The following is a 427951-nucleotide window of genomic DNA, read 5'->3' on the forward strand; positions in this document are numbered from 1 at the left end:
GCCGGATCGTGGTGAGCGGCCGGGCGGTCGACGACGTCGGGATGCAGCGGGTGGAGCTGCAGATCGCGAACAGCGCCGGGCAGGGGATGAACGCGTCCGGCACGTTCAGCAAGCCGGGCACGGCGGGCAACTACCCGTGGATCGCGGCGTTCCTCACCAGCCCGGGCTCGCCGGGGTCGAACTTCGCGTACACGTCGCCGGTCGTCCCGGCCGGCACGTACACGGTGACGATCCGCGGCATGGACAACCACGGGCAGTACCAGCAGCCGTCCCGTACCGTCTCGGTGACCGTGACGGACTGAGCCGGTCGGTCGCGGGCCGGTCCGCGTCGGGGTCTCCCGACGTCGGGGCCGGCCCGCGGCCGTGTCAGGGACGGATGAGGCACATCCCGGCGACGGTCGGACGGTCCATGGTGGCCAACGCCTGCGGCGCCGCCGCGAGGTCGATGGTGCGGGTGACCAGTTCGCCGGGGCGCAGCACCCCGGCGGTGACCAGGCGCAGCATCTCCGGGTAGGCGTGCGCCGGCATGCCGTGGCTGCCACGCAGCTCCAGTTCGTACGCGATCACCAGGTCCATCGGCAGCGCGGGCCGGCCCTGCGCCGCGGGCAGCAGCCCGACCTGCACGTGCCGACCCCGCCGGCGCAGGCTCTCGACGGAGGCGACGCAGGTGGCGTGGCTGCCCAGCGCGTCGAGCGAGAGGTGCGCGCCGCCGCCGGTCGCCTCGCGGACGGCGGCGGCCACCTCGCCGGGGCCGCCCAGCGCGCCGCCGTCGAGGCAGACCGCGGCCCCGCAGCGCCGGGCCAGCTCCAGCGCGGCGGGCGTCACGTCCACCGCCACCACCCGGGCGCCGCTCGCCGCCGCGATCATCACCGCGGACAGGCCGACCCCACCGCACCCGTGTACGGCCACCCACTCCCCGGCGGCCACCCGGCCCTGCCCGACCACGGCCCGGAACGCGGTGGCGAACCGGCAGCCCAGCGCCGCGGCGGTGAGGTCGTCCAGGTCGTCCGGCAGCCGGACCAGGTTGACGTCGGCGTCGCGCACGGCCACGTGTTCGGCGAACGACCCCCAGCCGGTGAAGCCGGGCTGGGTCTGCCGCTCGCAGACCTGCTGGTCGCCGGCGAGGCAGGAGGGGCAGCGCCCGCAGGCGCAGACGAACGGCGCGGTGACCCGGTCGCCGGGCCGCCAGCCGCGCACCTCCGTGCCGACGGCCACGACCACGCCGGCGAACTCGTGCCCGGGCACGTGCGGCAGGCGGATGTCCGGGTCGTGGCCCTGCCAGCCGTGCCAGTCGCTGCGGCAGAGCCCGGTCGCGCCGACCCGCACGACCACCCCGTCGGGCGCCGGCGCCGGATCCGGCACCTCCCGGACCTCCGGCGCCACCCCGAACTCCTCGACCACCACCGCACGCACCTCCCGATCCTCCCACCCCCGCCCCTCACCGCCGGAAGGGAGGCGCAGGGGGCAAGGAGCGGGGTGCAGATTGCGCGGGAGCGGCAGAAATATATCGATGTTGACGGATGTTGACGCGTGTTCGTCCGATAGCGCACGGTAAGGAAGGTGACCGGTACGTGAGGAGGCGGCCATGCGACTGGATCCGTTCACGGGGGCCTATCTCACCGACCCGTCCGGCGTGTGGGCGCGACTGCTGGCCGACGGCGGCGGGGTGCACCACGACGACGAGCTGGGGCTGTGGCTGATCACCCGGCACGCCGACGTGCGGCGGGCGCTGGCCGACGCGCGTACGTTCGGCAACGCCCTCACGCTCGCCCCGGTCTACGACATGTGCCCCGAGGCGTTGGCGCTGGTCGCCGAGATCGACGCCCCGCCCACCACGGCCGCGGCGGACCCGCCGGTGCACCCGCGCACCCGTCGGGCGCTGCGCGTCACGTTCGCCAACACGACCGAGCGGGTCGAGCAGCGGTACGGGCGGATCGTCCGGCGCCGGGTGGACGAGCTGGTGGCGCGGCTGGCCGCGCGGGCCGGCGAGCGGGTGGACCTGGTCACCGGGTTCACCGCCGAGCTGCCGCTGCTGGTGCTGCTCGACATCCTCGGCGTGCCCGCCCGGGACGTGCCCCGGATCCGGGCCTGGGCGGACGGGCAGATCGCGTTGATCTGGGGGCGGCCGGACCCGGCCGAGCAGGTCCGTCTGGCGGGCGGGCTGCTGGAGTTCTGGCGCTACTGCCAGGACCTGGTCCGGCGCCGGCTCGACGACCACGCCACGAACGGTCGAGGCGGTGACGACTACGTGGACGAGCTGTTGGCGTACCGCGGTGGCGACGACGCGGTCCTCACCGTCGCCGAGGTGTCGAGCATCGTGTTCAACCTGCTGGTGGCCGGTCACGAGACCACCGCCGGGCTGCTCGCCCACGCCCTCGACCACGCGCTGTCCGACCCGGACCGGTGGCGGGCGCTCGCCGAGCGGCCCGACGAGGTCGCGGCCTTCCTCGCCGAGACGCTGCGCTTCGCGCCCGCCATCGACGGCTGGCTGCGGATCACGAACCGGCCGGTCACGCTCGGTGGCGTCGCGATACCGGCCGGCGCGCGGTGTCTGCTGCTGATCGGCGCCGCCAACCGGGACCCGTCGGTGTTCCGGCATCCGGACCGGTTCGACCCGGGTCGGCCGGACGCGCACGACCACCTCTCATTCGGGCACGGGCCGCACTTCTGCATCGGTGCGGCGCTGGCCCGGCTGGAGGCGGGTGTCGCCCTCACCCGCCTCGCCTCGGCGCTGCCCGGTCTGCGTCCGGCGCCTCGCGGTGACCGCGTCTTCCGGCCCAACCTGGCCTTCCGTGCGCACCGCGGCCTGCCCGTGGTGGTGGATCCGGCGGTGCGCTCCGAGTCGCGTCCGGCGGCGTGACCGCGCGCCGATGGGGACGTCGACCGGCCACCGTCGACGGACACGCAGCGCAGTCGTGTCTTCACACCCGCACGTCGGTGGGTTAAGAATGACCCCCTGCGAACGCCCAGTCATCACCCGCCCTCGATCTGCTGCCGGCGCCGATCCGGCGTCGCGAAGGTGAGCACATGGATCGCACGCCCGCGTCGAACGCCGATCCCGCCGCCGCCAGCCGGCAGTTCCGGGCCGAGCTGCGCCGCTGGCGGACGCGACGCGGCCTGACCCAGCGGACGCTGGCGGAGCGGGTGCGGTTCAGCCGGGAGACGGTCGCGGCGGTCGAGTCGGGCCGGCGCTTCGGCAGCCAGGAGTTCGCCGTCCGGTGCGACGAGGTGCTCGCCACCGGCGGTCGGCTGGCGGACCTGTGGCCGCGCGTCGCGGCGGAGCAGTTGGCCGCGGACGGGCGGCGGGGGCCGCGGTCCGCTGAGGTGGCGGGCTGGGAGCCGGCCGGTCCGCCGCCGGCTGCGCGGCGCGACCCCCGCGATCCGCAGGCCGTGGTGGCGGCCATCGACGAGCTGCGGGAGCTGATCGGCCAGGTGCTCGCACAACCCGGGCCGGAGGGCCAACCGCCGTCGGCGGCCGGCCGGCACTGACCTCCGCCGCCGGATCCCCGGGTACGCCCCGGCGTCGCCAACTCCGGGTACAGATGCTGGTACGGCCTGTTTGTACCACGAGCGGGTCTGGCCTCCGCGCACGCCGTCCGGCGCAATGGGACGTGCAATCCGCAAATGCAGATAGAACTTTGCCGATCAGTGCGGGGAGTCAGCAGTGGCGTCGAGCACGAGGTCCCACGCGGCCCGACCCTACCCGACCCGCCGCCGCCGGTGGCGGATCGGCGGCCGGATGCGCCTCATCGTGGCCGCGCCGCTCGTCGCCGTGATGGGCTTCGCCGGCCTGGCCCTCACCGAGAGCGCCCGGCAGACCTCCCGCGCCAGCGACCTCGGCCTGTTGGCCCAGCTCGGCGCCGAGGCCGGCGACCTGGCCCACCGGTTGCAGTACGAACGGATCGTCGCGGCCGACCTGCTGACCCGGGGCGCCCCGGAGCAGCAGGACGCCTTCGCCGACGCCACCACGGCCACCGACGCCGCGGTCGCCGGCTACCGTCGCCGGCGCGCCGAGGTGCCGTCCGGCGCCGCCGCCGAGCGGGCCGTGCTGCCGCGGATAGACGCGGCGCTCGACAGCCTCGCCCCGCTGCGCGCCCAGGTGCGCACCGCCGAGCGCGCCTCGGTGTCGGCCATGACGTTCAGCTACCGCATCGTCATCGCCGACCTGCTCGGCCTGCGCGAGAGCGTCACCCTCGGCGTGGTCAACCCGCGGATCGCGGACGGCATCCGGGCCTCGGCCGCGCTGTCCAAGGTGGCCGAGGCGGTCGGCCAGCAGCAGGTGGCGGTGCTGCGGGCGGTCACCGCCGGCCAGGTGACCCCCGCGTTGCAGCAGGACATCACCGCCGCCCGGACCGGTGTCACCGAGGCGAGCCTCGCGTTCCTGGCGTTGGCCCGGCCGGCCTGGCAGGGCTGGTGGGAGCAGGCCGGCAGCGGTGAGAGCGCGCTGCGGCTGCAACGGCTGCTCGACCAGGTGGCCCGCACGGCGGCGGGCGACCGCCTGGAGCTGGAGCTGGGGACCTGGCTGACCGCCACCCAGCAGTGGGCGGTACGCCTGGCCGAGCTGCGCCTGCGGGTCGACGGGACGGTGCTCGACGACATCCGCGCGGCCCACACGGACCAGCGGCGGCGTACCGTCGTCGAGGCCGCGGCCACGGTGCTGGCCCTGCTGCTGACCGCGCTGGTGACCTGGGCGGTGGCCCGCCAGATCACCCGGCGGCTGCGGCGGCTGCGGGACGCGGCGAACGCGGTCGCGTTCGAGCGACTGCCCCAGGTGGTGGCCCGGCTCCAGGAACCGGACAGCGCCTCGGTCGACCCGGACGAGCTGGCCCGCCGGCAGGCCGTCGACACGCTGGAGGTCTCCGGCGACGACGAGATCGGCGAGGTCGGGCAGGCGTTCAGCGCGGTGCACCGGGCGGCCGTGCGGACGGCGGCGGAGCAGGCGGTGATGCGGGCCAACACCGCGGAGATCTTCATCCATCTCAGCCGGCGGGAGCAGCGTCTGGTCGACGCGGTGCTGGCCCAGGTGGACCGGGTCGAGCGGGACGAGACCGACCCCGACCGGTTGCACCAGCTCTACGCGCTGGACAACCTCGCCACCCGGATGGGTCGGATCAACGCCAGCCTGCTCGTGCTGGGCGGGGTGGGCGTCGGCCGGGTACGCCACCACGACGTGCCGTTGCCCCAGGTGCTCCAGGCCGCGCAGAGCCAGATCGAGCACTACGCCCGGATCCGCCTCGGCCTGGTCGACGGCGACGTCGCGGTCGCCGCCGAGTCCGTCGACGAGGTGGTGCACCTGCTCGCCGAGCTGATGGAGAACGCCACCGGCTACTCCCCGCCGGCCACCGAGGCCTGGGTGACCGGCCGCAGCCTCGGCGACCGGGTGATCGTCCAGATCAGCGACGAGGGCGTCGGGCTGCCCCCGCACCGCCGGCAGCAGCTCAACGACCTGCTCGCCCGGCCGCCCGCCATCGACGTCGCCACCGTCCGGGCGATGGGGCTGGTCGTGGTGGGGCAGCTCGCCACCCGGCTGGGCGCGGCCGTCCAGCTCCGGTCCGGGCCACGCCGCGGCACCATCGCCGAGGTGGCCCTCCCGGCCGCGTTGATCCGGCCGCTGCCGCCCGAGGAGTTCCTGCTCAGCCCGGAGCGGCCGTCCCGGCGGGCGGCACGCACCACGGTCGCGTACCCGCCCGGGCGGGCCACCGTCGCGCCCGCCGCCCCGCCGGCCCCGCAGCCGTGGGCCGGCGGACCGGCCGCCGAGCGGGCGCTCCCGGTCGCCCCGGTGTTCCGGGCCGCGCCCGGCGGCGGCGACCCGCCGACCGAGGAGCCGGTGATCTTCGCGCAGGTCAACCACTGGTTCCAGGGCGACCGGCCGGGCGTCGACGGCACGCCGTGGTCCGGTCCCGCGGACGACGCCTGGCAGTCGGCGGCGCGGGTCGACGAGCCACGGGTCGCCGGCACCACCACCTCCGGGCTGCCCCGGCGGCAGCCGCAGGAGCACCTGGTGCCCGGCGGTGTCCCGGCGCCCCGCCCGGCCACCGACCACCGGGACCCGGCCCGGGTGGCCACCGCCATGGCCGCGTACGCCCGCGGCGTCGCCGGCCGCCGGGCCAACCTGATCACCCACTGACCCGACGAGGGAGTGCCCGTGACCGACCACCAGGATCTCGGCTGGCTGCTGGACGCGTTCGCCGAGCGCGCCACCGAGGTCAGCCATGCGATCGCCATCTCCAGCGACGGTCTGATGGTGGCCGCCACCCGCGGCCTCCCGCCGGACCGGGCCGACCAGCTGGCGGCGACCGGCAGCGGGCTGGTCAGCCTGCTGCGCGGGGCGGCGGCGTTCTTCGACGCCGGCGCGGTGATCTCCAACGTCACCCAGTTGGAGGGCGGCTTCATGTTCTCCATGGCCTTCAACGACGGCGCCTCGCTGCTCGTCCTCGCCGACCCGAGGTGCGACGTCGGCAAGGTCTCCTACGAGATGACCGAGCTGGCGAACCGCATCGGCGACGCGCTCACCCCCGCGGCCCGGGCGGCCCTGAGCCGCGGCCGCTGACCGCCGGCACCCCGCCGGACCCTTCCCCCTCGCACAGGAGAGACACCATGTCCCTGACCCTGCCCCGGCGCAGCCGTGCCCGCACCGCGGCGCTGCTCGCCCTCGTCCTGCTCGCGGCGCCCGCCTGCGCCGACGACCGGTCCGCCGGCGGCGCGGACGGCACCGTCAAGATCGGCCTGCTCGCGTCCCTGTCCGGCACGTACCAGGCGGTCGGCAAGGACATCCGCGACGGCTTCCAGCTCTACCTGTCCACCCACGACGGCAAGCTCGGCGGCAAGAAGGTGGAACTGGTCGTGGCGGACGAGGGCAACGGCGCGGCGACCGCCGTGCCGGCCGCCACCAAACTGCTCAAGCAGGACCGGGTGGTGGCGCTGACCGGCATCGTCGGCGGCGGCTCGGTGGCCGCGGTCCATCCGCTGCTCACCGAGACGAAGGTGCCGTTCGTCGGTTCCAACGGCCGGCCGGAGATCAAGGACGTGTCCCGGGTCTGGCACACCTCCTACCTCTCCGACGAGCCGGGCGAGGCGATCGCCCAGCACGTGCGCGACGACGTCAAGGGCAGCGTCTACGCCATCGGCCCGGACTACCAGGGCGGCTGGGACGAGCTGCGCGGCTTCACCGAGGCGTTCGCCAGGGCCGGCGGGCGGCTCGCCAACCCGGACGGGAAGACCACGTTCACGCCGTTCCCGGCGACCACCAACTTCACCCCGTACTTCGCCCGGATCAAGGCGTCCGGCGCGGACGCGGTCTACACGTTCTACGCCGGCAGTGCCGCTGTCGACTTCGTCAAGCAGTACGCCCAGTCGGAGATCCGGGACGTGCCGCTCTACGCCGCCGGGTTCCTGACCGAGGGTGGCGTACTCGACGCGCAGGGCGACGCGGCCCGGGACATCTACTCGGTGCTGAACTACTCGCCCGACCTCGACAACGCCGAGAACCGGGCGTTCGTGGCCGCCTGGAAGGCCGCGCACGACGGGTCCCCGACGACGTACGCGATGGCCTCCTACGACGCGGCGGCGGTGCTGGACCGCGCGGTCGCGGCGGCCGGCGACGACGCCACCCCGGAGCGGATCAACGCCGCGATCGGTCAGCTCGGACAGATCGCCAGCCCGCGTGGCACCTGGCAGTTCTCGTCGACCACGCACGCGCCGGTGCAGAAGTGGTATCTGCGCCAGGTCCGCCAGGACGGGCGGGCGCTGTCCAACACCGTGGTGGGCGACCTCGCCACCGTGGGCGGATGACCGGCGTGCCGGTCGACCCGTACGTCGTGCCGGCGCTGGACGGCGTCGCCTACGGGCTGCTGGTGTTCGTCGCCGCGGCCGGGCTGGTGCTCTGCTTCGGCGTGGCCGGCATCCTCAACCTGGCGCACGGCACCCTGTTCGCCGTCGGCGGCTACACCGCCGCCGCGCTGCTCGACGGCGGCTGGCCCAGCCTGGCGCTGGCGCTGCTCGTCGGCGTGGTTGCCGCGACCGCCGCCGGCGCCCTGGTCGCGGTGCTGCTCACCCGGGCGGCGGCGGCCGACCACCTGACCCAGGCGCTGCTGACGTTCGGCGTCGCGCTGGTCGGGGGGAGCCTGCTCGTCGGCGCGTTCGGGCCGGACGACCCACCGGTGCGGGTGCCCGCCGCGCTGGACGGGTCGGTGACGGTCGCGGGGCACCGCTACGCCGCGTACCGCCTGGTCTTCATCGTGGTGGCCGCGCTGCTCGCGGTCCTGCTGCACCTGGTGGTGCGCCGGACCCGGGCCGGCATGCTGGTGCGGGCGGCGGTCGACGACGCGGAGATGGTCGCCGTGCTCGGGGTGAGCCCGGCCGTGGTGCGGGTCGGCGTGCTCGCCGCCGCCGGGGCGCTGGCCGGGGCCGCGGGCGTGCTCGGCGCCCCGATCATCGGCCCGGGACCGGACACCGCCGACGGGGTGCTGCTGCTGTCGCTGGTCGTGGTGGTCCTCGGCGGCCTCGGGTCGATGACCGGCACGCTGCTCGCCGCGCTGGCGGTCGGCCAGATCCAGACGCTCGGTGTCGCGCTCGCCCCGTCGGCGGCCCCGTTCCTGCTGTTCGCCGCCATGGCGGTGGTGCTCGCGGCGCGGGCGCGCGGGCTGGCCACGGTCCGGCGGGCGACATGAGGGACCGGGCCGTACGGGCGCTGCGCGGGCTCGTCGGGGCGGCCGTCCTGGCCGGGCTGGTGGTCGCGCCGTGGGCGGTCGACGACTACACCGTCGCGCTGCTCGCCCGCACGCTGGCGCTCGGCCTGGTCGCGGTCGGCGTGGCGCTGCTGACCGGGGTCGCCGGGCTGCCCACGCTCGGGCAGACCGCGCCGTACGCGGCCGGCGCGTACACCGGCGTCGTGGTCGGCGGTCAGCTCTCCGACGTGGGGCCGGTGCAGCTCGTCGTGGCGGCGGCGGCCGGCGCCGCGCTGGCGGTGGCGACGCTGCCACTGGTGGTCCCCGCCCGGGGCGTGGTGCTCCTGATGATCACATTGGCGGTCGGCGAGCTGGCGGTGGTGCTCGCCGGTCGGTGGACCGCGGTGACCGGCGGCACCGATGGGCTCGCCGGCATCGCCCCGACCCGCCCGCTGTGGGGGCTGCCGCCGCTGGCCACCGACCGGGCCCGCTACCTCTACACGTTGGTGGTGGTGGCGGTGCTCGCCGGGCTGGTGCTGCTGGTGCTGCGGACCCGGGTGGGGCTGCTGCTGCGGGCCGGCCGGGACGACGAGGCGCGGCTGCGGGCCGGCGGGCACCGGGTGTCGGCGCACGTCGCGGGCGTGCACGTGGCCGCCGGGGCGATCGCCGGCGCGGCCGGCTCGCTGCTGGTCACCGCCCAGCAGTACGTCTCGCCGGCCGACTTCGGCTTCGACACCTCCGCGTTGCTGCTGCTCGGCGTGGTGGTCGGCGGCACCGCCTCGGTCGGCGGCGCGCTGGTCGGCGCGGTCCTCGTCGTCGCCGCCCGGGACTGGCTGTTCGGCGCGCTGCCGGGGCAGGCGCCGCTGGTGCTCGGGCTGGCGTTCGTCGCCGCCGCGTACCTGCTGCCCACGGCCCGCCGGCCGCGCCGGCGCCCGGCGGCGCCCGCACCGGGGGAGCGGCCCGCCGCCGGGACGCCCCGGTCGACCGTCCCCACGGGGGTGGGCGCGTGACCCCGCTGCTCACCGCCGAGGCGGTCACCGTGCGCTACGGGTCGCTGGCCGCGCTGGACGGGGTCGACCTGCGCGTCGCGCTCGGCCAACGGCACGCGCTGATCGGGCCGAACGGCGCGGGCAAGACCACGCTGCTCGACGTGCTCGCCGGCGCCACCCGGCCGGCGGCCGGCCGGGTGCGCCTGGCCGGGCGGGACGTCACCCGACTCGGGCCGGCGGCCCGGGCCCGGCGCGGCGTGGGCCGCATCCACCAGCGTCCCGCCGTCTGGGGTTCGCTGACCGCGCGGGAGAACGTGCTGGTCGCCGCGTTGCCCCGGGCCGTCCGCACGGGACGGTGGCATCCGGCGGCGCGGCGACGGGCGGCCGGGCGTACCGCGGACGCCCTGCTGGCGCGGGTGGGCCTCGGTGATCTCGCCGCCGTTCCGGCGGGGCAGCTCGCCCACGGGCAGCGCCGGCAGGTGGAGATCGCGGTGGCGCTGGCCGGCCGGCCCCGGCTGCTGCTGCTCGACGAGCCGGCCGCCGGGCTGTCCGCGGCGGAGGTCGGCTGGCTGGTGGAGTTCCTGCGCGGGCTGCCCCGCGCGGTCGCGGTGCTGCTCGTCGAGCACCGGTTGGACCTGGTCTACGCGCTCTGCGACACGGTGACCGTGCTGCGCGACGGGCGGACGCTCGCCGCCGGTTCGCCCGCCGAGATCCGCGCGTCCGGTCCGGTCCGGGAAGCGTACGCGGAGGGGGTGACGTGATGCTGCGCATCGACCGGCTCTGCGCCGGCTACGCGGGCGGCACCGTGCTGCACGAGGTGAGCCTCGACGTGCGACCCGGCGCGGTGCAGGCGGTGGTGGGCCGCAACGGCGCCGGCAAGAGCACGCTCGTGCACTGCGTGGCCGGCCTGGTCCGGCCGCAGGCCGGGCGGATCGAGATCGGCGGGGTGCCGGTGGCCGGCCGGCAGCCGCACCGGATCGCCCGCGCCGGCGTGGGGCTGGTGCCGCAGGGCCGGCGGGTGTTCTCCCGGCTGACCGTGGCCGAGCACCTGGTCCTGGCGGCGGCGCCGTGGCGGGCGGCCACCCCCGGCGGCGAGGGTTGGACCGTCGCCCGGGTGCTGGACCTGCTGCCCCGGCTCGGCGCCCGGCTGCGTCACCGCGGCGACCAGCTCTCCGGTGGCGAGCAGCAGATGCTGGCGATCGCCCGGGCGCTGCTCGGCCAACCCCGCGTGCTGCTGCTCGACGAGCCGTGCGAAGGGCTCGCGCCGGACCTGGCGGCGCGGGTGCGGGAGCTGGTCGGGTCGCTGGCCCGGTCCGGGTTGACCGTGCTCCTGGTCGAGCAGCAGGTGCGGCACGCGGTCGCGGTCGCGGACCGGATCGCCGTGCTGGAGTACGGCCGGGTGGTCTACGACCGACCGGCCGACGAGGCCCGGGCCGACCCGGGCACGGTGGCCGCGCTGCTCAGCGTCGCCACGGTCGCGGAGCCGCCGGCTCCCCGGCCCCGGTCCGGCTCCCTGGCGGCGCCGGGACCGCGAACCGACAACCCGGGACAGGAATGAGGAGCGATGCCGACCGACGCCCCCGAGACCGACTACGCCTTCGACACCGGCGCCGCCGACGCGGTGCCCCAACTGCGCGCCCTGGAGTCCTTCCTGGACCCGATCACCACCGACCGGATCGCGCCGCCGCTGCTCACGCCGGGCGCCCGGTGCTGGGAGGTCGGCGCCGGGGGCGGCTCGGTCGCCCGGGCCATGGCCGCCACCGTCGGCCCGTCCGGCCGGGTGGTGGCGACCGACCTCGACCTGGCGCACCTGCGCCCGGGCGGGAACCTGGAGGTACGCCGGCACGACGTGCGCCACGAGCCACCGCCGGGCGACCCGTTCGACCTGGTCCACGCCCGACTGGTGCTGCTGCACCTGCCGGAGCGGCGCCGGGTGCTGCGTACGCTGGCCGGCGCGTTGGCCCCGGGCGGATGGCTGGTGGTCGAGGAGTTCGACTGCACCGCGCCGCTGCGGGTGCTGAGCGCGCCGAGCGACGACGCGGCGAAGCTGTTCGCCCAGGTGACCGACGCGATGCTCGGCATCCTCCAGGGTCACGGCGCGGACCTGGCCTGGGCGCAGGACGTGCACGCCCAGCTGACCGCCGCCGGGCTCGTCGACGTGGACACGGTCGTCCACGCGCGCAGCTGGCCCGGCGGCTCGCTCGGCGCGTCGCTGTACGGCACGAACTCCCGGCAGCTCGAACCGGAGCTGCTCGACGCCGGGCTGTCGCCGGGTCAGCTGGACGCGTTCCGCCGGCTGCTGCGCGACCCGGCCTTCGCGGTGATGTCCTACCAGCTCGTGTCGACGCGGGGGAGGCGCGCCTGAAGGTCCCCGGTCACCGTCGCCGGCCTCGCGCGTCCCGCGACCCGACCCGGTGCCGCCCCGCGACCCCGGCCGTCCGGGCTGAGCCGGACCGGGCGGGTGGTGCGGGTCGGCCGCCGGTGGTGCTTAAGTGGGGCCATGCCCAACCCCGCGATCCTCACCGTCGACGACGACCCGGCCGTCTCCCGGGCGGTCGCCCGCGACATCCGGCGCCGCTACGGCGACCGCTACCGGGTGGTCCGCGCCGACTCCGCCGAGGCGGCCCTGGACGCGCTGCGCGAGTTGAGGCTGCGCGGCGAGCAGGTGGCGGTGCTGATCGCCGACTACCGGATGCCGCAGATGAACGGCATCGAGTTCCTCGAGGCCGCGATGGACCTCTTCCCCACCGCGCGTCGGGTGCTGCTCACCGCGTACGCCGACACCGACGCCGCGATCAACGCGATCAACGTGGTCGACCTCGACCACTACCTGCTCAAGCCGTGGCACCCGCCGGAGGAGAAGCTCTATCCGGTGCTGGACCAGCTGCTGGAGGCGTGGACGGCCGACGGCGCCACCACCACCCCCGAGCTGCGCGTGGTCGGGCACCGCTGGTCGGCGCCGTCGTTCACGGCCCGGGACTTCCTGGCCCGCAACCTGGTGCCGTTCCGCTGGGTGCCCGCCGACGAGCCGGAGGGCGCCGGGCTGCTCACCGCCGCGGGCGTCACCGCGAACGACGTACCCCTGGTGGTGACCGCGGACGGCAAGTCGCTGGTGCAGCCGTCGACGGCCGACCTGGCCGCGCAGGTCGGGCTGGCCACCACTCCGGCGGCCGAGTTCTACGACCTGGTGGTGGTCGGCGCCGGCCCGGCCGGGCTCGGCGCCGCCGTCTACGGCGCCTCCGAAGGGCTGCGAACGGTGCTGATCGAGCGGCGGGCCACCGGCGGGCAGGCCGGGCAGAGCAGCCGGATCGAGAACTACCTCGGCTTCCCGGACGGGGTCTCCGGCGCCCAGCTCACCGACCGGGCCCGCCGGCAGGCGCTGCGGTTCGGCGCGGAGCTGCTCAGCGCGCGCGAGGTGGTGTCGCTGGAGGACGCGGGCGGGGCGCGGGTGCTGCGGTTCAGCGACGGCAGCAGCGTCGCCGCGCACACGGTGGTGCTCGCCACCGGTGTCTCCTACCGGATGCTGCCGGCGCCCGGGCTGGCCGAGCTGACCGGCCGGGGCTGCTTCTACGGCTCGGTGGCCAGCGAGGCGCCGAGCTGCTCGGGGTCGGACGTCTACATCGTCGGTGGGGCGAACTCGGCCGGCCAGGCCGCCGTGCACTTCTCCCGCTACGCCCGCCGGGTGCATCTGCTGATCCGCGGCGAGGACCTGACCCGGTCGATGTCCAGCTACCTGATCGAGCAGATCGCCCGGATCGACACCATCGAGGTGCACCCGTGCACCGAGGTGGTCGGCGGCGCCGGCGGCGAGCACCTGGAACGGGTGACGCTGCGGGACGTGCGCACCGGCGCGACCCGCGAGGTGGAGACCTCCTGGCTGTTCGTGTTCATCGGCGCCGAGCCGCGCACCGACTGGCTCGGCGGCGCGGTCGCCCGCGACGGCCGGGGCTTCGTGCTCACCGGCCCGGACCTGACCCGGGGCGGGCGTCGGCCGCCGGGCTGGGCGTTGCCGCGCGACCCCTACCACCTGGAGTCCAGCATGCCGGGCGTGTTCGCCGCCGGGGACGTGCGGGCCGACTCGGTCAAGCGGGTGGCCTCGGCCGTGGGCGAGGGCGCGATGGCGGTCTCGCTGGTGCACCGCTATTTGGAGGCCCAGTGAGCGCGAGGAGTGAGCCGGGTTTGCGAGCCCCGCAGTCGCGAACGAAGGAGGCCCAGTGACCACGGACAGGCTCACCGTCGACGAGCTGCGGCGGCTCTTCCTGTTCGAGTCGCTCACCCCGGAGCAGCTGTCCCACCTGGCCGAGCACGGCCGGGTGGAGCGGCGCCGCGCCGGCGAGCCGGTCTACGTCGAGGGCGAGCCGGCGAGCTGCTTCTACGTGCTGCTCGACGGCACGGTCGCCATGCACCGCCGGGTCCAGGGCGACGAGGTGGAGCTGAGCCGGACCAGCCAGCCCGGCGTCTACGGCGGCGCGATGCAGGCGTACGTCGGGGACCCGGCCGAGCAGCGCTACCTGAACAGCCTCCGCGCGGTCACCGACTGCGCGGTGTTCGCCCTGCCGGCGGCGGTCATCGCGGACGCCATGCGCGGCTGGTTCCCGATGGCCACCCACCTGCTGGAGGGGCTGTTCGTCGGGATGCGCAACACGCAGACCATCGTCGGCGAACGGGAACGGCTGCTGGCCCTGGGCGCGCTGTCGGCCGGGCTCACCCACGAGCTGAACAACCCGGCGGCGGCCGCCGTGCGGGCCACCTCGGCGCTGCGCGGGCGGGTCGCGAAGATGCGGCACAAGCTCGCCATGATCGCCGACGGGCGGTTGGACGGGCGGCGGCTGCACGACCTGGTCGCCCTCCAGGAGGAGGCGGTGAAGCGGGCCGCCGCCGCGCCGGGCCTGTCGCCGCTGGCGGCCAGCGACGCCGAGGACGAGCTGGCCGACTGGCTCGACGACCACGGCGTACGGGGGGCCTGGGAGCTGGCCCCGACGCTGGTCGCGGGCGGCATCGACAGCGGGTGGCTCGCCCAGGTCGACGCGGCGGTCGGCGGCGACGACCTGGAGTCGGCGGTCCACTGGATCACCTACACCATCGACACCGAGCTGCTGATGGGCGAGATCGACGACGCGGTGACCCGGGTCTCCGGGCTGGTCGGGGCCGCCAAGCAGTACTCCCAACTCGACCGTGCGCCCTACCAGACGGTGGACGTGCACGACCTGCTCGACGCCACGCTGGTCATGCTCCAGGCGAAGGTGCCGGCGGGCGTGCGGGTGGTCAAGGAGTACGACCGGAGCCTGCCCGCCGTGCCGGCGTACGCCGCCGAACTCAACCAGGTGTGGACCAACCTCATCGACAACGCGCTCGCCGCGATGGCGGGCGAGGGCACGCTGACGGTCCGGACCGGGCGCACCGAGGACCGGCTGACCGTCGAGGTCCGGGACACCGGTCCGGGCATCCCGCCGGAGGTGCGGCCGCGCATCTTCGAGCCGTTCTTCACCACCAAGGCGGTCGGCGAGGGCACCGGTCTCGGCCTGGACATCTCGTACCGGATCGTGGTCAACAAGCACCACGGCGACATCCGGGTGCGGTCGGAGCCGGGGGACACCCGGTTCGAGGTGCTGCTGCCGCTGACGCCGGCCTGACCGGCCGGACAGTCAGAACAGCGTCGCCGGGCCGACCGGGGCCGGCTCGGGCAGCGGCGCCACCCCGGGCACCCGGGCGCGCACCTGGTCGTGGAAGCGGCGGGCCAGTTCGGGCGCGTCCGCGTTGTCCGGCGTGTGCACGAACACGGTCGGCGAGCGGCCCTCGCGCAGCCAGGCGGCGACCACGTCGAGCCACGGCTGCCAGCCCTCGACCGTGGTGGCCGGGTCGTCGCGGCCGAGGTAGCGCACCACCGGCCGGTCGGTCAATGCGCGGGTCCGCAGCGGCAGCCGGGGCTTGCGGGTCCACGCCTCCCGCTCCGCGTCGCTGGTCGGCGGCGTCCGGAAGAAGGCGGTGGTGTCGAACGGGACCCACTCCGCGCCGTGCCGGCCGAGCGTGTCCTCCAGCGCCCGCACCGCGCCGGGGTCGGTGAAGAAGGCGGGGTGGCGGACCTCGACGGCGTACCGGTGGGTGGTGGGCAGGGTGCGCAGGAACCGGTCCAGGACGGGCACGTCGTCGGGGGCGAACGCGCCGGGCAGCTGCACCCAGAGCATGTGGGCCCGGGGGCCGAGCGGCTCGACCGCGTCCAGGAACGCCCGCAGGTCGCCCTCGCCGCCGGTGAGCCGGTGCCCGTGCGTGACCGCCTTCGGCAGCTTGGGCAGGAACCGGAAGTCGGGGTCGGTCTGCTCCGCCCAGGACGCGACGGTCTCCCGGCTCGGGGTCGCGTAGAACGTCGTGTTGCCCTCGACCGCGTCGCACCAGCCGGCGTACGCGCGCAGCCGCTCGTGGGCCGGCAACGGGTGCGGCAGGAACCGCCCCGACCAGGACCGGTGCGTCCACATCGCACAGCCCACGTGCAGGCGCATCCGGTGTCCTCCCTCGCCGCGTCGCAGCCGCGCCCACCGTATCCAAGCGCCCGGCGGGCGGATTGGGCCGGGCCCGCCCGGGGCAGGAGGAGGTCCGGAGGTGGTGACGGTGACCGACGGACCGGGTCTGCGGCTGTGCCAGGTGGTGCTCGACTGCACCGACGCACGGGCCCTGGCCGAGTTCTACCGCGCGCTGCTGGGCCTGGTCTACCGGCCCGGGGACGAACCCCCGGCGGCCGGGGAGCCCGACGGGCGGGGCCGTGACTGGCTGGTGCTGCGGACCTCGGAGGGCGCCCCGCAGCTGGCGTTCCAGCAGGTCGAGCGGTTGCCGGCGGCGACCTGGCCGGAGGGGGAGGTGCCGCAGCAGCTGCACCTCGACCTGACCGTGCCGTCGGTGGCGGAACTGGACCGGCAGCACGAGCGGGTGCTCGCGCTCGGCGGCCGGCTGCTGCTGGACCGCGTCGACGACCCGGACGAGCCGTTGCGGGTCTACGCCGACCCGGCCGGTCACCCGTTCTGCGTCTTCGTCGCCTGACCCGGAGCCCTCCACCCGGCCGGGTCCGCAGCCGGGGCGTGGTCAGCCGCGTCCGCCGCCGTCGGCGAGCAGCCGGCCGCCGGCGCGTCCGCGCTGCTGTTTGACCCGGTAGAGCCGCTGGTCGGCGGCGTGCAGGAGCCGGTCCAGGGTGTCGCCGTCAAAGGGCGCGGTGGCGGTGCCGACGCTGACCGAGGTGAGCGGGCGCAGCGTCGTCTCGATCCGCGCCGCCGTCGAGCGGGCCGCCTCCGTGTCGGCGTCGGCGAGCACCACCACGAACTCGTCGCCCCCGATGCGGGCGATGGCGTCCCCGCCGCGCAGCACCTCGCGCGTCGCGGCCACCACCCGACGCAGCAGGTCGTCCCCGGCGGCGTGCCCGAGACGGTCGTTGACCAGCTTGAAGTCGTCCAGGTCGAGGCAGAGCAGCGACGGGCCGGGCCGACAGCCCGCGCGGAACAGGAAGCGGGCCAGTTCGGCCAGGCCGCGCCGGTTCAGCGCGCCGGTGAGCGGGTCCAGCGACGCCAGCGCCCGCAGCTGGGACCGCTGCCGGGCCAGCGCCCGGGTCTGGGTGGAGCAGACCGAGACGAGCACCAGCATGCCGGCGAGGTAGACGAAGACGTGCCCGCGCGGCGCGGGTGGCCCGGCGACGGCGACCAGGAGGTAGGTGCCGAGGATGAGCACCTCGAAGCCGAGCATCAGGCGCAGCTGCGGGGTGTAGCTGGCGACGAAGACGGCGGTGGTGACGAAGCCCAGCGCCGCGGGGGAGGAGACCCCGCCGTCGCCGAGCGCGCCCACCGCGGCCACCACCAGCGTGATCAGCAGCAGCGTGGAGGAGACCCGGTAGCTCCAGGTCTTCGACGTCACCCGGGTCGCGACCCACGAGCCCGCGACGCCGGCGACCAGACCGCAGCCGTACGCCCCGAGCATCAGCGGCCGGTGCGGCTCGGCGAGCGTCGTCAGGCAGTAGACGACGGCGACGGCGTGCGACACGGCGTGCAGCGCCGCGCTGAGCAGCGTGCGTCGGCGTCGCTCGGTCATCGGACGGCCCGCCGGGGCGGGTGTCGGCCGGGCGCCCCGGTGCGGGCACGGGCTCGGGCGACCGGCCCGCCCCCGCTGACGGCCGGTGTGGACGACACGCGCGCGGGGCAGCTCGCCACGTCGAAATTCAATGACCGGGCCGCCCGGTCGTCAAGAGGCGAACCGTTCATCAGGCGTTCATCGGTGCGAAATGAGACGGTGCCGTGACCTGCGGGTCACCATGCGTGAGCCGCTCAGAGCACGGAGAGCGCCGCGGCGATGTTCCGGTCGGCCAGCTCGCGCATCCACCGCCGGTCCGGGAAGTCGGTCCCGGCGATCCGCAGTGGACCCTCGATCAACGACAGCACCTGCGCGTACCGGTAGAACTCCAGCCGGTCGGCGTCGAGCGCGACCGGCCGCAGCGCCGGGTACGCGCCGCCGAAACGCAGCCGGAGCCAGGCGTGCTCCCACTCGACGTCGAACCAGGTCAGACCCTCGAAGTCGATCATCACCGGTTCGCCGGCCGGCGTGACGAGGACGTGGTCCGGGCCCAGCTCGCCGTGCACCAGCGCGTACGCCCGTCGCGGCGCCACCCGCTCCCGCAGCTCGCGCAGGTGGGCGGCGATCCGGTCCCGCGCCGCCGCCGGCCGGGGGTCCCGGGCGGCGGCCCCGTCGAGGTGCGCCAACGCCCGGTCCAGGACGACGTCCTCGGCCGCCCGCGCGACGGAGGCCCCCGGCGCGTCGGTGAGCCGGCCGTACCGGGGGCCGGCCGTGGTGTGCATCCGCCGCAGCGCGTGCCCGAGCCGGGCCAGTGGCGCGGCGGCCCGGACCGGGTCGCGGGCCAGCAACGCCTCCAGCGTCACCCCGCCGGCGTCCTCGACCAGCGCGACATCGGCGTCGAGGTGACGCCCGGCGCGGTCCACCGCGATCAGGCGCGGTACGCGCACCCCGGCGGCGGTGAGCGCGGCGTGGTTGGTGGCGAACAGGTCCGCCCCCGACGCCTCGGTGAACGGGTCGTCCGGGACCGTCGCCGACTCCGGCCAGTAGTTCTCCGCCGCCGACCAGACGTAGAGGACCACCGACCCGCCGTCGTCGAGCCCGATCCGGTACACGCCCTTGCGGGTCCCGCCGGTGAGCCGGTCCAGCGCGGTGACCCGCCGATCCAGGCCCAGCCGGTCGCGGACCAGGTCGCGGACGTCGTCGCGCCGCAGGAACGCCCGGGTCACGGTCGTTCCACCCGGACCGGGTCGCCCCGGACCAGCTCGTCGTGGATCCGCCAACGCGCCGTCGTGCCGGCGCGCCGGGCCGCGTCGTCGCCCTCGGCGAGCCGCCGCCGCAGCAGGTCGACGGCGATCCGCCGGTTGAGGTGCAGGTGCCGTTCGGTGTCCACCACCACGGTCAGGCCGGACGGGCGGTGGGTCGCGCGGACGGCGGTGCTGGCCTTGTTCCGGTGCTGGCCGCCCGGTCCGCCGGTGCGGCACGGCACGATCGCGACGTCCGCCTCGCGGAACGGGGTCGCCGCCACGTCGGCCCGGTGCGGCCGGGCGGTGACGTACCAGTTCTTCCGCCCGTGCCCCGGACGGTAGGGGCTGGCCGCCTGCCAGCAGAGCGTGCCGGTCCAGCCGACGGCGAACTCCTCCGCGCCCGCACCGCTGATCCGGACCAGCACGGACCGGTGGGTGCCCGGGCGCTCACCGGGCACCGTCTCGACCCGGACCACGCGCAGGCCGCGCCGGGCGGCGTCGGCCTCCAGGCGGGACAGCAGCCGGGCCAGCGCCCACGCGCACTCCTGCGGTCCGCGCCCGGCGGACAGGAACAGCTCCGTCACCGCCGGCTCCGGCGGCGACCCGCGCCGACGTCCGGGGTCTTGTAGGTGACCAGCGGCACCGTGGTGGTGACCGGCGTGGCCAGGTCGTGCGCCACCAGGTCCCCGATCACCTGCTCGATGCGCTTGTAGGCGGTGGGCGCCTCCTCGAACAGCAGCTGACGGTCGCCGCACACCACCAGCGACCCGACCGGCGTACGGCGCAGCTCCTCGACGGTGTGCTTGGCCCGGCCGCGGCGCAGCGCGTCGGCCCGGGACATCTTCCGGCCGGCGCCGTGCGCGACCGAGTGGTTGGCGTCCGCGCCGGCGTGCGCGGCCACCAGGTAGGACGGTGTGCCCCGGGTGCCGGCGACCAGCACGTCCCGGCCGTCGCCCGGGGCCACGCCCTTGCGGTGCAGGTAGCGCCCGTCGCGGATCTCGACCAGGTTGTGGCACTGGTCGACGACCGGCTCGGTCGGCTCGGCGCCCAGCGCGTACGCGACCCGGGCCGCGAGCAGCCGCCGGTTGAGCGAGCCCCACCGGACCGCCGCGTCGTGCCGGGCCAGGTAGGCGTCCGGGTCGGGCGCGGGGCCCGCCCCGTGCCGCTCGGTGTGCTCGCGCAGGATCCGCTCGCCCAGCCCGCGCGACCCGGAGTGCACCACCAGCACCAGGTCGCCGGTGGCCAGGCCGATGCGGTCGGCGTGCTCCGGCGCGAGGATCGGGCCGACGCGCGCCAACTCGACGAAGTGGTTGCCGCGCCCGACCGTGCCGAGGCCGTCCAGGTGTCCGGCGGGCACGTCCCCGGCCAGCACCGACCAGGCCGGGTCGTCGGCGTCCCGCTCCGGGTCGAGGGCGCGGTCCAGGTCCGGGAACCGGGCGGGCAGCCGTTCGGGTACGGCCCGCCGCAGCGCGATCGGGAACACCGCGATGCCGCACCCGATGTCGGAGCCGACCAGGAACGGGTAGAGCACCGTCGACGCCATCGCGGCGCCGATCGGCGCGCCCTTGCCGGGGTGCAGGTCCGGCATGGCGGCCACGTGCGCCATGCCGTCCAGCGCGGCGACCTGGTGGCACTGGTCCAGCGCGGCGGACTCGATCCAACTGCCGGGGGAGGAGAAGACGGAGACGGTGGCGGGCACTGCGGCCCGCCCGGAGGGGTGCACGGACACAGACGCTCGTTTCTGGGAAGGGCGGAGAGCGGCGAACGGCAGGCGGCTCGGCCTGCGGGCGGGGTGCGGTCCGTCAGAACGTCATGCCGACACCCTCCCGGATCCGGTACCGGACCGGCAACCGACTTTCGCACCGTCGACATCGGGCCACCGGATCCATAGACTCCGGTCTTTCTGGTACCACGAGTCCAGGGAGGACCCACGTGTCGAGCGAAACCCGACCGCACGTCGCCGTACCGCTGCTGGCCCGCCTCGCCGGGGTGGCGGTGACCGCCGCCGCGCTGGTCGCCGCCGGAGGTGTCGCCGCCACCGCGGCGCCGGCCGACCCCGCCCCGACGAAGGGGCCGTGCGCGTACACGCCGACGCCGGACGAGCCGGCCGCCCGGCCGGTGCCGCTGCCGCCCGACCCGCGGCGCACGCCGGACCGGGGGACGGTACGGGTGACCCTGCGCACCAACCAGGGCCCGATCGGGCTGACCCTCGACCGCGAGCAGGCCCCCTGCACGGTGCAGAGCTTCCTGCACCTGACCCGGCACAGGTTCTACGACCGGACGCCCTGCCACCGGCTCACCGCGTACCCGACGTTGAAGGTGTTGCAGTGCGGCGACCCGTCGGGGACCGGCGAGGGCGGCCCGGGCTACCGGTACCGCGACGAGCTGCCCACGGACCTGCCGCCGGCGCCGACCGATCCGACCGGGGTCCGCCGGCTCTACGCCCGCGGCACGCTGGCCATGGCGAACGCCGGCCCGGACACCAACGGCAGCCAGTTCTTCCTGGTCCAGTCCGACTCGGCGCTGCGCCCGAACTACACCGTCTTCGGCCAGATCGACGCGGCCGGGCTGGCCACGCTGGACCGGATCGCGGCCGGTGGCATCGCGGCCACCCCGGAGGACCCGGCGCCGGTCGACGGCGCGCCGGCCCTGCCGGTGGAGATCTGCCGGGCCAAGCGGGGCCGCTGACCGCCGGTGGCCCGGCGGAACGGCCGACGCCGGTCCGCCGGGCCGCCCGGTAGCCTGCGGCGATGACGCACGAGCGGGAGATCACCGAGCCGGTCGACCTGTGCCGGCCGGACGGCCGGCTGAACCCGGCGGCGGTCGGCTGGAGCCGGCGCCCCCTGCACCGGTCCCACCTGCGCGGCTGGGGTCGGGCCAAGCGGTGGGAGCACTGGGGCGTGGTCACCCCGACACACGTCCTCGGCCTGGTCGCGTCCTCGCTGGACTACGCCGGCGTGCAGAGCCTCTACCTGCTCGACCGGCGCACCCGCCGGGAGACCGTCGCCGAGGCGGTCGTGCCGTTCGCCCGGGGCACGGAGTTCCCGCCGGTCAGCGGCGCCGGCCTGGTCCGGGCCCGCGGTGGCGGGCTGACCATCGACATCGACCAGGGGGCCGACGGCAGCACCGTGCGGGCCACGGCGCCCGGTGTCGAGGTCGACCTGGTGGTGCCGTTGCCGCCGGGGCACGAGTCGCTCGGCGTGGTGGTGCCGTGGAGCACCCGCCGGTTCCAGTACACGGTCAAGGACGTCGGCCGTCCGGTGCGGGGCTCGATCCGCATCGACGGCACGGACCACCCGGTCGGCGCCGACTCGTTCGCGGTGCTCGACCACGGGCGCGGCAAGTGGCCGTACGCGGTGCGCTGGAACTGGGCGGCCGGCTGCGGCCCGGGTCGGGCGATCCAGGTGGGCGGGAAGTGGACCGACGGCACCGGTTCGACCGAGAACGCGGTCTTCGTCGACGGCCGGTTGCACAAGATCGGCGCCGATCTCACCTGGCGCTACGACCGGTCCGACTGGCTGCGGCCGTGGCGGATCACCGGCGACCGGGTGGACGTCACGTTCCACCCGTTCCACGAGCGGGTGGCGCGCACCAACCTGCTCGTGCTGGCCGGGGAGACGCACCAGTGCTTCGGGCACTTCACCGGCTGGGCGGCCACCGACGACGGCGAGCACGTCGACCTCGACGGCCTCACCGGCTGGGCCGAGGAGGCGCGCAACCGCTGGTGACACGCGTCCCCGCCGCACCGGCACGGTGCGGCGGGGACGTGTCGGGCGGTCAGGCCGGCAGCCGCCAGACCTGGTTGGCGCCGCCGAAGCAGTCCCAGATCTGCAGCCGGGTGCCGTCGGCGGAGCTGTTGCCGGTGGCGTCCAGGCACCGGTTGGACACCGGGTTGCGCAGCGTGCCGTTGCTCTGCGCCTGCCAGACCTGGGCGGCGGTGCCGTTGCAGTCCCAGAGCTGGATCTTCGTGCCGTTCGCGGTGCCGGCGCTGGTGACGTCGAGGCACTTGCCCAGCGCCCGCAGCGTGCCGTCGCCGGCCACGGTCCAGTTCTGCGCGGCGGTGCCGTTGCAGCCGTAGAGCTGGATCGCGGTGCCGTTGGCGGTGCCCGCGGCGGCGACGTCGACGCACTTGCCGGCGATGCCGGTGATCGGCCCGGTGCGCCCGGACGGGGGTGGTGTGCCGCCGCCGGTGACCGTGTCGTAGATCGCGCCGACCAGCGAGGTCGAGCCGGTGGTGTCCTGCGACAGCTCCCAGTTCATCATGCCGCCGGCGTTCGCCATGGCCCACTGCGTCTTGCGCCTGACGGTCGGGACGCCGTTGTAGCACTGCTGCGCGCCACCGGCCGTGGTGCAGTCCCGGTTGGCGTTGGCCGGGTCCATGCCGACCAGCGCGGCGTAGGTGTAGTAGCCGGGCCGGCTGTAGAACGGCACGCCGAGCACCGCCTTGGCCGCCGGCAGGCCGCGTGCCTTCCACCCGTTGACGGCGGCGATCGACCAGTCGTAGTTGGCGTGCGGGCTGCCGCCGTCGTACGCCATGATGTTGAGCCAGTCGACCGAGCCGAAGACGGCGGTCGGGACGCCGGTGACGTAGTAGCCCTCGGCGACCACCGCGGCGGTGAGCAGCTTGCCCCGGCTGTGCAGGGCGCTGCCGAGCTGTTGCATCAGCAGCGTGTAGTTGTTGGCCGACGTCCCCGGATCGGGATACTCCCAGTCGATGTCGACGCCGTCGAGGTTGTACTGGTTGACGAAGGCGACCACGTTGTTCACGAACGCGCCGCGAGCGCCGGAGGTGGCGGCGAGCGCCTCGAACGCGGAGTCGTCGCCGTCGTTCCAGCCGCCGATCGCGATGGAGACCTTCACGTTGTTGGCGTGCCCGAGCGAGACCAGCGAGGAGAGCTTGCTCGGGTTCTCCACCGCGCGCAGGCTGCCGTCGCCGTTGGGCAGCACGAAGGCGTAGTTGACGTGGGTGAGCTTGCCGTACTGGACGGTGTTGACGCTGCCGCTCCAGGACGGCAGGTAGCCGACGCTCTTGAAGTTTCCGGGCAGCACGACCGCCTCGGCGGCGGACGGGGCGAGGGTGAGGGTGGCGGCGGTGGTGGCCAGCGCGAGCGCACCGGCGGCGAGGCGGCGCCGGAGGTGGGGTCTGGGCATCGAGGGGGCCTTCCCGGGGGACGGGGGTGGACAGGGGGTCTTCCTCGAGGTGGACCAAATATTAAAGAGTATTAACTAAGCCGTCAACGATGTGCGTCGATGAACTACCCGGCGTACGCGGACAGGTGCGCGAGCTGCCCCGCCGGCCAGCCGGTGTTGGCGGTGAACCGCACCCGCAGGTGGCGGACGGAGGTGGCGGAGAGGGTCACCGTCGCCTCGTTGCCGGTCGCCGGGTCGAAGCGGACGCCGGTCGGCCCGGTGAGCGTGGCGAAGTCGGCGCCGTCGACGCTGCCCTGCACGGACAGCGTCTGGGTCCGGGCCTCCCACCCGGGCGGCAGCGCGAGCACCAGGCGGGTGACCGGGTGGCTGGCGCCCAGGTCGACCTGCCACCACTGGGGAAACGCGCCGTTCGCCGACTCCCAGTAGCTGCCCCGGTCGCCGTCGACGACGTTGCCGGCGCCGTACGGGCCGTTCTGCTGGCTGCTCGCGGTCGCCGGCCGGCCGGCCGCCAGGTCGTCGGCGGGTGGCTGCCCACCCCCGACCACCGGCGGGGTGGGGCGCGTCGCGGTGAGCGCCAACTGTCCCTTGAGCATCCGTCCGCCGTCGGCGGTGATCCGCAGGTAGTAGTCGGCCGAGCAGGCGGTGCCGTCCTCGTCGAGGGCCCGGATCCCCACGCCCGCCGGGGTGGTCGCGCCGGTCTCGCTCGTCTTGGCGATCTGGTTGCCTTCGTTGAACTCGTCGAACATCGACACGTAGAGGCCGTGGGCGCCGAGCCGCACCATGTTGTACAGGTGCCGCCAGTAGAAGTCGCCGTGCCGTCGGTGCCCGGCGGACAGGTCGCCGGGCATCACGCAGGGCTGGTAGTCGATGCCGTGGGCGGCGCAGTCGGCCAGGTCGGGGACGTTGACGTTGTCGTGGAACCAGTCCAGCCCGTCGAGCGAGCCGGTGCGCCCGACCATCCACGGCGACAGCATGTCGAACGCCCGGTAGACGTCGCCGAAGCCGGGCCGGGAGTCGTTGATCCCCTGCCGCCAGTAGGTGGGCACCCCGCCGATCACGTAGCAGCCCTGCGCCCTGAGCCACCGCACCACGTCCAGGCAGGCGGCGGGGGCGAAGGGGCGGCCGTCGTCGGCGAAGCCGAATCCCCACACGCAGACGACCGGCCGGCCGTTCTGCCGGGCGTACGCCGGTGACGCGGTGTGCGCCGACATCCGGGTGGCCCAGTCCTCCTTGAGCTGCGACTGCATGGCCGTCCAGCCGGTGACGTCGTACATGACGTAGAACGTGCGGCCGAAGCGTTCGGCCGCCGACCGGACCTTCGCCGCCATGGCGTCGCGGGTCGGCCCCTCGTCGCCGAACGGGTTGAACCGTTGCAGCGCGGCGGTGTCGCAGCCGTGCTCGCGCATCCAGCGGAAGTGGGTGTCCACGGTCTGCTGGTCGTAGGAGGAGAAGAGCGTGGCCGGTCGGCCGTCACCGCGGTTCGGGTACGCGGTGGCGTAGCCGCGGTCGTACTCGCGCATGTCCGGCCAGGAGACGATGGTCGTGTTGGCCGGTGAGGGGGACTGGAACCGGTCCCGGCTCCAGTGCCACCAGCCGCCGATCGGGGCGCCGTCACCGGGGCAGCTGAACCAGCCCTGGTAGCCGACGGTGACCTTCCCGACCACGTCGCCCGGCGGGCTGGCGGCGGCGGCCGGAGCGGGGGGAAGCGCGAGGTCGGGGAGCACGGCGATCGCGGATCCGGCGAGCGCGGACCGGATCAGGGTGCGGCGGGAGGGCGCCATGGGACCGTTCCTTCGGAAGAGGGGAAGAAATCGACGGTCATCATGGCAGTGGGCGACGTCATGCTGCAATACTGAGACAGGTCAATGAAAGAAACGGCGAGGGACGGCCCGCCCGTGGCGGACCGCCCCTCGCCGGTGCGTCGGTCAGGCGACCGAGGCCGGGAACCGCTCCCAGACCCGGTGCGCCGCCATCAGCCGCTGCACCGACTCCAACGCCTCGGCGCCGGAGCCCTCGGCGACCACGCCCGGCGAACCGGCCACCCCGGTCTGCCGCAGCACCTCCGCGCCGGCGCCCCACGCGCCGATCGCCTTGGCGTGCCGCCACGCCTCCTCGACCAGCAGCAGCACCCGCGGGTCGACGGTGGACGAACCCGTCGCGCCGGCCTTGGCGTCGCGGGCCGGCAGCGCGTCCGGCGCCGGCGCCGGGGCGCCGGCCAGCAGGACCGCGTCGAACTCGACCGAGCGGGCGGTGGCGAACGTGCGCTGCACCGGCAGCCCGCCGACCGTGCCGCCGTGCGCGGCGACCAGCAGCGGCACCATGCCGGCGGCGAACACCGCCCGCCGGACCTCGGCGACGTCGTCCAGGTCGCCGTCCGCGTCGACCACGATGCCGACCATCCGGCCGTCGGCCGGCCACTCCCGGCCGACCTGGGACAGCGCCGGGCTGGGCTGCGCCTCCGCCAGCGGCACGGTGGGCTGCGGCGCGGGCAGGCCCAGACCGGTGGCGACCTGCTCGCACAGCACCGGGTCGATGTTGGCCAGGCTCTGCAGCTGCCGCTCCTTGATCGCCTGGTGGTAGCACTTGCCCAGCTCGAACGTGTACGCCCGGACGATGTGCTCCTTCTCCACCGGCGACATGCTCGCCCAGAAGAGCCGGACCTGGCTGAAGTGGTCGTCGAAGGACGCCGGCGCGGCCCGGACCTTGGGCGCCTCGGCCACCGTCACCGGGACATCCACGAACGCGTGCTCGCGGTCGCCGGCCGGGAACGGGTTGCCGCCGTCGAGCGAGTTCGGCCGGTACGGCGCCACCCCGGCGTGCACCGCCTGCTGGTGGAAGCCGTCGCGGAGCATGTCGTTGACGTCGGCGTGCGGCCGGTTGATCGGGATCTGGGTGAAGTTCGGCCCGCCCAGCCGGGTCAGCTGCGTGTCCAGGTACGAGAAGAGCCGGCCCTGCAACAGCGGGTCGTTGGTGACGTCGATGCCGGGCGGCAGGTGGCCCACGTGGAACGCCACCTGCTCGGTCTCGGCGAAGAAGTTGCGCGGGGTCCGGTTGAGCGTGAGCCGGCCGATCGGCTGCACCGGCGCCAGCTCCTCCGGCACGATCTTCGTCGGGTCGAGCAGGTCGATCCCGGCGAACGTCTCCTCCGGGGTGTCCGGGAAGACCTGGATGCCCAGCTCCCACTCCGGGTACGCGCCGGCCTCGATGGCGTCGTAGAGGTCGCGGCGGTGGAAGTCCGGGTCGATCCCGTTGATCAGCTGCGCCTCCTCCCACTCCAGCGAGTGCACGCCGAGCTTCGGCTTCCAGTGGAACTTGACCAGCACCGTCGCGCCGGCTTCGTTCACCAGGCGGAAGGTGTGCACGCCGAAGCCCTCCATGGTCCGGTAGGACCGCGGGATGCCCCGGTCGGACATGTTCCAGATGGTGTGGTGCTGCGCCTCGGTGTGCAGCGAGACGAAGTCCCAGAACGTGTCGTGCGCGCTCTGCGCCTGCGGGATCTCCCGGTCCGGGTGCGGCTTGCCGGCGTGGATGATGTCCGGGAACTTGATCGCGTCCTGGATGAAGAAGACCGGCATGTTGTTGCCGACCAGGTCGAACGTGCCCTCGTCGGTGTAGAACTTGGTGGCGAAGCCCCGGGTGTCGCGCACCGTGTCGGCCGACCCGCGCGAGCCCAGCACGGTGGAGAAGCGGACGAAGACCGGCGTCTCCCGGCCCTTCTTCAGGAACCCGGCGCGGGTGACCTCCTCGGCGGTGCCGTAGGCGACGAACACGCCGTGCGCGCCGGCGCCCCGGGCGTGCACCACCCGCTCCGGGATCCGCTCGTGGTCGAAGTGCATGATCTTTTCGCGCAGGTGGTGGTCCTGCAACAGCACCGGACCGCGGGGCCCGGCCTTCAGCGAGTGGTCGGTGTCGCGCAGTCGCGCACCGTTGGCGGTGGTGAGATACGCCCCCTGCTGTCCCTTGGCGATCTTCGGGACGCCGGTCTCGGCGCCGGTCGGGGTGCGGGTGTCCGGTGCGCCCTGCTCGTCCGTGGGCGGCAGCGGGCCGTGCGGCGCGGTGGGCTCGTCGAGCGACGGCGGCGCGCTGCCCGGCGCGCCCGGCACGTCCGGGGCCAGCGCGTCGCCGACCTTCTCGACGGCGGCTTCGACGACACCCTTGACGACCTGGGCGGGCTTGCTGGATTCCATCAGGACCTGTCCTCCCTGCGGCGAAATGACCAGGTCCTCAGGCCCCTACCCCGGGTCGGGCCGGGCAAACAAGGACGAACCGGTGGACACCGCGACGGCGGTCACCACCAGTCCGCGCGCGACCAGCCAGCGGCCGTGGAGCAGGCGCAGCGGCGGGCCCCCGTCGGCCCGGGCGCCGTCGACCAGCACCCGGGCGACGAACCGGCCGGCCGGGTCGATGGTCAGCTCCGCGTCCTCGAAGCCGAGCCAGCGCCCGGTCAGCGGGTACCACGCCTTGTAGACCGACTCCTTGGCGCTGAACAGCAGCCGGTCCCAGTGCACCGTCGGGTGGGCGGCCCGCAGGCCGGTCAGGTGCTCCGGCTCGCCGGCGGCGGTGACCGCGCCCGCGACCCCGTCGGGCAGCGGCTCGTGCGGTTCGGCGTCGATGCCCAATCCGGCGAGCGAGGCGCCCGGGGCCACCGCGGCGGCTCGGTATCCGGCGCAGTGGGTGATGCTGCCCACCACCCCGGCCGGCCAGATCGGCTCTCGCCGGGGGCCGGGGCGGATCGGCGCCGGCGCGTACCCGAGCTCGGCCAGCGCCTCCCGCGCGCAGCGCCGGGCGGTGACGAACTCCCGGCGGCGGCCGTCCACCGCGCGGGCGACCAGGTCCTCCTCGCCGGGGTACGGCGGCTCGCCGGGCACGTCGGCGTACGCCTCGACCGCGACGGTGCCCGCCGGCAGCAGCGCCTCGATCACGTGTCGTCGCCGAGGACGCGTCGCATCGGCCGGGGCTCGCCGCCCCGCCGCCCCCACTCGCGCGGGTAGCCCAGCGACACCTCCTCGAAGCGCACCCCGTCGTACCGGGTGGTGCGGGGGATGTGCAGGTGCCCGTAGACCGCGACGGCCGCCCGGTGCCGCACGTGCCAGTCGGCGGTGCGGTCGGTGCCGCACCACTGGGCGAACTCCGGGTACCAGAGCACCTCGGTGGGCTGGCGGACCAGCGGCCAGTGGCTGACCAGCACCGTCGGCAGCGCCGGGTCGGTGGCGGCCAGCCGCCGCTCGGTCACCGCCAGCCGGGCCCGGCACCAGGACTCCCGGTCCGGGTACGGGTCGGGGTGCAGCAGCATCTCGTCGGTGCACACCACGCCGGCGGCGTAGGCGGCGGCCAGCGAGTCCTCCTTCGTGGTGGTGCCGGGGGCGCGGAAGGAGTAGTCGTAGAGCACGAACAGCGGCGCCACGGTGACCGGCCCGCCGACGCCCCGGAACACCGGGAAGTCGTCCTCCGGGGTGAGCACGCCGAGGTCGCGGCACATCCCGACGAGCGCCTCGTAGCGCGCCACCCCGCGCAGCGTCACCGGGTCGGTGGGGTGGGTCCACAGCTCGTGGTTGCCGGGCGCCCAGACGACCGTGGCGAACCGGTCGCGCAGCAGCCGCAGCGTCCGCTCGACGTCGGCGAACACCTCGCCGACGTCACCGGCGACGATCAGCCAGTCGTCCGCCGTCTCCGGCCGCAGGCCGTCCACCACGGCCCGGTTCTCCGCGTACGACACGTGGAGGTCACTGACCGCGTAGAGCGCACCCGTCACCCGGTCGATCTTGCCAGCGGCGCCGTCCGATGACCAGGCTCCGGGTGGCACGGTGTCGGGGGTCCGACGCACAATGGGCGGCATCGGTGTCGCGACCCCGGCGGCGTGCAGGGCCGAGCGGGATGAAACGTCGACTCTTCACGGAAGGGGCGACGGCATGCACCCGATGCTGCGTCGGCTCGACGACCTCGCCACCCACCTCGCCACCCGACCGGACGCCGTGGCGCTGCTCGGCCTCGGCTCGGCCGGGGTGGACCACGACCGGCTCGACGACCACTCCGACCTCGACTTCTTCCTGGTCGTCGCGGACGGCGCGGTGGCCCGCTACGCGGAGGACATCGACTGGCTCGGCGCGCCCTGTCCGGTGGCGTACAGCTTCGCCAACGAGCGCAACGGCCGCAAGGCGCGCTACGCCGACGGCATCTTCGTCGAGTACGCGATCTTCACCGTGGCCGAGCTGGCCCGGCTCCCGTTCACCGGGGCGCGGGTGGTCTGGCAGCGCCCCGACGCGCCGCCCGGCCTCGCCGACGCCGGCGCGCCGGCCGGCGCGCCCACCCCGTACGACACGGTCGAGTTCCACCTCAACGAGGCGCTCACCAACCTGTACGTCGGCCTGCACCGCGAACTGCGCGGCGAGCGGCTCACCGCGGCGCGGTTCATCCAGACGTACGCGGTGGACCGGGCGTTGGCCCTGCTGCGCCTCACCACGCCGGCCGCGCACCGGCGGGACCCGTTCGACCCGAGCCGCCGGGTCGAGCAGGCGTACCCGCCGGAGGTGCTGCCCCTGGCCGAACTGGTGCCCGGCTACCGGCACAACCGCGCCGCCGCCCGGGCGATGCTCCACTGGCTGGAGTCCCGCTTCCCGGTCGATCCGGCCATCGGCGAGCCGATCCGCGACCTGCTGGCCCGCTGACGTGCCGGCTCAGCCGACGAGGTCGGCCACCCGGTCGGTGGCGCGCAGCAGCTCCCGGGCGATGCCCGGCTCCGCCGCCGAGTGCCCGGCGTCCGGCACGATCCGCAGCTCCGCCTCCGGCCACCGCCGGGCCAGGTCGTACGCGGACACCGGCGGGCAGCACAGGTCGTACCGGCCGTTGACGATCACGGCGGGCAGGTGGCGGATCCGGTCCACCCCGTCGAGCAGTTGCCCCTCGGCGAGGAAGCCGCCGTTCAACGCGTAGTGGGACAGGATCCGGGCGATCGGCAGCGCCTGCTCGTCGGCGGTGAGGTGGGCGAGCAGCTCCGGGTCGGGCCGCAACGACGAGTTGACCGCCTCCCACCGCCCCCAGGCCCGCGCGTAGGCCCGGGCCTCGGCCTCGTCCGGGCCGTGCAGCCGCCGGTGGTAGGCGGCCAGCACGTCGTCGCGCTCGGTCGGCGGGATCGGGGCGACGAACCGGTCCCACTCCTCGGGTTGCAGGTGGCGCAGGCCGCCCTGGTAGAACCACTCCCGCTCGCTGCGGCGCAGCAGCAGCACGCCGCGCAGCACCAGACCGGTCACCCGCTCCGGGTGGGTCTGCGCGTAGGCCAGCCCGAGCGTGGCCCCCCACGATCCACCGAAGACCATCCAGGAGGCGATCCCGAGGTGCCGCCGGATCGTCTCCAGGTCGGACACCAGGTGCCAGGTGGTGTTGGCCGCCAGCCCGCCGAACGGTGTGCTGCGACCCGCGCCGCGCTGGTCGAACAGGACCGCCCGGTAGCGCGCCGGGTCGAAGAACCGCCGGGCCGCCGGCACCAGGCCGCCGCCCGGCCCGCCGTGCAGGAAGACCACCGGTACGCCGTCCGGCCGCCCCACCTCCTCCACGTGCAGGACGTGGCCGTCGCCGACCGGCACGCGGTGGACGGCGTACGGCTCGACGGGCGGGTGCAGGCCGACTCCGGTCATGCCCGCTGATTCTGCCCGCCCGGCCCGCGCCGCGCGGACCGGTCAGCAGGCGACGTTGCCGCCGAGGTTGTCGAGCAGGGCGTCGGCGACCCAACCGGAGACGCCGGTGGAGGTGTCCCGCAGGTAGGTCCAGGTGTAGGTGGTGTGGCCGTTCGCGCTGACCCGGTCGCCGCTGGCGAAGCAGTGGAAGTCGACGCTGTGGCTCAGCTGGCCGTAGCCGAGGGAGCCGCAGGTGGTGTGCGGGCCGGTGCGGATGTTGACGTTGGTGGCGTTGAAGAGCTGGCCGAACTTCGGGTCGACGTTGGAGTGCGAGTGACTGCAACTCGCGCTGGCCGGTGCGGCCGAGCCGACCACCGCGACAGCCGCCGCGGCGACGGTCAGGACGACGGCCGCGCCGATCGAGGATGCTTTTCGCATGTCCACCAACCCCCGTGAAGGATCGAGTCCTGCCCTACACATCGATGCAGATATTTGCATATGGCAAAGGATGGTGGCAAGGTCCGGCGTCCCGCTCAGGCCGGGGCACGCACCCCGGTTTCCGGACCGGTGGTCTCCGCCTCCGGCACCGGGCGCGGCGCCGGCGTCCGCACCGCGAAGGCGTCGAAGCTCGGCCCGTCCAGCCGCTCGATGAAGGGCTCGGCGGTCGGCCGATCGGTGTCGCCCGGGTCCGTCTCGGCCCGGTCGGCATCGACCCGCGCCGGCTCGGCCGCCACCATCGGTGCGGCGGCCGGACGCGCGCCCACCTGCGGGTACTCGGCCGTCTCCCCGCCGCCCGCGGCGGCCGCCATCACCGCCGCCGCGGCCAGGTCGGCGACCCGCTTGGCCTCCCGCTGCACCCGGGCCCGGGTCTCCTTGGCGTGCTGCTCGGCCAGCTCCGCCGCGCGTCGCGCCTCGTCCAGCCGCTTGGTCTCGGCGGCCAGGTCCCGGCGGACGCCGACCAGCCGCTCCTCCAGCTCCGCGCCGGACCGCTCGATCGCGGCGATCTCGCCGCGGGTCTCCTCCAACTGGGTGCCGACGGTCTCCAGCTCGGACGTGAGCCGGGCCAGGGCCTCCTGCCGCTGCTGGACCTCCCGCTGGACGGTGGCGAGCTGCTCCTGGTGCGCCGCGGTCTCCTCGTCGGCCCGCTCCCGCACCTCGGTGGCGTACTGCTGGGCCTCGGCGACCAGGGCGGCGATGTCCCGCTCGGCGGCGCTCGCCCGGTCGGCCAGCTCCTGCTCCGCCGCGGCCCGCCGCTCGTCCAGCTCCCGCGCCATGGTGGCCTGCCACTGGGCCAGCTCCTGCTGCGCCTTGCTGCGGGTGGCCTGCACCTCCTGCTGGATCTGGGTACGCGCGGCCTTCACCAGCGCCTCGGACGCGGACCGGGCCTGCTCGACCTGCTGGGCGCTCTGCTCGGTGATCCGCTTCGCCTCCTGCTGGGCCCGGTCGTGCGCGGCCTGGCCCTCGGTGCGCAGCTTCTCCGCCAGCTCGCGCACGGCGGTCAGCTCCGCCTGCGCGGCGGCCCGCCGCTCCTCGTCCACCCGCTCCTGCTCGGCCCGGCGGGCGGACAGCTCCTCGTCCAGCTCGCGCCGCTCCCGGGCGGCCTGCTCCTGGGCCGCGGTCAGCACCTTCTCCGCCTGCGCCTGGTGGTCCTCCGCGCGTCGGGTGGCCATCTCGGTGATCTGGCCGGCCTGCTTCTCGGCCAGGTCGAGGATCTGGTCGACCATCGGCCCCAGGTCGCGGAACGAGGCCCGGTCCACCGCCGTCGGGCGGTCCCGCAGCTCGACCGCCTCGGCCTGCGCCCGCTGCACCTGCGCGGTCAGCTCCCGCACCTGCGCGAACGCCCGGTCCCGGGCGGCGGTCAGCGCGTTCACCTCGCCGTCCATCTGCTCGACGTACCGGTCCACCTGACGCTTGTCGTAGCCGCGCAGCGCCGGGTCGAACCGGGGGCGTGCGGACACGTCGTCGTGGGGTGCGAACGGTTCCTCACCGTTGGACATGCGCCATCCTCCGTCGGTTCGCCAGCGCCAGGCCGCAGGGCACGATGAGGCGCTACGGTACCGTGTCCGCGCGCGCGTCTCGCCCCGCCCCGCCCCCTGATCCGCGAGTCAGACCGGGAAGTGGGGATTCCCGACCGTCAGTCGGATGGTGAAACCGTCGGCGTCCCGGTGGTGGGTCACGTGGTGACAGCTCTGGTGGCTGATCCACAGGCCCAGTCCGCCCTCGCTCCCGTCGCCCGCCGGCAGCAGCCCGGCGTACGGGTCCTTCGGGCCGGGACCGCGGTCGTGCACGGCCACCACCATCCGGTCGGGGGCGCGCCACAGGCGCAGGCACACCGGCGCCGTGCCGTGCCGCAGCGCGTTGCTGACCACCTCGCTCACGGCGATCACCAGGTCGTCGAGGTCGTCGGGCGCGAGCCGGCCGGCGTCGGCGGCCCGGACCGCGTCCCGGGCCTGGGCGGGTGTCGGGTCGACCAGCTCGACCAGCGGGGTCGCGTGCTGCACCGGGTCGAGCGGCGCGGGGCGGCACTCGGCCAGATAGGTCGCCGGCTCGGTGTAGAGGCCCGTCGGCTCGTGTCCACCCCCCGGCGTGGCGCGCCGGGGATGGGTGCGGGCCACGTCGGCCAGCACGTGCGGCGGCGCCAGCCGGCGGTCGTAGGCGCAGAGACCCCAGAGCGGGAAGTCGTCGTAGACGTGGTTGATCGCCGACTCGTAGCGGGCCCACGCGTCCCAGGTCGCGCCGAGCAGCAGCGGCGGCAGCTCGCCGACCATCCGGATCTGCGACGTGCCGGTGGCCGCGAACGAGGTGAACAGCTCACGGTAGGCGCGGATCGCGGCGGTGGGTCGGGCGTAGACGTCGCCGCCCGGCAGGAAGGTGACCTCGGCGTCGGCGGGCAACGCGCGGCGCACCAGCTCGGCGTTGCGCACGTCCAGGCTCACCGCGGCGATCTCGCCGGCCTCGACCCCGCCGAGCAGGAACGGCAGCACCACGCCCAGCAACTCGTCCTCGGAGTCGTAGAGGAGCGCCTCGTGGACGTAGCCGGTGTGGCCGGCGCCGGCGCCGGTCCTCATCGGATCACCTCCACCTGGACGCCGGTCAGACCCAGCAGCTCCACCAGCCGGGCCGGGGCCCGGTAGCGGGTGCGCAGCACCGCCACCGCGTCCCGACGGTGGGCATGGTCGCGCAGGTGCAGCAGGCTGCGGTGGTCGACGAAGCGCAGGTGCGACGCGTCGAACACCAGCCGGCCCGCCACCGGGCGCGGGTCGGCCCGCTCCAGCGCGGTGGCGAAGAGCCGGTGGTTGGACGGGTCCAGCTCGCCGCCGAGCGCCACCGTCGCGTCGTCGCCGCCGGCGTGCAACCGGAACAGCACCTCGGCGTTGGTCCGCGCGTGCAGGCAGGCCAGCTCGGCGATCGCCGCGTCGCCCAGCACCCGCCGGTCGTACGCGCAGACCGCCGACATCGGCCGGTGCCGCATCCAGTGGTCGATGCGGTGCTCGTAACGGGCGAAGGCGTCCCGCTGCGCGGCGGTGCGCACCAGGCCGGTCGCCTCCGCGACCACCCGCAGGCCTGTGTAGCCCGCGGTCAGCGCCTCGGTGGTGGCCCGCACGTAGGCCCGGACCTGCTCCCCGGGATCGACCACCTCGTCGTGCCGGTAGGCCTGGCCCACCGACAGCAGCCGCACGTCGCCGCGACGCCGCGCGGCGGTGAACCCGGGCACCGTCGTCAGCCGCCGGGCCGTCACCTCGGGCTCCTCCGGGCCGACCAGCCAGACCTGTTCGCCCGCGGCGAGTCCCGCGGTGACCTGGACGATCTCCAGCGCGTGCAGCACGGCGGGGTCGGCGTAGGCGAAACAGTCGTGACCGTAGCCGGGTCCTGTCGCGTCCCCGCCGGTCACCGGCTCCACCTCATCGGCCCAGTGTATTCCCGGTGGTGGGCGGCCGGCCGGCGCGGTCAGGGCAGCGGGTGGGAGATGTCCCGGGCGTGGTCGGTCACCGCCGCGCCGACCACGGTGGCGGTCAGCGGAAGCACCTCCAGGCAACGGCGCACCGCGGCGCCCATCAGCGGGTTCGGCACCCGCATGGAGAGCGTGCAGTGCGGCACCCAGCGACCCGGCCGGTAGTGCTCCACCACGCCGACCCCGGCCCGGACCAGCCGCTCGTGCACGTCCGCGTGGTGGGCCAGCAGCTCCGGCGTGGGCGCCGGCCCGAGCCACAGCACGCGTCCGACGAACTGGCCGGCGTGCTGGAACTCCAACCGCAGCGGCGCGGCGACCACCGTCCCGGCGAGCGCCTCGGCCACCTGCCGCGGGTCCAGGCGGGGCGCGACCGCCAGCGAGACGTGCGGGCGGTGCCGCTGGGCCAGCAGCGAGCGCATGCTCGGCACCCCCTCGGACTCCAGCAGGTCCCACAGCACCCGGACCCGCCGGGTGGCGTCGGTGTCGAGATACAGCTCCAGCGCCGCGACCACCCGATCACCCTAGAGCGGAGGTTTGCCCCGCCCGCTGGGCGGTACTGCCCGGGGGACGGTACGAGACGGTGGGGAGTGAGGCGCACGTGGACGTGAACGATCTGCTGACCGAGGGGTACGGGCGGCTGCCCGACCTGGTCGCCGGCGCGCTCGACGGGCTCGGCCCGGAGCAGTTGCGGCAGGCCCCGGCGGACGGGGCGAACCCGGTCGGCTGGCTGGTCTGGCACCTGACCCGGATCCAGGACCATCACGTCGCCGACGTGATGGGCGAGGAGCAGCTCTGGGTCGGCGGCGACTGGGCACGGCGGTGCGGCCTGCGTCCCGAACCGGACGACACCGGCTACGGCCACGGCCCCGAGCAGATCGCCGCGGTCCGCCCGGACGACGGCGGCGTGCTGCTCGACTACCACCGGGCGGTGGTGGACCGCAGCCTGGCCTACCTGCGCGGGTTGGGGCCGGCCGACCTGGACCGGGTCGTGGACGACAACTGGGACCCCCCGGTCACCCTCGGCGTACGGCTGGTCAGCGTGCTCGACGACGACCTCCAGCACGTCGGTCAGGCCGCTTACGTGCGCGGGCTCATCCGGCGCTGACCGCGTCCCGGGCACGGCGCAGCGCGGCGTGCCCGAGCAGATGACAGGCCTGCGCCTCGGGTGAGGTGCCGGGGCCGGCGAAGTCCGGCGCGCCGCTGACCCCGGTCACCCGCCCGGACCCGTCGACGCGGCGGGCGGCGGCGGCCAGCAGGTCCGCCCCCACGTCGAGCCACGAGCGGGACAGCCAGCCGTCGGCCACCCCGGTCAGCGCCGCGTACCCGAGCAGTTGGGCCGTGTTCGCCTCGCGGAACGTGCCCGGGTCGTCGAGCACGTCGGGGAAGAACCCGTCGTCGGTCCGGTACGCCAGACAGGCCGTGAGCACCTCCTCGGCGTGCCCGGCCAGCTCGGCGCGGAGCCCGGCCGGCCAGGCCGCCGCCGGGCGCAGCGCCCGGGCGATTCCGGCGACCACCCAGCCGTTGCCGGTGCCCCAGGGCTCCGGCCGGTCCAGCTCGCCCCGGTCCTCGTCCCAGCGGGCCGCGTACAGGCCGGTGCGGGGGTCGTGCAACCGCCGACGGTGCCCGGTCACCTGCGCGGCGGCCAGCTCCGTGCGACCGGTCAACGCCAACAGCGGCACCGTCATGTAGACCGTGTCGGCCCACACCTGACGGCCGTCGAGCAGGTGGAACAGCGTGCCGTCGGCGGCCCGGGGCGCCCGGCGCGCCAGCCAGTCGAGCTGCGCGTCCAACGCGGCGGCGTACCTCGGGTCCCCGGTCACGACGGCGGCGTGCCGGACCACCTCGCCGCACGCGGCGCCGTTCACCGCGCCCACCGAGCCGGCCCACTCGCCGAGCCGCCCGTCCGGCCGCCGCCGGGTCACCGCCGCGTCGGCGACCAGCACCGCCGCCTCCGTCAGCCCGAGGTCGAGCAGCGCCTGGCCGGTGATCCCCTGCTCCCAGGACTCCCGCTGCATGGCCAGCAGCGCGAACAGCACCCGGTCGGCGGTGGGGTCCCCGGTCGTCCACATGCCCGTTTCGTACCCCGCGCGACCGCCCGGCTCACCCGCACCGGGTGAGTTCGCCTCACCCGCCTCCCGGGGACGCTGCGGGAACGGCACGACGAGGAAGGGGACCGGATGAGCGCCTCCGCCGCGGAGCACCTGGCCCGAGGAGCGGCCGGCCGGCATCCGGAGCTGCCCGAGACCACCTCCGGCACGATCCGGCTGGACCTGCGGGAGGGTGGCCACACCGAGCACTGGTATCTGACCGTCGACCGGCAGGACGTCCGGGTGGCCCGGCTGGCCGAGGAGGCGGAGCTGGTGGTCCGCGCCGACCGGGAGGTCTTCGACCGGATCGCGGCCGGACGCCTGCACCTGGCCGCCGCGCTGCTGCGCAACGACCTCACCGTGCAGGGCAACCTGAAGCTGCTGATGACGCTGCGGCGGCTCTTCCCCGGCCCGCCGGACGCCCGGCACCCCCGCGACGTCGCCGGCTTCCCCTACCGGGTGGGCGCCCGATGAAACAGGAACTGGTCGCCGTCCTCAACGGCAACGCGTTCGCGATGGGCGACGCGCAGGGCGACATGGAGGCCGACCCGTGCGCCCCGATCGGGCTCTTCTCCTTCGACACCCGGTTCCTCTCGCACTGGGTGCTGACCGTCGACGGCGAGCGGCTGCAGGCGCTGTCCCGCGACGACCTGACCTACTTCGAGACCCGCTTCGTGCTGGTGCCCGGCACCGCGAGCCACTACGTCGACGCGGACGTCTCGGTCATCCGGCACCGCTCCATCGACGAGGCGTTCGACGAGCGGATCACGGTGCTGAACCACTCCGCCCGGCCGGCCGAGTTCACCGTGCGGATGGAGATCGGCAGCGACTTCGCCGACACCGCCGAGATCCTGCGACCCGCGCGGCGTGAAGCGGTCGTCGTCGCCGACACCGACGGGCGGCAGCTGCGGATCCGCTACGAGCGGGGCCGGTTCACCCGGGAGACGTACGTCTCCAGCACCGCCCCGGTGGAGGTCGACGGGCGCGGGATGACGTTCCGGATCCGGGTCGAGCCCGACGGCCAGTGGCACACCGACCTGCACGTCGGCATGGTCATCCACGGCTCCGGGGGACGCGACCTGCGCGCCGACATCGAGTCCCACCGCCAGCACGTCCGCGAGGGCATGCGGGACGACCTGCGGCACTGGTTCGACCAGGCGCCGCACCTCGTCGCCGACCGGGCGGCCCTGGGCGCCGCCTACCGGCAGGCGTTGGCCGACCTGGCCGCGCTGCGCTACACGCCGCTGGCGTACACCGACCGGGTACCGGTCGGCGGGTTGCCCTGGGCGATGACGCTCTACGGCCGCGACGCCCTGGTCACCTGCCTGGAGACGCTGGCGTTCACCCCCGAGCTGACGCCGGCCACGCTGCGCATGCTCGCGCTGTTGCAGGGCGGCCAGCTCGACGACTACCACGACGAGGAACCCGGCAAGATCCTCAGCGAGCTGCGGTACGGCGAGGCGGCCGCGTTCGACGAGCAGCCCACCGCCCTCTACTACGGCGCGGCCGACACCACCCCGCTGTTCGTCGTGCTGCTCGACGAGTACGAGCGGTGGACCGGCGACGCCGACCTGGTCCGGCAGCTGCGGCACCCGGCCCGGATGGCGCTGGACTGGCTGACCGACTACGGCGACCCGTACGGCGACGGCTACCTGCGCTACCAGCCGCGCAACACGGTCAACGGGGTGGCGAACCAGACCTGGCGGAACTCGCCGGACGCGATCGTCGACCGCACCGGCGTCGAGCCCCCGTTCCCCCGGGCCACGTGCGAACTCCAGGGCTACGCGTACGACGCGCGGGTCCGGGGCGCCCGGCTGGCCCGGGAGTTCTGGGACGACCCGGAGTACGCCGAGCGGCTGGAGGCCGACGCGGCGCGCCTGCGCGAGCGGTTCAACCGGGACTTCTGGCTGCCGCACCGGGGCTACTACGCGCTGGCCCTCACCCCGGACGGCGAGCCGGTCGACGCGCTCACCTCCGGTCTCGGACACCTGCTGTGGAGCGGCATCGTCGAGCCGGACCGGGCCGACGCGCTGGCCGCGCACCTGTGCGGGCCGGACCTCTTCTCCGGTTGGGGCGTGCGCACCTACGCCGACGGCCAGCGGCCGTACAACCCGGTCGGCGCGCACCTCGGCGCGGTCTGGCCGTCGGACAACGCGCTCGTCGCGGCCGGCCTGCGCCGGTACGGCTTCGACGCGGAGGCGGCCCAGATCGCCGCCGGAGTGTTCGCCGCGGCCGAGACACTCGGCGGATCGGTCCCGGAGGTGATCGCCGGCTACCCGCGCGCGCTCACCAAGTACCCGGTCCAGCTGCCGGCGGCGGGTCGCCCCCAGTCGTGGGCCTCCGGCGGCCTGCTGATGCTGCTGTCGACGATGCTCGGGCTGCGTCCGTGCGGGGAGAACCTCCTGGTCGACCCCGCGATCCCGACCGGCTACGGCCGGATCGAGCTGCTCGACGTGCCGGGCCGCTGGGGCCGGACCGACTCGTACGGCCGGGAGCGGGGCGGCGGACGGCGGGCCCGGGTCGGTGACCAGGCGGACGTGCGGCCCGCCGCCTGACCCGTCGGAGTTCAGCCGGACGCGGTGGGCTGCCGTACCGCCGGGTCTTCCCGCGCCGGCGGCGCCGGGGCGGCGCCCCGGCGTCGGGCGAGCAGCCGGTCGACGCCCACGAAGAGCAGACCCAGCAGCCAGAACACGACGGCGAAGCCGACCGCGCTGACCCCGACGCCGTCGTAGCCGAGCTGCCCCGCGTCGAGGAACGGGTACGGGTAGCGGTCCACGACCAGCCCGCGCACCAGCGCGAAACCGAGGTACGCCAGCGGGAAGACCAGCCACCAGGCGGCGTATCGGGGACGCAGTCGCCCACGCCTGTCGAACAGCGCCCAGTCGGCGACCGCGAGCAGCGGCACCACGGTGTGCAGGAACTGGTTACCCCACCACTCGCCCGGCTCCCGGTGCGGCTGGACCATGGCGAACGGGCTGGCCGGGTTCGCCAGCACCAGGTGGTAGACCGTGCCCGTGATGGTGATGTAGAGCGTCACCGCACCCTTGAGCACGCTCGGCGGCTCCGGCCGGTCGCGCAGCGCGCACCAGGCGGTGTAGCCGGCGAAGACGCCGACCGCCACGTTGCTCTGGATGGTGAAGTAGGGCAGCAGGCCGGTGATCGTGGCCGGGCCGAGCGCGGTCAGCACGATGCCGGCCACCACGCCGAGCACCACGGCCAGGCGCAGGAGGATCGCCAGTCGGCGACGCCGGGGGGTCACCGGGGCACGTTAGCAGCCGGTCGTCAGCCCGGGCGTCGGCCGGTCGGCGGGCCGGCCGGGCCGAGCGGATGGTCGGAGCCGCCGGCGGTGGTCGGCTGCGGCGGCGGGCCCGAGCCGTCCGGTCCCGGGGGCCCGGAGCCCGCGGGACCCGGTGGTTTGGAGCCGTCGGGTCCGGGTTCCGCGGAGCCGACGGGCGGGCGGGACTCGTCGGGACCGGCCGCCCCGGTGAGCAGGTCGGCGCAGTATCCGGGCACCCGGCGGGGGCCGCCGGCGGCGGCGACCAGGCCGGCGAACGCCGGGGTGTCCAGGGCGCGCCCGCGCTCCGGCTCCGCCAGCCGGTGGTAGGCGGCGCAGAGCCGGGCCGACGCGAGCGGGTCGGCCGCCGGGGGCGCCGGCTCGCCGGTCCGACCGCCCGGGCTCGTCGTCGGGAGCGGTCCGGCGACGGGCCGGCTGCCGCCGGAGGCGCCGTCCGCCGGCGTCCGGTCGCCGCCAGGCCCGGGCAGGCTCCCGGTGGCGGCGGCCAGTGCCACGCCGCCGCCGAGCGACGCGAGCACGGTGGCGACCGCGAGCTTGCCGCCGAGCAACCCGGCGAACCGTCGTGCCGGCCGGCGCCCGATGTCGTCCCGGGGGACCGCCCGCCGCCGGTCTCCCGGCCAGGACCCGCCGGTCGGCCGCCCCGCGCGCGGCACGCCGGTCGGCGGCCGGTCGGCTGGGCGGGCCGCCACGACCGCGCCGGCGCGCGCCTCCCGGAACGCGGCGACCGCGGCGGCCTCACCGCTGACCTCGCCGGCGCCGGGCGGGACCCGGACGGCGTCGAGCAGACGGGTCAGCGCCCGCGGGCCGTCGGCGGAACCGACGAGCAGCCGCTCGACGGTTTCCTGGTCCAGGCGGGGTGCGTCCATCTCGTGACCCTCAGCGCCGCCACCTGGCCTGGTGTCACACGATCGCCCGTGCCACGACGGTGAGGTGGGTCACGTGGCCGGTCAACCCATCGTCTTCGCCCCGTCGATGGACTCGCGGATGATGTCGGCGTGGCCGGCGTGCTGGGCGATCTCGGCGACCAGGTGCAGCAGCACCCGGCGCACCGTCCACGCGGCGCCGCGCTCGAACCACGGCTGGTCGGGCAGGGCGTGCGCCGCGTCCAGGTCGAGCGTGGCGACCAGGGCGTCGGTCCCGGCGGCCACCCGGTCGAACTCGGCGAGCAGCCCGGCCAGCGTGTCGGTCGGATCCATCCGGAACTGGCCGGCCCAGTCGACCGGCTCGCTGCTCATCGCCTCGGCCCCGCCCACCGCGAAGCGGGCCCACATCCGCTCCGTGATCGCCACGTGCTTGACGATCCCGCCGAGGCACAGCGCGCTGACCGTGCTCCGGCACGCCGCCTGCTCGTCGTCGAGCCCGGCCACCGTCTGCCGCAGGAAGCCGCGGTGCCGGCGCAGGGCGGCGAGCAGATCCGCCCGCTCCCCGGTGAGAACCTCGTCGCTGACGTCCATGCCGCCCGTCCTTCCGATCGACGACCCGACGTCACCGTACGACCTCTTACCGACAGTTCCGAGGCTCCACACCGGAGCCTCCGGTTGCCGATCCGTCCGGGTGGCGGTGAACTGAATGACATGGGTGTCATCAAGGTGGGCACGTCCTCGTGGGCCGACCAGATGCTGGTCCGCTCCGGCTGGTACCCGCGCGGGGTCAACACGCCGGCCGGCCGGCTGGGCTGGTACGCCGAGCACTTCGGTCTGGTCGAGGTGGACACCTCGTACTACGCGGTGCCGGCCCCGGAGACGACCGCGGCGTGGGCCGCCGCCACCCCACCCGGGTTCACCTTCGACGTCAAGGCGTTCCGGCTCTTCACCGGCCACCACACCCCGGTCGACGCGCTGCCCCGGGACCTGCGGCCGGCCGGCGGGCCGAGTCGGGTCCGCTGGCGTGACCTGCCCGCCGGGGCGTACGACGAGCTGTGGGACCGGTTCCACGCGGCGCTGGCGCCGCTCGCGGCGGCCGACCGGCTCGGCGCGGTGCTGTTGCAGTTCCCGCCCTGGCTGGCCCGGGGCGACGCGGCCCGGCGGCGGATCCTGGCCGCGGCGCGGCGGTGCCGGCCCTGGCCGGTCACCGTCGAGCTGCGACACTCGTCGTGGTTCACCGAGGACGCCGTGGTGGACACCGTGACGTTCCTGCGCGAGAACGGGCTCGGGTACGCCTGTGTGGACATGCCGCAGGGGCACGCCTCCTCGGTGCCACCGATCCTCGTCGCCACCACCGACCTGGCCGTGATCCGCTTCCACGGGCACAGCACGGCCTGGGAGAGCGGCGACAAGCAGGACCGGTTCCGTTACGCCTACGGCGAGCGGGAGCTGCGGCACTGGTCGGTGCTGCTGCGCGAGTTGGCCGACCAGAGCGCCGAGCTGCACGTGCTGATGAACAACTGCTGCGGCGACCAGGCCCAGCGGGACGCCGCCCGCCTCGCCGCCCTGCTCGACGTCGCCCCGGCCACCGCCCGGGCCTGAAGGTTTCCCCACCCCGACGCCGGGTACCGCCGCTGTCGCCGACGAACAAACGCGAGGGGGAGACGTGGACGAACGACGCGACGAGGCCGGCCGGGACCCCGGGGCGACCCGGGAGGCCGAGGAGGCGCACGGCGGCAGCATGGCACCGGACCTGGTGGACGACACCGGGCACCAGGTGGCCGACCCGCCGGTGCCGGACAACGAGCCGTCGGCGCCGGGCCGGCCGGGTGAGGACGGCACCGGCTCCTGACGGTCACGCTCAGGGGCGCGTCTCCGGGCGCATCCCGGTCGCCTCCTCCAGCGCGTTGTCGCCGAGGTCGCCGTCCGCCCGATCGTCCGGGAACGTCCGTCGCGACGGGGCGGGGTCGGGCGGTGCGCCCGGCCCCGCCTCGGTCGTCCGGGTCGGTTCGACCGGTCCGAACCCGTGCCGGCCCGCCTTCGGGCCGCCCGGTCCGGCCCCGGCCGCGCGACGCTCACCGCGCCGGCCCTCGGGTACGGCGGTCTCCTCACTGCCCTCGTCCATCGGGTCGCGGTCACCCGCGCCCCACGGCGGGTCGGCGTCGAAGCCGTCGGTGGTGCCCCACGGCGCGGCCGACTCCGGCCCGCGCCCCTCGCCCGGGGCGTCCCTGCTCGTCATGGTCTCACCTCACCCTGCCTGGATCGCCCGGCGCCGGTCGTCCGGCACACGTCGGGTCGGGGCCCGCACCGCGCGGCCGGCGGCCACCCGACGTGGGTCGCCGGCCGCGCGGTGGTCAGCGGGCCGCGCCGACCAGGGAACGCCCGGCCGCGCCCATGGCGGCCATCTTGCCGAGGTTCTTCGGCATCCCGCCGGCCCGGTTGAGCATGCCGCGGAACACCTGCCCCGGCTTCTGCTGCTCGCCCATGTACGCGGTCACCACGACCAGCGCGCCGGTCAGCGCCGGGATCGCCCACTGGAGCATCTTCATCTGCCGCTGGCTCGCGGCGACGTTGGCCGGCGTGTGGTGGTGCGGCTCGGTGGTCCCCATGACGGGCGGCCCGCCCGCCTTCTCCAGCTTCATGCCGACCAGCCGGCTGTAGCCGGTCACCGCCAGCGCGGCGACGGTCAGCCCCGTCTTCACCGCGCTGGCCTTCCCCACCCCCGCCTGTCGGGCCATCCGCGGGCTCTCGGTGACCAGCTCGCCGACCGCGCCGGCCAGGTGCGCGCCGATCGCCGCCGCGTTCACCGGCGTCCACCGCGCCCACCCGGCCGAGGCCACCGGCAACCGCTGGGTCGAGTCGTCGATTCGTGCCGCCGCGCCGTTGACGCCGAGCGCTCCCATCAGGGAGCCGCCGAACCAGGCCGCCAGGCCCAGGTCGTGCATCGAGCGCAGCGTGGTGTGCCGTTCGGACATCAGATCCCCCTCCGCCGTGTTCGGGCGGTGCGGCATACCCGTCCTCGGCGTGCTCACGCCCGCGAATCGCGGGCCGGCAGCGTGTCGACGAAGGCGGCGACCCGGCCGGCCAGCGGCGTGGCGGCCCGGACCCAGGTGAAGTGGTCCAGCGCCGCGCCGGCCTCGGCGACCGTGTAGCGGTGCCGGGTCACCGGCGCGGCGGCCAGCTTGCCGCAGAGGTGGTCCAGCGTCTCGTGCGGCGTGTACTGGTCGCCGTCGACGCTGATCGCGAGCACCGGGGTGCGGATCCGCCGCACGGCGGCCTCCGTGTCCACGCCGTCCAGCGCCGGGAACCGGCCGGTGCGGGCGGTGTGCGCCCAGTCCCGGATCACGCCGCGTGCCTGCCGGCCGCCGAACCCCCAGCCGGGCCAGACGCCGAGCAGCCGGGCCGCCGCCGCGATGCCCTGGGTGTACGGCAGCACGCCCCAGCCGCGCAGCCCCGGATACCGGCGCCACCACGGGATGCCCACCGCCACCAGGGCCAGCCCGTCGACCCGGTCGGCGTCGTGCAGCGCCTGGTGCAGTACGGCGACCTGCCCGCCCAGCGAGTGCCCGAGCAGCAGCCGGGTGCGGCCGTCCAGCCGGGGCTTGAGCGCGTCGAGCACCGCGCCGACGTCGGTGGCCAGCTCGGCGTAGCCGTACCGGCAGGTGCGGGCGGGGGAGGGGGTGCTCTCCCCGGTGCCGCGCAGGTCGGCCACGACCACGGCGAGCCCGGCGTCGCGCAGCGCGGTGGCGAACGGCCGGTAGTAGCGGGCCCGCACGCCCATGGCCGGCCAGATCAGCACCATCGGCGCGCCGGGCGGCCCGGCCGGCTCCGGGTAGATCTGCACGCCGAGGCGCGCCCCGTCGACGTCCACGTACTCCTGCGCGTACTCCCCGCTCACCGGCCCAGCGTACGGGCCGAAGCTACCGGCGGGTAGCAAGGGGTGGCGGGCCGGACGCCTGGACCGGCACCGCGCGGCGGGCCGCGGCCGCCTCCACCCGGCCCACGGCGGCCAGCACGTCCGGCACGCCCAACGCGGCCAGCGCCGGGTGCACCGCCGGACCGTCGGCGGGCGGGTGCGGGCCGGCCCAGAGCGCCTCGTGCCACGGCCGGTCCGGCGGCGGTCCCCAGTGCGCCGGCGCCACCGGGCCGAACAGCAGCACCGACGCGGTGGCGTAGGCGGTGGCCAGGTGCCCGACGCCGGTGTCGCCGCAGACCACCAGCCGGGCGTGCGCCACCAGCGCGGCCAGCTCGCCCACGTCGGTCGCGCCGGCCAGCACGGCGTCCGCCGGCAGCCCCGCCGCGCGGGCCACCGCCGCGGCCAGGTCCCGCTCGCCGGGGCTGCCGGTGACCACCACCCGGTGCCCGCGCCCGGCCAGCTCCCGGGCCACCGCGGCGAAGCGGGGCACCGGCCAGCGCCGCCGCGTCGCCTTCGCCCCCGGGTGCACGACGGTGACGCCGACCGGCAGCGGGCCCGGGTCGGGGCGGCGCAGCGCCAGGTCCGACCGGTCGGCGGGCGTGCCGTACCAGGCCAGCATCCGGCACCAGCGGTCCACCTCGTGCTCGTCGGCCCGCCACGGCGGCCCGTCGACCGCCCCGGCCTCGGGGTTGGCGAAGGCCAGCAGCCGCCCGGGCCGGAGCGCGGCCAGCATCCGGTGCGACTGCGGGCCGCGTCCGTGCAGGTTCACCGCCAGCTCCGGGGACGGGCCGGACCACCCGAGGTGGCCCAGCCCGTCCGCGTGGACCTGCCGGTCCACGCCGCCGACCAGGTCGACCAGCGGCGCCAGCCAGCGCGGCGCGACCAGCGCCAGCTCCTCCCCGGGGTACGCGGCACGCAGCGCGCGCAGCGCCGGCACCCCGGTGGCGAGGTCACCGACGCCGAGCGCCCGCAGCACGAGGATCACGGGTACGAGGACTCCTGCTCGGCGCAGACCACCAGCTCCCGCACCGCGCAGCCGGGCGGCTGGGACAGCGCGAACATGACCGCCTCGGCGGTGTCCGCCGGGTCGTTGAGGATCGCGTCCGGGCCCGGCTTGTACTTGTCGTCCCGGTCGTCGAAGAACGCGGTCCGCATGCCGCCCGGGATCAGCAGCGTCACCCCGACCCGGCCGGCCAGCTCGGCGGCGAGCGACCGGGTGAAGCCCACCACCCCGAACTTCGCCGCGCAGTACGCGGTCGCGTCGCCGACCGCCTTCACACCGAGCGTCGAGGCCACCGTCACCACCGTGCCGTGCGTCCGCTCCAGCTCGGGCAGGGCCGCCCGGACCACCGCGGCGGTGCCGAGCAGGTTGATCGCCACGATCCGGTCCCAGGTGGCGCCGTTGACGTCGGCCAGCCGGCCGGGCACGTCCATGCCGGCGGCGGTGACCACGCCGGTGAGCCCGCCGGCCCGCGCGGCGATCTGCCGGGTGGCCGCCTCGGCGGCGCGGGTGTCCGCCAGGTCGCACTCCATCCAGGGCACGCCGGCGGCCGGCGCCCGACGGTCCAGCACGTACGGCCGACCGCCGGCCTTGGCCACGGCGGCGACCACCGCCGCGCCGAGCCCGCTCGACCCGCCCGTGACGAGGACGGTCCGGTCCTTCCACTGCCTGGTCATACGACTCCCCTGACGAGGTGCAGGCCGCGCTGGCGCGCGGCGGAGATGGTGCCGGTGGTGGACCGGCCGGCCAGATAGGGAACGGTGACCACCCGTCCGCCCCAGCGGCGGACCAGCTCCGCCTCGGGCAGCTCCCCGGCGTCGTAGTCGCCGCCCTTGACCCAGACGTCCGGGCGCAGCCGGGCCAGCACCTGGTGCGGGGTGGACTCGTCGAAGACCACCACCGCGTCGACGCAGTCCAGCGCGGCCAGCAGCCGGGCCCGGTCCTCGGCCGGGTTGACCGGACGGTCCGGGCCCTTGAGTCCGCGGACGCTGCGGTCGGAGTTGAGGCAGACGATCAGGCAGTCGCCGAGGCGGCGGGCCGCCCGCAGGGTGGCCAGGTGTCCGGCGTGCAGGATGTCGAAGCAGCCGCCGGTGGCGACCACGGTGCCGCCGCCGGCGCGTACCGTGCCGGCCAGGTCCTCGGCGGTGCGCGCGGCGTCGGGCAGGGCGGTCGGCGCCGGTTCCCGGCCGAGTCCGGCCGCACCGCCGGCGGCCACGTACGCCGACGCCGCCTCGACCGCCGCGCGGACCGCCTCGGTGACCGACGCGCCGTCGCCGAGCGCCAGCGCGGCGGTGGCCGCGAACCGGTCCCCGGCGCCGCAGGTGTCCTCGACGTGGTCCGGCACGGACGTCGGTGGCACCACCACCGGGCTCCCGCCCCCGTGGCAGAGCACCGCCCCGTCCGGCCCCGTCGTCACCGCGACCGCGCCGACCCGCCATCGGCGGCGCAGCTCCTGCCCGGCGCGGGTGGCCGTGGAGAGCGGCGAGCCGCCGCCCGCGTCGCCGGTGAGCCGGCGCAGCTCGTCGAGGTTCGGCGTGGTCAGCCGGGTGCCCGGCACCGCCGCGGCGCCTCGCGGGTGCGGGTCCCAGACCACCGGGGCGGTCGCCCGGGCCAGGGCGGCGCGCAGCGTCGGCTGCCGCAGCAGCCCTCGGCCGTAGTCGCTGACCAGGATCGTGCCCGCCCGGCCGAGCAGTTCGCGTACCGCCTCCGACGGCTCGCCGGGCGCCCGCGGATCGCCGCCCCGGTCGAGCCGCAGCAGCGTCTGCCCGCCGCAGCGGAGTCGGATCTTCTCGGCGGTGGCGCCGGGCAGGTGCACCGGGTAGACGTCGACGCCGGCACCGGCCAGCAGCTCGGCCAGGCGGGCGCCGCCGGCGTCGTCCGCGAGCGCGGTGACCAGCGCGACCTCGCCGGCCTGGGCGGCGGCGAGCAGGGCGGCCAGTCCGGCGCCGCCGGGCCGGTCGGTGGCGGTGCGTTCGTCGAGCACCGGCACGGGGGCGTCCGGGCAGACCCGGCTGACCGTGCCGACGACGTCGCGGTCCAGCAGCGCGTCGCCGACCACCACCAGCGGGCCGCTCACGTCTCCACCCAACCGGTGCCGGTGGTGCCGCCGTTGCGGTGGTGCCCGTTCGCGCCGTGCCCGTTCGACCCGTGCCCGCCGCCGAGCGGCGCGACACCGTCGACCGAGGCCAGCACCAGGCCGTCCCGGCCGGCCCGGTCCCGCCCGCCCTCCGGTGACCGGCCGGCGCGGGCCGGCTCCCGCCAGGGCGCGCGGGGGAGCTGCCGGACCAGCGGCAACGCCTGGTCGACGTACTCGCAGAGCAGGTGCGTGGAGACCAGGTGCAGCTCCTGCACGACCTGGCTGTCGTCCGACGGCACGGCCAGCGCGTCGTGGCAGAGGTCGGCGAGGGGGTTGGGGGCGGGGCCGGTGAAGGCCCAGCAGCGCAGTCCGCTGTCGTGGGCGGCGTGGGCGGCGGTGAGGAGGTTGGGGCTGGTGCCGCTGGTGGACAGGAGGAGAAGGAGGTCGTCGGGTCGGCCGTGGGCGCGGACCTGGCGGGCGAAGATTTCGTCGTATCCGTAGTCGTTGCCGATGGCGGTGAGGGCGCTGGTTTCGGCGTGCAGGGCGATGGCGGACAGGGGTTGGCGGTCGTGGCGGAGTTTGCCGACGAGTTCGGCGGTGAGGTGTTGGGCTTCGGCGGCGCTGCCGCCGTTGCCGGCCACCAGCAACCGCCCGCCCCGGGCCAGCGTCCAGGCCAGCTCGCTGCCCCAGGACGCCAGCCGCTGCGCCTCCCGCCGGTACGGCAGCAGCGCCGCGGCCAGCCCGGACAGGTGCGCGTCGAGCGTGTCGAGCGGGGTCATCAGGCCACCGCCGACGCGGGACGGGTCGCCGCGGCCACCGAGGCGTAGACCGCGCCGAGCTGCTCGGCGCACCGCTTCCACGAGTACCGGCTGCGGATGCGGTCCAGCGCGGCGGTGGCGTACGCGAACCGCCGCACGTTGTCGGCGAGCAGCCGGCGCAGTGCGGCGCCCAGCGCGCGCGGGTCGCGCGGCGGCACCAGGTCACCGGTCAGCCCGTCCACCACGCTGTCGGCGATGCCGCCGACGTCGGTGCCGATCACCGGCACGCCGCAGGCCATCGCCTCCAGCGGGGTGAGCCCGAACGGCTCGTACCAGGGGGCGGCGACCAGCACGTCCGCCGAGCGGTACCAGGCGCCCATCTCCTCGCGCGGCACGCCGCCGAGCAGCCGGACCCGGTCGGCCACGCCGCACGACTCGGCCAGCGCGGACAGCCGGCGGGCGAACGTGTCCGCCGGGAGCAGGTCGGCCGGCGGCCCGCCGACCACCACGCACTCGGCGTCCGGGACGGCGGGCAACGCCCGGACCACGTCGAGGAAGCCCTTGCGCTCGACCATCCGGCCGACGGTGAGGATGCGGCGGCGGGCCGGGTCGCGCGGCGCGACCGGGCCGTCGGGCCGGAACACCGCCTCGTTGACGCCGGAGGGGACCAGCGCCATCCGTGACCTCGGCACCCCCATCCGGACCAGTTCGCGGACCTCGTCCTCGCACTGCACGACCACCCGGTCGACGGCCCGGCCGAGCGCCCGCTCGTAGCCGACCCGTCCCGGTGGACTGGTGTCCCGGGTGCCCTGGTGGCGGCGCTTGACACTGCCGAGCGCGTGGTACGTCAGCACGGTCGGCACCCCGGTACGGCGACCGGCGTGCACGGTGGCGAGCCCGCTCATCCAGAAGTGCGCGTGGGCCACGTCCGGGGTCCAGCCGCCGTGGCGCCAGGTGTCCGCCAGCCAACTGCCGAACTCGCCCATGTACGGCAGCAGGTCGTCCTTCGGCACGCGTCGGGCCGGGCCGGCCGGCACGTGCCACACCTGGTAGCCGTCCGGCGCGGGGACCGCCTCGGGCAGCGCGGGGGAGTCGCGGCGGGTGTAGACGCGGACGTCGTGGCCCGCGTCGACCAGCGCGGACGCGAGTTCCGCCACGTGGGTGTTCTGCCCACCGGCGTCCTCCTCGCCGAGGACGGCGAGCGGGCTGGCGTGCTCGGAAATCATCGCGATGCGCATGTCTCCTCCTCCATGATCCGGTCCCAGTCGGCGAGGAACCGGTCCAGGCCGAACCGTTGCTTGGCCACGTCGCGGGCGCGCGCACCGAGCCGGTGCGCGGCGTCCCGGTCCTCGGTCAGCCAGCGCGCCGCGTCGACGAGCGTCTCCACCCGGGTGGAGAGCACCCCGGCGTCCGGCGGCACGGCGTCCACCGCCTCGGTGGTGGCCAGGGCCACCACCGGCATGCCCATGGTCATCGCCTCGATCAGGCTGAGCCCGAGTGAGGTCCAGCGGCACAGGTGCAGGTAGGCGCGGCGTCGGGCCAGTTCGGCGTGCATGGCGTGCTGCGGCAGGTCCTCGTGGCAGGTCATCGGCAGGCCGGGAGCGCCGGCCGAGGCGAGCGCCTCGGGCAGCCCGGCCACACCCATGCCGAACACGTCCAACGGCGCGACCGCCGCGAAGCGTGGCATCAGGTCGGTGCCGGTGACCCGTCGGCGGCGTACCGGCTCGTTGGTCACCACGGCGAGGCGGTCGAGTTCGCCGGTCCATTCGACGGTGGGGGTGACGACGCCGTGTTCGATGACGGCGGTGCGGGTGGCGCCGTTGTCGTAGAAGAGTTCGTTGAAGTGGGTGACGTGGGTGAGTAGGAGGTCGTCGCGGTCGGCCATGGGGTGGCGGGTGTTGGGCACGTCGCCCTTGGGGGTGTTGTGTTCGACGTAGATCGCGGGCAGGTCGCGTCCGGGGCGGCGGCGCAGCCATTCGGTGGCCAGGTCGAGTTCTTTGGGGCGTTGCAGGATGACCAGGTCGACGTGGGTGTGGGCGAGGTCCTCGGGGGTGATTTCGACGGCGTTGTCGGGCCAGGGGTAGGTGCGGGCGCGGCCGAGTCCGTAGGGGCCGCGGTCGGGGGTGACGGGCACCAGGTAGCGGTGCTTGCCGTGGACGAACGAGGTGGTCCACGAGCCGTGCACGTGCCACAGCAGAACGTTCATCTCTCTCCTCGTCGGCGACGGGGCGGTTGCGGTCGTGGTCGTGGAGCGTGGTGGTGCGGGCGGGGTCAGCCGGGGGCCAGCGTGCGGACGGCGGCGACCACCCGGGCCGGGTCGAGCCCGCCCAGGCAGGGGTGCCCCGGGACCGGGCAGGCGGTGGCCCGGGTGTCGCGGCAGGGCGCGGCGGCGTCGCCGAGGCGGACCGTGGGCACCCGGTAGGGCCCCCACTGCCCGAACGGGACGGTCGGTGCGAAGAGGCTGACCACCGGGGTGCCGACGGCGGCGGCGAGGTGGGCCGGTCCGGTGTTGCCGACGACCACGCAGCGGGCGTCCGCCAGCAGCCGGGCGAGCCCGGCCAGGCCGGTCGTCCCGCCGAGGTCGACGCCACCGGCGGCGGCGACCCGGGCGGTCAGCTCCCGCTCGTCGGGACCGCCGGTGACCAGCACCCGGTGCCCGGCGGCGGCCAGCGCGGCCACGATCTCCGCGCAGTGCTGGGGCGGGCAGGCCCGGGCGGGCACCGACGCGCCCGGATGTACCACGACGTAGTCGCCGGCCGGCCGCTCCGGGACCGGCGCGTCCAGGTCGGTGCGCAGCCGGAGTCCGGGTTGGTCGTCGGGGGGCAGGGGGTAGCCTGCGGCGGCGGCGAGGGAGAGGGCGCGTTCGGGTTCGGGTACGCCGGCGGGGACGCGGTGGCGGACGTCGAGCAGGGCGCCGGGGTAGTCGTCGCTGATGGCGCTGATGTGGGGGATGCCGGCGAGGCGCAGCAGCAGGGCCAGGGGCAGGGGTGACTGGTGGAAGCTGGTGAAGATGACGGCGTCGTCGGCGTCGACGGCGGCGAGCCGGGCGGTGAGGCGCCGCATGTCCTCCGGGTCCACCGGCTCGGGGGATCCGTCGATCCAGGGCAGTGACCATTCGACGATCTCGTCGACGCCGGGCAGCAGGTCGGCGGCGGCGCGGCCACGGGGGCCGCAGAGCAGGACCACCCGGTCCGCGCCGGCCGCGACCGCGCGGATCCCGGGGCCGGTGACCAGCACGTCCCCGGCGGAGTCGCTGCGGACCACGAGCACCGTGCCGGCCCGCGTGGTCCGGGGCGTCGCCGCCCGCACCGCCCGGACCCGGCGCAGGATCTCGTCCACCGCGCCGGTCAGGCTCGGGGCGACGGCCGGCGCGGCGGCCACCTCCTCCGGCCGGGTGACCGCTGTCGGCACCAGGACGCCGGCGGCGCCGGCGGCCAGCGCCGCCGTCATGTCCCGTCCGATGTCGCCGACGACCACGCAGCGGGTCGCGACGGTGCCGAGCGCGTCGGCGGCCTGGTGCACCAGGCCGGGCGCGGGCTTGCGGCAGGCGCAGCCGTCGCCGTCGTCGTGCGGGCAGATCGCCCAGTGGTCGAACGGACCGAGCAGCTCCTCGACCCGGGCGTGCACCCGACGCATGTCCTCGGCGGTGAAGTACCCCCGCGCCAACCCCGACTGGTTGGTCACCACGGCCAACCGCAACCCGGCCGCCCGCAACCGGTCCAACGCCTCCCGCGCCCCCGGCACCGGCCGCACCTTCTCCGGATCCCCGTTGTACGGCACGTCCTCCACCAGCGTGCCGTCCCGATCCAGCAGCACCGCGTCGTACAGCGAGGGCCCGGTGGATGACATGGGCGAACAGTTGCCCTGGGACAAGGAGGTAAACATCAGCGCCCGGCCCCGACCGGCAGGGCGCGGGCGCGCCACCAGCCGCGTACCCAGTGGACGACCGCCAGCGGCGGGATCAGCGCGCTGGTCGCGACCATCGTGGCGACCTCGTGCGGGGTGCGCGGACCGGGCGCGATCCGGGCCCGGGCGAACTCGGCGGTGCCGGCCGCCCAGCCCAGCGCGGCGAGCCCGCCGAGCCCGCCGGCCGCCCGCCGCGACCGGGACGACGGTCGGGTGACGGCACGAGCCGCGACGGCGGCCAGCGCCACTGCCCCGGCGGCGGTGACCGCCACGTGCCGGGGCCGCCGACCCGGCGGCAGGTCCAACTCGGCACGCCAGCGGCGGCCGTGGAGCCGGCGCAGCAGCGCGTCGTCGGCGTTGCCCCGCTGGGTGCTCAGGCTCACCCAGCGGCTTTCCGGGCGGACCGGGTGGGTCACCCGCCGTCGGCCCCGGACCAGCTCCCAGCCGACGCGTCGGACCCGGTGGGCCAGCTCGGCGTCCTCCCGGTAGGCGCGCGGGAACCGCTCGTCGAACCCGCCGACGGCGGCGAGCGCGACCCGGCGGTACGCCATGTCGGCGGTGATCCACCGACCCTCGGCCAGGCCGGCGGTGCCGCGTTCCCAGTCGGTCGGTCGCCGGTGGGCCGGCAGCGGCACCTGCACCACGCCCTGCACACCGCCGACCCGGCCGGGCACCGCCAGGTCGGCGCGCAGCCGACGGATCCAGTCCGGCGCGGGCACCACGTCGTCGTCGAGGAAGACCACCCACTCGCCGCGGGCGGCCCGCCAGCCCAGGTTGCGGGCCGCCGCCGGGCCCGCGCCGCGTCCGGTGAGCACCTTCGCGTACGCGGTCAGCGCCCCCGGCACCGCCAGCTCGCCGGTGTCGTCGCGCCGGTCGTCGACCAGCAGCAGCTCGACCCCGGCCGGTGCGTCGTCGCCGCCGAGCTGGGCGGCGAGCGCGTCCAGCAGGGTGGCCAGGCTGGGCCGGCCCAGCGTCGGCACCACCAGGCTGATCACCGGGCACCGCCGAGCGCCGGGCGGTGCACCGCGAACGGACCCAGGGCGAGCAGGTCCACCGGCGCGGAGCCGAACAGCTCCATGGCCTCGCGCGGGGTGTCCACCATGGGCCGTCCGGCGGTGTTGAGGGACGTGTTCACCACCACCGGCAGGCCGGTGCGCCGCTCGAACTCGGCGAGCAGCTCGGCCACCAGCGGCTCGGTCTCCGGGTGCACGGTCTGCACCCGGGCGGTGCCGTCGACGTGGGTCACCGCCGGGATCCGGTCCCGCCACGCCGGCTTCACCCGGTGCACGAAGAGCATGTAGGGGCTCGGGTAGGTCCCCTCGAAGAGGTCCGCGAAGCGTTCCGCGCGCACCATCGGCGCGATCGGGCGGAACTGCTCGCGGCCCTTGACGTCGTTCATCCGGCGGGTGGTGTCCCGGTCGCCGGGGTGGGCGAGCAGCGACCGGTGCCCCAGCGCGCGTGGGCCGTACTCGCTGCGCCCCTGGTACCAGGCGACGACGCCGTTGTCGGCGAGCACCCGGGCCGCCTCGGCGGCGATCGACGCCGGCCGGGTGTAGGGCAGCGCGGCCCGACGCAGCTCCGCCTCCAGTTCCTCGTCCGACCAGCCCCGGCCGAGGTCGGCCCCGGTCATCGGAACGGACCGGTCACCCAGCTCGCCGGCGACGTGCAGGGCGGCGCCGAGCGCGGTGCCCGCGTCGCCGGCCGCCGGCTGCACCCAGACGTCGCGGTACGGGCCCTCGGCCGCGATCCGGGCGTTGGCGACGCAGTTCAACGCCACCCCGCCGGCCATGGCCAGCGTGCCGGCACCGCCGGAGGCGTCGTGGAGCCATCGGGCCAGGTCGAGGACGATCTCCTCCAGCCGCCGCTGGACGCTCGCGGCCAGGTCGGCATGCTCTTCGCCCGGCTCCGTGCCGGGGGCGACCGCCTTGGCCAGGCTCGCCCAGTCGACCGGCTCGACCCGGAAGCCGCCGTCGTCGGTGGCCCGGACCAGCTCGCGCAGCGCGTCCAGGTGCTTCGGCGTGCCGTAGGAGGCCAGCGCCATCACCTTGTACTCGTCGCTGGAGTGCAGGAAGCCGAGGTGCCGGGTGAGGTCCTCGTAGAGCAGGCCGAGCGAGTGGGGCAGCTGCTGGGAGCGCAGCGGCGTCAGCCGGCCGTCCCGGTAGACGCCGGCCAGGTGGCTGGTGACCTCGCCCCGCCCGTCGAGCACGAGCACCGCGGTGTCGTCCCCGGCCGGCGGCGCGGCCAGCCCGGCGGAGGCGGCGTGCGCCACGTGGTGCGGCACGAAGCGCACCTTGTCCGGGTCGAGGCCGGGCAGCGCGGCGGCGAGGAACTGCGGTGCGCGACGCGCGTAGTCGACCCGCAGCCAGTCCCAGGGGTCGGCGAGGCCCAGGTCGGCGGCGTCGCGGCAGAGCCCGGGGTCGAACGAGTACGCGACCGCGTCCAGGCTGTCCACGTCGACGTTCGCGCTGGCCAGGCACCAGGCGGCGGCCAGCTCGGGCAGCTCCCAGGCGGAGAAGGGCACGGGTCGCTTGCCGTGCTTGCGACGGCTGAACCGCTCCTCCTCGGCGGCGGCCACCACCCGGCCGTCGACGACCAGTGCGGCGGCCGGGTCGTGGAAGATCGCATTGATGCCCAGGACACGCATGGCAGGACCCCTACCCCGGCGATCCGCCCCTAACCTGAAGGTCATCGACTTCTCTGCAACGTGGTATCTCCGCTGTGGAGGTTCCGGTAAGCCCTGGTCGCGGCCGGGACGGCCATCGTCGCTGGAAAAGGGGGCTGTGGAGTCCTGTTTTCGGGGCGTCGGTGGGACGGGCGCCGGCCGGCGCCCGTCCCACCGGGTCGGTCAGGCCGGCAGCATCCCCGGGCCGAACACCTCGTAGGCGATCCGGTCGGCCGGCACCCCGCGCCGCAGCAGATCGCCACGGACCGCGTTCATGAACGGGATCGGCCCGCACAGGTGCGCCGAGACCCCGATTGCGACCGGGATCCGCTCCGGCTCGACCAGACCGGGGGACACCTCCGCCTTCAGCCCGGGCAGGTCCGCGCCGACGGCGTCCTCGTACCAGAGCTGGACGGTGAGATTCGGCAGCCGCTCCTGGAACGCGGGCAGCTCGTGGCGCAGCGCGTGCGCGGCGGGGGCCCGGTCGGCGTGCGCCACCGTCACCTGGCGGCCGGGGTCGCGGTCGGCCAACCGGGCCAGCGCCGCCATCGCCGGGGTGAGCCCGATGCCGGCGCTGACCAGCAGCAGCGGTCCGCCGTCACCGGTGGCGTCGACCTCGCCGAAGGCCGGGCTCAACCGGAGCGTGTCGCCGACGACCACGCGCTCGTGCAGGTGTCCGGACACCAGACCGTCGGGCGCGCCGGCCGTGCCGCGTACCCGCTTCACGGTGATCCGCCACCGGTCGGCGCCGGGCCGGCCGGAGAGGCTGTACTGGCGGATCTGCCGACCCCGGCCGCCGTCCAGGTCGACCGCCACCGAGACGTAGCTGCCGGGGGTGAAGTCGGGCGCGACGCCGCCGTCGGCCGGCGCGAGGGTGAACGAGACGACGTCGGTGGTCTCCCGGGCCCGCCCGGTCACCCGCCAGTCCCGCCAGACCGGGCCGCCCTCGGGCACGCCGGCCCCGGCGTAGAGCCGCGCCTCGCGGGCGATCAGCTCGCACGCCAGCAGCCAGTAGACCTCGTCCCAGGCGGCGGCGACCGACGGGGTCACGGCGTCGCCGAGCACCTCGCCGACCGCGGCCAGCAGGTGCCGGCCGACGATCGGGTACTGGGTGGCGGTGATCCCGAGGGAGGCGTGCTTGTGCGCGATCCGGTCCAGCACCGGCCCCCAGGGCGCGCCGGCGTCGCCGGTCAGGTGCCCGGCGTACGCGGCCACGGCGGCGGCGAGGGCGGCCTTCTGCTGCCCGTTCGCCTGGTTGCCCCGGTTGAACAGGTCGAGCAGCTCCGGGTGGGCGTCGAACATCCGCTGGTAGAACCGGCCGGTGATCGCCTCGCCGTGTGCCCGCACGGCGGGCAGGGTCGCCGTCACCACGGCGGCGGAGGATTCCGAGAGCACGACTGAGTCTCCTTCTGGCGTCGAACGGGTCGATCACCACGAAACAGGAATCCAAGATTCCGCTTTAGGGTCGAAGGTCCCGGGGCCGAGGTGGCGCCGGTCACCCCGACAGCGCGGCGATCTGCCCGTGTCGCGGACGGCGTCGACTGGCTAGGGTCGGGGCGTGAGGCTCAACCGGTCGACCGACATGGCGCTGCGCATCGCCATGCTGACCGCCGCGTCCCCGGTCCGCGCCACGGTGGACGAACTCGCGACCCGACTCGCGCTGCCCCGCAGCCACGTCGCCAAGGTGGTGCAACGGTTGCAGCGGCTCGGCGTCCTGGTGACCATCCGGGGCCGCTCCGGCGGGGTGGCCTTCGCCGAGCACGCCGGCGAGCTGACCGTGGGCCAGGTGGTCCGGGCCTTCGAGGGCGACGACGAGGTGGTCAACTGCCACGAGCCGGCCTGCCCGCTGGTCGCCGGCTGCCGACTGCGCGGCGAACTGCGCCGCGCCCAGGCCGCGTTCCTCGCCGTCCTCGACGGGGTGCGCCTCGGCGACCTGGTGGACGGCGCGGCCGGCCCGCTCCTGCTCAGCCTCGGCGCTCCGCCGGCGGGTCGCTGATGGGCGTCTCCCACCCGATCTTCGCCCGGCTCTTCGCCCGGGCCAGCGTCGCCCTGGACGAGGCCGGCGTCGCCGCGCACCGGCGGCGGCTGGTCGCCGGGCTGCGCGGTCGGGTGGTCGAGGTCGGCGCCGGCAACGGACGCAACCTGCCGCACTACCCGCCGACCGTGACCGGGGTCCTCGCCGTCGAGCCGGAGCCGCGCCTGCGCGCGCTGGCCCGCGCCGCCGCGCCCGCCGCCCGGGTGCCGGTGACCGTGGCCGCCGGCCTGGCCGAGGCGCTTCCGGTCGCCGACGGCGCCGCCGACGCGGTGGTGTTCTCCCTGGTCCTCTGCTCGGTGCCGGACCAGGCGGTGGCGCTGGCCGAGGCGCGCCGGGTGCTCCGGCCCGGCGGTGAGCTGCGTTTCTACGAGCACGTGGTGGCGCAGACACCGGGCCTGCGCCGGGCCCAACGCGTGGCCGACGCGACGCTCTGGCCGCTGTTCTGCGCCGGCTGCCACACCGCCCGGGACACCGTGGCGGCGATCGGCGCCGCCGGCTTCACCGTCACCGGGCTGGACCGGTTCCGCTTCCCCGAGGCCGGGCTCCCGGCGCCGGCCTCGCCGCACGTGCTCGGCACGGCGATCCGGGCCTGACTCGCCGGCCTCGCCGCACGTGCTCGGCACGGCCGTCCGGGCCCGACCGCCCGGCGCCCCGGGAAACGGGACGCCGGGCGACCGGGGTCAGCCGACGCTGACCGTGCCGTCCGGGGCGCGGACGCAGGACACGCTGCGGGCGCCGGTCGCCGCCGCGCCGCTCAGGCACCGGCCGAGCACCTGGTGCCCGGCGGCGCTCGGGTGCCACGACTCCTGGCAGGTCTGGAAGTAGGTGCCGCAGGCGTTCGCGATCCGCTGGATGTCGAGCTTGTCCTTGCCGGAGAGGCTGGTGACGAAGACGCCGGTCGGACCGTCCATCAGGCGGATCGGGGTGGCCAGGGCGTTCGCCGGGCTCCCCGCCGACTCGCAGAGCCGAGCGCCGTCGAACGCGCGTTGCACGTTGAGGTAGACCAGGTCGTCGGTCGGGAACTCGGCGGCCAGCGTGCCACGCACCGAACTGACCAGCGTGCCGAGCCCCTGGGAGAACCGCTGGCCGGGCGCCAGGCTGGCCCGGTGGATCGGGCACCCGGCCGCGTACCGCTCGGCGCCCAGGGCGCGGAACTTGTCCCGGGTGTCGTCCCGGCTGTCCTCGCTCCAGTAGCTCTGGTCCAGCTCGGACGGCAGCGGGTTGGTGTAGTCCTGGAACACCACCCGGTGCTGGCCGTCGGCGTCGACCTGGTCGAGCGTGGTGAGCAGCTGCCGCAGCGCGGCGGTGGTCTCCGCGGTCGCGGCGGAGAACTGCGCGGCCGTGCCCAGGTCGGCGTCGCTGCACGGCTTCTGCTCCACCGGGCCGCCCAGATACGCCCAGAACTCCCACCAGCCGGTCCACGCGTCGGCGATGAACCGGTTGGCGCACTTCTCCGCCACGCTGCCGAAGGTGAACGAGCTGTTGTTCGAGCCGAGGCCGACCAGCACCAGGTCGATGTCGTGGGTCTGCGCCACCGCCCGCAGCTGGTCGAGCTGGGCGGCCACCTGCCGACCCTTCGCCCGGGTGGCCGAGGCGTTGGCGATGTCGTACGGCTGCCCGCCCGAGCAGGCCAGGTTGAACCGGGCGGCGATGCCCGGCAGCTCGGCCCGGAACAGTGAGGCGTTCGGCGAGCGGTGGCAGAAGTAGGCGTTGGCGTTCGCCGCCGACCAGCCGGGGAAGCCCTGGGCCACCCCGTTGACGTCGACCACCGGCGCGTACGCCCCGGCGCCCTCGCCGCTGATGAAGCTGTCACCCAACGCCACCGCGGCGGTGGGCAGCGCCGCGGCGGCGGGCGGGGCCGGCGCCACCGCGGCCGGCAGTGCCACCGCGGCGACGGCCATCGCCGCCGCGAGCACGGTACGACGGAACACGGACATGCCCGACCTCCCCCTCACACATCGAAATGTGAAAGATTCTTCAAGGAGGCGATCAGATCACGGGCGTGTGACGGGCGTCAATGGCCCGACACCGGCTCACGAACGGTGGAACTCCGCGCGCCACCGCAGCCCGCCGTCCGGCGCGGTGATCTCCTCGACCGGTCCCGGGGTGAGCCCCGCCGCGCCGAACGACTCGACCTCGGCGCGGGTCAGCGGCCACGGCGGACCGTCCACCGCCTCGCCGGGGCGTCGGCCCGCCGCGATCACCAGCAGCATCCCGCGCGGCGCCACCAGCCGCCCCACCGCGGCCGTGGCCCGCGCGCGCAGCCCGACCGGCAACGCCTGCACGTTCATGCTCTCCAGCACCAGGTCGAAGCCGCCCGCCCAGTCGGCCGGCGGGTCGAACAGGTCGGCCACCTCGTAGCGGACCGGCGATCCGGCGTGCCGCCGCCGCGCCGCCCGCACCGCGGTCGGGGAGACGTCGAAGGCCACCGTCGTGAACCCCAGGCCGGCCAGGTGCTCGGCATCCCGGCCGAAGCCGCACCCGACCACCACCGCACGGCGCCCGGACCCGTCCGGGCGCACCCGCCCGGTCCACTCCGCGAGCAGGGAATGCGGCGCCGCCAGGTCCCAGGGCACCTCGGCCGCACCCCGCTCGGCGTCGGCGTAGAGCCGCTCGAACCGGCCGATCGCGTCGTCCTCGGCCGACGGCCGGGAAGACGATCCCTGGCTCGCGTCGTTGACGTGCATGGACGCCTCCCCGCTCCGGGCGCCGCCGTATCCGGTGGCGGCACCGACCCGGCCCGCAGGGTAACCGGACAACGCACCGCACCCGGTGACACGGACCTGTCGGAGCGCCGGGCTAGGCTCGCTCCGGCGCGCCGCGCCCGGCGATCGCCGTGGGGGATCACACGGTGAACGGCACCACCACCGCCGAGACCTGGGAGTACGACCAGTTGACCGCACAGCCTGAGACGCTCTACGGCGCCGACGACCTCACCCACCTGGAGGGGCTCGACGCCGTCCGCAAACGCCCCGGCATGTACATCGGGTCGACCGACAGTCGTGGCGTGGGTCACCTCGTCAACGAGATCCTCGACAACTCGACCGACGAGGGTGTCGCGGGTCACGCCACGAAGGTCGACGTGATCCTGCACGCCGACGGGTCGGTCCAGGTCGACGACGACGGCCGGGGCATCCCCACCGACGTGCACGCCAAGTCCGGCATCTCCGGCGTCGAGCTGGTGCTGACCCGGCTGCACGCCGGCGGCAAGTTCGGCGGCTCGGGCTACAAGACCTCCGGCGGCCTGCACGGCGTCGGCGCCTCCGCCGTCAACGCGCTCTCCCGCCGGTTCGACGTCACCGTCCGCCGGGGCGGCAAGGTCCACGCCATGTCGTTCCGCCACGGCGTACCCGGGATCTTCGACGGCGACGGCCCGGACGCGCCGTTCACCCCCGGCCCCGGCCTGCAGATCGTCGGCGCGATGAAGCGCGGCCAGCGCACCGGCACCTCGATCCGCTGGTGGCACGACCCCCGCTACTTCGAGACCGGGGCCGCGCTCGACACCGAGGCGGTCCGGCTCAAGCTGCGCAACACCGCCTTCCTGGTCCCCGGCGTGGCCTACCGGCTGCGCGACGAGACCGGCGAGGAGGCGGTCGAGGAGCGCTTCCACTTCCCCGACGGCCTCACCGACATGGTGGAGTTCCTCTCCCCGGCCGGCGACCGTCCGGTCTCCGGCACGCTCCTGGTCACCGGCGAGGGCACCTACCGCGAGAACGCCGCCGACGCCAACGGCGTGATGCAGTCCAACGTGCAGCGCCGGGCCGAGGTCGAGATCGCGTTCCGCTGGGGCACCGGCTACGAGCGCACCGTGGAGTGCTTCACCAACACCATCCGCAACGCGCACGGCGGCACCCACCGCAAGGGCTTCGAGCGGGCCCTGGCCCGCACCCTGGCCGACGCCGCCCGCGCCGCCCGCGGCCTGCTCAAGCCCAAGGAGGACGCGCCCACCCTGGACGACGTCCTGGAGGGCATGACCGCTGTGGTGCACGTGCGCATCCCGGAGCCGCAGTTCACCTCGCAGACCAAGGACGAGCTCTCCACCGCCGGCATCACCAAGGTGCTCCAGGGCCTGGTCGAGGCGCACCTCAAGAGCTGGCTGGAGGACCGTCGCACCAAGGCCGAGGCCCGCACGGTGCTCCAGAAGATCGTCGACGCGGCCCGGGTCCGGCTCACCCAGAAGCAGCAGAAGGACGCCGCCCGCCGCAAGACCGCGCTGGAGGGCGCGGCGATGCCGGCGAAGCTGGTCGACTGCCGGGCCACCGGCGTCGAGCGCAGCGAGCTGTTCATCGTGGAGGGCGACAGCGCGTTGGGCACGAGCCGGATGGCCCGCTCCTCGGAATACCAGGCGCTGCTGCCCATCCGCGGCAAGATCCTCAACGTGCAGAAGGCCAACCTCCAGCAGGTGCTGGACAACGCCGAGTGCGCGGCGATCGTGCAGGTGCTCGGCGCCGGCTCCGGCCGCACGTTCGACCTGTCCACGATGCGCTACGGCCGGGTCCTGATCATGGCCGACGCGGACGTCGACGGCGCGCACATCCGGACGCTGCTGATCACGCTGTTCGCCCGCTACATGCGACCGTTGATCGAGGCCGGCCGGCTCTACGCGGCGATGCCGCCCCTGCACAAGATCACCACCAGGGGGCGCAACCCGCAGACCGTCTACACCTACACCCAGGCCGAGATGGAGGCGACGGTCCGCAAGCTGGAGAAGGCCGGCAAGCAGATCGTCACCCCGATCCCGCGTTTCAAGGGCCTCGGTGAGATGGACGCCGACGAGCTCTGGGACACCACCATGAACCCGGCCACCCGGGCGGTCCGGCGGATCACGCTCGACGACGTCGAGGCCGCCGAGCGGATCCTCGAACTGCTCATGGGGGAGAAGGTCGAGCCGCGTCGCAACTGGCTGATCGACTCCGCCGACCGCGTCGACCGCGACGCCATCGACGCCTGACCCTCGGGTTCGTTTCGGAAGGAAGCTGCACCATGGCACGCCGCAAGGACGACCGCGCCAAGGCGGACCTCTCCGCCTTCGACCAGGCCGGCGCCCGGGTCTTCGACAACCCGCTGGTCACCGAGGTCTCGGACTCCTACCTGGAGTACGCGTTCTCGGTCATCCACTCCCGGGCCCTGCCGGACGCCCGGGACGGGCTCAAGCCGGTGCACCGGCGCATCCTCTGGTCGATGTACGAGCAGGGCCACCGCCCGGACCGGGGCCACGTCAAGAGCGCCCGGATCGTCGGTGACGTCATGGGCAAATACCACCCGCACGGCGACACCGCGATCTACGACGCGATGGTGCGGCTGGCGCAGGACTTCTCGCTCAACGTCCCGCTCATCGACGGGCACGGCAACTTCGGGTCCCCGGACGACGGACCGGCGGCGGCGCGCTACACCGAGGCCCGGATGTCCCGGGAGGCGATGCTGCTCACCGGCGAGCTGGGTGAGGACACCGTCGACGTCGAGCCCAACTACGACGGCTCGCTGACCCAGCCCACCGTGCTGCCGGCGGCCTTCCCGAACCTGTTGGTCAACGGCGCGTCCGGGATCGCGGTCGGCATGGCGACCAACATGATCCCGCACAACCTCGGCGAGGTGGTGCAGGCCGCCCGCTGGCTGATCAACCACCCGGACGCCACGCTGGACAAGCTCATGGAGTTCGTGCCCGGGCCCGACCTGCCCACCGGCGGGCTGCTGCTGGGCCTGGACGAGGTGCGCCGGGCGTACGAGACCGGGCGCGGCGTGGTGCGGATGCGCGGCCGGGTGCAGATCGGCCCGCTGGAGGGCAGCCGCGGCCGGCAGGGCATCACCGTCACCGAGCTGCCCTACGGCGTGGGCGCCGAGAAGGTCATCGCGGCCATCACCAACGAGGTCAACAAGACCAAGCGGCTGACCGGCATCGCCGACGTCAAGGACCTGACCGACCGGGAGAACGGCACCCGCCTCGTCGTCGAGTGCAAGGTCGGCGTCAACCCGCAGGCGCTGCTGGCCGACCTCTACCGGCTCACCCCGCTGGAGCAGTCGTTCGGCGTGAACAACCTGGTGCTGGTGGACGGCCAGCCGCGCACGCTCGGGCTCAAGGAGCTGCTCGAGGTGTTCCTGTCGCACCGCTACGAGGTGGTGACCCGCCGCAGCTCCTACCGCAAGCGCAAGCGGGAGGAGCGGCTGCACCTGGTCGACGGCCTGCTGGTGGCGCTGCTCGACATCGACCGGGTGGTCAAGCTGATCCGGGCGAGCGAGGACGCCCAGGCGGCCAGGGACGGCCTGATGCAGAAGTTCAAGCTCTCCGAGATCCAGGCCGGCTACATCCTGGACACCCCGCTGCGTCGGCTGACCAGGTACGACCGGCTGGAGCTGGAGGCGGAGCAGGAGAAGCTGCGCGGCGAGATCGCCGAGCTGTCGAAGATCCTCGACGACCCGAAGGTGCTGCGGAAGCTGGTCTCGGACGAGCTGGCCGCGGTGGTCAGGCAGTTCGGCGCCGAGCGGCGCACCACGCTCGTGGACGGCGACCTCAAGGAGGTCCTCGCGGCATCGGTGCCGGCCGGCCCGCTGGAGGTCGCCGACGACCCGTGCCAGGTGATCCTCTCCGCTACCGGCCTGGTGGCCCGCACCGCGGCCGAGTCGGAGGAGGCCGCCGAGGCGCGCCGGCGCAGCGGCCGGGTCAAGCACGACGCGGTACGCGCCGTCGTCCACTCCACGGCCCGCGGCCGGGTGCTGGTGGTGACCAGCGCCGGCCGGGCGTTCAAGATCGACGTCCTGCCGTTGCCGGTGCTGCCGGAGCAGTCCGGCACCGTGTCGCTGCGTGGCGGCATGTCGGCGGCCGAGCTGGTGCCGTTGGAGCCGGGGGAGACGGTCGTCGGGCTGGCCCCGCTGGGTCCGTCCGCGCCGGGGTCACCCGGCCTGGCGCTCGGCACCCGGCAGGGCGTGGTGAAGGTCTGCGCACCGGACTGGCCGGTCCGCTCGGACGAGTTCGAGGTGATCTCGCTGCGCGACGGCGACGAGGTGGTCGGGGCGACCTGGCTGACCGACGCCGCCGAGACGCTGGCGTTCGTCTCCTCGGAGGCGTCGCTGCTGCGTTTCCCGGCGTCCCTGGTCCGACCGCAGGGTCCCAAGGGGGGCGGGATGGCCGGCATCAGCCTGCCGGCCGGCGCCCGGGTGGTCTTCTTCGGCGCCGTCCGCACCGACGACGCGACGCACGGCGAGCCGATGGTGGTCACCTCGACCGGCGCCACGGTGAAGGTGACGCCGTTCAAGGCCTACCCGGCGAAGGGCCGGGCGACCGGCGGCGTTCGGGCCCAGCGGTTCCTCAAGGGTGAGACCGACCTGTCGGTGGCCTGGATCGGCCCCCGCCCGGTGGGCGCCACGGCCAACGGCGACCCGGTGGAGCTGCCGCCGGCCGACCCGCGCCGCGACGGCTCCGGTTTCGCCGTGATGCTCGGCCCCACCGTCGTCGGCCACCACATCGACCGCGACTGACCCGCACCCGCCCGCCGGGCGGGGCTCGGCCTCGCCGAGCAGCGGTTCAGCGCCATCCTCGACCGGCCGAACCGACCCGCGACCGGTGCCCGCATCGGGCGCGCACGGCAGCCGTCGGGCGGAGTGCTCACCGTCGGTAGCCGCGCGGGCGAGCACACCACCAGAGAGCGATATACCGCTGGGTCATAAATATGACTCAGCGGTATATCGGCCGAAGATGGTCAACCGTCCCGCGGGAGAGGCCGTGGGTGTCCGGGTCCCGGAGCACCTGTTCCTCGCGCAGGCGGGCCGCCGCGGCCCCGGCCCTGCGGAGCCGGCGTGGCCCGGCCTGGTCCGGCGTGGCCCGGCCTGGCTCGGCGTGGCCCGGCCTGGTCCGCCTCGGCCCGGCCGACCCGGCCGGCTCCGGTCAGAGTTCGGGTTCGGGGCCTCGGCGGGACTCCGGGGTGGTGCCGCGCAGGCGGGCGATCAGGCGCATGCCGTGATAGATCACCAGTGCGGCGGCGGTGCCCAGGGCGATGCCGTTGAAGGACAGATCCCCGGCGGTGAGCGTGTAGTTGGCGGCGCCGACGATCACCGCGACCGCGGCGGTCAGCAGGTTGACCGGGTCGTGGAAGTCGACCCGCCCCTCGATCCAGATCCGGGCCCCCAGGATGGCGATCAGGCCGTACAACGCGGTGGTGGCCCCACCGAGCACGCCGGCCGGCACGGTGAGGATCAGCGCGCCGAACTTCGGGCAGAGCCCGAGCAGGATCGCGGTGCCGCCGGCCACCCAGTAGGCGGCCGTCGAGTAGACCCGGGTGGCCGCCATCACGCCGATGTTCTCCGCGTACGTGGTGGTGCCGGAGCCGCCGCCGGAGCCGGCGAGCACGGTGGCGACACCGTCGCCGAGGAAAGCCCGGCCCATGTCCCGGTCGAGGTTGCGGCCGGTCATCGCGGCGACCGCCTTGACGTGCCCCGCGTTCTCCGCGATCAGCACCAGGATCACCGGGATGACCAGGACCACGGCCCGGAGGCTGAAGCTCGGGGTGTGGAACTCCGGCAGGCCGACCCAGGCGGCCTGCCGCAACCCGCTGACCGCCTGCTGGTCGAGCTGACCGGTCAGCGCGGCGAGCACCCAGCCGACCCCCACGCCGAGCAGGATCGACAGCCGGGCCAGGAAGCCGCGGAAGACGACCGTGGTGACCAGGATCGCGGCCAGGGTGACCAGGGCGATCAGCGGTTGCGCCTTGACGCCGGTGCCGGCGCCGCCGCCGTCCCAGGCGACCGGCGCGAGGTTCAGGCCGATCAGCGCGACGATCGCGCCGGTGACCACCGGGGGCATCAGCGCATCGATCCAGCGGGCGCCGGCCAGGTGGACCACCACACCGACCAGGGCGAGCGCGACGCCGGCGACGACGATGCCGCCGAGCGCGGCGCCGATCCCGCCGCCGGTCTTGGCGGCCAGGACCGGGGCGATGAACGCGAACGACGACCCGAGGTACGACGGCAGCCGGTTGCCGGTGATCAGCAGGAACAGCAGCGTGCCGATGCCGGAGAAGAAGAGCGTGGTGGCCGGCGGGAAGCCGGTGATCAACGGGACGGTGAAGGTGGCGCCGAACATGGCGACGACGTGCTGCACGCCCACACCGACGGTGCGCGGCCAGGAGAGCCGTTCGTCGGGGCGGACCACGTCGCCGGGGCGGACCGAGCGGCCGTCGCCGTGCAGGGCCCACGGGGACCGGCGGGTGGTGGGGGACTGGGTCATCGGTCGCCCTTTCCGTCGTCGGGTGACGGGGGCGTGATCGACCCTGGGAGTTGTTTCTAGCACGGAGTCGGCCCACGGGAGGGCCCGGGCCGGTGGTCAGGCCACCCCGGCGGGTCGGAACTGGACGCTGACCCGGGGGCCGACCGGGCGGGCGGTCTTCGGCACGGCGTGCTCCCAGGTGCGCTGGCAGGAGCCGCCCATCACCACCAGGTCGCCGTGACCGAGGGGGAAGCGCAGGCTGGAGCCACCGCCGCCGCGCGGACGCAGCAGCAGCTGGCGGGGGGAGCCGAACGAGACGATCGCCACCATGGTGTCGGTGTGCGCGGAGCGGCCCTGGGTGTCGCCGTGCCAGGCGACGCTGTCCCGGCCGTCGCGGTAGAGGCACATGCCGGCGGTGACGAACGGCTCGCCCAGTTCGGGCGCGTAGTGCCGGGTGAGGGCGTCGCGCGCGGCGGTGAGCACCGGGTGCGGCAGCGGCCGGCCGGCGGCATACCAGCAGAGCAGGCGTGGCACGTCGACCTCGGTGTCGTACATGGTGCGGCGCTCGGCCCGCCACGGTACGTCGCGCCGCAGCGTGTCGAGCACCGCGTCGGAGCCGCGCACCCAGCCGGGCAGGTGGTCGACCCAGGCGCCCCGGCTCAGCTCGTGGCGGCGCGGCCCGGTCGGCCCGGCGAGCGGGCCCAGGGTCGGGCCCTGCTCGGCCAGGTCGAGCATCGAGGGCTGGTACGCGACGTCGGACACGTCGCCGATCGTACCCCGAAATCGAACAGGCGTACGACGGTCAGCGGCCCAGCATCCGGCGGACCGGGCCCGGCACGGCCTGCTTGATCCGCTCGCGCAGCCCCTGGCCGCGCAGCCCGGCGACCGTGTCGGCGAGCGCGCGGTTGTCGTCGCGCAGCCGCTCGATGCGGGTCAGCAGCTCCTCGCGCGGTGCGGCGCCGACCGGGCGGACCGCCGGCGGGAACACCGTCTCACGGACCCGCTGGTCGAACCGGGCGGCGCTGTCGCCGTCGGCGAACGACGTGCCCAGGTCGTGCTTGGCCAGGAACGCGGTGATCGTCGCGAAGCGGGCCTTGTGGCCGGAGTTGAGCGCGGTGTAGTCGGCCTCCGCGTAGAGGTCGGCGGCGTCGACGTCGGCGGGCACGTCCCGCATGATCCGGTGCGGGATGTCGAAGTAGCGGGCCAGTTCCAGCGTGCGCGAGTCGTGCGCGAAGAGGTAGCCGGGGGTGCCGGAGATCAGCGCGGTGATGGTGCCGTGGATCCGGGTGCCGAAGGCGAAGTCGTAGTCGGCCAGGTGCGCCATCCAGGTCCACGGGTCGACGAACATCCGCACCTTGTCCTCCACGAAGAGGGGGTGCGAGGTGTGCAGCGGCATCTCGCCGCTCTTGCCCCGGTGCTCGGGCGCGTCGCCGTAGAGCAGGGTGCCCAGGGTACGCAGGTCCTGCGGCACGTAGCAGAGGTTCGGGTAGCGCTCCCGGTGGTGGCGGACGACGGCGGCCATCGAGGCGACGTACGGGGAGATGGTCAGCGCGACCCGGTCGTCGGTGCTCAGCTCGTCCCGGGGCTTGTCCAGCCGGAAGGTGTCGCCGTGCAGGAACATCGACGGGCAGCCGATCTGCTCCACCGCGGAGAAGCCGAGCGTCCGCAGGTAGCTCTCGGTCACCTCGCCGCGTACGCCGATGCTGTACGACCGGTCGAGCACGGCCCGGCAGAACGCGCTGACCGGCTCGTCGATCTGGCGCAGGTACTCCCGGTCGCCGTCGACGTTGGTCTGCACGCCCACGCCGAGGACGACCACCGGGATCTTCAGGCGCTCGATCAGCCGGGTCATCGGCGTGAGGCGGTGCACGAAGCTGCGGCGGAAGGCGTTGGCCAGCGGGACCACGAACACGTCGTACCGTTCGTTGATCTCGTCGGCGAGGCGCGGGTCGGCCGGGCTGCGGGTCGCGGTGATCTCCGCCGTGGAGGTGGCCAGCAGCTTGTGCGCGGCGTGGCTGAAGACCAGGTTGCCCGTGTTGTCGCCGATCCAGTTGCCGGCGAACGTCTCCTCCGGCGTGAGGACGTCGAACGGGCCCTTGCGGGCGCGGAGCAGGATCCGCTGGTGCATCCGGTTGGTCACCTTCCGTACTGGCACGGCGTGTCCGGCGGGCCGGGTGGGCGCCCGCTCGGGCAGGAACGGAAATCCTATCCGCCGCCCGCCGGGGCCCGGCCGGGCCTCGGCACCCCGCTCCTCCCGGCGGGTAGGGTGCCCGGAATGACCAGTGCGCCGACCACCACCCGCGCTCCGCGCCTGCCGTCGCTGACCGGGTTGCGCTGGGTCGCCGCGCTGCTGGTCTTCGGCTTCCACGCGGGCACCATGCGGATCGTCGCCGAGCCGGATCTCAAGGCGGTGGTCGACAAGGCGTTCAGCCTGGGCCTGTCCGGGGTCGAGTTCTTCTTCATCCTCAGTGGATTCGTGCTGGTGTGGTCGTACCGCGACGGCGAGCCGGGGCGGACGTTCCTGTGGCGCCGGGTCGCCAAGATCTACCCGAACCACGTGGTCACCTTCCTGGCGGCGCTGGCCGTGGCGGCCTGGTTCGCCGACCCGGTGCCGCGGCTGGCCGCCCTCGGCAACCTCTTCCTGGTCCAGGCGTGGATCCCGTTCGGCGGCTACTTCTACAGCGTCAACAACGTGAGCTGGTCGCTCTCCTGCGAGTTGGCCTTCTACCTGTGCCTGCCGCTCGCGGTGCCGTGGCTGCGTCGGGCCCGTACCGGGGCGCTCCGGGTCGTGCTGGTCGCCGCGCCGCTGCTCATCCTCGCCCTGTGGCCCGGGCAGCAGCTGGTGCCCGAGGAGCAGCGGTGGTGGTTCACCCAGATCTTCCCGGTCACCCGGTCCTTCGAGTTCTGGATGGGCGCGGCCGCCGCCGAGCTGATGCGCCGCAACCGCTGGCGGGGCCCCGACCTGACCGTGGCCAGCCTGCTCTTCGTCGGCACCTGGGTGGTCGCCGCGTTCTGGGTCCGGGCCGAGTTCTGGGCGGCGCTGCTCGCGGTGGCGTACCTGCTGGTGATCACCGCGGCGGCGCAGGCCGACGTGCGGGGCCGGTGGACCCCCTGGCGATCCCGTCCGATGGTCTGGCTGGGCGAGGTCTCCTTCGCCTTCTACCTGGTCCACGTGCTGGTCATGGTGACCGTGCTGCGGCTCACCGGCGACTGGGGCACCGGACTGCCCGGGTGGCGGGGCCCGCTCGCGGTGCTCGGCTTCCTGCTGCTCAACCTGGCGCTCGCCGCCGCCCTGCACCGCTGGGTGGAGGTGCCGATGATGCGGCGTCTCGGCCCGCGCCGGCCCCGCCCCACGTCGGCCGCCGCCGCGCCGGCGCGGTCCGTGCCGGCGCCGAGGTCGCCCGCCGACGGCGGCACCCCCACCCCGATCGAGTACGCCGGGCGGCGCCGCCCCGACTGAGCGCGTCCACCCTGGTCGGTGGTGTCACGACACGCCGACCGAGAGTGCGCGGCGGTGGGATCGGCGGTAATTTGTACCCGTGCTTCCGATCGCGCTCACCTGTCCCGTGTGGTGGGTGGCGCGCTGGGCGGCACGCATGCTGGCCAGCCTGGCCGTGGTCGTCGCCTGCTCGCTCGGCGCCACGACGCTGCCCGCCGGTGTCGCCACGGCCGCCCCGGCGCCGGCCGGCCCGGCCGTCGGTCTGACGTCGCGTACCCCGACGGGCACGCCGGTCGCCTCGCGGCCGGAACGTGTCGACGTCGCCGAGCGGCCGGCCCCCTCCACCGGCGTCCCGGAGCCCGCGCCCCGGCACGCGGTCGCGCGGCCCGGCCACCGGGAGCCGGTTCCGTCCGGTCGGCACCCGGCGCCGGTCGGCCCCCGGGCCCCGCCCGCCCGCTGACCAGACGGGCCGTCCCCGGCCCGTCCCCGCACCCACCGAACCTCACCCCGCACCCGCCTCGGCGGCCCGGCGGCGCCCGTTCTGCGGCCGCGCCCCGCCCCGACCGGCGTGCGACCTTCCCGCCACGTCTTCTCCGTGAGGTGCCGACCATGTCGCAGACCGTTCTCCACCACTTCCTCACCGCCGTCCCCGAGGCCGCCGCGATCTGGTCGGCCCTGCTCGTGCTCGCCCTCGGCCTGCTCGCCGTGCTCGTCGCCCGTCCCGACCGCGACGGCGCGGCGGACCTCGAACCCGATCCGGTCGACGCGGAGGCGCTGCACCGGGCGGACCTCGCCCGCTACGCCGACGAGGTGGCGGTGGCCGCCACCGGAGCCGCCCAGACCGCCCGCCGACGACGCGAGCGGTGGCTGGCCGTCCAGGACGAGGCGGAGCGGGCCTGGGTGGCTTTCGACGAGGCGGAGGCGGCCGCCCGCCGCCTGGCCGGCGCCGCCGCGCTGCCCGCGCCGCGCACGCCACACACCCCGTCCGAGTACGCGGCGCGGGAGCGCTGGCTGCACCACGCCGCCATGGCGGCGCACTGGCGGGGTGACCTGACCGCCCGGCAGCTCGCGGACGTGCTGGCCCACCGCAACGGGTGGGACCCGCGTCGCCATCCGGCCGAGCAGGAGATCGTGCTGGCCCGGACGATCCGTGACGGCCGACGGGCGGCCTGGGAGGCGGCCGCCGAGCGGGAGCGACAGGCCTGGCGGGACGCGGAACTGGCCGCCGACGCGGCGCGGACGCTGGCCGCCGAGACCTACGCGGCGGCCGCTGCGGTGCGGCCGTCGCCCGCCCCCCGCGCTGCGTCGGCCACCCGCGTCCGGGTGCCCACCGTCGTGCGCGGCGCTCGCTGGCGGCCGGCCCGGGTCGGCTGAGTGGCGGTCTCCGCCGAATCGTTACCCGAATGCGGTGAGCCCGCTCACGTGCGGCCCGGAAACGGGCGCTCGGCGCACAACCGGTCAGCCGACCCGACAATTGCGGGGCGTCGGCCGGTCGAATGCCCGCTTTTCGCCTTCCGATGCCGGCTCGAACCCTTGTCCCCATTGAGTGAAGTCAGTAACCGGCTGTTCCGATATCCGTAGTCGCGGACGACGTTTACGCAGGTGGGAGCGCTTGGCTTGAGGCGTACCCACCGGTAGTGTCGGCGCGTCCGGTGCGGTTTCCGATCGCAGACGGCGACGCCGCACCGACCCGCCTAATCGTGCATACGAACCGGGGACCCACAGCAACACCGGGGTGAATCCGCGAGCCACGGCCCGCGGTAGGGCGTACTTCCCGCCCGAATCCGTCAGCTAACCCGGTCGGCGGCCACGGAAGGAGTTCCATTCCTCGTGCGAACCACCCCCCGATCGTCCCCCCACCTCCACGGCCCGGTGGTGCCGGCGCTCGCCTGACGGCGACGCCCACCCGATCCCCCGTGTGCGCCCGGCTGTCCGGGCGCTCCGTCCCGCGGCCGTCCCGCCCCGTCGAACGCGCGTGAGGTCCTCCGCGCGTGGGGCCGGCGTGTGCCGCTCACGCCCTGGAGGAACCCGTGAAGCACCACCTGAAGCGTCAGCTGCGGCGTCTCGCCACCGAGCGCCCGTACCAGATCATCGCCGGTTCGGCCGCCGCCCTCGTGTTGGCCGGCGGCACCGGTGTCGCCCTCGCCGCCACCGACGACACCCCGTCCCGGTCGGAGAACACCGTCGCGGTCGCCGAACTCGGCTCCCGCCTCGGCGAGGCCGCCAGCCGCGGCGAGGCCCGCATCGCCGTCCCGTCGCCGAGCGCGTCGCCCAGCGCCGCACCCACCGCCTCGCCCTCGGCGAAGCCGGCGGCCAAGGCCACCACTGACCCGGACACCAAGCCGAAGCCCAAGCCGAAGCCGCCGGCGAGCAAGGTGCTCGACTACGACTACCAGGCGCAGACCACCTACTACTACTGCGGCCCGGCCGCGGTGCGCAACGCGCTCAGCGCCACCGGCATCGAGCGGAGCCAGGACACGCTCGCCGTCGCCCTCGGCACCACCGAGATGGGCACCAACTCGGCCGAGGACACCACCCGTGTGCTCAACCAGCAGGTCAAGGGCAACCCGTACCGGACCCGCATGATCCCGGGCGCGGCCACCCCGGCCCAGATGGACCGGCTTCAGGCCGACGTGGTCACGGCGGTCAGCAACGGCCGCGCGGTCGTCGCCAACGTCGCCGGCGACGCCACCGACACCAACGGCGGCTGGCACTCGTTCCCGGGCGGCCACTACATCGCGGTGGTCGGCTACAAGAACGACGGCCGGACCGTCCGGATCGCCGACTCGGCCGACCCGTCGCTGCCCTCGTACTGGGTCACCACCATCGACCTGGCGAACTGGATGGCGACGCGCGGCTACTCCGCCTGACGCCTCTCGCTACACGCGAAGGCCGGCACCCCGGGTTCGGGGTGCCGGCCTTCGGTCTTACTTGGTCCAGTGCTCGGCCACGATGTCGGTGGCCTGCTTCTCCCACTGCGCGTACGCGTCCGGGTAGGCGGAGACCTGGACGGTCTGGGCGGCGTCGGTCAGGGGCATGGTGTCCCAGCCGTCGACCTGCTTCAGGCCCTTGAGGAAGGCCAGGGTCGAGTACTCGGGGTCGGTGATCTGCTCCGGCGTGCCCCAACCCGAGGACGGGCGCTGCTGGAACAGGCCCAGCGAGTCGTGGTCATTCTTGTCGCCGAGGTGCCCGAGGTTCTCCAGCTTCGACTCCTGCAGGGCGGTGGCGATCGAGATGACCGCGGCCCGCTCGGGCAGGCCGGCCTTCTTCGTCGCGGCGATGATCGCCTTGGCGTTGGCCAGCTGCTCGTCGTTCAGCGTGATGGTCGACTGCTCACCCTGCACGGACGCGACCGCGACGGGCTTGCCGGCGGCGGCATGGGCGGTGTCGGCGTGGGCGGCGACCGGACCGGCGAACACACCACCGGTGAAGGCCAGACCAGCAACACCCAGGATGCTCTTGCGCAGGATCGTGTTCATGACGGGGGCTCCATTCGGGGGTCAACACACCCGGGGGGGTGTGGGCACCGTCAGGCGCTCAAGAAGTCTTGGGGGGGACCCGGCACGCTCGTGGAGCCTGGGGGTCAGCTCACGGGGGCCGGGGATGTCCGGTTGGCTCGCGGGGCGGGGGCCTCGTCGCGGCGCCGGGATGATGTGTGACGACCGGCGGCCTGCCGCCATTCCCCGGGGGGCGGGGCGGCGGCTCAGGGGTTCGCTGCCTGCTCGGTCGTTCACCCGTCTACAACGCCGCCGACCCACCGCCGATTCCGCGTCCAGGGTGCCGCCCACCACCACCGAACCGGACACCCCACCGCATCCCAGGCGCCCGGGTGAAAGCCCACGGGTGCATCCGGACACCCGCAGACACCCGTGACGTTCCACCCAGCGGCCGCCAGCCCCGTCGGTGGAACGTCATGGCTGCATCCCGGCCGCGGAGACACCCATGACGTTCCACCCAGCGCCCGCCAGCCCCGTCGGTGGAACGCCGTGGGTGTATCCCGGCCATGGAGACACCCATGGCGTCCCACCCAGCGCCCGCCAGCCCCGTCGGTGGAACGTCATGGGTGCATCCCGGTCCGGTAGACACCCACCCCGTTCCACCCACCGTGAGCCGACGCCGCGAGTGGAACGCCATCGGTGTGTCACGCCGTACCAGAGTCCGTTCCGTCCGAGGCCGGGCAACGCCCACGAAGCACGGCCCGCGCCCGTGGCCGTCTCCCGGCGGTGAGAAAGGTGCCCAGGCGGTGTGCCGTCCCCCGCACGCCCGCCGACGACTACCCGTTGCGGCAAACAGACCGTGAAGGATACGGGCCCTCGGCGAGGGCGCGATCGTCGACGAATCTCCGGAAGGCGTCCCGTGGTGACGGACGCGCCGGCGGCGGGTGCCACGGTTGCGGAGGGCGTCGGCTCTCGCGCGTCGTGTCCGTCCGGTGGCAGACTGCGCCGTATGGGCGATACGACGGGGACCCGTCACCTGGTGCTCCTGCACGGCATGGGCGCCACCGGCGAGGTGTGGCTGCCCTGGGCGCCGCTGCTGGAGCGGCGCTGGCCCGGCCGCTGGCTCGCCCCCGACCTGGCCGGCCACGGCTGGTCGCCACCGCTGTCCGGCTACTCCTTCGCGGGCCTGGCGCAGCGCCTGGTGGAAGGGCTCGGGCCGGTCACCGAGCGATTCGGTCCGCGGGACCGGCTGGTGCTGCTCGGGCACTCGCTCGGGGGCGTGGTGGCGCTGGCGCTGGCCGCCCGGCAGCGGGGCCTGCCCGTCGACGCGGTGGTCGGCCTCGGCATCAAGGTGGTCTGGTCGCCGGCCGAGTTGGCCGCGCGGCCGGTGACCTGGTTCGCCAGCCGGGACGAGGCGGCCCGCCGCTACCTGCGCGTCTCCGGGCTCGCCGGACTGTTCGCCCCCGACCATCCGGTGGTCGACGCGGGGCTGCGCCGGGAGGACGGCCGCTGGCGGCTGGCGATGGACCCGGCCGCGTTCGCGGTGGGGGAGCCGCGGCTGCCCGCGTTGCTGGCCGCCACCGACGTGCCGGTGCTGCTGGCCCGCGGCGAGCTGGACCCGATGGTGAGCGACGCGCAGCTCAAGGAGTTCGGTGTGCCGGTGGCGACGCTGCCCGGGCTGGGCCACAACGCGCATGTGGAGGATCCGGCGGCGGTGCTCGCCCTGCTGGACGCCTACCTGTGAACCAGGGCGTCGTGGGTGTCGAACCGGCGACGTCCGCCTGGGCCGCCGCCGTCGTGGCTAGACTCGCCGGCCATGGGAGCGCTCATCTTCAGCCTCAACCTCACCCTGGACGGTTGCGTCGACCACCAGGAGGGGATCGCCGACGACGAGACGCACGCCTTCTTCACCCGTCTCATGGACGAGGCCGGGGCAATGCTGTGGGGGCGCGTCACCTACGAGATGATGGAGAGCTACTGGCCGGCCGTGGCCCGCGACGAGCAGGCGCCGCCCGCCGAGCGCGACTGGGCGGTCAAGCTGGAGGCCAAACCCAAGTACGTGGTGTCGTCGACGCGCCGGGGCTTCCCGTGGACCAACAGCCACCACGTCGCCGGTGATCTGCGCGACGGGGTGCAGAGGCTCAAGGACGCGACCCCGGCCGGGGTCCTCCTCGGAAGCGGCAGGCTCGCGACCGAACTCGACCGGCTGGACCTGATCGACGAGTATCAGATGCTCGTCCACCCCAGGATCGCCGGCCACGGTCCGACGCTGCACCAGGGCGGGCTGCCCGGCACGCGCCGGCTCGAGCTGGTCTCGGCGGAGCCGCTGCGCAACGGCGTGGTCGCCCTGCACTACCGCCGCGCGCGCTGAATCACGGGCGGCCGTCGCCGGCGATCACCTGAGCGGGAAGACCCCTCAGACGGCGGCGCGGGGGACCGGCACGGCCCACTCGGGCTCCAGCTCGCGGCGGGCGGCGGTGAGGAACGCCTCGGCGTACCGGTCGGCCGGGAAGTCGCCGAGGTAGCGGGTGCGGGCCGCCCACCGCTCCGCGGCCTTCGGGTCGGTGTCGAGCAGCGCGCCCAGCACGTCGTCCACGTTGGACATGTCGCGGCGCAGCACATAGCCGGAGGCGGCCAACGGGAACCGCTCGACGAAGTGCGCCCCGTCGGCGCCGGTGTCGGTGACCGCATACGGCTTGCCGGAGTAGAGCCAGTCGGAGATGACCCCGGAGACGTCCGAGACCAGCGCGTCGGCGCGGTTGACGCACTCGGTCAGCGTCAGCTCCCGGGCGGCCGCCGCGCCCCACAGGTGGGCCCGGCCGGTCCGCGACCGGTCGGCGGCGAGCAGCTCGGTGAGCCGGGCGAGCTGCCGCGCCGAGGCGGGGTTCTTGTCGGTGTACGGGTGGGCGCGCAGGATCACCGTGGCCCCCCGGTCGAGCAGCCGGCGGATCAGCGTCTCGGCCACCGGCAGTGAGCAGTAGTTCGCGTCGGCGTGGTGCCCGGTCCAGGTGGGGGTGTAGAGGACGGTCGGGTGCGCGGAGGCGAGGACCGGCTCCCGGCGTACCTCGATGGCCTCGACCTGGGGGCGGCCGACCACGACGAACTTGTCGGCGGGGATGTCCACCCCGGCCCGGGCGTACCGGTCGATCGCCGCGTGCCCGGCCACGAAGATCTTGTCGAAGATCGCCGACACCGGGTTGGCGCTCGGCGCCTTGTCGCTGTCGCCGTGGTGCAGCTGGACGTGGGTGAGCTGGGTGAACCGGATGCAGTGGGCGTTCTTCGCGCCGTGGTTGACGTAGAACGCGGCGCGCAGGCTGGGCACCAGGGCCTCGTCGAGCGCCGTCAGCGTGGGGCAGAGGACCACCGGCGCGCGGGTCGCGGCGGCCACTGCCGACAGGAACTCGGGCTCGCGCAGCACCACCACGAACGGCCGGCCGATCCGCTCCAGATAGGGCAGCCACATGGTGACCTGGTACTCGGAGCCGGGCGGGGCGGAGAAGTGCAGCAGGAACTCGGGCTGGTGCCGGCGCAGTGCCCGGCCCACCGATCCGCCCCCGGCCGGCGGCCGGAACCGGCGCCGGGCCAGGTCGAGCGCCACCGCGGCGCAACCGATCGCGACCAGCAGCGCCGCGGCCAGCGCGAGCCAGGCCGGCAGCGTCAGCGCGGCGGCGAGCGCCACCAGGGCCAGCAGCACGAGTACGGCGTCGCCGAGCCGCGCCGCGACCACCGGCGTCCACGTGCGGACCGGCAGGTTGGCCGCCCGGATCTCCAGCGCGCCGGCCTGGCGAAGCGGCCCGACCAGCAGCACCAGGCCGAGCAGCACCAGCGCGGTGGCGGCCAGCGCGGGGTCGAATCCGCCGTCGAGGCGCCGGGCGTAGCCGACCAGGATGCCGGCGGCGACGAGCACCGTCTCGGCGAGGCCGTCGGCCGACGGCCGGACCCGGCGCTCCCAGGCGGTGGCGGCGAGCGCCGCGCCGGCCAGGGCCAGGCCCCAGCCGGTGGCGCCGGTGAGCGCCACGACGAGGAAGGCCAGCACCGCCAGCCCGGTGGTCAGCACCCGGGCGAGCAACTTGCGAACCAGGTCACCACGCATCTGGCACGTCCTGTCGGGTTCAGGCGTCGGCGGACAGTTCGGACCGGGGCGGGCCAGGCTGGGCCGGTACGGCGGCGGCCACCTGCTCGCCGGGGGCCCGGCGCACGTCGACCACCTGGCCGGTCAGCTCGGAGATCAGCACGTCCAGGGAGGCCTGGGCGACCGCCTCGGAGGAGAGCAGCGTGTGCTCCGGCTCCTCGCCGAACGCCCGGGTCCGCATCGGGGTGGCGGTGCGCTCCGGGTTGACGCAGTTGACCCGTACGCCGAACTCCGCCCACTCGTCGGCGAGCGCCTGGGTCAGGTTGACCAGCGCGGCCTTGGTGGCCGAGTAGAGCGCGTAGCGCGCCCGGCCCCGGGTGTAGGAGCTGGACGTGTAGAGCAGCAGCTGGCCCTTCGTCTGCTGGAGGTAGGGCAGCGACTGACGGGCGATGGTGACCGGACCGACGAAGTTGACGTGCAGGAGGCGGTCCATCGTCTCGTCGTCCATCTCGGCGAGCGCGCCCTTCTCCAGGATGCCGGCGGTGACCACCACGTAGTCGATCCGGCCGGTCGCCTCGAACGCGGTCTTCAGCGCGGCGGCCACGTCCTCGGCGCGCTCGACGTGGGTGCCGGTGGTGGAGCGGCTGAACGGGAACACCTGGGCGCCGTAGCGGCGGGCCAGCTCGGCCAGGTCGTGGCCGATGCCGTAGCTGCCGCCGAAGACCACGATGGTCCGGCCGGTCAGCTCCTCGGCGTAGCCGCCGTGGGTCAGCCGGGGCGCCTGGGCGGCGGCGAGCTGGAAGAGCTTGTCGGCCAGGTGCACGTCGACCGGGTGGGTGACCTTGATGTTCTCGTCCGAGCCGTCGATCACCTTGATCGGCGTGCCCGGCAGGTAGCGCAGCACCACGCCGCAGTCGTCGGTGGCGGCGAAGTCGGGGTCGCCCTCGGCGCGGCGGTACGCCTCCCGGATGGTGCCGGAGCGGAACGCCTGCGGGGTCTGGCCGCGGCGCAGGCGGGAGCGGACCGGGATGTCGGTGATGCAGTCGTCCGCGTCGACCTGGATGATCGTGTCGGCGGAGGGGATGGCCACGTCGACCGCGGAGTAGGACCAGAGCGCGTTCACGCACTCCCGCACGATGCGGGCGCTCACCAGCGGGCGGACCGCGTCGTGGAAGAGGATGTTGACGTCGCCCTCGCCGACCGCGTCGAGCGCGATCCGGGTGGTGTCGTTGCGGGTCTCGCCGCCCTCGATCACCTTGGTGACCTTGCGCAAGCCGGCGTCGGCGACGATCCGCTCCGCGTCGCCCACGTGGCCGGTGGCCATCAGCACGATGATCTCGTCGATCTCCGGCGCGGCCTCGAAGACGGCGAGGGTGTGCTCGATGATCGGCTTACCGGCGATCTTCAGCAGCTGCTTGGGGATGCCCAGGCCGAGGCGGGTCCCGGTGCCCCCGGCGAGGATCACGGCCACCGTACGCGTGGGGCGCCAGGGTGCCGGGCTCGCCGGCGCGGCGTCCGGTGCGGTGGTGTGGTCCTGCGTCATTGCCGTACCTCACTCTGGGTGAAAAGCGGATGGATCCGAAAACCTTAACGCGTACGGCGGAGCGCACCGCTCGGGCGGGAACCCGGGGCGGTGCGCTCCGTCCGGCTACTTCTGGTTCTCGTACGCGTCGCAGACCTCCTTGGTGGGGCCGTCCATCTTGAGGACGCCGCTCTCCAGCCAGATGGTCCGCTCGCAGGTGTCCCGGATCGAGCCGATCGAGTGGCTGACCAGGAAGACCGTGCCGGCGCTGTCGCGCAGCTCGCGGACCCGCTGCTCGCTGCGGGCGCGGAACTTGCGGTCGCCGGTGGCCAGGGCCTCGTCGATGAGCAGCACGTCGTGCTTCTTCGCCGAGGAGATGGCGAAGCGCAGCCGGGCGCCCATGCCGGAGGAGTAGGTGCGCATCGGCAGCGAGGCGAAGTCGCCCCGCTCGTTGATCCCGGAGAACTCGATGATCTCCGGGGCGATCCGCTTGACCTCATCCGGCGTCATGCCCATGGCCAGGCAGCCGAGCACCACGTTGCGCTCGCCGGACAGGTCGTTGAGCAGCGCGGCGTTCACGCCGAGCAGGGACGGCTGGCCCTGGGTGTAGACCGCGCCGCGGGCCGGCGGGAGCAGGCCGGCGATGGCCCGCAGCAGGGTCGACTTGCCGGAGCCGTTGCTGCCGATCAGGCCGATCGCCTCACCCTCGTACGCGGTGAAGCTCACCCCCTTGACGGCGTGCACCTCGCGGATGTTCGGAGCCTTGGTGCGCGAGACGATCCGCTTGAGCGCGGAGACCGGGGTGGCGCCGCCGCTCGCGCCCTTGTGGATTCGGTAGATCACGTGCACGTCGTCCACCACGACGGTGGGGACGCGACCCGAGTCGGTCACCGGGCCGGCGTTCAGCGGCAGGGTCTGCTCAGCCACGGCCGTACTCCTTCTCTCCACGCCAGAAGTAGATGAACCCGCCGATGCCCATGACGACCGCCCAGAACAGAGCCAGGGCCCAGAGCTTCGGCGGCGAGCTCACCAGGTTGGCCTGGTGCGAGTCGAGCAGCGCGTACCGGGCCAGCTCGATGAAGACCAGCGGCGGGTTCCACTCCAGGAGGTTCGCGGCCCAGTGCGGCAGGTGCTGGCGGAACAGCGCCACCGGGTAGAGCACGCCGGAGGCGTACAGCCAGGTGCGCATCACGAACGGCATGATCTGCTTGAGGTCGGTGACCTTGGAGCCGATCCGGGCCATGATCATGGTGAGCCCGATGTTGAAGATCGTCTGGAGCAGCAGGGCCGGAGCGAGCAACAGCCAGCGGAAGGTGATCGGCTCGCCGGTGAACAGCACGATCGCGGCCAGCACCACCATCGACATGAGCAGCTGCTGCAGTTGCACCAGCGTGACGGTGATCGGCAGCGCGGCCCGGGGGAACTGGAGCGCCCGGATCAGGCCCAGGTTGCCGGTGATCGCGCTGGTGCCGTTCGACACCGCGGTCTGGGTGAACATGAAGATGAACACGCCCGTGCACAGGTACGCGATGAAGTTCGACACGTTCCGGTTCTGGGACAGGATCACGCCGAAGATCAGGAAGTAGACCGCCGCGTTGGTGAGCGGTGTCAGCACCTGCCAGAGCTGCCCGAGCTGGGTGTTGCTCAGCGAGGACGCGACCTTCGCCCGCGAGTACGCGGTCATGAAGTGCCGGTACGCCCACAACCGGCGGGCGTACTCGCCCAGTGGCGGTCGTTCCCCGGCGACCCGCAGCCCGTACCGCCGGGCCAGTTCGGCCCGGGTCAGTCCGGATTCGGGGTCGGCCACCGCGGTGTTGGCCATGGTCAGGCGCTCCGATCTTTCGTGCGTGATGGGGAGCAGTGCGGTGAAGACATCCAGCGTGGCCGGGCGGGGAGGAGCCGCCTCGCTGCTGCATGGAAGGTAGTCCACCGAACGTCGGGACGCAACCGTACCGTCGTTGCGCTACATTGTCCCACGTGACGACCGAGAAGAGGCGTGCCCCGGCCGGCGCGGCGGTGCTGCGCGGGGAGATCACCAGTGCCATCCGCGCCGCCGTGATGCAGGAGTTGGCCGAGGTCGGCTACGGCCGCCTCTCCATCGAGGCGGTGGCCCGCCGGGCCGGTGTGAGCAAGACCGCGATCTACCGCCGCTGGCGTTCCAAGCTCGACCTGGTGCTGGACATGGTCTCGGCGGTGGCGGGCCGGAACATCCCGCTGCTGGACACCGGCAGCCTCCTCGGCGACCTGGAGATCCTGCTGCACGTGATGGCGCGTGCGCTGCGTCACCGGCTGGCCGCGCAGATCATCCCGGACCTGCTGGCCGAGGCGTCCCGCAACCCGCAGATCGCCGAGAAGTTGCAGGCCGCGCTGGACGACTACCAGCAGGCCGTCGGGCGGATCCTGATCGGTCGGGCGGTCGAGCGCGGCGAGCTCTCCCCGGACACCGACCGGCGGGCCGCGGTCGACCTGATCGTCGGGCCGGTCTACTGGCGGATGGCGATCTCCCGGGCCACGCTGGAGCCCACGGAGGTGCCGCGCCTGGCCGCCGCGATAGTCGCCGCCCTGCGGGTAGCATGCGTGGAGCCTGTCCGCGACGGGGTGGAAGTGTGACCCCGGCGCCCGCCGACGGGAGCGCCCGTCGATCATGAACAGCGCACGACATCCGGCCGGACAATGGCCGCGATCAACCGGTTTTCATCCCAAACCGCTACCATCCCCCAACGTCCCCCACATGAGTCACGCGTCGACAGGAGGAAGCCCCATGGTCGGGCCGCATCCAGAGTTCATTCCCCCAGCACGACCGATCATCGGCGAGGCCGAGATCGAGGCGGCTGTCCGGGTGCTGCGGAGCGGCCGGGTCGTCCAGGGCCCGGAGGTCGCGGCGTTCGAGGAGGAGTTCGGTGACCTGGTCGCCGGCCGGCACTGCGTCGCCGTCAACTCCGGCACCTCGGCCCTGCAGCTGACCCTGATGGCGCTCGGCTTCGGCCCGGGCGACGAGGTCATCGTGCCTTCGTTCTCCTTCGCCGCCAGCGGCAACGCGGTCCGGTTGGTCGGCGCCGAGCCGGTCTTCGTGGACATCGAGCCGGGCAGCTTCTGCGTCGACCCGGAGGCGGTCGCCGCCGCGATCACCCCGAAGACCGTCGCGATCATGCCGGTGCACCTCTACGGACACCCGGCCGCGATGGACCGGATCATGGCGATCGCGCAGCAGCACGGCCTGGCCGTCGTCGAGGACGCCGCCCAGGCGCACGGCGCCGAGCTGAACGGCACCCCGGTCGGCGCCTTCGGCACCGCCGGCTGCTTCAGCTTCTACCCGACCAAGAACATGCACTCCCTCGAGGGCGGCATGATCACCACCGCCGACGCGGACCTCGCCCGCACCCTGCGGCTGCTGCGCAACCAGGGCATGGAGCAGCGGTACGCCAACGAGATCGTCGGCGCCAACATGCGGATGACCGACGTGGCCGCCGCCATCGGCCGGGTGCAGCTCGGCCAGCTCGACGGGTGGACCGAGCAGCGTCGCGCCAACGCCAAGTTCCTCGACTCCGCCATCACCGGCATGGTCACCCCGCCGGTCGCCGACGGCGCGAAGCACGTCTACCACCAGTACACGGTGCGGGTGCGGGGCGACCGGGACGCCGCCCAGGCCCGCCTCACCGAGCTGGGCATCGGCAACGCGGTCTACTACCCGACCCCGATCCACCGGCTCAAGCCGTACCTGGTGGACGGCAAGCCGGGCGCGTGGGACCTGCCGGAGACCGAGCGCGCCGCCGCCGAGGTGGTCTCGCTGCCGGTGCACCCGTCGCTGAGCCAGGCCGAGCTGGAGCGGATCGCCGAGGGCGCGAACCTCGCGGGCGGTGCCCGATGAGCGGGGGCCGCAAGCTGCGGGCCGGGCTGATCGGCCTCGGCGCCATGGGTCGCAACCACGGCCGGGTGCTGTCCAACCTGGACGGTGTCGAGCTGGTCGGCGTGGTCGATCCCGCCGGCGACGTCACCGGCACGCTGCGCGCGCCGGTCGTACCCGAGCTGAGCGACCTGCTGGCGCTGGGCGTCGACTACGCCGTGGTGGCCTGCCCGACCGCGCTGCACGAGTCGATCGGCCTGGAGTTGGCCGCCAACGGCGTCTGCGCGCTGATCGAGAAGCCCCTCGCCCAGTCGGTCGACGCGGCCACGAAGCTGGTGGAGGCGTTCGAGACCGCCGGGCTGGTCGCCGGCGTCGGTCACATCGAGCGCTACAACCCGGCGCTGCAGAGCCTGCGGACCCGGCTGGAGGCCGGCGAGCTGGGCGAGGTCTTCCAGGTGGTCACCCGCCGCCAGGGCCCGTTCCCGCACCGCATCGCCGACGTCGGCGTGGTGATGGACCTGGCCACCCACGACATCGACCTGACCGCCTGGGTGACCGGCCGGGAATACACCTCGGTCTCCGCCCGCACCGTCTCGCGCAGCGGCCGGCTGCACGAGGACATGGTCGCCGTGGTCGGCCAGCTCTCCGACGGCACGATGGTCAACCACCTGGTCAACTGGCTGAGCCCGCTCAAGGAGCGGTCCACAGTGGTCACCGGCGACAAGGGCTGCTTCATCGCCGACACGCTCACCGCGGACCTCACCTTCTACGCCAACGCCGCCATCGACACCGAATGGGAGGCGCTGCGCGCGTTCCGCGGCGTGGCCGAGGGCGACATGGTCCGCTACGCCATCCCGAAGCGTGAGCCGCTGCTGGTCGAGCACGAGCGCTTCCGGGACGCGGTGGAGGGCAAGCAGAGCGACATCGTCACCCTGCGACAGGGCCTGCGTACCGTGCAGGTCGCCGCCGGTCTGCTGGAGTCCGCCTCCGACGGCCGGACCGTCTTCGTCAGCCCGACCGACGCCGGGCGCGACGCACCCGTCGCCGCGTCGGCCTGATCCGCCCGCCCGGCCGGGCGTCCACGGACGCCCGGCCGGCGCCCCGGGTCAGCGCTGTTCGACCCCCAGCATGCGGTCGAAGTGCGGTGCGTTGACCGACCAGTCCCACGTCGCCAGCGCATGCGCCGCCGCCGCCGCGCCCTCGGTCCGCCAGACCCGCTCGTCGGCGGTGAGCGCGCGGACGCGTGCGGCGGCCGCCGCCGGGGAGTCGACCACCCAGTCGGCCGGGAAGACGGTACGGGCTCCGTGCACGCCGTCGGCGAAGAACGGCCAGTCCCGGACCACCGGCACCGCGCCGCTGGCCGCACCCTCCACCACCGCGCAGTGGAAGCTCTCCCGCACCGAGCTGCTGAGCACCACTCCGATGCCGGTGAGTACGCCGGGCACGTCGTCGGTGTGACCGACGCGGACCACCGCGCCGGTCGGCTCCAGCTCGGCGAGATCGGCCTCCAGCGCGGTCGCGTAGTCCCGGGCCGCCCGGCTGCGGCGGATGTCGAGGCCCCCGCCGACCAGGAGCAGGCGGTAGCGCTCGTCCTCGGCCCGCAGCAGTCGCAGCACCTCGATCGCCCACCGGGGATCCTTGGCCACGGCGCTGGTGCCGATCAGGCCGAGGGTGAACCGCGCCGCCGGGTCCTTCGCGCGGCGGAACGGCGCCAACTCCAGCGCGTTGCACAGCACGTGGGTGCGGGGCGCGTCCGGGCCGGTCAGCCCCGGCGTCACCCGCAGCGTGAAGTCGCGGAGATGGTCGGAGACGAAGACCACGTCGTCGACCCGGCTGAAGTCGATCAGGTGCGGCCACCGGCCGAACGCCTCGTAACTGTGCAGCCGTACGACGATCCGGGTGTCGCCGGGATCGACCAGGCTGGTCATCGCCGCGGTCGCCACCGCCCAGTCGACGAACACCGTGTCCGCCCAGTCCAGGTGCGGGCGGAGCCAGCGCTCGATCTGCTCGCCGTACTCGGTGCCGCCGAGCAGCGCCTCGGTCACCATGCCCCGGCTCTGCCGGGTCAGCGGCCCGGCCACCGGGTCGTCGTCCAGCCGCAGGTAGCGCACTTCGACCCCGGGATGGTCGGCGTACCGCTCGCGCACGGCGCCGAGAAAGTGCGCGCTGCCGTTGAGCATCAACAACAGGCGCAGCGGTCGGTCGGTGGGCGCGGGGGCCGCCGGTGTCGCGCGGCCGCGCGGAGTGAGCAGTGCACGGCCCACAGCGCTGCCGTGCAGTGGCGCGAGGAAGGCGGCCGGATCCTCGACCAGGGGAGAGGTGAGCTGGTCGAAGTGGATCACCCGGTGGAACTGGGTGTGCAGGACCCGGTAGAGCCGCCGAGCCGCCGCGGCGCCGTCGCCCCGGGCGTACGCGCGGTCGGCCTCGCCCAAATCGGCCGAGACGGCGGCCAGCAGGTGCGCCGGGGTGCGTCCCTCGGCCAGGTCGTCCGCGGCCTCCTGGGCGAGCAGGTCGGCGCGGGCCGCCGGGTCCACCGCGCCCGCCACCGTGACCAGCGCCGCCCGCGACTCGCCGGCCGGCCAGCCCGCCCCGATCATGCCTGCGCGCAGCCGGCGGGCCAGGGCGGCACGCGCCCCGGTCGGCAGTAGCGGCGCGGCCGCGAGACCGTGGATCAGGCGGGCCGCCGCGCGGTGCCGCACCACCCGGGGAGCCGTCACGCGACGCAGCACGCCGGCTGCGAGCTTGCTACCCATCAGGGCGGGATCCTTTCGACGGGCGGACGCGGGGATCGGTGGCCCGCCCCGCCGGCGGTGGGGGCGGCGGGTCGGCGGGGCGCGCAGGACAGCGTGCATGTTAACGTGGCGCGGTCCCTACGTGCGGCGAGGAAGGTTCGGGTGCCGGCAACTTCTGAACGGGACGTCGTCGTGATCACGCCCTGGTATCCGACCCGCGAACTGCCCTTCCGTGGCTCGTTCGTGCAGGCGATGGTCGGCGCGACCGCTCCGGTTTCCGACCGGATGACCGTCTACCACTGCGACGCCTGGGTTGCCGCGCTGGACGGCGACGGCGAGCGCCGGGTTCGGGACGCCCACCACGTGCTCCTCCGCCACGCGCAGCACCGCACCCCGACGGTCGGAGGCGCTGACCTGGTCTACGTGCCCGTGCCCGTGCCGCGTGGCCTCGGCCACGCCGAGATCGCCGAGCGGCACGACGACGCGCTCCGGGCCGCCCTCGGCGGTCGGCCGCTCACCGCGCCGGTGGTGCACGCCCACGTGGGACTGCCCAGCGGCTGGGCCGCGATCCGCAACGCCGGTCCGGAGACCCGCGTCTTCGTCACCGAGCACGCCAGCTTCCTGGACCGGGTGCTGGAGACCGCGCGCGGGCGGGAGATGTACGACGAGGTGCTCCACCGGTGCGCCGGCTTCCTCGCCGTCGGCGAGGGCGTCCGCCGCCCCCTGGTCGAGGCGTTCCCGCACCACGCGGACCGGATCGGCGCCGTCGCCAACCCGATCTCCTTCGACGAACCCCGGTCGACGCCGATCACCGCGCTGCGGCGTTGGCTCTTCGTCGGGGCGCTCTCCGAGCTCAAGGGCGTACCGCTGTTGCTGGAGGCGTTCGCGCGCTGCCGGCGGGACGACCCGTCGCTGACGCTGACCCTGGTGGGTGAGGGCGCGTTGCTGACCAGCCTGACCGCGCGGGCAGCCGAGCTCGGGGTGGCCGAGGCGGTCACGTTCACCGGCGCGGTGCCGCCGCAGGAGGCGCTGCGGCTGATGCGGGAGCACGACCTGCTGGTGCACCCGAGCCGTCGGGAGACGTTCGGTGTCGCGGTGGTCGAGGGCATCGCCGCCGGGCTGCCGGTCCTGGTCACCCGCTGCGGCGGCCCGGAGCGGACACTGTCCGGCATCGAGGCGGCGGCCGGCGAGATGATCGATGTCACGGACGACCCGGACACGATCGTGGCCGGTTACCGGCGGCTGCGCTCGCGGTTCCCGCACGACCTCGATCCCGCCCTCGTTCGCACGTCACTCGCCGCCCGGTACGGCTACGGCGCGGTCGCCGACATGCACCGCCGTCTGTGGTTTTCCGACGAGGCCGCGCCGGCGCGCTGACGCCGGGGCGCCGCAGCTGATGGAGTGAGATGCACGTCCTTTTCCTGTCCGTCGGGGGAGTCCGGCGGCGCGCCGTCGTGGAGGAGTCCCGCCAGGCCGTCGCCGACGGCGGCGCCGCCACGGTGGTGGTCGACCGGCTGGGCCCCTGGAGCCGGGAGACGTTCGCGCCCGGTGTCCGGGTCGTCGAGCTGGACGCCCTCCTGCGGCGCCTGCCGACGGTCCGGTTCGAGCAGGCGGCGCTCTACAAGGCGCCGCGCAAGCTGCTGCGCCTCGTCGGCCGGGGCCCGCTGCGCCGGATCTCGAAGCGGACCGAGCGGGCCTACCAGCGGCGCCTCGCCGACCCGGCGCACCGAGCGTTCCTACGGGTGCGCGGCGACCAGCGCCCCCGGCTGATCGACCAGCTCTTCGCCCGTACCCCGGTGGATGTGCTCGTCGTCACGGACCCGATCGCGATGCCGTACGCGGCCCGCATGGTGGGGAACCGGACCGGGCACGCGAGTCCGAGAGTCTGCTTCAGCTACGACTACTCTGGAGAGGCGACCGATCGCCAGCACCGTACCGACGACCCGGATTCCGCCCAGGGGGACACTCCATGAACCGGACGCGCACGCCGCGCCGACCGCGCATCCTCTACCTGTCCTTCTACTTCCCGCCGTCGCGGGCCAGCGGCGTCTACCGGGCTCGGGCGACCGCCAACTACCTCGCCGAGCACGGCTGGGAGGTGACGGCGTTCGCGTCGCCGCTGTCGTTCCTGCACCGGGTGATCGGCTCGGTGGACGAGCAGCTCGCCGAGACCGTCCACCCGTCGATCCGGGTGGAGCGGCCCGCCATCAGCCACTTCGCCTGGGAACGCGACCTGCGCGAGTACGGCCGGTTCCGGGGCATGTCGCCCATCATGGCGCGCAACCTCTACAACTTCGGGCTGAAGAAGATCTTCCCCGAGCACTACCTGTCCTGGGCGGTCGCGTCGGTGCGCAAGGCGTTGCGGATGCACGCCCGGCGCCGGTTCGACGTGGTGCTCGCCACCGGTAACCCGTTCGCGTCGTTCGCCGCCGCCTGGATGATCCACAAGGCGACCGGGGTGCCGTTCGCGGTCGACTACCGCGACGCCTGGACGCTCAACATGTTCACCGAGGAGGACGGGTACGAGCCCGGTCACCCGGCCTGGCGCTGGGAGAAGCGGATTCTCCGGGACGCGTCCGCGTCCGTCTTCGTCAACAAGCCGCTGCTGTCCTGGTACGCCGACCGTTACCCGAACGCCGCGGACCGGATGATGGTGGTGCCCAACGGTTGGGACCCGGATCTGCTGACCCAACTCGACCTGTCCACGCCGACCTCCGGCACCGACCGGGACCAGCCGCTGCGGTTCACGTTCCTCGGCACCATGAACAGCACCCAGCCGGTGGAGCAGCTCGCCGAGGCGTTCCAGATCGCCCGGCGCCATCCCGACCTGGCCGACGCCGAGCTCAACATCCACGGGCACCTCGGATACTTCGCGCAGGGCAAGGCCCCGCTCATGGAGCGGCTCGGGTTGACCGCGGACGAGGACGGTCGCTCCCTGCCGGACAACGGCATCCACTACCGCGGCCCGGTGTCCAAGACCGAGGTCGGCCGGGTCTACCAGGAGAGTGACGTCCTCGTGTTCCTCGCCGGCGGCGCGCGGTACGTCACCTCCGGCAAGATCTTCGAGTACATGGCCAGCGGCAGTCCGATCGTCTCGGTGCACGCGCCGGGCATCGCCGCGCAGGACGTGCTGGCCGGCTATCCGCTCTGGTTCAACCCGGAGAGCCTCGACGTCCACGACATCGCCGAATCGATGATCGCCGCGGGCAAGGCCGCCCGGGACATGTCGACCAAGCAGCGGGCCGAGGCCCGTGCCCACGCCGACACCTTCACCCGGCAGGCGGTCACCGCGCCGCTGGAGGCCCGGCTGCGGTCGATGGTCCGGCGGAAGATCGAGACGGGAGAGGTGGGATCGTGACGATCGCCGACGGAGACGGAGCCCGGACCGCGACGGTGACCGCGCCCCGGCAGCCGCGGGCACTGCTGCTGGCGTTCAACCACAGGCCGCACGACCGGGTGCTGGCGCTGGCCGAGCGGCTGCTCGACGAGGGCGCCCGGCTGGACGTGGTGGTGCTCAGCGAGGGCAACTGGGCCGAACTGGCCGGGCGGCCCGGTCTGCGTCTGTTCACCATCGGGGCCGCCGAGAAGCGGCACCCGCTGCTGCGCGCCGAGCGCTTGGTGGTGACCAGCGGGCCCCGGCGGGTGGCCGGCGGGCTCGGTCGGCTCGCCGGCAAGAGCGTGGCCGGCGGGCTGCGCCGGCGGCAGGAGCGCCTGAGCCGTGCGTTCCACAAGCGCGTGTTCATGAAGGCTTACACGAACGTGCGTCCGATGGTGCTGTCGAAGCTCGCCCTCAAGCGACTGTCCGAGCTGGACCTCGACCGCGACCCGGCCGACCTGATCGTGGCCTCCGACGCGCTGTCGATCACGCTGGGCTGGCAGTTGGCCCGCCGCTATCCGGGCGTGGTCGCCACCACGTCGCTCGATCCGCCGCCGCTGGCGCAGATCACCGCCGCGGCCTGACCGGCCGTCCGGGTGACGGCCGACCGGCGGTCACCCGGACGGGCCGGGTTTCAGCGCGCGTGTTCGGCGAGGACCCGTACGACGTTCTCAGCCGCCCGGCCGTCGCCGTAGGGGGTGCCCCGACCGGCGCTCGGCCGGGGACGGGTGGCCGTGTCGGCCCAGCCGTCCCGGCCCAGGGCGGCGGGCTCGGGCACCAGCCGGTTCCAGTCGTCGACCAACGTCTCCACCCACTCCGTCTCCGGGCGCAGCGTGGTGCAGGGCCGGTCCAGCAGGTACGCCTCCTTCTGCAGGCCGCCCGAGTCGGTGACCACACCGACCGAGCCGAGCACCGCGGCGACCATGCCGGCGTAGGGCAGTGGCCGACCGACGTGCAGCGCGCCCCCACCCAGCTTGATGCCGTGCTCCTCGGCGCGGGCCAGCAGGCGCGGGTGCGCCAGCAGCGCGACCGGCACCGGCAGCTCGGCGAGCGCGGACACCAGCGCCCCCAGCCGTCGCGGGTCATCGGTGTTCTCCGCCCGGTGCAGCGTGGCCAGCAGGTACGGGGCCTCCGGGTCGATGCCGGCGGGCAGCTCCGGGCGGGTCTGGCCACCGGCCAGCACGGCGTCGCGGACCCGCAGGCAGACGTCGACCATCACGTCGCCGACCAGGACGGCTCGCTTCGCCAGCCCTTCGGCCGACAGGTGGCGCACCGCCTCCTCGGTCGGCGCCAGCAGCAAGTCGGCGCAGTGATCGGTGAGCACCCGGTTGTGCTCCTCAGGCATCCGGCGGTTGAACGAGCGCAGCCCCGCCTCGAGGTGGGCCACCGGTAGGTGCATCTTCACCGCGGACAGCGCACCTGCCAGCGTCGAGTTGGTGTCGCCGTAGACCAGCACCCAGTCGGGCCGTTCGGCGGCCAGCACCGGGTCGAGGGCCGAGAGGGTCTTGCCGGTCTGCACGCCGTGGCTGCCGGAGCCGATACCCAGATGCACGTCGGGATCCGGGATGCCCAGACCGGAGAAGAAGACGTCGGAGAGGTCCGCGTCGTAGTGCTGCCCGGTGTGCACGATGACGTGCTCGTGGTCGGTGGCGGCGAACGCCGCGGCGATCGGCGCGAGTTTGACCAGCTGGGGCCGGGCGCCAACGATGCTGACGACCTTCATGTGAATGATCCCTCCGATTGACTGTCCGCTGACCGGGGCGGCGTCGTGCCCGCCCCGCGGGCCGGCGGCGCGCGACGGCCGGCGACCGTGCACCGCCACGCGGGCGATCTAGGCTAACATCGCTGCGTCCCGCTTCCGGATGCCGACAGGGCCAGCGCGAGCGCGAGGAATCCCCATGGTGGTCGACTCTTCCGTCGTCGAACGACGCCGTCCCGAGCCGGCGAATCGGCGTGGTGTCGGCCGGTTCCGGTCGTGGCTTCGTGGCGACCGCCCACTGCTGGCGGTCCTGCTGGTCGCCTTCGTCGCCGCGCGGCTGAGCATCGCGGCGCGGGTCGAGGCGTTCCGCACCTTCGACACGCGTTCCTACGCCGGGCTGCTCGACGGCCCGAACCCGACCGCGACGGTCTCCTTCACCGGGCACGCGCCGCGGCTGTGGGGCACACCGCTGCTCTACTCGCTCGCCGGCAGCGACCCGGCGCGGGCGTGGGCCCAGGCGCTGATCGGCACCGCCGCGTGGGTGCTGCTGGTGCTGGCGCTGTGGATCGCGTTGCGCACCACCACCGCCCGGGTCTGTGCCGCGACCGCGCTGTTCGTCCTGGCTCTGACCCGGGCGGTGTACGTCTGGGACCACACCCTGACGGCGGAGTCGCTCTCGATCAGCCTGGGTCTGCTCGCCTTCGGGTTGCTGGCGCTGTGGGCGCGCCGGCGGTCGTGGCCGCTGCTCGCCGCGACGGTGCTGGTGACGGTGTGGTGGATGTTCGTCCGGCAGGACATGCTGCTGTTCATCGCGCTGGTGCCGGCGGTGCTGGTGGTGTTGGCGTGGCGCGACCGCTCGCGCCGGTGGCCGGCGGTGGTGGCACTCGGCGCGCTCCTGGCCGGGCTGGCCTGGAACGCGGCGCTGCTCGGCCCCACCGACCAGACGTTCTCCCGATGGAGCGCCTCCGGGCGCTCCCAGACCGACGAGACGTTCCTCTACCGGCTGATGGTCGAGGTCCAGCGCGACCCGGCGATGCACCGGGCGTACCACGACGAGCTCGGCATGCCGCAATGTCAGGCGATCGAGGACCCGGCGCTGGTGCGGCGGTGGAACGTACGGAAGTTCTCCGAGGCCTACGCCCGGTGCGGGGAGCTGCAGACCTGGGCCGAGGAGCACGAACTGGGGGTCGGCTTCCGGTACGCGCTGGCCGAGCCGGAGCACTACCGCGAGATCATGGGGCACCGGATCCTGCCGATGGCGTTGGGCAGCACCGAGCTGCACACCTACGGTCGCCCGGTGACGATGCTGCCGGAGGCGGTCGGGTCGGTCTTCTACCCGCCACGTCACCTGGCCCTGCCCCTGATCGGCGGCGCCGCCGCGCTGGCGCTCCTGGCCTGCGTGGCCACCGGGGCCGTGCGACGGCGGCGGTGGCTGACCGCGATCGGCGTCGTCGGCGGGCTGGTGAGTGTCGCGAGCGTGCTGGCCAGCCTCATGCTGTCCGCCGGCGAGTACACCCGGTTCGGCATTCAGGAGGCCATCTACCTGCGGATCAGCCTCGTGGTGCTGGCGGTGGCGGCGCTCGACGCGGGGCTCACCCGGCGGAGGGAACGCGCCGGTGCGTCGGCGCGGGGGGAGTCGGGTGAGGCCGCGCCGCGGCCGTACACTCCTGCCTCATGACCGCACCGGACACCCGTCGTTCCGAGCCAGCTCCCACCGGGCCCGCCGCGCCCGGCGACCGCGAGCCGGACGACGCGGCGGCGGGTCCGGCCGGGCCGCTCCCGGCCGTGCCGGAGCGCGACGTCCGGCCCGCCGTCGAGCCGGACGACCGGCCGACGCGCCGCCGCCGGAGCCGATGGGACGCGCTGGTGGCGGCGGTCTACCTGCTCGGCGCGCTCATGGTGACCGCGCGCGGCTGGCGCGACGTGGACGGCCGACTCCTCGGCAGCCGCCCCGACGACCAGGGCTTCAACGAGTGGATGCTGGCCTACGCGGCGCACGCGGTCCGGCACCTGGAGAACCCCTTCTTCACGACGGCGCAGAACGCCCCCGACGGGGTGAACCTGATGACCAACGTCGGCATGCAGCTCCCCGGGATCCTGCTGTCGCCGGTCACCCTGCTGTTCGGCGCTCCCACCGCCTACGTGCTGCTCATCACCCTCAACCTGGCCGGCACCGGCTACGCCTGGTACCACGTGCTCTCCCGGCACGTGGTGGACTCCCGCGCGGCGGCCTTCGTCGGCGGCCTGTTCTGCGCCTTCGCGCCGGCGCTGGTGTCGCACAGCAACGGCCACCCGCACATCACCGCGCAGTGGCTGGTGCCGTTCATCGGTTGGCGGGTGCTGGTGCTGGCCCGGGACGGTCGGGTGCTGCGCGACGGGCTGGTGCTCGGCGCGCTGGTCGCCGCCCAGTTCTTCATCAGCGTGGAGATCCTCTTCCTGCTGGCGCTCGGCTGCCTGATGGTGGTGCTCGCCCATCTCGCCGTGGCGCCCCGGGTCGCCGTGCGGCGCGCTCCCCGACTCGCCGGCGGCCTGCTCGTTGCCGGCGCGCTCGTCGCGGTGGTGACCGCGTACCCGTTGTGGATGCAGTTCGCCGGGCCGCAGCACCGCCTCGGTCATCCCGGTGGGCCGGACGTGTACGCGCTGAAGCTCGGCTCCTACGTGCGCTACGCCACGGAGTCGATCGCCGGCAGCGCGACCAGCGCCGGGGGTTGGGGCCCGAACACCACCGAGCAGGCGAGTTTCTACGGCTGGCCGCTCGTGGTGCTGGCGGTGGCCGCCGCGTGGTGGCTACGGCGGGAGGTCGCGGTGCGCGTGCTGACCCTGGTCGGGGTGGTCTGCGCGCTGTTGTCCATCGGCACCACCTGGACCTGGGGCACCGAGCGCACCACCGTGCCGGCGCCGTTCGCGCTGGTGCAGCACCTGCCGATCTTCGACGCGGTGGTGGTGGCCCGGTTCGGCCTGATCACCACCGTGGCCGTCGGCGTGCTGCTGGCGCTTGCCGGCGACCGGGTGCTGCGGACCCGGGTGGAGAACCCGATGCTGGTCCGCGTCGCCGCTGTCGCTCTGCTGGCCGCCCTGGTGCCGGTCCTGCCCACCCCGCTGCCGGTGCAGAAGCGTCCGTCGGTACCGCACTTCGTGACCGCGGGCGAGTGGCGGGACCATGTGGCTCCCGGCCGCACCCTGGTGCCGGTGCCGGTGGCCAACATGACCTCGGTCTACTGGGGCTCGGCGGCGCTCGCCGAGTTCGCGGTGCCGCAGGGCTACTTCCTCGCGCCGGTGTCGCCGACAGATCCGACCGGGCGCTGGGGAGTCGAGCCGCAGCCGACCGCGAAGCTGCTCACCCTCGTGGCCGAGGGCCGTCGGGGCGTCGAGGTGACGCCGGCCGAGGTGGCGCAGGCGCGCGCCGACGCGCGGCACTGGCGGGCGGACGCGGTGGCGCTGCCCCGGCACCGGCGGCAGGAGCAGTTGCGCGCGGTGCTCGACGCCTGCTACGGCCCGGGCCGGCGGGTCGACGACGTGTGGCTCTGGGACGTCCGGCCGTTCAACCGGTGACGGCCGGGATCACGGCGACCGGTTCCAGATCATCAGCACGTAACCGCCGAAGTAGGCGGAGAGGATGGCCAGCGGCGCCAGCACGGTCACCGCGCGCGCCCAGCCGGCCCGGGCCAGCGCGACCGCGACCGGCAGCAGCAGCGGGAACGCGGGAAGCAGGAAACGCGCCTTGGCGTGGTAGTAGCCGGCGGCGCCGAGCGTGGTGAGCAGGATCAGTCCGCTGTAGAGCAGGAGCTGCCACGGCTGCCGGTCGAGCGCACCGAGCACGAACAGGGCCAGCGCGACCAGGACCACCAATGTCACCACGTACATCGCCAACGCCGAGGGGTGGGCCAGCACCCGCTGGCCGACCCGCACCGTGTCGACGCCGAGGTCGAAAGTGGTGCCCCACCCGGCGTCCTGGATGTGGAACCAGCCGTCCGGCCGGCCGGTGCGCCAGCCCACCCAGGCCAGGTAGCCGAGCCAGCCGGCCGGCGCGAGCAGCAGCGCCGCCCAGGGACGCCAGCCGTCGCGACGGCGGAGAACCGCGATCGATGCGGCGACGCAGACCACGGCGAGCAGCGCCGAGCCGGTCGGTCGGGTCAGGCCCGCGGCGAGGCTGAGCAGCCCGGCGACGAGCCAGTCACCGCGCAACAGCGCATAGAGGCACCAGGCGGCGAACGCCGTGAAGATCCCCTCGCTGTAGCTCATGTTCTGCACGATGCTGTGCGGCAGCGCCCCCCACAGCACGGCGAGGAGGATGCCGACCCGTCGGTCGTACAGGCGCTCGCCGATCGCGAACAGGCCCCACGCGGCGGCGAGCGCCGCGACACCGGCCAGGGCGAGCGCGGTGGCACGGGTACCCAGGGGGGTCAGCGGCTCCAGCGCCCCGACCAGGTGCGGATAGAGCGGGAAGAACGCCATGTCGCTCTGGGTGCGTTCGTACCCGTCGTAGCCGTGCTGGGCGATGCGCAGATACCACTCGCCGTCGGACTCGGTCAGCAGCGCGCCGGGTCGGGCGCCGACCGCGCGTGCCCAGAGCCAGAGCGTGACCAGGCCCAGCGACCGCACGGCCAGGTAGCCGACGAGAGCGGGTAAGGCCGACCGGAACGCGGCCACCAGACGGTTGCCGGAGGCGGTCCGGCCGGCCGGGTCGGTGCGGCCGCCGGTCGCCGTCTCCGGTGACGGCAGCTCGCGGCGGGTCGGCGCGGTCATGTCTGGTCCTGTCCGAGTGGTGTCGGCCGGCCCGTCGGCCCGCCGGTGACTGCTCCTCGGGCGACGGGAGCGCCGTCGCGGCCCGGGGTCGGGTGCAGGGTAGCAACGGCGACACCGCGGTCCGGCAGCCGCGGTGGCGGCGGTCTCCGGCGTGGCGCTTGTCGTACACTCGCTCCGGTCGGTCGCGGGGTGCGACGCTGGTTCACACGGAGACGGACGGGCATGGGTTCTGACGGCATCTCGTTCCGGACGGCGGTCGCCCGGTGAGGCAACCGGACGTGACGGTCGTCGTCGCCGTCTACAACACCATGCCGGACCTGACCACCTGTCTGACGTCGTTGGTGAACCAGACGATCGGGCACGATCGGCTGGAGATCGTCGCGGTCGACGACGGTTCCACCGACGGCAGCGGCGCGGAGCTGGACCGGTTCGCGGCGGCCTATCCCTCCCTGATCACGGTGGTGCACCAGGCCAACTCCGGTGGCCCGGCCGCGCCCAGCAACCGGGCGCTCGACGTGGCCACCGGCCGGTACGTCTTCTTCATCGGCGCGGACGACCACCTCGGCCGGGAGGCGTTGGAGCGGCTGGTGACGGCCGCCGACCGGTGGGGCTCGGACGTGGTGCTCGGCCGGATGGTGGGCGTGAACAAGCGGTACGTGCACCAGGAGATCTTCGACCGCACCCGCTCCGACGTCGACCTGTACGACTCGCCGCTGCCGTTCTCGCTGTCGAACACCAAGCTGTTCCGCCGGGAGCTGGTCGAGCGACACCGGCTGCGCTTCCCGGAGGACATGGCGGTCGGCAGCGACCAGCCGTTCACGGTGGAGGCGTGCGTGCGGGCCGCCCGCATCTCGGTGCTGGCCGACTACGACTACTACTACGCGGTCAAGCGGCTCAACTCCACCAACATCACCTACCGCAGCGACCACCTGGCCCGGCTGGAGTGCGTGGAGCGCATCGTCCGGTTCGTCGCCGAGCTGGTCGAGCCGGGCGAACGGCGCGACGCGGTGCTGCGGCGACACTTCGCCTGGGAGATCGCGAAGCTGTTCCGCCCCGACTTCCTGGCGCTGGACGCCGACACTCAGGAGCAGGTCCGCGTCCGAGTCGGCAAGCTGGTCCGGGAGTACCTCACCGACCGCATCCGCGACCAGCTCGACCCGGACGCCCGGGTGCTGGTGGGCGCGGCCGCCTATGGCCGTCCGGCCGACCTGCTCGCGATCATCCGGCAGACCGCGAGCGACGGCCTGCCGCCGACCGTCGTCCGCGACCAGCGGTGGTTCGCCGCCTACCCGGGTTTCGGCGAGCCGGACGCGGGCCTGAGCGAGGAGTGGTACGAGGTGAAGCCGACGGCGAGCCGTTGGCTCGCCGCGCTCAACGCGGTGTCGGTACGCTGGGTGACTGGAGCTGACGGCGACCGCCGTGTGCAGATCCTCGCCCGCAGCCCTCGGCCCGACCTCGCCGATCTCGTGGGCGACGACCTGTCGGTGCAGGTGGGCGCGGCGGAGGCGGTGGTGCGGCTGTTGCCCGCCGACCCGATGGGCACGACCGTGGAGGCCACCTTCCGGCTCCAGGACGTAGCGGCGGAACTCACCGCGAAGGGGACGGCCCGGGCGGTACGCATCCGGGTGGCCGGCAGCGTCGCCGTCCCGTTGCGGGGGCTCCGGCCGCCGGTGCGGCACCGGACGATGCACCGCGACGGGAGCCGACTGCACCTGGTCACGATCAACAACAACCACAAAGGTCAACTGGCGTTCACCGTCTGGCCGGTGACGCTTCGCCGGGTCGCGGCCCGCCTTCGGCGCCGTCTCCCCCGAGGAGGAGAGTAGTTTCATGAACATCTGCGTCGTCGCGCTCGGAAAGATCGGGCTGCCGCTCGCCGTGCAGTTCGCCTCGAAGGGGCACCGGGTGATCGGTGCCGACGTCTCCGAGCGGGTCGTCCAGCTGGTCAACGACGGTGCCGTGCCCTTCCCGGGCGAGGCCGACCTGGACGTCAAGCTGAAGGAGGCGGTGGCCGCCGGGCTGCTGTCGGCCACCACCGACACCGCCGCCGCGGTCGCCGAGTCGGAGGCGGTCGTGGTGGTCGTGCCGCTGTTCGTGGACGCCGAGGGTGTGCCGGACTTCGGCTGGATGGACGACGCCACCCGGGCCATCGCCCGTGGCCTGAAGCCGGGCACGCTGGTCAGCTACGAGACCACCCTGCCGGTCGGCACCACCCGCAGCCGGTGGGCGCCGATGCTCTCCGAGGGCTCCGGCCTCACCGCGGGCACCGACTTCCACCTGGTGTTCAGCCCGGAGCGGGTGCTCACCGGCCGGGTCTTCGCCGACCTGCGCCGCTACCCGAAGCTGGTCGGCGGCATCGACGAGGCGTCCGCCGCGCACGGCGTGCGGTTCTACGAGGCGGTGCTCGACTTCGACGAGCGCGCCGACCTGGACCGGCCCAACGGCGTGTGGGACCTGGGCTCGGCCGAGGCGTCCGAGCTGGCCAAGCTCGCCGAGACGACCTACCGGGACGTGAACATCGGCCTGGCGAACCAGTTCGCCCGCTTCGCCGACACGGTCGGCGTGGACGTCACCAAGGTCATCGAGGCCTGCAACACCCAGCCGTACAGCCACATCCACTCGCCGGGCATCGCGGTCGGTGGTCACTGCATCCCGATCTACCCGCGGATGTACCTGTGGAACGACCCGGCCGCCACCGTGGTCCGCTCGGCGCGCGAGGCCAACGCCGCCATGCCGGACTACGCGGTGGACCTGCTCGCCGCCGCGTACGGCGACCTGACCGGGGTGGGAGTGCTGGTGCTCGGCGCCGCCTACCGGGGTGGCGTCAAGGAGACCGCGTTCTCCGGCGTCTTCCCGACCGTGGAGGCGCTGCGCCGGCGGGGTGCGACCCCCTACGTCTCCGACCCGATGTACACCAACGAGGAACTGGCCGCGCACGGCCTGCCCGGCTACGACGGCGAGCCGGTCGGCGCCGCGGTGATCCAGGCCGACCACGCCGAGTACCGCAGCCTCGCCCCGGCCGACCTGCCGGGCGTGACGGTGCTGGTCGACGGCCGCCGGGTCACCGACCCGGCGCGCTGGACCGGCGTCCGCCGGGTGGTCATCGGCGGCTGATCCCGTCCGCGCAGCGGGCCCCGGCCGGTGACCGGCCGGGGCCCGCTGCGTGTCGTGGCCCGGCGCGCACCGATGGTGAAAGTCGTCGTCCGTCGTTCACCTGCCGGACACCCCGGCAATACTTGTGTCACTTGGCCCGTTTAAGGTCGCAGCCGTCCGGTATCGGGCCCCTTCGACACCGGCGGGCAGACAGGGAGCGTGTCGTTGTTCAGCAGAGTACGCAGCCAGCAGGGTCTCGTCGCGGTCGGCGCGACGCTCCTCGGCTACGCGGTCATGATCCTCTCCGGGGTCCTCGGCCTGGTGGTCCCGTACGCGGTGGCCGCCGTGGTCGCCCTGGCCGGTGAGGCGGCCCTGGCCACCCGGTACGCCGGGACCGCCGAGCTGCTCGACAAGGCCGGCCTCGGCGAGGTCTTCCGCCGCCTGGTCCGGGACCTGTCGGTCGTCCTGCTGGTGGTCGCCGCGGTCCGTCCCGGGGTGGGCGGCGACGTCGCGGTGCTGCTGCTGCCGGCCGCGCTCTGGACCGTGGCGGTGGCCACGTCGGCGGTGACCAAGGTGATCGACGGGCGGGTCGACCCGCCGGCCTACACCCGCAACATCGACCTCGGCGCGCTGAGCCGGGTGCCGGTGCCGCCGGCCTGGGCGCGCCGGCTGGCCGGGTTGCGGCTGCCGCTGCTCAACGTGCTGCTGGTGCCGGCCGCCGTGGTGGCCGTCGCCGTCGACCGGGTCGCCCCGGTCGTGGTCACCGCGGCCGTCACGCTCGTCGCCGGACTGGTCACCGCCGCGGTGCTGGCGTCGACCGCGCTGCGCGGCCGGGGCAAGGCCCCGGGGGAGCTGCCCGCCGTGCACGACTGGCTGGCCCGGGAGCAGCCCGAGGTGGCCCTCTACTTCGCCGGCCCGGCCAAGGACGTCTACCAGGCCAACATGTGGCTCGCGCCGGTGGAGGCGACCGGACGGCGCGCGGTGGTGCTGCTGCGGGCCGCGGACGCGTTCGACGAACTGGCCGACACCCGGCTGCCGGTGATCTGCGTGCCGGCCGGCGTCGACTTCATGAACCTCGACCTCGGCTCGCTGCGGGTCGCCCTCTACGCGGCCAACGTCGGGGCCAACATCCACCTGCTGCGCGAGCCGGGCGTGAAGCACGTCTTCGTCGGGCACGGCGACAGCGACAAACAGGCCAGCGTCAACCCGTACAGCAAGGTGTACGACGAGGTGTGGGTGGCCGGTCCGGCCGGCCGGGAACGGTACGCCCGGGCCGCGGTGGGCGTGCTGGACCGCGACATCGTGGAGGTCGGCCGCCCGCAGCTGGCCGGTGTGCACACGTTCGGCTCCGGCGTCGCCGACCACCTCTTCACCGTGCTCTACGCCCCCACCTGGGAGGGCTGGCTGGACGACGACCCCTACCACACCTCGCTGGTGCTGATGGGGGAGCGGATCGTGTCCGGGCTGCTGGCCGCCGGGAACCTGCGGGTGGTCTACAAGCCGCACCCGCTCACCGGCACCCGCTCGGCGAAGGCGCGGGCGGTCCACGAGCGGATCGTCGCCCGGATCCGGTCCGCCGGCGGTCAGACCGACCCCACCTCGCTCGACGGCACCGCGCACCTGGTGGTCACCGGTCGCACGCCGGCGCTGTTCGACTGCTTCAACGCCACCGACCTGCTGGTCAGCGACGTGTCGAGTGTGGTCTCCGACTTCGTGCAGAGTGAGCGGCCGTACGTGGTGGCCAACCCGGCCGGCCTGCCGGAGGACGAGTTCCGCCGGCAGTTCCCCACCGCCCGGGCGGCGTATCTGCTCTCGGTCGACTGCGGCGAGCTGCCGAAGATCCTCGCCGTGACCCGGACCGGGGACGACCCGATGGCCGAGGCCCGGCGGGAGTTGAAGGAGTATCTGCTCGGCCCGGCCGGGTCCAACCCGATGGACCGGTTCCGGGACGAGATCGGCCGGCTCTGCGGCTGACCGACGCGCCGACGCGCGGGGGCGACGACCGACCGGCCGTCGCCCCCGCTGCGCGTTCAGCCCTGGTGCGGCGGGTTGTCGACGTCGCGGGAGACGACCTCGCCCTTCTCGTCGACCCAGCCCTTCGGCCGGGCGGGGTTGCCCGCCACCAGCTGGTACGGCTTGACGTCCTTGGTCACCACCGAGCCGGCCGCGATCATCGCGTACTCACCGACCTCGATGCCGCAGACCAGCGTCGCGTTGGCGCCGATCGAGGCGCCCCGGCGGACCAGCGTCGGGGTGATCGTCCAGTCCGGATTCTGGGCGCGCGGCCGGAAGTCGTTGGTGAACACCGCGCACGGGCCGACGAAGACCTCGTCCTCGATGGTCACGCCCTGGTAGACCGAGACGTTGTTCTGGATCTTCACCAGGTCGCCGACGGTGACGCCCGCGTCGACGTAGACGTTGCGGCCGATCACGCAGCCGGCGCCGACCTGGGCGCTCGACCGGACGTGCGCCAGGTGCCAGACCTTGGTGCCGTCACCGACCCGGGCGCCGTCCTCCACGTCGGCCGTCGGGTGGACGAAGACGGAGGCGGACCGGTCGTTGCTGTCAGTCATCTCAACTCGCATCGTGGCAGGGCGCTGCGTCGCGCCGTCGGGCGGGTTCGACGCAGCATAACGAGCCCCTAGCCGAGCAGCTCGGCCACCACGTCGGCGGCCGGCCGGTCCGCCGGCAGCGGGTGCGCCGCGACCACCGCGTCCACCGGCAGCGCCGCGTACAGGTGCGGGAACGCCGCGCCGCCGCGCGACACCTCCCACCGCAGCGCGTCGCCGAGCCGACTCTCGTCCACCGCGAGCAGGGTCAGGCCGGTCACCCCGGCGAAATGCCGGCGCGCGGTCTCCACCACCTGGTCGGCCGCGGACAGGTGGAGGTAGCCGTCCTGCCGGTCCAGCGCGGTGCCGGTGAACCGCCCGGCCGCCCGCGCCTGCCGCCACTCGTCGTCGGCGAGAATCTTGTAGATCACGACCGCAGCCTAGAGCGGCCTCGCGCCCCGGCGGCGCGTCTGCCACCATTTCGCGGGACGACGCGTCGAACGAGAGGGGGCACGGGTGCGGATCCTCCTGGTCGAGGACGACCGTCGGGTCGCCGCGGCCCTGTCGTCCGCGCTGACCCGGCGCGGCTACCAGGTGGAACACGCCGCCACCGTCGCCGCCGCGCTCTCCGCCGCCCCCTGCGACCTGGTCCTGCTCGACCTCACGCTGCCCGACGGCGACGGCACCGACCTGTGCCGGGAGCTGCGCCGGCGCAGCAGCCAGCTCGGCATCATCGCGGTCACCGCCCGGGGCGAGGAACGCGACCGGGTGCTCGGCCTGCGGCTGGGCGCCGACGACTACGTGGTCAAGCCGTTCTCGATGGTGGAGTTGCAGGCCCGGATCGAGGCGGTGCTGCGCCGGGCCGCGCACACCGTCCCGGAGCGCAACCTGATCGAGGCGGGCGAGGTCCGCATCGACGTGGGCGGCCGGACGGTGACCGTGTCCGGCCGGGCGGTGGCGTTGACCCGCAAGGAGTTCGACATCCTGCTCTCCCTGGCCCGGCAGCCCGGGGCGGCCGTGCCACGCGACCGCATCCTGCTCGACGTCTGGGGCACCACCTGGGCCGACCGGCACACCGTCGAGGTGCACGTCGGGTCGCTGCGCGGCAAGCTCGGCGACCCGACCCTGGTGGAGACCGTGCGCGGGGTCGGCTACCGGCTCCGCGGCGCGTGAGGAGGCCCCGGTGCGCCGCCGGCTGGTGATCAGCTACCTGCTGCTGATGGTGCTGGTGCTGTTCGCGCTGGAGACCCCGCTGGCGGTCACCCTGGCCTCCCGGGAGACCGACCGGGTACGCGCCGACCGGCTCGCCGACGCCACCCGCTTCGCGTCGCTGGCCGGTCCGGCGCTGCGCGGCGGCGGTCCCGGCCCGCTCGGCGGGGAGCTGGCCGCCTACGACGACCTCTACGGCATCGGCGCGGCGGTGGTGGACCGCGACCGGCGTACCGTCGCCGCCTCGCCCCGGTGGGAGCTGGGTGTGGGCACCGGCCCGGCGCTCGACACGGCCCTGTCCGGGCAGCAGTTCAGCGGCCCGGAGTCGGTCTGGCCCTGGGTGGACGGCCCGCTGGTGACGGCGGTCCCGATCAACGACGGCGGCGAGGTGCTCGGCGCCGTGGTCACCACCACCCCGGCGGACCCGGTGCGCCACACCGTCACCGCGTGGTGGCTGCTGCTCGCCGGCATCGGCCTGCTCGCGGTGCTGGCCTGCGTCTCCACCGCGTTCGGGCTGGCCGGGTGGGTGCTGCGCCCGGTCACCGAGCTGGACTCGGTGACCCACGAGATCGCCGAGGGCCGCCGCACCGCACGGGTCCGGCCCCGGCTCGGCCCGCCGGAGCTGCGCCGGCTGGCGACCAGCTTCAACCACATGGCCGACGCGGTCTCCGACGTGATGGACCGCCAGCGGGCCTTCGTCGCGCACGCCAGCCACCAGCTGCGCAACCCGCTGACCGCGTTGCGGCTGCGGGTGGAGGAGCTGGGACCCAGCCTCACCGACCCGGACGGCCGGGCCGAGCACCAACTGGCGCTGGAGGAGACCGACCGGCTGGCCACCGTCCTCGACGCGCTGCTCACCCTGGCCCGGGCCGAACGGGAGGAGAACCAGCGGGTCACCGTGGACGCCTCGGCGGCGGCCGCGTCCCGGGTGGCGGCCTGGCTGCCCCTGGCCCGACACCGGTCGGTCACCCTCCGCCTCGACCCGGGCGAGGCGCCGGCGTACGCCCGGACCGTGCCGACCGCGATCGACCAGGCACTCGACGCCCTGATCGACAACGCGGTCAAGTTCAGCGGCGCCGGGGGAGAGGTGACGGTGACCGTCCGACCGGCCGACGGCGGGACGGCGCTGACCGTGCGCGACACCGGCCCGGGCATGACGGCCAGCCAGCTGGACCAGGCCACGGAGCGGTTCTGGCGGGCGCCGGACGCGCAGAACGTGGACGGCGCCGGGCTCGGGCTGACCATCGCCGCGGTGCTCGTCGACGCGTCCGACGGCCGGCTCACCATGCGCCAGGGCGAGCCGCGCGGGCTGGTCGCCGAGCTGTGGTTCCCGGCACCGCCCGACGACCCGGGCGGCGCGGTCGAACCGGCCGCCCCGCGGCGCGCCGAGGAACCGGTCGGCACCTGAGCCCGGTCAGGGCTTGGCCGCGCGGTACCACTGCGCCGCGCCCGGGTGCAGCGGCAACGGCGTGGTGACGATCGCCGACCGGGGGCTCATCCGCCCCGCGGCCGGGTGCGCGGCGGCCAACTCCTCCCGCCGCTCCATCAGCAGCCGGGTCACCTCACGCACCAGCGTGGTGGGCAGTTCGGCGCTGACGATCAGGTAGTTCGGGTTGGCCACCGTGCTGACCGGATCCGCCTGGTAGACCGAGCGGGGGATGTCCCGGGTCACGTAGACCTCCCCGTACGCGCGCCGCAACGGCTCGGTCCAGTCGCCCAGGTCGACCATCCGCAGGGAGGTCTGCCGGGCCAGCTCCGCGACGCCGCGCACGGGCAGGCCACCGGAGAAGAAGAACGCGTCGATCCGGCCCTCGCGCAGGGCGGTCACCGAGTCGTCCAGCCCCAGGTGCTCCTGCCGGACCCGCTCGCCGTCGAGCTGGGCCACGTCCAGCAGCCGGGTGGCGGTCACCTCGGTGCCCGAGCCGTCGGCGCCCACCGACACCCGCCGGCCGCGCAGGTCGGCGAGCGTGCGCACCGGACCACCGGCGGTGGTCACCAGGTGCAGGAGGTCGTCGTAGACCCGCGCCACGGCGAGCACGCGGGGGTGCTCCGGTTCGCGGGGCGGCAGCACGTCGGCCTGGGTGAAGCCCAGCTCCGCCTCGCCGGAGCCGACCAGCCGGACGTTCTGCGCGGAGGCCGCGGTGACCACGACGTCCGCCCGCACCTCGGGCAGCTCCCGGTTGAGCAAAGCGGCCAGCGACTGGCCGAACGCGTGGTAGACGGCGGTCGGGCTGCCGGTGGCGATCCGGATCCGCACCGGCTCGGTGGGCTCGTCCCGGCAGCCGGCGACGGCGGTGACGAGCAGCAGCAACAGGGCCAGCGGGGCCGCGGTCCGGCGCCGGCCGCGCACAGACCAGTGTCGGCTCACGGGCTGCACTCTGCGCCGTGCACCCGCCGCCGCGCAAGCCCGCCCGCGCGGGCGGGGTCCTCAGCCCAGTTCGGCGCTCTCGGTGATCCGGGCCCGGTGCTCGCCGTTGGGCACGCTCACCAGGAAGCACCCGGAACCGGGCCGCAGCGCCGCCGGCACCTCCAGCAGGGCCGCGCCGCGCACCAGCACCGCCGCCAGGTCGCGGTCGGCCAGCCGGATGCCGAGGCAGTGCCGGCGTACGTGCCGGCCGCCGGCGAGCAGCGCCGCCCGCCAGGCCGCCGCGGCCAGGCGCGGACGCCAGATCCGGCGCGCCGTCGAGGCGCCGGGGACCGGCCCGCCGAGCAGTTCGCGTCGGCCCTGCCGCCAGCCGGCCGCCAGCACGGCCGCGTACGCCGGCCGGTGCTCGAGGGGCACCGACAGCCGGTGCAGCTCGAACCGTCGGCGCAGGCCGCCCGTGGTCAGCTCGTGCTCCACCGGCACGTCGAGGCGGCCCAGCAGCTGGCGCATCCGCTGCGCGGCGTCCTCCCGGTTGAACTCCGCGACCCCGCCCCGGTACGGGTCGACGTCGAACCGGCGGACGTCCGCGGCCGGGGGCGGCGTGCACCGCACCATGCAGGCGACCTCGAACGCGTCGGCCAGGGTCAGCCAGTCCAGCGGTGGTGGCGGCGACGACGGGCGGGGCCGGTCGAGCAGCGTGGTGGGCTCGGAGAGCATCGGCACAGCTCCTTGGTCGGCGTCGGGGCCCCTCTACCGTGGCCTGCCCCGCCGGGCCGGGGAACCGCTGCGCCCGAGCCTTGAGCAAAATTTGCGCGAACGCCGGCCCTCAGAGATCGGCGACGACGAGGTCGAGCTGCCGGGGTCGGCCGGTGGCCCGGGGACCCTCCTCGACCGTGTACTTCAGCTCGCGCAGCGCGCCCACCAGCGCGTCGGCGGTACGCGGGCGGGCGCCGGCGAGCAGCAGGTCCCGGACCAGGCGGCCCTTGGTCGCCTTGTTGAAGTGGCTCACCACGGAGCGCGTCGGCGTCCCGTCCACCACCCGCTCGTGCAGCACCCGCACCGTCACCGTGCGCTCGGCGAGGGGCCCGCGCGGGGTCCAGGTGGCCGCGTACGCGCCGGAGCGCAGGTCGAGCACCGGACCGGTGCCCGCGGCCGCCGTCATGACCGGCCCCAACGCCGGGCGCCAGTACGCCGACAGCGCCCCGACGCCCGGCAGGCGCGCCCCGATCGGGCACCGGTACGGCGGGATCCGGTCGCTGAGGCGGACCGCGCCCCACAGGCCGGAGCTGATCAGCACCGACCGGCGGGCGACCCGCTCCGCCGCCGGGGGCAGCGTGGCCAGGTCGAGCGCCTCGTAGAGCACCCCGGTGTAGAGCCGGGCGGCCGGCGCGGTGGCCGCCACCCGCAGCCGGGCGTTGCGCCGCAGCTCGCCGCGCTGGCCCTCACTCAGGCCCAGCGCGTCCCGGGCCGCCGCCTCGTCCGGGCCGGCGCAGAGGTCGACCAGTGCGGTCAGTACCGCCTCCCGGGCCGGGTTCAGCTCCGACAGGGACAGCCGCGACAGGTCCAGCCGCCGGCCGGTGCCGGCCTCGGCCTTGCCCTCGGACGGGGGGAGCAGGATGAGCACCGGCACAGCGTACGGGCCGGACTCAGCGCCACGGTCGCACGGCGCGGTCCGGGTGGTAGACGCGACTGTCGCCGACCTCGGCCACCAGCGCCGCGTCGGCCCGGTCGCCGAGCAGCCGCCGCAGGCCGCGTTCCGCCGACGAGCCGACCGCCACCACGTACCCGGGCCGGTCCGCCCGCCCCACCCGCTGCCAGTACGCCGGGTAGCGGTTCTGCCCCGGCGTCAGGTTGCCGTCCAGCACCCCGCACGCCACCGCCTCGCCGGTGTTGAAGATCAGCCGGTTGCAGGTCCAGTAGTCGCCGTACACCTCGTGCAGGCCGGACCGCAGCACCGTGTCGGCCAGCCGGCGGGCGGACAGCTCCTCGGCCCGTACCCCGGGGGCGTGGGCCAGGAACGCCGCCGTGCCGGCGACCGCCGCGGCGGTCAGCCCGGCCAGCACCGCGGCGGCCGTGACACCACCCAGCCGGGCCACCCGGCCCGCGGCGGCGCGCAGCGCGTGCGCGGCGGCCAGCCAGAGCGGCCAGAGCACGGCCGGCAACGAGATCTGCAGCACCGAGAGGTAGCGGGCGTTGCCCAGCGGGTCGGTCGCGGCGAGCGGGCTGCGCACGTACACCAGCAGGGTCAACGCCGCGCCGACGACCAGCGCGAGGACCGCCGCGGCCCGGACCCGCGCGGCGTGGTCTCCGGCCCGGCGGTACGCGACCAGCCCGAGCCCGGCGGCGGCCACCAGCAGCACCGGGTAGAGCACGCCGAACCACTGTGCCCAGCGCGCGCAGCCGTCCATCGGGCACAGCCCGGAGGCCAGCGGCACCCCCTCCAGCAGCCCGCCGCGCACCCGGTCGACGATCGTCGGCGCCACGCCCTCCTTCGTGCTGACCTCTCGCAGCACCGACAGCGAGTCCTGCCCCGGCGGCGCCACCAGGTTGTCCTTCACCACCGGCGCGATGCCGACCAACAAACCCGCCACCAGCAGCACGCCCGGCCAGCCGACCAGCTCGCGGGGGACCGCCAGCACCAGCACCACGGCCGCCACCAGCAGGTAGGGCGCGATCAGCCAGTCCGACCACAGCGCCAGCCCGACCAGCAGCCCGAACCCGCCGGTGGCCAGCCAGCGGTGCCGGATCCGGTCCTCGCCGAGCGCGACCGCGATCAGCAGCAACGCCAGCACCGCCGGCTTGACCTCGGGCCGGCCGCCGACCACGGTGAGCTGGTCGCGGACCACCCGTTCCGACCCGAGCGCCAGCAGGCCAACCACGACCACGGCCAGCCAGGGGGAGAGGAGCCGGCGGGTCAGCCGGTACGCCAGCCACAGGAAGATCGCGTAGAGCGCGACCAGCGGCAGCCGCAGCAACGGCCAACTCGGTCCGGCCCAGCCCACCAACGGCGCCGCCAGATACGACTCCAGCACGCCCATGTAGCGCTGCCCGTAGAGGAAGACCGGCCGCTCGTGGCCGCCGGCGATGTGCAGGGCGGCCAGGCCGAACGTGGCCTCGTCGCTGTTCGAGGCGGGCACCGTGAGCACGGTCAGCACCAGCCGGTAACCCACCCCGACCGCGCCGAGCAGCAGCGCCACCAGCGCCGGCGCGTCCGGCCGGCCCATCGCGTCCCGCTTCACCTGCGACACGACGCAGTCTGGCACGCTGCCGGCCGGCGCCCGGGGCGGATCGGCGCAGATCACTCGCGTGGCCGGCCCCCGTCGGTTGTGGCAGTGTTGCTACGTGCCACCCACACCACCGGACCAGCTGGCCGTGCCGCAACTGCACCGCGCCGCCCGCATCGAGGACGCCGTGCACGGGCTCGTGGAACGCCGGCTGCGGCGCACCGGGTGGCAGCCCAACATCATCGCGTACGCGGGCTACGGCGCCCCCGGCTGGGCGCGGGTGCTCTGCCGCGTGCTGCTCGGCCGCCCGGACACCCGCCGGCGGGGCCGGCTGGACAAGGTGCGGGGCTGGCGCAGCTTCGCCACCCTGCCGGCCAAGCACGCCCGGGTGACCGTCGAGGTCAACGGCGTGCGCCACGAGGTGACCGCCGACCGCAGCGGCTTCGTCGACACCGTCGTCGAGGGCGACTTCACCCCCGGCTGGGGCTGCGTACGCCTCAGCGTCGCCGACGCCGAGCCGGTGGAGGCGCTGGTACGCATCCTCGACCCGAACGTCCGGTTCGGCATCCTCTCCGACATCGACGACACGGTCATGGTGACGGCGCTGCCCCGACCGCTGCTCGCCGCGTGGAACACGTTCGTCCTCGACGAGCACGCCCGCACCGCCGTCCCCGGCATGGCGGTGCTCTACGAGCGCCTGGCCACCGCCCACCCCGGCGCGCCGGTCTTCTACCTCTCCACCGGCGCCTGGAACGTCGCGCCGACGCTGACCCGGTTCCTCTCCCGCCACCTCTACCCGGCCGGCCCGCTGCTGCTCACCGACTGGGGGCCGACGGCCGACCGCTGGTTCCGCAGCGGGCGGGAGCACAAGCGGGCCACGCTGGCCCGGCTGGCCCGCGAGTTCCCCGACGTGCGCTGGCTGCTCATCGGCGACGACGGCCAGCACGACCCGGAGATCTACCGGGAGTTCGCCGCCGCCCACCCGGACAACGTGGCCGGCGTGGCGATCCGGCGGCTGTCGCCGACCCAGTCGGTGCTGGCCGGCAGCCTGCCCGCGCCCGCGGGTCGCTCCTCGTCCGGCCCGGTGGGCCAGAAGTGGCTGAGCGCCCCCGACGGCGCCGGCCTGTGGAAGCTCCTCCGCGAAGCCGACCTGGTCTGACCCGGCCCCTGCCCTTGGCTGGTCGGCGGTGGCCAGACGGTCCGGGGCGGGGTGGGGGTCGTCGGTGTTCCTCGGCGGGGTCCGGGATCCGCGGTGGCCCTACGGGCTCGGGTTCCGCGGTGGTCCGTAGTGGTCCTCGGTGGCTTTCGCTGGGACGGGAGAGGCTCGCCGTGGTGGTGCCCGGACCGTGCTCTCCGCGAGCCGGCCACTGCTCGTCCGACCCACTTCATCCACCTATCGAGACCACCAATCCAAAACCCGGGAAGCCCCGAGATCTTGGTATGAAACGGCCCCCAGAGAGGCCATTTCATACCAAGATCTCAACCCCCGCCGCGTCGATCATGAGGTTGACGGTCTTGTGGATCTTCTGGAGTGCCGCCAACCTCATGATCGACGCCAGGGGTCAGCGGGGCGGCGTGGCGGATGCGGGGGTGATGGCCTCGGATCCGGGGTCGCCGGGGGCGCAGCCGGGGACGCGTGGGTCGGCCACCTGGTACACCTGGCCCGCCTGTCCCTGACCTGCCTGTCCTTGTTTTTGGCCTGCCTGGTCCTGGCCTGCCTGGTCCTGGCCGCCCTGGTCCGCCGGGCTCTCGTCCGCCTGGTTCTGCTCGGCGCTCTGGTCCTGGCCCGGGGCGAGGCCGGCATCGGCGCCCGGCTGCCCGCCCGCCGCGTTCCCGTCCTGGTTTCCGGCTGCGCCTGCGGCGCCGCCCTGGTTCTGGTCCGCGCCCTGATCCGCGCCCTGGTTCTGGTCCGCGCCCTGATCGCGGGCGGCCTGACGGGCAGCGCGGATCTGCTGGAGCAGAGCGCGTAGCTGCTGGATCCGCGCCCGGATCTGCTGGATCCGCTGCGCCACCCGGTCACCGGCGTCGCCCGCCTGCTCACCGGCCGCGCCCTGCTGTCCGCCGTCACCGGCCGCGCCCTGCTGTCCGCCGTCACCGGCCGCGCCCTGCTGTCCGCCGTCACCGGCCGCGCCCTGCTGCTCACCCGCGCCGGCCTGCTCACCCCCGGCGCCCTGATCGTCCGCGCCGGCTTGGTCGTTCGCACCGGTCTGGGGGCCGCCCTGATCCGCGCCGCCCTGATCCGCGCCGCCCTGTTGCACGCCGCCCTGCTGACCGTCCTGTCCGGCGGCCTGCTGCTTCTGCTGGCGGGCGGCCCGGGCGGCCTGCACGATCCCGGCGACCTGGCCGATGAGGCCCCCGACGGCGTTGATGATGCCGGCGGCCCGTCCCGCACCACCCACCGCGCCAGCACCCGCACCGGCCGCACCCGCACCGGCCGCACCGCCTCCGGCCGCACCAGCGCCGGGACCGGCGGCGCCGGCGCCGGCCTGCGCCTGCTGGGCGCCCCGCGCGATGCCCCGGATGCCGCCGAAGATGCCACCGAGCCGCTGGACCCGGGCCTGGGTCAGCTGCGGGTCGACCAGCTGCCCGGAGCGCTCGCCGCGCATCTGCTCGGTGACCGCCCAGGCCCGGTCGAGTTCGATCGCCATGGCCTGCTCCCAGGGCACGCCCGGGCAGGCCGCGCCGGCCACCTCGACCGTTCCGGCGCAGCCGGCCGCGGCACGCCGTTGCCGGATCAGGTCGACCACCGCCAGCCGGTTGGCGATCCGGTCGGCCGAGTTGGCGTCCGGGTCGCGGCGCTGGTCCGCGATGAAGGTGAGGTTGTTGCGCAGCGCGCCGTCCAGGCCGGCGCAGTTCTCGGCCGCCTGGCCGGTGCCCGTGGCGACCGCGAACGCCGCCCCCGCCGTCAGCGCCAACGCCACCCCGCCGGCGATCTTCCGGTTGCGGGACGGGCCCGCCGTCGCCCTACGCCGCCTGGTTGTGCCCCTGCTCCACGCCATCGAAGCTCCTCCGCCTCGTCGTCACGGGTGTCCGGCATCCGTATGGGGATACGAGGAGTCGAGCCAGGCCGGTTCAGGCGGATGGGTCAGGGAGCGTTCGACCTCGACGCAGAGTGATGCGGGGAGCTGATTAGGCTGCTGAGAGTTGCGAGGCTCAGGGATAAGGGTGTCGGGGAGATAACCTCGCGTAGGCCTGATGACCCAGCGTCACATCCGGACCGAGGGTGTCCGTGACGTTGTCGCGCCAGGCATGCGCAGGACGGTAGAGCCAGCACCCCGTGCCACGACTCGTTCTCGACGTACATCTGTTGGGTTCTCGACGCCGGATGTCCACCGCCGCCTTGGAGACCCTCAAGGCCGCTGGAGTCAGATCCCGTGGATCAGTAGGAGGGTTGTTGCGCGCGGAGCACATGAACGACACGCGTATCGATGAGGTGCGTCTGGTGTACAGGACGCGGGGGTAGCCCCAAGGGCTACCCCCGCGTCCTCCCGTCAAGGGCGGTGCGTCAGAAGATCAGGTCAACGGCCGACCATTTTGCTCCGATGACCTTGTATCCGGATCTGAACCGTCCGATGCCGTTGCCCTCGTAGAGGTACAGGTCCTTGGTCGAGGCGTACCGGGCGATCACGTCCGCGTTGCCGTCCATGTTGATGTCACCCACCGAGAAGATCCGGTCGACGTAGGCCCAGTTGGAGCCGACGATGCTGTAGCCGGTGGCGATCCGCCCACTGCCGGTGCCGCGGTAGAGGTACAGGTCCTTGGTGGTGGCATGGCGCGCCATCACGTCGGTCTTGCCATCGCCGTCGAAGTCTCCCGGTGAGAAGATCGTGTCGAAGGCGGACCACTTCGATCCCACGATCGACACGGAGTCGGTGATGATGTGGCCCCGGCCGTCACCCTTGTACAGCCAGATGTCCTTCGTCGCGGTGTAGCGGGCCATCACGTCGGCCTTGCCGTCGCCGTCGAAGTCTCCCGGTGAGAAGACGGTGTCGAAGGCGGACCAGTTCGCCCCGATGATGGTCCATCCCTGGATGAATCCACCACGACCGTTGCCCCGGTAGAGGTAGAGATCCTTGGTGCTCTTGTGCCAGGCGATCACGTCGGAGTAGCCGTCGCCGTCGAAGTCACCGGGGGAGAAGGCCGCCTGGAAGTTGACCCAGTTGCCGCCGATGACCGTGGAGCCCGACTGGAAGCGACCGGCACCGTCACCCTTGTAGAGCAGGATGTCGTTGGTGGGCGTGTACCGAGCCATGACATCCGGGATTGAGTCACCGTCGAAGTCCCGGTTCGGTCCGGCCGGCTTCGCCTGCACGGGGCTGACGACCTGGTTCCACGCGAGCACCTCACTGAGTTGCCCGGAGAACCAACCGCCGGTGGCGGTCGCCGACGTCTTGTGCGCGCCCATCAGGAACGGTCCGGTCGCGTTCCAGGCACTGGTGTGGATGCCGACGCCCTTGTTGACGGCGCCCAGGTAGAGACCGAGACGCCCGTTCGCCCGCTCGTAGCTGACGGTGACGTGCGTCCACACCCCGAGTCGGGCGCTGTTCGCGCCCGCCGTGACCGTGTCCCAGACCGGGCTGGCCGCGTCGCTCTGAGGCATCGCCGCTCGCCAACTGTTGTCGGACGCATCGATCCAGAGCTTGAATCCGGCGGCGCTCGCTCCGCTCTGCGACACCACCGTGCCGCCCGCCGCGTTGGGCTTCACCCAGGCCGAGACTGTGAAGTCCGCATTCGTGGCGAAGGCCGAGCCAGTGGTGGCGAGCACGCTGCTGGTGCCGCCGAAGAGCACGCTGGGTTCGAAGAGGTCACCCGTCTGCCAACGCGCGGTACTTCCACTCGCGTCCAGGTTCCCGACCGCGTCCGCGGCTGCCGCCTCGTTCACGACCGGACCACTTTCCCCGTCGGCGAGCTGCCACGCGTGATTCGCGGTGATCAGGTTCTGCTTCGGCGCGGCCGAGATGACACCGCTTCCCGCGGTGGCGTTCAGGTTGGAGACCGTCCACGTGGTCACCTCGCTCTGCGCACCGACCGCCCACAGGTCGGGAATGCCGTCGGAGTTGATGTCGGACGCGCGGAGGACCAGCGGGACACCCGGGTTCCAGCTCGCACTGAGCTGGAAGGCGGTGTAGGTGAGCTGCTGCGTGTCCGGGTTCATGCTGAGGTTGGTCCACAGGTGAAGAGCGCCGGTGGACCGGTTGCGCAGGAACATCGCTGTGCCGTCCGGCATCTGGGCGGTCGCCAGCGTCCAGTTCTGCCAGTCGTCGCCACCGGAGGGGGTGAGAGCGGTCGTCCGGACGGTGCCGTAGTAACCGCCGATCATCGGAAAAGTAGCCGGATAGTAGGTCAGGTGGAACTTGTTGCCCGCGTCTCCGCTGATGCCGATCAGATCGGGAAAGGCGGAGTCGACGTGCCGGCTGTCGCCCGCGTTCGCCAGTTCCCGGGGTGAGTTCCCGAGTTCGTCGCGCAGCTGGTCGGAGACGACGCTGAACTGGTTGCCGCTTTCCTGAGGTCGGATGACCGAGCCGTCACCATTGGCGAGCAGCACGCCGGCACCGCCGGCGTTTGCGCCGGTGGGGTAGTAGACGAACAGGTCCTGCATGCCGGTGCCGCCGAAGCGACCGGTGATCACCTGGGCCCCGTCGAAGTCCTGGGGTGCGTTGTCCCCGGTGACACCGTTACCTCGGGCGCCGATGTTGGTGCCGATCCGGTCGATGCCGGTGCTGCCCTTGCCGTTGGCGAGCCAGAGGCCGGAGGGGATGTTGTTGGAGGCGCCGACGGTGAGCAGGTCCGCGACATCGTCCCCGGTGAGATCACCGTCGGTTGCGGTGGCGGCGGGGATCGCCATGAAGGTCTTGCTCGCGCTGTCGCCGAAGTTGCCGCCGGCCGAGCGTGCGGAAACGGTGACCGTGTTGGTGAAGCGGGTGGGCGAGATGGTGATGGTGGCGGCACCCGTGGCGTCGGCGTCGACCTCGACCGGCGCGGCGGCGTTGAGCTGGTAGACGTAGCTGCTCGGGACCGTGGTGCTGGTGCCCTTGGTGACGGTGAACGTCACCGGTTGCCCGATGGTCGCCCCGGCGGACGGCTCACCGACCACGGGCTGCCCCGGTCGGGTGGGGTCGAAGGTGAAGGTACAGGTGGTCGACCAGGCGCTGGGCGTGCGGAAGTCGGTGGTCTGGACCTTCCAGGACAGGCTCGTCATGGCGCCGTTGGCTGCCGTGCGGAGCTTGTCGACCGGTACGACCAGCACCGCGGTGCTGCCGGAACTGGACGTGAGGAGATTGGGGTCGGACGTGGCGATGGGCGTCTGGCTGGCGTCGCTGGTCTTCCAGAGTCTGAAGGTGGTGCCGAGAGTCCCGTTGTTGCGGTCGGAGACGGGGGCGTAGAGCGTGACGGTGCCGTCACCGACGGTGGAGCCGCCCGCACAGGCGGTCTTCGGGGAGGTGGTCAGTCCGGTGGGGGTGTTGGGTTTGTGGTTGTAGCGGATGGTGAGGGTGGGGCTGGTTTCGAGGAACTCTTTCCAGCTCTCGGGGTCGCTGGCCTCGTTGGCGGCGACCATCCAGAGGGTGCGGGTGGCTTTCTTGTTGGTGACGTCGGTGCGGATCTGACCGGTGATGTCGAAGGACACGGCGTCGGCGTCGCAGCCGGAGTAGCCGTGGGCGAAGCTCTCCGAGGCGATGACGCTGCCCTTGCTGACGCCTTCCCAGTAGTTCCAGGTGGCGTTCGAGGAGGACAGGACCGTCGAGGGGCCGTAGACGTTGACGGTCTTGTCGTCGCAGGACCAGGACCGGGTGTTGGTGATCTTGAAGATGGCGTCGTAGATCTCGGCGTCGGTGAGAGTGCCGTAGGGGACGGGGAAGTTGATCAGCGTGTTGGAGCGCTGGCTTCCGGCGTTGCCGACCTGCATCCGCCCGATGAGGTCCGGTGTGGACTTCCAGTAGTTCGTGGACTGGTGCTGGTAGGAGATGGACGCCCAGCCGGACATCTTCGACCCGGCCGGTGTCCAGGAGAAGGCCGGATCCACGAAGACCGGGAACACGGTCTTCGGATCGGTCAGCAATGTCCGGTCCGGGGTCAGTCGCAGCTTGCCCGCACCGATGCTCACTCCGACCCGGGCGGTCCGTGCCGTCCGTCCCGGGGCGACGGTGCTGGACAGGGCACCTCGCCCGGCGGTGACCGACGCCGACGCGGGGGAGGCGCTGGAGTCCCACATCGTCGGCGCGGGAGCGGTCAACACCGCTTGGCCGGCCCGGTCGCGTCCGGTGATGTTGCCCGCTGCGTCCGCAGCCAACGACACTCCCCGGCCCGACGTGGTCAGTTCCAGGGCGGCCAGACGCCTGTCCGATGCGGCCTGCCGGGTCTTCACCACGAACACGTGGGAGAACGCGCCCTCCGGGCTCACCCGCACCGTCAGGTCGATCCCCGGCAACACCTCGGGATAGGTGGCGGTCGAACCCGACAGCACCGGTGCCGGCAGTGCCATGGGCGCTGAGAACGTCACCGCCCGATCGCCGCTGACCAACTCCGCCAGGGGGCCGGTGCCACCGGGCGACAGGCGCACCTGGTTCGTCGTCACCCGCGCCGACACGCCACCGTCGGCAGAGCGCACCAACGTCGGGTCCAACGTCTGCCACCGGCCGTCGACCCGGGCCCGCGTCGGCACCACCGACTGCGTCAACTCCATCGAACCGTCCGGCAACACACTCAACCGCGAGGACGACGTACCCGCCGACGGCACCTCCACCGCCCGGCCAGACCGACGCGCCTGCGCCGCCGCCTGGGCAACCGAGAGGTCTCCCTCGGCGACCTTCGTGCCCCCCGGACCAGTGGCCACGGCCGGAGGTGCGAGGACGGCTGGCGCGGTGGTCGCGACCAGTCCCGCCAATGCTACGGAGGCGGCCAACCGCCTCCGTCGTGAACTCGTGGATCTCGACAGCACCTGCTGACTCCCCGTATTCGTGGACTCGGACGCGGCCGCGCCCGATACGAGGGCACAGTGAAGCAGCCCAGCCACCCGGGGGAAACGCCTCCCGTCGCAACTCATCGCCGGGTTTGTCGTCACTGCTGATCATTTGGTCGACGTCTGACGAACATCGTTATGATCTCGTGATCTTCGATGGATGGGGACGTGAAAGATTGTTCGCGCCACGGGGGTGCGCGACCTGTCACCCTGCGTGGATTCTGCTGTCCGCTAGAGGTGAGGATGCGAATGGTCGAGCGCGGGGGTCCACGAATGTGGACTCGTCCTAGACGCCTGGTTGCGGTGGTCGCTGCGGCGTCACTGGCAGGTGGCATGGTGGGAGTGCCGGCGTCGGCGAAGCCGAAGGCTGGCGAGCCGGCGAAGCCGCCGGCCGTGTCGCCGGGGCCTTCGGTCAAGGGCGTGAAGCCGTTGCCGACCCGGTTCGTCTCCCCGAAGGACACAGCCAGGACGACGTACAAGCCGACACGGACGACCTGGCCGAGGGCAGCCTCGGTGGATCTGGACCTGACCGCGTCGGCGAGCACCGCACGGACGGCCGGCGGCCGGATGCGGGCGGGGGGAACGCCTGTGTGGGTCCAGCCGGTCGCGGCGAGGAACGCCCGGTCGACGGGCCCGAGCCGGTTGGCGGTGACCGTTGCCGACCGACGTGCGACGGAGGCGGCCGGCGTCGACGGTGTCCTGGTGTCGGTGCGGCCGGACGCGGGGGCCGGCGCGGTGCGCGTCGGTGTGGACTACGCGGCGTTCGCCGAGGCGTACGGCGGCAACTTCGGCTCCCGGTTGCGGTTGGTCACGCTGCCGGCCTGTGCGTTGACCACGCCGTCGGTGCCGAACTGCCGAACGGCGACGCCGCTGGTGTCGACGAACGACCCGGCGGCGCGGACCGTGTCGGCCGAGGTGTCGATGGCGGCCGCGGCCGGAATGACGGTGTTGGCGGCCACCGCCGAGGGCGGTGGCGCGGGAGGCACCTACGAGGCGACCGACCTGAAGCCGTCCGGATCCTGGGCCGGCGGCGGCAACACCGGCTCGTTCACCTACTCCTACCCGCTGACGGTGCCGCCGGCGGCCTCCGGCCTCGCGCCCACCGTGGCGTTGTCCTACGACTCGGGCAGCGTGGACGGTCAGACCGCCTCGACGAACGCGCAGGCATCCTGGGTCGGTGACGGATGGTCGACGCCGCGCTCGTTCGTGGAGCAGAGCTTCGCCTCCTGCATGGACGACCCGGGCGGCAGCGCATCACCGGTGAAGACGTACGACCACTGCTACGACGGGCCGATCCTGACCCTCGCGCTCAACGGATCGTCGACGTCGCTGGTCTGGGATGCGACGAAGAAGGTGTGGAAGCCGGAGTCCGACAACGGGGAGAAGGTCACCCACGTCGAGAACGCGAACAACGGCACCGGCACCTACAACACCGACTACTGGCGGGTGACGCTGCGCGACGGCACCACCTACGAGTTCGGCCGGAACCGGTTGCCCGGATGGGCGTCGAACAAGGCCGAGACGAACTCGGTGGACACCGTGCCGGTGTACTCGTCGCACTCGGGGGACCCCTGCTACAACGCGGCCGGGTTCTCGTCGTCGGTCTGCACCATGGCCTACCGGTGGAACCTGGACTACGTGTACGACGCCCACGGCAACGCGATGTCGTACTACTACAAGCAGGACACCAACTTCTACGGCCGCAACAAGGGCGCGACCGACGTCTCGTACGTGCGGGACAGCTACCTGTCGCGGATCGACTACGGGTTCACCGATGGCAACGCCTACGGCACGCCACCCAACCAGGTGGTGTTCAACACTGGTGACCGCTGCCTCTCCGGCACCTGCCAGCCGCTCAACGCGGCGAACAAGGCCAACTGGCCGGACGTGCCGTTCGACCTCATCTGCGCGTCGGGGGCGAACTGCGACGACTTCAGCCCGTCGTTCTTCTCCACGGTCCGGCTGACGTCGATCGAGGCGCGGCAGTACAACACCGCGACCTCGGCGTACGAAAAGGTCGACTCGTACGCGTTGGCGCAGTCGCTGCCGGCCACCGGCGACGCCACGTCGCCGACGTTGTGGCTGTCCTCGATCACCCGCACGGGCCACGACACGTCCGCCGGTGGATCCTCGGCGCCGATCACCCTGCCGTCGGTGTCGTTCACCGACATCAAGCTCGCCAACCGGGTCGACGTCACCGGTGGACTGCCGAACTTCTACCGCCGGCGGGTCGCCACGATCACCACCGAGACCGGGTCGGTGATCTCACCCAGCTACGAGCTGCCGGTGCCGTGCACGGCACCGGTGACGACTGATCCCGCAACGAACACCAGGTCCTGTTACCCGGTGTACTGGACCCCGGACGGTTTCACGAACCCGACTAAGGACTGGTTCAACAAGTGGGCGGTCACCCGGGTCACCAGCAGCGACCCGACCGGTGGTGCGCCGCTGACGGCGACCAGCTACGAGTACCTCGGCGGCGCGGCCTGGCATCACGACGACAACGAGGTCGTAAAGGCCAAGTACCGCACCTACGGCCAGTTCCGCGGTTACGCGAAGGTCCGGACGTTCAACGGTGACGGGGTCAACGACCGCCGCACCCAGTCCGAGACCGCCTACTACCGCGGCATGAGCAGGAACAACAACTCCACGGTGGTCAACCTGACCGATTCCGCCGGCGGTACCCACGAGGACGTCGACGAACTCGCCGGCAAGGAACTCGAGACCACCGCCTACCTCGGCGAGAACGGGCGGGTGGACTCCTCGACCATCACCTCGTACTGGGTCTCCGGCGCGACCGCGACCCGTTCCCGCACCGGTCTGAGCGCGCTGGCCGCCAAGTGGGTGGAGCCGATCAAGACCTACACCCGCCAGGCGGTCACCAGCAGCGGCACGGTGACGTGGCGCTACACGGCGTCGGAGAACAGCTACGACGCCGACACCGCCAGCGCCACCTTCGGCGAGATGACGAACACCTACACCTACACGGTGCCGACCAACGCCGCCTACGACCAGTGCACCACCTACACCTACGCCCCGGTCAACGCCGGTAGGAACCTGGTCGGCCTGGTTGCCCAGACCGAAACGGTGTCGGTGGCGTGCGGCGGCTTCACCCAGGGCTCGCCGGCCTCGGAACCGGGCAGCGTCAACACGCTCTCCGCCCCGAGCACGGTCAGCCGACCGGCGCAGGTGGTCAAGGCCGAACGCACCTTCTACGACGACGACACCAACTTCAGCACCACCTTCCCGCAGACTGCCGCCCCGACCGAGGGCGACGTCACCATGACCCGGACCGCGACGGACTACACCTCCGGCGCCTACGTCTGGCAGACCGCGGGCCGGACGACCTACGACTCGTACGGCCGGGCGAAGGACTCGTTCGACGGCAAGGGCAACAAGTCGACCACCGCCTACAGCATGAACGCGGTCAATCTCGTCACCGGTGTGACGACCACCAATGCCCTGCAACAGAGCGCGTCCACCACGGTGAACCCCCGTCGGGGAAGCACCCTGACCGCGACCGACGCCAACCTGGTGGTCACCCGACAGCAGTACGACGCGTTGGGGCGCAGCACCGCGGTGTGGTTGAACAACCGGGCCACCAGCACGGCGGCCAACCAGAAGTTCACCTACACGGTCTCGAAGACGGGTGTCAGCGCCGTCACCACCGAGAAGCTCAACAACTCCAACGGGTACCAGAAGACGGTGCTGCTCTACGACGCTCTGCTGCGGGAGCGTCAGACCCAGGCGGTCACTCCGCAGGGCGGCCGCATGATCTCGGACACCTTCTACGACACCCGGGGCTGGACCAGGGCGACGTACAACGGTTGGTGGGACGACGCCACCCTGCCCACCGTCGGCATTCCGGTGTCGGCGGCGGACCTCGGCAAGCAGGTGCCGAACCAGGCGTTCAACACCTACGACGGTCTCGGCCGCGCGGTGATCGTCGAGGCCGCCAAGAACGGCCTGACCGTCTCCAAGACGACGACCGTCCACGGCGGCGACCGGACCACAGTCGTGCCGCCCACCGGCGGTGTCGTCAAGACGACCGTCACCGACCCGCTCGGCCGCAACACCGAGGTGCGCGAGTACTCGGCGAAGCCGACGGTGGCCACGCCGGCGGACACGTTCACCGGCACCTTCACCGTGACCGGCGGCACCACGACCGTCAGCAAGTACGGCTACGACGGTCACGGCAACCAGGCCACGTTGACCGACGCCAAGAACAACGTGTGGACCTCGACCTACGACCTGCTCGGTCAGGTGGTGGCCAAGGCCGACCCGGACGCCGGGAACAGCTCGATGGTCTACGACGCGAACGGCAACCTGACCCAGACCACCGACGGTCGGGGCAAGACGCTGTCCTACACCTACGACGCGCTGGACCGCAAGACCGGTGAGTTCGCCTCGTCGGTGACCAACCAGTCGGCAGCGAATCAGCGGGCGGCGTGGGTCTACGACAACAGCAACGCTGTCGCCGGCGTCACCAACGCCACCGGGAAGCTGACCACGACCGTCGCCTACCGCGACGGCCAGGCGTACACGAGCCAGCAGAAGGCCTTCGACGTCTTCGGCAACAGCCTCGGCGTCACGGTCACCATTCCGGACAGCGAAGGTGCGCTGGCCGGCTCGTACGTGTTCGGGCACACCTACACCTCGGTGCTGGGACTGCCCCTGATCGACAGCTACCCGGCCAAGGGCAGCCTGCCGTCGGAGATGGTGCTGCACGGCTACTCGGGCGTGCTCGACCTGCCGACCACACTGGCGGGAACGAACGCCTACGCCAGTGGGGTCACCTACGACGCGTGGGGGCGGGTCAACCAGCAGACGCTGGGCAGCACCACCAGTGCCGCCTACGTCACCAACACCTACGACACGCACAACGGTCGGCTGAAGAACCAGCTCGTCACCCGGAACAAGACCACGCCGAGCACCGTCGACGAGCAGGCCTACGAGTACGACCTGGCCGGCAACATCACCCGCAAGACCAGCAAGCGGTACGGGGCGAGCACCCCCGCCGAGACCCAGTGCTACGGCTACGACGGCCTCGCCCGACTCACCGAGGCGTGGACCGCCACCGACGACTGCGCCGCCACCCCGACCGACGCCAGCAAGGGCATGGTCGGGAACACCATCGGCGGCGGCAGCGCGTACTGGACGAGCTGGAGCATCGACGTCATCGGCAACCGGACCCAGCAGACCGAGCACGGTGTGGGGACGGCGGCCAACATCGTCACCGACTACACCTACGACGGCAACGGTCAGAACAAGCCCCACACCCTGACCTCGGCCACCACCAAGACGGGGACGACGACCACCAGCACCAGCTCGTACAGCTACGACGGCGCCGGCAACACCACCGGCCGCAACGCGGCCCAGGGGAACCAGACTCTCACCTGGGACGACGCGGGCAAGCTCAGCGGTGTCACGGGTGGCACGAGCGGCTCGAACGCCTTCATCTACGACGTTGACGGCAACCTGATGCTCCAGAAGGAGCCGGGCAAGAACACGCTCTACCTGCCCGGGCAGCAGCTCACCCTGAACACCGGCACCAACGCCGTCGACGGTGCTCGTTACTACGAGCTGCCGGGCGGCGGTAGCTGTGTCCGGACCGGCAGCAGCAGCGCGTACACGTTCGCGGTCTTCGACCACCAGGGCACGCCGTCACTCTACCTGGACAATACCGCCCAAAGCGCCAGCTGGCGTCAGTTCACTCCGTACGGTGGACCGCGCGGCGCAGCCGTCCCCGCCCCCGATAACAGAGGCTTCCTGAACAAACCAACAGGTCCCACTGGGCTGACCATGGTTGGGGCTCGCGCCTACGACTCAGCGGCAGGTCGGTTTGTGTCGGTCGACCCTCTCCAGTCCGGGCTGAGCCCGCAGCAGTGGAATGGTTATTCCTACGCAAATAACACCCCCGTGACAACTAGCGACCCTTCGGGCCTTATCCCCAGCGATTGCCTGGAGTTTGATTGCCGAGGTTATGATCCTCGGCCTTTGAAAAAGGGTGATGGCCGTGGGGCGGGCGGCTGCATGCACGGATGTGGTACCTGGAAGAACGTAGAGTGGGGAAACAAGAACGGTAAGAGTTCTACGCGCAACAGCGCCCGCAAGTACTCCAAAGCAAAGGATCTCCTGAAAGCATTCATGGGCGGAATGGGTGGCAGCTATACCTTTACCGATGGCGACTACTTCGCGGAGCAGGTGCGAAAGGACTCCTACTTCCAAAAACAGTTGTCCGAAATTTCTGCTCAGGTGTTCGCGAACAAGTTCAGAGAGGGCTTCCAGAACACCTTGCCCAAAGATCTGGGTGAGGGGTCATCTCTCTGGACTGCCTTCAAAGAGCTCATAATCAACATGCGTTATCTGACGCATGGGGATACCGCAGGGCTTGAGGTGGCAATGATGGGATCCTACAGCATGAGTTGGCAAGCCACGGACATAAAGCCCAACGGCGAGGCTCTTATCGCAATTAAGATCGTAAACCGAACGACAGTCGAGTCTGGTGGTCGTCCACCTGTTATCGGATATACTGATTTCTACAATAAGTATGCTAGGGGTGCTGTGGCGGAGGCGGCAGATAGAGCCTTCCCGATGCAGACCCAAGTTATCGAGCTTCATGAGCGGATTCAGCGTCCGAAGCCTCCGACTATCTGCATGAGCGCCATTTCGGGAGATGGTGGCTGCGGCCCGCGATGATTGAAAGGCTAGGTCCGATGAACCGCAAGGGATTGCGTATCGCAGTGGCAGCAGCTATTTGTTGTGGCTTGGTTGCAGTCCTTTCGTTTGCCGTGGCTCGTGCAGTCTTTCCGGTTGGCCCCGATTCATTGTGCGGTGCATTTCACTCCGACCGGGGTGGCTCCATCAAGTTCGAACAGGGTTACTCGTTCGTGGTTGAAGATGCAATATTCCTTAGTGGGGGAGACGGCTCTGTTGAGCGGGTTTCTGGCTCTGGTCAGCTTGATTTGGATCAGGATATCGATCATGATCAGGTGAGTTTGAGTATTCGTGAGGCCGAGGTGGTCCTAGATTTGAATCTGGGTCGAAGTTGGGAAGGTCGGCCGCTGCTGTGGCACTGGATTGATGACCCTGACATTGGGGAGCGCGAAACCTTCGTGCGGCGATCGGCCTGTTAGCTATCGCTGTTTGACCGGATAGTGCCAACCCGTGGAAGGGGGGAAGTAATGCAGCAAGACTTGTTGCGCTTGCATTAGGCGAATACCTTGATCGTGGGTTGTTGGGCGGGTGTGGCACGATGCTAAACATCCTTGAGGGACTCAGTGCTTCAAGGATTTGTTTTAATCGGACACGCCCGCCCTCGCTCTGCCTTTTCACGTCTAGCGCACCAGAGGCTTCTAGTGCAGTCCTGACGGGGCCCAGCCGATGGCGTCTACGGCAGGACTCCGAGGGGTCCTCCCCTCGCGAACTGTCCTCAGCGATCAGGAAGTAGCCAGAGCACGCCCAACGGCGGGACCCGCAGCGCGGCCGAGGCCGGCATACCGTGCCACGGCACGTTCTCCGCGTGCACCGCGCCCAGGTTGCCCACCCCGGACCCGCCGTAGTGGTGCGCGTCGGTGTTGAGCGCCTCGGTCCACGTCCCGCCGGCGGGCAGGCCGATCCGGTAGTCCTCCAGCGGCAGCGCGGAGAAGTTGGCCACGCAGACCAGGGTCTGGCCGTCCGGGGCGATCCGGATGAACGAGACCGCGTTGTTGGCCACGTCGTCCCCGGCGATCCAGCGGAAGCCGGCCGGGTCGGTGTCCTGCGCCCACAGCGCCGGCGTGGCCCGGTAGGCGCGGTTCAGGTCCGCGACCAGCCGCTGCACCCCGGCGCGCGCCGGGTCGTGCAGCAGGTACCAGTCGAGGCCGCGCTCCTCGCTCCACTCGCGGTCGTCGGCGAGCTCGCAGCCCATGAAGAGCAGCTGCTTGCCGGGGTGCGCCCACATGTACGCCAGCAGCGCCCGCACGTTCGCCAGCCGCTGCCAGGTGTCACCGGGCATCTTGCCGGTCAACGACCCCTTGCCGTGCACCACCTCGTCGTGGCTGATCGGCAGCACGTAGTTCTCGCTCCAGGCGTACGCCAGGGAGAACGTGAGCTGGTGGTGGTGGTGCTGCCGGTAGATCGGGTCCTTCGAGGTGTAGAGCAGGGTGTCGTGCATCCAGCCCATGTTCCACTTGAACCCGAACCCGAGCCCGCCGTCGGAGGTCGGCCTGGTGACGCCGGGCCAGGCGGTGGACTCCTCGGCGATCATCAGTACGCCGGGGTGGTGCCGGTAGACGGTGGCGTTGACCTCCTGAAGGAACGCGATGGCCTCCAGGTTCTCCCGGCCGCCGTGCACGTTCGGGGCCCACTGCCCCTCCTCGCGGGAGTAGTCGAGGTAGAGCATCGAGGCGACCGCGTCGACCCGGAGCCCGTCGACGTGGAACTCGTCGAGCCAGTAGAGCGCGTTGGCGACCAGGAAGTTGCGCACCTCGTTGCGACCGAAGTCGAAGACGTACGTGCCCCAGTCGGGGTGTTCGCCGCGACGCGGGTCGGGGTGCTCGTAGAGCGGGGTGCCGTCGAAGCGGGCCAGGGCCCACTCGTCCTTGGGGAAGTGCGCCGGCACCCAGTCGAGGATCACCCCGATGCCGGCGGCGTGCAGCCGGTCGACCAGGTGGCGGAAGTCGTCCGGGTCGCCGAACCGGGCGGTGGGCGCGTAGTAGCCGGTGACCTGGTAGCCCCACGAGCCGCCGAACGGGTGTTCCATCACCGGCAGGAACTCCACGTGGGTGAAGCCCGTCTCGAGCACGTACGCGGTGAGCTGCTCGGCCAGCTCCCGGTAGTTCAGGCCGGGGCGCCAGGAGCCCAGGTGCACCTCGTACACGCTCATCGGCTCCTGGTGCGGCTGCCGCCTCGCCCGCCGCTCCAGCCAGTCGGCGTCGTTCCACTCGTACCGTGACTCGTGCACCACCGACGCGGTGGCCGGCGGCACCTCGGTGCGGGCGGCCATCGGGTCGGCCTTGTCCCGCCAGCGGCCGTCGGCGCCGAGCACGCGGTACTTGTACCGGCTGCCGGCCGGCATGCCGGGCACGAAGATCTCCCACACGCCGCTGGAGCCGAGCGAGCGCATCGGCCAGCCGTCGTCCGGGCCCCAGCCGGTGACGTCGCCGACGAGCCGCACGCCGCGGGCGTTGGGCGCCCAGACGGTGAACGCCACGCCCTCGTCGAAGACCCGGGCGCCGAGCGCCGACCAGAGGCGCTCGTGCCGCCCCTCGCCGATCAGGTGCAGGTCCAGCTCGCCGAGCGTGGGCGGATACCGGTACGGGTCGTCGTGCGTGGTGCCGTCCACCTCGACCCGGTAGTCGAGCACCTCGCCGGGGAGCACCGCCTCGAAGACGCCGACGTCGTGCACCCGCTTCGTCGGGTGCCGCTCGCCGTCGACGAGCACCGTCACCTCGCCCGCGCCTCGGCGCAGCGTCCGGATCGTGGTGCTCCCGTCGGCCGGGTGCGCGCCGAGCACGGCGTGCGGGTCGTGTACCTCGCCGGTGATCAGCTGGTCCATCGGGCGTCGTCCTTGTCGGCCGGTGCGGTCGGTGCGGTGCCGCCGGAGAGATCGGCGGGTACGTCTTCGACGGTCAGGTCCGGCGCGGCCGGGTGCTCCGGCTCGGCGGCGGCCGGCGGCGCCGGGCGGCGCACGGTGAGCACGTGCGCCGGTTGCAGGTACGGGTCGAGGCGCACCGCGTTGCGCTGCCCCCAGTCGTACCCGGTGCCGGTCAGCTCGTCGTGCACGGTGAACCGCTCGTGCCAGTCGAAGCCGAGCGCCGGCATGTCGAGCGTGGTGTTGCCCCACTGCACGGTGCGGGAGTCGAACGAGCAGACCACGATCACCGTGTTGCCGGTCTCCGGGTCGTGCTTGGACCAGCAGAGCAGCGCCGGGTTGTCGATGTCGTGGAAGCGCAGGTTGCGCAGCTGGTGCAGGGCCGGGTTGTCCCGGCGGACCCGGTTGAGCGTGCCGATGAACGGCGCCAGCGACCGCCCCTGCGCCAGCGCGCCGTCCCAGTCCCGGGGCCGCAGCTCGTACTTCTCGTTGTCCAGGTACTCCTCGGCGCCGGGGCGGGCGACGTGCTCGAACAGCTCGAACCCGGCGTACATGCCCCAGGAGGGGGAGAGCAGCGCGGCCAGCACCGCCCGGATCTTGAACATCGGCGGGCCGCCGTGCTGCAACGACGAGTGCAGGATGTCCGGCGTGTTGGGCCAGAAGTTCGGGCGCATCCAGTCGGCGGAGGCGACCAGCTCCTCGCAGTACTCGCGCATCTCGGCCGCCGTCGTGCGCCAGGTGAAGTAGGTGTACGACTGGGTGAAGCCGATCTTGCCGAGCCCATGCATGATCGCCGGCCGGGTGAACGCCTCGGCGAGGAACAGCACGTCCGGGTCGACGCTCTTGACCTCGGCGATGAGCCAGTGCCAGAAGTCGAACGGCTTGGTGTGCGGGTTGTCGACCCGGAAGATCTTCACGCCCTCGCCGATCCAGTGCAGCACCACCCGCAGCACCTCGGCCCGGATGCCCTCGGGGTCGTTGTCGAAGTTCAGCGGATAGATGTCCTGGTATTTCTTCGGCGGGTTCTCCGCGTAGGCGATGCTGCCGTCGGCCCGGGTGGTGAACCACTCCGGGTGCTCGGTGACCCACGGGTGGTCCGGCGCGCACTGCAACGCCAGGTCCATCGCCACCTCCAGCCCCTGCTCGGCGGCGGCCGCGACGAAGTCGCGGAAGTCCTCCGGCGTACCCAGGTCGGGGTGGATGGCGTCGTGGCCGCCCTCGGCCGCGCCGATCGCCCACGGCGAGCCGACGTCGTCCGGCCCGGCGGTGAGCGCGTTGTTGCGGCCCTTGCGGTTGACCCGGCCGATCGGGTGGATCGGCGGCAGGTAGAGCACGTCGAAGCCCATCGCCGCGACGCCGGGCAGGCGGTCGACGGCGGTGGCGAACGTGCCGGAGCGGGCGGGCGCGTCGACGGTGGCCGGGGTCGCGCCCTCGGAGCGGGGGAAGAACTCGTACCAGGCGGAGAAGAGCGCCCGCGGCCGGTCCACCCAGAGCGTGCGCTCGTCGCCGGTGGTGACCAGCTCGCGGACCGGGTGCTCCCAGAGCAGGTCGGCCAGGTCGAGCGCCGGGCTCACCCGCCGCGGCAGCTCCAGGTCTTCGTCACGCAGCGTCGTCACGGCTTCGCGTACGCGGTCCCGGTCGGCCTTCGGCACCAGGTCGAGCGCGGCGGTGAGCACGCGTACGCCCTCGGCCAGGTCGTTGGCCAGCTCGGCCGCGCCCTGGCCGGCGGCCAGCTTCTTGGTGACCGCGTTCTGCCAGGTCAGGTAGGGATCCTGAAACGCCTCCACGGTGAACCGCCACTCGCCCACAGCGTCCGGGCGGATGGTGGCGTGCCACCGGTCCTGGCCCGGCTCGCCGGGCCGCATCCGGGTGAACGGGCGGGCCGCGCCGTCCGGGCCGCGCCACACCACGTTGCAGCCCAGCGCGTCGTGGCCCTCGCGGTAGGCCCGGGCCGACACCGGCACCAGCTCACCGACCACCGCCTTGGCCGGGTAGCGACCGCAGGAGACGACGGGGGAGACGTCTTCGATCGGGAACCGTCCAGTCACCCGCTCAACCTACTGCGCGAGATCCTCTCGCGCTCGGCTGCACCCGCGATGCACCTCATCGCGCGGCTGGTCCACGCGGCTGTTCCGCGCGGCGCGCGACGAAGACGAACTCCCGGCCGGGGCGGTCGGACGCGTCCCGTACGTCGAGCACCCGGTAGCCTGCGGCGGCCAGGCTCGCCTCGACCTCGTCGCGGTCGCGGAACCGCAGCGTGGATTCCGACGTGAGGGTCACGCCGTCGGTGAGAAACCGGTACGTGCACCGGAAGGACACCAGCGGCAGGTCGACCGCGGTGACCTCGAGACGCTGTTCCACCGGCCCGACGCCCGGCACGTCCCGGGTGACGGGCGCGGTGTCCGCCCACTCCTCCCAGGCGCGGCGCCCCGGGCGGCGGGTCTCGAACACGAGGTGACCGCCGGGGCGCAGCGCGGCGTGCACGCCCCGCAGGGTCCGCTCCCAGTCGTCGTCGGTGCGGAAGACCTGCGCCACGTTCCCGGTCATCGTGGCCAGGTCGGCGCGCAGCGGCGGCAGCGTGGTGGCGTCGCCGTGGATCCAGCGGACCCGGTCCGCGCCGTCCTTCGCCCGCGCGACGTCCAGCGACGCCTCGGCCGGGTCGACGCCCACGACGGTACGGCCGTGCCGGGCGAGCAGGAGGGCCAGGTTCCCGGTGCCGCACCCCAGGTCGAGCACCACGCGGGCGTCCAGCTCGTCGGCGATCGCGAGGTACGCGTCCAGGTCGTCCCGGTCGCCGTCGAACGCGTCGTAGACCGACGCGAGCCGAGGATGGGCGAAGATCGCATCCGGCATCCGGCGACTGTATCCGCCGCGGGCCGCGACCGGGCGACGTCTGCGGCGTGCCGCTGGCGGGCTGTTAAGAAGGGGCCCTTCCTCTACCGCAGGCGTTAAGAAGGGGCCCTTCCTTACGCCCCCACCGAGCGGTACACCTCCAGGGTCTGCCGGGCGACCGCGTCCCAGGAGAAGTGCTCGACCGCCCGCCGCCGCCCCGCCGCGCCGAACGCCGCGATCCGGTCCGGGTCGGCCAGCAGCTCGTTCATCCGCGCCGCCAGGTCGGCCACGAAGCGCTCCGGGTCCAGCGGGGTGCCGGAGCCGTCGCCGGCCTGCTCGATCGGCACCAGCAGCCCGGTCTCGCCGTCCGCGACCACCTCCGGGATGCCGCCGGTGGCGGTGGCCACCACTGCCGTCTCGCAGGCCATCGCCTCCAGGTTGACGATGCCCATCGGCTCGTAGACGGACGGGCAGACGAAGATCGTGGCGTGGGTGAGCACCTGGATCACCTCGTGCTTGGGCAGCATGGCCGCCACCCAGACCACCCCCGAGCGCGTCGCCCGCAGCTCGGCGGCCAGCTCCTCGACCTCGGCGCCGATCTCCGGCGTGTCCGGCGCGCCGGCCAGCAGCACCAGCTGCGTGTCGGCGGGCAGCTCCCGGGCCGCCCGCAGCAGGTACGGCAGGCCTTTCTGCCGGGTGATCCGCCCGACGTAGACCACGCTGGGCCGCCCCGGGTCGATGCCGAGCCGGTCGAGCACGTCCGTGCCGTGGTCCGGGGCGTACTGCGCGGTGTCGATGCCGTTGTAGACCACCCGCACCCGGTCCGGGTTCACCGCCGGGTAGGCGGTGAGCACGTCGCGCCGCATCCCCTCACTCACCGCGACGATCGCGTCGGCGGCCTCGAACGCGGTCCGCTCGCACCAGGACGACAGCGCGTACCCGCCGCCGAGCTGCTCGGCCTTCCACGGGCGCAGCGGCTCCAGGCTGTGCGCGGTCACCACGTGCGGCACCCCGTGCAGCAGCTTGGCGGTGTGTCCGGCCAGGTTGGCGTACCAGGTGTGGCTGTGCACCACGTCGGTGCCGGCGGCCCCGGCGGCCATCTCCAGGTCGACACCCATGACGCGCAGCGCCGCGTTCGCGCCGGCCAGCGCGGCCGGCTCGGCGTACGCGGTGACGCCCGCCTCGTCCCGCGGCGCGCCGAAGCAGTGCACCCGCACGTCGGCGAGTCGGCGCAGCTCGCGGGCCAGGTATTCCACGTGCACCCCGGCCCCGCCGTACACCTCCGGCGGGTACTCGCGGGTGAGCAGGTCGACGCGCATCGGTGCCATGCCCGCACCCTAGTGCAGAGCGCCGGATCGCACCCGGTGCGTAAGTGTGCCGTCCGAGTGGTGAAGTCGCGGCGGGGTGGATAGCGTCTGAGCATGGCTGCCAAGGTGCTCGCGATCGTCCTGGCCGGCGGGGAGGGCAAGCGCCTGATGCCCCTGACCACCGACCGGGCGAAGCCGGCCGTCCCCTTCGGCGGGATGTACCGCATGGTCGACTTCGTCCTCTCCAACCTGGCGAACGCCGGCTTTCTCAAGATCGTCGTGCTGACCCAGTACAAGTCCCACTCGCTGGACCGTCACATCACCAAGACCTGGCGGATGTCGACGCTGCTCGGCAACTACGTCACCCCGGTGCCCGCCCAGCAGCGGCGCGGCCCGTGGTGGTTCGCCGGCTCGGCCGACGCCATCTACCAGAGCTTCAACCTGATCAACGACGAGCAGCCCGACCACGTGATCGTCTTCGGCGCCGACCACATCTACCGGATGGACCCCCGGCAGATGGTGGAGGACCACATCGCCTCCGGCGCCGGGGTGACCGTGGCCGGCATCCGCCAGCCGCTGTCGATGGCCGACCAGTTCGGCGTGATCGAGGTCGGCGAGGACGGCCGGCGGATCCGGGCGTTCCGCGAGAAGCCCACCGACGCGGTCGGGCTGCCCGACGCGCCGGACCAGATCTACGCCTCGATGGGCAACTACGTCTTCTCCACCCGGGCGCTCTGCGAGGCCGTCGAACGCGACGCGGAGGACAAGACCAGCAAGCACGACATGGGCGGCAGCATCATCCCGATGTTGGTCGAGCGGGGCGAGGCCAACGTCTACGACTTCAAGGACAACGAGGTGCCGGGCAGCACCGACCGGGACCGCGGCTACTGGCGCGACGTGGGGACGCTCGACTCGTTCTACGACGCGCACATGGACCTGATCAACGTGCACCCGGTGTTCAACCTCTACAACTTCGAGTGGCCGATCTACACCGAGCAGCCGCCGTACCCGCCGGCCAAGTTCGTGCACGCCTGGGGCGAGCGGGTCGGCCGGGCGGTCAGCTCGATGGTCTCGCCCGGCTCGGTGATCTCCGGCTCGCTGGTGGAGAACTCGATCGTGTCGCCGAAGGTGAAGGTCCACTCCTGGGCGCACGTGGACGGCGCCGTCCTGATGGAGGGTGTCGAGATCGGCCGGCACGCGGTCGTCCGCCGCGCGATCCTGGACAAGAACGTCTACGTTCCGGAAGGCGCCGAGATCGGCGTCGACCTGGAGAAGGACCGCCAGCGCTACACCGTGTCCGACAACGGCATCGTCGTCATCGGCAAGGGTCAGCGCGTCGAGCCCTGACCCGTCCCACCGGTCCCCGAGGAGGATCCCGTCGTGCCCCACCCCCGTGCCGGCCAGCCCGCCGAGCCCGCCGACCTGGTCGACGTGCCCCGGCTGGTCACCGCCTACTACGCCGAGCACCCCGACCCGAGCGACCCGGCGCAGCAGGTCTCCTTCGGCACGTCCGGGCACCGCGGGTCCAGCCTGCGCAACGCGTTCAACTCCGACCACATCCTCGCCGTGACCCAGGCGCTCTGCGACTACCGCCGAGAGCAGGGCCTGACCGGCCCGCTGTTCCTCGCCCGCGACACCCACGCGCTCTCCGCGCCCGCCGAGGCCGACGCGCTGGAGGTGCTCGCCGCCAACGAGGTCACCGTGCTGCGCGACAGCCGGGACGGCTACACGCCCACCCCGGCCCTGTCGCACGCCATCCTCACCCACAACCGGGGCCGCACCTCGGCGCTCGCCGACGGCATCGTCATCACCCCGTCGCACAACCCGCCGTCCGACGGCGGCTTCAAGTACAACCCCACCAACGGCGGCCCCGCCGACACCGACGTCACGAAGTGGATCCAGGACCGCGCGAACGCCATCCTCGCCGCCGGGCTCAAGGAGGTGAAGCGCATCCCGTACGCGCGGGCCCGCGCCGCCGACACCACCGGGGAGTACGACTTCCTCGCCCGCTACGTCGACGACCTGCCCGCCGCGCTGGACATCGACGCGATCCGGGACGCGGGGGTGCGCATCGGCGCCGACCCGATGGGCGGGGCGAGCGTCGCGTACTGGGGGGAGATCGCCGAGCGGCACCGCCTCGACCTCACCGTGATCAACCCGACCGTGGACCCCACCTGGCGGTTCATGACGCTGGACGGCGACGGCAAGATCCGGATGGACTGCTCGTCGCCGAACGCGATGGCCTCGCTCATCGCCGCCCGCGACCGGTTCGCGGTCTCCACCGGCAACGACGCCGACGCCGACCGGCACGGCATCGTCACCCCGGACGGCGGGCTGATGAACCCCAACCACTACCTGGCGGTGGCGATCGGCCACCTGTTCCGTACCCGCGAGCAGTGGGGCCCGGCCGCGGCGGTGGGCAAGACGCTGGTCTCCTCCTCGATGATCGACCGGGTCGCGGCCGACCTGGGCCGGCCGCTGCTGGAGGTGCCGGTCGGCTTCAAGTGGTTCGTGCCCGGGCTGCTCGACGGCGCGGTCGGCTTCGGCGGCGAGGAGAGCGCCGGCGCGTCCTTCCTGCGCCGCGACGGCAGCACCTGGACCACCGACAAGGACGGCATCCTGCTCTGCCTGCTCGCCGCCGAGATCATCGCCACCACCGGGCGGACGCCGAGCGAGCACTGGGCCGACCTGGCCGACCGCTTCGGGGCCCCCGCGTACGCCCGGATCGACGCCCCGGCGGGCCGCGAGGAGAAGGCGGTCCTGGCCAAGCTCTCGCCGGAGCAGGTCACCGCCACCGAACTGGCCGGCGAGCCGATCACCGCCGTCCTCACCACCGCGCCCGGCAACGGCGCCGCGATCGGCGGCCTGAAGGTGACCACCGAGTCGGGCTGGTTCGCCGCCCGACCGTCGGGCACCGAGGACGTCTACAAGATCTACGCCGAGTCGTTCCAGGGCCCGGAGCACCTGGCCCGGATCCAGGAGGAGGCCAAGTCGCTGGTCGACGGCGTGCTCGGCGCCTGAGACGTCACCGGGGCGGGGGCAGCTCCCGGCGGTTGAGCTGCTCCCGTAACCCGTCCGGCAGCAGTTCGCGCAGCTGGTCGGGCAGCAGCGGCAGGTCGAGCAGGCTCAGTTTGAGCTGATTGCGCTCCTGGTAGCGGCGTGGGTCGAGGCGGACCACCCGACCGGCGTCCGGGACGTACCGGACGTGCACCGAACCCTCGGTCGCCGCCTCGCGGATCAGCAGCCCGTCCATCTCCACCGCCACCGGCGCCGAGTCCGGGCGCAGCTCCAGGTGCACGCTCTCGTGCGGCGACAGCAGCACCGAGCGGGAGATCCCCGCCATCGGGGCCGACGGCGTCACCACCAGCGCCTCCGTCGCCGGCGAGATCAACGGCCCGCCGGCGGCGTAGCTGTACGCGGTCGAGCCGGTCGGCGTGCTCACCACCAGCGCGTCGCACCGGTAGTAGCCGTACCGCTGGCCGTCCACCGCCAGGGTGGCCGTGACGAAACCGGCGCCGGGCTGCCGCACCAGCGCGATGTCGTTGAACGCCACCACGTCGTCGCCGCAGACGTCGCAGGCCAGACAGGCGTGCGACTCGACGGTGAAGTCACGGGCGACGAGCCGTTCCAGCGCCCGGGGCAGGTCCGGCGGCTCCACCTCGACCAGGAAGCCCACCCGTCCCAGGTGCACCCCGAGCACCGGCTTCGGGTCGCGGACGGCCATCCGCAGCGCGCCCAGCATGGTGCCGTCGCCGCCGATGCTGATCAGCGCGTCGCAGTGGTCGGCCAGGTCGCAGGCGGGCACCGCCTCCACCGAGGTCGGCACGCGGTCCCGGTCCTCGCAGCGGACGGCCAGGGTCTTGCCGTGCTGCGCCGCCCAGCGCGCGATCGTCCCCACCACCTCGGAGACGTCCCGGGTGGGGTGCAGCACCAGCCCGAACACATAGCCCGCCATCGGTACAGCTCACCACAGCGGCGGGCGGGCCGTCGGGCATACCGGAAGCTGAGGAGCCGCCCTGGCCGGGGCGGCTGCCGGAGTGCGGTCACGGTGCCGGCCGCGGAGGCACCCGACGGGACGACGCCGGTGGCCGTGCTGGCCGGGAGGACGGCCGGGCATCCGAAGCTTTGCGCAACTTAGTCGGCTTTCTTCCGTTAGCCATGGCACCGGCCGGGAAACGGCCGGCGTTACGTCGCAGCCCGATCCGTAAGAGGAGGCACCATGCACGTGGTGGTCATGGTGCGTGGCGTCGCTGCCCGCCCGCGGCCGTGCGCCATCACACCGCCGGAGCCGCCGGCGGCGCCGGGGATCGCTGCGCCGACCGGCGACCGCCTCGGGCCGCCTCAGCGGGCCGTGACCATTGGCGCCCCGGCATGAGCAGAGTCCTGATCTTCGGTGCCTCGGGCTTTCTTGGCCGCCATGTGAGCGGGACCCTGGCCCCGGAGGCGACGCTGATCCGCCCGCCCCGGTCGGACTGCGATCTTGTCAAGGTGACCCTGCCGGAGCTGGCCGACCTGATCCGGACGGCCAGGCCCACGGCCGTGGTCAACTGCACCGGACGGGTCGGTGGCACCGACCACGAGATGGTCCAGGCGCACACCCTGGTGACGGCCAAGCTGATCGAGGCGATCGGGCTGGCGGCGCCCCGAGCCCGGCTGGTGCGCATCGGCTCGGCCGCCGAGTACGGGCCGACGCCGGCCGGACATCCGGTTCGGGAGACCGACCCGGTCGATCCGGTGGACGGATACGGCCTGAGTCACCTGACCGCCACCGGACTGGTGGAGTTGGCGGTCAGGTCCGGCCGGTTGGACGGAGTGGTGCTGCGGGTCTTCAACGCCGTGGGGCCCGGTCTGTCCGGGGCGAGCCTGCTGGGTCGCGCCGCCCGGCTGATCGCGACCGCGCTGATGCGGGGCCTGGACACCGTCGTGGTCGATCCGCTCAGCGCGTATCGCGACCTGGTCGACGTGCGCGACGTGGCGCTCGCGGTCCGCGCCGCCGTGCGGCGCCCGTTGCTGACCGTGCCGGTGCTGAACATCGGGAGCGGGAACGCCGTGCAGGTCCGGGAGGCCGTGCGGGCGCTCGCTGCGGTGGCCGGGTTCTCCGGCACACTCACGGAGGCCGGCGCCGGTGGGCCGTCGGCCCGGACCGTGAGGATGCCGTGGAGTTGCGCGGACGTCTCGCTCGCCGGGTCGGAACTCGGCTGGGCTCCGTCGTACGACCTGAACGACACGGTGAAGGCCCTCTACCGAGACGTCGACGGCACGGCTGAGGTCTCGTTGCCGAAGAAGTGAACGTGTGTCGCGTGGTCGTCGGCTTCGGAGGCGTCAACGGTTCGCTCGCCGTGCTACCGGAAGGCCCAAGCCTGTCGCCCCAGTGCCAGACCCCGCCCGGAAACCGCAAGGAGACGAGGAGTCAGTCATGAAGGTCGTGGTGACCGGGGGAGCCGGCTTCATCGGTTCCAACCTGGTACGGCAGTTGGCCGAGACGCCGGGCGTGAGCGAGATCGCGGTGGTGGACGACCTGTCCACCGGGTCCATGGACAACGTGCCGGATCTGCCGTTGTCGTTGCACATCGGCTCGATCCTCGATCCGGACGTGTTGGACGAGGCTGTACCCGGATCGGCGGCCGTGGTCCATCTGGCGGCGCTCGGGTCGGTGCCGAGGTCGATCGACGACCCGCTGCGCAGCCACCATGCCAACGCCACCGGTACCCTCACCGTGCTGGAGGCGGTCCGGCGGCACCGGGTCCCGCAGATCGTCCTTGCCTCCTCCTCGTCGGTGTACGGCAGCAACCCGGTTCTGCCCCGTGTCGAATCGCTGCGTCCCGTCCCGATGAGCCCCTACGCGGTCTCCAAGCTCGCGACGGAGTCCTACGCCGTCGCGTACGGCGCGTGTTACGGGCTCTCGGTGTTGCCGTTGAGGTTCTTCAACGTCTACGGACCGCGCCAGGCATCCGACCACGCGTACGCCGCGGTCGTGCCACGCTTCGTCTCGGCGGCGCTGCACGGCCGGGAGTTGCAGGTCCACGGCGACGGACTCCAGACCCGTGACTTCACCTTCGTCAACAGTGTCACCTCGATCATCACCGGCGCCGTCCTCAACCGGGTCAGCGCTCCCGACGTGGTGAATCTGGCATTCGGCGAGCGCGTCTCCCTGCTTCAGCTCATCGCCGAGCTCGAGACGGTTCTCGGCCGCCGGCTGGAGGTCGAGTTCCAGCCGCCCCGGCCCGGTGACGTCCGCGACTCGCAGGCCGACTGTTCGCGACTCCGGGAGCTCTTCCCCACCGCGCGCAAGTACCCCCTGCGCGCCGGCCTCCAGGCGACCGTGGACTGGATGTCGGCCCGCCTGCTCGCCGCCCGCTGACCATGACAGTCACGCCCCGCTCGCCGGTAGGGTCCCACCGTCGGCCGTCCTCGACGAAGCGACAACAGGCGTCCGGGGCCGATCCTGGTTCGTCGCGCAGCCGTCGGCTCGTCGGAGGGCTCGTCACGACGGTGCTCGCCCGCGGGGCGGCCCTGGTGGCACCACTCCTGCTCATACCGGTGTCCCTGGCCACCCTCGGACCTGACCGGTACGGGTTGTGGATGTCGGTGCTCGCTCTCACCGGCATGGTCACCTTCGCTGATCTCGGGCTCGGTGCGGGCCTGATGACCAAACTGGCACCCTGCTACTCGAACGGCGACGCCGCGCAGGCCCGCAGCTATATCTCCACCGCCTACGCCCTGTTGAGCTCGGTGGCGGTCGGGCTGTGCGGCCTGCTCTGGCTAGGCTCCGGCCTCGTCCCCTGGACTGCGGTCTTCAACGTCACCGGGGCGGTTGGTTCCCGGGAGACCACGGCCGTGGTCATGATCTGTCTGACCGCGTTCCTGCTCAACATCCCGTTGGCCCTGATCGTCCGGGTCCAGTACGCCTACCAGCAGGTCGCCAGCTGCGCCATCTGGCAGGCGGCGGGAACGTTGGCGACGGTCCCGGTCGTGCTGCTCGCCGCCCGTGGCCCGTACGCTCCCCTCGCGGTGGTCACCGCGACGGCCCTGGGCCCGCTCCTGACCAACCTCGCGGTCAGTATCTGGATCTTCCGCCGGCGGATGCCCGAACTTCGCCCGCGACTTGCCGCGATCGATCGTCGACTGAGCACCGTCCTGATCCGGTTGAGCGGTGGGTTCTTCGTGGTGTTCGTGCTGTACGCGGTGTCGTACAACGCGGACAACCTGATCATCGCGCACGCCCTGGGGCCGCAGAGCGTCACCGCGTACGCGTTGCCGGCGAAGATGGTGTCCCTGGTGGGGATGCTGGTATCCATGATCAACGTGCCGCTCTGGCCGGCGAACGGCGACGCGCTCGCCCGGGGTGACCTGACCTGGGTCCACCAGACGGTCCGGCGGATGGTCACCTTGGCGCTGCTCGCCACCGCGGTGCCGACGGCGGTCCTCGCGCTGGTCGGGGACTGGATCTTCTCCGTCTGGCTGCCGATGCCGCTGGGGGGCGGCAGCCGATGGTTGCTGGCGGGGCTCGGACTCTACTTCGTCCTGGTCGGGATGTTCTCGGTGATGGCCATGGTGCAGAACGCCGCCGGTGTGGTGAGGCCTCAGTTGGTCGGGCAGATCCTGTTCCTCGGGACCTCCGTCCCGGCCAAGTGGTTCGCCGCGACCAGATACGGCCTGAACGCGGTGCCGTTCGTCGGCTGCGCCGCGTACGCCCTGACCGTGGGACCCGCCGTGTGGTACGGCTACCGACGGACGATCCGCCGCTACCGAGGTGCGGCGGCCGAAGCCGCAGACTCCGGCGGGGTCGCGGTGACAGCGACCTCGCCGGTTCCCCGGACGACGTCGTGACCGTCCAGTGAGCAACGTCCCGCGGCGCCACGTCCGCCTGTGCATGGAACCGGTCCACGGCACGCCGCCCACCTGACAGCTACGGCCGGGGACGGGGCGCCGGGCGCCGTCCATGCGCCGAATCTGGCGCTGCGAGACCGGCTCGGCAGGCCTCAGTGCGAAGGGGAGAGGGAAGCCGGGTCGTCATGGTGGTCGACGGCCGGCGACGTCGGGAGCGCCCGGTACAGCCGTAGGTGCTCCGCGGCGGCGGCCCGCAACGAGAAGACGCTCGCCCGGAACCTCTCCTCGGCCGCCGCGCGGTCGCCCGTTCCGCCCGCCCGGCTGACCAGGTCGGCGATCGCCGTGGCCCACTCCGACGGTGCGGCGTCGCGGGGCACGGTGACCACTCCGGGCAGCTCACCGGCAATGAAGCAGACGCCCGGCAGGTCGGAGCCGACGACGGGGGTGCCGACCGCCAGCGCCTCCAGCACCACGCTGGGTAGACCCTCCCGATCGGACGGGAGCAGCAGCAGATCCGCCTGGCGCATCAGCGCTCCCACGTCGTCCCGGGGGCCGAGCAGATGGAGGCGCTCCGCCACACCGAGGGCACGTGCCTCGTCGAGCACACGCCGATCGTCGTCGTCGTCCCGGGCCCCCACCAGCACCCCCCGGACGGCGACACCGCATGCCAGCGCCTCCGCCACGATCGGTGGGACGAGCCACCGGCGTTTCGCCGGCGAGGGACGGCCGACGTGCAGGCAGACCACGTCACCCGGGGCGGCGTCGATCGCCTGGCGGAGGTCGTAGCCGGACGCTCCGGTGAGCCGATCGAGATTCAAGCCGTTGGGAAGGACCCGGCACCGCCGATCGGCCGGGTAGTCGGCCCGGTAGCCGTGGCGGAGAGCATTCGGCGCCACACCGACGATGTCGGTGGCGCAGAAGTGGATGAGCTTGCGCATCAGCCACCGTTGGACCCGGCGTCGCAGGCTGCTCCCGTGCTCGTCGCCGTCGCTCTGGAAGTGCGCGATCCGCACCGGTACCCGGGCCACCGCGGCGAGCAGGAGCAGCGCCCCGGAGAACGTCGCGACGTTGGAGTGCACGACACGTGGCCGCAACCGAGTGAGGAATCGGACGAAGCGCACCGGAAACCGGATGTCGACGGGCATCGGGTGCACCTCGGCGCCCAGACCCTCGACCGTGGGCGCCAGGGTCCCTCGACGTCCGGTGAGCGTGACGAAATGGATGTCCGCGCCGGCCCGGGTCAACTCTGGCAGCAGTTCGATCGCCCGGAGTTCCGCCCCGCCGACGTCGAGGACGCCGAAGATCTGCACCACCCGGTACCGAGCAGGCGATGGCGTCGTGACGGTCTTTCCGGCCGCGCCGCCCCGCTGGTCGGTCCTGCGCTGCCCGGGCTCGCGCCCCACCCTTGCGTGGTTCATCTGCCACCAATCCTCAGACGTGGATGTTGCGCCGCTCGCGTAGGGCCGTCGGCATCCGCTCTGCCGGGCCGGCCGGCTGTGCCCAGGGCGGCCGGTGCGGATCGGCCCCGAGCAGGCCCGGGGCGTGACGCCTGCCGCCGAGTCGTCGACTGCTGAGGAGGACCAGCAGCACGACCAGCACGGTGAAGCCCATGTTGAAGTCGATCAAATTGCCGAGATCGGCGCTCAGGGCCAGGATCGTCATCGGCCACACCATCGCGGCCCAGAGCTGGGGGGCCAGGGCCTGACCTGTTCGCGCTCCCCGATAGAGGCGTCCGATGAGCCGTATGACCAGGCCGTACACGGCGAACGAGAGCACGCCGCCGAGCAGCCCTAGATTCATCATCCCCTCGCCGGTCATTCCGTAGATCTTGCTGGAGATCCGCTCTCCCCGTCCGTACAGCGGGTTGTAGAGCCACCGAGCGCCAACGTCACGCTTGGTCTCGAAGTCGAGCGGGGCGATGGAGTTCGGTAGCCAGAGCCGGAACGGCGCGGCGTAGGTCTTGCCGTACTCGGGCTCCATCTGACCGGACAGGAGACGATGCAGAATGAGCGCCTGGACATCTGTGCGGCCCAGGTCGCCGGCCAGCATCACGGACAGGTTCCGTCCGGTCTCCGACTCGGCCTGGGTGACCGAACCGGTCTGCCGGATCTCGTTGATGCTGTCGACGCCGCCCTCCTTGAAGAATGCGGCCATGTAGAGGAAGACGAGCACGAGTACCGCGGGCACCAGCAGCGCACGTCGGGTCAGGCGCCGCACGACGAGATGGATCATCACCAGGCCCAGCACGCAGGGCCACAACGTGTTGCTCCGGAGGCCACCGAGGCCGGCCACGAAGAACTGCACGACCACCAGAGCGGCCAGGAGCAGGGTCAACCGCACCGGGCTCCGGGCGAGCGTGTCGCGCCACCGCACCAGCAGCACGGTGAAGATCAGCACCGGAAACGCCTGACTGATCAGGACGACGGGGCCAAGTTCGCTCAGGTCCGGCGGATCCGCCCGGTTCGTCATGGCGGCCACGAACCCCGGGAGGCCACCGAACGAACGGACCTGGTAGCCGAAGAAGAGGGCCAGGCTGACGGCCGCCGCCGCGGCTCCGAGCCCGTAGAACGCCCGGAAATTGAGAGCCCGGGCCGGGCGGTCGCGCCGACGCGGCCACGGCGGTGCGGCTACCACCAGGCGATAGATGCAGAGCCCGACGACATTCAGCACCGACAGTGCGCCGATGGCGTCCGGCCAGTCGGGAGGGTTGTAGTAGCTCGGCGCCCAGATCCGCGTAGCGACCGTGAGCACCGGCGCCACGTAGAAGAAGTGGAAGCCGAACAAGCCCGCGCAGGCCCGCGGTTCGAGGACGTCGACATCGCGACGGAACCAGCGGACGGCCTCGGCCCCGATGATGGTGCCGCTCACCGTCACCGGCGCCATGAGCCAATGGCGCAGGGACGGCACGCAGACGACGAGCGCCACGGTGAGCGCTGACGTGAGCGCACCCGCCCAGAGGAGGTCCCAGGCCCGCTTCCGCCCGTCGCCCGCCCTGCCCGGCACTCCGGGACCCGTGGGGACGACGAGGCCGGCCGGTGTGCTCATCGGCGGGTCCCGGGCTGCCGGCGCTCGGTGTCACCCCGGTCGGGGCGCGCGACAGGATCCGTCGGAGTCGCTCTCGGCATCGTCGTACTCCTCGTTGCCAGGCCGCTGATCCCGGTCTGTCACGACCGGGTCTGCGGCGGTTTTGTGGAAGAACCGGGACAGCGGCGCCTCGTGCGGGCCGGTGAGTTGACGGAGGAGTAACGAGGGCAGGTGCGGAAAGTGGCGGTCGCCCGCCGCGCCCTCACCGGCCGGTGCGGCTCGCCGCGTCGACCGGTCGCTCCGACAGCGGCCCGGTCGCGTTCGGACGCTGCTCACCCATGGCGTCCTTCACCGACTGGTAGAAGGCGGTACGTCGAGGGATGAGCGTCTCCCGTGAGAACTGTCGCGCCCGGGTCAGGTTCCGCGCCGAGGCGGCGCTCATCCGAGCGGGTTCGTCGAGCATTCGCGCGATGGCGGTGGCCATGGCGGAAGGATCGTCCGGGGCCACCGTGTCGTCCGCGGTCAACAGCTCCGGAATCCCCCCGACCCGCGTACCGACGGCCGGCAGCCCGCGTGCCATGGCCTCGATCAGGGCGCGTGGCAGCCCTTCGGTCCGCGACGGCATCACGAACAGGTCCGCGCGGTCGAGTCGCTCCCGCAGCGGCTCGCCCGGGCCGACCCAACCCGCGAAGGTGACCCGGTCGGCGACGCCCCGCTCCCTCGCCAGGCGCTCCAGTCGACTCCGGTACCGGCCCTGTCCGACATGAACGAGCCGAACGTGCACTCCGTCGTCGCCGAGCAGTGCCACCGCCTCGATGAGGGTGTCGACCCCCTTGTACATCTGCTCGAGGGTGCCCACCGTGACCACGGTGGGTGCCACGCCGGCCGCCCTGACCACCTGACGAGGTCGCGTGACGAAGGCATCATCCGGCAGATCGACGCTGGACACCGCGGCGACCGGCACTCCCGGTGCGGTCGGATAGCGGGTCTGAAGGTGTTCCTCCGTCACGTACGACACCGCGGCCGCGGTCCGGCACTCCTGCCGCAGCCTCTCGGTGATCCGCCGGCGCAACAGTGGCCTGAGCGGATGCTGGACCACACCCTCGGCGAAGACGTCCCACGGATCGCCCACCACCTCCAACGCGAACGGCAGGCCGTGCCGGACCCGCGCCGAGCGCAGTGCCGAACCGAGGACGGACGGAACCCGGAGGATCACGGCGTCGTCCGGGCCGGCCGAGGCCTCGACCGCGCGTCGTACGTGCCGACTGCGGCGCAGGTACTGCCACGGACCGACGTAGTGGGGCACGGCGTGGACCTCCACGGCCTCGCCGTCCACGCGCAGCAGGCCGGCCGGCACCTCGTGCTGGTCCTGCACCCGGGCGACGACCCGGACCTGGTCGAACACGCTGAGGTAACGCTGCCAGAACCGGTGGTCGGGTGGCGTGGGCGTCCACACCCGGCCGTCCGGCGTACGGATGAATCTGCTCTCCGTGGTGACCACGACCCTCACTCGGTGGCCTCCAGGGTTGAGAGCCGCCGCGGATCGGTGGCTCGCCGTCGCCCGACGGTCTCCTCGACGAGATCGACCACCCGGTGTTCCGCCTGCTGGCGGTCGAAGTGTCGTTCGGTGTACCGGCGGGCATGGTCACCGTGGGCGTCCAGTCGCCCGGTGGCGTACTCGCGGTACGCCGCCTCCAACGCTTCCGCCAGTGCGGTCGCGTCGCCGCGTGGCACCACCCAGCCGGACTGCCCGTCCACGGTCTCCGGCAGCCCGCCGGCGTCGCTCACCACGCTCGGTACCGACATGGCATGGGCCTCCACGGGAGCCCCGTGTCCCTCGGACAGGGACGGGCTGACGCTGAGGTTCGCCGCGCGGTAGGCCGGCCGTACGTCCTCGACCGAATTCAGCCACGTCACGCTCGAGTCGGCGGTGACGTCGTAGCGACGGACCAGCTCGTTCCGGTATGCCACGCCACCCGGGCCGTTGCCGCCGCCCACCAGCAGCAGGTGCGCGTCCGGCCGCCGGGTCCGGAACACCCGCCACGCCTCGAACAGCACGTCGTGGCCCTTGATCCCGCGGCGGGCCCCGTCCAACCGGCGCGGCGGATAGACGAACGCGACCATGATGACCACGAACGCCTGCTGCGGCAGGCCGAGTTCGGCTCGGGCCTTGGCTCGCTCGCTCTCCCGGCGCTCCGGCGGTGTGTAGTGAGACATGTCGATCCCCACCGTCACCGTGGGGCGGCGCTCGACCGGCAGGCCGAGCTCCCCGTAGCGCCGAGAGGTGTAGGCGGTGCCGCAGACGACGAGATGGTCCAGCCGGCAGAGCACCCGCTCCACCGCGCGGATGACGGGCGACTCCAGGAAGAGCGGCCCCACCACGGTGTGCACCCGGCGGAACCGGAGCCCCAGGGAGGCGAGCCGGACGGCGAGCGCGGCGGCGTACAGGTGGTAGTTCACGACGTCGGGCCGGAGTCCACGAAGCAGCCGCCGAAGTCGCCACAGGCGGACCACGGTTGCCGGTGTGGGGCGGAACCGGAAGTCGAACGGGGAGGCCACGGTCCGTACGCCGAGTTCCTCCAGGCGTGCGGTGAGCCGGCCGGGCCCTGCCGGCAGGATGACCACCGGCTCGTGACCACGTGCCTGCAGGGTCCGCGCCTGGGTGGCGATCCAGGCGCCACCCTCGTTGGTCTTCGTGACGACGACGATCCGCAGACCGGTCATGGCTGATCTCCTGAGCCGATGGAAACGGGCCGGCCGGCCGCGGCGGGAATGGCCGCGAACGGCGGCGGGGGCAACGGGGCGGGTCGAAGGGCGGGCCGGGCGGCCGACTGTTCGCGGACGATCTCCGCCGTCCTCCGCATGTCCTCACCGTCGTAGCGGGCGTCGGTGTGCAGAAACAGCATCCGACGGGAGAAGTCGACCTGGTCGGCGGGCGCCTGCCCCTCGGTCAGCGACCAGAGCACGGCCGGGTAGACCTGTCGTCGGATGAGCCCGGCCCGCAGTTCTTCCCGGCGGCCGGGGGAGTCGAGCTCCAGTACGACGCCGAAGGGATGGGCGCGGGCAGTGAGGCCGGGTAGCCCGGTGAGCCGGTCGGCGAGGCGGTGGGCGTTCTCGATGCGGTGCCGGCGGTGCCGGGCGACGGGCAGCAGAGGCAGCACCTGCGCGCTGTACGAGGACATGGCACTTACCGCGGTTGAGGTCAGTGCCTCCTCGCCCTCGGCGTAGAGCGCCAGGAACTGCTGCTTGTCGACGTCCGTGCCCCCGAGGTAGGCGGACTTCAGGCACATCGCGGCCAGCACGTCGCCGGCCGCGGCCCGATGGACGTTGCCCAGTGTCGGCTCGGCCGGTAGCGGGCGGCCGGCCGGTGACCAGAGCGCCCCTCCGTCCGGCAGCGGCAGGGTCTTCCGCAGAGACGCGACGACGTAGTCCGCTCCGACGTCGGGCAGCCAGGGTGCCAGCGGGTCGTGGGTGGCGTCGACGACCACGGCCGGGTCGCCCTCCGGTACGACGGGTCGTTCGCCGAAGAACGACACGGCGAGGACGGCATCGGTGCGGCCGAGCCCGGACGGAGCGGCCCCACCGCCGGGGCCGCAGGGGTATCGGTGCACGGGCAGGACGGTCGCGACCGCCTCGGCCACCGGTGGGCAGAAGTACGTGGGCAGGTGGGCGGTGCGCCATCCAAGCACGTCCCGACCGAACGTCAGGAGTGCCAGCAGCGCCTGCCGACCCGAGCCGTACCGGTGCCACGGTTCCGCCGGTCCGCTCCGGTCGTCGTCAGCGGCGGGGAGGATCAGCGGGAACGAGGATCCCGTTTCCCAGCGAGCGGGGGCGGTCACCGGATCCGCTCCGGGAGACGGAGCAGGCCGACGTCGTCGACCTCCTCGAGCTTCTGGGTCGGGTTGTCTCCCCGGCGGAAGGGCTCCAGGAGAGTCCGCACGAGGATCGTCAGGTCCAGCCGCAGCGACCAGGTGTCGACGTACCGGACGTCCAGTTCGAGCCGTTGCCCGAGGGTCAACGAGCGGCGACCGCTGACCTGTGCCAGGCCGGTGATCCCGGGCCGGACCTCGTGCCGGCGGGCGTGCCGTGCGCTGTAGCGCGGCAGATACTCCGTCAGGAGCGGTCGCGGGCCGACCAGGCTCATCGTCCCGGACAACACGTGCAGCAGCTCGGGCAACTCGTCGAGGCTGGTCCGCCGGAGGAACCGGCCCAGCGCTGTGACCCGCAGTTCGTCGGTGGCCCAGACGTCCTGTCCGGGGCGGGGTGGCCGCATCGTCCGAAACTTCGTGAGCAGGAACAGACTGCCGTGCAGCCCCGGTCGCCACTGCCGGAACAGCACGGGCCGGCCCGCCGTCAGCAGGATCGCCGCAGCGACGGCGGCCATCACCGGGCTCAGCAGCACCACCAGCAGTCCGGCGACCACGACGTCGAAGGTCCTCTTGGCGCGATCGGTTGCCGCCATCTCAGCTCGCCCTCCAGCGGTAGCCGGGAAAGAAGCCGCTCTGCCGCAGCACGTCCGTCGGTCGGCCGTGGGCGGCGGCGTGCCGGGCCAGCAACTCGTCGTAGCGGGCCTGGAGCAGCACCACCGCGCCGGTCCAGAACGGGACCCGCTCGCCACCGAAGGAGGACTTGAACCGGAACAGCCCGTCGTCGGGTCTCACCCCACCGCCGAGGTGGACCGCCACGCACCCGTGTTCCGCGGCCCACTGGAGGATCGTCCAGAGAAGCAGGTTGTTCGCACCGTCCCGAGCGGCCGCGGGATCCGAGCCGGCGAGGTGGTAGTGCGCACGCTCCCGGTGCCGCATCACCAGCGCGGCGGCCACGACCCGGCCTGATCCGTCCCGTACCTCAGCCAGCAGCAGGGACTTGCCGAGACCGTCGGCGAGAAGCCGGTAGTAGGCCTCGGGGAACAGGTACTCCGGCGTGCTGCCGACCCGGATCATGGTCTGCTCGTACAGGCGGCGAAAGGCCGACCCGGGCGCCAGGTCCTCGCGTCCGGTGGCCCGAACGGTGGCCGTGAGGCCGACACGTTCCGCTTTTCGCACCGCTGTCCGGGAGCGGCCGGCCATGGCCTCCCAGATCGCCGTCGGCCCGCCGTCGACAGCGACCAGGACCGTGTCGGCGCGGCGAGTCAGCACCACGTCGTCGACGGCCCTGGCCGCTTCCACCGCCGCGAGATCCCACGGCGAGAAGCGCAGGAAAAGGCTGACGACGCCACTGGCCCGCCAGTGTGCCGCCGCCGCCGCCCAGAGCCGGGGAAGCTCTGCGGCCGGTACGTGCGGCGCCAGGTGCAGCCCGGAATAGCCGTACGGGCTCACCGCGTCGGACAGGGCAGGGTCGACCTGCCGGAGCACGTGCGGCACCACGAGGTCGCCGTCCGCGATGTGCAGGGACCGCCAGACGCCGCCCTCGGCCGCCGCCGCCGCCTGGCCGTATCCCGAGGTGAAGTAGACGTCCGGAAGCGTGCTGTCGGTGTCGGCTGTGCTGTCCAGCGCCCTCACCTGGATCGTCATCGCCGCTCCAGGAACCGCTCGATGGTCCGGAACACGTGTGCCTCCTGCGCGTCGTCCATGGCCGAGCCGCTCGGCAGCGCGAGGCCGTTCGCGAAGAGTCGATCCGCCACCCCGGTGAGGGCTGCGCGGGTTTCGGCGAAGACCGGTTGCCGGTGCATCGGCTTCCACAGCGGCCGGGTCTCGACGTCGGCGCGGGAAAGCTCCGCCGCGAGGTCGGCGGCCACCCAGCTCGACCGATCGGGATCCACCACGACACAGGTCAGCCAGCAGTTGCTCTCGAGGTCGCCCTCGCCGAGCAGACGCACGCCGGGTACGGCCGCGAAGAGCTTGGCGTAGCGTTCGCGCAACTGCCGGCGGCGTGACGTCATCTCGTCGAGCCGAGCCAGTTGGGCCCGTCCCAGGGCTGCCAGCAGGTTGCTCAGCCGGTAGTTGTAGCCGACCTCGTGGTGCTCGTAGTGCGCGACCGGCTGTCGGGCCTGGGTCGCCAGATGCCGGCACCGGTCCACCAGGTCGCCGTCGTCGGAGAGCAGCATCCCGCCACCGGAGGTGGTGATTATCTTGTTGCCGTTGAAGGAGAAGATGCCGGCGTGACCGAAGGAACCGGCGGGACGTCCCCGGTGTGCCGAGCCCAGTGACTCGGCGGCGTCCTCCACCAGCGGCACACCCGCGGCGTCGCAGACCTGGGTGAGGCGGGTGTAGTCGGCGCAGGCGCCGAAGAGGTCGACCGCCATGACCGCGCCGACGCTCCGGCCCTCGGCCTGCAGGGTGTCGAGCAGGTCGCCGAGCAGCTCCGGATCGAGGTTGCCGGTGCCGGGCTCGCTGTCGACGAAGACGGGCTCAGCTCCGGTGTAGACCACCGCGTTGGCGGTGGCCACGAAGGTCATGGTGGGCACGACGACCACGTGGCCGGTGCCGACGCCCAGCGCCAGCAGTGCGAGATGCAGCGCCGCCGTGCCGGAGCTGACCGCGACCGCGTGGGCGCTTCCGGCGCGCTCCGCCATCTCCCGCTCGAAGGCGGTCACCTCCGGTCCCACCGGCGCGACCCAGCCGGACCTCAGCGCATTGACGAGATAGGACTCCTCGAGCTCTCCAACGTCGGGTGGGGACAGATGGACCCGGCCGCTCATGCAGTCTCCCGTCGCGATGTGGGCATCTTCGAGGGGTTTATAACAAGAAAAAATGCTTTATATACGTCATACGGTGCCAATGACCCTGATTGTCTTCAGGAGTAACCGAAGGGTGAGCGACTCGTTCTCGACGGTCGGTCGGCCGCCGGCCCTGCAAACCGGGCCGCGGTATGGCTAACGCTTGCCGGCTCGGAAGGTTGTGATCCGTGCGGCCCCGAAGATCAGGCGGAGGTTGCGGGGGCGCCCCGCAATCGCGGCCCCGGCCCCGGCGTCCCGCCCACGGTCACCGGGGATCGTCGCCGGCCGCCAGCCGCCGGTCGAGCAGGGTGCGCAGCGGGATCGAGTCGCCGTCCCGGCCACCCTCGCCGACCACCAGCGGCGCCGGGGACCGGGACGGCTCCGCGCCGAACATCCGTGCCCGCAGCCCGGCGGGGACGGTCAGCAGGTAGAAGTATCCGTCGGTGCCGACCGCCCGGGTGCGGGCCCGGTCGAGGTACCAGCCGGTGAGCCGCGTCCGGTAGCGGCCGCGCCCGTCGTACCCGGTGGCGGTCAGCCGGACCGGACGCAGACCGCGTCGGGTCGCCTCGGCGACGAAGGCCGCGACCAGCTCGCCGGCCTCGGCCTGCTCCGCGGCGCGCCGGGCGTCGGCCGCCGCCGCGTGCGCCGACACCGCCCGCCGGCGCTGTTCCCGCCAGTCCAGGCCGTCGTGGTCACCCATGCCGCGACGGTACGCGCACCGCCCGGCCCGTCGCTGCGGTGCGGGGCGGCTTCCACGGTGTGGTCGTAGCCCGCCCGGGTCCGACCTCGATCGGACCCGGGCGGCGACGGTCAGGCCAGCCCGGCCCGGCGCAGCGCCTCGGCCATCGCGTCGTTCACCGGCGCCGGGCCGCTCCGGCCGGTTCGCTGCGGCGATCCGCCTCCCGTGCCCCGGCTCCCGCGTTGCCCTCCGGCCGCGCCGCGACCACTCTGGTCGCCACGTTGCCCACCGGCTCCGCCGCCGTGCTCGCGACGCCCGTCGGCTGCGCCGCGACCGACCTGCTCGGCACGCCGGCGGCCGGAACCGGGCCCGCCGCCCCGCTGGCCGTCCCGCGCCGTGCCGCGCTCCGGCCGGCCTCCGTCGCCGGATGTCCGACCGCCGGCGGCCTCGTCCTCCAGCCGCAGCGTCAGCGAGATCCGCTTGCGCGGCACGTCCACGTCGAGCACCCGGACCTTGACCACGTCGCCGGACTTCACCACGTCGCGCGGGTCCTTGACGAAGGTGTGCGACATGGCCGAGACGTGCACCAGGCCGTCCTGGTGCACGCCGACGTCGACGAACGCGCCGAACGCGGCCACGTTCGTCACCACGCCCTCCAGCACCATGCCCGGGGTCAGGTCGCCGATCTTCTCGACGCCCTCGACGAACGTGGCCGTGCGGAACTCCGGGCGCGGGTCGCGGCCGGGCTTCTCCAGCTCGGCCAGGATGTCGGTGACGGTGGGCAGACCGAACGTGTCGTCGACGAAGTCGGTCGCCCGCAGGCCGCGCAGGATGGCCGACCTGCCGATCAGCGCGCGCAGGTCCTGCCCGGTGGAGGCGAGGATCCGGCGGACCACCGGGTACGCCTCCGGGTGCACGCTGGACGAGTCGAGCGGGTCGTCCCCGCCGGGGATGCGCAGGAAGCCGGCGCACTGCTCGAACGCCTTCGGCCCGAGCCGGGCCACCTTCTTCAGCTCGGCCCGGGTGCGGAACGGCCCGTTGGCGTCGCGGTGCAGCACGATGTTCTCGGCCAGCCCGGCGCCGATGCCGGAGACCCGGGTGAGCAGTGGCGCGGAGGCGGTGTTGACGTCCACGCCGACCGCGTTGACGCAGTCCTCCACCACCGCGTCGAGGGAGCGGGACAGCTTCACCTCGGACAGGTCGTGCTGGTACTGCCCGACCCCGATCGAGCGCGGGTCGATCTTCACCAGCTCGGCGAGCGGGTCCTGGAGGCGGCGGGCGATGGAGACCGCGCCGCGCAGCGACACGTCGAGACCGGGCAGCTCCTGCGAGGCGTACGCGGAGGCCGAGTAGACCGACGCGCCGGCCTCCGAGACCACCACCTTGGTCAGCTTCAGCTCGGGGTGCTGCTTGATCAGGTCACCGGCCAGCTTGTCGGTCTCCCGGCTGGCCGTACCGTTGCCGATCGCCACCAGCTCGACGCCGTGCGCGGCGGCCAGCGTGGCGAGCGTGTGCAGGGAGGCGTCCCACTGCCGGCGCGGCTCGTGCGGGTAGATCGTGTCGGTGGCGACCACCTTGCCGGTGGCGTCGACCACGGCCACCTTCACGCCGGTGCGCAGGCCCGGATCGAGGCCCATGGTGGGGCGGGCGCCGGCGGGCGCGGCCAGCAGCAGGTCGCGCAGGTTGGTGGCGAAGACGCGGACCGCCTCCTCCTCGGCCGCCTGCCACAGCCGCATCCGCAGGTCCGCGCCGAGGTGGATGAGGATCCGGGTACGCCAGGCCCAGCGCACCGTGTCGGCCAGCCAGCGGTCGGCGGGCCGCCCCTGGTCGCTCACGCCGAACCGGCCGGCGACGGCGGCCTCGTAGCGGCTGGGCCCGGTGGCCGCGTCGGCGTCGCCCTCGGCCTCCGGGTCCATGGTCAGCTCCAGCACGCCCTCCTTCTCGCCCCGGAGCATGGCGAGGATCCGGTGCGAGGGCAGCTTCGGGTACGGCTCGGCGAAGTCGAAGTAGTCGGCGAACTTCGCGCCGGCCGTCTCCTGGCCCTCGCGTACCCGCGAGACCAGCCGGCCCCGCGACCACATCTGCTCGCGCAGCGTGCCGATCAGGTCGGCGTCCTCGGCGAAGCGCTCGATCAGGATGGCCCGGGCACCGTCCAGCGCGGCGGCGGCGTCCGCGACGCCCTTGTCCGGGTCGGCGAACCCGGCGGCGACCGTCCTCGGGTCCTGCGTCGGGTCGGCGAGGAGCGTGTCCGCGAGCGGCTCCAGCCCGGCCTCGCGGGCGATCTGCGCCCGGGTCCGCCGCTTCGGCTTGTAGGGCAGGTAGATGTCCTCCAGGCGGGACTTCGAGTCGGCGGCGAGGATCTGCGCCTCCAGCGCCTCGTCGAGCTTGCCCTGGCTCCGGATCGACTCCAGCACGGCGGCGCGCCGCTCGTCCAGCTCGCGCAGGTAGCGCAGCCGCTCCTCCAGCGTGCGCAGCTGCGCGTCGTCGAGCAGGCCGGTGGCCTCCTTGCGGTAGCGGGCGATGAACGGCACGGTGGCGCCGCCGTCGAGCAGCTCGACGGCCGCGCGCACCTGACGTTCGGCGACGCCGAGTTCCTCGGCGATCCGCTGGTGCACAGACTGGGTCACGATCTGATCCGCCTTCTCGGGTGGGTTCCGTCGTGCATTCTGCCCGCTCGGGTCGGAAGCCCCGCACCGCGGCGCTCCCGCTTCGGCGTCCGGTCGGACCGATATCCCGAAAACGGACTTCCGGCCTCAGAAACCCCTCTAGCCTCCAATCAGGTGATTTCCTACGTGTCTGGAGCCCGGGTGAGCGCGGAGAAGGTAGTCGTCATCGGCCAGGGGTACGTCGGTCTTCCGCTGGCCATGCGGGCCGTGGAGGCCGGCTTCGACGTGGTCGGGCTGGACGTCGATGCCGACCGGATCAAGCGGCTCGCCTCCGGCGAGTCGTTCGTGGAGGACATCCCGGCCGACCGGCTCGGTCGGGCGCTCGGGAGTGGTCGCTACCTGCCGAGCACCGAGTACGCCGACGCCCGCGACTTCGACGTCTGCGTGATCACGGTGCCCACCCCGCTGCGCGACGGCACGCCGGATCTCAGCTACGTGGAGCAGGCTGGGCGAGGCATCGGCCCGTATGTGCGGCCCGGCGCCACGGTGGTGCTGGAATCGACCACCTACCCGGGCACGACCGAGGAACTGCTGTGTCCGCTCCTGGAGTCGGCCAGTGGGCTGCACGCGCCGGGCGACTTCCACCTCGGGTACAGCCCCGAGCGCATCGACCCCGGCAATCCGACCTGGCGGCTGGAGAACACCCCCAAGGTGGTCTCCGGCGTGGACGCGCCCTCGCTGGAGCGGGTGGACGGGTTCTACCGCCGGCTCGTGGAGCGGACGGTGCCGGTCTCCTCCACTCGGGTCGCTGAGCTGACGAAGCTGATCGAGAACACCTTCCGTCAGGTGAACCTCGGCCTGATCAACGAACTCACGATGCTCTCGCACCACCTGGGCATCGACGTCTGGCAGGCGATTGACGCCGCCGAGACGAAGCCGTTCGGGTTCATGCCGTTCCGGCCGGGTCCCGGCGTCGGGGGGCACTGTCTGCCGATCGACCCCTGCTACCTGTCCTGGCAGGTGAAGCGGCGGCTGGGCCGCCAGTTCCGGTTCATCGAACTGGCGAACGACGTCAACCACGAGATGCCCGAGCACGTGGCGCAGCGGGTCATGGCCGGGTTGAACCGCACCGGCCGGGCCGTCAACGGCGCCCGCCTGCTCATGCTCGGCCTCGCGTACAAGAAGAACACCGGCGACATGCGGGACTCGCCGGCGGTGGACGTCGCCCGGCGGCTGTGCGACCTCGGCGCGGACGTCCGGGTCGCCGAGCCGCACGCCGAGCCGCACCAGATCCCGGGCGGTGTCCTGGTCGTGCCCCTGACCGAGCAGGAGGTGGACGCGGCCGACGCGGTGATCGTCACGACCGACCACGACGTCTTCGACTACGGGATGGTCTCCCGCCGCGCCCGCTACGTGTTCGACGCCCGCAACCGGTGCTCCGGTCCGACGGTGGAGCGCCTCTAGACACACGAACCCAGGTGCGAGAGGGCCCCGACATCCGCGGGACGGCAGGATCCGGGTACGTCCGGCGAGGCGCACGACACTAGAGTGCTGAGGTCCGTCGCGACCTGAGGGAGCATGGTTGTGCTGCACATCCGGGTGATCGCACCAGCGGACCACTCGTCCGACGTCGCCGACCTGCTGGCCGCGGACCCCGGCGTCACCCACCTCGTGGTGCTGCCCGGCGCCGCGCGCCAACCGGCCGGCGACTACATCACGTGCGACGTGGTCCGGGAGAGCGCCGACAGTGTCCTGCGTCGGCTCCAAGAGATGGGGGTCGAGGCGCACGGAGGGATCGCCGCGGACGACGTGGAGCTGACCCTCTCGGCCGCCGCGGAAAGGGCCGCAGAGGAGGTTCCCGGCCACGGTGAGGACGCCCTGGTTTGGGACGAGGTCGCCGCGAAGACGGGCGAGCAGACGGCGCTCAGCAGCACCTTCCTGGCGCTGATCACCGTGGCCACCATGATCGCCGGGATCGGGGTGCTGCTGGACCAGCCGATCCTGATCGTCGGCGCGATGGTGGTCGGTCCCGAGTTCGGGCCGCTCGCCGCGCTCTGCGTGGCGCTGCTGCGTCGGCGGCCGGAGATCATCGGCCATTCCGTCAAGGCGCTCGCGGTCGGCTTTCTGGTCGCGATGGCCATGACCGTGGTGAGTACGTGGGGCCTGACCGCGGCCGGTCTGGTCAGCCGGGACATGCTGCTGGCCGACCGGCCACTGACCGACTTCATCTGGCGTCCGGACGCACTGTCCTGGGTGGTGGGCATACTGGCCGGGATCGCCGGCATGCTCTCGCTGACCTCGAAGAAGTCCGGCTCCCTGGTCGGCGTGCTGATCTCGGTGACCACCGTTCCCGCAGCCGCCAACGTCGCCGTCGCGTCGGCGTACGGGGTATGGCACGAAGCGGCCGGCTCGGCCCTTCAGTTGGTGATCAACCTGGCCGCGATCGTACTGGCCGGACTGCTCACCCTGGTCGTGCAGATGTTTTGGTGGCGGCGGGTCAAGCGGCCGGCGGGCGGTGGCGTACCCCGGCAGCGGTTCGAGCGGCCGCCGCCGCGGGTTACCGCCAGTCGTCGCCCGTTTCGAGACGAAGGCTGAGCAGCGTCGCCAGTGGCAGCGACTCGCCCTCGCGTCCGCTGCGGGAGCGGCTCCCTGCGCACCTCGCTCCGACCGCCGGCGACTGCGCTAGCGTGGCGATCATGGAGGTACCTGCGGATCCGCGGGCCCGGCGGCTCTTCGGGGGCAGCGCCCGGGCGCTCGGCGACCTGGCCGCCGGCCCGTTCCGGGCCGACCGGGACCGGATCGTCGGCTCGCCGTTCTTCGCCCGGCTCAACGGCGTCACCCAGGTGATCAGCCCGGGTGGGTCCGGGCTGCTGGTGCACAACCGGCTCACCCACAGCCTGAAGGTGGCGCAGGTGGCCCGCGCGATCGCCGAGCGGCTGACCGCCGACCCGGCCCACCGGGACCTGCTGGAGAAGCTCGGCGGCTGCGACCCGGACGTGGTGGAGGCCGCCGCGCTCGCCCACGACCTCGGGCACCCGCCCTTCGGGCACCTGGGGGAGCGGGTCCTGGACGGGCTGGCCCGGCAGCGGCTCGGGCTCGCCGACGGCTTCGAGGGCAACGCCCAGTCGTACCGGATCGTCACCAGCACCGAGATCCGCGGCGCGGCGACCACCGGGCTCGACCTGACCGCCGCGGTCCGCGCGGCGATGCTGAAGTACCCGTGGACCCGGCTGGACCACCCCGACCCGCATCCGCGGCACCTCGACCCGGCGCCCCGGGGCGCGGCGCCGCCGCCGGACGACCCGGAGAGCGGGTCGGTCAAGTTCGGGGCGTACCGCACCGAGCTGGACGACCTGCGGCAGGCCCGGGAGCCGTTCGCCGGACGCATCCCGGACTGGCAGCAGACCCCGGAGGCGTCCGTCATGGACACCGCCGACGACATCGCGTACGCCATCCACGACGTGGAGGACTTCTATCGCGTGGGGGTGCTCCAGCAGGGGGCGGTGGCCGCCGAGCTGATGGCCTGGCAGCGCGAGTACGGGCACCTGCGTTCGATCACCGCCTCGGCGCTGGAGGCCGCCGGCCGGCGACCGGGGGCGGCGATCGAACGACTGCGCCGCCAACTGCACCGCAAGGACGCCTGGATCGCCGACGACGACGCGTTCGCCGCCGCGGTCGAGCACGTCCGGGAGGAACTGGTGGAGGGGCTGCTGGCGCTGCCCTTCGACGGCTCGATCGAGGCGGAGCAGTACGTCGCGCGGTTCTCCGCCCGTTGGTCCACCCGCTTCGTCGACGCCATCACGGTCACCCCGGAGCCGGACCTCCGCTCCGGCTACGTGCGGCTCGACCAGGCGCAGTGGCATGAGGTGCAGGTGCTCAAGTTCGTTCACCACCGGTTCGTGCTGGCCCGCCCCGACCTGGCCCTGCACCAGCGGGGCCAGGCACGGCTGCTGGGCACGCTGGTGGAGGCGCTCTGGGAGTGGCTGCTCGACCCGGAGGAGGAGTCCCGGTTGCCCCGCCGCCTGCACGACCTGGTCGAACTGGCCGAAGCGGAGCTGCACCCGCGCACCCCGGACCGGATCGGCCGGGCCCGGGGGCGGGCGATCGTCGACTTCGTCGCGCAGCTCACCGACGGTCAGGCGGTGGCGATGCTGGACGCCCTGTCCGGCCGCTCCGGCGCGCTGTGGACGGACGCGTTCGTGCTGTAGTCGGGCTGGGCCGGGATCCGAGGGCCGCATACCCGCTCGACGTACTCCGCCGCGTCGGGGTGAGCGTCGAAGTCGCCCCGCAGGACACCGATGCGCAGCAGATCGTGCCACTGACCACCGCGGAACACCGCCTGGCGGTCGCGCCCCTCCACCTGCCAGCCGCACTTGCGCACGTAGGCCCCGAGACTCGCGGCGTTGAAGGGCAGGATCGAGCTGTGCAGCCGACGCAGCCCCACCTCGTGGAAGCTCCACGCCATGGTGAGCATGATCGCGTCACTGCCGCTGCCTCGCGGCGCGAGCCCCGGCATCAACTTGACCGCGGTCAGTGCCGAGCGGTTGTGCCAGTCGATCTCCCACAGCCCGGTGAGGCCCCAGGGCTCGTCGGTCACGGGATCGGCGACCGTCATCCGTTGCGTACCCGGGCTGGCCTGCGACTGGCGCAGCCACTCCAGTTGTCCGTCCGGGGCGACGGGCCAGCTCCAGCCCACGACGTGCTGCCGGACGTGTCGGTGGTTGGCCAGATCGGTGAGGAAGTCCAGATCCTGGCTACGGGTCGGTCGGACGGTGACCAGGCGGCCGTTGAGCATGCTGCTCCTCGCGGGAGACGACGAGCCGGCGGGGCGGTGCCGGGCGTGACGGTGGATCCGTCGGTCGCGTTGTCGACCGGAGGGGGACAGCTCCGACTCCCGGTTTACCAGAATCGGCGCGGTCTCGCCGCCGAAACCCGGTGTGGTGGCCGTACTTTCGTCAGGCGATCGCCTGCCACCAGCCGTCCACCGTCGGAGGCTCGTCGACCACCAGCCGCTCGCCCGGGCGCGGCACGGCCAGCCGGACGTCCCGGGCCTTCGCCTCGGCCCAGAGCCGGTCCACCGGCTCCGACCAGTCGTGCAGGGCCAGGTTGAAGGTGCCCCAGTGCACCGGCACCAGCAGCTCACCGCGGACGTCGAGGTGGGCGGCGACCGCCTCCTCGGGGAACATGTGGATGTTCGGCCAGGCCCGGTCGTACGCGCCGATCTGCATGAGCGTGAGGTCGAACGGGCCGTGCTCGGCGCCGATCGCGGCGTAGCCGTCGAAGTAGCCGGAGTCACCGGTGTAGAAGACCTTCCGGTGCGCGCCGGCCACCACCCAGGAACTCCAGAGCGTGCCGTCGCGGCGCAGCCCGCGCCCGGAGAAGTGCTGCGCGGCGGTGGCGGTGACGGTGAGCCCGCCGACCCGGTGGCTCTCCGACCAGTCCAGCTCGACGATGCGTTCCTCCGGCACGCCCCACCGGTCCAGGTGGGCGCCGACGCCGAGCGGCACCAGGAAGGGCGCGGACTGGTGGGCGAGCAGCCCGCGCACGGTGTCCATGTCGAGGTGGTCGTAGTGGTCGTGCGAGATCAGCACGGCGTCCAGCGGGGGCAGTTCGTCCAGCCGGACCGGCGGTTCGTGGATACGTCGCGGGCCGACCAGCGCCGACGGCGAGCACCTGTCGCTCCAGACCGGGTCGAGCAGCACCCGGTGCCCCTCGATCTCCACCAGCGTCGACGCGTGCCCGTACCAGATCGCGTTCAGTTCGCGGGCCGGGTCACCCGGCGCCGGATCGGCCGGGCGCAGCAGCGGCACGGCGCTGCCGGGCCGCCGCTTCTGCTTGCCGAAGATCAGCTCCCGGACCAGGTTGCGGCCCGGGTCGGCGACCATGGTGGCGCTGGTGCCGGCCGGGTTGTGGAACGTGCCGTCGCGGAACCGCGGCGACCGGGCCGCCCGCTCCGCCCGCGCGCCGCTGAGCCGGCCACCGAGCTGGGCCGGGATGTCCCGCGCCGCCCAGGCCAGGCCGGCGACGGCCGCCAGCCCGGCGATCCGCCACGCCCGCCCGCCGCTCGCCCGCCCCGGTTCCCGCTCCGCTGGTGTGCGCATGGTCGTCCCCTCCGCCGTGTCCCGCAGTACACGGTATCCACCCCCGCGCCGGTCCGTGCGGACGACCGACCCGGCACGGCTCAGCGCAGCCGTCGCCGTACCGCCGAGCCGACAGCGGCGGTGGCGTCGCCGACGGACCGCACCACTCGCGACACGTCGGGCAGCCAGCCGCCCCGGACCGCCTCACCGGCCGGGTTCGGCGCGAACACCACCCCGTCCGTCGGCGGCACCGGGCGTCCGGTGAGCCCGCCGACCCGCATCAGCGGCCCGACCAGCACGTCGTACACGGCCGGCAGCGCGGTGAAGCCGAACCGCATGACCAGGTTGACCCGGCCCACCGAGATCTCCCGGCGGGGCTTGTCGGCGCAGTGCGCGATGGCTCGGGCCACCCGCTCCGGAGTGGTGATCGGCAGCGGGGGTCGGCCGATCCGGCCGAGGTAGTTCGCCGCCTGTTGGTAGACGGGCGTGTCGACGCTGCCCGGCGTGACCAGGCAGACGTGCACCCCGTCCAGGTCCCGCGACTCCTGCTGCAACGCCCGGGCCAGGCCGTGCAGCCCCCACTTGCTGGTCACGTACCCGCTCATGTAGGGCGCCGTGATGTGTCCCAGCACCGATCCGGTGAGGATCAGCGTGCCGCCCCCGGTCGCCCGGAAGTGCCGCAACGCCACCCGAGCGACGCCGGCGGCGGCCAGCAGGTCGGTCCGGACCACCTGGTCGAAGACCTCCGCCGGGATCTCCTCGAAACGCCCGTACGCCATCACGGCCGCGGTGTGCACCCAGACGTCGATCCGGCCGAACTCGGCGACCGCGGTGGCGGCCAGGGCGTCGAGCGCGTCCGGGGCGGTCACGTCGGTCGGCACGATCCGGACGTCCGCGGCGCCCGCGTCGGCGCACTCCCGGCGTACCTGTTCCAGGGTCTCGGGGGAGCGGGCCGCGAGGACCAGACGGTCCCCGCGGCCCGCGAGCTCCCGGGCCGCCGCCCGGCCGATCCCGCTGGTCGCGCCGGTGACGACCACGGTACGGGTCACGGCGCGAGCACGACCTTGACGCAGCCGTCCTCCTTCTTCTGGAACATCTCGTACGCCTGCGGCGCCTGGGCCAGCGGCAGCCGGTGCGTCCGCAGGTCCTCGACGCCCAGCGGGTCGTCGTCGCCCTCCAGCAGCGGGATGATCTCGTCGACCCAGCGCCGCACGTGGCACTGCCCCATGCGCAACTGGATGCCCCGGTCGAACATCTCCATCAGCGGCATCGGGTCCTGCTCGCCGCCGTACACCCCGGAGATCGAGACGGTGCCGCCGCGCCGGACCGCCTTGAGCGCGGCGTGCAGCACCACGAGCCGGTCCACGCCGGCCTTGTCGGTCATCGCCTGGGCCAGCTTGTCCGGCAGCAGCCCGGCGGCGGTCTGGGCGACCTTGCCCAGCGGCGCGCCGTGCGCCTCCATGCCGACCGCGTCGATCACCGCGTCGGGACCGCGCCCGTCGACCAGGTCGATGAGCGCGCCGGGCACGTCGTCGAGCTGGCTGACGTCGAGCACCTCGATGCCGTGGCGACGGGCCATCTCCAGCCGCTCCGGCACCAGGTCCAGGCCGACCACCCGGCCGGCGCCGAGGTGGCGGCCGATCCGGGCGCTGAACTGCCCGACCGGGCCGAGACCGAACACGGCCAGGGTGCCGCCGGGCGGGGTGTCCGCGTACTTCACCGCCTGCCAGGCGGTGGGCAGGATGTCGGACAGGTAGAGCCACCGCTCGTCGGCCCCGGTGTCCGGGATCTTGATCGGGCCGAACTGGGCCTGCGGCACGCGCAGGTACTCGGCCTGGCCACCCGGGACCGAGCCGTAGAGCGACGTGTAGCCGAACAGCGAGGCGCCCTTGCCCTGGCTGGTCACCTGGGTGGTCTCGCACTGCGCGTAGAGCTGCCGCTCGCACATCCAGCACGAGCCGCAGGAGATGTTGAACGGGACGACCACCCGGTCGCCCTTCTTGAGCCGGGTCACCCCCGGTCCGACCTCCTCGACGATGCCCATCGGCTCGTGTCCGAGCACGTCGCCGGGCTTCAGGTACGGCCCGAGCACCTCGTACAGGTGCAGGTCGGAGCCGCAGATGGCGGTCGAGGTGATCCGGACGATCGCGTCGGTCGGCTCCTCGATCCGGGGATCCGGAACGTCCTCCACGCGAACGTCCCGCTTGCCGTGCCAGGTCAGTGCCTTCATGCCTGAATGTCCCCTCTCCGGTGCCGTCCATGGGACTGCTACCCGAGAGGAGTGACTTGAACCGGGCGCCGTCGGAAGGGGCCGGGTGTGGCGTGCCACGCGGCGCCGGGGGCATGGGTCGGCGCTGCCTTTCGAGCTGATGTCAGAAACGACTCACCGCCGGCGCGCCGACCGACTCGCGCGTCGGGCGCGTCGAGGTGGCCGTGGTTTCCGGCCGGGGCGGCCAGGTGTCGAGCGCGTCGGAGCGGGCCGCCCCGCCGCGGCGAGTGCGGCCCGTGTCGCCCGCCCGGTCGGTGTCGCCCGCCCGTGTCGCCCGCCCCACCCCGTGTCGCCCGCCCGGGCCGTGTCGCCCCCTCCGATCGGTGTCGCGAACCGGCCCCGTCTCGCCCGCCCGTGTCGCGCACCGGCCCCGTCTCGCCCGTCCGTGTCGCGCACCCCACCCCACCCCACCCCGTCTCGCTCGCCCCGTCTCGCCCGCCGGGTCGAGGCTCGCCGGGTAGACCTGTCGGTGGGCGATATCAGAAACGACTCAGCTCGAAAGGCAGCCGAAGAGGGACCGCGGGGGACCCCGGAAAACGCCGACCGCCGCGCCCCTCGGTGCGGAGCGCGGCGGCCGGGTGGAAGGTCGGGTCAGGAGCCGGGGGTGCCGGCGCGCTTCGTGGTCGCCTTGAGGAAGTCCCGGTTGAGCCGGCCGATGGTGTTCAGCGGGATGCCCTTCGGGCAGGCCGCGGCGCACTCGCCGATGTTGGTGCAGCCGCCGAAGCCGGCCTCGTCGTGCGCGTCCACCATGCCGATCACCCGGGTGTAGCGCTCGGGCTGGCCCTGCGGCAGCAGCGAGAGCTGGGTGATCTTGGCGGCGGTGAAGAGCATGCCGGAGCCGTTCGGGCAGGCCGCCACGCAGGCGCCGCAGCCGATGCAGGCGGCCGACTCGAAGGCGGCGTCCGCGTTGGCCTTGGCCACCGGGGTGGAGTGCGCCTCCGGGGCGCTGCCGGTCGGCGCGGTCACGTAGCCGCCGGCAGCGATGATCTTGTCGAAGGCGTTGCGGTTCACCACCAGGTCCTTGACGACCGGGAAGGCCCGGGCCCGCCAGGGCTCGATGTCGATCGTGTCGCCGTCGGAGAACTGCCGCATGTGCAGCTGACAGGCGGTGGTGCCGCGCTGCGGGCCGTGCGCCTCACCGTTGATCATGAGGCTGCACGCGCCGCAGATGCCCTCGCGGCAGTCGTGGTCGAACGCGACCGGCTCCTCGCCGTCGAGGATCAGCCGCTCGTTGAGCACGTCGAGCATTTCCAGGAAGGACATGTCGGGGGACACGTCCTGCACCGGGTAGCTCACCATCCGACCCTTGTCCTCGGGGCCCGTCTGGCGCCAGATGCGCAGGGTCAGGTTCACTTGTAGCTCCGCTGCGTGGGGTGGACGTATTCGAAGGTCAGGTCTTCCTTGTGCAGCACGGGCTCACCGGTGCCGGTGTACTCCCAGGCCGCCACGTACGCGAACCGGTCGTCGTCGCGCTGCGCCTCGCCGTCCGGGGTCTGGTACTCGGCCCGGAAGTGCCCGCCGCACGACTCCTCGCGGTGCAGCGCGTCGATGCACATGAGCTCGGCCAACTCGAAGAAGTCGGCCACCCGGCCGGCCTTCTCCAGTGACTGGTTGAGCCCCTCGCCGTCGCCCGGCACGCGGACCCGCTGCCAGAACTGCTCGCGCAGCGCGCGGATCTCGTCGATCGCCTTGCGCAGCCCGGCCTCGGAGCGCTCCATGCCGCAGTGCTCCCACATGATCTGGCCCAGCTCCCGGTGGAACGAGTCCACCGTGCGGTCGCCGTTGACCGCGAGCAGCCGGCTCAGCCGCTCCTCGACCTCGGTGCGCGCCGCGACCGCCTCGGGGTGGCTGGCGTCGATCTTCTCGACCGGGTTCGCGGCCAGGTAGTTGGCCAGCGTGTTCGGCAGCACGAAGTAGCCGTCGGCCAGGCCCTGCATCAGCGCCGAGGCGCCGAGCCGGTTCGCGCCGTGGTCGGAGAAGTTGGCCTCGCCGATCACGAACAGGCCCGGGATGCTCGACTGGAGGTCGTAGTCGACCCAGAGGCCACCCATCGTGTAGTGCACGGCGGGGTAGATCCGCATCGGCACCTGGTACGGGTCCTCGCCGGTGATCCGCTCGTACATCTCGAACAGGTTGCCGTACTTGGCCTCGATGGCCTTGCGGCCGAGCCGGTCGATGGCGTCGGCGAAGTCCAGGTAGACGCCGAGCCCGCTCGGGCCGACGCCGCGTCCCTCGTCGCAGACGTTCTTCGCGGCGCGGGAGGCGATGTCGCGGGGGACCAGGTTGCCGAAGGAGGGGTAGATCCGCTCCAGGTAGTAGTCCCGCTCGTCCTCCGGGATGTCCCGCGGGCTGCGGTCGTCGCCCTTGGCCTTGGGCACCCACACCCGGCCGTCGTTGCGCAGCGACTCGCTCATCAGGGTCAGCTTCGACTGGTGGTCGCCGGAGACCGGGATGCAGGTCGGGTGGATCTGGGTGTAGCAGGGGTTGGCGAAGTACGCGCCCTTGCGGTGCGCCCGCCAGGAGGCGGTGACGTTGCAGCCCTTGGCGTTGGTGGAGAGGTAGAAGACGTTGCCGTAACCGCCGGAGGCGAGCACGACCGCGTCCGCCATCTCGGTGCTGATCTCGCCGGTGACCAGGTCGCGGACCACGATGCCGCGGGCCCGGCCCTCGACGACGACCAGCTCGAGCATCTCGTGGCGGGAGTTCATCTCCACGTTGCCCAGGCCGATCTGCCGCTCCAGCGCCTGGTACGCGCCGAGCAGCAGCTGCTGGCCCGTCTGGCCCCGGGCGTAGAAGGTGCGCTGCACCTGCGCGCCACCGAACGAGCGGGTGTCGAGCAGGCCGCCGTACTCGCGGGCGAACGGGACGCCCTGGGCGACGCACTGGTCGATGATGTTGACCGAGACCTCGGCCAGCCGGTGCACGTTCGACTCGCGGGAGCGGAAGTCGCCGCCCTTGACCGTGTCGTAGAAGAGCCGGTGCACCGAGTCGCCGTCGTTGCGGTAGTTCTTGGCGGCGTTGATGCCGCCCTGCGCGGCGATCGAGTGGGCGCGGCGCGGGCTGTCCTGGTAGCAGTAGGACCTGACGTGGTAGCCCTGCTCGGCCAGGGTTGCCGCGGCGGAGCCGCCGGCCAGGCCGGTGCCGACCACGATCACGGTCAGCTTCCGGCGGTTGGCCGGGTTGACCAGCTTCATCTCGAACCGGTGGCGGTCCCACCGGGTCTCGATCGGGCCGTCCGGGGCGCGGGTGTCGGCGATCGGGTCGCCCTCGGTGTACAGATCCATGTCAGTCCACCAATCCGGTGAGTACGGCGAACGGGACCACCAGGTAGCCGGCGCAGAGGAGCACCGCGAAGACGAGCGCGGCGGCGCGGGCCCGGCGCTCGCCCCTCGGCGTCTGCTGGCCGAGGCTGCGGAACGCGCTGAAGGCGCCGTGGCGCAGGTGGAAGCCGAGCGTCACGACGGCGAGCGTGTAGAAGAGCGTGACGTACCAGCGGCCGGGGGCGAAGTCGGCGACCACGTTGCCGTACGGGTTGGACGAGTCGCCCTGCGGGTTCAGGTGACCGGTGGTCAGGTCCAGGATGTGGTAGATCACGAAGAGCAGGATGATCACACCACCCCAGCGCATCGTCCGGGCCGCGTAGTTCACGTGGATCTTGCGGCGGTGCGCGTACGCCACCGGCCGGGCGGCGCGGGCCCGCATCGCGAGCACGGTGGCCGCCCCGATGTGCGCCAGCACCGCCACCGTGAGGACCGTGCGCTGGATCCACAGGAACCAGGTGGTGGGCAGCAGCGGCGTGCCGATGTCCCGGAGCCAGTGCGCGTAGTGGTCGAACGAGGTCTCGCCCGTGAAGATCTTCAGGTTGCCGAGCATGTGCAGGATCAGGAACAGCACCAGGATGATGCCCGTCACCGCCATGACGGCCTTGAGGCCCACGTTCGAGCGGATGGGCGACCGAGTTTTCGTGATTACCACGCGACCGACGCTAGGAGCACTTCGATCAGGCGTCCAATGCATCGAAATCGCAGTCTTGATAGCCGTAGGCTATGTAGATGCAGCTCCATCAGCTCCGGTACTTCGTAGCGGTCGCAGAAGTACGACATTTCACCCAAGCGGCCGATCTGGTCGGCATCACCCAGCCCTCGTTGAGTAAGCAAATTCACGCACTGGAGACCGACCTGGGGGCCCCGCTCTTCGAGCGGGTAAGGGGCAACATCACGCTCACCGCGGCCGGGGACGTACTGCTGCCGCTGGCCAAGCGGATCCTCGCCGACGTCGACACGGCGACCCGCGAGGTGCAGGAGCTGGTGGGCTTGCGCCGGGGGCGGGTCCGCCTGGGCGCCACGCCCAGCCTGGCCACCTCGCTGGCGCCCCCGGTGCTGCGCCGTTTCCGCGACGCCCACCCCACCGTCGACCTGCGGGTCGAGGAGGGCGGCTCCCAGGACCTGGTCCGCGACCTGCTCCGCGGCGACCTCGACCTGGCGTTGATCATCATGCCGGCCGCCGGCACCGACCCGGGGCTGCGCGCCGACCCGATCCTGCGGGAGAGCCTGGTGGTCGCCTCGGTGGACCCGCTGCCGGGCGCCTCGCCCGCCGGCGAGCTGCGCATCACCGACCTGCGCGACCAGCCCCTGGTGATGTTCCGCGAGGGCTACGACCTGCGCGACGCCACGCTCCAGGCGTGCCGGGCGGCCGGCTTCGAGCCCACCCTCTCGGTGGACGGCGGGGAGATGGACGCCGTGCTCAGCTTCGTCGAGGCCGGCCTCGGCGTCGCGCTGGTCCCCGGCATCGTGGTGGCCCGCCGGCCCGGCATCCGGGTGACCCGGCTCGTCCCACCCGGCGTCCGCCGGACCATCGCGGTGGCCCGCCGCCGCGACGTGGTGCCCACCCACGCCGGTCGCGAGCTGCGTCGCATCCTGCTGGAGTACGTCCACGACGCCACGGCCACCGACGAACTCCCGCCCGGCGTGGAGCCGCTGGCCTAGGTGGCGTCCGTCGTGGGCCAGGTGCGCAGCAGGGCGTCGACGGCGTCCAGCACCCGCTCCCAGCTCTCCGGCGGAGCGGGGGCGCTGTGGTCGAAGCCGCCCCCCATCTCCAGGCCGACGAAACCCTGAAAGACGCTGCCGAGCAGGCGGACGGCGTGCGTCTGGTCCGGCTCGGGCAGGTGGTAGCCGCGCAGGATCGCCCGCATCATCGCCGAGTGCCGGAAGCCGGCGCTGCCGGCGGCGGTCTGCGGATCGAGCCGGAGCTGGGCCGCGGTCCAGCGGCCCGGATGTCGGTGGGCGTAGTCGCGGTAGACGTTCGCGAAGGCGGTCAGCGCCTCCTTGCCGGCCCGTCCGGCGAGCGCGTCGGCGGCCTCGTCGGCGAGTTCACCCAGCGCGAGCAGCGCGATCCCGACCCGCAGGTCGTGGGAGTTGCGCACGTGCGAGTAGAGGCTGGCGACCGTGACGCCGAACCGTCTGGCCAGCGCCGAGACGGTCACCTGGTCGAAGCCGACCTCGTCGGCCAGCTCCGCCCCGGCCTGGATCAGTCGCCCTCGATTGAGTCCCGCACGGGCCATGAGTCTCCTCTCACCACGGCTCATTATGCCTTTGCCTAATACCTTTAGGAAAATTACCCTCGGTTGTATGACCCCGTTGACCGAACCCGAGATCCGTGCCGCCTTCGTGAACTGCACCAAGGGCGAGGCGAAGCGACTGCACGTCCCGCGCGACCTCGGCACCCGCCCCTGGGACGACCTCGACTTCCTCGGCTGGCGAGATCCGCAGGCCCTCGACCGCGCCTACCTCGTCGCCGTCCCGGACGGCCGCCCGGTCGCCCTCGCCCTGCGCCGCCCGAGCCCCGGGCCCGGGCGGCAACGCCGCACCATGTGCTCGGTGTGCCTGACCAACCCGGTCGGCGGCGTCAGCCTGATGGTCGCGCGCAAGGCGGGCAAGGCCGGGCAGCAGGGCAACTCCGTGGGCATCTACCTCTGCGACGACCTCGCCTGCTCGCTCTACCTGCGGGGCCGCAAGGACGCCGGGCCGGGAGCCCGACTGCCCGAGTCGCTCACGCTGGAGGAGAAGATCGCCCGCACCGTGGCGCACCTCACCGCCTTCGTCGCCCGGGTGACCTCCTGAGGTGACCCGTCCTCCCGGCCGGAGCGACGCTGACCCATTTCCGACCGAAGGGTCCTTGCCTGTCCGGGTCGTCCGGCCCAGCATGGGGAGGCAGGTGCCCAGCATGTGAAGGACACGGGAGGTTCGCATGCGCCACCATGATCCGTCGCCCTTGACGGTCCACGCCCCACCGATGACCCGCCGCGCCCTGGTTGCCGGCTCCCTTGCGGCGGCCACCGCGCCGCTGCTCGTCGGCGCTCCGGCCCGGGGCGCCGCGCCGACGCCGCTGTGGCTCGGCGCAGCGGATCCCGGCGTCATCGACCCCGCCTACGAGATCGGCCCGCCCGTCCACGGCGAACCGTTGCCCGAGCTGTCCGCCGTGCCGCCCCGCGACCTGGCCCGGCTGGCGCCTCGCGATCCGTCCACCCCGGGCGCCGGCCGGCTCGGCGGACCGACCCGCCGGTACGCCGGCACCGCGTCGGTGCCGTTCCAGTTCCGGTACGACGACTTCGAGATCCGGGAACTGCCGATCGGTATCGAGCCGTATCACATGACCTCGCCGGTCCCGCTCGTCGATCCCGGCGTGCACGACTCCACCGGGGTGCGCATGGTGCGCCTCGGCGGCCGGCTCTACGACCACCCGGTCGCGCAGGCGCAGTACGGGCTGCACCTGATGGAGGCCCACCGGATCACCGGGAACCAGGCGTACCTGGACCGGGCGCGACTGCAGGCGCAGCGACTGGTCGACCGCCGCCGGCTGCGCAGCGGGGCCTGGTTCTACCCGTACCCGTTCGACCACCGGCTGCACGGAGGCTCCGACCTCTACCCGGCCCCGTGGTACTCCATGATGGCGCAGGGGCAGGCGCTGAGCCTGTTCACCCGGCTCTACCAGCGCACCGGCGAGACGAGGTGGAAGGGCGCCGCGGACGCCACGTTCGCCTCGTACCTGCTGCCTCCGGTGGCTGGTCAGCCCTGGGGTGTGTACGTGGTGGACGGTCTGCTGTGGCTGGAGGAGTACCCCCACCCGAAGGCGGTCCGCGGCGACCGCACCTACAACGGGCACATGTTCTCCGCGTACGGCCTCTACGACTACTGGGTGCTGACCCGCAACGCCGACGCCAAGCTGATGCTGCAGGGCGCGATCACCACCTACCGCGACGTGTGGGAGAAGATCCGGGTTCGGCACTGGCGCAGCCGCTACTGCCTGACCCACGGCATCGACGCCGGGCAGTACCACTCCACCCACATGTTCCAGTTCCTCCAGCAGTACGCCATCACCGGCGACACGTTCCTGGCCCAGCTCGCCGACCTCTGGTACACCGACTACCCGCCCTACGGGGTGAAGGGCACCGTCCGCTTCTCCTCCGGCACGCACGCGGCGTACAAGTTCAACAGCGCGGGCACGGTGACCGCGCGGACGAAGATGACGCTGGCCCGGGCCAGCGCCGCGCCGTCCGGCGACCGGGTGAAGATCATGCGCCAGACCGGGATCTGGTACGCGATCACCGCCGGCACCCTGGCCGGCTACTACGTGCAGGAGTACTCGCCCTACCGGTACCAGGTCGGCATCTGTGCCGGCTTCGGCTACAAACTGCACCGGCCCGGCACGATAGCTGTCGACGCCCCGGCGGCGTACTCGATCGACGCCGCCGGGCTGATGAAGTCGGTGCCCACCACCTACCGGGTCGGTGACCAGGTGGCCATCGACGGCCGCTCCGTGCTCAACGGCCGCGAATACGTCCGCCTCGTCGAGGGGCCGTACGCCGGGCGTTGGCTCGGCTTCGGCACGGTGATCCGCCGCTGACCGGGCCGCCGCGCCGGCTCAGCGGCCTTCGGCGTCGTCCATGGCGCGGTAGATTCGCTGTTCCGAGACGGGATAGGGGGTGCCGAGGGCCTGGGCGAAGACGTTCACCCGCAGCTCCTCGATCATCCAGCGGATCTGCCGCGCGGCCGTCGAGCCGCGTCGGGCCGGGGGCAGCGCCGCGAGCATGTCCTGGTACTCCTTCTGCACCACGGCGATCCGGTCCTGCTGGGACTTGTCCCGCTGTGGGTTGCCCGGCAGCCGCTCCATCCGGCGCTCGATCGCGGTCAGGTAGCGCAGCAGGTCGGGCAGGCGCGCGTAGCCGGCCTCGGTGACGAAGCCGGCGTGCACCAGGCCGCCGAGCTGCTGGCGGATGTCGGCCAGCGCGGCCACCACGGCCAGGTTGCGCGTCGCCCCGAGCCGCTGCTCGACCGCGTACGCGGCGGCGAGCACCTGCCGGACCCGGTTCATCACCTCGACCACGGTGTCGACCAGGTCGGCGCGGACCCGCTCGCGCAGGGCGGCGAAGCCGTCGGCGTCCCAGGCGGGGCCGCCCGCGTCCGCCATGAGCTTGTCGATGGCGGCGCCGGTGGCGTCCTCGATCAGCGCCGGCACCCCGCCGTGCGGGTTGCGGGACAGTGCCAGTTTCGCCTCGTTGCTCAGCCGGCCCTGGAGGAACTTCGCCGGGGACGGCAGCGTCAGCCGCAGCAGTCGCCGGGTGCCCGCCCAGTGCGCGGCCTCCTGCTCGCCGGGCGAGTCGAAGACCCTCACCCCGACGGTCGCGCCTTCGTCCACCAGCGCCGGGTACGCGGTCACCGCGAAGCCGGCGCGGACCTGCTCGACGGTGCGCGGCAGCGCGCCGATCGACCACTCGGTCAGCCCGCTGCGGGCCACGTCCGGCGCGGCGGCGGCGACCACCTGGCGTACCTTGGGCCGCAGTTCGCGTTGCAGCGCCGGCAGGTCCTTGCCCTCGGCGACCGGTTTGTCGTCGTCGCCGAGCACCCGGAAGGTGACCCGCAGGTGTGGCGGCAGCCGGCTCAGGTCCCACGCGTCCGGCGGGACGGTCACCCCGGTCATCCGGCGCAGCTGCCGGGTCAGCGCGGCCAGCAGCGGCTCCTCGCCCGGGGTGATCGCGGCGAGCGCGGAGCGGGCGTAGTCGGGCACCGGCACGAAGTTGCGCCGCACCGGCTTGGGCAGCGACCGGATCAGCGCGATGACCAGTTCCTCGCGCAGCCCCGGCACCTGCCAGTCGAAGCTCTCCGCCGGCACCTGGTTGAGCAGCGGCAGGGGGATGTCCACGGTGACGCCGTCGGTGGGCGCGGTCGGGTCGAACGTGTACGTCAGTGGCAGCGTGACGCCGTCGGCCCGCCACTCGTCCGGGTAGTCCTCCTCGTCCACGCCGCCCCGACCGTCGTTGACGAGCAGTTCGCGGGTGAACGTGAGCAGGTCCGGCTGCTCCCGGCGGGTCTTCTTCCACCAGGTGTCGAAGTGCCGGCCGGAGAGCACGTCGGCGGGGATCCGCTGGTCGTAGAAGGCGAAGATGGTCTCGTCGTCGACCAGGATGTCGCGGCGCCGGGCCCGGTTCTCCAGCTCCTCGATCTCGGTGAGGAGCTTCTGGTTGTCCCGCCAGAACTGGTGGTGGGTCTGCCAGTCGCCCTCGACCAGGGCGTGCCGGATGAACAGCTCCCGGCTCAGCACCGGGTCGATCCGCCCGAAGTTCACCTTGCGGGAGGTGACGAGCGGGATGCCGTACAGCGTGACCTTCTCGTAGGCCATCACCGCGGCCTGCTTCTTCTCCCAGTGCGGCTCGCTGTAGCTCCGCTTGACCAGGTGCTGTGCGAGGGGCTCGACCCACTCCGGCTCGACCCGCCCGGCCACCCGCCCCCACAGCCGGGACGTCTCCACCAGCTCGGCGGCCATCACCCAGCGCGGCGGCTTCTTGAACAGCGCCGACCCGGGGAAGATGGCGAACTTCGCGCCCCGCGCGCCGAGGTACTCGTGCTTCTGGGCGTCCTTGAGGCCGAGGTGCGACAGCAGGCCGGGCAGCAGCGACTGGTGCACCTTCGGGGTGTCGATCTCCTCCGGCAGGTCGGCGCCGGCGCCGCGCCGGCCCTCACCCTTGTCCGAGGTACGCAGGACCTGACGCAGCTGGCTGACGATGTCCTGCCACTCGCGTACCCGAAGGTAGTTGAGGTATTCGGCCTTGCACATCCGGCGGAACGCGCTGGACGACAGCTCCCGCTGCTTCTCCCGCAGGTGGCGCCACAGGTTCAGGTACGCGACGAAGTCGGACTCCTTGTCGGCGAACCGGGCGTGCGCCTGGTCGGCCTGGGCCTGCTTGTCGGCCGGGCGCTCGCGTGGGTCCTGGATGGACAGCGCGGCGGCGATCACCACCACCTCGGTGGCGCAGCCGTTGCGCTCCCCTTCGAGCACCATCCGGGCCAGCCGGGGGTCGACCGGGAGCTGGGCCAGCCGCCGCCCCAGCGCGGTGAGCCGCTTCGCCGGGTCGGTCTCGGCCGGGTCGAGCGCGCCCAGCTCGTGCAGCAGGTTGACGCCGTCGGTGACGTTGCGCCGATCCGGCGGGTCGATGAACGGGAAGGCGGCGACGTCGCCGAGCCCGATCGACGTCATCTGGAGGATGACCGAGGCCAGGTTGGTGCGCAGGATCTCCGGGTCGGTGAACTCGGGGCGGGAGGCGAAGTCCTGCTCGTCGTAGAGGCGGATGCAGATGCCGTCCGAGGTACGCCCGCAGCGGCCCTTACGCTGGTTGGCACTGGCCTGCGAGACCGGTTCGATCGGCAGCCGCTGCACCTTGAGCCGGCTGGAGTAGCGGGAGATCCGGGCCGTGCCGGGGTCGACCACGTACTTGATGCCGGGCACGGTCAGCGAGGTCTCCGCGACGTTCGTGGCCAGCACCACCCGGCGGTTGGAGTGCGCGGCGAAGACCCGGTGCTGCTCGGCGGTGGACAGCCGGGCGTACAGCGGCAGGATCTCGGTGCCGAGCAGCGACCGCTTCTTCTGGACCAGCTTGCCCAGCGCGTCGGCGGTGTCGCGGATCTCCCGCTCACCGCTGAGGAACACCAGGATGTCGCCGGGCCCCTCGGCGGCGAGTTCCTCGACCGCGTCGCCGATGGCCTGGATCTGGTCCCGGACGTTCTCCTCGTCGGCCTCGTCCTCCTCGTCGGCCTCGGTGACCTCGACCAGCGGCCGGTAGCGGACCTCCACGGGGTAGGTGCGCCCGGACACCTCGACCACGGGCGCCGGATTGCCGTCGGCGTCGGCGAAGTGCTTCGCGAACCGGTCGGTCTCGATGGTGGCCGAGGTGATGACGACCTTGAGGTCGGGCCGGCGGGGCAGGAGCTGCCGCAGGTACCCGAGGATGAAGTCGATGTTGAGGCTGCGCTCGTGCGCCTCGTCGATGATCAGCGTGTCGTACTGCCGCAGCATCCGGTCGGTCTGCAACTCGGCCAGCAGGATGCCGTCGGTCATCAGCTTGACCAGGCTGTTGTCGCCCACCTGGTCGGTGAAGCGCACCTTGTAGCCGACCACGTCGCCCAGCTCGGTGCCGAGTTCGTCGGCGATCCGGTCGGCGACGGTGCGGGCCGCCAGCCGCCGGGGCTGGGTGTGCCCGATCAGCCCGGTGACCCCGCGCCCCAGCTCAAGACAGATCTTGGGCAGCTGGGTGGTCTTGCCGGAGCCGGTCTCGCCGGCCACGATCACCACCTGGTGGTCGCGGATCGCGGCGGCGATGTCGTCCCTGCGCTCGCTGACCGGCAGCTGCGGCGGATAGGTGATCGTCGGCACGGCCGCACGGCGCGCCTGGAGCCGCGCCTCGGCCCGGGTGACCTCGGTCGCGATCTCGGCCAGCGCCGCCTCCCGCCGCTGCGGGTCGCGCAGCCGCCGTACGCCGTCGAGCCGCCGCTGGAGCCGGCGCTGGTCGCGGAACATCAGGGGGGTGAGGCGACGGTGCAGGTCGCGAGCGGTCTCGGGGACGGCGGGTACGGCTGGATTCTGCATGACGTCGCCAAGGATAGGCAGCCGCGCGGCGTACCGCCCCCGGGTTACCGGCGGTGGGCGCGCCATCCCGGGTCGAGCGGTCGCCTCCGGATAGGGTTGCCGCCGACGCAGCCGACGAGGGGCGGGGATGATCATGCGGGACACCGACCGGGCGCTCGTGCAGGCCGCCACCGCCGTCGCGAAGCTCCGCTGCCGCAGCGACAACCACAGCGTCGCCGCCGCCGTGCGCAGCACCGACGGCCGCGTGTTCAGCGGCGTGAACGTCTACCACTTCACCGGCGGCCCGTGCGCCGAGGTGGTGGCGCTGGGCGCCGCCGCGACCCAGGGGGCCGGTGAGCTGGAGGCGATCGTCGCGGTGGGGGACCGGGGGCGCGGTGTCATCGCGCCGTGCGGGCGCTGCCGGCAGGTGCTGCTCGACTACTTCCCGTCGATCCGGGTGATCGTGGGGCCGCCGGACGGGCTGCGCGCCGTCCCGATCGCCGACCTGCTGCCCGAGACGTACGTCTGGGCCGACCAGCAGGTCGAGGTGCCGGCCGCCGTGCCGCGCACCGGGGTGTGGCCGATGCCGGTGGTGCCCGGCGTCCGCCAGTCCGCCGAGGACTGACCGGTCAGTCGCCGGCCGCGGCCTCCAGCATCGACCGGGGCACCGGCACCTGCTCGAAGCGGACCTGGCCCTCCGGCACCATCCAGCTCGTCACCCGCGCGACCAGACGCCCGGCGCTGACCGCCGGGTCGTTGGCGTAGAGGTGCCGGGCCGTGTCCGGGTCCACCGACAGCACCACGAAACCGCGGATCCGCTCGTCGTCGCCGTCCAGGAACGGCCCGGCCGCGAGCACCGCGCCCTGCTCCACCAGCCCGGCCTGGTGCGCCAGGTGCGCGTCCTGGATCCGGTCGAGGGCGTCCTGCGGCAGGTCGGGCGCGTCGTCCGGGCGGACCAGGAGCACCACGGTGTGCCTGTCGAATCGCATGCCCTCAGGGTAGGGGCTGCCGGGCGCGCAGCGCCCGGATCGACCAGTCCAGCACCGGGGCAAGGCTCTCGGCCGGCGGCCAGCCGTTGACCACGGAGAGCAGCTCCAGATAGCGCTCCCGGCGCGGGTCGTGCGCGGTCTCCAACCGCGTCAGCATCCGTCGGCGCAGGTCGGGGTCGTCCGGGCGGCCGCAGAGCCGCGCGTACCGGGCCGTCGCCCGGGAGAGGACCGGGTCGGCGTCGGGCGAGGCCGGGTCGACCCCGGCGGCCAGCGCCGGGGCCACCTCCTCCCGGACCACCGCGACCACGTCCCGGCGTACGCCCTCCGCGCCGGCCCGGTCGGCCGCGTGCTGCTCGGCCAGCCGCCGCAGCCCGGCCCGGAAGGAGGGGGTCAGCGTCAGCTCGGCCAACTCCACCCACGCCTCGATCTGGCCGTCGTCCGGGTCGTCGGGCAGCTCCGGGGTGAGCGACCGGCGGATCCCCGCGAACCCCGGATCGGTCAGGTCGCCGAACGTGGCGTCGAGCAGGTCGTCGACCAGCCGTCGCCGCTCGCGCGCGGCCAGGCCGGCCAGCCGGTGCAGCAGGTCGGCCCGGTCCGGGGTGGCCCCCCGCCGGGCGATCACGGTCAACACCGCGCGGCGTGACCGCAGCAGGCGGATCTGGGCGGTCAACGCGTCCGCGTGCGCCGAGGCGACCTCGGGCAGGGTGATCTCCCGGGCCACCACCCGGCGCACGGTGGGCAGGTCCACGCCCAGCTCCCGCAACGTCCGCACCAGGTCGAGCCGGGTCACCGCCTCCGGGCCGTAGCGGCGGTGGCCGGTCGGCCCGCGGTCGGTGGGCGGCACGACGCCCCGGTCGGACCAGAACCGGATGGTCTTCACCGGCACCCCGGTCCGCCGGGCCAGGTCGCCGATCGAGTAGCGCTCGCCATCGTCCATGCCGCCCAGCCTCGCGCCTCCCCTCGGTGGAGGCGCAAGCCCATCGACACGTCCCGGTTAGGTCTGCCTTACCAGGTCAGTTAAGGTAAGGCGTACCTAATCCGAGAGGCGAACACCCCGTGACCACCGTCGCCGTCCGGCCCGCGCGGGCCGACGCCCCCGCCCGCCGCGGCGCCCCCCGCCGCGTCGCGGTCACCCTGGCGGCGGCGCTCCTGCTCCTCGTCGCCCTGCTGGCCAGCCTGGCGCTCGGCAGCCGCCACCTCCCGGTGGACCAGGTGTGGCACGCGCTGGTGGCCCCGGACGACGGCGACGCGACCACGGTGGTCCGCGAGCTGCGGCTGCCGCGTACCGCGTTGGGCCTGGTCGTCGGCATGGCCCTGGCGCTGGCCGGCGTGCTGTTCCAGGCGGTCACCCGCAACCCGCTCGCCGAGCCGCGCATCCTCGGCGTCAGCGCCGGGGCCTCCTTCGGGGTGGTGCTGGCCATCGCCGTGTTCGGCGTGAGCACGCTCACCGGCTACGTCTGGTTCGGCATCGCCGGCGCGCTGCTCGCCGGGCTCCTCGTCTTCGCCGTCGCCAACCGCACCCGTGAGGGCGCCAGCCCGGTCACCCTCGCGCTGGTCGGCGCCGCGCTCGACGCCGGTCTCGGCGCGGTCGTGTACGCGCTGCTCAGCATCGACGCCCGCACGTTCGAGGAGTACCGCTTCTGGGTGGTCGGCGGGCTCACCGGGCGGGACGTGGGCGTGGCCGGGCAGGTGCTCCCGTTCGTGCTGGCCGGGGTGCTGCTCGCCGCGCTGGCCGCCCGTGGGCTGGACGCGCTCGCCCTCGGCGACGACGTCGCCCGCGGGCTGGGGCACCGGGTCGCCCTGGTCCGGCTGGCCGCCGGCGGGGGCGGTGTGCTGCTCACCGGCGCCGCGGTGGCCGCCGCCGGCCCGATCGCGTTCGTCGGGCTGGCCGTGCCGCACCTGGCCCGGGCGCTGGTCGGCGCCGACCACCGGTGGACGCTGCTGGTCGCCGCGCTGCTCGGTCCCGCCCTGGTGCTGGCCGCCGACGTGACCGGCCGCCTGGTCTCTCCGCCCGGCGAGATCCCCGCCGGCATCATCACCGCTCTCCTGGGCGCCCCCCTGCTGGCGATCCTGGTCCGCCGCGCCAAGGTCGTGACCGCATGACCGCCCCCCACCCCCGCCCCCCTCTCCGCGATCTTGCGGTTGCTGCCCCGGCAGATCGGACGAAAGCCGCGTATCGCGGGCCGCAAGTGCAAGATCGCGCGGCGCCGGCGGGGCGCGGGCTGCTGCGGGTGGGGGCGGTGGCGGTGCCGTTCCGGTGGCGGCCGGTGGTGGTGGCGGGGGTGCTTCTCGTGCTGCTCGGCGGCGCGGTGGTGCTGAGCCTGTCGCTGGGGACGCCGTACGTGGCGCCGGGCGACGTGGTCCGCTCGCTGTCCGGTGCGGGCACCCCGTACGACCTCGTGGTGCGCGACCTGCGACTGCCCCGCGCGGTGCTCGCCGCCCTGGCCGGCGCGGCGTTCGGCGTGGCCGGCACCCTGATCCAGAGCGTGGCCCGCAACCCGCTGGCCAGCCCCGACGTCATCGGCGTCACCCAGGGCGCCGGGCTGGCCGCCACCGTGGCGCTGACCGGCGGGGCGGCGGCGGTCCTGGTGGCCCCGGCGGCGCTGGTCGGCGGGCTGGCCGCGGCGGTCCTGGTGTTCGCGCTCGGCGCCCGGCACGGCCTGGCCGCGCAGCGGTTCGTGCTGGCCGGCGTGGCGGTGGCGTTCGCGTTCCGGGCGCTCACCGAGGTGGTGATGCTCACCGCCGACCCGATCGACGGCCTGCGCGCCCAGCTCTGGCTGATCGGCACGCTGGCCGGCAAGGGCTGGACCGAGGCCGGCTGGATCGCCGGCACTCTCCTGGTGCTGCTGCCGGTGCTGCTCTGGGCCGGCTGGGCGCTGCGCAGCTCGGCCCTGGACGACGACACCGCGCGGGGGATCGGGCTGCGCCCGGTGGCCCGCCGGATCGGGCTGGCCGGCACCGGCGTGCTGGCCGCCGCCGCCGTCACCGCGCAGGTCGGCGCCGTGGACTTCGTGGCGCTGGTCGCCCCGCAGGTGGCCCGCCGGCTGGTCCGCGCGGAACGGCCGCCGCTGCTGTGCGCCGCCCTGCTGGGCGCGTTGCTGCTGGTCCTCGCCGACCTGGCCGGGCGCCGGCTGTTCGCGCCCACCCAACTGCCGGCCGGCGTGCTGACCGCGGCCATCGGCGGCCCGTACCTGATCTTCGTGCTGCTGCGCACCCGAGGGAGGCGGTCGTGACCGCGCTGCTGTCCACCCGCGACCTGGTCGTCGGCTACGAGGGTCGGACCGTGCTGGACGGGCTGGAGCTCGACCTGCCGGCCGACGCGTTCACGGTGATCGTCGGGCCGAACGCCTGCGGCAAGTCGACCCTGCTGCGCACCATGGCCCGGCTGCTCACGCCGCGCCGCGGCGCGGTGCTGCTCGACGGAGCGGCGATCCGCGACCTGCCCACCCGGGACGTGGCCCGGCGGCTCGGCGTGCTGCCGCAGAGCCCGCTGGTGCCCGAAGGGATCACCGTGGCCGACCTGGTCGGGCGCGGCCGGCAGCCGTACCAGCGGTGGTGGCGGCAGTGGTCGACCGAGGACGGCCGCGCCGTCGACGAGGCGATGCGCCTGGCCGACGTGACCGGGCTCGCGGACCGCCCGGTGGACACGCTCTCCGGCGGCCAGCGCCAGCGGGTCTGGATCGCGATGACGCTGGCCCAGGACACCGACGCGCTGCTGCTGGACGAGCCGACCACCTTCCTCGACCTGGCCCACCAGGTGGAGGTGCTGGACCTGCTGCACCGGCTGCGGGCCGAGCGGGGCCGGACCGTGGTGGCCGTGCTGCACGACCTCAACCAGGCCGCCCGCTACGCCGACCACCTGGTCGCCATGCGCGACGGCGCGGTGGTGGCCGCCGGCCCGCCGCGCGAGATCCTCACCGCCGACCTGGTCCGCGACGTCTTCGGGCTCGACTGCGTGGTCGTGCCCTGCCCGGTCACCGGCGCCCCGCTGGTGGTGCCCGCCCTCACCCAGACCTCGGCCGCTCCGGCCGGCACGCCGGCCGCGACCGGCGCCCCCGTCGGCGACGCCTGAGCGCGCCGGCCCGCACCCGCACCACGGAAAGGAACCTGATGCGTCGTCTCGCCGCCGCACTCACCGCCGCCCTCGCCCTCGGCGTGGGCCTCACCGCCTGCGGGGAGAGCGACCCCGTCGCCGGCACCGGCTCCGGGGAGACCCGGGAGATCACCCACGCCATGGGCACCACCAAGGTGCCCGCCGAGCCCAAGCGCGTGGTGGTGCTCGACACCGACAAGATCGACACCGCGCTGTCCCTGGGCGTCACCCCGGTCGGCGCGGCCACCGCCGGTGAGGCGAAGAGCTGGCCCACCTACTTCGGCGCGGACAAGCTCGCCGGCATCAAGGAGGTCGGGGTGCTCACCGAGCCCGACCTGGAGGCGATCAACGCGCTCAAGCCGGACCTGATCCTCGGCAGCAAGTTCCGCCAGGAGAAGTTCTACGACGAGCTGTCCGCCATCGCGCCGACCGTGTTCACCGAGAAGGTGGGCATCACCTGGAAGGAGAACTTCCTCCTCGACGGCCAGGCGCTCGGCAGGGAGCAGCAGGCCAAGGACCTGCTGGCCACGTACGAGAAGCGGGCGAAGGACTTCGGCGCGACGCTCGGCGACGCCCCGTCGCGGAAGATCTCCATCGTGCGCTTCATCCCGGGCAACATCCGGGTGTACGGCCCGGACTCGTTCTCCGGCATCGTGGTCGGCGACACCGGCCTCGGCCGCCCGCAGCGTCAGCTGCTGGAGGGCAAGGAGGACCGGCGCTTCGACCTGGTCAGCGCCGAGCGGGTGAACGAGGTCGACGGCGACGTGGTGTTCGTGACCGCGTACGGCGAGAAGGCCGCCGCCGAGCAGGCCAAGGTCACCACCGGCAGCCTCTGGCAGGGCCTGTCCGCGGTCAAGGCGGGCAAGGCGCACGTGGTCTCCGACGAGGTGTGGATGACCGGCATCGGCGTCGGCGCCGCCAACAAGATCCTGGACGACCTGGAGAAGTACCTGGCCGCCTGAGGACCTCGCGCCACCACCGCGCCCGCCCGGGATCCGTCCCGGGCGGGCGCGGTCGCGTTCAGGCGACCAGCTGCCAGAGCAGGAACGCGTTGAGCGCCACCACGAGCGCGGTGATCAGCACTGCGACGGCCGTGGTGGCCGGGCGGTTGACCAGGCTGCCCATGAGGTCGCGGCGGCGGGTGAAGGCCACCACCGGAATCAGCGCGAACGGGATGCCGAAGCTCAGCACCACCTGGGACAGCACCAGCGCCCGGGTCGGGTCGACGCCGATCGCGAGCACGGCCAGCGCGGGCAGCAGCGTCACCGTCCGGCGCACCAGCAGCGGGATCCGGCGGCGCAGGAAACCCTGCATGATCACCTCCCCGGCGTACGTCCCGACGCTGGTCGAGGCGAGGCCGGACAGCAGCAGGGCCACGGCGAAGCCGACCGCGGCCGTGGCGCCGAGCGTGTCGGCCAGCCCGGCGTGCACGCCCTCCAGCGTGTCGGTGCCGGGAATGCCGCTGCCGTGGAAGCTCGTGGCCGCGACCAGCAGCATGGCCAGGTTGACCCCGCCGGCGATGCCGAGCGCGACCAGCACGTCGATCCGCAGGCCCCTCGCCACCGTCCGCCGTTCCGCCTCGCCGCTGGTGGGGATGCGGTTCGGGGTCAGCGCCGAGTGCACGTAGATCACGTGCGGCATCACGGTCGCGCCGAGGATGCCGGCGGCGAGCAGCATGCTGTCGGTGCCCGCCGTCCGGGGCAGCAGCCCGCCGGCGGTGGCGGACAGGTCCGGCCCGGCGGTGACCAGGTTGACCGCGAACGCCTGCACGATCACGCCGAGCAGCACCGCGATGGCGATCTCGAACGTGCGGAAGCCCCGGGACCGCAGCGCCAGTACGGCGAACGCGGCGGTGCCGACGATCACGCCGCCGGGCAGCAGCGGGATGCCGAAGAGCAGGTGCAGCGCCACCGCGCCGCCGATCACCTCGGCCAGGTCGGTGGCCATGGCGACCAGCTCGGCCTGGGCCCACATGGCCCGGTTGAGCGGCCGGGGCAGGTGGTCCCGGCACAGCTCGGGCAGGCTGCGCCCGGTGGCCAGGCCGAGCTTGGCGGTGAGCGTCTGCACCAGCATGGCGGCCAGGTTCGCCGCCACGACGACCCACACCAGCAGGTAGCCGTAGCGGGCGCCGGCGGTGGAGTTGGTGGCGAAGTTGCCCGGGTCGACGTAGGCGACCGCGGCCACGAACGCCGGCCCGAGCAGGATGAGACGGCCGCGCGTGGCCGATGGTCGCGACGGCAGATCCTGCGCGGGGCCCCGCGGCGCGTGGCGCACCGGCGGAGCCGGCAGCCGCCGCGGAAGACGATCGGGCAGTGTCATGAGCCGAGCTTCGCGACCCTGCCTCGCGAATGCCCCAGATATTCCCGAAAGGGGAGCAACGGGGCGGCCACTCGGAGGAGTGGCCGCCCCGTCGGGGACCGTCGGTCAGGCGGCGGTGGACCAGATCGCCCGGAACGCGGCGGCCTCGCCGGCCAGCCACTGCTCGATCTGCTCGGGCTTGACGTCGGTGGGCATCCGGTGCGCCTCGCCGCGACGCACGTCGACCAGCACCGGCTCGGCGTGCGGCAGCACCGCGTCCATGTGCCGGGCCATCAGGTGCAGCGTGGCCAGCGTCGCCTCCTCGCTCGGCGGCGCCTCGTCGAAGTGCAGCCGGACCGCCTCGGCCCGGCCGTCGGCGAAGCGTACGCCGAACTGGGGGTTGATCTTGACGGGTAGGTCGCCCAGCATGGCCAGGGCGTCGCGGGTCTGGGCCAGGTCGACGCCGGCCGGCTCGCCGAGCGAGTGCAGCCAGCGGGTCGCGCCGGGCGTGAGCGCCTCGTAGAGCGGGCGCCAGCGCGGCTTGACCAGGTCGGCCACCTGGGCGAGGTGGGTGCCGCCGGTGTGGAACGCGACGTCGGCCTTGAGTGCCTTGACGAACTGGCCGTGCGGATTGAACCCGTGCCGGCTCGCTCGCTGGCGACGCAGGCCGCCGACGAAGGTGGCCTTGGTGGGGCCGGTGCGGTCCACGTAGCGGGTGAACCCGAGGAGGGTGGCGTAGGGGGTGACAGGGGCGGCGGAGGTGGGCGCGGTCACGAGCATCCTCCCAGGTCAACAGCTCGATTAGTACATACATTCTAATCGACGGGGCTGACATCGCCCAGGGTACGAAAAGGGCCGCCCGGACATCCCGGGCGGCCCTTTTTCGCGGAGTCCTACAGTTGCCCGACGTCGGTGATCCGGACCACCGCCGCACCGGTCTCGTCCGAGGCGGCGAGGTCGATCTCGGCGCTGATGCCCCAGTCGTGGTCGCCGTCCGGGTCGTCCAGGATCTGCCGCACGGTCCACCGCTCGCGGCCCTGCTCGATCATGAGCAGCGCCGGCCCGCGGGCGTCCGGCCCCACCCCGATCCCGTCGTACGTCTCGAAGTACGGCTCCAGCGCGTCGGCCCAGGCGTCGGCGTTCCAGCCGTCGCCCGCGTCCAGCTCGCCGAGCAGGTCCCAGCGGCGCAGCGCGGCCAGCTCGACGCGACGGAACATCGCGTTGCGCACCAGCACCCGGAACGCCCGGGCGTTGCGGGTGACCGCCGGCGGCCGGTCGTCCAGCGAGGCGGCCACCTCGGCCACGTCGGACGGGTTGCGCAGCCGCTCCCACTCGTCGATCAGGCTGGAGTCGACCTGGCGCACCAGCTCACCCAGCCACTCGATGAGGTCGACCAGCTCCTCGGTCTTGGCGTCCTCCGGCACGGTCTGCCGCAGCGTCTTGTACGCGTCGGCGAGGTAGCGCAGGACGAGGCCCTCGGACCGGGACAGGCCGTAGAACTGGACGTACTCGGGGAACGTCATGGCCCGCTCGTACATGTCCCGGACCACGGACTTGGGGGAGAGCTGGTGGTCGGCGACCCAGGGGTGGCCCTGCCGGTACATCTCGTACGCGGCCTCCAGCAGCTCGGCCAGGGGCTTGGGCCAGGTCACCTCGTCGAGCAGTTCGAGGCGGGCCTCGTACTCGATGCCCTCGGCCTTCATCGCGGCGACCGCCTCGCCACGGGCCTTGAACTGCTGCGCGGAGAGGATCTGCCGCGGGTCGTCGAGGATCGCCTCGATCACGCTGAGCACGTCCAGCGCGTACGACGGGGACTCCCGGTCGAGCAGCTCGACGGTGGCCAGCGCGAGCGGCGACAGCGGCTGGTTGAGCGCGAAGTCGAGCTGGAGGTCGACGGTGAGCCGCACCCGCCGGCCGGTCTCGTCCGGCTCGGGCAGCTCCTCGACCACGCCGCCGGCCCGCAGCGCCCGGTAGATGGCGATGGCGCGGCGGATGTGCCGGCGCTGGGCGGCCGGGTCCTCGTGGTTGTCGGTGAGCAGGTGCCGCATCGAGGCGAACGCGTCGCCGGGGCGGCCGATCACGTTGAGCAGCATCGAGTGGCTGACCTGGAAGCTGGACGTCAGCGGCTCCGGCTCGGCCTCGACCAGGCGCTGGAACGTCGGCTCGCCCCAGCCGATCGAGCCCTCCGGCGGCTTCTTCTTCACCACCTTGCGGCGCTTCTTCGGGTCGTCGCCGGCCTTGGCGAGCGCCTTCTCGTTCTCGATCACGTGCTCGGGCGCCTGCACCACCACCCGGCCCAGCGTGTCGAACCCGGCCCGCCCGGCCCGACCGGCGATCTGGTGGAACTCGCGGGCCTTGAGCAGGCGCGTCCGCACCCCGTCGTACTTCGACAGGCCGGTGAAGAGCACCGTGCGGATCGGCACGTTGATGCCGACGCCGAGCGTGTCCGTGCCGCAGATGACCTTGAGCAGGCCGGCCTGGGCGAGCGTCTCCACCAGGCGGCGGTACTTCGGGAGCATGCCGGCATGGTGCACGCCGATGCCGTGGCGGACCAGCCGGGACAGCGTCTTGCCGAAGCCCGAGGTGAACCGGAAGTTGCCGATCGCCTGGGCGATCATGTCCTTCTCGGCGCGGGTGCAGACGTTCACGCTCATCAGCGCCTGGGCGCGTTCCAGCGCGGCGGCCTGGGTGAAGTGCACCACGTACACCGGGGCCTGCTTGGTCTCCAGCAGCTCCTCGAGGGTCTCGTGCAGCGGCGTGGTCGCGTACGAGAACAGGAGCGGGACCGGCCGTTCGGCCGAGCGGACGACGGCGGTCGGCCGGCCGGTGCGCCGGGTCAGGTCGTCGACGAAGCGGGTGGTGTCGCCGAGCGTGGCGGACATCAGCACGAACTGGGCCTGCGGCAGCTCGATCAGCGGCACCTGCCAGGCCCAGCCCCGGTCCGGCTCGGCGTAGAAGTGGAACTCGTCCATGATCACCTGGCCGACGTCGGCCCGGCGACCCTCGCGCAGCGCCAGGTTGGCCAGGATCTCCGCGGTGCAGCAGATGATCGGGGCGTCGGCGTTCACGCTGGCGTCGCCGGTGAGCATGCCGACGTTCTCCGCGCCGAACACCTCGCAGAGCGCGAAGAACTTCTCCGAGACCAGCGCCTTGATCGGCGCGGTGTAGAAGGTCGTCCGGTCGTCTGCGAGGGCCGCGAAGTGGGCCGCGATCGCCACCAGGCTCTTGCCCGAGCCGGTCGGCGTATTCATGATCACGTTCGCGCCGGAGACGATCTCGATGACCGCCTCCTCCTGGTGCGGATAGAGGTCGAGGCCGCGCTCGGACGCCCAGGAGGCGAACGCGTCGTAGAGGGTGTCGGGGTCGGCGGTCTTCGGCAGCGCGGCGGTGAGAGTCATGGCGGCTCCCATCGTGCCTGGATCACACCGCGCCGCGCCAACCGGGCTCAGTGCGACGGGTTCAGCGCCGCCGGTGGATCAGGTCGAAGACCTCCCGGCCGGCGGTCAGCGCGCGCCGCTCGAACTTCGTCACCGGCCGGTGCGGCGGACGCGGCGCGAAGCCGCCGTGCACGTCCACCAGCTCCGGGTCGGCGGTCAGCGTCGCGCGCATCGACTCGGCGTACTCGGCCCAGTCGGTGGCGCAGTGCAGCGTGCCGCCCGGCGCCAGCCGGGACCGCAGCAACGCCACGTGCGCCGGCGCGATGATCCGCCGCTTGTGGTGGCGGGTCTTCGGCCACGGGTCCGGGAAGTAGACGTGCACCGCGTCCAGACACCCCTGCGGCATGGCCCGGACCAGGTCCAACGCGTCGCCCTCGGCCACCCGCACGTTGTCCAGGCCGTGCCGCTCGACCAGCTCCAGCAGGTTGGCGATTCCCGGCGTGTGGACCTCGACCGCCAGATAGTGTCGGTCCCGGTCGGCCGCCGCCATCGCGGCGGTGGCGTCGCCCATGCCGGAGCCGATCTCCAGCACCAGCGGCGCCCGCCGCCCGAACAGCGTCGTCGGATCGCACGGCCCGTCGAGGGCGGCGATCTGGAGGCCGTACGCGGGCCAGAGCCGGGTCAGCGCGTCGCGCTGCCGGTCGCTCATCCGCCCGCGACGCGGGTGGAAGGTCCGGATGCGGGCGGTGGCGGTGTCGGTGGTGGTCACAGCGACCCGAGCCTACGCGACCGGCGGCCCGGATCGGATGTGATGTGCGGCCGGGGGTGAGAGGATTCATCCCGTACGCCGGGAGGGTTCATGGGGTCAGTCAGGGGACGTGCGGCGCTGCTGGTCGCGGTCGCCGCGTGCGCCGCCCCGCTGGTCGGCGCGGCGCCCGCCCAGGCCGCGCCGCGCGCCGCCGAGCCGGTGCCGGGACAGCCGCCCCCGGCCGACGTGATCTTCGTCGAGGTGACACCCGGCACCGTCCAGCCGGGCTACCTGGTCGGCATCCGGGCGAGCTGCCGCGACAACTCGGTGCCCGCGATCGTGGTCTCGGACGCCTTCGGCCGGATCCAGGTGCAGCCGCAACGCGGCCTGCTCACCGCCTCGCCGATGGTCAACGAGCGCACCCGGCCCGGCAACTACCGGGTCAAGCTGGAGTGCCCGGGCGGGGAGACGGCGTCCACCATGCTCCAGGTGGTCAAGCGGGCCGAGCCCACCCACCGGCCCACGCACCAGCCCAGCCACGTCCCCAGCCGCGGCCCGGCGACCGGTTTCGGCGGCACCGCCGGCCCCGGCCTCGGCGGCCTGCTGGTGCCGATCGGGCTGGCCGTGACCATGGTCGGCGCCGGGCTCGGCGTGGCCGCGTCCCGCCGGCAGTCCCGCGGCGCCGCCGGGCGCTGAGTCCGATGGACGAGCACACCGTCCCGCCGCCCGGCCGCTCCCGGCTGTCCGGCTGGGCGCTGTTCGCCCTGCCGCCGGCCGCCGCGCCGCCCGCCACCGGCCCCCGTTCCGGCCCCGGTCCGTCCGCGGCCGGTCCCGGCCAGCCCGCCGGTGGCCCGGGCGCCGCCGGTGCCGGTCCGGCGGCCCCTGCGCGGCCGTGGAGTCCCCCGCCGGCCGCTTCACCGCCGTGGAACCCGCCCGCCGACGGGTCGCAGCCGTGGAATCCGCCACCGGCGAAAGCCCGACCAGGGCCCGCGCCGCTCGCCGGGCCGCGTCCCTGGACCCCACCGCCGGCCGACCCGCCGCCCGGACACGGCCGGCCCTCCGGCCCGCCGGTCTCCGGTGCGCCGGTCTCCGGCCCGCCGGTCTCCGGCCCGCCGGTCTCCGGTGCGCCGGCCCCGCCGCAGGGGCGGGACCGGGGTCGCGGTCCCTGGTCGAAGCCGCTGGCCGTGGTGCTGGTGCTGGTCGGCGTGTTCGCCACCGGCGCCGGTCTCGGCCGGACCGCCGGGCCGTTCGACTGGACCGACGCGTCGGCCGGTTCGAGCCAACCGCCGCCGCCCGCGCCGGCGCCGGTCCGGAAACCGGCCAGCCTGCCGGTCCGCCTGGCCGTGCCGGCCATCAAGGTCACCGCGCCGGTCACCCCGGTCGGCCAGGCGCGGGACGGTTCGGTGGACGTGCCGCCGCTGACCGAGCACAACCAGACCGGCTGGTACGACCGGGGCGCGGTCCCGGGCGAGCCGGGCCGGGCGATCATCGTCGGTCACGTCGACACCAAGAGCGGTCCGGCCGTGTTCTACCGGCTGCACAGCCTGAAGCCGGGCGCCCGGATCCAGGTGACCCGGTCGGACCGCACGGTGGTGACCTTCAAGGTCGACAGCGTCGAGTACTTCGACAAGGCGAACCTGCCGGCCGCCCGCGTCTACGGCGACTCCGGCCCGTCGGAGCTGCGCCTGATCACCTGCGGCGGGGAGTGGGTCGGCGGCCGCACCGGCTACGAGGACAACGTGATCGTCTTCGCCTCCCGCGTCCCCTGACCGCCTCGCCACCCGCAGCGGGTTTCCCGGCGGGACGACGGTGTGACCGAGCGCGATATACCGCCGAGTCATAATTTATGACCAGGCGGTATATCGCTACGGAGTCGAACTGTCGGCGCAGCCTGATGTGGATTACCGGAGCCCGAGCCCGAGCCCGAGCCGGGTGGGTTGTCGCTGCGACTCGGAGACGTGGTGCGGCTGGGAGGTGCCGGAGCCGCCAGGCCGGGGGACCTGGGTGGGTCAGGGGGTCGGGGAAACCTGGTGGACCACCTCGAACTCCAGCAGGGTGGCGCCGGTGGCGACCGGCTTGCGGGGCTCGGCGCCCTCGGGGGCGGCGTGCGCGGCCCGCGCCGGTCCCTGGGCCCAGGCCTGGTAGTCCTCCTCCGTCTCCCACCTCGTGTAGACGAAGTAGCGGCTCTCCCCGGCCACCGGGCGCAGCAGCTCGAAGCCCAGGAAACCGGGGGAGTTCTCCACCGCGCCCGCCCGGGCCGCGAACCGCTTCTCCAGCTCCGCGCCGGCGCCCGGCGGGACGTCGATCGCGTTGATCTTCACGACTGCCATGCGTCCACCCTAGCGAGCGGCCCGCCGGTCAGAACGCCTCGACCGCGGGCACCAGGTCGGCGTCGACCACGATCGGGGCGTGGTCGGAGGGGCCCTTGCCCTTGCGGGCCTCCCGGTCCACGTACGCCGAGCGGACCGCGCGGGCGAACGGCGCGGTCGCGTACACCAGGTCGATCCGCATGCCCTTGTTCTGGTGGAACATCCCGGCCCGGTAGTCCCAGTAGGTGAACGGGTGCGGGCCCTTCATCGGGGTCGGCACCACGTCCTCCAGGCCCAGGTCGCGCAGCGCCGCCAGGGCGGCCCGCTCGGCCGGCGTGACGTGGGTGGAGGTGGCGAACAGGGCCGGGTCCCACACGTCGGCGTCGGTCGGGGCGACGTTGAAGTCGCCGCAGACGGCGAGCGGGAGGGCGGCGGCCACCTCCGCCTCCAGGGCGTCGCGCAGCGCGGCGAACCAGGCCAGCTTGTACGCGTAGTGCGGGTCGTCCGGCGCGCGGCCGTTGGGCACGTACACCGACCAGACCCGCAGGCCGTCGCAGGTGGCGGAGATGGCCCGGGCCTCCGGCTCGGGGAACCCGGGCTCGCCGGGGAACCCGACCGCCACGTCGGCCAGCCCGACCCGGGACAGCACGGCCACCCCGTTCCACCGGCCGTCGCTGTGGCTGGCCACCTCGTAGCCCAGCTCGCCCACCTCGGCGACGGGGAACGCCCCGTCCGGGCACTTCGTCTCCTGGAGGCAGACGACGTCGGGCTTCGTGGTGGCCAGCCAGTCGAGCAGCCGGGGCAGGCGGGCCTTCACCGAGTTGACGTTCCAGGTCGCCAGGCGCATGTCCCCAGCCTGCCGCATCCCCGCCCGTCCCGCCGGGTCAGCGCTCCGGGGTGTCGCCCGGGTGGGTCTGCTCGGCGAGGAAGCGTTCCAGCTCGGCGCCCAGCTCGTCGGCCGTGGGCAGCGGCCCGGTTTCCGCGGCGAGCAGGCTCTTCTCGCCGCGGCCCCGGGCGAACGTGTCGTACTGCTCCTCGAGGGCCTGGACCAGCGTGGCGGCCTCCTCGGTCTGGGCGACCTGGCGGTCGATCTCCACCCGGACCACCTCGGCGGCGGTCCGCAGGCCGTCGCGGGGCAGCAGCAGGCCGGTGCCCCGGGACACGGCGGCGAGCAGCGCCTCGGCGGCGGCCGGGTACTCGGTCTGGGCGACGTAGTGCGGCACGTGTGCGGCGAAGCCGAGGGCGTCGCGGCCCTGCTCACCGAGGCGGTATTCCAGCAGGTGCCCGACGCTGGCCGGCACCTGCACCTTCTGCAACCACGGCTCGTGTCCGGAGATCAGCTCCGGCCGGGTGGCGTGCGCGGTGACGCCGCTGGGCCGGGTGTGCGGTACCGCCATCGGGATCGAGTTGAGCCCGACCGTGAGCCGGACGTCGAGGCGGGCCGACAGGCCGGCGACGGCGGCCACGAAGCGCTCCCACTGCAGGTCCGGCTCGGGGCCGGTGAGCAGGAGGAACGGCGTCTCGTCGTCGTCGTGCAGCAGGTGCAGCTCCAGCGCCGGGGCGTCGTAGTCGGCCCAGTGGTCCTCGACGAAGGTCATCACGGGCCGGCGGGAGCGGTAGTCGAAGAGCTGGTCGACGTCGAAGCGGGCGATCACCCGGGTGTCCAGCGAGGTGAGCAGCTGCTCCCGGGCCAGCCGGGAGGCGCTGCCGGCGTCGACGAAGCCGGTGAGCGCCTGGATCAGCACCGGCTGGCCGAGGTCGGGCAGCTCGTCGGTGAGTTCGTAGAGCTCGTGTGGGTCGAGCACCGGTGGGGTCCTCCCTGTCGACGCGTACGGAAGCGCCGCGCGCACGGCGCCCCCGGTTCGGCCAACGTACCGGGGGGTGTGGTCCATTCCGTTACGGACCGGTCCGCTGCCCGGTTGGTGATCACAATTCGGCCACGCCCCGGATCGGCCGGGCCACCGCCGTATCGTCCGAACGGACGAGTTAGTGGATCATCGGCCGGGAGGTGGGCGGCTGCGAGGTTCCTGCCCGCGCCGCCCGGGCGCTCGGCGGACCGGAGGTTGGTCCGGTTCGCCGGTTCTGACCCTGCCCGGGGGGTGGTGTGGGGCAATGTCGGGCAGGTCCGGACCAAAGTGTGGCGAGGGCCACCCGTTGGGCCTGGGTGATCCCGGTTTGCCCTGCCTAGCCTCGTCGGATGCGTGACGACGGCACCCTCGACGACCCGAACGGCCCCGGCCGCCCGGCTGACCGTTCGGACGATACCCCCTCGACCGATCCGACAACCGCTTGTCCGCCGGAGGCCACCGGCAGCTGGCGTACCCGTTTCCGGGCCCTGCGCACCCCCATAGCCCCCCGGCCCGGCCGGACCAGGCTCGCGGTCGCCACCGGCGCGGCCTGCTGCCTCGGCCTGGTCGGCGTCAGCCAGGTGGGCTTCGGCGCCCCCGAGCGCGCCCCGTCCCCGGCCCTCACCGCCGAGGCCGCCGAGCGGGCGGCGGTGGACGCCGCCTCGCGCGGCATGGCCCGCCCGAGCACCGTGCCGACCACCCCGAGCGCCACCCCCTCCCCGACCGTCACGGCCAAGGCGAAGCCGAAGGCGAAGCCGAAGCCGAAGCCGCGGCGGATCGTCCCGGTCGCCGGCCTGACCCGCGCCCAGATGGACAACGCCACGCAGATCGTGCGGGCCGGCCGGGAGATGGGCGTGCCGCGCCGGGCGCTGGTCATCGCGGTGGCCACCGCCATGCAGGAGAGCACCCTGCTGAACTACGCCAGCGGTGTGCTGCCCGAGTCGCAGGAGTACCCGCACCAGGCCATCGGCTGGGACCACGACTCGGTCGGGCTGTTCCAGCAGCGGCCGAGCAGCGGCTGGGGCACCGTCGCCGAGCTGATGGACCCCGAGTACGCGACCAAGGCGTTCCTCTCCGCCCTGGAGGAGATCCCGGGCTGGCAGGACATGCCGCTCTCGGTCGCCGCCCAGGCGGTCCAGATCTCCGCGTTCCCCGACGCGTACGCGCAGCACGAGTGGCGGGCCGGCGAGGTGGTGGCGGAGATCCTGGGCTGACCGGTGTGGACGGTTGCCGGACGGCCGGTCCGGGTATCAGGGACTTGCCGGTTCCAGGTACACATGATGGGGACCGCGGACAGGAGGACGTCATGTCGCTGATGCAACGGATCACCGCCTTCCTGCGGTCGCCGCGCGGCCAGCAGTTGGTCGACCGCGGCCGGCGTGAGATGGCCAAGCCGGAGAACCAGGCCCGGCTGCGGCAGATCGCCACCCGGCTGTCGTCGAACCGCCGGCGCTGACCCGCCCGCCCCCGCCCGACGAGCCTCGGAGCCCCCCGTGACCGACCCCGCCCCCGTCGACGGGCAGCACGACCCCGCCCCGGTCCCACCGGTGGACGCGCCCGAGGCGCCCCCGGCCCCGCTCTGGGACCGGATGCGCGAGGACCCGCAGTACGCGCCGGAGCACCTGGCCCTGGAGGCGGTGCGCCGGCTCGGCCCGGAGGCCGCGCAGTGGGCCGCCCGGGAGCGGGCGCTGCGGCCGGACGTGCCGGCCGAGCACCTGGCCGACCAGGCGGTCCGCCGGTTCGTCAACCACGCCCGGCTCTCCGGCGCGGTCTCCGGCGCCGCCGGGCTGCCCGGCGCCGTCATCGACGTCGGCGTGCTGGCCTGGACCCAGGCCCGGCTGGTGCTGCACGTGGCCGCCGCCTACGGCGCCGACCCGACGCACACCGACCGGGCGACGGACCTGCTGGTGCTCCAGCGGGTGCACAAGGTCGCCGAGACCGCCCGGCTGGCGCTCGGCGTGGCCGCCGGCCGGGAGCGCGCCGGCGCGTTGTTCGGCTCGGCCGGCGACCGGGCGCTGGGCCGGGTGATGCTCCAGCTCGGGGTGCGGCTGGCCCGGATGGCCGGGGTGCGCGCCGCCAAGCGGATGTTCGCCAAGGTCGTCCCGGGCGCCGCCATCGTGCTCGGCACCTGGGCCAACTCCTCGGCCACCAGGGAACTCGCCGACCGGGCCCGGTCGCTCTACCGCGACGCCGGGCCCCGCCACCTGCCCGGCCCACGCCAACCCTGACCGACGGTCGGCCCGCCCGGCGGGCCGCTCAGTCGTTCCAGCGGGAGGCGTTCCAGGCCACCTCCGCCAGCCGGCCCTGCCCGGCGGCGTTGGGGTGGAACCAGTCCAGCGCGTTGACCTGGTTCAGGTCGAACCGGTGCCGGTGGACCGCGCCGCCGTCCCAGCGGCAGCGCGAACCGTAGGCCCGGCAGGCGGCGCGCAGCTGCGCGTCGTACGCCTCGAGGCGCTCCCGGACCCGGGCCCGGCGGGCGACCGCGGCGGGCGCGGTCGACGTGGCGTCGGCCAGCAGCGCCGGGCAGACGCCCCGGGACCAGGCCCGCACCGCGCGGGGCTCGGTGTGCCCGAGCTGCCAGAGCCGGTGCAGGTCCGGGATGCTGACCACCAGCACCCGCGCCTTCGGCCGGCCCTTGCGCAGCACGGCCAGCGCGGTGTCGACCTGGTTCCGGAAGGTGGCGGTCGGCGTCATCGCGTCGACGTCGTCCCGGCAGGCGTCGTTCGCCCCGATCAGCACGGTGACCAGGTCGGCCTTGTCGCGTACCGCGGCCCGGGCCTGGTCGGCCAGCCCGGCCGCGCGGGCGCCGGGCACCGCCCGGTTGTACGCCCGCAGCGCCGGCGCGTCCGCCCGCAGCCGCCGGTAGACGCTCTCCACCCGCAGGCTGTCCCCGGTCGACCAGGAGTTGCGTTCGCAGCTCACCAGCACCAGGCAGGAACCGAAGCCGGTGCTGATCGAGTCGCCGAGCGCGGTCAGCACCCGGGGGTCGCCGGGGCGGGGCGTGTCGGTCGGGCGGGGCGAGGCCGAGCCGGAGCCGTCGCAGGCCAGCGCGACCAGCGCCGCGAGGCAGGCCAGCGCGGCGATCCAACGTCGAGGCATTCAGGTCCCCCGTCCGGCGGCAGCAACGGGCCCGTCGACCCTATGCGCCTCGACCGTCCGTCCGGGAGCTCTGTCGCCTTTCTGCCATCGACGACCGTCGTTCACATCGGTGTGGTGCGACCCGATCGTGAAGTCACCGGCGCCACGGCGTGGGCAGGCCGTGCAGCCACCAGTGCAGCGCCCGGGTGATGCGCGGCAGCACCAGGTACGTCATCAACGGGGTCAGCACCAGCGTCATCAGCAGCGTCCGCCCGGCCAGCGGCACGTCGGCGAGGAACCGCGCGGTCAGCAGCGTGGCGGTGAGACTGAGCGGGAAGAACGCCAGCCAGATGGTGACCGCCTGCTTCCAGCGCGGCGGCGCGGCCGGCACGACCGGCTCGGCCTCGCCGAACGTCTCCACCACGTGGTCCACCGGCGGGTCGAACCAGCCCTCGATGCCGGTACGGCGTTCCACCCGGGTGTGCTCGACGATGCCCTGGGCCGAACTCAGCCACCAGTGCCGCTGCGGCGAGTCCTCCCAGCCGCGCAGCGTGTCGGCGTCGGCGAAGCGGTACATCACGTGCCACTCGGCGGAACCGGGCGCGCTGCGGACGAAGCCGGCGCCGAGGAAACCGGGGAAACTCTCCGCGAGCGCCGTGCCGGCCCGCATCCACGCCACCATCTCACCGGTCCGCGCCGGGTCGGCGCGCCGGGAGACCGCGACGGTCACGGGTACGGCCTGCGTCGTGGTCATGCCCATCCTCTCCACCGCCGCGGGATCTCCGTCGGTACCGGCAGACCGATGTAACGCACCCGCCCGGTGGCGCCATCCACCGCGTACCCGCCGCGTGTCCCGGATCACCGGCCCGGAAGCGCCACCACGCGCCCCACCGGTTAACCCCGGCCGTGCCGGGGTAGCCGGGAGGAATGACCCGATCACAGCCCCGCCGCGCCCGTGGCACGGTCGGCCACGCGAACAGCGCGCTCAACCTGCGCCTGGTGCTGGCCCTGTTCGGTCTGGTGGTGATGGCCGTCTTCGCGGTGCTCGCGTTCGCCGCCGACGTGGCCTGGCTGGGCGTCGTCTGCGCGCTCCTCGCCGTGGTGGCCGTGGTCGACCTGGTCGTGATCCAGCGCCGCCGCGCCGCCCGCCGCCGGGAGGAGCCGGGCGTGCGGCACTCACTGTTCGAGTGACAGGAGTACGAGATGCCCATCGCCACCACCAATCCCGCCACCGGACAGGTGCTCAAGACGTACGACGCGATGTCGGACGAACAGATCGACGGCGCCATCGAGCGCGCCCACCTCGCGTACCGGCAGTTGCGGGACACCACGATCGCGCAGCGCGCCCGGTGGCTGCTGGCCGCCGCCGACCTGCTCGACGCCGAGCGGGACGAGACCGCCCGGCTGATGACCACCGAGATGGGCAAGACGTACGCCGCCGCGAAGGCGGAGGTGACCAAGTGCGCCACCGCCTGCCGCTTCTACGCCGAGAACGCGCCGAAGATGCTCGCCGACGAGCCGGCCGACGCCGCCGCGGTCAAGGCGAAGCGGGCGTACGTCCGCTACCAGCCGATCGGCCCGGTGCTCGCGGTGATGCCGTGGAACTTCCCGCTCTGGCAGGTGATGCGCTTCGCCGCGCCGGCCCTGATGGCCGGCAACACCGGCCTGCTCAAGCACGCCTCCAACGTGCCGCAGACCGCGCTCCACCTGGAGGACGTGTTCCGGCGGGCCGGGTTCCCCGAGGGCGCGTTCACCACCCTGCTGGTCGGCTCCGACGCGGTGGACCGGATCCTCAGCGACCCGCGGGTGCGCGCCGCCACGCTGACCGGCAGCGAGCCGGCCGGCCGGTCCATCGCCCAGATCGCCGGCCGGGAGATCAAGAAGACCGTGCTGGAGCTGGGCGGCAGCGACCCGTTCGTGGTGATGCCCTCGGCCGACCTGGACAAGGCGGCCGAGGTCGCCACCACCGCCCGCTGCCAGAACAACGGCCAGTCCTGCATCGCCGCCAAGCGGTTCATCGTGCACACCGACGTCTTCGACGCGTTCGCCGAGAAGTTCGCCGCCCGGATGGCGGCGCTACGGGTCGGCGACCCGATGGACGACGACACCGACGTCGGCCCGCTGGCCAGCGAGCGCGGCCGGGACGAGGTGCACGCGCAGGTGACCGACGCCGTCGACCAGGGCGCCACCGTGCTGTGCGGCGGCGAGAAGCCCGCCGGGGACGGCTGGTTCTACCCGCCGACCGTGGTCACCGACCTGCGCCCGGAGATGCGGATGTGGGGCGAGGAGGTGTTCGGGCCGGTGGCCGGCCTCTACCGGGTCGGCTCGTACGACGAGGCGATCGAGGTGGCCAACGGCACCAGCTTCGGCCTCGGCTCCAACGCCTGGACCACCGACCCGGCCGAACAGGAACGTTTCGCCGAGGACCTGGACGCGGGCAACGTCTTCATCAACGGCATGACCACGTCCTATCCGGAGCTGCCGTTCGGCGGCGTGAAGAACTCCGGCTACGGCCGCGAGCTGTCCGCCCTGGGCATGCGGGAGTTCTGCAACACCAAGACGGTCTGGATCGGCGAGGGGGAGGCCGGTGCGGGCGCCGGCGCGCACGCCGAGTAGCCACGGTTGGCCGGACGCCGTCATGGGTAGGAGTGCTGCCCATGACGGCGTTCGGCTTTCACGCATCCCACGAGCAGATCCACCCGGCGAAGCTGCTGGAGGCGGTGATCCACGCCGAGCGCGCCGGCTTCGACGCCGCGATGTGCTCCGACCACTTCTCGCCCTGGAGCGAGCGGCAGGGCCAGTCCGGCTTCGCCTGGTCCTGGCTCGGCGCCGCGCTGCAGGCCACGAACCTGTCGTTCGGCGTGGTCAACGCGCCGGGCCAGCGCTACCACCCGGCCATCATCGCGCAGGCCATCGGCACGCTCGGCGCCATGTACCCGGGCCGCTTCTGGGCCGCGCTGGGCACCGGTGAGGCCAGCAACGAGCACATCACCGGCGACGTGTGGCCGCGCAAGGAGCTGCGCAGCGCGCGGCTGCGCGAGTGCGTCGACGTGATCCGGGCGTTGCTGGCCGGCGAGGAGGTCAGCCACGACGGGCTGGTCACGGTGGACCGGGCGAAGCTGTGGACCCGGCCCGAGGAGCCGCCCGCGCTGGTCGGCGCCGCCGTCAGCGTCGCCACCGCCCGCTGGTGCGCCGAGTGGGCCGACGGCCTGATCACCGTCAACGCGCCGGTGGACCACCTGCGCCAGATGATCGACGCCTACCGGGACGCCGGCGGGCGCGGACCGCTGCACCTGCAGGTGCACGTCAGCTGGGCGCCCGAGCAGGCCGAGGCCGAGGCGATCGCGTACGAGCAGTGGCGCAGCAACGTCTTCGCCCCGCCGGTCTGCTGGGACCTGGAGACCGCCGAGCACTTCGACACCGTCAGCGCCGACGTGCCGATGGCGAAGGTCACCGAGACCGTCAACGTCTCCGCCGACCTGGGCCGGCACGTCGGCTGGCTGGAGGAGTACGTGGCGCTGGGCTTCGACCAGATCGCGCTGCACCACGTCGGGCAGGAGCAGCGGGCGTTCGTCGACGCGTTCGGCGCGGAGGTGCTGCCGAAGGTGCGCGGGGGCGCGTGATCACGGTCCGGCCGCCGGACGCCTAGGCTCTGACCCCATGGAAGCTCTGTTCGAGGTCGTGGTCTTCCTGGCGATCGCGACCTTCGGCGCGGCGCTGGCCCGGCGACTCGGGCTGCTCGCACCGATCCTGCTGGTCGTGCTCGGCCTCGCGCTGTCCTTCCTGCCGTTCGTCCCGCACGTGCGGCTGGACCCCGACCTGGTGCTGGTCGGCATCCTGCCACCGCTGCTCTACGTGGCGGCGGTGAACACGTCGGTGCCGGCGTTCCGGCTCAACCTGCGGCCGATCCTGCTGCTCGCCGTCGGGCTGGTGATCTTCACCGCGTTCGTGGTGGGCACCGTGGTGCACCTGTTCCTGCCCGACCTGCCGTACGCGATCTGCCTGGCGCTCGGCGCGGTGGTGGCGCCGCCCGACGCGGTCGCCGCCACCGCGGTGGCCCGGCGGGTCGGCCTGCCCCGGCGGGTCGTCACCATCCTGGAGGGCGAGAGCCTGGTCAACGACGCCACCGCGCTGGTGCTGCTGCGGGTGGCGATCGTCGCCGCCACCGCGAGTGCCGGCGGGGTCAGCTTCGGCTACGTGGCCCGGGAGGTGGTGGTCGCCACCGGCGGCGGCGTCCTCGTCGGGCTGCTCGGCGTGGTCGTCTTCGGCTACCTGCACAAGCGCATCACCGACCCGGTCCTGGACAACGCGTTGTCGCTGATCATCCCGTTCGCGGTGGTGTTCGCCGCCGAGGAGATCCACGCCTCCGGCGTGGTCGCGGTGGTGGTCACCGGCCTGGGCATCGGGCACAAGCTGCCGCTGCTCATGTCGGCCGCCTCGCGGCTCCAGGTGACCGCGTTCTGGCGGCTGATCCAGTTCCTGCTGGAGGGGCTGGTGTTCCTGCTGGTCGGCCTGCAACTGCCCGAGGTGCTGCGCGACCTCGACGAGCCGGTCGGCTCGCTGGCGGCGATCACCGTCGCGGTGCTGGCGGCCGTGTTCCTGGCCCGGTTCGTCTGGGTCTTCCCGGCCACCTACCTGGCCCGGCTGGTGCCCCGGGTACGGCGGCGCGACCCGGCGCCCCCGGTGCAGTTCCCGATCGTCATCGGCTGGGCCGGCATGCGCGGCGTGGTGACGCTGGCCGCCGCGCTGGGCCTGCCGCTCACCCTCGCCGACGACCGGCCCTACCCGCGGGCGCTGTTGATCTGGCTGGCGTTCGCGGTGATCGTGGCCACCCTGGTCGGCCAGGGTGCCACGCTGCCGTGGCTGGCCCGGCGGCTGCGGCTGCCGCCGGACGATCCGGTGCAGGACGCGCTGTCCGCCGCCGGGGTGCAGCAGCAGGCCAGCCGGGCGGCCCGGGAACGGCTGGACGCGCTGGCCGGGGGCGCGCCGGAGGCCGTGGTGGAACGCCTGCGCGGGCTGACCACGTCCCGCGCCAACGTGGCCTGGGAACGGCTCGGCGGCACCGAGCGGGAGACCCCCTCCCAGGCGTACGCGCGGCTGCGACAGGAGATGATCGACGCCGAGCGGGAGGTGTTCCGCGCCGCCCGCGACTCCGGCCGGATCCCGGAGGAGGTGCTCACCCGCGCCTATCGTGATCTGGATCTGGAAGAGTCCCTGCTGCGACAGGAGGTCGACGAATGAGCTGCCAGCACCTGGCCGAGCCGGGCGGGGCCGAGCCGAGCACCACCAGCGAGTGCCCCGACTGCGTCGCCATCGGCAACGACGACTGGGTGCACCTGCGGGCCTGCCTGAGTTGCGGGCACGTGGGTTGCTGCGACTCGTCGCCCTACCAGCACGCCACGAAGCACTTCGAGAGCAGCGGGCACCCGGTGATGCGGTCGGTGCAGCCGGGCGAGTCGTGGCGCTGGTGCTTCGTCGACGAGGAGATCGGCTGACTCAGCCGACCCGGCGGGCCAGCACCTGCCCGGGCCACGGCGCCCGCCCCGGCCGCTGGACGGTGAACGGGTCGGTGGCGGTGAAGCCGCACCCCTCGTAGAAGCGCACCAGCGACCGGTCCGGGCTCCGGAAGCAGTCCACCCGCAGCAGGCCGACACCGCGGTCGCGGGCCAGCTCCGCCGCGTGCGCCAGCAGCCGCGCCCCGACCCCGTTACCGGCGTACGCCCGGTCGGTGACCAGCAGGTTCACGTACAGCTCCGGCTCGGTGGGCGGCGGCACGTACTCCGTCGCCGCGCCGACCACCAGCGCGCCCACGACCGTCCCGTCGATGTCGGCGAGGTGCAGGCCGCCCGCACCGGCCCACGCGGCGGCCTGGTCGATCCGGCGGGGGTCGGCCGAGGCCGGCGTGGTGCCCCACTGGTCGGTGCGGCCCCGCTCCACCAGCCACGCGGTGGCGCTGTCGAGCAGGCGCAGCACGGTGGGGGCGTCGTCCGGCCCGCCGGGACGGATGGTGATGTTCCGCTGGTCGGTCATCCCGCCATGCTGCTACACGGGTGCGACCGGCTGCCCGGCGGCGGCCGGCTCCCCGGTGGGCGCCGGCCGGCTCGCCACCGCGCGCCGGGCCAGCGCCGGGGCGGTCAGCCCGACGGCCGCGAACAGCGCGCCGAGCACCAGCCAGCCCACCGCCCCGCCGCCCAGCACGAGCAACGTGAGCAGGCCCCGGCCGAGCGCCTGGGCCAGCCCGGCGACCAGCCCGTCCGCGCCCTGGTAGGCGCCGATCGCGTGCGGCGGGGCCAGGTCGTAGGCGAGCCCGGCGCCGGCCGAGGCGTGCCACAGGTCGCCCACCGTCCACACGGCGGTGGCCACCAGCAGCACCCCGACCGCCGGCAGCACCGGCAGGCCGGCGGTCGCCGCGTAGAGCGGGGTGGCCGAGGCCAGCACCAGCCCGGCCCGGCGCAGCTTGCGCGCGGCCGGCGCGGCGGTCTCCGCGCCGCCGCTGAGCCGCACCGCCAGCAGCACGGTTAGCACCGTGTTGACGAGCAGCACCGCCGACACCACCGGGGGCGGCGCGCCGGCCTGGCCGACCGTCCACAGCGGCACGACCAGCGTGAGCACGGTCAGGTGTGTACCGAGCACCGCCGACGTGCCGCTCACCGCGAGGAAGCGCCCGTCCCGCAACGGCCCGCCGCGCCGGATCGACCCGGCCGCCCGCCGCGCGCCGCCGGCACGTGCCGCCTGCCGTGGCACCCGCAACAGCAGCGCCGCCGAGAGCAGATAGGTGGCGACGTTGCCGAGCACCAGGACCTGGTACGCCCGGTGGGTGTCCACGGCCAGCGCGATCCCGGCCAGCGCGGTGCCGGCGGTGGTGCCCAGGTTGGCCACCGCGCGCAGCGTGGCGAAGGCGTGCACCCGTCCGGTCGGGCCGCCGACGGCGGCGACGAGCGCCGCCCGCACCGCCAGGTTCCCGGCGGACAGCAGCGCCTCCGGCACCGCCACCACCAGGAACATCGCAAGCGAGTCGACCAGCAGGTACGCGGCCGCGGCGAACGCCTGGCAGACCTGGAGCGCGGCCCGCAGCGTACGCGGGTCCCAGCGGTCCGCCAGGCCGCCCAGCGGCACGCTGGCGGTCAGGCCGACCAGCCCGGCGACGGTCAGCCCCGCACCCACCGACGTCGGGGAGAGCCCCACGTCCCGGGTCAGGTAGAGCGCCCCGCCGGCCAGCCACAGCCCGGTGCCGACCGTGTTGGCCAGCGTGGCGAGCGCGAGAGTGCGCAACGGCCCGGGCGGGGGGAGTGGCGAGACGCGTCCCATCAGTGCCCGAGGGGCGCTGCCGCGCAGGATTCGGTGGCCGGATGGCGTCGACTGCGGGTCATGGGCCCGACGCTAGACACGAAGACGCGGCGTCGGAGTCCCGCCCGAGGCGAGGTCGGTCACACCGTGCGCGTGCTGGCCGGCCGCCGTCGGAACGCCCGGGCGGGGCGGGTGTGCTCCCAGCCGCGACGCACCTATGGCGTTCCGCCGATCATCGCTGCTCGCTGCTCGCTGCTCGCTGCTCGCTGCTCGCTGCCCGGCCGCTCGGGCAAGGTCCGTGGTGTGCCGGTGCGCACGTCGCGCGCGGGCCGTAGCGCGGCAGGACGGCATGCCCGGAGAAATCTGGTCGCCTCGGTCGGCCCGCTCTGCCAGGGTCGGCCCGTGGACGCGAGCAGGACCGCCCGGGCCGACGAGCTGGCCGAGGTGCAGCGGATCGAGGTGGCCTCGGGCGCACCGTTCCGCGAGATCGGCATGACCCGGGTGGCCGACATGCCGCCGCTGCCGCTGGACGCGCTCGCCACCGGGCAACGCGCCGGCCGGCTGCGGGTCGCGGTCGACGCGGCGGACCGCCCGATCGCGTTCGCGCTGGTCGACCTCGTCGACGGCGCGGCGCACGTGCAGCAGCTCAGCGTCGACCCGGCGTACGCCCGGCGCGGGATCGGCCGGGGCCTGCTCGACGACGTGGCGCGGTGGGCGGCGGCGGAGCGGCTGCCGGCACTGACGCTGACCACGTTCCGGTCGGTGCCGTGGAACGGGCCGTACTACGCGCGCTGCGGATTCCGCGAGCTGGACGCCTCCGCACTGACGCCGGGGCTGGTCGGGCTGCTGGTCGCCGAGGCGGCGCTCGGGCTCGATCCGGCCGACCGGGTCGCGATGCGCCGGACGGTCGGCTGACCCGGTGGCCGCGGGCCGCGGGCAGCGGGCGGCGGGCGGCGGGCAGCGATGATTGTCGTGCGATATACCGCCTGGTCATATTTATGACTCAGCGGTATTTCGCACTCCGCGGCATCGTCGTCCCTGCCGCGACGCGGTGTTCCACCCACCGCCCGGAGCGGGGTGGCGCTGGTGGCGCGGGATCGGGTCGGACGCCGAGTGTCGCCGGCCGGCCGGGCAGGCCGCGCTGCGCGCCGTCGCGCCAGAGCTGGCGGAGTTCGAGCGGAGTCGACGGGACGACCTGGCGGCGGTCGCCCGCCAGTGGGACGACATGGTCCGGCGGGCCGGCGCCCACCCCGAGTTCCCGGCCGGTTAACCGGTCGACCGGCGACCCCGGCCGTGCCACCATCGCCCGGTGTCCGTCCCCACCGATCCGGCCCTGCCGCGCTGGCAGTTCGACCTGACCTGGGCGCTTGTCGAATACCACCTCGACCGGCTCGACCCGGCGGACTTCCTCGACGGCCTCACCGAGGTCGACCTGGCCCGTCCGTCCGCGTACCCCTGGCCGGGCGACGCCGGGCTCACGGTGGCGCACCTGGTGGCCTGGGTCAACGTCGAGCTGATGAAGAACGCCGCCGAGATCGGCCAGCTCCGGCTGCTGCGCGCGGCCGGAGGTTGAACCCGGCCCGCACCTAGTGCGCGCCGCCGAGGTTGAGCACCACCACGCCGGCGATGACCAGACCGGCCCCCACCACCTTCGTCACGCTGAGCGGCTCGCCCAGGAACGCCGCCCCGACCGCCATGATCGCGGCGGTGCCCAGTCCGGACCAGATCGCGTACGCCACGCCGACCGGGACGTCCCGGACCACGAGGGCGAGCAGCCCGAACGCGGCCAGGTAGCAGGCCACCAGGCCGACCGTGGGCCAGAGTCGGGTGAACCCGTCGCTCGCCTTCAGCAGGCTGGTGCCGACCACCTCGGCCGTGATCGCCAGCGCCAGGAGCAGATACGCCATGCCGGGACCGTACCCGGCGGTTCGCCGACCGTGCGGTGGTGACGCCGGGCCGGCGCCACCACCGCACGAGCGTCGGTCAGGAGACGGTGCAGGCCTTCCCGTTCAGGGTGACCAGCGTGGGGTCGGGGTTGGGGGTCGCGGAACCCGTGCCGTTCAGGCCGAACGTGGTGGACGCCCCGGGCGCGAGCTTCCTGTTCCACGACAGGTTCTTCGCGGTGACCGTGGCGCCGGTCTGGGCGACCTCCGCCGACCAGGCGTGGTTGACCTTCTGGCCGCCGGTGAAGGCCCACCGCAGCGTCCACCCGTTCACCGCCGTCGTGCCGGTGTTGCGCACCGTCACCTGGGTGGTGAAGCCGGACGGCCAACTGCCGTGGGTGGTGTAGGTGACCGCGCAGGTGGGCGCCGGCACGGCCGAGGCGTCACCCTGGTCCGCCAGGAACGACGCGAGCCAGGCCAGCGCCGAGTTCCAGTTGATCGCCACCTCGTTGGTCGCGTACGAGTTGATGTCGTCGACGTAGCAGAACATGGGCGCGCACCCGGCGAGCAGGTTCGCCGCGTACGGGTCCTGGAGGGCGGCGTTCGGGCCGCCGGCGAGCGAGCCGGCCGGCGGGTTCGGCAGGTCCGGGTTCAGCTGGTGGGCGAAGATCCGGCTGTGCTGGTTGTGCGCGTTCTGCTCACCCCAACCGGTCACGTAGGACATGTTCAGCGCGTTGCGGCCGAACAGGTAGTCGGCGCTCTGCACCGCGCCGTCCCGGTACTTCGCGTCGCGGCTCAGGTCGAACGCGGTGGCCAGCACGATCGCGTTGTTCACCACGTTGCTGTTGCTGCCCCAGACGTACGCGTCGGCGGTGCCCGGCATCGGCAGCCCGTACGCCTGGTCGTCGAGCGCGGCCAGGTAGCGGTCCGCGGCGGCGGTCACCGAGGCGCGGATCCGGGTCTTCTCGGCGGCCGGCAGCGTGTTCGGCACGGTGGCCAGGTCGAGCCGGCCCAACGCGGCCACGCTCTGCCAGCCGAACGCGCCGTTCGGGGTGAAGACGTCGGCGGTGTGCAGCGGCGAGGCGGTGACGTCGGCCAGGAACGCCTTGTCGCCGGTGCTCAGCCACAGCTCGACCGCGGCCCAGTAGAACTCGTCGGTGACGTTCGTGTCGTCGTACGCGCCGCCGCCGGTGCCGTCGCTGGCCGACGCGTAGATCGCCGGGTGCGCCTTCGCCGCCGCGTACGCGGTCTTCGCGGCCGTGGCGCAGCGGGCCGCGTAGGCGGCGTCGTACGGGGCGAACAGCCGGGCGCACTGCGCGGCCACGGCGGCCAGGTTGAGCGTGGCGGCGGTGGACGGCGGGTGCAGCTCGCGCGGCTGCGGGTCGTCCTGCGGGGCCAGCGGCAGGCCGGTCCAGTTCTTGTCGTGGATCTTGTGGTGCACCATCCCGGCCAGCGGCTCACCCGTCGGCACCTGCATGCGCAGCAGGAAGTCCAGCTCCCAGCGGGCCTCGTCGAGCACGTCCGGCACGGCGTTGCCGCGCTCGGGCACCCGCAGCGTGGCGTCACCGAGGGCCGCGCCGCCGTCGGCGGTCTCCGCGGTCTTGGTCCGCTCGAACGCGTTGAGCAGCTGGTAGGTGGCGATGCCGCCGTTGACCACGTACTTGCCGTGGTCGCCGGCGTCGTACCAGCCGCCGCGCACGTCCAGCGTGTAGTCGCAGACGCCGGGCTGGCAGGGCACGTCGGTGTCGCCCTGGTTGGGCGCGACGTCGAGGTGGCCGGCGGGGCGGGCGTACTCGGCGCCGATCAGGTCGCCGTCGATCGCGATGCCGCTGCGCTGGGCGTAGAAGAACTGGAGCGAGTCGGCGCGCAGCCGGTCGTAGAGCGTGCCGGAGATGTCGAACGGGTGGCTGGTCTCGCCGTCGACGGTGAGCGTGTAGCCGGTGCCCGGCGTGCGGTACGCCGAGAAGTCGACGGTCTGCACGTTCTGCGCCGAGGCGGCGTCGGTGCCACGCGGCGTGGTCTCGCCGCTGGCGACCACCGCACCGGCGGCCGACTTCAGCTGCCAGGGCAGCGCCCCGGTGGCCTCGGTGACCACGGTGGCGTGCTTCGGCCCGCCGGGCAGGTAGCCGACCTGGTTCACCCGGACCCGCGGCCCGGTGTCCGGCTCGTACGGCGGGGCCGCCTCGCCGCCGCGCAGCGACACGTTGTCGAGGCAGAACGTCTGCGCCTGCGCGCTGCCGCCGATCTGGAAGATGAGCTGGGCGCCGGCGTTGTCGGCGGGGGAGGTGAAGGTGGTGGTGACGTGCCGCGCGGTGCCGGTGGCGGTGGCGTCGACGCTGGCGTACGTGGTGTAGGGGGCGCTGCCGAGCTGGAGCACCGCCTTGACGGCCGCGCCGGGGGTCGCGGAGACGTCGAAGGACAGCTCGTACTCGGCGCCGGAGATCAGCGGCACCGCATCCTGGCCGATGCCGGCGTCCCAGGGGTTGGCCGTGCCGGCGGCGACGGTGGTGCAGAGCCGGCCGTCGGTGACCGCCAGGTCACCGGTGCCGTAGGAGAACCAGGGGGACACGCCGGCGCTGAAGTCGCCGTTGCGCAGTTGTTCGGGGGCGTCCGGCGGCACCTCGGCGGAGGCCGGGCCGGCGGTGGCGGCGAGCGCCAGGGTGGTGGCCGCGGCGAGCGCGACCAGCCGACGACGGGATCGGGTCACGGAGGGTTCCTTCCGTGCTCGGGGGTGGTGGAGGAGAGCACGGGAGCTGGGAGCGCTCCCACTATCAGGGCGATGTTTCCATCGCGTTCCGCCTCTGTCAATCGATCCGACCCGATGGCCCGCGTGCGCCCGTGCGCAGGAGGGTCCACCGCGCCACGTACGATGGTGGTGATCTCCTAGAGACAACCGAGCCCTCGACCTGGCAGGCTGCGACCCATGACCCTGAAGCTTCGTTCCGTCGGAGCGAGCGACCGTGGGCTGATCCGCAGCGGCAACCAGGACGCGCAGCACGCGGGCGCCTGGCTGGTCGCGGTCGCCGACGGCATGGGCGGCATGGCGGCCGGCGACCTGGCCAGCCGCATCGCGATCGACGCGATCGCCCCGCTGGACGTGGAGACGCCGGAGGACGCGCTGGTCGCCGCGCTCCAGGGGGCCATCGAACGGGCCACCGAGGGGATCCGCCGGGCCGTCGAGGAGGACCCGGAGCGCCAGGGCATGGGCACCACGCTGACCGCGCTGCTGTTCGCCCGCACCGGCAGCTGCCTGGCGCTGGCGCACGTCGGCGACTCCCGGGCCTACCTGTTCCGCGAGGGCGTGCTCAAGCAGGTCACCCGCGACGACACGTTCGTGCAGATGCTCGTCGACCAGGGTGTGATCACCGCCGAGCAGGCGAGCAGCCACCCCCGGCGCGCCGTGGTGACCCAGGCGTTGCAGGGCGACCAGGTCTCCCCGACGTACGCGACCATGGTGCCCCGGGCCGGCGACCGGTGGCTGCTGTGCAGCGACGGCCTCTCCAACGTGGTCCGCGCCGACACGCTCACCGAGGTGCTCGGCGAGGGCCTGGACCGGGACGCCTGCGCGGCCCGGCTCATCGACCTCGCGCTGCGCGCCGGCGGCCCGGACAACATCACCGTGGTGATCGCCGACGTCGTCGAGGAGTGACCGCGCCTAGCGCCGGCGCGGGCTGGCCCGCCGGGTCGGCTCCGCCGTCGTCGGGTCCTCCGGCCACGGGTGACGCGGGTAGCGCCCGCGCAGTTCCGCCCGCACCTGCGGGTACCCGGTCCGCCAGAAGGAGGCCAGGTCCGCGGTGACTGCCACCGGCCGCCCGGCGGGGGAGAGCAGGTGCAGCAGCACCGGCATCCGGCCGTCGGCGATCCGGGGGGCGTCCCGCCAGCCGAACGTCTCCTGCAGCTTCACCGCCAGCACCGGGGCGGCCGGGTCGGTGTAGTCGACCCGGATCCGCGAGCCGCTGGGCACCGGCAGCCGTTCCGGCGCCAGCTCGTCCAGCCGGGCCGCCTGCCGCCAGTCGAGCAGCCGACGCAGCGCCCCCGCCACGTCGACCCGCACGAGGTCGCCCCGGCGGCGGACCCGGCCCAGTTCCGGCCCGAGCCAGAGCGGCGCGGCGTCGAGCAGCGCGACGTCGGAGACGTCCGGCCAGTCGTCGCCGAGCGCCGACCGGCAGAAGGCCAGCCGGCGGCGCAGCGCCGTCGCCTCCGGCGACCAGCCGAGCAGGCCGAGGCCCTCCTGGCGCAGGCCGTCGCGCACCGCCGCGGCGACCAGCTCCGGGTCCGGCGCGGTCAACGGCCGGTCGACCAGCTCGACGGCGCCGAGGCGGACCACCTCCCGGGCCACCACGTCCCCGGCGGACCAGACGACCTCCCGGTCGGTGCGCAGCAGCCCCGCGCCGGCCTCCCGCGCGGTCGCCTCGTCGATCGGCGCGGCCAGCCGCACCCGCGCGGCCGGCGCGCCGGGGGAGCGGTCGGCCACCGCGACGGCGAGCCACGACGATCCGGTCAGCCCCGACCCGGCCGCCAGCTCCGCGGCGGTCCCGCCGGCCATCAGGTACGCGGTCCCGCCGGCCCGCCGCGCCCGGGCCAGCCGTTCCGGGTACGCCAGACCGGCCAGCAGCCCCGCGGCCAGATCGTCGGGCAGTCGCTCCGGCCCTGGCGACCCGCCGCCGGGCGACGCGGCACGAAGCGGGCGCTCCGGTCGTCGCGACCCCGTGGTGCGGGGCGCGGGTTCCGGACCGCCCGCGGGCAGGGCGGCGCGCAGCCGGCGTACCTCGATCCGCCAGCGGGCGGTGGCGGCCGGGTCCGCGCCGGCGCGCAGTCGGCGCCACCGGGCCGGCAGGTCGTCCCCCGCGCCGCCCAGCGTCTCCTCGGCGAGCACCGCCACCACCTCGGCGGCCCGGTCCGCGCCGACCCGGGGCGCACCGTCCAGCAGCGCCCGCGCCAGCCGGGGATGGGTGCCGACCGCCGCGACCGCCCGGCCCCGCGCGGTGATCCGGCCGTCGGCGTCCACCGCGCCGAGCGTGGCCAGCGTCTCCCGGGCCACGGTGAGCGCGGCCGGCGGCGGGGGGTCGGGCAGCGCCAGACCGGCGCCGTCCGGCGCGCCCCAGGCCGCCAGCTCCAGCGCGAACCCGGTCAGGTCGGCGGTGGCGATCTCCGGCTCCGGCTGCGGGGCGAGCCGGGCGTGCGTCGCCTCCGACCAGCAGCGGTAGACCGCGCCCGGCGCCTCCCGCCCGGCCCGTCCGGCGCGCTGGGTGGCGGCCGCCCGGGACACCGGCACGGTGACCAGCGCGCCCAGCCCACGGGCCAGATCGGTGCGGGGCACCCGGCTCAGCCCGGCGTCCACCACCACCCGTACCCCGGGCACGGTCAGGCTGCTCTCCGCCACCGCGGTGGACAGCACCACCCGGCGGCGACCCGGGGCCGGGGCGAGCGCGGCGTCCTGGGCGGACCCGGGCAGCCGGCCGTGCAGCGGCAGGACGACGGTGTCGGGCAGGCCACCCAGCCGGCCCGCGACCGCCGCGATCTCGCCCGCGCCGGGCAGGAAGACCAGCACGTCGCCGTCCCGCTCGCGTAACGCCCGGCGGACCGTGGCGGCCACGTGGTCCAGCAGCATCGGGTCCACCCGGCCGGCGCCGGGCGGGGTCACCGGACGCGGCGGCGGCGCCCAGACCCGTTCCACCGGGTGCAGCGCGGCCTGCGCCCGCACCACGGGCGCGGGGGCGTCCCCGCCGAGCAGTGCCGCGAACCGGTCGGCCCGCGGCGTCGCCGACATCGCGAGGAGCCAGAGGTCGGGGCGGAGCGTGGCCCGGGCCTCCACGGTGAACGCCAGCGCCAGGTCGGCGTCGAGCTGCCGCTCGTGGCACTCGTCGAGCAGCACCGCGCCCACCCCCGGCAGCTCCGGGTCGTGGTGGAGCCGGCGCACCAGCAGGCCGGTGGTGACGACCTCGACCCGGGTACGCGGCCCGCCCCGGCGCTCGCCGCGCACGGCGTAGCCGATCCGGTCGCCGACCCGCTCGCCGAGCAGCGCGGCCATCCGGTGCGCGGCGGCGCGCGCGGCCACCCGCCGGGGTTGCGCGATCACCACCCGACCGGCGACCGCGTCCGCGACCGCGAGCGGCGCGGTGGTGGTCTTGCCGGTGCCCGGCGGCGCGACCAGGATGCCGGCGCCCCGCTCCCGCAGCGCTTCGACCAACGCCGGCAGCACCGGTCGGACCGGCAGGTCGAGCGGTACGTCGGCGAGCACGGCCCCACTCTCGCACCCCGCCGCCGGACGGTCCGCGCTGCCCCGCCCCCGACACCGTCGGCCGTGTCCGGTCCCCGGTCACCGACCGTCACTCCGTCGCCGGCGCGCCGACGTCGTGCGTCCGCAGCCGTCCGAGGGTGACGCGGTCACTCGCCGACCGCGATGCGCGCACAGCGGGGCGTCCCGGATCGGGCGGCCCGCCTCGGGATCGCGGTGAGGTACGGGCTCGACCGAGACAGGCACGCCCTCGACGGCCACCTGCCCCGGTGAGAAGCCCAGCCCGTCGGCGCCACCGGATCATCTGTCGACAGGTCGCGTCGATCATGGAGTTGTGGCTCCCGGTTCGCCCGGATCGACGGGCATTGTCAGGCGCCACAACTCCATGATCGACGGAGGGCACGGAGGCGGCTGGTGGCCGCGCGCGATGTGGCGGCTCGCGATATCACGAACCACTCAGCTCGACAGGCGGCGTGCGCCGGTGCCCGCGGCGCCGACGGCGCCGTGTCTGTCCGGAACTCCGGGCGACGGAGCGGCGCTCGCCATGCCTCGGGGCCGGCCCGGCTCGGACGCGGAACGGTCCGGACCGGCTCGGCCCGGACGCGGAACGGCCCGGCCGGCGCACCGCCGACCGGGCCGGGTGGCTCGCGACGCCGGGCCCGCCGACCCGGCCGCCGCCACCCCCCTAGTACGTTCCGTCGAGCTGCCCGCGCAGCTTGGTCAGCGCCCGGGCCAGCAGCCGGGACACGTGCATCTGCGAGACGCCGATCTGCTCGGCGATCTGCGACTGGGTCAGGTTGCCGTAGAAGCGCAGCGTGAGGATCTTCTGCTCGCGCTGGTCGAGGGTGGCCAACGCCGGGCCGAGAGCGACCCGCATCTCGGCCAGCTCGAACTCGCCGTCCTCGCCGCCGAGCAGGTCGCCCAGCTCGGTGGCGCGCTCGCCGTCCCCGGTCGGGGTGGACAGCGACACCGCGTTGTAGGCGCGGGCGCCCTCCAGGCCCTCCAGCACCTCTTCCTCGGTGAGCTTGAGGTGGGCGGCGATGTCGGCGACCGTCGGCGAGCGGCCGAGGGTCTGCAGCAGCGTGCTGTTGGCGTCGGAGATCGCCAGCCGCAGCTCCTGGAGCCGGCGCGGCACCCGGATGTCCCAGGTGCGGTCGCGGAAGTGCCGCTTCAGCTCGCCGATGATGGTCGGGATGGCGTAACCGGCGAAGTCGACGCCGCGGGACGGGTCGAACTTGTCGATCGCCTTGATCAGGCCGATCGCGGCGGTCTGCGCCAGGTCGTCGTTGGGCTCGCCCCGCCCGCTGTAGCGGTGGGCGAGGTGGTTGGCCAGCGGCAGCCAGGCCTCGATGGCGCGGTCGCGCAGGGCCGGTCGCGACGGGTGGTTCGCGGGCAGCGCGGCCATCGCGGCGAGCAGGTCGGCGGCGCTGTCGGTGAGCGCGCGGGGGTCGAGCTTCGCGGAGCCGGCCGGCGCGGATGTCGCCGGAGCACTGATCGTGTGGGCGGTCATGGTGGTCCTCCCTGCACCTCGTCCGCGGAAAAAAAGAAGAGACGCTTAGGTTTAGCTTCAGTTGGTCCGTTCGAAAGCCACCTTAGCCTGACCGGCGGACAGAAATCTAGCCGAAAGTATGATGTACTTAAGGCTTATCGGGGTATCAACGGCCTGGATCGGGGCATATCGCGCAGCGGTGGCCCATGTCCGGTCGGTCGGCCCGCTCGATCCGACCGGTCAACGCAGAACCCGACAGTCGGTCGAAGTGTCGCCTTTCCGTCGTTGTCCCACCAACGGGACCGCCCGTAGCGTCCGTAGGTACACGTCTACGGAGGCACCGTGCTCGATCCCGCCGCGCCGCAACTCGTCATCAACGCCCCGACGCTGCTGTTCAGCTGGATCCCGGCGGACCCCGGCGCGGCGGAGGCGCTGGTGCCGACCGGCCTCCGGGCGCACCCGCAGCGGCAGGTCTTCCTCTGTCAGTACGTGGTCGACGACGGGACCCAGACCTCCGGCTTCGGCGCCTACTCGCTCACCTTCCTCGGTGTCTCGCTGGCGGACATGGACGCGCCGGACGGCGAGACCCCGGGCGGCTGGTGGACGCACTACCTGGCCTCCAGCCCCCGGGTCCGGCAGTACGCCGCCGCCCGCGGTGCCCCGGCCACCGACGGCGAGACCCACCTGGAGGTACGCGGCGGACGGCTCACCGCGGAGACCCGGGCCGACGGCCGGCCGCTGATCCGGGTCACCGCCCGCGTCGGGCACACCGGCACCGAGGCGCACAACGGGCACCACCGCTACCTCACCCGTCGCGACGGCGAGCTGATCGTGACCGACTACCCCTACGTGGCCGAGCCGGTGTCACCGTTCGAGGTCGAGTCGGTGGAGTTCCTGGCGCCGGAGCACCCGGTCTACGCGCTCCGGCCGGCCAACCCGCTGCACGTCTGCTGGGGCTTCTACTCGCCCCGGGTGTCGTTCGCCTATCCCGCCCGCCCCAAGGTGCCGGACGAGGCGGGGGACCTTCACCAGGTGCCGGCGCGCCGGGCGCGCAGCGGCCTGCCGTCCGGGTCGTAGACCAGCCGGTACGCCGGCAGCGCCCAGAGCCGCGTACGCCAGGGCAGCCGCTCCGGTAGGTGCGGCCGCAACCGGCCGGGCGGTCGGGGGCCGACCCGCCCAGCGGCGTGCCAGCGGTCCAGCTCCTCGGCCGCGGCGGTGATCGCCGCCACCGCCTCCGCCGGGTCCAGCAGGTCGTCGTCCTGCGTGCCGTCGGGGTCGCGGTCCAGGTGCTCCCGCCAGAGCCGCAGCCGCAGGTCGCGGGCGAAGACCCGGGCGCCGTCGCCCAGCCCGGCCGGGTCGGCCGGCGACCGCTCGTCGTGGGTGTCGTCCAGCACCGCGCAGGACAGCTCGCTGTCGTGGGTCCAGGAGCGGCGGTTGAAGTTGTCGCTGCCCACGCTGGCCCAGACGTCGTCCACCACGCAGACCTTGGCGTGCACGTACACCGGGGTGCCCTCGTGGTTCTCGACGTCGAACACGTGCACCCGGTCCGGGGCGGCCCGGTGGCAGAGCGACAGCGCCTGCTCCCGGCCCACCATGTTCGGCGGCAGCGCGAGCCGGCCGTCGACGTCCGGGTGCCGGGGAACCACCGCCACCAGGTGCAGGTCCGGGTGCTCGCGCAGCGCCTGGGCGAACAGCTCGGCCACCTCGTTCGACCAGAGGTACTGGTCCTCCAGGTAGATCAGCCGGCGCGCCCGGCGTACCGCCTTGGTGTAGCCGCGGGCGACGGTGCGTTCGCCGTCCGGCGCGAAGGAGTAGCGCGGACGCACCGCCGGGTAGGTGCGCAGCACCTGCACGTGGTGCGGCCCGCAGGGCGGCGGGTCGGCGGGCTGGTCGGGCAGCGGGTCCGGGCGCAGGTCCGAACCGCGCAGCCGGTCCCGCAGGTAGGCCATCGGGTTCTCCGAGTCCAGCGGCATCGGGTCGGTCCAGCGCTCGCGGAACGTGGTGTCCAGCGCGCCGACCACCGGCCCGCGCAGCGCGAGCTGGACGTCGTGCCAGGGCGGCGTCGAGCCGTAGCGCGGGGACATGGCCACCGCCTGCGGATCGCCGGCGTGGGTCGCGTCGTCGCGCCGGCTGTGGCACAGGTCGATGCCGCCGGCGAACGCGACGTCGCGTTCCGGGTCGTCGGGATGGCGCAGCACGACGAGCTTCTGGTGGTGCGAGCCGCCGCGCCGGACCCGCTGGTCGAGCAGCACCTCGCCGCCGGCCGCGCAGACGGCCTCGCTGAGGTCGCGGTTCTCCTCCTCGCTGTAGGAGAGCGCGTCGAGGTGGGAGCGCCACAGCAGGCCCTTGACGACCACCCCGCGCTGGGCGGCCTGCGCGAACAGTTGCACCACCGTGGGGCCGTCCGGGCGCATCCGCTCGTCCGGGTCGCCCCGCCAGTCGGTGAAGAACAGGTGGTCACCGGCCGTCAGCGCCTCCACCTCCCGGACCAGCCGGTCGAAGTACGCGGCACCGTGAATCAACGGCTCGGCGAGGTTTCCGCTCGTCCAGACGGGTAATTCTGAGCCTGGGTTGGCGCGTTCCTGTGCGGTGAGGAACCAGTCCCGCAGGGTCACGTTCCAGCCTCCCGAGGTCGACGACGTCCTCACACGGTAGGACCCCCGGACGGGCCCCGCACCACGACGCAGCAGGTCGGCGGCGGTGGCACGCGCCTGGGGTACCCCGGACCCCTGGAACGCGAAACCGAGGAGGCACCGACATGCCCGCCGAGACGACGAACACCGTGACCGACGACCGCGACCAGGCGGTGGAGGGGGAGCGGGGTGCGCTGGTGGCGGTGCTGTTGATGGTGATCCTCGGCGTGGCCGGTATCTTCGCCGTCTCCTGAGACCGCGCCCGGGCGCCCCGGTGGACCGGGGCGCCCGTAGCAGGTCAGGGCCGGTCGCCCTGCCCGTCGCTGTGCGGCACCCGTCCGCTCGGGATCACCCCGAGCCGGCCGGCCTGGAAGTCCTCGACCGCCTGGATCAGCTCGGCCCGGGTGTTCATCACGAACGGGCCGTAGTGGGCCACCGGCTCGCGGATCGGCTGCCCGCCCATCAGGTAGAGCTCCAGCGCCGGGGTGTTGCCGTCCTGCGTCCGGTCGGCGGTGATCCGCAGCGCGTCGCCGGGCCCGTGCACGGCGAGCTGGCCGAGGTGGATCGGCCGCCGGTCGGTGCCGACCGTGCCGCGGCCGGCCAGCACGTAGACCAGCGCGTTGAAGTCCGGCCGCCAGGGCAGGCTCAGCTCCGCGCCGGGCTGCAACGTGACGTGCGCGATGGTGATCGGCGTGTGCGTCGAGCCCGGGCCGCGGTGCCCGGCGACCTCGCCGGCGATGACCCGGATCAGGCCGCCGCCGTCGGGCGTGGTCAGCAGCGCCGACTCCCGGCCGCGGATGTCCTGGTAGCGGGGCGCGCTCATCTTGGCCACCCGGGGCAGGTTGACCCAGAGTTGGAGGCCGTGGAACAGCCCTCCGCTCATCACCAGGTGCTCCGGCGGCGCCTCGATGTGCAACAGGCCGCTGCCGGCCGTCATCCATTGAGTGTCGCCGTCGGTGATGGTGCCGCCGCCACCGGTCGAGTCCTGGTGGTCCATGATCCCGTCGATCATGTAGGTCACCGTCTCGAAGCCCCGGTGCGGGTGCCACGAGGTGCCCTTCGGCTCGCCGGGCGCGTAGTCGACCTCGCCCATCTGGTCGAGGTGGATGAACGGGTCCAGGTCGGTCATCGCGACCCCGGCGAAGGCCCGGCGGACCGGGAAGCCCTCGCCCTCGTAGCCGCTGGGCGCGGTGGTGACCCGGCGGACCGGGCGGTAGGTGGTGGACTCGTCCAGCCTCGGCAGGCGGGGCAGGACGAGGACGTCGTCGACGGTGATCGCGGGCATCGCGGGCTCCCTAGTTGTCGGCCGGGGTGGACGACGCGGTGCGGTCGGCGCGCAGGCGCCGGCCGAGCCGCTCGAAGACCCGGGTGAGGCAGGCGACCTCGGCGTCGTCGAGGTCGTCGATCAGGTGGGTGCGCACGGAGCGCAGGTGGTGCGGCGCGGCCTCGCGCAGGGCCAGCAGCCCGGTCGCGGTGAGGACGGCCTCGCTGCCGCGCCGGTCGGCCGGGCAGGACTCCTTGGCCACCAGGCCGCGCTTCTGCATCGTGGTGATCTGGTAGGTCAGGCGGCTCGGTGAGAAGACCAGCCGGTCGGCCAGCTCACCCATGCGCAGGCGCTGCCCGGGCGCCTCGGAGAGCAGCACCAGCACGTGGTAGTCGGCGAAGCTGAGGTCGCTGTCCGTGCGCAGGTCGTCCTCCAGCTGGGTGAACAGCCGCTGGCTCGACTCGATGTACGCGCGCCAGCAGGCCGTCCGCTCCGCGTCCAGGCTCTCCGTCATGGCTCCGAGAGTAGCACTATTTAAAATTTAAACAAGTGCCTTGCTGCGCGGCGGAGCGGGTCTCAGAGAGCTGGCATGAGGTGTCGGTCGAAATTTGAACTGACCACCCGACTAGGGTCGGGGGTATGGACGATCTCGACGTGCTCGACTGGCGGGAGAAGGTGGCCCGGCTCTACCTCTCGGACCTCGACCTGGACGGCTTCCGGGCGGCCCGGGACGAGCTGTTCCGCACCCACCCGAGCAGCCCGGTGCCGCCGGACGACCGGCCGGGCTTCACCGGGCTGCGCTGGTTCCCGCCCGACCCGGACGCCGTGGTCGAGGCGCCGCTGCGGCCCGCCTCGGGCGAGCTGAGCATCGACACCGGCGGCCCCGACGGGGTGGTCTCCTACCGCCGGGTGGCGGTCGCCGAGACCCCCTGGGGGCCGCTGACGCTCTGGTGGATCGAGGCGTACGGGGGTGGGCTGTTCCTGCCGGTGCGCGACGCCACCTGCGGCGACGGGGCGTACGGCGGGGGTCGGTACCTCACCGACACGGTCAAGGGCACGTTCGGCCGCGGCCTGACGGTGCTGCCCGGCGGCCGGGTGCGGTTGGACGCGAACTACCTCTACAACCCGAGCTGCGCCTACGACGACCGGTGGGCCTGCCCGCTCGCCCCGCCGGAGAACCGCGTCGACGTGCCGCTGCGCGCCGGCGAGCGGGCCTACCACGACTGACGCGCCGAGGGAGGACCCGCAGCGGGCCCTCCCTCGCCGTGTCGCGCCGCTCAGCGGGCGGTGGCGCCGGTCGGCGTGAGGTGCATCCGGCCCAGCAGCTGCCGCGCCTGCTCCGCCACCTCCGCCTCCACGGTGACCGCGTACTGGCCGGCGCGCAGCGAGCTGGCCGAGGTGAAGTCGCGCTGCCCACCGGTCATGGCGTGCGCGACCGCGCCGAACACGGCACCCCAGATCGCGCCTATGACCAGCCCGACCAGGATCACCGCCAACCAGTTGCCCGCGGTGAAGATGCCGAACAGCAACCCGATGAACAGGCCGAACCAGGCGCCGGTGCCGGCGCCCAGCAGGGCCGCCCGCCCCGTGGTGAGCCGCCCCATCACGGTCTCCACCAGCGTCAGGTTCGTGCCGACGATCGAGGTCCGTTCCACCGGGAACCGGTTGTCGGCCAGATAGTCCACCACGCGCTGGGCGGACGGATAGTCCGGGTACGAGCCGATCGTGACGGTCGGCGCACCGGCCTGCGGCCCGTGCCCGTCCCCGCTCGGCGGCGTCGGGCGACCGCCCGGGCCGGACGGGAGGTTGTCGCCGCCCGGCATTCCGGGTCGCCAGGCCGCGGTCGGAGTCGAGGGTCTGGTCATGAGCATCCTCCTTCGTCGACCCGCCGCGTTCCCGTCGGCGGCGGGCGGTAACGCGGCGGACGGCACGGATACGGCCAGGCATGGCTCCGGCCCGGGCGGGTAGCCACGACCGTGCGGACCGGACGGATCAGCGAGCACGGCTTCCTCGCCGACGGGTGCAGCGCGGCGCTGGTGGACCGGGCCGGCGCGATCAACTGGTGGTGCCCGCACCGGTTCGACGCGCCGTCGGTCTTCGGCCGGCTGCTCGGCGGCGACGCGGGGTACTGGAGCGTCCGTCCCGAGGGCGAGTTCACCAGCACCCGCTCCTATCTGGACGACACGCTGGTCCTGCGTACCGTGTTCACCACCTCGACCGGCACGGTGGCCGTCACCGACACGCTGGCGCTGGAGCCCGGCGCGCGCGGCCACGAGATCGGGCTGCGACCGCCGCGTGTGCTCGCCCGCGTGGTCGAGGGGCTCAGCGGCGAGGTGCCGATGCGGACCGACTACGTGCCGCGTTTCGAGTACGGCCGGGTCCGCGCCTACCTCGTCGAACGCGACGGGGTGATCAGCGCGGCGGCCGGCGTGTGCCGCCTGGACCTGCGTGCCGACGTTCCGCTCAACCTCACCGACGCGGCCGCCGTCGGGCGGTTCACCGCCCGCGCCGGCAGCACCCACCGGTTCACCCTGGGGTACGCCCCGACGTACTCCGGCACCGACCCGGAGCTGCCCGACGCCGCGCGGGTGGTGGCCGACGCGGTCACCGGCTGGCGCTCCTGGGCGGACCTGCACGACTACCGGGGCGAGTACCGCGACCAGGTCCGGCGCAGCGCGATGGTGGTGCAGGGCATGACGTACGGGCCGAGCGGCGCGGTCGTCGCGGCGGCCACCGCCTCACTGCCGGAGCAGATCGGCGGGGACCGCAACTACGACTACCGCTTCGTCTGGCTCCGCGACTTCAGCCTCACCCTCCAGGCGCTCTGGCGGGCCGCCTGCCCTGACGAGGCGGACCGGCAGTTCACCTGGGTGGCCCGGGCGATCGGCCGGATCGGCGACGCCCCGGTGCCGATCATGTACGGCGTCGAGGGGGAGCGGGACCTCACCGAGCACGACCTCGACCATCTCGCCGGCTACGAGGGCAGCCGGCCGGTGCTGGTCGGCAACGACGCGTGGCGGCAGCGACAGAACGACGTGCTGGGCGAGGTGCTCGACGCCGCCTGGCTGATGCGGCACTACCTCGACCCGATGTCGCCCGAGGTCCGCCACCTGCTGCACACGCTGGCCGACCAGGCGGTACGCGACTGGCACCGGCCCGACGCCGGGATGTGGGAGGCGCGCGACGCGGAGCGGCACTACGTCTCGTCGAAGGTCCAGTGCTGGACCGCGCTGGACCGCGCCGTGCGGTTCGGACCACGCATCGGCGAGCCCGCCGACGTGGCGCGGTGGGCCGCCGCCCGGGACGAGGTGCGGGCGGTGGTGCTCGACCGGGGCTGGAACGAGCGGGTCGGCGCGTTCACCGGCGCGTTCGACTCCGACGACCTGGACGCCTCGGTGCTGATCATGCCGTTGGTCGGCTTCCTGCCCGCCGACGACCCGCGGATGCGCGCCACGATGGACGTTGTCGAGCGGCGGTTGTCCCGGGACGGGCTGCTGCGCCGCTGGGACGACGACCCGGCCGGGTTCGTGATCTGCTCGTTCTGGCTGGCCGCCTGCCGCGCCGAGGCGGGCGAGATCGACCGGGCCCGGCAGATGTTCGAGCAGCTCACCGCCCGCGCCAACGACCTCGGCCTCTACGCCGAGCAGATCGACCAGGCCACCGGCGAGCAGCTCGGCAACTTCCCGCAGGCGTTCTCGCACATCGGCCTGATCATCGCCGCGGGCCGGATCACCGACGCCGTGGCGCGACGCGCCGGCGAACGAGCGGCCGTGCCGACCGGCGCGGCCCACACGGAGGGAGCAACCGGATGACCGGACGGCTGGCGGGGAAGACCGCCCTGATCACCGGCTCGGACTCGGGCATCGGGCAGGCCACCGCGATCGAGTTCGGCCGGGAGGGCGCCGACGTGGTGGTGCACTACCTGCACGACCACGCCGGGGCCAACCACACCCGGGCCGAGATCGAGAAGGTCGGTCGCCGGGCCGTGGTGGTGCAGGGCGACATCAGCGTCGAGCACCAGGTCGAGGCCATGTTCGACGAGGCGCTGGCCGAGTTCGACCGGTTGGACGTGCTGATGAACGACGCCGGCGTGGACGCCTCCGGCATCCCGGTCGCCGATCTGGACACCGAGACGTGGGACCGGTGCATCCGGACCAACGTCTACGGGACGTTCTTCTGCTCCCGGCGCTTCGTGCGCCACCGCAAGGAACAGGGCGGCGGCGGTCGGATCATCAACATCACCTCGATCCACCAGGAGGTGGCCCGGGCCGGCGGCGCCGACTACGACACCAGCAAGGGCGCGATGCTGGAGTTCGCCAAGAGCCTGGCGCTGGAGGTCGCGCCGATGCGGATGAACGTCAACAACATCGGCCCGGGCATGGTGCTCACCCCGTTCAACCAGGAGGCGATCGACGACCCGAAGTACCTGGAGGAGCAGGTGCAGAGCATCCCCTGGAAGCGGGCCGCGCAGCCGTCCGAGATCGCCAAGCTGGCCGTCTTCCTCGCCAGCGACGACGCCGACTACGTCACCGGGTCGACCTACTTCATGGACGGTGGGCTGATGCAGAACCAGGGCCAGGGCGCCTGAGCGGCGCTCAGGCCGCCGCCGCGGCGCGCAACGCGGCGGCGGTGGCGTCGTCGCCGGGCAGGAACGTCTCGATGGACAGCTCCTCCACGGTGACGTCGAGCGGGGTGCCGAAGGTGGACACCGTGCTGAGCAGGGTCAACACGCCGTCGCCGTGCCGCAGTCGCAGCGGCACCACCACGTCACCCGGCCCCGGCTCGACCGGTTCGGGCCCGGCCCCGCCCGGGTAGCCGCGCAGCTCGTCGAGGAGCGCGGTGAGATCGGGGTCGGCGGTGAGCTGCGCCTGCCGGCGCAGCCGGGCCAGCAGGTGCGCCCGCCACTGCCCGAGGTTGAGCACCCGGGGCGCCAGCCCGTCCGGGTGCAGGGTCAGCCGCAGCGCGTTCACCGGCGGCCGCAGCAGGTGGGGCGCCGCGCCGGCGGTGAGCACCGGCACCGCCGCGTTGCCGTCGACCAGCCGCCACCGTCGGTCCACCGCCACCGCGGGCCAGGGTTCGTGCGCCCGCAGCACCAGTCGGACCGCCGCGCGGACCCGGCTCAGCTCGGGGGAGTCGAGGGCGCGTCGGGGGTAGACCGGCGCGTAGCCGGCGGCGAGCAGCAGCTGGTCGCGGTCGCGCAGCGGCACGTCCAGGTGCTCGGCCAGCCGGAGCACCATCTGCCGGCTGGGCGCGGAGCGCCCGGTCTCCAGGAAGCTCAGGTGCCGGGGGGAGATCTCCGCCTCGTGGGCGAGCGCGAGCTGACTGAGCCGCCGCCGGGTCCGCCACTCCCGCAGCAGCCCGCCGACCTCGCCCACCCCCTCATCCTAGGCCCACCGGCCCCGGGGGTTGATCAACGAGACCGCGTCGTCGCGCACTCCTTGATCGCGGTCCGGTGGCGAGGGGTGGGGGAGGATGGGGGGATGGACCTGGTGATCATGGCGGACACGCACGTGCCGAAGCGGGCGAAGGACCTGCCGGCCGCGCTGTGGGCGGCGGTCGACGCGGCCGACGTGGTGCTGCACGCCGGCGACTGGGTGGACGAGTCGCTGCTGGACGCCCTGGAGGCCCGGTCCCGCCGGCTGGTCGGCGTGTACGGCAACAACGACGGCCCGCCGCTGCGCGCCCGGCTGCCCGAGGTGGCCCGGGTCGAGCTGGACGGGCTGCGGGTCGCGGTGGTGCACGAGACCGGCCCGAAGACCCGCCGCGAGGAGCGCTGCGCCGCCGCGTACGGCGACCGCGACCTGCTGGTGTTCGGCCACTCGCACATCCCGTGGGACAGCGTCGCGCCGGGCGGGCCGCGTCTGCTCAACCCGGGCTCCCCGACCGACCGGCGGGCCCAGCCGTACGCGACCTATCTGACCGCGCGGGTGGCGGCGGGGCGGCTCGACCGGGTCGAGCTGCACCGCCTGCCCCCGCGCTGACCTCAGCGCCCCCGGCCGGTCTCCGCCTGGAGCTCGTCGATCCGGCGGGACGCCTCGGCCTTGGTCAGCCCGTCCGGCACCGGCTCGCCCGCCTCCTGGGCCAGGGTGTGCAGGTAGGACTCCTGGGCCGCGGTCGGCGGCTCGTCGCCGGTCACCCAGTCGTCCGGGTCCTTGACGGCGGCGTCCGGGTTGTTGTTGCGGTCGGTCATGCTGATCACCTCTCCTCGAACAGGTGTTCCACTACCCCCGTGCCGGCCGGTTCATGCCGTCCGCCGCCTACGATCACGACATGACGGCGGACCGGGCGGGTGTGGTGGTGGTCGGCGCGGGGATCGCCGGGGTGGCGTGCGCGACCGAGCTGGTCCGCGCCGGCGTGCCGGTGGAGGTCCGGGAGCGCGGTCGGGTGACCGGCGGGCGGATGGCCAGCAAGCGCTTCGACGGCCGCCCCGCCGACCTGGGCGCCGCCTACTTCACCGTCGACGATCCGGACTTCGCCGCCGTGGTCGCCGACTGGCAGGCCGCCGGGCTGGTGCGGGAGTGGACCGACACCCTGGTCGCGTACGGGCCGCGCGGGCGCGAGGAGGTGACCGGCCCGGTGCGCTGGGCCGCCCCGCGCGGGCTGCGCTCGCTCGTCGAACACCTGGCCGCCGACCTTCCGGTGACCCACGACCGGCTGGTCATGACCGTCGAGCCGGGACCCCGGGTGGACGGGCGGGCGGCCGAGGCGGTGGTGCTCGCCATGCCCGGGCCGCAGGCCGCCCTGCTGCTGGACCCGGCGTTCGCCGAGGCCACCCGGGCGGTGGCGGCGCAACGCTGGGCGTCCACGCTCTCCGCCGTGCTGCACTTCCCGTCCCGTCGCTGGCCCGACTTCCGGGGCGCGTTCGTCAACGACCACCCGGTGCTGAGCCTGGTCTGCGACGACGGCGACCGGCGCGGCGACGGGGCCCCGGTGCTGGTCGCGCACACCACCGCCGAGTTCGCCGCCGGGCACCTGCTCCAACCCACCGCCGCCCGGCCGGCCGTCGAACAGGCGGTGCGGGACCTGCTCGGCCTGCCCGAGCCGGCCATGTCGACCCACGTGCACCGGTGGACGTACGCCCGGCCGGTGCGGGTGGCCGAGGGCGGGACGTACCACCTGGACGCCGACGGGATCGGTCTGGCCGGCGACGCGTTCGGGCGGCCCCGGGTGCAGAGCGCCTGGCGGTCCGGCCGGGACCTGGGTCGCGCGCTCGCCGACCGGTTGCGCGCCGGCTGACCCCGGGCGGGTCAGCCCCGGGCGCCGTCGAGCACCGGCTGCGCGGCCCGGCCCTCCTCCGCGCCGTCGCGGGTACGCTCGCCGGCCCGGTCCAGCAGCTGCATCACCGGGGTCGCGGCGACGCCGTGCACCACCACCGAGACCACCACCACCAGGCCGACGGTGGCCCAGAGCAGTTCCGCCTGCGGGAAGTCGGTCTTGCTGGTGGCGTACGCCAGGTAGTAGAACGACCCGACACCGCGGATGCCGAACAGCGAGATCACCCAGTGCTCGGTGGCGCAGCCCGGCGCGCCCCGCAGCGACAGCCAGCCGGCCAGCGGCCGGATCACCAGCACCAGGGCCAGCCCGACCAGCGCCGCCGGCCAGGTGAGCGGGGCGAGCAGACCGGTGGCCACGGCGCCGCCGAAGAGCAGCAGCAACAACACGGTGAGCAGCCGCTCCACCTGCTCGGCGAAGTCGTGCAGCACCGAGTGGAACTCGTGGGTGCGCTCGGCGGCCCGGATCGCCCGCGCGGCCACGAACACGGCCAGGAAGCCGTAGCCGCCGACCACCTCGACCAGCCCGTACGCGAGGAACGTCGCGGCCAGGGCGAGGAAGCCCTCGGAGTGCCGGGCCAGCCGCAGCGTGCTCGGGGCGCGGAAGAACAGCTTGCCGAGCAACCAGCCGACCAGCAGCCCGCCGCCCACACCGACGGCGAGCTTGTAGACCACGTCGACGCTCAGCCAGTGGACCAGCCAGTCCGAGGGGGCGAGGCTGGTGGTGGCGATCGCGATGGCGGCGTAGACGAACGGGAAGGCCAGGCCGTCGTTGAGGCCCGCCTCGGAGGTGAGCGCGAAGCGCACCTCGTCCTCCGAGTCCTCCGCGTCGGTCGGCTCGCCCACCTGCACGTCCGAGGCGAGCACCGGGTCGGTCGGGGCGAGCGCCGCGCCGAGCAGCAGCGCCGCCGCGGGCACCAGGCCGGCCCACCACCAGCCGAGCAGCGCGACGGCGGCGATGCACAGCGGCATGGCGATGGCCAACAGCCGCCAGGTCGACGACCAGCGGGCCCAGCTCAACGGCCGGTCGATCTTCAGGCCGGCGCCCATCAGGGCGACGATGACTCCCACCTCGGTGAGGTGGGTGGTCAACTCCGGTGAGCGCAGCGGATCCGGCGTGGGCAGCCCGGTCGGCAGCAGGAAGACCAGCATGCCCAGCCCGAGGAACGCGATCGGCATGGACAGCGGTCGCTTCTCCAGCATCCGGGGCAGGATCCCCGCCAGCAGCGCACCGACGCCCAGCAGAGCGAACGCGACATCGACCGGTTCCACGGCACCACCTTTCGGCCGCCCGTGGGCCGGGCGGTGGTGCCAGCAGTGCCCCGTCGGGGGTCGGGCTAAGCCTGGCGGTGCGGCCGAGTTCGGCGGCGGTTCAGCCGAGGGTGCCGATCGCGCTCTCGGGCAGGGCGTCCAGCAGGTCCGCCGGGTCCTCGTACACCGCCACCGCCCCGGCGCCGGCCAGCTCGGCGCGGCCGGTGCCGCCGCAGGTCAGGCCGATGCAGGGGATGTCCAGTTTGCCGGCGGCGGCCACGTCCCAGACCGAGTCGCCGACGAAGACCACCCGGTCGGCGGTCAGCCCGGACTGGTCCAGCGCCGCCTCGAGGATGTCCGGCGCCGGCTTGCTCTCCTGCGCGTCGGCGGAGGACGTGACCGTGTCGATCACCTCGTCGGCGTCCAGCGCGGCGCGCAGCGCGGTCACCTCGTGCGCGGCGGCCGAGGTGGCCAGCACCACCCGCAACCCGCGCTCCGCGCAGGCGTGCAGCAGCTCCCGCGCCCGGGGCAACGGCGCCAGCCGCTCCCAGTACTCGGCGTAGAGCGCGTCGTGCGCGTCGCGCAGCCGGCCGTCGGCGTCACGGTCCCGTTCGGCGCCGAGCAGGTGGTCGAGGAGTTTGTCCGAGCCCATGCCGATGGACCGGTGGATCCGGGCCATCGGCACCCGGTGGTCGGCCTGACGCAGCGCCTCCCACCAGCTCACCGTGTGCAGGTAGGTGGAGTCGATCAGGGTGCCGTCCACGTCGAAGAGGACGCCGCGGCGCGTGTCGTCGGCCATGGGTGCCTCCTACCCCGCCGCGGCGGCGTCGACGCGTGACCCGCCCCCGGGGATGAGGATCTCGAACCAGACCGTCGAACCCCGCACCGTCGGGTCGGTGCCCCAGGCGTCGCTCAGCTCCTCGATCAGGCCGAGCCCACGGCCACGGCTGCTCAGCGTGTCGGTCTGGGCCCGGGTGACCTGCCCCCGGGTGCCGGAGTCGGCGACCGAGACCAGCAGGCGTTCCGCGCTGAGGTCGATCTCCACCCGGGCGGCGGTGCCGGCGTGCAGCAGCGCGTTGGTGGTCAGCTCGCTGGTGCAGAGCACCGCGGCGCCGACCACCGCCTCGGGGACCTGCCACTCGGTGAGCTGGGCGGTCAGCCAGTGCCGGACCCGGCTCGGCGCGGTCGGCTCGGCCGGCACCTCCATGCCGGCCGACCGGCTGGGCCGGACCGCGTGCTCCACCGCCAGCACGGCCACGTCGTCCTCGGTCGCGCCCGGCACGGCGGCGGTCGCGACCGCGCACAGCGCGCGGGGGTCGCCACTGCTCGCGGCGCTCACCGCCGCGCCCAGCCCGGCCAGCCCGCTCGCCAGGTCCTGCCAGCGTCGTTCCACCACCCCGTCGCTGTAGAGCAGCAGCGTGTCGCCGGGACGGAACGGCACGGTGACCGTCCGGGCCCGGCCGCCGAGGCCCAGCGGCGGGCCGGGTGGCACCTCGACGAACTCGGCGTCGGCGTCGGGACCGCCGCGCCGGATCAGCGGCGCGGGATGACCGGCGCTGCTCAGCGTGAGCACCTCGCGGTCCACGTCGACCACGCCGAACACCACGGTCACGAAGAGCTCGTGCGTGCCGCCCTCGGTGCCGAGACTCCCGACCAGCCGGTCCAGCCCGCCGAGCACCGCGTCCGGGCGGGAGTCGGACAGGGCGAGCGCGCGCAGCGCGGCGCGTACCTGACCCATCCGGGCGGCGGCCTGCACGTCGTGGCCGGCCACGTCGCCGAGGACCACGCCCAGCGCGCCGGAGGGCAGCAGGAACGCGTCGTAGAAGTCGCCACCGGCGGCGTTGCCGTCGACGCCCGGTTCGTAGCGGGCGGCGATGCGCAGCCGGGGCAGGTCGGGCAGCTGCTCCGGCAGCATGCTGCGCTGCAACAACTGGGCGGTGCCGTGCTGGGTCTCGAACCGGCGGGCCCGTTCGGCGGCCTGGCCGATCAGCTCGGCCGACGCGGCGAGCAGCGCCCGTTCCGCCGGGGACCAGGGCCGCGGCGCCTGGTAGCCCACGGTGAGCGCGCCCCGGATCACCGAGGAGCGCAGCGGCAGCGCGGCGAGCGCCCGGATCTTCTCGTCGTGCCGGTCCGCCGCGACGTCGCGCAGCGGCTGCCCGTCGGCGGCGAACGAGGGCACACCGCTGCGCGCCGTCACCACCGCCGGCAGCGCCGAGTCGGCGCCGATCCGACGCCACAGCGGGGGCAGTCGCTCGTCGGCCTCGTCGAGCAGCTCACCCCGGATGCGCCGGACCAACCGCCACGCGGCGCCCTCGTCCACCGCGAGGGAGACCCGGTCGGCGTCGAACGAGTGCAGGCAGTAGCGCAGCGTCACCCGGGCCACGTCGTCCAACGTGAGCGTGCCGGAGAGCGCCGCGGCGAAGTCGCTCAGGCTCTGCAGCTGCTGGGTGAGCTGGGTGGTCTGCGCCGACACGGTGAGCACGCCGACGATGCGGCCGGTGGAGTCGCGGACCGGGGAGTGGCCGCGGGTGAACACGGCCGGCTCGGCCGGGCCCCCGCCCTGCCGGTCGGCCGGCAGCACCGCCTCCCGCTCCAGGAAGGGCTCGCCCCGCCGGTAGACGCGCTCCAGCGCCTCGCCGGCGCCGGCCTCCCGCCACACCTCGGCGAACACCTCCGCCGCCGGCCGGCCGAGCGCGTCCGGGTGGCGGTCGCCGATCAGCTCCGCGTACCCCTCGTTGTAGTGCAGGACGAGGTCGTCGCCGAGAAGCAGCGCCATCGGCACCGGCGAGTCCAGCACCACGTCCATCACGGCGCGGACCGCGGGGTCCCAGTTCTCCGGCGCGCCCAGCGGCGTGTCGGCCCACGGGTGGGCGGTCGCGGCGGCCGGCCCGGTGGCGACCGGGCCGGCGGGCGCTCCCGGAGTGGGGACGGAGGGCGTGGGAACCCGACCGACGGTGCCTGGCATGACCGCAGCCTAACCGGAGCGTGGCGGTCCGGTTCCGATCGTGTGGCCCGAGCCGCCCCCGGTCCTCGGGCGGCCGGACGTTAGTGCAGGTCAGGTCCGGTTCGGCAGGGCATGTCGGGAAATTGGCCGGGTCCGGCTCGGCGTGCTGCCGAGGTCATCGGGTATGCGGGCGGCGCAGTTCACGCGACAGGAGGGACATCATGCCGAAAACCCTCGCGGTCGGTCAGGTCGACATCGGTGCGGCCTGGACCGACTTCTGGAGGTCGGTGCTGCTCTTCGTACCGAGGGCCATCGCGTTCATCGCGATCCTCGTGGTGGGTTGGCTCATCGCCCGAGCCGTCCTCAAAATCGTGGACGCGGCACTGGAACGGGTCGGGTTCGACCGCGCCGTGGAACGCGGCGGGATCAAACGCGCCCTCGAACGCACCAGGTACGACGCCAGCGACATCCTGGCCAGACTGGCCTACTACGCGGTCCTGCTGTTCACCCTGCAGTTCGCCTTCGGCGTGTGGGGGCCCAACGCGATCAGCGACCTGATCCGTGGGGTGGTGTCCTGGCTGCCGCGGGCCTTCGTGGCGATCGTCATCGTGGTGATCGCCGCCGCCATCGCCAACGCCGTCCGGGACCTGGTCTCCGGCGCGCTCGGCGGGCTCTCGTACGGCCGGGTGCTGGCCGACGTGACCGCGATCTTCATCCTGGCGCTCGGCATCATCGCCGCGCTCAACCAGGTGGGCATCGCGACCACGGTGACCACACCGGTGCTCGTGGCCTTCCTCGCCACCGTGGCGGGCATCCTGATCGTGGGTGTCGGCGGTGGTCTGATCAAGCCGATGCAGGACCGCTGGGACGGCTGGCTGCACCGGGCCGCCGAGGAGTCCCGGGCGTTCCGGGAGCAGCGGCAGGCGCAGCAGGCGGGTCGCGGCGACTACGAGCGGCAGATGGCCGACCGGGGCGGACAGCCGACCCCGACCGGGCCGGAGTCGATGTCGGGGGCGGGCACCTACCGCTCCGGGCAGTCGGGCGACCAGACGCAGCAGTTCCGCCGGCCCAACGGCTGACGGAGGCGGATGACCGGGGTGTTCGCGGGGCGATCGCGGACACCCCGTCGCCGTGCCTCAGGCCAGGTGTCGCGGGTCCAGCGCGCGGGCCAGCAGGCAGACCGCGAGCAGGCGGGTGAGCAACCAGCCCGGCGCCGACCAGTCGACCGGCCCCTCCGGGGGCGTCCAGCCGTGCTCCGTCGCCGCGTCGCGCAGCCCCTCGGCATAGCCGGCGAGCGCCGCCACGCTCAGCGGCCGGCGGTCGCCGTGCAGGCTGTCGCGTACGCCGGCGGCGTGCTGGTCGACCTCGGCGAGCAGCCCGGGGTTCGCGAAGGCCGCGGCGAGCCCGGCGGTGCCGACGGCGGTGGTCAGCGTGGTGAGGGTCGACCGTGCGGCCACCGCCGCGGAGGGGGTCGCGACCCGGTTGTTCGGCACGCGCATGGTGACCGAGGCTAGCCCCGGCGGGAGCGGGGTGACCTCGGCCGACCGGCCGATGCCCGGATCGGCCGGGTGACCGGCGGTGTCGTCCGGCGGGATTGAGCCGCCCGTCCCGGGGCAGAAGGAAACCGCGCGGACGGCGCAGCGAGCCCGTGGAGGAACAGGATGGGACAGCCGCACGACGGACCGGACCGGGCGCACCGCCGCCCGGACGGGGTGAGTGACGCCACGGTCGAGGCGCTGGGCAAGCTCAGCGAGGCCCTGGAGTGCGTCGAGCGGGCCCGCGGCCACCTCTACGAACTGCACCAGCTGATCGGCCACGCCGACCTGATGCTGGACGACGCGGTGGAGCTGTTCCGCTCCGCCGGGCACCCGGCCCTCGCCGAGCGGATCGACCGCGACCTGCTCGGTCGCAACGTCATCGCCGGGCGGTGGACCTTCCAGATCGTCGAGGACTTCGACGACGGCTACTACGCGCTGTTCCGGGAGATGGACCGGCAGGCCCGGGACGACCTGGTCGGCGGTCGGCGGCACCTCTACGAGGCGGAGATGAAGGAGCGCCGCCGTACCCGGGGCCGGCCGGGGCACGAGGCGCGCCCGGCGTAGCGAGGAGTCAGTCCGAGGAGCGCGCGTCGGCCGGACGGCGGCGCGCGCCGTCGTCGGCGATGATCACGGTCGCGACCATCAACGCGACCACCAGGCTGAAGAGCCAGGAGCTGTCGTCGGTGAACTTCGCGGCGACCGGCGCCTGGACGGCGGCGAGCAGGAAGCCCAACCAGGCGAGGCGGCGCTGACGGGTGGAGAGGAAAGCGGAGCCCTGATCCATCCCGAAAGTCTTACGCGCCACGGGGGGAGTGCCGTCAGCCGTTCGGCCGATTCTGGATGGGCTGTCCGTTTTCCCGACCGCCCGTACCTCACTTTTTGTCGTTTCGGTCGAGCGTAGGGTGACCGGCTCCGGGTAGCTTCCGGCCCCCGGAGCCGGCGCCTCACATGGTGTCCGGCCCGGTCCGGCCGGTGGTCGACGGCCGGTACGCCCGGTCCGCGTCGGTCATCTCCCGCCGCTCGGCCTCCGGGCCGGCGCCCCGGTCCACCGCCTCGGGACCGTGGCCGAACGCGGCCTCCTCGCCGGCGTCGTTGCCGGTGGCGTCGTCGGCCTGGCCGTCCAGCGTCGACCGGGCGATCGCCTGGTCAAGCTCGTGCAGGGGAGTGCGGTCCTCGTCGCGCCACACGTGGCGGTCGTTGTCGGTCATTTCCCTGCGGTACCCGGGCGGAATGATCGCAAACGGCCGCCGGACAGCGTGATGGCCGCCGGGCGAGCCGGCGGCCATCGAAGCTTCGGTACGGGGGGAAGCGGGGACTCAGGGAGTCGGCCGGTCGACCTCACCGCGCCAGGCGCCGGTCTCCTGACCGCGCCGCTCGATGAACGTCTTGAACCGCGCCAGGTCGCCCTTGGCCCGGCGGTCGACCACGCCCAGCTTGTCGCCGGCCTGCTCGACCACGCCGTGCGGCTCGAACTCCATCTGCAGCGTGACCCGGGTGTGCCCCTCGTCCAGGCGGTGGAAGGTCACCACGCCGGCCTGCTGGGTGCCCCCGGTGGAGCGCCAGGCGACCCGCTCGTCCGGCAGCTGCTCGGTGATCTCGGCGTCGAACTCGCGCTTGACCCCCGCGATCTCCACGGTCCAGTGCGTCATCGTGTCGGAGAGCTGCCGGACCTCCTGCACGCCCTCCATGAAGTGCGGGAACTCCTCGAACTGGGTCCACTGGTCGTACGCGGTCCGGATCGGGACGTCCACGTCCACGTGTTCCATAACGCCGCTCATGTCGGGGTTCCTCCTGTTCCGCCGGTGTCGTGGTGCGGACCGTGGGCCGGTCCGCTCACCAGCGCGTCGTCTCGTTCTTGTGCCCGAGTGCGGCCCACACCTCGGAAACCGTCTGGTAACGCGTGCCCTCCGGCAGGCTCTCCAGCGCCGCGACGACGTCCGCGGGCGCCTCGTTCTCCCGGGCGTTGGCCACCAGCGTGTCGCGGTCGCCGGGCAGCGCCGCCATGCCGATGAACCGGCCGAGGCGGCTGCGCGCCTCCACGTCCTGGGAACTCATCCCCTGCGGAGCGCCGGTGCGCAGCTCTCCGGCCGGGGCCGTGGTGGCCTCGGGCTGGTCCTCGCCGGCCGGCTCGGGGACGCGGAACTCGTCGACCCGCGAGCCCCCGGTGCCCGGCCCCTGGACGAGACCGCTGACCTCGCTGCTCATCTGATCGTCGACCCTGGGCGAGTGCTTGCTGCTGCCACGTTCCATGCCCACAGACATGCCCCGGGGGATCGCCGGTAAACCGGCGCGGGTCGGGGGACCCGGTCACCCGGGGCGGAACCGGGCGGCCGGTCTCAGTCGGCCGGCGCGCGCGGCGGCAGCACCGGATCGGCCGGCTCGTCCACCCCGGCCTGCATCGCCCGGCCCCGTTGCAGCTCCGCGTTGACCTGCACGCCGAGCATCAACGCGCAGTTCGACAGATAGAGCCAGACCAGGAACGCGATCACCGCGCCGAGGCTGCCGTAGGTGACGTCGTAGGAACCGAAGTTGGCCACGTAGAGGCCGAAGCCGAAGGAGGACGCCACCCACACCAGCAGCGCCAGCGCGCCGCCGGGGGTGAGCCAGCGGAAACGGGGCTGACGCACGTTCGGCGCGATCCAGAACAGCAGCGACAGCAACGTCATCGCGACCAGGGCCAGCAGCGGCCACTTCGTCACCGACCAGGTGGTCCGGGCCAGGGCGCCGGCGTGCAGCAGGTCACCCACCGCGTCGGTGACCGGGCCGCTGACGATCAGCCCGGTCGCCACGACCGCGAGCAGCAGCAGGGTGATCGCGGCCATGCCGATCTGCAGCGGGCGCAGGCGGTAGAACGGCCGTCCCTCCTCGACCCCGTAGATCGCGTTGGAGGCCCGGGTGAACGCGCCGATGAAGCCCGAGGCGGACCAGAGCGCGCCGAGCAGACCGAAGCTCAGCAGCACCTTCGCCGACCCCTGCTGCTCGACCACGTTGCGCACCACGCCGACGAACGCGTCGTTGCCGACCACCGAGCCGGCGCCGATCTCGCGCGCCAAGTCGATCACGGTGTCCACCGTGCGCGGACCGTCGGAGACCAGCCCGACCAACGCCACCACCACGACCGTGGACGGGAAGAGCGCCAGCACCCCGTAGTAGGTGAGCGCGGCCGCCCAGTCGGCGCAGTTGTCCTTGACGAAGCCCTGGCCGCTGCGCACCAGCACGCCCCGCCAGGTGCGCCAGTTCAGTTGACGGATGCGTCGCGGGAAGCGGGACCGGGGCCGGTCACCGACCGCGGGTGGTGTCGTCGCCGTCATGACCGCCTCCTCCACGCGCCGGCCGCGCCACCGGGCGTGGCCCGGCGGTACCCCACGGCGGAAATCGACAAACCGTGCGCCGGTTTGTCCCCGGAGCGAAAGGGAACGACAGGGGACACCCGATCGAGACGGAGGTGGACGAGATGCCCGGGCGTGAGGTGCTGCCCAGCACGCTGAAGCGGTCCCCGGCCAAGGCGCAGCGGACCTGGGAGAAGACGCACGACTCGGCGGTCGAGACGTACGGCGAGGGGGAGCGGGCGCACCGCGCCGCCTTCGCCGCGGTCAAGCACGAGTTCGAGAAGGTCGGCGACCACTGGGAGCCGAAGGGCCGCAAGGGGCCGAGCGACAAGCAGGCCGCCGGCGGTGGACCGGCCCGCCGCGCGCCCACGGCCGGCGGCGTGGACGCCAACGCCACCAAGGACCACCTCATGGAGGTGGCGAAGAAGCTGGACGTGCGCGGCCGGTCGCGGATGACCAAGCCGGAGCTGGTGAAGGCGATCGAGAAGGCCAACGACACCGCCACCCGCAAGGCGCGCGGCGGTCGCTGAACCGCCACCGTACGACGTCGAGCCCGGGACCGCGCAGGTCCCGGGCTCGACGCTGTCGGCTCACCAGTGGCCGCCGCCCGGCGCCTCCAGGTGCACCACCTTCACCGTGCTGAACTCGTCGAGCAGCTCCGGGCCGTACCCGAAGCCCTGGCCGCTGCCCCGGCGCGGCTGGGCCGCGCCGCCCGGCGCGCCGCCGAATACCGCGTTGACCTTGACGGTGCCGACCGGCAGTTCCCGCCAGGCCCGCTGGGCGTGGCTCATCGAGCCGGTCAGCACGGTGGCCGCCAGACCGTACGGGGAGTCGGCCGCGCAGCGCAGCCCCTCGGTGAACGAGTCGACCACCACCACCGGGGCGACCGGGCCGAACGTCTCCTCGCGGACCAGCGCCATCTCGTGACGGCAGCCCTCCACCACAGTGGCCGGGTAGAACGCGCCCGGCCCGTCCGGGATCGTGCCGCCGGTGCGGACCCGGGCGCCCTCGGCGACCGCGGCGGTGACCTGCCCGTGCACGTGGTCCCGGTGCCGCCGGTCCACGAGCGGGCCGAGCTGCGTGTCGGGGTCACGGCCAGGTCCGGTGGCGAGCGCCTCGGCGCGGGCCACCAGCGCGTCGACGAAGTCCTCGGCGACGTCGCGGTGCACGTAGATCCGCTCCACCGCGACGCAGATCTGGCCGGCGTTGGCGAAGCAGCCCAGCGCCGCCTGCTCGGCGGCCCAGACCGGGTCGACGTCCGCGTCCACCACCAGCGGGTCGCTGCCGCCGTTCTCCAGCAGCACCTTCGCGCCGGTGCGCGCGCCGGCCGCGGCGATCGCCCGGCCGGTCGCGGTGGACCCGACGTGGGCCACCACGTCCAGCTCCTGACCGGCCAGCGCGGCGCCCACCTCCGCGCCGCCGGTGAGCAGCGACAGCACCCCGGCCGGCAACGCCGAGTCCAACGCCCGGGCCAGCAGCCACCCGGTGGCCGGGGTGCGCTCGCTCGGCTTGTGCAGCACCACGTTCCCGGTCACCAGCGCCGCGCCGAGCAGTCCGCAGGAGACCGCCACCGGGTCGTTCCAGGGGGTGATCGCGGCGACCACGCCGCGCGGCTCGGGAGCCATGAAGTCCAGCGCCGGGTGGCTGCCGTGCAGGGTCCGTCCGCCCCGCACCGGCGCCAGCTCGGCGTACTGTCGCAGCGTGCCGACGCCCGCCGCCACGCCGCCCCGCGCGTCGTCCAAGGGCTTGCCCATCTCCGCGGTGGTCGCCTCGGCGAGTTCCGCCGCGGCGGCCTCGACCGCGTCCGCCGCCCGGTGCAGCGCGGCGGCCCGTTCCGCCGGCGCGGTGGCCGCCCACTCCGCGGCGGCGCCCCGGGCGGCCTCGACCGCCTTGGCCACCTCGTCCGCCGTGGCCACCGGCGCCCGGGTCACGGGCGATCCGTCGGCCGGGTCGTGGACGACCAGTTCGCCGCCCTCGCCACCGGCGCCCCACACCCCACCTATCAGCTGCGCAACCGTGTACATGCGGCCATGGATGCCCCGGTCCGGGCGAGGCAAACGCGTTTCGCCCGGTGACCGGCCGGGTAGGCGGATCGGATGATTTCGACCGCCGACGCCGTCGTCATCGGGGCCGGGCACAACGGTCTGGTGGCCGCGAATCTGTTGGCCGACGCGGGCTGGGACGTCCTCGTGCTGGAGGCCACCGAGGCGCCCGGCGGAGCGGTGCGCTCGGCGCAGGTGACCGCACCCGGCTACCTGAGCGACCTCTACAGCTCGTTCTATCCGCTCGGCTACGCCTCCCCGGTGCTGGGCGGGCTCGACCTGGAGCGCCACGGGCTGTCCTGGACCAACGCGCCGGACGTGCTGGCGCACCTGCTCCCGGACGGCCGGGCCGCGGTGGTCAACCGCGATCTCGACCGTACGGCCGCGTCGATGGAGACGTTCGCCCCGGGCGACGGGGAGCGCTGGCGGCACGCGTACGCGGACTGGTGCCAGGTGGCCGAGCCGATGCTGGACGCCATCACCAGCCCGTTCCCGCCGGTGCGCGGCGGGCTGGGCCTGCTGCGCCGGCTCCGGGTCGCCGGCGCGCTGCGGCTGGCCCGACGGCTCGTGCTCCCGGTGCGCAAGCTCGGCGCGGAGCTCTTCGACGGCGAGGGCGGGCCGGCGCTGCTGGCCGGTTGCGCCCTGCACACCGACCTGTCCCCGGAGGAGGCCGGCTCGGGGGTGTACGGCTGGTTGCTCGCCATGCTCGGCCAGCAGGTCGGCTGGCCGGTGCCGGTCGGCGGCGCGCAGCGGATCACCGACGCGTTGGTGGCCCGGCTCGTCGCCCGCGGCGGCCGGATCGAGTACGGCGCCCGGGTCGAGCGGGTGCTCACCGCGCGGGGGCGGGCGATGGGCGTGCGGACCGCCGGCGGGACCGACTGGCGCGCCCGACGTGCCGTGCTCGCCGACGTCCCCGCCCCGGCGCTCTACCTGGACCTGGTGGGCGCGGCGGCGCTGCCGCCCCGGCTGGTGGAGGACCTGGCGCACTTCCGGTGGGACGGCTCCACGCTCAAGGTCGACTGGGCGCTGTCGGCGCCGATGCCGTGGCAGAACCGCGAGCTGGCCGGCGCCGGCACCGTGCATCTCGGCGCGGACCTGGACGGGCTCACCACGTACGCCGCCGCGCTGGCCCGCGGTGAGGTGCCGGCGGACCCGTTCCTGCTGGTCGGCCAGATGACGGTGGCCGACCCGAGCCACTCACCGCCGGGCACCGAGTCGCTCTGGTCCTACACCCACCTGCCGTTCCGACGGAACTGGCGGGCCGAGGAGGTGGCGGCGCACGTGGAACGGATGGAGGAGGTGCTGGAGGCGGCCGCGCCGGGTTTCCGCGCGTCCGTCGTCGGGCGGCACGTGGCCGGTCCGGCCGACCTGGAGGAGGCCGAGCCGAGCCTGGTCGGCGGCGCGCTGGGCGGCGGCACCGCGGCGGCGTACCAGCAGCTCTTCCTGCGGCCGATCCCCGGCCTGGGCCGGGCGGACACCCCGGTGGACCGGCTCTACCTGGCCAGCGCCTCGGCGCACCCGGGCGGCGGCGTGCACGGCGCGCCGGGCGCGAACGCGGCCCGCGCGGCCCTGGCCCGCGACCGGGCCGTCACGGGCGGGGTGTACGCCCGGACGATCGCTGCGGCCCACCGCTCGGTCTACCGCTGACCCGCAGGCGCCGGTCCACCCGAGATAGGAAGATGCACGCCGCGTCACGGTGACGCAGCGTGCATCTGTCGGCGAGCGAGGGGCCGGTCAGGAGTCGAGGTTGCGGTGCCGGCTGCGCAGCTTGAACGGCATCAACGCGCTCTCGATCTTGGTGGCGGTGGTCATCTTCGAGTCGCCCTCGCGGCGCTCCTCGAAGCGGATCGGCACCTCCAGGATGGTGTGGCCGAGCTTCGTGGCGAGGTAGTGCATCTCCACCTGGAAGCTGTAGCCGTTGGACTGCACCCGGTCCAGCCCGATGGCGCGCAGCGCGTCCGCCCGCCAGATCTTGAAGCCGGCGGTCAGGTCCCGGATCCGCACCCGCAGCAGCGTGTGCACGTAGAGGTTCGCCCAGCCGCTGAGCGCGCGGCGGTAGAGCGGCCAGTTCTCGTCCAGCTCGCCGCCGGGCACGTAGCGGGAGCCGATGACCACGGCCGCCTGGGTGGAGAGCAGCGCGCCGAGCATGCCGGGCAGCGCCTCCGGCGGGTGCGACAGGTCGGCGTCCATCTGGGCGACGAACTCCGCGCCGTCGTCGATCGCGCGGCTGATCCCGTCCACGTACGCCCGGCCGAGGCCCTCCTTGCCCGGACGGTGCACCACCAGGACCCGGTCGGGGTGCTCGATGGCCAGCTTGTCGGCCACCTCACCGGTGCCGTCGGGGGAGTTGTCGTCCGCGACGAGCACCTTCAGCCCCGGCAGCGGCAGCGCGAGGAGGCGCTCGACCAGCACCGGGAGGTTGCCCGCCTCGTTGTAGGTCGGAACGACGACGGTCAGGCGCGCGTCCGCCCACGGGGAGGGCAACTGCACGGGTTCGATCATCACGGACTTCCTCGGTCGGCCGACAGGTTCACCAGAGAGGGTAGCCAGTCCACCTGACCGGCTCCGCGCAGACGCCCCGCGACCGCCCGATCACCGGTCCGGCCGCTGTCGCGTGGCGATGTCCGACAACCGGGCCAGCGTCTCCTTGTTCCGCTGGTGCAGCACCAGATCGTTCAGCTTGGTGCGGACCCAGCGGAGCGGACCGGCGGCGAAGTCCTCGCCGATCGTCACCCGGGTCCGCCCGTCGTCCACCGGCTCCAGGACGAACGCCACGATCGCCTCACCCGCCGGCCAGAGCCCGGCCCGCAGCACGAGCCGGTGCGGCGCGCGGCACTCCAGCACGGTGGACGCGTCCTGCAGCGAGAACGGCCAGGGGCCGGCCCGGTGGTGCAACCGGCTGCCGACCCGCGGCCAGTCGTCGTCCACGTCCCGCACGTGCACGGTGCCGACCACCCAGTCGCTGTACGTCCACCCGTCGGCGAGCACCTCGAAGACCTGCTCCGGGGGAGCGTCGATCACTTTCTCCACAACTGCCACCACTGTCCGGTACCCCCGCCGGAGCCGCCGCTAACGGCGGACGGGTTAGCTTCTCCGGGGCGGCGGGTATCGCCGCACCGGGCCGGGGCGTGGCAGGCGTGGAACGGCCCGTGCGGCGCCGGCGGGGTGGGCTCCGCCGAAGGTGACGTTTACTCCTCGGGGGCTCGGGAACCCGCCGCCCGTGCAACCGGACCGCGAGCGGGATCAGTGCAGGTCAGCCGGGGTTGGCCCGGGTTCTGGCCGGCCCCCGTCCGGCCTGTACGACGCGGTGCTGCTGGATCGGGACGGCACGCTGGTGGAGGACGTGCCGTACAACGGGGATCCGGAGAAGGTGCGGCCGGTGCCGGGGGCGCGGGAGGCGTTGGACCGGTTGCGGGCGGCCGGGTTGCGGTTGGCCGTGGTGACCAACCAGTCGGGGTTGGCGCGGGGGTACTTCACCGCCGAGGACATGCGTCGGGTCCACGCCCGGGTCGAGGAGCTGCTCGGTCCGTTCGACCACTGGGCGATCTGCCCGCACGCGGAGGCCGACCGCTGCGCCTGCCGTAAGCCCGCGCCCGGCCTGGTGCATGACGCCGCCCGGGCGCTCGGCACCGTGCCGACCCGGTGCGTGCTGATCGGGGACATCGGCGCCGACATGTCCGCCGCCGCCGCGGCCGGCGCCGCCGGCGTCCTGGTGCCCACGCCGGCCACCAGGGCGGCCGAGGTGGCCGCGGCGCCGACGGTCGCCGCCGACCTGCCGGACGCGGTGGACACCGTGCTGGCCCGGATGCGACTGGTGGCCGCCCCGGCGCCCGCGCGTCGGGCGGCCCGGGGGACCGTGCTGGTGGTCCGCAGCGACGCGGCCGGGGACGTGCTGGTCACCGGCCCCGGGATCCGCGCGGTCGCCGCCGGCGCGGACCGGGTGGTGCTCCTGTGCGGCCCCCGTGGCCGCGCCGCCGCCGACCTGCTGCCCGGCGTCGACGAGATCATCGAATGGCCGCTGCCCTGGATCGACGCCCCCGCCCCACCCGTCGACCCCGACGCCATCCAGGCCCTCACCGCCCGGCTCGCCGCCGTCGGCGCTGACGACGCCGTCATCTTCACCAGCTTCCACCAGTCACCCCTGCCCCTGGCCCTGCTGCTGCGCCTCGCCGGCATCCCCCACATCAGCGCCATCAGCGACGACTACCCCGGCGCCCTGCTCGACGTCCGCCACCGCGTCCCCGCCGGCGTACCCGAACCCGAACGCGCCCTCTCCCTCGCCGCCGCCGCCGGCTACCCGCTGCCCCCCGACGACCAACCCGGACTCCGGCTGCGCACCGACCGGCTGCCGCCGGCGCCGGCCGCCGCCGGGCCGCCCGGCTACGTGGTGCTGCACCCGGGGTCCTCGGTGGAGACCCGCGCCTGCCCGGTGGAGCTGGCCACCCGGGTGGTCCGGGTGCTCGGCGCGGCCGGGCACCGGGTGCTGGTCACCGGCGGTCCCGACGAGCGGGAGCTGACCGCCCGGGTCGCCGCGGCCGGCGGGGTCGACCTGGGTGGGCGTACCGGACTCGCCGAGCTGGCCGGCGTGGTCGCCCGGGCCGGCGCGCTGGTGGTCGGCAACACCGGCCCGGCGCACCTGGCCGCGGCGCTGGGCGTGCCGGTGGTCAGCCTCTTCGCGCCGACCGTCCCGTTCGGGCAGTGGGGGCCCTACCGGGTGCCCACGGTCCGCCTCGGCGACGCCGCCGCGCCCTGCCGCGACACCCGGGCCACCGCCTGCCCGGTCCCCGGCCATCCCTGCCTGTCGGCGGTCGAGCCGGGCCGGGTGTTGGAGGCGCTGCGACTGCTCGGCGTGCCCGCCGCCGTGCCGGCGCCCGTCCCCGGCGGGGTGGTCGGATGAACATCCTGCTGTGGCACGTGCACGGCTCGTGGACCACGTCGTTCGTCCACGGCAAGCACCGCTACCTGGTGCCGGTCACCCCCGACCGCGGCCCCTACGGACTCGGCCGCGCCCGCACCTACCCCTGGCCCGACAACGCCGTCGAAATCACCCCCGAGGACCTCGCCCACACCGACGTCGACCTGGTCATCCTGCAACGCCCCGAAGAACTCGACCTGGCCACCGAATGGCTGCGCCGCCGCCCCGGACGCGACCTGCCCGCGATCTACGTCGAACACAACACCCCCAAGGGCGACGTGCCCAACACCCGCCACCCCATGGCCGACCGCGACGACCTCCTGCTCACCCACGTCACCCACTTCAACGAACTCTTCTACGACAACGGCGCCACCCGCACCGCCGTCGTCGAACACGGCGTCGTCACCCCCACCGTCGAATGGACCGGCGAACTCGACCGCCTCGCCGTGGTCATCAACGAGCCGGTACGCCGCTGGCGGGTCACCGGCACCGACCTGCTCGCCCGGTTCGCCGCGCTGGCGCCGCTGGACGTCTACGGCATGAAGGTGGCCGGGCTCGCCGCCCACCTCGGGCTGCCCGAGGACCGCCTGACCAGCCACGACGACGTGCCCCAGCACGCCATGCACGCCGAACTGGCCCGACGCCGCGCCTACCTGCACCTGTGCCGGTGGACCTCACTCGGGCTCAGCCTGATCGAGGCGATGACCATGGGCATGCCGGTGGTGGCCCTGGCCACCACCGAGGCGGTGGAGGCGGTGCCACCCGCCGCCGGCGCGCTCTCCACCCGGGTCGACGTGCTGGTCGACGCCGCCCGGGGCCTGCTGGACGACCCGGCGGCCGCCCGCCGGGCGGGCGCCGCGGCCCGGGCCGCCGCCCGTGACCGCTACGGCCTGGAGCGATTCCTCGCCGACTGGGACCGGCTGCTGGAGGAGGAAGTATGCGCATCGCGATGATCTCGGAACACGCCAGCCCACTCGCCGTCCTCGGCGGGGAGGACGCCGGCGGCCAGAACACGCATGTCGCCGAGCTCTCCGCCGCGCTCGCGGCCGCCGGTCACGACGTCCGGGTCTACACCCGGCTCGACGCGGTGGACCTGCCGGTGACCGTCCGTGCCCCGGACGGGTACGAGGTGGTCCACGTGCCCGCCGGCCCGGCCGAGCCGGTGGCCAAGGACGACCTGCTGCCGTACATGCCGGCGTTCTCCGACTGGCTGGCCGAGCGGTGGCGCACCGGCGACTGGCAGCCCGAGGTCGTGCACGCGCACTTCTGGATGAGCGGACTGGCCGGGCTCGCCGCCGCCCGGCGCACCGGCGTGCCGGTGGTGCAGACCTACCACGCGCTGGGCACCGTCAAGCGCCGCCACCAGGGCGCCCAGGACACCAGCCCGCCGGGCCGGATCGACCACGAACGGGACCTGGGCCGCGCGGTGGACCGGGTGGTCGCCCAGTGCCAGGACGAGGTCGCCGAGCTGGTCCGGATGGGCGTGCCCCGCTCCCGGATGACCGTCGTGCCGTCGGGGGTGAACCTGTCCACCTTCGGTCCGCTCGGCCCGGTCGCCGAGCGGGACGGCGGCCGGGCCCGCATCCTCACCGTCGGCCGACTGGTCGAGCGCAAGGGCTTCCAGGACGTCATCCAGGCCGTCGCGTCGGTTCCCGACGCCGAGTGCGTGGTGGTCGGCGGACCTCCGGCCGGCCTGCTGGAGACCGACCCGTACGCGTTGCGCCTGCGGGCGCTGGCCGATTCGCTCGGCCTCGCCGACCGGGTCCGCCTCGTCGGCGCGGTGCCCCGCGAGGAGATGGGGCGCTGGTACCGCTCGGCGGACGTGCTGGTCGCCGCCCCCTGGTACGAGCCGTTCGGGCTCACCCCGCTGGAGGCGATGGCGTGCGGCGTGCCGGTGGTCGGTACCGCGGTCGGCGGGCTGATCGACACGGTGGTGCCGGGACGTACCGGCGACCTGGTGCCCGCCCGTGACCCGGCGGCGCTCGGCGCGGCGATCCGCGGCCTGCTCGGCGACCGGATCCGCCGCTTCGCCTACGCCACCGCGGCGCTGGAGCGCGCCCGGGCCCGCTACTCCTGGGCCACCGCCGCCGACCGGCTGGGCGAGCTGTACGGCGAGGTGGCCACCGTGCGCCGGCCGACCCGGGTGGTCGCCTGATGGCGGCCGCGCCGGCCGCCGGCGGGACGGTGCTGGAGGACCACCTGACCCGGCTGGCCGCCGCGCTGCTGCCGCTGCGGGACGCGGAGCACCTGCTGGCCCGCTGGGGTCAGGAGGTGGCGCACCGGCTCGCCGCCGGCGGCCGGTTGCTGGTGGCCGGCAACGGCGGCAGCGCCGCCGAAGCCCAACACCTCACCGCCGAACTCGTCGGCAAACTCCGCCACGACCGCCAACCCCTGTCCGCCATCGCCCTGCACGCCGAAACCAGCGCCCTCACCGCCATCGGCAACGACTACGGATACGACGAGATCTTCGCCCGCCAGGTCCGCGCCCACGGCCGACCCGACGACCTCCTTCTCCTCCTGTCCACCAGTGGCACCAGCCCCAACCTCCTCACCGCCGCCCACGCCGCCCACGACAGCGGACTGCGCTGCTGGGCCTTCACCGGCCCCGCCCCCAACCCCCTCGCCGACCTCTGCCACGAACGGCTCGCCATCGACTCGCCGGACGGGCAGGTGGTGCAGGAGCTGCACCTGGTGGCCGTGCATGTGCTCTGCGAGTACGTCGACCGGGCGCTGCCCGCGGCGCTCGCCGCCCGCGCCCCGGCCGGACCGGTGCGCGCCGGCGTCGAGGTGGTGCTCGACGACCCGGATCCGGAGGTGCAGGCCCGATGAGGAGGTCGAGCATGGCGGGACCCGTGGTGGTGCTCGGTGACACGCTGCTGGACCGGGACGTCGAGGGGCTGGTGAACCGGCTCTGCCCGGACTCCCCGGTGCCGGTACTGGACGAGACCACGTCCGTGGACCGTCCCGGCGGCGCCGGCCTGGCCGCGGTCTTCGCGGCCGCGCAGGGCGCCGAGGTCGCGCTGGTCACCGCCGTCGCCGACGACGCCGGCGGGGCGCGGCTGGGCACCCTGCTCGCCGCCGCCGGGGTGCGGCTGTACGCGCTCCCGCTGGCCGGCGCGACGCCGGAGAAGATCCGGCTGCGGGCCCGGGGGCGGGTGCTCCTGCGGCACGACCGGGGCGGGGCGACCGGCGTGCCGGGGGAGCCGAGCGAGGCCGTCCTGCGGCTGCTCGCCGCCGCGTCCGCGGTGCTGGTCAGCGACTACGGCCGGGGGGTCGCCGGGCTACCGGCGTTGCGTGCCGCGCTCGCCGCCACCCGGGCGCCGGTGGTCTGGGACCCGCACCCGCGCGGCCCGGCGGCGGTGCCGGGCGTGCACCTGGCCACCCCGAACGAGCCGGAGGCCCGCGACCTGGCCAAGGTTCCGCCGGGCGGCTCCCGCCTCTCCACCGCGTCCCGCAGCGCGCAGGCGTTGCGCCGGCGCTGGCAGGCGGGCGCGGTCGCGGTGACGTTGGGCGGGGACGGCGCGCTGCTCTGCCACGCCGGCTCCACCCCGCTGGTGGTGCCGGCGCCGGCCGCCGAGGGGGACACCTGCGGCGCCGGGGACCGGTTCGCGGCCACCGCCACGCTGGCGCTGGCCCGGGGCGCGCTGGTGTCCGAGGCGGTGCAGGAGGCGGTCGCCGAGGCGTCCGCGTACGTGGCCGACGGGGGAGTGGCGACGGCGCTGCCGGCGCCGGTCCGGACCGCCGCCCCGGCGGTGGTCACCGTGGGCGGGGAGCGGATCGGCGCCCGCGCGGCCGGCGAGGTGGTGTCCCGGGTACGCGCGGCCGGCGGCACCGTGGTGGCCACCGGCGGCTGCTTCGACCTGCTGCACGCCGGGCACGTGGCGACCCTCCAGGCGGCCCGGCAGCTCGGCGACTGCCTGGTGGTCTGCCTGAACTCCGACGCCAGCGTGGCCCGGCTCAAGGGGCCGGAGCGCCCGGTCGTGCCGCAGGGCGACCGGGGTCGGCTGCTGGCCGCGCTGGGCTGCGTGGACGCGGTGCTGATCTTCGACGAGTCGACGCCGCAGGCGGCGCTGTCCTGGCTGCGCCCGGACATCTGGGTCAAGGGCGGCGACTACGCCAGCGGCGGCGGCACCGAGACGCTGCCCGAGGCGGAGGTCCTCGCCCGCTGGGGCGGGCACACGGTGGTCGTGCCGTACCTGGACGGGCGCTCCACCACCGACATGATCGCGGCGGCCCGTGCGGGCCGCGGGCACGGCGGCTGGCCGGCCGCGACGGTGACCCCGGCGGAGGCCGTCGGCGAGACGACCGTCCGGTCCACGGCGAAGGGAGCACGATGAGCGAGCGAGGCATCCGGTCCGGCACCACCGGACGGCGGGCGGCGGCATGAGCGCCGGCCTGCCCGGAGCCGGTCCCACCGTCCTGGTCACCGGCGGGTCCAGCGGGCTCGGCGCGGCCGTCGTCGCCGCCGTGGCCCGCTCCGGCGGCCGACCGCTCGTACTGGACCGGCAGCGTCCCGCCGACGGGGTGCCGTGGGCCGAGTGCGACCTGGCCGACACCCGCGCCGCCGAGGCCGCCACGCGGGACCTCGCGGAACGCTCCGGGGGACTGGACGCCGTGGTCACCGCGGCCGGCATGGACGTGCCCGGGAAGCTGATCGACGTGCCGGCCGAGACCTGGGAGCGGATCGTCACGGTGGACCTGCTCGCCACGGCGGCGGTGATCCGGGCGGCGCTGCCCTACCTGGAGGCGTCCCGGGGGACCATCGTCACCGTCGCCTCCACGCTCGGCGTCAAGGCGGTCAGCGACGCCACCGCCTACTGCGCGGCGAAGTTCGGGGTGGTCGGCTTCACCCGCGCCCTCGCCGCCGAGCTGGCCGGCGCGGTCGGGGTGACCCTGCTGATCCCCGGCGGCATGCGCACCGCCTTCTTCGACGAGCGGGACACCCAGTACCGTCCCGGCCCGGACGCCGTGCTCAACGAACCCGCCGACACCGCCGCCGCGGTCATGTTCGCGCTCTCCCAACCGGCCGGCTGCGCGGTCCGGGAGATGGTGGTCTGCGCCGAGCAGGAGTCCTCGTACCCGTGATCCTGGTGCTGCGGGCGCTCGGCGTCGGCGACCTGGCCACCGCCGTCCCGGCGCTGCGCGGCCTGCGCGCCGGGCTGCCCGGACGGGAGCTGGTGCTCGCCGCGCCGGCCTGGCTGGCGCCGCTGGCCGCGCTGACCGGGGCGGTCGACCGGGTGCTGCCCACCGACGGGCCGGACCGGGTCGACTGGACCGGACCGCCGCCGGAGGTGGCGGTGAACCTGCACGGCCGAGGGCCCGAGTCGCACCGGGCGCTGGCCGCCATCCGGCCGGACCGGCTGCTCGCCTACCGCAACCCGGCCGGCGGCCACCCGACCGGTCCGGCCTGGGACGACGACGAGCACGAGGTACGCCGCTGGTGCCGGCTGCTGCACGCGTACGCGCTGCCGGCCGACCCGGGTGACCTGGCGCTGCGCCGCCCGGCCGGGCCGCGCGTACCGGCCGGGGTGACGGTGCTGCACCCGGGCAGCAAGGTCCCGGCGAAGCGGTGGCCGGCGGACCGCTTCGCCGGGCTGGCCCGGACGCTGACCGCGCGCGGGCACCGGGTGGTGCTCACCGGGTCGGCGGACGAGCGGGCGCTGGCCGCCCGGGTGGCCCGCGACGCGGGGCTGCCGCCGGAGGCGGTGCTGGCCGGCCGCACCGGCCTGGCCGAACTGGCCGCGCTGGTGGCCGACGCGCGGCTGGTGGTCAGCGGCGACACCGGCGTGGCCCACCTCGCCACCGGTTACGACACCGCGTCGGTGGTGCTGTTCGGTCCGGTGCCGGCGGCGCGCTGGGGTCCGCCGGCCGACCGGCCCCGGCACCGGGTGCTCGGCGGCACGCGGGCTGCCGGACCCGACCCGGATTCAGCGGGTTTCGCCGGGGTAGGAACCCACCCGACATTGGGTGCCATCGGGATCGACGAGGTGGTGGCGGCGGTGGCCGAGGTGGAACGGGTCTCCGGTGCGGTTGCGGCGTAGCGACCCGGGCCGGCCGGGCTACGGGCGCCGGCGGCGCGGCAAGGGTTGGCTCTTCCTGGACGCGAAGGGCGAGCCGGTGCGCGACGAGGCGGAGCTGGCGCGCCTGCGCGAACTGGTCGTCCCGCCCGCCTGGCGGGACGTGTGGATCTCGCCGTTCCCGAACGGGCACATCCAGGCCACCGGCATCGACGCGGCCGGCCGCAAGCAGTACCTCTACCACCCGCACTGGCGTCGCAAGCGGGACGAGGCGAAGTTCGACCACGTGCTGGAGGTGGCCCACCGGCTGCCCGCGCTGCGCGACCGGGTCGCGCACGACCTGGCGCTGCGCGGGCTGCGGCGGGAGCGGGTGCTGGCCACCGTGGCCCGGCTGCTCGACATGGGGGCGTTCCGGGTGGGCAGCGACCAGTACGCCACCGGCGACGACCCGACGTTCGGCGTGGCCACGCTGCGCCCCGAGCACGCCCGCTCGCGCGGCGGGTGCGTGGTCTTCGAGTTCCCGGCGAAGGGCGGCATCGAGCAGGTCCGCCGGATCGAGGACGCGGAGCTGTGCCAGGTGCTGCTCAACCTGCGCCGGCGGCGGCACGCCCAGGAGCGGCTCTTCGGCTACTGGGACGGGCGGTCCTGGCGGGACGTGCGCAGCGACGAGGTCAACGACTACCTGCGCGACGCCAGCGGCGGGGAGATGACCGCGAAGGACTTCCGCACCTGGCACGCCACCGTCCTGGCCGCCGCCGAACTGGCCACGGTGGGCCCGCAGCGGTCCGTCACCGGCCGCCGGCGGGCGGTCGCCGCGGTCATGCGGTCGGTCGCCGAGCTGCTCGGCAACACCCCGACGGTGGCCCGGACGTCCTACGTGGACCCACGCGTGGTCGACCTCTACCACGACGGGGTGCTGGCGCCGGTGCAGCCGGAGATGCCGCGGGAGGCGGTGGAGAAGTCCGTCCTGGCGTTGCTGGAGGAGGAGGCGGACTGAACGGTGGCGGGCGACCACCGGGGGCGGTCGCCCGCGGCGGGACCCACCGCGGGCGCCGCGCCACGGCCCCCCGTTACCAGTGGGCTGACGCCGGTTGCCGGCGTCGGCCCGTCCTCAGTCTGCCCGGGCCGGGTTGACTTCGGACGCCGTGGTGTTGACGATCCGTGCCCGTTCCAGGTGGCGGGCCCGGTACGCCTGCGGTGTCTCGGCCTGCGCGGCCCGGAAGGCGCGGCTGAAGTGGGCCTTGTCCCGGAACCCCCACCGACCGGCGATGACCTGGATCGGCCGGTCGCCCAGGCCCGGGTCGGCGAGGTCGCGGCGGCACCGGGCCAGCCGTTCGTCCCGGACGAACGCCGCGACCGTGGTCTCCTCGGCCTCGAAGAGCCGGTGCAGGGAGCGCACCGAGAGGTGGTGCGCCTCGGCGATGCGCCGGGGGTCCAGCGTGGCGTCGCCGAGGTGCTGCCGCACGTACGCGCGCACCTGGTTGAGCAGGGCGCGGCGTCGGATCTCGGTGGGCACGGCGTCCTCGGAGACGAGGTTCCGGCCCAGCAGCGTGGCGACCAGGTCGAGGGCGACGCCGCCCAGACGCTCGGCGTCGGCGGCGTGGTACTGCTCGGGGTGGCCGGTGATGCGGATGAGGTAGTCGGCCAGCAGCGCGCCGATCCCCTCGGCGCCGGACATCCGACCGGCGAACAGGGGCGCGAGCCGGCGGTGCGGCAGCGGCAGCGCGTCGTACGGGATGAGCGCGACGATCGACGCGGCCCGCTCGTCCTGGTCGGCGTGGTGGATCAGCTCCTGCGGTCGGGCGCAGTCGTAGAACGTGAAGTCGCCCCGTGGGCAGATGCCGCGCTGCCCGTCCTGGTTGGCGACGCCGGTGCCGCGCAGCGTCAACGCGAGCAGGTAGCAGTCCCCTTCGGAGCGCTGGATCAGCTTGCGGGTCCGCACGCCGTGCAGCGGGGGGTAACGGTGCCGGATGAGCTGCATCGGGCCCAGTTCGAGGAACTCCGCCCGCGCCGTGAAGTCGTCCGCGTGCGCGGTGCGGACCCGCATCAGCGTCGGCGTCCGGGCGAGCATCTCCAGCCACAACCCGAACCGGTCGGCGGCCGGCACCTGCTCGGTGTCGAAGACCTGCCGTGTCAACGCCGTGTCCATGAGCGACCCCCGGGGTTCGTCGTATCTCATGAAGCACGACGCCCCGCGGGCCGGGCAAGGCGGCAACCGCGGGGCGTGACCTCCGTCACTCAGTCGTTGAGCACGTGCGACAGCCGGTCCCGGAACCGGCGCTCGGAGTCGCTCACCACGTCGCCGCCGATCCCCAGGATCCCGCCGGTGGAGGCGGCGCCCACCACCTGCTCGGCGATCTCCACCAGCCAGTGCCGGTAGGCGCCGGCCTGCCCCTCGTCCACCCGGCCGGCGAGCAGGGCGGACGCCTGGCCGGCCCGGGCGAGCACGTCCTCGATCATGGTCTTCGGGTCGTCCGGCGTGATGACCGGCAGCTCCGCGCCGGTCTCCGGGTCGCCCACCCGCGAGACGACCTCGCCGGCCACGGCGGCCACCAGCGGGCTCGCCGACTCGCGCCCCGCGGCGATGGTCTCCAACCCGGCGGCGTTCTCCGCCATGGTGCGCCGGGTGCCGTCGGACTCCGCCGCGGCGGCCGCGGTGAGCACCGCCTGCGGCAGACCGACCAGCAGCCCCCACTCCTCGTCGGAGACACCGAACCGGGTGTACGCCGGCTGCTCGATCACGATCAGGCCCCTTTCGCCGTGGTCGTCGTTGTCGACGGGCACCACGCGGTGCCCGGGTCAGGCTAGTCCAGCTCCAGCAGGCCCTGTTCGGACACCACGCGCACGGACAGCGTCTTGTAGCCCACCTCGTCGAAGAGCACCGTCATCCGGTCCTCCTCGTAGTTGAGCACCAGTCCGGACCCCCACTCCGGGTGGCGCACCTGGCTGTGCACCGGGAACGGGCCGACCGCGCCGTCGTTGGCCACGCTGGTGCCGGCGTGGCAGTTGTCGCAGTGGGCGCAGACCTCGGTCATCTGCTCGCCGAAGTAGGCCAGCAGCACCTGCCCCCGGCAGCCGGTGGTCTCGGCGAAGGCGCGCATCATGTCCGTCCGCGACCGGGTCACGGTCTGCTGCCGCTCGGCCTCGGCCAGCGCGGCCCGACCGGACTCGGCGGCGTCCGGGGCGTACCGGGGGGCGCCGACGCGCTGCTTGGCGCGCGGTTCGGCGGCGCCGATCTGCTCCAGCAGGGACAGGTACTGGCCGAGCTTGCGCGGGCCGAGCCCGGTCAGCTCGCGCAGCTCCTTGCGGGTGCGGGGCTTGCTCCGCAGCACCGCGGCCAACTCGCACAGTTCCTTCTCGTCCGGCAGCCCGCCGCTGAAGTAGCGCTGCAGTCCGACGTCCTCGGACCGCCAGAGCAGCAGGACCCGCGACGGCGAGCCGTCCCGGCCGGCCCGGCCGATCTCCTGGAAGTAGCTGTCCGGCGAGTCGGGCAGCGCCATGTGCACCACCCAGGCGATGTTCGGCTTGTCGATGCCCATGCCGAACGCCGAGGTCGCCACCATGATCGGCACCCGGTCGGCGAGGAACGCCTCGTGCAGCTCGTGACGCGCGGCGGTGGGCATGCCGCCGTGGTAGAACTCGGCCGGGAAACCGGCGTCGGTCAGCCGCCCGGCCAGCTCCTCGGCCGCCCGCCGGGTCGGCACGTAGATGATCCCGGGCCGCTCGTCGTCGCGCAGCAGCGCGACCAGCCGCCGCCACCGGTAGTCGTCGGTGGGGCAGTAGGCCACCTCGAGGAACAGGTTGGGCCGGTCCAGCCCGGAGACCACCACCTCGGGCTCGCGCAGCCGCAGCCGGGCGATGATGTCGTCGCGGACCGGCGGGGAGGCGGTGGCGGTCAGCGCCACCACCGGCGGCCGGCCCAGGCCGTCGATCAGGTGGCCGAGCGCCAGGTAGTCCGGCCGGAAGTCGTGGCCCCAGGCCGAGATGCAGTGTGCCTCGTCGATCGCGACCAGGGCCGGCCCGAGCGAGCGGACCTCGGCGAGCCGGTCCGGGTTGCTCAGCGCCTCGGGCGTGATGAAGAGGAACTCGGCCCGCCCGGCCCGGATCTCCTCGATCGCCTGCGCCTGCTGGGTCGCGCTCTCGTCCGAGCTGATCCGCACCGCGCGCAGTTCCGGGCGTTGCCGCTCGTTGAGCGCGGCGATCTGGTCCTGCTGGAGCGCGAGCAGCGGCGAGATGACCACTGTCGGGCCGGGGATCAGGCTGGCCGGGATCTGGTAGATCGCCGACTTGCCGGCGCCGGTGGGCAGCACCACCAGGGCGTCACGGCGCTTCATCACGGCGCGCATGGCGGCCAGCTGGTTGGGCCGCAGCGCGGTCCAGCCGAACAGGTTCCTCGCCGCGCGGCGCAGGCTGGTGGAGTGCGTGGTCAGTTTCATCAAGCGCCTCAGCTACCCCCGACGTCCGGACCCGAAACCGGCGCCGGGATCAGCGCAGCCGGGGCAGGACCTCGCGCTGGTAGAGGTCGAACAACCCCTGCCAGTGCGGACCGGTGTTGGCCACGTAGACCTCGTCGTACCCGGCCTTGGCGTAGCGGTCGATCATCTCCAGGTGGGCGTCGGCGTCCCGCCCGCAGACGAACGCCTCACGCACCTGCTCCGGCCGGACCAGCTGCGCGGCCTGCTCGAAGTGGCGCGGCGAGGGGAGCACCTGGGACAGCTCGCCGGGCACGCCCGCGTTCGGCCAGCGCTCGTACGCGATCCGCGCGCCCTCGTCGACGGTGTCGGCGTACGCGGCCTTGAAGCCGGCCTGGCACGGCTTGTCGCCGCCGCCGGCCTCGCGGAACCGGCGGACCATGTCGGCGTCGGGCATGGTGCTGACGTAGCCGTCGCCGATCCGGGCGGCCAGCTCGATCGACTTCGGACCGAAGCCGGACACGTAGATCGACGGGGGCGTCTCGGGCCGGGTGTAGATCCGGGCGTGCTCGACCGTGTAGTGCCGGCCGTGGTGGTTGACGAAGTCGCCGCGCCACAGCTCGCGGATCACCTCGACCGCCTCCTCCAGCATCGCCAGCCGGACGTCGGCCTGCGGCCAGGCGTCGCCGAAGATGTGCTCGTTGAGCGCCTCCCCGGTGCCCACGCCGAGCACGAACCGCCCCTCGTGCAGCACCGCGCTGGTGGCCGCCGCCTGGGCGATCACCGCGGGGTGGATCCGCACGGTGGGGCAGGTGACCGCGGTGGTCACGGGCAGCCGGCAGACCTGGCTGAGCGCGCCGATGGTGGACCAGACGAACGGGCTCTGCCCCTGCGCGTCGACCCACGGGTGGTAGTGGTCGGAGATCCACAGTGCCTCGAAGCCGGCCTGCTCGGCGCCGCGCGCCTGGGCCAGCAGCTCCGCCGGTGTGTACTCCTCGCTGGACAGGAAATAGCCGATCTTCATGGTGCCCCCTCCGCCGGGTCCGGACACCGCAAGCCGTACCCCCGGGCGGGGCGTTAAACCCGGTGGGGTCAGCGGCGGAACATGGCCCGGATCGCGATCAGCAGGAACAGGGCGCCGACCACCAGGCCGAGCAGGCGTACGCCGGGGATGTCCGCGGCGCTGGTGGCGTCGGCGAGCGGCAGGGCGGGCATGGACGCACTCTCCCACGGGTGTCCGTCGATCGCCACCGCCTAACAGTAAGGATTGTTGACTATTTCGCTGCGCGGTGTGACCATGTCAGCACCCGCCGGCCCTGGCGGGTCCGTGGGGGAGACGGGGGTACGACAGCGCATGAGCGAGCGGACCGTGGGATCGACCGGAGACCTGGCGGCGCTCGCCGCCGCCGTCCTGCAACCCGGGTTCGTCGGCACCACGCCGCCGCCGTGGGTCTGCCGCTGGCTCGGCGAGGGGCTCGGTTCGGTGGTCCTGTTCGCCCGCAACGTCGTCGACCACGAGCAGGTCGCCACGCTGACGGCGAACCTGCGGGCGGAGCGGCCGGACGTGATCGTGGCGATCGACGAGGAGGCCGGCGACGTCACCCGGATCGAGTCGGCCCGGGGCAGCTCCCGGCCCGGCAACTTCGCCCTCGGAGCGGTCGACGACCCGGCGCTGACCGAGGAGGTCGCCCGCGACCTCGGCGCCGAGCTGGCCGCGGTCGGCGTCACGCTCGACTACGCCCCGGACGCCGACGTCAACTCCAACCCGGCCAACCCGGTCATCGGGGTGCGCTCGTTCGGCGCCGACCCGGACCTGGTCGCCCGCCACACCGCGGCCTGGGTCCGCGGCCTGCAGGCCGGCGGCGTCGCCGCCTGCGCCAAGCACTTTCCCGGGCACGGCGACACCCGGGTCGACTCGCACCACGACCTGCCCCGCATCGGCGGCGACCGGGCCCGGCTGGACGCGGTCGAGCTGGCCCCGTTCCGGGCCGCGGTGGCGGCCGGCGCGCAGGCGGTGATGACCGGCCACCTGCTGGTGCCCGCGCTGGACCCGGAGCTGCCGGCCACCCTGAGCGCGCGCATCCTGGGCGGCCTGCTCCGCGAGGAGATGGGCTTCGGCGGTGTGGTGGTGACCGACGCGGTGGAGATGCGGGCGGTCTCCGACCGGTACGGCTTCGCCGGCGCCGCGGTGCGCGCGTTGGCCGCCGGCGCGGACGCGATCTGCGTGGGCGGGGAGCGGGCCACCGAGTCCGACGCCCGTGAGCTGCGCGACGCGATCGTGGCCGCCGTGGTGAGCGGCGAGCTGCCGGAGGAGCGCCTGGCCGAGGCCGCGAAACGGGTCGGTCAGCTCGCCGCCTGGAGCGTCGCCGCCCGGGCCCACCGGGTCACCGGCCCGCCGTCACGCGGCGACTCGCCGATCGGGCTGGCCGCCGCCCGCCGGGCGGTGCGGGTCAGCGGAGACTCCCGGCTGCTGCCGCTGGCCGGGCCGGCGCACGTGGTGGAGTTCGCGCCGCCGCGCAACATCGCCATCGGCGAGGAGACGCCCTGGGGCATCGCCGCGCCCCTGACCCGTCTCGCGCCCGGCACCACCACCGCCCGGTACGCCGCCGACGCGATCCCCGCCGACCCGGCCGGCGGACCGGCCGGCCGGCCGCTGGTGCTGGTCGTGCGCGACCTGCACCGGCACGACTGGATGCGGGACGCGGTCACCCGGGCCCTGACCGCCCGGCCGGACGCGGTGGTGGTCGAACTGGGCGTGCCCGAGCTGGTCACCGGCGCGGTGCACCTCGCCACCCACGGCGCCACCGCGGCGGCGGCCCGGGCCGCCGCCGAGCTGCTGGCCGGCGCCCGCTGAACCCCCGGCCCGACCGGGCGGGGAGGTCCCCCGGTCGGGCCGGGTCTCAGGGCGCGTCGACGACCAGGTCGGCGTAGTCGCTGTGACGTTCGATGAACGCGGCCATGAACGGGCACCGGGGCACCACCCGGCCGCCCCGGGCCCGGACCTGGTCCAGCGTGTCCTTGATCAGCGCCGCGCCCACGCCCTGCCCCTGGTAGCGGTCGTCGACCTCGGTGTGCGTGAAGACCAGGACCTCTCCCCGGGGCAGGTAGGCCGTGAACCCGGCCAGCGCGTCGTCGACCAGGATCTCGAAGCGGTGCTTGGCGGCGTTCTCCTCGACCAGGTAGCTCACCGGACCATTGTCCCCTCGGTCTCGGCCAGCCGGTCCAGTTCGGCCAGCAGCCGGTCCACCTCGTCGACCGTGTTGTAGTGGTAGACGCTGGCCCGCACCGCGCCGCCGGTGTCGCGCAGGCCCATGGCCTGGAAGTACTCGTAGGCGTAGTAGTCGCCGGAGGACAGGCAGAGCCCGGCCCCGCCCAGCGCCGCCGCGGTCCGCGCCGGCGTCCACCCGGCCACCCGGAACGACACCGTGGGACAGCGCCGGGCCGGCGCGCCGTACACGGTCACGAAGGAACGCGCGGTCAGCCCGGCGAGCAGCCGGTCGAAGACCGCCTCCTCGTGCGCCTGGGCGGCGGCGAGGCCGGCGCGTACCCGCTCCCGCCGGTCACCGCCGGCGGCCGGGTCGAGCGACGCCAGGTGGTCCACCGCGGCGGTCACGCCGGCCAGCAGCGGGAAGCTGGGCGTGCCGTACTCGAACCGATCGGGGACCGCGTCGGCCGACGGGATCAGCTTCGCCGGGCGCAACGACTCCCAGCGGGCCGGGTCGGCGACCATCGCCGCCAGGTGCGGCCCGGACCACTTGTACGCGCTGGTGACCAGGAAGTCCGCGCCGAGCGAGGACAGGTCGGTGGGACCGTGGGGGACCGAGTGCACCCCGTCCACGCAGACCAGCGCGCCGGCCGCGTGCGCGGTCTTGGCGATCGTCGCCACGTCCGGCGCGGTGCCGGTCGCGTTGCTGCCGGCGGTCACCGCCACCAGCCGGGTGCGCTCGGTGACCAGGTCGGCGTACTGGCCGGCGGGCAGCTCGGCGGTGGTCCGGTCGAACTCGGCCCAGCGCACCGTCGCGCCGGCCGCCTCGGCGGCCTGCACCCACGGGCGGACGTTGGCGTCGTGGTCGAGCCGGGAGACCACCACCTCGTCGCCCGGCCGCCAGGCCGCGCCCAGCGTCCGGGCCAACGTGTAGGTCAGCGCGGTGGCGCTCGGGCCGAGCACCACCCCCGACGGGTCCACCCCGAGCAGGTCGGCGACGGCGGCCCGGGCCCCGGCGACCAGGTCCAGCGCGCGTCGGCCGGGGGCGAACGCGGCGCTCCGGTTGCCCGTCGCGGCGCGCATGGCGTCGGCCACCGCCTCGATCACCGGGGCGGCGGTCTGGGTGCCGCCGGCGCCGTCGAAGTGGACGAACCCCTCGCCCAGCGCGGGGTAGAGCCCCCGCACCCGGGCCACGTCGAATGCCATCCCGGCACCCTAGCGCGCACCCGGCCGGGTGGTGGTGGGAGCCACGTACCCTTGGGGAGGTGACGAACCGACGCGCCACTTCCGCCCTGACCCCCGCCCGACGCGCCGCCGGGATGCTCGCCGGTCTCGCCCTCGGCGCCGCGTTGCTCGCCGGTTGCAGCTCGAACGGCGCCGACACCGACTGCGGCCTGGACGCCTGCACCATCACCTTCGACCGGGGCGTGGACGCCAGCGCCACCATCCTCGGCGTCGAGGCCAAGCTCATCGGCACCCAGGACGACCAGGTCACCGTCGAGGTGGCCGGGGAGCAGCTCTCGCTCACCACCGGCCAGCAGGCCACCGAGGTCGGCGGCTTCCAGGTCAGCCTGGACAGCGTCACCGACCAGAACGTCGTGCTGCGGGTGGCGCGCAACGCCAACGGCTGATCGCTATCGGCCTGCGGCGGCGGGCGGTCACGTTTGGAAAACCGCCCGCCGGGAGATTGAGGGCCCATGTCTCTCACCCGGAACCCCGGAGCCACCGCCGCCCAGGCCAAGAACAGCAGGTGGCTCGAACTGTTGACCCGTGTCGGTTTCATCGGTTACGGGATCGTGCACCTCCTGTTCGCCTGGCTGGCGTTGCAGATCGCCTTCGGCAGCTCCAGCGAGGAAGGCAACCAGAACGGCGCCCTGCGCACCCTCGGCGAGCAGCCGCTGGGCAAGTTCGTCCTGATCGCGATCGCCGTCGGCCTCTTCGCCATGGCGCTCTGGCAGGCCTTCCAGGCGGTGATCGGTCACCAGTCCAAGACCGGCAAGGAGAAGGTCTTCGAGCGGATCGCCTCGGTGGTCCGGGTCGTGGTCTTCGTCTGGCTGGGCTACACCGCGATCAAGGTGGTCCAGGACGCCAGCGCCAACGCCTCCAACCGGCAGCAGCAGCTCACCGAGAAGCTGATGGCCTCCGACGGCGGCCGCTGGCTGGTCGGCCTGGCCGGTCTGGTGCTGGCCGCGGTCGGCATCGGCATGGTGGTCTACGGCCTGAAGAAGAAGTTCGAGCGCAACCTCAAGACCGGCGAGATGAGCCCGAAGACCCACCGGCTGACCCGTCGTCTCGGCATGGCCGGCTACGCCGCCCGGGGCTCGGTCTTCGCCATCACCGGCCTGCTCATCGTGGTCGCGGCCGTCAAGTACGACCCGGAGAAGGCGCGCGGCCTCGACGCCGCCCTGCGGACGCTGCGCGACCAGCCGTACGGGCCGTGGCTGCTGGCGCTGATGGCGCTCGGCATCGCCGCGTTCGGCGTCTACTGCTTCTTCCAGTCCCGTTATCGCAAGGTCTGAGCCTGGTCGATATCCGGACCGCCGGGCACCATTGGGCCTTTGCCCGATTCCCGCCCGGGTCGGAGGGAGACAATTTCCGTGCAGAGTTACGTCGTGACCGTCGCCGCCGCGCTCGCCGCGGCGGCGGTCGCGTTGGTGCTGGTCCAGGTGGTGCACCGGGTCACCCGGCGGCTCGGTCGCCGGTCGCTGCTGATGACCGAGCTGACCGAGCACTCGCACCGTTCGTTCCAGGTCGCCGCGACAGTGGTCGCCGTGCAGATCGCGGTCCGGTTCACCACGCTCTACGCGGTGGGCAGCCCGTGGCGGCGGTTCGTCCTGCACACGCTGGTGCTGACCATGATCGCCGCGCTCGCCTGGCTGGTGGCCTCGCTGCTCGTGGTGGCCGAGGACACCGCGCTGGCCCGCTTCCGGGTGGACGTGCCGAACAACCGGCACGCCCGACGGGTCCGCACCCAGGTGGTGCTGCTGCGCCGGCTGACCATCGCGGTGATCGTGATCCTCGCGGTCGGCGTGATGCTGATGACCTTCCCGGCCGTACGCGGTGTCGGCGCGGGCGTGCTGACCTCCGCCGGTGTGGTCGGTGTCGTCGCCGCGCTGGCCGCGCAGAGCCTGCTCGGCAACGTCTTCGCCGGCCTGCAACTCGCGTTCAGCGACGCGGTCCGCCTCGACGACGTGGTGGTGGTCGAGGGGGAGTGGGGCCGGATCGAGGAGCTGACGCTCAGCTACGTGGTGGTGCAGATCTGGGACGACCGCCGGCTGATCCTGCCCACCTCCTACTTCACCAGCAAGCCGTTCCAGAACTGGACCCGCACCGAGGCCGCGGTGCTCGGCACCGCCGAGTTCGACCTCGACTGGGCCGTTCCGGTGCAGGCCATGCGGGAGGAGCTGCGGCGGCTCTGCGAGGGCACCGAGCTGTGGGACGGCCGGGTCTGCGTGCTCCAGGTGACCGACGCCACCGGCGGGACGGTGAAGGTCCGGGCGGTGGTCAGCGCCGCCGACGCCGGCAGCCTCTGGGACCTGCGCTGCCTGGTCCGCGAGCAGCTGGTGACCTGGGTACGCGACCACCGCCCGACCGCCCTGCCCCGGCTGCGCACCGAGGTGGGCGACGCCACCGGCCCGCTTCCCTGGCAGTCGGTGCAGCCGCGCCGCCCGGTGCGCCGCACGACCGACACCGAGGCCCCCGACGACGCGCGCGTCTTCGGCGGCAGCGACGACGGCGAGGCCCGCAGCGAGGTGTTCGTGGGCCGGGAGGACCACGCCGAGGCGCGTCGCTGACCGCGTACCCGATCGGAGCCCCCGGCCGCCCTCGGCGTGGCCGGGGGCTCCGCGCGTCGGCGGTCGTGACCCCGGCCCGGCACGGCGCGTTGTGCCTGCCGGACGGGTTCACCGCCGGTGTCGGGTTTGACCGGCCCGTTCCGGGGGACCTGCTGCGCACGCCCCGGACTCCGGCCACGCCGGGCCCGGCGGCGGGCGGCCGGGCCGACCGGCCGCCCCGCGCAGGATTGACGGGCGGCGACTCCGGGCATACAGCGCGGTGATGATGAAAGGAGGACAGCATGGCTGACGTCGCGAGTCGCAGCACGTCCCGGACCGGGAACGAGCCGTCCACCGCGGAACTGGTGCAACGGGCCACCGAGCAGGTCACCCGCCTGGTGCGGGACGAACTGGCGCTGGCCCGCGCGGAGCTGACCCAGAAGGGCAAGCACGCCGGGATCGGGATCGGTCTGTTCGGCGGCGGCGGGGTGATGGCCCTCTACGGCGCCGGCGCGCTGGTCGCCACCGTGATCCTGCTGCTGGCGCTGGTCATGCCGGCGTGGCTGGCCGCCCTGATCGTGGCGGTGGCGCTGTTCCTGCTCGCCGGCATTCTGGCGCTCGTGGGCAAGAAGCAGGTCAGCCGTGCCGTCCCGCCGGTGCCGGAGGCGGCGGTCCGCAGCGTTCGGGCCGACGTCGACACGGTCACCGCCGCGGTGAAGGACGGGAGGCGGGCATGACCGGCAACGGGACCGGGGACGTGGCGGCGCTCCGTGAGGAGATCCGCCGGACCCGGGTGGAACTCGGTGAGACGATGGAGCTGCTCGCCGCCAGGGCCGATCCGAAGGCGCTGGTGCGGCACTCCGCCGAGCAGGCGAAGGCGCGGATGCGCGAGCAGGCGGCGCTGACCGCGGCCCGGGTGCGCGGGCGCGCGGCGGAGCGGGCCCGGCTGGTCCGGGCGCAGGCGTACGAGAAGGGTGGGGCGGTCGGGCGCAACCCGTTGCCGTGGGCGGCCATCGCGGCCGGCGCCGTGGTGACCGTGGTGGTGCTGGCGATCGTCCGAGGGAGGCGTAGGTGAGCGGCAAGATCGGCAAGGCGGCGTACAAGCCGGTGGGGGTCCTGCTCGGCCTGGCCGCCGGTGCGGTCGCCGGGATGGTGTTCCGCCAGGTGTGGAAGCTGGCGGCGGGTGACGACGACGCCCCGAGCGCCACCGACGAGGAGCGCGGCTGGGGCGAGGTCCTGGCCGCCGCGGCCCTGCAGGGCGCGATCTTCTCGGCGGTCCGGGCGGCGGTGGACCGCGGCGGCGCGGTCGGCGTCCGTCGGCTGACCGGCCACTGGCCGGACTGACCGCGAGCAGCTCAAGGCCCCTTTCCCGAGTGTGGGAAAGGGGCCTTTCGCGTGCGCCTACCGGGCCGCCCGGCGGTCTGCGCGCAACCTTCAGGTCACATGTCGGAGAATTTCGTCGGTTAGGCTGTGCAGAGTTTTTGCGTACGTGGTTTGCTTTCTCACGCTGTTGAGAGACGCGTGGGTTGAGAGAAGTCTCCTCCGTGGGGGCCGCCTCAGGCGCCGCTGCTCGAAAACGGCCAATCGGCCGCACGGCGTGCTCGGCCGCCAGTTTTAGAAGGAGATACACATGGCGCAGGGAACCGTGAAGTGGTTCAACGCTGACAAGGGCTTCGGCTTCATCACCGTCGACGGCGGGGGTGCTGACGTGTTCGTCCACTTCTCGGCCATCCAGACCAGCGGCTACCGCACGCTGGAGGAGAACCAGCGGGTGGAGTTCGAGATCGCCCAGGGTCAGAAGGGTCCGCAGGCCGAGCAGGTCCGCCCCATCTGAGCTGACACCGCACCGGCCACGCCGGTCGGCGCGCGAAGCCCCGCATCCCGCACGGGAGGCGGGGCTTCTCCCTGTCCCGACCGGGGACTCAGCGGCGCCGGGCCCGCATGCCGAACCAGAGCGCGACGAGTCCGACCAGGACGGTCGCCGGCCCGACCAGCGCCCAGACCCGCTGGTCGGACAGCGCGCTGCCCTCGACGTAGCCGAGGCCCAGCACGGTCCAGAGCGCGCCGAGCACCACGGCCAGCAGCCCCATGGTGAGCCGGAACCAACCCCTCATCGCGCTCCCTCCGACGTCCGCCCCGGTCCAGCATGCCCGGTGACGCCGACCGTCGACGGCGCCGCGCCGGCCGGGCCCGCCGTCGGGGTCACCACCGGTCGTGCACCTGCGGCCGGATCAGCTCGTCGTAGGTGGCCCGCACGGCCGCGAGCTCCACGTCGGTCAGTGCCGGCTGGCCGGCGGCCTCGGCGTTGCGCCGCGCCTGCTCGGCCGAGCGGGCGCCGGGGATCACCACGGTCACGCCGGGCTGGTCGAGGACCCAGCGCAGGGCGAACTGGGCCATCGTCCGGTCGTCGCCGACCAGCGGCGCGAGCCGGCGTACGGCGGCGAGGCCGCTGTCGTAGTCGACGCCGGAGAACGTCTCGCCGACGTCGAAGGCCTCGCCGTGCCGGTTGAAGGTGCGGTGGTCGTTCTCCGGGAACGTGGTCTGCTCGTCGTACCGGCCGGAGAGCAGGCCGCTGGCCAACGGCACCCGGGCGATGATGCCCACCCCGGCCGCCGCGGCGGCCGGCAGCACCCGCTCCAGCGGCTTGTGCCGGACCGCGTTGACGATGATCTGCACGCTGGCCACGCCGGGCCGGGCGATCGCGGTGAGCGCCTGTTCGGAGGTCTCCACGCTGACCCCGTAGCCGGCGACGCGCCCCTCGGCGACCAGCGTGTCCAGCGCGTCGAAGACGCGGTCGTCGGCGAAGACCGCGGTGGGCGGGCAGTGCAGCTGCACCAGGTCGAGCGTCTCGACGCCCAGGTTGGCTCGGGACCGGTCGGTCCAGGCCCGGAAGTTGTCCACTGTGTACGCCTCCGGCGTCTGCGGCACCCGCCGGCCCATCTTGGTGGCCACGGTCAGCCCGTGCCCGGGCCGGGAGCGCAGGAACCGGCCGATCAGCTGCTCGCTGCGGCCGTCGCCGTAGACGTCGGCGGTGTCCAGGAAGGTGACGCCGGCGTCGACCGCGGCGGCCAGCACGTCGAGCGCCGCGCCCTCGCTGACCTCGCCCCAGTCGGCGCCGAGCTGCCAGGCGCCGAGTCCGATGATGCCGACGTGCCGGCCGAGCCGGTCGAAGCTGCGCTGTTCCACCCGGTCGAGCCTAGTCAGCGGGTTGCCGTCGCGCCCGTCGGGCCGTACCGTCAAACAAGACGTACGTACGGTTTAGGAGGCTGCCATGTGGGATCCGCGCACCTACCTGCGCTACGGCGACGAACGCTCCCGGCCCTTCCACGACCTGCTGGCCCGGGTCGGCGCCGAGCGCCCCCGCGCGGTCGTCGACCTCGGCTGCGGCCCCGGCACGCTCACCGCCACGCTCGCCGACCGCTGGCCCGGCAGCCGGCTGGCCGGCCTGGACTCGTCGCCCGAGATGATCGACCGGGCCGGGTCCCTGGGCGCCCCGGTCGCCTTCGCGGTGGGCGACGTCCGCGACTGGCGGCCGGAGCCGGACGTGGACGTGCTGGTCGCCAACGCGGTGCTCCAGTGGGTGCCCGGCCACCGCGAGCTGCTCACCCGGTGGGCCGCCGACCTGCCGTCGGGCGCGTGGCTGGCGTTCCAGGTGCCGGGCAACTTCGCCGCGCCGTCGCACCGGGCGTTGCGCGAGGTCGCCGGGCGGGACCGCTGGCGCGACCGGCTCGCCGGGCTGCTGCGCGCGGCCCCGGTGGACGAGCCGGTCGGCTACGCCACGCTGCTGACCGGCGCGGGCTGCGCGGTGGACGCCTGGGAGACTACCTACGTGCACCTGCTGCCGGCCGACGGCGCGGACCACCCGGTGCTGGCCTGGATGGAGGGCACGGCACTGCGTCCGGTCCGCGCCGCCCTGGCCGCCGCCGACTGGGCCGACTTCCGCACCGAGCTGGGGGTACGCCTCGCCGAGGCGTACCCGGTACGGCAGGGTCAGGTGTACTTCCCGTTCCGCCGGATCTTCGTGGTGGCCCGCACCGGCGCCCGCGCAGAGGAGAACCCGTGACCGACCTGCCCACCTTCATCGCCGGACTGCCCAAGGTGGAGCTGCACGTGCACCACGTCGGCTCCGCCTCGCCCCGGATCGTGGCCGAGCTGGCCGCCCGTCACGAGGGGCGCAGCCCCGTCCCGGCCGACCCGGAGGCGCTCGCCGACTACTTCGCGTTCCGCGACTTCGCCCACTTCATCGAGGTCTACCTGAGCGTGGTGGACCTGATCCGCGACGCCGACGACGTCTGGCTGCTCACCCACGAGGTGGCCCGGGAGCTGGCCCGCCAGCAGGTCCGGTACGCGGAGCTGACCGTCACCCCCTACTCGCACGTGCACCGGGGCATCCCGGCGGAGGCGTTCTGCGAGGCGATCGAGGACGCCCGCAAGCGGGCCGAGGCCGACTTCGGCATCGCGCTGCGCTGGTGCTTCGACATCCCCGGCGAGGCCGGGCTCCCCGCCGCCGAGCAGACCCTGCGGATCGCCCTCGACCAGCGGCCGGACGGGCTGATCAGCTTCGGCCTCGGCGGCCCCGAGATCGGCGTGCCCCGGCCCCAGTTCAAGCCGTACTTCGACCAGGCCCGCGCGGCCGGGCTGCGCTCGGTGCCGCACGCCGGCGAGACCACCGGCCCGGAGACGATCTGGGACGCGCTGCGCGAGCTGGGCGCCGAGCGGATCGGCCACGGCATCTCCGCCGTGCTCGACCCGGCGCTGCTGGCCCACCTCGCCGAGCGACGGATCCCGCTGGAGGTCTGCCCCACCTCCAACGTGCGGACCCGGGCGGTGGCCGGCCTCGACGAGCACCCGCTGCCGCAACTGGTCGCCGCCGGCGTGCCGGTCAGCATCAACTCCGACGACCCGCCGATGTTCGGCACCACGCTCAACGACGAGTACGCGGTGGCCGCCCGGCTGCTGAAACTCGACCCGGACGGGGTCGCCGCGCTGGCCCGCGACGCGATCGCCGCCGCGTTCCTCGAACCGGCCGAGCAGGCCCGGATCAACGCCGAGATCGACGCGTACCGGGCGAGCGCGGCGCGCTGAGCGGTCGCGCGGGCGCCGGCCGCCGGGACAGGCGGGGCGGTCGGCGTCGGGCGGCCAGGAGCAGCCCGGGTCCGGCCGGCGTCCCGCGCCGGGAGAACCGGCGGGCCGCCGGTGCGAGCGCGAGCGCGGTCAGGACGGCCAACGCGGTGGCGGGTCCGGGTCCGGCCGTCGCGGACCGGCCGGGGCCGTGCGCGAGCACCGGGTCCTGCCAGGCGGCGAGCGTGAGCGCGATGCCGAGGCCGATCACGGCGGCCCAGCGGAGCAGACGGCTGACGGTCGGGGTCATGACGGTCACCTCAACGCCCGGCTCGACGGGAGAGCGGCGCGCGACGGGAGCGAGGTGTGGGGGGACCGGACTCCCGCCGCGCGCACGGATCCGCCGGCCGGAAGGTGTTACGGGGCGTCCCGGCCGACGGAACTGATGGGTTCTGTCCTGATCCTGGCAGTCCGCGGCGGGTTTGTGGCGGTCGTTAAAACACTCCTAAGGAGAACTTGCGCCGGCCCACAGCCACCGGTCAGCGCGGGCGCGGCCAGCGCCGCCCGGCGCGCGGTTCGCGGGCCTCCCGGGCCATCCGGCCGACCAGGCCGAACCGGTTGACCTGCCGGGGCGCCGCGTCCGGATCGGCCAGCAGCATCACCACGCTGGCCCCGCCGAGCCGGGCCCGGTCGATGCTCACCGAACCGTTGGCCTGCAACGCGACCCGCTTGGCGATGTCCAGCCCCAACCCGGTCGAACCCTGGTCGCTCTCGCCCCGGCGCAGCGCCCGGTCCGGGTTGGCGATGCCCGGTCCGGCGTCGTCGATCCGGATCGCCACCCAACCGTCCCGGCGGCTCACCGCCACCTCGAACGCGGTGCCCTGCGGGGTGTAGCGGAACACGTTGCCGATCACCGCGTCCAGCGCGGCGGCCAGCTCGGCCCGGGGCACCGGCGCGGGGATGCGCAGCTGCGCCCCGACCACCCGGTGCGGGCGGTTCTGGTCGCCGGCCAGCGCCGACCAGAAGACCATCCGGTCCCGGACCACCTCGCTGACGTCGCAGGACGCCGGCGCCGTCTCCTGGCTGACCGCCTTGCGGGTCGTCTTGATCAGCTGGTCGACCTCGCCCTCCAGCGTCACGATGGCCTGCCGGATCCGCCGGATGCCGCGCCGCCGGTCCAGTTCCGCCTCGCTGAACGTGCCGATGCTGGTGTCGTCGGACTCCAACGCCTCCGCGTCCAGCCGCAACGCGGTCAGCGGCGTCCGCAGCCGGTGCGACAGGTCGGCGACCAGTTCGTGCTCGTCGGCGCGCAGCGCCACCAGCCGCTCCGCCATCCGGTTGAACGCGTGCCCCGCCTCGGCCAGCTCCCGTGGGCCGGTGGGCTCGACGCGTACCCCCAGCTCGCCGTCGCCCACCGCGAGCGCCGCCTTGACCAGGTCGCCGGTGGCGTCCACGGCCCGGGCAGCGACCCGGTCGACCACGACCACCGCCGCGCCGACCAGGGCCAGCGCCACCGCGAGCAGCAGCAGCCACCGGCCGCCGGCGCCCGCGTCGAGCACCTCGTCGGGTATGAAGACCTCCACCACGGCCACCCGGTCACCGAGCACCACCGGGTCCAGCCGCAGCACCCCGCCGTCCACCTCGGACACCACCGAGCGCCGCTGCGCGGCGGCGTCGGTCAGCGCCGCCGGGTCGGCCCGACCGGCCGACTCGTCGGCCCCGATGCCGTGCACGACCGGCCGCAGCGCGGGATCGTCACCGCTGGCCGCCACCGCCCGTTTGACCACCTCGGGATCGGTGCTGACTGCCAGCGCGCCGGTGACCAGCGCGCTGCGGCGGGCCGCGTCGGCCAGCTTCTCCTCGCGCGACTGGTCGGAGAGGCTGATCCCGAGCGGGATGAGGAAGGCGAACGCGACCAGGCTGCACATACCGGCGGTGAGCCAGGCCAGCGCCGGCCTCAGTCCGGCGCCACCAGCCGGAAGCCGACCCCCCGCACGGTGCGCAGGTAACGCGGCTTCGCCGCGGACTCGCCCATTTTGCGGCGGAGCCAGTACAGGTGAACGTCGATGGTCTGGTCCTCGCCGACCGATGGCTGCCGCCATACCTCCTCCAAGAGTTCCCGCCGGGACACTACCCGGCCGGGACGCGCGGCGAGATACGCCAGCAGGTCGAATTCCTTGCGGGTCAGGGCCAGGGACTCCCCGTCCAGCACCGCGCTGCGCTCACCCACGTCCACCCGCAGGCCGCCGACGGTGTGCACGGCCGGTTGCACGGTACGGCTGGCCCGGCCGGCCCGGCGCAGCACGGTGGTGATCCGGGCGTCCAGGTGGGCGCCGGTGAACGGCTTGACCATGTAGTCGTCCGCGCCGGCCCGCAGCAGCCGGACCACCGACTGCTCGTCGTCGCGGGCGGTGGCGATGATGATCGGCACGTCGGTGATGCCGCGCAGCATGCGCAGCGCGTCCGATCCGTCCAGGTCCGGCAGGCCGAGGTCGAGCACCACCAGGTCGGGCGTCTCCGCCGCCACCCGGCGCAGGGCGTCCAGCGCCGTGCCGACGGCGTGCACCGCGTGCCCCCGGTCCGTCAGCGACCGCAGCATCGCGCCACGGACGACGTGGTCGTCTTCGACCAGCAGGACGGTTGCCACGTCAGCACCGTACTCGGCGTGGCAAGTCGATCGCGTTGCGGCGGTCCGGGGAACCGGGCAAGCTGGGACGACGATGACGTTCACCCTCTTCCCCGACACCCGCCTGGCGCTTGCCCGCGACGCGCTGGCCGGCCTGTCGGTGGGGGACGCGCTCGGCTCCCAGTTCTTCGTCCCCGGCCGGCGCCCGGCCGACCTCGCCGAGGGCCGGCTGCCCGCGCCGCCGTGGGAGTGGACCGACGACACCGAGATGGCCTGCTCGGTGGTGGCCGAGCTGGCCGCCGCCGGCCGGATCGACCGGGACCGGTTGGCGCTGGCGTTCGCGCAGCGGTGCGAGCCGTACCGGGGCTACGGGCCGGGCGCGGTGACGATCCTGCGGTTGATCCGCACCGGCACTCCGTGGCCGGTGGCCGCCGCGTCGGCGTTCGACGGTCAGGGCTCCTGCGGCAACGGCGCGGCCATGCGGGTCGCCCCGCTCGGCGCCTGGCACGCCGACTCCATCCGACGCGCCGCCGAGCAGGCCCGCGCCTGCGCCGAGGTGACCCACGCCCACCCCGAGGGCGTCGCCGGGGCGGTGGCGGTGGCGGTGGCCGCCTCGCTGGCCGCCCGGGCCCGGCTCGACGGCACCCGACCCGAGCCGGCCCGGCTGCTCACCGCCGTGGCCGGCGCGCTGGACCCGGCCGGCGAGGTGCACCGGGGCGTACGCCGGGCCGCCGCGCTGCTCGGTCGTCCGCCGGCCGAGGTGGTCGAGGCGGTGGGCAACGGATCGCGGGTCACCGCACAGGACACCGTCCCGTTCACGCTCTGGGTCGCGGCCACTCTGCTGCACGACTACCCGGCCGCGGTCCGCGCCTGCGTGGAGGCCGGTGGCGACGTCGACACCACGGCCGCGATCGTCGGCGGGATCGTCGCCGCCCACACCGGCGTCGGCACGCCCGGCGGCGTACCCGAGGGCTGGCTCACCGCCCGCGAGCCCCTGCCCCCCTGGCTCACCGCCTCCACCTGACCCCGCCCCCGGCGAGCTCAAGATCTTGGTACGGGACGGCCCCCTGGGGGCGCCTTCGTACCAAGATCTCCGGCGTTGCGGCATCGTGGACGGCTGGTTTCGGTTGGCGGGGGATCGTGTGGTGGGTCGGGAGGGCGGTCAAGGGCGTCGGCCCGGGGCGCCTGCGGTGACGGGCTCGCCGGAGGTCGGAGCGTCGGTCGCGGGGTCGGCGTCGCGGTCGGCGGCCGGGGCGGGGGAGTCGGCGGTGTCCGACGGCAGGGTCAGCGCGCCCCGCCGGCGGCGGCTGAGCAGCCAGCCGATCGCGGCCCCGCCGGCCAGCCCGGCGAGCAGACCGCCGCCGAGCAGCAGGTCCGCGCTCGGCCCGTCGTCGGTGGCCCCGGCCGCCGGGCCTCCGGCGGTCGCGCCGCCCGGTGCCGCGCCGTCCCGGCCGCCGCCGACGGCGCCGTGGCCCCCGTGCGCCGCGCCGCCCGCACCGGCGTCCCCGCCGTGCGTGACGGCGCCCGACAGCGGCGGCAGCAGCGGGACCGTCGGCGCCGGGTGCGCCCCGCCGGCCGGGTCCGCCCAGCGCACCACCGTGCCGTCGGCGTACGTCTGCACCACGGTGAAGACCAGCCGGTCGGTGGCGGGCATCGGGCCCATGCCGAGCGGCAGCCGGGCCGCCCCGGTGCCGCCGCCGGGGACCCGGAGCCAGGTCACCGCGTGGGTCACCTGGTTGAGTTCGGAGGCGTGGATGCCGGCGACCGGCTGGTCCAGGTTGCGGGTGGTGATCGTCGGCGCCCAGTCCGGCACGGACAGGGGATAGACCTCGCCGATCGGGGCGTCCGCGGGCATGGTCAGCTCGATCTTGGTGGTCCGGGTGCCGGGACGGTCCGCGGGCACCACCACGGACAGCTCGATCGCGTCGCCCTGGTGCACCTCGCCGGGGGAGGTCGTGACGGTCACCCCGGCGGCGGCGCTCGCGGCGCCCGGCCAACCCACCGTCCCGGCGAGCGCGGCGGCCAGCAGCGCCGACGCCCATCGGCCCTGACGGGTCATCCTCATGGTCGTCCCCATCCTTCTCGACTGGGGTCGGTACCGGCTCCGGCCCCACCCGGTAGTTCGGTCGGGAGGACGGAAAGGTTCAACGTCGCCCGTAACTCGTCGTCCGGGCGTGGCGTCGGCGTCGGCCGGGCTCCGGCCGACCGATAGCATCGCAGGGGCCGGTCACCGGCCCACCCGTACCTCGACGACAGGAGTCACCGTGTCCGCACCCCGTACCCCCGTCGTGGCCGACCCCGTCGTCGTCGCCGCCGGGACCACGGCGGCCGACGCGGTGGCCGCGGCCGGCCTGCCCACGACCGGGCCGAAGGCGGTCGTGGTGGTCCGCGACCCGCAGGGCCAGCTGCGCGACCTGGACTGGAAGCCGGCCGAGGAGACGGCGGTGGAGCCGGTCGGGCTGGACACCCCGGACGGGTTGGACGTGCTGCGCCACTCGACCGCGCACGTGCTGGCGCAGGCGGTGCAGGACGTCTTCCCGGAGGCGAAGCTCGGTATCGGCCCGCCGATCGAGAACGGCTTCTACTACGACTTCCAGGTCGGCAAGCCGTTCCAGCCGGAGGACCTGGCCAAGCTCGAGAAGCGCATGCAGGAGATCGTCAAGTCCGGTCAGCGGTTCCGCCGGCGCCGGTTCTCCAGCCTCGACGAGGCCCGCGCCGAGCTGGCCGCCGAGCCGTTCAAGTTGGAACTGATCGAGGTCAAGGGTGAGGGGCTCGACTCCTCCGAGGTGATGGAGGTGGGCGGCGGCGAGCTGACCATCTACGACAACCTCGCCGCCAACGAGGAGAAGGTCTGCTGGTCGGACCTGTGCCGTGGCCCGCACCTGCCGAACACCCGGCTGATCGGCGCGTTCAAGCTGATGCGCTCGGCCGCCGCGTACTGGCGGGGGTCGGAGAAGAACCCGCAGCTGCAGCGGGTGTACGGCACCGCGTGGCCGACCCGGGACGAGCTGAAGGCGTACCTGAAGCTGTTGGAGGAGGCCGCCCGGCGCGACCACCGCAAGCTCGGCGCGGACCTCGACCTGTTCAGCTTCCCCGACGAGATCGGCTCCGGCCTGGCCGTCTTCCACCCCAAGGGTGGGGTGCTCAAGCGGGTGATGGAGGACTACGTCCGCACCCGCCACATCGAGGAGGGCTTCCAGTACGTCGGGACGCCGCACATCTCCAAGGAAGGTCTCTTCCACACCTCGGGACACCTGCCCTACTACAAGGACACGATGTTCCCGCCGATGGAGATGGAGGGCAGCGACTACTACCTCAAGGCGATGAACTGCCCGATGCACAACCTGATCTACCGGTCGCGCGGGCGCTCCTACCGGCAGCTGCCGATCCGGTTGTTCGAGTTCGGGTCGGTCTACCGGTACGAGAAGTCGGGCGTGATCCACGGTCTGACCCGGGTGCGCGGCTTCACCCAGGACGACTCGCACTCCTACTGCACCCAGGAGCAGGCGCCGGCGGAGATCAAGCACCTGCTCGGGTTCGTGCTGAGCCTCCTGCGTGACTTCGGCATCGACGACTTCTACCTGGAGCTGTCCACCCGGGACGACAGCCGCCCGGACAAGTTCGTCGGCACCGACGCCGACTGGGCCACCGCCACCGCCGTGCTGGAGCAGTGCGCCCTGGAGACCGGGCTGGACCTGGTGCCGGACCCGGGCGGCGCGGCGTTCTACGGCCCGAAGATCTCGGTGCAGGCCAAGGACGCGATCGGCCGGACCTGGCAGATGTCGACCATCCAGTACGACTTCAACCAGCCCAAGGGCTTCGGGCTGGAGTACCAGGCCGCCGACGGCACCCGGCAGCAGCCGGTGATGATCCACTGCGCCAAGTTCGGCTCGATCGAGCGGTTCATCGGCGTGCTGACCGAGCACTACGCGGGCGCGTTCCCGGCCTGGCTCGCCCCGGTGCAGGTGGTCGGCATCCCGATCCGCGACGACCACGGCGACTACCTGGAGGACTTCGCCGCGACGCTGCGCCGGCAGGGGATCCGGGCCGAGGTCGACCTGGGCGACGACCGGATGCAGAAGAAGATCCGCAACGCCCAGCAGCAGAAGATCCCGTTCATGGTCATCGCCGGTGACGACGACGTGGCGGCCGGCACCGTGTCGTTCCGCTACCGGGACGGGTCGCAGCGCAACGGCGTACCGCTGGACGAGGCGGTGGCGCACATCCGCGAGGTCGTCGAGTCGCGCACCAACAGCGGGCCCACCGCCGCCGTCGCCGAGGAGGCGGTCGGATCGTAGGATCGCCGGTGTGACAGGGGCGGAGCGGGACACCGGGTACGGCGGCGACGGCGGGCTGGCGGACGGGCTGGACCGGCTCTGGACGCCGCACCGGATGACCTACATCTCCGGTGAGGACCGGCCCGAGGGCGGATACGAGAAGCCGACCGGCTGCCCGTTCTGCCTGGCGCCCGGCCTGCCGCCGGAGGAGAGCCTGGTGGTCGCCCGGGGCGAGCACGTCTTCGCGGTGCTCAACCTCTATCCGTACAACCCCGGGCACCTGCTGGTCTGCCCCTACCGGCACGTGGCCGACTACACCGACCTCGACGCGCCGGAGACGGCCGAGCTGGCCGCGTTCACCAAGGACGCCATGCGGGTGGTCCGGCACGTGTCCAGCGCGCACGGGTTCAACCTGGGCATGAACCAGGGCGGGGTGGCCGGCGCGGGCATCGCCGCGCACCTGCACCAGCACGTGGTGCCGCGCTGGGGCGGCGACGCCAACTTCATGCCGGTGATCGGCCGCACCAAGGTGCTGCCGCAGCTGCTCGCGGACACCCGGGACCTGCTCGCCAAGGCGTGGCCGGCCTGACCGGGCCCACCCCGACAGTACGATCTTGCGCATGGCCCTGCTGCACCGCGCGGAACTGCGCCCCTCGAAACTGGAGCTGCTCGTCGGCTGGCTGCCCGGCCGGTCCTGGTTCGCCGGCGCGGCCGGCGCCCCGGTGACCCGGGTCGCGGCGTACCGCTTCGACGACCCGGCCGGCGAGGTCGGCATGGAGACGCTGCTCGTGCGGGCCGGCGAGGGTCCGGTGCTGCAGGTGCCGCTGACCTACCGGGGCGCGCCGCTGGCCGGCGCGGAGCGGTTCCTGGTCGGCACCGTGGAGCACTCCGTGCTCGGGCGGCGCTGGGTGTACGACGCGTGCGGCGACCCGGTCTACCCGCCGGCGCTGGCCGCCGCGGTGCTCGCCGACGCCGGCCAGGCGCAGGAGTACTTCGAGGTCGACGGCGAACGGCAGGTACGCGAGCCGAGCATGACCGTGTCGGGCAGCCGCACCGACCGGACGTGGCCGGCCGGCCCGGCCGCCGAGGTGGTGGACGGCGACCCGACCCTGATCCGGGCCGGGGGCGCCGAGCTGGCCCTGGTCCGGCGTCCCGTTCCGGCCGACACCGACGCCGTCGGTGCGCCCGTCGCGGGCCGGCTCACCGGCGCCTGGCCGGGGCAGGACGCCCCGGTGCTGCTGGCCTACGCCGGCTGACGTCCCGGCCGGTTCGCCTGTTGCGGGTCACCGGTCGCCTTCCGACCCGCGTCCGTGGCCCGGCCCTCGGGGCCCTGCCCGGCCCGGCGTGGCCCTGCCCGGCCCGGCGTGGCCCTGCCCTGCCCGGCGTAGCCCTGCCCTGCCCTGCCCTGCCCGGCCCGGCCCGGCCCGGCCCGGCCCGGCCCGGCGTGGCCCGGCCCGGCCCGGCTCGGTCGGCTTGGCCCCGGCTCGGTCGGCCTCGCCCGGCGTGATCGGCCTGCCCGCGCCGGCAGGCCTGCCGGCCGTCACGTGCACCTACCGCCCCCGAGCGATATACCGGAGAGTCATAACTATGACTCTCCGGTATATCGCTCTCCCCGAAAGGCTTTCCCTCTCCCGTTACGCGGGGTGACAGCGGTCGGGCACCCGGGGTGACGAAGCCGCCCACGCGTGCGGGGAAGGTGACAGGATTCGGCGATGGGAGTCAGCACGCGGCCGCTGGGTCGCAGCGGCATCGAGGTGAGCGCACTCGGCATGGGGTGCTGGGCGATCGGCGGCCCGTGGGCCGAGGGCGCCCGGCCGCTGGGCTGGGGTGCGGTCGACGACGACGAGTCGGTGCGGGCCGTCCGCCGCGCCCTCGACCTCGGGGTGACGCTCTTCGACACCGCCGACACCTACGGCGCCGGGCACGGCGAGCGGGTGCTCGGGCGGGCCCTCGCCGGCCGGCGCGACCGGGCGGTGATCGCCACCAAGTGGGGCTACACGTTCGACGAGCGGACCCGGCAGGCCACCGGGGAGAACGCCTCGCCGCAGTACCTGCGCCGGGCCGTGGTCGACTCGCTGCGCCGGCTGGACACCGACCGGATCGACCTCTATCAGCTGCACCTCGGCGACCTGCCGCTGCCCCGCGCCGAGGCGCTGGTCGGCACGCTGGACGACCTGGTCGCCGACGGGCTGATCCGGGCGTACGGGTGGAGCACCGACCGGGCCGACCGGGCCGCCGCCTTCGCCCAGGTCGCCCGCGGCGCCGCCGCCGTGCAGCACGCGCTGTCGGTGCTCCGGGACGCCCCGGCCATGCTGGCCACCTGCGACAAGCACGACCTGGCCAGTCTGGCCCGGGGTCCGCTCGGCATGGGACTGCTCACCGGCAAGTACACGCCGGAGTCGACGCTGCCCCGCGACGACGTACGCGGCCTCGGACCGACCTGGCTGGAGTGGTTCCGCAGCGGCCGGCCGGCCCCCGAGTGGCTGCGCCGGGTGGCCCGGGTCCGGGACGCGCTCACCGCCGACGGCCGGACCCTGGCCCAGGGCGCGCTCGGCTGGATCTGGGCGCGCAGCGACCGGGCCGTACCGATCCCCGGCGCCCGCACGGTGGCCCAGGTCGAGGAGAACGCGGCCGCGCTGGCCCGGGGCCCGCTCGCGCCGGACCACTTCGCCGAGGTGGAGCGGCAACTGGCGGCGGTACGCTCGGCCGCCCTCCGCGACGCCGACCGCCCCCACTGGCCGATGCCGCCGGTCCCCTCCGCCCGCCCCTGACGGGACCGTCAGGACCGGGTGGAGGACTCCTTGCGGGCCTGGTCGGCCAGGTGGGCGGGCATGGGCTCGTGGCGGGCGAACTCGCGCCGGAACGTGCCGGTGCCGGAGGTCATCGACCGCAGCTCCACCGCGTACCGCAGCAGCTCGGTGGCGGGCACCTCGGCGCGGACCAGGGTGCGGCCCTCGGCGTCCGGGTCGGGCTCGGTGCCGAGCACCCGGCCGCGCCGCCCGGACAGGTCGCCCATCACCGCGCCGACCGAGGAGTCGGCCACCCGGACGGTGATCTCGTCGACCGGTTCCAGCAGCGTCGGCTGACCCTTCTCGGCGGCGTCGCGCAGGGCCAGCGCGCCGGCGGTCTGGAACGCGGCGTCGGAGGAGTCGACGCTGTGCGCCTTGCCGTCGACGAGCGTCACCCGCAGGTCGACCACCGGGTGACCGGCGACCAGGCCGCGCTCCATCTGGGCCCGGACGCCCTTCTCCACCGAGGGGATGTAGTTGTGCGGGACCGCGCCGCCGACCACCCGGTCGACGAACTCGAAGCCGGCGCCCCGGGGCAGCGGCTCCACCTCGATGTCGCAGACCGCGTACTGGCCGTGGCCGCCGGACTGCTTGACGTGCCGGCCGTGCCCGCGTGCGGCCGTGGTGAGGGTCTCCCGCAGCGCCACCCGGACCGGTTCGGTCTCCAGCTCGACCCCGCCGCCGCGCAACCGGTCGAGCACCACGTCCGCGTGCGCCTCGCCCATGCACCAGAGCACCAGCTGGTGGGTCTCCGGGTTGCGCTCCAGCCGCAGCGTCGGGTCACCGGCGACGAGCCGGGACAGGTTGCGCGCCAGCGCGTCCTCGTCGGCCCGGCTGCGCGCCACCACCGCCACCGGCAGCAGCGGCTCGGGCATCTCCCAGGGCGCGACCAGCAGCGGCTCGTCCTTGGCGGAGATGGTGTCGCCGGTCTCCGCGCTGCCCGACTTGGTGACCGCGCAGAGGTCACCGGCGACGCAGGCCGGCACCTCGCGCAGGGTCGCGCCGAGCGGGCTGTAGACGTGGCCGACCCGCTCGTCGGCGTCGTGGTCCGGGTGGCCCCGCTCGGCCATGCCGTGCCCGGACACGTGGATCACCTGGTCGGGGCGGAGCGTGCCGGAGAAGACCCGGACCAGCGAAACCCGCCCGACGTGGCGGTCGACAGTCGTCTTGACCACCTCGGCGACCAGCGGGCCGTCCGGGTCGCAGGTCAGCGGGGGGCGGGGCGAGCCGTCCACCCCGGTGACCGCCGGCAGGTCGTGCTCCAGCGGCGACGGGAACGCCGTCACCAGACCGTCGAGCAGCGCGTCCAGACCGACCCCGGTCTCCGCGCAGACCGGCACCACCGGGTAGAAGTGGCCGCGGGCGACGGCGGTCTCCAGGTCGGCGATGAGGACCTCCGGGTCGATCTGCTCGCCCCCGAGGTAGCGGTCCATCAGGGTCTCGTCCTCGCTCTCCGCGATGATCCCCTCGATCAGCTCGTCGCGTGCCTCCTGGATGGCCGGCAGGTGCTCCGGGTCCGGCTCGCGCACCGCCGCCGGCAGCCCGGCGGAGTAGTCGAACACGCGGCGGGTGATCAGGCCCATCAGACCGGCCACCGACTCGCCGTCGTCGCCGAGCATGGGCAGGTAGAGCGGCAGCACGTTGTCGCCGAAGACCCGCTGGCAGAGCGCGACCGCCTCGTCGAAGTCGGCGCGCGGGTGGTCGAGCCGGGAGACGGCCACCGCGCGCGGCATGTCCACCGCGGCGCACTCCTCCCAGAGCGCGGCGGTGGCGGCGTCCATCCCGTCCACCGCCGAGACCACGAACAGCGCCGCGTCGGCGGCGCGCAGCCCCGCGCGCAGCTCGCCGACGAAGTCGCCGTAGCCCGGCGTGTCCAGGAGGTTGACCTTGACGTCGCGGTGCATCAGCGGGGCGCAGGCCAGGCTCACCGAGCGCTGCTGGCGCACGGCGGCGGGGTCGTGGTCGCAGACCGTGGTGCCCTCGGTGACCGAGCCGGCCCGGCCGATCGTGCCGCTGGCTGCCAGCAGCGCCTCGACCAGGGTGGTCTTGCCCACGCCGGAGTGCCCGACGAGCACCACGTTGCGAACCCTGCCGGGTTCGGTCACCACCGGCGCGCCGCCGGTGACACCCTTCTCGTTCTTCTGCGCCATCGCGGCGCACCTCCCTCAACCGGTGGTGGTGGCGACCGCCGCGGGCGACGGGGGAGCGGACCCGGACGGGCGCCGCGGCGATATTTTCCGGTGATCTGCTGCTGGACGGGAACGCGGACCGGTGATCCGGTGAACTGGCTCACCTCCTGGCTCGATCTCACACCCGCGCCGGTGCCGGCACAAGGGTCGTCGGGCGGGTCGTCCGCCCGGCTGTGTCCCCGGCCGCTGCCGGCCGTTATCGTGGGACCGCCATGGCGAAGATCTTCCAAGTGACGGCCCGCGCGGGCATGACCCGCGTCGTGGAGCCGATCGCGCGCGGACTGCTCCGCGCGGGCGTGTCCCCCAACGCGGTCACCGTGACCGGCACCGTCGGCGTGCTCGTCGGCGCGCTCGGCTTCGGCGCGCGCGGCCACCTGGTCGCCGGCGCGCTGATCGTCACGGTCTTCGCCCTCACCGACCTGCTCGACGGCACGATGGCCCGGATGAGCGGCGGCTCGACCCGGTTCGGGGCGTTCCTCGACTCGAGCATGGACCGGGTCGCCGACAGCGCGGTCTTCGGCGCGGTCGCCTACTGGCTGGCCACCGAGCACGACCACTCCGGCGTGGCCGCGGCGCTGATCTGCCTGGCCGCCGGCGGCCTGGTCTCCTACGTGAAGGCCCGGGCCGAGGGGCTCGGCATGACCTGCAACGTCGGGATCGCCGAGCGCACTGAGCGGCTGCTCATCGTCGGCGTCGGCGGCCTGCTCACCGGCGTCGGCGTCCGCCCCGCGCTGGAGATCGCGCTCTGGCTGCTCGCCGCCGTCTCGATCTTCACGGTGGGGCAGCGGATGGCCCACGTGTACCGGCAGGCCCAGCGGGTCGGCGCGGAGTGAACCTCACCGAGGCGGGCTTCGTCGCGGGCTGGCGCCTGATCCGGGCGCTGCCCCGGCCCGTCGCGGCCGCGGCCTTCCGGGCGGGCGCCGACCGGGCCCACCGCAGGGACGGCGGGGGTACGCGTCGACTGCGCGCCAACCTGCGCCGGGTGGTGGGCCCGGAGCTGCCCGAGGCGGAGCTGGACGCGCTGGTGCGGGCGGGCCTGCGCTCGTACGCCCGCTACTGGATGGAGGCGTTCCGGCTGCCCGGCCTGGACCGGGCGGAGATCCTCGCGGGATTCCGCCTCGACGGCGCCGACAAGCTCGCCGCGGACGTGGCGGCCGGGCGCGGCGCGGTGGTGGCGCTGCCGCACGCCGGCAACTGGGATGCCGCCGGCGCCTGGGTGGCCGCCACCGGCTGGCCGATGACCACCGTGGCCGAGCGGCTTCCGGACGGCGTCTACGAGCGGTTCGTCGGGTTCCGGGAGGGGCTGGGGATGGAGATCCTGCCCAACCGCGGCGGCCCGCGTCCCGCGTTCGACGTGCTGGTGGACCGGCTGCGCGCCGGTTACGTGGTGCCCCTGCTCGCCGACCGGGACCTGTCGGCCCGGGGCGTGGAGGTGGACTTCTTCGGCGGCCGGACCCGGATGCCGGCCGGTCCGGCGCTGCTGGCCATCCGCACCGGCGCCCCGCTCTACGTGGCCTCGATGTGGTACGAACCGGACGCCGCCTGCGCCTCGATCGACGGCCCGCTGCCGCTGCCGGCCGAGGACAGCGCCCCGCTGGACGCCCGGGTCCGCGTGGTGACCCAGCGGATTGCCGACGGTCTGGCGGCGGGCATCGCCCGGCATCCGGAAGACTGGCACATGCTGCAGCGGATGTGGCTGGACCAGGGTCCGCAGGGCGCGCCCACGTCGGCGCAGCCGCCGACCACCACCGGGACGGTCTAGAGGGGGCGCAAGTGCGGATCGGCATCGTGTGCCCGTACTCCTTCGACGTCCCGGGCGGGGTGCAGAACCACGTCATGGACCTGGCCGAGGCGCTGCTCGGGCTCGGCCACGAGGTGAGTGTGCTGGCCCCGGCCGACGAGGACGCGCCGTTGCCGCCGTACGTGGTGTCGGCGGGCCGGGCCGTGCCGCTGCCGTACAACGGTTCGGTGGCCCGGATCGCGTTCGGCCCGGTCTCCACCGCGCGGGTGCGCCGTTGGATCACCCGTGGCGACTTCGACGTGCTGCACGTGCACGAGCCGCTCACCCCGAGCCTGTCGATGCTGGCGGTGCTCTGCGCCCGCGGCCCGGTGGTGGCCACCTTCCACACCGCGATGACCCGCTCCCGGGTGCTCTCCGCCGCGCAGGGGGTGCTGCGGATCGTGCTGGAGCGGATCACCGCCCGGATCGCGGTCAGCGCGCTCGCCCGCAAGGTGCAGGTCGAGCACATGGACGGCGGCGCGGTGGAGATCCCCAACGGCGTGGCGGTGGCGAAGTTCGCCGGGGTGGCGCCGTTGCCCGACTGGCCGGGGGAGTGCGGCCCGGGCGCTGGCGGCACGCTGGGGTTCCTGGGCCGGTTCACCGAGCCGCGCAAGGGCTTCCCGATCCTGCGCGACGCGTTCGTCGCGCTCGCGCCGCGCCGCCCCGGGCTGCGCCTGCTGGTGGCCGGCCCGGGCGATGCCGACGAGCTGTACGGGCGGTTCCCGGCGGACCTGCGCGAGCGGGTCACGTTCCTCGGGCTGGTCTCCGAGGCGGACAAGGCACGCATGCTGCGCAGCGTGCACCTCTACGTCGCACCGAACACCGGCGGGGAATCCTTCGGGATGATCCTCACCGAGGCGCTCGCGGCCGGCACCACCGTGGTCGCCAGCGACCTGGACGCGTTCCGCCGGGTGCTCGACGGCGGGCGGGCCGGCCGGCTCTTCCCGACCGGCGACGCGGTGGCGCTGGGCGCGGCGCTGACCGAGCTGCTCGACGACGACGGCCAGCGGGCCGGGCTGACCGCCGCCGGCGACCAGGTGGTGGCGAATTTCGACTGGCCCGTGGTTGCCCGCCGCGTTCTGGAGGTATACGCAGCCGCGATCGAGGCCACCGACGGCCGGGTCATGGACCAGGAGTGGGCGGGGCTGGGCTGACCGCGGTGGCCGGTGGGGCCGCTGTGACGAGCGCGTCGACCGGTGCCCGCGCCGGCCGGCCGGGATGAGGAGCAGCACTACGATGCCGGGCATGTGGTGGGTGGTGGGCGCGGCCCTGGTGCTCGGGCTGGTCTCGGCGTACCTGATCTGGACCTCCGGCCGGGTGCAGCGGCTGCAGGTCCGGGCGGACTCGGCGGCCCGCGCGCTCGACGCGCACCTGCTCCGCCGGGCGGCCGCCGCCGCGGTGCTGGCCGAGCAGCGGTACGGCGTGGAGCTGTACGCCGCCGCCCGGATCGCGCTGGACGCCGCCCCGGAGGAGCGCGAGGCCGCCGAGAACGACCTCACCCGGCAGTTGCGCGCGGTCCGGCTGGACCCGGACGACGCGGCCTGCGCGGCGGTGATCGCGGCGAGCCGGCGGCTGGCGCTGGCCCGGCAGGTGCACACCGACCTGGTCCGGGACGCCCGGTCGGCCCGGAGCCGTCCGGTGGTGCGGCTGTTCCGGATGGGACGGGGGCGGGAGTGGCCCCGCTACTTCGACATCGACGACCCGACGGTGGTCCCGCGCGCGGACGTCACCACCGGCTGACCGGGCCGGGGCTCGTGACGGCGGCCACAGGGCAGGCCACCGGGGGGCCGATTGGCTGTCGGAGCGGCGTCGCGCCGGTCGTAGCATTCCAGCGCAGCCCCCTCCCCAGCCCGTCGAGGAGCGATGACCCGTGTCTGAATCCACCGCACCGACCACCGACGCCACCGTCGGCACCGCCCGCGTCAAGCGCGGCATGGCCGAGATGCTCAAGGGCGGCGTGATCATGGACGTGGTCACCCCCGAGCAGGCGAAGATCGCCGAGGACGCCGGCGCCGTGGCCGTGATGGCCCTGGAGCGCGTGCCGGCCGACATCCGCGCCCAGGGCGGCGTGTCCCGGATGAGCGACCCGGACATGATCGACGGCATCATCTCGGCCGTCTCCATCCCGGTGATGGCCAAGGCCCGCATCGGCCACTTCGTCGAGGCGCGGATCCTCCAGGCGCTCGGCGTCGACTACGTCGACGAGTCCGAGGTGCTGACCCCGGCCGACTACGCCAACCACATCGACAAGTGGGCGTTCACCGTCCCGTTCGTGTGCGGCGCGACCAACCTGGGCGAGGCGCTGCGCCGGATCACCGAGGGCGCGGCCATGATCCGCTCGAAGGGCGAGGCGGGCACCGGGGACGTCTCCAACGCCACCACCCACATGCGGAAGATCCGGCAGGAGATCCGCCGGCTCCAGTCGCTGCCGGCCGACGAGCTGTACGTCGCGGCGAAGGAGCTGCAGGCCCCGTACGAGCTGGTCAAGGAGGTCGCCGAGCGGGGCAAGCTGCCGGTCGTGCTGTTCACCGCCGGCGGCATCGCCACCCCGGCGGACGCGGCCATGATGATGCAGCTCGGCGCCGAGGGCGTGTTCGTCGGTTCGGGCATCTTCAAGTCCGGCAACCCGGCCCAGCGGGCCGCCGCGATCGTCAAGGCGACCACGTTCCACGACGACCCGGACGTGCTGGCCAAGGTGTCGCGCGGTCTGGGCGAGGCGATGGTCGGCATCAACGTCGACGAGATCCCCCAGCCGCACCGCCTCGCCGAGCGCGGGTGGTGAACCGAAGGAAGGGCCCCTTCTTAACGCCTCCGGTAGAGGCGGGGCCCCTTCTTAACACCTCGAAGGGAGCGGTGTGACCGGACCGGTGATCGGCGTGCTCGCGCTTCAGGGCGACGTACGCGAGCACGTCGCGGCGCTGGCCGGCGCGGGCGCCGACGCCCGGGCGGTGCGCCGGCCGGGCGAGCTGGACGCGGTCGACGGCCTGGTGGTGCCCGGCGGCGAGTCGACCACGATCAGCAAGCTGGTGGACATCTTCGAAATGCGCGAGCCGATCGACAAGCGGATCGCCGCCGGCATGCCGGTCTACGGCTCCTGCGCCGGCATGATCATGCTGGCCACGGAGGTGCTGGACGGCCGCCCCGACCAGCGCGGCTTCGCCGGCATCGAGATGACCGTCCGGCGCAACGCGTTCGGCCGCCAGGTCGACTCGTTCGAGGCGCCGGTGACGCTCGCCGGGGTCGACGGCGAGCCGTTCCACGCGGTCTTCATCCGCGCGCCCTGGGTCGAGCGGGTCGGCCCGGGCGTGGAGGTGCTCGGCCGGGTCACCGACGGCCCGGCGGCCGACCGGATCGTCGCGGTCCGCCAGGGGAACCTGCTGGCCACGTCGTTCCACCCGGAGCTGACCGGCGACCTCCGCCTGCACCGTCACTTCGTCGACGTGGTCCGGGCCGCCGCCTGACGGCCGCCGACCACGCCGAGCGCGGCGCCGGCCGTCGTGGCGGTGCGCCCGTGGGTGCCGGCCGGCCGTGGCCTCGGTAGGATTGCCGGGTTCGGCTCCGGCGCGGGCTGCGGACGCGGGCGTGGATCACTAACGGAGGTACTCAGATGTCCGGCCACTCAAAGTGGGCGACCACCAAGCACAAGAAGGCCGTGATCGACGCCAAGCGCGGCAAGATGTTCGCCAAGCTGATCAAGAACGTCGAGGTGGCGGCCCGCACCGGCGGCGGCGACCCGGCCGGCAACCCGACCCTCTACGACGCCATCCAGAAGGCGAAGAAGAACTCGGTCCCGAACGACAACATCGACCGCGCGGTCAAGCGCGGCTCCGGGCTGGAGGCGGGCGGCGCCGACTGGCAGACGATCATGTACGAGGGCTACGGCCCGAGCGGCGTGGCGATGCTGATCGAGTGCCTCACCGACAACCGCAACCGCGCCGCCACCGAGGTGCGCACCGCGCTGACCCGCAACGGCGGCTCGCTCGCCGACGCCGGCTCGGTGTCGTACATGTTCTCCCGCAAGGGCGTGGTGATCGTGCCCAAGGCCGACACCAGCGAGGACGACGTGATGATGGCCGTCCTCGACGCCGGTGCCGAGGAGGTCAACGACCTCGGTGAGGCGTACGAGGTGGTCTCCGAGCCGGGCGACCTGATCGCGGTGCGCACCGCCCTGCAGGACGCCGGGATCGAGTACGAGTCGGCCGAGTCCTCCCTGATCCCCAGCGTGAACGTTCCGCTGGACGAGGAGGGCGCGCGCAAGATCTTCAAGCTGATCGACGTGCTGGAGGACTGCGACGACGTGCAGAACGTCTACGCCAACTTCGACGTCTCCGACGAGGTGATGGCCGCGGTCGGCTGACCCGGACCGCCACGACGGCCCGACACCCGGACCTCCCGGGTGTCGGGCCGTCGTCCATGGTGGACGTCGCGATGCTCGTCGCGGCCCGTCGTCAGTCGCTCGTCGCGCGCTCGGCGATGGCCGGCAGGGCGCGCGCGAACGAGGCGAGGCTCTTGTACGGCTCGCCGTCCAGCACCCGCGCGGCCAGCCCGAACGGGAAGCCGGTCACGCCCAGCGCGGAGACCGCCGGCGCCCCCGGCGACCTCTCGTGCGTGACCCACTCGCCGGCGTAGGCGCGGACGACCACCTCGCCGGTGTAGGCCCCGATCAACCGCCACCACAGGTCCAGGCGCTCCGCGGCGAGCGGACCCTCGGCGATCAGGTCGGCGCACACCCCGTCGAGCGTCGACAGACTCTCGGGCGACCAGTCCAGCCGGTGGCCGAACTGCCGGGACACCAGGTCGACGCACTCGTCGGCGAGGGCGCGCAGGTGGGTCGGGTCCGTACTCATGGTCGGCGATCTTCGCACAGGTCGGACCGGCTCCGCCGCCCCGCCGGCCGGTCCCGGGCCGGGCGGGGCGGCCGCGGTCAGCCGACCGTCTCGCGCTGCCGCCAGGCCGCACGCACCGACGTCCGCCCGTTGGTGCGCAGCAGCGAGCCCTGGTAGATCCGCGCCCCGGCGGCGAGGAAGCCGGCCGCCGCGACCAGCAGCAGCGCCAGCGCCACGAACGGCTCCCAGGTCGCCGCGTCGCCGGTGAACAGCCGCACCGGCATCGCGGTCGGCGCGGACAGCGGCAGGTACGACAGGATCCGCATCGCGGTGCCGTTGTCGTTGAGGAACACCACCGCGAAGAACGGCGCCATCACCGCCAGCTGCACCGGGGTGGACGCCCCGGCGATGTCCTCCTGCCGGTTCACCAGCGCGCCGGCCGCCGCCCACATCGCCGCCAGCAGCAGGAAGCCGAGCAGGAAGAAGGGCACGAACCAGCCGAGCGCGGGGGCGACCAGGTCGAGCAGGTCCCCGCCGCCGGTCAGCCGCAGCCCGGTCACGGCGGCGACCGCGATCAGCGCCACCTGTCCCAGCGCCAGCGCGCCGGCGGCGACGATCTTGCCGGCCAGCAGCGCCCGGACCGGCACGGCGGCGACCAGGATCTCCACGATCCGGGTCTGCTTCTCCTCGGTGACGCTCTGCGCGACCTGGATGCCGAAGGTCTGGGACATGATGAAGAAGACGAACGCGAAGGCGAACGGCACCAGGTAGGCGGTGACCGGGTCCACCGCGTCGGGGTCGAGCAGCCGCACCTGCGGTGCCGCGCTGAGCGCCTGGACCACGTCGTCCGGGGCCCGCTGGTCGCCGAGCACGGTCGGGCCGGCGACCAGCGCCGCGTCCGCGTCGCCGTCGCGTACCGCCCGCTCGGCGGCCGCGTCGTCGGCGACCACGAGGACGTCCAGGCCGGCCGCGCGCAGCGGGCCGGCGGCCGCGGCGGGCGCCGCCACCGTGGACGGTCCGCCCTGCAGCATCGCCGGCAGCACCGTGGAGGCGATCGCGATGAGCAGGAAGACCAGGGTGCCGTAGAGGAACGTCTTGTCGCGCAGCTTGACCCTGATCTCGCGGGCGGCGACCAGCCGGGTGGCCTGGTAGGTGTTCACTGGTTGACCTCTCGGAAGATCTCGGCGAGGGACGGGGTGACCGGGTGGAAGGCGCGCACCGGGCCGCGGGCCAGCGCCGCGCGCAGCACGGACTGGTCGTCGACGCTGGGTTCCAGGTCGAACACCGCGCGGGCGCCGTCGAGGTCGACCAGCTCCACGCCGTCCTGGTCCCGCAGCCAGCCGGCGTCGCCGTCGACCACCAGCTCGAACCGGGGCAGGGTGTACGCGGCGCGCAGCTCCTCCCGAGGGCCGGCGGCCCGGATGGTGCCGCCCGCGATGATCACCAGGTCGTCGCAGAGCCGTTCCACCACGTCGAGCTGGTGGCTGGAGAAGAGCACGGGCGCCCCGGCGGCGGCCCGTTCCCGCAGCACCGCGACCACCGTGTCGACGGCGAGGGGGTCGAGCCCGGAGAAGGGCTCGTCGAGGATCAGCACCTCCGGGTCGTGCACCAGCGCGGCGGCGATCTGCGCCCGCTGCTGGTTGCCCAGCGACAGCGTCTCCAGCAGGTCGTCGCCGCGCTCGCCGAGGCCGATCCGCTCCAGCAGCGCGTCGGTACGCCGGCGCGCCGCCGGCGCGTCCAACCCGTACAGGCGGCCGAGGTGGGCCACCTGCTCGCGGGTCGTCATCTTCGGGTAGAGGCCCCGTTCCTCCGGCATGTAGCCGAACCGCCGCCGGGCGTCCCGGGTGAGCCGGTCGCCCCGCCACGTCACCTGCCCGGCGTCGGGGGCGAGCACGCCGAGGATGATCCGCATCGTGGTGGTCTTGCCGGCGCCGTTGCCGCCGACGAACCCGGTCAGCCGGCCGGCGGTCACGTCGAAGGTGACGTCGGAGAGCACCTGACGTCCGTCGAAGCTGCGGTCGACGCCGTCCAGGTGGAGCACGCTGGTCATGCGCCCGACGCTACGGTCGGGCGGGCGCGACGGCGTCCCACCAGGGGTTGATCATCGGGGTCCGCCGCGCGGCGGATGCCGTCAGCCGCCGGGCCGCACGATGCCGTGCTCGTACGCGAAGATCACCGCCTGGACCCGGTCGCGCAGTCCCAGCTTGGCCAGCACCCGGCTCACGTGGGTCTTCACGGTCGCCTCGCCGACGTGCAGGACGGCGGCGACCTCCGCGTTGCTGGCGCCCCGCGCCACCAGCGCCAGCACCTCACGCTCCCGGGGGGTCAGTTCCGCCGTCGCGGCGTCGTGCCGAGGGTCGGGCGGCGCGGCACCGGGACGGGCGAAGGTGGAGATCACCCGGCGGGTGAGCGCGGGCGCGATCAGTCCCTCGCCGCGCGCCACCACCCGGACCGCCTCGACGAGGTCCTCGGGTGTGCCGTTCTTGAGCAGGAAGCCGCTCGCCCCGGCCCGCAGCGCCGCGAAGAGGTAGTCGTCGCGGTCGAAGGTGGTGAGGATCAGCACGGCCGGGCCGTCGCCGGTGGCGTCGTCGGTGATCCTGCGGGTCGCCGCCAGCCCGTCGAGCACCGGCATCTCCACGTCCATCAGCACCACGTCCGGTCGTAGCGCGGCGGCCATCGCCACCGCCCGCTCCCCGTCGGCAGCCTCCCCGACCACCTCGATGTCGTCCTCCACCTCGAGGATGATGCGGAAGCCGCTGCGGACCAGGTGCTGGTCGTCGACGAGCAGGACCCGGACCGGCCCGTCCGGCGCCGGCCCGGTCACGCCGCCCGCCCGGCCGTCTCGGCGGCCAGCGGCAGGCGGGCCCGCACCCGGAAGCCGCCACCGGACCTCGGCCCGGCCTCCAGCTCACCGCCGTGCGCGGTGGCCCGCTCACGCATGCCGATGAGGCCGAGTCCGCCCCCGCCAGCGGACCCTCCGCCGCGCCCGTCGTCGCTCACGTCGACCTCCAGCTCCCGGTCGAGGTAGCGGATCCGCACGTCCAGCGACGTGGCGGACGCGTGTTTGACCACGTTCGTCACCGCCTCCTGCACGATCCGGTACGCCGCCTGGGACACCGAGCGGGGCAGCGGCGTCGGGTCGCCGTACACCCCGAGGCGGGCCCGCAGCCCGGTCTCGCGGGCCCGGTCGACCAGCGCGGCGACCTGCTCGATGCCGGCGGTGTCGGTGGGCCCGGCGCCGGACGCGACGCTCGGGTCCCGCAGCACGCCGAGCATCCGACGCAGCTCGTCCACCGAGGTGCGGGCCGTCTCCTCGATGGCGGTCAGCGCGGTACGCGCCTTGTCCGGGTCGCGGTCGAACACCCGCCGGCACGCGGCGGCCTGCACGCCCATGACCGACACGTGGTGGGCGACCACGTCGTGCAGCTCCCGGGCGATGCGGACCCGTTCCCCCATCACCGCGCGTTCGCGCGCCTCCTCCTGCGAGCGGCGCAGCTGCTCGGCCTGCTCCCGCAGCTCGTGCCGGCGGCGCGCGGCCACCCAGGCGGTCTGGCCGGAGTAGTAGGCGAAGGCGAAGAACAGGGCGTTGTACAGGACGCCGTTGATGACGGCCGCGAGCACCGGCGGCACCGGGCCGGCGGCGCCGTCGAAGGTGCTCGCCGAGAGCTGGTCGGCGCGCAGCGCGAGCGACAGTCCCAGCCAGCCGAACATCGCGCCGATGATGGCGACCCGGACCCGCCCGGCCAGCCGCCGGTCGGTGCCCCAGGCGCCGAGGGTGTAGAGCGCGGCGAAGAGCGCCCCCGACGGGAGCTGGGACAGCGGGACCGCCCGGGCCTGCCCGGCGATGAAGGCGATCGAGATGAACACCGCGACCGCGGTGGGCCACCGTCGGCGCAGGGCCAGCGGCGCGGTCGCCGCCGCCGTCCAGAAGATCTGCTCGGCCAGGCTCGGCGGCGGCCCGAGCAGGAACGCCCCGGTGCTGCGGGCGAGGGTCAGCTCGAACAGGGCCAGCACGGTGACTCCGAGGCCGATCCAGAGGTCGGTGCGGAGCTGCTCGGCGGTGGGACCCGGCCGTCGCCAGCCGGTGGTGTTTGCGGTGCTCACCGTACGACCATGCCACCCGCCCCCGCCCGCCCCGACCGGAAGGGCACCCCCGCCACCCGACCCACCCTGATCGACGAGGGAAACCGGCCTGACCGGGGCGCGGGTGGGGGCGTAGCCTGCCTCGGTGCTCGTACCCGATCTGCCGCTGCGCACCGGGCGCCTGGTGCTGCGCGCCTTCACCACGGCCGACCTGGCCGTCGTCCGGGACTACCGGGGCCGCCCGGAGGTCACCCGCTTTCTCTACCAGGAGCCCTACGACGACGAGTCGGTGCGGCCGGCGATCGACCGGATGGTCCGCCGGACCGCGTTGCGGGCACCGGGCGACGTGCTCCAGTTGGCGGTGACGTTGCCCGACACCGGCGTGGTCGTCGGGGACGTGCTGCTGAACTGGACCAGCGGCGAGCACCGGCAGGGCGAGATCGGCTACGCGGCCCACCCGGACCACACCGGTCGGGGCTACGTCACCGAGGCGGCCCGGGAGCTGCTGCGACTCGGCTTCGACGGGCTGGGCCTGCACCGGATCGTCGGTCGGCTGGACGCCCGCAACACGGCCTCCGCCCGGGTGCTGGAGCGGTTGGGCATGCGGCGCGAGGCGCACCTGCGGGAGAACGAGTTCGTCAAGGGGGAGTGGACCGACGAGGCGGTCTACGCCCTGCTGGCGCGGGAGTGGCGCGCGGCGGCCTGAGGCCCGGCGTACCCGAGGGCCCGGCGCGCCCCGTGCGGGCGGCGCCGGGCCGGTCAAGACCCTCAGCGGCGGGCGCGGACCGCCTTGACCGCGCTGTCGATCACGTCCCAGACCGCGATGACCACGGTGACCACCACGGCGATCCGGGCGACGTCGTCCGCCCCGCCCTCGCGGAGCCAGGCGAACCGCTCGACCAGGTCCGGGTTGAGCATCCGGTCGGTCAGCAGCAGCCACACCACCGGCGCCGCGAACGCCAGGTTGAGCAGCGCGTTGACCCCGACCAGCGGCCAGGTCCACCGGCCCGACCGGTACTTCGCGATCTCCAGACCGACGGTGGCCAGCAGCACCACGATCAGCGCCGGGAGCCAGAAGCTCCAGAGCGCCGGGTCGAGCACCGGCAGCCGGGAGCCGTCGCCGCTGGCCCAGTGCTGGAAGTGCTGCCCGACGAGGACGCCGACCGTGCCGAGCAGGAACACCACGGACGCGACGCTGTCCGGCTGGCTGATCTGCCGGTCGTGGGTCTCCTCGGGGAGCTGGTCGACGGTCCACTCGGGCAGGCCCAGCGGGGTCCGGGTGCGCTCCAGGACGGCGAAGGACAGCGTGACCCAGAACGCGATCTGCACGGCCGTCTGCAACGCGCTGGCGATGCCGGCGCCGATCGCCGCGCCCGGTTCGCCGCCGACCGTCGCCTTGACCACGCCGGTGACCACGCCGACGATCGCCGGGATCCAGGTGAGCAGCATCCGCAGCACCCGCCACCAGAGCAGGTAGTAGCGCGGGCCGATGAGCTGGAGCGTGCGGTCGCTGTAGCGGGCCGCGAGCTGCTCGGGGTTGCCCATCTCGGTGAGCACCTCGCGCTCGGCGGAGGCGTGGTCCTGCCCGCCCGCGGTCCGGTCGTCGATCATGTCGGCGATGGAGGCGCGCAGCTCCTCGGCGAGCTCGGCGCGGCGGGGCGCCGGCACGGTGCGCAGGGTGGCCGCGAGATAGCGGTCGGTCAGGGAACTCATCGCCCTACTCCTTCGATCAGCTGGGTGACGGACGTCTGGACCGCGGTCAGGTCGTCGAGCAGGCGGCCCAGCACCGTCTCGCCGTCGTCACTGGTGCGGTAGAACTTGCGCGGCCGGCTCTCCTCGGTGTTCCACTCGCTGGTCAGCAGGCCCTGTTCCTCGAGCCGGCGCAGCAGCGGGTAGAGCGTGTTGGCGTCGACCGCGAAGCCGTGCGCGGCCAGCCGTTGCAGCAGGGCGTAGCCGTAGTCGGGGCGGCGCAGGGCGACCAGGCTGGCCACCACGATCGTGCCGCGTCGCAGCTCCTGGAGGTGGGTCCGGAGGACCTCGTCGGTGACCATGTGACACACGATAGTGTGTGCCACACACCATTGCAAGCAGATACACCGTCGTGTGGCATACACCGGTCCGTCGGGAGAGACGCCGGCCACCCCCGGCGCGGACGGTGGAGCCGGTCGGACCGCCTCGGTAGGGTGGGTCGGTCGACTCCGACGCAGCTTGATCCACAACCCGGGGGGCGCCACGCATGGGCGATTCGTTCGCGCATCTGCACGTACACACCGAGTACTCGATGCTCGACGGGGCGGCCCGGCTCAAGGACCTGTTCGCCGAGGCGGCGCGGCTCGGCATGCCGGCGGTGGCGATCACCGACCACGGCAACATGCACGGCGCGAACGACTTCTACAAGCAGGCCATGGCCGCCGGGGTCAAGCCCATCCTCGGCGTCGAGGCGTACGTGGCGCCGGAGTCGCGCTTCCACAAGGCACGGGTCAAGTGGGGGCGCCCCGAGCAGAAGAGCGACGACGTCTCCGGCAACGGCGCCATCACCCACATGACCATGTGGGCGGCGAACCGCACCGGGCTGCACAACATGTTCCGGCTCAACTCCCGCGCCTCCATGGAGGGCCACTACGTCAAGTGGCCCCGGATGGACATGGAGCTGATCGCCGAGCACGCCGAGGGCATCATGGCCACCACCGGCTGCCCGTCCGGCGCGGTGCAGACCCGGCTGCGGCTCGGCCAGTTCGACGAGGCGCTCAAGGTCGCCGCCGCCTACCAGGACATCTTCGGCAAGGACAACTACTTCCTGGAGATCATGGACCACGGCCTCGACATCGAGCGCCGGGTCCGCGACGGGCTCACCGAGATCGCCCGCAAGCTCGACATCCCGCCGGTGGTCACCAACGACTCGCACTACACCCACGAGGCCCAGGCCGAGGCGCACGACGTGCTGCTCTGCGTGCAGACCGGCAGCAACGTGGCCGACCCGAACCGGTTCCGGTTCGAGGGCGGCGGCTACTTCGTCAAGTCCGCCGACCAGATGCGCGCGGTCGACTCCTCCGAGCTGTGGCAGCAGGGCTGCCGCAACACGCTGCTGGTGGCCGAGAAGGTCGACCCGACCGGCATGTTCACCTTCCACAACCTGATGCCGCGGTTCCCGATCCCCGACGGCGAGACCGAGGAGTCCTGGTTCCGCAAGGAGACGTTCGCCGGGCTCAAGCGCCGCTTCCCGAACGGCATCCCGGAGGGCCACGTCGTCCAGGCCGAGTACGAGCTGGGCGTCATCATCCAGATGGGCTTCCCGTCCTACTTCCTCGTGGTCGCCGACTTCATCCAGTGGGCCAAGAACCAGGGCATCGCGGTCGGCCCGGGCCGTGGCTCGGCCGCCGGTTCGCTGGTCGCGTACGCGCTGGGCATCACCGACCTGGACCCGATCCCGCACGGCCTGATCTTCGAGCGGTTCCTCAACCCCGAGCGCGTCTCGATGCCGGACGTCGACATCGACTTCGACGAGCGCCGGCGTGGTGAGGTCATCAAGTACGTGACCGACAAGTGGGGCGAGGACAAGGTCGCGCAGATCGCCACGTTCGGCACGATCAAGGCGAAGGCCGCGATCAAGGACTCGGCCCGCGTGCTGGGTTTCCCGTACGCGGTCGGCGACCGGATCACCAAGGCCATGCCCCCGGCGGTGATGGGCAAGGACATCCCGCTGTCCGGCATCTTCGACCCGAAGCACCCGCGCTACGCCGAGGCGGGCGAGATCCGGGGCCTCTACGAGTCCGACCCGGACGTCAAGAAGGTGATCGAGACCGCGAAGGGCATCGAGGGCCTGATCCGGCAGACCGGCGTGCACGCGGCCGGCGTCATCATGTCCGCCGAGCCGATCATCGAGCACATCCCGCTGATGCGGCGTGACTCCGACGGCGTCATCATCACGCAGTTCGACTACCCGACCTGCGAGTCGCTCGGGTTGCTGAAGATGGACTTCCTCGGCCTGCGCAACCTGACGATCATCGACGACGCGGTGAAGAACATCCGGCTCAACCACAACCTGGAGCTGGACCTGCTGGGCCTGCCGCTGGACGACCGGCAGGCGTACGAACTGCTCGCCCGCGGTGACACGCTGGGCGTCTTCCAGCTCGACGGCGGGCCGATGCGCTCGCTGCTGCGGCTGATGAAGCCGGACAACTTCGAGGACATCTCGGCCGTGCTGGCGCTCTACCGCCCCGGCCCGATGGGCGTCGACTCGCACACCAACTACGCGCTGCGCAAGAACGGCCTCCAGGAGATCACCCCGATCCACCCGGAGCTGGAGGAGCCGCTGCGCGAGATCCTCGCCCCGACCTACGGCCTGATCGTCTACCAGGAGCAGGTGCAGCGCGCCGCGCAGATCCTCGCCGGCTACACGCTCGGCCAGGCCGACCTGCTGCGCCGGGCGATGGGCAAGAAGAAGAAGGAGATCCTCGACAAGGAGTTCATCCCGTTCCGGGACGGCTGCCGCGAGCGCGGCTACTCCGACGAGGCCATCCAGGCGGTGTGGGACGTGCTCGTCCCGTTCGCCGGCTACGCGTTCAACAAGGCCCACTCCGCCGCGTACGGCCTGGTCTCCTACTGGACCGCCTACCTGAAGGCGCACTACCCCGCCGAGTACATGGCCGCGTTGCTCACCTCCGTCGGTGACGACAAGGACAAGATGGCCATGTACCTGTCCGAGTGCCGCCGGATGCGCATCCAGGTCCTCCCGCCGGACGTGAACACCTCGGCCGGCCCGTTCACCCCGGTCGGCAAGGAGATCCGCTTCGGTCTCGGCGCGGTGCGCAACGTCGGCGCGAACGTGGTCGGCTCGATCATGCGGTGCCGCGACGAGAAGGGCGACTACACCGACTTCTACGACTTCCTGTCCAAGGTGGACGCGGTGGTCTGCAACAAGAAGACCATCGAATCGCTGATCAAGGCCGGCGCGTTCGACTCGCTCAACCACCCCCGCAAGGGCCTGCTGGCGGTGCACGCCGATGCCATCGACGCGTACGCCGACGTCAAGCGCAAGGAGGCGGTCGGCCAGTACGACCTGTTCGGCGCCGGCTTCGGCGACGCGGACACCGGCGGCAGCACCACCGTGATGCCGGTCATCGGCGAGGGGGAGTGGGACAAGCGGGACAAGCTCGCCTTCGAACGCGAGATGCTCGGCCTCTACGTCTCCGACCACCCGTTGTTCGGCCTGGAGCACGTGCTCGGCGCCGCCGCGGACACCACCATCGCCGCGCTCTCCGAGGAGGGCACCGTGCCCGACGGCGCGGTCGTCACCCTCGCCGGCATCCTCTCCGGCGTGCAGCGCCGGGTCACCAAGCAGGGCCGGGCCTGGGCCTCGGCCACCCTGGAGGACCTGGCCGGCGGCGTGGAGACGCTGTTCTTCCCCAACACCTACGAGGTGATCGGGCAATACATCGCCGAGGACGCCATCGTGGTGGTCAAGGGTCGCGTCGACCGGCGCGACGACACCCCCCGGATCATGGCGATGGACATGTCCATGCCGGACGTCACCAGCAACCCGGCGAACAAGCCGGTCACCCTGACCATCCCGGTGCACCGCTGCACCCCGCCGCTGGTCGAGCGGCTCAAGGAGACGCTGGTGCTGCATCCGGGCGACTGCGAAGTGCACGTCAAGCTGCTCAACGGCGGCAAGGTCACCACGCTGCGCCTCGGCCCGTTCCGGGTCGCGCCGACCACCGCCCTGATGGGCGACCTGAAGAGCGTGCTGGGCCCGGCCAACGTGAGCTGACCGGCGGCGGCGTCGGACGGCGTGCGGTCCGGTGAGACCTGCTTCACAGTGTCGACATGGACACCACCACCCCCACCCCCGAGGCTGTCCGACCCGCCCGCCGGGACCGGACCCGGTACCTCTACCTGGCGGTCATCGTCGCCGTCGTCGCCGGCATCGTGGTCGGCCTCGTCGCGCCCGACGTCGGCAAGGCGCTGAAACCGCTGGGTACCGGCTTCGTCAACCTGATCAAGATGATGATCAGCCCGGTCATCTTCTGCACGATCGTGCTCGGTGTCGGATCCGTCCGGCAGGCGGCCAAGGTCGGCAAGGTCGGCGGCCTCGCGCTCGGCTACTTCCTGGTCATGTCGACAGTGGCTCTGGCGATCGGTCTCGTGGTCGGCAACATCATCCACCCCGGCGCGGGCCTGGACCTGGGCCCCGAGGTGGCCGACGCCGGCCGGTCCGCCGCCGGTGACGAGAGCGCCGGCACGGTCGACTTCCTGCTCGGCATCATCCCGACCACACTGGTCTCCGCGCTGACCGAGGGCGAGGTGCTGCAGACCCTGCTGGTCGCGCTGCTGGTCGGCTTCGCCGTGCAGGGGCTGGGCAGTCGGGGCGAGCCGGTGCTGCGGGCGATCGGCGTGCTGCAGCGCCTGGTCTTCAAGGTGCTGGCCATGATCATGTGGCTCGCGCCGATCGGCGCGTTCGGCGCGATGGCAGCCGTGGTCGGCGCCACCGGCGTGGACGCGCTGAAGAGCCTGGCCCAGATCATGCTCGGCTTCTACGCCACCTGCCTGATCTTCGTGATCGTGGTGCTCGGCCTGCTGCTGCGCCTGATCGCCCGGATCTCGATCTTCTCGCTGCTGCGCTACCTGGGCCGGGAGTTCCTGCTGATCCTCTCCACCTCGTCGTCGGAATCGGCGCTGCCCCGGCTGATCGCCAAGATGGAACACGTCGGCGTCGGCCGTCCGGTCGTCGGCATCACGGTCCCCACCGGCTACTCGTTCAACCTCGACGGCACCGCGATCTACCTGACCATGGCCTCCCTCTTCGTGGCCGACGCGCTGGGCAAGCCGCTGGCCGTCGGCGAGCAGATCTCGCTGCTGGTGTTCATGGTGATCGCCTCCAAGGGTGCGGCCGGCGTGACCGGCGCCGGCCTGGCCACGCTCGCCGGCGGCCTCCAGTCGCACCGGCCGGACCTGGTCGACGGCGTCGGCCTGATCGTCGGCATCGACCGGTTCATGTCCGAGGCCCGGGCGCTGACCAACTTCGCCGGCAACGCCGTGGCCACCGTGCTGGTCGGCACCTGGACCGGTGAGTTCGACCGCGACCAGGCCCGTGCCGTCCTGGCCGGGGACCGCCCGTTCGACGAGGCCAGCATGGTCGACGAGGACGACGACGAGCGCCCCGCCGAGGACACCCCGCCCGGCGCCGAGCGCCCGCTCGCCGGCTCCACCGCCTGACCCCCCCGCCGGCCCGCCCCGGGCTCGCCTCGCCTCGGCCCGGCCGGGCCCGGCCTGGCCTGGCTCGGCCTGGCTTGGCTCGGCTCGGCCCGGCGCGACCCGCCCGGCTTGGCCCGGCCCGGCCCGATGCGATTCGGCTTGGCCCGCCTTCACCAGGGGCAGGATTGGCTACGTAGTCCGCCTGCGGACCAGCCGCGCGCCTGGAGCGGCGCTTTCGTCGAGACGGGCACGGGCCGGAGCGCCCTACCTGTTGAGTCGGTCCATGTCCCGAGGCGGACCCCCGGACGCGACCGACCAGACAGGCACATGAGTTCCAACCGATATACCGCTGAGTCATAAATATGACTGAGCGGTATATCGGTCTTCAACCGTCGCCCTCATGCGGTGGCAGCGACGCAGGCCCGACCGCGATCATGCACCTTCGGTCCAGGCAAAAGGGACGGAGCGCCCAGGGAGGTGGCCGGAACTGCAAGATCGCGGGGCGCGGGGCGCGGGTGCAGGGAGGGGCCGAGGGTGAGGGCGCGAGGGCGGGGCCGAGGGTGAGGGCGCAGGGCAGGGCTGGGGGTGGGGGGTGCAGAGCAGGGCTGAGGGTGGGGTGTAGGGCGGGGCCGCGGGGCGAGGCAGGGGCGAGGCCGGGGCGGGGGCCAGCGCGGGGCGTGTGCGGGGGCGGGGGCCAGCGCGGGGCGTGTGCGGGGGCGGGGGCCAGCGCGGGGCGTGTGCGGGGGGGGTGTGTGAGGGGCGTGTGCGGGGGGGGGGGGTGAGGGGTGGGGGAGCGGAGTGTAGGGCGAGCGGGTGAGAAGCGTGGGCCACGGGGGTGGGATTGGTGGTTTCGGACGGGAGTCGGGGGTGGCTAGCGTCGGTGGCATGGAGCTGGAGCAGGCGCGGAAGTTGTGGCAGGTGGAGTCGGGCTGGTTGAACACGGCGACCTACGGGTTGCCGCCCGATCCGGTGTGGACGGCCGTGCAGCAGGTGCTCGCCGAGTGGCGGACCGGCCGGGTGTCGTTCGAGGTGTGGGACGAGTCGGTCGGCCGGTCCCGGGCCGCGTTCGCCCGGCTGGTCGGCGTGGACCCGGCCGACGTGAGCGTCGGCGCCGCCGTGTCCCAACTGGCCGCGCCGATCGCGGCGGCGCTGCCGTCGGGGGCCACCGTGGTGGTGCCCGAGGTCGAGTTCACCTCGATCCTGTTCCCCTGGCTGGTGCAGGAGGACCGGGGGGTGCGGGTGCGGACCGTGCCGCTCGACGGCCTGGTCGACGCGATCGACGCCGACACCGACCTGGTCGCGTTCAGCCTGGTGCAGTCCGCCGACGGCACGGTCGCGCCGTACGACGAGATCGTCGCGGCGGCCCGGGCGCACGGAGCGCTGGTCGTGGTCGACGCCACCCAGGCCTGCGGATGGCTGCCGTTCGCGGCCGACCGGGCGGACGCGGTGCTGGTGGGGGCGTACAAGTGGTTGATGGCGCCGCGCGGCGCGGCCTTCGCCTACCTGGCCCCGGCGCTGCGCGAGCGGATGCGTGCGGACGCCGCCGGGTGGTACGCGGGCCGCGACCCGCACGCCTCGTACTACGGCACGCCGTTGCGGCTGGCCGACGACGCCCGCCGCTTCGACATCTCCCCGTCGTGGCTCTGCTACGCGGGGGCGGCGCCGGTGCTGGAACTGCTCGCCGACCTCGACCTGGCGGCGGTGCGGGACCACGACGTGGCGCTGGCCAACCGGTTCCTGGCCGGTTTGGGCCGCCCGCCCGGCGACAGCGCGATCGTCAGCGTGGACGTGCCGGACGCCCAGGAGCGGCTGGCCCGCGCCGGGGTGCGCGCGGCGGTGCGGGCCGGGCGGGTGCGCGCCTCGTTCCACCTCTACACGACCGAGGCGGACGTGGACCGGGCGGTCGAGGCGCTGACCGGCTGACCCGGCCCCCGGGTCAGGCCAGGTGGCCGCCGATCTTCGTGTAGCCGCGCAGCAGGTCGCGGGAGATGATCAGCCGCTGCATCTCGTCGGTGCCCTCGAAGATCCGGTACAGGCGCACCTGCCGGTACCAGCGTTCGATCGGCAACTCCCGGGTGTAGCCCATGCCGCCGTGGATCTGGAGCACCCGGTCCACCACCCGGTTGACCATGCCGGCGCCGTAGAGCTTGCCCATCGAGGAGGCGTGCCGGGGATCGAGGCCCTGGTCGACCGTCCAGGCCGAGCGCAGGATCAGCCAGCGCGCGGCCTCCAACTCGGTCTCCGAGTCGGCGATCATCCACTGGATGGCCTGGTTGGTGGCGATCGGCGCGCCGAATGTCTCCCGGGTGTTGGCGTGGTCGATCGCCATCTGGAGGGCGCGTTCGGCGATGCCGACCGCGTGCGAGGGGATGGTGTAGCGGCCCTTGCCGATCCACTCCATGCCGAGCGTGAAGCCCTGACCGATCTCGCCGAGGATGTTGCGGTGCGGCACGCGTACGCCGTCGAAGACGAGTGAGGCCGGGCCGCCCTCGCCCATGGTCTGGATGAACTCCGACCGCCAGCCCATCGCCCGGTCGACCAGGAACGCGGTCGCGCCGCCGCGGCGGGCCCCCTTCTCCGGGTCGGTCACCGCCACCACGATGGCGAAGTCGGCGTCGTTGCCGTTGGTGATGAACGTCTTCTCGCCGTCGAGGACCCAGTCGTCGCCGTCGCGTCGGGCGCGCAGCTTGATGTTGGCCGCGTCCGAGCCCGCGCCCGGCTCGGTGATGGCGAAGCAGGAGATCCGTTCGCCCTCGATGGTCGGGATCAGGAACTCGCGCTTCTGCTCGTCGGTGGCGTGGAACAGGATGTTGTCGGCCTCGCCGCCGAAGCGGAACGGCACGAAGCTGCGGCCCAGCTCGGTCCAGATCAGCGACTGCATCACCGCCGGCAGGTCCATCCCGCCGTACTCCTCCGGGGTGGCCAGGCCCCAGAAGCCGAACTTCTTCGCCTTAAGCTGCAACTCGCGCAGCTCTGAGCGGTCCAGGCCGGGCCGGTGGGCGCGCTCACGGCGCAGCACCTCCTGCTCCAGCGGCAGCACCTCGCGGGTGACGAAGGCGCGCACGGTGTCCCGGACGGCCCGTTCCTCGTCGGACAGTGCGAAGTCCACGATGCTCCCTCGGTCGGCGTGGCGACCGTCGCGGCGGCGGCGGTCGCCTTTAAACTAGCGGTGCAAGTTTTCATCCGTCCAGCCCTCTCCTGTCACCGCCGCGGTGAGACCCGCCCGGTTAAGGTGCATGATCAGGTGGTTTCGGACGGGAGGCGGCTTGCGGGACCTGGTCTGCGAACAGGTGAGGGGAGTGGCCGGCAACCCGGCGACCCCGTCGGAGTTGCTGCTCCGCATGCTGGACGACAGCGACGCGGCCGTAGCGGTGCTGATCTTCCGGAACACGCTGCCGGACGAGTTCTGCGCCGCCGTCGCCGCACACCCGGATCGGCGGGTCCGGGCGGCGCTGGCGGACAGTTCGTCAGCCACGCCGCAACAGCGCGCCCTGCTCGTCGACGATCCCGCGCCGATGGTCCGTATCCTGCTCGCCCACGGGCCGGAGCTGTTCCGGGCCACGCCCGCGCCGCTGCCCGAGGAAACCTACGCCCGGCTGGCGGCGGACCCGGACCACCGGGTCCGCGACGAGGTGGCCGGGTCCCGGCAGTGTCCGGTAAGCGTCCGGGCCCGGATGGTCGAGGACCCCGATCCCGAGGTCCGGGTCTCGGGGTACGCGGGCTGGGCGGATCCGCCGGACGGGATCACCGACCGGCTGCTCGCCGACCCCGACCCCCGGGTGCGCGACGCGGTGGCCCGGCGGGCGTGGCGCCGCCGTCCGGAACTGCTCGCCGGCGTGCTCGACGAGGCGTGGTCGGACCCCTGGTGGCTGCGTGACCTGGCCGTCGAGATCCCGTTGGCGCGGGCGATGGCGGAGCGACTCGCCCGGCACCAGGACCGGGACGTCCGCGCGGCCGTGGCCGAGAACCCGCACCTGCCCCGCGACCTGGTCCAGGAGTTGGCCACCGACCCCGACCCGACGGTGCGGCTACGGCTGTCCCTGCGCCCCGGGCTGACCGAGGCCGAACGCGCCGCCGTCGACTACGAGGTGCGGCCGGAGACCCGCCTCCGACCCGCCCGGTGGGTGCTCGACCGGCTCGGCGATCCCGACGCGCTGGACGGCGCCGTCCGCTCGGCCCACGTCGGGCTTCGGCGCAGCGCCGCGTACAGCCCGAGCCTGCGTCCGGATCAGGTGGCCCGGCTCGCCGGCGACGACGACTTCGCGGTCCGGCTGCTGCTCTGTGAGAACCACGACGAGGTCCCGGGGGAGGTGCTGCTCGCGACGCATCTGGAGGCTCGGGTGATCACGGCGAGCATGTTGATCGCGCGGCCCCGCTTCCCGCGGGTCGGGCTGGCCCGGCTGGCGGACTCCGCCGATCCCAGGGCGCGCATGCTGGTCCGCCACGACCCGGAGGCACCGGCCGAGCTCATCGACCGGCTCAGCCGTGATGGGGACGGCGGCGTCCGGTCCCGGATGGCGTCCGACCCCCGCCTTGGCGCCGGGCGGCTGGCCGAGCTGCTCGACGATCCGGCCGCCGCGGGATCGGCGGCGGGAAACCCCAACCTTCCGGTCGCCCTCATGGAACGGATCCTTGCCGGGGCGGGGATCCTCCGGGCGTCCGCCGGAACCGCCGGCGGGGAGGCCTGACATGCCCCGCCCCCGCCAGGCCCTGCTCAACCGGGACCGGATCGTCGAGACCGCGCTCGTGCTCATCGACGCCGACGGTCTCGGCGCGCTCTCCACCCGCCGGCTGGCCGCCGCGCTCGGCGTGCAGGGCCCCTCGCTCTACAACCACTTCGCCACGAAGGACGAAATCCTCGACGCCGTGGCGGACAGCGTCACCGGCGCGGTCGACGTGAGCGTCTTCGACCGGTACGACTGGGTCGAGGCGTTGCGCCGCTGGGCCCGGTCCTACCGTGCGGCGCTGGCCGCGCACCCGAACATCGTCCCCTACCTGGCGCAGGGGCCGGGCCGCCGGGCGGCCGCGCTGGCCATGGCCGACGCTGTCTACGGCGCGCTGGTCCGGGCGGGCTGGCCGCCGGCCCGGGCCACCCACATCGGCGCCGCGCTGCGCTACTTCGTGGCCGGGTCGGCGCTCGGCTCGTTCGCGCGGGGGTTCGTGGAGGACCCGGAGCTGTACGCGGCCCACCCGCACCTCACGCAGGCCCACCGGCTGCGCGGCCACCAGCGCAGCGTCGACGAGGGCGCCTTCACCCTCGGCCTGGACGCGTTGCTGCACGGCCTCGCGGACGAGTACGCCCGGACGGTGGCCCCGGTGGAACGCGGCAGCGGTCCGGGGTAGCGTCAAAACTCCCACTGCTAGTTTCCCGCCCCCGAAGGGACGCCATGGATCTCGCCGATGCGCCCCCCGCCCTGCTGGTCCGCCGCCACCTGCACCTCGCCGGGGACTGGGTCGACCCGGCGGACGGCGGGACGATCCCGGTCGAGAACCCGGCGACCGGGGAGATCATCGGGCAGGTTCCCGCCGGCACCCCCGCCGACGTGGACCGTGCGGTCGCCGCCGCCCGGGCCGCCTTCCCCGGCTGGGCCGCCACGGCACCCGCCGACCGGGCCGCCCACCTCGACCGGCTGCACGCCGCGCTCGCCGCCCGCGCCGACGAGGTCGCCCGCACCGTGGCCCTCGAACTGGGCACCCCGCTCAAGCTCGCCACCCGGGTGCAGGCCGGGCTGCCGCTGACGGTGCTGCGCGGCCTGGTCGACCTGGCCGCCCGCCCGGCCGCCGAGCAGGAGGTCGGCAATTCGCTGGTGGTGCGCGAGCCGGTCGGTGTGGTCGGCGCGATCACCCCGTGGAACTATCCGCTGCACCAGGTGGTCGCCAAGGTCGCCCCGGCGCTGGCCGCCGGCTGCACCGTCGTGCTGAAGCCGAGCGAGCTGACGCCGCTCACCGCGTACCTGCTCCTCGACGCGGTGACCGAAGCCGGCCTGCCGCCCGGGGTGGTCAACCTGGTGCCCGGCACCGGCCCGGTGGTCGGTGAGGCGCTCGCCGCGCACCCCGACGTGGACCTGGTCTCGTTCACCGGCTCCACCGCCACCGGCCGGCGGATCGCGCACCTCGCCGCCGACCGGATCGCCCGGGTCGCCCTGGAACTGGGCGGCAAGTCGGCGAACGTGATCCTGGCCGACGCCGACCTGCCCACCGCGGTCAAGGTCGGCGTGGGCAACGCGCTGCTCAACTCCGGGCAGACCTGCACCGCCTGGACCCGGATGCTGGTGCACCGCGACCGCTACGCCGAGGCGCTCGACCTGGTCGCGGCCGCCGTGGCCGGCTACCGGCTCGGCGACCCGTTCGACCCGGCCACCCGGCTCGGCCCGCTGGTCTCCGCCGCCCAGGCCCAACGGGTACGCGGGCACGTGGACCGGGCGCTCGCCGACGGAGCCCGGCTCGTCGCCGGCGGCCCGGACGCGCCGCTGCCGTCCCGGGGCCACTTCGTGGCGCCCACCGTCTTCGCCGACGTGCACCCGGACAGCGCGTTGGCGCAGGAGGAGGTCTTCGGCCCGGTGCTCGCGGTGATCCCGTTCGCCGACACCGACGAGGCGGTCGCGATCGCCAACAACTCCCGGTACGGCCTGGCCGGTGCGGTCTGGTCCGCCGACTCCGACGCGGCGCTGGCCGTGGCCCGGCGGATGCGGACCGGCCAGGTGGACGTCAACGGCGCCGCGTTCAACCCGCTCGCGCCGTTCGGCGGCTACAAGCAGTCCGGCCTCGGCCGCGAGCTGGGCGGCTACGGCGTCGAGGAGTTCACCGAGCTGAAGGCGATCCAGCGGTGAGGGCGCTGGTCGTGCGTGGCCGGGGCGGGACCCCGACGGTCGAGGAGGTGCGCCTGCCCGCGCCCGGCCCGGGGGAGCTGCGGGTCCGCATCCGCGCCGCCGGCCTCTGCCACTCCGACCTGGCCATGGTGAACGGCACGCTGGCGCCGGCGTACCCGCTGGTGCTGGGGCACGAGGCGACCGGTGTGGTGGCCGAGGCGGGTCCGGCGACCCGGCTGGCGGTCGGCACGCCGGTGGTGCTCAACTGGGCGCCCGCGTGCCGCGACTGCTGGCACTGCCGACACGGCGAGCCCTGGCTGTGTGCCGCGAACACCGCCCCCTCGGTCGCCCGGGGGGAGACGGCCGCCGGGGAGCCGGTGCAGGTCACGCTCGGGCTCGGCGCGCTCGCCGAGGAGGTGGTGGTGCCGGAACGGGCGGCCGTGCCGGTGCCGGCCGGCCTGCCGCCGGCGCAGGCGGCGCTGCTGGGCTGCGCGGTGCTCACCGGCGTCGGCGCGGTCCGCAACACCGCCCGCGTGGGCGCCGGCGAGTCGGTGGCGGTGATCGGGCTGGGCGGGGTCGGCCTGGCCGTGCTCACCGCGGCCCGTCGCGCCGGCGCGTCACCGATCCTCGCCGTCGACGTGGTGGAGGCCAAGCGGGAGCTGGCCCTGGCCGCCGGCGCCACCGACTTCCTGCGCTCCGACGACACGCTCGGCAAGGAGGTCCGCGCGCGCACCGGCGGGCGCGGGGTGGACCACGCCTTCGAGTGCGTCGGCCGGTCCGCCACCATCCGGGCCGCCTGGCGCGCCACCCGGCGCGGGGGAGCGGTGACCGTGGTCGGCATGGGCGCCAAGGACGACCTGCTCAGCCTGTCCGCCCTGGACATCTTCCACTCGGCGCGGACGCTGCGCTCCTCGGTCTACGGCTCGACCGATCCGGACCGCGAGGTGCCGGAGCTGGCCGCCGCGCTCGCCGCCGGCGACCTCGACCTGGCGCCCCTGGTCAGTGGCACGGTGTCGCTCGCGGAGGCGCCCGAGGCGCTGGACCGGCTGGCCCGTGGCGAGGGCGCCCGCTGGGTGGTCACCTTCCCGGACTGACCTCCCGGCCGGGGCGGCCTCCGCCTCCGCGAAGAGCGGTACACCCCCTCGGCGGTGGCTGCTCGCCGTCCTGGAGCGGGGCCCTTCCCCGCGCCCCGGTGACGGTGCCGCACCACATGTCGACGGCCACCGATCGGACCGGACCCGGTCGGGGGCGACCGACACCTATGGAGGACGGGCCCGTGCCGTCCCGGGGGAATGTGTGGTGGATCGACATGGCTCGACCACTTCGGCTCCCCGTAGGTTTCCTGCACGCGACGGCCCTGTGACCCCGGTCACCGACCTGGCCGTCGCGTGCGGACCTGCGGAGGGTGAGGCGATGGCCGGGCAAGCGATCCTGTCGGCCCGAGGGCTGACCCGGGACTTCCGGGGCTTCCGGGCCGTCGATCGCGTCGACCTCGACGTGGCGCCGGAGACCGTGCATGCCCTCGTCGGCCCGAACGGCGCCGGCAAGACCACACTGTTCAACCTGCTCACCGGCTTCCTGCCGCCCAGCGGCGGGCGGATCGAGCTGGACGGCCGGGACGTCACCGGCCTGCCCCCCGAGCGGGTGGCCCGCCTCGGCGTGGCCCGGTCGTTCCAGATCACCAGCCTCTTCCCGCAGCTCGGCGCGCGGGAGCACGTCGAGCTGGCCCTCCAGTCGCGCAGCGGGCTGGGCTGGCGGTTCTGGCGGTCGGCGAAGCTGATGCGCCGCTACCGGGACCGGGCCGACGAGCTGCTGGCCATGGTCGGCCTGGCCGACCTCGCCGAGGCGCCGGCGGAGGCCCTCGCGTACGGGCGCAAGCGGGCCCTGGAGCTGGCGATCGCGCTCGCCCTCGACCCGAAGGTGCTGCTGCTGGACGAGCCGACGGCCGGGATGGGCCTGGAGGACGTCGACCGCACCGTCGACCTGATCGCCACCGTCCGCACGGGACGGACCGTGGTCATGGTGGAGCACAACATGAGCGTGGTGGGCCGGCTCGCCGACACGGTCACCGTCCTGCAGGCCGGCAAGGTGCTGGTCGAGGGGCCGTACGAGCAGGTCCGCGCCGACGAGCGGGTCATCACCGCCTACCTGGGAGCCGCGGATGCTGCGCATTGAGAACCTCTCCGCCTGGTACGGCGAGGCCCAGGTGCTGCGGGAGGTGAGTCTGGAGGTGGCCGCCGGTGAGGTGGTCACCCTGGTCGGGCGCAACGGCGCCGGCAAGTCCACGCTGCTGCGGTCGGTGATGGGGCTGCACCCCGGCCAGCGCGGCGCGGTGCACCTCGACGGCCGGGACATCTCCCGGCTGCCGGCGTACCGGCGGGCGCGGGCCGGGCTCGGCTGGGTCCCCGACGACCGGGGCGCGTACGCCACGCTCACGGTCACCGAGAACCTGACCCTGCCGCCCCGGGTCGGTCCCGACCCGTGGCCGCTGGAGCGGGTGTACGAGGCGTTCCCCGCCCTGCACGCCCGGCGCGACTCGGCCGCGACCATGCTCTCCGGCGGCGAGCAGCAGATGCTCGCGCTGGCCCGGGTGCTGCGCATGGGCGCCCGGCTGCTGCTCTGCGACGAGCCCACCGAAGGGCTGTCGCCGCTGCTCGTGCAGCAGGTCGGTGACCTGCTGCGGGAGGCCAAGAAGCACGGCGTGACCGTGCTGCTGGTGGAACAGAACCTGCACTTCGCCACCGGCGTCGCCGACCGGCACTACCTGCTGGCCGAGGGACGGATCGCGGAGGCGATGGAGAACGCCGAGGTGCGCTCGCGGGAACGCGAGCTGCTGGCGTACCTCGGCATCTGAATCTGGACGGCTGACCCGCGCGGACCGCGCGGTACGAAGGGGATGAACATGCGTAGGAGCGTGGGTGTGGCCGCCGCCTCGGCGGCGGCGCTGCTGGTGGCCGGCTGCGGCGGCGGTGGCCCGCAGTCCGGCGGCGACTCGAAGCTGACCGGCGACAAGATCGTGCTGGGCGTGCTCAACGACCAGTCGGGCGCCTACTCGGAGCTGTCCGGGCGCAACTCGGTCAAGGCCGTGGAGATGGCGATCGCCGACTTCAAGGCCAAGCACGGCGACGACGCGGTGACCAAGGACATCACCGTGGAGACGGCGGACCACCAGAACAAGCCGGACGTGGCCAACAGCAAGGCCCAGGAGATGGTCGACCGCAAGGGCGTCGACGCCATCCTGGACGTGCCGACCTCCTCGGCCGCCCTGAAGGTCGCCGACGTGGCCAAGGAGAAGAAGAAGCTCTACTTCAACATCGGCGCCGCCACCACCGACCTGACCGGCAAGAGCTGCAACAAGTACACGTTCCACTACGCGTACGACACGTACATGCTGGCCCACGGCACCGGCACGGTGACCACCGAGCAGGTCGGCAAGAACTGGTACATCCTCTACCCGAACTACGCGTTCGGGCAGGACATGGAGAAGAGCTTCACCGCCGCCATCACGGCGGCCGGCGGGCAGGTCGTCGGCAAGGACGGCGCCCCGTTCCCGAACACCAGCGGCGACTACTCGTCGTTCCTGCTCAAGGCGCCGACGCTGAACCCGAAGCCGCAGGTGCTCGGCACCATGCAGGCCGGCGCGGAGCTGGTCAACGTGGTCAAGCAGTACAACGAGTTCAAGCTGCGGGACAAGGGCGTCGGGCTGGCCGTCGGCCTGATGTTCATCACCGACATCCACTCGCTCACCCCGGCCGCGCTGGCCGGCACCACCTACACCGACGCCTGGTACTGGAACTTCGACCAGCAGAACCGGGAGTGGGCGGACCGGTTCCAGAAGGAGACCGGCACCCGTCCGTCGTTCGCCCACGCGGCGAACTACTCCGCCGCCATGCAGTACCTGGAGGCGGTGCAGGCCGCCGGCACCGACGACGCGGACGCCGTGGTCAAGGAGCTGGAGGGCAAGGACGTCAACGACCTCTTCCTGCGCAACGGCAAGATCCGCGCGGAGGACCACCGGGTCGTGCACGACGCGTACCTGGCCCAGGTGAAGCCGCAGGCCGAGGTCACGGAGCCGTGGGACTACGTGAAGATCCTCAAGACCATCCCGGCGGCGGAAGCCTTCCGCACCCCGTCCCCGGACTGCAAGCTCTGACATGTCCGGGTTCCTGCAGAACACGTTCAACGGGCTGGTGGGCGGGGCGTTCTACGCCCTGCTCGCCCTCGGGCTCGCGGTCATCTTCGGCATGCTCCGGGTGGTGAACTTCGCCCACGGCGCGTTCTACATGCTCGGCGCGTTCGGGGCGTACGTGCTGCTCGCCGAGGCGGGAGTGCCGTTCTGGGCCGCGTTGGTGATCATGCCGCTGGCGCTGGGCCTGCTCGGCATGGTGCTGGAGCGGGCGGTGATCCACCGGCTGACCCGGCTCGACCCGCTCTACAACTTCCTGCTCACCTTCGGCCTGACGCTGATCCTGCAGGACCTGGTCAAGTCCCGGTACGGCGTGCAGTCCAGCCCGTACGTCACGCCCGCCGAGCTGAGCGGGACGGTCGACTTCGGTCTCTTCGACTTCCCGACGTACCGGGTCTTCATCCTCGGCTTCACCGTGCTGCTGTGCGTGGCGGTGTGGTGGGTGCTCGGGCGGACCCGGATCGGCATGGTGGTCCGGGCCGCCACCGAGCGGCCGGAGCTGACCCGGGCGTTCGGCATCGACGTGGGGAAGTGGGTCACCCCGGTGTTCGGCTTCGGCATCGCCCTGGCCGGGCTGGCCGGGGTGCTCGCCGCCCCGATGCGGGCGGTCAACCCGCTGATGGGCGCCGACCTGATCATCGTGGTCTTCGCGGTGGTGGTGATCGGCGGCCTCGGCTCGATCTTCGGCTCGGTCGCCGCCGGCTTCGGCATCGGCCTGATCCAGGCGTGGGGCGAGGCGTACCTGTCCGACTACCCGCTCGTGTCGCAGACCGTCGTGTTCGTGGTGATGGCCGCCGTGCTGCTCTGGCGTCCGGCCGGCCTGTTCGGCCGAGAGGAGGCACCCGCGTGAGCAGTGCTGTGGAAACCGCCCCGGTCAAGCGGAAGGCACCCCGGTCCGGTCTGCTCGCCGTGGCGCGGGCGCCCGGCTGGGTCCGGTACGTGCTGCTCGCCGCCGGCCTGCTCGTCGCGCTGTGGCTGCCCAACGGGCTCTACCCGGCGGTCGCGGTGGACATCCTGTGCTGGGCGCTCTTCGCCGTCTCGGTCGACCTGCTGCTCGGCTTCACCGGGCTGATGTCCTTCGGGCACGCCGCGTTCTGGGGCACCTCGGCGTACCTGACCGGGCTGGTGGCGATCCACGCCGGCCTGCCGTTCCCGGCCGCGGTGCTGGCCGGGGCGCTGGGCGCGGCGCTGCTCGCGCTGCCGATCGGCTACCTGGCGGTGAAGCGCACCGGGATCTACTTCGCCATGGTCACGCTGGCCTTCGCGCAGATGGTCTACTACGTGGCCAACGAGTGGCGCTCGGTCACCCAGGGCGAGAACGGCCTGCAGGGCGTGCCGCGCGCGTTCTTCGGCGCCGACCTCACCGACGACTACTACTTCTACTACGCGATCCTGCCGATCGTGCTGCTCGGCCTGCTCGCCGCCTGGCGGATCGTGCACTCGCCGTTCGGCCGGGTGCTGGTCGGCATCCGGGACAACCCGGCCCGGGCCCGCGCGCTGGGCTACCCGGTGCACCGCTACAAGCTGACCGCGTTCGTGCTCTCCGGCTTCCTGGCCGGGCTCGGCGGCGGGCTCTTCGCGGTCGGCCACCGGTTCGTCTCGCTGGACGTGCTGCACTGGACGACCTCCGGCAAGGCGGTCATCGTGGTGGTGCTCGGCGGCATCGGAACGCTGTGGGGCGGGGTGCTCGGCGCGGCCCTGGTGGTCCGCCTGGAGGACTGGCTGTCGTTCTCCGGGTTCGAGGCCATCGGGCTGGTCACCGGCGGCATCTTCGTGCTCGTCGTGCTGCTGTTCCGGCGGGGCATCTGGGGCACGGTCGCCCACCTGGCCCGGCGGCGGGCGGCGACCCGTCGGGGCCGGTCCGGCTAGACCGGCGTGCCCGACGGCGCGACGCGGGCGGCGGACATCGCCTCCGCGTCGCGCCGCCCGGCGCCGGGCCCTCCTAGTCGGGGGTCAGGCGGAAGACCGGCCAGCCGATCTCGGTACGCCAGTCGGCGGGGACGTCGGTGTCGCGCGGCCCGACCAGGTAGGTCTCGCGGATCGGCCCGTCGACGACCAGCGCGTGGGCGACCACCCAGGCGCCGAGCCGTCCGTAGGTGACGTCGATGTCGTCGTGCGGGCCGGAGTGCACGGCGACGGCGAACTCGGCCGCCGGCAGGTCGACGACCTCGATCCGCCCGGCCGGGCGGGGACGACGGACCGGCCGGTAGACGGTCACGGCGCCGGCGCCGTCGGTGAACAGCTCGTTGGCGTACTGGCCGCCCGGTGGTCCGGTGCGCTCGCCCACCGGGTACGCCGCGTCCAGCTCCGCCATCGCGCCGTCGTACCAGGTGCCGGCCCGCGCCAACTCGACGTCTGCGCGCACCGCGGCGACGGTGAGCCGGGGGACGGCGCGCAGTTCGACCGGCAGGTCGTGGTCGTCGGGGCGCAGCAGCCGACGCAGGGCGGTGACGGCCCCCCGGGTGCGGTCCAGCGTCTCCTCCAGGCGACGCAGGTGCCCGGCGATCAGGTCGGTGCGCCGGGCGGGGTCGTCGGTGGCGAGGATCGCCTTGACCTCGGCCAGTGGCACGTCCAGCTCGCGTAGTCGGTGGATCACCTGCGCGGGCGGTACCTGGTTCGTAGAGTAGTAGCGGTAGCCGGTGAAGGGGTCCACGGTCTCCGGCTCCAGCAGCCCGGCCTCGTGGTAGCGACGCAACGTCCGCACGCTCAGGTGGGTGACCGTCGCGAACTCCCCGATCGTCATGCCCTTGCGCATGCCCTCACTCTGCACCTTCCCCACGCGGGAGAGTCGACGACTTGACCCTCTCCCGCCGAGAGACCTCACGGTGGGCACATGGACGCAATCGACTGGAGCCGGGCGAGCCGGATCTCGCCGGACGAACTGCCCGAAACGATCACGCAGTACCTCGTCGCGCACCAGGCCCGGGACGCCGACGCGGCGGTGGCACGCTTCACCCCCGACGCGTCGGTGACCGACGAGGGCCGGACCCACCGGGGACCCGAGCAGATCCGGGACTGGCTGTCCCACTCGTCGAGCGAGTACACGTACACCTCGGAGCTGGTCGCGGCGGCCCGGGTCGACGACCGGAACTACGACGCGGTCCACCACCTGGAGGGCGACTTCCCCGGCGGCGTCGCCGACCTGCACTTCCGGTTCACGCTCCGGGACGGGCTGATCGCCCGCCTGGTGATCGAGCCGTGACGGCCGGGGCTCGGCCGGTCCGACCGGAGCGCACGCCGGTGTGAGCCGCCCCACCGGCGCGGCGTGGACACCGCGCCCCGGTGCGGACCGGTCGGCGCCGGGCGCATCCAGGCCGCCCCCTTCCGACGAACCCCTCGGTAGTGACCGTCTACCGAGGGGTGCGTCCGGTGGTGACCGATCCGATCCCGGCCGATGTCGTCGAGACCGCCCGCAAGCACCTCACGCTGGCGGCGGAGGACCTGGACGGCAACCGGGTCGCCGCGCTGGTCGTCGAGGCCGCGGGCCGGTGGGGGGTGGCGCCGGTGTGGGAGGGCGTCTGCGCGCCGATGCTGGCCGCGCTGCCCGGCCGCAGCGCCGCCGAGGTGGCCGTGGAACACGCCTTCTCGGAGGGCCTGCGGTCCGGACTGGACGTGCTGCTGCGCGGGCCGGGGACACCACCCCCGGCCGGCGGCATCCTGCTCGCCGGGGCGGAACAGGAGTTGCACTGCCTCGGTCTGCACGCGCTCGCCGCGGCGCTGCGCGAGGCCGGTCTGGGCAGCCTGCTGCTCGGTGCCGCGCTGCCCTGGCCGGCGCTGGCCAGCGCGGTGCGTCGGACCCGCCCGCACACCGTGGTGGTGTGGTCGCAGACACCGATGACCGGGCGGGCGTACCGCGCGGTCCGGTTCGCGCGGGAGTTCCCGTCGGTGCGGGTGCACGGGGCCGGGCCGGGCTGGATCACGCCGCCGGCCACGCCGGCCGGGCATCTGACCAGCCTGTCGGACGCGCTCGCCGCGTGTCGCGACGCCGCCCGGCAGCGGGACGAGGCGCGGTAGGCGGTATCCGTCCCGCGCGGCTCGCGCGCCGCGGGCGGCGGCCGGTCAGCCGGCCCGGAAGCCGCGCAGGAGGGCGGCGACGGCGGACTCCGGGTCGAAGTCGTCGTCGGGGGCGGCGAGTTGGTTGCCGAGGAGCCCGTCGACGAGCGCGAGCAGCGCCCGGAAGTGGGCGGGCGGGTCGGTCGAGCCGAGCGCGGCGAGCAGCGGCACCCCCCACCCGGCCAGCCGCGCCCGCCCGGCCTCGATGGCGGGGCGCAGCTCGGGCCGCACGGCCGCCTCCACGAACAGCGCGTACCGGGCCAGTGTGACCACCCGCTCCTCGTCGGTGAACCGCCGGACCAGCCGGCCGAGCACGCGGGTGAACCCGTCGACGTCGCCGGGCGGCAGATCCGCGGCGAGTCGCTGCCAGGTCTGCGTCTCCACCTCGACCAGTCGCTCGAAGACGCCGTCGACCAGCGCTTCCCGGGTGCGGAACCGGTTGGACGCGGAGCCCTCGGGCAGTCCCGCCTCCGCGTCCACCGCCCGGTGGGTGAGCTGCCGCGGCCCCCGGGTGCCGAGCACCCGGATGGCGGCGTCGAGCAGAAGCTGCCGGCGATCGGTCACCGGGTCAGACTACAGGCGTAGTGGAAATGACTACATCTGTAGTACGGTGGCCGGCATGGACGGTCGGGCGGTGGTGGTCGGTGGCGGCGTGGGTGGGCTCGCGGCGGGCGTCGGGCTGCGCGCCGCCGGCTGGGAGGTGACGGTTCTGGAGCGCTCCGCCGGGCTGCCGGAGATCGGCACCGGGCTCGGCATCTGGCCCGGGGCGATGCGCGCGCTGGACACGCTCGGCGTGGGCGACGAGGTGCGCCGCCGCGGCCGCCGGCAGGTCGGCGGGACGATCCGGCGGCCGGACGGCAGTCGCATCGCCACCATCGACGTCGACCGGCTGGAGCGCCGGCACGGCGAGCCGGTGCACCTGGTCACCCGGCCGGTGCTGCTCGCGGTGCTCGCCGCCGCGCTACCGGGGCCGGTGCTGCGCCTCGCCGCCCCGGTCACCGACCCGCGCGCCCTGCTCGACGCATACGACCTCGTGGTCGGGGCGGACGGGATCAACAGCGTGGTCCGCGTCGCCCTGCACGGCGACCGCTACCCGCTGCGCCACGCCGGCGCGGTGGCCTGGCGGGGCGTGGTCGACACGGAGGTGCCCGAGGGCGGCGAGACCTGGGGGAGGGGGCGCAAGTTCGGGCTCACGCCAGCGGGCCCGGGGCGCACCAACTGGTACGCCGCGGTGAGCCTGCCCGAGGGGCATCCCGCGCCGACGGACGACCGGGCCGAGCTGCGTCGGCTCTTCGGTGACTGGCACCGGCCGGTGCCGCGGGTGCTCGACGCCCTCACGCCCGACGGGATCCTCCGGCACGAGATCCGCGACCTGACCCCGTTGCCGTCCTACGTGGGCGACCGGACGGCGCTGCTGGGCGACGCCGCGCACGCCATGACGCCGGACCTCGGGCAGGGCGCCTGCCAGGCGCTGATCGACGCGGTGGCGCTGGCCGACTGCCTGCGCGCCGCCGGCGACCTGCCGGCCGGGCTGCGGGCGTACGACCGGCGCCGCCGGCGGCCCACCCAGCGGATCGCGGCCGGCGCGCGGTGGGCGAGCCGGCTCGCCCAGGCCCGACGCCTGCTGCCGGTGCGCGACGCGGTGCTCCGGCTGGCGCTGGCCGCCGGCCCGCCCGCCTGACCGTGACCTGGCGCACATTCGATACGAACCGGTTCCGTATCGAAACCCGCTCACCTACGCTCGGCTGCGTTACGAGTCTGCCCCGTATCGTATTCCGACGCGGGTGAGCCGGGGGGAGAACCCGAATGGAACCGCACGAGAACACCGGACACCCGAGGAGGTGGGCGATCCTCGGGGTGCTGGTGATCAGCCTCCTCGTGGTCGTCCTCGACAACACGATCCTCAACGTCGCGCTGCGCACCCTCGCCGACCCGGTGCACGGCCTCGGCGCCAGCCAGGGCGAGCTGGAATGGGCGATCAACTCCTACACGCTCGTCTTCGCCGGCCTGCTGTTCACCTTCGGCGTGCTCGGCGACCGGCTCGGCCGCCGCCGCTTCCTCATCTTCGGGCTGGCGCTGTTCGGGCTCGCCTCGCTGCTGTCGGCGTACGCGCAGGACCCGGCGCAGCTGATCGCCGCCCGGGCGCTGATGGGGGTCGGCGGCGCGGCGATCATGCCGGTGACGCTCTCGATCATCTCCAACGTGTTCGACCCCCGCGAGCGGGCCAAGGCGATCGGGGTCTGGGCCGGCGCGGTCGGCCTCGCCGTGGCGATCGGCCCGGTGCTCGGCGGCGCGCTCCTGGAGCGCTACTGGTGGGGCTCGGTCTTCCTGATCAACGTGCCGGTGGTGGTGCTCGGCGTGGTGCTGGTCGCGGTGCTGGTCCCCGAGTCCCGCGATCCCTCGCCCGGCCGGGTCGACCTGCTCGGCGTCCTGCTGTCCGTGGTCGGCCTGGTCGCCCTCACCTACGGCATCATCGACGGCGGCGAGCACGGCTTCGGCCGGCCGCAGGTCTGGGTCGCGATCGTCGGCGGCCTGGCGGTGCTCGGCTGGTTCGTGGCCCATGAGCTGCGCAGCGACCACCCGTCGCTGGACGTGCGGCTGTTCCGGGTGCCCCGGTTCGCCGCCCCGGTGGCCCTGGTCGGCCTGGTCTTCTTCGCCGCCATGGGCGTGATGTTCTTCGGCGCGTTCTACCTTCAGCTGGTGCGCGGCTACAGCCCGCTGGAGAGCGGCCTGCTGTTCCTGCCGTTCGCGGCCGCGCAGCTGATCTTCGCGCCGCGCAGCGCGGCCATGGTCCGCCGCTACGGCGGCCGGACGGTGGCCGCGGTCGGGCTGCTGCTCACCACGATCGCGCTCGCCGCGTTCGTCTTCATCGACGCGGACACGCCGATCTGGATCTTCTCGGCGCTGGGCTTCGTCCAGGGCGCCGGCATGGCCAACATCATGCCGCCGGCCACCGAGTCGATCATGTCGGCGCTGCCCCGGGAGAAGGCCGGGGTCGGCTCGGCGGTCAGCAACACCATCCGCCAGGTCGCCGGCGCGCTCGGCGTGGCGGTGCTCGGCTCGGTGCTCTCCGCGGTCTACCGGGACCAGGTCGCCCCGGCGGTCGCCGCCCTGCCCGCCCCGGTCCGCGACGCGGCCCGCGAGTCGGTCTCCGGGGCGTACGCGGTCGCCGACCGGCTCGGCCCGGCCGCGCCGCGACTGATCGACGCGGCCAACGACTCCTTCGTCTCGGCCATGCACTGGGCGGCCGGCGTCTCCGCGCTGGTGGCGGCGCTCGGCATGGTGATCGTGCTGCGGTGGATGCCGGGCCGGCCGGTCGTCGCCCCCGACGCCGCTCCGGCCACGGAGCGGGAGTTGGCCGGGACCGCGTAGGTTCGTGGACAATGTCTGACATGACTTCCACGGCGGATGCTCCGCGGTCGCCCGGGCGACCGCGGAGCACCCGCGCGGACGAGGCGATCGTGGAGGCCACCCTCGACCTGCTGGCCGAGGGCAGCACCGTCGAGGCGCTCTCCATCGAGGCGATCGCGGCCCGCGCCGGCGTCGGCAAGGCCACCATCTACCGTCGCTGGCCGGGCAAGGAGGCGCTGCTGCTCGACGCGCTGGGCCGGCTCAAGGGCGCCCCGCCCCGCACCGACGGCCGCTCGGTCCGCGACGACCTGGTCCTGCTGGTCGGCGCCGTGGGCCAGCACGTCGACCCCCGGGTCCGCAAGATCATGCCGTGTCTGGTGCCCGAGGTGAGCCGCAGTTCCGCGCACCGCCAGGCCTACGAGGCGATCATCGAGCCCCGGCGCCAGGCCATGCGCGAGGTGCTGCTGCGCGCCGTGGACAACGGGGAGCTGCGCGCCGACCTCGACGTCGAGCTCGCCATGGCGCTGCTCACCGCGCCGATGCTGACCCAGCGGATGCTGCACTGGCACCCCGACCGGGACGAGCGGATCCTGCCCGAGCGGATCGTCGACGCGGTCCTGGACGGCCTGCGCCCCCGCTGACCCGGCCGGCTCAGCCGGCCGGGGTGCGCAACCGGTGCAGCCGCAACGCGAGCTGCACCTCCAGCGCCCGCTCCGGGCGCTGCCAGTCGGCGCCCAGCAACTGCCCGACCCGCTCCAGCCGCTGGGTCACCGTGTTCACGTGCACGTGCAGCTGCTCGGCCGCCCGGGCCAGGCTGCCGCCCACCCCGAAGTACGCCTCCAGCGTCTTCACCAGCGCGGTGCCGCGCCGGGCGTCGTAGTCGACCACCGGCCCCACCGTCGCGGTGAGGAACCGGGTCACGTCCCGGTCGCCGGAGTCGCCGACCGCGCCCAGCAGCAGCCCGACGAAACCCAGCTCCGCGGTGCTCGCCCCCTGCCCGGCCCGGCCCAGCGCGCCGAGCGCCGTCAGGCAGCGCTCCGCCTCGGCGAACGTGACCGCCAGCGACGCCGGACCGGTCGACGGCCCGCTCGCCCCGGCGGTCACCGGGCGGCCGGTCACCCGGGACAGGTCCCGGGCCACCGCGCGGGCCGCCCCGCCGGCGTCCTGGCCGGGCAGCATCAGCACCACCCGGCCGTCGCGCGCCGCGGCCAGCCCACCCCGGGTCGACGCGTACGTGGTGGCCCACGACAGCACCCGCTGCCGGGCCGAGCCGGTCTCGGCGAACGCGTCGTCGCCGACCGCCACCAGCACGTGCGGCGCGTCGAGGTCGACCCCGATCCGGCGGGCCCGGCTGCGCAACGCGTCGGTGTCCCGCAACGGCCGGGCGATCAGGTCGTCGAGCAGCTCACCCCGGACCCGACCCTCCGCCTCGGCCACCGTGCGGCGGAACAGCAGCAGCAACGCGGTCACCAGCGCCGCCCGCTCCAGGATCCGCTGGTCGGCGTCGACCAGCTCGTCGTCCGGGCGCAGCACCAGCGCGCCCAGGTTCTCCGCGCCGGCCACCACCGCGGCGTACCAGAGCGGGCCGCGCCGCACGCTGCGCCCCTCGGTCCGCGACGCGGCCACCGCCTCCACGATGTCCGCCCGGTCCGGCTCGGAGATCTCGCCGACCCGGGCCAGCCGCCGGCCCTCCGCGTCCAGCGCCAGCAGCGCCCCGCCGAGCACCTCGGTGACCGCCGCGGCCACGTCCTCCATCCCGCCGCCCCGCACGACCAACGCGGTCATCCGGTCGTGCGCGGCCGCGGCGCGCTCCACCGACGTGCTGTGCGCCTGGATCGTGCCGTTCGCCGCCGACAGCTCCTCCAGCGCCGCGCGGGTCTCGGCCAGCAGCCGGGCGGTGTCGATCGCCACCGCCGCGTGCGCGGCCAGGGAGACCAGCAGCGACACCTCCTCCCGGGCGAACGGCCGGGCCGAGCGGTTGGCCGCGTAGAGCACGCCGATCACGCTCGAACCGAGCCGCAGCGGCACGCCGAGGATGGCCACGAGACCCTCCTCGCCCACCCCGCCGTCGATCTCCCCGGTGTGCCGGAACCGCTCGTCCTCCGGGTAGTTCGCGGTGGCGTACGGGGTGCCGGTCTGCGCCACCAGCCCGCCCAGACCGTCGCCCATCTCCAGCCGCAGCCGCTGGAAGCGGGCCGAGATCGACCCGTCGGTGACCCGCATGTAGGTGTCGCCGCGCTCGTCGTCGTTGAGCGTCATGTAGGCCACGTCGGTGCCGAGCAGGATCCGCGCCCGGTGCACGATCGCCCGCAGCACGTCGTCCAGGTCGCGCAGGCCGGCCAGGTCGTTGGCGGTGTCGTACAGGCCGGACAGCTCGGTCTCCCGCCGGCGGCGGCGCTCCAGCAGCGCCCGCACCCGCAGCGCCACCACCTTCGCCTGCTCCAGCTCGGCCAGGCGGTCGGCGGGCAGGCCGGCGGCGCGCGCGGCGACCAGCGGGCCCTCGAACTCGACCGCGGCGGCCTCGCGCGCCAGCAGCTCCAGGAACTCGACCGGCGACGACATGACCGACATTGTGCGCGGCGCCACTAGTTCGCCGTCCAGCCCCCGTCGAGGGCGATCGACGCGCCGGTGAGGAACGCGGCGGGGGGCGCGCACAGGTACGCCACCAGCTCGGCCACCTCCTCCGGCTCGATCAGCCGCTTGATCGCCGCCCGGGCCAGCATGATCTTCTCCACCACCTCGTCCTCGCCGATGCCGTGACTGGCCGCCTGGTCGGCGATCTGGCTCTCCACCAGCGCGGTCCGCACGTACGCCGGGTTGATGCAGTTGGCCGTCACCCCGTGCGCCGCGCCCTCCAGGGCCACCACCTTCGACAGGCCCTCCAGCGCGTGCTTCGCCGACACGTACGCCGCCTTGTACGGCGACGCGCGCAGCCCGTGCACCGAGGAGATGTTCACGATCCGGCCCCAGCCGTTGGCGTACATCCGGGGCAGCGCCCGGCGGATCAGCAGGAACGGCGCCTCCACCATCACCCGCTGGATGTACTCGAACCGCTCCACCGGGAACTCCTGCACCGGCGCCACGTGCTGCAGGCCGGCGTTGTTCACCACGATGTCGGCGTCGACGTCGAGCCGGTCCACCGCCTCCGGGTCGGCCAGGTCGACCCCCTCGGCCCGGCCGCCCGCCTCGGCCGCCACCGCCTTCGCCGCCTCCACGTTGCGGTCCAGCACCACCACCGAGGCGCCGGCCGCCGCCAGGCGCAGGGCGCAGGCCCGTCCGATGCCGCTGCCACCACCGGTCACCAGGGCGTTGCGACCGGAGAGGTCGACGTGTACGACGTGGGGGACCGCCACGGGTTCTGCCGTCATGGCGCAAGAAGTTACGAGGCGTGTGGCCTCGGGCACATGGGGCGGCGACACATACTCGACCGCTTCAGTGTGTGGTGTGTTGCGCTCCGATCGCACCCGGCGTGTCCGGGCGTCCGGTCGTCGGAGCACACCAGTAGGGTGTGTCGAACACACGTACTGCTGACGGCTCGGGGAGGAGGCGGCGTGCGCGTGCTCGGCGTCGACCCGGGGCTGACCCGGTGCGGGGTCGGCGTGGTCGAGGGCGTCCCCGGTCGCCCGTGCACGCTGGTCGCCTACTACGTGGTCTACACCGACCCCGAGGACGACCTGCCGCTGCGCCTGCTGCACCTGGACCGGTCGCTCACCGACCTGGTCGCCGAGCACCGGCCGGACGCGGTCGCGGTGGAGCGCGTGTTCAGCCAGCACAACGTGCGCACGGTGATGGGCACCGCCCAGGCCAGCGGCATCGCGGTGCTCGCCGGCGCCCGGGCCGGGCTGCCGGTGACCACCTACACGCCGAGCGAGGTGAAGGCGGCGGTGACCGGTTCCGGTCAGGCCGACAAGGCGCAGATGACGGCCATGGTCACGAGGCTGCTTCGGCTCGCCGAGCCGCCTCGCCCGGCCGACGCCGCCGACGCCCTGGCGCTGGCCATCTGTCACGTCTGGCGCGGTGGCACCCGGTCCAAGCTGGCCGCCGCCGCCCAGCGGGCCCGACGAGGAGGGGCACGATGATCGCCAGCGTTCGCGGCACGGTGACCGCCACCGGTCCGGACCACGCGGTGGTGGAGGTGGGCGGCATCGGCCTGGCCGTGCAGTGCGCCCCCGGTACGCTCGCCGACCTGCGGGTCGGCCAGCCGGCCCGGCTGGCCACCAGCCTGGTGGTCCGGGAGGACTCGCTCACCCTCTACGGCTTCGCCGACGACGACGCGAAGCAGTTGTTCGAGTTGCTGCAAACCGCCAGCGGCGTGGGCCCCCGGCTGGCCCAGGCGGTGCTCGCGGTGCACACGCCGGACGCGGTCCGCAAGGCCATCGCCAACGCCGACACCGCCGCGCTGACCCGGGTGCCCGGGATCGGCAAGAAGGGCGCCGAGCGGCTCGTGCTGGAGCTGCGCGACCGGGTCGGTCCGGTGCCGGTCGGCCCCGACGGCGCGGCCGGGGTGACCGTCGGCGCCTGGCCGGAGCAGGTGCGTCAGGCGCTGGTCGGGCTCGGCTGGACGGCCGCGCAGGCCGACCAGGCGGTGGCCGCGGTGGCGGAGACCGTCGACGGCGAGACGCCGCCGGTGCCGGTCCTGCTCAAGCAGGCCATCCGTCTGCTGGGCCGCACCCGATGACGGGCCCGCGCGGATGACCGGCGACAACCTGGTCTCGGCGTACGTCAGCGACGCGGAGCGGGACGCCGAGGCCAGCGTCCGGCCGAAGCGGCTCGCCGAGTTCATCGCCCAGGACCGGGTGCGCGACCAGCTCGACCTGCTGTTGCAGGGCGCGATGCGGCGCGGCTCCCCACCGGACCACATTCTCCTGTCGGGGCCGCCCGGCCTCGGGAAGACCTCGCTGGCCAACATCGTCGCGGCGGAGCTGGGTGCGGGCATCCGGGTGACCAGCGGGCCGGCCATCGAGCGCTCCGGTGACCTGGCCGCGATCCTGACCAGCCTGGCCGAGGGCGACGTGCTCTTCATCGACGAGATCCACCGGATCGCCAAGCCGGCCGAGGAGCTGCTCTACAGCGCCATGGAGGACTTCCGGGTCGACGTGGTGGTCGGCAAGGGCCCCGGCGCCACCGCCATCCCGCTCGACGTGGAGCCGTTCACGCTGGTCGGCGCCACCACCCGCTCGGGTCTGCTAACGGGCCCGATGCGGGACCGGTTCGGCTTCGTCGCGCACCTCGACTTCTATTCGTCGGCCGACCTGGAGACGCTGCTGCACCGTTCCGCCCGGATCCTCGGCGTGCCGATCACCACCGACGGCGCGGCCGAGATCGCCGGCCGGTCCCGAGGCACGCCCCGGATCGCCAACCGGCTGCTGCGCCGGGTGCGCGACTACGCCGAGGTGCGGGCCGACGGTGTGGTGACGGTGGAGACGGCGCGGTCCGCGCTGACCGTCTACGACGTGGACGCGCTCGGCCTGGACCGGCTGGACCGGGCGGTGCTCACCGCGCTGGTCGACTCGTTCCGGGGCGGCCCGGTCGGGCTCTCCACCCTGGCGGTGGCCGTGGGGGAGCAGCCGGACACGGTCGAGGAGGTCTGCGAGCCGTTCCTGGTCCGGGCCGGGCTGCTGGCCCGGACCCCGCGGGGCCGGGTCGCGACGGCGGCTGCCTGGCATCATCTGGGGCGTACGCCCCCGAATGGTACATTTGGTGCGGACGCCCCGGCCGGGCCCGATCTGTTCTCGGTCCAGACCGATCAGCCGTGATCCGAACGTGATCTGTGCCGCATTCGGTGTTCTCAGGAGCAGGGACTAGACTTCGCCGCGGTCTGTACAGGACGTGAGAATCCGCCTCCGCTGCGGTGCCCTCCGGGGCCGGCGGGGGCCAACCGGAAGGTCGACACCGTGCTTTACGCAGCAGCGAGTGGCGGGGGAGCCGGCGGTCTGACGCCGATCCTCATGATCGCTCTGCTCTTCGTCGTCATGTACTTCATGATGATCCGTCCGCAGCAGAAGCGCCGCCGTGAGGCCGAGCAGATGCAGTCCGCCCTCTCCCCGGGCGACGAGGTGGTCACCATCGGCGGCCTGCACGGCACGGTCACCGTGGTCGAGGACGACACGGTCCTGCTGGAGGTCGCTCCCGGCGTGCAGACCCGCTACGCCCGCCCGGCCGTGGCCCGGGTGATCAAGCGGGCCGAGGCGCCGGCGGCCGAGACGATCAGCGAGGAAGCCGAGCCGGTCAAGGAGTGACCGCCCGCCCCGGACGGGGCAGCGGGGACACCCGCACAAGTGGATAGTTGGGTCGGCGTCGGACGCCGGCACGCGGGCAGGCCCGCGCGGCGCCCCCGCGTCGCGTCCGGGTCGGCGTGCCGTCCGCCGGGGCCGACCAGCCGGAGCAGTCGGGCGGACACCCCCGGCCCGACAGATGTCGCCGCCGCGGAAGCGGCGCGACCGTACAGGGAGACAGGACAGCCGTGGCACCACCTCAGGGACAGATGCGCCCCGGACGGCAGCTCGCCGTGCTCGGGTTCATCTTCGTCGTCCTCTATCTTTTGGTGTTCTTCTCGGGCGGCGCCAGCGGTGGCTGGAAGGACCGGCTGGAGCCCCGGCTCGGCCTGGACCTCATCGGCGGCACCCGGCTGACGCTCGAGGCCACCAACACGGTCGACGGCAAGCCGCCGACCGCCGGCAACCTCGAGGAGGCCCGCCAGATCATCGAGAGCCGGGTCAACGCCTACGGCGTGGCCGAGGCCGAGGTGGTCACCGAGGGCAACCGCAACATCGTCATCTCCCTGCCCGGCCAGAACCGTGACCTGACCGACGTCGGCAGCGCGGCCGAGCTGCGCTTCCGCAAGGTGCTCAAGGCCACCGACGGCAGCGGTGCGGCCCTTGCCCCGCCGCCGAGCCCGAGCGCCAGCCCGGCCCCGTCCGGCAGCGCCAGCCCCAAGCCGTCGGGCAGCGCGTCGGCGAAGCCGTCCGGCAGCGCCTCGCCGAAGGCGGGCACGAGCGCCAAGGCGACCGCCTCGCCGAGCGCCGGCGGGCAGGGCGGCATGGCCCCGGCGCCGAGCGCCAGCGCCACGCCGACCCCCTCGGCATCGCCGAGCGCCGCCGCGCCGAGCCCGAGCGCCAGTGCCGCCCCGGTGCCGCAGAGCGTCGAGCAGCAGCGCAAGGCCGTCGAGCAGAAGGTTGGCGCGGCCGCCTGGGGCGCCGCCTCCGGCCTGAAGGCCCCGGCCGACCTCGCGACCGACCCGTCGCTGGCCGACAAGCTCAAGCCGTTCGGCACGCTCTCCCCGCAGGAGATCGCGGTGCTGCCGGTGGACATGCAGTTCAACGTCCCCTCGATCACCTGCGCCCAGCTGGACAAGCGGCCCGCCGCGTCGATCAAGGACGAGAACCAGCAGGCGGTGGCCTGTGAGGCCGGCGCGAAGTACCTGCTCGACAAGGCCAAGGTGCTGGGCACCGACGTCGACGACGCGAACGCTGTGCTCGACCAGACCAGCCAGTGGGTGGTCAGCCTCAACTTCACCGGCAAGGGCCAGGAGAAGTGGACCGCGCTGACCCGCGAGGCGTTCACCAACGAGGGCCAGGCCTGCGACCAGACCGCGCTCGGCCAGGACGGCAAGTGCCGGGTCGCCGTGGTGCTGGACAACGAGATCGTGTCGTCGCCCGAGATCCAGGGCGTGCTGACCGGTGACTCGCAGATCACCGGCAGCTTCGACAACAAGTCGGCGAACGCGCTGGCCAGCCAGCTCCGCTACGGCGCGCTGCCGGTGACGTTCGAGCAGCAGGAGCAGCAGAACGTGACCGCGACGCTGGGCGACAGCCACCTCCAGGCGGGTCTGCTGGCGGCCGGCATCGGCATGCTGCTGGTCATCATCTACTCATTCTTCTACTACCGCCTGCTGGGCTCGGTGATCTTCCTCAGCCTGGTGCTCTCCGCGCTGCTGGTCTTCGGCGCGCTGGTGGTGCTCGGCCGGTCGATCGGCTTCACGCTGACGCTCGCCGGCATCGCCGGCATGATCGTCTCGCTCGGTGTGGCGGCGGACTCGTTCGTCATCTACTTCGAACGGCTCAAGGACGAGATCCGGGAGGGTCGCAGCCCACGCAGCGCGGTGCCGCGGGCCTGGATCCGGGCCCGCCGGACGATCATCTCGGCGAACGCCATCACGCTGATGTCGGCAGTGGTGCTCTACATCGTGTCGGTCGGCGCGGTGAAGGGCTTCGCCTTCGCGCTCGGCCTCGCGACCGTGCTGGACCTGGTCGTCGTGTTCCTCTTCCGCCACCCGATCATGACGATGTTCGCCCGCACCCGGGCGTTCCTGTCCCCGCGGGTCAGCGGTCTGGGTCGGGCGCTGCCGGCCCGGTCGGCCGAGTCGGGCACCGCCCGCAACCCGCGTGTCAAGGAGGCCTGAGATGGCTAAGAGTGGTCTGGCCGCCCGGCTCTACCGTGGCGAGGCCGATCTCAACATCGTCGGCCGGCGCAAGCTGTGGTTCGGCGTGGCCGGCGTGCTGGTGCTCATCGCGATCCTGAGCTTCGCGATCAGCGGCTTCAAGCTCGGCATCGAGTTCGCCGGCGGCAACTCGTTCCAGGTGCCGGCCAGCGTCGGCACGCTGGACCAGGCCGAGCGGACCGTCGACGAGGTGCTGGCCGACGAGGCGCCCGGCGTCGAGGTGGTCAGCGCGCAGAAGGTCGGCGGCACCAGCGGCGAGTTCTACGAGATGCGTTCCGGGCAGCTCACCGCGGAGCAGGCCAACGCGGCCAAGACCGCGATGGCCGAGAGGTTCGGCATCCAGGCCGACCAGATCAGCGGCAACCAGGTCTCCGAGGCCTGGGGCAGCCAGGTCACCTCGCGCGCGCTGCTCGGTCTGCTCATCTTCATCGCGGTGGTGTCGGTCTACCTGGTGCTGCGCTTCGAGTGGCGGATGGCGGTCGCCGCGATCGCCTCGCTGCTGACCAACCTGGTCCTCACCGCCGGCATCTACTCGCTGGTCGGCTTCGAGGTCACCCCGTCGACGATCATCGGCTTCCTCACCATCCTGGGCTTCGCGCTCTACGACGTGGTGGTGGTCTTCGACAAGGTGCAGGAGAACACGCGGGGCATCACCGCGAACAACAACCTCACCTACGGCGAGGCGTCCAACCTGGCACTCAACCAGAGCCTCATGCGCTCGCTGAACACCTCGGTGGTCGCGCTGCTGCCGGTCGGCGGCCTGCTCTTCATCGGCGCCGGCCTGCTCGGCGCGGGCACGCTGAAGGACCTCGGTCTGGTGCTCTTCGTCGGTATGGCGGTGGCGTTCCTGACCTCGATCCTGCTGGCCACCCCGCTGCTGGTGCTGCTGAAGAACCAGGACCCGCGGATCAGCGCCCACAACAAGCGGGTGCTCGCCCGCCGGGGGGCGCTCGCCCGCGGCGAGATCACCCCGAAGGGTGCGCCGCGCGCCGCGCCGGTCGGCGACGAGCCGATCGACCCGGAGGCGGCAGCGCTGGCCGGCGCCGCGCCCAAGGTCGGCGCCCGGCCGGCCGGCAAGCGTCCCAGCGGCGCCCGGGGCGGTCGCCCCGCCGGCGGCGGGGGCAACCGGCCCGGCGGCGCGAAGCGCCGCTGACCCGGACGGAATCGACCGGACGGCGTCCGTCATGCTGGTGTCACGGCATGACGGACGCCGTTCGTCGTTTCGAGAGGACATGGGACGCACCGTGACGGAGACCCACACCGCCGGCGTACGGGGAGACAGCGGCCCGGAGGTCGCCCAGCTGGTCGCGAGCCGGCTGCTCGACGTGCCGGACTTCCCCAAGCCGGGGGTCATGTTCAAGGACCTGATGCCGCTCTTCGCCGACGGTGTCGCGTTCCGCGAGGTGATCGACGGGATCATCGCCTACCACGGGCCGGACTCGTTCGACACCGTCGCCGGGATCGAGGCGCGCGGGTTCGTGCTGGCGGCGGCCGTCGCGTACGCCACCGGGGTCGGTGTGGTGCCGGTGCGCAAGGCCGGCAAGCTGCCCCGCGCGACCCACTCCGCCTCCTACGCGCTGGAGTACGGCGAGGCGACGCTGGAGGTGCACCAGGACGCGTTCACCGCCGGGCACCGGGTGCTGGTGCTCGACGACGTGCTGGCCACCGGCGGGACCGCCGAGGCCACCCTCGACCTGGTGGAGCGGGCCGGCGGCACGGTCTCCGGTTTCACCGTCCTGCTGGAGCTGGGCTTCCTCAAGGGCCGCGAACGGCTCGCCCCGCGTCCGGTCCATGCCCTGCTGACCGTTTGACCCGCCGGCCGGTCGGCGCGACCGGCTCGGACCGTCCGGCGGAGCGGCGGCGTACCCTGCGTACGGGTAGCATTGCCCTTTGCCTGACCGGGCGGGCGACCGTCCGGGGCGGCGAGCCGCCGGGGCCCGGCCCCGGTGACCGGCGCGGAACAACACCGACCCCCGGGTCGGTTGAACCAGACGTCGGCCGCACGGCCGACGCATCCCCGGCGAGCGGTGAGGAGGCCGGTGTCCCACGATGTCGTCCCTCCGGTGGAGGGCACGGTGCACCCGACAGGCGACGCGGACGGCTCGGTGACCGAGCGCAGCGGCAATCCTCCGGCCCGGGCGACCGGCGCCACCGGGGGCGTGCCCGACGCGACGGCCGACGGCGGCGCGGTCGTGGTGCCGTTCCCGACCGACGACCCCTCGACCAGCGGCGGGTTCGCCCTCTCCAACGCGCCGACCGGCCGTCGGGTACGCGCCCGGCTGGCCCGGTTCAACGCGCCCTGGCAGACCTCGCAGGTCAGCGAGGTGCTGGAGCCGCTGATCTCCACCCACCGGGACGCCCACCCCAAGGCCGACGCCCGGCTGCTGCAGCGCGCCTTCGACACGGCCGCGCGCTGGCACTCGGGTCAGTACCGCAAGTCCGGCGACCCGTACATCACCCACCCGCTCGCCGTGGCGACCATCCTGGCCAACCTGGGCATGGACACCACGACGCTGGTCGCGGCGCTGCTGCACGACACGATCGAGGACACCGAATACACGCTCGACGCGATGCGGGCCGACTTCGGCGGTGAGGTCGCGCTGCTGGTCGACGGCGTCACCAAGCTTGACAAGGTCAAGCTGGGCGACGCGGCCAAGGCGGAGACGATCCGCAAGATGGTCGTGGCCATGGCGAAGGACCCGCGGGTCCTGGTGATCAAGCTGGCCGACCGGCTGCACAACATGCGGACGCTGACCTTCCTGCCCCGCCCCAAGCAGGAGCAGAAGGCCAAGGAGACGCTGGAGATCCTCGCCCCGCTGGCGCACCGCCTCGGTATGAACACGATCAAGTGGGAGCTGGAGGATCTGGCCTTCGGCACGCTGTTCCCGAAGCGGTTCGAGGAGATCAACCGGCTGATCGGGGAGCACCAGCCGCAGCGCGAGGCGCTGCTGCGCCAGGTGACCCAGAAGGTGTCGACCGACCTGAAGGCCGCCAAGATCAAGGCGGAGACCACCGGCCGGCCGAAGCACCTCTACTCGATCTACCAGAAGATGATCGTGCGGGGGCGCGACTTCAACGACATCTACGACCTGGTGGGTGTGCGGATCCTGGTCGACACGGTGCGCGACTGCTACGCGGCGCTGGGGGTCATCCACGCCAACTGGCAGCCGGTGCCGGGCCGGTTCAAGGACTACATCGCCATGCCCAAGTTCAACATGTACCAGTCGTTGCACACGACGGTCATCGGGCCCACCGGCAAGCCGGTGGAGATGCAGATCCGCACCTACGCGATGCACCGCACCGCCGAGTTCGGCATCGCCGCGCACTGGAAGTACAAGGAGCACAAGGGCACCCCGGTGGTGGGCCCGCCGGCGCACATCGACGAGATGACCTGGCTGCGGCAGCTGCTGGACTGGCAGCGCGAGGCCGCCGACCCGAGCGAGTTCCTGGACGCGCTGCGCTTCGACCTGTCCAGCCAGGAGGTGTACGTCTTCACCCCCAAGGGTGACGTCATCCCGCTGCCGACCGGGTCGACGCCCGTCGACTTCGCGTACGCGGTGCACACCGAGGTCGGGCACAAGTGCATCGGGGCGCGGGTCAACGGCAAGCTGGTGCCCCTCGAATCGACGCTGTCCAACGGCGACGTGATCGAGATCTTCACGTCGAAGTCCGACACTGCCGGCCCGACGCAGGACTGGCTGGGCTTCGTCAAGAGCCCGCGCGCCCGCACCAAGATCCGCCAGTACTTCAACAAGGAGCGGCGCGAGGAGGCGATCGAGGCCGGCAAGGACGCGATCGTCAAGGCGATGCGCAAGCAGGGCATGCCGTTGCAGCGGATGCTCACCTCGGACGCGTTGATGGCGATCGCCCGGGACCTACACCTGGCCGACGTGGCCTCGCTCTACGCGGCGGTCGGCGACAGCCAGGTCTCCGCGCAGTCGGTGGTGCAGAAGCTGATGGCCTCCTACGGCGGCGAGGAGGGCGCGGCGGAGGACATCGCCGAGACCGCCGTCGCCACCCGGCCGCCGCGCAGCCGGCAGAGCAGCGCCGACCCGGGCGTGGTGGTCCGCGGCGTCAGCGACGTCTGGATCAAGCTGGCCCGGTGCTGCACGCCGGTGCCGCCGGACTCCGTGTTCGGCTTCGTCACCCGCTCCGGCGGGGTCAGCGTGCACCGCGACGACTGCGCCAACGCCGAGGACCTGCGCGCCCAGCCCGAGCGGGTGGTCGAGGTGAGCTGGAAGCTCACCTCCGCCTCCACGTTCCTGGTCGCCATCCAGGTGGAGGCGCTGGACCGGCACAAGCTGCTGGCCGACGTCACCCGGGTGCTCTCCGAGGAGCGGGTGAACATCCTCTCCGCCACCGTCACCACCACCCGGGACCGGGTGGCGGTCAGCCGGTTCAGCTTCGAGATGGCCGACCCGAAGCACCTCGGGCACCTGCTCGCCGCGGTGCGCAAGGTCGACGGCGTCTTCGACGCGTACCGGGTCACCTCGGGGGCCTGAGCCGCCCACCCCGCACGCGGAAGCGCCCGCCGGCTGATCCCAGCCGGCGGGCGCTTCGTCGTCGCGCGGGTGCTCAGCCCTGGATCGGGCTCAGGCTCACCTTGGTCATCACGATCTCCTTCTTCGGGTGACCGCCACCGGCCTGCTGGGCGAACGCGCCGTCGTCGCCGGCCGCCGCGACCTGCTTCACCACGTCCATCCCGCCGGTGATCGTGCCCAGCACCGTGTAGTTCGGATCGAGCTGCGAGTCGCCATACACGATGAAGAACTGGCTGCCGGTGCTGCCCGGCTGGCCGGAGTTGGCCATCGCGATCACGCCCTCCGGGTACGGCGGGCGCTTGTCGGTGGGGAGGTTCTCCTCGGCCAGGTTGTAGCCCGGCCCGCCGGTGCCGTCGGTGTCCCGCCAACCCTTGCCGGTCGCGCTGGGGTCGCCGCACTGGAGCACCTGGATGCCCTGGGTCACCAGGCGGTGGCACTTGGTGTTGTCGAAGAAGCCCTTGCTGGCCAGGTGGGTGAAGCTGCCCGCGGTGCAGGGCACCTTGGTGCGGTCCAGCTTGGCGGTGATCGGGCCCAGGTTCGTGTCGATCGTCATCGTCTGGCTGCCCTTGGCCGCCTGCTCCGCCGGCGGCAGCCCGACGTCCTTGATCTGCGCCGGCCGGCCCTCCTTCGGCACCTCGGTGTAGGCGCACTGGACGAAGCCGGCGGCGGTGCCGCCCTGCTTGTCGTCGTCATCGTCGCCGAGCGAGGTGGCGAGCCAGACGGTGCCGGCCACGACGAGCACCAGTACGGCCGCGGCGCCGACGATCGCCTGCGTCTGCCGGCGCTTGCGGGCCTTGCCGGCCCGCTCGGCCATCTCCCGTTCGAGCCGGGCCCGCGCCGCCGCGCGCTGGCGGTCTCTCGTGGACGTCACGGTCTCTCCTCACCTGCTGGGTATCGGGGGACGGCGCCGCGCGCCGTCGAGTCCTGGGTGGGTCAGCGTCGACTCAACCGGCGCTGGGGCTGCTCGCCGGCGCGCTGGACGCGGCCGGCGCGGCGTTCGGCTCGCCGACGGTGAGGCTCTGGATCACCACGTCCGTCTTCGGCTTGACCTTGGCGCCGCTGCCATTGTCCACGGTCGGGAGCGCGCCGATCTTCTCCACCACGTCGAGGCCGCCGGTGACCCTGCCGACCACGCTGTAGTCCGGCTTGGCCGGGTTGAAGTCCTTGAAGAAGATCAGGAACTGGCTGCCGTTGGTGCCGGGCGGGTTGCCGATCATGGCGACCGTGCCCTTCGGGTACGCCGGCGGCTGCCCCGGCGCCGGCGAGGCCGACGGGCTGGGCTCCGGCGCGGAGGGGACGTTCTCGTTGTAGAACGAGTAGGTCGGCCCGCCGATCCCGGTGCCGCTCGGGTCGCCGCAGCGCAGCGCGCCCTCGGTGGTGATCTCGTGGCACTTGGTGTCGTCGTAGAACGACCGGCTGGCCAGGTGGGCGAGGCTCGCCGCGCCGCACGGGGCGTCGGCCAGGTCCAGGCCGACCGTGATCGGCCCACCCTGGTTCGTGGTGATCGTCATCGACCGCGTGCCCTCGGTGGGCAGGTCCTTGGTGGCGGGCGTGCCGACGTCCTTGAGGTTGGTGTTCGCCGCGCCGTCCTGCGGGGTCCAGAGGCAGACGTCCGCGGCGGTCGGCTTCTCCGGATCGGAGTCGAACGCGCCGAGCGCCCAGGCCGAGCCGGCCACGATCAGCGCGAGCACCACCGCGGCGCCGACGCCGGCCTGGATCTGCCGGCGGCGCTTCGCGGCCGCGGCCCGCCGGGCGAGCTGCCGGTCGAGCTTGGCCCGCGCCAGTTTGCGCTGCCGGTCCCTGCTGGAAGCCACCGGTGCTCCCCTTCCTCTGCCTGATCGCCGCCGGCGTCGCCGACGTCGCCCGCCGTCCCGGTCGGGGTGCGCCACGCCACACGCCCGCCAGAGTGTACGGGTACCGACTGTGTATGTGGTGTACGAGGTCCCGCCTGCGTTTATCGGAAGGTGTCACTGGGACTGTTGGGGCAGGCGGGTCCGGTGGCGGGCGAAACCCGCTCGCCGGTGCGACTAGGCTGCTGGGCGAGGACGACGACCGGACGGAAAGGGGACGGACGTGCTCGTGGCCGGCTTTCCCGCGGACGCCTTCGGCACCAACTGCTATGTGGTGGCGACCGCTCCGGGGGAGCAGTGCGTGGTGGTCGACCCCGGCATCGGGGTGCTCGACCGGCTCGACGAGGTGCTCGCCGAGCACCGCCTGCACCCGGCCGCCGTGCTGCTCACCCACGGGCACCTGGACCACACGTTCTCGGTCGCGCCGGTCTGCGGGGCGCGCGGCATCGCCGCCTACGTCCACCCGGAGGACCGGGAGCTGCTGGCCGACCCGTCCAAGGCGCTCTCGATGGACCTCACCGCGCTCTTCGGCGGTCGCCTGCCCTACGCCGAGCCCGACGACGTGGCCGAGCTGACCGACGGCGCGACCCTGTCGCTGGCCGGGTTGGAGATCACCGTCGACCACGCCCCCGGCCATACCGGCGGGTCGGTGCTGTTCCGGATGCCCGGCGCCGGCTCGTCCTGGGAGGCCGACGAGATCTGCCTCTCCGGTGACGTGCTCTTCGCCGGCTCGATCGGGCGCACCGACCTGCCGGGCGGCAGCATGCCCCGCATGCTGGCCAGCCTCCGGGAGAAGGTCCTCCCGCTGGCCGACGACACCGTCGTCCTGCCCGGCCACGGTCCCGCGACCACCATCGGCCGCGAGCGCGCGACCAACCCCTACCTCGTCGAGGTGGCGGGGTCCGCGCGCCCGGCCGCGCCCACCCGAGGCCTCTAGACCGCACCCGCGCCCCGCGCGGGTTTCCAAGGAGTACGTCATGAGCAAGCCCACGCCCATCTCCGGCTTCCCCGAGTGGACGCCGGCCCAGCGGATGATCGAGCAGTTCGTGCTCGACCGGATCCGCGCCACGTTCGAGCTGTACGGCTTCGCGCCGCTGGAGACCCGCTCGGTGGAGCCGCTCGACCAGCTGCTGCGCAAGGGGGAAACCTCCAAGGAGGTCTACCTGCTGCGCCGGTTGCAGGCCGACGCCGACGGGCCGGCCGGCGACGACGCGCTCGGCCTGCACTTCGACCTGACCGTGCCGTTCGCCCGCTATGTGCTGGAGAACGCCGGCAAGCTGCAGTTCCCGTTCCGCCGCTACCAGATCCAGAAGGTGTGGCGGGGGGAGCGGCCGCAGGAGGGCCGCTACCGCGAGTTCCTCCAGGCCGACATCGACATCGTCGACCGGGACTCGCTGCCGGCGCACTACGAGGCCGAGATGCCGCTGGTGATCGGTGACGCGCTGCGGTCGCTGCCCATCCCGCCGGTGCGGATCCAGGTCAACAACCGCAAGATCTGCGAGGGCTTCTACCGGGGCATCGGGCTGACCGACCCGGAGGCGGCGCTGCGCGCCGTGGACAAGCTCGACAAGCTCGGCCCGGCGAAGGTGGCCGATCTGTTGGCCGAGACCGCCGGGGCGAGCGAGGCCCAGGCCAAGGCGTGCCTCGCGCTGGCCGAGATCTCCGCGCCGGACGCCTCGTTCGCCGACGCGGTGCGCGCCCTCGGGGTGAGCGATCCCCTGCTGGAGGAGGGCATCGCGGAGTTGACCGCGGTGGTGGAGACCGCCGCCGCGCACGCGCCCGGCCTCTGCGTCGCCGACCTGCGCATCGCCCGGGGCCTGGACTACTACACCGGCACGGTCTACGAGACGCAGATGATCGGCTACGAGCGGTTCGGCTCGATCTGCTCCGGCGGCCGCTACGACAACCTGGCCAGTGCGGGCAGTGTGCGGTTCCCCGGGGTGGGCATCTCGATCGGGGTGACCCGGATGCTCGGCCTGCTCTTCGGCGCCGAGGCGCTGTCGGTGTCCCGGTCGGTGCCGACGTGCGTGCTGGTCGCGGTCACCGCCGAGGAGGAACGGGCGGCCAGCGACGCGGTCGCGGCGGCGCTGCGGTCCCGGGGTGTGCCCACGGAGGTGTCGCCGTCCGCGGCGAAGTTCGGCAAGCAGATCCGGTACGCCGAGCGGCGGGGCATCCCGTACGTCTGGTTCCCCGGCGCGGACGGCGACGAGGTCAAGGACATCCGTTCCGGTGAGCAGGTGGCCGCGGCGGCGGGCGAGTGGACGCCGCCCCGGGCGGACCTCAAACCGCTGGTGGGTCCGGCCGGCACTGGCGCCTGACGACGTTTGGACCTACGGTGGCGTAAGTTACGCCACCGTAGGGAGAACGTCGTGTCCGTGCTCAGCCAGACCGCCCTGCTCACCGAACTGGAGCCGGTGGTCGAGAAGAACCTCGACCGCCACCTGTCGCTGGCCAAGGAATGGTTCCCGCACGAGTACGTGCCGTGGAGCGACGGGCGCACCTTCGACGGCCCGCTCGGCGGGGAGCCCTGGTCGGAGGCCGACTCGACGATGTCCGAGGTGGCCCGCACCGCGCTGATCGTCAACCTGCTCACCGAGGACAACCTGCCCTCCTACCACCACGAGATCGCCACGCTCTTCGGGCGCGACGGCGCGTGGGGGACCTGGGTGCACCGGTGGACCGCCGAGGAGGGGCGGCACGGCACCGCGATCCGGGACTACCTCACGGTGACCCGGGCGGTGGACCCGGTGGCCCTGGAGCGGGCGCGGATGGTGCACATGTCCGCCGGCTACCGCAACACGCACGACGACGAGGTGCTGCACTCGCTGGCGTACGTGTCGTTCCAGGAACTCGCCACCCGCATCTCGCACCGCAACACCGGCCGGGCCACCGGCGACCCCGCCTGCGAGGCGCTGCTGGCCCGGGTGGCGGCGGACGAGAACCTGCACATGGTCTTCTACCGCAACCTGCTCGGCGCCGCGTTCGAGCTGGCGCCGAGCCAGGCCATGCGGGCCGTGGCCGACGTGCTGGCCGATTTCCAGATGCCGGGGGTCGGCATCGACGGCTTCGCCCGCAAGTCGGTGGCGATCGCGCTGGCCGGCATCTACGACCTGCGGCAGCACCGGGACGAGGTGGTGGTGCCGGTGCTGCGCCAGTGGAACCTGTTCGACGTCACCGGCCTGGACGCCGACGGCGAGACCGCCCGCGACCAGATCGCCGCCCACCTGGACACCCTGGAGACCCAGGCGTCCCGCTTCGAGGAGCGCCGCGCCGCCCGCGCCTCCCGCCTCACCACCCCCCGCTAACCCCCCCACCCCCTCACCCCCTCACCCCTCGGCGATCTTGCAGTTGCTGCCCGGGCAAAAGCCGTGGATCAGGCGTTCCGTGGGCCGAAAGTGCAAGATCGCCGGGGAGGCGAGGGCGGTGAGGGAGGCGAGGGAGGCGAGGGCGGCGGGGTCAGGCGGGCTGGTCGAGGGGGAAGAGGAGGCAGGTGGAGGTGGCGTGGGCGACGAGGCGGTTGGCGGGGTCCGTGAGGCGGGCCTCGGCCAGGGCGGTGCGGCGACCGCGTTGCAGCACGGTGCCCTCGCAGCGCAGCGTGCCGCTGTCCACGGTGACCGGGCGCAGGAACTTCACGTTGAGGTCGAGCGAGGTGTAGCCGACGCCGGCCGGCAGGGTGGTGTGCACCGCGCAGCCGGCGGCGGTGTCCAGCAGTGTGGAGAGGACGCCGCCGTGCACGGTGCCGAGCGGGTTGTAGTGGAACTCCTGCGGCAGCAGCTCGACCACGACGCGACCCTCGTCGGCCTCCATCCGGGCCATGTCGATGAGGTGCATGACCGGTGGCGCGGCCAGCTCGCCGGCGATCATCGCGCGCAGCAGCTCCAGGCCGCTGCGCCGGCCGACGTGGGCGGCCCCGGCGACCGGGTCGGACCAGGTGAACGTGCGGCTGCGCTCCTGCGTCTGTGTCATGGACCCAGCCTCGCAGCGCGTTGCTGAGTCTGTCAATCAGACCTAGCCTGGTCGACATGAGACCCGCGGCACTGGACTGGTCGGTGGAGAACTGCACCATCGCGCGCGCCATGGAGATCCTCGGCGAGCGGTGGACCGTGGTCGTGCTCCGCGAGGTGTTCAACGGCGTACGCCGCTTCGACGACATGCGGGTGCGCACCGGCATCCCGCGTCAGGTGCTCACCAACCGGCTGTCGATGCTGGTGGAACGGGGCGTGCTGCGCCGGGAGCCGTACCGGGAGCCGGGCAGCCGGCCGCGGCAGGAGTACCGGCTCACCGAGATGGGACTGGACCTGTGGCCGGTGCTGGTCGCGGTGCTCGGCTGGGGTGACCGCCACCTGGCCGACCCCGAGGGCGCGCCGCTGACCGTGGCGCACCGCGACTGCGGCGCCGAGGTCCGGGTCGCGTTGCGGTGCGCCGACGGGCACGACGTGGCCGATCCTCGGGACGTGCTGCCCCGCCCGGGTCCGGGGGCCCGCCGTCGCGCCTGACCGCCCTGAGCGGCTCTGACACTCCATGACGATGTTGTTGCCACGCCGTTACATCGGGGTCCGGTGCGAATCCGGGCAAAGTCATGTCTTGCTTACGATCTTAAATATGTGAATACTTTGGTCAGCCCGGACGGTTTCCCCAGGTCGCCCGGGTTGTCCTCGGGCGCTTCCCCATGACAGCGCCCGTTCACCCCCATCCGGAGGTTGTTACATGCGACCCACGAGGTCCACGCTCCGCCGCGCCGCCGCCGTCGCCCTGGCCGGCACCCTGGCCACCGGCTCCCTGCTCGGCGCCCCCGCCCAGGCCGCGCCCTCGCCCCTCTCGCCGGACGCCGCCGCGACCCTCGTCGAGAAGCTCGGCGACCGGGCCGCCGGCGCGTACGGCGACGCCAGCGGCAAGATGGTCGTCACGGTGACCGACGCCGCCGCCGCCCGCCAGGTGCACGCCGCCGGCGCCACGCCGAAGCTGGTCACCCGCGGCGCCAAGCAGCTCAGGGCCGCCACCAGCGAGCTGGAGCGCTCCGCCAAGATCCCGGGCACCGCCTGGTGGACCGACGCGGCGACCAACCAGGTCGTCGTCTCCGTCGACAGCACCGTCACCGGCGCCAAGCTGGAGCGGGTCAAGGCCGCCGCCGCCCGCACCGGTGGCGCGGTCCGGATCGAGGCCGAGGCCGGCACGCTCAGCACCCGGATCTCCGGCGGCCAGGCCATCTATGCCGGTGGTGGGGGCCGCTGCTCGCTCGGGTTCAACGTCCGCAGCGGCTCGACGTACTACTTCCTCACCGCGGGCCACTGCACCAACATCTCGTCGAGCTGGTACAGCAACTCCTCGCAGACCAGCCTGCTCGGCACCCGCGCCGGGACGAGCTTCCCGGGCAACGACTACGGCATCGTCCGGCACAGCAACTCGGGCAACGCCGCCGGCAACGTCTACCTCTACAACGGCAGCTACCGCGACATCACCGGCGCCGGCAACGCCTACGTGGGCCAGAGCGTGCAGCGCTCCGGCAGCACCACCGGCCTGCGCAGCGGCTCGGTCAACGCCACCAACGCGACGGTCAACTACGCCGAGGGTTCGGTCTACGGCCTGATCCGGACCAACGTCTGCGCCGAGCCCGGCGACAGCGGCGGCTCGCTCTTCTCGGGCAGCACCGCGCTCGGCCTCACCTCCGGCGGCAGCGGCAACTGCCGCACCGGTGGTACCACCTACTTCCAGCCGGTCACCGAGGCGCTCAGCGTCTACGGCGTGAGCGTCTTCTGATCGAGACCCCACGGACGGGCCGCCGGGTGACCGGCGGCCCGTTCCGCGTTCCCGACCGGGTCGGTGACGCGGGTCAGCCACCTGCTCCCGGCCGACCCGGACTGACCGGCGCGGGAGCGGATGTCGTGGCCGCCCGGCGGGCCGACAGGACCGCGGCCAGCGGCCAGAGCGCGACGGCCAGGGCCGCCACCCGCTCGGCCAGCCCGGTCCGCGAGCCGCCGGTCACCTCCATCACGAACCAGCCGAACAGCACCAGCAGGACCGCGGTCACGGTCAGCGCCACCGGCCGGCGGAACGCCCACGGGGGCGTGCCGGTGGGCGCGGCGGCCACCTCCCGGCGCACGGCGCGCGGCAGGCGCAGGGCCGAGCCGGCGGGCCAGAGCGACAACGCGAGCACCGCGACCGTGGCCACCACACCGTGCGCCGGCGAGCCGCCCACCTCGGGGCGGGGGAACGCGAGCAACCCGACGGTGGCCGTGCCGCCGAGCGCGAGCAGGAACCGACTGGCCAGCCCGGCGGCGTGCAGCACCGCGGCGGTGGCGACGTAGGCGACGCCGAGCAGCACCAGGACGCCCCCCATCAGCCAGGGGTCGGTCGCCCCCTCGCCGGCCAGCTCGCTGATCGTGTCCCGCACCGGGTCGTAATCCGGGGGCTGGCGGGCGCCGGCGACCGTCCATCCCGTCACCAGCATCGCGGGCGCGGCCGCCGCGACGCCCACGGCCCAGCTCGGTACGACGCGCACCCGGCCACGGTAACCGTCCGCCCGGGTCACGGCCCGGCTTTGCCACACCCCCGGGCCGGGCCGCTCCGACGGGTGCCCGGGAGCCGGCCGGTCCGCCCTGACAGAATGCGGGAAGCAGTCGTGGACCAGATGAGGAGACGCCAGCCGTGATCCGTACCCACAATGCCGGAAGCCTGCGCGCCGCGGACGCCGGCTCGACGGTGACGCTCGCCGGGTGGGTGGCCCGCCGGCGCGACCACGGCGGTGTCATCTTCGTCGACCTGCGCGACGCCTCCGGCGTCGTGCAGGTGGTCTTCCGCGAGGAGGACGCGCACGCGCTGCGCAACGAGTTCTGCGTCAAGGTCGTCGGCGAGGTGACCCGTCGCCCCGAGGGCAACGAGAACCCGGACCTGCCGACCGGCGAGGTCGAGGTGACCGCCGCCGCGCTGGAGGTGCTCTCCGAGGCCGCGCCGCTGCCGCTGCCGGTGGACGACCAGATCGAGGCCGGCGACGACATCCGGCTCAAGTACCGCTACCTGGACCTGCGCCGGGGCGGCCCGGCCAGGGCGATGCGGCTGCGCTCGAAGGCCAACCAGCTCGCCCGCACGGTGCTGCACGAGCGGGACTTCCTGGAGATCGAGACGCCGACGCTGACCCGCTCCACCCCGGAGGGCGCGCGCGACTTCCTGGTGCCGGTGCGGCTGCAGCCGGGCAGCTGGTACGCGCTGCCGCAGTCGCCGCAGCTGTTCAAGCAGCTGCTCATGGTCGGCGGCATGGAGCGCTACTACCAGATCGCCCGCTGCTACCGCGACGAGGACTTCCGGGCCGACCGGCAGCCGGAGTTCACCCAGCTCGACATCGAGATGTCGTTCGTCACCGAGGACGACGTGATCGACCTCGGCGAGGCCATCGTCTCCTCGCTCTGGAAGGACCTGGCCGGGCACGAGATCGTTCGGCCGATCCCGCGGATCACCTGGCACGACGCGATGGCCCGCTACGGTTCCGACAAGCCGGACCTGCGCTACGGCGTGGAGCTGACCGAGCTGACCGACTACCTGCGCGGCACCGGGTTCCGGGTGTTCGCCGGCGCGATCGACGCGGGCGGCTACGTCGGCGCGGTGGTCATGCCCGGCGGCGCGAGCCAGACCCGCAAGGAGCTGGACGGCTGGCAGGACTGGGCCAAGGCGCGCGGCGCGCGCGGCCTGGCCTACGTGGTGCTGGACGCGGAGACCGGCGAGGCGCGCGGCCCGGTGGCCAAGAACCTGTCCGAGGCGCACCTGGCCGGCCTGGCCGACGCGGTCGGCGCAAAGCCCGGTGACGCGGTCTTCTTCGCCGCGAGCACGAACACCCGGGAGGCGCAGGAGCTGCTCGGCGCGGCCCGGATCGAGATCGCCAAGCGGTCGAACCTGGTCGACGAGAGTGCGTGGGCGTTCTGCTGGGTGGTCGACGCGCCGATGTTCGAGCGCACGGACGAGGGCGGCTGGACCGCGGTGCACCACCCGTTCACCTCGCCGAACGCGGAGTGGGTGGACCGCTTCGAGGAGGCGCCGGACCGGGCGCTGGCGTACGCGTACGACATCGTCTGCAACGGCAACGAGATCGGTGGCGGCTCGATCCGTATCCACCGGGGTGACGTACAGCAGCGGGTGTTCGACCTGCTGGGCATCACGCCCGAGGAGGCGCAGGACAAGTTCGGCTTCCTGCTGGAGGCGTTCAAGTACGGCGCCCCGCCGCACGGCGGCATCGCGTTCGGTTGGGACCGGGTCTGCATGCTGCTGGCCGGCGCGGACTCGATCCGCGAGGTGATCGCGTTCCCGAAGACGCGTGGCGGCTTCGACCCGCTGACCGGCGCGCCGACCCCGATCACCGGGCAGCAGCGTGCCGAGGCCGGCATCGACGCCAAGCCGAAGGCGCCGGTCGGCCCGCACGCCGGCACCGCCGGCCCGGCCGCCCCGGTGGCCGATCCGACCTGATCCTGGCTTCGTCGAAAGGCCCGCGTCATGATGACGCGGGCCTTTTCGATCTTCAGGGGGACGGATGAACCTGCTCGTGGTGGGCGCCAGCGGCTTTCTCGGTGGCGAGGTGTGCCGGCAGGCGGTGGCCGCCGGGCATCGGGTGGTCGGCACCTACCACTCGACCGCCGTCGGGGTGCCGGGCGTCGCGCCGCGCCGGCTCGACGTGACCGACCGCGCCGCCGTGCGTGAGCTGCTGACCCAGGTACGCCCCGACGCGGTCGTCGCGACCCCCTACCGGTACGACGACTGGGCGGTCACGGCGGACGGGGCGGCCCACGTCGCGGTCGCCGCCGCCGAGGTGGGCGCGCGGTTGGTGCACCTGTCCAGCGACGCGCTGCACGCCGGTCGGCCGAAGCCCTACGCCGACGACGACGTGCCCACGCCGCTGCACGCGTACGGGGCGGCGAAGGCGGCGGCGGAGACGGCGGTGCGGGCGGTGGATCCGGGCGCCGCGCTGGTGCGGACGTCGCTGATCCTGGGGGAGGGGAGCAAGCAGATCCAGCTCTGCCGGGACGCGCTCGCCGGCCGGGCGACGCTCTTCACCGACGAGCTGCGCTGCCCGGTCCACGTCGCCGACCTGGCCGCTGCCGTGCTGGAGCTGGTGCCGGGCGACTACGCCGGGCTGCTGAACGTGGCCGGGCCGGACGCGGTGAGCCGTGCCGAGCTGGGAGTCCTGGTGGCGCGGCACGACGGCGTGGACGCGGGCGGACTGCGGACGACCACGATCGCGGGCGCCGGGCTGCACCGCCCGGCCGAGGTGGTGCTGGACTCCGCCCGCGCCGTCGGGCTGCTGCGGACCCGGCTGCGTGGGGTCGCCGAGCTGTACCGCTAGTTGCACACTTTCTTTGCAAGCATCTTGTGCACGGGATGTGTGCACAGATATTGTGCAACGCATGGAGGAGCAGAAGAAGGGGCGGACCGAGGACCGCGCCGTGCGCATCGACCACCGGCAGGTGCGCGCCTTGGCCCAACCGCTGCGCATGCGGCTGATCGGGGCGCTGCGGGTCAGTGGCCCCGCCACGGCCACCGCCCTCGCCGAGATGCTCGGCACCAACACCGGCGCGACCAGCTATCACCTGCGTCAGCTCGCCGAGGTGGGCCTCGTGGTCGAGGACCCGAACCTCGGCACCGGCCGGCAGCGCTACTGGCGGGCCGCGCACGACGCCACCAGCTGGGAGGCCTCCGACTTCGACGACGACCCGGACGCGCGGGCCGCCATCGAGTGGATCGAGGAGGACTACGTCCGCTTCTTCGCCCACCACGCGGAGCGCTGGTTCGCGGGGCGCCACGAGTGGTCGCCCGCCTGGCGCGACGCCTTCGGCATGGGTGACTTCTTCATGCGGATCCCGGCCGCCCGGCTGGAGGCCATCAAGGCCGAGGTCTTCGCGGTCTTCGAACGCCACCGGGACGAGACCGACCCGGACGACCCCGACGCCGAGATGGTCCAGCTCTACCTGGCCGCCTTCCCGCTGAGCACGGTGCTGCCGCCGGCCGGGGAGAAGCCGTGAGCGGGCTGTCCGTACGCCAGGTCCGGTCCCGCTACCTCATCCTCTTCGGCCTGCGCTGGCTGCCCGCCGGCCTGATGATCCCGGTGATGATCCTGCTCATGCAGGAGCGCGGGCTCTCGCTGTCCCAGATCGGCCTGGTCTTCACCGCGCAGGGCCTGGTGGTGCTGGCGCTGGAGCTGCCCACCGGCGGGTTCGCCGACGCGCTCGGCCGCAAGCCGGTGCTGCTGGCCGCCTGGGTGGTCTGCCTCGCCTCGCTGGCGCTGATGGCGGTGGCCGACTCGTTCTGGATGTTCTTCCTGGTCTGGGCGTTGCAGGGTGTCTACCGGGCGCTCGACAGCGGCCCGCTGGAGTCCTGGTACGTCGACGCCACGCTGGCCGCCGACCCGGCCGCCGAGTACGAACGCGGCCTCGGCTGGGCCGGCACCGTCGTCGGCGTCGCGATCGGCGCGGGCGCGCTGCTCAGCGGCGGTCTGGTGGCGCTCGGACCGGTCGGTCCGGTCAGCGCGCTGACCCTGCCGGTGCTGGTCGCGGTCGTGCTCCAGGCGGTCTCGATCGCGGCGCTGCTGGCGTTGCTCGTCGAACGGCGACCCGCCTCCGGCCCGGCCGCGCTGCGCGCCTCGGTGGTCGAGGCGCCCCGGATGGTCGGGCAGGCCGTCGGTCTGCTGCGCCGCAACCGGGTGCTGCTGGCCCTGGTCGCGGTCGAGCTGTTCTGGGGCTTCGGGATGGTCACGTTCGAGTCGTTGCTGCCGGTCCGGCTGTCCGAGGTGGTCGGTGACGCCGACCGCGCGGCCGCGCTGCTCGGCCCCGCCGGCTCCGCGGCCTGGCTGGCCAACGCGGCCGGGGCCGCGCTCACCCCGCTCCTGCTGCGCCGCCTCGGCGCCGCGCCGGCCGCCGCGCTGATGCGGATCCTGCAGGGCGCGACGGTGGTCGGCATGGGCCTGCTGGCCGGCCCGGTCGGTGTGCTCGTGGCCTACCTGGCCTGCTACGCCGTGCACGGCGCCTCGAACCCGCTGCACCAGGGCCTGCTGCACCGGCAGGTCGACGGCGCCTACCGGACCAGCGTGCTCTCGCTGAACTCGATGATGGCCGGAGCGGCAGGGGCGCTCGGTGCGGTGGTGCTGACCGCGCTCGCCGACGCGACGAGCGTCGGGGTCGCCATGCTCGTCGGCGCGGTGGTGCTCGCCGTGGCCGCGCCGCTCTACCTGCCGGCCTGGCGCGCCGGCCGGACCACCGCGGACGGTGCCACCACTGCCGCCACACCGGCCCGGCCCGGGGTGGACGCCCAGGCGGCGGAGCGGCCGGCGGCGGGTCCGGTGACCGGGGCGGTGGGTGGCGTGCCGACGCCGGACCCTGCGGCCGTGGCCGGCGCCGCCGAGCGGCCCGCCTGACGGGCGTCGGCCGTAGGGCCGCCGCCGGCTACGAACCTGATGACGCGAACGGCTCAGGCGAGCGGGAACGCGTGCCCCCGATCCATCCGGGTCATCAGGTTCGTAGCCACCGCACACCCGCGCCGGAGGCCGCCACCCGTCGCCGAACCGCCGTCCCGGTCAGCCGAGGTGGACCGAGGTGCGCGGCTCCGTGCCGCTGAAACCGAGTCGCCGGTAGAGCCGGATCGCGCCGACGTTGGCGGTGTAGACGCCGAGCGCCACGTGGTCGTACCGGGCGAACAGCGCCGCCGCCATCCCGGCGGTCAGCGCCGAGCCCAGCCCCCGGCCCCGGTGCCCGGGCGCGACGGTCAGGCCGGCCACGAAGCCGATGTCGCCGCGGCTGCGGTCCGCGCCGCAGGCCACCAGGCGGTCACCGTCCCGGATGCCGTACCAGTCGACGACGCGCGGGTCGCCGGGCCGGGAGGTGGAGCTGGGGAAGGCCTCCTCGACGAGCGCGGCGAGCGCGGGGTGGTCGGCCTCGGTGAGCCGGACCACCCGCTCCTGCGCCGGCTGCGGCGGCGGTGGCGCGGCGGTCCAGAGGAAGTCCCACTCGTCGAGGCGGGCCACCGGAAGGTAGGCGGCCACCTCGGCCGGCGCGGTCCGGGGCAGGTGCACCGACTGGCCGGCCCGCAGCGTCCCGTCGGCCCGCAGACCGGCGAAGAGCGCCAGCGCCGGTCCGGCGGCGCCGAGCGCGCCGCCCGCCGGCCCCTGTCCCGGTGGGAGCAGCCAGCCCACCGCGCCGTCGCGTCGCCAACCCCGCGCCTCCTGGTCACGCCAGAGCGCGTGCCGGGCGTACGGATGGTGGCCGGTGGCGGCGAGCAGGGCCTCGCGCCCGGTCAGCGCCGGGTCGGCAGTGATCATGTCGTCAGCCTAGACACCCGCCCGGGCGAGCCGTTCCACGGTGGAGATTGACGAACAGACCGATCGGGTACATCCCTCGCCGACCTACTGGGAACCCCCACCGGAGGAACGACATGCTCGCCATTCTCGCGGCCATCGTGTTCGGCTTCGCGCTGCTGCTGGACTTCCTGAACACCAACTTCGGCGCGCCGGACCTGTTCAACAACTGGACCCTCAGCCTGATCGGCTTCCTGCTGCTCTCGCTCTACCTGGCCGGCGTCGGCTCCGGCCCGCGCGGTGGCGGTGGCGGCCGCTGGTACCGCGGCCGTCGTCCGGGCCGCGGCTGACCGGAAACGACCACCCGGGTCGGGTCGGCGGCGCGATTCCGGCGCCGTCGGTCCGGCCCGGTACTGTTCTCGTGATGGAATCCGACGCCCTCTTCACCCTCGGCGAGCCCGCCGGAGCGCCCGGCGCACCCGCGGGCTCCGGTGGCGTCGACGGGTTCACCGCCGCCCGGGCCGACTCCCCGCTGCCGGTCCGGATGCGGCCGGCCGGCATCGACGAACTGGTCGGGCAGGAGCACCTGCTCGCCCCCGGCGCGCCGCTGCGCCAGCTGGTCGAGGGCGCGACACCGATGTCGGTGATCCTCTGGGGCCCGCCCGGCAGCGGAAAGACCACCATCGCCCACCTCGTGGCCCGGGCCACCGACCGGCGCTTCGTGGCGATGTCCGCGCTGACCGCCGGCGTGAAGGACGTCCGCGCCGTGATCGAGACCGCCCGGCGGCAGCGCCGCTCCGGTGGCCCGCCCACGGTGCTCTTCATCGACGAGGTGCACCGGTTCAGCAAGACCCAGCAGGACTCGCTGCTCGCCGCCGTCGAGGACCGCACGGTCACGCTGCTCGCGGCGACCACCGAGAACCCCTACTTCTCGGTCATCTCGCCCTTGCTCTCCCGCTGCGTGCTGCTCACCCTCCAGGCGCTCGACGACGACGCCGTGCGCGGGCTGCTGCGTCGCGCGGTGACCGACGAGCGCGGCCTCGGCGGCACGTTGACCCTGGCCGAGGAGGCGGAGGACCACCTCGTCCGGCTCGCCGGCGGCGACGTCCGCAAGGCGCTCACCGCGCTGGAGGCGGCGGCGGCCACCGCGACCGCGCTCGGCGCCGGCCGCATCGACCTGGCCGTGGCCGAGCAGGCGGTCGACGTGGCGGCCGTGCGCTACGACCGCGACGGCGACGCCCACTACGACGTGACCAGCGCGTTCATCAAGAGCATGCGCGGCTCGGACGTGGACGCGGCGCTGCACTGGCTGGCCCGGATGCTGGTCGCCGGCGAGGACGCCCGGTTCATCGCCCGGCGGATGGTGATCTTCGCCAGTGAGGACGTCGGGATGGCCGATCCCACCGCGCTGACCGTGGCCACCGCCGCCGCCCACGCCGTGGAATACGTCGGCCTGCCCGAGGCGCAGCTCAACCTCGCCCAGGCCGTCATCCACCTGGCCACCGCGCCGAAGTCGAACTCGGCCACCACCGCGATCGGCGCCGCCGTCGCCGACGTGCGCGCCGGGCGGGGCGGGTCGGTGCCGCGCGGGTTGCGCGACGCCCACTACTCCGGCGCCCGCGGCCTCGGGCACGGGGCCGGCTACCGCTACCCGCACGACGACCACCGGGGGGTGGTCACCCAGCAGTACGCTCCGGACGATCTCGTGGGGACGGACTACTACCGGCCCAGCGGGCACGGCGCGGAGCGGGCCGTCGCCACCCGGCTGCCGGTGCTGCGCCGGATCGTCCGGGGGTTGCCGGCACCCGCGGCCCGGGCGGGGGCGGGCGCCCCGACCGGGGGCCCGGCGGGGGGCACCGAGCAGGCCAGCGGGGCGAGCGAAGGTGGCGGCGACGTCATCGAGGGGGGTCAGTAGTGATGGCGCGTGGTCCGGAGCGGCCGGCGGACGGCCCCGACGAGCGGCGCGATCCGCGGGCCAAGGGCCGCCGGTGGGGGCGCGGCCGGGCCGAGGCGGAGCCGGATCCGGCCGTCGCCGGCGAGGAGTTCGGCTGGATCGACGACCTGCGCACGGCCAAGCAGCAACGGGGCGAGCTGGGCCCGGAGGGGGAGACGCCGGCGGGTCCGGGCCCTCGGTCCGGCGCCGGCCCCGTCCCGGGACCGGGTCGGCCACCGGGCCCCGGCACCCCGCCCGCATCCGCGCCCGAGCCGGGCCGACCGCCCCGACCGGGCGCCGGTCCCGGCGCGCCCGCGCCGGCTCCGCCCGGTCCCGGCGCGGCGATGCCGCCGGGACCGGGTTCGTCGCCGGTGACCGGTCCGCCGCCCCCGGCGGTCGCCCGGACCGCTCCGCCGCCCGTTCCCGGCCGGCCCCACCCGCCCGCCGCCGCTCGTCCGGACGCGCCGCCGTCGGGCCGTCCCGGCCCGAGCGTGCCGTCGGGTCGCCCGGACGCGACCGCGCCACCGGCCGGCCGCCCCGACCCGATGACGCCGCCGCCCGGCGGCCCCGGCGCGCCGATGCCTCCGACGTCCCGTCGTCCCGGTGCGCCGCCTCCCGGCGCCGGTCGTGCCGGGCCCCCGGTCCCCGGCCGGCCCGGTGGCGAGATGCCCACCGCCCCCGGCCGGCCCGGTGGCGAGATGCCCACCGCGCATGGTCGGCCCGGTGGCGAGATGGCCACCTCGCCCGGTCGTGCCGGCGCGGCCGTCCCGGGCGGTGGCGGTCGCCCTGGTCCGGAGACGCCCGGCGGCGGTCGCCCCGGGCCGCGTCCTCCGGTCGCGCGCCGTGACCCCGACACGGCCGGGCCGGCCGCCCCGCCGGTCCGCCCGGGCGGACCCGATCCGGCCGCCCCGCGTCGCCCCGTCGACGGTCCCTGGCCCGGTGTGCCCGAGGCGCCCCGGCCGGCCGGTTCCCGGTACAGCCGGAGCACGGACGAGCCCACCGGATCGCAACCGCCGGTGGTCGGCCGTCCCGCCGTCCCGCCGCCCGCCGGCCCGCCCGGCCCTCCGCCCGCCGGACGACGGGGACCCGAGCGCGCGCCGGCCGAGCCCGCGCCGGGCCGACCCCGGCCCGGGGACGGCGACGACCAGCCGGTCGCGGTGCCACCCACCCCGCGCGGCCGGCACGGCGCCGAGGCTCCCGGCGGAACCCACCCGATGCGCACCGACCCCGCGATGCCGCCCGTGCCCGGTGGACGCCGTGCCCTGCCCGACGACTCCGGCGTCCGTCCCGTGTCCGGCGCGGGTCGTCGGGCGCGGCCCGACGACGTTCCGGCCGCCACACGACCGGTGTCCGGCGCGGGCCGTCGCGCCGCGCCGGAGGGCGCCGGCCCGAACCCGGCCGGCCCTGACCCGGCCGCCCGTGCGGCCTCCGCCGGCGCGCGGCGGGCCCGCCCGGACGATCCGACCGCCGCCGGTGGCCACCGCGCGCCGGTCGATCCGGCCGCGCGGCCTGTCTCGGGTGCCGGTCGGCGGGCCGCCGAGCCGGACCGGCCACCCGCCGTCCCGCGCAGCGGAAACGCGCCGCAGATGCCCGGCGCGGGTCCCGCCGCCCCGGTGTCCGGCGGCCCGGCGCCCGCGCCCGGCTCCCGCCGCGCCCCGGCCGGCGGCCGGCGCGCCGCGCCCGACCCGGTCGACGCCGCCGACCGCTCCGGTTCCGTCCCCGCCGCACCGGGTCGGGCCGCCCGCGACGAGAACGGCGGGCCGCGACCGCAGCGGCCGGAGCGCCCCGCCGACTGGCTGCGGCAGGCCGGTCGCACGCCGCACACCGACCCCGCCATGCCGGCCGCCCGTCGTTCGGCCGGCGCGCCGCCGGACGGGCCGGGCGCCCGTGCCGGCGCTACCGACCGCGGTCCGGGCGCCCGTGCCGGGGCAGCCGTGCCGCCGGCCCGCACCGAGCAGCCCGGCCCGGCCGCGCCGCCCGTCCGACCCGAACAGGCCGGTCCCGTCCGGGGCGCCGCCCGCACCGGCGCGCCGCCGGCCGGTGGTGGACCGGCGCGTCCGGGCGTCGCCCCGGCCGCCGGTGACCGCGCGGGTCGTCCCGGAGGCCCGCCGGCGGGTGACCGCGCGGGTCGTCCCGGCGCCCCACCGGTGAGTGACCGCCCGGGTGGCCCGACCGGTCCCGGCGTGCCGCCGGGCGCCGGCGACCGCACCGCCGGCGGCCCGGGTCGTCCCGTGGGGCCGGGCGGACCCGCGTCGCCCGGTGACCCCGAACGGACCGGTGGCATGCCGGTCGGTGGCGGCCGTCCCGGAGGGCGTGGACCGGCCGACGACCGGACCCGCGCCGCCGGCCGCCCGTCCGGCGTGGACGGCGGGCGTCCCGGCCCGGACCGGGGCGCGTCCCCGGTCCGCCCCGGACCCGCTCCGTCCGGCCCCGACGGTCCTGGACCTGCCCGTCCCGACGGCGCCGGCGGTCCGCCCCGCCCGGGCACCCGGGGACCGTCCACCGGCCCGGTGGTCGCCCCCGGGCCGGTCGCCGGACCGGCGCCCGTTCGGGCGGCGGCCGGGGTGGCCCGTCCCGCCGGGCCGGAGGAGCGCACCACCGGCCGGGCCGTTCCGCCCGCCCCCGAATCGATGGGGCCGGCTCCGGGCGGCCCGGGACCGGGCGGGCCGGCGGTGGCCCGGGCCGCCGCGGTCGTACCCCCGGTGGAGCCGGCGGGGATCCGGCCCGGCGACGCGCCGGCGTCGCGCCCGGCCGGCCCCGACGACGACGCGGCGGCCGGCGGTCTGCGCGGCGCCCGGTCGGAGCTTCGCCGGCAGGTACGCGAGCGGCGTCGACTGCGGATGGGCATCCTCGCCCTGGTCAGCCTCGTGCTGCTGGGCGCGGTGCCGCTCTACTTCGGCATGCGCACGCTCAGCCGCGACCCGGTCTTCGACACCCTCGACGCGCTCGACGTGCCGTCCTGGGCGGCCACCAAGACGGTCGACAACGTCAGCGGCAGCCGGTGGTGCCTGCAGGACTGCCGGCTGCGGGAACGCGCGGTCGAGTCGGAGCAGGGCTGGAAGCAGACGGTGACGGTCTACGAGGCGGCCCTGGCCAAGGACGGCTGGCGACGCTGGAAGGTCGACCGCTGCCCGGAGGAGAAGGTCGAGGGCAGCTACACGTGCTGGCGTCGGGACGAGCTCACGCTCGACCTGTGGGTCCGCGACCCCGCCTGCACGCCGCCGCCGGTGGACGGGGAACCGGCGCCGTCCGCGCCGCCCGCGCCCGCAGCGGCGACGTGCACCGGCTCGTTGGTGTCGGTGAAGGTGCGCAACGCGATCGACGACGAGCGCACCGGCCCCACGCCGACCACCGATCCGTCACTCACCGGAGAGGATCCCTACCCGACCCTCACCGACGACCCGCTCGGCGAGCCGACCCCCTCACCGTCGTGAGCCGACTTCCATCACGGACGGTAGGGTCTGGGGCTGGCGCGCCCGCCCGCGCCCGGTGACCGGGTCGGCGTGGCGCGAAGTGGGTGGGGACGGTCGCGCGTCCCGGAGCCGTCCGGCCCCGGGACACTGCTTGAGGAGGACATGCGCGTGAGTGGTGGAGAGATCGCTGCGCTGATCGCGGCCGGTGCGTTCCTGATGCTGGTGCTCGTGCTGGCGGTGCCGATCCTGCGGCTGCGGCACACCGTCGACGCGACGACCCGCATGATCGGTGACCTGAACGACCGCACCGCGCCGCTGCTCGGGGACGTGAACACCACGGTGAAGAACGTCAACGTGGCGCTGGAGCAGGTGCAGACCTCGCTGGACGGGGTGAACCTCCAGCTCGCCAAGGTGGACACGATGACCACGCACGCGCAGAACGTCACCGCGAACGTGGCGAACCTGGCGACCGTGGTCTCCGCCGCCGCCGCGAACCCGCTGGTCAAGGTGGCCGCGTTCGGCTACGGCGTGCGCAAGGCCGCCTCCGCCCGCCGGCACGCCGAGACCGAGCGCGAGGTGCGCGACACCATCAAGCAGCAGCGCCGGGCCGCCAGGCGCGGCAACCGCTGACCCCGACCGGCGTACGCGGAAGGATGAGAGCATGAGGCGGTTGTTCTGGCTGGGCATCGGGCTGGCCGTGGGCGTCCTGGTGGTCCGCAAGGCCACCCGGACCGCGCAGGCGTACACCCCGGCGGGCATCGCCAGCGGACTGTCCGAGTCCGCCGGCGGGCTGGTCGAGTCGGTGCGCGCCTTCGTGGACGACGTCCGGGTCGGTATGGCCGAGCGTGAGCAGGAGATCCACGAGGCCTTCGCCCGCGGCGAGGCGTACGACGACGAGTTCGCCGAGCTGCGGGAGGACCCGCGGATCGGCGACCGAGAGATTTTCCCGGAGGAGCACCAGCGATGAAGACGGCGGAGATCAAGCGGCGGTTCCTCGCCCACTTCGAGGCGAACGGGCACGCCGTGGTGCCGTCCGCTCCGCTGCCCGCCATCAGCGACCCGAACCTGCTGTTCATCAACGCGGGCATGGTGCAGTTCGTGCCCTACTTCCTGGGACAGCAGAGCCCGCCGTACGCGCGGGCGACGAGCGTGCAGAAGTGCATCCGGACGCCGGACATCGACGAGGTCGGCAAGACCAGCCGGCACGGCACGTTCTTCCAGATGAACGGCAACTTCTCCTTCGGTGACTACTTCAAGGACGGGGCGATCCCGCTCGCCTGGGACCTGGCCACCACGTCGGTCGAGGCGGGCGGCTTCGGGCTGGACCCGGAGCGGATCTGGGCGACGGTCTACCTGGACGACGACGAGGCGTACGACATCTGGCGGGCCACCGGCGTGCCCACCGAGCGGATCGTGCGCCGGGGCAAGGCCGACAACTTCTGGTCGATGGGCATCCCCGGCCCGTGCGGCCCGTGCTCGGAGCTCTACTACGACCGCGGCCCGGAGTACGGCCGGGAGGGCGGTCCGGAGGTCGACGAGGACCGCTACCTGGAGTTCTGGAACCTCGTCTTCATGCAGTTCGAGCGCGGCCCGGGCGTCGGCAAGGAGGACTTCCCGATCCTCGGCGACCTGCCGGCGCGCAACATCGACACCGGCATGGGCCTGGAGCGGATGGCCTCGCTGCTGCAGGGCGTGGACAACCTCTACGAGATCGACGAGGTCAAGCCGATCCTGGACCGGGCGGCTGAGCTGACCGGCAAGCGCTACGGCGTGCACTCGGGTCACGCGGCCAACCAGTCGCACCCGGACGACGTGCGGCTGCGGGTGGTCGCCGACCACGTGCGCACCGCGCTGATGCTGATCGGCGACGGCGTGACCCCGTCGAACGAGGGCCGTGGCTACGTGCTGCGGCGGATCATGCGCCGGGCGATCCGGGCGGTGCGGCTGCTGGGTTACCAGGACCGGGCCCTGCCGGAGCTGCTGCCGGTGGCGCGGGACTGCATGGCCCCGTCGTACCCGGAGCTGGCCGAGGAGTTCGGCCGGATCTCCCAGTACGCGTACGCCGAGGAGGACGCGTTCCTCGCCACGCTGCGCGCCGGCACCACGATCCTGGACACCGCGATCGCGGAGACCAAGTCGGCGGGCAAGCCGGCGCTCTCCGGTGACAAGGCGTTCCAGCTGCACGACACGTACGGCTTCCCGATCGACCTGACCCTGGAGATCGCGGCCGAGCAGGGCCTGCAGGTCGACGCGGACGGCTTCCGTCGGCTGATGGCCGACCAGCGCAGCCGGGCCAAGGCCGACGCGCAGGCCCGCAAGACCGGGCACACCGACGTGTCGGCGTACCGGTCGGTGCTCGACGGCGGCGGCCCGGTGGAGTTCACCGGCTACACCGAGCTGAACCGCGAGTCCCGGGTGCGCGCGCTGCTGTCCGGCGGCGCCGCGGTGTCCGCCGCGGTCGAGGGCGACACGGTCGAGCTGGTGCTCGACACCACCCCGTTCTACGCCGAGGGCGGCGGGCAGCAGCCCGACCAGGGCCTGATCACGGTCGGCGGCGGCCAGGTCGAGGTCTTCGACGTGCAGCAGCCGGTGCCCGGCCTGATCGTGCACCGGGCCCGGGTGGTGCGCGGCGAGGTCCGCACCGGCGAGACCGGGTACGCCGAGATCGACGTGTCGCGACGACGGGCGATCTCCCGCTCGCACACCGCGACGCACCTGGTGCACCAGACGATGCGCAACTTCCTCGGCGAGTCGGCGACCCAGGCGGGTTCGCTGAACGCGCCGGGCCGGCTGCGGTTCGACTTCAACACCCCGACGGGTGTGGCGCCGAGCGTGCTGCACGATGTCGAGCAGCAGGTCAACGAGGTGCTGCTGGCCGACCTGGAGGTGCACGCGTTCGTCACCAGCCAGGAGGAGGCCCGCCGGATCGGCGCGATGGCCCTGTTCGGCGAGAAGTACGGCGAGCGGGTCCGGGTCGTCGAGGTCGGCGACTACGCCCGGGAGCTGTGCGGCGGCACGCACGTGGCCCGCTCGGCCCAGCTCGGCCTGGTCAAGATCCTCTCCGAGGCGTCGGTCGGTTCCGGCGTACGCCGGATCGAGGCGCTGGTCGGCATGGACGCGTTCGGCTTCCTGGCCCGCGAGCACCTGCTGGTGTCCCGGCTGGCCGAGCTGTTCCGGGTGCCGGGGGAGCAGGTCGCCGACCGGGTGGAGCAGACCGTCACCCAGCTGCGCGACGCGGAGAAGGAGCTGGAGAAGCTCCGCGCCCAGCTCGTGCTCGGCGGCGCCGGCGCGCTCGCGGCGCAGGCCAAGGACGTGCGCGGGGTCGCGTACGTGGGCACCGAGGCGCCCGAGGGCGCGGCGGCCAACGACGTGCGGACCCTGGCCCAGGAGATCCGGGGCCGGATCGACGCGGCCCGCCCGGCGGTGGTCGCGGTGGCGGCCCGGGCGAACGGCAAGGCGTCGCTGGTGGTGGCCGTCAACCAGGCCGCCCGGGGGCGGGGCCTGAGCGCCAAGGAACTGGTCAAGGCGGCGTTCTCCGGGCGCGGCGGCGGCAGCGACGACCTGGCCCAGGGCGGCGGACTGCCCGCCACGGAGGCGCCGAACCTGCTGGTCACGGTGGAGAAGGCGGTCGCGGACGCGGCATGAGCGAACGCACCGAGCGGAGCGAGGGCCGTGAGGGCATGCCCGGCTGGCACGGCATGAGCGAACGCACCGAGCGGAGCGAGGGCCGTGAGGGCATGCCCAGCTGGCACGGCATGAGCGAACGCACCGAGCGAAGCGAGGGCCGTGAGGGCATGCCAAGCTGGCACGGCATGAGCGCGCTGATCGACGCCAGGGCGGACCTCCCGGTCCGCCCTGGCCCGTACCGGCTTCGGAGGTGTGGCGGCCGATGACCGAGTTCGCCCGGGGCGTCCGGCTGGGTGTGGACGTCGGCCAGGTCCGGGTCGGCGTGGCCCGCAGCGACCCGCACGGCATCCTCGCCACCCCGCTGGTCACCCTGGCCCGCGACCTGAGCGCCGAGCCGGACGCGGTGCCCGCCGACATGGCCGAGCTGGTCCGGCTGGCCGCCGAGCACGAGGCGGTCGGGATCGTCGTCGGGCTGCCGGTCAACCTCGCCGGAAAGCACGGCCCGGCGGCGGCGAACGTCTCGGCCTACGCCACCCGTTTGGCCGATGTAATGGGGTCGATTCCGGTGACGCTGACGGACGAGAGGATGTCGACCGTCGTCGCGAGTCGTAGGCTGGCCGAACGGGGCGTCCGGGGAAAGCGCCAACGGGCGGTGGTCGACCAGGCCGCCGCGGTGGAGATTCTGCAGAGCTGGCTGGACGCACAGCGGAGGCGGACGCAATGATCGACGACCTTGACCTGGGATTCGACGAGACGGAGAGGGGGGAGAAGGGCCGGCACCGGCGCGGCGCGGTGCGCCGGCGGCAGGGCAAGTCCGGCGGCGGCCGGGGCAAGACCCTCCTCGCCCTCGCGCTCGCGCTGATCCTGCTCGGCGGCATCGGCGGCGGCGCGTTCTACGGTTTCGACCGGGTGCAGAACTACTTCGTCACCCCCGACTACGACGGCTCCGGCACCGGCGAGGCGATCGTCGAGATCAAGCAGGGCGCGCTGATCGCCGACATGGGCGACGCGCTGGTCGCCGCCGACGTGGTGAAGAGCACCAAGGCGTTCATCGAGGCCGCCGAGGAGAACTCGCGCAGCAAGAACATCCAGCCCGGCACGTACAAGCTGCGCAAGCAGATGAGCGGTGACGCGGCGGTCGCGGCCATGCTCGACCTGAAGAACAGGGTCGTCAACGGGCTCACCATCCCGGAGGGGCTGACCGCGAAGACGGTCTTCAAGCGGCTCTCCGAGAAGACGGACATCCCGGTCAAGGACTTTGAGACGGCGGCGAAGGATCCGATCGCGCTCGGCGTGCCGGACTGGTGGTTCGAACGCTCCGACGGCAAGAAGATCAAGCCCTCGATCGAGGGATTCCTCTTCCCGGACACCTACGAGATCCCGCCGAAGGCCACCGCCGAGACGGTGCTCAAGCTGATGGTGGACAACTTCCTCACCGTCACGGGCGAGATGCAGTACGCCGACAAGGTGAAGTCGGACCGCCGTATCGCGCCCTACGAGGCGTTGATCGTCGCGTCGCTGGCTCAGGCGGAGGCGGGCAACAAGGACGACCTGGGCAAGGTCGCCCGGGTCGCCTACAACCGGGTCTACGGCGACTTCCCGTGCAACTGCCTGGAGATGGACGTCACGGTCAACTACTACCTGGAGCTGACCGGGCAGCGGACCAAGACCTCCAAGCAGATGACCGAGTCCGAGCTGAACAACCCGAAGAACCCGTACAACCGCAAGCTGGCCGGTCTGGTCCCCACGCCGATCAACAACCCGGGCAAGCAGGCCCTGGAAGGCGCGCTGGACCCGCCGCCGGGCAAGTGGCTCTTCTTCGTGGCGATCGACAAGGAGGGACACTCCGCCTTCGCGGAGACACCCGAACAGCACGAGCAGAACAAGGCCAAGGCCCGGGAGGCCGGGATCATCTGATGGCGGCCCCCCACCGTGCGGCGGTGGTCGGCAAGCCGATCGCCCACTCGCTCTCCCCGGCGATCCACACCGCCGGGTACGCGGCGACCGGGTTGACCGGCTGGTCGTACACGAAGATCGAAGCCGGCGCGGACGAGCTGCCCGGCCTGGTCGCGGGCCTCGGCCCGGAGTGGGCCGGGCTGTCGGTGACCATGCCGGGCAAGGAGGCGGCGCTCGCGCTGGCCGACGAGGTCTCGCCGGTCGCCGCCGCCGTCGGCGCCGCCAACACGCTGGTACGCCGACCCGACGGCACCTGGTACGCGGACAACACCGACGTGACCGGCATGGTCGAGGTGCTCACCGGCGCCGGCTGCGTGGCCGGGGCGGTGGTCACCGTGCTCGGCGCCGGCGGCACCGCCCGGGCGGCGATCGCGGCGGCGGCCCGGATCGGCGCGGCCGAGGTGACGGTGGTGGCCCGCCGGCCCGAGGCGGTGGACGAGCTGCGCCCGGTGGCGGCGGCGGTCGGCGTGCCGCTGGCCGGCGCGGAGTGGGACGGCGCGCCCGCGCACGCCCGGGCCGACCTGGTGATCTCCACCGTGCCGAAGGGTGTCGCCGACCCGCTCGCGGACAACTTCGACTGGCGGCCGGAGTCGGTCTTCTTCGACGTGGTCTACGACCCGTGGCCGACGCCGCTCGCCGCCACCGCGCTGGCCTCCGGCTGCCGGGTGGTCTCCGGGCTGGACCTGCTGCTGGCCCAGGCGGTGGGGCAGTTCGAACACTTCACCGGCGTCGCCGCGCCGCGCGCCGCGATGCGCGCCGCGCTTGCGGTTTAAGGAAGGGCCCCTTCTTAACGCCTCCGGTAGAGGAAGGGCCCCCTGTTAACACCACCGCCGTCTGCTGGGAGATCAGCGCGCGGAGGTGGCCTGTCCGGTGGGCGGGACGCGGCGACCGCCGTACGGCGGCGACCACCGGGCGTGACACACTGACCGCTGTGTTGCGCTGGCTGACTGCAGGTGAATCGCACGGACCCGCCCTCGTCGCGATGCTGGAGGGCGTACCCGCCGGCATCGAGGTGACCACCGGGGAGATCTCCGGCGAACTGGCCCGGCGTCGGCTCGGCTACGGCCGGGGCGCCCGGATGTCGTTCGAGCAGGACGAGGTCGAGATCATTGGCGGGCTCCGGCACGGCGTGACGCTGGGCAGCCCGGTGGCGATCCGGGTGGGCAACTCCGAGTGGCCGAAGTGGCGCACCGTGATGGCCGCCGATCCGGTCGACCCGGACGAACTGGCGAGTCAGGCGCGCAACGCGCCGCTGACCCGTCCCCGTCCGGGCCACGCGGACCTCGCCGGCATGCAGAAGTACGGGCACACCGACGCCCGGCCGATCCTGGAGCGCGCCAGCGCCCGGGAGACCGCCGCCCGGGTCGCCGTCGGCACGGTCGCCAAGGCGCTGGTCCGGCAAGCGCTCGGCGTCGAGATCGTCTCGCACGTGGTGGAGTTGGGTCCGGTGGCGGTGAAGCCCGGCCTGCGGCCCACGCCGGAGGACGCGGCGCGGATCGACGCCGACCCGCTGCGCTGCCTCGACGCCGAGGCCAGCGCCCGGATGGTCGCCGAGGTCGACGCCGCGAAGAAGGCCGCCGACACGCTCGGCGGCGTGGTCGAGGTGCTCGCGTACGGGGTGCCGCCGGGCCTGGGCAGCCACGTGCAGTGGGACCGCAAGCTCGACGCCCGCCTGGCCACCGCGCTGATGTCGATCCAGGCGATCAAGGGCGTGGAGATCGGTGACGGGTGGCAGCAGGCCCGCTCCCGCGGCTCCGAGGCGCACGACGAGATCATGCCGACGGCGACCGGGGTGCGTCGGGTGACCGACCGGGCCGGCGGCCTGGAGGGCGGCATCACCACCGGCGAGCCGCTGCGGGTGAAGGCGGCGATGAAGCCGATCTCGTCGCTGAACCGGGCCCTGGCGACGATCGACGTGACCACCGGCGAGCCGGCCACCGCGATCAACCAGCGCTCCGACGTGTGCGCGGTGCCGGCGGCGGCGGTGGTCGCCGAGGCCATGGTCGCCCTGGTGCTGGCCGAGGCGGCGGTGGAGAAGTTCGGCGGCGACTCGATCGCCGAGATGCGCCGCAACCTGGCCAGCTACCTCGACAGCCTGGTGGTTCGGTGAGCGCGAGGAACGCAGCGCAGCGGAGTCCCGCAGTCGCGAACGGAAGGTGGCACCGGTGAGCAGCCGACCGGTCTGCGTGCTGGTCGGGGCGCCGGGCTCCGGCAAGACCACGGTGGGGACCGCGCTCGCCGCCGCCCTCGGCGTCGACTTCCGGGACACCGACACCGACATCGAGCGGCAGGCCGGCAAGCCGATCCCGGAGATCTTCGTCGACGAGGGTGAGGACCACTTCCGCGCGTTGGAGCGGGCCGCGGTGGCGGCGGCGCTGGCCTCGCACGCCGGCGTGCTCGCGCTCGGCGGCGGCGCGGTCCTGGCCGAGGAGAACCGGGCCGCGCTGATCGGCCACACCGTGGTGCACCTGTCGGTGGAGCTGCCCGACGCGATCCGGCGGGTCGGGTTGGGCGCGGGCCGGCCGCTGCTGGCGCTGAACCCGCGCGCCACCCTCAAGCACCTGCTGGACCAGCGCCGCCCGCTCTACGCCGAGGTGGCGACCGCGACGGTGGTCACCGACGGGCGTGCCCCGGAGGAGTTGGCCACCGAGATCGCCGCGCTGCTCAAGCCCTGACCACGGCCCGCCCTCGGCCCGGCCCTGCCCTGGCCGGCGCGCGGTCGGGCAAGTCCGGCCGCATCGTGACACCCATGGTGTTCCACTCGGTGCCGTTGGCGCCGGTGGGTGGAACGCTATGGGTGTCTGCGGAGGGTTGAGGCACCCATGATGTTCCACTCGGTGTCGTCGACGCTGGTGGGTGGAACGCTATGGGTGTGCGGGCGGGTCGGGTGCCGGTGGTGGGAGTCACCGGCCAACCACGCGGTCAGCGTGCGGCCCGACGCCGGCTCGCGGGGCGAACTGGCCCGGACTGCTGCGGCCGTCCGCGCGCCGCGTGGTGAGGTGCGGCAGAATAGCGAGCAGCCTGCACGGCGTGTGCGGCAGAAGCCGCGAGCAGTTCGCACGGCGTGTGCGGCAGAAGCCGCGAGCAGTTCGCACGGCGTGTGCGGCAGAAGCCGCGAGCAGTCCGCACGGCGTGTGCGGCAGAGCTGCGAGCATCCCGCGCCGCGCGGTCTGTGGTGCGTTCGCGCTGGTCACGCCCGGGCCGGCGCGGGCCCGGTGGATGAGCGGTCGGCCGGACGGCGGGCCGGGCGCTCCGGACGCCAGGTGGCGAGCAGGGCGAGCGCGAGGGCGATCTCGGCCAGGTCGCCGAGGTAGTACATCAGGGTGGCGCCGGCGCGCAGCTCGGCGGCGCCGGCCGGCACGTCGACGAGGATGCCGGCGTAGAGCAGTTGGGCGATCGTGGCGTGCGCGGCGACGCCGACGCCGAGCACCACGAGCCGGACCGGCACCCGGGGGCGGTGCGGGCCGGGGTCCGGCCCGGCGATCGACCAGGCGAAGAGGCAACCGCTGAGCAGGAAGTGGGCCTGCACCAGCGTGTGCAGGGCGGGGTTGTCCAGCGTGGCCCGGTAGAGCGGGGTCAGGTAGAGCAGCCACAGCCCGCCGGCGGTGAGCAGCAGACCGGTCGCCGGGTGGCCGAGCACCCGCGCCACCGGGTGCCGGAGCACGTGGACCAGCCGGCGACCGGCGCGCCGGTCCAGGGTCCGCAGCACCAGCGTGACCGGCGCGCCGAGGACCAGGGCCAGCGGCGCGAGCATGCCGATCAGCAGGTGCTGCCACATGTGCCCGACGAAGTCGTCGGCCGGCCGGAGCAGCCCGACGGCCACCAGTAGCGTCCCCAGCCCGAAGCTCGCGGTCCGCCCGTGTGCCCAGCCCGGCCCGTCGGGGTCGCGCAGCCGTAGCGCGGCGGCCAGGTAGGCCCAGAACAGGACCGCCGGGAGCAGCGCGGTCGCCGGGAACCCGTCGGCGGCGTGCCCGGCGTGGGCGAGGGTCACCGACGCTCCGGCGCGCAGGGGTCCACCCCGTCGGCCCGCCGCTGGATCGCCCAGCCCACCGCGATCAGGACCAGGCCGAGGGCGAGGAAGCCCAGGTCCCACCAGGTCTGGTGCGGGCCGGTGCGGACGTGGTGGATGCCGAGCAGGTGGTGGTCGACGATCCCCTCGACCAGGTTGAACAGTCCCCAGCCGACCAGGACCCAGCCCCAGAGCATCGGCGAGCGCCAGAGCCGGCCCCGGGAGTGGGTGACCCGGGCGTAGAGCAGGGCCAGCCCGGTCAGCACCGCCACCCAGGTGACCACGTGGAACAGGCCGTCCCACACCGTGTTCATCTGCAGCCCCGGCACGGTGTCGACCGGGTAGTCCCTGATCCCCACGTGGTCGGCGTTGGTGCTGCTGAGCATGTGGTGCCACTGGAAGACCTGGTGCAGGAGGATGCCGTCGACGAAGCCGCCCAGCCCGATGCCGAGGATCGTGGCGGGGAGCCGGATGCTCGTGCGCTGCGTGCTCTCGCTCATCCGGCCGCCCTACCCGGGGCGCGCGCGGACAAACGCCCCACGGAGTGGACAGTCGCCGCGCCGGGGCCGGGCGCTGGACTAGGCTGCCGGCGATGGACGAGGTGACCCGGATCCCGGTCGGCGGCGAACGGCCGTACGACGTGCTGGTGGGACGCGACCTGCTCGACCCGCCGCCCCGGCTGCTGCCCGGCGCGGAGCGGGTGGCCGTCCTGTACGCGCCGCCGCTGAAGGCGCTGGCCGAACGGCTCGCCGAGCGGGTCCGCGCCGACGGCGTGGCGCCGCTGCTGGTGGAGGTGCCCGACGCCGAGGCGGGCAAGCACGTCGACGTGGCCGCCGGCTGCTGGGACCGGCTCGGCGCGGCGGGCTTCACCCGTACCGACGCGGTGGTCGGGGTGGGCGGCGGCGCGGTCACCGACCTGGCCGGCTTCGTCGCGGCCAGCTGGCTGCGCGGCGTGCGCTGGGTGCCGGTGGCGACGTCGCTGCTCGGCATGGTCGACGCCGCGGTCGGCGGCAAGACCGGGATCAACACGGCGGCCGGCAAGAACCTGGTCGGCGCGTTCCACCCGCCGGTCGGCGTGCTCTGCGACCTGGCGACGCTGGACAGCCTGCCCCCGGCCGACCTGGCCGCCGGCCTGGCCGAGGTGGTCAAGTGCGGGTTCATCGCCGACCCGGTGATCCTCGACCTGGTGGAGCGGAACCCGGCCGCCGCGCTGGACCCGACCGGCCCGGTGCTGCGTGAGCTGGTCGAGCGCGCGGTGCGGGTCAAGGCCGACGTGGTCGGCGGTGACCTGCGCGAGTCCGGGGTACGCGAGGTGCTCAACTACGGGCACACCCTCGCCCACGCGATCGAGAAGGTCGAGGGCTACCGCTGGCGGCACGGGCACGCGGTCGCGGTCGGGCTGGTCTACGCGGCCACCCTCGCGCGACTCGCCGGCCGGCTCGACGAGGCGACCGCGCGCCGGCACCGTGACGTGCTGGCGGCGCTCGACCTGCCCACCGGCTACCGGGCCGACGCCTGGCCGGAGCTGCTCGCCGCGATGCGGGTGGACAAGAAGGCCCGGGGCAGCCGGCTGCGCTTCGTGGTGCTGGACGGGCTCGCCCGCCCGGCGATCCTGGAGGCGCCGTCGGACGAGCTGCTCGCCGAGGCGTACCGGGAGATCAGCTCGTGAGGGTCTACGTGCTCAACGGGCCGAACCTGGGCCGGCTCGGCACCCGCCAGGTCGACGTCTACGGCGTGACCAGCTACGCCGACCTGGTGGCCGACTGCGAGCGGACCGGGCGTGAGCTGGGCCTGGACGTGGTGGTGCGGCAGACCGACGCCGAGCACGAGCTGCTGGGCTGGCTGCACGAGGCGGCCGACGAGGAGGCGGCGGTGGTGCTCAACCCGGCCGCCTGGTCGCACTACTCGATCGCGGTCCGCGACGCCTGTGCCCTGCTGCGCGGCCCCCTGGTGGAGGTGCACATCTCCAACATCCACGCCCGCGAGGAGTTCCGGCACCACTCGGTGGTCTCCGCCGTGGCCACCGGGGTGATCTGCGGCCTGGGCGTGGACGGCTACCGGCTGGCCCTGCACCACCTGGCGCTCCGGCTCGGTGCCGGCGCCTGACGCTGCGTCACCTGGGGCCGGGGTCCGATTCGACACAGCTAGTAGACTTGGTGGGTCTGTCCGCCAATTGATGATCAAGGCAGGAAATGGCCACCACCAACGACCTGAAGAACGGCCTGGTACTCAACCTGGACGGCGAGCTGTGGGCCGTCGTCGAGTTCCAGCACGTCAAGCCCGGTAAGGGTGGTGCCTTCGTGCGCACCACGCTGAAGAACGTGCTGTCCGGCAAGGTGGTCGACAAGACCTTCAACGCGGGCACCAAGGTCGAGACGGCGACCGTGGACAAGCGCACCATGCAGTACCTGTACGCCGACGGCGAGGACTACGTCTTCATGGATCTGGAGACGTTCGACCAGATCACCGTCATGGGCGGCGTCGTCGGCGAGGCCGCCAACTACCTCCTCCCGGAGGCCGAGGCGACCGTCGCCACCCACGAGGGCGTCCCGCTCTACATCGAGCTGCCGACCTCGGTCGTGCTCGAGGTCACCTACACCGAGCCCGGCCTGCAGGGCGACCGGTCGACCGGCGGCAACAAGCCGGCCACCGTCGAGACGGGCGCCACGGTCCAGGTTCCGCTGTTCATCACCACCGGTGAGAAGATCAAGGTCGACACCCGCGACGGCCGTTACCTCGGCCGAGCCTGATGGCCGAGGGTCCGAAGCAGCAGATGCCGGCGCGCCGCAAGGCGCGCAAGCGGGCGCTGGACGTGCTCTTCGAGGCCGACCTGCGCGACCGGCCCCCGGTCGAGGTCCTGGCCGGCTACCTGGAGCGGATCGAGCAGCCCCGCCCCGACCACCTCGGCTACGCGGTCGGGCTGGTCGAGGGCGTCGCGGCGCACCTCGACCGGATCGACGAGACGATCGCCAGCTACGCCGAGGGGTGGACGATCGACCGGATGCCGGTGGTCGACCGCAACCTGGCCCGGATCGCCGTCTACGAGCTGCTCTACGTCGACGAGATCGACGACGCGGTGGCGATCAGCGAGGCCGTCGAGCTGGCCCGGCAGATGTCGACCGACGACTCGCCCCGGTTCCTCAACGGCATCCTCGGCCGGATCGCCGAGTACGCCACGCGCTGACGCGCCGCGACGACGAAGGGCCCGTGCCGGATGGCACGGGCCCTTTCGACGTACGGGTGGGTCAGGAGGCGAAGAACGCCCGCGGGTCGGCGACCAGCACACCGTGCTCGGTCAGCCGCTCGATCAGACCCGACGGCGAGGCGTCGTAGACGATGGCGAGGGCGCGCAGGTCGTCGGCGCGGATGGAGAGCACCCGGCCGTTGTAGTCACCGCGCTGCTGCTGGATGGCGCGGGCGTACCGGGCGACGTACGCGAGGTCCTCGGAGGCCTCGTCGTAGAGCCGCTCCAGGTCCAGCACGATCTTGCTGGTGGGCTCGTGACGCACCCCACTGCCGTCGGGCAGCAGCTCCGAGACGGGAACGCGGTAGAAGTCGGCCAGCTCCGCCAGGCGGGACACGGTGACGGCCCGGTCGCCGCGCTCGTACGAGCCGACCACCACGGCCTTCCACCGCCCGTTCGACTTCTCCTCCACACCCTGCAGGGACAGGCCCTGCTGCTGGCGGATGGAGCGCAGGCGGGCGCCCAGCGACTTGGCGTATTCAGAGGGCATTCGGACACTCCCAGTGCTGCTCGGGGTTCTCCCAGCTATCGCTACGGAGCGTGACGGTACGGGGATTGCGACACGTGGTCAAGTGTTGCTCTCCACCGGGTCCGGGGGGCCGGTCTGGCTTGTCCGCATTTCTCCGGGCTGACCAGCAGGTCAGGACCGGCGACGGGGGGTCCGGTGACCGCTGGTAACGTGGCGTGAAGCCCCGGTCCGGGCCCTCGCGGTTCCGCCGGAGTCGATCAGACGTCCTTTAACGACCCGTCCCGTGAGGCGGGGAAGGAGGTCCGCCGTGGCCTACCCACCGGCTGCCCAACCGTCGCCGCCGCGACAACCCTCGGTGAAGGTGATCCTCGCCGCCGCCGACGTCTCGCGGGTGGTCGACCGCATCGCCCACCAGATCCTGGAGAAGACCCAGGGCGCCGCCGACACCGTGCTGCTCGGCATCCCCACCCGGGGCGTGCCCCTGGCCAGGCGGCTCGCCGCCCGGATCAGCACCTTCGAGGACGTGACCGTCCCGGTCGGCGTGCTCGACATCACCCTCTACCGCGACGACCTGCGCCGGCACGCCACCCGCGCGGTCGGCCCGACCGACCTGCCGCCCGGCGGGATCGACGGCAAGCGGGTCGTCCTCGTCGACGACGTGCTCTTCTCCGGCCGCACCGTGCGGGCGGCGCTGGACGCGCTCAGCGACGTCGGCCGCCCGGCCTCCGTCCAGCTCGCCGTCCTGGTCGATCGCGGTCACCGCCAGCTGCCGATCCGCGCCGACTACGTGGGCAAGAACATCCCCACCGCGCTGGCCGAGAACGTCAAGGTCACCCTCGCCGAGACCGACGGCACCGACGAGGTCAAGTTGTACGGGGGGTCACCCGCATGATCCGTCACCTGCTCTCCGGCGCCGACCTGGACGCCGACACCGCCACCCTGGTCCTGGACACCGCGGCCGAGATGGCCACCGTGGCCGGCCGCGAGGTCAAGAAGCTGCCCGCGCTGCGCGGACGCACCGTGGTCAACCTCTTCTACGAGGACTCCACCCGGACCCGGATCTCGTTCGAGGCGGCCGCCAAGCGGCTCAGCGCCGACGTGATCAACTTCTCCGCCAAGGGGTCCAGCGTGGCCAAGGGGGAGAGCCTCAAGGACACCGCGCTGACCCTGCAGGCGATGGGCGCCGACGCGGTGGTCGTCCGGCACCCCGCCTCCGGCGCGCCGCACCGGCTGGCCGACTGGGTGGACGGGTCGGTGGTCAACGCCGGCGACGGCACCCACGAGCACCCCACCCAGGCGCTGCTCGACGCGTACACGATGCGGTCCCGGCTGGGCCGGCTCGCCGGCCTGCACGTGGCGATCGTCGGCGACGTGCTGCACTCCCGGGTGGCCCGCTCGAACGTGCTGCTGCTCAGCACGCTGGGCGCCAAGGTCACCCTGGTCGGTCCGCCGACGCTCATCCCGCGCGACATCTCCCCGGCGCTCGCCCCCGGCACCGACGTCTCCTACGACCTCGACACCGTTCTTCCCGGTGTGGACGTGGTGATGATGCTGCGGGTGCAGCGGGAGCGGATGAGCGACTCCTACTTCCCCTCGGCCCGGGAGTACGCCCGCCGCTACGGGCTCGACGGGCCGCGCATGCGCCGGCTGCCCGAGCACGCGATCGTCATGCACCCCGGCCCGATGAACCGGGGGATGGAGATCACGCCCGAGGTCGCCGACTCGTCCCGCTCCACCATCGTCGAACAGGTCGCCAACGGGGTCTCCGTGCGGATGGCCGTCCTCTACCTGCTGCTCGGAGGGAACAACCGGTGACCGCGTACCTCATCAGGAACGTCCGTGTGCTCGACGGCGAGCCGACCGACCTGCTCATCCGCGACGGTGTGGTGGCCGAGGCCGGCGCCGGCCTGACCGCCGGCGACGCCACGGTGCTCGACGCGACCGGCCTGGTCGCGCTGCCGGGCCTGGTCGATCTGCACACCCACCTGCGTGAACCCGGCCGGGAGGACGCCGAGACGGTCGAGTCCGGGTCCCGGGCGGCGGCGCTCGGCGGCTACACGGCGGTCTGCGCGATGGCGAACACGTCGCCGGTCGCCGACACCGCCGGCGTGGTCGAGCAGGTCTGGCGCCTCGGCCGGGAGGCCGGTCTGGTCGACGTGCAGCCGATCGGCGCGGTGACCGTCGGGCTGGCCGGGGAGCGCCTGGCCGAGCTGGGCGCGATGGCCGACTCCGCGGCCCGGGTGCGGATCTTCTCCGACGACGGGCACTGCGTGGCCGACCCGCGGCTGATGCGCCGGGCGCTGGAATACGTCAAGGCGTTCGACGGGGTGATCGCCCAGCACGCCGAGGAGCCCCGGCTCACCGAGGGCGCGCAGATGCACGAGGGCGAGGTGTCCACCCGGCTCGGGCTGACCGGCTGGCCGGCCGTCGCCGAGGAGGCGATCATCGCCCGGGACGTGCTGCTGGCCGAGCACGTCGGCAGCCGACTGCACGTCTGCCACGTGTCCACCGCCGGCAGCGTCGAGGTGCTGCGGCAGGCCAAGGCGCGCGGGGTGCGGGTGACCGCCGAGGTGACGCCGCATCACCTGCTGCTGACCGACGAGCGGGCCGAGACGTACGACCCGGTCTTCAAGGTCAACCCGCCGCTGCGCACCGCCGCCGACGTCGCCGCGCTGCGGGCCGCGCTGGCCGAGGGCGTGATCGACATCATCGCCACCGACCACGCGCCGCACGCCGTGGAGGACAAGGAGTGCGAGTGGGCGTACGCCCGGCCGGGCATGCTCGGCCTGGAGACGGCGCTCTCCATCGCGCTCGACGTGTTCGGTCCGCGGTGGGACCTGATCGCCGAGCGGATGTCCCGGGCGCCGGCCCGGATCGCCGGCCTGGCCGGGCAGGGCGTCGACCCCGCGCCCGGCGTGCCGGCCAACCTGACCCTGGTGGACCCGGCCGCCCGGCGCGTCATCGAGCCGGCGGAGCTGGCCAGTCGCAGTCGCAACACCCCGTACGCCCGCATGACGCTGCCGGGTCGCATCGTGGCGACCTTCCTGCGCGGCGAGCCGACGGTCCTGGACGGAAAGGCAGTCAAGTGAGCGCAGCGAAGCGGAGTCCCGCAGTCGGGAACGAAAGGCGGGGACAGTGAAGCGACGGCCCGCGATTCTCGTCCTGGAGGACGGGCGCACGTTCCACGGCGAGGCGTACGGCAGCGTCGGGGAGACCTTCGGCGAGGCGGTCTTCAACACCGGCATGACCGGCTACCAGGAGACGCTCACCGACCCCTCCTACCACCGGCAGGTGGTGGTGCAGACCGCGCCGCACATCGGCAACACCGGCGTCAACGGCGAGGACGACGAGTCCGGCCGGATCTGGGTGGCCGGGTACGTGGTGCGCGACCCGGCCCGGATCGGTTCGAACTGGCGCGCCACCGGCGGCCTGGAGGACCGGCTCGCCGCCGAGGGCGTGGTCGGCATCAGCGGGGTGGACACCCGGGCGCTCACCCGGCACCTGCGTGAGCGCGGCGCGATGCGGGTCGGTGTCTCCAGCGTCGAGGACGACCCGGCGGCGTTGCTGGAGCGGGTACGCCGCTCGCCGCAGATGGTCGGCGCCGACCTGTCCGCCGAGGTGAGCACCCCCAAGCCGTACGTCGTCGAGGCGCAGGGCGAGCACCGGTTCACGGTGGCCGCGCTGGACCTGGGCATCAAGCGCAACGTGCCGCGTCGGCTCGCCGCCCGCGGCGTCACCACGCACGTGCTGCCGGCCGGCTCGACGATCGACGACCTGCTCGCCACCGGCGCGGACGCGGTGTTCCTCTCGCCCGGCCCGGGTGACCCGGCGACCGCCGACGGCCCGGTGGCCCTGGCGCGGGAGGTGCTGACCCGGCGGATCCCGCTGTTCGGCATCTGCTTCGGCAGTCAGATCCTCGGCCGGGCGCTCGGCTTCGGCACCTACAAGCTCGGATACGGCCACCGCGGCATCAACCAGCCGGTGCTCGACCGGGTCACCGGCAAGGTCGAGGTGACCAGCCACAACCACGGCTTCGCGGTGCAGGTGCCGGGCGCCGGGGACGGCGCGGTGGTGCCGGATCAGGTGATCCAGACCGAGTTCGGCGGCGTCCAGGTGTCACACCTCTGCCTCAATGACAACGTGGTCGAGGGGCTGCGGGCCGTGGACGTGCCCGCCTTCACCGTCCAGTACCACCCGGAGGCGGCGGCCGGTCCGCACGACGCGGACTACCTGTTCGACCGCTTCGCCGAGCTCATCGAAGGCGGCAAGAATGCCTAAGCGGACCGACCTGAAGCACGTGCTGGTGATCGGCTCCGGGCCGATCGTGATCGGACAGGCCTGCGAGTTCGACTACTCCGGCACCCAGGCCTGCCGGGTGCTGCGCAGCGAGGGGATCCGGGTCAGCCTGGTCAACTCCAACCCGGCGACGATCATGACCGATCCGGAGTTCGCCGACGCCACCTACGTCGAGCCGATCACCCCGGAGTTCGTCGAGCTGGTCATCGCCAAGGAGCGCCCGGACGCGCTGCTGCCCACCCTGGGCGGGCAGACCGCGCTGAACACCGCGGTCGCGCTGCACGAGGCGGGCGTGCTGGAGAAGTACGGCGTCGAGCTGATCGGCGCCAACATCGAGGCGATCAACCGGGGCGAGGACCGGCAGCTGTTCAAGGACATCGTGGCCAAGGCCGGCGTACGCCTGGGCTTGGACGACCCGTCGACGCTGACCCCGCGCTCGCGGGTCTGCCACTCGATGGACGAGGTCCGGGACACGGTCGCCGAGCTGGGCCTGCCGGTGGTCATCCGCCCGTCGTTCACCATGGGCGGTCTCGGCTCGGGCATGGCGCACACCGACGAGGACCTGGAACGCATCGCCGGCGCGGGCCTGGCCGCCAGCCCGGTGCACGAGGTGCTCATCGAGGAGAGCGTGCTCGGCTGGAAGGAGTACGAACTCGAGCTGATGCGCGACCGCCACGACAACGTGGTGGTGGTCTGCTCGATCGAGAACGTCGACCCGATGGGCGTGCACACCGGCGACAGCGTCACGGTGGCTCCGTCGATGACGCTCACCGACCGGGAGTACCAGCGGCTGCGTGACCTCGGCATCGCCGTGCTGCGCGAGGTCGGGGTGGACACCGGTGGCTGCAACATCCAGTTCGCGGTCAACCCGGCCGACGGCCGGATCGTCGTGATCGAGATGAACCCGCGGGTGTCGCGCTCCTCGGCGCTGGCGTCGAAGGCCACCGGCTTCCCCATCGCCAAGATCGCCGCGAAGCTCGCCATCGGCTACACGCTGGACGAGATCCCCAACGACATCACGCTCAAGACGCCGGCTGCGTTCGAGCCGACGCTGGACTACGTGGTGGTGAAGATCCCCCGGTTCGCGTTCGAGAAGTTTCCCGGCGCCGACCCGGAGCTGACCACCACCATGAAGTCGGTGGGCGAGGCGATGAGCCTGGGCCGCAACTTCACCGAGGCGCTGAACAAGGCGATGCGCTCGATGGAAACCAGGTCGTCCGGTTTCTGGACCACCCCGGACCCGGCGGGAGCCACGAAGGAGAACACGCTCGCCGCGCTGCGGATGCCGCACGACGGCCGGCTCTACACCGTCGAGCGGGCGCTGCGCCTGGGCGCGTCGATCGCCGAGGTGGCGGAGGCGTCCGGCGGCATGGACCCCTGGTTCCTGGACCAGATCGCCGCCCTGGTCGAGCTGCGCGCCGAGATCGTCGACGCCCCGGTGCTCGACGCCGGCCTGCTGCGCCGGGCCAAGCGGGCCGGCCTGTCCGACCGGCAGCTGGCCGCGCTGCGCCCCGAGCTGGCCGCCGAGGACGGGGTACGCACGCTGCGCCACCGGCTCGGGGTCCGGCCGGTCTACAAGACGGTGGACACCTGCGCGGCCGAGTTCGAGGCGACCACGCCCTACCACTACTCGACCTACGACTCCGAGACGGAGGTGGCGCCCTCGGACCGGCCGAAGGTGCTCATCCTCGGCTCCGGGCCGAACCGGATCGGGCAGGGCATCGAGTTCGACTACTCGTGCGTGCACGCCGTACAGGCGCTGCGGGACGTGAACTACGAGACCGTGATGGTCAACTGCAACCCGGAGACCGTCTCCACCGACTACGACACCGCCGACCGGCTCTACTTCGAGCCGCTGACCTTCGAGGACGTGCTGGAGGTCTGGCACGCCGAGGACTCGTCGGGCAAGGCGGCCGGCGGGCCGGGCGTGGTCGGGGTGGTCGTCCAGCTCGGCGGCCAGACCCCGCTGGGCCTGGCGCAGCGGCTCAAGGATGCCGGGGTGCCGATCGTCGGCACCTCCCCGGAGTCGATCCACCTGGCCGAGGAGCGGGGCGCGTTCGGCGCGGTGCTGGCCCGGGCCGGGCTGCGGGCGCCCGCGCACGGCATGGCCACCTCGTACGACGAGGCGAAGGCGATCGCCGACGAGATCGGGTACCCGGTGCTGGTGCGGCCGTCGTACGTGCTCGGCGGTCGGGGCATGGAGATCGTCTACGACGACGCCACGCTGCGCGACTACATCGGCCGGGCCACCGACATCTCGCCCGACCACCCGGTGCTGGTGGACCGCTTCCTCGACGACGCCATCGAGATCGACGTGGACGCGCTGGTCGACGCGGACGGCGACGTCTACCTGGGCGGCGTGATGGAGCACATCGAGGAGGCCGGCATCCACTCCGGCGACTCCTCCTGCGCGTTGCCGCCGATCACGCTGGCCGGCTCGCACCTGACGCAGGTGCGCCGCTACACCGAGGAGATCGCCCGCGGCGTCGGGGTGCGCGGCCTGCTCAACGTCCAGTACGCGTTGCAGGGCGACACGCTCTACGTGCTGGAGGCCAACCCCCGCGCCTCGCGTACGGTGCCGTTCGTGTCGAAGGCCACGGCGGTGCCGCTGGCCAAGGCGGCGGCCCGGATCGCGTTGGGCGCGACGATCGCGCAGCTGCGCGCCGAAGGCCTGCTGCCGCCGACCGGTGACGGCGGCACCATGCCGGCCGACGCGCCGATCGCGGTCAAGGAGGCGGTGCTGCCGTTCAAGCGGTTCCGCACCCCGGCCGGCAAGGGCATCGACGTGCTGCTCGGCCCGGAGATGCGGTCCACCGGCGAGGTGATGGGCATCGACACCGGCTTCGGCCGGGCGTTCGCCAAGTCGCAGGCCGCCGCGTACGGGTCGCTGCCGACGGCCGGGAAGATCTTCGTCTCGGTGGCGAACCGCGACAAGCGCGGCATGATCTTCCCGATCAAGCGCCTGGCGGACCTCGGCTTCGAGATCGTCGCCACCACCGGCACGGCCGAGGTGTTGCGCCGGCACGGCATCGCCTGCGAGCAGATCCGCAAGCACTACGAGTCGGGCGAGGGGGCGGACGCGGTCTCGCTGATCCTCGGCGGCGACGTGGCGCTGGTGGTCAACACCCCGCAGGGCTCCGGCGCGAGCGCCCGCTCGGACGGCTACGAGATCCGCAGCGCCGCGGTCACCGCGGACATCCCGTGTGTCACCACCGTCCCCGGCGCCGCCGCCGCGGTCATGGGCATCGAGGCGAGGATCAACGGCGACCTCCAGGTCCGCCCCCTCCAGGACCTGCACGCCGCCCTCCGGGCCGGCGAGTGACCACCCCGACGTCCGCGTCGATCATGAGGTTGGCGGCGGCAGCGGAGATCCACATCGCCGCCAACCTCATGGTCAACGGGTCGGGGGCGGGGCGGTGATCTTCGAGAAGGTGGTGCGGCCGCGGCTGTTCGCGCTCGGGGGCGGGGACGCCGAGGCGGCGCACGAGTGGACCCTCGCCCGGCTGGCCGCGCTGTCGCGGCGGCCGGCGGTGCTGGCGGCGCTGCGTCGGACGTACTTCCGGGCCTCGCCGCGGGAGGTGTTCGGGGTGCGCTTCCCGAACCCCGTCGGGTTGGCCGCCGGCATGGACAAGAACGGTCTGGCGCTGCCCGCCTGGCCGGCGCTCGGCTTCGGTTTCGTCGAGGTCGGCACCGTGACCGCGCACGCCCAGCCGGGCAACCCCCGGCCCCGGCTGTTCCGGCTGCGCGACAGCGAGGCCGTGATCAACCGGATGGGCTTCAACAACGCCGGCGCGGACGCCCTGGCCGCCCGGCTGGCGGCGCTGCCGCGCCCGCTCGGCGTGCCGCTGGGCATCTCGCTGGGCAAGTCCAAGGTGACCCCGTTGGACGAGGCGGTCGAGGACTACCTGGCCTCCTACCGGGCGCTCAAGGGGCACGGCGACTACTTCGCGGTCAACGTCTCCTCGCCGAACACCCCGGGCCTGCGGTCGCTGCAGGACCGGTCCCATCTGGACGCGCTGCTCGCCGCGCTGGTGGGGGAGAAGCCGGTGCTGGTGAAGATCGCCCCGGACCTCAGCGAGCCGGCCGTCGCCGAACTGCTGGAGGTGTGCCTGGACCGGGGCGCGGCCGGCGTCATCGCCACCAACACCACGCTCGGCCGGGACGGGCTCGCCCCCGCCGACCGGGCGCGCGCCGCCGAGGCGGGCGGCCTCTCCGGCCGGCCGCTGACCGACCGCGCCCGGGAACTGGTCGGCTTCGTGCACCGGGAGACCGGGGGCCGTCTGCCGGTGATCGGCGTCGGCGGCATCCTCGACCCCGACGACGCGACCCGGATGTTCGACGCCGGCGCCGCCCTGGTCCAGCTCTACACCGGCTTCATCTACCGCGGCCCCGCCCTCACCCGAGCCATCACCACCCGCACCACCCGTTGACCCCGGTGCGCGCGATCTTGCAGTTTCGGCCCCGGCGCACCGCTCATACCGGGCGCGACACGGGCCGAAACCGCAAGATCGCCGGGGAGAGGCGAAGGAGGAGAGTCCGTGACGCCCGAGGAGATCCTCACCCTTGACCGGCGGCACGTCTGGCATCCCTACTCGGGGATGCCGGCGGGCAGCCCGCCGTACGTGGTGGAGAGCGCCGCCGGGGTGCGGTTGCGGCTGGGCGACGGGCGGGAGCTGGTCGACGGCATGTCGTCCTGGTGGGCGGCGATCCACGGCTACCGGCACCCGGTGCTGGACGCCGCGGTGACCGACCAGCTCGGACGGATGAGCCACGTGATGTTCGGCGGCCTCACCCACGAGCCCGCGGCACGCCTGGCGCGCACCCTGGTCGAGCTGGCCCCGGACGGGCTGGAACACGTCTTCCTGGCCGACTCCGGCTCGGTGAGCGTCGAGGTCGCGGTGAAGATGTGCCTGCAGTACCAGCGTGCCGTCGGGCGCCCGGGACGCCGCCGGCTGGGCACCTGGCGGGGCGGCTACCACGGCGACACGTTCCACCCGATGAGCGTCTGCGACCCGGAGGGCGGCATGCACCACCTGTGGGGCGACGTGCTGCCCCGTCAGGTGTTCGCGCCGGTGCCGCCGCCCGGCTTCGACGCCACGCCCGACCCGGCGTACGAGGCGGCGCTGGTGGAGGCGGTGGAGCGGCACGCCGACGAGCTGGCCGCGGTGATCGTCGAGCCGGTGGTCCAGGGCGCCGGCGGGATGCGGTTCCACCACCCGCACTACCTGCGGGTGCTGCGCGAGGTGACCCGGCGGCACGGCATCCTGCTGGTCTTCGACGAGATCGCCACCGGCTTCGGCCGGACCGGCCGGATGTTCGCCGCCGAGCACGCCGGCGTCACGCCGGACGTGCTCTGCGTCGGCAAGGCGCTCACCGGTGGCTATCTGACGCTGGCGGCGGCGCTCTGCACCCCCGAGGTGGCCGGGGCGATCTCCGCCGACGGCGTGCTGGCGCACGGTCCGACGTTTATGGGCAACCCGCTCGCCTGCGCGGTCGCCAACGCCTCCCTGGGCCTGCTGCGGGCCGGGGACTGGTCCGGGCGGGTGGCGGGGATCGCGGCGGGCCTGCAGGCCGGCCTGGAGCCGTTGCGCGGCACGCCGGGCGTGGCCGACGTTCGGGTGCTCGGCGCGATCGGCGTGGTCCAGCTGGACCACGAGGTGGACCTGCCGCGGGCGACCGCCGCCGCGGTCGGGGAGGGGGTGTGGCTGCGCCCGTTCCGGGACCTGGTCTACACCATGCCGCCGTACGTCTGCGACGAGGCGGACGTGGCCCGGATCGCGGCCGGCGTGGCCGCCGCGGTCAAGGCCGGCTGAGTCCCGGCCGGGCGGTCAAGGCCGGCTGGTCCGGCCGGGACGACCTGACGCGACGGGAGGTCCGTCGCCGGACACGGAGGCGGCCCCGGCCGCCGGAAGAGGGAGATGCGCGATGGAGACGTTCGGCGCCCGCCTGCACCGGGCCGTGGCGGAGCGGGGACCGCTCTGCGTGGGGATCGACCCGCACCCGGGTCTGCTTGCCGACTGGGGCCTGCCCGACGACGTCGAGGGGCTCGAACGGTTCAGCCGCACCGTGGTGGAGGCGATCGGCGACCGGGTGGCCGTGGTCAAGCCGCAGTCGGCGTTCTTCGAGCGCTTCGGCGCGCGGGGTGTCGGCGTGCTTGAGTCAACTATCCGACAGTTGCGAAATGCGGGCGCGCTCGTTCTGCTCGACGTCAAGCGCGGTGACATCGGCTCGACGGTCCGCGCGTACGCCTCGGCGTACCTCGATCCATCCAGCCCGCTGTATGTCGACGCGGTCACCGCGAGCCCCTACCTGGGGGTGGGTTCGCTCGCCCCGATGTTCGAGTTGGCCGCCGCGCACGGCGGCGGAGTGTTCGTCCTGGCGCTCACCTCGAACCCCGAGGGCGCTGCCGTGCAGCGTGCCGTGGCCGCCGACGGACGCACCGTGGCGCAGACTGTGATCGACGAGATTTCCCAGCTCAACCGGGGTGCGGAGCCGCTCGGCAGCATCGGCCTGGTGGTCGGCGCGACGATCGGTGAGACCGGTCACGACCTGGATGCGGTCAACGGTCCGCTGCTCGCGCCGGGCCTCGGGGCGCAGGGTGGGACGCCCGCCGGGCTGCGTGCGGTCTTCGGCGCCGCCCTGCCGTCGGTGCTGCCGTCGTACTCCCGTGAGGTGCTGGGCGCGGGGCCGGACCAGGCGGCCCTGCGGGCCGCCGTCGAGCGGGTGCTGACCGAGTGCCGGGCCGCCCTGACCACCGCCTGACTGACTGACGGCTCCGTCACTTTACGTTGATCATCGCGCGTCCACGTTGCCGAAAACTCCGTTGACCGCTAGTTTTCCCCGCGCTGGGAACCACGGACCCCTTTGGTTGCCAGCGACACCACGTTTCACAGCTGCGGTGGGGCGCTCCGCCCGCCGTACTAGGGACCTGAGGAGAACTGGTGCCGCTCCCGTCACTGACCCCCGAACAGCGCGCTGCCGCGCTGGAGAAGGCCGCGGAGATCCGCAAGGCCCGCGCTGAGCTGAAGGAGCAGCTCAAGCAGGGCAAGACCACCCTCGCCACCGTCCTCGAGCGGGCCGAGTCCGACGACGTCGTGGGCAAGCTGAAGGTTTCGGCAGTGCTCCAGGCGATGCCGGGCATCGGCAAGATCCGGGCCACCCAGATCATGGAGAAGCTCAAGATCGCCGACAGCCGTCGCCTGCGCGGCCTCGGCGAGCAGCAGCGTAAGGCGCTGCTCGGAGAGTTCGCCGCCAACTGAACGGCCCACCGTGTAGAAACAAGCGGTGAGCACGGATGACGAGGCGCGCTCGGCGGCTCGGCTCACTGTCCTTTCCGGCCCCTCCGGGGCCGGCCGGGGCAGTGTCGTCGAGTTGGTCCGGGCGCGCCTTGCGTCCGTGTGGGTGCCGGTGGTCGCCACCACGCGGCCGCCGCGACCGGGCGAGCGGGACGGGGTGGACCGCCTCTTCCTCGACCCCGCCGGCTTCGACCGGCTGATCGCGGCCGGCGAGCTGCTGGAGTGGTGCCGGATCGGGCCGTACCGCCGGGGTGTGCCCCGCGCGGACGTGTGGACCCGGCTCAGGCAGGGCCGTCCGGTGCTGCTGCCGTTGGACCTGGCCGGCGCGCTCGCCGTCCGGGCCGTGGCGCCGCGGGCCCGCCTGGTGCTGCTCGCGCCGCCGGCGTACCGGGCCGACCCGGCCGTCGCGGCCCTCTTCACACACGCCGTGGCGCACGACCGAACCGAGCGTGCCGCCACCGAGCTGGTAGGATTGCTCGGTTCGTCATTCCTGGCCCCGGCCCGACCGCCTCCCGGCGGTTGAGCGGCCCGCCAGCCGGTCACCGCCCCCGGGCGGCGCACGAGACGCAGAGGTTTGAATTCGTGGGATCCATCGCCACCAACCCCGAGGGCATCACCAACCCGCCGATCGACGAGCTGCTCGAGAAGACCACCTCGAAGTACGCGCTGGTCATCTTCGCCGCCAAGCGTGCCCGCCAGGTCAACGCCTACTACAGCCAGCTCGGTGAGGGCCTGCTGGAGTACGTCGGCCCGCTGGTGGAGACCACCCCGCAGGAGAAGCCGCTCTCCATCGCGATGCGTGAGATCAACGCGGGCCTGCTCACCGCCGAGCCGACCGACCAGCCGTAGTTCCGCCCGCGCCGATGCCCGCCGAGATCGTCCTCGGGGTCGGCGGTGGCATCGCCGCCTACAAGGCGTGTGAGCTGCTCCGGCTCTTCACCGAGTCGGGTCACCGGGTCCGGGTCGTGCCGACCGCGTCGGCGCTCCGCTTCGTCGGTGCGCCGACCTGGGCGGCCCTCTCCGGCCAACCGGTGGCCGACGACGTCTGGTCCGACGTGCACGAGGTGCCGCACGTGCGGCTCGGGCAGCACGCGGACCTGGTCGTGGTGGCGCCGACCACCGCCGACCTGCTCGCCAAGGCCGCGCACGGCCTCGCCGACGACCTGCTCACCAACACGCTGCTGACCGCGCGCTGCCCGGTGGTGCTGGCCCCGGCCATGCACACCGAGATGTGGGAGCACCCGGCGACCGTGGCCAACGTGGCCACGCTGCGCTCCCGGGGCGTACGGGTGATCGAGCCGGCGGTCGGCCGCCTGACCGGGCGGGACACCGGCAAGGGCCGGCTGCCCGACCCGGCGGAGATCTTCGCCGTCGCCCGGCGGGCGCTGGCCCGCGGCGTCGCCGCCCCGGCCGACCTGGCCGGCCGGCACGTGGTGGTCACCGCCGGCGGCACCCGCGAGCCGCTCGACCCGGTCCGCTTCCTCGGCAACCGGTCCTCCGGCAAGCAGGGGTACGCGTTCGCCCGCGCCGCCGTGGCCCGGGGCGCCCGGGTGACGCTGGTGTCGGCGAACGTGGCCCTCGCCGACCCGGCCGGCGCCGACCTGGTCCGGGTGGGCACCACCGAGGAGCTGCGCGAGGCCACGCTGGCGGCGGCCACCGACGCGGACGCCGTGGTGATGGCCGCCGCGCCCGCCGACTTCCGTCCGGCCAGCTACGCCACCGGGAAGATCAAGAAGTCGGCGGACGGCGTCGCGCCGACCGTCGAGCTGGTCACCAACCCGGACATCGCCGCCGAGTTGGGCCGGGATCGCCGGCCCGGGCAGGTGCTGGTGATCTTCGCCGCGGAGACCGACGACGCCGAGGCCAACGGCCGGGCCAAGCTCGCCCGCAAGCGCGCCGACCTGATCGTGGTCAACGAGGTGGGTGTCGACAAGGTCTTCGGCGCGGAGACCAACGCGGCGACCGTGATCGGGGCCGACGGCGCCGTGCACCGGCTGCCCGAGCAGCCCAAGGAGGACCTGGCCGACGCCGTCTGGGATCTCGTGGCGGCGCGCCTGGGCCCGCCGTCCTGACGGTTGGTCTGCTCGCCGTTCCCGGGGCCGGACCGGAACGGGGGCGACTAAACTGCCGCCGAGCGACCTTTAAAAGTCTTCACATGCTTAGGAGTGCCGTGACACGTCTCTTCACGTCCGAATCGGTCACGGAGGGCCACCCGGACAAGATCGCCGACCAGATCAGTGACGGCATTCTCGACGCGCTGCTCGCGCAGGACCCGCACAGCCGGGTCGCGGTGGAAACGCTGATCACCACCGGGCAGGTGCACGTCGCCGGCGAGGTGACCACCAAGGCGTACGCCGACATCCCGACCATCGTCCGGGAGACCATCCTCGGCATCGGCTACGACTCGTCGAAGAAGGGCTTCGACGGCGCGTCCTGCGGCGTCAGCGTGTCCATCGGCGCCCAGTCGCCGGACATCGCGCAGGGCGTGGACAACGCGTTCGAGCTGCGTACCGGTGGCTCGGAGAGCGCGCTGGACGCGCAGGGCGCGGGCGACCAGGGCATGATGTTCGGCTTCGCCTGCTCCGAGACGCCCGAGCTGATGCCGCTGCCGATCGCGCTGGCGCACCGGCTGGCCCGCCGGCTCGCCGCGGTGCGCAAGGACGGCACCATCCCCTACCTGCGTCCGGACGGCAAGACCCAGGTCACCATCGAGTACGACGGCCTGCGCCCGGTACGCCTGGACACGGTGGTCGTCTCCAGCCAGCACGCGGCGGACATCTCGCTGGAGTCGCTGCTCACGCCGGACGTGCGGGAGCACGTCATCACGCCGGAGCTGGAGGGCCTGGGTCTGGAGACCGAGGGCTACCGGCTGCTGGTGAACCCGACCGGGCGGTTCGAGATCGGCGGCCCGATGGGTGACGCCGGCCTGACCGGCCGCAAGATCATCGTGGACACCTACGGCGGGTACGCCCGGCACGGCGGTGGCGCGTTCTCCGGCAAGGACCCGTCGAAGGTCGACCGGTCCGCCGCGTACGCGATGCGCTGGGTGGCCAAGAACGTGGTCGCCGCCGGCCTGGCCGAGCGGTGCGAGGCGCAGGTCGCGTACGCGATCGGCAAGGCGCACCCGGTGAGCCTGTTCATCGAGACGTTCGGCACCGAGACGGTGGCGGTGGCCTCGATCGAGAAGGCGGTGGCCGAGGTGTTCGACCTGCGTCCCGCCGCGATCATCCGCGACCTGAACCTGCTGCGCCCGATCTACCAGCAGACCGCCGCGTACGGCCACTTCGGCCGGGAGCTGGCGGACCTGACCTGGGAGAGCACCGAGCGGGCCGCCGACCTCAAGTCGGCCGCGGGAGCCTGACCGCCACCACGCGCCGCGACCGGCGACCCGCCGAGGGGTCGCCGGTCGCTCGCGTCTGCGTGGACGTGCCGCTGCCGCATCTCGACCGGCCGTTCGACTACCTGGTCCCGGAGGCGCTGGACGCCGACGCCCGGCCCGGGGTGCGGGTGAAGGTCCGGTTCGCCGGGCAGCTCGTCGACGGCTGGCTGCTGGAACGCGTCGCCGAGTCGGCGCACCCCAAGCTCGCGTACCTGGAGAAGGTCGTCTCCCCGGTGCCGGTGCTCTCCCCGGAGGTGGCCCGGCTGGCCCGGGCGGTCGCCGACCGCTACGCCGGGAGCCTGGCCGACGTGCTCCGCCTCGCCGTGCCGCCCCGGCACGCCCGCGCCGAGAAGGCCCTCACCGCCGCCGGCACGTCCGCGGACCCCGAACGCGCCCCGGACGCCGCCGGAGAGACCCACGTCGACGCCGGCGTCGCGCCGTCGGCGGCCGCCGACACGTCCGCGGGCCCCGACCGCGCGCCTGCCGCCTCTCCGGCGGACCCCGGGTCCGTGCGACCGGAACCGGTCGGCGCGCCGGTCGATCCGCGCGGCTGGCGGGACTACCCGGCCGGGCCGGCGCTGATCCGGGCGCTCGCCGACGGCCGGGCGCCCCGCGCCGTCTGGTCCGCGCTGCCGGGGGAGGACTGGGCCGAGCGGTACGCCGACGCCGTGGCCGCCACCGTGGCCGGCGGCCGGGGAGCGCTGGTCGTGGTCGCCGACGCCCGGGACCTGGACCGCCTCGACGCGGCGCTGACCGCGCTGCCGGGCGCGGGGCGGCACGTCCGGCTCACCGCCGCCGACGGCCCGGCCGCCCGGTACCGCGCCTTCCTGACCGCCCGCCGGGGCGAGGCGCGGGTGGTGATCGGGACCCGGGCCGCCATGTTCGCCCCGGTGGAGCGGCTCGGCCTGGTGGCCGTCTGGGACGACGGCGACGACCTGCACGCCGAACCCCGCGCGCCCTACCCGCACACCCGCGAGGTGCTGCTCACCCGGGCCCAGCTCACCGGCGCGGCCGCCCTGGTCGGCGGCTACGCCCGGACCGCCGAGGCGCAGCTGCTGGTGGAGACCGGCTGGGCCCGGGAGGTGGTCGCCGACCGCGCCACCGTCCGGGCGCGGATGCCGGCCATGGCGCCCACCGGCGACGACCCGCAGCTGGCCCGGGACCCCGGCGCGGCCTCCGCCCGGCTGCCCAGCCTGGCCTGGACCACCGCCCGGGACGCGCTCCGCGCCGACCTGCCGGTGCTGGTGCAGGTGCCCCGCCGCGGCTACCTGCCCTCGGTCGCCTGCGCCGACTGCCGGGCCCCGGCCCGCTGTCCGCACTGCGCCGGTCCGCTGAGCCTGCCCTCGGCCCAGGGCACGCCGGCCTGCCGCTGGTGCGGCCGGGTGGCCGCCGCGTACGCCTGCCCGGAGTGCGGCGGGCGGCGGCTGCGGGCCTCGGTCACCGGCGCCCGGCGTACCGCCGAGGAGCTGGGCCGGGCGTTCCCGGGCGTGCCGGTGCGGACCTCGGGCCGGGAGGAGGTGCTGGCCACCGTGCCGGGTGGGGCCGGGCTGGTGATCGCCACCCCGGGCGCGGAGCCGGTGGCCGAGGGCGGCTTCGGCGCGGTGCTGCTGCTCGACTCGTGGGCGCTGCTCACCCGGGCCGACCTGCGGGCCGGGGAGGAGGCGCTGCGCCGGTGGATGGCCGCCGCCGCGCTGGCCCGTCCCGGCGCGGCCGGGGGCCGGGTGGTGGTGGTCGCCGACGGCGCCCTCGCGCCGGTGCAGTCGCTGCTGCGCTGGGACGCGGCCTGGTTCGCCGAACGGGAGCTGGCCGAACGCCGCGAGCTGGGTTTCCCGCCGGCGGTGCGGATGGCCAGCGTCACCGGCGTGGCCGAGGCGGTGGCCGACCTGCTGGCCGGCGCCCGGCTGCCGGACGACGCGGAGGTCCTCGGCCCGGTGCCGGCGGAGGAGGGGCGGGAGCGGATGCTGGTCCGGGTCCCCCGGGCCCGGGCCGCCGCCCTGGCCGACGCGTTGCACGCGGCGGCCGGGCAGCGCAGCGCGCGCAAGGCGGTCGATCCGGTCCGGCTCCAGGTCGATCCGCTCAGCCTGTTCTGACCGGCCCCCGACGGCCGTGACCCAGCGCACCCGGGCCGGCGCGCACGGTCGTGAGCTGGGGTTTGCCGCACACCTGGTCCGGCAATTGGGTAGCGGGCGGTGATAGCATCGCCCGTCATGCCCAGGCGCGCGGTTTTCCGCGCGGGACACGGCACGGCGGATGCTCCCAGCACGTCGGGCCGACACGGATTCGATGTCGTCAGTCAGCCGGTGAGCAGGGGTGGACCAGTCGTGACCGTTCGTCAGTCGATCGTCTTCAACGGCGACCTCGGCAGCGGCAAGAGCACCGTTTCCGTCGAGATCGCCAAGCGGCTCGGCCTGCGCCGGGTCAGCGTCGGCGACCTCTACCGGCAGATGGCCCAGGAGCGGCAGATGACCGCCCTCCAGCTCAACCTGCACGCCGAGCTGGACCAGGCCGTCGACGGCTACGTCGACCAGCTCCAGCGCGACATCGCCGCCTCGGGCGAGTCGCTGGTGATGGACTCCCGCCTGGCGTGGCACTTCTTCACCGACGCGCTCAAGGTGCACATGATCACCGAGCCGACCGAGGCGGCCCGACGGGTGCTGGCCCGCCCGTCCGGTCCGGCCGAGAGCTACACCTCGCTGGAGGAGGCGCGGGCCAAGCTGCGCGAGCGCAGCGAGAGCGAGCGCGGCCGCTTCATCGTCCGGTACGGCGTCGACAAGGCCCGGCTGCGCAACTACGACCTGATCTGCGACACCACCCGGGCCAACCCGGAGCAGGTGATCCAGCACGTGGTCGACGTCTACGAGGGCCGGCTCGGCGCCGAGGTGCTGCGCGCCGGCCAGCCGCTGCTGCTGCTCGACCCGAACCGGGTCTACCCGACCGAGGACGTGGCCACGCTGCGCGGTCTCTGGGACTCGGAGTTCGCCGGCGAGGTGGCCGAGGCCGGCGACGAGGCGCTGGAGCCGCTGAGCATCGGCTACACCGGTGAGTACTTCTTCGTCGTCGACGGGCACCGGCGGCTCAGCGCCGCGGTGCGCGGCGGGTTCCCGCTGGTGCCCGCCCGGCTGGTCGCCGAGGTCGACGAGCCGGTGGTCGGCGGCATGAGCGCCGTCGACTTCTTCGCCGCCCAGGCCCGGCCGGGTCTGATCCACGACTGGGAGGACGCGCACGGCATCGCGCTGCCGCTGCCGGAGCACGCCCTGCTCGGCAGTGGTGCGGTGCTCGCCGGGGAGCCGGGCGCCGGGGCCTGACGGCCGTCCGCGCGCGGCGACGGGATCGCCCGATCCGGCGGAAACGGGGCATGATGGGGGTCTCCGACGCCTGGGGAGGCCGACCGTGGATCCTGCCGACGCCCTCGCGCTGCTGATGTCCCCCGCGGGTCGGGTCGACCCCTACCCGACGTACGAGCGGTTGCGCGCGCACGGCCCGGTGGTCCAGGCCGGGCCCGTCTTCTACGTGGTGACCGGGTACGCCGAGGCCGACGCGATCCTGCGCGACGCCCGGTTCGGGGTGATGGACGACGGCCTGCGCGACCAGTTCATGCCCGGCTGGCGGGAGAGCCCGGCGGTGCTGTCCATCTCCCGGTCGATGCTGCGCACCAACCCGCCCGACCACAGCCGGATGCGGCGCCTCGCCGCCGGCGCGTTCACCCCACGCCGGATCGCCGCGATGCGCGACGTGGTGCAGGCGCAGGCCGACGACCTGGTCGACCGGCTGCTGGCCGGCGGGCGGGGCGGCGCGCCGGTCGACTTCATGGCCGAGTTCGCGTACCCGCTGCCGGTCGGGGTGATCTGCGCGCTGCTCGGCGTCCCGGCGGCGGACCGGCCGCTGTTCCGGCGCTGGGCCACCGACCTGACCGGGGTGCTGGAGCCGGAGATCACGGCCGACGAGCTGGCCGTGGCCGACCGGGGCGCGGGCGAGCTGCGGGCCTACTTCACCGAGCTGGTCGCGGCCCGCCGCCGGGCCCCCGCCGACGACCTGACGACCGCGCTGGTCCAGGCCCACGACGGCCATGATTCGGCCTCCGCGCCGCAAGACGGCGCTCCGGACCGAATGAGGGCCGACAGCGACGGTGAGAGCCTCTCCGGCGACGAGCTGCTGGCCAACCTGATCGTGCTGCTGGTGGCCGGCTTCGAGACCACCACCAACCTGCTCGGCAACGGTCTGGTGGCGCTGCTCGACCACCCCGACGCGGCCGCGACGCTGCGCGAGCACCCGGAGTTCGCCCCCGGCTACGTCGACGAGCTGCTGCGCTACGACTCGCCGGTGCAGCTGACCTCCCGGATGAGCACCGAGCCGTCCCGGCACGGCGGCCTCGACCTGCCGCCGGAGAGCTGGATCATCGTGATGCTCGGCGCGGCCAACCGTGATCCCCGCCGCTACCCGGAGCCGGCGCGCTTCGACCCGTGGCGACCGCAGATCCACCCGCTGTCCTTCGGCGCCGGGCCGCACTACTGCCTCGGCGCCGCGCTGGCCCGGCTGGAGGCACAGGTGGCGTTCCCGCTGCTGCTGCGCCGGCTGCCCCGGCTGGCTCTGGCCGGCGCGCCCGAGCGGCGGGTCCGGCTCACCCTGCGCGGTTACGCCACGCTGCCGGTCACCGTCGGGCGGGAGGCGTCCCCGGTCACCGTTCCCGGTACGCCACCGGAGGCGTCCGGCCGCACTCCGTAGACTGGGACGGCACCACCCGTCCCAGACAAGGAGCCACGCCGCGTGACCGTCCAGCCCATCCGTCTGTTCGGCGACCCGGTGCTGCGCACGCCGGCCGACCCCGTGGTCGACTTCGACGCCGAGCTGCGCAAGCTGATCGCCGACCTGACCGACACGATGCGCGAGCAGAACGGCGCCGGCCTGGCCGCGCCGCAGCTCGGGGTGGGCCTGCGGGTGTTCACCTTCGACGTCGACGACATGCTCGGCCACCTGGTCAACCCGGTGCTGGAGTTCCCCGACGAGGAGGAACAGGACGGCCCGGAGGGTTGCCTGTCCATCCCTGGGCTCTACTTCGACACGAAGCGCCGGCAGAACGTGATCGCCAAGGGCTTCACCGCCCACGGCGACCCGATGCAGATCGTCGGCACCGGCCTGATGGCCCGCTGCCTGCAGCACGAGACCGACCACCTCGACGGGGTGCTCTTCCTCGACCGCCTCGACGCGGCCGGCCGCAAAGAGGCCATGAAGGCGATCCGGCAGGCGGACTGGTACGACCAGGCCGCCCCGCCCACGGTCAAGCTGAGCCCGCATCCCGTCACCAACCCGTTCGGCCTGGGGCGGTGACCCGGATGCGCCTGGTCTTCGCCGGCACGCCGGCGGTCGCCGTACCGGCCCTGGACGCGATCGCCACCTCCGGCCACGAGCTGCTCGCCGTGGTCACCCGCCCCGACGCCCCGGCCGGCCGGGGCCGAGGGCTGCACCGCTCGCCCGTCGGCGCGTGGGCCGACGCGCACGGCGTCGAGGTGCTCACCCCGGCCCGGCCACGCGAACCGGAGTTCCTCGACCGGCTGCGCGCGTTGGCGCCGGACTGCGTACCCGTGGTCGCCTACGGCGCGCTGGTGCCGCCGGTGGCGCTGGAGATCCCCCGGCACGGCTGGATCAACCTGCACTTCTCGCTGCTGCCCGCCTGGCGGGGCGCGGCGCCGGTGCAGCACGCCGTGCTGCACGGCGACGAGCTGACCGGGGCCAGCGTGTTCGAGCTGGAGGAGGGGCTGGACACCGGCCCGGTCTACGGCACGGTCACCGACGAGATCCGTCCCACCGACACCTCCGGCGACCTGCTGGAGCGGCTGGCCCACTCGGGCGCCGGGCTGCTGGTCGCGGTGCTCGACGCGATCGACGCCGGCACCGCCCGGGCGCAGCCGCAGCCGTCGGACGGCGTCTCGCTCGCCCCGAAGCTCACCGTCGAGGACGCGCGGGTGCGCTGGAGCGACCCGGCGTTCGCGGTGGACCGGCGGATCCGCGCCTGCACGCCGGCCCCGGGTCCGTGGACCACCTTCCGCGGCGACCGGGTCAAGCTCGGCCCGGTCACCCCGCTGGCCGACGGCCCGGAGTTGAAGCCGGGCGAGCTGCTGGCGGAGAAGTCCGGCGTCCTGGTCGGCACCGCCACCGGGCCGGTGCGCCTCGGTGAGGTGCGCGCCGCCGGCAAGAAGGCCATGTCGGCCGGCGACTGGGCGCGCGGCGCCCGGGTCGCCGCGGGCGAGGTTTTCGCGTGACGCGGCCGGAGCGGCCCGTCGAGGGCGAGCGTCCCCGGGGGTACGGGCGCGGCGAGCGCGGTTCCGGGCGCCCCGGTGACCGGTCCGGCGGGCCGTCGCGGGGCGGCTACGACCGGCGGGACACGCGCCGCCCGGTGCGGCCCGCGGTGGACCTGCCCCGGCAGGTCGCCTACGAGGCGATCGCCGCGGTGCACCGCGACGACGCGTTCGCCAACCTGGTGCTCCCGACGATGCTGCGCGAGGCGGGGCTCAGCGGCCGCGACGCGGCGTTCGCCACCGAGCTGACCTACGGCACGCTGCGGCACACCGGCACCCTGGACGCGATCGTCACCGACGCGGCGGGCCGGGACGTGCAGCGCATCGACCCGCCGGTGCGGGACGCGCTGCGGCTCGGGGCCTACCAGCTGCTGCACACCCGGGTGCCGGCGCACGCCGCGGTCTCCTCCACCGTGGACCTGGTCCGGACGGTGGGTCCGGGCGCGACCGGCTTCGCCAACGCGGTGCTGCGCGAGATCGCCGGGCGGGACGCCGACGCGTGGGTGGCCAAGCTCGCCCCGGCCGAGGAGACCGACCCGATCGGCCACCTGGCGCTGGCGTACAGCCATCCGCAGTGGATCGTCCGGGCGTTCGCCGAGGCGCTCGGCGGTGACCTGGGGGAGACCACCCGGCTGCTGATCGAGGACAACGAGCGCCCACCGGTGCACCTGTGCGCCCGACCCGGCCTGGCCGACCCGGTGGCGCTGGCCGACGAGGTCGGCGGCGCGCCGGGCGCGTTCTCGCCGTACGCGGTCTACCTGCCCGGCGGCGCGCCGGGCGACCTGGCGGCGGTGGCCGACGGGCGGGCGCACGTGCAGGACGAGGGCTCCCAGTTGGTGGCCGACGCGTTGGCGAACGCGCCGCTGGAGGGCCCGGACGGCCGGTGGCTGGATCTGTGCGCCGGCCCGGGCGGCAAGTCCGGTCTGCTCGGTGCGATCGCGGCGACGCGCGGGGCGCGGTTGACCGCGGTCGAGGTGGCCGAGCACCGGGCCCGCCTGGTCGCCCAGGCCACCCGCGGGCTGCCGGTCACGGTGGTGCACACCGACGGGCGCACTGTCGGCGGGGACCCGAAGCTGCCGGAGGGGCACTTCGACCGGGTGCTGGTCGACGCGCCGTGCACGGGGTTGGGGTCGCTGCGCCGCCGGCCGGAGTCGCGCTGGCGCCGCCAGCCGGCGGACCTGCCGCCGCTGACCCGCCTGCAGCGTGAGCTGCTCACCGCCGCGCTGCGCGCGGTCCGTCCGGGTGGCCTGGTCGCGTACGTGACCTGCTCGCCGCACGTGGTGGAGACGCACGTGACGGTGACCGAGGCGTCCCGGCGCTGCGGCCTTCCGGTCGACTTCGTCGACGCCCGGCCGCTGCTGCCGGCCGGCATGCCGGGTCTGGGCGACGGCCCGACGGTGCAGCTCTGGCCGCACCGTCACGGCACGGACGCCATGTTCCTGGCCGTCCTCCGCCGAGGCTGACCGGCTCCGCCCCTCCACTGGGTTGATCAAGGAGTTCGCCGTCGGATTCCCGACGCGAACTCCTTGATCAGCGCGGAGGCGGCGGGGGAGAGGCATCCCGGGGGCGGTAGGGGGTTGGTGGGATGTGACGCGCCGTTGACTGTGCGATCGATACATGTAACTGTTCCGATCACCGGTCGACCCGTCACCCCCGCCCGCCGACCCCCATGAGGAGTCTCCATGAGACGCAGCACGCCGACCACGAGCCTCGCGCTCGCCCTCGTCGCCACCCTGACGACGGCGAGCCTGGCCGGCACCGCCTCCGCCGCTCCCGCGCCGGCCCCCGCCCCGGCATCCGCCACCGCCGTCGCGCTCGCCGCGCCGGACGTCTCCCTGGCCAACGTCCAGGCCCACCTCACCCAGTTCAACTCCATCGCCAGCAGCAACGGCGGCAACCGACGGGCCGGCTCGGCCGGCTACGCCGCGTCGGTCAGCTACGTCAAGGGCAAGCTCCAGGCGGCCGGTTACACGGTCACCGAGCAGACCTGCACCACCTGCACCTACCCGGGCAGCAACCTCATCGCCGAGTGGCCGCAGGGCCCGACCGACCAGGTCGTCATGTTCGGCGCCCACCTGGACAGCGTCTCCGCCGGCCCGGGCATCAACGACAACGGCTCCGGCTCGGCCACCCTGCTGGAGAACGCCCTGGTGCTCGCGGCGCAGAACCCCACCATGACCAAGCGGGTCCGGTTCGCCTGGTGGAACGGCGAAGAGCAGGGGCTGCAGGGCTCGAAGTACTACGTCAACCAGCTCAGCTCCACCCAGCGGAGCTACATCAAGGGCTACTACAACTTCGACATGGTCGCCTCGCCCAACGGCGGCTACTTCATCAACCGGATCACCTCGGCCACCGCGGCGCCGCTGAAGGCGTACTGGGACTCGTTCGGCATCCAGCCGGAGGAGAACACCGAGGGCCAGGGCCGCTCCGACGACTACTCGTTCGCCAACGCCGGCATCCAGACCTCCGGGTACGCGGCGGGCGCCAGCTACACCAAGACCGCAGCCCAGGCCAGCAAGTGGGGCGGCACCGCGGGCGCGGCGTACGACGGCTGCTACCACCGCTCCTGCGACACCACCAGCAACATCAACACGACCGTCCTCAACCGCAGCGCCGACGGCGTGGCGTACGCCATCTGGCAGCTCGCGGTCGGCGGCGGCACCCCGACCAACGACTTCTCCGTCGCGGTGAGCCCCACCTCCGGCAGCGTCGCCCGGGGCGGCTCCACCACCGCCACCGTCAGCACCGCCACCACCAGCGGCAGCGCCCAGACCGTGGCGCTGTCCGCCAGCGGCGCCCCGAGCGGCGTCTCGGTGAGCTTCAGCCCGTCCTCGGTCACCTCGGGCGGCTCCGCCACCATGACGGTCACCGCCTCGTCGTCGGCTACCACCGGCACGTTCACGCTCACCGTGACCGGCACCGGCTCGGCCACCCGCACCGCCAGCTACACGCTCACCGTGACCGGCGGGGGCGGCGGCTGCACCGGCGGGCAGCTCATCGGCAACAGCAGCTTCGAGTCGGGCAGCACGCCGTGGACGGCCAGCTCGGGCGTGATCACCAACGACTCCGGCCAGGCGGCCCGGACCGGCTCGTACAAGGCGTGGCTGGACGGCTACGGCTCCTCGCACACCGACACGCTGAGCCAGTCCGTCACCCTGCCGGCCGGCTGCGCCAGCTACACGCTGGCCTTCTGGCTGCACATCGACACGGCCGAGACGACCACCTCGGTCGCGTACGACAAGCTGACCGTGCAGGTCGGCTCGACCACGCTGGCGACCTACTCGAACCTGAACAAGGCCACCGGCTACACCCAGCGCACCTTCAACCTCGCCGCGTACGCCGGCCAGACGGTCACGCTCAAGTGGACCGGCGTCGAGGACTCCTCGCTGCAGACCAGCTTCGTCCTGGACGACGTGACGCTCCAGGTCGGCTGAGCACACCGGGCGGGGTGGGCCGACGCCCGCCCCGCCCCCGGCTCAGGTGACCGGCAGCGCCTTCGCCCCGGCGCCCCGGACCGACCGGGTCAGCGTGCGGTCGGAGACCCAGAGGAAGCACTGCACGCCCCGGTCGCCGTCGCGCCACTGCTGCTCGTACGGGTGGTAGATGATGGTGCCGGCCCGGTACTGCAGGTTGCCGTCGTTCGGCACCTTGGCGTACGTGGCGATCAGTCCCCGGCACGCCTTGTGCGCCCGCAGCGAGGTGCGCTGGAACTCCGCGTAGCTGATGTCCGGCGCCTGCCAGATCCCGACGAACTCGGCGTGGTGCTTGGCGGTGCAGGCGACCGGCCGCATCGCCTCGATGTCGTCCTTCACCAGCTTCGGGTTGAAGCAGCCCAGCGCCAGCGGCGAACCGGGCTTCAGGGCGGCGCGCAGGCTGCCCTGACGCTCGGTCACCGTGCCGTCGTCCAGGTCGTTGACCTCGGCGACGTCGCAGCGGTACCAGCGGGCCCCGCCGGACCACGCCGGGGCCGACGGGAACACCACGGACAGCTGCAACCGCCCCGACCGCCAGTCCGCGCCGACGGCCTTGGTGACCTGCCGGGCGCAGTCGGCGTGGGCGGCGCGCAGACCGGCGGATCCGCCGCGCGGAGGCGCGGAGCGCGCGGCCTCCGGCCCGGTCAGCGTGCCGACGTGCAGCGTCTCGGCCCGGTGCGTGGTGGCGCAGTCGACCGGTTGGTAGCCGCTGAGATAGCCGACGTCGGCGACGGTCGGGTGGCAGACGTCGGCCTTCGGCACGAAGCCCACGGGCGCGGCGAATGCGGGCCAGTCGTCGGCCAGGTCACGGTCCACCCCGGCCGGCGCGCCGCAGCCGCCGAGCGCCAGCACCGCCACCGCGCCCGCGGCGACCGCCGCCCACCATCGCCGCATCGCGACCGACCTCCCCGCCGTCCGGAGCCGCCCGGCCGACCGGTACGCCTCGGCGACGCAGCATACGGCACCGATGCTCAGATGACGGGTAGTCCCTCCGGGCCGGCCCCGCGCATCGAGCGGGTCAGCTTCCGGTCGTCGCTCCACAGGAAACAGCGCACCCCCCGGTCGCCCTCCTCCCACTCCCGCTGCGACGGCGGGTAGAAGATGGACCCGGCCCGGTACGGCAGCTCGGCGTTGTCCGGCACGTCGGCGAAGGCGGCGATCAACGTCATGCAGCGCCGGTGCACCGACGGCGCGCCCCGGGTGAACTCCGCCCAGCTCACGTCGCGTTCGGAGTAGACGCCCACGAACTCGGCCCGGTGCGGTTCGGTGCAGAGCACCGGCGCCATGTAGTTGAGGTTCTGCCCGATCAGCTTCGGGTCGAAGCAGCGGTGCACCAGCGGGTTGTCGCCGACCAGGGCGCCACGCAGGCTGCCGATCCGGTTGACCGGCCGGGTGTTGTCGATGCTGTCGGTCTCGGCCAGGTCGCAGCGGAACCAGCGCGCGCCGGCGACCCAGGCGGTGGCCGGGGGCAACGCGATGTTCAGCGTGAGCCGGGCGGCGTGCCAGTCCCCGCCGATCATCTCCCGGGCCCGCTGGTCGCACTCGGTGCGCGCGACGCGCAGCGCCGGGGAGCCGGGCTCCGGGCGGGCGCCGGCGGCCGCCGGACCGGTGAACGTGCCGACGTGGACCGCCTCGGCCAGGTGGCTGCCGGCGCAGTTCACCGTCTCGTACGTGGCGGCCTGCACCACCGCGGTGAGCCGGGGCAGGCACGCGTCGGTGGCCGGGACGAACAGCTGGGGCGCGGGCAGCGCCGCCCAGTCGTCGACGAGGTCCCCGTCGGCCCGGTGCGCCGGGACGCAGCCGGCGATCACCGCCGTCACGGCACCGGCCAGCGCGAGCGTGTGGAGCCACCGTCGCATCGTCCGCCCCTTCGCCGGAGAGATGGCAGCCGCACACCGCGGGCCCGTGCGGCGTCCCCCGCGCCCGGGCGGCAGCATACGTGACCGTCCCTGTAGGAGTTTCGTCATCTTTCAATCGATCGGCCAGTCACCGACGACTATTCGTGTCGATTTCCCGCCCGGACGGGTCAATGGTGCACCACAGGTGACGGGCGGGTCACAGCCTGTCCCACACGGTGCCGCGCTGCGGACGGCGGGTGACCACGTTCGTACACTGGCCCCGTGACCGTACCGCCGCCGATCGTCGCGCCCAGCATCCTGGCCGCCGATTTCGCCCGCCTCGCCGACGAGGTCCGTGCCGTGGAGTCCGCCGCCGACTGGCTGCACGTGGACGTCATGGACAACCACTTCGTGCCCAATCTGACCATCGGCCTGCCGGTGGTCCAGAGCCTGCGCGCGGTGACCCAGATCCCGTTCGACGTGCACCTGATGATCACCGACCCGCGCCGCTGGGCCCCCGGGTACGCCGACGCCGGCGCGTACAACGTCACGTTCCACGCCGAGGCGTGCGACGACCCGGTGGCGCTGGCCAAGGACCTGCGCTCGGCCGGCGCGAAGGCGGGGTTGGCGATCGACCGGGACACCCCGATCGAGCCGTACCTGGAACTGCTGCCCAGCTTCGACACGTTGCTGATCATGACGATCAAGGCCGGCTTCGGCGGCCAGCGCTTCCTGCCGCAGCTGCTGGACAAGGTGCGCGCCGCCCGCCGGCACGTCGACACCGGGCACCTGGAGCTGCGCATCGAGGTGGACGGCGGCATCGCCGCGGACACCATCGAGCAGGCCGCCGCGGCGGGCGCGGACGCGTTCGTCGCCGGCACCGCGGTCTACGGCGCCGACGACCCGGCCGAGGCGGTACGCCGCCTGCGGGGCCTGGCGGAACGTGCGATGACCGGGGCCTGAGATGGACCCGGCCGACGACCGACCCGACGTGATCCTGGTCGTCGACGACGACGAGGACATCGCCCGCTTCGTCGAGTTCAACCTGCGCCTGCACGGCTTCGAGGTGCTGCACGCCGCCGACGGCCAGGAGGCGCTGGAGGTCATCGAGCGGGAACGGCCGGACCTGGCCGTGGTCGACCTGATGATGCCCCGCATCGACGGGCTGGAGCTGACCCGCCGGCTGCGCGCCGACCCGATGACCTCGGCGCTGCCGGTGATCATGCTGACCGCCAAGGGGATGACCTCCGACAAGGTCAACGGTCTCAGCGCGGGCGCCGACGACTACCTGGTCAAGCCGTTCGACACCGCCGAGCTGGTCGCCCGGGTCAGCTCCACGCTGCGCCGCAACAAGGAGTTCCGGGAGGTCTCCCCGCTGACCGGCCTGCCCGGCAACAGCCGCATCCGGCGGGAGATCAGCGACCGGGTGCGCAACGGGGTGGACTACGCCGTCGGTTACATCGACATCGACCGGTTCAAGAGCGTGAACGACCGGTACGGCTTCGTCCGCGGCGACGAGTTCATCTCCGCGCTGGCCCGCAGCCTGCACCGCGCGGTGGTGTCGATCGGCCTGCCGCCGGCCTTCCTCGGCCACGTCGGCGGCGACGACTTCGTCATCGTCTGCGCACCCGAACAGGTCCGGCCGCTGACCTTCCGGGCGGTGGAGGACTTCGAGAAGGCCGCCGACGGGCTCTACGACCCGATCGACCGGGAACGCGGCTTCGTCGAGTTGAAGGACCGCCGCGGCAACATCCGCCGGGCCGCCCTGGTCACCCTCTCCATCGGGGTGTCGCTGTCCGATTCCGGCAAGCGGTTCACCGACCCGCTGGAGGCCATCGCCGTGGCCTCGGAGATGAAGACGGTGGCCAAGAGCCAGCCCGGCTCGTACGTGGCGGTCGACCGTCGCCGGGGCGTCACCTGAACCGGACGCCGGCGGCTGTGAGGTAGCTCGCCTCTGTGGCGCACGCCGCCGCCGAACGTGTAAGACTTCCGGTGTACCCACCACGCGCTGGCGGGGCTCGGTGAAATTCCGAACCGGCGGTGATCCACGGTCCGACCGTGGTAAGCCCGCGACCCGGACGGCTTCGGCCGGACGGTGGACCTGGTGAGAATCCGGGGCCGACGGTTGGGGTGCGGCTCGTCCGCCCCCAGACAGTCCGGATGGGAGACAGCGCGCGGAACGGGGGAGGTCCCTGGTGGCCGCTGAGCACCCTCAGCCGCGCCCGTGGGCTCCCCGGGGTCGGCGTCGCCGTCCCCGGGTCTCTCCGCCGCCGCGTGTGCGCGGTGTCCGTGCCGCTCCTGTCGAACCCGCCCGCGCGTGACCGGCGAGCGGGAGGGCAGGGCAGGCCATGGCGAGCGTCTCCGTCGACGAGGCGATGCGTCGTGCCGTCGCGTTGGCCGCCCGCGGCCTCGGCGCGACCAGCCCGAACCCGGTCGTCGGCTGCGTGCTGCTCGACGCCGACGGCGAGGTCGTCGGCGAGGGCTTCCACGCGTACGCCGGCGGGCCGCACGCCGAGATCGTCGCGCTGGCGCAGGCCGGCAAGCGCGCCCGGGGCGGCACCGCGGTCGTCACGCTGGAGCCCTGCGACCACACCGGCCGCACCGGCCCCTGCAGTCACGCGCTCATCGCGGCCGGCGTGTCCCGGGTGGTGGTCGCGGTGCCCGACCCGAACCCGGTGGCCTCCGGCGGCGCGGCCACCCTGCGCGCCGCCGGGATCGAGGTCACCCTCGGGGTACGCACCGAGGAGGCCGAGGCCGGCAACATCGCCTGGCTCACCTCGATGCGCCGCGGCTGGCCGTACCTGATCTGGAAGTACGCCGCCACGCTCGACGGGCGCTCCGCCGCCGCCGACGGCACCAGCATGTGGATCACCTCGGAGGCGGCCCGGACCGACGTGCACGCGCTGCGCGGCACCGTCGACGCGGTGCTCGCCGGGGTCGGCACCGTGCTCGCCGACGACCCCCGGCTCACCGCCCGTAACCTGCGCGACGGCACCCTGGCCATCCGGCAGCCGCTGCGGGTCGTGGTGGACAGCTCGGGGCGTACCCCGGCCGACGCGCGGGTCCGCGACGGCGCGGCCCGGACCTGGGTGGCCACCGCCGCCGAGGTCGGCGCCGGCCCGGACGGCCGGGTCGACCTGACGGCGCTGCTCGCCGAACTGCACCACCGCGGGGTACGCGCCGCGCTGCTGGAGGGCGGCCCCACGCTGGCCGGCGCGTTCCTCGCCGCCGGCCTGGTCGACCGGATCGTCGGCTACGTCGCGCCGAAGCTGCTCGGCGCCGGCCCGACCGCGCTGCGCGATGCCGGCGTGACGACGATCGCCGACGCCATCGACCTGGAGATCACCGACGTTACGCCGGTCGGTCCCGACCTGCGGATCACCGCGCTGCCCCGGAAGAGGGAGGCCTGAACATGTTCACCGGCATCGTCGAGGAGCTGGGCGAGATCGTCCGGAGCACCGAGACCGCTGACGACTCGGCGCTGGTCGCCATCCGCGGCCCGCTGGTCACCTCGGACGCGCGGCACGGCGACTCGATCGCGGTCAACGGGGTCTGTCTGACCGTGGTCGACGTCGACGGCGGCGTGTTCACCGCCGACGTGATGGGCGAGACGCTGCGGCGTACCGCGCTCGGTGCACTGCGCCCGGGCGACCCGGTCAACCTGGAGCGGGCCGCCGCGCTGAACAGCCGGCTCGGTGGCCACCTGGTGCAGGGGCACGTCGACGGCGTCGGCGAGGTCATCGGCCGGGAGCCGGCCGCGCAGTGGGAGACGGTCCGGTTCCGGCTGCCGGCCGAACTGGCCCGCTACGTGGTGGACAAGGGCTCGATCACCGTCGACGGCGTGTCCCTGACCGTCGCCGAGGTGGGCGACGACTGGTTCTCGGTCGGCCTGATCCCGACCACGCTGAAGCTCACCGTGCTCGGCACGAAGCAGGTCGGCGACCCGGTCAACCTCGAGGTCGACGTGCTGGCCAAGTACGTCGAGCGGCTGATGGGGGGTGCCCGGTGACGGGCCCGCTCGGCTGGCTGCTCGACGCCCAGGTGCACGTCGCCGGCTCACCGGTGCTGGTCCGGGAGATCGTCGGCAACGTCTTCGGGCTCGCCTCGGCGCTGCTCGGGTTGCGCCGGGTGGTGTGGGCCTGGCCGGTCGGCATGATCGGCAACGCGTTGCTGTTCACCGTCTTCCTCGGCGGCGTCTTCGCCACCCCGCAGGCACACGACCTCTACGGCCAGGCCGGCCGCCAGGTCTTCTTCTTCGCGGTGAGCGTCTACGGCTGGTGGCGTTGGTCGCGCAACCGCCGCGCGGGTGGCGGCGAGCCGGCCGTGGTGCCGCGCTGGGCCACCTGGCGGGAGCGGCTGGGCCTGCTCGCGGTCGCGGCCGTCGGCACCGCCGCCGCCTACCCGGCGTTGGCCGCGCTCGGCTCGTGGGGCCCGCTGCCGGACGCCTGGATCCTGGTCGGCAGCCTGCTCGCCACCTACGGCATGGCGCGGGGCTGGGTGGAGTTCTGGCTGATCTGGATCGCGGTGGACGCGGTCGGCGTCCCGCTGCTGCTGCGCGGCGGCTTCTATCCGTCGGCCGCGATGTACCTGGTCTACGGCGCGTTCTGCGCCGCCGGCCTGTACAGCTGGTGGCGCACCTCCCGGGCCGCCACGGCCGCCCGCACCCGGATCCCGGCGACGTACTCGGAGGTCGTGGCATGACCGTCTTCGGTTCCATCGAGCAGGCGGTGGCGGACATCGCCGCCGGGCGACCCGTGGTCGTGGTCGACGACGAGGACCGGGAGAACGAGGGCGACCTGATCTTCGCGGCCGAGCTGGCCACGCCGGAACTGGTCGCGTTCATGGTCCGCTACACCTCCGGCTACATCTGCGTGCCGCTGACCGAGGACGAGTGCGACCGGCTGGACCTGCCGCCGATGCACCACACCAACCAGGACCGGCGCGGCACCGCGTACACGGTCACGGTGGACGCCCGCGAGGGGGTCACCACCGGCATCTCCGCCGCGGACCGCTCGCACACCATCCGGCTGCTCGCCGACGCCGGGACCGACCCGACCGACCTGGCCCGTCCCGGCCACGTGGTGCCGCTGCGCGCGCGGTCGGGCGGGGTGCTGCGCCGGGCCGGGCACACCGAGGCGGCGGTGGACCTGACCCGGCTGGCCGGGCTGCGCCCGGCCGGGGTGCTCTGCGAGCTGGTCAATGACGACGGCACCATGATGCGCCTGCCGGACCTGGAGAAGTTCTGCGCCGAGCACGGGTTGACGCTGGTCACCATCGCCGACCTGATCGCCCACCGGCGACGCACCGAGAAACAGGTCGAACTGGCCGCCGAGGCGCGGATGCCCACCCCGTACGGGGTGTTCCGGGCGCTCGGCTACCGCGCCGAACACGACTCGGCCGAGCACGTCGCGCTGGTCATGGGCGACCTCGGCGACGGGCGCGACGTGCTGGTCCGGGTGCACTCCGAGTGCCTCACCGGCGACGTGTTCGGCTCGCTGCGCTGCGACTGCGGACCGCAGTTGCAGGCGTCGCTGGCCCGGGTCGCCCAGGAGGGACGCGGGGTGGTGCTCTACGTGCGCGGGCACGAGGGGCGCGGCATCGGCCTGCTGCACAAGCTCCAGGCGTACCAGTTGCAGGACCAGGGGCGCGACACGGTGGACGCGAACCTCGACCTGGGTCTGCCGGCCGACGCGCGGGACTACGGCACCGGCGCGCAGATCCTCTACGACGTCGGCGTCCGCTCGATGCGGCTGCTGACCAACAACCCGGCCAAGCGGGCCGGCCTGGAGGGGTACGGCCTCACCGTGACCGGCCGGGAGGGCATGCCGGTGCGGTCCAACCCGGAGAACGTGCGCTACCTGCGCACCAAGCGGGACCGGATGGGCCACCTCCTGGACGGGCTGGACGAGGCGACCGAGGCCCCGATGGGCCGGCCGGTCGCCGGTGACGAGATCGGAGCGTAGGACGATGGCGGGTTTCGGAGAGCCGGGCGTGACCGCGGTGGACGCCGCCGGCATGACCGTCGGCGTGGTGGCGGCCCGCTGGCACGGCGAGCTGACCGACCACATGGCCGAGCGGGCGGTCGCCGCGGCCGAGGCGTGCGGCGCGCGGGCCGTGGTGGCCCGGGTGGCCGGCTCGGTGGAGCTGCCGGTGGTGGCCCAGGCCATGGCACGCCGGTACGACGTGGTCGTCGCGCTCGGCGTCGTGGTGCGTGGCGCGACCGCGCACTTCGACTACGTCTGCCAGTCGGTCACCGAGGGGTTGACCCGGGTGGCGCTGGACGAGGGCAAGCCGGTGGCGCACGGGGTGCTCACGGTGGACACCATCGAGCAGGCCCGGGACCGGGCCGGGCTGCCCGGCTCGGCCGAGGACAAGGGCTGGGCGGCCACGGTGGCCGCCCTCGACGCCGCGCTGGCCGTCCGTACCCTGGACGCCCACGCCTCCCACCGCGTCGGCTTCGCCTGACCGCCTGACCGCCTGACCGCCTGACCGCCTGACCGCCTGACCGCCTGGCCGGCGGAGTGCGCCCGGCGTCGACGTGGTCGGGTGGCCGGGGCAGACGACGGCGGCCGGTGACCCGTTGGGTTCGCGCCGCCTTTAGAGCTGATATCAGAAACGACTCACCCGTTCGAACCGGCGTGTCGTGTGGCCGGCGATCGCCCCCGCGGCGCCGGTTCCGTGCTGCCCGGTTCCGTGCTGCCCGGTTCCGTGCTGCCCGGTCCCGTGCTGCCGGTCCCCGTCCACGACCCCCGCCCGTAGGGGCCCGATGATCGACTCAGTACGCCGAGGTGCCGGTCCGGCGCGGTCGGCGGCCCGAGTCGTTTCTGATATCAGCTCCACAGGCGGCGTGGAGGCACCCGGACGGATGGCGGCCTCCGGAGGGCCGGCACCGCCGCGAGCGGAGAGCGCCGGAGCGGAGGCCCACCCCGATCCGGCCGGGAGGGTGCGACGGCGGCCGGTCGAACCCGACCGACGGACCCGGGGCGAGCGGCCCCGGCGGGCGGCTGGAAGAATCGCCTTCCGTGAAGACGTTCGAGGAGTTGTTCGCCGAGCTGCAGGCCAAGGCCGCCGCCGGCACCCCCGGCTCGGGCACCGTCGACGCGCTCGCGAAGGGCGTGCACTTCATCGGCAAGAAGGTCGTCGAGGAGGCGGCCGAGTCGTGGATGGCGGCCGAGCACGAGGGCCCGGAGCGGGCCGCCGAGGAGATCTCCCAGCTGCTCTACCAGGCGCAGGTGCTGATGCTGGCCACCGGTCTCGACCTGAAGGACGTCTACCGACATCTCTGAGTGCCCGTCCGCTGATCATCCGATCGAACGAAGGAGCACTCCCATGCTGCGTGTCGCCGTACCCAACAAGGGCGCCCTGGCCGAGTCGGCCGCCGGGATGCTGCGCGAGGCGGGCTACCGCCAGCGCACCGACCCGAAGGACCTGGTCTGCCGGGACGAGCCCAACGACATCCAGTTCTTCTACCTGCGTCCCAAGGACATCGCCACCTACGTCGGCTCCGGTGACCTGGACGTCGGCATCACCGGGCGCGACCTGCTGATCGACTCCGGCGCGCCGGCCGAGGAGGTGGTCGACCTCAACTTCGGTCGGGCCACCTTCCGGTTCGCCGCCCGCCCCGAAGACGTCGCCTCCGTCCAGCAGCTCGGCGGGCACCGGATCGCCACCGCGTACCCGGGCCTGGTCGAGCGACACCTGGGCGAGCTGGGCGTCAAGGCCGAGGTGATCCGGCTCGACGGCGCGGTGGAGAACGCCATCCGGCTCGGCGTGGCCGACGTGGTCGCCGACGTGGTGGAGACCGGCGCCACGCTGCGCCAGGCCGGCCTGGTGGTCTTCGGGGAGCCGTTGCTGCGCTCCTCGGCGGTGCTGGTCCGCCGGGCCGGCGCGCCCGGCGGCGCCCAGCAGGAGCAGCTCCAGCGTCGACTGCACGGCGTGCTGGTCGCCCGCCGCTACGTGATGCTCGCCTACGACGTGCCGGCCGGCCTGCTCGACCGGGCCAGTGCGCTCACGCCGGGCATCGAGTCGCCCACGGTCTCGCCGCTGCACCGGGAGGGCTGGGTCGCGGTGCAGGCGATGGTGCTCCGCGACGACGTGCACCGGATCATGGACGAGCTGTACGAGTTGGGCGCCCGGGCGATCCTGGTCACCAACATCCACGCCTGCCGGCTGTGAGGCCGCTGCCGCTGCCGGCCGCGCTGGCCGTCGTCGTCCTGGGTGGCGTGGCCTCGGCCGCCCAGGGCGTGGTCAACGCGGAGCTGGGGGAGCGGACCGGTGATCCGGTGCTCGGCGCGGTCGTCAACAACCTGGGCGGCTGCCTGCTCGTGCTGGTCGGGCTGGCCGTCGTGCCGTCGATGCGGACCGGGCTGGCCGGGCTGCGCCGCGCCGGGCTGCCCTGGTGGGCGTACCTGGGTGGGCTCGGCGGCGCGGTGATCGTGCTGACCGCCCCGGTGGTGGTCCCGGCGCTCGGGGTGGCGGTGTTCACGATCGCCCAGGTCGCCGGCGGCAGCCTCGGCGGGCTGGCCGTCGATCGGGCCGGGCTGGCCGCCGGCGGGCGGCTGCCGCTCACCGTGCCGCGGGTGGCCGGGGCGGCGCTCGGCGTCGGCGCGGTGGCCCTCGCCCAGCTCGGCCGGCCGGTCGGTGACCTCGCGGTGGGCCTGGTGCTGCTCTCCGTGGTCGGCGGGCTCGCGGTCGCGTTGCAGTCGGCGCTCAACGGCCGGGTCGCGGCCGTGGTCGGCCCGGCCGCCGGCCTCGCGGTGAACTTCCTGGTCAGCACCACGGTGATCGGCGCGGTGGCGGTGCTGGCCGGCGCGTTCGCCGAGCATCCGCGCTGGCCGACGCAGTGGTGGCTCTACGTCGGCGGCCTGTTCGGCGTCGGCATCGTGCTGGCGCTGCTGGTCGGCGTCCGCGCGGCCGGGGTGCTGCGCACCGGCCTGGCGCTGGTGGCCGGGCAGCTCGGCGGGGCGCTCCTGCTCGACCTGGCGTTGCCCGGCGGGCCCGGCGTCCGGCTGCCGGTGCTGGCCGGCGCGGTGCTCACGCTGGTGGCCGTGCTGGTGGCCGGGGTACGTCGGCGCGGCGCGGTCCGTGTGGCGGCCGAACGTGAGCGCGAGCCGGATGGCAGACTGGTCGGGTGAGCGATTCCGTGGTGACCGTGCGGCCCCGCCGCGTCCGGGTGGTCTGCTGGGCGTCGGCCGTCGCGCTGCTGGTGGTGTTCAGCCTCGTCGCGACCTCGTTGTCCGGTTCCACCGGTGAGGGCTACGGCACGTTCCAGCGCGGCGACCAGTTCGCCATGGTCGGTCTCGGGGTCTTCGGCGCGCTCGGCTTCCTGCTGTTCACCCGCCCCCGGGTGACCGCCGACGCCCGCGGCGTGCGGGTCCGCAACGTGATCAGCTCCTACGAGCTGCCCTGGGAGGTCGTGCGCGGGGTCCGGTTCGACCGCGGCGCCCCGTGGGCCAGCCTGGAGCTGCACGACGACGACCTGCTCCCGATGGTCGCGTTGCAGGCCGCCGACAAGGAGAGCGCGGTCGAGGCGGTCCGGGCGCTGCGCCGCCTGCACCAGGCACACCTGGCCGCCCTCGCCGCCGGCCAGCCGGCACCCCGCTGACCTGCGGGGCCCGGTTTGGGTCGGCCTGGGCCGAGGGTGTAGTCTTGCGGAGTCGACCAGACTGCCCCCGTCCCTGACGCGCGGGTGGTCATGAAGCGGAGCGCCCGCTCCCACCCGAGTCGCCGTCCAGGTGTCCGGGTCCGGTCCCCGGGTTTCGGGCACGTCCCGATCCCGGATGCGCGATCCTGTGATCGTGCCGACCGGTCGAGTGGGCCCTGGCATACGCCGGGGCCTTCTGCTTTCCGAGTCGGCTCCCGCCCGGGAGCCCACGGAGTCGGCACCACACGAGACTTCGACTCGAGGAGGCCCCATCAGCGTCGAACCACGCGTGAACGAGCAGATCCGGGCACGTGAGGTCCGACTGGTCGGCCCCGAGGGTGAGCAGGTGGGCATCGTCCCGCTGGAGCGCGCCCTGCAGCTGGCCGCGGACGTCGACCTGGACCTGGTCGAGGTTGCGCCGATGGCGCGCCCGCCGGTGTGCAAGCTCATGGACTTCGGCAAGTTCAAGTACGAGAGCGCACTCAAGGCGCGCGAAGCGCGGCGTAACCAGCAGCAGACCGTCATCAAGGAGATGAAGCTCCGGCCGAAGATCGACCCGCACGACTACGAGACCAAGAAGGGTCACGTGGTGCGGTTCCTCAAGGCGGGCGACAAGGTCAAGGTGACGATCATGTTCCGCGGTCGCGAGCAGAGCCGCCCGGAGCTGGGTTACCGGCTCCTGCGCCGGCTCGAGTCCGAGATCACGGACCTGGGATACGTCGAGGCCGCGCCGAAGCAGGACGGCCGAAACATGATCATGGTTCTCGCTCCGCACCGGGCCGTCAAGGCCTCCGCGGTCGCCGCCACGGCGTCGCGCGGTGGGCCCCGGGACCGCGCCGCGGAGGAGTCCGGAGCCCCGGCAGGTGGCGAGGCCCCGGCGGCCGGCGAGACCGCAGCAGCCGGTGAGACCGGCCCGACCGCTGACACCAGCGGCCAGTAACAGGGAGAGACGTTCCACATGCCGAAGATGAAGAGCCACACGGGTATGGGCAAGCGGGTCAAGGTGACCGGCAAGGGCAAGATCGTCGCCCAGCAGGCCGGCCTCCGCCACAACCTGGAGAAGAAGGCCAGCACCCAGACCCGTCGGCTGACCGGCACGGTCGAGCTGGCCAAGGCCGACACCAAGCGCATCAAGAAGCTGCTCGGCCGCTGACGCGCGCCACCTGAACCGAAGAAGGAGTTGAGATGGCACGCGTCAAGCGGGCTGTGAACGCCCAGAAGAAGCGTCGTACCCTGCTGGAGACCGCGAGCGGTTACCGCGGTCAGCGCTCCCGGCTCTACCGCAAGGCCAAGGAGCAGGTGCTGCACTCGATGCAGTACTCCTACCGGGACCGTCGCGACCGCAAGGGCGACTTCCGGCAGCTCTGGATCCAGCGGATCAACGCCGGAGCCCGGGCCAACGGCCTGACCTACAACCGGCTGATCCAGGGCATGCGCCTGGCCGGCATCGAGGTCGACCGCAAGATCCTGGCCGACATGGCCGTCAACGACGCCGCCGCGTTCGCGGCGATCGTCGAGCTGGCCCGCGCCGCCGTGGCGGCCGAGGGCACCGGTGGCGCCGCGGCCCAGGCCGCCTGACCCACCTGTACGCGGCCCAGGCCGCTGACCCACCCGTACGGCAGATCGAGGCGTCTCCCATGCAGTCACCGTCGCAGGGGAGGCGCCTCGACGCCGTTCCCGGTCCGTTCACCCCGCGTACCCCGAGGGTCGTCGCGGCCCGCCGGCTGCAGCGCCGGCGCGACCGCGAGCAGACCGGCCGGTTCCTGGCCGAAGGGCCGCAGGCGGTGCGCGAGGCGCTCGCCCTCGGCGGCGCCGTGGTCGAGCTGTTCGGCACCCCGGCGGCGCTCGACCGGTACGCCGACCTCGCCGCCGCCGCGGCCCGCGCCGACGTGCCGGTCTCCGAGGTCACCGACGACGCCCTGGCGGCGCTCGCCGAGACCGTGGCCCCGCAGGGCCTGGTGGCGGTCTGCCGGCACCTCGACGTCCCGATGGACGAGGCCCTGGCGCGCGGGCCGCGCCTGGTGGCGGTGCTCGCCGGGATCCGCGACCCGGGCAACGCCGGAACGGTGCTGCGCACCGCGGACGCGGCCGGCGCTGGCGCGGTGGTCTTCGCCGGCGAGGCGGTCGACCCCTACAACGGCAAGTGCGTGCGGGCCTCCGCCGGCAGCCTCTTCCACGTCGACGTGGTGCGCGCCGCCGACCCGCTCGCGGCCGTCGAGGCGCTGCGGGCCGCCGGCCTGTCGATCCTCGCCACCACCGGCTACGGCGACAGCGACCTCGACGACCTCGCCGACGCCGGCCGGCTCGCCGCCCCCACCGCCTGGCTGTTCGGCTCCGAGGCGCACGGCCTGCCGGAGGAGCTGACCACGGCCGCCGACGCCCGGGTGCGGGTGCCGCTGCACGGGCGCGCGGAGAGTCTCAATCTGGCTGCGGCGGCGGCCGTCTGCCTGTATTCTTCGGCGAGAGCACTGCGTCGACCCACGGTCACGCAGGACGGAGCAGGGGAGTCCGCCACGTGATGAACGCGCCACGGCGTTCGTTTAGCCAGCCCGCCGGTGTCGGCGGGCGGCAGGCCTGACCTTCCTCCCTGCACGACTCCCACCGGCGGGCTGCGGCGAAGCCGCGCGTCCGTAGACTCGTCTGGCCGCCTGAGAAGGGCCGGCGCCGCCGTGAGGGAGTGCCCGTTCACCATGAGCTACCGCAACGATCCGTACGACCCGAAGCAGGTCGCCCTGCTCGACCCGGACGCCCTGGCCGGGGCCGTGGCCGACGCCGAGAAGGCGTTCGCCGCCGCCGCCGACCCGGACGCGTTGACCGCGCTGCGTCCCGCGCACCTGGGGGACCGGTCCCCGGTGTCGCTCGCGCGCCGGGAGATCGGCGCGCTGCCGCCGGCCGCGAAGTCCGACGCCGGCAAGCGGGTCAACGAGGCCCGGCGTGCCATCGAGTCCGCGTACGCCGCCCGGCAGGAGATCCTGGACCGGGAGCGGGCCGAGCGGGTGCTGGTCGAGGAGCGGGTCGACGTGACCCTGCCGTACGACCGCCGGCCGCGCGGCGCCCGCCACCCGCTGACGGTGCTGATGGAGCAGATCAGCGACCTGTTCATCGGCATGGGCTACGAGGTGGCCGAAGGTCCCGAGGTCGAGCTGGAGTGGACCAACTTCGACGCGCTGAACATCCCGGCCGACCACCCCGCCCGCGGCCTCATGGACACGTTCCACATCGCACCCGAGGGTTCCGGCCTCGTTCTCCGCACCCACACGTCGCCCGTGCAGGCGCGCACCATGCTCAGCCGCAAGCCCCCGATCTACGTGGTGGTGCCGGGCCGCGTCTACCGCACCGACGAGTTGGACGCCACCCACGCGCCGGTCTTCCACCAGGTCGAGGGCCTGGTGGTGGACAAGGGCATCACCATGGCGCACCTGCGCGGCACGCTCGACCACTTCGCCCGGGCCATGTTCGGCGAGGGCGCGAAGACCCGCTGGCGGCCGCACTACTTCCCGTTCACCGAGCCGTCGGCGGAGTTCGACGTCTGGTTCCCGGAGCACCGGGACGGGCCGCAGTGGGTCGAGTGGGGTGGCTGCGGCATGGTCAACCCGCGTGTGCTGCGCGCCTGCGGGATCGACCCGGAGGTCTACTCCGGATTCGCGTTCGGCATGGGCATCGACCGGACCGTGATGGTCCGGCACGGGGTCAGCGACATGCGGGACATGGCCGAGGGCGACGTGCGGTTCACCCGCGCGTTCGGCGCCTGAGCTACGGGAACGGTGGAAGAAGAGTCATGCGAGTTTCTGTCAGTTGGTTGCGGGAGTACGTGGACCTCCCGACCGACCTGCCCACCGGCGACCTGGAGCAGGCGCTGGTCGACCTCGGCATCGAGGTCGAGTCGATCGTGGACCTGCGGGAGACCGTCACCGGTCCGCTGGTCGTGGGCGAGGTCCTGGAGATCGAGGAGCTGACCGGCTTCAAGAAGCCGATCCGCTTCTGCCGGGTGGACGTGGGCGCCGCGAACGGCACCGGCGAGCCGCAGGAGATCGTCTGCGGGGCGCGCAACTTCGCCCAGGGCGACCGGGTCGTGGTGATCCTGCCGGGCGGGGTGCTGCCCGGCAACTTCGCCATCGGCGCGCGCAAGACGTACGGGCGCAACTCCCACGGCATGATCTGCTCGGCGCAGGAGTTGGGGCTCGGCGACGACCACTCGGGCATCATCGTGCTGCCCGAGGACGTGAAAGCCCAGCCCGGCGACGACGCGCGGCCGATCGTCGGCCTGGACGACGTGGTGGTCGAGATGGAGATCACCCCGGACCGCGGGTACGCGCTCAGCGTCCGCGGCATCGCCCGGGAGCTGTCGCACGCGCTCGGCGTGCCGTTCCGTGACCCCGCCGACGCGCCCGCGTCGGGCGGCACCGCCGAGCCGGCGTACCCGGTGGAGGTCCGCGACCCGGTCGGCTGCCACCGGTTCGCCGCCCGGATGGTGCGCGGTGTCGACCCGACCGTCGAGACGCCCGGCTGGATGCGGCAGCGGCTCACCGTCGCCGGCGTGCGCAGCATCTCGCTGCCCGTCGACATCACCAACTACCTGATGCTCGAACTCGGCCAGCCGATGCACGCCTTCGACGCCGACCGGATCGTCGGGCCGCTGGTGGTGCGTCGCGCCGAGCCGGGGGAGAAGCTGACCACCCTGGACGGGGTGAGCCGTGCCCTCGTACCGGAGGACATGGTGATCTGCGACGACACCGGTCCGATCTCGCTGGCCGCGGTGATGGGTGGCGAGACCAGCGAGGTGCTCGCCTCCACCACGAACGTGCTCTTCGAGGCGGCGCACTGGGACCCGGCGATGGTCGGGCGCACCGCCCGGCGACACAAGCTGTTCAGCGAGGCCGCCAAGCGCTGGGAGCGGGGCGTCGACCCGACGCTGCCGCTGGTCGCGCTGGAGAAGGCGGTCCGGCTGCTCACCGACCTGGCCGGCGGTGCCGCCGGCGCCGAGGTGCTCGACCTCGACCACGTCCGTCCGCGGACGCCGGTCGCGTTGCCGGTGGACCTGCCGTCGCGCCGGGTCGGCGTGACGTATGCGCCGGACCGGGTGGTGGAGCTGCTGGAGCAGGTCGGGTGCGCGGTCACGCGCGGCGCCGACCGGCTCGGCGAGGACCCGGGCGCCGCCGGGGTGGCCGCGTCCGGCGCGGGTGAGGTGCTCACCGTGACGCCGCCGAGCTGGCGGCCCGACCTGACCGACCCGGCCGACCTGGTGGAGGAGGTGGTCCGCCTCGACGGGTACGACCGGGTGCCGTCGGTGCTGCCCACCGCGCCGGCCGGCCGGGGCCTGACCCCGCAGCAGCAGCGTCGCCGGGCCGTCGCCCGTTCCCTGGCGGAGCGCGGCCTGGTCGAGGTGCTGTCCCAGCCGTTCGTGGCGCCCGAGCTGGCCGACCAGCTCGGCCTGCCGGCCGACGACCCGCGCCGACCCGCGGTGCGGCTGGCCAACCCGCTGTCCGAGGAGGAGCCGCTGCTGCGCACCACGCTGCTCGGCCCGCTGCTGGGCGTCGTCAAGCGCAACGTGGGTCGGGGCCAGCGGGACGTGGCGATCTACGAGATCGGCGCGGTCTTCCACCCGCGTCCGGGCGTCGGCGCCCCGCCCGCCATGGGCGTGGACCGGCGGCCCACCGACGAGGAGTTCGCCGCCGCCGACGCGGTGGTCCCGGCGCAGCCGCGGCACGTCGCCGTGGCGCTCTGCGGCGAGATCGAGCCGGCCGGCTGGTGGGGCGCGGGCCGGGCGGCCGGCTGGGCGGACGCCGTCGAGGCCGGCCGGGCGGTGCTGGACGCCGCCGGCATCCCGGCCGACCGGGTGACCGTGCGGGCCGGCGAGCGGGCGCCCTGGCACCCGGGGCGCTGCGCCGAGCTGCTGGTGGACGACGTCGTCGTCGGGCACGCCGGCGAGCTGCACCCGGCCGTGGTGGCCGCGCTGGAGCTGCCCCGCCGCACCAGCGCCATGGAGCTGGACCTGGACGCGCTGCCCGCCGCGCCGCTGGCGACCGGGCCGACCATCTCCACGTTCCCGCCGGCGCTGATCGACGTGGCGCTGGTGGTGGACGAGGCGGTGCCGGCGGCGGAGGTGCGGCGGGCCCTGGCCGAGGGCGCCGGCCCGCTGCTGGAGGACGTCCGGCTCTTCGACGTCTACGCCTCCGCGCAGCTCGGCGCGGGGCGGAAGTCGCTGGCCTACAAGCTGACGTTCCGGGCCCCGGACCGCACGCTGGCCGGTGAGGAGGCGGTGGCCGCCCGCGACGCCGCGGTGGCGCTCGCCGCGCAGCGCTTCGGCGCCATCCTCCGCGGCGCCTGAGGTGTAAGGAAGGGCCCCCGCTTAACGCTTTCGGTAGAGGCGGGGGCCCTTCTTAACGCTCGTGTGCCGCTGTCCTCGTGCTGTCGGGATTCGTACAGACGGACCCGCTCGCGCACGGCCGGCGCCTACAGTCCTTCGACATTCGTCAGATGAAGGACGCTCATGCCGGATTCGCCTTCCACCCCGCTCCTGACCTCCGTCCAGGAGGCCGTGGTGCAGGCGTACTACCCGGACCGCGTGCGCGCGGCGTCGAGCGCCCGGACCCGGGCCCAGGCCGCACAGTCGGTCGTCACCGTCTTCGCCGGTGCCCTGGTGGCGACGTTCACCCTCACGGCGCTGGCGTCGGCGGCGCCGGTGACCCGGGTGGCCGGGTGCGTCGCCGTCGCGTTGTGGCTGTTCGCCGCGGTCCTGTACGTCCGCGCCATCGCGACGGTCGTGCCGCCACCGCCGACCGCCGCGCGCGAGGCGCCCGACGCCCGCTCGCTGATCGAGGAGGTCCTCCGGCGGGGAGACCGGGAGGCGCGGCAGGTCGACCGCCGGCAGACGTGGGCGAACCTGGTGTCCGTCGTCGCCCTCGCGGCGACCGTGGCGACCTTCTGCGCCGCCCTGTTCGTCGAACATCCCGACAAGACCCGACCCGGGGTGCTCATTCTCGGGCCGGACGGCCAGGCCACCCTTCGTGCCCTGTGCGGCCCCGCTGTCGGCCCGAAGGTCGAGGGGAAGGTCGACGTGCGCTCGATGTCGGGGCAGTTCGTCTCCGTCAGGCTCGCCCGTTGCGGCGATCGTCGTGACGTCACCGTCCGAGTTCCGAGGAGCGCGGTGTCGGCCGCGCTGACCAGGGAGGGCTGAGCCGATGGCACTGCACAACGATCCCACGTTCCTGATCGTGCGAGGTTCGCCCTCGATCGCCTCCGACGCGGAAGCCCTGGGGAATCGCTGCGCGGCTGCGGTCGCCCGCCTGCACGACGAGGGCGGCGCGGTGGACGCGCTGGTGCTCGTCGGCGACCTCACGTCGTCGGCTTCGGCGGACGAGTTCGCCGCGGTGTCGGCGGTCGTGGACCGGATCCTCGCCGAATGCTGTGAGGCTCCGGTGCCGACGGAACTCCCCGCCGTCCTGGCCGTGCCCGGCCTCGCGGACCGCGCACCGCTCTCCCCGGCCCTGCCGACCGTCCGGTCGCTGACCGACTGGTGGCACATGGTGCGGGACGACTTCTGGCGCGACGAGACGCCGGACGTACGGGAGGCGATCCGGGCCGGCTTCCGGCCCTGCCTGGACTGGTACGCCGGCTACGTGCCCGAGGGCGGCTGGCAGCCCGGGCTGCTGCCCGGCGAGGGCGGCCTGGTGCTCGACACCGGAAACGTTCGCCTCGGCGTGGCGACCGTCAACACCGCCTTCCGGATGCTCACCGCGGACGCCTCGCCCGAACTCGCCACCCTGCACTCCCGTCAGGTGAGCGCCCTGACCACGGGCTGGGCCCGGCCGGTGGACGCGGTGGCGGTCGTCGCGCCGACCGGCGCCGAGCTGCCGGGGGATGCCGCGATCCCGGTGCTCCCGGTCGCCGGCTCCGAGGGCGGGAGCGGATCCGGCTGGCTGATCCCCGACGCCGGGCCGCAGGTCGTGGTCGCCCGGCGGGTCGACGGTGGCGTACGCCTGGTCGACCTGGACGGGGGCACCCTGCTCGACGCCGTCCGGCCCGCACCGGTGCCGCCGGCGGCGGAGCCGGTGGTGGAGCCGGAGCCGGCACGCGCGGACCCGGGCGATCTGCTCGCGGAGATCGACCAGATCATGGCGACCGGGCAGGCCGTCCTGGTCCTCACCTCCGGCATCGAGGCGGAGTCGCGCGGCGAGTGGTCCAGCCCGCTCGCCAGCCCGGACGAGCTGTTCGACGCGCTGGCGGACCAGCTCGCCCAACCGATCGCGGACGGCCGGGTGACCCTGGCGGCGCTGATGCAGCGGCTGCGGCAGGCGGACCCGTCGCTGGTGCGGCGCACCATCGGGGGGATGCTGGTGGCGGACGGCACCACCATCAACGACACCGCCCTGCGACTGCTGCTGGCCCCGTGGTACCGGGTGTACGACTGCACCGGCACGAACGTCTTCCACGACATCGCCGCGCGGATGGAGGTCGGCAGCAATGTGGTCGTGGTGGACGCGCACCGGGACCCGCCCGGCCGGGGCCGCCCGCAGCTGGAGGTCGTGGCGATGCACGGCATCGCGCCGGGCAGCGCCGCCGGGCCGGTGACGTTCGACATCGACGACCGGGGGCGTGGCGCCCGCGGCCAGTGGTTCCGGCAGTTGAAGGCGGATCTGATCACCCACCCGGTGGTGTTCGGAGCGAGCACCGTCGACAGTCGGCACCTGTCGCTCTACCTGGACACGCTGACCGGCGACGCCGGGGCGTCGGGTGCGCCCCGGCGTTTCGTGGTGGCGCCGGGCGACGACGCGACCGCCTCGTGGAAGTTGGCCGGGGCGGGCACCGTCCAGGTTCCACTCACCGTCGCCGAGTTGGCCCGCGAGCGGCTCGGTGCCACCCGGGAGCCGATGCGTCGGGGCGCGCAGCTGCGCGCCCGGATGCGGTCCGTGCTCGACCGCAATGCCGGGGTTCAGCTCGTCTCCACCCTGCTGGAGGCGGCGCCGCCCGGCGACCCGCTGTACCTGAGGGGGACCGACCCGACGTGGGGTGACGTCGCGCAGAACATCCCGGCGCAGTTGTCCACCCTGTCGGCGATGCTGGAACGCGCCGGTTCGGCCGGGCCGCAACAGCCGGTGCTCGTGCTCAACGACCGGTCCGGCACCGGCAAGTCCACCACGCTGATGCAGTTCGCGGTCGCCCTGCACGTCCGGGGCCTGGCGGTCGGGTGGGTGGACCGGGCGACGACCAAGTCGAGCCAGGACGTCATCAGCGAGTGCGTGGAACTCGGACTGGACGCGGTCCTGATCGACGACGTCGACATCTTCGGCGCGGAGGCGGCCCGCCTGATGACCCGGCTCGGCCAGCGCGGCACGATCCTGGTCGCGGCGACCATCCGCAGCACCCGGGGTCATCTGCTCGACGAGGTGGCGGGCCTGACCCGGGTGCCACCGCTGCGGCTGACCGACGACGACCTGAACAGCCTGGTGGAGAGGTTGGAGGCGTATCGGCAGCTCGGCAAGCTCAAGCAGTACAAGCTGCACGACACGCGGGTGGACCGGCTGCGGCAGGTCTCCGACCGCGACCTGATGGCCGCGATGGTCGAGGTGATCACCGGATACCGGTTCGAGGAGCGGGTCAACAGCGAGTTCGCCCAGCTCGATCCGCGGGAACGGGACATCTACGCCACGGTCTGCCTCTTCGAGGCGCTGCAGTACGAGGACCGGTCGTTGACCCTGCCGCAGAACGCCCTGCTGCAGATCGCCTCGGACGGCCCCCCGGACCCGGCCGTCAACCAGGCGATCGAGCGCCTGGTGTCGGGTCGCCGGATGCTGGTGCGGCGGGAGTCGGGGCACATCCGCAGCCGGCACCGGGTGGTGGCGGAGGCGATGGAGAAGTCGATCCGGGAGGACAAGGACTACTTCCTGGAGATCTTCACTCGGCTGCTGCTGTTCTACGTCCAGCGCGGCGCCGGCATCACCGACCGCAACGACCCGACCCGCCGCGCCATGGTGGCGCTGATCAACCACCGGGTGATGATGAAGTCGGGCCTGCCGATCGACTCGGTGCGCGAGGTCTATCAGCAGCTGCACGACTACCTCAAGGACGACTTCCACTACTGGCTCCAGTGCGGGTCGTACGAGCTGGAGCGGCGGAACCTGGACCTGGCCGCCACCTACCTGGAGACGTCCCGGGGTTGCGATGGCGGCCAGGACCATTTCAAGGTGGTCACCACCTGGGCGATGGTGTGTCTGCGGCGGGCCAGCGCCCGCCCGACCGACAACGGCCTGCACGAGGTGGCGGTGGACGCGTTCCGGGAGCTGGAGCGCATCGCGAAGCAGGAGGGCGACCGGTCACCGCACACCATCGTCACGATCGTCCGGGACGGGACGAGCTGGCTGCAGCGCGGTGTGTTCTTCACCGAGGACGAGCAACAGAGCACGGCGCGCCGGATCCTGCGGTGGATCGAGATCGGGCACCGGTTGCTGGCGATGAACGGCGAGTTCCGCTCGGCGGCCGAGCACTGCACGGGTCCGCTGGAGCGCATGGTGCGCGCGGAGGACGAGCGGGCGATACCGCTCTGACCCGGCTCCGCCCGAGAAGCGCACGTCCATGCAGTGGACCGCATGAACTTGCAGTGAGGGGGTGGCCCTGCTAACCTCTATGCATAGTCATGCGGAGGGCAGTATGGGCATTCGAGTTGCGGTGGCCGGGGCGAGTGGATACGCCGGCGGCGAACTGTTGCGCCTGCTCGCCGGTCACCCCGAGTTCGACCTGGTCACCGCCACCGCGCACAGCCAGGCCGGTCAGCCCGTCGCCGCCGTACACCCGCAGCTCGTCGGCCTGGACCTGGTGTTCGGGGCGACCGAGCCGGCGGCCCTGGCCGACGCGGACCTGGTCTTCCTGGCCCTGCCGCACGGCCAGTCGGCGGCGCTCGCGGCGGCCCTCCCCGACAGCGTCGCGGTGGTCGACCTCGGCGCCGACCACCGGTTGCGCGACGCGGACGCCTGGGCCCGCTACTACGCCGGCGCGTACGCCGGCGCGTGGACGTACGGCCTGCCCGAGCTGCCCGGCCAGCGGGCGGAGATCGCCGCGGCCCGGCGGGTGGCCAGCACCGGCTGCTACGCCGTCGCCACCACCCTCGCCCTGGCGCCGCTGATCGCCGCCGGCGCGGTACGCCCCGACGACGTGGTGGTGGTCGCCGCCTCCGGCACCTCCGGCGCCGGCCGGGCCGCGAAGGCCCACCTGCTCGGCAGCGAGGTGATGGGCGACCTGTCGCCCTACAAGGTCGGCGCGCACCAGCACGTGCCGGAGATCAAGCAGGCCAGCGGCGCGGCCGGCCTGTCGTTCACACCCGTCCTCGCGCCCATGCCGCGCGGGATCCTGGCCACCGTCACCGCGCTGCCGACCGGCGACGCCGACCCGCGCGCGGTGCTGGCCGCCGCCTACGCCGACGCGCCGTTCGTGCACGTGCTGCCCGAGGGGGCGTGGCCGCACACCGCCGCCACCGCCGGCTCGAACTCCTGCCACCTCCAGGCGACCGTGGACGTCGACTCGGGGCGGGTGATCGTGGTCAGCGCCATCGACAACCTGGGCAAGGGCGCGGCCGGCCAGGCCGTGCAGAACGCCAACCTGATGGTCGGTCTCCCCGAGACCACCGGTCTGTCCGTCTTCGGAGTAACCCCATGAGTGTCACCACCCCCCGCGGCTTCCGTGCCGCCGGTGTCGCCGCCGGCCTCAAGACCTCCGGCGCCGGTGACGTCGCGCTGGTCGTCAACGACGGCCCGGACGCCGGGGTCGCCGGCGTGTTCACCGCCAACCGGGTCAAGGCCGCCCCGGTGCTCTGGACCCAGCGCGTCGTTCACGGCGGCGTGGTCCGGGCCGTGGTGCTCAACTCCGGCGGCGCGAACGCCTGCACCGGCCCGGCCGGCTTCCAGGACACCCACGCCACCGCCGAGCACACCGCCGCCGCGCTCACCGGCAGCAGCCCCCGGCTGATCGTCGGCGCCGGCGAGGTCGCGGTCTGCTCGACCGGCCTGATCGGCGAGCGGCTGCCGATGGACAAGCTGCTGCCCGGCGTACGCGACGCGGTGCGCGGACTGTCCCGCGACGGCGGCGGACCGGCCGCCGAGGCGATCATGACCACTGACACCCGACCCAAGACGACGGTGGCGCGCGGCAGCGGCTGGACCGTCGGCGGAATGGCGAAGGGCGCCGGGATGCTGGCGCCGGCCATGGCCACCATGCTCTGCGTGCTCACCACCGACGCGGTGGCCGGCCCGGACGTGCTGGACGCCGCGCTGCGGGCCGCCACCCGGGTCACGTTCGACCGGGTCGACTCCGACGGCTGCATGTCCACCAACGACACCGTGCTGCTGCTGGCCAGCGGCGCGTCCGGCATCGAGCCGACCGAGGCCGAGCTGACCGCCGCGGTCACCGCCGCCTGCCACGACCTGGCTCAGCAGCTCCTCGCCGACGCGGAGGGCGCGACCAAGCAGGTCGCCGTCGACGTGGTGGGCGCGGCGAACGAGGACGAGGCCGTGGAGGTGGGCCGCGCGGTGGCCCGCAACAACCTGGTGAAGACCGCGCTGTTCGGCAACGACCCGAACTGGGGTCGGATCCTCGCCGCCGTCGGCACCACCGCCGCCGCGTTCGAGCCGGACGACGTCGACGTGGCGGTCAACGGGATCTGGGTGTGCCGGGCCGGGGCCGCCGCCGAGGACCGCGCCAAGGTGGACCTCACCGGCCGCGACGTGACCATCCGGATCGACCTGCACGCCGGTGGCGCCGCCGCCACCGTCTGGACCAACGACCTGTCCCACGCGTACGTGCACGAGAACTCGGCGTATTCCACATGAACCTCACCGCTGACCTCAGCCGGGCCCAGGCCAAGGCCGCCACGCTGATCGAGGCGTTGCCCTGGCTGGCCCGCCTCGCCGGCGCGACCGTCGTGGTCAAGTACGGCGGCAACGCCATGGTGGACCCCGCGCTCCAGCGGGCGTTCGCCGCGGACATGGTCTTCCTCCGCTACGCCGGTCTCAAGCCGGTCGTCGTGCACGGCGGCGGCCCGCAGATCTCCGCCATGCTGGGCCGCCTCGGCATCGCCAGCGAGTTCCGGGGCGGCCTGCGGGTCACCACCCCCGAGGCCATGGACGTGGTCCGGATGGTCCTCGTCGGGCAGGTCGGCCGGGAGCTGGTCGGCCTGGTCAACGCGCACGGCCCGTTCGCGGTCGGGCTCTCCGGCGAGGACGCGGGCCTGTTCACCGCGGTGCGCCGGCCGGCGTACGTGGACGGGGAGCCGGTCGACGTGGGGCAGGTCGGCGACGTGGAGTCGGTGAACGCCTCCGCGGTCACCGACCTGATCGCGGCCGGCCGGATCCCGGTCATCTCCACCGTCGCCCCGGACGCCGACGGGGTGCTGCACAACCTCAACGCGGACACCGCCGCCGCCGCGCTCGCGGTCGCCCTGGACGCGCGCAAGTTGGTCGTCCTCACCGACGTGCCCGGCCTGTACGCGGACTGGCCCGACACGTCCAGCCTGATCAGCGAGATCACCGCCGACGAGCTGGCGACGCTGCTGCCGTCGCTGGAGTCGGGCATGGTCCCGAAGATGGAGGCGTGCCTGCGGGCGGTGCGCGGGGGAGTACCCGCCGCGCACGTCGTCGACGGCCGGGTCGCGCACTCCACGCTGCTGGAGGTCTTCACCTCGGAAGGGTTCGGAACGATGGTGATCGGCTCATGAGCACGCTGGTGCGGCGCTGGCGCGCCACCATGATGGACAACTACGGCACACCGCCGCTGGCGCTCGTCTCCGGCTCCGGCGCCGTCGTGGTCGACGAGGCCGGCCGGGAGTACGTGGACCTGGTCGGCGGCATCGCCGTCAACGCGCTCGGCCACGCGCACCCGGCCGTGGTGGCCGCCGTCACCCGGCAGGTCGCGACGCTGGGGCACGTGTCGAACCTGTTCGTCGCCGAACCGCCGGTCGCGCTGGCCGAGCTGCTGCTGGCGCTCGCGGGCCGACCGGGCCGGGTCTTCTTCGCCAACTCCGGCGCGGAGGCCAACGAGGCGGCGTTCAAACTCTCCCGGCTCACCGGTCGACGCCACGTGGTGGCCGCCCACGGTGGTTTCCACGGCCGGACCATGGGCGCGCTGGCGCTCACCGGTCAGCCGGCCAAGGCCGACCCGTTCCGCCCGCTGCCCGGCGACGTGACCCACGTGCCCTACGGCGACGTCGACGCGCTGGCCGAGGCGGTCACCGACGCCACCGCGATGGTGATCCTGGAGCCGATCCAGGGGGAGAACGGCGTGGTCGTCCCGCCGCCGGGCTACCTCGCGGCGGCCCGGCGGATCACCGCCGCACGCGGCGCGCTGCTGGTGCTCGACGAGGTGCAGACCGGCGTCGGGCGTACCGGGCACTGGTTCGCCCACCAGGCCGAGGGCGTCGAGCCGGACGTGGTCACGCTGGCCAAGGGGCTCGGCGGCGGCCTGCCGCTCGGCGCGTGCCTGGCCTTCGGCCCGGCCGCCGACCTGCTCACCCCCGGCTCGCACGGCACCACGTTCGGCGGCAACCCGGTCAGCTGCGCCGCCGCGCTCGCGGTGGTCGCCACGATCGCGAACGAGGGGCTGCTCGACCACGTCAAGCGGGTCGGCGAGCGGCTGCGGCGCGGCGTCGAGGCGCTCGGGCACCCGCTGGTGCGCGGGGTGCGCGGCGCCGGCCTGCTGCTCGGCGTCGAGCTGGCCGCCCCGGTCGCCGGCACGGTGACCGACGCGCTGCGCGCCGCCGGTTTCCTGGTCAACCCGGTGCAGCCCGGCGTGGTCCGGCTCGCGCCGCCGCTGATCCTCACGGCCGCGCAGGCCGACGCGTTCCTGGCCGCCCTACCCGCCGCGCTCGACGCGGCCGCTCCCGCGCCGACCGGACCCACCGCCACGGAGGCCCTCGCATGATCCGCCACTTCCTGCGCGACGACGACCTCACGCCGGCCGAGCAGGCCGCCGTGCTCGACCTCGCCGCCCGGATGAAGGCCGAGCGGTACGCCCACAAGCCGCTGGCCGGGCCCCGGTCGGTGGCGGTGCTGTTCGACAAGCAGAGCCTGCGCACCCGGATCTCGTTCGACGCCGGCATCGCCGAGCTGGGCGGCCACCCGCTCGTCGTGGACACCCAGGTCACCCACTTCGGTCGGGGCGAGACGCTGGCCGACGCCGGTCGGGTGCTGTCCCGCTACGTCGCGGCGATCGTGCTGCGGACCCACGGCGACGACCGGATCGCCGAGGTGGCGGCGCACGCCACGGTGCCGGTGGTCAACGCGCTCACCGACACCTACCACCCCTGCCAGCTCCTGGCCGACCTGCTCACCGTGCGCGAGCGGTTCGGCGCCACGGCCGGCCGGATCCTCACGTACGTCGGCGACGCGGCGAACAACATGGCGCACTCGTACCTGCTGGCCGGCGCGACCGCCGGTATGCACGTGCGGATCGCCGGCCCGGCGGGGTTCCAGCCGGACCCGGAGATCGTGGCCCGGGCGGAGAAGATCGCCGCCGGCACCGGCGGCTCGGTCCGGGTGCTCGTCGACCCGGTCGAGGCGGTCCGGGGCGCGCACGTGGTCGCCACCGACACCTGGACGTCCATGGGGCAGGAGGCCGACGGGCTGGACCGGATCACCCCGTTCCGGCCCTACCAGGTCGGCGACGCCCTGCTCGCCCACGCCGCGGCCGACGTGATCGTGCTGCACTGCCTGCCCGCCCACCGCGGCGAGGAGATCACCGACGAGGTGCTCGACGGCCCGCGCAGCGCGGTGTTCGACCAGGCGGAGAATCGCCTGCACGCCCAGAAGGCGCTGCTGACCTTTCTCCTGGAGGCATCCACATGACCGCCCCGTTGACCCGCGCCGCGCGGCACGCCCGCATCGTCGAGCTGATCCGTGACACGCCCATCCACTCGCAGACCGAGCTGGCCGACCTGCTCGCCGGTGACGGCATCCAGGTCACCCAGGCCACGCTCTCCCGGGACCTGAAGGAACTGGGGGCGGTGACCGCGCGCGGCGGCGACGGGCGGGGCGTCTACCTGATCCCGGAGGACGGCCACCGTCCGTTGCGCGACGCCGAGGGCGCGCCGGCCCGGCTGGTACGCCTGCTGCGGGAACTGCTCAACGGGGTCGACGCCAGCGGGAACATCGCCGTGCTGCGCACCCCGCCGGGCGCGGCCCACTACCTGGCCAGCGCGTTGGACCGGGCCGGCCTGTCCGAGATCGTCGGCACCATCGCCGGCGACGACACCATCCTCGTCGTGGCCCGCGAGCCCGACGGCGGCGCGGCACTGGGCGACCGGCTCGCCGCCTGGGCCCGCCGGGACGAGAACGTCGAAGGGAACAGCACACCATGACCGAGCGGGTCGTCCTGGCGTACTCCGGGGGTCTCGACACCTCCGTCGCCATCCCGTACCTGGCCGAGCAGACCGGCGCCGAGGTGATCGCGGTCGCGGTCGACCTCGGCCAGGGCGGCGAGGACATGACCGTCGTCCGGCAGCGCGCCCTGGACTGCGGCGCCGTCGAGGCGGAGGTGATCGACGCGCGGGACGAGTTCGCCGCCGGGTACTGCGTGCCGGCGATCCGGGCCAACGCGCTCTACATGGACCGCTACCCGTTGGTCTCCGCGCTGTCCCGGCCGTTGATCGTCCGGCACCTGGTCGCCGCCGCGCGCCGGCACGGCGGCACGATCGTGTCGCACGGGTGCACCGGCAAGGGCAACGACCAGGTCCGGTTCGAGGTCGGCCTGGCCGCGCTCGCCCCCGACCTGAGGATCGTCGCGCCGGCCCGGGACTTCGCCTGGACCCGGGACAAGGCGATCGCCTTCGCCGAGGAGAAGGGGCTGCCGATCGACGTCACGGCGCGGTCGCCGTACTCGATCGACCAGAACCTGTGGGGCCGGGCCGTGGAGACCGGCTTCCTGGAGGACATCTGGACCGCGCCGGTGGAGGACCTCTACGCGTACACGTCCGACCCGGCCCTGGAGCGCGACCCGGACGAGGTGGTCATCACCTTCGACGGCGGCGTCCCGGTGGCGATCGACGGCGAGACGGTCACCCCGTACCAGGCGATCCTGGACCTCAACCGGCGCGCCGGCGCCCACGGCGTGGGCCGGCTCGACATGGTCGAAGACCGGCTGGTCGGCATCAAGAGCCGCGAGGTGTACGAGGCGCCCGGCGCGGTCGCCCTGATCACCGCCCACCAGGAGCTGGAGGCGGTCACGGTCGAGCGGGACCTGGCCCGGTTCAAGCGCGGCGTCGACCAGCGCTGGGGCGAGCTGGTCTACGACGGTCTCTGGTTCTCCCCGCTGCGCCGGGCGCTGGACGCGTTCGTCGACGACGCCCAGCGGCACGTCACCGGCGAGGTTCGGCTGACCCTGCACGGCGGCCGGGCCGTGGTGACCGGTCGGCGCTCCGAGGCCAGCCTCTACGACTTCGGCCTGGCCACCTACGACACCGGCGACACGTTCGACCAGTCGCTGGCGAAGGGTTTCGTGCGGTTGTGGGGCCTGCCCAGCGGCCTGGCCGCCGCGCGGGACGCCCGGTTGGGAGAGGTGAGCTGGTGACCTTCACAATGGGTGGGGTGGACGACAAGAGCCTGACCGAGAACAGCGCCGCCACCAACCGGACGAGCCTCTGGGGAGGCCGGTTCGCCGGCGGTCCCGCCGAGGCGCTCGCGCGGCTGTCGGTGAGTGTCCAGTTCGACTGGCGTCTCGCCCCGTACGACCTCGCCGGTTCCCGGGCGCACGCCCGGGTCCTCGCCGGCGCCGGTCTGCTCGACCCGGAGGAGCTGGGTCGGATGCTGGCCGCGCTGGACGACCTGGAGGCGGCGTGCGCGTCCGGCGCGTTCCGTCCCACGGTGGACGACGAGGACGTGCACACCGCCCTGGAGCGGGGCCTGCTGGAACGGCTGGGCAGCCTCGGCGGCAAGCTGCGCGCCGGCCGGTCCCGCAACGACCAGGTCGCCACCGACCTGCGGCTCTACCTGCGCGACCACGCCCGTGGGGTGGCGGCCCGGCTGGTCGAGCTGGCCGAGGCGCTCATCGAGCAGGCGGAGCGGCACGTCGACACCGCGGCGCCGGGCATGACGCACCTGCAGCACGCCCAGCCGGTGACGTTCGGGCACTGGCTGCTGGCCCACGTGCAGCCGCTGCTGCGCGACCTGGAACGGCTGCGCGACTGGGACGAGCGGACCGCCATCAGCCCGCTCGGCGCGGGCGCGCTGGCGGGCTCGGGTCTGCCGCTGGACCCGGTGGCCGTCGCCAAGGAGTTGGGCTTCCGCACCTCGTTCGCCAATTCGATGGACGCGGTCGCCGACCGGGACTTCGTCGCCGAGTTCCTCTTCGTCACCGCGATGGTCGGCGTGCACCTGTCCCGCCTCGGCGAGGAGGTGGTGCTCTGGACGTCGCAGGAGTTCGGCTGGGTCGAGCTGGACGACGCGTTCGCCACCGGCTCGTCGATCATGCCGCAGAAGAAGAACGCGGACATCGCCGAGCTGGCCCGGGGCAAGTCCGGTCGGCTGGTCGGTGGCCTGATGAGCGTGCTGACCATGCTCAAGGGCCTGCCGATGACCTACGACCGGGACATGCAGGAGGACAAGGAGCCGGCGTTCGACGCGGTCGACACGCTGGAACTGCTGCTGCCCGCGCTGGCCGGGATGATCTCCACGATGACGGTCCGGGTGGACCGTCTGGTGGCCAGCGCGCCGTCCGGCTTCTCCCTGGCCACCGAGGTCGCCGACTGGCTGGTCCGGCGCAACGTGCCGTTCCGCGACGCGCACGAGATCACCGGCCGGCTGGTCGCGCTCTGCGCGGCCCGGGACTGCGCGTTGGACGAGGTCTCCGACGCCGATCTGGCCGCGGTCAGCGAGCACCTGGACCCGTCGGTGCGCGACGTGCTCTCGGTGCGTTCGGCCCTCGCGGCCCGCACCACCCCCGGCTCCACCGGCCCCGGGCCGGTCGCCGATCAGCTCGCCGCCGCGGCGGACAAGCTGGCGGGTTGGCGGGAGTGGGCCGCCGAGGCGGTCGTGCCCCGCTGAGCCACCCGGCCCCGGGGCGGGCGAGCGCCCGCCCCGGTCGAGCCGCGTCCTGCTCCACGCGCGGTCAACCGGCCGGCCGCTCGCGTTTCGGCAGCTTGGCCACCACCGCGTCGTAGGAGCCGTCGGCGGCGTCGACCAGCTCGTCGTCGGGGATGCCACCCTCCAGCCGCAGCGTGTTCCAGCCGGACCGGCCGATGTAGGGCGACGGGCGGGCGTCGGCCGGGAACCGGTGCACCCACTCGTCGGCGACCTCCCGCGTCGGGCCGCACTTGACGCCGATCCTGGCCTCGCCCTCGGGCGAGCCGAGGAAGGCGAAGATCCGGCTGCCCACCTTCACCACCTCGTCGCCCTCCCACGGCCGGTCGAGCCAGGCTCCCGGCTTGGCCAGGCAGTAGGCCAGCATCTCCTCGCGCGTCATCGCGTCCTCCCGTGCCGTCGTCCGGCACAGTCTCGCCCGCCGCTGTGACAGTCCGCCGGCCCCGGCTCAGTCGCCGGTGCCGGTGCGGACGGTGAGCCGCTCGTAGCGCTGCCGGGCGGCCTGAGCGCTGCCCAGCCCCAGCCCGAACGCGATCGCCTGCCAGGTCATGCCGCGCCCGCGGGCCACCTGCAGCAGCCCGGCCTCCAGCACGTCGACCTCGGCCCGCACGTGCGGGATCAGGGTCAGCGCGGCCATCAGGTCGGCCTGGTCGACCGGTTCCTCGCCCTCCTCCAGTTCGGCGCCGCCGGCGAGCGCCATCACCAGCGTGGCCGCCTCGTACGCGTCGGGCACGTCGGGGTGCGCGTAGCGGCGACGGCGAGAGTTCGTGCCGGCGTGCCGCTCGGCGATCCGCAGCAGCGCCGCGTAGTTGCGGTGCGCGCGGGCCTGGGCAGCATCCGGAGCGGTGAACGGGTCGTTGTCCACGGTGACCATGTCGTCCATCCCACACCCGAGAGCGACATGTTGTCAACACCCCGTTGAAAGTCACTCGTGCGCAACGCCCTGCTCTCCTGACAGTGAGACGCTTCGCGGGACCGTCGGGTTGCCACCCCACCCCACCCCACCCCACCTGCCTGCCCCGCTCCTCCCGCCCGCGAGCCGCGCGTTGATCAAGGAGTTCGCGTCAGCCGCCCTCTCCTGCCGTGACGCGAACCCCTTGATCGGCGTGGCTGGGGTCGGCGGGCGCGGCGCGGGCGCCGGGCGGGTGCGGGCGGGGTGGGCGGCTAGCGGGGGAGCGGGGAGCGGCGGCGGGGGGTGTGGCGGCGGTAGACGCTCACGGTGGGCTCGTCGGCGAGCCAGAAGCGCCACGGCAGGTCGTGGGCGGCGGCCACGCCGACCCGCGGGCCGGCGACGATCCGCGCCGGGTCGACCGGCGTCCCGGGCGGGGTCAGGAGCAGCGGGCCGGTGCCGTCGACCGCCGAGGTGCCGTTGGCGTCCCGCCCGAGGCCGAGCGCGCTGACCAGGCGGGCCGGCCCGCGTGCCAGGTCCCGGTCCGACGCGCGGGGGCGGCGCTCCCGGGCGGTCTCGATCCCGTCCACCACCGCGCCGGCGCGCAGCAGCACGGCCGCCGCCTCGCCGTCCCGACCGCAGACGATGTTGGCGCACCAGTGCATGCCGAACACGAAGTACACGTAGACGTGCCCGGCGGGGCCGAACATGACCTGGTTGCGGGGTGTGGGTCCGCGGTGGGCGTGCGAGGCGGGGTCCTCGCCGGTGCCGGCGTACGCCTCGACCTCGGTCAACCGCACGCGCACGCCGTTCGCCGAGACGGTCCAGCCGAGGAGGGTCTGCGCGGTGGCCGCGACCTGCGCCGCCGGGGCCCGGAGCCAGGGGTACGTCATCGCGGCAAGGTTAGCCGGACGGTCGGGGCCACGCGCCTCCCGGAATAGTTGACTCGTCAAGTATGTTGTGCGGGGCGATCCCCGGACCGCCCGGTCCGCACCCCACCCGAGGAGCTGGTCATGCAGTTCGGAATCTTCACCGTCGGTGACGTCACGGTCGACCCGACCACCGGTCGGCGGCCGTCCGAGCGGGACCGGATCACGGCCATGACCACCATCGCGCTCAAGGCCGAGGAGGTCGGGCTGGACGTGTTCGCCACCGGCGAGCACCACAACCCGCCGTTCGTGCCGTCGTCGCCGACCACCATGCTCGGCTGGATCGCCGCGCGCACCGAACGGCTGCTGCTGTCCACCTCGACCACGCTGATCACCACCAACGACCCGGTGAAGATCGCCGAGGACTACGCGATGCTCCAGCACCTGGCCGACGGCCGGGTGGACCTGATGATGGGTCGCGGCAACACCGGCCCGGTCTACCCGTGGTTCGGGCAGGACATCCGCAACGGCATCCCGCTCGCCATCGAGAACTACGACCTGCTGCACCGGCTGTGGCGCGAGGACGTGGTCGACTGGAAGGGCCGCTTCCGCACCCCGCTGCAGTCGTTCACCTCGACCCCACGCCCGCTCGACGGCATCCCGCCGTTCGTCTGGCACGGCTCCATCCGCAGCCCCGAGATCGCCGAGCAGGCCGCCTACTACGGCGACGGCTTCTTCGCCAACCACATCTTCTGGCCCAAGGAGCACACCCAGCGGATGGTCGGCCTCTACCGCGAGCGCTTCGCGCACCACGGCCACGGCTCACCCGACCAGGCGATCGTCGGCCTCGGCGGGCAGGTGTTCATGCGCCGCAACTCCCAGGACGCGGTGCGCGAGTTCCGGCCCTACTTCGACAACGCCCCGGTCTACGGGCACGGCCCGTCGCTGGAGGAGTTCACCCGGGAGACGCCGCTGACCGTGGGCAGCCCGCAGCAGGTCATCGACCGCACGCTGGGCTTCCGCGAGTACGTCGGCGACTACCAGCGGCAGCTGTTCCTGATGGACCACGCCGGCCTGCCGCTGAAGACGGTGCTGGAGCAGCTCGACCTGCTGGGCGAGGAGGTGGTCCCGGTGCTGCGCAAGGAGTTCGACTCGATGCGTCCCGCGCACGTGCCCGAGGCGCCCACCCACGCCGCCCTGCTCGCCGCCCGCGACGCCGCGACGACCACGGAGGAGGACCGATGACCCGGCGTACGCTCGCGGTCGTCTCGGCCGGTCTCGGCCAGCCCTCGTCCACCCGCCTGCTCGCCGACCAGCTCGCCGCGGCCGCCCGCGACGAGCTGGCCGGTCGCGGCGCGGACGTGGACCTGCGCGCGGTGGAGCTGCGCGAGCACGCGCACGACGTGGTGAACCACCTGCTCACCGGCTTCCCGCCGGGCGCGCTGCGCCGGACGCTGGACACGGTCGCGGCGGCCGACGGGCTGATCGCCGTCACGCCGGTGTTCAACGCGTCCTACAACGGGCTGTTCAAGTCCTTCTTCGACGTGGTCGACCGGGACGCGCTGGCCGGCAAGCCGGTGCTGATCGCGGCGACCGGCGGCACCGCGCGGCACTCGCTGGCGCTGGAGCACGCGGTGCGCCCGATGTTCACGTACCTGCGGGCGGTCGTGCTGCCGACGGCGGTCTTCGCCGCGCCCGAGGACTGGGCCGGCGACGACGGCGACAGCGCGCTGCGGGCCCGGATCCGGCGGGCCGCCGGCGAACTGGCCGAGCAGGTGGACCACCGGCCGCCCGCGACCGGCCCGGCCGACCCGTTCGCGCTCACCACCGACTTCGCCGACCTGCTCGCCGGCCGCGACCCGTCCTGAACCCGGGTCGGCCGGACCGGTCGCCGACCGAGGTCAGTCGTCGGCCGGTTCCGGCCGGTGGGCCACCAGCACCGGGCAGTGGGCGTGCTGCACCAGGGCCTGGCTGACCGAGCCGAGCAGCAGCCCGGCGAAGCCGCCCCGACCCCGGGAGCCGACCACCACCAGCGACGCCTCGCCGCTCGCCTCCCGCAGCGCGGTCTCCGGGGAGGCGGCGACGACGGCGCGCTCGGTCACCCGCAGCCCCGGATGCGCCCGGCGGACCGTGTCGGCCGCCGTGGCCAGCAGCTCCGTCGCCTCGGCCCGCTCGGCGGTGCCCGCCTCGGCGGCGACCTCCGGCGCCACCGCGCCGCGCTCCGGCGACCGGACGTGCAGCAGCGCCAGCTCGGCGTCGCGGCGGTCGGCCTCGTCCGCGGCCAGCTCCACCGCGTACGCCGCGGAGTCGGAGCCGTCCACGCCGACCACCACCGGGCCGCCCACCGGGATCGGCTCCTCGGCCGGGCGGACCACCAGCACCGGGCAGTGCCCGTGCTGCGCCAGCTGCCCGCCCACCGAGCCGAGCAGCAGGCCGGCGAAGCCGCCCACGCCCCGGCTGCCCACCACCACCAGCTCGGCCCGGCGCGACTCCTCGACCAGGGCCGCGCCCGGGCCGCCGGCGACCTGCCGCACCTGTGCCCGCAGGCCGGGATGCCGTTCGGCCAGCTCGGCGGCGACGCGTTCCAGCATCTTCTCCGCCTCCTCGGTCGGCGCCGGCACCCCGAGGTCGTACGGGTTGAGCGGCACCCCGTAGCCGAGCGGGTGCAGGTAGCCGTGCACCAGCAGCAGGGGCCGGGACCGCGCGACGGCGGTCGCGGCGGCCAGCTCGGCGGCGGCCAGGCTGGACGGCGATCCGTCCACCCCCGCCACGACGGGTCGGTTCATCGGGACCCCCTCGGTCGACTCCCGCCATTGTGGCCGTCCGGGCCCCGCCGCGCGGGCGACGCCACGGATCCGGGCGCCGGTCGGGCGGCTGCGCGCCCGACCGGCGCCCGTGGACGCGGACCGGTCAGCCGGCCGGCTCCCGCCGGTGCCGCACGATCGCCAGCGGGCTGCGGCAGTGGTGCAGCACCGCGTGGCTGACCGAGCCGAGCAGCAGCCCGCCGAGGGTGCCCCGTCCGTGCGCGCCGACCACGGTCAGCTGCGCGTCGGTGGACTCCTCGACCAGCGCCCGGGCCGGGGTGGCGGCGATCAGCTTCGGCCGCACCGTGACCTCCGGGTAGCGCTCCGCCCAGCCGGCCACCGCCTCGGCGAGCACCCGCTCCTCGTCCGCGCGCAGCCGCTCCGGGTCGTACACCAGGGGCATGATGTCGCCGTAGCTCTCCCGCCGCGTCACCGGCTGCGGATAGAGCCAGGTGTGCACGACGACCAGGTCGGCGCCGCGCCGGGCGGCCTCGGCGAACGCGAAGCCGACCGCCTCGGTCGACAGCGCGGAGCCGTCCACCCCGACCACCACCGGTCCGGCCGCCCGGGCGTCGCCCCGGGCGATCAGCACCGGGCAGTCGGCGCGGGCGGAGAGCTGCACCGCCGCCGAACCGACCAGCAGCTCGGCGAAGCCGCCCAGACCGCGGTGCCCCAGCACGAGCAGCGCCGCGTCGCGACTCTCCCGCAGCAGCACCGCGACCGGCCCGCCGTCCACCACCGCGCCGCTCACCGGCAGGTCGGGGTCGACCTTGCGGGCCTCGTCGATCGCCTCCTGGACCAGCTTGCCGGCCTCCTGCCGCAGCTCGTCGTCGGGCAGCGTGGCGGCGACCGGGCCGAGCGGCGTGCCGAGCAACGGCCACAGGAACGCGTTCACCACCCGCAGCGGCCGGTGCCGGAGCACCGCCTCCCGCGCGGCCAGCCGCACCGCGTCCAGCGCCGACGGGGAACCGTCCACACCCACCACGACGGGGGCACCGGATCTGTCGGTCATCACGTCCTCCTTCGTCCACCTCCAGCCTGGTCCGGCGGGCCGTGCCCGGGCAGGGGCGACCGCCCCGCGCAGCTCGGGACCATCGGCCCCTTCCGCGTCGGGGGCGTGACGGGGTGTGATGGAACCACGGCTTCCTTCTGCCGACCGTGGAGGCGCCATGACCCCGCTGGAGATGCTCCGGGTCCACCCGTTCCTGGCCGGGCTGCCCGACGAGTGGCTGCCCCGGCTCACCGGGTACGCCCGCCCGGTGGTCTGGCACCCCGGGCACCGGCTGTTCCGCGCCGGCCAGCCCGCCGAGCGGTTCTGGCTGGTCCGGGGCGGCCAGGTCGCGCTGGACTTCCCGGTGCCCGGTCGCGGCGACGTGGGCATCGAGACGATCGGGGCGGGCGGGGTGCTCGGCTGGTCCTGGCTGTTCCCGCCCTACCGCTGGCAGTTCGGCGCGGTGGCCACCCAGCGCAGCACGGCGGTCGAGCTGGACGCGGACGGGGTGCGCCGGCTGATGGAGTCCGACGACACGCTCGGCCGGCAGCTCACCGCCCGGTTCATGAGCGTCGTGGTGGATCGCCTGCAGGCCTCCCGGGTGCGCCTGCTCGACCTGTACGGCTATCCCACGTCCGTGGCGAGCTGACCCCGGTCGGTGGTGCGCCGCACGACCAGCTCGCCCACCTCCAACCGGCCGATGCGCAGCTCGCGGATCACCGCGCGGCGCACGGCCAGCCGGCCGATCACGAGCGAGCCCACCGCCAGGGCACCCACCGCCACGGCGCCCAGGGCCAGCGCGCCGACGGCCCGCGCGCCGGTCGCGCCCGCTCCGGTGGCCCGGGCCCCGACGGCCGTCGCGCCCGTCGCCCGCGCACCGGTCACGCTCGCGAGCGCGGTGCGGAGGTCTGCGGTCCGGCGGCGGCGCGATCGTACGGAAGGCATGCGCCCATCCTAGGGTCGCGCCGGACGGATCAGGTGACGGTCAGGCCGCGGTCGGCGAACTGGCCGCGTACCCGGGCCAGCAGCTCCGGGTCCGGCGGCGCGGTGTCCGCCAGCGGGAAGGCCAGGCCCAGCTCGGCGTACTTGTGCGCGCCGAGCCGGTGGAACGGCAGCACCTCGACCCGCTCGACGGTGGCCAGTCCGGCGGCCGCGTCGGCCACCCGGGCCACCTCGTCGGGGGCGTCGGTCAGCCCCGGGACCAGCACGTAGCGGATCCACATCGGCGTGCCCCGGTCGGCCAGCCGGCGGGCGAACCGCAGCGTCGGCGCGAGCCGGCCGGTGCCGGTGACCCGCCGGTACGTCGCCGGGCTGCCCGCCTTCACGTCGAGCAGCACCAGGTCGGTGGCGTCCAGCAGCGCCTCGTCGGCGCGGTCGCCGAGGAACCCGGAGGTGTCCAGCGCGGTGTGCAGGCCGAGCGCGTGACAGCGGCGCAGCAGTTCCCCGGTGAACGCCGGTTGCAGCAACGGTTCGCCGCCGCTGACCGTGACGCCGCCGCCGGCCACCGCGACGAACCGGCGGTACCGGGTCGCGAGGGCCACCATCTCGTCCACCGTGCGTCGCCGGCCGCTGCGCCCGTACCAGGTGTCCGGGCTGTGGCAGTAGCGGCAGCGCAGTGGGCAGCCGGCGAGGAAGACGACGAACCGGGTGCCCGGTCCGTCCACCCCCACCGAGGTGTCCCAGGAGTGCACCGCCCCGCGCAGGACCGGTGGCGCCGCGACGGGCGCCACCGGCGGACGGCCGCTCACAGCGACCCGTGGAACGTCCGGGACACCACGTCCCGCTGCTGCTCACGGGTGAGCCGGACGAAGTTCACCGCGTACCCGGAGACCCGGACGGTGAGCTGCGGGTACCGCTCCGGGTGGGCCATCGCGTCCAGCAGCGTGGCCCGGTCCAGCACGTTGACGTTGAGGTGGAACCCGCCGGCGTCGGTGTAGCCGTCGAGCACCCCGGCCAGGTTGGCGATCCGCTCCTCGCGGGTGTGACCCAGGCCGTCGGGGGTGACCGTGCCGGTCAACGAGATGCCGTCGCGGGCCGCGTCGTACGGCAGCTTCGCCACCGACAGCGCCGAGGCGACCAGGCCGTGGGTGTCCCGGCCGTTCATCGGGTTGGCGCCGGGCGCGAACGGCTCGCCGGCCCGCCGCCCGTCCGGGGTGGCGCCGGTGTGGGTGCCGTAGACGACGTTCGACGTGATGGTGAGCACCGACATGGTCAGCTCGGCGTCCCGGTAGGTGCGCTGCCGGCGCAGCTTCCCGGCGAACGTCTCGACCAGCCACACGGCGATGTCATCGGCCCGGTCGTCGTCGTTGCCGTACGTCGGGAACTCGCCCTCGACCGCGTAGTCGACGGCCAGCCCGGTAGCGTCGCGCAGCACCTTGACCCGGCCGTACCGGATGGCCGAGAGGCTGTCCACCGCGACCGACAGGCCGGCGATGCCGGTGGCCATGAACCGCCGCACCGGGTGGTCGTGCAGCGCCATCTCCAGCCGCTCGTACGCGTACCGGTCGTGCTGGTGGTGGATCACGTTCAACGCGTCCACGTACGTCTCGGCGAGCCAGTCCAGCGTCCGGTCGTACGCGGCGAGCACCTCGTCGTGGTCGAGCGTCTCGCCGCCGACCGGCGGGGTCGGCGGGGCCACCTGCGCACCGGTCAGCTCGTCCCGGCCGCCGTTGATCGCGTAGAGAAGCGCCTTGGCCAGGTTCGCCCGGGCGCCGAAGAACTGCATGTCCCGGCCGACCCGCATGGCCGACACGCAGCAGGCGATCGCGGTGTCGTCGTCGTACGCGGGGCGGATCAGCTCGTCGTTCTCGTACTGGATCGCGCTGGTGTCCAGCGACACCTGGGCGCAGAAGCGCTTGAACCCGTCGGGCAACCGGGGCGACCAGAGCACGGTCAGGTTCGGCTCGGGCGCCGGACCGAGGTTGTAGAGCGTCTGCAGGTAGCGGAACGTGGTGCGGGTGACCAGCGGTCGGCCGTCCGCGCCCATCCCGCCGAGCGACTCGGTGACCCAGGTCGGGTCGCCGGAGAACAGCTGGTCGTACTCGGGGGTGCGGAGGAAGCGGATGATCCGCAGCTTGATCACGAAGTCGTCGACCAGCTCCTGCGCGCCGGTCTCGTCCAGCCGCCCCTCGGCGATGTCCCGCCGCAGGTAGACGTCGACGAAGCCGGCGGTGCGCCCGAGCGACATGGCCGCGCCGTTCTGCTCCTTGGTCGCGGCCAGGTAGGCGAAGTAGAGCCACTGGATCGCCTGCTGCCCGGTGGCGGCCGGGCGGGAGATGTCGAAGCCGTACGAGGCCGCCATCTCCTTCAGCTCGCCGAGCGCGCGGATCTGCTCGGCCAGCTCCTCCCGGTCCCGGATCACCTCGTCGGTGCTGCGTCGGTCGTCCAGCGCGGCCCGGTGGGCGCGCCGCTCCTCGACCAGCCGGTCCACCCCGTACAGCGCCACCCGGCGGTAGTCGCCGATGATCCGGCCCCGCCCGTAGGCGTCGGGCAGCCCGGTGATCACGTGCGAGCGCCGGGCGGCCAGCACCGCCCGCGGGTACGCGTCGAAGACCGCGTCGTTGTGGGTGCGGCGGTACCGGGTGAAGATCTCGTGCACGCGCGGGTCGGGCTCGCGGCCGTACGCCCGCAGCGCGGTCTCCACCATCCGCAGCCCGCCGGCCGGCATGATCGCCCGACGCAGCGGCGCGTCGGTCTGCAACCCGACGATCAGCTCCCGCTCCCGGTCGACGTAGCCGGGCGCGTGCGAGGTGATGGTCGACGGGGTCGCCGCGTCCACGTCGTACACCCCGCGCCGGCGCTCCTCGGGGAACAGGGCCCGCAGCCGGTCCCACACCGCGAGGGTGCGGGGGGTCGGGCCGGTGAGGAACGACGCGTCGCCGGGGTAGGGCTCGTGGTTGCGCCGGACGAAGTCGGCGACGTCGACGGTCTCCCGCCACGGTCCGTCCCGGAATCCCCGCCACGGATCCACGGTGCGCTGGTTGCCGCTCATGCTCGCTCCCTCGTTCGACCTTCACCCCGAGCCTCCCGGCCCGCCCGCCCTCCCGGCAGAGCCCCACGGACCCCGTGCCCGGGACCTACGCCCCTCCCGCCGACCGGGTCGACGCGACGACCGCTGCCGCGCCGGGCGGCCGCCCGGCGCGGCAGGGGGGTCAGCGGGGGAGGGGGTGGGCCCGCAGGAGGCGGGCCCACCAGGGACGGTCGTCGGGGCGGGGGCGGGGGATCGACGCGCCGCGGAGGCTGAGCCAGCCGCCGGGGCCCATCGTCACCGTGCCGACCGCCGGTGGGCGGCGGCGGGACCACAGCGCCACGGCGGCGGTGAGCGCGGCCACCGCGAACGCGCCGGTGGCGGCCGCGACCAGCTGGTCCGGGTCGACCACCCGGCGGTAGCGGACCCGGCCGTCGGCCAGGACGAACGCGCCCACCGGGCGACCGGAGCAGGTCACCGGCACCAGCGCGGCGCCCGGCGTGCCGGGCAGCTCCAGCACCGGCCCCACCGCACCGACGGCGGCCGGGGCCACCGGCTCGGGGGCGGCGGGCGCCGGGTCCGCGGCCGGCGGCGCGGGCCGGGGAACCGGGGGAACGGTGGCCAGGCCGGTCGGGTTGAAGATGGCGGTCATGACGCTGCCCTCCTAGCGGGAGTCGGAGTTGTCGGTGCCGGCCTCGACCGCGGCCCGGCCGGCGGCCAACCGCGCCACCGGCACCCGGTACGGCGAGCAGGACACGTAGTCGAGTCCGGCCGCGGCGAAGAACGCGATCGAGTCGGGGTCGCCGCCGTGCTCGCCGCAGACGCCGACGGTCAGGTCCGGCCGGGCCGCCCGGCCCTCGGCGACGGCGAGCCGGACCAGCCGCCCGACGCCGGCGGTGTCGACGCTCTCGAACGGCGACACCCCGAAGATGCCCCGGGCCAGGTACGCGGGGAAGAACGACCCCTCCACGTCGTCCCGGGAAAACGCCCAGGTGGTCTGCGTCAGGTCGTTGGTGCCGAGGGAGAAGAAGCTCGCCTCGCCGGCGATCTCCCCGGCGGTGAGCGCCGCCCGGGGCGTCTCGACCATGGTGCCGATCGGGATCTCCGGTGCGCCGTCGACAGCGGCCAGCACGCGGCGCGCCTCGTCCCGGACGGCGGCGAGTTCCCGCACGTCCCCGACCAGCGGGACCATGATCTCCGGGCGCGGGTCGCCGCCGGCCCGCAGCCGCTGCGCGGCCGCCTCCGCGAGCGCCCGCACCTGCATGGCGAACAGCCCCGGCACCACCAGCCCGAGCCGGACGCCGCGCAGCCCGAGCATCGGGTTCGCCTCGTGCATCCGCCGCACCGCCGCCAGCAGCGTCGCGTCGCGACCCGGGTCCTCGCCGCGCGCCTCGGCACGGGCCACCCGGGCGGTCAGTTCGGCCAGCGGGGGCAGGAACTCGTGCAGCGGCGGGTCCAGCAGCCGCACGGTGACCGGCAGACCGTCCATCGCGGCCAGCAGCCCGACGAAGTCGGCCCGCTGCAACGGCAGCAGCGCGTCCAGCGCCGCCCGCAGCTCGGTCGGGTCCGTGGCCAGGATCAGCCGCTCGACCAGTTCCCGGCGCTCGCCGAGGAACATGTGCTCGGTCCGGCACAACCCGATCCCGGCGGCGCCGAAGCGGCGGGCCCGGCGCGCGTCCTCCGGCGTGTCCGCGTTCGCCCGCACCCCGAGCGTCCGCACCGCGTCGGCGTGCGTGAGCATGCGGTGCACGGCGGCGACCAGCGGGTCGCTCTCCGGGCGCAGCTCACCGGCCAGGTAGCGAGCCACCGGGGACGGCTGCACCGGCACCTCGCCGAGCCAGATCCGTCCACTGGTGCCGTCGATCGAGATCAGCTCGCCGGCCGGCACCACCCGGTCGCCGACGCGGAACTCGCCGCGTTCGACGTCGATGCGCAGCGCGTCCGCCCCGCACACGCAGGTGCGGCCCATGCCCCGGGCCACCACGGCGGCGTGCGAGGTCTTGCCGCCGCGCGAGGTGAGCACGCCGGCCGCGGCGATCATGCCGGGCAGGTCGTCCGGGGTGGTCTCCGGGCGGACCAGGATCACCGGCCCGGTGGCCGCCGCCGCGGCGGCGGAGTCGAACACCACCCGCCCCACCGCGGCTCCCGGCGACGCGCCCACCCCGACGGCGAGCGGCTCCGGCGCGCCGGTCGGGTCGAAGGCGGGGAACGCGAGCTGGGCGAGCTGCGCCCCGGTGACCCGGGTCAGCGCCTCGTCGGCGGTGATCAGCCCCTCCTCGGCCAGCTGCGCGGCGATCACGAACGCTGCCGCCGGGGTGCGCTTGCCGACCCGGGTCTGCAGCATCCACAGCCGGCCGCGCTCGATGGTGAACTCGACGTCGCACAGGTCGCGGTAGTGCCGCTCCAGCGTCGCCATGATCTCCCGCAGCCGGTGGAAGCTCGCCGGGTCCAGCCGGGCCAGCTCGGTCAGCGGCACCGTGTTGCGGATGCCGGCCACCACGTCCTCGCCCTGCGCGTCGGTCAGGTAGTCGCCGTACACGCCGGGCGCGCCGGTGGCCGGGTCGCGGGTGAACGCCACCCCGGTCCCGGAGTCGGGGCCGAGGTTGCCGAACACCATGGCCATCACGTTGACCGCGGTGCCCAGGTCGTCCGGGATCCGCTCCTGGCGCCGGTAGATCCGGGCCCGCTCCGAGTGCCACGAGGAGAACACCGCCCGCACGGCCAGGAAGAGCTGCTCGTGCGGGGCCTGCGGGAAGTCGTGACCGACGTGCCGGGCGAAGATCTTCTTGTACGTGTCGACCAGGTCGCGCAGCTGCTCGGCGCTCGGCCCGCCCGGCCCGGCGGTGGCCCGCACCGCCGCCAGCTCGTGCTCGAACTCCTCGGCCGGGATGCCGTGCACGGTGCGGCCGAACATCTGGATCAACCGCCGGTAGGAGTCCCAGGCGAAGCGCTCCTCGCCGGTGCGCGCGGCGAGCCCGGCCACCGTGGCGTCGTTCAGCCCGATGTCCAGGATCGTCTCCATCATCCCCGGCATCGAGAACCGCCCGCCGGAGCGGACCGCCAGCAGCAGCGGGTCGCGCGGGTCGCCCAGCCACCGGTCCAGCCGCGCCTCGACCTCGCGCAGGTGCGCGTTGATCTCCTCGTACAGCCCGGCCGGCGGGGCGCCGGTGGCCAGGTAGGCGCGGCAGGCGTCGGTGGTCACGGTGAACCCGGGTGGCACGGGCAGCCCGAGCCGGGTCATCTCGGCCAGGTTGGCGCCCTTGCCGCCGAGCAGGTCGGCCCGGCTCCGGTCACCCTCGATGAAGTCGTAGACGTACTTCGGCATGGTCCGGCCTCCTCGGCTGTGTCGTTCCTCCTCCTTGGTAGCGGTGCCGGCGGTCGGCGCGGCAGGGCCGGACGGGACCTCAGGCGGGCCGGAGGTCCCGAGCGTGTCGGTGGGGCCGCGTATCGTTCCCGGCCGTGACCAGTGAGGTGCGGCTCCGCCCGGTACGCGACGACGACCTGCCCGCGTTCTTCGCCCACGAGCAGGATCCGCAGGCCACCTGGATGGCCGCCTTCGGCCCGGCGGACCCGTCCGACCGGGCCGCGTTCGACGCCCACTGGGCGCGCATCCGCGCCGACGAGCGGATCGTCAACCGCGCCGTGGTGGTCGACGGCGAGGTGGTCGGGCGGGTGGCCGCGTTCCCGGTCGGTGAGCGCACCGAGGTCAGCTACTGGATCGACCCGGCCCGCTGGGGTCGCGGTCACGCCACCGCCGCGCTCCGCGCGCTGCTGCGCGAGCTGCCGCCGGGGCCGGTGCACGCCCGCGCCGCCAAGGACAACGCCGCCTCCCTCGCGGTGCTGCGCAAGTGCGGCTTCGTCGTGGTCGGCGAGGACTCCGGATACGCCGCGGGCCGCGGCGCGGAGGTCGAGGAGTACGTGCTGGAGCTGCCCGCCGGGGCGGCTGACCAGGGCGCCCACTAGTCTCCCCGGGGTGAACTGGCTGGAACTCGTCGGCTGGGCCGGCTCCGCGCTGCTGGTCTGGTCCCTGCTGCAGACGCGCATCCTGCGGCTGCGCGCGCTCAACCTGGTCGGCTGCCTGATCCTGATCGGCTACAACGCCGCCGTGCACGTCTGGCCGATGGTCGGGCTGAACGTGGTGCTCGCCGTGATCAACGTCTGGTACCTGCGCCGGCTGCTGGCCACCCGGCACGACGAGCAGACCTACCAGGTGGTGGAGGTGGGCACCGACGACGCGTTCCTGGCCCACACGCTGCGGGTGCACGCCGCCGACATCGCCCGGTTCAACCCGGCGTTCCGGTGGGACCCGACCGACGCCGACCGCTCCGCCTTCCTGGTGGTCCGGGCCGACGAGGTGGTGGGCGTGATGGTGTCGCACGCCGAGGCCGACGGGGTGGCCCAGATCGACCTGGACTACGTCACCCCGCCGTTCCGCGACTTCACCCCCGGCGAGTTCGTCTACCGGCGCAGCCGCCTCTTCACCGACCGGGGCTTCCGCCGGGTGGTCAGCCCGCCGGGGATGGTCGCCCCCTACTACCACCGGCTCGGCTTCCGCCCGGAGGGCGACGCGTACGTGCTGGACCTGCCCGTCCCGGCCTGAGTCCGGTCAGTCCCGGGGCTGGCCGAACCAGCGGCCGAGCGCGGCGCGCAGCCCGTCCCGGTCCAGGGCGCCGGCGGTGGACGCCCAGGCGACGTAGCAGTCGGGCCGCAGCAGCAGCGCGGTCGAGGTGGTGCCGCCCAGCCGGCCGGTGACCAGGTCGACCCGGTCGCGCCACGGCCCGGCGGCGTCGGCCAGGGCGCCGGTGCCGTCGAGCAGCAACGGGCGCGCGTCGCGGGTCAGCTCGGCCAGCCGTACCGGCCCGGCGTCGCCGTGCACCTGCACGTCCGGCGCCCAGCTCCCGACCGGCGGCGCACCCGGCCCAAGGTCGTAGCGCACGTCCGCGCCGGCCATCAGCGCGGCCACGTGCGCGGCGTTCTCCGGCCGGGCGAGCAGCTCGGCGACCAGCTCGCGCAGCGCGGTGACCTCGCTTCCGGGCGCGATCAGGGCGGACTGGGCCTGGGTCGACACGGTGACCCGCCGGGCCGCCGGGCGGCGCTCGGTCTCGTAGGTGTCGAGCAACCCGTCCGGCGCCCAGCCGTGCAGCCGCGCGGCCAGCTTCCAGCCGAGGTTGACCGCGTCCTGTAACCCCAGGTTGAGTCCCGGGCCGCCGATCGCGGAGTGCACGTGGGCGGCGTCGCCGAGCAGCAGCACCCGCCCGTCGCGGTAGCGCTCGGCCAGCCGCGTGTTGCCGCCGACCAGGCGGCGCAGCACGTGCGGTCCGGCGCCGGCCGGCGGGGCGAGCGGCACCTCGGCGCCGATCACCCGGGCGATGCTGGCCCGCATCTCGGCGAGCGTCATCGGCGTCGACGCCTCCGGCTCGTCCGGCCACTCGGTGGTGCTGACCAGGGGCGGGCGGTCGGGGAACGGCGCCCAGACGATCAGTCCACGTTCGGTGCGGGTGTGGTGGAACGGCGGGACGACCCCGTGACCGGGCACCCTGATGCCGCCGGTGGCCGGGTCGATCGACTCCGCCGGCACGCCGACCTGGGCGGTACGCGAGACGGACCGGTCCGTGGTCACGCCCGGGAAGCCGATTGCGGCGAGCTTGCGGACCGTGCTGTGCCCGCCGTCCGCGCCGACCAGGTACCGGCAGGTGAGCGACGTGCCGTCGGCGAACCCGACCTCCACCGCGTCGTCGCGCTGCCGCAGTGCCGTCACCTCGTGCCCCCGGCGTATCCGCACGCCCAGCTCGGCGGCCCGCTCGGCGAGCACCCGCTCGATCTGCCGCTGCGGCACGGCCAGCCCGTGCAGCGGGTTGTCCGCGACACCGCTCAGGTCCAGCGGCAACGCGCCGAAGACGAACCGGGGCGCCGGTCGCGGTGGCGCGGCGTCGCCGGTGAGGCGCTGGTACAGGCCGCGCCGGTCGAGCATCCGGACCACCTGGCCGACCAGGCCGTTGGCCCGGTTCTCGGTGGTCGGCTCGACCAGCCGGTCGCACACCACCGGCCGGATCCCGGCCAGCGCCAGCTCGCCGGCGAGCATCAGGCCGTTCGGCCCGGCCCCGACGACCAGGACATCGATCATGGCAAGATCCTTTCCAGGGTACGGCGAACCGGCCGGTGGGCCGGCGGCCGACCGGGCGGGGGAGCGGGCGGGTCAGCGGGGCGGGGGCAGGCCGGCGGCGAGCTGGGCCAGCGCGTCGGAGAGGAGTCGGGCGACCGGCTCCGGCCGGTCGGCGCGGAGGAAGTGCCGCGTCGCCGCGCCGGAAGCCGCGCCGACCGCGGCGGCCACCAGGTGCGGGTAGAGGTCGTGGGCGGCGTCGGTGCCGGTGCGCTCGGCGACCGCCTCGGCCAGCTCCGCCTCGGCGAGCGCGCCGGACCGCAGCATCTCGCCCTGCAGCGCCGGCTCGGCGAGCATCACGCGCAGGCCGGCGACCCACTCGTCGTGGGCGTTCGGGGGCGACTGCGCAACCTCCGGCCCCGGCGCCCACGCCGACAGGACCGCCGCCTCGATCGCGGACCAGAGCGGCTCGCCGGCCGGACGCGCCCGCAGCGCGTCCGCCACCCGGCGGCTGCGGTCGAGGTGCCGGGCCGCGATCGCCTCGGCCTTGCTGGCGAAGTAGTTGTTGAACGTGCGCGGGGACACGCCGGCGGCCTGGGCGATGTCCTCGACCAGCACGTTGTCGTAGCCGCGCGCCACGGTCAGCCGGATCGCCGCCCAACTCAGCGCCGCCCGGGTCTCGGCCTTCTTGCGCTCCCGCAGTCCGCTCACGATGCCACGGTAGCAAAAGATGCGTGGAACGTAAAGATGCGGACCGCGCATTTTTTGGCCCGTACGGCCGGTGCCCGCACAGGATTCAGGCGCGCGTCGGCGGGGCACAGAGGGGCAACGCCGACCGGATCTGCCGGCCGGCGAGTCGGCCATCGGCCGACTGGGATCGGGCCGAGGGAGAGAACCGCTCGTGCAGAGCTACTGGAGCCAGTTGGCCCTGGTCGGTGTGCTGGTGATCGTCAACGCGGCCTTCGCCGGCAGCGAGATGGCCCTGGTCTCGTTGCGGGACAGCCAGCTGCAGCGGCTGGAGCGCAGCAGCCGCGCCGGCCGTACGCTGGCCCGCCTCGCCAAGGACCCGAACCGGTTCCTGGCCACCATCCAGATCGGCATCACCCTCGCCGGGTTCCTCGCCTCCGCCGCCGCCGCGGTCTCGCTGGCCCGCCCGCTGGTGCCGCTGCTCGGCGCGTTCGGCGACGCCGCCGAGACCGTCGCCATCGTCGCGGTCACCCTGGTCCTCACGTTCGTCACGCTGGTCTTCGGCGAGCTGGCGCCCAAGCGCATCGCCATGCAGTCCGCCGAGCGGTGGGCGTTGCTGGTGGCCCGCCCGCTGGACATGCTGGCCAGCGTGACCCGGCCGGCGGTGTGGGCGCTCGGCGCCACCAGCGACCTGGTGGTCCGCCTCTTCGGCCTCGACCCCAAGCACGAGCCCGACGAGATCGGTCCGGACGAGCTGCGCGACATCGTCGCCGGCAACCACGGCTTCACCAAGGAGCAGCGCACCATCATCGCCGGCGCGGTGGAGATCGCCGACCGTCAGCTGCGCGCGGTCCTCGTACCCCGGTTGCAGGTCTTCACGCTCGACAGCGGCACCACCGCGGACGCCGCGCGGCTGGTCCTCGCGGCCACCGGCCACTCCCGGGCGCCCGTGGTCCGCCACGGCGGCCTGGACGACGCGGTCGGCGTGATCCACCTGCGCGACCTGGTCGGCGTCCCCGACGACCGGCCGGTCGACGAGATCGCCCGACCGCCGATGCTGCTGCCCGACTCGCTTCCCGTGGTCGACGCGCTGCGTCAGTTCAAGGCCGAGCGCCAGCACATCGCGCTGGTGGTGGACGAGCGCGGCGCGGTCGACGGGATCGTCACGCTGGAGGACATCCTCGAGGAGATCGTCGGCGAGATCTACGACGAGACCGACCGGGACCTGCGCGCGGTCCGCACCGAGGCCGACGGGACGCTGGTGCTGCCCGGCACCTTCCCGGTGCACGACCTCACCGACCTCGGCGTGGACCTGCCGAACCGGCCGGCCGGCGACTACACCACCGTCGCCGGGCTGGTCCTGATCTGCCTCGGCCACATCCCGACGGTCGCCGGGGAGACGGTCCAGGTCGACGGCTGGGAGCTGACCGTCGCCGGCGTCGACCAGCGCGCCATCACCGAGGTGCAGGTCCGCCGCCGCAGCCGGCGCGGCCCGGACGACGGCGACGGGGACCCGGCCGACGGCACGGACGAGGCGACCGACGGCTCCACGGACCGGGCCCTGGACGAGGCCCGGCACTGAGCCGTCCCCCGGCCGGCCCGGGTCACCGACGGTCGGCCGGCGGGCCGAACGGGAAACCGGGCACCGGCGGCCGCAGCTGCACCGCGTCCGCCGGAAGTTGGTGCGTGCTGCGCCCGATCAGCCGGGCGACCGCCCGCAGCAGCCACGGCCCGGACGGGTGCAGTTCCGGTCCGATCAGCCGGCTCGTCACCCGGGTCCACCAGTGCCCGGCGACGATCACGTCGGTGATCCGCAGCCGGTCCGGCGGCCAGCCGCCCCGCACCACCACGTCCACCACCCGGCCCAGCCGCCGCCCGTGCAGGTCGTACGCGGCGCGGCCGAGAAGTTCACCCGCTCGCACGGTTCGACCCCGGGATCCGTTCGATCAGGTGCCGCCGCAGCCACGACTCCACCGGTGACGGCGGCAGGTCCGCGGCCCGGCAGCGCAACCGGACCGCGCTGTCCACCCGGGCCACCTGGGCCAGCGGCACGCGCAACGGCGGCACCGGCGGGTCGTCGGTGAACCGGTCGGCCACCCCCACCAGCAGCCGCCCCGCCCAGCCGCCGATCCGCTGGCCGAGCGCCCCCTGACCGGTGAGCAGACAGTCCACGTACGGATAGCCCTCGTCGTCGACCGCGAACGCGATGTCGTCGACCCGCCCCACGAGGCGACCGTCGACGTCGACGATCTGCCGGTCGAGCAGCCGTTTCGCGAGCTGGACCCTCATCGCCCCATCCCCGTCATCACCGCCAGCGGGATCGCCGCCACCGACGCGGCCACGATCAGCAGCAGGAACACCGCGCCGAGCAGGTTGGTCCACCACCCGTTGACCCGGTCGCCGAGGTATCCCCGGTCGTTGGCCACCACCAGGATCGGCAGATAGGTCAACGGGAGCACCACCGCGCTCAGCACCAGCATGTACTCGGTCAACCGCACCGGGTCCACGGTCGTCATCAGCATCACCACCCCGAGCAGGAGCCCGACCAGCAGAACGCTGTGGAACCGGGCTGCCTCCCGCGGGCTGACCCGCTTGCCCCACTGCCACCCGAAGTACTGCGCCGCCGCGTACGCCGCGGACAGCCCGGTCTCCAACGCCGCGCCGAACGTCACCGCGAAGAACGCCAGCACGGCCGCGGCCAGCCCGGCCCCGCCCAGCGCGGCCGCCACCGGCCGGGCCACCTCGTCCAGCGTGCCCAGCGACGTCCCCGACGGGTGGTAGGCCACCGTCGCCACGGCGATCAGCGACAGCGCCAGGAACCCACCCACCGGGAAACCGATCAGCACGTTGGAGCGGGCGTGCGCCAGGTCCGCCGCGCTCCACCGCTCCTCGACCCCGCCGGAGGAGAAGAAGAACACCTCGTACGGGCTGACGGTCGACGCGAACAGCGCCACCGCCACGAACCAGTACAGCGGCCAGCCGTGCCCGGCCGCGCCGACCTGCCACGCCCCGCGCCCCAGCTCCGCCCAGTCGGTCGGCAGCGCGACCAGCGCGACCGCGAACACCAGCAACGCCAGCCCGGCCAGGCCGAAGATCCGCTCCATCAGCTCGAACCGCATCCGCCACAGCACCAACCAGACCGCCAGCGCGGCCAGCGGCACCCAGAGCAGGTGGCTCAGCCCGGTCGCCAGTTGCAGCGCGAGCGCCACCCCACCCAGCTCCGCCGCCAGGGTGACCACCGTGACCAGCCACGACGCGACCAGGTTGAGCAGCGCCACCCGCGGGCCGAGCCGCTCCCGGACCAGGTCGAACACCGCCCGGCCGCTCACCGCCGCGATCCGGCCGGCCATCTCCGCGTACGCGCAGATGCCCACCACCCCGACCAGCAGCACCCAGGCGTGGGCCATGCCGAACAGCGCGCCGGCCTGGCTGGCGGCCACCAGGTCGCCGATGTCGACGAAGCCGCCGACCGCAGACAGCACGCCCAGGGTGACGGCGAGGAGCTTCCTCACGTCAGGTCGGCGGCACGCGGTCTCATCGACGCGACGATATCGGCGTCAGCGCCCGGTTTCGGGCGAATGGGTCAGCCGGCGGTGAGGTTCTGCAACCGCACCTGGCCGCGCGCGACCAGACGCGCGTCCCCGTCGGTGATCTCCACCAGCCAGAGCTGCTGGCTGCGCCCCCGGTGCACCGGCGTGCCTACCGCGGTCAGCTCCCCGTCGCGGACCGCGCGCAGGAAGTCGGTCTGGTTCGACACCCCGACCACGTTGCCCCGCTCGCCCAGCCAGAGTGCGCCACCGACGCTGGCCGCGGTCTCCACCACCGAGCAGTAGACGCCGCCGTGCTGGATCCCGTACGGCTGGTGCAGCTCCGGGCGGACCTTCCAGCGGATCACCACCCGGTCGCCGCTGACCTCGTCGAACGTCAGCCCCAACAGGGCCACGAAACCCCCGCTCAGGTTCGGCATCTCCACCGCGGTTCCTCCTCGCGCTCGACGGCGCCGCCAGCCTAGTCGGCCCCACGGTGGGCAAACCGGGTACGGCCCGGGCCGGGGGATGGGGGAGAATCGGTGACCGTGACCGACAGCAACCTCCCGCAGGGGCGGGACTCCCTGACCGAAGACCTGCTGTGGCGGGGCCTGATCCAGGACTCGACCGGCCTCGACGAGCTGCGCGAGCTGCTCGACGGCGGGAGCACCACCTTCTATGTGGGCTTCGACCCCACGGCGCCCAGCCTGCACATCGGCAACCTGATGCAGGTCGTCATGGCGCGCCGGCTCCAGCTCGCCGGACACCGGCCGCTGCTGCTGGTCGGCGGCGCCACCGGTCAGATCGGCGACCCCAAGGAGAGCGCCGAGCGGACGCTGAACCCGCCCGAGGTCATCGCCGGTTGGGTCCGGCGCATCCGCGACCAGCTCTCGCCGTTCGTGACGTACACCGGGGAGAACGCGGCCCAGCTGGTGAACAACCTGGACTGGACCGGCGAGATGTCGGTGGTCGAGTTCCTCCGGGACGTCGGCAAGCACTTCCCGGTGAACAAGATGCTGGCCCGGGAGGTGGTGAAGGCCCGGCTGGAGAGCGGCATCAGCTACACCGAGTTCAGCTACCAGCTCCTGCAGGCCAACGACTTCTTCGAGCTGCACCGCCGGCACGGGTGCCGGCTCCAGTACGGCGGCTCCGACCAGTGGGGCAACATCACCGCCGGGGTGGACTACATCCGCCGTCGCGGCGCCGGGCCGGTGGAGGCGTTCACCACGCCGCTGGTGACCAAGGCCGACGGCACCAAGTTCGGCAAGAGCGAGACCGGCACGGTCTGGCTCGACCCGCAGATGACCAGCCCGTACGCGTTCTACCAGTTCTGGGTCAACGCCGACGACCGCGACGTCAGCCGCTACCTGCGGTACTTCAGCTTCCGCTCCCGTGAGGAGCTGGAGGAACTGGAGAAGGCGACAGCGGAACGTCCGCAGGCGCGCCTGGCCCAGCGGGCGCTCGCCGAGGAGCTGACCACCCTGGTGCACGGCGAGCGGGAGACGGCGCAGGCGGTGGCCGCGAGTCAGGCGCTGTTCGGGCGCGGTTCGCTCGACGAGCTGGCCCCGGAGACGCTGCGCGCGGCGCTCACCGAGGCCGGTCTGGTGCACCTCGACGAGCTGCCGGACGTGGCCGGCCTGCTCAAGGAGTCGGGCCTGGTGCCGAGCATGAAGGAGGCCCGGCGGGTGATCGCGGAGGGTGGCGCCTACGTCAACAACACCCGGATCGCCGAGGTCGACGCGACCGTCTCGCCGGCGGACCTGCTGCACGGGCGTTACCTGGTGCTGCGTCGTGGCAAGCGTTCCTTCGCGGGCGTTGAGCTGCGCGGATAGCCATCGGTCGAGGATGTGACGCGGGACGCGCCCGGCGGATTTGACGATCAATCCGCCGGGCGCGTAACTTTCTCTCTGCCAGCGCGGAACGGACGAACAGGGCGAAAGACCTGGAAGGCCGGAGCGCAGGACCTGGGACACGGGCGGTGCCCCGGATCCGCCGGAAGGCGGATTTGGTGAGGCGGAACCGACCGGGTAAGGTTGTCGGCCGGCAGGGAAACGGACGGGCCAGCGGGAAACCGCGGGCGGCTGTCCTGCCGAATTCCTCGGAACAGCCGACGGAAGTCGGTTGAATCGGGGTGCCCGGTAAAAGGGTGATGCACGACAAACCGGAAGACACC

At 73.9% G+C, this 427951-nt stretch carries 391 protein-coding genes and 2 riboswitches (1 of these 393 only partly in view); of the genes, 225 read left to right on the top strand and 166 right to left on the bottom strand.

All coding sequences use genetic code 11. The annotated features are described in order from the left end of the window. A protein-coding gene (locus ACN27B_RS19650; protein WP_422741208.1) for a hypothetical protein crosses the window boundary here: on the top strand, positions 1-302 show its final stretch. It extends 2929 nt beyond the left edge of the window; the window shows 302 of its 3231 coding nt (coding positions 2930-3231); the start codon falls outside the window, past its left edge; it ends in the stop codon at positions 300-302. 64 nt (positions 303-366) lie between these two features. On the opposite strand, the gene ACN27B_RS19655 is transcribed toward ACN27B_RS19650, so the two are convergent. After that, positions 367-1413 carry a zinc-dependent alcohol dehydrogenase family protein gene (locus tag ACN27B_RS19655; protein ID WP_099161766.1) on the bottom strand — a complete coding sequence of 349 codons (1047 nt, stop codon included), beginning with the start codon at positions 1411-1413 and terminating at the stop codon, positions 367-369. Between the two features lie 172 nt (positions 1414-1585). Between ACN27B_RS19655 and ACN27B_RS19660 the strand changes: the two genes are divergently transcribed. From ACN27B_RS19660 to ACN27B_RS19715, 12 genes are all read left to right on the top strand, one after another. After that, positions 1586-2860, top strand: coding sequence for a cytochrome P450 (locus ACN27B_RS19660; protein ID WP_422741209.1), 1275 nt, complete (start codon positions 1586-1588; stop codon positions 2858-2860). Between the two features lie 167 nt (positions 2861-3027). Then, positions 3028-3489 (top strand): helix-turn-helix transcriptional regulator, encoded by a 462-nt coding sequence (locus ACN27B_RS19665; protein ID WP_422741210.1) that lies wholly within the window; start codon positions 3028-3030, stop codon positions 3487-3489. Between the two features lie 175 nt (positions 3490-3664). Continuing rightward, positions 3665-6127: a nitrate- and nitrite sensing domain-containing protein gene (locus ACN27B_RS19670; protein WP_157779091.1), complete on the top strand. Its 2463-nt coding sequence runs from the start codon at positions 3665-3667 to the stop codon at positions 6125-6127. Between the two features lie 18 nt (positions 6128-6145). After that, positions 6146-6550, top strand: coding sequence for a roadblock/LC7 domain-containing protein (locus ACN27B_RS19675; protein ID WP_091578763.1), 405 nt, complete (start codon positions 6146-6148; stop codon positions 6548-6550). Positions 6551-6597: 47 nt separating this feature from the next. Further along, positions 6598-7791 carry an ABC transporter substrate-binding protein gene (locus tag ACN27B_RS19680; RefSeq protein WP_396821031.1) on the top strand — a complete coding sequence of 398 codons (1194 nt, stop codon included), beginning with the start codon at positions 6598-6600 and terminating at the stop codon, positions 7789-7791. Further along, positions 7788-8669, top strand: coding sequence for a branched-chain amino acid ABC transporter permease (locus ACN27B_RS19685; RefSeq protein WP_422741211.1), 882 nt, complete (start codon positions 7788-7790; stop codon positions 8667-8669). Before ACN27B_RS19680 ends, ACN27B_RS19685 begins: the two co-directional genes overlap by 4 nt. Then, the gene (locus ACN27B_RS19690) at positions 8666-9676 is read left to right on the top strand and encodes a branched-chain amino acid ABC transporter permease (RefSeq protein WP_422741212.1); all 1011 of its coding nucleotides are present in this window, start codon (positions 8666-8668) and stop codon (positions 9674-9676) included. Before ACN27B_RS19685 ends, ACN27B_RS19690 begins: the two co-directional genes overlap by 4 nt. Then, entirely contained in the window at positions 9673-10416 is a 744-nt protein-coding gene (locus ACN27B_RS19695) for an ABC transporter ATP-binding protein (RefSeq protein ID WP_422741213.1), read from the top strand. Before ACN27B_RS19690 ends, ACN27B_RS19695 begins: the two co-directional genes overlap by 4 nt. Further along, positions 10416-11213 carry an ABC transporter ATP-binding protein gene (locus ACN27B_RS19700; protein ID WP_099161759.1) on the top strand — a complete coding sequence of 266 codons (798 nt, stop codon included), beginning with the start codon at positions 10416-10418 and terminating at the stop codon, positions 11211-11213. The genes ACN27B_RS19695 and ACN27B_RS19700 overlap by 1 nt, the downstream gene beginning before the upstream one ends. 6 nt (positions 11214-11219) lie before the next feature. Next, complete coding sequence (locus ACN27B_RS19705) at positions 11220-12020, top strand: methyltransferase domain-containing protein (RefSeq protein WP_422741214.1); 801 nt, start codon at positions 11220-11222, stop codon at positions 12018-12020. A gap of 135 nt (positions 12021-12155) precedes the next feature. Then, positions 12156-13814 (top strand): FAD-dependent oxidoreductase, encoded by a 1659-nt coding sequence (locus ACN27B_RS19710; protein WP_099161757.1) that lies wholly within the window; start codon positions 12156-12158, stop codon positions 13812-13814. 55 nt (positions 13815-13869) lie between these two features. Beyond that, complete coding sequence (locus tag ACN27B_RS19715; RefSeq protein ID WP_099161756.1) at positions 13870-15288, top strand: ATP-binding protein; 1419 nt, start codon at positions 13870-13872, stop codon at positions 15286-15288. A 12-nt stretch (positions 15289-15300) separates the two neighbouring features. Here ACN27B_RS19715 and ACN27B_RS19720 read toward each other — a convergent pair whose 3' ends face one another. Next, positions 15301-16128 carry a DUF72 domain-containing protein gene (locus ACN27B_RS19720; protein ID WP_216642387.1) on the bottom strand — a complete coding sequence of 276 codons (828 nt, stop codon included), beginning with the start codon at positions 16126-16128 and terminating at the stop codon, positions 15301-15303. Positions 16129-16261: 133 nt separating this feature from the next. Here ACN27B_RS19720 and ACN27B_RS19725 point away from each other — a divergent pair, with 133 nt between their 5' ends. Then, the gene (locus tag ACN27B_RS19725; protein WP_091583820.1) at positions 16262-16687 is read left to right on the top strand and encodes a VOC family protein; all 426 of its coding nucleotides are present in this window, start codon (positions 16262-16264) and stop codon (positions 16685-16687) included. A gap of 42 nt (positions 16688-16729) precedes the next feature. Here ACN27B_RS19725 and ACN27B_RS19730 read toward each other — a convergent pair whose 3' ends face one another. The 4 genes from ACN27B_RS19730 to ACN27B_RS19745 form a co-directional block, all read right to left on the bottom strand. Beyond that, the gene (locus ACN27B_RS19730) at positions 16730-17722 is read right to left on the bottom strand and encodes a GGDEF domain-containing protein (RefSeq protein WP_422741215.1); all 993 of its coding nucleotides are present in this window, start codon (positions 17720-17722) and stop codon (positions 16730-16732) included. A gap of 233 nt (positions 17723-17955) precedes the next feature. After that, a complete protein-coding gene (locus tag ACN27B_RS19735) occupies positions 17956-18927 on the bottom strand; it encodes a phosphotransferase family protein (RefSeq protein ID WP_422741216.1) in 972 nt (323 codons plus the stop codon). Further along, positions 18924-19529 carry a peptide chain release factor H gene (prfH, locus tag ACN27B_RS19740; protein ID WP_422741217.1) on the bottom strand — a complete coding sequence of 202 codons (606 nt, stop codon included), beginning with the start codon at positions 19527-19529 and terminating at the stop codon, positions 18924-18926. Before prfH ends, ACN27B_RS19735 begins: the two co-directional genes overlap by 4 nt. Continuing rightward, complete coding sequence (locus tag ACN27B_RS19745; RefSeq protein ID WP_422741218.1) at positions 19526-20674, bottom strand: RNA ligase RtcB family protein; 1149 nt, start codon at positions 20672-20674, stop codon at positions 19526-19528. The genes prfH and ACN27B_RS19745 overlap by 4 nt, the downstream gene beginning before the upstream one ends. Before the next feature lie 203 nt (positions 20675-20877). Between ACN27B_RS19745 and ACN27B_RS19750 the strand changes: the two genes are divergently transcribed. Both ACN27B_RS19750 and ACN27B_RS19755 read left to right on the top strand, forming a co-directional pair. Next, the gene (locus ACN27B_RS19750) at positions 20878-21633 is read left to right on the top strand and encodes a peptidylprolyl isomerase (protein ID WP_099161750.1); all 756 of its coding nucleotides are present in this window, start codon (positions 20878-20880) and stop codon (positions 21631-21633) included. 62 nt (positions 21634-21695) lie between these two features. Continuing rightward, on the top strand, positions 21696-22673 hold the full coding sequence (locus tag ACN27B_RS19755; protein WP_422741219.1) for a DUF2804 domain-containing protein: 978 nt from the start codon (positions 21696-21698) through the stop codon (positions 22671-22673). 49 nt (positions 22674-22722) lie between these two features. Here the strand turns inward: ACN27B_RS19755 and ACN27B_RS19760 are convergent, their stop codons facing one another. The 5 genes from ACN27B_RS19760 to ACN27B_RS19780 all read right to left on the bottom strand — a co-directional run bounded on the left by ACN27B_RS19760 (position 22723) and on the right by ACN27B_RS19780 (position 29848). Next, entirely contained in the window at positions 22723-24096 is a 1374-nt protein-coding gene (locus ACN27B_RS19760) for a glycosyl hydrolase family 18 protein (protein ID WP_422741220.1), read from the bottom strand. A gap of 104 nt (positions 24097-24200) precedes the next feature. After that, positions 24201-25877 (bottom strand): discoidin domain-containing protein, encoded by a 1677-nt coding sequence (locus ACN27B_RS19765; RefSeq protein WP_422741221.1) that lies wholly within the window; start codon positions 25875-25877, stop codon positions 24201-24203. 144 nt (positions 25878-26021) lie between these two features. After that, positions 26022-28283, bottom strand: coding sequence for a catalase (locus ACN27B_RS19770; RefSeq protein WP_422741222.1), 2262 nt, complete (start codon positions 28281-28283; stop codon positions 26022-26024). Between the two features lie 45 nt (positions 28284-28328). After that, a complete protein-coding gene (locus ACN27B_RS19775) occupies positions 28329-29018 on the bottom strand; it encodes a 4'-phosphopantetheinyl transferase family protein (RefSeq protein WP_099161745.1) in 690 nt (229 codons plus the stop codon). Next, positions 29015-29848: a metallophosphoesterase family protein gene (locus ACN27B_RS19780; RefSeq protein WP_099161744.1), complete on the bottom strand. Its 834-nt coding sequence runs from the start codon at positions 29846-29848 to the stop codon at positions 29015-29017. The genes ACN27B_RS19775 and ACN27B_RS19780 overlap by 4 nt, the downstream gene beginning before the upstream one ends. Positions 29849-30005: 157 nt before the next feature. Here ACN27B_RS19780 and ACN27B_RS19785 point away from each other — a divergent pair, with 157 nt between their 5' ends. Continuing rightward, positions 30006-30761 carry a hypothetical protein gene (locus tag ACN27B_RS19785; RefSeq protein WP_422741223.1) on the top strand — a complete coding sequence of 252 codons (756 nt, stop codon included), beginning with the start codon at positions 30006-30008 and terminating at the stop codon, positions 30759-30761. Between the two features lie 9 nt (positions 30762-30770). Here ACN27B_RS19785 and pip read toward each other — a convergent pair whose 3' ends face one another. The 6 genes from pip to ACN27B_RS19815 all read right to left on the bottom strand — a co-directional run bounded on the left by pip (position 30771) and on the right by ACN27B_RS19815 (position 36170). After that, entirely contained in the window at positions 30771-31727 is a 957-nt protein-coding gene (gene pip, locus ACN27B_RS19790; protein WP_099161742.1) for a prolyl aminopeptidase, read from the bottom strand. Between the two features lie 42 nt (positions 31728-31769). After that, entirely contained in the window at positions 31770-32144 is a 375-nt protein-coding gene (locus ACN27B_RS19795; RefSeq protein WP_099161741.1) for a hypothetical protein, read from the bottom strand. Positions 32145-32239: 95 nt separating this feature from the next. After that, the gene (locus ACN27B_RS19800; protein ID WP_099161740.1) at positions 32240-33703 is read right to left on the bottom strand and encodes a hypothetical protein; all 1464 of its coding nucleotides are present in this window, start codon (positions 33701-33703) and stop codon (positions 32240-32242) included. Between the two features lie 108 nt (positions 33704-33811). Beyond that, positions 33812-34774, bottom strand: coding sequence for an anti-sigma factor RsbA family regulatory protein (locus tag ACN27B_RS19805; RefSeq protein ID WP_422741224.1), 963 nt, complete (start codon positions 34772-34774; stop codon positions 33812-33814). After that, positions 34771-35598 (bottom strand): MEDS domain-containing protein, encoded by an 828-nt coding sequence (locus ACN27B_RS19810; RefSeq protein WP_422741225.1) that lies wholly within the window; start codon positions 35596-35598, stop codon positions 34771-34773. The genes ACN27B_RS19805 and ACN27B_RS19810 overlap by 4 nt, the downstream gene beginning before the upstream one ends. A gap of 56 nt (positions 35599-35654) precedes the next feature. Next, positions 35655-36170, bottom strand: coding sequence for a 2'-5' RNA ligase family protein (locus ACN27B_RS19815; protein ID WP_099161738.1), 516 nt, complete (start codon positions 36168-36170; stop codon positions 35655-35657). 86 nt (positions 36171-36256) lie between these two features. On the opposite strand from ACN27B_RS19815, the gene ACN27B_RS19820 reads away from it, so the two are divergent. Beyond that, a complete protein-coding gene (locus ACN27B_RS19820) occupies positions 36257-36763 on the top strand; it encodes a mycothiol transferase (protein WP_422741226.1) in 507 nt (168 codons plus the stop codon). On the opposite strand, the gene ACN27B_RS19825 is transcribed toward ACN27B_RS19820, so the two are convergent. Then, a complete protein-coding gene (locus ACN27B_RS19825) occupies positions 36750-37727 on the bottom strand; it encodes a glycoside hydrolase family 88 protein (protein WP_099161736.1) in 978 nt (325 codons plus the stop codon). The genes ACN27B_RS19820 and ACN27B_RS19825 overlap by 14 nt on opposite strands. A 108-nt stretch (positions 37728-37835) precedes the next feature. Between ACN27B_RS19825 and ACN27B_RS19830 the strand changes: the two genes are divergently transcribed. Both ACN27B_RS19830 and ACN27B_RS19835 read left to right on the top strand, forming a co-directional pair. Further along, on the top strand, positions 37836-38219 hold the full coding sequence (locus tag ACN27B_RS19830) for an SCP2 sterol-binding domain-containing protein (protein WP_099161735.1): 384 nt from the start codon (positions 37836-37838) through the stop codon (positions 38217-38219). Further along, positions 38216-40300: a glycogen debranching N-terminal domain-containing protein gene (locus ACN27B_RS19835; RefSeq protein ID WP_099161734.1), complete on the top strand. Its 2085-nt coding sequence runs from the start codon at positions 38216-38218 to the stop codon at positions 40298-40300. The genes ACN27B_RS19830 and ACN27B_RS19835 overlap by 4 nt, the downstream gene beginning before the upstream one ends. A gap of 11 nt (positions 40301-40311) precedes the next feature. On the opposite strand, the gene ACN27B_RS19840 is transcribed toward ACN27B_RS19835, so the two are convergent. From ACN27B_RS19840 to ACN27B_RS19850, 3 genes are all read right to left on the bottom strand, one after another. Next, positions 40312-41004, bottom strand: coding sequence for a Pr6Pr family membrane protein (locus tag ACN27B_RS19840; protein ID WP_422741227.1), 693 nt, complete (start codon positions 41002-41004; stop codon positions 40312-40314). A 23-nt stretch (positions 41005-41027) separates the two neighbouring features. Next, positions 41028-41906 (bottom strand): hypothetical protein, encoded by an 879-nt coding sequence (locus tag ACN27B_RS19845; RefSeq protein WP_422741228.1) that lies wholly within the window; start codon positions 41904-41906, stop codon positions 41028-41030. 81 nt (positions 41907-41987) lie between these two features. Continuing rightward, positions 41988-42494, bottom strand: a complete 507-nt coding sequence (locus ACN27B_RS19850) for a DinB family protein (RefSeq protein ID WP_422741229.1) — start codon at positions 42492-42494, stop codon at positions 41988-41990. A 120-nt stretch (positions 42495-42614) separates the two neighbouring features. Between ACN27B_RS19850 and ACN27B_RS19855 the strand changes: the two genes are divergently transcribed. Together ACN27B_RS19855 and ACN27B_RS19860 are read left to right on the top strand one after the other, a co-directional pair. Then, positions 42615-43505 (top strand): DUF72 domain-containing protein, encoded by an 891-nt coding sequence (locus ACN27B_RS19855; RefSeq protein WP_357626940.1) that lies wholly within the window; start codon positions 42615-42617, stop codon positions 43503-43505. Between the two features lie 64 nt (positions 43506-43569). Further along, entirely contained in the window at positions 43570-43755 is a 186-nt protein-coding gene (locus tag ACN27B_RS19860) for a GTPase activator (RefSeq protein WP_099161730.1), read from the top strand. A gap of 9 nt (positions 43756-43764) precedes the next feature. On the opposite strand, the gene ACN27B_RS19865 is transcribed toward ACN27B_RS19860, so the two are convergent. From ACN27B_RS19865 to ACN27B_RS19925, 13 genes are all read right to left on the bottom strand, one after another. Next, positions 43765-44142: a hypothetical protein gene (locus tag ACN27B_RS19865; RefSeq protein ID WP_355523996.1), complete on the bottom strand. Its 378-nt coding sequence runs from the start codon at positions 44140-44142 to the stop codon at positions 43765-43767. Between the two features lie 115 nt (positions 44143-44257). Beyond that, positions 44258-44878, bottom strand: coding sequence for a hypothetical protein (locus ACN27B_RS19870; protein ID WP_099161728.1), 621 nt, complete (start codon positions 44876-44878; stop codon positions 44258-44260). A 53-nt stretch (positions 44879-44931) separates the two neighbouring features. Beyond that, positions 44932-45801 (bottom strand): alpha/beta fold hydrolase, encoded by an 870-nt coding sequence (locus ACN27B_RS19875; RefSeq protein WP_422741230.1) that lies wholly within the window; start codon positions 45799-45801, stop codon positions 44932-44934. 22 nt (positions 45802-45823) lie between these two features. Then, positions 45824-46804 (bottom strand): glycosyltransferase family 9 protein, encoded by a 981-nt coding sequence (locus tag ACN27B_RS19880; RefSeq protein ID WP_396821061.1) that lies wholly within the window; start codon positions 46802-46804, stop codon positions 45824-45826. Beyond that, on the bottom strand, positions 46801-47496 hold the full coding sequence (locus ACN27B_RS19885; protein WP_422741231.1) for an SDR family oxidoreductase: 696 nt from the start codon (positions 47494-47496) through the stop codon (positions 46801-46803). The genes ACN27B_RS19880 and ACN27B_RS19885 overlap by 4 nt, the downstream gene beginning before the upstream one ends. After that, positions 47493-48896 carry a D-glycero-beta-D-manno-heptose 1-phosphate adenylyltransferase gene (gene rfaE2 / locus ACN27B_RS19890; protein WP_422741232.1) on the bottom strand — a complete coding sequence of 468 codons (1404 nt, stop codon included), beginning with the start codon at positions 48894-48896 and terminating at the stop codon, positions 47493-47495. Before rfaE2 ends, ACN27B_RS19885 begins: the two co-directional genes overlap by 4 nt. Then, positions 48893-49675 (bottom strand): D-sedoheptulose-7-phosphate isomerase, encoded by a 783-nt coding sequence (locus ACN27B_RS19895; RefSeq protein WP_422741233.1) that lies wholly within the window; start codon positions 49673-49675, stop codon positions 48893-48895. Before ACN27B_RS19895 ends, rfaE2 begins: the two co-directional genes overlap by 4 nt. Further along, on the bottom strand, positions 49675-50892 hold the full coding sequence (locus ACN27B_RS19900) for a glycosyltransferase (protein ID WP_091578654.1): 1218 nt from the start codon (positions 50890-50892) through the stop codon (positions 49675-49677). The genes ACN27B_RS19895 and ACN27B_RS19900 overlap by 1 nt, the downstream gene beginning before the upstream one ends. Then, positions 50877-51860, bottom strand: coding sequence for a glycosyltransferase (locus ACN27B_RS19905; RefSeq protein ID WP_422741234.1), 984 nt, complete (start codon positions 51858-51860; stop codon positions 50877-50879). Before ACN27B_RS19905 ends, ACN27B_RS19900 begins: the two co-directional genes overlap by 16 nt. A gap of 65 nt (positions 51861-51925) precedes the next feature. Beyond that, on the bottom strand, positions 51926-53503 hold the full coding sequence (locus tag ACN27B_RS19910) for an HAD-IIIA family hydrolase (protein ID WP_422741235.1): 1578 nt from the start codon (positions 53501-53503) through the stop codon (positions 51926-51928). A gap of 35 nt (positions 53504-53538) precedes the next feature. Next, positions 53539-54555: a glycosyltransferase family 2 protein gene (locus ACN27B_RS19915; RefSeq protein WP_422741236.1), complete on the bottom strand. Its 1017-nt coding sequence runs from the start codon at positions 54553-54555 to the stop codon at positions 53539-53541. Continuing rightward, positions 54552-56204 (bottom strand): carbamoyltransferase, encoded by a 1653-nt coding sequence (locus ACN27B_RS19920; RefSeq protein WP_422741237.1) that lies wholly within the window; start codon positions 56202-56204, stop codon positions 54552-54554. Before ACN27B_RS19920 ends, ACN27B_RS19915 begins: the two co-directional genes overlap by 4 nt. A 201-nt stretch (positions 56205-56405) precedes the next feature. Beyond that, a complete protein-coding gene (locus ACN27B_RS19925; protein ID WP_422741238.1) occupies positions 56406-57617 on the bottom strand; it encodes a globin domain-containing protein in 1212 nt (403 codons plus the stop codon). Between the two features lie 163 nt (positions 57618-57780). Between ACN27B_RS19925 and ACN27B_RS19930 the strand changes: the two genes are divergently transcribed. After that, entirely contained in the window at positions 57781-58218 is a 438-nt protein-coding gene (locus ACN27B_RS19930) for an RrF2 family transcriptional regulator (RefSeq protein WP_091578643.1), read from the top strand. Next, positions 58218-58850, top strand: coding sequence for a class I SAM-dependent methyltransferase (locus ACN27B_RS19935; RefSeq protein WP_099161718.1), 633 nt, complete (start codon positions 58218-58220; stop codon positions 58848-58850). The genes ACN27B_RS19930 and ACN27B_RS19935 overlap by 1 nt, the downstream gene beginning before the upstream one ends. An 87-nt stretch (positions 58851-58937) precedes the next feature. Here the strand turns inward: ACN27B_RS19935 and ACN27B_RS19940 are convergent, their stop codons facing one another. Both ACN27B_RS19940 and ACN27B_RS19945 read right to left on the bottom strand, forming a co-directional pair. Beyond that, entirely contained in the window at positions 58938-60194 is a 1257-nt protein-coding gene (locus ACN27B_RS19940) for a hypothetical protein (RefSeq protein ID WP_422741239.1), read from the bottom strand. A 96-nt stretch (positions 60195-60290) separates the two neighbouring features. Next, positions 60291-60944: a class I SAM-dependent methyltransferase gene (locus ACN27B_RS19945; RefSeq protein WP_422741240.1), complete on the bottom strand. Its 654-nt coding sequence runs from the start codon at positions 60942-60944 to the stop codon at positions 60291-60293. Between the two features lie 164 nt (positions 60945-61108). On the opposite strand from ACN27B_RS19945, the gene ACN27B_RS19950 reads away from it, so the two are divergent. Both ACN27B_RS19950 and ACN27B_RS19955 read left to right on the top strand, forming a co-directional pair. Further along, a complete protein-coding gene (locus ACN27B_RS19950) occupies positions 61109-63208 on the top strand; it encodes a DNA gyrase/topoisomerase IV subunit B (RefSeq protein ID WP_422741241.1) in 2100 nt (699 codons plus the stop codon). Between the two features lie 32 nt (positions 63209-63240). Continuing rightward, complete coding sequence (locus ACN27B_RS19955) at positions 63241-65730, top strand: DNA gyrase/topoisomerase IV subunit A (protein ID WP_422741242.1); 2490 nt, start codon at positions 63241-63243, stop codon at positions 65728-65730. 406 nt (positions 65731-66136) lie between these two features. Here ACN27B_RS19955 and ACN27B_RS19960 read toward each other — a convergent pair whose 3' ends face one another. From ACN27B_RS19960 to ACN27B_RS19970, 3 genes are all read right to left on the bottom strand, one after another. After that, a complete protein-coding gene (locus ACN27B_RS19960) occupies positions 66137-67474 on the bottom strand; it encodes a uracil-xanthine permease family protein (RefSeq protein ID WP_422741243.1) in 1338 nt (445 codons plus the stop codon). A gap of 96 nt (positions 67475-67570) precedes the next feature. Next, positions 67571-68215, bottom strand: coding sequence for an alpha-ketoglutarate-dependent dioxygenase AlkB (locus ACN27B_RS19965; RefSeq protein WP_396821075.1), 645 nt, complete (start codon positions 68213-68215; stop codon positions 67571-67573). Between the two features lie 40 nt (positions 68216-68255). After that, positions 68256-69581, bottom strand: coding sequence for a polysaccharide pyruvyl transferase family protein (locus tag ACN27B_RS19970; RefSeq protein WP_422746022.1), 1326 nt, complete (start codon positions 69579-69581; stop codon positions 68256-68258). A 147-nt stretch (positions 69582-69728) separates the two neighbouring features. On the opposite strand from ACN27B_RS19970, the gene ACN27B_RS19975 reads away from it, so the two are divergent. From ACN27B_RS19975 to ACN27B_RS19990, 4 genes are all read left to right on the top strand, one after another. Continuing rightward, complete coding sequence (locus tag ACN27B_RS19975; RefSeq protein WP_357629534.1) at positions 69729-70913, top strand: acyltransferase family protein; 1185 nt, start codon at positions 69729-69731, stop codon at positions 70911-70913. 79 nt (positions 70914-70992) lie between these two features. Then, a complete protein-coding gene (locus ACN27B_RS19980) occupies positions 70993-71352 on the top strand; it encodes a hypothetical protein (RefSeq protein WP_422741244.1) in 360 nt (119 codons plus the stop codon). 149 nt (positions 71353-71501) lie between these two features. Beyond that, positions 71502-72266 (top strand): hypothetical protein, encoded by a 765-nt coding sequence (locus ACN27B_RS19985; RefSeq protein WP_422741245.1) that lies wholly within the window; start codon positions 71502-71504, stop codon positions 72264-72266. Positions 72267-72573: 307 nt separating this feature from the next. Then, a riboswitch (cyclic di-AMP (ydaO/yuaA leader) is annotated at positions 72574-72713 on the top strand. 209 nt (positions 72714-72922) lie between these two features. Next, a complete protein-coding gene (locus ACN27B_RS19990) occupies positions 72923-73762 on the top strand; it encodes a C39 family peptidase (protein WP_422741246.1) in 840 nt (279 codons plus the stop codon). 57 nt (positions 73763-73819) lie between these two features. Here ACN27B_RS19990 and ACN27B_RS19995 read toward each other — a convergent pair whose 3' ends face one another. Beyond that, entirely contained in the window at positions 73820-74371 is a 552-nt protein-coding gene (locus ACN27B_RS19995; protein ID WP_422741247.1) for a hypothetical protein, read from the bottom strand. 967 nt (positions 74372-75338) lie between these two features. Here ACN27B_RS19995 and ACN27B_RS20000 point away from each other — a divergent pair. Both ACN27B_RS20000 and ACN27B_RS20005 read left to right on the top strand, forming a co-directional pair. Beyond that, positions 75339-76073 (top strand): alpha/beta fold hydrolase, encoded by a 735-nt coding sequence (locus ACN27B_RS20000; protein ID WP_422741248.1) that lies wholly within the window; start codon positions 75339-75341, stop codon positions 76071-76073. A 72-nt stretch (positions 76074-76145) separates the two neighbouring features. Then, on the top strand, positions 76146-76700 hold the full coding sequence (locus ACN27B_RS20005; protein ID WP_099161708.1) for a dihydrofolate reductase family protein: 555 nt from the start codon (positions 76146-76148) through the stop codon (positions 76698-76700). Positions 76701-76745: 45 nt separating this feature from the next. On the opposite strand, the gene ACN27B_RS20010 is transcribed toward ACN27B_RS20005, so the two are convergent. The 4 genes from ACN27B_RS20010 to ACN27B_RS20025 all read right to left on the bottom strand — a co-directional run bounded on the left by ACN27B_RS20010 (position 76746) and on the right by ACN27B_RS20025 (position 81745). Then, positions 76746-78422: a CDP-glycerol glycerophosphotransferase family protein gene (locus ACN27B_RS20010; protein ID WP_422741249.1), complete on the bottom strand. Its 1677-nt coding sequence runs from the start codon at positions 78420-78422 to the stop codon at positions 76746-76748. Between the two features lie 19 nt (positions 78423-78441). Continuing rightward, a complete protein-coding gene (locus tag ACN27B_RS20015) occupies positions 78442-79944 on the bottom strand; it encodes a D-ribitol-5-phosphate cytidylyltransferase (protein ID WP_422741250.1) in 1503 nt (500 codons plus the stop codon). Between the two features lie 105 nt (positions 79945-80049). Continuing rightward, entirely contained in the window at positions 80050-80850 is an 801-nt protein-coding gene (locus tag ACN27B_RS20020; protein ID WP_099161706.1) for an ABC transporter ATP-binding protein, read from the bottom strand. Further along, on the bottom strand, positions 80843-81745 hold the full coding sequence (locus tag ACN27B_RS20025; protein ID WP_099161705.1) for an ABC transporter permease: 903 nt from the start codon (positions 81743-81745) through the stop codon (positions 80843-80845). The genes ACN27B_RS20020 and ACN27B_RS20025 overlap by 8 nt, the downstream gene beginning before the upstream one ends. 155 nt (positions 81746-81900) lie before the next feature. Here ACN27B_RS20025 and ACN27B_RS20030 point away from each other — a divergent pair, with 155 nt between their 5' ends. The 3 genes from ACN27B_RS20030 to ACN27B_RS20040 all read left to right on the top strand — a co-directional run bounded on the left by ACN27B_RS20030 (position 81901) and on the right by ACN27B_RS20040 (position 84825). Next, positions 81901-82533 carry a TetR/AcrR family transcriptional regulator gene (locus ACN27B_RS20030; protein WP_099161704.1) on the top strand — a complete coding sequence of 211 codons (633 nt, stop codon included), beginning with the start codon at positions 81901-81903 and terminating at the stop codon, positions 82531-82533. A 151-nt stretch (positions 82534-82684) separates the two neighbouring features. Beyond that, complete coding sequence (locus ACN27B_RS20035) at positions 82685-83791, top strand: DegT/DnrJ/EryC1/StrS family aminotransferase (RefSeq protein WP_099161703.1); 1107 nt, start codon at positions 82685-82687, stop codon at positions 83789-83791. Continuing rightward, the gene (locus ACN27B_RS20040) at positions 83788-84825 is read left to right on the top strand and encodes a Gfo/Idh/MocA family protein (RefSeq protein ID WP_099161702.1); all 1038 of its coding nucleotides are present in this window, start codon (positions 83788-83790) and stop codon (positions 84823-84825) included. The genes ACN27B_RS20035 and ACN27B_RS20040 overlap by 4 nt, the downstream gene beginning before the upstream one ends. Before the next feature lie 48 nt (positions 84826-84873). Here ACN27B_RS20040 and ACN27B_RS20045 read toward each other — a convergent pair whose 3' ends face one another. Further along, a complete protein-coding gene (locus ACN27B_RS20045) occupies positions 84874-86520 on the bottom strand; it encodes a glycosyltransferase (protein WP_099161701.1) in 1647 nt (548 codons plus the stop codon). 141 nt (positions 86521-86661) lie between these two features. Here ACN27B_RS20045 and ACN27B_RS20050 point away from each other — a divergent pair, with 141 nt between their 5' ends. From ACN27B_RS20050 to ACN27B_RS20065, 4 genes are read left to right on the top strand one after another with little or no spacing between them, the layout of a single operon-like run. Next, positions 86662-87876 (top strand): glycosyltransferase, encoded by a 1215-nt coding sequence (locus ACN27B_RS20050; RefSeq protein WP_253866574.1) that lies wholly within the window; start codon positions 86662-86664, stop codon positions 87874-87876. A 29-nt stretch (positions 87877-87905) separates the two neighbouring features. Continuing rightward, on the top strand, positions 87906-88472 hold the full coding sequence (locus ACN27B_RS20055; protein ID WP_422741251.1) for a hypothetical protein: 567 nt from the start codon (positions 87906-87908) through the stop codon (positions 88470-88472). Beyond that, on the top strand, positions 88469-89857 hold the full coding sequence (locus ACN27B_RS20060; RefSeq protein ID WP_253866572.1) for a glycosyltransferase: 1389 nt from the start codon (positions 88469-88471) through the stop codon (positions 89855-89857). Before ACN27B_RS20055 ends, ACN27B_RS20060 begins: the two co-directional genes overlap by 4 nt. Beyond that, entirely contained in the window at positions 89854-90459 is a 606-nt protein-coding gene (locus ACN27B_RS20065; protein WP_099161700.1) for a hypothetical protein, read from the top strand. The genes ACN27B_RS20060 and ACN27B_RS20065 overlap by 4 nt, the downstream gene beginning before the upstream one ends. A gap of 50 nt (positions 90460-90509) precedes the next feature. Here the strand turns inward: ACN27B_RS20065 and wecB are convergent, their stop codons facing one another. Next, on the bottom strand, positions 90510-91598 hold the full coding sequence (gene wecB, locus ACN27B_RS20070; RefSeq protein WP_099161699.1) for a non-hydrolyzing UDP-N-acetylglucosamine 2-epimerase: 1089 nt from the start codon (positions 91596-91598) through the stop codon (positions 90510-90512). A gap of 175 nt (positions 91599-91773) precedes the next feature. Here wecB and ACN27B_RS20075 point away from each other — a divergent pair, with 175 nt between their 5' ends. Next, positions 91774-93252, top strand: coding sequence for a hypothetical protein (locus tag ACN27B_RS20075; RefSeq protein WP_422741252.1), 1479 nt, complete (start codon positions 91774-91776; stop codon positions 93250-93252). Further along, on the top strand, positions 93249-95126 hold the full coding sequence (locus ACN27B_RS20080) for a hypothetical protein (RefSeq protein WP_099161697.1): 1878 nt from the start codon (positions 93249-93251) through the stop codon (positions 95124-95126). The genes ACN27B_RS20075 and ACN27B_RS20080 overlap by 4 nt, the downstream gene beginning before the upstream one ends. Positions 95127-95135: 9 nt before the next feature. On the opposite strand, the gene ACN27B_RS20085 is transcribed toward ACN27B_RS20080, so the two are convergent. Further along, entirely contained in the window at positions 95136-96320 is a 1185-nt protein-coding gene (locus ACN27B_RS20085; RefSeq protein WP_422741253.1) for a hypothetical protein, read from the bottom strand. Positions 96321-96583: 263 nt separating this feature from the next. On the opposite strand from ACN27B_RS20085, the gene ACN27B_RS20090 reads away from it, so the two are divergent. From ACN27B_RS20090 to ACN27B_RS20100, 3 genes are all read left to right on the top strand, one after another. Continuing rightward, complete coding sequence (locus ACN27B_RS20090; protein WP_099161696.1) at positions 96584-98146, top strand: glycosyltransferase family 2 protein; 1563 nt, start codon at positions 96584-96586, stop codon at positions 98144-98146. A gap of 4 nt (positions 98147-98150) precedes the next feature. Continuing rightward, positions 98151-99434 carry a nucleotide sugar dehydrogenase gene (locus tag ACN27B_RS20095; RefSeq protein ID WP_091578570.1) on the top strand — a complete coding sequence of 428 codons (1284 nt, stop codon included), beginning with the start codon at positions 98151-98153 and terminating at the stop codon, positions 99432-99434. Positions 99435-99638: 204 nt separating this feature from the next. Beyond that, entirely contained in the window at positions 99639-101387 is a 1749-nt protein-coding gene (locus ACN27B_RS20100) for a CDP-glycerol glycerophosphotransferase family protein (protein WP_422741254.1), read from the top strand. Positions 101388-101443: 56 nt separating this feature from the next. On the opposite strand, the gene ACN27B_RS20105 is transcribed toward ACN27B_RS20100, so the two are convergent. Both ACN27B_RS20105 and ACN27B_RS20110 read right to left on the bottom strand, forming a co-directional pair. Continuing rightward, on the bottom strand, positions 101444-101986 hold the full coding sequence (locus tag ACN27B_RS20105; protein WP_099161695.1) for an acyltransferase: 543 nt from the start codon (positions 101984-101986) through the stop codon (positions 101444-101446). 68 nt (positions 101987-102054) lie between these two features. Further along, entirely contained in the window at positions 102055-102393 is a 339-nt protein-coding gene (locus tag ACN27B_RS20110; protein WP_099161694.1) for a DUF952 domain-containing protein, read from the bottom strand. 85 nt (positions 102394-102478) lie between these two features. On the opposite strand from ACN27B_RS20110, the gene ACN27B_RS20115 reads away from it, so the two are divergent. Both ACN27B_RS20115 and ACN27B_RS20120 read left to right on the top strand, forming a co-directional pair. Then, positions 102479-103135: a response regulator transcription factor gene (locus tag ACN27B_RS20115; protein ID WP_099161693.1), complete on the top strand. Its 657-nt coding sequence runs from the start codon at positions 102479-102481 to the stop codon at positions 103133-103135. A 10-nt stretch (positions 103136-103145) separates the two neighbouring features. After that, a complete protein-coding gene (locus ACN27B_RS20120; protein ID WP_422741255.1) occupies positions 103146-104579 on the top strand; it encodes an ATP-binding protein in 1434 nt (477 codons plus the stop codon). A gap of 6 nt (positions 104580-104585) precedes the next feature. Here ACN27B_RS20120 and ACN27B_RS20125 read toward each other — a convergent pair whose 3' ends face one another. The 4 genes from ACN27B_RS20125 to ACN27B_RS20140 all read right to left on the bottom strand — a co-directional run bounded on the left by ACN27B_RS20125 (position 104586) and on the right by ACN27B_RS20140 (position 108760). Beyond that, positions 104586-105539 carry a TAXI family TRAP transporter solute-binding subunit gene (locus tag ACN27B_RS20125; protein ID WP_422741256.1) on the bottom strand — a complete coding sequence of 318 codons (954 nt, stop codon included), beginning with the start codon at positions 105537-105539 and terminating at the stop codon, positions 104586-104588. Between the two features lie 60 nt (positions 105540-105599). Continuing rightward, complete coding sequence (locus ACN27B_RS20130; RefSeq protein WP_099164675.1) at positions 105600-106253, bottom strand: hypothetical protein; 654 nt, start codon at positions 106251-106253, stop codon at positions 105600-105602. Between the two features lie 109 nt (positions 106254-106362). After that, on the bottom strand, positions 106363-107166 hold the full coding sequence (gene yaaA, locus ACN27B_RS20135; RefSeq protein ID WP_422741257.1) for a peroxide stress protein YaaA: 804 nt from the start codon (positions 107164-107166) through the stop codon (positions 106363-106365). Positions 107167-107182: 16 nt separating this feature from the next. Then, entirely contained in the window at positions 107183-108760 is a 1578-nt protein-coding gene (locus ACN27B_RS20140; RefSeq protein WP_422746024.1) for a hypothetical protein, read from the bottom strand. 82 nt (positions 108761-108842) lie between these two features. On the opposite strand from ACN27B_RS20140, the gene ACN27B_RS20145 reads away from it, so the two are divergent. Further along, the gene (locus tag ACN27B_RS20145) at positions 108843-109919 is read left to right on the top strand and encodes an App1 family protein (RefSeq protein WP_422741258.1); all 1077 of its coding nucleotides are present in this window, start codon (positions 108843-108845) and stop codon (positions 109917-109919) included. Between the two features lie 403 nt (positions 109920-110322). On the opposite strand, the gene ACN27B_RS20150 is transcribed toward ACN27B_RS20145, so the two are convergent. Together ACN27B_RS20150 and ACN27B_RS20155 are read right to left on the bottom strand one after the other, a co-directional pair. Beyond that, positions 110323-111759, bottom strand: coding sequence for a hypothetical protein (locus ACN27B_RS20150; RefSeq protein WP_422741259.1), 1437 nt, complete (start codon positions 111757-111759; stop codon positions 110323-110325). A 506-nt stretch (positions 111760-112265) separates the two neighbouring features. Beyond that, entirely contained in the window at positions 112266-116441 is a 4176-nt protein-coding gene (locus tag ACN27B_RS20155; protein ID WP_422741260.1) for an FG-GAP-like repeat-containing protein, read from the bottom strand. A 789-nt stretch (positions 116442-117230) separates the two neighbouring features. Here ACN27B_RS20155 and ACN27B_RS20160 point away from each other — a divergent pair. Both ACN27B_RS20160 and ACN27B_RS20165 read left to right on the top strand, forming a co-directional pair. Beyond that, positions 117231-123416, top strand: a complete 6186-nt coding sequence (locus tag ACN27B_RS20160) for an RHS repeat-associated core domain-containing protein (RefSeq protein ID WP_422741261.1) — start codon at positions 117231-117233, stop codon at positions 123414-123416. 17 nt (positions 123417-123433) lie between these two features. Further along, on the top strand, positions 123434-123853 hold the full coding sequence (locus tag ACN27B_RS20165) for a hypothetical protein (RefSeq protein WP_422741262.1): 420 nt from the start codon (positions 123434-123436) through the stop codon (positions 123851-123853). Positions 123854-124149: 296 nt separating this feature from the next. Here ACN27B_RS20165 and glgB read toward each other — a convergent pair whose 3' ends face one another. From glgB to glgA, 4 genes are all read right to left on the bottom strand, one after another. Beyond that, the gene (gene glgB, locus ACN27B_RS20170; RefSeq protein ID WP_422741263.1) at positions 124150-126255 is read right to left on the bottom strand and encodes a 1,4-alpha-glucan branching protein GlgB; all 2106 of its coding nucleotides are present in this window, start codon (positions 126253-126255) and stop codon (positions 124150-124152) included. Beyond that, on the bottom strand, positions 126243-128339 hold the full coding sequence (locus ACN27B_RS20175) for a maltotransferase domain-containing protein (RefSeq protein ID WP_422741264.1): 2097 nt from the start codon (positions 128337-128339) through the stop codon (positions 126243-126245). Before ACN27B_RS20175 ends, glgB begins: the two co-directional genes overlap by 13 nt. 55 nt (positions 128340-128394) lie before the next feature. Beyond that, positions 128395-129144, bottom strand: coding sequence for a class I SAM-dependent methyltransferase (locus tag ACN27B_RS20180; RefSeq protein ID WP_422741265.1), 750 nt, complete (start codon positions 129142-129144; stop codon positions 128395-128397). Positions 129145-129257: 113 nt separating this feature from the next. Then, complete coding sequence (gene glgA, locus ACN27B_RS20185; protein ID WP_099161681.1) at positions 129258-130451, bottom strand: glycogen synthase; 1194 nt, start codon at positions 130449-130451, stop codon at positions 129258-129260. Between the two features lie 93 nt (positions 130452-130544). Between glgA and glgC the strand changes: the two genes are divergently transcribed. Together glgC and pgm are read left to right on the top strand one after the other, a co-directional pair. Next, on the top strand, positions 130545-131777 hold the full coding sequence (gene glgC, locus ACN27B_RS20190; protein WP_099161680.1) for a glucose-1-phosphate adenylyltransferase: 1233 nt from the start codon (positions 130545-130547) through the stop codon (positions 131775-131777). 33 nt (positions 131778-131810) lie between these two features. Further along, positions 131811-133451 carry a phosphoglucomutase (alpha-D-glucose-1,6-bisphosphate-dependent) gene (gene pgm / locus ACN27B_RS20195; RefSeq protein ID WP_099161679.1) on the top strand — a complete coding sequence of 547 codons (1641 nt, stop codon included), beginning with the start codon at positions 131811-131813 and terminating at the stop codon, positions 133449-133451. Between the two features lie 4 nt (positions 133452-133455). Here pgm and ACN27B_RS20200 read toward each other — a convergent pair whose 3' ends face one another. Further along, entirely contained in the window at positions 133456-134385 is a 930-nt protein-coding gene (locus ACN27B_RS20200) for an NAD(+)/NADH kinase (RefSeq protein ID WP_422741266.1), read from the bottom strand. Between the two features lie 416 nt (positions 134386-134801). Between ACN27B_RS20200 and ACN27B_RS20205 the strand changes: the two genes are divergently transcribed. From ACN27B_RS20205 to ACN27B_RS20215, 3 genes are all read left to right on the top strand, one after another. Further along, complete coding sequence (locus tag ACN27B_RS20205; protein ID WP_422741267.1) at positions 134802-135719, top strand: NAD-dependent epimerase/dehydratase family protein; 918 nt, start codon at positions 134802-134804, stop codon at positions 135717-135719. A gap of 127 nt (positions 135720-135846) precedes the next feature. Continuing rightward, complete coding sequence (locus ACN27B_RS20210) at positions 135847-136791, top strand: NAD-dependent epimerase/dehydratase family protein (RefSeq protein ID WP_422741268.1); 945 nt, start codon at positions 135847-135849, stop codon at positions 136789-136791. A 221-nt stretch (positions 136792-137012) separates the two neighbouring features. Further along, positions 137013-138260, top strand: coding sequence for a lipopolysaccharide biosynthesis protein (locus tag ACN27B_RS20215; protein ID WP_157779087.1), 1248 nt, complete (start codon positions 137013-137015; stop codon positions 138258-138260). 152 nt (positions 138261-138412) lie between these two features. On the opposite strand, the gene ACN27B_RS20220 is transcribed toward ACN27B_RS20215, so the two are convergent. The 10 genes from ACN27B_RS20220 to ACN27B_RS20265 form a co-directional block, all read right to left on the bottom strand. Continuing rightward, complete coding sequence (locus ACN27B_RS20220; protein ID WP_422741269.1) at positions 138413-139678, bottom strand: glycosyltransferase family 4 protein; 1266 nt, start codon at positions 139676-139678, stop codon at positions 138413-138415. A 13-nt stretch (positions 139679-139691) separates the two neighbouring features. Beyond that, positions 139692-141305 (bottom strand): hypothetical protein, encoded by a 1614-nt coding sequence (locus ACN27B_RS20225; protein WP_157779086.1) that lies wholly within the window; start codon positions 141303-141305, stop codon positions 139692-139694. Positions 141306-141546: 241 nt separating this feature from the next. Beyond that, the gene (locus ACN27B_RS20230) at positions 141547-142794 is read right to left on the bottom strand and encodes a glycosyltransferase (RefSeq protein ID WP_422741270.1); all 1248 of its coding nucleotides are present in this window, start codon (positions 142792-142794) and stop codon (positions 141547-141549) included. Continuing rightward, the gene (locus ACN27B_RS20235) at positions 142791-144008 is read right to left on the bottom strand and encodes a glycosyltransferase (protein WP_422741271.1); all 1218 of its coding nucleotides are present in this window, start codon (positions 144006-144008) and stop codon (positions 142791-142793) included. The genes ACN27B_RS20230 and ACN27B_RS20235 overlap by 4 nt, the downstream gene beginning before the upstream one ends. Further along, on the bottom strand, positions 144005-145123 hold the full coding sequence (locus ACN27B_RS20240) for a hypothetical protein (RefSeq protein ID WP_422741272.1): 1119 nt from the start codon (positions 145121-145123) through the stop codon (positions 144005-144007). The genes ACN27B_RS20235 and ACN27B_RS20240 overlap by 4 nt, the downstream gene beginning before the upstream one ends. Continuing rightward, a complete protein-coding gene (locus tag ACN27B_RS20245; protein ID WP_099161670.1) occupies positions 145120-145746 on the bottom strand; it encodes a sugar transferase in 627 nt (208 codons plus the stop codon). The genes ACN27B_RS20240 and ACN27B_RS20245 overlap by 4 nt, the downstream gene beginning before the upstream one ends. Before the next feature lies 1 nt (position 145747). Further along, positions 145748-146797, bottom strand: coding sequence for a lipid II:glycine glycyltransferase FemX (locus ACN27B_RS20250; protein WP_099161669.1), 1050 nt, complete (start codon positions 146795-146797; stop codon positions 145748-145750). Next, complete coding sequence (locus ACN27B_RS20255; RefSeq protein WP_099161668.1) at positions 146794-147924, bottom strand: DegT/DnrJ/EryC1/StrS family aminotransferase; 1131 nt, start codon at positions 147922-147924, stop codon at positions 146794-146796. Before ACN27B_RS20255 ends, ACN27B_RS20250 begins: the two co-directional genes overlap by 4 nt. A gap of 283 nt (positions 147925-148207) precedes the next feature. Next, positions 148208-148642, bottom strand: coding sequence for a hypothetical protein (locus ACN27B_RS20260; RefSeq protein WP_099161667.1), 435 nt, complete (start codon positions 148640-148642; stop codon positions 148208-148210). Between the two features lie 110 nt (positions 148643-148752). Beyond that, the gene (locus tag ACN27B_RS20265; protein WP_099161666.1) at positions 148753-151248 is read right to left on the bottom strand and encodes a Tex family protein; all 2496 of its coding nucleotides are present in this window, start codon (positions 151246-151248) and stop codon (positions 148753-148755) included. A 180-nt stretch (positions 151249-151428) separates the two neighbouring features. Here ACN27B_RS20265 and ACN27B_RS20270 point away from each other — a divergent pair, with 180 nt between their 5' ends. The 3 genes from ACN27B_RS20270 to ACN27B_RS20280 all read left to right on the top strand — a co-directional run bounded on the left by ACN27B_RS20270 (position 151429) and on the right by ACN27B_RS20280 (position 155435). Further along, positions 151429-152691 (top strand): nucleotide sugar dehydrogenase, encoded by a 1263-nt coding sequence (locus tag ACN27B_RS20270; RefSeq protein WP_099161665.1) that lies wholly within the window; start codon positions 151429-151431, stop codon positions 152689-152691. Between the two features lie 210 nt (positions 152692-152901). Continuing rightward, complete coding sequence (locus ACN27B_RS20275) at positions 152902-153822, top strand: DUF389 domain-containing protein (protein WP_422741273.1); 921 nt, start codon at positions 152902-152904, stop codon at positions 153820-153822. A gap of 101 nt (positions 153823-153923) precedes the next feature. Continuing rightward, complete coding sequence (locus ACN27B_RS20280; protein ID WP_422741274.1) at positions 153924-155435, top strand: deoxyguanosinetriphosphate triphosphohydrolase family protein; 1512 nt, start codon at positions 153924-153926, stop codon at positions 155433-155435. On the opposite strand, the gene ACN27B_RS20285 is transcribed toward ACN27B_RS20280, so the two are convergent. The 7 genes from ACN27B_RS20285 to ACN27B_RS20315 all read right to left on the bottom strand — a co-directional run bounded on the left by ACN27B_RS20285 (position 155363) and on the right by ACN27B_RS20315 (position 163593). After that, positions 155363-156022 carry a GNAT family N-acetyltransferase gene (locus ACN27B_RS20285; protein WP_099161663.1) on the bottom strand — a complete coding sequence of 220 codons (660 nt, stop codon included), beginning with the start codon at positions 156020-156022 and terminating at the stop codon, positions 155363-155365. The genes ACN27B_RS20280 and ACN27B_RS20285 overlap by 73 nt on opposite strands. 160 nt (positions 156023-156182) lie before the next feature. Continuing rightward, positions 156183-157328, bottom strand: a complete 1146-nt coding sequence (locus tag ACN27B_RS20290; RefSeq protein ID WP_422741275.1) for an MBL fold metallo-hydrolase — start codon at positions 157326-157328, stop codon at positions 156183-156185. 80 nt (positions 157329-157408) lie between these two features. Then, positions 157409-158356 carry an SDR family NAD(P)-dependent oxidoreductase gene (locus ACN27B_RS20295; RefSeq protein WP_422741276.1) on the bottom strand — a complete coding sequence of 316 codons (948 nt, stop codon included), beginning with the start codon at positions 158354-158356 and terminating at the stop codon, positions 157409-157411. After that, on the bottom strand, positions 158353-159537 hold the full coding sequence (locus tag ACN27B_RS20300) for a zinc-dependent alcohol dehydrogenase (RefSeq protein WP_422741277.1): 1185 nt from the start codon (positions 159535-159537) through the stop codon (positions 158353-158355). Before ACN27B_RS20300 ends, ACN27B_RS20295 begins: the two co-directional genes overlap by 4 nt. 630 nt (positions 159538-160167) lie before the next feature. Further along, on the bottom strand, positions 160168-160929 hold the full coding sequence (locus ACN27B_RS20305; protein WP_091578479.1) for a succinate dehydrogenase/fumarate reductase iron-sulfur subunit: 762 nt from the start codon (positions 160927-160929) through the stop codon (positions 160168-160170). Next, positions 160926-162860, bottom strand: a complete 1935-nt coding sequence (locus ACN27B_RS20310) for a fumarate reductase/succinate dehydrogenase flavoprotein subunit (RefSeq protein WP_422741278.1) — start codon at positions 162858-162860, stop codon at positions 160926-160928. The genes ACN27B_RS20305 and ACN27B_RS20310 overlap by 4 nt, the downstream gene beginning before the upstream one ends. Before the next feature lies 1 nt (position 162861). Continuing rightward, positions 162862-163593, bottom strand: coding sequence for a succinate dehydrogenase cytochrome b subunit (locus tag ACN27B_RS20315; RefSeq protein WP_172967813.1), 732 nt, complete (start codon positions 163591-163593; stop codon positions 162862-162864). Between the two features lie 35 nt (positions 163594-163628). Between ACN27B_RS20315 and ACN27B_RS20320 the strand changes: the two genes are divergently transcribed. Further along, positions 163629-164561: a LysR family transcriptional regulator gene (locus tag ACN27B_RS20320; RefSeq protein ID WP_091578472.1), complete on the top strand. Its 933-nt coding sequence runs from the start codon at positions 163629-163631 to the stop codon at positions 164559-164561. Here ACN27B_RS20320 and ACN27B_RS20325 read toward each other — a convergent pair. Beyond that, entirely contained in the window at positions 164558-165136 is a 579-nt protein-coding gene (locus ACN27B_RS20325; RefSeq protein ID WP_099161658.1) for a TetR/AcrR family transcriptional regulator, read from the bottom strand. The genes ACN27B_RS20320 and ACN27B_RS20325 overlap by 4 nt on opposite strands. A gap of 67 nt (positions 165137-165203) precedes the next feature. Here ACN27B_RS20325 and ACN27B_RS20330 point away from each other — a divergent pair, with 67 nt between their 5' ends. Together ACN27B_RS20330 and ACN27B_RS20335 are read left to right on the top strand one after the other, a co-directional pair. Next, positions 165204-165695 carry an FBP domain-containing protein gene (locus ACN27B_RS20330; protein ID WP_099161657.1) on the top strand — a complete coding sequence of 164 codons (492 nt, stop codon included), beginning with the start codon at positions 165204-165206 and terminating at the stop codon, positions 165693-165695. A 172-nt stretch (positions 165696-165867) separates the two neighbouring features. Further along, complete coding sequence (locus ACN27B_RS20335) at positions 165868-167478, top strand: D-glucuronyl C5-epimerase family protein (RefSeq protein ID WP_422741279.1); 1611 nt, start codon at positions 165868-165870, stop codon at positions 167476-167478. A gap of 18 nt (positions 167479-167496) precedes the next feature. Here ACN27B_RS20335 and hrpA read toward each other — a convergent pair whose 3' ends face one another. Beyond that, positions 167497-171492: an ATP-dependent RNA helicase HrpA gene (gene hrpA / locus ACN27B_RS20340; RefSeq protein WP_422741280.1), complete on the bottom strand. Its 3996-nt coding sequence runs from the start codon at positions 171490-171492 to the stop codon at positions 167497-167499. A gap of 127 nt (positions 171493-171619) precedes the next feature. On the opposite strand from hrpA, the gene ACN27B_RS20345 reads away from it, so the two are divergent. Further along, complete coding sequence (locus tag ACN27B_RS20345) at positions 171620-172096, top strand: cytidine deaminase family protein (protein ID WP_091578461.1); 477 nt, start codon at positions 171620-171622, stop codon at positions 172094-172096. A 4-nt stretch (positions 172097-172100) separates the two neighbouring features. On the opposite strand, the gene ACN27B_RS20350 is transcribed toward ACN27B_RS20345, so the two are convergent. Both ACN27B_RS20350 and ACN27B_RS20355 read right to left on the bottom strand, forming a co-directional pair. After that, entirely contained in the window at positions 172101-172460 is a 360-nt protein-coding gene (locus ACN27B_RS20350; protein ID WP_099161654.1) for a YciI family protein, read from the bottom strand. Positions 172461-172464: 4 nt separating this feature from the next. Then, entirely contained in the window at positions 172465-173397 is a 933-nt protein-coding gene (locus ACN27B_RS20355; protein ID WP_099161653.1) for a MerR family transcriptional regulator, read from the bottom strand. Between the two features lie 119 nt (positions 173398-173516). Between ACN27B_RS20355 and ACN27B_RS20360 the strand changes: the two genes are divergently transcribed. The 4 genes from ACN27B_RS20360 (at position 173517) to ACN27B_RS20375 (ending at position 177515) form a co-directional block, all read left to right on the top strand. Beyond that, entirely contained in the window at positions 173517-174563 is a 1047-nt protein-coding gene (locus ACN27B_RS20360) for a FecCD family ABC transporter permease (protein WP_422741281.1), read from the top strand. Between the two features lie 86 nt (positions 174564-174649). Next, positions 174650-175693 (top strand): FecCD family ABC transporter permease, encoded by a 1044-nt coding sequence (locus tag ACN27B_RS20365; protein ID WP_422741282.1) that lies wholly within the window; start codon positions 174650-174652, stop codon positions 175691-175693. Beyond that, on the top strand, positions 175690-176532 hold the full coding sequence (locus ACN27B_RS20370) for an ABC transporter ATP-binding protein (protein ID WP_355522387.1): 843 nt from the start codon (positions 175690-175692) through the stop codon (positions 176530-176532). The genes ACN27B_RS20365 and ACN27B_RS20370 overlap by 4 nt, the downstream gene beginning before the upstream one ends. A gap of 38 nt (positions 176533-176570) precedes the next feature. Continuing rightward, positions 176571-177515 carry an ABC transporter substrate-binding protein gene (locus ACN27B_RS20375; RefSeq protein WP_099161651.1) on the top strand — a complete coding sequence of 315 codons (945 nt, stop codon included), beginning with the start codon at positions 176571-176573 and terminating at the stop codon, positions 177513-177515. 58 nt (positions 177516-177573) lie between these two features. Here ACN27B_RS20375 and ACN27B_RS20380 read toward each other — a convergent pair whose 3' ends face one another. The 4 genes from ACN27B_RS20380 to trmB form a co-directional block, all read right to left on the bottom strand. After that, positions 177574-178872 carry an Nramp family divalent metal transporter gene (locus tag ACN27B_RS20380; RefSeq protein WP_422741283.1) on the bottom strand — a complete coding sequence of 433 codons (1299 nt, stop codon included), beginning with the start codon at positions 178870-178872 and terminating at the stop codon, positions 177574-177576. Positions 178873-178977: 105 nt separating this feature from the next. After that, on the bottom strand, positions 178978-179625 hold the full coding sequence (locus ACN27B_RS20385; protein ID WP_098746372.1) for a hypothetical protein: 648 nt from the start codon (positions 179623-179625) through the stop codon (positions 178978-178980). 119 nt (positions 179626-179744) lie between these two features. Next, complete coding sequence (locus tag ACN27B_RS20390; RefSeq protein ID WP_099161649.1) at positions 179745-182249, bottom strand: DEAD/DEAH box helicase; 2505 nt, start codon at positions 182247-182249, stop codon at positions 179745-179747. A 61-nt stretch (positions 182250-182310) separates the two neighbouring features. After that, positions 182311-182997 (bottom strand): tRNA (guanosine(46)-N7)-methyltransferase TrmB, encoded by a 687-nt coding sequence (gene trmB / locus ACN27B_RS20395; RefSeq protein WP_422741284.1) that lies wholly within the window; start codon positions 182995-182997, stop codon positions 182311-182313. A gap of 90 nt (positions 182998-183087) precedes the next feature. On the opposite strand from trmB, the gene ACN27B_RS20400 reads away from it, so the two are divergent. Both ACN27B_RS20400 and ACN27B_RS20405 read left to right on the top strand, forming a co-directional pair. Then, positions 183088-183672, top strand: a complete 585-nt coding sequence (locus ACN27B_RS20400) for a hypothetical protein (RefSeq protein ID WP_099161647.1) — start codon at positions 183088-183090, stop codon at positions 183670-183672. Between the two features lie 482 nt (positions 183673-184154). Further along, positions 184155-184745: a class F sortase gene (locus ACN27B_RS20405; RefSeq protein WP_371682295.1), complete on the top strand. Its 591-nt coding sequence runs from the start codon at positions 184155-184157 to the stop codon at positions 184743-184745. Positions 184746-184985: 240 nt separating this feature from the next. On the opposite strand, the gene ACN27B_RS20410 is transcribed toward ACN27B_RS20405, so the two are convergent. Genes ACN27B_RS20410 through ACN27B_RS20420 form a run of 3 tightly spaced genes read right to left on the bottom strand, consistent with a single transcriptional unit; the run spans position 184986 to position 187090 of the window. After that, on the bottom strand, positions 184986-185306 hold the full coding sequence (locus ACN27B_RS20410) for an antibiotic biosynthesis monooxygenase family protein (protein WP_422741285.1): 321 nt from the start codon (positions 185304-185306) through the stop codon (positions 184986-184988). A gap of 28 nt (positions 185307-185334) precedes the next feature. Next, positions 185335-186132, bottom strand: a complete 798-nt coding sequence (locus ACN27B_RS20415) for an exodeoxyribonuclease III (RefSeq protein ID WP_355522404.1) — start codon at positions 186130-186132, stop codon at positions 185335-185337. Between the two features lie 37 nt (positions 186133-186169). Next, positions 186170-187090 (bottom strand): proteasome assembly chaperone family protein, encoded by a 921-nt coding sequence (locus tag ACN27B_RS20420; protein ID WP_091578429.1) that lies wholly within the window; start codon positions 187088-187090, stop codon positions 186170-186172. A gap of 392 nt (positions 187091-187482) precedes the next feature. Here ACN27B_RS20420 and ACN27B_RS20425 point away from each other — a divergent pair, with 392 nt between their 5' ends. From ACN27B_RS20425 to ACN27B_RS20435, 3 genes are all read left to right on the top strand, one after another. Further along, positions 187483-188346 carry a peptidase M23 gene (locus ACN27B_RS20425; RefSeq protein ID WP_422741286.1) on the top strand — a complete coding sequence of 288 codons (864 nt, stop codon included), beginning with the start codon at positions 187483-187485 and terminating at the stop codon, positions 188344-188346. A 92-nt stretch (positions 188347-188438) separates the two neighbouring features. Then, entirely contained in the window at positions 188439-188588 is a 150-nt protein-coding gene (locus ACN27B_RS20430; protein WP_172967812.1) for a hypothetical protein, read from the top strand. A 37-nt stretch (positions 188589-188625) separates the two neighbouring features. After that, complete coding sequence (locus ACN27B_RS20435) at positions 188626-189360, top strand: EcsC family protein (protein ID WP_099161642.1); 735 nt, start codon at positions 188626-188628, stop codon at positions 189358-189360. 28 nt (positions 189361-189388) lie between these two features. Here ACN27B_RS20435 and ACN27B_RS20440 read toward each other — a convergent pair whose 3' ends face one another. Both ACN27B_RS20440 and ACN27B_RS20445 read right to left on the bottom strand, forming a co-directional pair. Beyond that, positions 189389-190231: a GDSL-type esterase/lipase family protein gene (locus ACN27B_RS20440; RefSeq protein WP_422741287.1), complete on the bottom strand. Its 843-nt coding sequence runs from the start codon at positions 190229-190231 to the stop codon at positions 189389-189391. 133 nt (positions 190232-190364) lie between these two features. After that, the gene (locus tag ACN27B_RS20445; RefSeq protein ID WP_091578417.1) at positions 190365-190964 is read right to left on the bottom strand and encodes an antibiotic biosynthesis monooxygenase; all 600 of its coding nucleotides are present in this window, start codon (positions 190962-190964) and stop codon (positions 190365-190367) included. Positions 190965-191137: 173 nt separating this feature from the next. On the opposite strand from ACN27B_RS20445, the gene ACN27B_RS20450 reads away from it, so the two are divergent. From ACN27B_RS20450 to ACN27B_RS20470, 5 genes are read left to right on the top strand one after another with little or no spacing between them, the layout of a single operon-like run. Continuing rightward, positions 191138-191401, top strand: coding sequence for a DUF6343 family protein (locus tag ACN27B_RS20450; RefSeq protein WP_091578415.1), 264 nt, complete (start codon positions 191138-191140; stop codon positions 191399-191401). A gap of 12 nt (positions 191402-191413) precedes the next feature. After that, positions 191414-192826 (top strand): NADP-dependent succinic semialdehyde dehydrogenase, encoded by a 1413-nt coding sequence (locus ACN27B_RS20455; RefSeq protein ID WP_422741288.1) that lies wholly within the window; start codon positions 191414-191416, stop codon positions 192824-192826. A 41-nt stretch (positions 192827-192867) separates the two neighbouring features. Next, a complete protein-coding gene (locus ACN27B_RS20460; RefSeq protein WP_099161639.1) occupies positions 192868-193833 on the top strand; it encodes a TIGR03885 family FMN-dependent LLM class oxidoreductase in 966 nt (321 codons plus the stop codon). Positions 193834-193870: 37 nt separating this feature from the next. Next, positions 193871-195451, top strand: coding sequence for a Na+/H+ antiporter (locus ACN27B_RS20465; RefSeq protein ID WP_355522415.1), 1581 nt, complete (start codon positions 193871-193873; stop codon positions 195449-195451). Then, entirely contained in the window at positions 195448-195705 is a 258-nt protein-coding gene (locus ACN27B_RS20470; RefSeq protein WP_099161637.1) for a UBP-type zinc finger domain-containing protein, read from the top strand. Before ACN27B_RS20465 ends, ACN27B_RS20470 begins: the two co-directional genes overlap by 4 nt. A 1-nt stretch (position 195706) precedes the next feature. On the opposite strand, the gene ACN27B_RS20475 is transcribed toward ACN27B_RS20470, so the two are convergent. Both ACN27B_RS20475 and ACN27B_RS20480 read right to left on the bottom strand, forming a co-directional pair. Then, a complete protein-coding gene (locus ACN27B_RS20475) occupies positions 195707-196240 on the bottom strand; it encodes a GNAT family N-acetyltransferase (RefSeq protein ID WP_422741289.1) in 534 nt (177 codons plus the stop codon). Between the two features lie 12 nt (positions 196241-196252). Beyond that, complete coding sequence (locus tag ACN27B_RS20480) at positions 196253-197518, bottom strand: MFS transporter (RefSeq protein WP_422741290.1); 1266 nt, start codon at positions 197516-197518, stop codon at positions 196253-196255. A gap of 381 nt (positions 197519-197899) precedes the next feature. Between ACN27B_RS20480 and ACN27B_RS20485 the strand changes: the two genes are divergently transcribed. From ACN27B_RS20485 to ACN27B_RS20495, 3 genes are all read left to right on the top strand, one after another. Next, positions 197900-198412 (top strand): GNAT family N-acetyltransferase, encoded by a 513-nt coding sequence (locus ACN27B_RS20485; protein ID WP_422741291.1) that lies wholly within the window; start codon positions 197900-197902, stop codon positions 198410-198412. Positions 198413-198548: 136 nt separating this feature from the next. Next, positions 198549-198767: a hypothetical protein gene (locus ACN27B_RS20490; RefSeq protein ID WP_396821152.1), complete on the top strand. Its 219-nt coding sequence runs from the start codon at positions 198549-198551 to the stop codon at positions 198765-198767. A gap of 39 nt (positions 198768-198806) precedes the next feature. Continuing rightward, a complete protein-coding gene (locus ACN27B_RS20495) occupies positions 198807-199070 on the top strand; it encodes a hypothetical protein (RefSeq protein ID WP_422741292.1) in 264 nt (87 codons plus the stop codon). Between the two features lie 13 nt (positions 199071-199083). Here the strand turns inward: ACN27B_RS20495 and ACN27B_RS20500 are convergent, their stop codons facing one another. After that, positions 199084-199404, bottom strand: coding sequence for a DMT family transporter (locus ACN27B_RS20500; protein ID WP_091578394.1), 321 nt, complete (start codon positions 199402-199404; stop codon positions 199084-199086). A gap of 76 nt (positions 199405-199480) precedes the next feature. Next, positions 199481-202087 (bottom strand): glycoside hydrolase family 9 protein, encoded by a 2607-nt coding sequence (locus ACN27B_RS20505; protein WP_422741293.1) that lies wholly within the window; start codon positions 202085-202087, stop codon positions 199481-199483. Between the two features lie 216 nt (positions 202088-202303). Between ACN27B_RS20505 and ACN27B_RS20510 the strand changes: the two genes are divergently transcribed. Then, positions 202304-203029, top strand: a complete 726-nt coding sequence (locus tag ACN27B_RS20510) for a PP2C family protein-serine/threonine phosphatase (RefSeq protein ID WP_091578389.1) — start codon at positions 202304-202306, stop codon at positions 203027-203029. 6 nt (positions 203030-203035) lie between these two features. Here ACN27B_RS20510 and hrpB read toward each other — a convergent pair whose 3' ends face one another. Beyond that, positions 203036-205621 (bottom strand): ATP-dependent helicase HrpB, encoded by a 2586-nt coding sequence (hrpB, locus tag ACN27B_RS20515; RefSeq protein WP_422741294.1) that lies wholly within the window; start codon positions 205619-205621, stop codon positions 203036-203038. A 682-nt stretch (positions 205622-206303) separates the two neighbouring features. After that, positions 206304-207128 carry a SigB/SigF/SigG family RNA polymerase sigma factor gene (locus ACN27B_RS20520; protein WP_099161630.1) on the bottom strand — a complete coding sequence of 275 codons (825 nt, stop codon included), beginning with the start codon at positions 207126-207128 and terminating at the stop codon, positions 206304-206306. A gap of 321 nt (positions 207129-207449) precedes the next feature. Between ACN27B_RS20520 and ACN27B_RS20525 the strand changes: the two genes are divergently transcribed. Continuing rightward, positions 207450-208184: a hypothetical protein gene (locus ACN27B_RS20525; protein WP_355522433.1), complete on the top strand. Its 735-nt coding sequence runs from the start codon at positions 207450-207452 to the stop codon at positions 208182-208184. Here the strand turns inward: ACN27B_RS20525 and ACN27B_RS20530 are convergent. After that, the gene (locus ACN27B_RS20530) at positions 208133-209722 is read right to left on the bottom strand and encodes a phospholipase D family protein (protein ID WP_422741295.1); all 1590 of its coding nucleotides are present in this window, start codon (positions 209720-209722) and stop codon (positions 208133-208135) included. The two genes, ACN27B_RS20525 and ACN27B_RS20530, sit on opposite strands and share 52 nt — an antisense overlap. Positions 209723-209865: 143 nt before the next feature. Here ACN27B_RS20530 and ACN27B_RS20535 point away from each other — a divergent pair, with 143 nt between their 5' ends. Beyond that, positions 209866-209994, top strand: a complete 129-nt coding sequence (locus ACN27B_RS20535; protein WP_255292629.1) for a hypothetical protein — start codon at positions 209866-209868, stop codon at positions 209992-209994. 44 nt (positions 209995-210038) lie between these two features. Here the strand turns inward: ACN27B_RS20535 and ACN27B_RS20540 are convergent, their stop codons facing one another. Then, a complete protein-coding gene (locus ACN27B_RS20540; RefSeq protein ID WP_099161627.1) occupies positions 210039-211025 on the bottom strand; it encodes a pirin family protein in 987 nt (328 codons plus the stop codon). A gap of 10 nt (positions 211026-211035) precedes the next feature. Continuing rightward, positions 211036-211518: a MarR family winged helix-turn-helix transcriptional regulator gene (locus tag ACN27B_RS20545; protein ID WP_091578374.1), complete on the bottom strand. Its 483-nt coding sequence runs from the start codon at positions 211516-211518 to the stop codon at positions 211036-211038. Between the two features lie 125 nt (positions 211519-211643). On the opposite strand from ACN27B_RS20545, the gene ACN27B_RS20550 reads away from it, so the two are divergent. Then, positions 211644-212231, top strand: coding sequence for a DUF1684 domain-containing protein (locus ACN27B_RS20550; protein ID WP_396821227.1), 588 nt, complete (start codon positions 211644-211646; stop codon positions 212229-212231). A 50-nt stretch (positions 212232-212281) separates the two neighbouring features. On the opposite strand, the gene ACN27B_RS20555 is transcribed toward ACN27B_RS20550, so the two are convergent. After that, a complete protein-coding gene (locus ACN27B_RS20555) occupies positions 212282-212869 on the bottom strand; it encodes a general stress protein (RefSeq protein ID WP_091578369.1) in 588 nt (195 codons plus the stop codon). A gap of 111 nt (positions 212870-212980) precedes the next feature. On the opposite strand from ACN27B_RS20555, the gene ACN27B_RS20560 reads away from it, so the two are divergent. Both ACN27B_RS20560 and ACN27B_RS20565 read left to right on the top strand, forming a co-directional pair. Further along, the gene (locus tag ACN27B_RS20560) at positions 212981-214816 is read left to right on the top strand and encodes a glycoside hydrolase family 15 protein (RefSeq protein ID WP_422741296.1); all 1836 of its coding nucleotides are present in this window, start codon (positions 212981-212983) and stop codon (positions 214814-214816) included. Then, entirely contained in the window at positions 214813-215592 is a 780-nt protein-coding gene (locus tag ACN27B_RS20565; RefSeq protein ID WP_091578364.1) for a glucose 1-dehydrogenase, read from the top strand. Before ACN27B_RS20560 ends, ACN27B_RS20565 begins: the two co-directional genes overlap by 4 nt. Before the next feature lie 7 nt (positions 215593-215599). On the opposite strand, the gene ACN27B_RS20570 is transcribed toward ACN27B_RS20565, so the two are convergent. After that, positions 215600-216379, bottom strand: coding sequence for a helix-turn-helix transcriptional regulator (locus tag ACN27B_RS20570; protein ID WP_099161624.1), 780 nt, complete (start codon positions 216377-216379; stop codon positions 215600-215602). A gap of 105 nt (positions 216380-216484) precedes the next feature. Here ACN27B_RS20570 and ACN27B_RS20575 point away from each other — a divergent pair, with 105 nt between their 5' ends. After that, positions 216485-216985, top strand: coding sequence for a metallophosphoesterase family protein (locus ACN27B_RS20575; RefSeq protein ID WP_422741297.1), 501 nt, complete (start codon positions 216485-216487; stop codon positions 216983-216985). A 2-nt stretch (positions 216986-216987) separates the two neighbouring features. Here ACN27B_RS20575 and ACN27B_RS20580 read toward each other — a convergent pair whose 3' ends face one another. Beyond that, a complete protein-coding gene (locus tag ACN27B_RS20580; protein ID WP_099164667.1) occupies positions 216988-217194 on the bottom strand; it encodes a DUF3072 domain-containing protein in 207 nt (68 codons plus the stop codon). Between the two features lie 80 nt (positions 217195-217274). Between ACN27B_RS20580 and ACN27B_RS20585 the strand changes: the two genes are divergently transcribed. Then, positions 217275-218240 carry an NAD(P)/FAD-dependent oxidoreductase gene (locus tag ACN27B_RS20585; protein WP_396821231.1) on the top strand — a complete coding sequence of 322 codons (966 nt, stop codon included), beginning with the start codon at positions 217275-217277 and terminating at the stop codon, positions 218238-218240. 11 nt (positions 218241-218251) lie between these two features. On the opposite strand, the gene ACN27B_RS20590 is transcribed toward ACN27B_RS20585, so the two are convergent. The 3 genes from ACN27B_RS20590 to ACN27B_RS20600 form a co-directional block, all read right to left on the bottom strand. Continuing rightward, positions 218252-219547, bottom strand: a complete 1296-nt coding sequence (locus tag ACN27B_RS20590; protein ID WP_099161621.1) for a cation:proton antiporter — start codon at positions 219545-219547, stop codon at positions 218252-218254. Positions 219548-219647: 100 nt separating this feature from the next. Continuing rightward, on the bottom strand, positions 219648-220325 hold the full coding sequence (locus ACN27B_RS20595) for an HAD family hydrolase (protein ID WP_099161620.1): 678 nt from the start codon (positions 220323-220325) through the stop codon (positions 219648-219650). Positions 220326-220334: 9 nt separating this feature from the next. Next, entirely contained in the window at positions 220335-222491 is a 2157-nt protein-coding gene (locus ACN27B_RS20600) for an ATP-binding SpoIIE family protein phosphatase (RefSeq protein WP_422741298.1), read from the bottom strand. 200 nt (positions 222492-222691) lie between these two features. Here ACN27B_RS20600 and ACN27B_RS20605 point away from each other — a divergent pair, with 200 nt between their 5' ends. After that, a complete protein-coding gene (locus ACN27B_RS20605) occupies positions 222692-223549 on the top strand; it encodes a mechanosensitive ion channel family protein (RefSeq protein ID WP_099161618.1) in 858 nt (285 codons plus the stop codon). A gap of 57 nt (positions 223550-223606) precedes the next feature. Here ACN27B_RS20605 and ACN27B_RS20610 read toward each other — a convergent pair whose 3' ends face one another. Next, positions 223607-223969, bottom strand: a complete 363-nt coding sequence (locus tag ACN27B_RS20610; RefSeq protein WP_099161617.1) for a DUF6401 family natural product biosynthesis protein — start codon at positions 223967-223969, stop codon at positions 223607-223609. A 162-nt stretch (positions 223970-224131) separates the two neighbouring features. On the opposite strand from ACN27B_RS20610, the gene ACN27B_RS20615 reads away from it, so the two are divergent. Next, positions 224132-224572 carry a hypothetical protein gene (locus ACN27B_RS20615; protein ID WP_099161616.1) on the top strand — a complete coding sequence of 147 codons (441 nt, stop codon included), beginning with the start codon at positions 224132-224134 and terminating at the stop codon, positions 224570-224572. 7 nt (positions 224573-224579) lie between these two features. Here the strand turns inward: ACN27B_RS20615 and ACN27B_RS20620 are convergent, their stop codons facing one another. From ACN27B_RS20620 to ACN27B_RS20640, 5 genes are all read right to left on the bottom strand, one after another. Continuing rightward, a complete protein-coding gene (locus tag ACN27B_RS20620; protein WP_091578338.1) occupies positions 224580-224792 on the bottom strand; it encodes a hypothetical protein in 213 nt (70 codons plus the stop codon). Positions 224793-224952: 160 nt separating this feature from the next. Next, positions 224953-225216, bottom strand: coding sequence for a hypothetical protein (locus tag ACN27B_RS20625; RefSeq protein ID WP_091578336.1), 264 nt, complete (start codon positions 225214-225216; stop codon positions 224953-224955). A gap of 108 nt (positions 225217-225324) precedes the next feature. Then, entirely contained in the window at positions 225325-225786 is a 462-nt protein-coding gene (locus ACN27B_RS20630) for an SRPBCC family protein (protein WP_091578334.1), read from the bottom strand. Between the two features lie 55 nt (positions 225787-225841). Next, positions 225842-226258, bottom strand: a complete 417-nt coding sequence (locus ACN27B_RS20635; protein ID WP_099164666.1) for a DUF2795 domain-containing protein — start codon at positions 226256-226258, stop codon at positions 225842-225844. A gap of 86 nt (positions 226259-226344) precedes the next feature. Next, positions 226345-227319: a YihY/virulence factor BrkB family protein gene (locus ACN27B_RS20640; protein ID WP_422741299.1), complete on the bottom strand. Its 975-nt coding sequence runs from the start codon at positions 227317-227319 to the stop codon at positions 226345-226347. A gap of 143 nt (positions 227320-227462) precedes the next feature. On the opposite strand from ACN27B_RS20640, the gene ACN27B_RS20645 reads away from it, so the two are divergent. Then, complete coding sequence (locus ACN27B_RS20645) at positions 227463-227867, top strand: ChaB family protein (RefSeq protein ID WP_091583766.1); 405 nt, start codon at positions 227463-227465, stop codon at positions 227865-227867. Between the two features lie 60 nt (positions 227868-227927). Here the strand turns inward: ACN27B_RS20645 and ACN27B_RS20650 are convergent, their stop codons facing one another. Next, entirely contained in the window at positions 227928-229361 is a 1434-nt protein-coding gene (locus ACN27B_RS20650) for an aldehyde dehydrogenase family protein (protein ID WP_422741300.1), read from the bottom strand. Between the two features lie 72 nt (positions 229362-229433). On the opposite strand from ACN27B_RS20650, the gene ACN27B_RS20655 reads away from it, so the two are divergent. Then, positions 229434-231026, top strand: a complete 1593-nt coding sequence (locus tag ACN27B_RS20655; RefSeq protein WP_099161614.1) for a phytoene desaturase family protein — start codon at positions 229434-229436, stop codon at positions 231024-231026. 87 nt (positions 231027-231113) lie between these two features. Here the strand turns inward: ACN27B_RS20655 and ACN27B_RS20660 are convergent, their stop codons facing one another. Next, on the bottom strand, positions 231114-231881 hold the full coding sequence (locus ACN27B_RS20660; protein ID WP_099161613.1) for a polyprenol monophosphomannose synthase: 768 nt from the start codon (positions 231879-231881) through the stop codon (positions 231114-231116). Between the two features lie 90 nt (positions 231882-231971). Next, positions 231972-232418: an SRPBCC family protein gene (locus tag ACN27B_RS20665; protein ID WP_422741301.1), complete on the bottom strand. Its 447-nt coding sequence runs from the start codon at positions 232416-232418 to the stop codon at positions 231972-231974. Between the two features lie 181 nt (positions 232419-232599). On the opposite strand from ACN27B_RS20665, the gene ACN27B_RS20670 reads away from it, so the two are divergent. Genes ACN27B_RS20670 through ACN27B_RS20705 form a run of 8 tightly spaced genes read left to right on the top strand, consistent with a single transcriptional unit; the run spans position 232600 to position 241308 of the window. After that, positions 232600-234276, top strand: coding sequence for an HAD-IIIA family hydrolase (locus tag ACN27B_RS20670; RefSeq protein WP_422741302.1), 1677 nt, complete (start codon positions 232600-232602; stop codon positions 234274-234276). Then, positions 234273-235247 carry a glycosyltransferase gene (locus tag ACN27B_RS20675; RefSeq protein ID WP_422741303.1) on the top strand — a complete coding sequence of 325 codons (975 nt, stop codon included), beginning with the start codon at positions 234273-234275 and terminating at the stop codon, positions 235245-235247. The genes ACN27B_RS20670 and ACN27B_RS20675 overlap by 4 nt, the downstream gene beginning before the upstream one ends. Then, positions 235232-236449, top strand: coding sequence for a glycosyltransferase (locus ACN27B_RS20680; protein WP_099161609.1), 1218 nt, complete (start codon positions 235232-235234; stop codon positions 236447-236449). The genes ACN27B_RS20675 and ACN27B_RS20680 overlap by 16 nt, the downstream gene beginning before the upstream one ends. Next, on the top strand, positions 236449-237123 hold the full coding sequence (locus tag ACN27B_RS20685) for a D-sedoheptulose-7-phosphate isomerase (RefSeq protein WP_422741304.1): 675 nt from the start codon (positions 236449-236451) through the stop codon (positions 237121-237123). Before ACN27B_RS20680 ends, ACN27B_RS20685 begins: the two co-directional genes overlap by 1 nt. A gap of 26 nt (positions 237124-237149) precedes the next feature. Further along, the gene (locus ACN27B_RS20690) at positions 237150-238631 is read left to right on the top strand and encodes a PfkB family carbohydrate kinase (protein WP_371682294.1); all 1482 of its coding nucleotides are present in this window, start codon (positions 237150-237152) and stop codon (positions 238629-238631) included. Positions 238632-238677: 46 nt separating this feature from the next. Next, a complete protein-coding gene (locus ACN27B_RS20695; protein WP_099161606.1) occupies positions 238678-239379 on the top strand; it encodes an SDR family oxidoreductase in 702 nt (233 codons plus the stop codon). Then, entirely contained in the window at positions 239376-240335 is a 960-nt protein-coding gene (locus ACN27B_RS20700) for a glycosyltransferase family 9 protein (protein ID WP_422741305.1), read from the top strand. The genes ACN27B_RS20695 and ACN27B_RS20700 overlap by 4 nt, the downstream gene beginning before the upstream one ends. Continuing rightward, the gene (locus ACN27B_RS20705; RefSeq protein ID WP_422741306.1) at positions 240319-241308 is read left to right on the top strand and encodes a DNA topoisomerase IB; all 990 of its coding nucleotides are present in this window, start codon (positions 240319-240321) and stop codon (positions 241306-241308) included. The genes ACN27B_RS20700 and ACN27B_RS20705 overlap by 17 nt, the downstream gene beginning before the upstream one ends. 114 nt (positions 241309-241422) lie before the next feature. Here ACN27B_RS20705 and ACN27B_RS20710 read toward each other — a convergent pair whose 3' ends face one another. The 5 genes from ACN27B_RS20710 to ACN27B_RS20730 all read right to left on the bottom strand — a co-directional run bounded on the left by ACN27B_RS20710 (position 241423) and on the right by ACN27B_RS20730 (position 245974). Further along, positions 241423-242448: a helix-turn-helix domain-containing protein gene (locus tag ACN27B_RS20710; protein ID WP_422741307.1), complete on the bottom strand. Its 1026-nt coding sequence runs from the start codon at positions 242446-242448 to the stop codon at positions 241423-241425. A gap of 101 nt (positions 242449-242549) precedes the next feature. Continuing rightward, the gene (locus ACN27B_RS20715; protein WP_099164664.1) at positions 242550-243053 is read right to left on the bottom strand and encodes a hypothetical protein; all 504 of its coding nucleotides are present in this window, start codon (positions 243051-243053) and stop codon (positions 242550-242552) included. Between the two features lie 62 nt (positions 243054-243115). Beyond that, on the bottom strand, positions 243116-244747 hold the full coding sequence (locus ACN27B_RS20720) for a RecQ family ATP-dependent DNA helicase (protein WP_099161602.1): 1632 nt from the start codon (positions 244745-244747) through the stop codon (positions 243116-243118). Positions 244748-244796: 49 nt separating this feature from the next. Continuing rightward, positions 244797-245747: a TIGR03557 family F420-dependent LLM class oxidoreductase gene (locus ACN27B_RS20725; RefSeq protein ID WP_091578288.1), complete on the bottom strand. Its 951-nt coding sequence runs from the start codon at positions 245745-245747 to the stop codon at positions 244797-244799. A 68-nt stretch (positions 245748-245815) separates the two neighbouring features. Then, positions 245816-245974: a hypothetical protein gene (locus ACN27B_RS20730; RefSeq protein WP_157779084.1), complete on the bottom strand. Its 159-nt coding sequence runs from the start codon at positions 245972-245974 to the stop codon at positions 245816-245818. 103 nt (positions 245975-246077) lie between these two features. On the opposite strand from ACN27B_RS20730, the gene ACN27B_RS20735 reads away from it, so the two are divergent. Then, positions 246078-247577, top strand: a complete 1500-nt coding sequence (locus tag ACN27B_RS20735; RefSeq protein ID WP_099161601.1) for a glycoside hydrolase family 3 protein — start codon at positions 246078-246080, stop codon at positions 247575-247577. A gap of 46 nt (positions 247578-247623) precedes the next feature. Here the strand turns inward: ACN27B_RS20735 and ACN27B_RS20740 are convergent, their stop codons facing one another. Together ACN27B_RS20740 and ACN27B_RS20745 are read right to left on the bottom strand one after the other, a co-directional pair. Then, a complete protein-coding gene (locus tag ACN27B_RS20740; RefSeq protein ID WP_099161600.1) occupies positions 247624-247911 on the bottom strand; it encodes a GNAT family N-acetyltransferase in 288 nt (95 codons plus the stop codon). Beyond that, positions 247908-249134, bottom strand: a complete 1227-nt coding sequence (locus ACN27B_RS20745; RefSeq protein WP_099161599.1) for a cysteine desulfurase-like protein — start codon at positions 249132-249134, stop codon at positions 247908-247910. The genes ACN27B_RS20740 and ACN27B_RS20745 overlap by 4 nt, the downstream gene beginning before the upstream one ends. A 59-nt stretch (positions 249135-249193) precedes the next feature. Between ACN27B_RS20745 and ACN27B_RS20750 the strand changes: the two genes are divergently transcribed. From ACN27B_RS20750 to ACN27B_RS20780, 7 genes are all read left to right on the top strand, one after another. After that, complete coding sequence (locus ACN27B_RS20750) at positions 249194-249559, top strand: hypothetical protein (protein WP_099161598.1); 366 nt, start codon at positions 249194-249196, stop codon at positions 249557-249559. A 66-nt stretch (positions 249560-249625) separates the two neighbouring features. After that, complete coding sequence (locus tag ACN27B_RS20755) at positions 249626-250447, top strand: DUF1206 domain-containing protein (protein WP_422741308.1); 822 nt, start codon at positions 249626-249628, stop codon at positions 250445-250447. A 78-nt stretch (positions 250448-250525) separates the two neighbouring features. Continuing rightward, positions 250526-251722: a mechanosensitive ion channel family protein gene (locus ACN27B_RS20760; protein WP_099161596.1), complete on the top strand. Its 1197-nt coding sequence runs from the start codon at positions 250526-250528 to the stop codon at positions 251720-251722. A gap of 281 nt (positions 251723-252003) precedes the next feature. Next, positions 252004-252438 (top strand): phage holin family protein, encoded by a 435-nt coding sequence (locus ACN27B_RS20765; RefSeq protein ID WP_043325014.1) that lies wholly within the window; start codon positions 252004-252006, stop codon positions 252436-252438. Continuing rightward, on the top strand, positions 252435-252776 hold the full coding sequence (locus tag ACN27B_RS20770; protein WP_091578270.1) for a DUF3618 domain-containing protein: 342 nt from the start codon (positions 252435-252437) through the stop codon (positions 252774-252776). Before ACN27B_RS20765 ends, ACN27B_RS20770 begins: the two co-directional genes overlap by 4 nt. Then, positions 252773-253045: a DUF4235 domain-containing protein gene (locus tag ACN27B_RS20775; RefSeq protein ID WP_091578268.1), complete on the top strand. Its 273-nt coding sequence runs from the start codon at positions 252773-252775 to the stop codon at positions 253043-253045. The genes ACN27B_RS20770 and ACN27B_RS20775 overlap by 4 nt, the downstream gene beginning before the upstream one ends. A 286-nt stretch (positions 253046-253331) precedes the next feature. Continuing rightward, on the top strand, positions 253332-253535 hold the full coding sequence (locus ACN27B_RS20780) for a cold-shock protein (protein WP_007075740.1): 204 nt from the start codon (positions 253332-253334) through the stop codon (positions 253533-253535). Between the two features lie 88 nt (positions 253536-253623). Here the strand turns inward: ACN27B_RS20780 and ACN27B_RS20785 are convergent, their stop codons facing one another. Both ACN27B_RS20785 and ACN27B_RS20790 read right to left on the bottom strand, forming a co-directional pair. Next, positions 253624-253815 (bottom strand): hypothetical protein, encoded by a 192-nt coding sequence (locus ACN27B_RS20785; protein ID WP_091578265.1) that lies wholly within the window; start codon positions 253813-253815, stop codon positions 253624-253626. A gap of 88 nt (positions 253816-253903) precedes the next feature. Further along, the gene (locus ACN27B_RS20790) at positions 253904-254887 is read right to left on the bottom strand and encodes an aldo/keto reductase (protein ID WP_099161595.1); all 984 of its coding nucleotides are present in this window, start codon (positions 254885-254887) and stop codon (positions 253904-253906) included. A gap of 85 nt (positions 254888-254972) precedes the next feature. Between ACN27B_RS20790 and ACN27B_RS20795 the strand changes: the two genes are divergently transcribed. Together ACN27B_RS20795 and ACN27B_RS20800 are read left to right on the top strand one after the other, a co-directional pair. Then, on the top strand, positions 254973-255764 hold the full coding sequence (locus ACN27B_RS20795; RefSeq protein WP_099161594.1) for a trans-aconitate 2-methyltransferase: 792 nt from the start codon (positions 254973-254975) through the stop codon (positions 255762-255764). Continuing rightward, positions 255761-256786 (top strand): adenosine deaminase, encoded by a 1026-nt coding sequence (locus tag ACN27B_RS20800; RefSeq protein WP_422741309.1) that lies wholly within the window; start codon positions 255761-255763, stop codon positions 256784-256786. Before ACN27B_RS20795 ends, ACN27B_RS20800 begins: the two co-directional genes overlap by 4 nt. On the opposite strand, the gene ACN27B_RS20805 is transcribed toward ACN27B_RS20800, so the two are convergent. The 3 genes from ACN27B_RS20805 to ACN27B_RS20815 form a co-directional block, all read right to left on the bottom strand. After that, complete coding sequence (locus tag ACN27B_RS20805) at positions 256743-257072, bottom strand: hypothetical protein (RefSeq protein WP_157779083.1); 330 nt, start codon at positions 257070-257072, stop codon at positions 256743-256745. The genes ACN27B_RS20800 and ACN27B_RS20805 overlap by 44 nt on opposite strands. Positions 257073-257301: 229 nt before the next feature. After that, positions 257302-258690: a HAMP domain-containing sensor histidine kinase gene (locus ACN27B_RS20810; RefSeq protein WP_172967810.1), complete on the bottom strand. Its 1389-nt coding sequence runs from the start codon at positions 258688-258690 to the stop codon at positions 257302-257304. Positions 258691-258719: 29 nt separating this feature from the next. Next, entirely contained in the window at positions 258720-259409 is a 690-nt protein-coding gene (locus tag ACN27B_RS20815; protein ID WP_018784999.1) for a response regulator transcription factor, read from the bottom strand. Positions 259410-259482: 73 nt separating this feature from the next. Here ACN27B_RS20815 and ACN27B_RS20820 point away from each other — a divergent pair, with 73 nt between their 5' ends. After that, complete coding sequence (locus ACN27B_RS20820; RefSeq protein ID WP_422741310.1) at positions 259483-260412, top strand: ADP-ribosylglycohydrolase family protein; 930 nt, start codon at positions 259483-259485, stop codon at positions 260410-260412. A 138-nt stretch (positions 260413-260550) separates the two neighbouring features. On the opposite strand, the gene ACN27B_RS20825 is transcribed toward ACN27B_RS20820, so the two are convergent. Then, positions 260551-261453, bottom strand: coding sequence for a DUF1775 domain-containing protein (locus ACN27B_RS20825; RefSeq protein WP_422741311.1), 903 nt, complete (start codon positions 261451-261453; stop codon positions 260551-260553). Between the two features lie 199 nt (positions 261454-261652). Here ACN27B_RS20825 and thrS point away from each other — a divergent pair, with 199 nt between their 5' ends. The 4 genes from thrS (at position 261653) to ACN27B_RS20845 (ending at position 266436) form a co-directional block, all read left to right on the top strand. Further along, entirely contained in the window at positions 261653-263686 is a 2034-nt protein-coding gene (gene thrS, locus ACN27B_RS20830) for a threonine--tRNA ligase (RefSeq protein ID WP_099161589.1), read from the top strand. Positions 263687-263696: 10 nt separating this feature from the next. Next, a complete protein-coding gene (locus tag ACN27B_RS20835; RefSeq protein ID WP_371682275.1) occupies positions 263697-264254 on the top strand; it encodes an HIT family protein in 558 nt (185 codons plus the stop codon). A gap of 31 nt (positions 264255-264285) precedes the next feature. Then, positions 264286-264921, top strand: coding sequence for a CG0192-related protein (locus ACN27B_RS20840; RefSeq protein ID WP_099161588.1), 636 nt, complete (start codon positions 264286-264288; stop codon positions 264919-264921). A 456-nt stretch (positions 264922-265377) separates the two neighbouring features. Beyond that, on the top strand, positions 265378-266436 hold the full coding sequence (locus tag ACN27B_RS20845) for an aldo/keto reductase (RefSeq protein ID WP_422741312.1): 1059 nt from the start codon (positions 265378-265380) through the stop codon (positions 266434-266436). A gap of 8 nt (positions 266437-266444) precedes the next feature. Here ACN27B_RS20845 and ACN27B_RS20850 read toward each other — a convergent pair whose 3' ends face one another. After that, positions 266445-268604, bottom strand: coding sequence for an elongation factor G-like protein EF-G2 (locus ACN27B_RS20850; protein ID WP_422741313.1), 2160 nt, complete (start codon positions 268602-268604; stop codon positions 266445-266447). Positions 268605-268855: 251 nt separating this feature from the next. Between ACN27B_RS20850 and pgsA the strand changes: the two genes are divergently transcribed. The 7 genes from pgsA (at position 268856) to ACN27B_RS20885 (ending at position 274780) form a co-directional block, all read left to right on the top strand. Continuing rightward, positions 268856-269476, top strand: a complete 621-nt coding sequence (gene pgsA, locus ACN27B_RS20855) for a phosphatidylinositol phosphate synthase (protein ID WP_091578233.1) — start codon at positions 268856-268858, stop codon at positions 269474-269476. Next, the gene (locus ACN27B_RS20860) at positions 269473-270405 is read left to right on the top strand and encodes a phosphatidylinositol mannoside acyltransferase (protein ID WP_099161586.1); all 933 of its coding nucleotides are present in this window, start codon (positions 269473-269475) and stop codon (positions 270403-270405) included. The genes pgsA and ACN27B_RS20860 overlap by 4 nt, the downstream gene beginning before the upstream one ends. Before the next feature lie 11 nt (positions 270406-270416). Continuing rightward, complete coding sequence (locus ACN27B_RS20865; RefSeq protein ID WP_099161585.1) at positions 270417-271577, top strand: glycosyltransferase family 4 protein; 1161 nt, start codon at positions 270417-270419, stop codon at positions 271575-271577. Positions 271578-271659: 82 nt separating this feature from the next. Beyond that, positions 271660-272163 carry a hypothetical protein gene (locus ACN27B_RS20870; protein WP_091578224.1) on the top strand — a complete coding sequence of 168 codons (504 nt, stop codon included), beginning with the start codon at positions 271660-271662 and terminating at the stop codon, positions 272161-272163. 130 nt (positions 272164-272293) lie between these two features. Further along, positions 272294-273205, top strand: a complete 912-nt coding sequence (gene pdxS, locus ACN27B_RS20875) for a pyridoxal 5'-phosphate synthase lyase subunit PdxS (protein ID WP_099161584.1) — start codon at positions 272294-272296, stop codon at positions 273203-273205. A 73-nt stretch (positions 273206-273278) separates the two neighbouring features. After that, positions 273279-273884 (top strand): pyridoxal 5'-phosphate synthase glutaminase subunit PdxT, encoded by a 606-nt coding sequence (pdxT, locus tag ACN27B_RS20880; protein WP_091578217.1) that lies wholly within the window; start codon positions 273279-273281, stop codon positions 273882-273884. Between the two features lie 146 nt (positions 273885-274030). Next, positions 274031-274780, top strand: a complete 750-nt coding sequence (locus ACN27B_RS20885; RefSeq protein ID WP_099161583.1) for a YebC/PmpR family DNA-binding transcriptional regulator — start codon at positions 274031-274033, stop codon at positions 274778-274780. A gap of 91 nt (positions 274781-274871) precedes the next feature. Here the strand turns inward: ACN27B_RS20885 and ACN27B_RS20890 are convergent, their stop codons facing one another. From ACN27B_RS20890 to ACN27B_RS20910, 5 genes are all read right to left on the bottom strand, one after another. Continuing rightward, positions 274872-275270 carry a hypothetical protein gene (locus ACN27B_RS20890; RefSeq protein WP_099161582.1) on the bottom strand — a complete coding sequence of 133 codons (399 nt, stop codon included), beginning with the start codon at positions 275268-275270 and terminating at the stop codon, positions 274872-274874. A gap of 77 nt (positions 275271-275347) precedes the next feature. Further along, positions 275348-276409: an ABC transporter permease gene (locus tag ACN27B_RS20895; protein ID WP_422741314.1), complete on the bottom strand. Its 1062-nt coding sequence runs from the start codon at positions 276407-276409 to the stop codon at positions 275348-275350. Then, positions 276406-277299, bottom strand: a complete 894-nt coding sequence (locus tag ACN27B_RS20900; protein ID WP_422741315.1) for an ABC transporter ATP-binding protein — start codon at positions 277297-277299, stop codon at positions 276406-276408. The genes ACN27B_RS20895 and ACN27B_RS20900 overlap by 4 nt, the downstream gene beginning before the upstream one ends. 81 nt (positions 277300-277380) lie before the next feature. Next, the gene (locus ACN27B_RS20905) at positions 277381-278073 is read right to left on the bottom strand and encodes a response regulator (RefSeq protein WP_091578205.1); all 693 of its coding nucleotides are present in this window, start codon (positions 278071-278073) and stop codon (positions 277381-277383) included. Further along, positions 278070-279353 carry a sensor histidine kinase gene (locus ACN27B_RS20910; protein ID WP_422741316.1) on the bottom strand — a complete coding sequence of 428 codons (1284 nt, stop codon included), beginning with the start codon at positions 279351-279353 and terminating at the stop codon, positions 278070-278072. Before ACN27B_RS20910 ends, ACN27B_RS20905 begins: the two co-directional genes overlap by 4 nt. Before the next feature lie 124 nt (positions 279354-279477). Here ACN27B_RS20910 and ACN27B_RS20915 point away from each other — a divergent pair, with 124 nt between their 5' ends. Further along, positions 279478-280038, top strand: coding sequence for a GNAT family N-acetyltransferase (locus ACN27B_RS20915; protein WP_099161578.1), 561 nt, complete (start codon positions 279478-279480; stop codon positions 280036-280038). 62 nt (positions 280039-280100) lie between these two features. On the opposite strand, the gene ACN27B_RS20920 is transcribed toward ACN27B_RS20915, so the two are convergent. Both ACN27B_RS20920 and ACN27B_RS20925 read right to left on the bottom strand, forming a co-directional pair. Further along, positions 280101-281045 (bottom strand): permease prefix domain 1-containing protein, encoded by a 945-nt coding sequence (locus ACN27B_RS20920; RefSeq protein WP_422741317.1) that lies wholly within the window; start codon positions 281043-281045, stop codon positions 280101-280103. Next, positions 281042-281383 (bottom strand): PadR family transcriptional regulator, encoded by a 342-nt coding sequence (locus ACN27B_RS20925; protein WP_091578193.1) that lies wholly within the window; start codon positions 281381-281383, stop codon positions 281042-281044. Before ACN27B_RS20925 ends, ACN27B_RS20920 begins: the two co-directional genes overlap by 4 nt. 185 nt (positions 281384-281568) lie before the next feature. On the opposite strand from ACN27B_RS20925, the gene dnaE reads away from it, so the two are divergent. The 3 genes from dnaE (at position 281569) to ACN27B_RS20940 (ending at position 288449) form a co-directional block, all read left to right on the top strand. Further along, entirely contained in the window at positions 281569-285102 is a 3534-nt protein-coding gene (dnaE, locus tag ACN27B_RS20930) for a DNA polymerase III subunit alpha (RefSeq protein ID WP_422741318.1), read from the top strand. 56 nt (positions 285103-285158) lie between these two features. After that, positions 285159-286547: a cation:dicarboxylate symporter family transporter gene (locus ACN27B_RS20935; RefSeq protein WP_355523864.1), complete on the top strand. Its 1389-nt coding sequence runs from the start codon at positions 285159-285161 to the stop codon at positions 286545-286547. A gap of 864 nt (positions 286548-287411) precedes the next feature. Continuing rightward, positions 287412-288449: an aminotransferase class V-fold PLP-dependent enzyme gene (locus tag ACN27B_RS20940; RefSeq protein WP_099161575.1), complete on the top strand. Its 1038-nt coding sequence runs from the start codon at positions 287412-287414 to the stop codon at positions 288447-288449. Positions 288450-288462: 13 nt separating this feature from the next. On the opposite strand, the gene ACN27B_RS20945 is transcribed toward ACN27B_RS20940, so the two are convergent. After that, complete coding sequence (locus ACN27B_RS20945; RefSeq protein ID WP_099161574.1) at positions 288463-289635, bottom strand: acyl-CoA dehydrogenase family protein; 1173 nt, start codon at positions 289633-289635, stop codon at positions 288463-288465. A gap of 157 nt (positions 289636-289792) precedes the next feature. Between ACN27B_RS20945 and ACN27B_RS20950 the strand changes: the two genes are divergently transcribed. The 9 genes from ACN27B_RS20950 to ACN27B_RS20990 all read left to right on the top strand — a co-directional run bounded on the left by ACN27B_RS20950 (position 289793) and on the right by ACN27B_RS20990 (position 299390). Further along, positions 289793-291214, top strand: coding sequence for a hypothetical protein (locus tag ACN27B_RS20950; RefSeq protein WP_422741319.1), 1422 nt, complete (start codon positions 289793-289795; stop codon positions 291212-291214). A 1-nt stretch (position 291215) separates the two neighbouring features. Next, a complete protein-coding gene (locus ACN27B_RS20955; protein ID WP_422741320.1) occupies positions 291216-291869 on the top strand; it encodes a TetR/AcrR family transcriptional regulator C-terminal domain-containing protein in 654 nt (217 codons plus the stop codon). Positions 291870-291913: 44 nt separating this feature from the next. Beyond that, positions 291914-293356, top strand: coding sequence for an aldehyde dehydrogenase family protein (locus ACN27B_RS20960; protein WP_422741321.1), 1443 nt, complete (start codon positions 291914-291916; stop codon positions 293354-293356). Beyond that, positions 293353-294429, top strand: a complete 1077-nt coding sequence (locus tag ACN27B_RS20965; RefSeq protein ID WP_422741322.1) for an alcohol dehydrogenase catalytic domain-containing protein — start codon at positions 293353-293355, stop codon at positions 294427-294429. The genes ACN27B_RS20960 and ACN27B_RS20965 overlap by 4 nt, the downstream gene beginning before the upstream one ends. A gap of 319 nt (positions 294430-294748) precedes the next feature. Next, the gene (locus tag ACN27B_RS20970) at positions 294749-295510 is read left to right on the top strand and encodes an ABC transporter ATP-binding protein (protein WP_099164660.1); all 762 of its coding nucleotides are present in this window, start codon (positions 294749-294751) and stop codon (positions 295508-295510) included. Further along, entirely contained in the window at positions 295497-296189 is a 693-nt protein-coding gene (locus ACN27B_RS20975; RefSeq protein ID WP_091578169.1) for an ABC transporter ATP-binding protein, read from the top strand. The genes ACN27B_RS20970 and ACN27B_RS20975 overlap by 14 nt, the downstream gene beginning before the upstream one ends. A 42-nt stretch (positions 296190-296231) precedes the next feature. Beyond that, positions 296232-297488, top strand: coding sequence for an ABC transporter substrate-binding protein (locus tag ACN27B_RS20980; protein ID WP_355523843.1), 1257 nt, complete (start codon positions 296232-296234; stop codon positions 297486-297488). Between the two features lies 1 nt (position 297489). Further along, positions 297490-298371 (top strand): branched-chain amino acid ABC transporter permease, encoded by an 882-nt coding sequence (locus ACN27B_RS20985; protein ID WP_422741323.1) that lies wholly within the window; start codon positions 297490-297492, stop codon positions 298369-298371. Further along, positions 298368-299390, top strand: coding sequence for a branched-chain amino acid ABC transporter permease (locus ACN27B_RS20990; protein WP_396821262.1), 1023 nt, complete (start codon positions 298368-298370; stop codon positions 299388-299390). Before ACN27B_RS20985 ends, ACN27B_RS20990 begins: the two co-directional genes overlap by 4 nt. Positions 299391-299463: 73 nt before the next feature. On the opposite strand, the gene ACN27B_RS20995 is transcribed toward ACN27B_RS20990, so the two are convergent. After that, positions 299464-300300 (bottom strand): MerR family transcriptional regulator, encoded by an 837-nt coding sequence (locus ACN27B_RS20995; protein WP_422741324.1) that lies wholly within the window; start codon positions 300298-300300, stop codon positions 299464-299466. A gap of 54 nt (positions 300301-300354) precedes the next feature. Between ACN27B_RS20995 and ACN27B_RS21000 the strand changes: the two genes are divergently transcribed. Together ACN27B_RS21000 and ACN27B_RS21005 are read left to right on the top strand one after the other, a co-directional pair. After that, positions 300355-300723 (top strand): nuclear transport factor 2 family protein, encoded by a 369-nt coding sequence (locus tag ACN27B_RS21000; protein WP_099161567.1) that lies wholly within the window; start codon positions 300355-300357, stop codon positions 300721-300723. A 170-nt stretch (positions 300724-300893) separates the two neighbouring features. Next, positions 300894-301535: a transcriptional regulator gene (locus ACN27B_RS21005; protein ID WP_253866553.1), complete on the top strand. Its 642-nt coding sequence runs from the start codon at positions 300894-300896 to the stop codon at positions 301533-301535. Between the two features lie 45 nt (positions 301536-301580). Here the strand turns inward: ACN27B_RS21005 and ACN27B_RS21010 are convergent, their stop codons facing one another. Continuing rightward, complete coding sequence (locus ACN27B_RS21010) at positions 301581-302138, bottom strand: TetR/AcrR family transcriptional regulator (protein ID WP_357630451.1); 558 nt, start codon at positions 302136-302138, stop codon at positions 301581-301583. Between the two features lie 55 nt (positions 302139-302193). Here ACN27B_RS21010 and ACN27B_RS21015 point away from each other — a divergent pair, with 55 nt between their 5' ends. The 3 genes from ACN27B_RS21015 to ACN27B_RS21025 all read left to right on the top strand — a co-directional run bounded on the left by ACN27B_RS21015 (position 302194) and on the right by ACN27B_RS21025 (position 305566). Continuing rightward, a complete protein-coding gene (locus ACN27B_RS21015) occupies positions 302194-303255 on the top strand; it encodes an FAD-dependent monooxygenase (RefSeq protein WP_422741325.1) in 1062 nt (353 codons plus the stop codon). A gap of 125 nt (positions 303256-303380) precedes the next feature. Then, positions 303381-304946 carry an MFS transporter gene (locus ACN27B_RS21020; RefSeq protein WP_099161565.1) on the top strand — a complete coding sequence of 522 codons (1566 nt, stop codon included), beginning with the start codon at positions 303381-303383 and terminating at the stop codon, positions 304944-304946. A gap of 11 nt (positions 304947-304957) precedes the next feature. Continuing rightward, positions 304958-305566 carry a TetR/AcrR family transcriptional regulator gene (locus ACN27B_RS21025; protein WP_422741326.1) on the top strand — a complete coding sequence of 203 codons (609 nt, stop codon included), beginning with the start codon at positions 304958-304960 and terminating at the stop codon, positions 305564-305566. Positions 305567-305576: 10 nt separating this feature from the next. Here the strand turns inward: ACN27B_RS21025 and ACN27B_RS21030 are convergent, their stop codons facing one another. Beyond that, entirely contained in the window at positions 305577-307496 is a 1920-nt protein-coding gene (locus tag ACN27B_RS21030) for a helix-turn-helix domain-containing protein (protein WP_091578145.1), read from the bottom strand. Positions 307497-307510: 14 nt separating this feature from the next. Further along, positions 307511-308293 (bottom strand): 3-hydroxybutyrate dehydrogenase, encoded by a 783-nt coding sequence (locus ACN27B_RS21035; RefSeq protein WP_099161563.1) that lies wholly within the window; start codon positions 308291-308293, stop codon positions 307511-307513. 183 nt (positions 308294-308476) lie between these two features. On the opposite strand from ACN27B_RS21035, the gene ruvC reads away from it, so the two are divergent. From ruvC to ACN27B_RS21075, 8 genes are all read left to right on the top strand, one after another. Continuing rightward, positions 308477-309004, top strand: a complete 528-nt coding sequence (gene ruvC / locus ACN27B_RS21040) for a crossover junction endodeoxyribonuclease RuvC (protein ID WP_091578139.1) — start codon at positions 308477-308479, stop codon at positions 309002-309004. After that, positions 309001-309603, top strand: a complete 603-nt coding sequence (gene ruvA / locus ACN27B_RS21045) for a Holliday junction branch migration protein RuvA (RefSeq protein ID WP_091578136.1) — start codon at positions 309001-309003, stop codon at positions 309601-309603. The genes ruvC and ruvA overlap by 4 nt, the downstream gene beginning before the upstream one ends. Positions 309604-309616: 13 nt before the next feature. Next, on the top strand, positions 309617-310681 hold the full coding sequence (ruvB, locus tag ACN27B_RS21050) for a Holliday junction branch migration DNA helicase RuvB (protein WP_422741327.1): 1065 nt from the start codon (positions 309617-309619) through the stop codon (positions 310679-310681). Between the two features lie 138 nt (positions 310682-310819). Then, positions 310820-311164: a preprotein translocase subunit YajC gene (yajC, locus tag ACN27B_RS21055; protein WP_091578132.1), complete on the top strand. Its 345-nt coding sequence runs from the start codon at positions 310820-310822 to the stop codon at positions 311162-311164. Between the two features lie 224 nt (positions 311165-311388). Continuing rightward, complete coding sequence (gene secD / locus ACN27B_RS21060; RefSeq protein ID WP_172967808.1) at positions 311389-313326, top strand: protein translocase subunit SecD; 1938 nt, start codon at positions 311389-311391, stop codon at positions 313324-313326. A 1-nt stretch (position 313327) separates the two neighbouring features. Next, positions 313328-314518: a protein translocase subunit SecF gene (gene secF / locus ACN27B_RS21065; RefSeq protein ID WP_099161560.1), complete on the top strand. Its 1191-nt coding sequence runs from the start codon at positions 313328-313330 to the stop codon at positions 314516-314518. A gap of 91 nt (positions 314519-314609) precedes the next feature. Further along, positions 314610-315176 (top strand): adenine phosphoribosyltransferase, encoded by a 567-nt coding sequence (locus ACN27B_RS21070; protein WP_091583745.1) that lies wholly within the window; start codon positions 314610-314612, stop codon positions 315174-315176. Positions 315177-315428: 252 nt separating this feature from the next. Beyond that, positions 315429-317867 carry a RelA/SpoT family protein gene (locus tag ACN27B_RS21075; protein ID WP_172967999.1) on the top strand — a complete coding sequence of 813 codons (2439 nt, stop codon included), beginning with the start codon at positions 315429-315431 and terminating at the stop codon, positions 317865-317867. 73 nt (positions 317868-317940) lie between these two features. Here the strand turns inward: ACN27B_RS21075 and ACN27B_RS21080 are convergent, their stop codons facing one another. Next, positions 317941-318777 carry a peptidylprolyl isomerase gene (locus tag ACN27B_RS21080; protein ID WP_099161559.1) on the bottom strand — a complete coding sequence of 279 codons (837 nt, stop codon included), beginning with the start codon at positions 318775-318777 and terminating at the stop codon, positions 317941-317943. Between the two features lie 73 nt (positions 318778-318850). Continuing rightward, a complete protein-coding gene (locus tag ACN27B_RS21085) occupies positions 318851-319720 on the bottom strand; it encodes a peptidylprolyl isomerase (RefSeq protein WP_099161558.1) in 870 nt (289 codons plus the stop codon). 259 nt (positions 319721-319979) lie between these two features. Between ACN27B_RS21085 and ACN27B_RS21090 the strand changes: the two genes are divergently transcribed. The 3 genes from ACN27B_RS21090 to ACN27B_RS21100 are packed head-to-tail and all read left to right on the top strand — an operon-like array spanning position 319980 to position 323061. Then, a complete protein-coding gene (locus ACN27B_RS21090; protein ID WP_099161557.1) occupies positions 319980-320693 on the top strand; it encodes an MBL fold metallo-hydrolase in 714 nt (237 codons plus the stop codon). 40 nt (positions 320694-320733) lie between these two features. After that, positions 320734-322074 (top strand): histidine--tRNA ligase, encoded by a 1341-nt coding sequence (gene hisS / locus ACN27B_RS21095; protein ID WP_099161556.1) that lies wholly within the window; start codon positions 320734-320736, stop codon positions 322072-322074. Positions 322075-322125: 51 nt separating this feature from the next. Further along, a complete protein-coding gene (locus ACN27B_RS21100) occupies positions 322126-323061 on the top strand; it encodes an acyl-ACP desaturase (protein ID WP_091578111.1) in 936 nt (311 codons plus the stop codon). Between the two features lie 151 nt (positions 323062-323212). Here the strand turns inward: ACN27B_RS21100 and ACN27B_RS21105 are convergent, their stop codons facing one another. Then, entirely contained in the window at positions 323213-323722 is a 510-nt protein-coding gene (locus ACN27B_RS21105) for a PaaI family thioesterase (RefSeq protein WP_355523798.1), read from the bottom strand. A gap of 56 nt (positions 323723-323778) precedes the next feature. Between ACN27B_RS21105 and ACN27B_RS21110 the strand changes: the two genes are divergently transcribed. Together ACN27B_RS21110 and ACN27B_RS21115 are read left to right on the top strand one after the other, a co-directional pair. Then, positions 323779-324252: a winged helix-turn-helix transcriptional regulator gene (locus ACN27B_RS21110; RefSeq protein ID WP_099161554.1), complete on the top strand. Its 474-nt coding sequence runs from the start codon at positions 323779-323781 to the stop codon at positions 324250-324252. A 211-nt stretch (positions 324253-324463) separates the two neighbouring features. After that, positions 324464-325513, top strand: coding sequence for a S1 family peptidase (locus tag ACN27B_RS21115; protein WP_422741328.1), 1050 nt, complete (start codon positions 324464-324466; stop codon positions 325511-325513). Between the two features lie 73 nt (positions 325514-325586). Here ACN27B_RS21115 and ACN27B_RS21120 read toward each other — a convergent pair whose 3' ends face one another. Then, on the bottom strand, positions 325587-326255 hold the full coding sequence (locus ACN27B_RS21120; RefSeq protein ID WP_422741329.1) for a DUF998 domain-containing protein: 669 nt from the start codon (positions 326253-326255) through the stop codon (positions 325587-325589). A 146-nt stretch (positions 326256-326401) separates the two neighbouring features. Between ACN27B_RS21120 and aspS the strand changes: the two genes are divergently transcribed. From aspS to ACN27B_RS21140, 4 genes are all read left to right on the top strand, one after another. Continuing rightward, a complete protein-coding gene (gene aspS, locus ACN27B_RS21125; protein ID WP_422741330.1) occupies positions 326402-328207 on the top strand; it encodes an aspartate--tRNA ligase in 1806 nt (601 codons plus the stop codon). Positions 328208-328271: 64 nt separating this feature from the next. Beyond that, a complete protein-coding gene (locus ACN27B_RS21130; RefSeq protein WP_422741331.1) occupies positions 328272-329081 on the top strand; it encodes a sugar nucleotide-binding protein in 810 nt (269 codons plus the stop codon). A 61-nt stretch (positions 329082-329142) separates the two neighbouring features. Then, the gene (locus tag ACN27B_RS21135) at positions 329143-329757 is read left to right on the top strand and encodes an ArsR/SmtB family transcription factor (protein WP_422741332.1); all 615 of its coding nucleotides are present in this window, start codon (positions 329143-329145) and stop codon (positions 329755-329757) included. Beyond that, positions 329754-331145: an MFS transporter gene (locus ACN27B_RS21140; RefSeq protein WP_422741333.1), complete on the top strand. Its 1392-nt coding sequence runs from the start codon at positions 329754-329756 to the stop codon at positions 331143-331145. The genes ACN27B_RS21135 and ACN27B_RS21140 overlap by 4 nt, the downstream gene beginning before the upstream one ends. Positions 331146-331304: 159 nt before the next feature. On the opposite strand, the gene ACN27B_RS21145 is transcribed toward ACN27B_RS21140, so the two are convergent. Then, on the bottom strand, positions 331305-332045 hold the full coding sequence (locus ACN27B_RS21145; protein ID WP_422741334.1) for a GNAT family N-acetyltransferase: 741 nt from the start codon (positions 332043-332045) through the stop codon (positions 331305-331307). Positions 332046-332158: 113 nt separating this feature from the next. On the opposite strand from ACN27B_RS21145, the gene ACN27B_RS21150 reads away from it, so the two are divergent. The 12 genes from ACN27B_RS21150 (at position 332159) to ACN27B_RS21205 (ending at position 345625) form a co-directional block, all read left to right on the top strand. After that, complete coding sequence (locus ACN27B_RS21150; protein ID WP_091578088.1) at positions 332159-332371, top strand: hypothetical protein; 213 nt, start codon at positions 332159-332161, stop codon at positions 332369-332371. A 74-nt stretch (positions 332372-332445) separates the two neighbouring features. After that, on the top strand, positions 332446-333936 hold the full coding sequence (locus ACN27B_RS21155) for a replication-associated recombination protein A (protein WP_099161548.1): 1491 nt from the start codon (positions 332446-332448) through the stop codon (positions 333934-333936). Between the two features lie 2648 nt (positions 333937-336584). After that, positions 336585-337388 (top strand): hypothetical protein, encoded by an 804-nt coding sequence (locus ACN27B_RS21160; RefSeq protein WP_371682293.1) that lies wholly within the window; start codon positions 336585-336587, stop codon positions 337386-337388. A 147-nt stretch (positions 337389-337535) separates the two neighbouring features. After that, the gene (locus ACN27B_RS21165; RefSeq protein ID WP_091578082.1) at positions 337536-337997 is read left to right on the top strand and encodes a DUF948 domain-containing protein; all 462 of its coding nucleotides are present in this window, start codon (positions 337536-337538) and stop codon (positions 337995-337997) included. Positions 337998-338028: 31 nt separating this feature from the next. Next, positions 338029-338334, top strand: a complete 306-nt coding sequence (locus ACN27B_RS21170) for a DUF6167 family protein (protein ID WP_091578080.1) — start codon at positions 338029-338031, stop codon at positions 338332-338334. Next, the gene (alaS, locus tag ACN27B_RS21175) at positions 338331-341012 is read left to right on the top strand and encodes an alanine--tRNA ligase (RefSeq protein ID WP_422741335.1); all 2682 of its coding nucleotides are present in this window, start codon (positions 338331-338333) and stop codon (positions 341010-341012) included. The genes ACN27B_RS21170 and alaS overlap by 4 nt, the downstream gene beginning before the upstream one ends. Beyond that, entirely contained in the window at positions 341009-341260 is a 252-nt protein-coding gene (locus ACN27B_RS21180; RefSeq protein ID WP_422741336.1) for a hypothetical protein, read from the top strand. Before alaS ends, ACN27B_RS21180 begins: the two co-directional genes overlap by 4 nt. Further along, complete coding sequence (gene ruvX / locus ACN27B_RS21185; RefSeq protein WP_091578075.1) at positions 341257-341718, top strand: Holliday junction resolvase RuvX; 462 nt, start codon at positions 341257-341259, stop codon at positions 341716-341718. Before ACN27B_RS21180 ends, ruvX begins: the two co-directional genes overlap by 4 nt. After that, complete coding sequence (gene mltG / locus ACN27B_RS21190) at positions 341715-342911, top strand: endolytic transglycosylase MltG (RefSeq protein WP_099161545.1); 1197 nt, start codon at positions 341715-341717, stop codon at positions 342909-342911. Before ruvX ends, mltG begins: the two co-directional genes overlap by 4 nt. Beyond that, on the top strand, positions 342911-343723 hold the full coding sequence (locus ACN27B_RS21195; RefSeq protein ID WP_422741337.1) for a shikimate dehydrogenase: 813 nt from the start codon (positions 342911-342913) through the stop codon (positions 343721-343723). Before mltG ends, ACN27B_RS21195 begins: the two co-directional genes overlap by 1 nt. Positions 343724-343881: 158 nt before the next feature. Then, positions 343882-345060 (top strand): chorismate synthase, encoded by a 1179-nt coding sequence (gene aroC, locus ACN27B_RS21200; protein ID WP_099161543.1) that lies wholly within the window; start codon positions 343882-343884, stop codon positions 345058-345060. A 55-nt stretch (positions 345061-345115) separates the two neighbouring features. Then, positions 345116-345625, top strand: coding sequence for a shikimate kinase (locus ACN27B_RS21205; protein WP_099161542.1), 510 nt, complete (start codon positions 345116-345118; stop codon positions 345623-345625). A 515-nt stretch (positions 345626-346140) separates the two neighbouring features. Here ACN27B_RS21205 and ACN27B_RS21210 read toward each other — a convergent pair. Together ACN27B_RS21210 and ACN27B_RS21215 are read right to left on the bottom strand one after the other, a co-directional pair. Continuing rightward, positions 346141-346941, bottom strand: coding sequence for a cytochrome c oxidase assembly protein (locus tag ACN27B_RS21210; protein WP_422741338.1), 801 nt, complete (start codon positions 346939-346941; stop codon positions 346141-346143). Beyond that, positions 346938-347459 carry a DUF2243 domain-containing protein gene (locus ACN27B_RS21215; protein WP_422741339.1) on the bottom strand — a complete coding sequence of 174 codons (522 nt, stop codon included), beginning with the start codon at positions 347457-347459 and terminating at the stop codon, positions 346938-346940. The genes ACN27B_RS21210 and ACN27B_RS21215 overlap by 4 nt, the downstream gene beginning before the upstream one ends. Before the next feature lie 92 nt (positions 347460-347551). Here ACN27B_RS21215 and aroB point away from each other — a divergent pair, with 92 nt between their 5' ends. The 4 genes from aroB (at position 347552) to nusB (ending at position 350143) form a co-directional block, all read left to right on the top strand. Beyond that, complete coding sequence (gene aroB / locus ACN27B_RS21220) at positions 347552-348628, top strand: 3-dehydroquinate synthase (protein WP_422741340.1); 1077 nt, start codon at positions 347552-347554, stop codon at positions 348626-348628. After that, a complete protein-coding gene (aroQ, locus tag ACN27B_RS21225; protein ID WP_099161538.1) occupies positions 348625-349065 on the top strand; it encodes a type II 3-dehydroquinate dehydratase in 441 nt (146 codons plus the stop codon). The genes aroB and aroQ overlap by 4 nt, the downstream gene beginning before the upstream one ends. 86 nt (positions 349066-349151) lie before the next feature. Further along, on the top strand, positions 349152-349709 hold the full coding sequence (gene efp, locus ACN27B_RS21230; RefSeq protein WP_091578052.1) for an elongation factor P: 558 nt from the start codon (positions 349152-349154) through the stop codon (positions 349707-349709). 23 nt (positions 349710-349732) lie between these two features. Next, positions 349733-350143, top strand: coding sequence for a transcription antitermination factor NusB (gene nusB / locus ACN27B_RS21235; protein ID WP_172967998.1), 411 nt, complete (start codon positions 349733-349735; stop codon positions 350141-350143). Positions 350144-350204: 61 nt separating this feature from the next. On the opposite strand, the gene ACN27B_RS21240 is transcribed toward nusB, so the two are convergent. Beyond that, positions 350205-350693 (bottom strand): transcriptional regulator, encoded by a 489-nt coding sequence (locus ACN27B_RS21240; RefSeq protein WP_013285505.1) that lies wholly within the window; start codon positions 350691-350693, stop codon positions 350205-350207. A gap of 286 nt (positions 350694-350979) precedes the next feature. On the opposite strand from ACN27B_RS21240, the gene pyrR reads away from it, so the two are divergent. From pyrR to ACN27B_RS21340, 20 genes are all read left to right on the top strand, one after another. Further along, positions 350980-351564, top strand: coding sequence for a bifunctional pyr operon transcriptional regulator/uracil phosphoribosyltransferase PyrR (pyrR, locus tag ACN27B_RS21245; RefSeq protein WP_091578047.1), 585 nt, complete (start codon positions 350980-350982; stop codon positions 351562-351564). Further along, positions 351561-352487: an aspartate carbamoyltransferase catalytic subunit gene (locus ACN27B_RS21250; RefSeq protein ID WP_091578045.1), complete on the top strand. Its 927-nt coding sequence runs from the start codon at positions 351561-351563 to the stop codon at positions 352485-352487. The genes pyrR and ACN27B_RS21250 overlap by 4 nt, the downstream gene beginning before the upstream one ends. Beyond that, positions 352484-353761, top strand: a complete 1278-nt coding sequence (locus ACN27B_RS21255; protein WP_099161536.1) for a dihydroorotase — start codon at positions 352484-352486, stop codon at positions 353759-353761. The genes ACN27B_RS21250 and ACN27B_RS21255 overlap by 4 nt, the downstream gene beginning before the upstream one ends. A gap of 46 nt (positions 353762-353807) precedes the next feature. Further along, a complete protein-coding gene (gene carA / locus ACN27B_RS21260; protein ID WP_099161535.1) occupies positions 353808-354950 on the top strand; it encodes a glutamine-hydrolyzing carbamoyl-phosphate synthase small subunit in 1143 nt (380 codons plus the stop codon). Further along, on the top strand, positions 354943-358290 hold the full coding sequence (carB, locus tag ACN27B_RS21265) for a carbamoyl-phosphate synthase large subunit (protein WP_422741341.1): 3348 nt from the start codon (positions 354943-354945) through the stop codon (positions 358288-358290). Before carA ends, carB begins: the two co-directional genes overlap by 8 nt. A gap of 94 nt (positions 358291-358384) precedes the next feature. Then, a complete protein-coding gene (locus ACN27B_RS21270; RefSeq protein WP_422741342.1) occupies positions 358385-359398 on the top strand; it encodes a quinone-dependent dihydroorotate dehydrogenase in 1014 nt (337 codons plus the stop codon). 108 nt (positions 359399-359506) lie between these two features. Then, positions 359507-360781 (top strand): adenosylmethionine--8-amino-7-oxononanoate transaminase, encoded by a 1275-nt coding sequence (locus tag ACN27B_RS21275; RefSeq protein WP_422741343.1) that lies wholly within the window; start codon positions 359507-359509, stop codon positions 360779-360781. A 112-nt stretch (positions 360782-360893) separates the two neighbouring features. Continuing rightward, positions 360894-361730: an orotidine-5'-phosphate decarboxylase gene (gene pyrF / locus ACN27B_RS21280; RefSeq protein WP_099161531.1), complete on the top strand. Its 837-nt coding sequence runs from the start codon at positions 360894-360896 to the stop codon at positions 361728-361730. A gap of 179 nt (positions 361731-361909) precedes the next feature. Further along, on the top strand, positions 361910-362227 hold the full coding sequence (gene mihF, locus ACN27B_RS21285; protein WP_013285515.1) for an integration host factor, actinobacterial type: 318 nt from the start codon (positions 361910-361912) through the stop codon (positions 362225-362227). Positions 362228-362252: 25 nt separating this feature from the next. Further along, complete coding sequence (locus ACN27B_RS21290; RefSeq protein ID WP_422741344.1) at positions 362253-362786, top strand: guanylate kinase; 534 nt, start codon at positions 362253-362255, stop codon at positions 362784-362786. Positions 362787-362845: 59 nt separating this feature from the next. Then, positions 362846-363112, top strand: coding sequence for a DNA-directed RNA polymerase subunit omega (gene rpoZ / locus ACN27B_RS21295; RefSeq protein WP_013285517.1), 267 nt, complete (start codon positions 362846-362848; stop codon positions 363110-363112). 14 nt (positions 363113-363126) lie between these two features. Beyond that, positions 363127-364335, top strand: coding sequence for a bifunctional phosphopantothenoylcysteine decarboxylase/phosphopantothenate--cysteine ligase CoaBC (gene coaBC / locus ACN27B_RS21300; protein WP_099161529.1), 1209 nt, complete (start codon positions 363127-363129; stop codon positions 364333-364335). 83 nt (positions 364336-364418) lie between these two features. Next, a complete protein-coding gene (gene metK, locus ACN27B_RS21305) occupies positions 364419-365624 on the top strand; it encodes a methionine adenosyltransferase (RefSeq protein ID WP_091578019.1) in 1206 nt (401 codons plus the stop codon). A 59-nt stretch (positions 365625-365683) separates the two neighbouring features. Continuing rightward, positions 365684-367732: a primosomal protein N' gene (locus ACN27B_RS21310; protein ID WP_422741345.1), complete on the top strand. Its 2049-nt coding sequence runs from the start codon at positions 365684-365686 to the stop codon at positions 367730-367732. A 231-nt stretch (positions 367733-367963) separates the two neighbouring features. After that, positions 367964-368947 (top strand): AAA family ATPase, encoded by a 984-nt coding sequence (locus tag ACN27B_RS21315; protein WP_422741346.1) that lies wholly within the window; start codon positions 367964-367966, stop codon positions 368945-368947. 85 nt (positions 368948-369032) lie between these two features. Then, positions 369033-370364, top strand: a complete 1332-nt coding sequence (locus ACN27B_RS21320) for a cytochrome P450 (RefSeq protein WP_422741347.1) — start codon at positions 369033-369035, stop codon at positions 370362-370364. A 42-nt stretch (positions 370365-370406) separates the two neighbouring features. Beyond that, positions 370407-370967: a peptide deformylase gene (def, locus tag ACN27B_RS21325; RefSeq protein ID WP_091578009.1), complete on the top strand. Its 561-nt coding sequence runs from the start codon at positions 370407-370409 to the stop codon at positions 370965-370967. A gap of 5 nt (positions 370968-370972) precedes the next feature. After that, the gene (gene fmt, locus ACN27B_RS21330) at positions 370973-371899 is read left to right on the top strand and encodes a methionyl-tRNA formyltransferase (protein ID WP_422746028.1); all 927 of its coding nucleotides are present in this window, start codon (positions 370973-370975) and stop codon (positions 371897-371899) included. Then, positions 371896-373398, top strand: coding sequence for an RsmB/NOP family class I SAM-dependent RNA methyltransferase (locus ACN27B_RS21335; protein ID WP_099161526.1), 1503 nt, complete (start codon positions 371896-371898; stop codon positions 373396-373398). Before fmt ends, ACN27B_RS21335 begins: the two co-directional genes overlap by 4 nt. A 219-nt stretch (positions 373399-373617) precedes the next feature. After that, a complete protein-coding gene (locus tag ACN27B_RS21340; RefSeq protein WP_422741348.1) occupies positions 373618-375369 on the top strand; it encodes a M28 family peptidase in 1752 nt (583 codons plus the stop codon). A gap of 42 nt (positions 375370-375411) precedes the next feature. Here the strand turns inward: ACN27B_RS21340 and ACN27B_RS21345 are convergent, their stop codons facing one another. Together ACN27B_RS21345 and ACN27B_RS21350 are read right to left on the bottom strand one after the other, a co-directional pair. Beyond that, the gene (locus ACN27B_RS21345; RefSeq protein ID WP_422741349.1) at positions 375412-376302 is read right to left on the bottom strand and encodes a septum formation family protein; all 891 of its coding nucleotides are present in this window, start codon (positions 376300-376302) and stop codon (positions 375412-375414) included. Positions 376303-376379: 77 nt separating this feature from the next. Beyond that, the gene (locus tag ACN27B_RS21350; RefSeq protein WP_099161523.1) at positions 376380-377267 is read right to left on the bottom strand and encodes a septum formation family protein; all 888 of its coding nucleotides are present in this window, start codon (positions 377265-377267) and stop codon (positions 376380-376382) included. A 261-nt stretch (positions 377268-377528) separates the two neighbouring features. Between ACN27B_RS21350 and rpe the strand changes: the two genes are divergently transcribed. The 27 genes from rpe to argH all read left to right on the top strand — a co-directional run bounded on the left by rpe (position 377529) and on the right by argH (position 405908). Beyond that, a complete protein-coding gene (rpe, locus tag ACN27B_RS21355; protein ID WP_099161522.1) occupies positions 377529-378209 on the top strand; it encodes a ribulose-phosphate 3-epimerase in 681 nt (226 codons plus the stop codon). Position 378210: 1 nt separating this feature from the next. Then, positions 378211-379167: a GGDEF domain-containing response regulator gene (locus tag ACN27B_RS21360; protein WP_091577993.1), complete on the top strand. Its 957-nt coding sequence runs from the start codon at positions 378211-378213 to the stop codon at positions 379165-379167. A gap of 82 nt (positions 379168-379249) precedes the next feature. Continuing rightward, positions 379250-379422: riboswitch (FMN riboswitch) on the top strand. Between the two features lie 172 nt (positions 379423-379594). Beyond that, positions 379595-380656 carry a bifunctional diaminohydroxyphosphoribosylaminopyrimidine deaminase/5-amino-6-(5-phosphoribosylamino)uracil reductase RibD gene (gene ribD, locus ACN27B_RS21365; RefSeq protein ID WP_099161521.1) on the top strand — a complete coding sequence of 354 codons (1062 nt, stop codon included), beginning with the start codon at positions 379595-379597 and terminating at the stop codon, positions 380654-380656. Positions 380657-380658: 2 nt separating this feature from the next. Next, complete coding sequence (locus ACN27B_RS21370; RefSeq protein WP_422741350.1) at positions 380659-381255, top strand: riboflavin synthase; 597 nt, start codon at positions 380659-380661, stop codon at positions 381253-381255. Further along, positions 381252-381947: a nicotinamide riboside transporter PnuC gene (pnuC, locus tag ACN27B_RS21375; RefSeq protein ID WP_099161519.1), complete on the top strand. Its 696-nt coding sequence runs from the start codon at positions 381252-381254 to the stop codon at positions 381945-381947. Before ACN27B_RS21370 ends, pnuC begins: the two co-directional genes overlap by 4 nt. Then, a complete protein-coding gene (locus tag ACN27B_RS21380; protein WP_422741351.1) occupies positions 381944-383209 on the top strand; it encodes a bifunctional 3,4-dihydroxy-2-butanone-4-phosphate synthase/GTP cyclohydrolase II in 1266 nt (421 codons plus the stop codon). The genes pnuC and ACN27B_RS21380 overlap by 4 nt, the downstream gene beginning before the upstream one ends. 4 nt (positions 383210-383213) lie before the next feature. After that, the gene (gene ribH / locus ACN27B_RS21385; protein WP_091577981.1) at positions 383214-383711 is read left to right on the top strand and encodes a 6,7-dimethyl-8-ribityllumazine synthase; all 498 of its coding nucleotides are present in this window, start codon (positions 383214-383216) and stop codon (positions 383709-383711) included. A gap of 539 nt (positions 383712-384250) precedes the next feature. Further along, positions 384251-384532, top strand: a complete 282-nt coding sequence (locus tag ACN27B_RS21390) for a phosphoribosyl-ATP diphosphatase (RefSeq protein WP_216642383.1) — start codon at positions 384251-384253, stop codon at positions 384530-384532. 43 nt (positions 384533-384575) lie between these two features. Further along, positions 384576-385421: an ATP phosphoribosyltransferase gene (gene hisG / locus ACN27B_RS21395; RefSeq protein ID WP_422741352.1), complete on the top strand. Its 846-nt coding sequence runs from the start codon at positions 384576-384578 to the stop codon at positions 385419-385421. Next, entirely contained in the window at positions 385418-386380 is a 963-nt protein-coding gene (locus ACN27B_RS21400; RefSeq protein WP_099161517.1) for a DMT family transporter, read from the top strand. The genes hisG and ACN27B_RS21400 overlap by 4 nt, the downstream gene beginning before the upstream one ends. Next, positions 386377-386850 (top strand): PH domain-containing protein, encoded by a 474-nt coding sequence (locus tag ACN27B_RS21405; RefSeq protein ID WP_172967807.1) that lies wholly within the window; start codon positions 386377-386379, stop codon positions 386848-386850. The genes ACN27B_RS21400 and ACN27B_RS21405 overlap by 4 nt, the downstream gene beginning before the upstream one ends. A gap of 328 nt (positions 386851-387178) precedes the next feature. Further along, positions 387179-387829 carry a translation initiation factor IF-3 gene (infC, locus tag ACN27B_RS21410; protein ID WP_091577968.1) on the top strand — a complete coding sequence of 217 codons (651 nt, stop codon included), beginning with the start codon at positions 387179-387181 and terminating at the stop codon, positions 387827-387829. An 18-nt stretch (positions 387830-387847) separates the two neighbouring features. Continuing rightward, positions 387848-388042 (top strand): 50S ribosomal protein L35, encoded by a 195-nt coding sequence (gene rpmI / locus ACN27B_RS21415; RefSeq protein WP_091309655.1) that lies wholly within the window; start codon positions 387848-387850, stop codon positions 388040-388042. Between the two features lie 32 nt (positions 388043-388074). After that, positions 388075-388467, top strand: coding sequence for a 50S ribosomal protein L20 (gene rplT, locus ACN27B_RS21420; RefSeq protein WP_091577965.1), 393 nt, complete (start codon positions 388075-388077; stop codon positions 388465-388467). Positions 388468-388526: 59 nt separating this feature from the next. Beyond that, positions 388527-389408 (top strand): TrmH family RNA methyltransferase, encoded by an 882-nt coding sequence (locus tag ACN27B_RS21425; protein ID WP_099161516.1) that lies wholly within the window; start codon positions 388527-388529, stop codon positions 389406-389408. Between the two features lie 171 nt (positions 389409-389579). Further along, the gene (pheS, locus tag ACN27B_RS21430; RefSeq protein WP_281591764.1) at positions 389580-390641 is read left to right on the top strand and encodes a phenylalanine--tRNA ligase subunit alpha; all 1062 of its coding nucleotides are present in this window, start codon (positions 389580-389582) and stop codon (positions 390639-390641) included. Positions 390642-390667: 26 nt separating this feature from the next. Continuing rightward, positions 390668-393217, top strand: coding sequence for a phenylalanine--tRNA ligase subunit beta (gene pheT / locus ACN27B_RS21435; RefSeq protein WP_422741353.1), 2550 nt, complete (start codon positions 390668-390670; stop codon positions 393215-393217). A 162-nt stretch (positions 393218-393379) separates the two neighbouring features. After that, on the top strand, positions 393380-394066 hold the full coding sequence (locus ACN27B_RS21440; RefSeq protein ID WP_099161513.1) for a hypothetical protein: 687 nt from the start codon (positions 393380-393382) through the stop codon (positions 394064-394066). A gap of 4 nt (positions 394067-394070) precedes the next feature. Further along, on the top strand, positions 394071-397433 hold the full coding sequence (locus ACN27B_RS21445) for a hypothetical protein (RefSeq protein WP_422741354.1): 3363 nt from the start codon (positions 394071-394073) through the stop codon (positions 397431-397433). Between the two features lie 103 nt (positions 397434-397536). Further along, positions 397537-398538 carry an N-acetyl-gamma-glutamyl-phosphate reductase gene (gene argC / locus ACN27B_RS21450; RefSeq protein ID WP_099161511.1) on the top strand — a complete coding sequence of 334 codons (1002 nt, stop codon included), beginning with the start codon at positions 397537-397539 and terminating at the stop codon, positions 398536-398538. After that, a complete protein-coding gene (argJ, locus tag ACN27B_RS21455) occupies positions 398535-399707 on the top strand; it encodes a bifunctional glutamate N-acetyltransferase/amino-acid acetyltransferase ArgJ (RefSeq protein ID WP_099161510.1) in 1173 nt (390 codons plus the stop codon). Before argC ends, argJ begins: the two co-directional genes overlap by 4 nt. Continuing rightward, positions 399704-400591 (top strand): acetylglutamate kinase, encoded by an 888-nt coding sequence (gene argB / locus ACN27B_RS21460; RefSeq protein WP_099161509.1) that lies wholly within the window; start codon positions 399704-399706, stop codon positions 400589-400591. Before argJ ends, argB begins: the two co-directional genes overlap by 4 nt. Further along, positions 400588-401793: an acetylornithine transaminase gene (locus ACN27B_RS21465; RefSeq protein WP_098745316.1), complete on the top strand. Its 1206-nt coding sequence runs from the start codon at positions 400588-400590 to the stop codon at positions 401791-401793. The genes argB and ACN27B_RS21465 overlap by 4 nt, the downstream gene beginning before the upstream one ends. Then, positions 401790-402716, top strand: coding sequence for an ornithine carbamoyltransferase (gene argF / locus ACN27B_RS21470; protein WP_098745315.1), 927 nt, complete (start codon positions 401790-401792; stop codon positions 402714-402716). Before ACN27B_RS21465 ends, argF begins: the two co-directional genes overlap by 4 nt. After that, entirely contained in the window at positions 402713-403228 is a 516-nt protein-coding gene (locus tag ACN27B_RS21475) for an arginine repressor (protein ID WP_091577936.1), read from the top strand. Before argF ends, ACN27B_RS21475 begins: the two co-directional genes overlap by 4 nt. Beyond that, on the top strand, positions 403225-404436 hold the full coding sequence (locus ACN27B_RS21480; protein ID WP_098745313.1) for an argininosuccinate synthase: 1212 nt from the start codon (positions 403225-403227) through the stop codon (positions 404434-404436). Before ACN27B_RS21475 ends, ACN27B_RS21480 begins: the two co-directional genes overlap by 4 nt. An 8-nt stretch (positions 404437-404444) precedes the next feature. Then, the gene (gene argH / locus ACN27B_RS21485) at positions 404445-405908 is read left to right on the top strand and encodes an argininosuccinate lyase (RefSeq protein ID WP_422746031.1); all 1464 of its coding nucleotides are present in this window, start codon (positions 404445-404447) and stop codon (positions 405906-405908) included. Positions 405909-405972: 64 nt separating this feature from the next. On the opposite strand, the gene ACN27B_RS21490 is transcribed toward argH, so the two are convergent. The 3 genes from ACN27B_RS21490 to ACN27B_RS21500 form a co-directional block, all read right to left on the bottom strand. Continuing rightward, positions 405973-406326, bottom strand: coding sequence for an MmcQ/YjbR family DNA-binding protein (locus ACN27B_RS21490; RefSeq protein ID WP_091577928.1), 354 nt, complete (start codon positions 406324-406326; stop codon positions 405973-405975). Between the two features lie 66 nt (positions 406327-406392). After that, on the bottom strand, positions 406393-406827 hold the full coding sequence (locus ACN27B_RS21495; RefSeq protein ID WP_253866547.1) for a DNA-binding protein: 435 nt from the start codon (positions 406825-406827) through the stop codon (positions 406393-406395). A 281-nt stretch (positions 406828-407108) separates the two neighbouring features. Beyond that, complete coding sequence (locus tag ACN27B_RS21500) at positions 407109-407726, bottom strand: DNA-3-methyladenine glycosylase (RefSeq protein WP_099161504.1); 618 nt, start codon at positions 407724-407726, stop codon at positions 407109-407111. 120 nt (positions 407727-407846) lie between these two features. Between ACN27B_RS21500 and ACN27B_RS21505 the strand changes: the two genes are divergently transcribed. Further along, a complete protein-coding gene (locus ACN27B_RS21505; RefSeq protein WP_355524969.1) occupies positions 407847-408947 on the top strand; it encodes an LLM class flavin-dependent oxidoreductase in 1101 nt (366 codons plus the stop codon). Next, complete coding sequence (locus tag ACN27B_RS21510) at positions 408944-409570, top strand: CE1759 family FMN reductase (RefSeq protein WP_422741355.1); 627 nt, start codon at positions 408944-408946, stop codon at positions 409568-409570. The genes ACN27B_RS21505 and ACN27B_RS21510 overlap by 4 nt, the downstream gene beginning before the upstream one ends. Positions 409571-409603: 33 nt before the next feature. Here ACN27B_RS21510 and ACN27B_RS21515 read toward each other — a convergent pair whose 3' ends face one another. Together ACN27B_RS21515 and ACN27B_RS21520 are read right to left on the bottom strand one after the other, a co-directional pair. Then, complete coding sequence (locus ACN27B_RS21515; RefSeq protein WP_355524963.1) at positions 409604-410488, bottom strand: universal stress protein; 885 nt, start codon at positions 410486-410488, stop codon at positions 409604-409606. A 124-nt stretch (positions 410489-410612) separates the two neighbouring features. Beyond that, positions 410613-411518 (bottom strand): universal stress protein, encoded by a 906-nt coding sequence (locus ACN27B_RS21520; RefSeq protein ID WP_099161500.1) that lies wholly within the window; start codon positions 411516-411518, stop codon positions 410613-410615. 157 nt (positions 411519-411675) lie between these two features. Here ACN27B_RS21520 and ACN27B_RS21525 point away from each other — a divergent pair, with 157 nt between their 5' ends. Next, positions 411676-412146: a cyclic nucleotide-binding domain-containing protein gene (locus ACN27B_RS21525; RefSeq protein ID WP_098745310.1), complete on the top strand. Its 471-nt coding sequence runs from the start codon at positions 411676-411678 to the stop codon at positions 412144-412146. Here ACN27B_RS21525 and ACN27B_RS21530 read toward each other — a convergent pair. The 5 genes from ACN27B_RS21530 to ppdK form a co-directional block, all read right to left on the bottom strand. Then, positions 412122-412442, bottom strand: a complete 321-nt coding sequence (locus ACN27B_RS21530) for a hypothetical protein (RefSeq protein WP_422741356.1) — start codon at positions 412440-412442, stop codon at positions 412122-412124. The two genes, ACN27B_RS21525 and ACN27B_RS21530, sit on opposite strands and share 25 nt — an antisense overlap. A gap of 29 nt (positions 412443-412471) precedes the next feature. Then, complete coding sequence (gene pflA / locus ACN27B_RS21535) at positions 412472-413245, bottom strand: pyruvate formate-lyase-activating protein (RefSeq protein ID WP_422741357.1); 774 nt, start codon at positions 413243-413245, stop codon at positions 412472-412474. Beyond that, the gene (gene pflB / locus ACN27B_RS21540; RefSeq protein ID WP_422741358.1) at positions 413242-415488 is read right to left on the bottom strand and encodes a formate C-acetyltransferase; all 2247 of its coding nucleotides are present in this window, start codon (positions 415486-415488) and stop codon (positions 413242-413244) included. Before pflB ends, pflA begins: the two co-directional genes overlap by 4 nt. Before the next feature lie 160 nt (positions 415489-415648). Beyond that, the gene (locus tag ACN27B_RS21545; RefSeq protein ID WP_099161497.1) at positions 415649-416116 is read right to left on the bottom strand and encodes a hypothetical protein; all 468 of its coding nucleotides are present in this window, start codon (positions 416114-416116) and stop codon (positions 415649-415651) included. 12 nt (positions 416117-416128) lie between these two features. Next, a complete protein-coding gene (gene ppdK, locus ACN27B_RS21550) occupies positions 416129-418789 on the bottom strand; it encodes a pyruvate, phosphate dikinase (RefSeq protein ID WP_422741359.1) in 2661 nt (886 codons plus the stop codon). Between the two features lie 134 nt (positions 418790-418923). Here ppdK and ACN27B_RS21555 point away from each other — a divergent pair, with 134 nt between their 5' ends. Together ACN27B_RS21555 and ACN27B_RS21560 are read left to right on the top strand one after the other, a co-directional pair. After that, positions 418924-419427, top strand: a complete 504-nt coding sequence (locus tag ACN27B_RS21555) for a GNAT family N-acetyltransferase (RefSeq protein ID WP_099161495.1) — start codon at positions 418924-418926, stop codon at positions 419425-419427. A gap of 10 nt (positions 419428-419437) precedes the next feature. Next, on the top strand, positions 419438-420064 hold the full coding sequence (locus tag ACN27B_RS21560; protein WP_422741360.1) for a hypothetical protein: 627 nt from the start codon (positions 419438-419440) through the stop codon (positions 420062-420064). Positions 420065-420070: 6 nt separating this feature from the next. Here ACN27B_RS21560 and ACN27B_RS21565 read toward each other — a convergent pair whose 3' ends face one another. Together ACN27B_RS21565 and ACN27B_RS21570 are read right to left on the bottom strand one after the other, a co-directional pair. Next, the gene (locus ACN27B_RS21565) at positions 420071-421588 is read right to left on the bottom strand and encodes an FAD-dependent monooxygenase (RefSeq protein ID WP_422741361.1); all 1518 of its coding nucleotides are present in this window, start codon (positions 421586-421588) and stop codon (positions 420071-420073) included. Between the two features lie 72 nt (positions 421589-421660). Then, on the bottom strand, positions 421661-422275 hold the full coding sequence (locus ACN27B_RS21570; RefSeq protein WP_216642355.1) for a TetR/AcrR family transcriptional regulator: 615 nt from the start codon (positions 422273-422275) through the stop codon (positions 421661-421663). Between the two features lie 190 nt (positions 422276-422465). On the opposite strand from ACN27B_RS21570, the gene ACN27B_RS21575 reads away from it, so the two are divergent. Continuing rightward, positions 422466-423833, top strand: a complete 1368-nt coding sequence (locus ACN27B_RS21575) for a hemolysin family protein (protein WP_253866545.1) — start codon at positions 422466-422468, stop codon at positions 423831-423833. A gap of 22 nt (positions 423834-423855) precedes the next feature. Here the strand turns inward: ACN27B_RS21575 and ACN27B_RS21580 are convergent, their stop codons facing one another. The 4 genes from ACN27B_RS21580 to ACN27B_RS21595 all read right to left on the bottom strand — a co-directional run bounded on the left by ACN27B_RS21580 (position 423856) and on the right by ACN27B_RS21595 (position 426218). Further along, a complete protein-coding gene (locus ACN27B_RS21580) occupies positions 423856-424173 on the bottom strand; it encodes a hypothetical protein (protein WP_099161491.1) in 318 nt (105 codons plus the stop codon). Continuing rightward, positions 424160-424540 carry a hypothetical protein gene (locus ACN27B_RS21585; RefSeq protein ID WP_422741362.1) on the bottom strand — a complete coding sequence of 127 codons (381 nt, stop codon included), beginning with the start codon at positions 424538-424540 and terminating at the stop codon, positions 424160-424162. Before ACN27B_RS21585 ends, ACN27B_RS21580 begins: the two co-directional genes overlap by 14 nt. Further along, the gene (locus ACN27B_RS21590) at positions 424537-425763 is read right to left on the bottom strand and encodes an NRAMP family divalent metal transporter (protein ID WP_422741363.1); all 1227 of its coding nucleotides are present in this window, start codon (positions 425761-425763) and stop codon (positions 424537-424539) included. The genes ACN27B_RS21585 and ACN27B_RS21590 overlap by 4 nt, the downstream gene beginning before the upstream one ends. 71 nt (positions 425764-425834) lie before the next feature. Next, positions 425835-426218 carry a PaaI family thioesterase gene (locus ACN27B_RS21595; protein ID WP_172967997.1) on the bottom strand — a complete coding sequence of 128 codons (384 nt, stop codon included), beginning with the start codon at positions 426216-426218 and terminating at the stop codon, positions 425835-425837. 108 nt (positions 426219-426326) lie between these two features. On the opposite strand from ACN27B_RS21595, the gene tyrS reads away from it, so the two are divergent. Further along, a complete protein-coding gene (gene tyrS / locus ACN27B_RS21600) occupies positions 426327-427610 on the top strand; it encodes a tyrosine--tRNA ligase (RefSeq protein ID WP_091583721.1) in 1284 nt (427 codons plus the stop codon). The last annotated feature ends 341 nt before the right edge of the window (positions 427611-427951 follow it).

The sequence above is a fragment of the Micromonospora sp. WMMD754 genome (genome assembly GCF_049315235.1).
Classification (GTDB): domain Bacteria; phylum Actinomycetota; class Actinomycetes; order Mycobacteriales; family Micromonosporaceae; genus Micromonospora; species Micromonospora sediminicola.

What these genes read in the sequence shown, in the direction of transcription:
- ACN27B_RS19660 (WP_422741209.1), top strand. Translation starts at nt 1,586, where the DNA reads ATGCGACTGGATCCGTTCACGGGGGCCTATCTCACCGACCCGTCCGGC.
- ACN27B_RS19665 (WP_422741210.1), top strand. Translation starts at nt 3,028, where the DNA reads ATGGATCGCACGCCCGCGTCGAACGCCGATCCCGCCGCCGCCAGCCGG.
- ACN27B_RS19680 (WP_396821031.1), top strand. Translation starts at nt 6,598, where the DNA reads ATGTCCCTGACCCTGCCCCGGCGCAGCCGTGCCCGCACCGCGGCGCTG.
- ACN27B_RS19685 (WP_422741211.1), top strand. Translation starts at nt 7,788, where the DNA reads ATGACCGGCGTGCCGGTCGACCCGTACGTCGTGCCGGCGCTGGACGGC.
- ACN27B_RS19690 (WP_422741212.1), top strand. Translation starts at nt 8,666, where the DNA reads ATGAGGGACCGGGCCGTACGGGCGCTGCGCGGGCTCGTCGGGGCGGCC.
- ACN27B_RS19700 (WP_099161759.1), top strand. Translation starts at nt 10,416, where the DNA reads ATGCTGCGCATCGACCGGCTCTGCGCCGGCTACGCGGGCGGCACCGTG.
- ACN27B_RS19705 (WP_422741214.1), top strand. Translation starts at nt 11,220, where the DNA reads ATGCCGACCGACGCCCCCGAGACCGACTACGCCTTCGACACCGGCGCC.
- ACN27B_RS19710 (WP_099161757.1), top strand. Translation starts at nt 12,156, where the DNA reads ATGCCCAACCCCGCGATCCTCACCGTCGACGACGACCCGGCCGTCTCC.
- ACN27B_RS19720 (WP_216642387.1), bottom strand. Translation starts at nt 16,128, where the DNA reads ATGTGGACGCACCGGTCCTGGTCGGGGCGGTTCCTGCCGCACCCGTTG.
- ACN27B_RS19730 (WP_422741215.1), bottom strand. Translation starts at nt 17,722, where the DNA reads ATGACCGAGCGACGCCGACGCACGCTGCTCAGCGCGGCGCTGCACGCC.
- ACN27B_RS19755 (WP_422741219.1), top strand. Translation starts at nt 21,696, where the DNA reads ATGACGCACGAGCGGGAGATCACCGAGCCGGTCGACCTGTGCCGGCCG.
- ACN27B_RS19760 (WP_422741220.1), bottom strand. Translation starts at nt 24,096, where the DNA reads ATGCCCAGACCCCACCTCCGGCGCCGCCTCGCCGCCGGTGCGCTCGCG.
- ACN27B_RS19765 (WP_422741221.1), bottom strand. Translation starts at nt 25,877, where the DNA reads ATGGCGCCCTCCCGCCGCACCCTGATCCGGTCCGCGCTCGCCGGATCC.
- ACN27B_RS19770 (WP_422741222.1), bottom strand. Translation starts at nt 28,283, where the DNA reads ATGGAATCCAGCAAGCCCGCCCAGGTCGTCAAGGGTGTCGTCGAAGCC.
- ACN27B_RS19785 (WP_422741223.1), top strand. Translation starts at nt 30,006, where the DNA reads ATGCACCCGATGCTGCGTCGGCTCGACGACCTCGCCACCCACCTCGCC.
- pip (WP_099161742.1), bottom strand. Translation starts at nt 31,727, where the DNA reads ATGACCGGAGTCGGCCTGCACCCGCCCGTCGAGCCGTACGCCGTCCAC.
- ACN27B_RS19795 (WP_099161741.1), bottom strand. Translation starts at nt 32,144, where the DNA reads ATGCGAAAAGCATCCTCGATCGGCGCGGCCGTCGTCCTGACCGTCGCC.
- ACN27B_RS19800 (WP_099161740.1), bottom strand. Translation starts at nt 33,703, where the DNA reads ATGTCCAACGGTGAGGAACCGTTCGCACCCCACGACGACGTGTCCGCA.
- ACN27B_RS19805 (WP_422741224.1), bottom strand. Translation starts at nt 34,774, where the DNA reads ATGAGGACCGGCGCCGGCGCCGGCCACACCGGCTACGTCCACGAGGCG.
- ACN27B_RS19825 (WP_099161736.1), bottom strand. Translation starts at nt 37,727, where the DNA reads ATGTGGACGACCGGGGACCCCACCGCCGACCGGGTGCTGTTCGCGCTG.
- ACN27B_RS19830 (WP_099161735.1), top strand. Translation starts at nt 37,836, where the DNA reads ATGAGCGCCTCCGCCGCGGAGCACCTGGCCCGAGGAGCGGCCGGCCGG.
- ACN27B_RS19835 (WP_099161734.1), top strand. Translation starts at nt 38,216, where the DNA reads ATGAAACAGGAACTGGTCGCCGTCCTCAACGGCAACGCGTTCGCGATG.
- ACN27B_RS19845 (WP_422741228.1), bottom strand. Translation starts at nt 41,906, where the DNA reads ATGGACGCACCCCGCCTGGACCAGGAAACCGTCGAGCGGCTGCTCGTC.
- ACN27B_RS19850 (WP_422741229.1), bottom strand. Translation starts at nt 42,494, where the DNA reads ATGGACGTCAGCGACGAGGTTCTCACCGGGGAGCGGGCGGATCTGCTC.
- ACN27B_RS19855 (WP_357626940.1), top strand. Translation starts at nt 42,615, where the DNA reads ATGGGTGTCATCAAGGTGGGCACGTCCTCGTGGGCCGACCAGATGCTG.
- ACN27B_RS19865 (WP_355523996.1), bottom strand. Translation starts at nt 44,142, where the DNA reads ATGACGAGCAGGGACGCCCCGGGCGAGGGGCGCGGGCCGGAGTCGGCC.
- ACN27B_RS19870 (WP_099161728.1), bottom strand. Translation starts at nt 44,878, where the DNA reads ATGTCCGAACGGCACACCACGCTGCGCTCGATGCACGACCTGGGCCTG.
- ACN27B_RS19885 (WP_422741231.1), bottom strand. Translation starts at nt 47,496, where the DNA reads ATGACCAGGCAGTGGAAGGACCGGACCGTCCTCGTCACGGGCGGGTCG.
- ACN27B_RS19895 (WP_422741233.1), bottom strand. Translation starts at nt 49,675, where the DNA reads ATGACCCCGCTCGACACGCTCGACGCGCACCTGTCCGGGCTGGCCGCG.
- ACN27B_RS19900 (WP_091578654.1), bottom strand. Translation starts at nt 50,892, where the DNA reads ATGCGCATCGCGATGATTTCCGAGCACGCCAGCCCGCTCGCCGTCCTC.
- ACN27B_RS19905 (WP_422741234.1), bottom strand. Translation starts at nt 51,860, where the DNA reads ATGAACGTTCTGCTGTGGCACGTGCACGGCTCGTGGACCACCTCGTTC.
- ACN27B_RS19910 (WP_422741235.1), bottom strand. Translation starts at nt 53,503, where the DNA reads ATGTCATCCACCGGGCCCTCGCTGTACGACGCGGTGCTGCTGGATCGG.
- ACN27B_RS19920 (WP_422741237.1), bottom strand. Translation starts at nt 56,204, where the DNA reads ATGCGTGTCCTGGGCATCAATGCGATCTTCCACGACCCGGCCGCCGCA.
- ACN27B_RS19935 (WP_099161718.1), top strand. Translation starts at nt 58,218, where the DNA reads ATGGGCGTCTCCCACCCGATCTTCGCCCGGCTCTTCGCCCGGGCCAGC.
- ACN27B_RS19940 (WP_422741239.1), bottom strand. Translation starts at nt 60,194, where the DNA reads ATGTCCGTGTTCCGTCGTACCGTGCTCGCGGCGGCGATGGCCGTCGCC.
- ACN27B_RS19945 (WP_422741240.1), bottom strand. Translation starts at nt 60,944, where the DNA reads ATGCACGTCAACGACGCGAGCCAGGGATCGTCTTCCCGGCCGTCGGCC.
- ACN27B_RS19955 (WP_422741242.1), top strand. Translation starts at nt 63,241, where the DNA reads ATGGCACGCCGCAAGGACGACCGCGCCAAGGCGGACCTCTCCGCCTTC.
- ACN27B_RS19960 (WP_422741243.1), bottom strand. Translation starts at nt 67,474, where the DNA reads ATGACCCAGTCCCCCACCACCCGCCGGTCCCCGTGGGCCCTGCACGGC.
- ACN27B_RS19970 (WP_422746022.1), bottom strand. Translation starts at nt 69,581, where the DNA reads ATGCACCAGCGGATCCTGCTCCGCGCCCGCAAGGGCCCGTTCGACGTC.
- ACN27B_RS19975 (WP_357629534.1), top strand. Translation starts at nt 69,729, where the DNA reads ATGACCAGTGCGCCGACCACCACCCGCGCTCCGCGCCTGCCGTCGCTG.
- ACN27B_RS19985 (WP_422741245.1), top strand. Translation starts at nt 71,502, where the DNA reads ATGTCGCAGACCGTTCTCCACCACTTCCTCACCGCCGTCCCCGAGGCC.
- ACN27B_RS19995 (WP_422741247.1), bottom strand. Translation starts at nt 74,371, where the DNA reads ATGAACACGATCCTGCGCAAGAGCATCCTGGGTGTTGCTGGTCTGGCC.
- ACN27B_RS20000 (WP_422741248.1), top strand. Translation starts at nt 75,339, where the DNA reads ATGGGCGATACGACGGGGACCCGTCACCTGGTGCTCCTGCACGGCATG.
- ACN27B_RS20005 (WP_099161708.1), top strand. Translation starts at nt 76,146, where the DNA reads ATGGGAGCGCTCATCTTCAGCCTCAACCTCACCCTGGACGGTTGCGTC.
- ACN27B_RS20010 (WP_422741249.1), bottom strand. Translation starts at nt 78,422, where the DNA reads ATGCGTGGTGACCTGGTTCGCAAGTTGCTCGCCCGGGTGCTGACCACC.
- ACN27B_RS20015 (WP_422741250.1), bottom strand. Translation starts at nt 79,944, where the DNA reads ATGACGCAGGACCACACCACCGCACCGGACGCCGCGCCGGCGAGCCCG.
- ACN27B_RS20025 (WP_099161705.1), bottom strand. Translation starts at nt 81,745, where the DNA reads ATGGCCAACACCGCGGTGGCCGACCCCGAATCCGGACTGACCCGGGCC.
- ACN27B_RS20035 (WP_099161703.1), top strand. Translation starts at nt 82,685, where the DNA reads ATGGTCGGGCCGCATCCAGAGTTCATTCCCCCAGCACGACCGATCATC.
- ACN27B_RS20040 (WP_099161702.1), top strand. Translation starts at nt 83,788, where the DNA reads ATGAGCGGGGGCCGCAAGCTGCGGGCCGGGCTGATCGGCCTCGGCGCC.
- ACN27B_RS20045 (WP_099161701.1), bottom strand. Translation starts at nt 86,520, where the DNA reads ATGGGTAGCAAGCTCGCAGCCGGCGTGCTGCGTCGCGTGACGGCTCCC.
- ACN27B_RS20055 (WP_422741251.1), top strand. Translation starts at nt 87,906, where the DNA reads ATGCACGTCCTTTTCCTGTCCGTCGGGGGAGTCCGGCGGCGCGCCGTC.
- ACN27B_RS20060 (WP_253866572.1), top strand. Translation starts at nt 88,469, where the DNA reads ATGAACCGGACGCGCACGCCGCGCCGACCGCGCATCCTCTACCTGTCC.
- wecB (WP_099161699.1), bottom strand. Translation starts at nt 91,598, where the DNA reads ATGAAGGTCGTCAGCATCGTTGGCGCCCGGCCCCAGCTGGTCAAACTC.
- ACN27B_RS20075 (WP_422741252.1), top strand. Translation starts at nt 91,774, where the DNA reads ATGGTGGTCGACTCTTCCGTCGTCGAACGACGCCGTCCCGAGCCGGCG.
- ACN27B_RS20080 (WP_099161697.1), top strand. Translation starts at nt 93,249, where the DNA reads ATGACCGCACCGGACACCCGTCGTTCCGAGCCAGCTCCCACCGGGCCC.
- ACN27B_RS20085 (WP_422741253.1), bottom strand. Translation starts at nt 96,320, where the DNA reads ATGACCGCGCCGACCCGCCGCGAGCTGCCGTCACCGGAGACGGCGACC.
- ACN27B_RS20095 (WP_091578570.1), top strand. Translation starts at nt 98,151, where the DNA reads ATGAACATCTGCGTCGTCGCGCTCGGAAAGATCGGGCTGCCGCTCGCC.
- ACN27B_RS20105 (WP_099161695.1), bottom strand. Translation starts at nt 101,986, where the DNA reads ATGACTGACAGCAACGACCGGTCCGCCTCCGTCTTCGTCCACCCGACG.
- ACN27B_RS20130 (WP_099164675.1), bottom strand. Translation starts at nt 106,253, where the DNA reads ATGCTCTCCGAGCCCACCACGCTGCTCGACCGGCCCCGCCCGTCGTCG.
- ACN27B_RS20140 (WP_422746024.1), bottom strand. Translation starts at nt 108,760, where the DNA reads ATGGGCCGGCCGGACGCGCCGGCGCTGGTGGCGCTGCTGCTCGGCGCG.
- ACN27B_RS20150 (WP_422741259.1), bottom strand. Translation starts at nt 111,759, where the DNA reads ATGGCGTGGAGCAGGGGCACAACCAGGCGGCGTAGGGCGACGGCGGGC.
- ACN27B_RS20155 (WP_422741260.1), bottom strand. Translation starts at nt 116,441, where the DNA reads ATGGAGTTGACGCAGTCGGTGGTGCCGACGCGGGCCCGGGTCGACGGC.
- ACN27B_RS20165 (WP_422741262.1), top strand. Translation starts at nt 123,434, where the DNA reads ATGAACCGCAAGGGATTGCGTATCGCAGTGGCAGCAGCTATTTGTTGT.
- glgB (WP_422741263.1), bottom strand. Translation starts at nt 126,255, where the DNA reads ATGGACCAGCTGATCACCGGCGAGGTACACGACCCGCACGCCGTGCTC.
- ACN27B_RS20180 (WP_422741265.1), bottom strand. Translation starts at nt 129,144, where the DNA reads ATGCCGGATGCGATCTTCGCCCATCCTCGGCTCGCGTCGGTCTACGAC.
- glgA (WP_099161681.1), bottom strand. Translation starts at nt 130,451, where the DNA reads ATGGCACCGATGCGCGTCGACCTGCTCACCCGCGAGTACCCGCCGGAG.
- glgC (WP_099161680.1), top strand. Translation starts at nt 130,545, where the DNA reads ATGGCTGCCAAGGTGCTCGCGATCGTCCTGGCCGGCGGGGAGGGCAAG.
- ACN27B_RS20200 (WP_422741266.1), bottom strand. Translation starts at nt 134,385, where the DNA reads ATGGCGGGCTATGTGTTCGGGCTGGTGCTGCACCCCACCCGGGACGTC.
- ACN27B_RS20205 (WP_422741267.1), top strand. Translation starts at nt 134,802, where the DNA reads ATGAGCAGAGTCCTGATCTTCGGTGCCTCGGGCTTTCTTGGCCGCCAT.
- ACN27B_RS20210 (WP_422741268.1), top strand. Translation starts at nt 135,847, where the DNA reads ATGAAGGTCGTGGTGACCGGGGGAGCCGGCTTCATCGGTTCCAACCTG.
- ACN27B_RS20215 (WP_157779087.1), top strand. Translation starts at nt 137,013, where the DNA reads ATGTCGGTGCTCGCTCTCACCGGCATGGTCACCTTCGCTGATCTCGGG.
- ACN27B_RS20220 (WP_422741269.1), bottom strand. Translation starts at nt 139,678, where the DNA reads ATGAACCACGCAAGGGTGGGGCGCGAGCCCGGGCAGCGCAGGACCGAC.
- ACN27B_RS20225 (WP_157779086.1), bottom strand. Translation starts at nt 141,305, where the DNA reads ATGAGCACACCGGCCGGCCTCGTCGTCCCCACGGGTCCCGGAGTGCCG.
- ACN27B_RS20235 (WP_422741271.1), bottom strand. Translation starts at nt 144,008, where the DNA reads ATGACCGGTCTGCGGATCGTCGTCGTCACGAAGACCAACGAGGGTGGC.
- ACN27B_RS20245 (WP_099161670.1), bottom strand. Translation starts at nt 145,746, where the DNA reads ATGGCGGCAACCGATCGCGCCAAGAGGACCTTCGACGTCGTGGTCGCC.
- ACN27B_RS20250 (WP_099161669.1), bottom strand. Translation starts at nt 146,797, where the DNA reads ATGACGATCCAGGTGAGGGCGCTGGACAGCACAGCCGACACCGACAGC.
- ACN27B_RS20255 (WP_099161668.1), bottom strand. Translation starts at nt 147,924, where the DNA reads ATGAGCGGCCGGGTCCATCTGTCCCCACCCGACGTTGGAGAGCTCGAG.
- ACN27B_RS20260 (WP_099161667.1), bottom strand. Translation starts at nt 148,642, where the DNA reads ATGGGTGACCACGACGGCCTGGACTGGCGGGAACAGCGCCGGCGGGCG.
- ACN27B_RS20280 (WP_422741274.1), top strand. Translation starts at nt 153,924, where the DNA reads ATGGAGGTACCTGCGGATCCGCGGGCCCGGCGGCTCTTCGGGGGCAGC.
- ACN27B_RS20285 (WP_099161663.1), bottom strand. Translation starts at nt 156,022, where the DNA reads ATGCTCAACGGCCGCCTGGTCACCGTCCGACCGACCCGTAGCCAGGAT.
- ACN27B_RS20290 (WP_422741275.1), bottom strand. Translation starts at nt 157,328, where the DNA reads ATGCGCACACCAGCGGAGCGGGAACCGGGGCGGGCGAGCGGCGGGCGG.
- ACN27B_RS20300 (WP_422741277.1), bottom strand. Translation starts at nt 159,537, where the DNA reads ATGAAGGCACTGACCTGGCACGGCAAGCGGGACGTTCGCGTGGAGGAC.
- ACN27B_RS20310 (WP_422741278.1), bottom strand. Translation starts at nt 162,860, where the DNA reads ATGGATCTGTACACCGAGGGCGACCCGATCGCCGACACCCGCGCCCCG.
- ACN27B_RS20315 (WP_172967813.1), bottom strand. Translation starts at nt 163,593, where the DNA reads ATGCATTGGACGCCTGATCGAAGTGCTCCTAGCGTCGGTCGCGTGGTA.
- ACN27B_RS20320 (WP_091578472.1), top strand. Translation starts at nt 163,629, where the DNA reads ATGCAGCTCCATCAGCTCCGGTACTTCGTAGCGGTCGCAGAAGTACGA.
- ACN27B_RS20325 (WP_099161658.1), bottom strand. Translation starts at nt 165,136, where the DNA reads ATGGCCCGTGCGGGACTCAATCGAGGGCGACTGATCCAGGCCGGGGCG.
- ACN27B_RS20330 (WP_099161657.1), top strand. Translation starts at nt 165,204, where the DNA reads ATGACCCCGTTGACCGAACCCGAGATCCGTGCCGCCTTCGTGAACTGC.
- ACN27B_RS20335 (WP_422741279.1), top strand. Translation starts at nt 165,868, where the DNA reads ATGACCCGCCGCGCCCTGGTTGCCGGCTCCCTTGCGGCGGCCACCGCG.
- hrpA (WP_422741280.1), bottom strand. Translation starts at nt 171,492, where the DNA reads ATGCAGAATCCAGCCGTACCCGCCGTCCCCGAGACCGCTCGCGACCTG.
- ACN27B_RS20345 (WP_091578461.1), top strand. Translation starts at nt 171,620, where the DNA reads ATGATCATGCGGGACACCGACCGGGCGCTCGTGCAGGCCGCCACCGCC.
- ACN27B_RS20350 (WP_099161654.1), bottom strand. Translation starts at nt 172,460, where the DNA reads ATGCGATTCGACAGGCACACCGTGGTGCTCCTGGTCCGCCCGGACGAC.
- ACN27B_RS20355 (WP_099161653.1), bottom strand. Translation starts at nt 173,397, where the DNA reads ATGGACGATGGCGAGCGCTACTCGATCGGCGACCTGGCCCGGCGGACC.
- ACN27B_RS20375 (WP_099161651.1), top strand. Translation starts at nt 176,571, where the DNA reads ATGCGTCGTCTCGCCGCCGCACTCACCGCCGCCCTCGCCCTCGGCGTG.
- ACN27B_RS20380 (WP_422741283.1), bottom strand. Translation starts at nt 178,872, where the DNA reads ATGACACTGCCCGATCGTCTTCCGCGGCGGCTGCCGGCTCCGCCGGTG.
- ACN27B_RS20390 (WP_099161649.1), bottom strand. Translation starts at nt 182,249, where the DNA reads ATGACTCTCACCGCCGCGCTGCCGAAGACCGCCGACCCCGACACCCTC.
- ACN27B_RS20400 (WP_099161647.1), top strand. Translation starts at nt 183,088, where the DNA reads ATGGGGTCAGTCAGGGGACGTGCGGCGCTGCTGGTCGCGGTCGCCGCG.
- ACN27B_RS20410 (WP_422741285.1), bottom strand. Translation starts at nt 185,306, where the DNA reads ATGGCAGTCGTGAAGATCAACGCGATCGACGTCCCGCCGGGCGCCGGC.
- ACN27B_RS20415 (WP_355522404.1), bottom strand. Translation starts at nt 186,132, where the DNA reads ATGCGCCTGGCGACCTGGAACGTCAACTCGGTGAAGGCCCGCCTGCCC.
- ACN27B_RS20425 (WP_422741286.1), top strand. Translation starts at nt 187,483, where the DNA reads ATGCGTGACGACGGCACCCTCGACGACCCGAACGGCCCCGGCCGCCCG.
- ACN27B_RS20430 (WP_172967812.1), top strand. Translation starts at nt 188,439, where the DNA reads ATGTCGCTGATGCAACGGATCACCGCCTTCCTGCGGTCGCCGCGCGGC.
- ACN27B_RS20440 (WP_422741287.1), bottom strand. Translation starts at nt 190,231, where the DNA reads ATGCCTCGACGTTGGATCGCCGCGCTGGCCTGCCTCGCGGCGCTGGTC.
- ACN27B_RS20445 (WP_091578417.1), bottom strand. Translation starts at nt 190,964, where the DNA reads ATGACCACGACGCAGGCCGTACCCGTGACCGTCGCGGTCTCCCGGCGC.
- ACN27B_RS20450 (WP_091578415.1), top strand. Translation starts at nt 191,138, where the DNA reads ATGACCCGATCACAGCCCCGCCGCGCCCGTGGCACGGTCGGCCACGCG.
- ACN27B_RS20455 (WP_422741288.1), top strand. Translation starts at nt 191,414, where the DNA reads ATGCCCATCGCCACCACCAATCCCGCCACCGGACAGGTGCTCAAGACG.
- ACN27B_RS20460 (WP_099161639.1), top strand. Translation starts at nt 192,868, where the DNA reads ATGACGGCGTTCGGCTTTCACGCATCCCACGAGCAGATCCACCCGGCG.
- ACN27B_RS20465 (WP_355522415.1), top strand. Translation starts at nt 193,871, where the DNA reads ATGGAAGCTCTGTTCGAGGTCGTGGTCTTCCTGGCGATCGCGACCTTC.
- ACN27B_RS20470 (WP_099161637.1), top strand. Translation starts at nt 195,448, where the DNA reads ATGAGCTGCCAGCACCTGGCCGAGCCGGGCGGGGCCGAGCCGAGCACC.
- ACN27B_RS20475 (WP_422741289.1), bottom strand. Translation starts at nt 196,240, where the DNA reads ATGACCGACCAGCGGAACATCACCATCCGTCCCGGCGGGCCGGACGAC.
- ACN27B_RS20480 (WP_422741290.1), bottom strand. Translation starts at nt 197,518, where the DNA reads ATGGGACGCGTCTCGCCACTCCCCCCGCCCGGGCCGTTGCGCACTCTC.
- ACN27B_RS20500 (WP_091578394.1), bottom strand. Translation starts at nt 199,404, where the DNA reads ATGGCGTATCTGCTCCTGGCGCTGGCGATCACGGCCGAGGTGGTCGGC.
- ACN27B_RS20510 (WP_091578389.1), top strand. Translation starts at nt 202,304, where the DNA reads ATGACCCTGAAGCTTCGTTCCGTCGGAGCGAGCGACCGTGGGCTGATC.
- ACN27B_RS20520 (WP_099161630.1), bottom strand. Translation starts at nt 207,128, where the DNA reads ATGACCGCCCACACGATCAGTGCTCCGGCGACATCCGCGCCGGCCGGC.
- ACN27B_RS20535 (WP_255292629.1), top strand. Translation starts at nt 209,866, where the DNA reads ATGCCCGCCGAGACGACGAACACCGTGACCGACGACCGCGACCAGGCG.
- ACN27B_RS20540 (WP_099161627.1), bottom strand. Translation starts at nt 211,025, where the DNA reads ATGCCCGCGATCACCGTCGACGACGTCCTCGTCCTGCCCCGCCTGCCG.
- ACN27B_RS20545 (WP_091578374.1), bottom strand. Translation starts at nt 211,518, where the DNA reads ATGACGGAGAGCCTGGACGCGGAGCGGACGGCCTGCTGGCGCGCGTAC.
- ACN27B_RS20550 (WP_396821227.1), top strand. Translation starts at nt 211,644, where the DNA reads ATGGACGATCTCGACGTGCTCGACTGGCGGGAGAAGGTGGCCCGGCTC.
- ACN27B_RS20555 (WP_091578369.1), bottom strand. Translation starts at nt 212,869, where the DNA reads ATGACCAGACCCTCGACTCCGACCGCGGCCTGGCGACCCGGAATGCCG.
- ACN27B_RS20565 (WP_091578364.1), top strand. Translation starts at nt 214,813, where the DNA reads ATGACCGGACGGCTGGCGGGGAAGACCGCCCTGATCACCGGCTCGGAC.
- ACN27B_RS20575 (WP_422741297.1), top strand. Translation starts at nt 216,485, where the DNA reads ATGGACCTGGTGATCATGGCGGACACGCACGTGCCGAAGCGGGCGAAG.
- ACN27B_RS20580 (WP_099164667.1), bottom strand. Translation starts at nt 217,194, where the DNA reads ATGACCGACCGCAACAACAACCCGGACGCCGCCGTCAAGGACCCGGAC.
- ACN27B_RS20585 (WP_396821231.1), top strand. Translation starts at nt 217,275, where the DNA reads ATGACGGCGGACCGGGCGGGTGTGGTGGTGGTCGGCGCGGGGATCGCC.
- ACN27B_RS20595 (WP_099161620.1), bottom strand. Translation starts at nt 220,325, where the DNA reads ATGGCCGACGACACGCGCCGCGGCGTCCTCTTCGACGTGGACGGCACC.
- ACN27B_RS20600 (WP_422741298.1), bottom strand. Translation starts at nt 222,491, where the DNA reads ATGCCAGGCACCGTCGGTCGGGTTCCCACGCCCTCCGTCCCCACTCCG.
- ACN27B_RS20605 (WP_099161618.1), top strand. Translation starts at nt 222,692, where the DNA reads ATGCCGAAAACCCTCGCGGTCGGTCAGGTCGACATCGGTGCGGCCTGG.
- ACN27B_RS20610 (WP_099161617.1), bottom strand. Translation starts at nt 223,969, where the DNA reads ATGCGCGTGCCGAACAACCGGGTCGCGACCCCCTCCGCGGCGGTGGCC.
- ACN27B_RS20615 (WP_099161616.1), top strand. Translation starts at nt 224,132, where the DNA reads ATGGGACAGCCGCACGACGGACCGGACCGGGCGCACCGCCGCCCGGAC.
- ACN27B_RS20620 (WP_091578338.1), bottom strand. Translation starts at nt 224,792, where the DNA reads ATGGATCAGGGCTCCGCTTTCCTCTCCACCCGTCAGCGCCGCCTCGCC.
- ACN27B_RS20625 (WP_091578336.1), bottom strand. Translation starts at nt 225,216, where the DNA reads ATGACCGACAACGACCGCCACGTGTGGCGCGACGAGGACCGCACTCCC.
- ACN27B_RS20630 (WP_091578334.1), bottom strand. Translation starts at nt 225,786, where the DNA reads ATGAGCGGCGTTATGGAACACGTGGACGTGGACGTCCCGATCCGGACC.
- ACN27B_RS20635 (WP_099164666.1), bottom strand. Translation starts at nt 226,258, where the DNA reads ATGGAACGTGGCAGCAGCAAGCACTCGCCCAGGGTCGACGATCAGATG.
- ACN27B_RS20640 (WP_422741299.1), bottom strand. Translation starts at nt 227,319, where the DNA reads ATGACGGCGACGACACCACCCGCGGTCGGTGACCGGCCCCGGTCCCGC.
- ACN27B_RS20645 (WP_091583766.1), top strand. Translation starts at nt 227,463, where the DNA reads ATGCCCGGGCGTGAGGTGCTGCCCAGCACGCTGAAGCGGTCCCCGGCC.
- ACN27B_RS20650 (WP_422741300.1), bottom strand. Translation starts at nt 229,361, where the DNA reads ATGTACACGGTTGCGCAGCTGATAGGTGGGGTGTGGGGCGCCGGTGGC.
- ACN27B_RS20655 (WP_099161614.1), top strand. Translation starts at nt 229,434, where the DNA reads ATGATTTCGACCGCCGACGCCGTCGTCATCGGGGCCGGGCACAACGGT.
- ACN27B_RS20660 (WP_099161613.1), bottom strand. Translation starts at nt 231,881, where the DNA reads ATGATCGAACCCGTGCAGTTGCCCTCCCCGTGGGCGGACGCGCGCCTG.
- ACN27B_RS20675 (WP_422741303.1), top strand. Translation starts at nt 234,273, where the DNA reads ATGAACATCCTGCTGTGGCACGTGCACGGCTCGTGGACCACGTCGTTC.
- ACN27B_RS20680 (WP_099161609.1), top strand. Translation starts at nt 235,232, where the DNA reads ATGCGCATCGCGATGATCTCGGAACACGCCAGCCCACTCGCCGTCCTC.
- ACN27B_RS20685 (WP_422741304.1), top strand. Translation starts at nt 236,449, where the DNA reads ATGGCGGCCGCGCCGGCCGCCGGCGGGACGGTGCTGGAGGACCACCTG.
- ACN27B_RS20695 (WP_099161606.1), top strand. Translation starts at nt 238,678, where the DNA reads ATGAGCGCCGGCCTGCCCGGAGCCGGTCCCACCGTCCTGGTCACCGGC.
- ACN27B_RS20720 (WP_099161602.1), bottom strand. Translation starts at nt 244,747, where the DNA reads ATGAAACTGACCACGCACTCCACCAGCCTGCGCCGCGCGGCGAGGAAC.
- ACN27B_RS20725 (WP_091578288.1), bottom strand. Translation starts at nt 245,747, where the DNA reads ATGAAGATCGGCTATTTCCTGTCCAGCGAGGAGTACACACCGGCGGAG.
- ACN27B_RS20735 (WP_099161601.1), top strand. Translation starts at nt 246,078, where the DNA reads ATGAGCGAGCGGACCGTGGGATCGACCGGAGACCTGGCGGCGCTCGCC.
- ACN27B_RS20745 (WP_099161599.1), bottom strand. Translation starts at nt 249,134, where the DNA reads ATGGCATTCGACGTGGCCCGGGTGCGGGGGCTCTACCCCGCGCTGGGC.
- ACN27B_RS20755 (WP_422741308.1), top strand. Translation starts at nt 249,626, where the DNA reads ATGTCTCTCACCCGGAACCCCGGAGCCACCGCCGCCCAGGCCAAGAAC.
- ACN27B_RS20765 (WP_043325014.1), top strand. Translation starts at nt 252,004, where the DNA reads ATGGCTGACGTCGCGAGTCGCAGCACGTCCCGGACCGGGAACGAGCCG.
- ACN27B_RS20770 (WP_091578270.1), top strand. Translation starts at nt 252,435, where the DNA reads ATGACCGGCAACGGGACCGGGGACGTGGCGGCGCTCCGTGAGGAGATC.
- ACN27B_RS20780 (WP_007075740.1), top strand. Translation starts at nt 253,332, where the DNA reads ATGGCGCAGGGAACCGTGAAGTGGTTCAACGCTGACAAGGGCTTCGGC.
- ACN27B_RS20785 (WP_091578265.1), bottom strand. Translation starts at nt 253,815, where the DNA reads ATGAGGGGTTGGTTCCGGCTCACCATGGGGCTGCTGGCCGTGGTGCTC.
- ACN27B_RS20795 (WP_099161594.1), top strand. Translation starts at nt 254,973, where the DNA reads ATGTGGGATCCGCGCACCTACCTGCGCTACGGCGACGAACGCTCCCGG.
- ACN27B_RS20805 (WP_157779083.1), bottom strand. Translation starts at nt 257,072, where the DNA reads ATGACCCCGACCGTCAGCCGTCTGCTCCGCTGGGCCGCCGTGATCGGC.
- ACN27B_RS20810 (WP_172967810.1), bottom strand. Translation starts at nt 258,690, where the DNA reads ATGTGCAGCCTGGTCGCGTTCGCCTTCCTCATCCCGCTCGGGATCAGC.
- ACN27B_RS20820 (WP_422741310.1), top strand. Translation starts at nt 259,483, where the DNA reads ATGACGTTCACCCTCTTCCCCGACACCCGCCTGGCGCTTGCCCGCGAC.
- ACN27B_RS20825 (WP_422741311.1), bottom strand. Translation starts at nt 261,453, where the DNA reads ATGAGGATGACCCGTCAGGGCCGATGGGCGTCGGCGCTGCTGGCCGCC.
- ACN27B_RS20840 (WP_099161588.1), top strand. Translation starts at nt 264,286, where the DNA reads ATGGCCCTGCTGCACCGCGCGGAACTGCGCCCCTCGAAACTGGAGCTG.
- ACN27B_RS20845 (WP_422741312.1), top strand. Translation starts at nt 265,378, where the DNA reads ATGGGAGTCAGCACGCGGCCGCTGGGTCGCAGCGGCATCGAGGTGAGC.
- ACN27B_RS20850 (WP_422741313.1), bottom strand. Translation starts at nt 268,604, where the DNA reads ATGGCGCAGAAGAACGAGAAGGGTGTCACCGGCGGCGCGCCGGTGGTG.
- pgsA (WP_091578233.1), top strand. Translation starts at nt 268,856, where the DNA reads ATGGCGAAGATCTTCCAAGTGACGGCCCGCGCGGGCATGACCCGCGTC.
- ACN27B_RS20870 (WP_091578224.1), top strand. Translation starts at nt 271,660, where the DNA reads ATGCCGGGCATGTGGTGGGTGGTGGGCGCGGCCCTGGTGCTCGGGCTG.
- ACN27B_RS20885 (WP_099161583.1), top strand. Translation starts at nt 274,031, where the DNA reads ATGTCCGGCCACTCAAAGTGGGCGACCACCAAGCACAAGAAGGCCGTG.
- ACN27B_RS20890 (WP_099161582.1), bottom strand. Translation starts at nt 275,270, where the DNA reads ATGAGTACGGACCCGACCCACCTGCGCGCCCTCGCCGACGAGTGCGTC.
- ACN27B_RS20900 (WP_422741315.1), bottom strand. Translation starts at nt 277,299, where the DNA reads ATGACCAGCGTGCTCCACCTGGACGGCGTCGACCGCAGCTTCGACGGA.
- ACN27B_RS20920 (WP_422741317.1), bottom strand. Translation starts at nt 281,045, where the DNA reads ATGAGTTCCCTGACCGACCGCTATCTCGCGGCCACCCTGCGCACCGTG.
- ACN27B_RS20925 (WP_091578193.1), bottom strand. Translation starts at nt 281,383, where the DNA reads ATGGTCACCGACGAGGTCCTCCGGACCCACCTCCAGGAGCTGCGACGC.
- dnaE (WP_422741318.1), top strand. Translation starts at nt 281,569, where the DNA reads ATGGGCGATTCGTTCGCGCATCTGCACGTACACACCGAGTACTCGATG.
- ACN27B_RS20935 (WP_355523864.1), top strand. Translation starts at nt 285,159, where the DNA reads ATGGACACCACCACCCCCACCCCCGAGGCTGTCCGACCCGCCCGCCGG.
- ACN27B_RS20940 (WP_099161575.1), top strand. Translation starts at nt 287,412, where the DNA reads ATGGAGCTGGAGCAGGCGCGGAAGTTGTGGCAGGTGGAGTCGGGCTGG.
- ACN27B_RS20955 (WP_422741320.1), top strand. Translation starts at nt 291,216, where the DNA reads ATGCCCCGCCCCCGCCAGGCCCTGCTCAACCGGGACCGGATCGTCGAG.
- ACN27B_RS20960 (WP_422741321.1), top strand. Translation starts at nt 291,914, where the DNA reads ATGGATCTCGCCGATGCGCCCCCCGCCCTGCTGGTCCGCCGCCACCTG.
- ACN27B_RS20970 (WP_099164660.1), top strand. Translation starts at nt 294,749, where the DNA reads ATGGCCGGGCAAGCGATCCTGTCGGCCCGAGGGCTGACCCGGGACTTC.
- ACN27B_RS20975 (WP_091578169.1), top strand. Translation starts at nt 295,497, where the DNA reads ATGCTGCGCATTGAGAACCTCTCCGCCTGGTACGGCGAGGCCCAGGTG.
- ACN27B_RS20980 (WP_355523843.1), top strand. Translation starts at nt 296,232, where the DNA reads ATGAACATGCGTAGGAGCGTGGGTGTGGCCGCCGCCTCGGCGGCGGCG.
- ACN27B_RS20985 (WP_422741323.1), top strand. Translation starts at nt 297,490, where the DNA reads ATGTCCGGGTTCCTGCAGAACACGTTCAACGGGCTGGTGGGCGGGGCG.
- ACN27B_RS21000 (WP_099161567.1), top strand. Translation starts at nt 300,355, where the DNA reads ATGGACGCAATCGACTGGAGCCGGGCGAGCCGGATCTCGCCGGACGAA.
- ACN27B_RS21015 (WP_422741325.1), top strand. Translation starts at nt 302,194, where the DNA reads ATGGACGGTCGGGCGGTGGTGGTCGGTGGCGGCGTGGGTGGGCTCGCG.
- ACN27B_RS21020 (WP_099161565.1), top strand. Translation starts at nt 303,381, where the DNA reads ATGGAACCGCACGAGAACACCGGACACCCGAGGAGGTGGGCGATCCTC.
- ACN27B_RS21025 (WP_422741326.1), top strand. Translation starts at nt 304,958, where the DNA reads ATGTCTGACATGACTTCCACGGCGGATGCTCCGCGGTCGCCCGGGCGA.
- ACN27B_RS21030 (WP_091578145.1), bottom strand. Translation starts at nt 307,496, where the DNA reads ATGTCGGTCATGTCGTCGCCGGTCGAGTTCCTGGAGCTGCTGGCGCGC.
- ACN27B_RS21035 (WP_099161563.1), bottom strand. Translation starts at nt 308,293, where the DNA reads ATGACGGCAGAACCCGTGGCGGTCCCCCACGTCGTACACGTCGACCTC.
- ruvA (WP_091578136.1), top strand. Translation starts at nt 309,001, where the DNA reads ATGATCGCCAGCGTTCGCGGCACGGTGACCGCCACCGGTCCGGACCAC.
- ruvB (WP_422741327.1), top strand. Translation starts at nt 309,617, where the DNA reads ATGACCGGCGACAACCTGGTCTCGGCGTACGTCAGCGACGCGGAGCGG.
- secF (WP_099161560.1), top strand. Translation starts at nt 313,328, where the DNA reads ATGGCTAAGAGTGGTCTGGCCGCCCGGCTCTACCGTGGCGAGGCCGAT.
- hisS (WP_099161556.1), top strand. Translation starts at nt 320,734, where the DNA reads ATGAGCAAGCCCACGCCCATCTCCGGCTTCCCCGAGTGGACGCCGGCC.
- ACN27B_RS21105 (WP_355523798.1), bottom strand. Translation starts at nt 323,722, where the DNA reads ATGACACAGACGCAGGAGCGCAGCCGCACGTTCACCTGGTCCGACCCG.
- ACN27B_RS21110 (WP_099161554.1), top strand. Translation starts at nt 323,779, where the DNA reads ATGAGACCCGCGGCACTGGACTGGTCGGTGGAGAACTGCACCATCGCG.
- ACN27B_RS21115 (WP_422741328.1), top strand. Translation starts at nt 324,464, where the DNA reads ATGCGACCCACGAGGTCCACGCTCCGCCGCGCCGCCGCCGTCGCCCTG.
- ACN27B_RS21130 (WP_422741331.1), top strand. Translation starts at nt 328,272, where the DNA reads ATGAACCTGCTCGTGGTGGGCGCCAGCGGCTTTCTCGGTGGCGAGGTG.
- ACN27B_RS21135 (WP_422741332.1), top strand. Translation starts at nt 329,143, where the DNA reads ATGGAGGAGCAGAAGAAGGGGCGGACCGAGGACCGCGCCGTGCGCATC.
- ACN27B_RS21145 (WP_422741334.1), bottom strand. Translation starts at nt 332,045, where the DNA reads ATGATCACTGCCGACCCGGCGCTGACCGGGCGCGAGGCCCTGCTCGCC.
- ACN27B_RS21150 (WP_091578088.1), top strand. Translation starts at nt 332,159, where the DNA reads ATGCTCGCCATTCTCGCGGCCATCGTGTTCGGCTTCGCGCTGCTGCTG.
- ACN27B_RS21155 (WP_099161548.1), top strand. Translation starts at nt 332,446, where the DNA reads ATGGAATCCGACGCCCTCTTCACCCTCGGCGAGCCCGCCGGAGCGCCC.
- ACN27B_RS21160 (WP_371682293.1), top strand. Translation starts at nt 336,585, where the DNA reads ATGGGGCCGGCTCCGGGCGGCCCGGGACCGGGCGGGCCGGCGGTGGCC.
- ACN27B_RS21170 (WP_091578080.1), top strand. Translation starts at nt 338,029, where the DNA reads ATGAGGCGGTTGTTCTGGCTGGGCATCGGGCTGGCCGTGGGCGTCCTG.
- alaS (WP_422741335.1), top strand. Translation starts at nt 338,331, where the DNA reads ATGAAGACGGCGGAGATCAAGCGGCGGTTCCTCGCCCACTTCGAGGCG.
- ACN27B_RS21180 (WP_422741336.1), top strand. Translation starts at nt 341,009, where the DNA reads ATGAGCGAACGCACCGAGCGGAGCGAGGGCCGTGAGGGCATGCCCGGC.
- ruvX (WP_091578075.1), top strand. Translation starts at nt 341,257, where the DNA reads ATGACCGAGTTCGCCCGGGGCGTCCGGCTGGGTGTGGACGTCGGCCAG.
- mltG (WP_099161545.1), top strand. Translation starts at nt 341,715, where the DNA reads ATGATCGACGACCTTGACCTGGGATTCGACGAGACGGAGAGGGGGGAG.
- ACN27B_RS21195 (WP_422741337.1), top strand. Translation starts at nt 342,911, where the DNA reads ATGGCGGCCCCCCACCGTGCGGCGGTGGTCGGCAAGCCGATCGCCCAC.
- ACN27B_RS21215 (WP_422741339.1), bottom strand. Translation starts at nt 347,459, where the DNA reads ATGAGCGAGAGCACGCAGCGCACGAGCATCCGGCTCCCCGCCACGATC.
- aroB (WP_422741340.1), top strand. Translation starts at nt 347,552, where the DNA reads ATGGACGAGGTGACCCGGATCCCGGTCGGCGGCGAACGGCCGTACGAC.
- efp (WP_091578052.1), top strand. Translation starts at nt 349,152, where the DNA reads ATGGCCACCACCAACGACCTGAAGAACGGCCTGGTACTCAACCTGGAC.
- nusB (WP_172967998.1), top strand. Translation starts at nt 349,733, where the DNA reads ATGCCGGCGCGCCGCAAGGCGCGCAAGCGGGCGCTGGACGTGCTCTTC.
- ACN27B_RS21240 (WP_013285505.1), bottom strand. Translation starts at nt 350,693, where the DNA reads ATGCCCTCTGAATACGCCAAGTCGCTGGGCGCCCGCCTGCGCTCCATC.
- ACN27B_RS21250 (WP_091578045.1), top strand. Translation starts at nt 351,561, where the DNA reads ATGATCCGTCACCTGCTCTCCGGCGCCGACCTGGACGCCGACACCGCC.
- carB (WP_422741341.1), top strand. Translation starts at nt 354,943, where the DNA reads ATGCCTAAGCGGACCGACCTGAAGCACGTGCTGGTGATCGGCTCCGGG.
- pyrF (WP_099161531.1), top strand. Translation starts at nt 360,894, where the DNA reads ATGGAGACGTTCGGCGCCCGCCTGCACCGGGCCGTGGCGGAGCGGGGA.
- coaBC (WP_099161529.1), top strand. Translation starts at nt 363,127, where the DNA reads ATGCCCGCCGAGATCGTCCTCGGGGTCGGCGGTGGCATCGCCGCCTAC.
- metK (WP_091578019.1), top strand. Translation starts at nt 364,419, where the DNA reads ATGCTTAGGAGTGCCGTGACACGTCTCTTCACGTCCGAATCGGTCACG.
- fmt (WP_422746028.1), top strand. Translation starts at nt 370,973, where the DNA reads ATGCGCCTGGTCTTCGCCGGCACGCCGGCGGTCGCCGTACCGGCCCTG.
- ACN27B_RS21340 (WP_422741348.1), top strand. Translation starts at nt 373,618, where the DNA reads ATGAGACGCAGCACGCCGACCACGAGCCTCGCGCTCGCCCTCGTCGCC.
- ACN27B_RS21345 (WP_422741349.1), bottom strand. Translation starts at nt 376,302, where the DNA reads ATGCGGCGATGGTGGGCGGCGGTCGCCGCGGGCGCGGTGGCGGTGCTG.
- ACN27B_RS21350 (WP_099161523.1), bottom strand. Translation starts at nt 377,267, where the DNA reads ATGCGACGGTGGCTCCACACGCTCGCGCTGGCCGGTGCCGTGACGGCG.
- ACN27B_RS21360 (WP_091577993.1), top strand. Translation starts at nt 378,211, where the DNA reads ATGGACCCGGCCGACGACCGACCCGACGTGATCCTGGTCGTCGACGAC.
- ribD (WP_099161521.1), top strand. Translation starts at nt 379,595, where the DNA reads ATGGCGAGCGTCTCCGTCGACGAGGCGATGCGTCGTGCCGTCGCGTTG.
- ACN27B_RS21370 (WP_422741350.1), top strand. Translation starts at nt 380,659, where the DNA reads ATGTTCACCGGCATCGTCGAGGAGCTGGGCGAGATCGTCCGGAGCACC.
- ACN27B_RS21380 (WP_422741351.1), top strand. Translation starts at nt 381,944, where the DNA reads ATGACCGTCTTCGGTTCCATCGAGCAGGCGGTGGCGGACATCGCCGCC.
- ribH (WP_091577981.1), top strand. Translation starts at nt 383,214, where the DNA reads ATGGCGGGTTTCGGAGAGCCGGGCGTGACCGCGGTGGACGCCGCCGGC.
- hisG (WP_422741352.1), top strand. Translation starts at nt 384,576, where the DNA reads ATGCTGCGTGTCGCCGTACCCAACAAGGGCGCCCTGGCCGAGTCGGCC.
- rpmI (WP_091309655.1), top strand. Translation starts at nt 387,848, where the DNA reads ATGCCGAAGATGAAGAGCCACACGGGTATGGGCAAGCGGGTCAAGGTG.
- rplT (WP_091577965.1), top strand. Translation starts at nt 388,075, where the DNA reads ATGGCACGCGTCAAGCGGGCTGTGAACGCCCAGAAGAAGCGTCGTACC.
- ACN27B_RS21425 (WP_099161516.1), top strand. Translation starts at nt 388,527, where the DNA reads ATGCAGTCACCGTCGCAGGGGAGGCGCCTCGACGCCGTTCCCGGTCCG.
- pheS (WP_281591764.1), top strand. Translation starts at nt 389,580, where the DNA reads ATGAGCTACCGCAACGATCCGTACGACCCGAAGCAGGTCGCCCTGCTC.
- pheT (WP_422741353.1), top strand. Translation starts at nt 390,668, where the DNA reads ATGCGAGTTTCTGTCAGTTGGTTGCGGGAGTACGTGGACCTCCCGACC.
- ACN27B_RS21440 (WP_099161513.1), top strand. Translation starts at nt 393,380, where the DNA reads ATGCCGGATTCGCCTTCCACCCCGCTCCTGACCTCCGTCCAGGAGGCC.
- ACN27B_RS21445 (WP_422741354.1), top strand. Translation starts at nt 394,071, where the DNA reads ATGGCACTGCACAACGATCCCACGTTCCTGATCGTGCGAGGTTCGCCC.
- argC (WP_099161511.1), top strand. Translation starts at nt 397,537, where the DNA reads ATGGGCATTCGAGTTGCGGTGGCCGGGGCGAGTGGATACGCCGGCGGC.
- argJ (WP_099161510.1), top strand. Translation starts at nt 398,535, where the DNA reads ATGAGTGTCACCACCCCCCGCGGCTTCCGTGCCGCCGGTGTCGCCGCC.
- argB (WP_099161509.1), top strand. Translation starts at nt 399,704, where the DNA reads ATGAACCTCACCGCTGACCTCAGCCGGGCCCAGGCCAAGGCCGCCACG.
- ACN27B_RS21465 (WP_098745316.1), top strand. Translation starts at nt 400,588, where the DNA reads ATGAGCACGCTGGTGCGGCGCTGGCGCGCCACCATGATGGACAACTAC.
- argF (WP_098745315.1), top strand. Translation starts at nt 401,790, where the DNA reads ATGATCCGCCACTTCCTGCGCGACGACGACCTCACGCCGGCCGAGCAG.
- ACN27B_RS21475 (WP_091577936.1), top strand. Translation starts at nt 402,713, where the DNA reads ATGACCGCCCCGTTGACCCGCGCCGCGCGGCACGCCCGCATCGTCGAG.
- ACN27B_RS21480 (WP_098745313.1), top strand. Translation starts at nt 403,225, where the DNA reads ATGACCGAGCGGGTCGTCCTGGCGTACTCCGGGGGTCTCGACACCTCC.
- argH (WP_422746031.1), top strand. Translation starts at nt 404,445, where the DNA reads ATGGGTGGGGTGGACGACAAGAGCCTGACCGAGAACAGCGCCGCCACC.
- ACN27B_RS21490 (WP_091577928.1), bottom strand. Translation starts at nt 406,326, where the DNA reads ATGACGCGCGAGGAGATGCTGGCCTACTGCCTGGCCAAGCCGGGAGCC.
- ACN27B_RS21495 (WP_253866547.1), bottom strand. Translation starts at nt 406,827, where the DNA reads ATGGACGACATGGTCACCGTGGACAACGACCCGTTCACCGCTCCGGAT.
- ACN27B_RS21500 (WP_099161504.1), bottom strand. Translation starts at nt 407,726, where the DNA reads ATGACGTACCCCTGGCTCCGGGCCCCGGCGGCGCAGGTCGCGGCCACC.
- ACN27B_RS21505 (WP_355524969.1), top strand. Translation starts at nt 407,847, where the DNA reads ATGCAGTTCGGAATCTTCACCGTCGGTGACGTCACGGTCGACCCGACC.
- ACN27B_RS21510 (WP_422741355.1), top strand. Translation starts at nt 408,944, where the DNA reads ATGACCCGGCGTACGCTCGCGGTCGTCTCGGCCGGTCTCGGCCAGCCC.
- ACN27B_RS21515 (WP_355524963.1), bottom strand. Translation starts at nt 410,488, where the DNA reads ATGAACCGACCCGTCGTGGCGGGGGTGGACGGATCGCCGTCCAGCCTG.
- ACN27B_RS21520 (WP_099161500.1), bottom strand. Translation starts at nt 411,518, where the DNA reads ATGACCGACAGATCCGGTGCCCCCGTCGTGGTGGGTGTGGACGGTTCC.
- ACN27B_RS21525 (WP_098745310.1), top strand. Translation starts at nt 411,676, where the DNA reads ATGACCCCGCTGGAGATGCTCCGGGTCCACCCGTTCCTGGCCGGGCTG.
- ACN27B_RS21530 (WP_422741356.1), bottom strand. Translation starts at nt 412,442, where the DNA reads ATGCCTTCCGTACGATCGCGCCGCCGCCGGACCGCAGACCTCCGCACC.
- pflB (WP_422741358.1), bottom strand. Translation starts at nt 415,488, where the DNA reads ATGAGCGGCAACCAGCGCACCGTGGATCCGTGGCGGGGATTCCGGGAC.
- ACN27B_RS21545 (WP_099161497.1), bottom strand. Translation starts at nt 416,116, where the DNA reads ATGACCGCCATCTTCAACCCGACCGGCCTGGCCACCGTTCCCCCGGTT.
- ppdK (WP_422741359.1), bottom strand. Translation starts at nt 418,789, where the DNA reads ATGCCGAAGTACGTCTACGACTTCATCGAGGGTGACCGGAGCCGGGCC.
- ACN27B_RS21565 (WP_422741361.1), bottom strand. Translation starts at nt 421,588, where the DNA reads ATGATCGATGTCCTGGTCGTCGGGGCCGGGCCGAACGGCCTGATGCTC.
- ACN27B_RS21585 (WP_422741362.1), bottom strand. Translation starts at nt 424,540, where the DNA reads ATGAGGGTCCAGCTCGCGAAACGGCTGCTCGACCGGCAGATCGTCGAC.
- ACN27B_RS21595 (WP_172967997.1), bottom strand. Translation starts at nt 426,218, where the DNA reads ATGCCGAACCTGAGCGGGGGTTTCGTGGCCCTGTTGGGGCTGACGTTC.